The 461,373-nt window shown below is 38.2% G+C and carries 416 protein-coding genes, 3 tRNA genes, 10 pseudogenes, 2 riboswitches and 1 other annotated feature (2 of these 432 running past the window's edge); of the genes and pseudogenes, 289 read left to right on the top strand and 140 right to left on the bottom strand.

The window, feature by feature from the left end; translation table 11 throughout:
* The 3 genes in view from AB3217_RS00275 to yycF are tightly spaced (at most 18 nt apart) and all read right to left on the bottom strand, a layout consistent with a single transcriptional unit that may run on beyond the window.
* Positions 1-506, bottom strand: partial view of a YycH family regulatory protein gene (locus tag AB3217_RS00275; protein WP_260289879.1) — the beginning only. Its footprint begins 814 nt before the window's first position; the window shows 506 of its 1,320 coding nt (coding positions 1-506); its start codon is at positions 504-506; the stop codon falls past the left edge of the window.
* Positions 503-2,350, bottom strand: a complete 1,848-nt coding sequence (walK, locus tag AB3217_RS00280) for a cell wall metabolism sensor histidine kinase WalK (protein ID WP_367365488.1) — start codon at positions 2,348-2,350, stop codon at positions 503-505. Before walK ends, AB3217_RS00275 begins: the two co-directional genes overlap by 4 nt.
* An 18-nt stretch (positions 2,351-2,368) precedes the next feature.
* Positions 2,369-3,070: a response regulator YycF gene (gene yycF, locus AB3217_RS00285; protein ID WP_367365489.1), complete on the bottom strand. Its 702-nt coding sequence runs from the start codon at positions 3,068-3,070 to the stop codon at positions 2,369-2,371.
* A gap of 321 nt (positions 3,071-3,391) precedes the next feature.
* On the opposite strand from yycF, the gene AB3217_RS00290 reads away from it, so the two are divergent.
* The 4 genes from AB3217_RS00290 to AB3217_RS00305 all read left to right on the top strand — a co-directional run bounded on the left by AB3217_RS00290 (position 3,392) and on the right by AB3217_RS00305 (position 7,655).
* The gene (locus AB3217_RS00290; protein ID WP_260268012.1) at positions 3,392-3,526 is read left to right on the top strand and encodes a hypothetical protein; all 135 of its coding nucleotides are present in this window, start codon (positions 3,392-3,394) and stop codon (positions 3,524-3,526) included.
* 657 nt (positions 3,527-4,183) lie between these two features.
* On the top strand, positions 4,184-5,254 hold the full coding sequence (locus tag AB3217_RS00295; protein ID WP_367365490.1) for an IS30 family transposase: 1,071 nt from the start codon (positions 4,184-4,186) through the stop codon (positions 5,252-5,254).
* 505 nt (positions 5,255-5,759) lie between these two features.
* Positions 5,760-7,472 (top strand): ABC transporter ATP-binding protein, encoded by a 1,713-nt coding sequence (locus AB3217_RS00300; protein ID WP_367365491.1) that lies wholly within the window; start codon positions 5,760-5,762, stop codon positions 7,470-7,472.
* 110 nt (positions 7,473-7,582) lie between these two features.
* Positions 7,583-7,655, top strand: a tRNA-Lys gene (locus AB3217_RS00305).
* 148 nt (positions 7,656-7,803) lie between these two features.
* Here AB3217_RS00305 and AB3217_RS00310 read toward each other — a convergent pair.
* From AB3217_RS00310 to AB3217_RS00320, 3 genes are all read right to left on the bottom strand, one after another.
* Positions 7,804-9,150 carry an NAD(P)/FAD-dependent oxidoreductase gene (locus AB3217_RS00310; protein WP_367365492.1) on the bottom strand — a complete coding sequence of 449 codons (1,347 nt, stop codon included), beginning with the start codon at positions 9,148-9,150 and terminating at the stop codon, positions 7,804-7,806.
* Positions 9,151-9,212: 62 nt separating this feature from the next.
* The gene (locus AB3217_RS00315) at positions 9,213-9,650 is read right to left on the bottom strand and encodes a MarR family winged helix-turn-helix transcriptional regulator (RefSeq protein ID WP_367366100.1); all 438 of its coding nucleotides are present in this window, start codon (positions 9,648-9,650) and stop codon (positions 9,213-9,215) included.
* A 75-nt stretch (positions 9,651-9,725) separates the two neighbouring features.
* Positions 9,726-10,586 carry a MurR/RpiR family transcriptional regulator gene (locus tag AB3217_RS00320; protein WP_260267913.1) on the bottom strand — a complete coding sequence of 287 codons (861 nt, stop codon included), beginning with the start codon at positions 10,584-10,586 and terminating at the stop codon, positions 9,726-9,728.
* Between the two features lie 181 nt (positions 10,587-10,767).
* Between AB3217_RS00320 and AB3217_RS00325 the strand changes: the two genes are divergently transcribed.
* Entirely contained in the window at positions 10,768-11,784 is a 1,017-nt protein-coding gene (locus tag AB3217_RS00325; RefSeq protein WP_068805324.1) for a Gfo/Idh/MocA family oxidoreductase, read from the top strand.
* 13 nt (positions 11,785-11,797) lie between these two features.
* Positions 11,798-12,772, top strand: coding sequence for a Gfo/Idh/MocA family protein (locus tag AB3217_RS00330; RefSeq protein WP_068805322.1), 975 nt, complete (start codon positions 11,798-11,800; stop codon positions 12,770-12,772).
* Between the two features lie 77 nt (positions 12,773-12,849).
* Here the strand turns inward: AB3217_RS00330 and AB3217_RS00335 are convergent, their stop codons facing one another.
* On the bottom strand, positions 12,850-13,419 hold the full coding sequence (locus AB3217_RS00335) for a LysM peptidoglycan-binding domain-containing protein (RefSeq protein ID WP_367365493.1): 570 nt from the start codon (positions 13,417-13,419) through the stop codon (positions 12,850-12,852).
* Positions 13,420-13,921: 502 nt separating this feature from the next.
* On the opposite strand from AB3217_RS00335, the gene AB3217_RS00340 reads away from it, so the two are divergent.
* Positions 13,922-14,290 carry a DUF1304 family protein gene (locus tag AB3217_RS00340; protein ID WP_057784096.1) on the top strand — a complete coding sequence of 123 codons (369 nt, stop codon included), beginning with the start codon at positions 13,922-13,924 and terminating at the stop codon, positions 14,288-14,290.
* Positions 14,291-14,354: 64 nt separating this feature from the next.
* Here AB3217_RS00340 and AB3217_RS00345 read toward each other — a convergent pair whose 3' ends face one another.
* The 5 genes from AB3217_RS00345 to AB3217_RS00365 all read right to left on the bottom strand — a co-directional run bounded on the left by AB3217_RS00345 (position 14,355) and on the right by AB3217_RS00365 (position 20,410).
* Positions 14,355-14,897 carry a C40 family peptidase gene (locus tag AB3217_RS00345; protein ID WP_260267511.1) on the bottom strand — a complete coding sequence of 181 codons (543 nt, stop codon included), beginning with the start codon at positions 14,895-14,897 and terminating at the stop codon, positions 14,355-14,357.
* A gap of 226 nt (positions 14,898-15,123) precedes the next feature.
* Positions 15,124-16,320, bottom strand: a complete 1,197-nt coding sequence (locus tag AB3217_RS00350; protein ID WP_057784098.1) for an MFS transporter — start codon at positions 16,318-16,320, stop codon at positions 15,124-15,126.
* A 111-nt stretch (positions 16,321-16,431) separates the two neighbouring features.
* A complete protein-coding gene (gene dnaB, locus AB3217_RS00355) occupies positions 16,432-17,826 on the bottom strand; it encodes a replicative DNA helicase (RefSeq protein ID WP_057784099.1) in 1,395 nt (464 codons plus the stop codon).
* Positions 17,827-17,924: 98 nt separating this feature from the next.
* Positions 17,925-18,377 (bottom strand): 50S ribosomal protein L9, encoded by a 453-nt coding sequence (rplI, locus tag AB3217_RS00360; RefSeq protein WP_057784101.1) that lies wholly within the window; start codon positions 18,375-18,377, stop codon positions 17,925-17,927.
* A gap of 5 nt (positions 18,378-18,382) precedes the next feature.
* Positions 18,383-20,410 carry a DHH family phosphoesterase gene (locus AB3217_RS00365; RefSeq protein ID WP_057784103.1) on the bottom strand — a complete coding sequence of 676 codons (2,028 nt, stop codon included), beginning with the start codon at positions 20,408-20,410 and terminating at the stop codon, positions 18,383-18,385.
* 281 nt (positions 20,411-20,691) lie between these two features.
* On the opposite strand from AB3217_RS00365, the gene AB3217_RS00370 reads away from it, so the two are divergent.
* Entirely contained in the window at positions 20,692-21,879 is a 1,188-nt protein-coding gene (locus AB3217_RS00370) for an MFS transporter (protein ID WP_367365494.1), read from the top strand.
* Between the two features lie 167 nt (positions 21,880-22,046).
* Here AB3217_RS00370 and AB3217_RS00375 read toward each other — a convergent pair whose 3' ends face one another.
* From AB3217_RS00375 to dnaA, 11 genes are all read right to left on the bottom strand, one after another.
* Positions 22,047-23,408, bottom strand: a complete 1,362-nt coding sequence (locus AB3217_RS00375; RefSeq protein WP_260267505.1) for an FAD-dependent oxidoreductase — start codon at positions 23,406-23,408, stop codon at positions 22,047-22,049.
* A 30-nt stretch (positions 23,409-23,438) separates the two neighbouring features.
* Positions 23,439-24,119, bottom strand: coding sequence for an EAL domain-containing protein (locus tag AB3217_RS00380; RefSeq protein WP_057784108.1), 681 nt, complete (start codon positions 24,117-24,119; stop codon positions 23,439-23,441).
* Positions 24,120-24,370: 251 nt separating this feature from the next.
* Entirely contained in the window at positions 24,371-24,610 is a 240-nt protein-coding gene (gene rpsR / locus AB3217_RS00385) for a 30S ribosomal protein S18 (protein WP_057784110.1), read from the bottom strand.
* A 21-nt stretch (positions 24,611-24,631) separates the two neighbouring features.
* On the bottom strand, positions 24,632-25,183 hold the full coding sequence (gene ssb / locus AB3217_RS00390) for a single-stranded DNA-binding protein (protein ID WP_057784112.1): 552 nt from the start codon (positions 25,181-25,183) through the stop codon (positions 24,632-24,634).
* Between the two features lie 40 nt (positions 25,184-25,223).
* Positions 25,224-25,514 (bottom strand): 30S ribosomal protein S6, encoded by a 291-nt coding sequence (gene rpsF / locus AB3217_RS00395; protein WP_068805307.1) that lies wholly within the window; start codon positions 25,512-25,514, stop codon positions 25,224-25,226.
* Between the two features lie 193 nt (positions 25,515-25,707).
* The gene (gene gyrA, locus AB3217_RS00400) at positions 25,708-28,248 is read right to left on the bottom strand and encodes a DNA gyrase subunit A (RefSeq protein ID WP_260274737.1); all 2,541 of its coding nucleotides are present in this window, start codon (positions 28,246-28,248) and stop codon (positions 25,708-25,710) included.
* Positions 28,249-28,271: 23 nt separating this feature from the next.
* Positions 28,272-30,215: a DNA topoisomerase (ATP-hydrolyzing) subunit B gene (gene gyrB, locus AB3217_RS00405; protein WP_367366101.1), complete on the bottom strand. Its 1,944-nt coding sequence runs from the start codon at positions 30,213-30,215 to the stop codon at positions 28,272-28,274.
* A 41-nt stretch (positions 30,216-30,256) separates the two neighbouring features.
* A complete protein-coding gene (recF, locus tag AB3217_RS00410; RefSeq protein WP_367365495.1) occupies positions 30,257-31,375 on the bottom strand; it encodes a DNA replication/repair protein RecF in 1,119 nt (372 codons plus the stop codon).
* Positions 31,376-31,377: 2 nt separating this feature from the next.
* Positions 31,378-31,608 carry a S4 domain-containing protein YaaA gene (yaaA, locus tag AB3217_RS00415; RefSeq protein WP_057784118.1) on the bottom strand — a complete coding sequence of 77 codons (231 nt, stop codon included), beginning with the start codon at positions 31,606-31,608 and terminating at the stop codon, positions 31,378-31,380.
* 310 nt (positions 31,609-31,918) lie between these two features.
* A complete protein-coding gene (gene dnaN, locus AB3217_RS00420) occupies positions 31,919-33,058 on the bottom strand; it encodes a DNA polymerase III subunit beta (RefSeq protein ID WP_057784120.1) in 1,140 nt (379 codons plus the stop codon).
* Positions 33,059-33,234: 176 nt separating this feature from the next.
* Complete coding sequence (dnaA, locus tag AB3217_RS00425; RefSeq protein WP_057784122.1) at positions 33,235-34,581, bottom strand: chromosomal replication initiator protein DnaA; 1,347 nt, start codon at positions 34,579-34,581, stop codon at positions 33,235-33,237.
* A gap of 147 nt (positions 34,582-34,728) precedes the next feature.
* Between dnaA and AB3217_RS00430 the strand changes: the two genes are divergently transcribed.
* The 9 genes from AB3217_RS00430 (at position 34,729) to AB3217_RS00470 (ending at position 43,141) form a co-directional block, all read left to right on the top strand.
* Entirely contained in the window at positions 34,729-35,016 is a 288-nt protein-coding gene (locus AB3217_RS00430; protein ID WP_057784124.1) for a hypothetical protein, read from the top strand.
* Positions 35,017-35,128: 112 nt separating this feature from the next.
* The gene (rpmH, locus tag AB3217_RS00435) at positions 35,129-35,263 is read left to right on the top strand and encodes a 50S ribosomal protein L34 (RefSeq protein ID WP_084254234.1); all 135 of its coding nucleotides are present in this window, start codon (positions 35,129-35,131) and stop codon (positions 35,261-35,263) included.
* Between the two features lie 109 nt (positions 35,264-35,372).
* Positions 35,373-35,732 carry a ribonuclease P protein component gene (gene rnpA, locus AB3217_RS00440; protein ID WP_057784126.1) on the top strand — a complete coding sequence of 120 codons (360 nt, stop codon included), beginning with the start codon at positions 35,373-35,375 and terminating at the stop codon, positions 35,730-35,732.
* On the top strand, positions 35,733-36,569 hold the full coding sequence (gene yidC / locus AB3217_RS00445; RefSeq protein ID WP_260267498.1) for a membrane protein insertase YidC: 837 nt from the start codon (positions 35,733-35,735) through the stop codon (positions 36,567-36,569).
* 72 nt (positions 36,570-36,641) lie between these two features.
* Positions 36,642-37,457 carry an RNA-binding cell elongation regulator Jag/EloR gene (jag, locus tag AB3217_RS00450; RefSeq protein WP_057784130.1) on the top strand — a complete coding sequence of 272 codons (816 nt, stop codon included), beginning with the start codon at positions 36,642-36,644 and terminating at the stop codon, positions 37,455-37,457.
* 163 nt (positions 37,458-37,620) lie between these two features.
* Positions 37,621-39,012 carry a tRNA uridine-5-carboxymethylaminomethyl(34) synthesis GTPase MnmE gene (mnmE, locus tag AB3217_RS00455; protein ID WP_068808469.1) on the top strand — a complete coding sequence of 464 codons (1,392 nt, stop codon included), beginning with the start codon at positions 37,621-37,623 and terminating at the stop codon, positions 39,010-39,012.
* Between the two features lie 75 nt (positions 39,013-39,087).
* Positions 39,088-40,995, top strand: a complete 1,908-nt coding sequence (gene mnmG / locus AB3217_RS00460) for a tRNA uridine-5-carboxymethylaminomethyl(34) synthesis enzyme MnmG (RefSeq protein ID WP_057784134.1) — start codon at positions 39,088-39,090, stop codon at positions 40,993-40,995.
* Positions 40,996-41,213: 218 nt separating this feature from the next.
* Positions 41,214-42,251, top strand: a complete 1,038-nt coding sequence (locus AB3217_RS00465) for an MFS transporter (RefSeq protein ID WP_367366102.1) — start codon at positions 41,214-41,216, stop codon at positions 42,249-42,251.
* A 290-nt stretch (positions 42,252-42,541) separates the two neighbouring features.
* Positions 42,542-43,141 carry a helix-turn-helix domain-containing protein gene (locus tag AB3217_RS00470; protein WP_057782910.1) on the top strand — a complete coding sequence of 200 codons (600 nt, stop codon included), beginning with the start codon at positions 42,542-42,544 and terminating at the stop codon, positions 43,139-43,141.
* Positions 43,142-43,249: 108 nt separating this feature from the next.
* On the opposite strand, the gene AB3217_RS00475 is transcribed toward AB3217_RS00470, so the two are convergent.
* On the bottom strand, positions 43,250-43,666 hold the full coding sequence (locus AB3217_RS00475) for a hypothetical protein (RefSeq protein ID WP_367365496.1): 417 nt from the start codon (positions 43,664-43,666) through the stop codon (positions 43,250-43,252).
* Positions 43,667-43,686: 20 nt separating this feature from the next.
* Entirely contained in the window at positions 43,687-44,244 is a 558-nt protein-coding gene (locus tag AB3217_RS00480; RefSeq protein WP_367365497.1) for an ABC transporter permease, read from the bottom strand.
* A gap of 151 nt (positions 44,245-44,395) precedes the next feature.
* Here AB3217_RS00480 and AB3217_RS00485 point away from each other — a divergent pair, with 151 nt between their 5' ends.
* A complete protein-coding gene (locus tag AB3217_RS00485; RefSeq protein ID WP_068806374.1) occupies positions 44,396-45,772 on the top strand; it encodes an ISLre2 family transposase in 1,377 nt (458 codons plus the stop codon).
* 198 nt (positions 45,773-45,970) lie between these two features.
* Here AB3217_RS00485 and AB3217_RS00490 read toward each other — a convergent pair whose 3' ends face one another.
* The 7 genes from AB3217_RS00490 to AB3217_RS00520 all read right to left on the bottom strand — a co-directional run bounded on the left by AB3217_RS00490 (position 45,971) and on the right by AB3217_RS00520 (position 50,321).
* Positions 45,971-46,207, bottom strand: coding sequence for a hypothetical protein (locus tag AB3217_RS00490; RefSeq protein ID WP_367365498.1), 237 nt, complete (start codon positions 46,205-46,207; stop codon positions 45,971-45,973).
* Positions 46,208-46,210: 3 nt separating this feature from the next.
* On the bottom strand, positions 46,211-46,483 hold the full coding sequence (locus AB3217_RS00495; RefSeq protein ID WP_260274742.1) for a hypothetical protein: 273 nt from the start codon (positions 46,481-46,483) through the stop codon (positions 46,211-46,213).
* A gap of 5 nt (positions 46,484-46,488) precedes the next feature.
* Positions 46,489-46,932 (bottom strand): ATP-binding cassette domain-containing protein, encoded by a 444-nt coding sequence (locus AB3217_RS00500; RefSeq protein WP_260274743.1) that lies wholly within the window; start codon positions 46,930-46,932, stop codon positions 46,489-46,491.
* A gap of 21 nt (positions 46,933-46,953) precedes the next feature.
* The gene (locus tag AB3217_RS00505; RefSeq protein WP_367366103.1) at positions 46,954-48,453 is read right to left on the bottom strand and encodes a S8/S53 family peptidase; all 1,500 of its coding nucleotides are present in this window, start codon (positions 48,451-48,453) and stop codon (positions 46,954-46,956) included.
* 452 nt (positions 48,454-48,905) lie between these two features.
* Complete coding sequence (locus tag AB3217_RS00510) at positions 48,906-49,790, bottom strand: IS3 family transposase (protein ID WP_105782191.1); 885 nt, start codon at positions 49,788-49,790, stop codon at positions 48,906-48,908.
* The gene (locus tag AB3217_RS00515; RefSeq protein ID WP_367365499.1) at positions 49,775-50,032 is read right to left on the bottom strand and encodes a transposase; all 258 of its coding nucleotides are present in this window, start codon (positions 50,030-50,032) and stop codon (positions 49,775-49,777) included. Before AB3217_RS00515 ends, AB3217_RS00510 begins: the two co-directional genes overlap by 16 nt.
* Before the next feature lie 121 nt (positions 50,033-50,153).
* Positions 50,154-50,321, bottom strand: coding sequence for a hypothetical protein (locus AB3217_RS00520; protein ID WP_367365500.1), 168 nt, complete (start codon positions 50,319-50,321; stop codon positions 50,154-50,156).
* Between the two features lie 484 nt (positions 50,322-50,805).
* On the opposite strand from AB3217_RS00520, the gene AB3217_RS00525 reads away from it, so the two are divergent.
* From AB3217_RS00525 to AB3217_RS00545, 5 genes are all read left to right on the top strand, one after another.
* Entirely contained in the window at positions 50,806-51,357 is a 552-nt protein-coding gene (locus tag AB3217_RS00525; RefSeq protein WP_057782914.1) for a TetR/AcrR family transcriptional regulator, read from the top strand.
* A 94-nt stretch (positions 51,358-51,451) separates the two neighbouring features.
* Positions 51,452-51,850, top strand: a complete 399-nt coding sequence (locus AB3217_RS00530; RefSeq protein ID WP_068808453.1) for a sigma factor-like helix-turn-helix DNA-binding protein — start codon at positions 51,452-51,454, stop codon at positions 51,848-51,850.
* A gap of 20 nt (positions 51,851-51,870) precedes the next feature.
* Positions 51,871-52,083, top strand: coding sequence for a helix-turn-helix domain-containing protein (locus AB3217_RS00535; RefSeq protein ID WP_057782918.1), 213 nt, complete (start codon positions 51,871-51,873; stop codon positions 52,081-52,083).
* Between the two features lie 407 nt (positions 52,084-52,490).
* Positions 52,491-52,733: a DUF3173 domain-containing protein gene (locus AB3217_RS00540; RefSeq protein ID WP_198145851.1), complete on the top strand. Its 243-nt coding sequence runs from the start codon at positions 52,491-52,493 to the stop codon at positions 52,731-52,733.
* Complete coding sequence (locus AB3217_RS00545; protein ID WP_068808447.1) at positions 52,730-53,848, top strand: site-specific integrase; 1,119 nt, start codon at positions 52,730-52,732, stop codon at positions 53,846-53,848. The genes AB3217_RS00540 and AB3217_RS00545 overlap by 4 nt, the downstream gene beginning before the upstream one ends.
* A 176-nt stretch (positions 53,849-54,024) precedes the next feature.
* Here AB3217_RS00545 and AB3217_RS00550 read toward each other — a convergent pair whose 3' ends face one another.
* From AB3217_RS00550 to AB3217_RS00560, 3 genes are all read right to left on the bottom strand, one after another.
* Positions 54,025-55,323, bottom strand: coding sequence for an MFS transporter (locus tag AB3217_RS00550; protein ID WP_367365501.1), 1,299 nt, complete (start codon positions 55,321-55,323; stop codon positions 54,025-54,027).
* Between the two features lie 61 nt (positions 55,324-55,384).
* The gene (locus AB3217_RS00555; protein WP_367365502.1) at positions 55,385-56,125 is read right to left on the bottom strand and encodes a LiaF transmembrane domain-containing protein; all 741 of its coding nucleotides are present in this window, start codon (positions 56,123-56,125) and stop codon (positions 55,385-55,387) included.
* Between the two features lie 5 nt (positions 56,126-56,130).
* Positions 56,131-56,577 carry a LytTR family DNA-binding domain-containing protein gene (locus AB3217_RS00560; RefSeq protein ID WP_068808437.1) on the bottom strand — a complete coding sequence of 149 codons (447 nt, stop codon included), beginning with the start codon at positions 56,575-56,577 and terminating at the stop codon, positions 56,131-56,133.
* Between the two features lie 213 nt (positions 56,578-56,790).
* On the opposite strand from AB3217_RS00560, the gene AB3217_RS00565 reads away from it, so the two are divergent.
* Complete coding sequence (locus AB3217_RS00565; RefSeq protein WP_367365503.1) at positions 56,791-58,194, top strand: MFS transporter; 1,404 nt, start codon at positions 56,791-56,793, stop codon at positions 58,192-58,194.
* Positions 58,195-58,326: 132 nt separating this feature from the next.
* Here the strand turns inward: AB3217_RS00565 and AB3217_RS00570 are convergent, their stop codons facing one another.
* Positions 58,327-59,082, bottom strand: a complete 756-nt coding sequence (locus AB3217_RS00570; protein WP_057782932.1) for an SGNH/GDSL hydrolase family protein — start codon at positions 59,080-59,082, stop codon at positions 58,327-58,329.
* A gap of 211 nt (positions 59,083-59,293) precedes the next feature.
* On the opposite strand from AB3217_RS00570, the gene lepB (AB3217_RS00575) reads away from it, so the two are divergent.
* From lepB (AB3217_RS00575) to AB3217_RS00600, 6 genes are all read left to right on the top strand, one after another.
* Complete coding sequence (lepB, locus tag AB3217_RS00575) at positions 59,294-59,899, top strand: signal peptidase I (RefSeq protein WP_186806938.1); 606 nt, start codon at positions 59,294-59,296, stop codon at positions 59,897-59,899.
* 123 nt (positions 59,900-60,022) lie between these two features.
* The gene (gene lepB, locus AB3217_RS00580; protein ID WP_260268033.1) at positions 60,023-60,628 is read left to right on the top strand and encodes a signal peptidase I; all 606 of its coding nucleotides are present in this window, start codon (positions 60,023-60,025) and stop codon (positions 60,626-60,628) included.
* Between the two features lie 137 nt (positions 60,629-60,765).
* Positions 60,766-62,082: a C1 family peptidase gene (locus AB3217_RS00585; protein WP_068808429.1), complete on the top strand. Its 1,317-nt coding sequence runs from the start codon at positions 60,766-60,768 to the stop codon at positions 62,080-62,082.
* Between the two features lie 176 nt (positions 62,083-62,258).
* A complete protein-coding gene (locus tag AB3217_RS00590) occupies positions 62,259-66,014 on the top strand; it encodes an MMPL family transporter (RefSeq protein ID WP_367365504.1) in 3,756 nt (1,251 codons plus the stop codon).
* A 106-nt stretch (positions 66,015-66,120) separates the two neighbouring features.
* Entirely contained in the window at positions 66,121-66,522 is a 402-nt protein-coding gene (locus AB3217_RS00595; protein WP_068808423.1) for an HIT family protein, read from the top strand.
* Between the two features lie 74 nt (positions 66,523-66,596).
* Complete coding sequence (locus AB3217_RS00600; RefSeq protein WP_057782940.1) at positions 66,597-67,133, top strand: hypothetical protein; 537 nt, start codon at positions 66,597-66,599, stop codon at positions 67,131-67,133.
* Positions 67,134-67,142: 9 nt separating this feature from the next.
* On the opposite strand, the gene AB3217_RS00605 is transcribed toward AB3217_RS00600, so the two are convergent.
* Entirely contained in the window at positions 67,143-67,607 is a 465-nt protein-coding gene (locus AB3217_RS00605) for a GNAT family N-acetyltransferase (protein ID WP_068808471.1), read from the bottom strand.
* Between the two features lie 420 nt (positions 67,608-68,027).
* Here AB3217_RS00605 and cls point away from each other — a divergent pair, with 420 nt between their 5' ends.
* Entirely contained in the window at positions 68,028-69,485 is a 1,458-nt protein-coding gene (gene cls / locus AB3217_RS00610) for a cardiolipin synthase (RefSeq protein ID WP_367365505.1), read from the top strand.
* A gap of 432 nt (positions 69,486-69,917) precedes the next feature.
* Complete coding sequence (gene nhaC / locus AB3217_RS00615) at positions 69,918-71,348, top strand: Na+/H+ antiporter NhaC (RefSeq protein ID WP_157077628.1); 1,431 nt, start codon at positions 69,918-69,920, stop codon at positions 71,346-71,348.
* Between the two features lie 32 nt (positions 71,349-71,380).
* On the opposite strand, the gene AB3217_RS00620 is transcribed toward nhaC, so the two are convergent.
* The 3 genes from AB3217_RS00620 to AB3217_RS00630 form a co-directional block, all read right to left on the bottom strand.
* Complete coding sequence (locus tag AB3217_RS00620; protein WP_068808415.1) at positions 71,381-72,382, bottom strand: SGNH/GDSL hydrolase family protein; 1,002 nt, start codon at positions 72,380-72,382, stop codon at positions 71,381-71,383.
* 27 nt (positions 72,383-72,409) lie between these two features.
* The gene (locus AB3217_RS00625) at positions 72,410-72,985 is read right to left on the bottom strand and encodes a DNA-3-methyladenine glycosylase I (RefSeq protein ID WP_057782950.1); all 576 of its coding nucleotides are present in this window, start codon (positions 72,983-72,985) and stop codon (positions 72,410-72,412) included.
* A 481-nt stretch (positions 72,986-73,466) separates the two neighbouring features.
* On the bottom strand, positions 73,467-74,708 hold the full coding sequence (locus AB3217_RS00630; RefSeq protein WP_063697918.1) for an ISL3 family transposase: 1,242 nt from the start codon (positions 74,706-74,708) through the stop codon (positions 73,467-73,469).
* 159 nt (positions 74,709-74,867) lie between these two features.
* Here AB3217_RS00630 and AB3217_RS00635 point away from each other — a divergent pair, with 159 nt between their 5' ends.
* The 4 genes from AB3217_RS00635 to AB3217_RS00650 all read left to right on the top strand — a co-directional run bounded on the left by AB3217_RS00635 (position 74,868) and on the right by AB3217_RS00650 (position 78,136).
* Positions 74,868-75,935, top strand: a complete 1,068-nt coding sequence (locus AB3217_RS00635; protein ID WP_068807134.1) for a methionine ABC transporter ATP-binding protein — start codon at positions 74,868-74,870, stop codon at positions 75,933-75,935.
* Positions 75,935-76,603, top strand: coding sequence for a methionine ABC transporter permease (locus tag AB3217_RS00640; protein WP_068807136.1), 669 nt, complete (start codon positions 75,935-75,937; stop codon positions 76,601-76,603). The genes AB3217_RS00635 and AB3217_RS00640 overlap by 1 nt, the downstream gene beginning before the upstream one ends.
* A gap of 100 nt (positions 76,604-76,703) precedes the next feature.
* Positions 76,704-77,555 (top strand): MetQ/NlpA family ABC transporter substrate-binding protein, encoded by an 852-nt coding sequence (locus AB3217_RS00645; protein WP_068807139.1) that lies wholly within the window; start codon positions 76,704-76,706, stop codon positions 77,553-77,555.
* A gap of 107 nt (positions 77,556-77,662) precedes the next feature.
* On the top strand, positions 77,663-78,136 hold the full coding sequence (locus tag AB3217_RS00650) for an S-ribosylhomocysteine lyase (RefSeq protein WP_057782956.1): 474 nt from the start codon (positions 77,663-77,665) through the stop codon (positions 78,134-78,136).
* Between the two features lie 71 nt (positions 78,137-78,207).
* Here AB3217_RS00650 and AB3217_RS00655 read toward each other — a convergent pair whose 3' ends face one another.
* Both AB3217_RS00655 and AB3217_RS00660 read right to left on the bottom strand, forming a co-directional pair.
* Positions 78,208-79,536, bottom strand: coding sequence for a nucleobase:cation symporter-2 family protein (locus tag AB3217_RS00655; protein ID WP_260274771.1), 1,329 nt, complete (start codon positions 79,534-79,536; stop codon positions 78,208-78,210).
* Positions 79,537-79,675: 139 nt separating this feature from the next.
* Positions 79,676-79,774, bottom strand: a riboswitch (purine riboswitch).
* A 119-nt stretch (positions 79,775-79,893) separates the two neighbouring features.
* Positions 79,894-81,186, bottom strand: a complete 1,293-nt coding sequence (locus AB3217_RS00660; protein ID WP_367365506.1) for an aminotransferase class III-fold pyridoxal phosphate-dependent enzyme — start codon at positions 81,184-81,186, stop codon at positions 79,894-79,896.
* Between the two features lie 103 nt (positions 81,187-81,289).
* On the opposite strand from AB3217_RS00660, the gene AB3217_RS00665 reads away from it, so the two are divergent.
* The 3 genes from AB3217_RS00665 to addA all read left to right on the top strand — a co-directional run bounded on the left by AB3217_RS00665 (position 81,290) and on the right by addA (position 89,330).
* Complete coding sequence (locus AB3217_RS00665; protein WP_367365507.1) at positions 81,290-81,895, top strand: NAD(P)H-binding protein; 606 nt, start codon at positions 81,290-81,292, stop codon at positions 81,893-81,895.
* A gap of 72 nt (positions 81,896-81,967) precedes the next feature.
* The gene (locus AB3217_RS00670; RefSeq protein WP_367365508.1) at positions 81,968-85,555 is read left to right on the top strand and encodes a PD-(D/E)XK nuclease family protein; all 3,588 of its coding nucleotides are present in this window, start codon (positions 81,968-81,970) and stop codon (positions 85,553-85,555) included.
* Complete coding sequence (addA, locus tag AB3217_RS00675) at positions 85,542-89,330, top strand: helicase-exonuclease AddAB subunit AddA (protein ID WP_367365509.1); 3,789 nt, start codon at positions 85,542-85,544, stop codon at positions 89,328-89,330. The genes AB3217_RS00670 and addA overlap by 14 nt, the downstream gene beginning before the upstream one ends.
* A 10-nt stretch (positions 89,331-89,340) precedes the next feature.
* Here the strand turns inward: addA and AB3217_RS00680 are convergent, their stop codons facing one another.
* Positions 89,341-89,865 carry a GNAT family N-acetyltransferase gene (locus AB3217_RS00680; protein ID WP_068807153.1) on the bottom strand — a complete coding sequence of 175 codons (525 nt, stop codon included), beginning with the start codon at positions 89,863-89,865 and terminating at the stop codon, positions 89,341-89,343.
* A 246-nt stretch (positions 89,866-90,111) separates the two neighbouring features.
* Positions 90,112-90,324: a CsbD family protein gene (locus AB3217_RS00685; RefSeq protein ID WP_057782970.1), complete on the bottom strand. Its 213-nt coding sequence runs from the start codon at positions 90,322-90,324 to the stop codon at positions 90,112-90,114.
* A gap of 159 nt (positions 90,325-90,483) precedes the next feature.
* Between AB3217_RS00685 and AB3217_RS00690 the strand changes: the two genes are divergently transcribed.
* A complete protein-coding gene (locus AB3217_RS00690; RefSeq protein ID WP_367365510.1) occupies positions 90,484-91,128 on the top strand; it encodes an NAD(P)H-binding protein in 645 nt (214 codons plus the stop codon).
* A gap of 67 nt (positions 91,129-91,195) precedes the next feature.
* Here the strand turns inward: AB3217_RS00690 and AB3217_RS00695 are convergent, their stop codons facing one another.
* The 5 genes from AB3217_RS00695 to AB3217_RS00715 all read right to left on the bottom strand — a co-directional run bounded on the left by AB3217_RS00695 (position 91,196) and on the right by AB3217_RS00715 (position 94,201).
* Positions 91,196-91,429 carry a hypothetical protein gene (locus AB3217_RS00695; RefSeq protein WP_068807156.1) on the bottom strand — a complete coding sequence of 78 codons (234 nt, stop codon included), beginning with the start codon at positions 91,427-91,429 and terminating at the stop codon, positions 91,196-91,198.
* A gap of 2 nt (positions 91,430-91,431) precedes the next feature.
* The gene (locus tag AB3217_RS00700) at positions 91,432-91,977 is read right to left on the bottom strand and encodes a CvpA family protein (protein WP_068807159.1); all 546 of its coding nucleotides are present in this window, start codon (positions 91,975-91,977) and stop codon (positions 91,432-91,434) included.
* A gap of 200 nt (positions 91,978-92,177) precedes the next feature.
* Positions 92,178-92,825, bottom strand: coding sequence for a DUF4352 domain-containing protein (locus AB3217_RS00705; protein ID WP_157077562.1), 648 nt, complete (start codon positions 92,823-92,825; stop codon positions 92,178-92,180).
* A 58-nt stretch (positions 92,826-92,883) separates the two neighbouring features.
* The gene (locus AB3217_RS00710) at positions 92,884-93,393 is read right to left on the bottom strand and encodes a DUF805 domain-containing protein (protein WP_367365511.1); all 510 of its coding nucleotides are present in this window, start codon (positions 93,391-93,393) and stop codon (positions 92,884-92,886) included.
* 735 nt (positions 93,394-94,128) lie between these two features.
* Positions 94,129-94,201 (bottom strand) — tRNA-Ala (locus AB3217_RS00715).
* Between the two features lie 1,197 nt (positions 94,202-95,398).
* Here AB3217_RS00715 and AB3217_RS00720 point away from each other — a divergent pair.
* From AB3217_RS00720 to AB3217_RS00755, 8 genes are all read left to right on the top strand, one after another.
* Positions 95,399-96,016 (top strand): ATP-binding cassette domain-containing protein, encoded by a 618-nt coding sequence (locus tag AB3217_RS00720; protein ID WP_367365512.1) that lies wholly within the window; start codon positions 95,399-95,401, stop codon positions 96,014-96,016.
* Positions 96,013-97,167 (top strand): hypothetical protein, encoded by a 1,155-nt coding sequence (locus AB3217_RS00725; RefSeq protein WP_367365513.1) that lies wholly within the window; start codon positions 96,013-96,015, stop codon positions 97,165-97,167. The genes AB3217_RS00720 and AB3217_RS00725 overlap by 4 nt, the downstream gene beginning before the upstream one ends.
* A gap of 183 nt (positions 97,168-97,350) precedes the next feature.
* Positions 97,351-98,292 carry an alpha/beta hydrolase gene (locus AB3217_RS00730; RefSeq protein ID WP_367365514.1) on the top strand — a complete coding sequence of 314 codons (942 nt, stop codon included), beginning with the start codon at positions 97,351-97,353 and terminating at the stop codon, positions 98,290-98,292.
* 166 nt (positions 98,293-98,458) lie between these two features.
* Positions 98,459-99,409 (top strand): diacylglycerol kinase family protein, encoded by a 951-nt coding sequence (locus AB3217_RS00735; RefSeq protein WP_057783007.1) that lies wholly within the window; start codon positions 98,459-98,461, stop codon positions 99,407-99,409.
* 160 nt (positions 99,410-99,569) lie between these two features.
* The gene (locus AB3217_RS00740; RefSeq protein ID WP_057783009.1) at positions 99,570-100,397 is read left to right on the top strand and encodes an alpha/beta hydrolase; all 828 of its coding nucleotides are present in this window, start codon (positions 99,570-99,572) and stop codon (positions 100,395-100,397) included.
* A 121-nt stretch (positions 100,398-100,518) separates the two neighbouring features.
* Complete coding sequence (locus AB3217_RS00745) at positions 100,519-101,460, top strand: aldo/keto reductase (protein WP_157077570.1); 942 nt, start codon at positions 100,519-100,521, stop codon at positions 101,458-101,460.
* A gap of 48 nt (positions 101,461-101,508) precedes the next feature.
* Positions 101,509-101,835, top strand: a complete 327-nt coding sequence (locus tag AB3217_RS00750) for a thioredoxin family protein (protein WP_057783013.1) — start codon at positions 101,509-101,511, stop codon at positions 101,833-101,835.
* A gap of 97 nt (positions 101,836-101,932) precedes the next feature.
* On the top strand, positions 101,933-102,601 hold the full coding sequence (locus tag AB3217_RS00755) for an MgtC/SapB family protein (RefSeq protein ID WP_057783015.1): 669 nt from the start codon (positions 101,933-101,935) through the stop codon (positions 102,599-102,601).
* An 18-nt stretch (positions 102,602-102,619) separates the two neighbouring features.
* Here AB3217_RS00755 and AB3217_RS00760 read toward each other — a convergent pair whose 3' ends face one another.
* Positions 102,620-103,396 (bottom strand): alpha/beta hydrolase, encoded by a 777-nt coding sequence (locus AB3217_RS00760; protein ID WP_068807220.1) that lies wholly within the window; start codon positions 103,394-103,396, stop codon positions 102,620-102,622.
* A gap of 107 nt (positions 103,397-103,503) precedes the next feature.
* On the opposite strand from AB3217_RS00760, the gene AB3217_RS00765 reads away from it, so the two are divergent.
* The 7 genes from AB3217_RS00765 to AB3217_RS00795 all read left to right on the top strand — a co-directional run bounded on the left by AB3217_RS00765 (position 103,504) and on the right by AB3217_RS00795 (position 110,557).
* Complete coding sequence (locus AB3217_RS00765; RefSeq protein WP_057783020.1) at positions 103,504-104,139, top strand: SDR family oxidoreductase; 636 nt, start codon at positions 103,504-103,506, stop codon at positions 104,137-104,139.
* Between the two features lie 235 nt (positions 104,140-104,374).
* Entirely contained in the window at positions 104,375-105,760 is a 1,386-nt protein-coding gene (locus AB3217_RS00770) for a PTS sugar transporter subunit IIC (protein WP_367365515.1), read from the top strand.
* A gap of 157 nt (positions 105,761-105,917) precedes the next feature.
* On the top strand, positions 105,918-107,357 hold the full coding sequence (locus tag AB3217_RS00775; protein WP_068807228.1) for a 6-phospho-beta-glucosidase: 1,440 nt from the start codon (positions 105,918-105,920) through the stop codon (positions 107,355-107,357).
* Positions 107,358-107,667: 310 nt separating this feature from the next.
* Positions 107,668-108,573 carry an ROK family protein gene (locus tag AB3217_RS00780; protein ID WP_068807232.1) on the top strand — a complete coding sequence of 302 codons (906 nt, stop codon included), beginning with the start codon at positions 107,668-107,670 and terminating at the stop codon, positions 108,571-108,573.
* 147 nt (positions 108,574-108,720) lie between these two features.
* A complete protein-coding gene (locus AB3217_RS00785; RefSeq protein ID WP_057783026.1) occupies positions 108,721-109,185 on the top strand; it encodes an Rrf2 family transcriptional regulator in 465 nt (154 codons plus the stop codon).
* Positions 109,186-109,198: 13 nt separating this feature from the next.
* A complete protein-coding gene (locus AB3217_RS00790; protein ID WP_068807235.1) occupies positions 109,199-110,005 on the top strand; it encodes a PHP domain-containing protein in 807 nt (268 codons plus the stop codon).
* Positions 110,006-110,206: 201 nt separating this feature from the next.
* Positions 110,207-110,557, top strand: coding sequence for a DUF5626 family protein (locus AB3217_RS00795; RefSeq protein WP_068807238.1), 351 nt, complete (start codon positions 110,207-110,209; stop codon positions 110,555-110,557).
* On the opposite strand, the gene AB3217_RS00800 is transcribed toward AB3217_RS00795, so the two are convergent.
* Positions 110,550-110,750, bottom strand: coding sequence for a hypothetical protein (locus AB3217_RS00800; protein WP_367365516.1), 201 nt, complete (start codon positions 110,748-110,750; stop codon positions 110,550-110,552). The two genes, AB3217_RS00795 and AB3217_RS00800, sit on opposite strands and share 8 nt — an antisense overlap.
* A 94-nt stretch (positions 110,751-110,844) precedes the next feature.
* Between AB3217_RS00800 and AB3217_RS00805 the strand changes: the two genes are divergently transcribed.
* The 5 genes from AB3217_RS00805 (at position 110,845) to AB3217_RS00825 (ending at position 115,419) form a co-directional block, all read left to right on the top strand.
* Entirely contained in the window at positions 110,845-111,102 is a 258-nt protein-coding gene (locus AB3217_RS00805) for a transposase (protein ID WP_017866964.1), read from the top strand.
* The gene (locus tag AB3217_RS00810) at positions 111,087-111,971 is read left to right on the top strand and encodes an IS3 family transposase (protein WP_367366104.1); all 885 of its coding nucleotides are present in this window, start codon (positions 111,087-111,089) and stop codon (positions 111,969-111,971) included. The genes AB3217_RS00805 and AB3217_RS00810 overlap by 16 nt, the downstream gene beginning before the upstream one ends.
* Positions 111,972-112,216: 245 nt before the next feature.
* On the top strand, positions 112,217-113,518 hold the full coding sequence (locus AB3217_RS00815) for a D-serine ammonia-lyase (RefSeq protein WP_068807559.1): 1,302 nt from the start codon (positions 112,217-112,219) through the stop codon (positions 113,516-113,518).
* Positions 113,519-114,292: 774 nt separating this feature from the next.
* Positions 114,293-114,550 (top strand): transposase, encoded by a 258-nt coding sequence (locus AB3217_RS00820; protein WP_017866964.1) that lies wholly within the window; start codon positions 114,293-114,295, stop codon positions 114,548-114,550.
* Complete coding sequence (locus AB3217_RS00825) at positions 114,535-115,419, top strand: IS3 family transposase (RefSeq protein ID WP_105782191.1); 885 nt, start codon at positions 114,535-114,537, stop codon at positions 115,417-115,419. Before AB3217_RS00820 ends, AB3217_RS00825 begins: the two co-directional genes overlap by 16 nt.
* On the opposite strand, the gene AB3217_RS00830 is transcribed toward AB3217_RS00825, so the two are convergent.
* Positions 115,328-116,620 carry an ISL3 family transposase gene (locus AB3217_RS00830; protein WP_367365517.1) on the bottom strand — a complete coding sequence of 431 codons (1,293 nt, stop codon included), beginning with the start codon at positions 116,618-116,620 and terminating at the stop codon, positions 115,328-115,330. The genes AB3217_RS00825 and AB3217_RS00830 overlap by 92 nt on opposite strands.
* A 280-nt stretch (positions 116,621-116,900) precedes the next feature.
* On the opposite strand from AB3217_RS00830, the gene AB3217_RS00835 reads away from it, so the two are divergent.
* The 6 genes from AB3217_RS00835 (at position 116,901) to AB3217_RS00860 (ending at position 125,437) form a co-directional block, all read left to right on the top strand.
* A complete protein-coding gene (locus AB3217_RS00835) occupies positions 116,901-119,414 on the top strand; it encodes an excinuclease ABC subunit UvrA (protein ID WP_260267276.1) in 2,514 nt (837 codons plus the stop codon).
* 147 nt (positions 119,415-119,561) lie between these two features.
* A complete protein-coding gene (locus AB3217_RS00840; protein WP_367365518.1) occupies positions 119,562-120,713 on the top strand; it encodes a hypothetical protein in 1,152 nt (383 codons plus the stop codon).
* Between the two features lie 657 nt (positions 120,714-121,370).
* Complete coding sequence (locus tag AB3217_RS00845; protein WP_068807570.1) at positions 121,371-122,270, top strand: DMT family transporter; 900 nt, start codon at positions 121,371-121,373, stop codon at positions 122,268-122,270.
* A 127-nt stretch (positions 122,271-122,397) separates the two neighbouring features.
* Positions 122,398-123,054: a hypothetical protein gene (locus AB3217_RS00850; RefSeq protein ID WP_367365519.1), complete on the top strand. Its 657-nt coding sequence runs from the start codon at positions 122,398-122,400 to the stop codon at positions 123,052-123,054.
* A gap of 572 nt (positions 123,055-123,626) precedes the next feature.
* The gene (locus AB3217_RS00855) at positions 123,627-123,818 is read left to right on the top strand and encodes a hypothetical protein (protein ID WP_157077528.1); all 192 of its coding nucleotides are present in this window, start codon (positions 123,627-123,629) and stop codon (positions 123,816-123,818) included.
* Between the two features lie 110 nt (positions 123,819-123,928).
* Positions 123,929-125,437 (top strand): MucBP domain-containing protein, encoded by a 1,509-nt coding sequence (locus AB3217_RS00860; protein WP_367365520.1) that lies wholly within the window; start codon positions 123,929-123,931, stop codon positions 125,435-125,437.
* 64 nt (positions 125,438-125,501) lie between these two features.
* Here the strand turns inward: AB3217_RS00860 and treC are convergent, their stop codons facing one another.
* Positions 125,502-127,154: an alpha,alpha-phosphotrehalase gene (gene treC, locus AB3217_RS00865; protein WP_057784179.1), complete on the bottom strand. Its 1,653-nt coding sequence runs from the start codon at positions 127,152-127,154 to the stop codon at positions 125,502-125,504.
* Positions 127,155-127,169: 15 nt separating this feature from the next.
* The gene (gene treR / locus AB3217_RS00870) at positions 127,170-127,886 is read right to left on the bottom strand and encodes a trehalose operon repressor (protein ID WP_057784181.1); all 717 of its coding nucleotides are present in this window, start codon (positions 127,884-127,886) and stop codon (positions 127,170-127,172) included.
* 229 nt (positions 127,887-128,115) lie between these two features.
* On the opposite strand from treR, the gene AB3217_RS00875 reads away from it, so the two are divergent.
* The 9 genes from AB3217_RS00875 to AB3217_RS00915 all read left to right on the top strand — a co-directional run bounded on the left by AB3217_RS00875 (position 128,116) and on the right by AB3217_RS00915 (position 135,536).
* Positions 128,116-128,610, top strand: a complete 495-nt coding sequence (locus tag AB3217_RS00875) for a PTS glucose transporter subunit IIA (RefSeq protein WP_057784183.1) — start codon at positions 128,116-128,118, stop codon at positions 128,608-128,610.
* A gap of 14 nt (positions 128,611-128,624) precedes the next feature.
* Positions 128,625-130,130 (top strand): PTS transporter subunit EIIC, encoded by a 1,506-nt coding sequence (locus AB3217_RS00880; protein ID WP_057784185.1) that lies wholly within the window; start codon positions 128,625-128,627, stop codon positions 130,128-130,130.
* Positions 130,131-130,356: 226 nt separating this feature from the next.
* Entirely contained in the window at positions 130,357-130,716 is a 360-nt protein-coding gene (locus tag AB3217_RS00885; protein WP_367365521.1) for a hypothetical protein, read from the top strand.
* A 177-nt stretch (positions 130,717-130,893) separates the two neighbouring features.
* Positions 130,894-131,100, top strand: a binding site (T-box leader).
* Between the two features lie 80 nt (positions 131,101-131,180).
* Positions 131,181-131,738: an ECF-type riboflavin transporter substrate-binding protein gene (locus tag AB3217_RS00890; RefSeq protein ID WP_057784190.1), complete on the top strand. Its 558-nt coding sequence runs from the start codon at positions 131,181-131,183 to the stop codon at positions 131,736-131,738.
* Between the two features lie 4 nt (positions 131,739-131,742).
* A complete protein-coding gene (locus tag AB3217_RS00895; protein WP_367365522.1) occupies positions 131,743-133,452 on the top strand; it encodes an ABC transporter ATP-binding protein in 1,710 nt (569 codons plus the stop codon).
* Positions 133,445-134,278, top strand: a complete 834-nt coding sequence (locus tag AB3217_RS00900) for an energy-coupling factor transporter transmembrane protein EcfT (RefSeq protein WP_057784194.1) — start codon at positions 133,445-133,447, stop codon at positions 134,276-134,278. Before AB3217_RS00895 ends, AB3217_RS00900 begins: the two co-directional genes overlap by 8 nt.
* 307 nt (positions 134,279-134,585) lie before the next feature.
* The gene (locus AB3217_RS00905; protein ID WP_057784198.1) at positions 134,586-134,792 is read left to right on the top strand and encodes a hypothetical protein; all 207 of its coding nucleotides are present in this window, start codon (positions 134,586-134,588) and stop codon (positions 134,790-134,792) included.
* Positions 134,793-134,852: 60 nt separating this feature from the next.
* On the top strand, positions 134,853-135,086 hold the full coding sequence (locus tag AB3217_RS00910) for a DUF2922 domain-containing protein (RefSeq protein WP_057784200.1): 234 nt from the start codon (positions 134,853-134,855) through the stop codon (positions 135,084-135,086).
* 228 nt (positions 135,087-135,314) lie between these two features.
* A complete protein-coding gene (locus AB3217_RS00915; RefSeq protein ID WP_057784201.1) occupies positions 135,315-135,536 on the top strand; it encodes a hypothetical protein in 222 nt (73 codons plus the stop codon).
* A gap of 110 nt (positions 135,537-135,646) precedes the next feature.
* Here AB3217_RS00915 and AB3217_RS00920 read toward each other — a convergent pair whose 3' ends face one another.
* The 3 genes from AB3217_RS00920 to AB3217_RS00930 form a co-directional block, all read right to left on the bottom strand.
* A complete protein-coding gene (locus AB3217_RS00920; RefSeq protein ID WP_063697918.1) occupies positions 135,647-136,888 on the bottom strand; it encodes an ISL3 family transposase in 1,242 nt (413 codons plus the stop codon).
* Between the two features lie 191 nt (positions 136,889-137,079).
* Entirely contained in the window at positions 137,080-138,273 is a 1,194-nt protein-coding gene (locus AB3217_RS00925; RefSeq protein ID WP_367365523.1) for an MFS transporter, read from the bottom strand.
* 89 nt (positions 138,274-138,362) lie between these two features.
* The gene (locus AB3217_RS00930; protein WP_157077524.1) at positions 138,363-138,515 is read right to left on the bottom strand and encodes a hypothetical protein; all 153 of its coding nucleotides are present in this window, start codon (positions 138,513-138,515) and stop codon (positions 138,363-138,365) included.
* A gap of 138 nt (positions 138,516-138,653) precedes the next feature.
* Here AB3217_RS00930 and AB3217_RS00935 point away from each other — a divergent pair, with 138 nt between their 5' ends.
* The 12 genes from AB3217_RS00935 (at position 138,654) to AB3217_RS00990 (ending at position 148,356) form a co-directional block, all read left to right on the top strand.
* Positions 138,654-138,980: a hypothetical protein gene (locus tag AB3217_RS00935; RefSeq protein ID WP_057784216.1), complete on the top strand. Its 327-nt coding sequence runs from the start codon at positions 138,654-138,656 to the stop codon at positions 138,978-138,980.
* Entirely contained in the window at positions 138,973-140,094 is a 1,122-nt protein-coding gene (gene mutY, locus AB3217_RS00940) for an A/G-specific adenine glycosylase (RefSeq protein WP_057784205.1), read from the top strand. Before AB3217_RS00935 ends, mutY begins: the two co-directional genes overlap by 8 nt.
* A gap of 17 nt (positions 140,095-140,111) precedes the next feature.
* Positions 140,112-140,801 (top strand): NAD(P)H-dependent oxidoreductase, encoded by a 690-nt coding sequence (locus AB3217_RS00945; RefSeq protein WP_057784207.1) that lies wholly within the window; start codon positions 140,112-140,114, stop codon positions 140,799-140,801.
* A complete protein-coding gene (locus tag AB3217_RS00950; protein WP_068806733.1) occupies positions 140,794-140,979 on the top strand; it encodes a hypothetical protein in 186 nt (61 codons plus the stop codon). The genes AB3217_RS00945 and AB3217_RS00950 overlap by 8 nt, the downstream gene beginning before the upstream one ends.
* 307 nt (positions 140,980-141,286) lie before the next feature.
* A complete protein-coding gene (locus tag AB3217_RS00955) occupies positions 141,287-142,474 on the top strand; it encodes an aminotransferase class I/II-fold pyridoxal phosphate-dependent enzyme (RefSeq protein ID WP_367365524.1) in 1,188 nt (395 codons plus the stop codon).
* Positions 142,475-142,498: 24 nt separating this feature from the next.
* Positions 142,499-143,557: a PTS sugar transporter subunit IIC gene (locus tag AB3217_RS00960; RefSeq protein ID WP_057784210.1), complete on the top strand. Its 1,059-nt coding sequence runs from the start codon at positions 142,499-142,501 to the stop codon at positions 143,555-143,557.
* A gap of 436 nt (positions 143,558-143,993) precedes the next feature.
* On the top strand, positions 143,994-144,530 hold the full coding sequence (locus AB3217_RS00965; protein WP_068806723.1) for a hypothetical protein: 537 nt from the start codon (positions 143,994-143,996) through the stop codon (positions 144,528-144,530).
* Positions 144,520-144,735, top strand: a complete 216-nt coding sequence (locus AB3217_RS00970; RefSeq protein WP_367365525.1) for a hypothetical protein — start codon at positions 144,520-144,522, stop codon at positions 144,733-144,735. The genes AB3217_RS00965 and AB3217_RS00970 overlap by 11 nt, the downstream gene beginning before the upstream one ends.
* A 32-nt stretch (positions 144,736-144,767) precedes the next feature.
* Entirely contained in the window at positions 144,768-144,998 is a 231-nt protein-coding gene (locus AB3217_RS00975; protein ID WP_367365526.1) for a hypothetical protein, read from the top strand.
* Positions 144,977-146,365 (top strand): ATP-binding cassette domain-containing protein, encoded by a 1,389-nt coding sequence (locus AB3217_RS00980; protein ID WP_367366105.1) that lies wholly within the window; start codon positions 144,977-144,979, stop codon positions 146,363-146,365. The genes AB3217_RS00975 and AB3217_RS00980 overlap by 22 nt, the downstream gene beginning before the upstream one ends.
* Positions 146,366-146,723: 358 nt before the next feature.
* Positions 146,724-147,383 (top strand): peptide ABC transporter substrate-binding protein, encoded by a 660-nt coding sequence (locus tag AB3217_RS00985; RefSeq protein WP_317762812.1) that lies wholly within the window; start codon positions 146,724-146,726, stop codon positions 147,381-147,383.
* A 1-nt stretch (position 147,384) separates the two neighbouring features.
* Positions 147,385-148,356, top strand: coding sequence for a peptide ABC transporter substrate-binding protein (locus tag AB3217_RS00990; RefSeq protein WP_317762814.1), 972 nt, complete (start codon positions 147,385-147,387; stop codon positions 148,354-148,356).
* Positions 148,357-148,608: 252 nt separating this feature from the next.
* Here AB3217_RS00990 and AB3217_RS00995 read toward each other — a convergent pair whose 3' ends face one another.
* Positions 148,609-150,027 (bottom strand): C69 family dipeptidase, encoded by a 1,419-nt coding sequence (locus AB3217_RS00995; protein WP_057784388.1) that lies wholly within the window; start codon positions 150,025-150,027, stop codon positions 148,609-148,611.
* Positions 150,028-150,250: 223 nt separating this feature from the next.
* On the opposite strand from AB3217_RS00995, the gene AB3217_RS01000 reads away from it, so the two are divergent.
* The 4 genes from AB3217_RS01000 to AB3217_RS01015 all read left to right on the top strand — a co-directional run bounded on the left by AB3217_RS01000 (position 150,251) and on the right by AB3217_RS01015 (position 154,030).
* A complete protein-coding gene (locus AB3217_RS01000; protein WP_260267302.1) occupies positions 150,251-150,382 on the top strand; it encodes a hypothetical protein in 132 nt (43 codons plus the stop codon).
* Positions 150,379-151,053, top strand: a complete 675-nt coding sequence (locus tag AB3217_RS01005) for an endonuclease III domain-containing protein (RefSeq protein WP_367365527.1) — start codon at positions 150,379-150,381, stop codon at positions 151,051-151,053. Before AB3217_RS01000 ends, AB3217_RS01005 begins: the two co-directional genes overlap by 4 nt.
* Positions 151,054-151,222: 169 nt before the next feature.
* A complete protein-coding gene (locus AB3217_RS01010; RefSeq protein ID WP_367365528.1) occupies positions 151,223-152,836 on the top strand; it encodes a peptide ABC transporter substrate-binding protein in 1,614 nt (537 codons plus the stop codon).
* Positions 152,837-152,851: 15 nt separating this feature from the next.
* A complete protein-coding gene (locus AB3217_RS01015) occupies positions 152,852-154,030 on the top strand; it encodes an ArgE/DapE family deacylase (RefSeq protein ID WP_367365529.1) in 1,179 nt (392 codons plus the stop codon).
* Here the strand turns inward: AB3217_RS01015 and AB3217_RS01020 are convergent.
* Positions 154,027-154,686, bottom strand: coding sequence for a TetR/AcrR family transcriptional regulator (locus AB3217_RS01020; RefSeq protein ID WP_068806705.1), 660 nt, complete (start codon positions 154,684-154,686; stop codon positions 154,027-154,029). The genes AB3217_RS01015 and AB3217_RS01020 overlap by 4 nt on opposite strands.
* 186 nt (positions 154,687-154,872) lie before the next feature.
* On the opposite strand from AB3217_RS01020, the gene AB3217_RS01025 reads away from it, so the two are divergent.
* The 8 genes from AB3217_RS01025 to AB3217_RS01060 all read left to right on the top strand — a co-directional run bounded on the left by AB3217_RS01025 (position 154,873) and on the right by AB3217_RS01060 (position 163,434).
* Positions 154,873-156,588 (top strand): ABC transporter ATP-binding protein, encoded by a 1,716-nt coding sequence (locus AB3217_RS01025; RefSeq protein ID WP_068806702.1) that lies wholly within the window; start codon positions 154,873-154,875, stop codon positions 156,586-156,588.
* Positions 156,589-158,358, top strand: coding sequence for an ABC transporter ATP-binding protein (locus tag AB3217_RS01030; RefSeq protein WP_367365530.1), 1,770 nt, complete (start codon positions 156,589-156,591; stop codon positions 158,356-158,358). It abuts the gene before it with no gap.
* A 1,226-nt stretch (positions 158,359-159,584) separates the two neighbouring features.
* Positions 159,585-160,883 carry an excinuclease ABC subunit A gene (locus AB3217_RS01035; RefSeq protein ID WP_260289983.1) on the top strand — a complete coding sequence of 433 codons (1,299 nt, stop codon included), beginning with the start codon at positions 159,585-159,587 and terminating at the stop codon, positions 160,881-160,883.
* Positions 160,876-161,193 (top strand): acetyl-CoA carboxylase, encoded by a 318-nt coding sequence (locus tag AB3217_RS01040; RefSeq protein ID WP_147206750.1) that lies wholly within the window; start codon positions 160,876-160,878, stop codon positions 161,191-161,193. The genes AB3217_RS01035 and AB3217_RS01040 overlap by 8 nt, the downstream gene beginning before the upstream one ends.
* A gap of 4 nt (positions 161,194-161,197) precedes the next feature.
* Positions 161,198-161,605, top strand: coding sequence for a hypothetical protein (locus tag AB3217_RS01045; protein WP_084254293.1), 408 nt, complete (start codon positions 161,198-161,200; stop codon positions 161,603-161,605).
* Positions 161,606-162,523: 918 nt separating this feature from the next.
* Positions 162,524-162,811 (top strand): AbrB/MazE/SpoVT family DNA-binding domain-containing protein, encoded by a 288-nt coding sequence (locus AB3217_RS01050; protein WP_057784396.1) that lies wholly within the window; start codon positions 162,524-162,526, stop codon positions 162,809-162,811.
* 4 nt (positions 162,812-162,815) lie between these two features.
* Complete coding sequence (locus tag AB3217_RS01055) at positions 162,816-163,157, top strand: type II toxin-antitoxin system PemK/MazF family toxin (protein WP_057784415.1); 342 nt, start codon at positions 162,816-162,818, stop codon at positions 163,155-163,157.
* Positions 163,158-163,245: 88 nt separating this feature from the next.
* Positions 163,246-163,434 carry a hypothetical protein gene (locus tag AB3217_RS01060; protein ID WP_068806690.1) on the top strand — a complete coding sequence of 63 codons (189 nt, stop codon included), beginning with the start codon at positions 163,246-163,248 and terminating at the stop codon, positions 163,432-163,434.
* Positions 163,435-163,684: 250 nt separating this feature from the next.
* Here the strand turns inward: AB3217_RS01060 and rlmD are convergent, their stop codons facing one another.
* Together rlmD and AB3217_RS01070 are read right to left on the bottom strand one after the other, a co-directional pair.
* Entirely contained in the window at positions 163,685-165,127 is a 1,443-nt protein-coding gene (gene rlmD, locus AB3217_RS01065) for a 23S rRNA (uracil(1939)-C(5))-methyltransferase RlmD (RefSeq protein WP_057784398.1), read from the bottom strand.
* Between the two features lie 40 nt (positions 165,128-165,167).
* A complete protein-coding gene (locus AB3217_RS01070) occupies positions 165,168-165,632 on the bottom strand; it encodes an 8-oxo-dGTP diphosphatase (RefSeq protein WP_260267763.1) in 465 nt (154 codons plus the stop codon).
* Between the two features lie 142 nt (positions 165,633-165,774).
* On the opposite strand from AB3217_RS01070, the gene AB3217_RS01075 reads away from it, so the two are divergent.
* The 3 genes from AB3217_RS01075 (at position 165,775) to AB3217_RS01085 (ending at position 168,559) form a co-directional block, all read left to right on the top strand.
* Positions 165,775-166,659: an NAD(P)-dependent oxidoreductase gene (locus AB3217_RS01075; RefSeq protein ID WP_367365152.1), complete on the top strand. Its 885-nt coding sequence runs from the start codon at positions 165,775-165,777 to the stop codon at positions 166,657-166,659.
* 66 nt (positions 166,660-166,725) lie between these two features.
* Positions 166,726-167,943: a multidrug effflux MFS transporter gene (locus tag AB3217_RS01080; RefSeq protein ID WP_068806684.1), complete on the top strand. Its 1,218-nt coding sequence runs from the start codon at positions 166,726-166,728 to the stop codon at positions 167,941-167,943.
* A gap of 76 nt (positions 167,944-168,019) precedes the next feature.
* Positions 168,020-168,559 (top strand): hypothetical protein, encoded by a 540-nt coding sequence (locus AB3217_RS01085; protein ID WP_057784402.1) that lies wholly within the window; start codon positions 168,020-168,022, stop codon positions 168,557-168,559.
* 83 nt (positions 168,560-168,642) lie between these two features.
* Here the strand turns inward: AB3217_RS01085 and AB3217_RS01090 are convergent, their stop codons facing one another.
* On the bottom strand, positions 168,643-169,578 hold the full coding sequence (locus AB3217_RS01090) for a glycosyltransferase family 2 protein (RefSeq protein ID WP_057784403.1): 936 nt from the start codon (positions 169,576-169,578) through the stop codon (positions 168,643-168,645).
* Positions 169,579-169,747: 169 nt separating this feature from the next.
* Here AB3217_RS01090 and AB3217_RS01095 point away from each other — a divergent pair, with 169 nt between their 5' ends.
* The 4 genes and pseudogenes from AB3217_RS01095 (at position 169,748) to AB3217_RS01110 (ending at position 174,333) form a co-directional block, all read left to right on the top strand.
* Positions 169,748-170,392 (top strand): ATP-binding cassette domain-containing protein, encoded by a 645-nt coding sequence (locus AB3217_RS01095; protein ID WP_057784404.1) that lies wholly within the window; start codon positions 169,748-169,750, stop codon positions 170,390-170,392.
* Positions 170,393-170,394: 2 nt separating this feature from the next.
* Positions 170,395-171,168 carry an ABC transporter permease gene (gene fetB, locus AB3217_RS01100; protein ID WP_057784405.1) on the top strand — a complete coding sequence of 258 codons (774 nt, stop codon included), beginning with the start codon at positions 170,395-170,397 and terminating at the stop codon, positions 171,166-171,168.
* 114 nt (positions 171,169-171,282) lie between these two features.
* Positions 171,283-172,726: pseudogene (locus tag AB3217_RS01105) on the top strand (APC family permease).
* A 176-nt stretch (positions 172,727-172,902) separates the two neighbouring features.
* The gene (locus AB3217_RS01110) at positions 172,903-174,333 is read left to right on the top strand and encodes a C69 family dipeptidase (RefSeq protein WP_367365531.1); all 1,431 of its coding nucleotides are present in this window, start codon (positions 172,903-172,905) and stop codon (positions 174,331-174,333) included.
* Between the two features lie 166 nt (positions 174,334-174,499).
* Here AB3217_RS01110 and AB3217_RS01115 read toward each other — a convergent pair whose 3' ends face one another.
* The 3 genes from AB3217_RS01115 to AB3217_RS01125 are packed head-to-tail and all read right to left on the bottom strand — an operon-like array spanning position 174,500 to position 176,104.
* On the bottom strand, positions 174,500-175,372 hold the full coding sequence (locus AB3217_RS01115; protein WP_367365532.1) for an ATP-binding cassette domain-containing protein: 873 nt from the start codon (positions 175,370-175,372) through the stop codon (positions 174,500-174,502).
* Entirely contained in the window at positions 175,354-175,863 is a 510-nt protein-coding gene (locus tag AB3217_RS01120) for an ABC transporter transmembrane domain-containing protein (protein ID WP_084254291.1), read from the bottom strand. The genes AB3217_RS01115 and AB3217_RS01120 overlap by 19 nt, the downstream gene beginning before the upstream one ends.
* Positions 175,811-176,104: a hypothetical protein gene (locus AB3217_RS01125; RefSeq protein ID WP_057784410.1), complete on the bottom strand. Its 294-nt coding sequence runs from the start codon at positions 176,102-176,104 to the stop codon at positions 175,811-175,813. The genes AB3217_RS01120 and AB3217_RS01125 overlap by 53 nt, the downstream gene beginning before the upstream one ends.
* 203 nt (positions 176,105-176,307) lie before the next feature.
* Between AB3217_RS01125 and AB3217_RS01130 the strand changes: the two genes are divergently transcribed.
* Positions 176,308-176,883 (top strand): hypothetical protein, encoded by a 576-nt coding sequence (locus AB3217_RS01130; RefSeq protein ID WP_068806670.1) that lies wholly within the window; start codon positions 176,308-176,310, stop codon positions 176,881-176,883.
* Between the two features lie 84 nt (positions 176,884-176,967).
* Here AB3217_RS01130 and AB3217_RS01135 read toward each other — a convergent pair whose 3' ends face one another.
* Positions 176,968-177,579, bottom strand: coding sequence for a C40 family peptidase (locus AB3217_RS01135; protein ID WP_057784412.1), 612 nt, complete (start codon positions 177,577-177,579; stop codon positions 176,968-176,970).
* A 126-nt stretch (positions 177,580-177,705) separates the two neighbouring features.
* On the opposite strand from AB3217_RS01135, the gene AB3217_RS01140 reads away from it, so the two are divergent.
* The 7 genes from AB3217_RS01140 (at position 177,706) to rihC (ending at position 188,774) form a co-directional block, all read left to right on the top strand.
* Positions 177,706-180,084, top strand: coding sequence for an ATP-dependent DNA helicase (locus AB3217_RS01140; protein ID WP_057784413.1), 2,379 nt, complete (start codon positions 177,706-177,708; stop codon positions 180,082-180,084).
* A gap of 322 nt (positions 180,085-180,406) precedes the next feature.
* Positions 180,407-181,687: a NupC/NupG family nucleoside CNT transporter gene (locus AB3217_RS01145; RefSeq protein WP_367365533.1), complete on the top strand. Its 1,281-nt coding sequence runs from the start codon at positions 180,407-180,409 to the stop codon at positions 181,685-181,687.
* 288 nt (positions 181,688-181,975) lie between these two features.
* A complete protein-coding gene (locus tag AB3217_RS01150) occupies positions 181,976-184,546 on the top strand; it encodes a collagen-binding domain-containing protein (RefSeq protein ID WP_367365143.1) in 2,571 nt (856 codons plus the stop codon).
* A gap of 146 nt (positions 184,547-184,692) precedes the next feature.
* Positions 184,693-186,117, top strand: a complete 1,425-nt coding sequence (locus tag AB3217_RS01155; RefSeq protein ID WP_367365534.1) for a SpaA isopeptide-forming pilin-related protein — start codon at positions 184,693-184,695, stop codon at positions 186,115-186,117.
* Between the two features lie 98 nt (positions 186,118-186,215).
* The gene (locus AB3217_RS01160; RefSeq protein ID WP_198145821.1) at positions 186,216-187,034 is read left to right on the top strand and encodes a class C sortase; all 819 of its coding nucleotides are present in this window, start codon (positions 186,216-186,218) and stop codon (positions 187,032-187,034) included.
* 5 nt (positions 187,035-187,039) lie between these two features.
* Positions 187,040-187,744 carry a class A sortase gene (locus AB3217_RS01165; RefSeq protein ID WP_367365535.1) on the top strand — a complete coding sequence of 235 codons (705 nt, stop codon included), beginning with the start codon at positions 187,040-187,042 and terminating at the stop codon, positions 187,742-187,744.
* A 112-nt stretch (positions 187,745-187,856) separates the two neighbouring features.
* Positions 187,857-188,774, top strand: coding sequence for a ribonucleoside hydrolase RihC (rihC, locus tag AB3217_RS01170; protein WP_057784902.1), 918 nt, complete (start codon positions 187,857-187,859; stop codon positions 188,772-188,774).
* Between the two features lie 67 nt (positions 188,775-188,841).
* Here the strand turns inward: rihC and AB3217_RS01175 are convergent, their stop codons facing one another.
* The 3 genes from AB3217_RS01175 to AB3217_RS01185 all read right to left on the bottom strand — a co-directional run bounded on the left by AB3217_RS01175 (position 188,842) and on the right by AB3217_RS01185 (position 191,960).
* Positions 188,842-189,783 (bottom strand): alpha/beta hydrolase, encoded by a 942-nt coding sequence (locus AB3217_RS01175; protein ID WP_068806656.1) that lies wholly within the window; start codon positions 189,781-189,783, stop codon positions 188,842-188,844.
* Complete coding sequence (locus tag AB3217_RS01180; RefSeq protein ID WP_068806653.1) at positions 189,783-190,997, bottom strand: MFS transporter; 1,215 nt, start codon at positions 190,995-190,997, stop codon at positions 189,783-189,785. The genes AB3217_RS01175 and AB3217_RS01180 overlap by 1 nt, the downstream gene beginning before the upstream one ends.
* A 111-nt stretch (positions 190,998-191,108) precedes the next feature.
* Positions 191,109-191,960 carry a helix-turn-helix domain-containing protein gene (locus AB3217_RS01185; protein ID WP_367365536.1) on the bottom strand — a complete coding sequence of 284 codons (852 nt, stop codon included), beginning with the start codon at positions 191,958-191,960 and terminating at the stop codon, positions 191,109-191,111.
* Positions 191,961-192,251: 291 nt separating this feature from the next.
* On the opposite strand from AB3217_RS01185, the gene AB3217_RS01190 reads away from it, so the two are divergent.
* From AB3217_RS01190 to AB3217_RS01205, 4 genes are all read left to right on the top strand, one after another.
* A complete protein-coding gene (locus tag AB3217_RS01190; RefSeq protein WP_068806647.1) occupies positions 192,252-192,494 on the top strand; it encodes a type II toxin-antitoxin system PemI/MazE family antitoxin in 243 nt (80 codons plus the stop codon).
* A complete protein-coding gene (locus AB3217_RS01195) occupies positions 192,487-192,828 on the top strand; it encodes a type II toxin-antitoxin system PemK/MazF family toxin (protein ID WP_068806644.1) in 342 nt (113 codons plus the stop codon). Before AB3217_RS01190 ends, AB3217_RS01195 begins: the two co-directional genes overlap by 8 nt.
* A 292-nt stretch (positions 192,829-193,120) precedes the next feature.
* The gene (locus AB3217_RS01200) at positions 193,121-196,384 is read left to right on the top strand and encodes an SNF2-related protein (RefSeq protein ID WP_367365537.1); all 3,264 of its coding nucleotides are present in this window, start codon (positions 193,121-193,123) and stop codon (positions 196,382-196,384) included.
* 218 nt (positions 196,385-196,602) lie between these two features.
* Complete coding sequence (locus AB3217_RS01205) at positions 196,603-199,524, top strand: sigma factor-like helix-turn-helix DNA-binding protein (RefSeq protein WP_367365538.1); 2,922 nt, start codon at positions 196,603-196,605, stop codon at positions 199,522-199,524.
* A 57-nt stretch (positions 199,525-199,581) separates the two neighbouring features.
* On the opposite strand, the gene AB3217_RS01210 is transcribed toward AB3217_RS01205, so the two are convergent.
* Positions 199,582-200,651, bottom strand: a protein-coding gene (locus tag AB3217_RS01210; RefSeq protein ID WP_100078221.1) for an IS3-like element IS1163 family transposase whose coding sequence is annotated in 2 segments (ribosomal slippage) — positions 199,582-200,423 and positions 200,423-200,651 — 1,071 coding nt in all. Because the reading frame shifts where the segments join, the coding sequence is not laid out codon by codon here.
* A gap of 304 nt (positions 200,652-200,955) precedes the next feature.
* On the opposite strand from AB3217_RS01210, the gene AB3217_RS01215 reads away from it, so the two are divergent.
* Together AB3217_RS01215 and AB3217_RS01220 are read left to right on the top strand one after the other, a co-directional pair.
* The gene (locus AB3217_RS01215; protein ID WP_068806635.1) at positions 200,956-201,438 is read left to right on the top strand and encodes a DNA starvation/stationary phase protection protein; all 483 of its coding nucleotides are present in this window, start codon (positions 200,956-200,958) and stop codon (positions 201,436-201,438) included.
* A 182-nt stretch (positions 201,439-201,620) separates the two neighbouring features.
* Positions 201,621-202,337, top strand: a complete 717-nt coding sequence (locus AB3217_RS01220; protein WP_068806759.1) for a sulfite exporter TauE/SafE family protein — start codon at positions 201,621-201,623, stop codon at positions 202,335-202,337.
* Between the two features lie 75 nt (positions 202,338-202,412).
* Here the strand turns inward: AB3217_RS01220 and AB3217_RS01225 are convergent, their stop codons facing one another.
* Positions 202,413-204,293: a MucBP domain-containing protein gene (locus tag AB3217_RS01225; protein WP_367366106.1), complete on the bottom strand. Its 1,881-nt coding sequence runs from the start codon at positions 204,291-204,293 to the stop codon at positions 202,413-202,415.
* A gap of 189 nt (positions 204,294-204,482) precedes the next feature.
* Between AB3217_RS01225 and AB3217_RS01230 the strand changes: the two genes are divergently transcribed.
* Complete coding sequence (locus AB3217_RS01230; protein WP_367365539.1) at positions 204,483-205,724, top strand: ISL3 family transposase; 1,242 nt, start codon at positions 204,483-204,485, stop codon at positions 205,722-205,724.
* A 226-nt stretch (positions 205,725-205,950) separates the two neighbouring features.
* On the opposite strand, the gene AB3217_RS01235 is transcribed toward AB3217_RS01230, so the two are convergent.
* Positions 205,951-206,181, bottom strand: coding sequence for a hypothetical protein (locus AB3217_RS01235; RefSeq protein WP_367365540.1), 231 nt, complete (start codon positions 206,179-206,181; stop codon positions 205,951-205,953).
* Positions 206,182-206,207: 26 nt separating this feature from the next.
* Positions 206,208-206,999, bottom strand: a complete 792-nt coding sequence (locus AB3217_RS01240; protein ID WP_260289911.1) for a hypothetical protein — start codon at positions 206,997-206,999, stop codon at positions 206,208-206,210.
* 116 nt (positions 207,000-207,115) lie between these two features.
* Between AB3217_RS01240 and AB3217_RS01245 the strand changes: the two genes are divergently transcribed.
* The 3 genes from AB3217_RS01245 to AB3217_RS01255 all read left to right on the top strand — a co-directional run bounded on the left by AB3217_RS01245 (position 207,116) and on the right by AB3217_RS01255 (position 208,607).
* Positions 207,116-207,271, top strand: coding sequence for a hypothetical protein (locus tag AB3217_RS01245; RefSeq protein ID WP_367365541.1), 156 nt, complete (start codon positions 207,116-207,118; stop codon positions 207,269-207,271).
* Between the two features lie 209 nt (positions 207,272-207,480).
* The gene (locus AB3217_RS01250) at positions 207,481-207,738 is read left to right on the top strand and encodes a transposase (protein ID WP_017866964.1); all 258 of its coding nucleotides are present in this window, start codon (positions 207,481-207,483) and stop codon (positions 207,736-207,738) included.
* Positions 207,723-208,607, top strand: coding sequence for an IS3 family transposase (locus AB3217_RS01255; protein ID WP_105782191.1), 885 nt, complete (start codon positions 207,723-207,725; stop codon positions 208,605-208,607). The genes AB3217_RS01250 and AB3217_RS01255 overlap by 16 nt, the downstream gene beginning before the upstream one ends.
* A 791-nt stretch (positions 208,608-209,398) precedes the next feature.
* Here the strand turns inward: AB3217_RS01255 and AB3217_RS01260 are convergent.
* A complete protein-coding gene (locus AB3217_RS01260; RefSeq protein WP_367365542.1) occupies positions 209,399-210,163 on the bottom strand; it encodes a MurR/RpiR family transcriptional regulator in 765 nt (254 codons plus the stop codon).
* 156 nt (positions 210,164-210,319) lie between these two features.
* On the opposite strand from AB3217_RS01260, the pseudogene AB3217_RS01265 reads away from it, so the two are divergent.
* From AB3217_RS01265 to AB3217_RS01285, 5 genes and pseudogenes are all read left to right on the top strand, one after another.
* Positions 210,320-210,667: pseudogene (locus tag AB3217_RS01265) on the top strand (hypothetical protein); the annotation flags it as partial.
* 78 nt (positions 210,668-210,745) lie between these two features.
* Positions 210,746-211,815 (top strand): IS3-like element IS1163 family transposase gene (locus AB3217_RS01270; protein ID WP_105451717.1). Its coding sequence is split into 2 segments (ribosomal slippage): positions 210,746-210,974 and positions 210,974-211,815, totalling 1,071 coding nucleotides; the frame shifts between segments, so codons are not numbered across the junction.
* Positions 211,816-211,849: 34 nt separating this feature from the next.
* Positions 211,850-212,275, top strand: a pseudogene (locus tag AB3217_RS01275) (PTS system mannose/fructose/sorbose family transporter subunit IID); the annotation flags it as partial.
* A 68-nt stretch (positions 212,276-212,343) separates the two neighbouring features.
* A complete protein-coding gene (locus AB3217_RS01280; protein ID WP_367365543.1) occupies positions 212,344-212,760 on the top strand; it encodes a PTS sugar transporter subunit IIA in 417 nt (138 codons plus the stop codon).
* A gap of 15 nt (positions 212,761-212,775) precedes the next feature.
* Complete coding sequence (locus AB3217_RS01285) at positions 212,776-215,031, top strand: TIM-barrel domain-containing protein (RefSeq protein ID WP_367365544.1); 2,256 nt, start codon at positions 212,776-212,778, stop codon at positions 215,029-215,031.
* Between the two features lie 140 nt (positions 215,032-215,171).
* Here the strand turns inward: AB3217_RS01285 and AB3217_RS01290 are convergent, their stop codons facing one another.
* Positions 215,172-215,891, bottom strand: a complete 720-nt coding sequence (locus AB3217_RS01290) for a GntR family transcriptional regulator (protein WP_367365545.1) — start codon at positions 215,889-215,891, stop codon at positions 215,172-215,174.
* Between the two features lie 166 nt (positions 215,892-216,057).
* Here AB3217_RS01290 and AB3217_RS01295 point away from each other — a divergent pair, with 166 nt between their 5' ends.
* The 7 genes from AB3217_RS01295 to AB3217_RS01325 are packed head-to-tail and all read left to right on the top strand — an operon-like array spanning position 216,058 to position 221,756.
* The gene (locus tag AB3217_RS01295; RefSeq protein WP_367365546.1) at positions 216,058-216,558 is read left to right on the top strand and encodes a PTS system mannose/fructose/N-acetylgalactosamine-transporter subunit IIB; all 501 of its coding nucleotides are present in this window, start codon (positions 216,058-216,060) and stop codon (positions 216,556-216,558) included.
* Positions 216,559-216,571: 13 nt separating this feature from the next.
* A complete protein-coding gene (locus AB3217_RS01300) occupies positions 216,572-217,396 on the top strand; it encodes a PTS mannose/fructose/sorbose/N-acetylgalactosamine transporter subunit IIC (RefSeq protein ID WP_367365547.1) in 825 nt (274 codons plus the stop codon).
* Positions 217,396-218,238 (top strand): PTS system mannose/fructose/sorbose family transporter subunit IID, encoded by an 843-nt coding sequence (locus tag AB3217_RS01305; RefSeq protein ID WP_367365548.1) that lies wholly within the window; start codon positions 217,396-217,398, stop codon positions 218,236-218,238. Before AB3217_RS01300 ends, AB3217_RS01305 begins: the two co-directional genes overlap by 1 nt.
* Positions 218,239-218,251: 13 nt before the next feature.
* Entirely contained in the window at positions 218,252-218,650 is a 399-nt protein-coding gene (locus AB3217_RS01310; RefSeq protein ID WP_367365549.1) for a PTS sugar transporter subunit IIA, read from the top strand.
* A gap of 36 nt (positions 218,651-218,686) precedes the next feature.
* A complete protein-coding gene (locus AB3217_RS01315) occupies positions 218,687-220,414 on the top strand; it encodes a class I mannose-6-phosphate isomerase (protein WP_367365550.1) in 1,728 nt (575 codons plus the stop codon).
* Positions 220,415-220,424: 10 nt separating this feature from the next.
* Complete coding sequence (locus tag AB3217_RS01320; protein WP_367365551.1) at positions 220,425-221,201, top strand: glucose-6-phosphate isomerase family protein; 777 nt, start codon at positions 220,425-220,427, stop codon at positions 221,199-221,201.
* Between the two features lie 15 nt (positions 221,202-221,216).
* The gene (locus tag AB3217_RS01325) at positions 221,217-221,756 is read left to right on the top strand and encodes a glucose-6-phosphate isomerase family protein (protein ID WP_367365552.1); all 540 of its coding nucleotides are present in this window, start codon (positions 221,217-221,219) and stop codon (positions 221,754-221,756) included.
* Positions 221,757-221,947: 191 nt separating this feature from the next.
* Here the strand turns inward: AB3217_RS01325 and AB3217_RS01330 are convergent, their stop codons facing one another.
* Positions 221,948-222,715: a GntR family transcriptional regulator gene (locus AB3217_RS01330; RefSeq protein ID WP_367365553.1), complete on the bottom strand. Its 768-nt coding sequence runs from the start codon at positions 222,713-222,715 to the stop codon at positions 221,948-221,950.
* A 103-nt stretch (positions 222,716-222,818) separates the two neighbouring features.
* Here AB3217_RS01330 and AB3217_RS01335 point away from each other — a divergent pair, with 103 nt between their 5' ends.
* The 10 genes from AB3217_RS01335 (at position 222,819) to AB3217_RS01380 (ending at position 236,143) form a co-directional block, all read left to right on the top strand.
* Positions 222,819-224,183 (top strand): glycoside hydrolase family 1 protein, encoded by a 1,365-nt coding sequence (locus tag AB3217_RS01335; RefSeq protein WP_367365554.1) that lies wholly within the window; start codon positions 222,819-222,821, stop codon positions 224,181-224,183.
* A gap of 14 nt (positions 224,184-224,197) precedes the next feature.
* Positions 224,198-225,511: a PTS sugar transporter subunit IIC gene (locus AB3217_RS01340; RefSeq protein ID WP_367365555.1), complete on the top strand. Its 1,314-nt coding sequence runs from the start codon at positions 224,198-224,200 to the stop codon at positions 225,509-225,511.
* Positions 225,512-225,667: 156 nt separating this feature from the next.
* On the top strand, positions 225,668-227,596 hold the full coding sequence (locus tag AB3217_RS01345; RefSeq protein WP_367365556.1) for a transcription antiterminator: 1,929 nt from the start codon (positions 225,668-225,670) through the stop codon (positions 227,594-227,596).
* On the top strand, positions 227,589-228,044 hold the full coding sequence (locus tag AB3217_RS01350; RefSeq protein ID WP_367365557.1) for a PTS sugar transporter subunit IIA: 456 nt from the start codon (positions 227,589-227,591) through the stop codon (positions 228,042-228,044). Before AB3217_RS01345 ends, AB3217_RS01350 begins: the two co-directional genes overlap by 8 nt.
* Positions 228,045-228,062: 18 nt before the next feature.
* Positions 228,063-228,377: a PTS fructose transporter subunit IIB gene (locus AB3217_RS01355; protein ID WP_367365558.1), complete on the top strand. Its 315-nt coding sequence runs from the start codon at positions 228,063-228,065 to the stop codon at positions 228,375-228,377.
* Positions 228,378-228,393: 16 nt separating this feature from the next.
* Entirely contained in the window at positions 228,394-229,431 is a 1,038-nt protein-coding gene (locus tag AB3217_RS01360; RefSeq protein ID WP_367365559.1) for a PTS fructose transporter subunit IIC, read from the top strand.
* Between the two features lie 3 nt (positions 229,432-229,434).
* On the top strand, positions 229,435-232,044 hold the full coding sequence (locus AB3217_RS01365) for an alpha-mannosidase (RefSeq protein ID WP_367365560.1): 2,610 nt from the start codon (positions 229,435-229,437) through the stop codon (positions 232,042-232,044).
* A 217-nt stretch (positions 232,045-232,261) separates the two neighbouring features.
* A complete protein-coding gene (locus AB3217_RS01370; protein ID WP_367365561.1) occupies positions 232,262-234,214 on the top strand; it encodes a transcription antiterminator in 1,953 nt (650 codons plus the stop codon).
* A gap of 1 nt (position 234,215) precedes the next feature.
* Positions 234,216-234,677, top strand: coding sequence for a PTS sugar transporter subunit IIA (locus AB3217_RS01375; RefSeq protein ID WP_367365562.1), 462 nt, complete (start codon positions 234,216-234,218; stop codon positions 234,675-234,677).
* A 23-nt stretch (positions 234,678-234,700) separates the two neighbouring features.
* Complete coding sequence (locus tag AB3217_RS01380) at positions 234,701-236,143, top strand: PTS fructose transporter subunit IIC (protein ID WP_367365563.1); 1,443 nt, start codon at positions 234,701-234,703, stop codon at positions 236,141-236,143.
* 229 nt (positions 236,144-236,372) lie between these two features.
* Here AB3217_RS01380 and AB3217_RS01385 read toward each other — a convergent pair whose 3' ends face one another.
* On the bottom strand, positions 236,373-237,224 hold the full coding sequence (locus AB3217_RS01385; protein WP_367365564.1) for a manganese catalase family protein: 852 nt from the start codon (positions 237,222-237,224) through the stop codon (positions 236,373-236,375).
* Between the two features lie 272 nt (positions 237,225-237,496).
* On the opposite strand from AB3217_RS01385, the gene AB3217_RS01390 reads away from it, so the two are divergent.
* Positions 237,497-237,688, top strand: coding sequence for a type II toxin-antitoxin system HicA family toxin (locus AB3217_RS01390; protein ID WP_057783389.1), 192 nt, complete (start codon positions 237,497-237,499; stop codon positions 237,686-237,688).
* Positions 237,689-237,714: 26 nt separating this feature from the next.
* Positions 237,715-238,101, top strand: a complete 387-nt coding sequence (locus AB3217_RS01395; protein ID WP_367365565.1) for a type II toxin-antitoxin system HicB family antitoxin — start codon at positions 237,715-237,717, stop codon at positions 238,099-238,101.
* 72 nt (positions 238,102-238,173) lie between these two features.
* Here the strand turns inward: AB3217_RS01395 and AB3217_RS01400 are convergent, their stop codons facing one another.
* The 5 genes from AB3217_RS01400 to AB3217_RS01420 all read right to left on the bottom strand — a co-directional run bounded on the left by AB3217_RS01400 (position 238,174) and on the right by AB3217_RS01420 (position 243,417).
* A complete protein-coding gene (locus AB3217_RS01400) occupies positions 238,174-238,776 on the bottom strand; it encodes a YesL family protein (protein ID WP_367365566.1) in 603 nt (200 codons plus the stop codon).
* 70 nt (positions 238,777-238,846) lie between these two features.
* Positions 238,847-240,310: an ABC transporter substrate-binding protein gene (locus AB3217_RS01405; protein WP_367365567.1), complete on the bottom strand. Its 1,464-nt coding sequence runs from the start codon at positions 240,308-240,310 to the stop codon at positions 238,847-238,849.
* Positions 240,311-240,344: 34 nt separating this feature from the next.
* The gene (locus AB3217_RS01410; protein ID WP_367365568.1) at positions 240,345-241,268 is read right to left on the bottom strand and encodes a carbohydrate ABC transporter permease; all 924 of its coding nucleotides are present in this window, start codon (positions 241,266-241,268) and stop codon (positions 240,345-240,347) included.
* Between the two features lie 15 nt (positions 241,269-241,283).
* Positions 241,284-242,270, bottom strand: a complete 987-nt coding sequence (locus tag AB3217_RS01415) for an ABC transporter permease (RefSeq protein ID WP_367365569.1) — start codon at positions 242,268-242,270, stop codon at positions 241,284-241,286.
* Between the two features lie 40 nt (positions 242,271-242,310).
* Complete coding sequence (locus AB3217_RS01420) at positions 242,311-243,417, bottom strand: ABC transporter ATP-binding protein (RefSeq protein ID WP_367365570.1); 1,107 nt, start codon at positions 243,415-243,417, stop codon at positions 242,311-242,313.
* 348 nt (positions 243,418-243,765) lie between these two features.
* On the opposite strand from AB3217_RS01420, the gene AB3217_RS01425 reads away from it, so the two are divergent.
* From AB3217_RS01425 to AB3217_RS01455, 7 genes are all read left to right on the top strand, one after another.
* A complete protein-coding gene (locus AB3217_RS01425; RefSeq protein WP_367365571.1) occupies positions 243,766-244,002 on the top strand; it encodes a hypothetical protein in 237 nt (78 codons plus the stop codon).
* A gap of 28 nt (positions 244,003-244,030) precedes the next feature.
* The gene (locus AB3217_RS01430) at positions 244,031-245,212 is read left to right on the top strand and encodes a galactokinase (protein ID WP_367365572.1); all 1,182 of its coding nucleotides are present in this window, start codon (positions 244,031-244,033) and stop codon (positions 245,210-245,212) included.
* A 14-nt stretch (positions 245,213-245,226) separates the two neighbouring features.
* The gene (locus AB3217_RS01435; RefSeq protein ID WP_367365573.1) at positions 245,227-246,714 is read left to right on the top strand and encodes a UDP-glucose--hexose-1-phosphate uridylyltransferase; all 1,488 of its coding nucleotides are present in this window, start codon (positions 245,227-245,229) and stop codon (positions 246,712-246,714) included.
* A gap of 111 nt (positions 246,715-246,825) precedes the next feature.
* Positions 246,826-247,275 carry a universal stress protein gene (locus AB3217_RS01440; RefSeq protein ID WP_057783380.1) on the top strand — a complete coding sequence of 150 codons (450 nt, stop codon included), beginning with the start codon at positions 246,826-246,828 and terminating at the stop codon, positions 247,273-247,275.
* Positions 247,276-247,356: 81 nt separating this feature from the next.
* Entirely contained in the window at positions 247,357-248,892 is a 1,536-nt protein-coding gene (locus tag AB3217_RS01445) for a multicopper oxidase family protein (protein ID WP_367365574.1), read from the top strand.
* Between the two features lie 746 nt (positions 248,893-249,638).
* Positions 249,639-250,172 carry a transposase gene (locus tag AB3217_RS01450; RefSeq protein ID WP_367365575.1) on the top strand — a complete coding sequence of 178 codons (534 nt, stop codon included), beginning with the start codon at positions 249,639-249,641 and terminating at the stop codon, positions 250,170-250,172.
* The gene (locus AB3217_RS01455) at positions 250,169-251,068 is read left to right on the top strand and encodes an IS3 family transposase (protein WP_229923107.1); all 900 of its coding nucleotides are present in this window, start codon (positions 250,169-250,171) and stop codon (positions 251,066-251,068) included. Before AB3217_RS01450 ends, AB3217_RS01455 begins: the two co-directional genes overlap by 4 nt.
* A gap of 133 nt (positions 251,069-251,201) precedes the next feature.
* Here AB3217_RS01455 and AB3217_RS01460 read toward each other — a convergent pair whose 3' ends face one another.
* From AB3217_RS01460 to trpX, 3 genes are read right to left on the bottom strand one after another with little or no spacing between them, the layout of a single operon-like run.
* Positions 251,202-251,966: an ABC transporter ATP-binding protein gene (locus AB3217_RS01460; protein WP_367365131.1), complete on the bottom strand. Its 765-nt coding sequence runs from the start codon at positions 251,964-251,966 to the stop codon at positions 251,202-251,204.
* Positions 251,959-252,885, bottom strand: coding sequence for an ABC transporter permease (locus tag AB3217_RS01465; RefSeq protein WP_057783373.1), 927 nt, complete (start codon positions 252,883-252,885; stop codon positions 251,959-251,961). Before AB3217_RS01465 ends, AB3217_RS01460 begins: the two co-directional genes overlap by 8 nt.
* Positions 252,882-253,874, bottom strand: coding sequence for a tryptophan ABC transporter substrate-binding protein (gene trpX, locus AB3217_RS01470; RefSeq protein ID WP_260267132.1), 993 nt, complete (start codon positions 253,872-253,874; stop codon positions 252,882-252,884). The genes AB3217_RS01465 and trpX overlap by 4 nt, the downstream gene beginning before the upstream one ends.
* Before the next feature lie 224 nt (positions 253,875-254,098).
* Between trpX and AB3217_RS01475 the strand changes: the two genes are divergently transcribed.
* From AB3217_RS01475 to AB3217_RS01490, 4 genes are all read left to right on the top strand, one after another.
* Positions 254,099-254,635 carry a helix-turn-helix domain-containing protein gene (locus tag AB3217_RS01475; protein ID WP_057785073.1) on the top strand — a complete coding sequence of 179 codons (537 nt, stop codon included), beginning with the start codon at positions 254,099-254,101 and terminating at the stop codon, positions 254,633-254,635.
* The gene (locus AB3217_RS01480) at positions 254,632-255,513 is read left to right on the top strand and encodes an IS3 family transposase (protein ID WP_232310845.1); all 882 of its coding nucleotides are present in this window, start codon (positions 254,632-254,634) and stop codon (positions 255,511-255,513) included. The genes AB3217_RS01475 and AB3217_RS01480 overlap by 4 nt, the downstream gene beginning before the upstream one ends.
* Positions 255,514-256,318: 805 nt before the next feature.
* Positions 256,319-257,827 carry a ribosomal protection-like ABC-F family protein gene (gene abc-f, locus AB3217_RS01485; RefSeq protein ID WP_367365576.1) on the top strand — a complete coding sequence of 503 codons (1,509 nt, stop codon included), beginning with the start codon at positions 256,319-256,321 and terminating at the stop codon, positions 257,825-257,827.
* Positions 257,828-257,940: 113 nt separating this feature from the next.
* A complete protein-coding gene (locus AB3217_RS01490; RefSeq protein ID WP_367365577.1) occupies positions 257,941-258,252 on the top strand; it encodes a hypothetical protein in 312 nt (103 codons plus the stop codon).
* Between the two features lie 41 nt (positions 258,253-258,293).
* On the opposite strand, the gene AB3217_RS01495 is transcribed toward AB3217_RS01490, so the two are convergent.
* The 3 genes from AB3217_RS01495 to AB3217_RS01505 are packed head-to-tail and all read right to left on the bottom strand — an operon-like array spanning position 258,294 to position 261,244.
* Complete coding sequence (locus AB3217_RS01495; protein ID WP_157077560.1) at positions 258,294-258,470, bottom strand: hypothetical protein; 177 nt, start codon at positions 258,468-258,470, stop codon at positions 258,294-258,296.
* A gap of 13 nt (positions 258,471-258,483) precedes the next feature.
* The gene (locus AB3217_RS01500; protein WP_367365578.1) at positions 258,484-259,839 is read right to left on the bottom strand and encodes a PTS sugar transporter subunit IIC; all 1,356 of its coding nucleotides are present in this window, start codon (positions 259,837-259,839) and stop codon (positions 258,484-258,486) included.
* Between the two features lie 31 nt (positions 259,840-259,870).
* Entirely contained in the window at positions 259,871-261,244 is a 1,374-nt protein-coding gene (locus AB3217_RS01505; protein ID WP_057783367.1) for a glycoside hydrolase family 1 protein, read from the bottom strand.
* A 181-nt stretch (positions 261,245-261,425) separates the two neighbouring features.
* Here AB3217_RS01505 and AB3217_RS01510 point away from each other — a divergent pair, with 181 nt between their 5' ends.
* Positions 261,426-262,142, top strand: a complete 717-nt coding sequence (locus AB3217_RS01510) for a GntR family transcriptional regulator (protein ID WP_057783365.1) — start codon at positions 261,426-261,428, stop codon at positions 262,140-262,142.
* Between the two features lie 54 nt (positions 262,143-262,196).
* Here AB3217_RS01510 and AB3217_RS01515 read toward each other — a convergent pair whose 3' ends face one another.
* On the bottom strand, positions 262,197-262,898 hold the full coding sequence (locus tag AB3217_RS01515) for a GntR family transcriptional regulator (RefSeq protein ID WP_260267145.1): 702 nt from the start codon (positions 262,896-262,898) through the stop codon (positions 262,197-262,199).
* 389 nt (positions 262,899-263,287) lie between these two features.
* Between AB3217_RS01515 and AB3217_RS01520 the strand changes: the two genes are divergently transcribed.
* The 12 genes from AB3217_RS01520 to AB3217_RS01575 all read left to right on the top strand — a co-directional run bounded on the left by AB3217_RS01520 (position 263,288) and on the right by AB3217_RS01575 (position 273,509).
* Positions 263,288-263,602, top strand: coding sequence for a PTS sugar transporter subunit IIB (locus AB3217_RS01520; RefSeq protein WP_057783362.1), 315 nt, complete (start codon positions 263,288-263,290; stop codon positions 263,600-263,602).
* A gap of 209 nt (positions 263,603-263,811) precedes the next feature.
* Positions 263,812-264,153: a PTS lactose/cellobiose transporter subunit IIA gene (locus tag AB3217_RS01525; RefSeq protein ID WP_260267149.1), complete on the top strand. Its 342-nt coding sequence runs from the start codon at positions 263,812-263,814 to the stop codon at positions 264,151-264,153.
* A 68-nt stretch (positions 264,154-264,221) separates the two neighbouring features.
* Complete coding sequence (locus AB3217_RS01530; RefSeq protein ID WP_057783358.1) at positions 264,222-265,673, top strand: 6-phospho-beta-glucosidase; 1,452 nt, start codon at positions 264,222-264,224, stop codon at positions 265,671-265,673.
* Positions 265,674-265,834: 161 nt separating this feature from the next.
* A complete protein-coding gene (locus AB3217_RS01535) occupies positions 265,835-266,581 on the top strand; it encodes a MurR/RpiR family transcriptional regulator (protein WP_367365579.1) in 747 nt (248 codons plus the stop codon).
* A gap of 328 nt (positions 266,582-266,909) precedes the next feature.
* Complete coding sequence (gene celB, locus AB3217_RS01540) at positions 266,910-268,226, top strand: PTS cellobiose transporter subunit IIC (protein WP_367365580.1); 1,317 nt, start codon at positions 266,910-266,912, stop codon at positions 268,224-268,226.
* Between the two features lie 1,054 nt (positions 268,227-269,280).
* Positions 269,281-269,742, top strand: a complete 462-nt coding sequence (locus AB3217_RS01545; RefSeq protein ID WP_068807094.1) for a hypothetical protein — start codon at positions 269,281-269,283, stop codon at positions 269,740-269,742.
* Between the two features lie 21 nt (positions 269,743-269,763).
* Positions 269,764-270,849, top strand: a complete 1,086-nt coding sequence (locus AB3217_RS01550) for a DUF871 domain-containing protein (protein WP_367365581.1) — start codon at positions 269,764-269,766, stop codon at positions 270,847-270,849.
* A gap of 152 nt (positions 270,850-271,001) precedes the next feature.
* Entirely contained in the window at positions 271,002-271,226 is a 225-nt protein-coding gene (locus AB3217_RS01555; RefSeq protein WP_068807088.1) for a hypothetical protein, read from the top strand.
* A gap of 244 nt (positions 271,227-271,470) precedes the next feature.
* Positions 271,471-272,037 (top strand): hypothetical protein, encoded by a 567-nt coding sequence (locus AB3217_RS01560; RefSeq protein ID WP_260274782.1) that lies wholly within the window; start codon positions 271,471-271,473, stop codon positions 272,035-272,037.
* A 77-nt stretch (positions 272,038-272,114) separates the two neighbouring features.
* Positions 272,115-272,702 (top strand): hypothetical protein, encoded by a 588-nt coding sequence (locus AB3217_RS01565; RefSeq protein WP_068807083.1) that lies wholly within the window; start codon positions 272,115-272,117, stop codon positions 272,700-272,702.
* 38 nt (positions 272,703-272,740) lie between these two features.
* On the top strand, positions 272,741-272,962 hold the full coding sequence (locus tag AB3217_RS01570) for a hypothetical protein (RefSeq protein WP_068807080.1): 222 nt from the start codon (positions 272,741-272,743) through the stop codon (positions 272,960-272,962).
* A gap of 16 nt (positions 272,963-272,978) precedes the next feature.
* Complete coding sequence (locus AB3217_RS01575; protein ID WP_367365582.1) at positions 272,979-273,509, top strand: hypothetical protein; 531 nt, start codon at positions 272,979-272,981, stop codon at positions 273,507-273,509.
* Between the two features lie 77 nt (positions 273,510-273,586).
* On the opposite strand, the gene AB3217_RS01580 is transcribed toward AB3217_RS01575, so the two are convergent.
* Entirely contained in the window at positions 273,587-274,018 is a 432-nt protein-coding gene (locus AB3217_RS01580; RefSeq protein ID WP_367366107.1) for a VanZ family protein, read from the bottom strand.
* A 465-nt stretch (positions 274,019-274,483) separates the two neighbouring features.
* Between AB3217_RS01580 and AB3217_RS01585 the strand changes: the two are divergent.
* Both AB3217_RS01585 and AB3217_RS01590 read left to right on the top strand, forming a co-directional pair.
* Positions 274,484-274,672: pseudogene (locus AB3217_RS01585) on the top strand (transposase); the annotation flags it as partial.
* A pseudogene (locus AB3217_RS01590) lies at positions 274,648-275,541 on the top strand (IS3 family transposase); the annotation flags it as partial. The pseudogenes AB3217_RS01585 and AB3217_RS01590, both read left to right, overlap by 25 nt.
* 117 nt (positions 275,542-275,658) lie before the next feature.
* On the opposite strand, the gene AB3217_RS01595 reads toward AB3217_RS01590, so the two are convergent.
* The 3 genes from AB3217_RS01595 to AB3217_RS01605 form a co-directional block, all read right to left on the bottom strand.
* Positions 275,659-276,728, bottom strand: a protein-coding gene (locus AB3217_RS01595; RefSeq protein WP_100078221.1) for an IS3-like element IS1163 family transposase whose coding sequence is annotated in 2 segments (ribosomal slippage) — positions 275,659-276,500 and positions 276,500-276,728 — 1,071 coding nt in all. Because the reading frame shifts where the segments join, the coding sequence is not laid out codon by codon here.
* A 330-nt stretch (positions 276,729-277,058) separates the two neighbouring features.
* Positions 277,059-277,943: an IS3 family transposase gene (locus tag AB3217_RS01600; RefSeq protein WP_367366108.1), complete on the bottom strand. Its 885-nt coding sequence runs from the start codon at positions 277,941-277,943 to the stop codon at positions 277,059-277,061.
* Positions 277,928-278,185 (bottom strand): transposase, encoded by a 258-nt coding sequence (locus tag AB3217_RS01605; RefSeq protein WP_017866964.1) that lies wholly within the window; start codon positions 278,183-278,185, stop codon positions 277,928-277,930. The genes AB3217_RS01600 and AB3217_RS01605 overlap by 16 nt, the downstream gene beginning before the upstream one ends.
* Positions 278,186-278,357: 172 nt before the next feature.
* Between AB3217_RS01605 and AB3217_RS01610 the strand changes: the two are divergent.
* Positions 278,358-279,426: pseudogene (locus tag AB3217_RS01610) on the top strand (IS3 family transposase).
* A gap of 218 nt (positions 279,427-279,644) precedes the next feature.
* Positions 279,645-279,905, top strand: a pseudogene (locus AB3217_RS01615) (transposase); the annotation flags it as partial.
* A gap of 57 nt (positions 279,906-279,962) precedes the next feature.
* Here the strand turns inward: AB3217_RS01615 and AB3217_RS01620 are convergent.
* Both AB3217_RS01620 and AB3217_RS01625 read right to left on the bottom strand, forming a co-directional pair.
* Complete coding sequence (locus AB3217_RS01620; RefSeq protein ID WP_105782191.1) at positions 279,963-280,847, bottom strand: IS3 family transposase; 885 nt, start codon at positions 280,845-280,847, stop codon at positions 279,963-279,965.
* Positions 280,832-281,089, bottom strand: coding sequence for a transposase (locus AB3217_RS01625; RefSeq protein ID WP_367365499.1), 258 nt, complete (start codon positions 281,087-281,089; stop codon positions 280,832-280,834). Before AB3217_RS01625 ends, AB3217_RS01620 begins: the two co-directional genes overlap by 16 nt.
* 252 nt (positions 281,090-281,341) lie before the next feature.
* Between AB3217_RS01625 and AB3217_RS01630 the strand changes: the two genes are divergently transcribed.
* The 11 genes and pseudogenes from AB3217_RS01630 (at position 281,342) to AB3217_RS01680 (ending at position 288,806) form a co-directional block, all read left to right on the top strand.
* Entirely contained in the window at positions 281,342-282,412 is a 1,071-nt protein-coding gene (locus AB3217_RS01630) for a polysaccharide pyruvyl transferase family protein (RefSeq protein WP_367365583.1), read from the top strand.
* A 62-nt stretch (positions 282,413-282,474) separates the two neighbouring features.
* Positions 282,475-282,732, top strand: a complete 258-nt coding sequence (locus AB3217_RS01635) for a transposase (protein WP_017866964.1) — start codon at positions 282,475-282,477, stop codon at positions 282,730-282,732.
* Positions 282,717-283,601 carry an IS3 family transposase gene (locus AB3217_RS01640; protein ID WP_367366109.1) on the top strand — a complete coding sequence of 295 codons (885 nt, stop codon included), beginning with the start codon at positions 282,717-282,719 and terminating at the stop codon, positions 283,599-283,601. Before AB3217_RS01635 ends, AB3217_RS01640 begins: the two co-directional genes overlap by 16 nt.
* Positions 283,602-283,657: 56 nt before the next feature.
* Positions 283,658-284,287 carry a lipopolysaccharide biosynthesis protein gene (locus AB3217_RS01645; RefSeq protein ID WP_367365584.1) on the top strand — a complete coding sequence of 210 codons (630 nt, stop codon included), beginning with the start codon at positions 283,658-283,660 and terminating at the stop codon, positions 284,285-284,287.
* Positions 284,288-284,354: 67 nt separating this feature from the next.
* Entirely contained in the window at positions 284,355-285,056 is a 702-nt protein-coding gene (locus AB3217_RS01650; RefSeq protein ID WP_367365585.1) for a lipopolysaccharide biosynthesis protein, read from the top strand.
* A 224-nt stretch (positions 285,057-285,280) separates the two neighbouring features.
* Positions 285,281-286,210, top strand: a complete 930-nt coding sequence (locus AB3217_RS01655) for an IS30-like element ISLpl1 family transposase (RefSeq protein WP_003592463.1) — start codon at positions 285,281-285,283, stop codon at positions 286,208-286,210.
* A 180-nt stretch (positions 286,211-286,390) separates the two neighbouring features.
* Positions 286,391-287,041 carry a recombinase family protein gene (locus AB3217_RS01660; RefSeq protein ID WP_367365586.1) on the top strand — a complete coding sequence of 217 codons (651 nt, stop codon included), beginning with the start codon at positions 286,391-286,393 and terminating at the stop codon, positions 287,039-287,041.
* Positions 287,042-287,046: 5 nt separating this feature from the next.
* On the top strand, positions 287,047-287,331 hold the full coding sequence (locus AB3217_RS01665) for a BRCT domain-containing protein (RefSeq protein WP_056986575.1): 285 nt from the start codon (positions 287,047-287,049) through the stop codon (positions 287,329-287,331).
* A gap of 80 nt (positions 287,332-287,411) precedes the next feature.
* Complete coding sequence (locus AB3217_RS01670; protein ID WP_367366110.1) at positions 287,412-287,870, top strand: alcohol dehydrogenase; 459 nt, start codon at positions 287,412-287,414, stop codon at positions 287,868-287,870.
* 146 nt (positions 287,871-288,016) lie between these two features.
* A pseudogene (locus tag AB3217_RS01675) lies at positions 288,017-288,284 on the top strand (hypothetical protein).
* 123 nt (positions 288,285-288,407) lie between these two features.
* The gene (locus AB3217_RS01680; protein WP_008855217.1) at positions 288,408-288,806 is read left to right on the top strand and encodes a pyridoxamine 5'-phosphate oxidase family protein; all 399 of its coding nucleotides are present in this window, start codon (positions 288,408-288,410) and stop codon (positions 288,804-288,806) included.
* Between the two features lie 314 nt (positions 288,807-289,120).
* On the opposite strand, the gene AB3217_RS01685 is transcribed toward AB3217_RS01680, so the two are convergent.
* The 5 genes from AB3217_RS01685 to AB3217_RS01705 all read right to left on the bottom strand — a co-directional run bounded on the left by AB3217_RS01685 (position 289,121) and on the right by AB3217_RS01705 (position 292,376).
* Positions 289,121-289,908 (bottom strand): IS5 family transposase gene (locus tag AB3217_RS01685; protein ID WP_080487858.1). Its coding sequence is split into 2 segments (ribosomal slippage): positions 289,121-289,650 and positions 289,650-289,908, totalling 789 coding nucleotides; the frame shifts between segments, so codons are not numbered across the junction.
* A 164-nt stretch (positions 289,909-290,072) separates the two neighbouring features.
* Positions 290,073-290,459, bottom strand: a complete 387-nt coding sequence (locus AB3217_RS01690; RefSeq protein ID WP_189523249.1) for a hypothetical protein — start codon at positions 290,457-290,459, stop codon at positions 290,073-290,075.
* Positions 290,452-290,772, bottom strand: coding sequence for an acetyl-CoA carboxylase (locus tag AB3217_RS01695; RefSeq protein ID WP_367365103.1), 321 nt, complete (start codon positions 290,770-290,772; stop codon positions 290,452-290,454). Before AB3217_RS01695 ends, AB3217_RS01690 begins: the two co-directional genes overlap by 8 nt.
* Positions 290,765-292,066 carry a Y-family DNA polymerase gene (locus AB3217_RS01700; RefSeq protein WP_367365587.1) on the bottom strand — a complete coding sequence of 434 codons (1,302 nt, stop codon included), beginning with the start codon at positions 292,064-292,066 and terminating at the stop codon, positions 290,765-290,767. Before AB3217_RS01700 ends, AB3217_RS01695 begins: the two co-directional genes overlap by 8 nt.
* A 190-nt stretch (positions 292,067-292,256) precedes the next feature.
* Entirely contained in the window at positions 292,257-292,376 is a 120-nt protein-coding gene (locus AB3217_RS01705) for a putative holin-like toxin (RefSeq protein ID WP_232625410.1), read from the bottom strand.
* Between the two features lie 342 nt (positions 292,377-292,718).
* On the opposite strand from AB3217_RS01705, the gene AB3217_RS01710 reads away from it, so the two are divergent.
* The 3 genes from AB3217_RS01710 (at position 292,719) to AB3217_RS01720 (ending at position 296,316) form a co-directional block, all read left to right on the top strand.
* Positions 292,719-294,686 (top strand): DUF262 domain-containing protein, encoded by a 1,968-nt coding sequence (locus AB3217_RS01710; RefSeq protein ID WP_367365588.1) that lies wholly within the window; start codon positions 292,719-292,721, stop codon positions 294,684-294,686.
* 224 nt (positions 294,687-294,910) lie between these two features.
* On the top strand, positions 294,911-295,444 hold the full coding sequence (locus AB3217_RS01715) for a helix-turn-helix domain-containing protein (protein WP_002331365.1): 534 nt from the start codon (positions 294,911-294,913) through the stop codon (positions 295,442-295,444).
* Positions 295,441-296,316, top strand: a complete 876-nt coding sequence (locus tag AB3217_RS01720; protein ID WP_367366111.1) for an IS3 family transposase — start codon at positions 295,441-295,443, stop codon at positions 296,314-296,316. Before AB3217_RS01715 ends, AB3217_RS01720 begins: the two co-directional genes overlap by 4 nt.
* A gap of 86 nt (positions 296,317-296,402) precedes the next feature.
* Here AB3217_RS01720 and AB3217_RS01725 read toward each other — a convergent pair whose 3' ends face one another.
* The gene (locus tag AB3217_RS01725; RefSeq protein ID WP_367365589.1) at positions 296,403-298,670 is read right to left on the bottom strand and encodes an ATP-binding cassette domain-containing protein; all 2,268 of its coding nucleotides are present in this window, start codon (positions 298,668-298,670) and stop codon (positions 296,403-296,405) included.
* Positions 298,671-298,810: 140 nt separating this feature from the next.
* Here AB3217_RS01725 and AB3217_RS01730 point away from each other — a divergent pair, with 140 nt between their 5' ends.
* On the top strand, positions 298,811-299,569 hold the full coding sequence (locus AB3217_RS01730; RefSeq protein WP_367365590.1) for a CPBP family intramembrane glutamic endopeptidase: 759 nt from the start codon (positions 298,811-298,813) through the stop codon (positions 299,567-299,569).
* Positions 299,570-299,621: 52 nt separating this feature from the next.
* A complete protein-coding gene (locus AB3217_RS01735; protein WP_229923090.1) occupies positions 299,622-299,840 on the top strand; it encodes an immunity protein in 219 nt (72 codons plus the stop codon).
* 126 nt (positions 299,841-299,966) lie between these two features.
* Here AB3217_RS01735 and eis (AB3217_RS01740) read toward each other — a convergent pair whose 3' ends face one another.
* Positions 299,967-301,145 (bottom strand): enhanced intracellular survival protein Eis, encoded by a 1,179-nt coding sequence (gene eis / locus AB3217_RS01740; protein ID WP_057784915.1) that lies wholly within the window; start codon positions 301,143-301,145, stop codon positions 299,967-299,969.
* A gap of 336 nt (positions 301,146-301,481) precedes the next feature.
* Between eis (AB3217_RS01740) and AB3217_RS01745 the strand changes: the two genes are divergently transcribed.
* The 7 genes from AB3217_RS01745 to AB3217_RS01775 all read left to right on the top strand — a co-directional run bounded on the left by AB3217_RS01745 (position 301,482) and on the right by AB3217_RS01775 (position 309,356).
* Positions 301,482-302,279: a metal ABC transporter solute-binding protein, Zn/Mn family gene (locus AB3217_RS01745; protein WP_367365591.1), complete on the top strand. Its 798-nt coding sequence runs from the start codon at positions 301,482-301,484 to the stop codon at positions 302,277-302,279.
* A complete protein-coding gene (locus AB3217_RS01750) occupies positions 302,276-302,971 on the top strand; it encodes a metal ABC transporter ATP-binding protein (protein WP_057784914.1) in 696 nt (231 codons plus the stop codon). The genes AB3217_RS01745 and AB3217_RS01750 overlap by 4 nt, the downstream gene beginning before the upstream one ends.
* Positions 302,964-303,758 (top strand): metal ABC transporter permease, encoded by a 795-nt coding sequence (locus AB3217_RS01755; RefSeq protein WP_068807074.1) that lies wholly within the window; start codon positions 302,964-302,966, stop codon positions 303,756-303,758. Before AB3217_RS01750 ends, AB3217_RS01755 begins: the two co-directional genes overlap by 8 nt.
* A gap of 330 nt (positions 303,759-304,088) precedes the next feature.
* Positions 304,089-304,907 (top strand): pur operon repressor, encoded by an 819-nt coding sequence (gene purR / locus AB3217_RS01760; protein WP_147206791.1) that lies wholly within the window; start codon positions 304,089-304,091, stop codon positions 304,905-304,907.
* Positions 304,908-304,947: 40 nt separating this feature from the next.
* Positions 304,948-306,363, top strand: coding sequence for a bifunctional UDP-N-acetylglucosamine diphosphorylase/glucosamine-1-phosphate N-acetyltransferase GlmU (gene glmU / locus AB3217_RS01765; protein ID WP_057784911.1), 1,416 nt, complete (start codon positions 304,948-304,950; stop codon positions 306,361-306,363).
* A 141-nt stretch (positions 306,364-306,504) separates the two neighbouring features.
* Complete coding sequence (locus AB3217_RS01770; RefSeq protein ID WP_068807069.1) at positions 306,505-307,506, top strand: ribose-phosphate diphosphokinase; 1,002 nt, start codon at positions 306,505-306,507, stop codon at positions 307,504-307,506.
* Between the two features lie 338 nt (positions 307,507-307,844).
* Positions 307,845-309,356: a MucBP domain-containing protein gene (locus AB3217_RS01775; RefSeq protein WP_068807066.1), complete on the top strand. Its 1,512-nt coding sequence runs from the start codon at positions 307,845-307,847 to the stop codon at positions 309,354-309,356.
* A 1,341-nt stretch (positions 309,357-310,697) separates the two neighbouring features.
* On the opposite strand, the gene AB3217_RS01780 is transcribed toward AB3217_RS01775, so the two are convergent.
* From AB3217_RS01780 to AB3217_RS01790, 3 genes are all read right to left on the bottom strand, one after another.
* A complete protein-coding gene (locus AB3217_RS01780) occupies positions 310,698-311,021 on the bottom strand; it encodes a DUF4870 domain-containing protein (RefSeq protein ID WP_068807063.1) in 324 nt (107 codons plus the stop codon).
* Between the two features lie 135 nt (positions 311,022-311,156).
* Positions 311,157-311,888: a C40 family peptidase gene (locus AB3217_RS01785; RefSeq protein WP_260290034.1), complete on the bottom strand. Its 732-nt coding sequence runs from the start codon at positions 311,886-311,888 to the stop codon at positions 311,157-311,159.
* Between the two features lie 203 nt (positions 311,889-312,091).
* On the bottom strand, positions 312,092-312,526 hold the full coding sequence (locus AB3217_RS01790; protein WP_068807057.1) for a hypothetical protein: 435 nt from the start codon (positions 312,524-312,526) through the stop codon (positions 312,092-312,094).
* 233 nt (positions 312,527-312,759) lie between these two features.
* Here AB3217_RS01790 and AB3217_RS01795 point away from each other — a divergent pair.
* A pseudogene (locus AB3217_RS01795) lies at positions 312,760-313,233 on the top strand (MIP/aquaporin family protein); the annotation flags it as partial.
* Between the two features lie 508 nt (positions 313,234-313,741).
* Complete coding sequence (locus tag AB3217_RS01800; RefSeq protein WP_057784743.1) at positions 313,742-314,068, top strand: heavy metal-binding domain-containing protein; 327 nt, start codon at positions 313,742-313,744, stop codon at positions 314,066-314,068.
* A 56-nt stretch (positions 314,069-314,124) separates the two neighbouring features.
* On the opposite strand, the gene AB3217_RS01805 is transcribed toward AB3217_RS01800, so the two are convergent.
* On the bottom strand, positions 314,125-314,883 hold the full coding sequence (locus tag AB3217_RS01805) for a potassium channel family protein (protein WP_057784744.1): 759 nt from the start codon (positions 314,881-314,883) through the stop codon (positions 314,125-314,127).
* 183 nt (positions 314,884-315,066) lie between these two features.
* Here AB3217_RS01805 and AB3217_RS01810 point away from each other — a divergent pair, with 183 nt between their 5' ends.
* Together AB3217_RS01810 and AB3217_RS01815 are read left to right on the top strand one after the other, a co-directional pair.
* On the top strand, positions 315,067-316,038 hold the full coding sequence (locus AB3217_RS01810) for an asparaginase (RefSeq protein WP_057784745.1): 972 nt from the start codon (positions 315,067-315,069) through the stop codon (positions 316,036-316,038).
* Between the two features lie 70 nt (positions 316,039-316,108).
* Positions 316,109-318,028 (top strand): M13 family metallopeptidase, encoded by a 1,920-nt coding sequence (locus tag AB3217_RS01815; RefSeq protein ID WP_367365592.1) that lies wholly within the window; start codon positions 316,109-316,111, stop codon positions 318,026-318,028.
* Between the two features lie 253 nt (positions 318,029-318,281).
* Here the strand turns inward: AB3217_RS01815 and AB3217_RS01820 are convergent, their stop codons facing one another.
* Entirely contained in the window at positions 318,282-319,247 is a 966-nt protein-coding gene (locus tag AB3217_RS01820) for a hypothetical protein (RefSeq protein WP_367365593.1), read from the bottom strand.
* A gap of 295 nt (positions 319,248-319,542) precedes the next feature.
* Between AB3217_RS01820 and AB3217_RS01825 the strand changes: the two genes are divergently transcribed.
* From AB3217_RS01825 to AB3217_RS01835, 3 genes are all read left to right on the top strand, one after another.
* Positions 319,543-320,856 (top strand): NCS2 family permease, encoded by a 1,314-nt coding sequence (locus AB3217_RS01825; protein WP_057784748.1) that lies wholly within the window; start codon positions 319,543-319,545, stop codon positions 320,854-320,856.
* Between the two features lie 657 nt (positions 320,857-321,513).
* Positions 321,514-321,696 carry a hypothetical protein gene (locus AB3217_RS01830; protein WP_057784749.1) on the top strand — a complete coding sequence of 61 codons (183 nt, stop codon included), beginning with the start codon at positions 321,514-321,516 and terminating at the stop codon, positions 321,694-321,696.
* A gap of 205 nt (positions 321,697-321,901) precedes the next feature.
* Positions 321,902-322,768: a ribonuclease H family protein gene (locus AB3217_RS01835; protein WP_367365594.1), complete on the top strand. Its 867-nt coding sequence runs from the start codon at positions 321,902-321,904 to the stop codon at positions 322,766-322,768.
* Here the strand turns inward: AB3217_RS01835 and AB3217_RS01840 are convergent.
* Complete coding sequence (locus AB3217_RS01840) at positions 322,765-323,292, bottom strand: GNAT family N-acetyltransferase (RefSeq protein WP_367365595.1); 528 nt, start codon at positions 323,290-323,292, stop codon at positions 322,765-322,767. The genes AB3217_RS01835 and AB3217_RS01840 overlap by 4 nt on opposite strands.
* Positions 323,293-323,429: 137 nt before the next feature.
* Here AB3217_RS01840 and AB3217_RS01845 point away from each other — a divergent pair, with 137 nt between their 5' ends.
* From AB3217_RS01845 to AB3217_RS01860, 4 genes are all read left to right on the top strand, one after another.
* Positions 323,430-323,810 (top strand): iron-sulfur cluster biosynthesis family protein, encoded by a 381-nt coding sequence (locus AB3217_RS01845; RefSeq protein WP_068807039.1) that lies wholly within the window; start codon positions 323,430-323,432, stop codon positions 323,808-323,810.
* A 166-nt stretch (positions 323,811-323,976) separates the two neighbouring features.
* Positions 323,977-325,170, top strand: a complete 1,194-nt coding sequence (locus tag AB3217_RS01850) for an MFS transporter (protein ID WP_068807036.1) — start codon at positions 323,977-323,979, stop codon at positions 325,168-325,170.
* The gene (locus AB3217_RS01855) at positions 325,167-326,351 is read left to right on the top strand and encodes a hypothetical protein (RefSeq protein ID WP_068807033.1); all 1,185 of its coding nucleotides are present in this window, start codon (positions 325,167-325,169) and stop codon (positions 326,349-326,351) included. Before AB3217_RS01850 ends, AB3217_RS01855 begins: the two co-directional genes overlap by 4 nt.
* Before the next feature lie 12 nt (positions 326,352-326,363).
* Complete coding sequence (locus AB3217_RS01860; protein ID WP_057784755.1) at positions 326,364-326,870, top strand: O-acetyl-ADP-ribose deacetylase; 507 nt, start codon at positions 326,364-326,366, stop codon at positions 326,868-326,870.
* A 298-nt stretch (positions 326,871-327,168) separates the two neighbouring features.
* Here the strand turns inward: AB3217_RS01860 and AB3217_RS01865 are convergent, their stop codons facing one another.
* Complete coding sequence (locus AB3217_RS01865; RefSeq protein ID WP_367365596.1) at positions 327,169-327,357, bottom strand: LBP_cg2779 family protein; 189 nt, start codon at positions 327,355-327,357, stop codon at positions 327,169-327,171.
* 152 nt (positions 327,358-327,509) lie between these two features.
* Between AB3217_RS01865 and AB3217_RS01870 the strand changes: the two genes are divergently transcribed.
* The 9 genes from AB3217_RS01870 (at position 327,510) to AB3217_RS01910 (ending at position 336,605) form a co-directional block, all read left to right on the top strand.
* Entirely contained in the window at positions 327,510-328,190 is a 681-nt protein-coding gene (locus AB3217_RS01870) for a YjjG family noncanonical pyrimidine nucleotidase (RefSeq protein ID WP_367365597.1), read from the top strand.
* Positions 328,191-328,371: 181 nt separating this feature from the next.
* Complete coding sequence (locus tag AB3217_RS01875) at positions 328,372-328,830, top strand: MarR family winged helix-turn-helix transcriptional regulator (RefSeq protein ID WP_057784758.1); 459 nt, start codon at positions 328,372-328,374, stop codon at positions 328,828-328,830.
* Positions 328,824-330,560: an ABC transporter ATP-binding protein gene (locus AB3217_RS01880; protein WP_367365598.1), complete on the top strand. Its 1,737-nt coding sequence runs from the start codon at positions 328,824-328,826 to the stop codon at positions 330,558-330,560. The genes AB3217_RS01875 and AB3217_RS01880 overlap by 7 nt, the downstream gene beginning before the upstream one ends.
* Positions 330,547-332,442, top strand: coding sequence for an ABC transporter ATP-binding protein (locus AB3217_RS01885; RefSeq protein WP_367365599.1), 1,896 nt, complete (start codon positions 330,547-330,549; stop codon positions 332,440-332,442). Before AB3217_RS01880 ends, AB3217_RS01885 begins: the two co-directional genes overlap by 14 nt.
* A gap of 744 nt (positions 332,443-333,186) precedes the next feature.
* On the top strand, positions 333,187-333,510 hold the full coding sequence (locus AB3217_RS01890) for a hypothetical protein (protein ID WP_198145819.1): 324 nt from the start codon (positions 333,187-333,189) through the stop codon (positions 333,508-333,510).
* A gap of 37 nt (positions 333,511-333,547) precedes the next feature.
* The gene (locus AB3217_RS01895) at positions 333,548-334,366 is read left to right on the top strand and encodes a Cof-type HAD-IIB family hydrolase (protein ID WP_068806459.1); all 819 of its coding nucleotides are present in this window, start codon (positions 333,548-333,550) and stop codon (positions 334,364-334,366) included.
* A 292-nt stretch (positions 334,367-334,658) separates the two neighbouring features.
* A complete protein-coding gene (locus AB3217_RS01900; protein WP_260267920.1) occupies positions 334,659-335,780 on the top strand; it encodes a glycosyltransferase in 1,122 nt (373 codons plus the stop codon).
* A gap of 109 nt (positions 335,781-335,889) precedes the next feature.
* Positions 335,890-335,961 (top strand) — tRNA-Arg (locus AB3217_RS01905).
* Between the two features lie 200 nt (positions 335,962-336,161).
* Positions 336,162-336,605, top strand: coding sequence for a hypothetical protein (locus tag AB3217_RS01910; protein ID WP_068806454.1), 444 nt, complete (start codon positions 336,162-336,164; stop codon positions 336,603-336,605).
* A gap of 123 nt (positions 336,606-336,728) precedes the next feature.
* On the opposite strand, the gene AB3217_RS01915 is transcribed toward AB3217_RS01910, so the two are convergent.
* Positions 336,729-337,286, bottom strand: a complete 558-nt coding sequence (locus AB3217_RS01915; RefSeq protein ID WP_260267922.1) for a hypothetical protein — start codon at positions 337,284-337,286, stop codon at positions 336,729-336,731.
* A 404-nt stretch (positions 337,287-337,690) separates the two neighbouring features.
* Here AB3217_RS01915 and yjeM point away from each other — a divergent pair, with 404 nt between their 5' ends.
* Both yjeM and AB3217_RS01925 read left to right on the top strand, forming a co-directional pair.
* Positions 337,691-339,217: a glutamate/gamma-aminobutyrate family transporter YjeM gene (gene yjeM, locus AB3217_RS01920; protein WP_367365600.1), complete on the top strand. Its 1,527-nt coding sequence runs from the start codon at positions 337,691-337,693 to the stop codon at positions 339,215-339,217.
* Positions 339,218-339,361: 144 nt separating this feature from the next.
* A complete protein-coding gene (locus AB3217_RS01925) occupies positions 339,362-340,711 on the top strand; it encodes a M20/M25/M40 family metallo-hydrolase (protein WP_068806448.1) in 1,350 nt (449 codons plus the stop codon).
* A gap of 102 nt (positions 340,712-340,813) precedes the next feature.
* Here the strand turns inward: AB3217_RS01925 and AB3217_RS01930 are convergent, their stop codons facing one another.
* Positions 340,814-341,887: a hypothetical protein gene (locus AB3217_RS01930; RefSeq protein ID WP_260274817.1), complete on the bottom strand. Its 1,074-nt coding sequence runs from the start codon at positions 341,885-341,887 to the stop codon at positions 340,814-340,816.
* A gap of 414 nt (positions 341,888-342,301) precedes the next feature.
* Between AB3217_RS01930 and AB3217_RS01935 the strand changes: the two genes are divergently transcribed.
* The 6 genes from AB3217_RS01935 (at position 342,302) to AB3217_RS01960 (ending at position 347,901) form a co-directional block, all read left to right on the top strand.
* Positions 342,302-342,958 carry a hypothetical protein gene (locus AB3217_RS01935; protein ID WP_057783352.1) on the top strand — a complete coding sequence of 219 codons (657 nt, stop codon included), beginning with the start codon at positions 342,302-342,304 and terminating at the stop codon, positions 342,956-342,958.
* Between the two features lie 323 nt (positions 342,959-343,281).
* Complete coding sequence (locus AB3217_RS01940) at positions 343,282-343,734, top strand: hypothetical protein (protein WP_367365601.1); 453 nt, start codon at positions 343,282-343,284, stop codon at positions 343,732-343,734.
* Positions 343,735-343,788: 54 nt separating this feature from the next.
* On the top strand, positions 343,789-344,334 hold the full coding sequence (locus AB3217_RS01945) for a hypothetical protein (RefSeq protein ID WP_367365602.1): 546 nt from the start codon (positions 343,789-343,791) through the stop codon (positions 344,332-344,334).
* Between the two features lie 361 nt (positions 344,335-344,695).
* Positions 344,696-346,336, top strand: coding sequence for a peptide ABC transporter substrate-binding protein (locus tag AB3217_RS01950; protein ID WP_367365603.1), 1,641 nt, complete (start codon positions 344,696-344,698; stop codon positions 346,334-346,336).
* Positions 346,337-346,509: 173 nt separating this feature from the next.
* On the top strand, positions 346,510-346,839 hold the full coding sequence (locus AB3217_RS01955; protein ID WP_057783347.1) for a hypothetical protein: 330 nt from the start codon (positions 346,510-346,512) through the stop codon (positions 346,837-346,839).
* Positions 346,840-346,995: 156 nt separating this feature from the next.
* Positions 346,996-347,901, top strand: a complete 906-nt coding sequence (locus tag AB3217_RS01960; RefSeq protein WP_367365604.1) for an alpha/beta hydrolase — start codon at positions 346,996-346,998, stop codon at positions 347,899-347,901.
* 196 nt (positions 347,902-348,097) lie between these two features.
* Here AB3217_RS01960 and AB3217_RS01965 read toward each other — a convergent pair whose 3' ends face one another.
* A complete protein-coding gene (locus tag AB3217_RS01965; RefSeq protein WP_057783342.1) occupies positions 348,098-348,316 on the bottom strand; it encodes a hypothetical protein in 219 nt (72 codons plus the stop codon).
* 263 nt (positions 348,317-348,579) lie between these two features.
* Here AB3217_RS01965 and AB3217_RS01970 point away from each other — a divergent pair, with 263 nt between their 5' ends.
* The gene (locus AB3217_RS01970) at positions 348,580-349,434 is read left to right on the top strand and encodes a hypothetical protein (protein ID WP_068806426.1); all 855 of its coding nucleotides are present in this window, start codon (positions 348,580-348,582) and stop codon (positions 349,432-349,434) included.
* 81 nt (positions 349,435-349,515) lie between these two features.
* Here the strand turns inward: AB3217_RS01970 and AB3217_RS01975 are convergent, their stop codons facing one another.
* Both AB3217_RS01975 and AB3217_RS01980 read right to left on the bottom strand, forming a co-directional pair.
* A complete protein-coding gene (locus AB3217_RS01975) occupies positions 349,516-350,064 on the bottom strand; it encodes a YiiX/YebB-like N1pC/P60 family cysteine hydrolase (RefSeq protein ID WP_068806423.1) in 549 nt (182 codons plus the stop codon).
* 125 nt (positions 350,065-350,189) lie between these two features.
* Positions 350,190-350,786 carry a hypothetical protein gene (locus AB3217_RS01980; protein WP_068806421.1) on the bottom strand — a complete coding sequence of 199 codons (597 nt, stop codon included), beginning with the start codon at positions 350,784-350,786 and terminating at the stop codon, positions 350,190-350,192.
* Positions 350,787-351,534: 748 nt separating this feature from the next.
* Here AB3217_RS01980 and AB3217_RS01985 point away from each other — a divergent pair.
* The 7 genes from AB3217_RS01985 to pyrE are packed head-to-tail and all read left to right on the top strand — an operon-like array spanning position 351,535 to position 360,287.
* A complete protein-coding gene (locus tag AB3217_RS01985) occupies positions 351,535-352,458 on the top strand; it encodes an aspartate carbamoyltransferase catalytic subunit (RefSeq protein ID WP_068806418.1) in 924 nt (307 codons plus the stop codon).
* Positions 352,459-352,471: 13 nt separating this feature from the next.
* Entirely contained in the window at positions 352,472-353,755 is a 1,284-nt protein-coding gene (locus tag AB3217_RS01990) for a dihydroorotase (protein WP_367365605.1), read from the top strand.
* Entirely contained in the window at positions 353,748-354,848 is a 1,101-nt protein-coding gene (locus AB3217_RS01995) for a carbamoyl phosphate synthase small subunit (RefSeq protein WP_367365606.1), read from the top strand. The genes AB3217_RS01990 and AB3217_RS01995 overlap by 8 nt, the downstream gene beginning before the upstream one ends.
* Positions 354,841-358,020: a carbamoyl-phosphate synthase large subunit gene (carB, locus tag AB3217_RS02000; protein WP_068806411.1), complete on the top strand. Its 3,180-nt coding sequence runs from the start codon at positions 354,841-354,843 to the stop codon at positions 358,018-358,020. The genes AB3217_RS01995 and carB overlap by 8 nt, the downstream gene beginning before the upstream one ends.
* 18 nt (positions 358,021-358,038) lie before the next feature.
* On the top strand, positions 358,039-358,962 hold the full coding sequence (locus tag AB3217_RS02005; RefSeq protein ID WP_367365607.1) for a dihydroorotate dehydrogenase: 924 nt from the start codon (positions 358,039-358,041) through the stop codon (positions 358,960-358,962).
* The gene (gene pyrF, locus AB3217_RS02010; protein WP_068806405.1) at positions 358,955-359,677 is read left to right on the top strand and encodes an orotidine-5'-phosphate decarboxylase; all 723 of its coding nucleotides are present in this window, start codon (positions 358,955-358,957) and stop codon (positions 359,675-359,677) included. Before AB3217_RS02005 ends, pyrF begins: the two co-directional genes overlap by 8 nt.
* A gap of 1 nt (position 359,678) precedes the next feature.
* Complete coding sequence (gene pyrE, locus AB3217_RS02015; RefSeq protein WP_057783323.1) at positions 359,679-360,287, top strand: orotate phosphoribosyltransferase; 609 nt, start codon at positions 359,679-359,681, stop codon at positions 360,285-360,287.
* Between the two features lie 58 nt (positions 360,288-360,345).
* Here pyrE and AB3217_RS02020 read toward each other — a convergent pair whose 3' ends face one another.
* A complete protein-coding gene (locus AB3217_RS02020) occupies positions 360,346-361,743 on the bottom strand; it encodes a DHA2 family efflux MFS transporter permease subunit (RefSeq protein ID WP_367365608.1) in 1,398 nt (465 codons plus the stop codon).
* Between the two features lie 358 nt (positions 361,744-362,101).
* On the opposite strand from AB3217_RS02020, the gene AB3217_RS02025 reads away from it, so the two are divergent.
* A complete protein-coding gene (locus tag AB3217_RS02025) occupies positions 362,102-363,226 on the top strand; it encodes an NADH-dependent flavin oxidoreductase (protein ID WP_367365609.1) in 1,125 nt (374 codons plus the stop codon).
* Between the two features lie 46 nt (positions 363,227-363,272).
* Here AB3217_RS02025 and AB3217_RS02030 read toward each other — a convergent pair whose 3' ends face one another.
* A complete protein-coding gene (locus AB3217_RS02030) occupies positions 363,273-364,523 on the bottom strand; it encodes a DUF2075 domain-containing protein (protein WP_367365610.1) in 1,251 nt (416 codons plus the stop codon).
* A 75-nt stretch (positions 364,524-364,598) separates the two neighbouring features.
* On the opposite strand from AB3217_RS02030, the gene AB3217_RS02035 reads away from it, so the two are divergent.
* Both AB3217_RS02035 and AB3217_RS02040 read left to right on the top strand, forming a co-directional pair.
* Positions 364,599-365,123, top strand: coding sequence for a GNAT family N-acetyltransferase (locus AB3217_RS02035; protein ID WP_367365611.1), 525 nt, complete (start codon positions 364,599-364,601; stop codon positions 365,121-365,123).
* Between the two features lie 85 nt (positions 365,124-365,208).
* Positions 365,209-365,928 (top strand): SDR family oxidoreductase, encoded by a 720-nt coding sequence (locus AB3217_RS02040; RefSeq protein ID WP_367365612.1) that lies wholly within the window; start codon positions 365,209-365,211, stop codon positions 365,926-365,928.
* 279 nt (positions 365,929-366,207) lie between these two features.
* Here the strand turns inward: AB3217_RS02040 and AB3217_RS02045 are convergent, their stop codons facing one another.
* From AB3217_RS02045 to AB3217_RS02070, 6 genes are all read right to left on the bottom strand, one after another.
* Entirely contained in the window at positions 366,208-367,047 is an 840-nt protein-coding gene (locus AB3217_RS02045) for an aldo/keto reductase (RefSeq protein WP_068806390.1), read from the bottom strand.
* Between the two features lie 118 nt (positions 367,048-367,165).
* Positions 367,166-369,898: a cation-translocating P-type ATPase gene (locus AB3217_RS02050; protein WP_367366112.1), complete on the bottom strand. Its 2,733-nt coding sequence runs from the start codon at positions 369,896-369,898 to the stop codon at positions 367,166-367,168.
* Between the two features lie 345 nt (positions 369,899-370,243).
* Complete coding sequence (locus AB3217_RS02055; RefSeq protein WP_068806387.1) at positions 370,244-371,455, bottom strand: ABC transporter permease; 1,212 nt, start codon at positions 371,453-371,455, stop codon at positions 370,244-370,246.
* Positions 371,452-372,177, bottom strand: coding sequence for an ABC transporter ATP-binding protein (locus AB3217_RS02060; RefSeq protein WP_367365613.1), 726 nt, complete (start codon positions 372,175-372,177; stop codon positions 371,452-371,454). The genes AB3217_RS02055 and AB3217_RS02060 overlap by 4 nt, the downstream gene beginning before the upstream one ends.
* A gap of 129 nt (positions 372,178-372,306) precedes the next feature.
* Positions 372,307-373,164 (bottom strand): alpha/beta hydrolase, encoded by an 858-nt coding sequence (locus tag AB3217_RS02065; protein ID WP_057783305.1) that lies wholly within the window; start codon positions 373,162-373,164, stop codon positions 372,307-372,309.
* Positions 373,148-374,413, bottom strand: a complete 1,266-nt coding sequence (locus tag AB3217_RS02070) for a PTS transporter subunit EIIC (RefSeq protein ID WP_367365614.1) — start codon at positions 374,411-374,413, stop codon at positions 373,148-373,150. The genes AB3217_RS02065 and AB3217_RS02070 overlap by 17 nt, the downstream gene beginning before the upstream one ends.
* 166 nt (positions 374,414-374,579) lie before the next feature.
* On the opposite strand from AB3217_RS02070, the gene AB3217_RS02075 reads away from it, so the two are divergent.
* Entirely contained in the window at positions 374,580-375,821 is a 1,242-nt protein-coding gene (locus AB3217_RS02075) for an ISL3 family transposase (RefSeq protein WP_063697918.1), read from the top strand.
* 183 nt (positions 375,822-376,004) lie between these two features.
* Here the strand turns inward: AB3217_RS02075 and AB3217_RS02080 are convergent, their stop codons facing one another.
* The 3 genes from AB3217_RS02080 to AB3217_RS02090 form a co-directional block, all read right to left on the bottom strand.
* Positions 376,005-377,585, bottom strand: coding sequence for a BCCT family transporter (locus AB3217_RS02080; RefSeq protein WP_367366113.1), 1,581 nt, complete (start codon positions 377,583-377,585; stop codon positions 376,005-376,007).
* Between the two features lie 559 nt (positions 377,586-378,144).
* Complete coding sequence (locus AB3217_RS02085) at positions 378,145-378,741, bottom strand: sugar O-acetyltransferase (RefSeq protein WP_367365615.1); 597 nt, start codon at positions 378,739-378,741, stop codon at positions 378,145-378,147.
* Between the two features lie 31 nt (positions 378,742-378,772).
* Positions 378,773-379,837 (bottom strand): Mbeg1-like protein, encoded by a 1,065-nt coding sequence (locus tag AB3217_RS02090; protein WP_367365616.1) that lies wholly within the window; start codon positions 379,835-379,837, stop codon positions 378,773-378,775.
* Positions 379,838-379,987: 150 nt separating this feature from the next.
* Here AB3217_RS02090 and AB3217_RS02095 point away from each other — a divergent pair.
* The 12 genes and pseudogenes from AB3217_RS02095 (at position 379,988) to AB3217_RS02150 (ending at position 396,219) form a co-directional block, all read left to right on the top strand.
* Positions 379,988-380,685: pseudogene (locus AB3217_RS02095) on the top strand (VIT family protein).
* A 15-nt stretch (positions 380,686-380,700) separates the two neighbouring features.
* Positions 380,701-381,393 (top strand): VIT family protein, encoded by a 693-nt coding sequence (locus AB3217_RS02100; RefSeq protein ID WP_057783291.1) that lies wholly within the window; start codon positions 380,701-380,703, stop codon positions 381,391-381,393.
* Positions 381,394-381,573: 180 nt separating this feature from the next.
* On the top strand, positions 381,574-382,929 hold the full coding sequence (locus AB3217_RS02105; RefSeq protein ID WP_367366114.1) for an Nramp family divalent metal transporter: 1,356 nt from the start codon (positions 381,574-381,576) through the stop codon (positions 382,927-382,929).
* 12 nt (positions 382,930-382,941) lie between these two features.
* On the top strand, positions 382,942-383,376 hold the full coding sequence (locus AB3217_RS02110; protein ID WP_057783288.1) for a universal stress protein: 435 nt from the start codon (positions 382,942-382,944) through the stop codon (positions 383,374-383,376).
* A gap of 253 nt (positions 383,377-383,629) precedes the next feature.
* Positions 383,630-385,372 carry a thiamine pyrophosphate-dependent enzyme gene (locus tag AB3217_RS02115; RefSeq protein ID WP_367365617.1) on the top strand — a complete coding sequence of 581 codons (1,743 nt, stop codon included), beginning with the start codon at positions 383,630-383,632 and terminating at the stop codon, positions 385,370-385,372.
* A gap of 659 nt (positions 385,373-386,031) precedes the next feature.
* A complete protein-coding gene (locus AB3217_RS02120) occupies positions 386,032-386,790 on the top strand; it encodes an exodeoxyribonuclease III (protein ID WP_057783284.1) in 759 nt (252 codons plus the stop codon).
* A 22-nt stretch (positions 386,791-386,812) separates the two neighbouring features.
* Positions 386,813-388,834, top strand: coding sequence for an NAD-dependent DNA ligase LigA (ligA, locus tag AB3217_RS02125; RefSeq protein ID WP_260267897.1), 2,022 nt, complete (start codon positions 386,813-386,815; stop codon positions 388,832-388,834).
* 129 nt (positions 388,835-388,963) lie between these two features.
* The gene (locus tag AB3217_RS02130; RefSeq protein WP_068805637.1) at positions 388,964-389,779 is read left to right on the top strand and encodes an ABC transporter permease; all 816 of its coding nucleotides are present in this window, start codon (positions 388,964-388,966) and stop codon (positions 389,777-389,779) included.
* A gap of 20 nt (positions 389,780-389,799) precedes the next feature.
* On the top strand, positions 389,800-390,888 hold the full coding sequence (locus AB3217_RS02135) for an ABC transporter ATP-binding protein (protein ID WP_260267898.1): 1,089 nt from the start codon (positions 389,800-389,802) through the stop codon (positions 390,886-390,888).
* Positions 390,889-391,118: 230 nt separating this feature from the next.
* On the top strand, positions 391,119-394,394 hold the full coding sequence (locus tag AB3217_RS02140) for a CDP-glycerol glycerophosphotransferase family protein (RefSeq protein ID WP_367365618.1): 3,276 nt from the start codon (positions 391,119-391,121) through the stop codon (positions 394,392-394,394).
* 154 nt (positions 394,395-394,548) lie between these two features.
* Positions 394,549-395,664 (top strand): hypothetical protein, encoded by a 1,116-nt coding sequence (locus AB3217_RS02145; RefSeq protein ID WP_317762724.1) that lies wholly within the window; start codon positions 394,549-394,551, stop codon positions 395,662-395,664.
* Positions 395,665-395,688: 24 nt separating this feature from the next.
* Positions 395,689-396,219, top strand: a complete 531-nt coding sequence (locus AB3217_RS02150) for a hypothetical protein (protein ID WP_367365619.1) — start codon at positions 395,689-395,691, stop codon at positions 396,217-396,219.
* A gap of 180 nt (positions 396,220-396,399) precedes the next feature.
* On the opposite strand, the gene AB3217_RS02155 is transcribed toward AB3217_RS02150, so the two are convergent.
* Complete coding sequence (locus tag AB3217_RS02155; protein WP_068805652.1) at positions 396,400-397,935, bottom strand: DUF6056 family protein; 1,536 nt, start codon at positions 397,933-397,935, stop codon at positions 396,400-396,402.
* 280 nt (positions 397,936-398,215) lie between these two features.
* Here AB3217_RS02155 and AB3217_RS02160 point away from each other — a divergent pair, with 280 nt between their 5' ends.
* The 3 genes from AB3217_RS02160 (at position 398,216) to AB3217_RS02170 (ending at position 405,656) form a co-directional block, all read left to right on the top strand.
* Positions 398,216-399,349, top strand: a complete 1,134-nt coding sequence (locus AB3217_RS02160) for a CDP-glycerol glycerophosphotransferase family protein (RefSeq protein WP_232310791.1) — start codon at positions 398,216-398,218, stop codon at positions 399,347-399,349.
* 87 nt (positions 399,350-399,436) lie between these two features.
* Entirely contained in the window at positions 399,437-402,682 is a 3,246-nt protein-coding gene (locus AB3217_RS02165) for a CDP-glycerol glycerophosphotransferase family protein (protein ID WP_367365620.1), read from the top strand.
* 133 nt (positions 402,683-402,815) lie between these two features.
* Positions 402,816-405,656: an LTA synthase family protein gene (locus AB3217_RS02170; protein ID WP_367365621.1), complete on the top strand. Its 2,841-nt coding sequence runs from the start codon at positions 402,816-402,818 to the stop codon at positions 405,654-405,656.
* A gap of 93 nt (positions 405,657-405,749) precedes the next feature.
* Here AB3217_RS02170 and AB3217_RS02175 read toward each other — a convergent pair whose 3' ends face one another.
* Both AB3217_RS02175 and AB3217_RS02180 read right to left on the bottom strand, forming a co-directional pair.
* Entirely contained in the window at positions 405,750-406,493 is a 744-nt protein-coding gene (locus tag AB3217_RS02175; RefSeq protein ID WP_068805661.1) for a DUF4811 domain-containing protein, read from the bottom strand.
* Entirely contained in the window at positions 406,493-407,974 is a 1,482-nt protein-coding gene (locus AB3217_RS02180) for an MDR family MFS transporter (protein ID WP_317762729.1), read from the bottom strand. Before AB3217_RS02180 ends, AB3217_RS02175 begins: the two co-directional genes overlap by 1 nt.
* A 187-nt stretch (positions 407,975-408,161) precedes the next feature.
* Here AB3217_RS02180 and AB3217_RS02185 point away from each other — a divergent pair, with 187 nt between their 5' ends.
* The 3 genes from AB3217_RS02185 to AB3217_RS02195 all read left to right on the top strand — a co-directional run bounded on the left by AB3217_RS02185 (position 408,162) and on the right by AB3217_RS02195 (position 410,785).
* Positions 408,162-408,629: a MerR family transcriptional regulator gene (locus AB3217_RS02185; RefSeq protein WP_057784862.1), complete on the top strand. Its 468-nt coding sequence runs from the start codon at positions 408,162-408,164 to the stop codon at positions 408,627-408,629.
* Positions 408,630-408,715: 86 nt separating this feature from the next.
* Positions 408,716-409,885, top strand: coding sequence for a hypothetical protein (locus AB3217_RS02190; protein WP_367365622.1), 1,170 nt, complete (start codon positions 408,716-408,718; stop codon positions 409,883-409,885).
* Positions 409,886-409,946: 61 nt separating this feature from the next.
* A riboswitch (FMN riboswitch) is annotated at positions 409,947-410,071 on the top strand.
* A 117-nt stretch (positions 410,072-410,188) separates the two neighbouring features.
* Positions 410,189-410,785 carry an ECF transporter S component gene (locus AB3217_RS02195; RefSeq protein ID WP_068805670.1) on the top strand — a complete coding sequence of 199 codons (597 nt, stop codon included), beginning with the start codon at positions 410,189-410,191 and terminating at the stop codon, positions 410,783-410,785.
* A 73-nt stretch (positions 410,786-410,858) separates the two neighbouring features.
* Here AB3217_RS02195 and AB3217_RS02200 read toward each other — a convergent pair whose 3' ends face one another.
* The gene (locus AB3217_RS02200; protein WP_068805673.1) at positions 410,859-411,935 is read right to left on the bottom strand and encodes a Xaa-Pro peptidase family protein; all 1,077 of its coding nucleotides are present in this window, start codon (positions 411,933-411,935) and stop codon (positions 410,859-410,861) included.
* A 159-nt stretch (positions 411,936-412,094) separates the two neighbouring features.
* On the opposite strand from AB3217_RS02200, the gene AB3217_RS02205 reads away from it, so the two are divergent.
* Positions 412,095-412,667: a GNAT family N-acetyltransferase gene (locus tag AB3217_RS02205; RefSeq protein WP_232310789.1), complete on the top strand. Its 573-nt coding sequence runs from the start codon at positions 412,095-412,097 to the stop codon at positions 412,665-412,667.
* Positions 412,668-413,372: 705 nt separating this feature from the next.
* Here AB3217_RS02205 and AB3217_RS02210 read toward each other — a convergent pair.
* From AB3217_RS02210 to AB3217_RS02225, 4 genes are all read right to left on the bottom strand, one after another.
* Positions 413,373-414,119, bottom strand: a complete 747-nt coding sequence (locus AB3217_RS02210) for an ion transporter (RefSeq protein ID WP_057785031.1) — start codon at positions 414,117-414,119, stop codon at positions 413,373-413,375.
* 27 nt (positions 414,120-414,146) lie between these two features.
* Complete coding sequence (locus AB3217_RS02215; RefSeq protein WP_068805676.1) at positions 414,147-414,509, bottom strand: DUF1304 domain-containing protein; 363 nt, start codon at positions 414,507-414,509, stop codon at positions 414,147-414,149.
* Positions 414,510-414,764: 255 nt separating this feature from the next.
* Positions 414,765-416,744, bottom strand: coding sequence for a CDP-glycerol glycerophosphotransferase family protein (locus AB3217_RS02220; RefSeq protein ID WP_068805681.1), 1,980 nt, complete (start codon positions 416,742-416,744; stop codon positions 414,765-414,767).
* A gap of 295 nt (positions 416,745-417,039) precedes the next feature.
* Positions 417,040-417,642 (bottom strand): nitroreductase family protein, encoded by a 603-nt coding sequence (locus AB3217_RS02225; RefSeq protein ID WP_317762738.1) that lies wholly within the window; start codon positions 417,640-417,642, stop codon positions 417,040-417,042.
* Positions 417,643-417,810: 168 nt separating this feature from the next.
* On the opposite strand from AB3217_RS02225, the gene AB3217_RS02230 reads away from it, so the two are divergent.
* The 6 genes from AB3217_RS02230 (at position 417,811) to AB3217_RS02255 (ending at position 422,710) form a co-directional block, all read left to right on the top strand.
* The gene (locus AB3217_RS02230) at positions 417,811-419,517 is read left to right on the top strand and encodes a GW dipeptide domain-containing protein (protein ID WP_367365623.1); all 1,707 of its coding nucleotides are present in this window, start codon (positions 417,811-417,813) and stop codon (positions 419,515-419,517) included.
* A gap of 30 nt (positions 419,518-419,547) precedes the next feature.
* Positions 419,548-420,012: a glyoxalase/bleomycin resistance/extradiol dioxygenase family protein gene (locus tag AB3217_RS02235; protein ID WP_317762741.1), complete on the top strand. Its 465-nt coding sequence runs from the start codon at positions 419,548-419,550 to the stop codon at positions 420,010-420,012.
* A gap of 81 nt (positions 420,013-420,093) precedes the next feature.
* The gene (locus AB3217_RS02240; protein WP_317762742.1) at positions 420,094-420,417 is read left to right on the top strand and encodes a hypothetical protein; all 324 of its coding nucleotides are present in this window, start codon (positions 420,094-420,096) and stop codon (positions 420,415-420,417) included.
* 161 nt (positions 420,418-420,578) lie between these two features.
* Complete coding sequence (locus tag AB3217_RS02245; protein WP_317762784.1) at positions 420,579-421,412, top strand: YitT family protein; 834 nt, start codon at positions 420,579-420,581, stop codon at positions 421,410-421,412.
* A 69-nt stretch (positions 421,413-421,481) separates the two neighbouring features.
* Positions 421,482-422,096 carry a histidine phosphatase family protein gene (locus AB3217_RS02250; RefSeq protein ID WP_317762744.1) on the top strand — a complete coding sequence of 205 codons (615 nt, stop codon included), beginning with the start codon at positions 421,482-421,484 and terminating at the stop codon, positions 422,094-422,096.
* Between the two features lie 98 nt (positions 422,097-422,194).
* The gene (locus tag AB3217_RS02255) at positions 422,195-422,710 is read left to right on the top strand and encodes a hypothetical protein (protein WP_068805690.1); all 516 of its coding nucleotides are present in this window, start codon (positions 422,195-422,197) and stop codon (positions 422,708-422,710) included.
* Positions 422,711-422,936: 226 nt separating this feature from the next.
* Here AB3217_RS02255 and AB3217_RS02260 read toward each other — a convergent pair whose 3' ends face one another.
* Positions 422,937-424,793: an FAD/NAD(P)-binding protein gene (locus tag AB3217_RS02260; protein WP_317762746.1), complete on the bottom strand. Its 1,857-nt coding sequence runs from the start codon at positions 424,791-424,793 to the stop codon at positions 422,937-422,939.
* A gap of 172 nt (positions 424,794-424,965) precedes the next feature.
* On the opposite strand from AB3217_RS02260, the gene AB3217_RS02265 reads away from it, so the two are divergent.
* From AB3217_RS02265 to AB3217_RS02290, 6 genes are all read left to right on the top strand, one after another.
* Entirely contained in the window at positions 424,966-426,417 is a 1,452-nt protein-coding gene (locus tag AB3217_RS02265) for a glycoside hydrolase family 1 protein (protein WP_068805696.1), read from the top strand.
* A 571-nt stretch (positions 426,418-426,988) separates the two neighbouring features.
* The gene (locus AB3217_RS02270) at positions 426,989-428,641 is read left to right on the top strand and encodes a peptide ABC transporter substrate-binding protein (RefSeq protein ID WP_068805700.1); all 1,653 of its coding nucleotides are present in this window, start codon (positions 426,989-426,991) and stop codon (positions 428,639-428,641) included.
* Between the two features lie 372 nt (positions 428,642-429,013).
* A complete protein-coding gene (locus AB3217_RS02275; RefSeq protein WP_068805703.1) occupies positions 429,014-429,733 on the top strand; it encodes a gamma-glutamyl-gamma-aminobutyrate hydrolase family protein in 720 nt (239 codons plus the stop codon).
* 277 nt (positions 429,734-430,010) lie between these two features.
* Positions 430,011-433,223, top strand: coding sequence for a YhgE/Pip family protein (locus AB3217_RS02280; RefSeq protein ID WP_317762752.1), 3,213 nt, complete (start codon positions 430,011-430,013; stop codon positions 433,221-433,223).
* Positions 433,224-433,445: 222 nt separating this feature from the next.
* Positions 433,446-434,066, top strand: coding sequence for an HAD family hydrolase (locus AB3217_RS02285; protein ID WP_317762754.1), 621 nt, complete (start codon positions 433,446-433,448; stop codon positions 434,064-434,066).
* A 28-nt stretch (positions 434,067-434,094) separates the two neighbouring features.
* Positions 434,095-434,328, top strand: a complete 234-nt coding sequence (locus AB3217_RS02290; RefSeq protein WP_068805711.1) for a helix-turn-helix domain-containing protein — start codon at positions 434,095-434,097, stop codon at positions 434,326-434,328.
* 66 nt (positions 434,329-434,394) lie between these two features.
* On the opposite strand, the gene AB3217_RS02295 is transcribed toward AB3217_RS02290, so the two are convergent.
* The 3 genes from AB3217_RS02295 to AB3217_RS02305 all read right to left on the bottom strand — a co-directional run bounded on the left by AB3217_RS02295 (position 434,395) and on the right by AB3217_RS02305 (position 436,026).
* Complete coding sequence (locus AB3217_RS02295; protein WP_317762755.1) at positions 434,395-434,793, bottom strand: MarR family winged helix-turn-helix transcriptional regulator; 399 nt, start codon at positions 434,791-434,793, stop codon at positions 434,395-434,397.
* 209 nt (positions 434,794-435,002) lie between these two features.
* Positions 435,003-435,407 (bottom strand): MarR family winged helix-turn-helix transcriptional regulator, encoded by a 405-nt coding sequence (locus AB3217_RS02300; RefSeq protein WP_260267881.1) that lies wholly within the window; start codon positions 435,405-435,407, stop codon positions 435,003-435,005.
* A gap of 76 nt (positions 435,408-435,483) precedes the next feature.
* Positions 435,484-436,026 carry a sigma-70 family RNA polymerase sigma factor gene (locus AB3217_RS02305; protein WP_057784651.1) on the bottom strand — a complete coding sequence of 181 codons (543 nt, stop codon included), beginning with the start codon at positions 436,024-436,026 and terminating at the stop codon, positions 435,484-435,486.
* A gap of 352 nt (positions 436,027-436,378) precedes the next feature.
* Here AB3217_RS02305 and AB3217_RS02310 point away from each other — a divergent pair, with 352 nt between their 5' ends.
* The 5 genes from AB3217_RS02310 (at position 436,379) to AB3217_RS02330 (ending at position 440,996) form a co-directional block, all read left to right on the top strand.
* On the top strand, positions 436,379-437,635 hold the full coding sequence (locus AB3217_RS02310) for a PTS sugar transporter subunit IIC (protein WP_229923095.1): 1,257 nt from the start codon (positions 436,379-436,381) through the stop codon (positions 437,633-437,635).
* Between the two features lie 101 nt (positions 437,636-437,736).
* Entirely contained in the window at positions 437,737-437,925 is a 189-nt protein-coding gene (locus tag AB3217_RS02315; RefSeq protein WP_057784649.1) for a hypothetical protein, read from the top strand.
* 24 nt (positions 437,926-437,949) lie between these two features.
* On the top strand, positions 437,950-439,134 hold the full coding sequence (gene eis / locus AB3217_RS02320) for an enhanced intracellular survival protein Eis (RefSeq protein WP_068805724.1): 1,185 nt from the start codon (positions 437,950-437,952) through the stop codon (positions 439,132-439,134).
* Between the two features lie 266 nt (positions 439,135-439,400).
* Positions 439,401-440,060 (top strand): LysM peptidoglycan-binding domain-containing protein, encoded by a 660-nt coding sequence (locus tag AB3217_RS02325; RefSeq protein WP_367365624.1) that lies wholly within the window; start codon positions 439,401-439,403, stop codon positions 440,058-440,060.
* A 240-nt stretch (positions 440,061-440,300) separates the two neighbouring features.
* Positions 440,301-440,996, top strand: coding sequence for a LysM peptidoglycan-binding domain-containing protein (locus tag AB3217_RS02330; RefSeq protein ID WP_068805731.1), 696 nt, complete (start codon positions 440,301-440,303; stop codon positions 440,994-440,996).
* 100 nt (positions 440,997-441,096) lie between these two features.
* Here the strand turns inward: AB3217_RS02330 and AB3217_RS02335 are convergent, their stop codons facing one another.
* Positions 441,097-442,554, bottom strand: coding sequence for an NCS2 family permease (locus tag AB3217_RS02335; RefSeq protein WP_057784646.1), 1,458 nt, complete (start codon positions 442,552-442,554; stop codon positions 441,097-441,099).
* Between the two features lie 313 nt (positions 442,555-442,867).
* Here AB3217_RS02335 and AB3217_RS02340 point away from each other — a divergent pair, with 313 nt between their 5' ends.
* Positions 442,868-444,241, top strand: a complete 1,374-nt coding sequence (locus AB3217_RS02340) for an MATE family efflux transporter (RefSeq protein ID WP_317762765.1) — start codon at positions 442,868-442,870, stop codon at positions 444,239-444,241.
* 12 nt (positions 444,242-444,253) lie between these two features.
* Positions 444,254-444,442, top strand: coding sequence for a hypothetical protein (locus AB3217_RS02345; RefSeq protein ID WP_057784644.1), 189 nt, complete (start codon positions 444,254-444,256; stop codon positions 444,440-444,442).
* A 177-nt stretch (positions 444,443-444,619) separates the two neighbouring features.
* Here the strand turns inward: AB3217_RS02345 and AB3217_RS02350 are convergent, their stop codons facing one another.
* Entirely contained in the window at positions 444,620-445,813 is a 1,194-nt protein-coding gene (locus tag AB3217_RS02350; protein ID WP_317762768.1) for an acetate kinase, read from the bottom strand.
* 218 nt (positions 445,814-446,031) lie between these two features.
* On the opposite strand from AB3217_RS02350, the gene AB3217_RS02355 reads away from it, so the two are divergent.
* From AB3217_RS02355 to pgmB, 10 genes are all read left to right on the top strand, one after another.
* Positions 446,032-446,991 carry a LacI family DNA-binding transcriptional regulator gene (locus tag AB3217_RS02355; protein WP_260266809.1) on the top strand — a complete coding sequence of 320 codons (960 nt, stop codon included), beginning with the start codon at positions 446,032-446,034 and terminating at the stop codon, positions 446,989-446,991.
* Positions 446,992-447,082: 91 nt separating this feature from the next.
* Positions 447,083-448,744, top strand: a complete 1,662-nt coding sequence (locus AB3217_RS02360; RefSeq protein ID WP_367365625.1) for an alpha-glucosidase — start codon at positions 447,083-447,085, stop codon at positions 448,742-448,744.
* Between the two features lie 14 nt (positions 448,745-448,758).
* Entirely contained in the window at positions 448,759-450,057 is a 1,299-nt protein-coding gene (locus tag AB3217_RS02365) for an alpha-amylase family glycosyl hydrolase (protein ID WP_057784014.1), read from the top strand.
* A 143-nt stretch (positions 450,058-450,200) separates the two neighbouring features.
* Positions 450,201-451,493: an ABC transporter substrate-binding protein gene (locus AB3217_RS02370; RefSeq protein WP_367365626.1), complete on the top strand. Its 1,293-nt coding sequence runs from the start codon at positions 450,201-450,203 to the stop codon at positions 451,491-451,493.
* 23 nt (positions 451,494-451,516) lie between these two features.
* Positions 451,517-452,377, top strand: coding sequence for a carbohydrate ABC transporter permease (locus tag AB3217_RS02375; protein WP_367365627.1), 861 nt, complete (start codon positions 451,517-451,519; stop codon positions 452,375-452,377).
* Positions 452,377-453,189 carry a carbohydrate ABC transporter permease gene (locus AB3217_RS02380; protein ID WP_260275059.1) on the top strand — a complete coding sequence of 271 codons (813 nt, stop codon included), beginning with the start codon at positions 452,377-452,379 and terminating at the stop codon, positions 453,187-453,189. Before AB3217_RS02375 ends, AB3217_RS02380 begins: the two co-directional genes overlap by 1 nt.
* A 19-nt stretch (positions 453,190-453,208) precedes the next feature.
* Complete coding sequence (locus AB3217_RS02385) at positions 453,209-453,865, top strand: hypothetical protein (protein ID WP_068805759.1); 657 nt, start codon at positions 453,209-453,211, stop codon at positions 453,863-453,865.
* A 92-nt stretch (positions 453,866-453,957) separates the two neighbouring features.
* Positions 453,958-455,061 carry an ABC transporter ATP-binding protein gene (locus AB3217_RS02390; protein ID WP_260275060.1) on the top strand — a complete coding sequence of 368 codons (1,104 nt, stop codon included), beginning with the start codon at positions 453,958-453,960 and terminating at the stop codon, positions 455,059-455,061.
* A gap of 71 nt (positions 455,062-455,132) precedes the next feature.
* Entirely contained in the window at positions 455,133-457,394 is a 2,262-nt protein-coding gene (locus tag AB3217_RS02395; RefSeq protein WP_068805765.1) for a glycoside hydrolase family 65 protein, read from the top strand.
* Position 457,395: 1 nt separating this feature from the next.
* A complete protein-coding gene (pgmB, locus tag AB3217_RS02400) occupies positions 457,396-458,058 on the top strand; it encodes a beta-phosphoglucomutase (RefSeq protein WP_057784001.1) in 663 nt (220 codons plus the stop codon).
* 45 nt (positions 458,059-458,103) lie between these two features.
* Here pgmB and AB3217_RS02405 read toward each other — a convergent pair whose 3' ends face one another.
* On the bottom strand, positions 458,104-459,111 hold the full coding sequence (locus tag AB3217_RS02405; RefSeq protein ID WP_057783999.1) for an aldose epimerase family protein: 1,008 nt from the start codon (positions 459,109-459,111) through the stop codon (positions 458,104-458,106).
* A gap of 166 nt (positions 459,112-459,277) precedes the next feature.
* On the opposite strand from AB3217_RS02405, the gene AB3217_RS02410 reads away from it, so the two are divergent.
* Positions 459,278-459,952, top strand: a complete 675-nt coding sequence (locus AB3217_RS02410) for a CPBP family intramembrane glutamic endopeptidase (RefSeq protein WP_057783997.1) — start codon at positions 459,278-459,280, stop codon at positions 459,950-459,952.
* Positions 459,953-460,054: 102 nt separating this feature from the next.
* Positions 460,055-461,373, top strand: the 5' portion of a protein-coding gene (locus AB3217_RS02415; protein WP_317763376.1) for an alpha-glucosidase. 343 nt of this gene lie beyond the right edge of the window; the window shows 1,319 of its 1,662 coding nt (coding positions 1-1,319); it begins with the start codon at positions 460,055-460,057; its stop codon lies beyond the right edge, outside the window.

Here is a 461,373-nt window from a genome sequence, read left to right on the forward strand (position 1 = left end):
TCATTTAAAAGATAAACTTCATTTCGTTTATCAACTGAAAAAACGATTCGAGAAAATTTACCACTAAACCTGGTCTTCTGATCAAACGCGTCATTTAAAATACCACTCGTCACATTGTCCGGATACTTTAACATAACTGTATTATCACGGGCAACTAAATTTTCATACGCCTTACGACTATTGATCGATTTTCTCGTTACGCCACGTAAGTGCCACTTTTGGATGGCACTTCGGATAGAATCCGTTAGACTAACATTAGTATTGTTAATTAAATACGAACTCGTATCTGATTGATGATAAATTACCTGTGTTGGTAAATAAATATCACCAACCGATTTATTCGATTGTTCACTTTGAACTACATTACTATTTCGACTTGATTGTTGTTTCGTTTTTTCATAGTGGGCCGGATTTGTCCAAATAAACCACGACAAAACCACACTTAAAAGGACCACTAGAATAAGGCCAAGATGAATTAATATTCGATTAGCTCGCATTCCTCTCATTCCCACTGATCCTCCTCGTCTAAGGGCTCATAAGGAAGGGAAATGTAGAATATAGAGCCCTTGCCTTCCTTACTATCAACCCAGATTCGGCCGCCATGCATTGAAATAATTTCCTTTGAGATTGCCAATCCCAAACCAGTTCCACCTTGTGCACGTGAACGTGCTTTATCCACCCGGTAGAATCGATCAAAGACATGAGTTAGATCCTTCTTCGGAATACCCAGCCCTTGATCTGAAACGCTTAAAATAACGTGATTATGCGTTTCTAACAAGCGGCAAGTAATTGTGCCACCATCTGGTGAGTATTTGATCGCGTTATTCATTAAATTATCTAACACTTGTTGGAACTTATCAGTATCAACTTCGACCCAAAGATCACGACGCGTGAACTCACGTTTGATGATGTAATTTTTATCAGGATTATCGTCTGTTTTTAGGATCATGTCAAATCGGTCCAAAACATGGTTAAACAACTCATTTAAGTTAATAAGTTCCAAATCAAGTTTAGCCGTCCCAGAATCCATTCGTGATAAGCTTAGTAAGTCATTGATCATCCGAATCATCCGATCCGTTTCATCTTGAGTCACCTTCAAAAACTGAGGTGCTACTTTAGGATCCTTCCACGCACCATCTGTTAGAGCTTCAATATAACTCTTTAAACTGGTCAATGGTGTCCGTAGTTCATGAGAGACGTTAGAAACGAATTGTTTACGATCCTGGTCAATTTTTTGTTGTTCGGTGACATCATGTAGCACGCAAACCAGACCACTAATAAAACCGGATTCTCGCTGAATTAATGCAAAAGAAGCATGCAAAATCAGATCCTGCGTTTTAGTTGAAAAATCCAGCACAATATCGTCCTGATTTTCTAACAGTTCTCGCAAAGTATACGTGGTTCGAATATCTAAAACGTCCAGAATTGATTTTCCGGCTGTATGTTCCGCATCGGCACTCAAAAAATCAAGTGCCATATCATTTACGATCGTGATCCGACCACGCCGATCGGTTGCAATAACCCCATCGGTCATATGGGCAAGCACACTATCCAACCGTCGTTGCTCAGACTCAGTAGATTCTTGTGCTTCCTCAACCCGTACAGACAGGTTATTTACTGCTGAGGCTAATTGACCCAACTCATCCTTTCCATACACATGAACGTGCCCAGAATAGTCTCCACGGGCAATTCGCATAGTTTGTTTCTTCATTTCTTCAATTGGTCGCGTAATGGCTCGCGAAATGATAATCGCCAGCAACAATCCCACAACAATGGCAAACGAAGCTGCCACAAAGAAAATTAGTGTGATTTTATTAACGTTTGAATAAACGCTCTCTAAATTTGCACGCACATATAAAGCACCAACCACAGTATTCGTGTTGCCGCTGGTGCTAATTAACGGAATAATTGAAATGTAATATCGATTATTATTACCCTGATCATAATTAACCTGTTGATAGGAACGCGAATTATAAATCACATTTTTAATTGCTTGATCTGTTGTTTTTTGACCGACGATTGATTGTTCGTTTAGATCGCTTGAAGCACGAACTGTTCCCTTGTTATCAATAACACGAATTTCTGTAATGTTAGTATTATTCACATCAGAAACAATCTGTTGAATCTGTTTATTTGCTGACGTGACATTACTTTTTCCAAGTTGCTCTGAAATCTCATTATAAACATAGGTTCCTAATTGAATTTGACTCTTAAACTGGCTTAAATTTTGTTGCTCCAATTGACGTACAAAAATAACCCCGACAATTTCCAATGTTATCATTAATAACAAGGCGAATACCAAGGCTATTTTAAAGTTTATCGATTGATAGAAACGGGTTTTCTTGTTCATAACCAAACATGGCTCCCATTATTTTTCATTTTCTGGATTCCGTAAATAATATCCCACTCCACGTCGGGTAACTAGGTAGATTGGATTACTTGGGTTTTCTTCAATTTTTTCACGCAAACGCCGAACCGTAACATCCACCGTCCGCACATCACCAAAGTAATCGTAACCCCAAACTGTCTGTAAGAGATGTTCACGAGTCATAACCTGTCCCATGTGCTGCGCTAGATAATAAAGCAGCTCAAATTCACGATGAGTCAAGTCAAGCTGGTCACCACGCCGCGAAACCGCATAGGCATCGGGAGTAATATCCAAATCACCAACTTTGATGTCATTGCTTTCTTGTTCAGAACTAACTAACTGGTCTTGGCGACGCAAGTTAGCCTTCACCCGGGCAACTAGTTCACGGTTAGAAAATGGTTTCGTTACATAATCATCAGCGCCAAGTTCCAAGCCAACTACTTTATCTAATTCAGAATCTTTCGCTGTCACCATGATAATGGGAATACTATGTTTTGCACGCACACGACGTGCAACTTCCAAACCATCAATTTTGGGTAGCATCAAGTCCAAAAGAATCAAATCTGGTTGTTCATCTTCTACTTTTTCAAGGGCTTCTTCCCCATCATAGGCTTTAATAACTTCATAGCCTTCTTTAGTTAAATTAAATTTTACGATGTCTGAAATTGGTTTTTCATCGTCAACAATTAAAATCTTTTGCATAAAACTTGTTTCCTCCTTAACAGAGTCGTTTTTGATTGAAATCTATATGATCTTATTTTCGCCAAAAAGCTTAAAAACATTGCATTCTTATTATACCACACGACTTTTAGCGGTTACATTGGTGGGACATAATTACTGATATATACCATGTGTAATATCAGTCCATAGTAACTTACTCCACAGACAATACAACAAATATCGTATAACTCAATTGGTTTTATACTTTTCTATAATAAAAATGAGTAAAAATGATAAAATGATTAGAAAAGTATTGCATTTTTATTTTTTGAGATATATTATGACCAACGAGGAGATGATATTATGAAATTTAGTTTAGGAAGTTTAGGCAATTTAAAGAAGACCGAATCCTTTAGTAATTTATCCGATAGTTTTGCTGGAATTCTTAAAGAAAATGGCTTTATTTACCATAAACTGGGCAAAGTAAGACTATCGTAGCTTGGTGCAAAAAAATGATGATAAGCCAAGGTTGATGACATATGCATTGGTATAGTAATACAACATTAATGCGATCATTAACATACATAGATAAAATGACGAGTACATGGTTAATTAAGAACTCGCCATTTTTTGTAGAAAAATTAGTCACATCTCATTCAAATAAGGAAAATTTTCAAAATTATCTAGGTATGAGAACTTATCTTTATTAAATAATTTTGAACGATACCAGATAACCCATGATTTTTTCTATTTAACTAATTTTGGCATTAAACAACCATCAAACACGCAAAAAAAATATTAATCCAAAACGTATCATATTTTGAACACACAATCGAAGATGGACTATTTATTTCATTTAGGGAAGATAATGTTGATCTTTTTGCTGAATTTTTTTGATTGGCTACTACACAAATACTCCAAAATGAATTCTAATAGTCTCTCTAATGAAATTATAGGATTAATAATTAAGCGTTTGAATATATTTCTTAGGCCAGAAAATCACAAATTAAACAGGCTCAATTACACGAAAGAAAGCTTTTATAATTCTTCTCACACCGCGAATTTTATAATCAAGTTAGCCATCTTTTAAAAGTGGCCAAATAAAAGACACCAAGACGAAAAAATCAGGTATCATTGAAGTTCCCACACTAAACAATGAAAGAGGTTTTCGTCTTGGTGCAAGAACAGCTTATCACATCTCACGTAAAGGGTCATCATTTAACTCCAATTGAGCGAGGCAGAATTGCTGGCTTACTTTCTGCAGGCAAATCTGCTCGTCAAATTGCCGCTGAAATTGGTGTCTGTCATCAAACTATTAATAATGAGCTTAAGCGTGGCCGCATTCAACAGGTAAAGAAACTCAATGGTAAAGAACAGTACTTTAACGTTTATGCGCCTGATACGGCCCAAGTTCGGTATCAAACGAATCGACAACGTCATCGACCTCTAAAATTTAAATTTGTTACTAACTTTCTGGCTTACTTTGATGATCATTTCCACCAAGATGATTGGTCACCTGATGCAGCAGTCGGCTTCGCCCACCAACAACATCTGTTTAAGCGCACGGAGATGGTTTGTACGAAAACTCTCTACAACTATATCGATGCGCAATTGTTAGAGATCCGTAATCTTGATTTGGTGGAGAAGGCTAACCGCCGTACTAACCATCACTGGTCAAACAAGCATCGACGTTTAGCTGGTAAAAGTATTGAGGAACGTCCTAAACGTGTCGACAAACGCAAGGAATTCGGCCACTTTGAGATTGATACTGTAGTTGGTAAACGCAGTGGACATGAAAGTGTATTATTGACCTTCACGGAACGTAAAACTCGTTATGATATTGTTCGCTTGATTGAAGGCAAAGATGCTGATTCGGTATCGTATGCACTTAAGGGGATTTGTGCTGAATTTGGTGATCTTATTAAATCTGTTACTGCTGACAACGGAACGGAGTTCACAGCCTTGAATGAAGTCTTAGACGGCGTAGCTGACATCTATTATGCCCATCCGTATAGTTCCTTTGAAAGAGCAACCAATGAAACTCATAACCGCATGATTAGACGATATTTACCTAAGGGACATTCATTAGATACGATTGGTCCCAAGACGGTTTCAATGGTTGAAAGTCGTCTCAACCAATTACCGCGACGTATCTTGAAGTATCAAACCCCAAAAGAAGCTTTTCAAATTGAAGCAGCACGTATTCGTAAAGCATGTAGTGCGTAGCCATTATCTTGACCTTCAATAGATATTCTGACTCGCCCGCAACTTCGCCTGCGGGGTGGCTAACTTGTTCTTGCAATTTCCGAAGAAAAAATTTTAAAAAAGTTATTTTAAACAATAATAAAATATTTTTATACAAAGCAACCTCTGAGGAAATCGAAAAGTTTATTGCTTATCTTATGCAATTTGATAATAAAATTGTAACCATCTATCTATCAAAAAACTGTTATCTAATGGCCTCATTAGCATTTCAATCATACAATTCACGAGACTATTTCACTTTTGGAGAAATCGTATTGCTATTAGACAAGTTTGATTTTTCATTAATTGTTCAAAAAACATTAAACTATGTTTTTACTCTAAACAAGAGATCAGATGGTCAGTTTGGCTTCTTAGATATAGTAACAAAAGATGAAGCGCTTGAACGAAATTCAATTTTAGAAAAACAGTATATTTCTCAGACTACGTCCGTCTTTTCGTCTATTCATACTTTATTGGAGGGATACTCATGAAAAAAAGTAAACTCATACAATTATTAAAAGGTCTATCAATTAGTAAATCTCAAATCATATTTGCCAGTACTTTATCAGTTTCTTCAGCAGCAATTCTTTTGTATATGCCACTTCAGGCAAAACAGCTAATCGATAATTTTGAAAACAAATTTAATTTACCTAACATTTTAGCTCTGGGAGCAACGCTAATTATTCAAGCAATTCTATCTGCCATTTCTTATTACTTGTTAACTCGTTTAGCTGAACGAACTGTTAAACAAATTCGTGAAAAGGTTAGTAGCCACCTTCTGAATGTAAAACAAGAATATCTGGAAAACAATCTTTCTGGTGATTTGGCTAGTAGCGTCGTCACGAACACCGAAACGATCAGTCGCCTTTTATCCAGCTTACTGCCAAATGTAGTTAGTGGCTTAACTTCCGTAATTGGTGCTTTATTTTTCTTGTGTATCATGAGTTGGCAGTTAACTTTAGTTGTTTTTGGCGCCTTAGTCCTTCTAATGATCGTGATTTCACCAATTTCAAATGTTACCAATCAAACTTATGAAGCGAGCCAGGCCAAGTCCAATGGTTTAGTCGGTCAACTGACCAACTATTTTTCCGAAATTAAGCTTTTGAAAAGTTCCAATGCTCAACAAGAAACTACAGGTAAGATTAAGCAAGAAGTGACTGCTCTCTATCTTTTCGGAATCAGAATTGCGAAGATTAATTCCATTATGGATCCGCTCGTCACCACAGTCATCATGGCGACTATTTTAGTTATTTTTGGATTTGGTGGTTATTTAGTTTCAGTCAAAACAATTACAATTGGCACTTTAATTTCATTTCTTTTGTTTGTCTTTCAGATCATCACACCATTTGCCAACGTCGGAAACGTTATAAATGATTTTCAAGCTAGCAATGGAGCTGCTAAACACTTGATTGACTTGCTAGATTTAAAGGAAGAAAATTACTCAGGAAAAATCAATTTTAGCTTGAAAAACAGTTCAATTAATTTTCAAAACGTGAACTTCTCATATCATGCGGCCAAAGAAACTTTGAAAGACCTAGATTTAACTTTTAAAAACAACAAGTTAACTGCGTTAGTCGGGCCCAGCGGTGGTGGGAAATCAACTATTATTTCGCTTCTAGAACGTTTTTACGAGCCAACTTCAGGTGAGATTCTCCTTAACAATTGCAATATCGACAAGCTGAACTTAAAGAGCTGGCGTGCAAAAATTGGCTATGTCCCTCAACAGACAAGTGTTATTGGTCAAACTCTGCGCGAAAGTTTACTCTTTGGTTTAAATGATCATCAAATTTCGGATGCGGAAATTCAGAACACTCTAAGACAGGCCTACCTATCTGATTTCATCGCTAAATTACCTAAGGGTTTAGATACACCGATTGAAGAACATAGCGCAAATTTATCCGGTGGTCAAGTACAGCGCTTAATGTTAGCACGAGCCCTCTTGCACCGACCCGAATTACTGATTCTGGATGAATTCACGTCCGCACTTGATAGTGACTCGGAAAAATTTATCAAACAGTCTATCAATAATTTACGTAGCCAAATAGGAATTGTGATTGTAGCACATCGACTCTCAACTATTAAAGATGCAGATCAAATTTACTTTATCAAAGATGGCACTGTAGCTGGATTAGGAACCCATGAAGAATTGATAAAACATTTACCACTATACCGTAAATACGTGGAAGAACAACAACTATAAACGAATAAACTACATTTCAAAATTCTTAGCTAGATTCATGGAAAAGTTTGGCAGCCGGGGTTGCCAATGCTAAAAATATATGATAATATACTTAAGTCGGTTAATGATATGGGTGGTTAGCTCAGCTGGCAGAGCAACGGACTCTTAATCCGTGGGTCCAGGGTTCGATCCCCTGACCACCCATAAATACCAATTAATCAGTAATCATGCTGCTATTCGTAGCCGTGATTGCTGTTTTTTTATACTCGTACTGTTATACAGGAACACAAGTGATTATGCAAATATTTGCTTTGAGCCAAAAAAAGAAGGAGAAATAATTTCTCCTTCTTTTTTAATCTTGATGAAGCATTGTACTAATAAGGCTAATGATACCAATTGAGGCACTTGGGAAAGCAAAAATCTTTTGGTTCAGTTGATTGGCTGATAAACGATCATCAATGATAAACGCAATTAAATTAATTAATTCAGGAGCATCATTTCCATAAATGCTAGCTCCCACCAAGTAGTTTTCTTGGTCAAAAACCAATGTAATCTCAGCATCTAACTCATTTTTATATTGAAATAAGAGTTGTTTCCCATAAGGTAACTTTTGCGTATGGTAATGGGGCGACTGCTCAGCTTCTTTAGGTGTAACTCCCATTTGGGCAATTCTTGGTAAACTATAAACCACACTTGGAATAGCGGGGTACTTAATTTCCTCTGTACTTCCTAATACTTGTTGGGCAATATAATTAGATTCAAAAGTTGCTGTCGGGGTTAAACGCGGAATCTTTTTATCAATCACATCGCCGCTCGCATAAATATTTTTAACGGCTGTCCGTAAATGATCATCGACCACAATGCCACCACGGGTTGTTTTAATACCAACGTTCTCAAGACCGAGATTTTCAACATTAGCAATCCGGCCAGTGGCATCAACCACGTAATCGGTAGTAATGGTACGCTCTTTATTCGTCAAAACTTTGTACTGATCACCATCTTTTTTAACTTCAGTAACTGCTTCATTGAAGTTAAATTGAACTCCGTTTGATTTCAATTTTTGAATAAGCTTAGCCACAGATTGTTGATCAAACGCACCTAAAGCATGGTCTGTGAATTCCACAATTTCTACGGTAGCTCCTAGTTCACTTGCCATTGTTGCAAATTCGATTGAAATAACACCAGCGCCAATGAAAGTAATATGTTGTGGCATCTGTTTAAGATCCAAGAAATCACGATTATCATGCAAATAATTTTGACTAGGGATATTCAGTTTAGCCGCCCGCTGACCAGTCCCAATCACAATATTTTGAGCTTCAAATTCTTGATCGTTAACTGACACAGTATGTTCACCAGTTATTTTTCCTTCACCCATTAAAACATCGATACCCAATTGTTTAAATAAGCCTGCCATTTGAATAGGCAATGGATCAATTGCCTTATGTTTATAATCCATTAGAGCTGACCAATCTACTTTAGGAGCATCCGAGATCCCAATCCCTTGGTACTGCTTTAACCGATCTAAAAGTTCAAATGGGCCATCTAGTAAAATTTTAGGATCACAGCCATAGTTTGTACAAGTTCCTGCAATTTTATCCTTTTCAACAATGGCGACTGTTTTACCAGCCTGACTTAAGGTAACCGCAGCATGCCAATTTGCATGTCCGCTTTCAACAAAAATAATGTCATATTTTTTCATAAAAATTCCTCCTAGCGTTAATTTAATCGTGCACGACTAATCTGATGTAGAAAAAAAGCAATTTATGCCAAAATTGCTTTCAGTTGATCAACTAGCTTATTATTTATTTTTAAGGCGTCTTCGTATTCCTTAATATCAAACGCCTCGTGACTTGCACAATCGCCAATTGCCTTATAAATAGCCATTTCCTGTTGCTTAGCAAGATTCGCTAATTTAATAACCAATTGGCGATGATCATCATCCGGTTGGATCCGTTGTACCCAGCCTGAGCCTTCAAGTCGTTTCAAAAGTGGCGTTAATGTATTACTGCTCAAATGCAGCTTATCCCCCAACTCATGTAAGGTTTGCGTGTCTTGTTGCCAAAGGGAAAGTAACACTAAGTATTGTGGGTAGGTTAGTCCAAACGGTTTCAACGCTTTTTGATAGAATTTTGTAAATAATCGGCTCGCATTGTAAACCGAAAAACAAAGTTGGTTAGTTAGTTTCATTTCATCATCAATCAATTTTATTACCCCATTTCAGTCGTGCACGATCATTATAGTCTTTACTTCATTTATTTACAACTTAGCTTCATTTTAGAATAAGTCATCTGTATTTAATAATTCTTGGGTTTGTCGTTGATTCAATAAATTCTTTGTATAGGCATGTCCATACATAATAGAGAACAAAGTATCCAAAATATATTCAAATGCGATTTGAGAAGCAAACGTACCAATTTTACTTTCATTTTCGTTTTCATCTTGCGTAGAAACAATGGTTAATTTATTTTTGGTACGTACTTTAATCTGGCGATTGCCAGTCAATAAAATTGTCGGTACCTGCTTTTTTTCCAAAAAAGCCATAATCTGCGTATATTCTGGAATGTTTGCCCCATATGATATAAACAAAACACAATCCGTTTTGTGAATGTTGGAAACGACCCATTTCTCATCCACATACTCTTCGGCAATGACGGGAAAAATATCAAGCTTAATTAATTTATTTTGAAAACTGCGGGCTCGAATCTGGGAATCACCACGACCGAAGAAGAAAAGGCGTTTAGCATCTAGTAATCGCTGGGCCGCCTGCTCAAGTTGTCGCGGGTCAATCTGGGCTTGGGCACGTTTGATCGCTATGCTGGTTAAATTTGCCATATTTTTAGCAATCGTCGTAACCGAGTCGGTGGGATTAAACGGAAAATTAGCGTCTACTGCCCCTAAAGAAACCAATTGCTGAGTCAGGCTATCGCTAGCAGCCAGTTTTAATTCCCGAAAACCTCCATAGCCCAGTTTTTTAGCCAACCTCACAATGGCAGAATGCGACGTGTAAGTGTCAGCGGCCAACTGTTCAACCGTGATGGCTGGAATATCCGTCAAATGGCTTTCAATGTACGTCTTAATTCGTTTTTCGTTGTCTGTTAAATCAGGTTGTTGATCTAATCGCTCAAGTAGCGCCAAATTAACCACTCCTTTTTTAATTTTACAGTTACTAAAGTTCCTAATTTTTGGCCCAAATGTTTAATAAACTGGCTCCTCATCTCAATAATACTGATACTTTCGGCCAATCTGCCAATATCAATAGCTTTTATTCAGCTGAACTCCCTATACTGAATTTATCAAACTTAGGAGGTCATTTTAAATGATTAATGTTGCTTATATTGGCAATGGTAAAAGCACCAATCGTTACCATCTACCTTTTATTTTAAAACTCAAGGATCGATTTAACGTCAAAACAATTTATTCACCCAGTGGCAGAATTCGGTGGACTAAAATTCCTGATGTGCACTACACCACCAGTTTGGACGATATTTATAACGATCCAGAAATTCAATTGGTTGTCGTCACAACTCCTAGTCAGTTCCATTATGCCACAGCAAAGGACGCTTTGAGCCATGGAAAAAATGTCGTCGTGGAAAAACCTTTTGCCGAAACCGCAGACCAAGCCCGCGAGTTATTTGATTTGGCCAAACAAAAACATCTCTTTATTCAATGTTACCAAAATCGACGGTTTGATTCAGATTTCTTGACGGTTCAAAAAGTCATCAACAGTGGCCTTCTGGGCGACTTATTGGAAGTTGAGTCCAACTATGACTATTACCGTCCAGAAGTTCCTGAGCAAGCTCCTGGGTTCAGTAAAATCAATAGTTTTCTTTATGGGCACGGGTGTCACACTTTGGATCAAGTTCTCAGCTTTTTTGGTAATCCCGATACCGTTCATTATGATGTGCGCCAGTTGTTAGGGAGCGGTCATATGAATGATTACTTTGATATCAGCATGTATTATGGTCAAATGAAGGTTCGTGTGGCTTCCAGTTACTTTCGGATTAAACCCCGACCAAGTTTTGTTGTTTATGGTAAAAAAGGCATGTTTGTCAAGGAACGTATGGATCGCCAAGAGGAACATTTAAAGCTATTTTACATGCCGAATCACGAAGATTTTGGGATTGACCGTCCAGAAGACTATGGCACTTTGACTTACTATGATGATAATCAAAACTACCATGAACAAAAGGTCGTCACCATCAACGGCGATTACAGTCGCGTCTATGCTGGCGTTTACGCAACTTTGGCTGAAGGTCAAAAGAAACTCATTAAAGATGAAGAAACTATCCAACAAATCAAGATGTTAGAACAAGGAATTAAACAATGTCATTAGGAGGATTCAAATCATGAAACTAGCAATTTTTGGTGCCGGTAAAATCGTCAATGATTTTGCATCTATTGTAGACGATCTACCTGGACTTGTCGTCAACGCTATTTTTGGTCAAGAAAAAGATGTGCCTGCCATGCAAAAATTACAAAAAACAGCTCATATTGATGAAATTTATACCGACTTAGATAAGTGCTTAGCAACCGATACAGATACTGCTTATATTGGTTTACCTAATGCCTTACATTTTCAGTTTGCCAAGGCCGCATTGGAGGCCGGAAAAAACGTCATCTGTGAAAAGCCATTTACGTTAAACGAGCAACAGTTAACTGAATTAATTAACCTGGCAGAATCAAAACACTTAATTCTTTTAGAAGCGATCACAAATCAATACTTAGCTAACTACAAGCAGCTTAAAGCCGATTTATCGAAACTGGGAAACATTAAAGTTATTTCTTGCAATTACTCGCAGTATTCCTCGCGTTATGATGCTTTTCGTAAAGGAACCGTATTGCCAGCTTTCAATCCCAAACTGGGTGGTGGGGCCTTAATGGATCTTAATATTTATAATATTTATTTCATTGTTGGCCTACTAGGGGCACCTACCGAAGTTCACTATCTAGCTAACGTCGAACGTCATATCGATACTTCCGGCGTTTTAATAATGAACTACCCAAAAACTAAAGTTGTCAGTATCGGGGCAAAAGACGTGGATGCGCCTGTGACAACCACGATTGAAGGTACTGAAGGATCCATCGTGGTAAGCGGCCCTACTAATGTTTTGGACCACTACACCATTAAATTACGCAATCAGCAATCACAAATCGTCGACGTTAAAGTTCATCCACATCGTATGTTCCAAGAATTCCTGCAATTTACGAAGATTGTGGATTCTCACGACTTAAAATTTGCCGAACAACAGTTACGCCAAGATGAAGTTGTCATGCATGTAATTGACCAAGCCCTAGCTGAAAGTAAAATCAAGTTAGGTTGAGGTTCAACTATATTCATAGTATACAAAAAATCGTCCTTTCTAATGAAGGACGATTTTTTAGTGGTTATATTTTTATCTTAGTACCAGCCATTTGCTTGCCAGAATGCTTTAGCAGCTGACCATGAACCGTAACGTGAAGATACGTATGAGTTAGCAACTTTTTCTTGGTTTGCAGCTGAATAATCACCATTTAAGTATGAAGCACTTAATTGGTATTTACCAACGTACTGGCCATTACGTGCTGTATATGAACCGCCTGATTCTTTATTAGCGATCCATGCTTTAGCAGATGATGAGCTACTTGTTGTACTACTCGAACCTGTGGTAGTTGTTGTTGAAGCAGTCTTTTGTGTTGCGGGAACAGTAGCAACTTCTTTCTTAGTAGCTGCTTTAATTTCGCCGTCGCTCTTAAGCAATAACTTTTGACCACCGTAAATTAAATCAACGTTCTTAATTTTGTTTGCTTTTGCTAACTTGTTGTAGTTAGTATCATTATTAAACTTATATTCAATACCTGAAAGTGTGTCGCCTGATTTAACTGTATAAATTTGATCGGCGTGGGATACTGTAACTAGCAATGTAAGACCAAAGAATAATGCGGCCATAAAGGCTACTGCGAATTTTGTTACGTTATTTCTTAATGTCATATGTGTTTGCTCTCCTTGTGTTTTTAATCTACCTAGTACAATACACTCCAATTGTTTCAGTTATGTTTCAACAACATTTATATTCATTGACCTTCACGCAGGTTCATGTCATCTTTTTGTAATATAAGTCCCGAAAACATTTAATTTAAGTGAAGTTAATCATACTTCGTCCTTACTCACACTAAGGCTAATAAAGCTAACGATAATTTTCAATATGTTAGCATAATATTGTGTACTTTTTTAATTTTTTTAGAAAAGTTTCTTTGTTAAAATAAAAATCTCATATTTGGTAAAACTTTTCAAATGGACGTTTCGGTAACGTGTCTAGTCCCTTTATAGTAAAAAATTGTGCTTCAATTTAACATCAGCAGGAAGGATTTAAACTATAAATGTATTTGGATATACTTAATTTCTTTATTTCACTCTTATATAATTTTCATGATATTTTCACCAAATTCTCTATAATTGGATGTATACCTTTTATTAAGTTAGGAGTCCTTTCATGATATCAACAATTGCTGTTTTAGTTAGTCTAATTATTGCTTTAGCACATATTTACTTTCTATATATAGAACTATTTGCTTCCTACGAAGTCGTTGGTAAATTTTTCAACATCCCAGTAAATATTGTTAAAAATGCTATGATACAAAGATTTATTCAAAATCTTGGTTTGTTCAGTGGCTTTATTGGATTAGTTATTATCTTGACCTTGATCATTGTCCCTAGTGGCCCAATGAAGTATATGTTAATTTTCTTAAATCTATTTGTACTTCTAAACGGAATTTACGAAGGTTTTGTTTTTTCAAAACGTTTCTTCTGGTACGAAGCGTTACCGGGAGCCATCGCCATCTTGTTGGCAATTTTTATGTAATTAAAAATGATTTGCAAAGAAGAGCCAAACTGAACTTTGCAAATCATTTTTTTAATTTTAATTACTAAATCACATGGCCAGAAAAACTAGGCATAAAGCCACTGCTAAGTGACTGAACTGACACGTATTGGCCGGGGGCAGGAGCGGCAACATATTTACCATCACCTATGTAGATTCCCACGTGGTAACTTGCCCCTTGCGATCCCCAGAATAATAAATCGCCCGGTTGTGCTTGTGCAACAGTCTGTTTTGTCACATGACTTTCTTGAGCAACCGTGTAATGACCTAACGATTTTCCAGCCGCATGTGCGTAAACCCAATCTGTGAAACCAGAACAATCCATGCCACTTCTTGATTCGCCACCCCAAACGTAAGGGATATGCATCTTGGCTAAACTTAAAGCCTCTGAAACTACAGCACTGTTTCCGGTGGAACTGGTCTTCACCATTGTTTGTACAGTTTGACTATTTTCGGCAGTTTGAGTAGCAGAATATTGTTGATTACCACCATCGTTCGCATTAGCGCTGGCCACGCTAGCTGATCCTAATGTAATTCCAGCGACTCCAATTGCAAGAACAAGTGCATGTTTAAAATTTGTTTTAATCATAGACGCTCTTTCGGTTAACTTATTTCTTATCATTATAACAAGTAACATATTAACATGCACACAATACGAACATTTTTAAATCTATTTACAAGCTCCTTTCAAAATATTACAAACGATTACAATTATTTGAATCTGCCCACTTCATTGATCTACAATTTCCCCAAATAATTAACTTCATCTGAAACAAAAAAATCAGTACTTTTCAGTACTGACAAAGATTATCAACTTAATTGTATTCCGTTAACTCATGTTTACTCCGCTCAATCATTGCAATATTAACAAACAAAATTAAAGCAATAATTACAGCCGCAACCACAAACAACGAAACAAATGAGAGGGTATCGATAATTAGACTTCCTACTAGCGGACCCAATGCACGGCCAGCTGATGGAAACGAACTTGCCAATCCTTGATAGCGTCCCTTCATCCCATATGGTGATAAGAGATTAGCAATTGCCGGAATTTGTGGAAAGGTAACTGCTTCGCCAATTGTCAAAATAATCATTGCAAGCACAAATGCAATATACTGTTTGGCGAAAACCAAAATGACAAAAGAAGCAATTAAAAATAACATACCAAAATAGACTTGATGAAAAGGATCTTTGAAAATCTTTCCACCTTGCCAACTTAGTAAAGCTTGCACAATTAAAATGAAGAACCCATTCACTGTCCATAAGAAACTGTAATTTTTTAACGGAATATGCAGACTCAACATGTAAACCGAAATATTACTGTTCCACTGTTGATAAAAAATCCAAATTAAAAATAGACTAATAAACAAGGTATACATCACAACTGAATTGATATGCGGTAACTTTTCGGTCTTGGAAGCCACTTTCGCATCAGGATCCATTTGATGCTGACTCTTTGGAATTTCCCGTTTCACATGATAATTTAGCGCAGCTACGAAGAAGAAAACAACATATAAGGCAGTGGCCACTGCAAATAACGGCGCAACATTATCTTTAAACATAATTCCAACAATTGCAGTACCAACCATGACGCCCAGGTTTTGGACAAAATAAATCATATTAAACACAAAGCGCCCATCGCGGCTATGCACCGTGGTTCCTAGAGCGTTGACAAATGCCATAATCCAACCGGTTCCTAAGCCAATCAAAACAAGCATAATTGGATAGACTGGCCATTTATTTGAAAACACAAGTACCAACATGCTTAATGCCGTGAAAACAATCCCACCCAGTAATAGGTAGTAACCATCATGTTTATCAAACAATTGTCCCGCTGTAAAAGAACCAATGATACTTGCAACTGAGTTTAGTAAGAGCACAATTCCCACAATTGTGAGTGAATGACCCAAGATGTTATGCATGTAAACCGTTGTCAGGGGCCACACAAAACTCATCCCAATACTATCTACCATGGATCCCAAGAGTAAATACCGTAATTTTAATTCCTTCATCGTCCTCTCCTTTCCTGTAAAAACTAACTTAAATTAACTTAAAAAAGTGCATAAATGAACAGTTTCACATAAGGTTCCGAAGAGCTACGCAAAACTGTTTTTTGTGACTACTTAATTATTATCTGGTACATACGCAATTGGGGCAAACTTATTATATGATTTCACAAATAACAGTTTTACGGTTCCTCGTGCCCCACTTCGGTTTTTCTCAATAATGACTTCAACCGGTCCGACATCAGGTTCACCCTCTTGTTGTGGAGCTGAATTCTGATTGTCGCTATCGTCGTCTTCATCCCGATCGTAATAATCTTCACGATATAAGAACGCCACGATATCCGCATCTTGTTCAATTGATCCAGATTCACGAATATCAGACAAAACAGGTCGTTTATCCTGACGTTGTTCCACGCCACGAGAAAGCTGTGAAAGTGCCAATACAGGTACTCTTAATTCTTTAGCCAGTTTTTTTAGTTGTCGCGAAATCGCTGAAACTTCCTGTTGTCGGTTTTCTTGACCAGAGCCTTCAATTAATTGCAAATAATCAATAACAACTAAACCCAAGTTGCCCTGTTCCTTGGCCAAGCGACGACATTTGGCTCGAATTTCTGCCATTTTGATTCCCGGAGTATCGTCAATATAAATATTGGCTTTTGCAAGGCTACCCATAGCAATGACTAAGTTTTGCCACTCTTCCTCATTTAGTTGGCCAGTACGCAAATGGTTGGCATCGATACTACCTTCCGCACAAAGCATTCGGTTAACCAGTTGATCAGCGCCCATTTCCAAACTAAAAATAGCCACTGTTTTATCGGTTTTGGTACCGATATTTTGTGCAATATTCAAAGCAAAGGCCGTTTTTCCGACGGCAGGCCGGGCAGCTAGAATAAAAAGTTCATCTGGATGTAAACCCGCCGTGATTTTATCCAGTTCACTATAACCTGTTGATAAACCAGTGATTTCATCTCCGTTTTGGTAGAGCTTGTTAATCTCGGTCATGGAATCGGTCAAAACATCGGAAATTTTCTTAAACCCAGACTGATTACGATTTTCTGAAACTTCCGTGATTTCACGTTCTGCTTCATCTAAAACGGTACCGACATCTTCATCTTGTTGATAGCTCTTGGTCACAATCTTAGTGGCAGCTTTAATTAACCGTCGTAAAATGGCCTTTTCTTGCACAATCTTAGCGTAGTAAACCACATTAGCTGCAGTTGGTACCGAAGCCGCCAATTCTGCAATGTAGCTTACGCCACCCACATCATCCAATTGATTTTGAGCGGTTAGTTTATTGTTCATTGTGACGACATCAATGGCCTCATCTTCATCATTTAGCGAAACCATCGCCTGAAAAATGATTTGATGTGCCCGTTGATAAAAGTCTTCTGGGGTTAAATATTCCATTGCGTCAACTAACACATCGGAATCAAGGAAAATTGCCCCTAAAACGGCTTTTTCCGCATCACTATTTTGTGGCGGTGTTTGATTTTCTAAAATGTCATTATCCATGTTCTTACCTCTGATGACTAGGAAATGTTCCTAAACAAATTTGTGTCTGTCTAACCTGTAATCAGACAGCCAACTTCACCACAAAACAATTATTGCTATTATTTTTCTGCAACATGAACACGAATTTTGGCTGTTACTTGTGGATGTAACTTAACTGGTACATTCGTGTATCCCATTGAGCGAATTGGTTGGGTGAGTTCAATCTTACGTTTATCTAATTTTAATCCGAACTGTTTATCTAATGCTTGGGCAATTTGTTTACTAGGAATTGAACCGAACAAACGGCCATCAGTGCCTGCTTTAGCAGTCAATTCGACAACTGTCTTGTCATCTTCTAAAGTGACCTTTAATTGCTTAGCGGCTTCTAAAATTTCTTCTTCATGTTTTTCTTCAGCACGTTGTTGGCCTTTCAAACTGCTCAAAGCACCTTTTGTTGCCAATTCAGCCTTATGATTTTTAATTAAGAAGTTTTGCGCGTAACCATCAGGAACCTCTTTGACCTGTCCGCGCTTACCCTTACCTTTAACATCTTCCAAAAAAATTACTTTCATCAGATTCACTCCTTTTCATCGTCTTCATTTTCTGTATCATTTTTCTTTTCTAAAATCTCAGTTAAGGTCGCTTTAACTTCAGAAACACTTTGACCTTCAATCTGAGTTGCTGCACTACCTAAATGACCGCCGCCACCCATTTGTTCCATAATGAGCTGGACGTTAACATCCCCCGCACTACGCGCTGAAATACCAACTTGTTTTTTCGATCGACGCGTAATGACAAACGACGCTTCAATTCCTGATATCGATAACAAGGAATCGGCTGCTTGTGCGGCAGTAACCGGATCATAATCCCGATCATCTTCACCAACACAAACTGCTAAATTCTTATTAATAAATTCCACCGACTCAATTAAGTGGTTGCGCTGCAGATAACTATCAACGTTTTCCTTCATAAAGTGGCGAATGAGATTCTCGTCAGCACCAACTGATCGTAGATAACTGGCAGCATCAAACGTCCGCGTCCCAGTTTTTGTGGTAAAGGACTTAGTATCAATTTCAATTCCGGCTAACATCCCAGTTGCTTCAATTTCATTAATTGGTTCACTATCTTTAGACTGGTATTCAAACATTTCTGTAATGAGTTCACACGTTGAAGAAGCATAGGGTTCAATATAAACCAAAACCGGATTTTCTGGAAATTCTGTGCCTCGGCGATGATGATCAATAATCATAACTCGATTTTCAAGCTTCTTGTAAAGCTCAGGAGCCGTCGTTAATGATGGTTTAGAATGATCAACCATAATGAGTAAGCTTTGGCTGTTGGCATTCTCTAAAGCCGCTTCAGGCGTAATAATGGACTCCTTGATAGAAGGATAGTCTTCCAAAGACGTTAACAAACGCCGCACATCAGAATGCAGGTTATCTTGATCGAGCACAATCCAACATTGTCGGTTGTTCATTTGGGCAATCCGGCGAATTCCTAAACAGGCTCCTAAAGAATCCATATCAGACTGCTGATGCCCCATCACAAAAATTTGATCAGCTTGCGACATTAATTCAGTAACCGCCTGACTAATCATCCGTGCTCTAACTCGTGTCCGTTTTTCCATTGGATTAGTCTTACCACCATAAAATCGGGCCTGGCCATCTGGTGACTTGACAACAACTTGATCACCACCACGTCCTAACGCCAAATCCAAATTACTTTGTGATAAGTCAGCCAAATTGTTTAAATCTTGATCGCCATATGCAATCCCAATACTTAAGGTGATTGGAAAGTTTTGTTTAGAGGTTGCTTCCCGAATCGTATCCAGAAGCTTGAAATTATCAGCTTCAACCTTCTGCAAGACTTCCGCATACATCAAAACAAAGAAATGATCATCATCAACTCGTTTTAAATACATGCCAAACTCTTGAGCCCAGCTAGAAATTTGATTCGTCACAAAACTGCTCAAACTGGAAACATCCGAATCGGCCATAGATTGCGTGACTTCATCGTAGTTATCCAAGAAAACTTGACCAATGACGACCTGCGAATTATCGTAGGCTTCTTCAATCTTGGCATACTTGGTAATGTCCATTAAGTACAAAACGTGGCTATCCTGTTCAACCAGTAAGGTAAACCTACGATCCCCCCAAACAACGGGAACGGTCCCTTTTTCATCCCGGTGATCTGCTAACATTTTTGCCAAGTCTTTATCGACATCAACTAATTTTTTTCCAAGCACATCTTTATCACTTAAATAGCCCTGCATATACGGATTAACCCACTGGACTTGGTCTTCATCCCCATAAATCAAAATTCCCAGTGGCATGCGCAATAGTGAATCCTGTTCACTACGTTTAATTCGAAATGACAGATCAGAAATGTACTTTGTGGTTTCTTCATTCACACGGTGAAAGGTGTCGCTAATAAAAATGCTTCCCAAAATGAGAAGTACCAATAAGACGACTCCCAATACCCAGTTATAATAAAACGCAACTCCCGCGCCAACGAGTGATAACAAAATAATATAGATTGCCAACAAGCGTAAGCGGGGATTCCGCATAAACACCGGAATCCTTTCTGCTAAACGTAATTTTTTCATAGTTTCTCCTCGAATTGTGTACTAGGTTTATTTTATCACAAAGACCCCTGACAAAGAACCGTCACTACTTTACAGATCGGTAACGACTCCTAATACAAAAACTCGGCAATGCTTTACGAAAGTGACATTTTTGTTTAAACTAAATTGATTACGGAGGTCACAACATGTTAAATAACCGTTTATTTCACTGGTTAATTATGCGAATCGAAAACCCTTTTCCGCCATTAAACTAAAACTAGTCGTCTACTTTTAGTACTCATTCAAACGAAGAAGGTAAAAATTTGGATTCACAAAAAGAGTTATCTGGAAAAAAAGTTCTATTAATGGCCTTTGCCACAGGGATCATTGTGGCCAATTTAAATTATATTCAACCAATTGAAGGTCTCATTGCCACAAGTTTTCAAGTTTCAAAAGCTACAGTCGGTGTGGTTGCCATGTTGACACAACTGGGATATGCATTCGGCTTACTTTTAATCGTTCCGTTGGGCGACATCTTTAATCGCTATCATCTTATTCAGGTGATGTTGGGATTCTCAATTTTGGCGTTGTTCATGGCCTTTTTTGCCCCGTCTATTACAATTTTTGGCGTTGCTTCCCTACTAGTGGGAATTACCTCTGTGGCACCTCAAATTATAATTCCTTACGCCGCTTATCTGGCCCCTAGCTTGCATCAAGGGAAAGTTTTGGGCAATGTCCTCAGTGGTTTGTTAACAGGGATTTTACTTTCACGCTCGGTCAGCGGATTGTTGGGGAGCGTTCTTGACTGGCAGTACGTTTACTTAATTGCAGCGTTCATCTGTACCATTTTGTTGGTGATCTTACACTTGTACTTGCCGCGTGATCCAAGACAACATCAAAGAATGAATTACGGCAAGGTTCTAGCTTCCTTGCCCAAACTTCTTGCTAAAGAAAAACATTTACAAGGTTCCGCCATTAATGGTTTTTGCCTGTTTGGTGTTTCCAATGTTTTGTGGTCAACACTTGCTTTCTACTTAGCAGATCAATATCATCTCGGGAGTGGTGTGGCTGGTTTGTTAGGTTTATTGGGCATCACTGGTGTCTTATTTGCTTCAATTATCGGCCGCTTAGTTGATACCTATTCGCCAAGAATGACGATTGGCTTAGGGATTCTCTTTTCAACGTTAGCCTTTGTTATTTTTGCTTTTATTGGCCAATTATTTATCGGTTTAATTGTAGGCATTGTGTTACTCGATTTAGGAACTCAGTTTGGTCAGGTTTCCAATCAGGCTATTGTCCAATCCTTGAGTCTCGAAGCCAGCAGTCGAAATAACTCCGTCTTTATGTTTAGCTACTTTTTAGGCGGTTCTTTAGGAACATTTTTCGCAACTCTGGCTTGGAGTCATTTAGGCTGGGTAGGCGTTTGCAGTGTCGCCGCCGTTTTCTTAATTTTGGTGCTGCTTGGTCATTTACTCTTAAAGGAACCCCAAAAATTGCAAAAGGTTGGGTAAAAAACTGACTAATCATTTTGGCATTAGTGCAAAGCTAATGCTTTTTTTGTTGCCATAAAAAAACAAGCTGGGGAAATGTTTTCCCAGCTTGACTTAAGTTTATGAACTTGTCTATTCAAAATGTGACCTGAAACTAGGTGTTTTCACCTTTTGAGTCATGCTAATTTCTATTTTACCTTTTGAGCTTGTCGTTCCTGTTCAATAGCCAACTGGGCAACCAAATTCAAATAGTTAAATGGTTCATCATAGTGTGGCTGGAATAGCATATCGACAAACGCTAAGTCATCAATGGTGTTGTTATTTTGAATACAAACCGAAATCGTGTTTGCAGATTGGGCAACTTCATGTTTGCTATAGAGTTGTGCTCCCAGAATTCGCCGATTACTGCGATCATAGACAAGCACGATGGTCAGCATGTCTGTTGTTGGCATGTAACTTGGACGATAATTGCCCTTATAAACAACTGAGGCTGCGTTTAAGCCTTCTTTTTTAGCCCCCGCTACAGTTAGCCCACTAGAAGCCAGCGTGTATCCAAACAACTCCATGGCTGATGTGGCTTGAGTTCCCATATATTTTTGAACTTCGCCAAAAATATTTTTACCAGCAAGAGCTCCTTGACGAACTGCATTCGTGGCCAAAGGGATGTAGGCATCATTATGTGCCGGATTGAAATGTGAAATACAAGCATCCCCAGCTGCATACACATCAGGATTAGAGGTTTGCAAGTAATCATTAATTAAAATAGCTCCGTGGCGGTCCATATCAACTTGTCCACGCAATAAGTCAGTGTTTGCCATAAATCCAGTACTAACAATTGCTAAATCTGCTTCATGGCTCGTTTTATCAGTTTGAATGATTACTTTATCATTTTGATCGTCACCTTGAAAGGCTTCAACCCGCTCATTCAAATAAACATGTACCCCATGCTTTTTTAGCAAACTTGTAATTTGATCAGATAAAGTTTTATCTACATAATTGTTTAGAACTTGGCCGTGCGATTGAATTAATGTCACTTCATGATCTGTATCCGCGTATGCCTCTGCCAGTTCAACCCCAACATAGCCACCACCTACAATTGTGATGTGTTTATGAGTTTGAGCTGACGTATAAATTTGTTTAGCTTGTTCATAGCTTTTACAGAGTAAAACATGCGAATCATCAATTCCCATCAATGGTGGCACCACAACATACGAACCGGTTGACATAATTAATTTGTCATAATTATCTGTAAAAACCTTTTTATTATCCAGATTTTCAACGATAAGTTGATGCGTTTTAGTGTCAATGCTTAGCACATCATGTCTAATGCGAACTTTAGCTCCTTGTTTAGCAAGATCTTCTGGTGTTGCGTAAAACATATCTTCAAGTCGTTTAACTTGGCCATTCAAATATAAAGAAATCCCACATGACAAAAAAGAGACATTATCGTTCCTCTCATAAATAGTCACCTCTGTATCCGGATGTGCTTTAAAAATTTCTGTTGCCGCTGCAATACCAGCATGCGTACAACCAACAATAACGACTTTCATAATAATGTCCTTCTTCCCCAAAAAATTTACTTAGTCTGGATCATCTGGTTTAACTTTAAGTAAATAAGGTTTGCCATAATAATAGCCCTGTCGCAAATCAATATTTAATTTATCGGCTAGTTGATCATCAGCCTTATCTTCGATTCCTTCAAGAATGAACCGTAAATTTTCCTTTTTAGCAATATCCCGCCAGTAAATAACTTTTGCTTGAATCGCTGCATCTTGGAAACTTTGCTCAAAGTTCTGGAGTGCAAATTTGAGTTCACTCACATATGGGATCAACTCTTGAATTTCTTCATACTGATTATCACCAGTTCCAACATCATCGAGACAAAGTTCCATCCCCCGTTGAATAAATCGCTGTAACATCGGTTTCAAATCAGCATTTGTAATGGATTCATCCCCAGGTTCTTCAGTGAGTTCCACATTTAATTTTAAGGGACGTAACTGATCTTGCGAGCGAATTAGAGCCGCATTGATTTTGGGATCCATCATTTGTGTGCGATTCAAATTGACAGATACTGACCCGATTTTAAACACTAGTCTACTGGTAGCTGCCGTCAACATCTCCGCGATAATTGAAACCGGAATATCGGAAAAATGCTTAGGCGGTCGCCAACCATCAGTAGTCCGCCGTCTGATCAGTAATTCATACCCAATAAGCGAGTTATTCACCTTATTTAGTTGTGGTTGAATAAAATACCGATACATTCATGTTCCCCTTTTTTTATGTATTAACTATCTATTATTATAAAGCATTTTTGTATAAAAAGTTGGTATAATTTTGAGTGGCCTGTCACTAACTAATCCCTTTATAGATACGGAAACTCCTTAATAAGCTGTGACGTTGTTATTATACACTTCTGTACTATCTCAATCTAAATAATGCTGCTAGTTTGCCCATTTTCAAGCGATTAAAAAAGACCTTCCAAATCACTATTGATTTGAAAAGTCTGAATTAATTATTCTTCTGAAACGAATGGAAGTAAGCCCATGATCCGTGCGCGTTTAATTGCAATTGTTAAACGACGTTGGTTCTTAGCACTTGTTCCGGTAACACGACGTGGCAAAACCTTGCCTCGTTCTGAAATGAATCGTTTCAGTAAATCTGTGTCTTTATAATCGATGTATTCGATATGGTTAGCAGCGATGAAGTCGACTTTACGACGACGACGATTTCCGCCTCTTCTTTGTTGAGCCATTGAAAATCCCTCCTCTAATGATTAAAATGGTAAATCATCATCGGAAATATCAATTTGTTCGCCGTTATCTGCAAACGGATCGTTAGGATTAGAACTTGCACTAGAAGCACTGCCATTGCTACTGCTCTGACTGTTATTGCTATTAGTGTTACTTCCTTGCCCAGCATCAAACGGATTGCTATTACCGGATGATTGAGGAGCATTGTCGTGAAATCCCGTATTGCCACCTTGCTGTTGACGTTGCTCAGATTGAGCACGGGATTCCAACAATGAAAAGTTTTCAACAACAACTTCTGTAACATATACTCGGACGCCTTGTTGATTTTCGTACGAACGGGTTTGAATCCGTCCATCTACTCCAACCAACGAGCCTTTATGGGTAAAATTAGAGAAGTTCTCTGCAGCTTTTCGCCAAATCACACAGTTAATAAAATCGGCTTCACGCTCTCCTTGAGCGTTCGTAAACTGACGATTAACTGCCACTGTGAAGGTAGCGACTGCAGCACCGCTGTTGGTGTATCGTAAATCGGGATCTCTGGTTAAGCGTCCAACAAGAACTGTTCGGTTTATCATAAACAATGACTCCTTTCTGAATTATTATTTCTGTTTATTTTTAACGTACAACGATCATGTGACGTAAGATACCGTCAGTAATCTTTGAAATACGGTCAAATTCGTTTAAAGCTTTGTCATCGCTTGTTTTTACATTTACGACATGATAGATACCTTCATTGTATCCACCGATCTCATAAGCAAAACGACGCTTGGACCAATCTTTTGAATCAACCACTTCTGCACCATTGTCAGTCAAGATCTTGTCAAAACGTTCTACTAAGGCAGCCTTAGCTGTTTCGTCAACATCTGGAGCAATGATATAAGTAATTTCGTATGATTTTTGTTCCATGTGTTTTACACCTCCTTATGGACTAAGTGGCTTCCTTAACAATTTAAGAAAGCAAGGAGAGCTTCTAAATTAATAGTTACTCACGAACTTAAATTATAGCATTTATACTTGTGCAACGCAATAAACAAAAATCCCAATAAAACGATACATAACTAAGTTACGTCGTTTATTGGGATTTATTTTATTAATTTAATTATTCTTCTGAAGAATTTTCAGATGAACTTTCTTCTGGAGCTTGCTCAGTGGTGTCGGTCGTTGAAGATTGTGTTGAATCATCAGGTTCTTCATCGTCTTCATGATCTACTTTAGCCATTGTGGCAACCTTTGAGTCCTCATCAATTTTAATTAAATGAACCCCCATGGTTGCTCGACCCGTTTCTGGGACAGAATCAACGGCAAAACGAATCATGACGCCACGATCGGTAATCAACATGATATCCTCTTCACCAGTTACGGTGGTCAAGCCAGCTAATGGTCCGTTCTTCGTTGTGACATTCGCAGTTTTAATACCTTTACCGCCACGACCCTTGATTGGATACTCACTAGCTAATGTTCGTTTACCATATCCTTTTTCAGTAATGACGAGAACTTTGCTTTCTGGTTGCAATAGATCAACCCCAACCACATAGTCTTCATCTCGTAAACGAATACCACGAACACCAGTTGCTGAACGACCCATGGAACGAACTGTAGTTTCTGCAAAACTAACTGCATAACCTCTATGTGTTCCGATAATGATGTTTTGTTTATTATTCGTGATAACCACGTTAATTAACTCATCATCATCCTTCAAATTAATCGCTTTTAAGCCATTACTTCGAATGTTCAAGAACTCGTTTAGGGGGGTCCGTTTGACAACACCCTTTAGTGTAGTAAAGAACAGATAACGCTCCGTTTCTTGTTCGTGATTCTGACCAGCATTGATCACGGCCTGAATACTTTCACCCGCACTAATTCCTAACAAGTTAATGACCGGAATACCTTTAGCTGTTCGCCCGTATTCAGGGATTTCATACCCCTTCATGCGGTATACTTTGCCGGCATTTGTGAAGAATAACAACACATCATGGGTAGAACTAGAAACCAGATGCTCAATGAAATCATCATCATGCACACCCATTCCTTGAACACCACGACCACCACGACGTTGAGATTTAAACTCAGACTGTGGCATCCGTTTAACATACCCATTATGAGTCAAGGTTATCATGACATCTTCTTCTTCAATCAAATCTTCATCTTCAAGACTAAGCACTTCACCAACAAGTAACTCGGTTCGGCGTTTATCACCAAACTTATCCTGAATATCAAGTAATTCCTGATAAATAATCTGATTAATCCGCTCTGTATGAGCCAAAATATCTTTATAATCAGCAATATCAGTCATTAATTTGGTGTATTCATTTTCAACTTTTTCACGTTCCAAGCCCGTTAAACGAACCAAACGCATATCCAAGATAGCTTGCGATTGTTTGTCAGATAATGAGTAGTTACTCATCAACTGATCTTTGGCAATCTCGGCAGTTTCGGAATTACGAATAATCGAAATGATTTCATCAATGTGATCTAGCGCAATTCGTAACCCTTCAAGAATATGAGCTCGCGCTTGAGCTTTCTTTAAATCAAACTCAGTCCGTCGGCGAATAACTTCTTCTTGATGCTTTAAATAGTAGGTCAAAATTTGCTTTAAGCTAAGCACTTTTGGCGCCCCATCCACAATGGCCAACATGTTAAAACTAAATGTTGTCTGCATCAAAGTCATTTTGTACAAATTGTTCAAAACAACTGAAGCACTCATATCACGACGAATATCAATCACAACCCGCATACCTTCACGGTCAGTTTCATCGTTTACGTCTGTGATTCCTTCGATTCGTTTGTCACGAGCTAATTCAGCAATTCGTTCAATTAACTTAGCCTTGTTGACCATGTAAGGAAGTTCAGTAAGCACGATTTTTTCACGGCCACTCTTTTCCTGTTCAATATCAACTTTAGCCCGAATAATAATGGTTCCCTTACCCGTTTCGTAAGCTTTACGAATTCCTGATTTACCCATAACCACACCACCGGTTGGGAAGTCAGGTCCAGGTACAGCCTCCATCAAATCAGCAGTGGTTGCTTCCGGATTATCCATCAAAATATGAATTGCGCTAATCACTTCGGCCAAATTATGTGGCGGAATATTAGTGGTCATCCCAACTGCAATTCCGGTTGCACCGTTGACAAGTAAATTAGGAAAACGAGCTGGTAACACTTTTGGTTCGCGCTCTGTGCCATCATAATTATCTTGAAAATCAACGGTATTTTTATTAATATCGCGCAGCATTTCAACGGCAATCTTACTCATTCGAGCTTCGGTATACCGCATTGCGGCAGCCCCATCACCATCAACAGAACCAAAGTTACCATGACCATCAACTAACATGTAACGGTAACTGAAATCTTGCGCCATTCGCACCATGGATTCATAAATTGCGGAGTCACCATGAGGATGATACTTACCCATGACATCCCCAACAATTCTGGCTGATTTTTTATATGGCTTTTCTGGGGTCACACCCAGTTCACTCATTCCATATAAAATACGACGATGAACTGGTTTTAAACCATCACGCACATCAGGCAAAGCTCGTGCCACAATAACACTCATCGCGTAATCTAGGAAGGATGTTCGCATTTCTCGACTCAAATTGACATCCGTTACTCGAGTCCCAATATTTTCTTCATCAGACAAATTAGTTAACCTCCAATCCTAAATTAAACATCTAAGTTTTCAACGAAGACAGCATTGTCTTCAATGAATTTCCGACGGGGTTCTACACGATCGCCCATCAACATTTCAAAATCCCCACTGGCTGCATCAGCATCTTCAGCAGATACTCGTAACAAACGACGATTATCAGGATTCATAGTCGTTTCCCATAATTGAGAAGCATCCATTTCACCTAAACCTTTGTATCGTTGAATTGCTGGTTTCGGACTTGGTGGCAACTGTCCCAAAACTTCTTGCAATTCTTCATCAGAATCAATATAACGAATCATTTTACCCTGACGAACTTGATATAGAGGTGGCTGGGCAATATAAACATAGCCCTTATCAATCATTGGTCGCATGTAACGATAAAATAGGGTCAACAATAATGTTCGAATATGCGCACCATCGACATCGGCATCGGTCATAATAATTAATTTATGATAATTAGCCTTCGTGACATCAAATTCTTCACCAAAACCAGTTCCAAGGGCTGTAAACAGTGACCGAATTTCTTCATTAGCCAAAACACGATCTAAAGTTGCTTTTTCAACGTTTAAAATTTTACCTCGAATTGGCAAAATGGCCTGCGTTAAACGGGAACGTCCTTGCTTAGCACTACCACCGGCAGAATCACCCTCGACAATGAATAATTCACTAATTGATGGATCTTTGGACGTATTATCGGCCAATTTTCCAGGCAAATTATTAATTTCGAGACCACTCTTTTTCCGGGTCACTTCACGTGCTCGTTTAGCAGCAATTCGGGCTTTTGATGCCAATAAACCTTTGTCAATCACTTTCCGAGCAGTATCAGGGTTTTCCATCAAAAACTTATTGAAATGTTCCCCAAATACATCATTAACGGCGGTCCTGGCATCAGAATTACCCAATTTAGTTTTCGTCTGACCCTCAAATTGAGGATCAGGATGCTTTACACTGACAACGGCTGTTAAACCTTCCCGCACATCATCACCAGAAAGATTATCCTCATTGTCCTTTAACATGCCACTCTTATGCGCATAATCATTAACAACCCGTGTTAAAGCCCGTTTAAAGCCTTCTTCATGAGTCCCACCTTCATACGTATGAATGTTGTTGGTAAAGGTCAAGAGTTTACTTTGATAACCCTCTGTATATTGCATTGCGACTTCAACTGTAATGCCTTTTTCCACCCCTTCAACATAGATTGGGTCGGGGAAAAGAACATCTTTACCTTCGTTGAGATAGTCAACATAGTGGCGAATTCCGCCTTCGTATAAGAAATCATCTTCCGTAGGCTTTTCAGGACGCATATCTTTTAACGTGATCCGTAATCCTTTATTCAAGAATGCCAGTTCACGAATTCGTGTCCGTAAAGTTTTAATATCAAAGATTGTGGTTTCTTGGAAAATATCTGCATCTGGTAAGAAATGCACGATAGTTCCATGTTCGTGGGGCTTCGAATCCCCAATAACCGTCATGGCAGTCTTCACTTTACCGCGTGTAAAATCCATATAATAGACTTTATCATCGTGCATGGTTCGGACATCCAATTCAGTTGATAACGCATTAACAACTGAGGCACCCACACCATGAAGTCCACCAGAGACTTTATATCCGCCGCCACCGAATTTACCACCAGCATGTAAGATTGTAAAAACTGTTTCCAAGGCTGGTTTACCGGTCTTAGCTTGAATTCCGACTGGGATTCCACGGCCATTATCAGTCACGGTAATACTGTTATCTTTTTCAACAATCACGTTGATTTTATTCGCAAAGCCCGCTAAAGCTTCATCAATCCCGTTATCAATAATTTCCCACACAAGATGGTGAAGACCTTGTGCACTGGTTGAACCAATGTACATTCCAGGCCGTTTCCGAACTGCTTCTAGTCCTTCAAGAACTTGAATTTGACTTGCATCGTATTCTTTTGCTTTTTCTTCTTTACGCTCACGTGCTGTCTCAATTTCTTGGGGAGTTTTTTTCGTTTTATCTTCGTCAGCCAATCTTATTCCTCCTTATGCAAAATACCTGATTTAATTGTAAATATCCGCGGTTCATCAATTAATTGACGAGCAATACCGCTCAAACTAGTTGTTGTCAAAAAGGTTTGGACCTTATTTTGAATCGACTTTAAAAGGTGCGTTTGCCGGTCATCATCTAGTTCGGATAACACATCATCTAGTAGCAATACCGGATACTCGCCTGTTTCTTCTTTCATGAGATCAATCTCTGCCAATTTCACACTTAAAGCTGTCGTTCGCTGTTGTCCTTGTGATCCGAAAGTTTGGACATCTTTGCCATTGACTAAAAAACGAACGTCATCGCGTTGGGGACCGACCAATGTGGTTCCCTGCTGCAACTCCCGTTCCTCATGACTCGCAAACGCCTTTCTCAACTCGTCATATAGTTGATCTACGGATAAATCTTGTTTCTGGATAACTTGTGACACATACTCAAACGTCAAATGTTCTTTTCCTAGGGAAATTTGGGTATGCAACTGTTGAGCCCATTTCTCTAGTTTTTTTAGAAAAAGGCGGCGCTGAAATATAATCTCCGCACCATAAGCTGCAAGCTGATCAGACAACACACCAAGAAAAACTTTATCTTTGTTCACTTTGAACTTTAGCTGTTTTAAATACTGATTTCGTTGCTTCAGAATTGTGCGATACTGCGCGGAATTATACAGATATTTACTACTCATCTGGCCAAATTCCATGTCAATAAACCGCCGTCTAACAGCCGGTGACCCCTTAACCAAAGACAAATCCTCTGGTGCAAACAAAATGACATTTAGTTGTCCTATATACTGTGACAACTTACTTTGTTCTAAATGATTCACCTTGGCCTGTTTACCTTTAGAACTTAATTCCAGTTCTAAGGGAATTGAACTCATTCTTTTGTGTACGCGGGTTGCCAAACGAGCTGAATCAGCGCCCCAACTAATTAAATCCCGATCATTAGATGTTCGGTGACTTCTCGTTAGGGCCAACACGTAAATTGATTCCAACAAATTTGTTTTTCCCTGAGCATTTGCACCCAATAACACATTGACACCAGGAATAAATTCGGCCTCCAAATCCGGATAGTTACGGAAATTATGGAGGCTAATATTTTCCAAATACATGACTAATCCTCACGTCTTGAACGTACAATAAACAGTCCTTCATCTGGAATATTAACCGTGTCCTTTGGATATAGCTTTTTTCCGCGCCGATTCTCAGGCTCATCATTTACCTCTATAGTGTGTTCGCGAAGATACCATTTGGCTTGTCCGCCAGTTCCAATGATTGATTCTTCTTTTAAGAGTTGACCGAGCGTAATGAATGGCGTTGTAATTAAAACTTCTTTTTTCTCCAAAATTACAACCACCTTTACTAGAACTTATTTCGAATCAATTATTATTTAATTTCGTTTTTTTAAACCAAAAAATAATTTATTCAATTTTAACTAGATTCTTTACTAAATACCTATTTATTATACCTTTAAAAACCTAAAAAAACAATCTCAGAGGCTGTGTTTTGCGTTTTAAGCCATTTTGAAGATAATTAGATACTTTTGACATTTCTTGCGTATTTTTCTCAAATCCTCTTATTTTAATTTCTAGGCATAAAATAAAAACCACGCTTGTCAAAATTTAATTTGGCAAACGTGGTTATTTTTTTAAATTTTAGAATGTTCGAACAGGTGTAATCAACTGAATAAAGTTTTCTTGATCCTCAGTTGGAACCAAAGTGAATGGTCGCAATGCTGAAGTGAATGAAACTTGAATTTCAGTTTGGCCAAACGAACGGAGCGCATCCTTCATATAATCTGGGTTAAATGAAATTTCTAAATCTTCGCCCTCAACAACTTTTGCATCAAGTTGTTCCTCAACGTTTCCGACATCAGGCGAGTTTCCTGAAATAACAATCTTTTTATCAGCAGTGGTAATCGCCAATTTAACAACATTATTACGACTTTCATGGGATAACAAGGAAGCCCGTTCAATGGCTGCTAATAAAGCTGGCGCATTGAATTCTAAAGTTGTGGTTGATTCTTTTGGAATCAAACGGGATGTATCTGGATAATTTCCTTCAAGTAATCGAGAATAAAACGCTGTGTCACCTAAAGTAAAGAGAACCTGATTTTCAGAAATTCGCGTGATGACGTCTGGATTTTCTTCGCCAATCATCCGAGATAACTCAACGAGACTTTTTCCAGGGATGATCACATCATATTTTCCAGTATTTCCTTCAGGCAATTTAATTTGGCGTTGACTTAACCGGTGACTATCAGTTGCAACTGCTAAAAATTGGTCGCCATCAATACTGAAATGAACCCCAGTTAAAATTGGACGACTTTCTTGAGTTGAAACGGCCAAAACAGTTTGGCTAATTAATTGTTTAAATACGTTTCCGGAAAGTTGGATTTGGTCATTACCGTCAAGTTCTGGTAAATGTGGGTAATTATTAGCATCCAAACCGTTAATTGTAAATTCTGCGGCCCCAGATGAAATCTCTGTTTGGAAGCCTTCAGTAATTTCAACGGTCATTGAATCTTCTGGAAGTCGTTTAACGATATCACTAAAGAAGTGCGCAGGTAAAACAATTTTCCCAGGATCTGTAATTGACAATCCGTTGTCTTCATTTTTGGCATCTAAAACTGTCTCAATGGAAATATCTGCATCACTCCCAGTTAAGATAATTTGATCAGATTCCACATCAAGTTTTAAACCAGTCAAAATAGGAATTGTTGTTTTAGAAGATATTGCTCTTTGAACGTCATTTAATTTTTTAATGAACGCAGCTCGTTTTACAGTAAATTTCATTTTTAAGAATCTCCTTTGGACGAAATGTATTTATATATAATTATATATTAAAAGTAACAGTAGTAATAGGGCCTGTTGATATTGTGTAAATGTCACCTAACGCTTAGGCAGGTCGAAGATTATCTCTGTTTATAAAATGTGGATAACTTTTAAAGTAATTCACACTTGTCCACAAGCTATGGTTTGAGCTCACTTTTTAGATCACCAATTTGGCGTTGTAAATCATCATCTTTTTTAAGCGCCGCTGCAATTTTTTCGTGAGCATGAATCACAGTGGTGTGATCTTTGCCACCAAATTCAGTTCCGATTTTCGGTAAGGAGGCGTTTGTCAGCTCGCGAGAAAGATACATAGCAATCTGGCGAGGGACAACGATTGATTTCATTCGTTTCTTACCCTTTAAATCAGAAATTGAAGTGTGATAGTATTTAGCGACTTTGTCTTGAATTAGCGAAATTGAGACTTCACTAAATTTAGTACCAAAGTTCAAACTACGCATGGCTTCGGAGGCAAGATCAGTTGTAATGCTAGTACTTTGCAGATTCGCATATGCTTGAACCCGCGCTAAAGCACCCTCTAATTCTCGTACGTTTGAATCAACTTGGGTGGCGATGTAATTCAAAGTATCGTCAGGAATTTCAATTTTATCAGCCATCGCTTTTTCACGTAAAATGGCAATTCGCGTTTCCAAATCAGGTGGGGTGATATCGACCGATAATCCCCATTTAAAGCGCGAAACTAGTCGTTCCTGCAACTTAGGAATTTCATTTGGTAAACGATCTGAAGTCAGCACAATTTGTTTTTGATTACTATATAAAGCCTCGAAAGTATGGAAGAATTCTTCTTGAGTAGCTTCCTTATCAGCAAAGAACTGCACATCATCGACTAAAAGCAGGTCAACATTTCGATAAACCTCACGAAATTCTTCTTGATGTTTAGATTGAATTGCATTGATAAAATCGTTTGTGAAAGCTTCACTAGTAACATATTTAACATTCGTATCAGGATTATTTTTGAGAATTTGATGGCCAATCGCATGCATCAAATGGGTTTTTCCAAGACCAACGCCTCCATAAAAGAAGAGCGGATTGTACATAGTCCCAGGATCTTCCGAAACGACTAACGCGGCTGCATGGGCCATCTGGTTTCCTTTACCAGTGACAAATGTGTCAAATGTATATTTGTCATTTAAGGTAGTAACTTCCATAAAATCGGGTGTCGTTTTTGGTTTTTCGGCAGCCTTTTTTTCTTGTTGAACGGTTTCTTCTTGCTCACCCTCCAAAACAAAATCTGGTGTGATATCTGCTTGGGTGATCAAATAAGCATATTCTACAAATTTTGGTGCCAAATGTTGTTTCCAATAATCGCGATGTAACGGCGATGGTAATTGGATTGTCATGATATGATTTTTTAGATCGATTGGTTTAGCTACGTCGATCCAAGTTGAAAAGCCGAGGGATGAAATATCATCGTCTTTTTGAAAATCAGCTTTAATTTGATTCCAAAGATCATCCTTACTTAGCACAAAAATCCCTCCAAAGTTACGCACAGTTTATTTTTTGTGTTTTCAATTCTTAAGCGAAAGAAACAATGCATTAATTTTAGCATGAAAAAAAAAAGTTTTCCACAGGATGTGGAAAACTATCGAAAATAAATCACAGGACAGGTAAAAGTGTATCCACAAGCTGTTGAAAAAAGGCCAAATTTTCATGAAAATTTTGGTTATTCACACAAAACGGTGGATAACTATACCCCGAGAAATAAGGGGTGGCAGGAGTTATCCACTGAAAATCATGAAAATGTGGATAACTCAATCACAGGGGGTGAATATCCGGATAAGCTCGGGAAAAACGGTGCAAAACTTAGGAAAACAAATGTTTTTATCCACAAGGTATGCACCACGATAAGCTTTGAGTGTGAACAAGAATATTTATTTTTTTCTATTAAGACCTTTGCATGATGATTGATTTGTGATACTATATTATGGTAATTGTAATTAGATACTGAGTTATTTCATTAATATATAAATGAAATCTATATAAATTTCAGTGTTGCTATGGGAGGTGTACGAATTGAAAAGAACATATCAACCAAAGAAGCGTCATCGTTCACGTGTGCATGGTTTTCGTAAACGTATGAGTACAAGTAACGGCCGTAGAGTTTTAGCACGTCGACGTCTAAAAGGTAGAAGAAAATTATCTGCATAAGGCCACTGATCCCAGTGGTCTTTTATTTTTGAAGAAATTTGAAAATAGCAGACAAACAACCTTTTATATGTGAGAAACTTGATAATACGATTTATTTTGGAGAGAGAGCATGCGCAAGTCATACCGTGTAAAAAGAGAAACGGAATTTCAAAAGGTATTTGAAACTCATAATTCATATGCAAATCGAAAGTTTGTTGTTTATGTGATGGAGAAACCACATCAACCTCATTTTCGGGTGGGAATTTCTGTTGGTAAGAAAATTGGTAATGCTGTTATGCGAAACTATATGAAGCGACGCATCAGTCAAAGCGTTCTTGAATTCAAACCACAACTACGTCAAGATATTGACTTTTTGGTCATTGCACGGCCCCAAGCGTCTGGTCTTTCAATGAAAGAGACCAAACAGCAATTAAAGCACGTATTCACGTTAGCTAATATTTTAACTACTGATCAAAGTGAGGAAAAGTAAGTGAAACACAGCAAAAGAAATATAGTGATGATGGCAATTGCCAGTTTAACGCTGTTTTTAGCTGGTTGTAGTACGGCACCTATCACGAAGAATAGTACCGGATTTTGGGATCATTGGATTGTCTATAATTTTTCACGGGCAATTATTTGGTTATCACATTTATTCGGTGGTAATTTTGGTTGGGGAATTATTATTTTCACCATTATTATTCGTATTATCATCTTGCCCTTGATGATTTATCAAACAAAATCTTCAATGAAAACTGCTGAAATTCAGCCTAAGGTTCAAGCTTTACAAAAGAAGTATTCCTCTAAGGATACTGAAACACAGCAAAAATTGCGTGAAGAACAACAAAAACTTTATTCCGAAGCTGGTGTAAATCCCGTTGCTGGGTGTTTACCATTAATTGTTCAGTTACCTGTTTTGTATGCTTTGTATGCCGCTGTTAACCGGACGGAAGTTTTGAAAGCAGGATCATTTTTATGGCTGCAATTGGGAGACAAGGATCCGTACTTCGTATTACCTATCTTAGCTGCTGTATTTACCTATGTGAGTTCATGGCTGAGTATGAAGTCGCAACCAATGCAAAATGGGATGACAACAATGATGACCATTGGTATGCCGGTCATTATCTTCTTTACAGCGTTAAGTGTGCCATCAGCTGTTTCCCTGTACTGGGTGGTTACAAATATTTTCCAAGCTGGTCAAACATTAGTTATTCAAAATCCGTTTAAGATTAATCGTGAACGTGAAGCAAAAGCACAGGCTGAACGCGATAAAAAACGGGCCATTGCAAAAGCTAAGCGTAAGGCTTATAAAGGACGCAATAGAAAATAAAAATGACTGGAGATTAGAATGTTTAGTTCTGGTCTCCTTTTGCTGTACATAATCGTAAAAAGGAGGTAGCCTATGGCAAATTATAAAGGGAGTACAATTGAAGAAGCAATTGAAGCAGGACTTGCTGATTTAAATGTAACCCGTAAAAGTGTAACTGTTTCAACAATAGTCGAACCTAAAAAAGGATTTTTGGGTTTCGGCAAACGATTGGCTGAAATTGAAATGTCAGTTATTGAGGCTCCAAAATCAAACGAGACGGTCAAAGTTCCTGAAGAAAAAGCGCCAGAAACTAAACCAAAAGTTAATTCTGAAGTTCAACATAAAACTGATGAAGTAAATCATGAAAGTAAAGCTGAAGTTCAAAGGCACCCGCAAGTCAAGGATCAAGCTATAGAACCAGAAACCTCATCGCGTCCGCGTTTGAATGAAGAAATTGTTTCTCAAATGCAGGAATATTTGGCAAAGATTGTGACCCAGTTGGGAATTGAAGCTACTTCAACAAGTAAATTTCATCATCGTGACGTTTCAATAGAGTTCAGAACTGAGCAAGAGGGCATGCTAATTGGGAAGCATGGTCGAACAATTAACGCACTACAAACTTTAGCTCAAGTATTTTTGCTACATCGCGGCATTTCACATGCCAATGTAAAATTGAATGTTGAAAATTACCGTGAACGACGGACAGAAACGTTGCAACACTTGGCCGAAAATACAGCTCGTGAGGTTGTGGCAACTGGTGAACCAGTTTTCTTGGATCCCATGCCCGCATTTGAGCGAAAAGTGATTCATGCGACGCTGTCTGAGAATCATTTTGTCTCAACTTTTTCAGAAGGACATGAACCTCATCGCTATGTTGTGGTGGCCCTTGTTCAAGATGAACAGCTTTAAAATAAAAGTGTAAGAAATTGACAAATGCGCAACAAAATTTTAAGATATAATCAATTATCTAAATAGCAGGTAAAGTAGTGAAAGTACTTTATCCACGTAACCTCTTATTAAGGCGTGGACTAGGTGCTTTTTTTATTGGAATTGATTAGGAAGGAAATAGAAAATGCTAGAAACAGCTACGGAATTAGATACGATTGCTGCAATTTCAACCCCACCTGGTGAAGGTGGTATTTCCATTGTTCGAGTAAGTGGAAATACCGCGCTTGATGTGGCAGAGAAGATTTTCAAAGGTAAGGATCTGCATACAGTTAAAAGCCATACCATTAATTATGGGCATATCGTTAACCCTAAAACAAAGCACACAGTTGATGAAGTAATGGTTTCAGTGATGTTGGCACCCAAAACATATACTTGTGAAGATGTTGTTGAGATCAATTGTCACGGAGGCATTGTGCCTACCAACGATATTTTACAGCTTCTACTAAGTAACGGTGCAAGAATGGCCAAACCAGGCGAATTTACTGAACGTGCTTTTTTGAACGGTCGAGTTGATCTTTCTCAGGCTGAAGCAGTGATGGATTTGATTCGTGCTAAAACGGATCGGTCGATGAAAGTAGCTTTAAATCAATTAGATGGGGATTTATCTCATTTAATTAAGAATTTGCGGCAGGATATTTTAGACGTTTTGGCACAGGTTGAAGTTAACATTGATTATCCAGAATATGATGATGTTGAGACCATGACCAGTAAACTATTACGTGAAAAAGCTGTAGAAGTGAAAGCACAAATCAAACAACTTTTGCAAACTGCGCAAGAAGGTAAAATTTTACGTGATGGACTGGCAACGGCGATTGTGGGGCACCCAAATGTTGGGAAGTCTAGTTTGCTGAATCGAATGCTACATGAAGACAAAGCGATTGTCACAGATGTGGCTGGAACCACGCGTGATGTTTTGGAAGAGTATGTGAATGTTCGTGGTGTGCCGTTGAAGTTAGTTGATACAGCTGGTATCCGTGAAACAAACGATAAAGTTGAGAAAATCGGTGTTGAACGCAGTCGTAAAGCAATTAAAACTGCAGACTTGGTCTTGTTAGTTTTAGACAGTAGTAATCCATTGTCGGATGAAGATCGTCAGTTAATTAAAGTCACTGATGAAGCAAAACGAATCATTATCTTGAATAAAACTGATTTACCAATGCAATTAGATACTGATGAATTATTCAATTTAGTTCCTGAGGATCAGGTGATTCGAACCTCTGCAACAGAAGGGGTAGGATTGGATGATTTGAAAGAAAAAATTTCTAAGTTATTCTTCGGTGGGATTGAAAGTAATCAAAACAGTGTCATTGTGACAAATGCTCGGCATATTGGCTTGCTGAATCAAGCTGAAGAAGCATTGGATTCAGTTTTGCAAGGGCTCAAAGATGGTATGCCAGTAGATCTAGTCCAAATTGATATGACGCGTTGCTGGGAATTTCTTGGTGAAATTACTGGTGACAGTTATCAAGATGAGTTATTAGATCAGTTGTTCAGCCAATTCTGTTTGGGTAAATAATTGAAGTTCAATTAAGTTAACCATGAAACAAATTATGAAGCTACTTGAAGCTCGAAATAATGTGGAGGAAGAGTCATGACGGAAGTAAAACAGTATGCAGGGAAAGATTACGATGTGATCGTAGTTGGCGCCGGCCATGCGGGTTCAGAAGCGGCTTTGGCAGCTGCAAGAATGGGAAACAAAACCCTACTAATGACTATCAATTTGGATATGGTGGCTTTTATGCCATGTAATCCTTCAGTTGGTGGACCAGCAAAAGGCATTGTGGTTCGTGAAATTGATGCTCTTGGTGGCGAGATGGGTAAAAACATCGATAAAACTTATGTCCAAATGCGAATGCTAAATACGGGTAAAGGCCCCGCAGTTCGTGCCTTACGGGCCCAAGCAGATAAACATGCTTATCATGCTCAAATGAAAAAAACTATTGAAGATGAACCTAATTTGACTTTACGACAGGGAATTGTTGATGATTTAATCATTGAAGACGGTGTCTGTAAGGGAATAATTACTAATACTGGTGCTCGTTACCATGCCAAGAGTGTTGTTCTGACGTTGGGAACAGCTGCTCGTGGGAAGATTATTATCGGCGAGCTTATGTATTCTTCGGGTCCTAATAACTCACAACCTGCCATGAAACTTACTAAGAACCTAAAGGATTACGGTTTCGATTTGGAACGTTTCAAAACAGGAACGCCACCACGAGTTGATGGTGGCACAATTCATTATGATGAAACTGAAGAACAGCCCGGTGATAAGGAACCAAATCACTTTAGTTTTACAACGCCTGACAGTGCCTATATTGATGTGAAAAATCAGTTATCTTGCTGGTTGACGTATACTAATGAGTATACCCATAAAATTATTCGAAAAAATCTAGATCGTGCACCTATGTTTTCTGGTTTGATTGAAGGTGTTGGTCCCCGCTATTGTCCTTCAATTGAAGATAAGATTGTCCGATTTGCGGATAAGGATCATCATCAATTATTCCTTGAACCTGAAGGTCGGAATACAGATGAATGGTATGTTCAGGGACTTTCAACTTCTATGCCAGAAGAGGTTCAACAACAAATTCTTCATTCCATTAAGGGCTTAGAAGATGCTGAAATGATGCGGCCTGGTTATGCTATCGAATACGATGTGGTTTCCCCCTATCAATTGAAGCCAACTTTAGAAACTAAAGTTGTGAAAAACTTGTATACCGCTGGTCAAACAAACGGGACGTCCGGTTATGAAGAAGCAGCTGGCCAAGGTTTGATGGCTGGAATTAACGCTGGATTGCGTGCCTTAGACAAAGGTCAGTTTACCTTAAAACGTAGTGATGCTTACATTGGTGTTATGATTGATGACTTGGTGACTAAGGGAACCAAAGAACCATATCGTTTGCTGACTAGTCGTGCTGAATATCGTTTGATTTTACGTCATGACAATGCGGATTTGCGTTTAACTGAGATGGGTCATGACCTTGGTTTGATTGATAACGATCGTTACCAAGAATTCCAAGAGAAAAAAGATGATATTAAAAATGAACTTCATCGTTTAGATACCATTCGCATAAAACCTAAACAAGTTAAAGATTTCTTGATTTCTAAGGGTGGTCATGAATTAAAAGATGGTGTTTTAGCATCAGAATTTCTCCGTCGTCCAGAGGTTTCCTACAAAGACTTGCTGCAATTTATCCCTGCGCCGGATAAGAAGTTAGATCGGCGCGTGGTTGAGCAAGTTGAAATTGAAATTAAATATGCAGGTTATATCAAGAAAGCTAAAGAACGTGTTGAACGTTTGAAAAAGATGGAAGCTAAGAAGATTCCGGATCACATTGATTACGCTGCGATCAATGGTTTGGCTACTGAGGGTCGTCAAAAGTTGGAGAAAATTCAACCAGAAACGATTGCACAGGCTAGTCGAATTAGTGGGGTTAACCCAGCTGATATCGCTATTTTAAGTGTTTATATTGAACAAGGACGTATTGCAAAAGTTAAATAATTTACAAATAAGAGCTGTTTTAATAGAGATATTAAAACGGCTTTTTATTTATAATAATATTTATTTTATCGTTAAAATATATTTTATTGACATTTCTAAATAACTGGAATATAACTAAGTTATCACAAAAATAAATTTTAACGATAGAAGGAATTATTATTAAAGATTTTCTGAATACTAGTAAAGCACAACTTGTTAAAGTCGGTATTATTGCATTAATTGATGAGTTAGGAAGCAGCATGTTTAGCTTCGCATTGGGATTATTTCTCTTACGTAAAACGGGATCTGCTATGAATCTGGGAATTTCTATTTTGATTGGCCCCTTAGTATCATTAGTTTTATTGCCTGTTTCTGGAACAATTGTGGATCGTTTTAGCCACAAAAAAATCATTGTGACTTGTCAGATTGGCATTATTATCACGATGGCGTTTTTCTCAATGGAGCTTCAGCAGCTTTCAGGAACGTATCTCATTAAAATTATTATTTTGTTGGTTTTGCTAGATATCTTTCAATTGTTTATTGGCAATGTTTTCAGTGCTTCTGCGATAAATCTCGTGCCTAAAACACAGGTGCAACAACTTAACTCGATTCAACAAATGGTTCGTTCTTCAGCATCAATTTTGGCTCCTATTTTTGGTGGAATTGCTTACGGAATGATGCCATTCTTTGGTTTCACACTGGTTATGTTGGTGACTACCTCAGTCGTTATGCTGATTGTATTATCGCTGAACTTCAGATTTAATGGGGCACAACTAGTCACTAAGACCGATTTTAAAAGAAAAGTGGATTTTTTAACTTCATTTAAGGAAGGCATCCATTATCTACGTCAGAAACAGGCAATTGTGATGTTGATTATAACGGCTTGTGTAATCAATTTCTTCTTTTGTGCAGTGAATGTTGGGTTACCCTTTATATTAGTTAATCGGTTTAAGTTAAGTAATATTTTTTACAGTATCGTAGAGGCTAGTACGTCAGTAGGGATGATCTTATCAGGTTTTATCTTTATGAAACAAAAGCCAGCAGAAAATCAGATTCAAATTATGTATCGTTGGGTTATCGGGATAGCTCTGATTACAAGTGGAATGGGCTTACCAGTAGTGTTGCATGTTCAATTGTTAAAATTGGAAATTACTGGTATTTATGTGGCGCTCGCCTTACTAATGGGGGTTGCGTTATTTGAAACCAATGTACCTATGGCAGGATACATGCAACTGCATATTGATTCTAGTTTTCAGGGACGGGTTTTTACAATTTAATCTTCATTGTCAATGTTGATGATGCCCGTTGGAACGATTATGTACGGTTACTTATTTGATCATTTTAATGCAGGTATTATTTTTCTAGTATCAGGAATAATTGTAATTATTTTCATCTCTGTATTCATGCAAATTAAAGTAACAAAACCGATAGGATATGCTAGAAATATAGCAGGAACGAAAAACCTAGAAAATGGGCAGAAATAGATTCTTAATTGAATAACCATGAGATTGTTACGCTAAATGGGTATAATAAGGTTATTCAAACTAACTCAAAGGAAGTTGCCTAAATGAGCTCTAATAAACTTGATAATTTAGCAAAATTACTTGCGGATCCAAAGGTAAATCGAATTTTGGAGGCGGCTAGACCCAAAAAGGGGATTACTGTTAAGCAACTCGCTAAGATTTTAAAAGAAAAGCCATCTAACCTATACTATCCAATTCAAAAAATGACAGATTTTGGGCTCTTAAAAGTTGTGGCTGAAAACGAAATTAAGAATTTAACTGAAAAAGTGTACAGTTCGGCATCATTGTATAAACGTTCTCAACAAAAGAAACTAGGCCTTAAAGAAAATGAAATTGATTTAAGTAATGAGTATGTTTTGAATCATACGGATGATCTTTTAGAGTTTTTTATGATTAATCAAAAGCGAATGCTAACAAGCTTTGAAAAAAATATGGATTTTATCCAAGCTGGTGGAAAGGTAAACGAAGTGAATTTTTCGTGGGCAGTGTCCACTCTTGAGCTTTCTAAGCGAGGGCAGATAGAGCTATTAAAAAAAATAAATCAGTTAACCACTGATTTTAAGGATCCACATCCAGAAGATCCTCAATTTTCCTTTAACCTTGATATGACGTTATATTCTGATGATGAGCCAAAGGATAAATAGATTTTTATTAAGGATAAAGTGAATTTAACAATCAAAGCTTTTCAATTGAATTAAAATATTTTTGTGGTTAATGAGTATATTTTGCGTAGAATGTTGATGCCTGATTAATTAAGTACTGTTTTGATATAATGTTTCACGTGAATCAAAAACATTTTGCTTTTCTTTTTCCATAGATGTTAGTAAAACAAAGTGATGATAATTTAAATTATCCGATGTGGTATAAACAGAAGCATATTTTAGATAACGTACAGGTAAATTAATAACTAAGGGGAGTGTATCTTTGTTCAGTGGCGCATTATAAAGACTTTTAACAGTGGTATCATGAGTGGAATCATGACCAATGTAATTTAGAACAATATCATTGACATTTGAATCAAAAGTAAGATTTTCTTTATCTAATTGTATGTTTAAAAAACCTGGTCCAACTAGTAAAAATTCTTCTGGAATTTTTACGCCATATATATTTTTAATAGCTAATACCACGGAGGCACTCAAACACTGCATTGCAGATTTACTTTCAGGCATGGGGTCGTCCTTTCTATTTTCTAGAAAACTTCAAATGAGCCGTTTGTTTTTTCGTACTTAATACTGTATTGGAATATGCAAACACCGATGATTAACCAAATGAAGTTGACGGCAATATAAATCAATATTAAATTCAGTGGAATACTATGTTGTAAATATATTAGTCTTGATATTTCAATACCAGAAACAAACGGAATAATGTTTTGAAGTGGGCTGAACAATGGAATAGTTATATTTCCAATTAATAACAGCGCAGTTTGAATTATTGTTGCCCATTGTCCAACACGTTTCACGTGTACAGAGACTGCACCAAACACAAACCCAATCCCAGACATTCCAATATTTGAAAGCATAGAAATTAAAAATAGCTGTACTACTAAAACCAAGGCCTTTAATAGAGTTAACTTAATTGAAAATGAAGACAATGATATGATTACAAGAAAGTAAAATATGCCGAGAATGTTATTAACTCCACTACGAACTATAATCAAGAGCCACAGTGGGTGAGGACTTTGTAATTCAGATTCTAATATACCGGCTTTTGCATCAGACTCAATTGCATCTGATGCCGCATCCATGCCTAAAACACCAGCATTCCAGTAAAGATATCCTATCAGGAGTTAGTGTAAAGTTTTAGTAGGAAAGTGAAAAAAAGCCTTTTCAAAACACGAGAAGACCGTTAATCTTCTAATTAGGTTGGTAGCCAAAAATTAGGAGGTAACGGTCTTCATGTCTCAAATCTTAACAGAAATCATGACAGTTTTAAAGGATAGTAATAGTTTATTTAATGCGGAACAAGATTTAATGATTCGGTGTCAAGCGTTGATTGCCACTGCTTTAGGTCAAGCACTAGAAGAGTTGGATGATCTTTTAATTGGTGAAACAAAATACCAAGAAATTGTTGGTAAACGCGAAAGAACTTTGAATTTCATGTGTGGGGCCGTAACTTTCAAACGCCGGTTAGTGAAGCTAGCTGATAAAAAGTATGTCTTTCCTTTGGATCGTTATTTGCAGTTAATTCCACGAAGTAGATTTTCACCCTTAATGGTCGAAAAGGTTGCCAAGCTAGCTTCACATAGTGTTTTACGGACAACAGCTTTGGCTGTTAACCTTTTAACCCCACTTTCTATCAGTCATCAAAAAGTTGGTCAACTTTATCAAGCAGCCGGTACGCAATGTGAAAAGCAGCGTGAAGAAACCACATTAGTGAACATCGAAAAGAAACGGCGAGTTCCTTATCTGTATTTGGAAGGCGATGCCTTTTGTGTGGCCTTAAAGGCTAAGCAACACCATAAAAATGTCTTTATTCATCGACTGCAACTAACGGAAGGTATTAGCCAAAATGGCCAGCGCCGACAGACGTTAAACCGACATGTATTTACGGGATTAAACCGGCAAGCAGTTTTTAATCAAGTACAAGATTATCTCGATCAGAATTATGATTTACGAGCAACTACAATGATTACCGGTAGCGATAATGGGAGTGGCTATGAACCATCCTGCTTTGATGAATTAGCGGTTGGGGCCAAAAAACATGAGCACTTTTTAGATCGTTATCACTTGAACCGAAAAATTCGTAGTCGATTAAGCAAGATGCCTAAAATTCTGCAAAGTAAACTATTTCAGGGTGTGCATAATTGGGATAATGATCAAGTTCAAATTGTCCTTGATACGTGTGAGTTCCAAGCCAATTATGCGGATAGTCTGGAAGCAATTCAGCTTTTACGGAGTTACTTGAAACGTAACTGGAATTATTTAAAGCCAGCTGACAAGCGAAGCTTAGCTACCGAAACCGTGTGTTTAGGTGGCTGTGAAAGTAATCATCGACGCTTTACCTATCGGTTAAAACATCAAGGTCGCTCTTGGAGTAAAGCTGGATTGAAGGCGATGATTGCGGTGATTACCAGTGAAATTAACGGGCAATTAGAAACAGCAATGATAAAGATGCCCAATACCTTGCCAATAAGCATCATGCCAGTTAAAGTGGCCGCTAGTTATTTTCTTAAACAGCCTTTTACGCAACATCAAGGAATTAGGCACGGCAGTATTTCATTAGACGCAGCAACTAGCAGTGCTATGGGTAATTTGGTGAAGGCTATTTCATAGGATTTGAATAACAGGTGGAGCGGAGGCGTTGGTGAAAGAGTGTGTCGATGTCACTTAGCGATTTATCGCTTAGAGACATGGGAGACTGGAGAGATCCACTTTTGGCCTGAAGGGCAAGAAGTTAGCTCGTAAGCGACCCACACGGCCCCGCATCAACGCCGGAACGAAACAAAAAGTAGTTAAAAACATAAATAAAATCTAATTAGAGACACTACCTACTAAAACTTGACACATACCTATCAGGATTAAGACTTTTCCTGTTGTCACTGAGGTATGATAATAAGCGGCCATTGTTGGGGAGCTCGCAATGTATATAACAATAAGGTAGGTTACAGTATATATTGCAATACTACTTAAAAACTGTACTTTGTATTTTGTTCTCACTTCAAATTCTCTCAATGCTTCCATCTTAATCATTTGCATGATTCCACTCATTCTTTATCCCTCCTTTTTAAATGATTGATGATACAAATTAATTAAATCTTCATGGCTTGCAGGTGAATCCAATTTTGCAATAATATGTCCCTCTCTGATAAACACGTAACCATCGCAAACACTTGTTAAAAGGTTTACATCGTGAGAAGACACCAATACTTTTTGATTTCCCTTATTTTTGGTTAGGTTTAATACATGTTTTAATCCATCTTGTGCGTCAATATCCAATCCATTTGAAGGTTCATCTAAAAGAATTAATTTTGTTTTGAGTGCCAATGCATTTAATAAGGCTGCTGATTTTTTTGTCCTGTTGACATTTGGTCATAGTCACGATTAATTAAGTTTTCCATTTCAAGGGTCTGTGCCATACTTTCAAAATAGCTCAACCCTTTTTTATAATTAACATTTTTTAGACCGCAAAAATATCTAAAATTGTTAACCAATGAGAGCCTATTGATTAATCCTCGTTCACCAGCTGGTACATATAATGTGTTTTTCAACGCCCATTGAATATATTCAAGCTTTTTATCAGCATCATTTAGTTTTATTTTCCCAGAGTTTGGTAATAAAACACCACTTAGTACTCTCATCAAAGTAGATTTCCCCGCACCATTTGGGCCAACCAATCCTATGATTTTACTGTCTAAGTTTATTGATAAATTAATATCAAATAATACTTGTCGTGCATTATATTTTTTGTTCAAATTCTGAATGTCAATTTGCATAAAAACACCACTTTTTTTGGTTTAAAAAAACTCTATAATTCTTTTTACTACCTTATCAGTCTCTGAAAGACAGAAAATAGGCAGATCATTTAAATTACCTTTTAACTCAGAGGTTCCTCTTGACTCGACAAGAGCGAGTACTGGTCGATTGTAGTAGGATTCAATGTATTTAACTATCCTAGTAATTAAATTCGTTGAATCGGTCTTGTTAACAAGTAGAACATAACAATCTGCGTTAATACCCGTTAGGACAGATTGAGTTTCAACAGGTATAAAACCAGTATTCTTCATATTACTAGACATCACTTGCGACTGGGTTCCTGCTATAATTAGGTCATGTTTTTCATCATCAATCTTTTTCATAGTATTATTAGATCCAACAACATGTTCTTGCCATGAAAATTTGGACGCGTTATAGCCATAATGCCAGTAATGTTTACAACCAATTATTTCAGAAAATGGTTCTGTTAACATAAGGCCAACGTCGTACCCAACTTTTTTCAAAAGTCTAGTTATTTCAAGTTGTAGACTTACTTTTCCTTGCTTACTTGAAGTACCAATCACTCCAACAATTGGTGTATTAAAAGTAAATAAAGAACCGCCAAGTCTTTCTTTGTATAGTTTTTTTTCATTCTGTACTAAATCTAACGCATAAATTTTCTTGTTGTACTCATTGCATTTTTCAATAATTTCGGATAATAGGTCTTTCTTTAGTAACAATGATATTTCTTTAACATGACCAAGTACTACTGAATTAAAGTCATTGGATTCCCAATTAATATCCCTCATATCTCCTATAACTTGATTGGGTACATAACTTGTATATCCAATATCTGCCATTGATTTTCCAATTTTGGGGCTTGTGTGATAATCATAAATTGAGGCTATATGTGGAACAACAAAATCAGAGTTATTCATAAGAGCAAACACTTCTTTATTTAAGGGAAGAAATATTGCTTTATCCTTTGAGGTAAGAAAATCATTAACTATATTGTGATGATGCTTCAGATGAAAAGAATCATTACTATATTGCATTTGACTCATTTCTTTTTTGATTTCTACTATCAAGTTATCTTGACCAACTAAATCTTTTGACCACATATTATTAATTATCGCTGTAATAACAGGTGTGCTAAAACTAGAACCAATTACTTGCTCTTGTCTTTTCTTAATCTCGACGGAAAAGTGACCAGAGTATGCTAAAATATCGATCCAATTATTATAGACAACATTAAAATTCTTTATTTGTTTTATTTTGTAATCACAAAGGACAGAAAGGGTGTCTTTATAAAAAGCCGGATAGCTTATTGCTCCACTATTGTCAGCGGCACATACCAAAACAACTTTTTTCTTAACAGCATAGTTAACAGCTTGCTGCAATTCACCATCGCTATCACTTCTAGTACCCATGCTTATATTAATAATATCCGGATGGAATTCATTTATGCTTTTTTTGATACTAGAAGCTAAGTCTCTCGCCCGAATCATATGGTTATCATTAAAAACTTGTACGGAAATGATAGTACTTTATTGTACATAATTATCAATTATTTTTGTAACCGCAGAGCCATGATTCATACTAGAAGTCTCATTTTTTGAATTGTAACTAGATGAATTATATCTAACTATTTTATTTCCGTTTTGACTTTGGAAGGAATAGCAGCCCCCGTCTAAAACAACAATTTTCAAATGCATCACCTCCAGATAGTGCCATTCTGAATACAACAAACGCCTTCAATAAAATTTTGAAGGCGTTGTATTGCTATAAATATAATTAACCAACCGTTTCCTTGTAAAGTTTTACAAGTTCATCAGCGGTTTCAACTGGTTTCTTAAGTTCCTTTTTCATTGTAATTCATCTTTTTTCTTTATGTAACTTATGACCTACTTGGAATCTTTGTAAGATTCAATAACAGGACCGGCTACAGCTACTTTGGATTTAAGTCAAGAATCTGGACACGATTATGTATAATTTAAGCGACTAATTTTTCCTTTTCATTTGGAGTTAAATAATCAATGCTACTGTGAATTCGAGCACTGTTATAAAAGCTCTCAATGTAGCTGAATATTGCAGCATTTGCTTCTTCAAAATCCTGATAATGGTGTTGGTAAACCTCTTCTTTTTTCAAACTGGCGTGAAATGATTCCAAACATGAATTGTCATAGGGACAGCCACGCTTGCTATAAGAATGGCGAATATGGTGTTGCGCTAAGATCTGTTCAAAGCCAGCACTGCGGTACTGGCTACCCAGATCGGTATGCACAATTAAGTTATTAGTCGTCTTTCTAGTTTCAAAGGCTTGTTGAAAAGTGCTGATCACAAGATCAGCAGTCATATGACGGCTGATTTTATGGGCAATGATTTTACGTGAATATAAATCCTGAATGCTTGATAAATAACACCAGCCATTGGCTTTGGTGTGAATATAAGTTATGTCTGCACACCACTTTTGATTTGGACTGGTTGTACGAAAATCTTGCGCGAGTATATTTGAATAATCAGTCGCATCAATATCATTAGTTTGTTGATAATGCCACTTCTTGCGCGTGATTGATTTTAACCCCATTTGGCGCATTAATCGTTGAACTAGCTTAATACTGGCAGTCTTACCTTCTTTTTGTAACGCTTTTAGAATTTTAGGTGCCCCGTAGATACGTCTAGAATTAAAGTAAATGCGTTTAATCGACTGGCTAAGTGTCTTACGACGCTTGGCTTGTGGCGATACATGATTCTGCTGATGTTCATAGTAAGTTGAGCGTGGAACTGAGAGTACTTTACAGGTTTCTTTGATACTATGGTGCTTCAAATTAATATCAACGGCTGTCTGCCAGTCATCTGGGTTTACTTTTTGGCGAATATGGTTAAGGCTTTTTTTAAGATGTCATTCTCACTTTCTAGCTGTTTCAAACGTTTTTGCAACGCTAAAACATCTGATTTGGAAATTCCACTTCCTTTGTCTTCTTTATATAGATTAATCCATTTGTAAATAGTTACATTTGATACACCATATTCGTCTGTAAGATCAGCTACCGGGGTGCCATCCTGGTACAGCTTGACAATCATTTTTCTAAAATCTACTGAGTACTTTTTCTTGGTCATAAAAACACAATCCTTCCTATTATGGAATTATACTAAATCGTGTCCATGATTTCATACTACCTTCACTTGTTGTTTTTGACGTAATACTAAGTTTGAAAGGATTTCTTTTAAAGCCATCAATTTATTTGTCATAAGTCTCACCTCCTTTCAATTCAATCAAATTTTTAATAATGTTTACCGTGATCTTAGGAGTGGCACCCAAAAGTTTTTGAGCACTATTGGTATCAATTACTATGTTAAAAGCAGTTTCTAATTCAATTAAAAAATTTACCATTGATAAAGAATCCATGAATACTTTCTGATTATCCTTTTGTATCACAACACCAATGTCAGAATAAATAGAGCTAATTTTTAGCTTAATTTCATTTTCTTAGATTGTTTTAATTTTAATCGCCTTCCTTATCATCATTTTCTAATTGACTACGAATTCACCATCATTATTTATCTTTGTCAAGGTGAAACGGACGCTTTTATTAATATTTGAGAACAAAAACATTAATATTTGATTAGCTGTTTTCCGCTTAAATAGGATCGTATTTGAAATTAATTATTTTAAATAACCATATAGAGAGAATATCGGTTATTGGTAATTTATATGTGTTAAAAAACAGGCTTTAAATTCTCCTTCTACTGAGAACTTAAAGCCTGTTTTTTATATTAAAAGCAAGTTAACCTGCCAAGATTAATAATTAGTGAAAGCCTGTGGTAAGTTCTTTTAACACTCACGACAGGCTTTTGCAACATTGGTTAGTCATAAATAGGAGGGGTGCCCAATGAATTCTCAATTTTCATATTTCCCCGTTAACAATAACAATGAAATTGCTAGGAATTTACTGTTTCATGCTTTTGTAAAGTTGCTTGCCAGTAAACCGATGACCAGCATTAGTGTTGTGGAAATTTGTAAAACGGCTGGTGTTGCTCGTTCAACATTTTATTTTAACTTCCATTCTAAAGAAGATATGTTTGATAAATACCTTGATAGTCAACTGTACGTTATGACGCGGCGCTTACGTAGGGCTGGTAAAAGTCCACATATCAATGGTTACAGCTATTTTGTTAGTTATTTACAATTGCACAAATTTTTAATTGACTTGCTAATCAAAAATAGAATGGAGGAAACTTTATCTGAACATTTGTCTACGATTGTAAAACAACTATTGCAACAAGATATTTTTATCAAAACTATTAATGCTAAATTCCAAGTTAGTTTTATTACCGGAGGCTTAATCGCCGTTATCATCACCTGGGCGCAACAAGGATATAAAGAAAATAATCAGCAACTCATGAATATTATCCTGAATTTACTGCAAGTCTTTAAAAAATAAGGAAGCACTGGTTTCAAAAACGGCACAAATTGTTCCTGTAACAGTGAGCAAGAATTTTTAGTAATTTCGAAACAACACATTTGGGGGTATGTATTTGAAATCCGAGATTGAAGTGACCAAAATTTTTGTCCGTTATGTTCAACAAGCCATTATGCACCGCTCGTTTACGCTGTACAGAAAGGAAAATCATAAAGTAGAAATTGTCTCTTATGAAAATTTGGTTATTGAGAAGCTACTGCATTATGAATCACCACACATGCTGGAAAAAATGAGCTTTAATAATATCTGGGAAATGGAGAACTTCATTGACAACAATCAACTAGCCATTGCAGTTGGGACTCTGAACACACGTCAAAAGTTTATTCTGTATTGGAAGTTTGTTGAAGAAGCCTCTGACGCTCGGATTGGTGACTTATTGGGAATTAGTAGCCAAGCCGTGAGTAAACAGAAGCGTAAAGCAATTGACTGTATTGTTGAACACTACTTTGATTAGTACGAAAGGAACTCGACAACATGGAACCCATTAATTTAGTCCCATTAATCTTAGCTGCTCAATCTGGCGATGAATTAGCCATGGCCGACTTGTTAACGCGGTTTAACCCGCTCTGCGTAAAATATGCACGATATGGTCGCGTTAGAATGAGTGATGACTATTATCAAGAATTACGGATATGTCTTGTAGAAACTATCTATAAATTCAATGTTCAAAAATTCATGACTAGCTAGCACATAAAAAAGATTGGCAAAATCGCCAATCTTTTTTTGTTTTTGGTTTCAAATTTGATTTTTTATGTGCCTGTATTAAGTGAACAGGAGTTAATCCTGTGTGCTCTTTGAAAACTTGATACTAACTGCTAAAGACATAAATCTTTAAGCGAGCCCGATTAGTTTAGCGCGATGACCAGCAATGTGAGCGATGACTGAACTTAATCAAGATAGATTTACCACCTACTGCGTTAACCTTAAAGATGGATAATGATACTTCTGCGAAGCTCCCACGTAACGAGGAGAGGTGCGATTCCTATGTGCTTGTTGGTCACGAGCCTTTAGCGGTTTGTTGTTTCTGATTCTGATATAATGAACTTGCAAAGTCTCACTTTCAAGTTCATGCAACTATGAAAGGAGGTCTTGCTGTGCCGTTACTAGTTACTGTCACGAAAAGCGATTTAGTCGCGTTAGGTTATGGCCCGTCACGTTCAACTGATATCATCAGACTGGCTAAGGCCGTAATGGTTAACAAAGGGTTTGAATACTATCGTGCTAGAAAGCTCGGCCGGGTACCAGCATCAGCAGTTGAAGAAATTTTAGGCATTCCCATTAGTGAGCTGATTGTTCCCACAAGCGGTATCTCTACGGTTAAGGAGGAACTATCTTGACCACTAAAGATATCTTTAAAAAACAAAAAAACGGAACGTATGCATTCAGAGCTAATATCGGATTTGATTCTAAAACTGGTAAACGTGTTCAACGACGTGGCAGTGGCTACCGTACTAAAACCGAAGCCAAAGAAGCCTATCGTAAAATGATGGCCGATGGCCCCGATAAGTCAGCAGAGTTATCCCAAATGACTTTTGAGCGTTTTGTAAATGATATTTTTAAGCCGTGGTACAAAACACAAGTTAGACCACAAACTTATAAACATCGTTCAGGAATCATAAACAAGCAACTATCTTATTTCTCAAATTATCTAGTTGACCAAATCAAACCGTTAGATATTCAAAAGTGGCAGATTATTCTGTTGAAAGGCCATTCTCCATCGTCTGCACGGGCCATTAATCTAATGCTAGCAAATGTTTTAGAACGAGCGAAAACCTTAGGAATTGTGGAAACTAACCAGGCTCGAGTAATTGGGTACATCAAAAAGCAACAATCCGAAATTGATTTTTGGACCAAGGAAGAGTTTCAAAAAGTGATTGACCATACCGATAAAGCCGGTACCTATACCCAACATTTTGAATTTATGGTGTTGTGGTTCTTATTTATGACTGGTTTAAGAAGCGGTGAATCACGGGCCTTGTTATGGGACGATATCGACTTTGTCCATGGGACAGTTGATATCAATAAAACATTAATTTTTTACAATGCCAATGACTACTACTTCTCCACGCCAAAAACGCAAGCAGGTAAACGGGTAATTGTTTTAGATGCACAAACTAAGGAATTTTTACTTGAATGGTACGAAGACCAAAAATTAATGACGAGTTCTAAGTTTGTATTTTCGCTTGATGGTGTACCAACGCCAACAATGACCTATACACGGATTGTTACTGCTTACTCCGAAATTGCGGGTGTCCATCGAATTACCGTTCATGCGCTACGGCATTCGCACGCATCAGTGTTAATTGACATGGGAGAAAATCCATTAGCAATCAAGGAACGTTTAGGCCACGCGGACATAAAAACGACACTCGGAATTTATGGTCATCTGTACCCCAAAAGTAATCTTGAAGTTGCCAGCCGATTAAATGGTCAAATTAAGGCGCCACAGTGACAAAAAACTTAAAAACGCCAGAATGTGCCATTTTGGTGCCACTTGGCATATCTAACGCTTCAAAACATTGATATTAAAGAGTTTCAACGCAGTTGTTATGTTTCACGTGGAACAACACACAAAAAGATGGTCTGAAAAAGATCATCTTTTTTAATAACAAACTTTTAACGATTGTATCAATCACTGATTCCTTGCGGTAGCTGCGGTTGAGAAGAGTTTTTAGGCTGATTCAGTAATTTTTGTCTGCTCAAGGTTAAGACTACTGAAGTGGTGAAGATGATTAATAAAATACCAGTAATGGCAAAGATTGGCAAAGCTGACAGATGATCAAATAAGAAACCAAATACAATTGTCCCAAGTGGCATTAATAACATACTGATCGTGCTAGTTAGTGAGAAAATCCGTCCTTGCATGTGCTGCGGGATTAATTGTTGCATATACATGCCCAAAGGCGTGTTAATGAAGACCAATATTATACCGTTTAAAGTATTTAAGGCAATAAAGTAAATGGTATTTATATCGGCAGATAAGTTTAGAATTTCTGGAATTCCTACAGCAATGAAGACGAGTGATAAAAAGCCGATGTTTAAATATGAAATTAGAACTGGATGGTGTTTTAATTTCATTAGGCTCAATAAAATTCCTCCAAGAAACATCCCAACGGCCAGGGATGAATCTGTGATCCCATACTGGGTGCTGGACAATTTCAACGTTTTAACCAGGAAATAGGGTTCGCCAACGTTGACAGCAGAGAAGAAAAAATTAATGGCTGCCGAAGAAATGATTAAAATACGCATTAAACGTTGGTTACGTAAATATTGAAAACCAGCGCGAAAATTCTGCCAGACTGTTTCTGTAGAGCTTGCATCTGTTGATTGAGGTTTTTGCTCTTGAATTGCATTCTTAAAACGAAGAAACATGATTGTGAATAAAGCAATTAGTTCAAATCCAATTTCAATAAATGCAAAATTGTCTATAGAAATCAATGTATAGACGAGAGCACCAATAATTGGTGCCAAGAAAGAAGCTAACGACGAAACAGATTGGTTTAACGAATTTACTTTCTGTAGTTCATCCGAGTCAAATAATTGAACAAGGCTTGCAGTGAGCGCTGTACTGAGAAAATTATCGGTAATTTGAAGGATAACAATTAGGCCGATAAGTTCCGCAAAATATTGGGCTGGCCATAGCTGAAAAGTAAAACCAAATAAAAGTAATCCAAGACTAGTTGTGATTTGAGCGGCAATCATAACTTTACGATGGTTGAAAGTATCCACCACAAAGCCAACGAAAGGAGTCAAAAGTAGAGAAATAATTGGTCCCGTAATTAATGACACACCCATACCTAACGCAGAACCGGTTCGATGAAGAATATATAAACCGGTGGCAAAAGACAGCATGCCACTGCCAAACCCACCAGTGAACTTAATTATCAATAACCTAATGGTTTGTGCAGATAATTTAATTTTATTCATAATAGCATCCCCAATTTTGAAGTAAAATTGTCCTTCAATTATTGATTAATAGTTTCTAACGCTAAACATAATGAACTGTAATGTCGCCGATATTAAAGTTCCCGGTAATCGTGACTAAAGGTCCAGTTTTTGTGGGCTTTTCTCCTGTTTCAGCAACTTCAGTGATAAATGAACTTAATTTAATTTGTGTGAGCCATTCTTTGGGCACATACAGGTAAATCTCACCCATGCTTCCGTTGAGGCTGATATTGGCTTGATCAGCAACGATACTTGCTTGATCAAAATAAATTTTAGCGTCCCCCATCGTCACATTAATTGTTGCCTGCTGAAAATTAGCAGATTGGACGTAACGAATAGCACTCCCCATGCGTACATTGACATCGACGTAGGATTCATAGTCCGTTGTTGTACTTTCTGAATAACTCTGACCATTGCTATCGATCGTTTTATTGACAATAATGTGTTGATGTGGATGAACTTTTCGTTTTAAAGGCTGTAACACGAGTGATAATCCAATACTTAGGAGTAAAGCAGCACCCAGAATTGTCCAGGGAACTAAATTGGTGATGCCAAGGGGTTTCGCATAAAGAATACTGATAAAAGCCAGGCTGAAGACAGTGCCGCTTACGCTAAAGTAAGCCATGCTCTTGATAGTAGCAGCCACCAAAATTAAAGTTAGAAAAAGTGTCCACATCCCGATATGATAAGTAAGCCAACCTGCTTTACTAGCGATTAAGACAAAAGCACAAGCTAAGAAAAATACTCCCCAGAACCAATGACCCCATTTTATTTTTGTATTCATAATTATTACCTCATTTCATTTAATCGTTCTTGTAGTTGTTTGTAGTAACGGCGCGATGCGTAAATTTGTTTATGCGAATTGCGAAATGAAATCAGGCAATTTGAAATGGATTTCGACAATGCATTGACTTGGTACAGATTAATTAAAGCTGATTTCGAAACTTGGAGAAAATAACCAGGAAGTGTATCAGCTAATTCGTAGAGATGTTTTTTACTCGTGTAAATATTGTCTGCTGTATGTATTTGTAATCGCCGATCTGCAGTTTCAATAAAAAGGATACTATCTAACTTCAGAAAATATTCGGTTTTATCTTGATAGCACTTGATGGTGTCCGCAGTGGTTGATTTTTCCAACAAGTTTTTGAGATGTTGAACGGTCGCATCATCTTTAGGTGTTTTAATAACAACTTCTGGCTCTTGTAACGAGCTATCAATTTCTAGTCGCACTTTCATTCGCATTGCCCCCTTCCTGTTGCTTTGATATTATTAGACTACTTTTAAATGAGGAATGGAATACTTTTTGTTTAAGTGGCACAAAATTACGCGTAACCGGTTAAATGGTGAACAGCTGAGAATCTAGTTAAAAAGTTGAAATAGGTATCAAAGAACAGACCGTATTAGTGGTAAACTATTGCTAGTTTATTAGAGTATTGAGGATGAAAAATTATGAAGCAAAAGTCACAATGGATATTACTGCTGGCAACTTCAATGGTGTCATTTATGTCAACAATTGATGCCAGTATTGTTAATATTGCAGTGCCACAGCTTTCCCACGACCTTCATGTTCCTATGAATGAAGCTGAATGGGTAGTGTCCGTTTACTTAGTGTTAATCTGTATGTTACTAATATTTTTTGGAAAATTGTCGGATCAAATTGGCCGTATTAAACTTTTTCAGATTGGCACTTTAATTTTTGTCGTTGGCTCACTAGGCTGTGGCTTAAGTATGAATTTGCCGCTTATGCTGGGAGCTCGGGTAGTTCAGGCAATTGGAGCTTCTATGACTATGGCGACAAACTTCGGAATTATTACGCAAATTTTTCCACGCAATCGTCATGGGGTGGCATTAGGTGTTAATAGTTCATTTGTTCAGGTGGGAAATATTATGGGTCCGGGACTAGGCGGACTAATTCTTTCTATTCTTTCCTGGCATTTTATCTTTTTCATTAACGTGCCGATTGGTTTGATTGCTTTTGTGTTTGGATACAAAATTTTTCCTAAAGAGCCTGCAATCCATGAGAAAGTACAAATTGATTTTCCCGGCTATTTGGCCTATGTGCTCGCAATAGTTAGTTTTTTCGTGGCCATTTATTGGGGTCAAGAAGTTGGGTTTGCCAAACTGAAAATCCTGGGATTATTCTGCTTAAGTGCCATTTTTATTGCCATCTTTATTTTTCACGAAATCCGAGTCAGCAACCCACTTTTAAATTTACAAATTTTCAAAAATGTGGGATTTTCAATCGGTGTTATTTCAACGATGCTAGTATTTGCGGTTGGTTATTTTAATAATATGATCATGCCTTACTATTTGCAGGAAACTCTGAAATATTCGTCTGCAGTCGCTGGGCTAATCTTGATGGCCGTCCCACTTTTGAATATTTTTTCAGCACCGGTTGGTGGCATGATTGGTGATCGAATTGGTGCGGACAAGGTTTCCTTAATCGCACTTGTGATCTTTTTAATTCCTGAACTGATTTTTATGTTCATTACGCCTAATTGGGGGATTGTTTGGCTGGTTATTGGGCTAATGTTGTTTGGTTTGGCGAATGGGGCGTTCCAAAATAATCCAATGATAATGGGAAATGCTGGCAAACAGTTTCAAGGAATTGCGGGATCGATTGCGGCGTTGGCACGCAACTTAGGGATGTCAATTGGTCTGTCGTTGTCGACATCTCTGTTATATTTTGGTATTAGTCAAAAAGCGGGTCGGCATATTACCACGTACCCAGAACATAATCCAAACTGGTTTGTTTATGGTATGCATTTTAGTTATTGGTTTGCGTTTGCTCTGATCGGAATTGCACTGGTTTTATTGATTACTTTAGTTAAGCATCAGAAGAAGGCAGTCTAAAAAAGCGAGATTAAGCAAAAGGATTTTTCTGCTTAATCTCGTTATATTTTCCGGATATTATTTCTAAAAAGTGAAAAGAAGCAAGTTCTGCTCAGAATCTAACTGCTTTTCCCCTTTTTTATGTTTAATTACCTAGTTATTAGTTAAAAATTTAGTTAATTGAACTTCAAAAATTGGTGTCCAAACTTGCTTGTAACCCATTTGGGTAGGGTGGGCATCGTCAGCCATAAAATAGGGACTAGTTTTAATCAAATTATGGAGGACAGGATCTGCCCAGAGATCGATGATGGCGAAATGCCACTTTTTCTGTAGTTGGTATAACTGACTGATCAAACTTGCATAATCTTGATCTGGCTTACGCATGCAAGTGTAGAAAACAACAGGACAGCGAAAATGGGCTTGAACGTAAGCTAAAATATCTTCCATGGCGCCAAGGGTTGTCTCACGATCAAAACCGTCAGTTTGCACATCTGGAGTAATTTGGCCTAGGTCTTTATTAGCCCGGCTATCATTTGTAGAGAGCTGACAAACAAAGAGATCATAATTAGCTTGATCATCAAAATCGGTTCGAAGGCGACTTGAATACGTCTTTGGTTCGAGTCCTGCTAAAGTGGTGCCACTGATGGCTGATTTAGTAGGAATAATACCGTCTTTTGTTTGCAAGTACTCTACAAAAGACTTGCCTTTTGCAGCTGCGCCATAGGTAATTGACGAACCTAAAAAGGCAATACGTTTACCATATAATTTGGAACTGGGGTTCAAAACTTCTGTTGAAGGAAGATAAGCAGGCAAATTGCCCAACATGATTGCTTTTAACGGACGGGGAATTTTGTGAATCCCAACGGCAGTCGCTGCCAATATACCAGTATTTAATAGGAATTTTTTCATGTGAATCACCTCAGAATTATTGTAGCACGGAATAAAAAGCTGAGATGAGTTTTATGAGGAAATAAGGGATGAAAATGAACCCTTGTAAAGTTGTCAATTTGGATTTTGACTATCAAATTATGAAGAATTTATATCAGTTTAAACTTTGAACGAGATTTTTGGCAGAGTTTGCACTAAAATAGAAAATAAATAAGTTAATTGAGGAGTTTCCATGAAAACTATAAAAAGTATTCTAAGTTGGGTAGTACCGATTCTAATTGGGTTAGCAATTGCTTTATTAGTTCGTAGCTATCTGTTTGAAATCGTACGGGTTGATGGCACGTCAATGGAACCCAATCTGGTTAATAATGAACGCGTTTTTGTTTTAAAACAAGAAAAGATTAAACATCTGAGTGTCATTGTTTTTGATGCCTATGGTGCTGATCCCCAAGCCACTCCAGGGACGGAGTATGTGAAGCGAGTTATTGGGATGCCAGGTGATAAGATTTCATATAAAAATGGCAATTTGTACGTAAATAACAAGTTAGTACCTCAGAAATTCATCAGTGCGCACGAACGAACGACAGGAACAGAAATTGGAGCAGAAGCGACAGATTGGAACTTAGCTTCTGTGGCGAAAGCCCGTGGCTGGGGGAATAAGCCCGAAAAGGTGCCAGCTGGTGAGTACTTTGTGTTAGGTGATCACCGAACTGTGTCTAACGATAGTCGTTATTGGGGTTTTGTGAAGAAGAGTGAGGTTATGGGAGTCGTTAAGGTCCCATTCTGGGGTAGTACCGCTGCTAAAAAGAACGTCAATGACCGAACGAGTGATTATTAATCAACTAAACAAATTAGTGTTGAAAACGGATAAATTCCGATTTAACACTTTTTTTCTGGAGAAATTTGCTATTTGCGGAGTCTGCACTAAAATAGAAAATAATAAGTTAATTGAGGAGTTTCCATGAAAATTATAAAAAGTATTTTAAGTTGGATAGTGCCGATTCTAATTGGTTTAGCAATTGCTTTATTAGTTCGTAGCTATCTGTTTGAAATCGTGCGGGTTGATGGCTCATCGATGGAACCCAATCTGGTTAATAATGAACGCGCTTTTGCTTTAAAACAAGAAAAGATTAAACATCTGAGTGTCATTGTTTTTGATGCCTATGGTGCGGATCCCCAGGCCACTCCAGGGACGGATTATGTAAAGCGAGTTATTGGGATGCCAGGCGATAAGATTTCATATAAAAATGGCAATTTGTACGTAAACAACAAGTTAGTGCCCCAGAAATTCATCAGTGCAAACGAGCGAACGACAGGAACAGAAATTGGAGCAGAAGCGAAAGATTGGAACTTGGCTTCTGTGGCGAAAGCCCGTGGCTGGGGAAATAAGCCTGAGAAAGTGCCAGCTGGCGAGTACTTTGTGTTAGGTGATCACCGAACCGTTTCTTACGATAGTCGTTATTGGGGGTTTGTGAAGAAAAGCGAGGTTGTGGGAGTTGTTAAGGTTCCATTCTGGGGTAGCACCGCTGCTAAAAAGAATGTCAATGATCGAACGAGTGATTATTAGTTAATTAACAAATTAGTGTTGAAAAGGGATAAATTCCGATTCAACACTTTTTTTAGGAAAAATTTGCTATTTATGGTAAAAGTATTAAAATATGATTAGTTTATTCTTAATTTTATGTTTAATTTTGGAGGTGCCACATGGGAAAAGAAGTTTCACAAGAAAACGTTGCTAAGTTTCGAAAAGTTTTTAATGAGGATAACCGCAATGCTGTTGTCCAACGGGCAGCTACAAAAAACGGTGTTTTAAATGCCAGTGAAGATATTGCCGCTAAAGTACGCTTAGATCACACTTTCTCCGTTGAAATTGATACTGGTAAAGTTTCCAACCAGCTACATAGTGGTCGTTGTTGGTTATTTGCGTTATTGAATACCCTTCGGCATCAAGTTGCTGATAAATATAACGTCAAAGATTTTGAATTATCTCAAGCTTATTCTTATTTCTGGGATAAGATTGAACGAGCCAACATTTTTTACGAAAATATTATTCGCACTGCTGACAAACCAGCGAATGATCGTGAAGTTGAATTTTACTTAGAAGGACCTGGTGGTGACGGCGGTCAGTGGGCAATGGCGGCCGGATTAGTTCAAAAGTACGGGGTTGTTCCTTCATCTGTGATGCCTGAAACTTTTAATACAAATGATACGACCGGTTTCGGGGGTGCTTTAAATAACAAGTTACGTAAAGATGCTATTGAATTACGGGAATTAACAAATAGTGGTGCTTCTGAAGGTCAATTGAACGCCAAACGAGATCAATTGTTGGGTGAAGTTTATCGCATGACAGCCATCGCAGTTGGCGAACCACCTGTAAAGTTTGATTTTGAATATCGTGATGACAAAAAGAATTATCACCGAGAAGCCAACGTCACACCAAAAGAATTCTTTGATAAATACGTTGACGTTGATTTGGACGATTATGTGGTTGTTAGCAACTCACCTGATAAACCATTTAATAAGTTATATAGTTTACCAGCTGAAGATAATATCGTGGGTGGAAAACCCATTACGCTTTTAAATGTCGAAATGGATGTCATACGAAAAGCGGCCGTTGCTCAACTTAAGGATGGCGAGACCGTCTGGTTTGGCAATGATGTTTTGGAACAGATGGATCGCAAAGACGGTTTATTAGATAGTAAACTTTATCAAACCGACGCGCTGTTCGACGTTGATTTAAGCATGAGTAAGGCAGAACGTTTGCAGTACGGACAAGCAGCTGTTTCACATGCCATGACGATTACTGGTGTCGATGTGGTCGATGATGACGTCACAAAGTGGAAAGTCGAAAATAGTTGGGGCGAAAAGAACGGCGATAAGGGATACTTTGCCATGACCGATGACTGGTTTGAGAACTATGTCTATCAAGTTGTGGTCCATCGCAAATATTTAACGGCTGATCAGTTAAAGATCGCTGATTCGAAACCAGAGCCGTTACCAGTTTGGGATCCAATGATGTAATTAAAAGAAATTCGCGAAGACCGGTGTAAAAAGCCTGGTCTTTTTATTTTGGCAAAATAGGAAATAGTCTACCGTGAAAAGATTAAATGAAAATAAAAGAAAATTGTTTACATTTATTTTCGGAACGCTTATAATATCCTCTTGTATATTAAACTGGACATTGAAAGGAGATAAACATGCAAAAGCTTGTGAAAAATCATGGGATTGCGCTAATTGTTTGGATTGGCATAATTTTAATTAGTATTTTTAGTTTACCTAATATTGATCAATTAGTAAGATCTCATGGTGATACCAAGATACCTAGTGCTGCACAAAGCCAAATTGCAAATCGAATTCAGTCCAAATGGGGCTATGGACAAGGGAATACGACGCAAGTAGTTGCTATTTTTAATAATGGCAACAAAAAATTAACCGCAGATCAAAAAGAGAATATCAATAGTACCATTAATTATCTGCGCGATAACAAGAAGAAATTGGGAATTAAGGATATTACGGCTGCATCGGATAATGCGGAAACCCGTAAACAATTAATTTCAAAAGACAAGACAACAGAACTTGTTCAAGTGTTGGTTTCAAAGGATCATGGTTCTTATAAAACCATTGATCGAGAACTAACCAAAGCCGTTAAAACCCCTAATGTGAAATCTTACATTACCGGTGGTGACATTCTGAATGAAAAGTTCTCGGAAGCTACCCAAGAAGGGGTTAAGAAAACTGAGATTATTGCGGCAATTTTCATTTTTATTGTCTTAATTTTAGTTTTCCGATCACCAATCGTCCCATTAATTTCCGTTTTTACAGTGGGTGTGTCGTTTATCACAACGCTTTCGATTGTGACGAACTTAGTTTCACGAGCTAACTTCCCATTCTCAAACTTTACCCAGGTCTTTATTGTGGTGGTCTTATTCGGAATTGGAACTGACTATAATATTTTGCTGTATGATCAATTTAAAGAGCAGTTAAGTAAGGGTGAAGATCGGCATACGGCTAGTAAAAAGGCCATTCGAACGGCCGGGCGCACCATTTTATACAGTGGTTCTTCTGTATTTATTGGTTTCCTAGCACTTGGTTTAGCTAAGTTTTCGATCTATAAATCAGCAGTGGGCGTTGCTTTAGGTGTCGCTGTTTTAATTGTTGTTTTATTAACCTTGAACCCATTTTTCATGCACGTATTGGGCAAAAAGATGTTTTGGCCATCTAAGAAATTTGATGGTCATTCACAAAGCAAGATGTGGCATGCTTTAGCGAATTCTTCAATTTTGCATCCACTAATTGCTTTGGCATTAGTGTTACTTTTAACTGTGCCTTTTGTGATAACTGGTTCAGGAACTTTAAATTATGATGATTTAGATGAATTGAGTGATACATTACCTGAAAAGGTTGGATTCAATGTAGTTAAGGATCATTTCTCAGCAGGAACTGCTGAACCATCCACACTATATATTCGCTCTAACAAACGTTTGGATAATGAAAAAACTTTGAAGTTAGTTGATCAAATTACCAAACAACTTCAAAAAGAAAAAGGCATTAAAACGGTCGCTTCTGCTACCCAACCTGGTGGTTCTGAGATTGGTAAATTGTATGTGAAGGGCCAAGTCAAAACAGTTACAACTGGGATTGATAAAGCTCACACAGGCTTGAATACAATTGGTAAAGGTCTAACTAGTGCGTCTGATCAGTTAGCCGCAACCAATATGAGTAGTGGTTTGAATAGTGTTCAAAAATTAATTGATGGAACTGAAGTTTTGCGTAATGGTTCCTTGAAGATTACAAGTGGTGCTAACCAACTTTCAAGTGGGGCTTCCAAAATTTCTTCTGGAGTTTCGTCAATGGGAACCCAAATGGAACCTTTAGTTAGCGGTTTGAACCAATATGCTGGTGGTGTTGACACTTTAAGTTCTGGTCTAAGCCAACTTGGTAATAGGTCTGGAGACTTAACCAGTGGTTCACAAAGCTTGCTGAATTCAGCTCAAAAACTGTCAACTGGAGTTTCTACACTGAATAGTGCAGCAGTCCAGATTGATTCACAATTGGATACGCTCCAGCAATCATTAAGTGCTGGAAATGCAGCAATGAGTGAATTCTCTGGTTTGAGTAGCAAGGTGAAAGAATTAAATGCTTTAAAGGCAGAGTTGGCTCAATCACAAAACGCAATTAATAGTCTTGAACAATTGGCACCATTATTGACTGAGTTGGAATCGGCTAAGAAAAACTTAGCTTCAGTTAATAGTTCATTTGCTAGTTTAGACAAAGTTTCTACTGCGTTAACTTCAGCTGCAACAGATTCTGCACAAGCTGCGGCTTCTAATACAGCCGCTCTTAAAACATTGGCTGGTATTGATCAAAGTACACTGTCATCTGCTGACAAACAAAAATTAGCTACAGCTGAATCACAAATTACAGCGGGTGCTAAGACAGCGGGCGCTTCAGCACAAACGATTAAGACTACCGGTGAAACATTAAGTGGGCTTTCAAGCGTCAAGACACAGGTCGCAAGTCTTGAAAAAGAATTGGATGCAGTCAATATTGATTCCAACACACTCACTGAGCTGAAACAGCTTGAAACAGTGATGAAGAAAGCAAATACATTGATGAATTCAACAAACATTAGTGAATCACAGCTTAAAGAGTTGAGTTCATTGGGAACACAATTACAGAGTGCTTCTGGTAGCATTTCAAAACTGAAACAGTTTACGGCTGGTGTTGAGCAACTTAACACGCAGGTCAATAAGAATTCTGCTTTAGTTAACGGTGTTTCTCAGCTGAATAGTGGGATTAATACGTATGCTAGCAAGGTTCAACTTGCTTCAAGTGGTGCTTCCACATTAGCAAGCAAGAGTAGTGAACTAACTAGCGGAGTAGGAACTCTTACTAGTGGTTTAGGCACGTTAACAAGTAGACTTAACCAGCTTTCAAGTGGTGCAAGTACTTTGGCAAGTTCAACGCCTGCTATGACAAGTGGTCTTGATCAGGAAGTTTCTGGTCAAAAGCAAATGTACAGTACTTTGAAAGGCTTATCCGGAAAAGTAACTACGCTTCAATCCGGTTTGAAGACAGCCGCAAAAGGAACTAAAACGATTGGTTCTGGGATGACAACTGCAAATAGTTACTTAAACGGTATGGGGAATTCTGCGGTAGGTAAGACCTTCTATATTCCTGCAAAGCAAATTCATGGCAAGTCATTTAAACCCGTTTTGAAGACTTACTACTCTGAAGATCGGAAAGCAACCAAGTTAACAATTGTCCTTGATTCAAATCCTAATTCAGCTGCTTCGATGAAGAAGTCTAAAGCTATTCAGAAGCAGGTAAAGGATGATCTTCGTGGAACTTCGCTGAAGGATGCAACAGTTGCAATGGGTGGTCAAACCTCACAAACTGCAGATATTAATAAGGTTGCCGGAAACGACTTTACTCGTACTGCGGCCATTATGATTGTGGGAATTTTAATTGCTTTAATGTTTGTTACCCGTTCAATCTTGATGCCATTTTATATTATCGGCACGTTGTTGTTGGCTTATTACAGTTCCTTAGGAATTACTAAGGCAATCAGTAATATGTTCTTGGGACAATCTATGTTGACTTGGAACACACCATTCTTTGGTTTCATCATGATTATCGCGTTAGGTGTGGATTACAGTATCTTCTTAATGATGAGGTATCGTGATTCCAACAAGAGTTTGAAACCAAGCGCAAGGATCTTAGAAGCTTCAGGAGTCATTGGTGCTGTTGTCCTTTCAGCCATGATTATCTTGAGCGGAACCTTTGCCGCGATGATTCCATCTGGAGTGTTGACGTTAATTCAAGTTGCCTTGGTAGTTATTATTGGGTTGATTATTTTAATCATTATCATCCCAGTACTCTTACCAGCCTTGATTAAGTTAACGTACGAAGGAATTTCATTTGGGAAAAAGAAGAATAAGAATAAACATTAACTTGTAGTTTTCTACAAAGGAGAAGTGATGATTTTAAATTGTCACTTCTCTTTTTTGTATAGAGCGTACAATGGAGTTATATAACTATTTTCGAGGAGGCGAGATCATGGACTTTGATCCAAACTGTGTATTCTGTCAAAAACAACCATCAGATTATGTACTTGAAAACAAACTCGTGATTGCGTTCTGGGATATTCATCCAGTTAGCAAGGGACACTTACTTATTATCCCTAAACGGCATGTAACGCAAGTTTGGGACGTTACGGACGCAGAAAAAGCCGAACTAGTACAAATGATCGCAGATGCAAAAAAACTGTTAGACGCCAAATTTGAGCCTGATGGGTATAATGTCACAATTAACTCTGGTGCTGCGGCCGGTCAAAGCGTTTTTCACTGTCATATTCATCTAATCCCGCGTTATTGGAATAAAGTAACTAAATGGGTTGGCGCAATTCCTGGTCAGTTTTTGGTACCCAAGTCGCGACCAGAGTTCAAGGATCTTAAATAGTTTTGATAGCGAGAAACAACAAAACGACGTATAATTTAGTTAGCAAATGACGCAAGCAAAATGGGGTGAGCGCGATGAAAAGATTTAAAAGATTAGCTATTTTTATTGGAATATCAGTTTTAGGATTAAGCTTGGTATTAACGGGTTGTGCGCAATCTGGAACTGATTCGGGAAGATCCATCAAATCCAGCGCACCAAAAGTTTCTAAAGTGTCCGCCAGCAAACAAATTCGGAATAATAGTGGGTTATGGTATTTTTCTAAATCAGTAAAGGCCAAGTCCAATTCTGGAATAGAGGCGTTTGTGTTTTCAAAAAAAGGAACTGTTGAAGCTTATAACGTAAAAAAGTACTATTCTTCCTATTCAGCAGCTAAAAAAGCTAAGGGTCTTAATAAATTTGGTAAAGGAACTTATAAACTTAAAGTAAATAAACAAAAACAGACAATTGTAACTTTAAAAATGAAACTTTCTGGGATTCCTGCTACTTATCAATTTAAGTTAAAAAAGGGGTTGGCCAAAAAGTATAAGGGACTCATTTTTCATGGCTTTAATGCAGCCCGGACTGTTGATAGCGATAGTGTCAACGGTGTGTTAGTTCAAGTTAGAAAGTAAAAAAGAAGATTATCGCAATTTAAAATGCGGATAATCTTCTTTTCTTGTATCTTGAAGGGTGAAGTAAGCCGGTGACTCCCACGAGGATTTACCAATGATTTTAAACCCTTGTGCTTTATAAAAAGCAAGTGCGTTGGTATTTTTACGTACGCATTTTAAAATAACTGGGGCAGTTGCTAGTTGGCGGACATGGTCAATTAACTGGCGGCCAATTCCTAAATGCATATATTCAGGGTCAATAAATAAAAGATGAACAAAATTATCCTGTTCATAAAAACTAATGAAGCCCACAATTTTGTCATTTAAAACAGCCTTTAAGGTTAATTCACCTTTTGAATCACGTTCAAAGTCAGAATGGGTGGGATGTTTGACCCACGGAAAGGTTTCTTGTCGTGAATGCAGATACACCTGGGCTAACTGCAAAGTATCTTCTGCTTTGGCGGGTAATATTTGGACTTTGTTAGTTTGTGTCATCGCGTACTTTTCCTTTTTAAATTTAATTTTAAAAATGTAATTTAACTGCAATATTGTCTTCACAAAATATTCACAATTTGTGAATATTATTAATCATATAAATAACTTTTTCATTTACTCCCCCCATAAAGTGAATGGATGATCATGTATATGGTCATGTTACTTATTTTCCGTTGCCGCGACAACGGTTTTTTTGTACCCAAAATTTAGAAACACCAAACTGGTTTGGAAAAGAGATGATCTTTTTAAACCAATTTTTTTGCAAAAAACCAAAACCGGTTTTAAATATGCCTATGTAAGGGTAGAATAAACACATGACACTGGATGCTGCTTATTTTGTTACTATTTGTCGAAACGTTAGTGCATAAAGTGTGCATTTATTATAAAAATTAGTAGTATATTAGCTATCGGGGGATAATTATGAACTGGGTACATATTATCATAGAAATTATTGTTGCACTGAACTCACTAGCTGCTATTGTGACTGTTTTTCGTGAAAAACGAGATATTGCTGCAACGTGGGCTTGGTTACTTGTCCTCTTTTTTCTTCCCGTTGTCGGTTTCATCTTTTATGCGTTTGCAGGACGAAAACTGCCTAAAGGTAAAATGTTTCAATTGAGAAAAGAAACTAAAATTGAATTACAACGAGTTTTAGCTCGACAAACACAAGAATTAAATAGTGATCATACAGCGGCTGACAAGGTTGTTGAAGATGCAAGCGGGATGGCAACTATGTTTATGAATGCAGATTCCGCCTTTTTGAGTCACCGAAATCGGGTAAAACTAATTACGGATGGTAAAGAATTATTTCATGAGATGTTCCAAGATATTGAACATGCAAAAAAGCATATTCATATTGAATTTTACACATTTTATGCTGATGAAATTGGCCATGATGTACTCCATCTATTGGAAAAGAAGGCTGCTGAAGGCGTTGATGTGCGTGTTATCTGGGATTCTTGGGGATCAATGGGTACCAAGACTAAATTTTTTGATCATCTTCGTGAACTTGGTGGGCATGCTTCACCATTCTTGGGGACTCATTCACCAGTCACCGACTTTCGTTTAAACTTCAGAGACCATAGAAAAATTGTGGTTATTGATGGTCAAGTTGGGTATACAGGTGGGTTCAATATTGGCGATCAATATTTAGGTCGAAAGAAAAAATTTGGGTATTGGCGTGATACGCATATGCGGATCGCTGGCTCTGGTGTATATGGTTTACAGGCTCGTTTTATTCGTGATTGGAATGCCACTGAACCTGAGCACTCAATTGATAAAGTATTTGATCCCGGTTCAACCTATTTCCCTGTGGCCAAGGTTAATGGTAATACCAGTTTGCAGGTGGTCGCGAGTGGCCCGGATTCGGATACAGAAACCATTAAACTGGGCTATTTGAAGTTGATTTATTCAGCTCATCGTTCAATTTGGATGCAGACCCCCTATTTAATTCCGGATGATAGTGTGTTGGATGCTTTACGAGTAGCGGCACTATCAGGAATTGATGTGCGGATTATGATTCCTCACATGCCAGACCATGCCTTTGTTTACCGTGCAACTCAGTACTATGCACGACAATGTGCTAAATGGGGTATTCAGATTTATAACTATGATGCTGGATTCTTACATGCAAAAACGATGGTTGTGGACGGAAAAATAAGTTCAGTCGGTTCAGCCAATATGGATTTTCGTAGTTTTAAACTAAACTTTGAAGTTAATACGTTCCTGTACGACGAAAAAGTAGCTGAAAAGTTAGAAGATATATTTAAAGCGGATATTCGAAAATCAACTTTACAAACCTCGAAAATGTATGACGAACAATCAGCATGGCTGAAGTTCAAGCAATATTTTTCTCGCCTGTTATCACCAATTCTCTAATTTGTTTTTAATTTTTAGTTGACGAGAATTTTTTTGCGTGGTAAGATGCATTCAACTTAATATTTAACGTTAACTTTCATACCAAGTAGCTAATTATCTGGGTGTCAGAAAGTCGGTGGTTGCTGCGAACCGATCAGGATAATTTAGATGAAATACCATGAAACAGTTTCAATTGAACGGATAATAACTAGAGCCGTTACCTTCTAGTGAGTGGAGAGAATCTGTTTTTGGGATTCTTTCAATTTGGGTGGTACCACGGTTTTATCGTCCCTGTTGTATAAATTACAGCAGGGACTTTTTTGTTCCCTAAAATTTGGAAGGAGCGGCAGAATTATGGAAAAACGAACATGCGGAGGAATGCCTCGTTATTAAGGCTTCCTTAGAAATTACAGGTGGTCAAAATTTTTAAGAAAACTAAAAATGAGGTGCAATATGAAAAATAAAGTGAGTTTTAAAGAAGCAGTTATTGTGTTGTTAGCAATGTTAATCATTATGGGATTAGGCGTAATTAAGTTCGGTTTATCGCCACAAGTACCCGTATTATTGGTTTTAGTCGTGGTTACATTTTGGGCGCGGATTCGTCACTTTGCCTGGACAGATGTCGATAATGGCATTAAAGAAGGTATTCAAACCGGAATTATTCCAATTTTTATTTTTATTCTTGTCGGCGCATTAATTAGTACTTGGATTGCTGCTGGGATTATTCCTTCAATGATGGTTCTAGGATTCCACATGATTAGTGTCACTTGGTTTGTGCCATCGGTATTCTTTGTTTGTGCCTTGGTTGGAACTTCAATTGGCTCAGCGTTCACCATTATTTCCACAATTGGAATTGCCTTTTTCGGAATGGGTATGACAATGGGTGTCAATCCTGCATTAGTTGCTGGGGCAATTATTTCCGGCGCAATCTTTGGTGATAAGTCTTCACCACTATCAGATTCCACAAACTTAGCTTCTGCCGTTGTCGGTGTTGACTTGTTTGATCATATTAAAAACTTGATGTGGTCCACGATTCCTGCCTTTTTAGGCTCATTGATTCTTTACGCCATACTTGGTTTTCACGCTACATCTTCTGCTAATTTGGGAAAGATTGATCAAACTGTGGCAGTTTTACAAGCGCACTTTAGTGTTAATTTCTGGGCAATTATTCCAATCGCTTTGATGTTCTTCTGTGCTTGGAAGAAAATTCCTGCAATTCCAACTTTATTTATTAACATTGTCGTTTCCGTGTTGATGGTATTCATTGAACAACCCCAAACTCAAGTAAGCAAAATTGCCACGATTATTGAAAGCGGGTTTGTATCTAAAACGGGGAATGCAAGTGTTGATGCATTATTGACTCGTGGCGGCATTGGTAGCATGATGGGCACTGTTTCCTTAATTATCCTTACCCTGTCGTTAGGTGGCCTTCTAATGAAGTTTGGCTTGATTCAAGCCGTGATGGAGCCCTTAACAAAGCACTTGAACTCAGACGGTAAAATGGTCACTGCCACAATTCTTTCTGGAATTGGGGTCAACATCTTTATTGGTGAACAGTACTTATCAGTGATTCTACCAGGAAAAGCTTTCAAGAAGGCGTACAATCAATCTGGGTTAGCTAACCTTGCCTTGAGCCGTGTCCTTGAAGATGGCGGAACAGTTATCAATTATTTGATTCCATGGGGGGTTGCCGGCGCGTTTGCCGCAAATACATTGGGTGTTTCGACCCTCCATTTTCTGCCCTTCGCATTTTTTAGCATCTTGTCACCAATCTTCTCGATCATTAGTGGCTTTACCGGGATTGGATTGAAGCATACAACTGACGAAAAAAAAACGGCAACTAAAGAGAAACTCGTTGCTGATTCTGAAAGTAGTTTGAACTAAAAAAGACTAGGATTATCTGATCTTAAAGCTAGTTAAACATCAAAATATGATTTGCCATAATGTTGCAGTAAGACTTGCGAAAGGTTTTGGGCGATGATCTTAGAGCCGTTTAGGTCGGGATGCACGCCATCTGTATAAGTGATTGGCCAAGCGCTTGTTTCAATTAAGTAAATTAGTTGAGGAAATCGATCGGCCAATTGCTTAAGTTCCTTAGCAAAACTCTGATTAAATGGAACTAAGACATTTAAATGAGCGTCCGGAAATAGCGCATGAAGTTCTTTGAAAAAATTTAAGAACTGTTCTTGGACGAGTAGAGCTTCAAAACGGCGGTCATTTGTACCAATATTCACGATGACTTGGTTGGGATGATAGGCTGGGGCGGGCGTTTCAAAATCGATATATTTCACAAATCGGGGCGCTACCGGCACTCCACCAGTACCATAGCACAACAAACCAGCTGCACTATAAGCGATACGAATATCTTGCGCATTAAGCAATCTGGCAGTCTGTGCAGCGTAGTTTTGTTCCGCTGCATAGCCAGAAGAAGGGATGCGTTTTAACACCCAACAACCAGCTGTAATTGAGTCACCTACAAACGCAATTGTTCTACCAGCAGGCTTAACCGCAATGAGATTTCCGGAAGTAGGCACGGAAATCGAACTGATTGCTAAGCCTTGCTGATGTAACCAGACCTCATCTGCATCTGAATTTCCCGCAAAGGTAATCCGGATCAGATGGGGCTTTTTTGTTTCAAATTGAAGTTCGCTATGTACTTCATTGGCCTTCAATCGAAGCTCGGGCTGGTCATCAATAAAGATGGCGATTTCGGGCTGAAATTTAGAAGTGGGTGTGGTATTTAAAAACTTAAGCTTAAGCCGATTGGTGTTTTTAGTCATCATTAGTAAAGAGGCACCTAAGTTTGTGGTGTACATCACGGATTGATTATCAATCGTTTTAGGTACCCAACGACCCATAAAATAAACTCCAGAGAAGAGCCCGTTAGCCTTGGTTTCAACGTATTTTGCCTGTGTCATAATTTGTTAGCTCCTCTGTAATTAAAATTAACCAGGATTATCCATACAACTGATTTCATGATCGTTTACTAGTCCAATTGCTTGCATAAATGAGTAAGTGATCGTGGGACCCATAAACTTGAAGCCACGTTTCTTTAGATCCTTAGCGATTTTCTCGGAGAGTGGTGTTTTAGAATGAATTTCGACAGGAATGCGGATGTGATTATTTACCTGACGATTATTGACAAATTGCCAAATGTAATGATCGAAACTTCCAAATTCCTTTTGAATTTTTAAAAATGCCTTAGCGTTGCTAACTGTGTCTTGAATTTTTAAACGATTTCGAATGATGTTGGGATCTTGGAGAAGTTTTTCAGTATCTTCTGCCGTCATTGCGGCAACTTTGTTTAAATCAAAGTTGGCAAACGCCTTTTGAAAAGCAGGGCGCTTTTTTAAAACGAGTTCCCAGTTCAGCCCGGCTTGAAAAATTTCTAAACTCATCATTTCAAAAATATACTGGTCATCGTGGGCTGGCTGACACCATTCATTTTTATGATAGGCGCGAATTTCTGGGCCACCAGTTTTCGCCCAAGTGCAGATAAAATCATCTAATGTTTGTTTCATTTCATGTTACCTCCGCTGGTTGCCAGTGAGGTGGGAATCTGACAACGATTAATTAACTTTATTATATCGCATTTTGCACAAGAACTTGACTTATTAAAATTTGATGATAGAATAAATGCATTATTAATATTAATGCGATGAAGAGAAGAGTAAGTCCAGCAATTGCTTAGAGAGTTCCGATTGGTGAAAAGGAATCGATTGTCAGGATTGAAGATGAGCTCAGAGCTAATGTTTGAGGTGCAAGCTTTAAACACGTGAGGATACGATATAATCCCAGATATAAGTTTAGTTTACGTTTGTATCGTTGAGGTGCTGTTTGTGAGAAGAGCATAAACATGGGTGGTAACACGAAGTTTTCGTCCCTAGTCTTTTAATTAAGACATAGGGCGGAAACTTTTTTTATTGCAAAAAAGGGTCTCTGTCAAATCGTATTGGTGGAGATTTTGAACGGCACATTCACTTCGGTGAATGTGCTTTTTGTTTACTCATGAATTAAACTAATCCGGATAAAGAAGTTGTCAATATTTCGAAAACCAAAACAGTTACGCTTTAATGCCTTGATTTTACGATTAAGTCCTTCAATTGGACCGTTGGAAAATGGATAACGACAACTGTTTAGAAGGGCTGAACCATTTTTGATAAACGTGTTGATCGTTATGTCCATTTGATTACTAGTGGGTTGGTAGTTAGTAAGTAAGGATTGGAACGCATTAGCATCCTTTTGGTGTATGGCACTTAAGATACCTTGATAGGTTTGATACACAGATCTAAATCTGGGAAAAGCGTCTAGAGCTAAATCAATGGCGTTTTGTTGCGTCATATACTCGTTAATTCCGCGTAAATAAACAGCCTTAGAATCATTAACTTTTATTTCATCAAGATGAAATAAACGCCATTGAGATTTTAAAATATGATAAATTCGTGAATGCTTATCTTGGATAGTACGAATGGTCTGCGTGCGTTCATTATCTAAGGCACGCCCAGCCAGTTGAATAATATGGAAACGATCGATAATCGTGGCCGCATTGGGAAATAAGCGATGAATGAAGCTGCCATATTCAGCATTCATGTCAATCGTCACTGATTGAACTTGGGCACGTTCTTGAACCGAAAAACGAGCTTCAAAGTAGTCAATGATATCTTTACTTAGCCGATCTTTTAAAGTAACAATTCGGCGATGACTAACGGCATCGCAACAATTAAAGGACATCCAGTGATTACAGGAACGAAATTCATCAAAGCAAAGATTCTCTGGGAGATGTTTAACACGATAGGCTAAGTGAATATTGGCATTTAGGATTCGTTGAACACTGCTTGGCGAAATTCCACAAAGTTTAGCAATTTCTTTACTCGTCAACATATCGCGTGCCAAAACGATCACTTGATGTTTGATATTATGTGTGAAAGTTTCGTTACGATTAACCAACTTAGTTTTAGCACCACAGGTTTTTGAACAATCTTTACATTGGTATCTTTGACGTTTTAAATGCATTTCGTAACGACCACCGGATAAGGTTCCTAAACGCAGGTGACTCATGTGAGTTCCGTTTTTAATTAAGCTTTTATGGCCACAATGTGGGCACTTTAAAAGTTGATAAGACAAAGTTGCATGGACGACATGAATACGTTGGTTTGTGGAACACCGTTCTTTAGAAATACCAGTGACAATTAAGTTTGGGTCTGTTATTTCGAATAAGCATAAGATAGAATTAGTTAGGGACATCTGAATTTCCTCTTTTCGATTTGTTTTGGCGATTAAATCGTAGCACAAAGAGGACAGATGTCCTTTTTTATTTTTCTGATTTTCAAAACAGACAAAAAACCGGTATTAGTTATTCACCAATACCAGAAAGTGTAGACCCGCAAAAAAGAGGGTGATTGGATGACTGAAACTATTATTGATTTAAAGAAAATTACGGTGGCATTTAAGGATGGTGAAAACCAAGTCCAAGCAGTTAAGGACGTTGACTTACAAGTGGAAAAAGGTGACATCTATGGCATTGTTGGTTATTCAGGCGCTGGGAAAAGCACATTGGTTCGGGTGATTAATCTATTACAGAAACCAACATCTGGTGAAGTGCATATTAATAACCAAAATTTACTGAAGTTAAAGCCAGTTGAATTACGCCAGGCACGCACCAAAATTGGCATGATCTTTCAGCACTTTAACCTGATGAAATCCAGAACAATTTTAGGCAATGTTGAATATCCACTGTTGAAGACAAAGCTATCCAAAAAAGACCGCATTCAACGGGCCACAGAATTACTAAAGCTGGTTGGTTTAGAGCAGCGCAAAAATGATTATCCTCGTCAGTTATCTGGCGGTCAAAAACAACGAGTGGCAATTGCCCGGGCATTAGCAAATAATCCCGATATTTTGATTAGTGATGAGGCCACAAGTGCCCTAGATCCAAAAACAACCTTGTCGATTTTAAAATTATTAAAACGCCTAAACCAAACTTTGGGATTGACGATTGTTTTAATCACCCACGAAATGCAGGCAGTGAAAGAAATTTGTAATCACGTGGCGGTCATGCAAAAAGGCAAAATTGTGGAACGGGGCAACATTGAAGATATTTTCTCAACGCCGCAAAAGAAGTTAACCCAAGAATTCATCAATATTGCTACCAACGTGGGTCCGGCTGTTGAAAAAGTGACGGAAAATCCAAGTTTTAAACTACTCACGCAAAAACAACAGTTGGTTCAATTGAACTTCATTGGTCATTCTACTGAACAGCCGATTATTTCCACTTTAGCAAAACAATTTGATGTGGATGGCAATATCTTGTTTGCCAATGTAGAACAACTGCATGAGGAAACATTAGGATTCATGATTTTAGTTTTAACGGGTGAAAGCAAAAATATTGAAACGGCAATTCAGTTTCTGAAAGAAAATCAAGTTCGGGTAAAACGACTTAATGAAGTGCCCAAAAGTGAGGTGCAAAGCTAATGGCAAGTTGGTTTCCAAATGTAATTCATATGCAAACAGAATTTGTTCAAGCCACATGGGAAACTGTGTACATGACGTTAATTTCAGCCATTATTGCGGGCGTATTAGGTCTGGCAACCGGTATTTTCCTGATTGCAAGTCAGCCAGGGGGAATTCTAGAGGACAGCTTCATATATGGTCTCCTAGATAAGATTGTAAACTTGTTGCGATCGATTCCATTCATAATTTTATTGGCTGTTATTGCCCCGTTTACTCGGTACTTAGTGGGTACCACAATTGGTACAACGGCGGCATTGGTTCCTTTGATTATTGGAATTTTTCCATTCTATGCCAGACAGATTCAAAATGCTTTAACGGAAATTGATCCTGGTGTGGTGGAAGCAGCTCAGGCCTCCGGGTCAAGTCCCACCGAAATTATTTTTCGTGTGTACTTGCGTGAAGGGTTACCAGATATTATCCGAGCTTCAATTTTAACGATCATTAGTTTAATTGGTCTAACCACCATGGCGGGAGCAATTGGGTCTGGTGGTTTAGGTGATATTGCAATTAGCATCGGTTATGCGCGATTTGAAAATGACGTCACAATTGTCGCAATGATCATTATTTTAGTCATGGTGTTTGTTATCCAGTTCGTTGGGGATTGGTTAGCAAAACGGTTAGAGCATTAAAAGAGGCGATCTTAAATGAAGTTCAGAGATAGTGTGGGAGGATTAGTACGAATGTGGTTTGAGCAACTATAAACAATAATAAAGACAAGGGGAGTTAGATATGAGAAAAAGTGTTTGGTGGGTTTTAGGGATAATTGTGGTATTAGTCGCTGTAGTGGTTGGGATTCATCAAATAAGCCACTCGGCTAAAGCTAAAACAGAAACGATTACAGTTGGTTCAATGGGTTCGGATTATGACATCTGGAAGCATATTGCCAAGAGTAAGGATGCTAAAGAGGCAGGTTTAAAGATTAAAGTACAGCAGGTCACAGATGGTGTGCAACTGAATAACGGCACGGCGCAAGGCAACATTGATGTAAATGCGTTTCAATCTTATTCTTACTATGAAGCGTATAATAAACAACATCAAAAACAACAGTTATCTGCTTTAGGAACCACTTACTTGGAGCCAATGGGAATTTACTCGAAAAAGTATGAAAAAGTTTCCCAGATTCCGGATGGCGCAACGATTGCCATTGCCAATAATCCCGCTAACACGGCACGCGATTTATTATTGTTGCAGTCAGCAGGTTTAATCACATTGAAGGCTAATTTTAGTTCATTAGGTAATGTGAGTGATATTAAGAGTAATCCCAAGAATCTGAAGTTCAAAGAAATTGATGACACAACTGGACCACGCGTTTTAAAGGATGTGGATGCAGTTCTTATTTCCAATACAGTGGCTTTGGAGGGCCATCTGCATGTACTTTCAGATTCGATTTTTCATGAGAAAGCTGATCAAAGTACGCGTGCTAATATTAATATTTTAGCAACTGCCAAGAAGCATGCGAGTAACAAGCAATACAAAAAGTTGGTAAAACTGTATCATAAGAAAGATATTCAGCGTTATATCAAAGATAAATATTACGGCACTAAAATTGAAGTTCAAAAACCGATTTCTTATTTGAAGTAAATAATTAGTTTAACAAGACATCTCAGCGGTTATTAAGTAACCGCTTGAAAAAAATAATTTTCGGATGCAAAATAGACAGTGTATACATGAAAGGAAGTTTCTAAATTATGGCAAAAGTTGAAAGTTTTACATTGGATCACACAAAGGTTAAAGCACCATATGTTCGTTTGATTACAGTTGAGAGCGGTGCAAAGGGCGATAAGATTTCGAACTTTGATTTACGGTTAGTACAACCCAACGAAAATGCGATTCCTACTGCAGGATTACACACGATCGAACATTTATTAGCAGGTTTGTTACGTGACCGTTTAGACGGCGTGATTGATTGTTCACCATTTGGTTGCCGGACAGGTTTTCATTTGATTACATGGGGCGAACATTCTACCGAAGAAGTTGCTAAGGCTTTGAAGGGCTCATTAGAAGACATTGCCGACAAGATCGAATGGAAAGACGTTCAAGGTACTGACAAGTATAGTTGCGGTAACTACCGTGATCATTCATTGTTCTCAGCCAAAGAGTGGTCAAAAGCCATTCTCGAAAAGGGAATTAGTAGCGACCCATTCAATCGTCAGGTTGTTTAATATATAAGTGAATACGAACTAAAAGAGGCTGGAAATTCTTTCCAACCTCTTTTTTACACTTATTTGACTATCTAATTAGATTTATGAACTTCAGATTTTGACTCATCACCCTGCATACCATTGAAAAACAAATTCAAAACGACGGCGACGATGCTGGCAACAACGATTCCATTCGTGAGTAACATCCGCGCGGCAGTTGGTAAAAATTGGAAAATTTGTGGGTAAACGGTAACTCCGAGTCCCATTCCAATTGACAGGGAGGTAATTAAAATATTTTTATCTTTTGAAAAATCAACCTGTTGGAGAATCTTAACACCTTGGGCACCGACAATTCCAAACATGACGATCATGGCGCCTCCTAAAACAGGATCAGGAATAATTGTAGCTACAGCACCGGCCTTGGGAAGCAATCCTAAGATAATTAAGAAGAAGGCTGAATAGTAGATTGGTTTACGAGTTTTTACTCCGGAAAGTTGAAGAACGCCCACGTTTTCCGAGAATGTGGAATATGGGAAAGTATTAAACAGTCCGCCAAGCATAGCAGCAATTCCTTCGGCCCGGTAGCCCCGCTTTAAATCATCTTCTTCAATTTTTTTACCTGTCAAATCGCCGAGGGCAAAGAAAACGCCGGTGGATTCAATCATTGTGGTTAAAGAAACCATAATCATTGTAATAATTGCGGAGCCGTGAAAAGTTGGGGTTCCAAAGTAAAATGGTTGAGGCAAATGAAACCAGCTGGCCTGGGCCACGGGACTAAGTGATACCATGCCCATTGCGCCTGCTAATAAGGTACCGGCAAGAATGCCAATTAGAATTGCAATCGAATGCATAAATCCTTTTCCCCAAATGTTGACGGCGACAATGATAATGACGGTGACAAAACCAATGATTAAACTCTTGGGATCCCCAAATGATTTGGAAGAAACCGTACCGCCACCCAGATTCTGGAAGGCAACTGGAATTAGGGTAAAACCGATAATGGTGATTAAAGAGCCGGTAACAACGGGCGGAAAGAGATTTTTTATTTTTGAAAACAGACCACTAATTAAGAAAACAAACAGGCCTGCACACATAATGGCACCGTACATCGCACCAATTCCTAGAGCCCCACCAATATTTTGCAACGGTTGAACAGCCTGAACGGCACAGCCAAGGACGACGGGTAAGCCGATTCCAGTTAGCGCCGTTTTTTTTAGTTGTAAGAGCGTGGCAATCCCACACATGAAGATATCAATAGAGACTAAGTAGGTCATTTGAGAAGCTGTAAAATGCAAGTAACCACCGATTAACAACGGGACTAAAACATCTCCAGAATACATGGCTAAGAGGTGTTGCAAACCTAGTAAGGCCGCTTTGGGCTGTGAGATAGTTTGAATTGGTTTTGCATGAGTTGCTTCAATAGACTTCAATTTAGTTCTCCTTTTCTGTCACTTACAACGTATAAATTGAGAATATGAAAGTAAAACAGGCCACAACATTGCTGTTGTGAACCTGTATAAGTCTGTCGTCTATTGTTAAAGATACGCCAAAAAATAGCTATCTAAAACACTATTCGCCCATAGTCCAACATTTAAGGTGTCGGGTAGAAACTTATCAACCATATTATGACATTATACAGGTAAGTGCTATTAAATTCTGTGGTGCCTAGTTTAGCATATTGTGTTTTGATTAACAACTGGTAAATTTCAAAGAAAGGCTAAATCTAAACGGCAATTTTACTTTAATTTAAGTTCATTGAACACTTTGATTAAGTTAAATTAAGCTAGTTTTTGTAAGCCATCACGAATAATTGCAATCCCAGTTTTGATTTCTTCTTCCGTGATTACTAGAGGCGGTTGAAATCTTAAAATGTGGTCCATAGTAGAAATCATGATCAGGCCATGTTCAAAACAGTACTCACTTAAGGCGGTCACAAAAGCAGATTTAGTGGCTTCAAATTCAATACCGCCATTTAATCCGATCATGCGCACCTGTTTGATAATTGGAAAGTCTTGTTGCAATTCTAAAAATTGGGTTTTGGCGAACTCCCCCAATTGTTGCGAGCGTTGAGGTAGATTTAGCCTTTCAACCTCATCTAAAGTTGCCAAACCAGCTGCACAACAGATTGGATTGGCTGCAGTAGTTGTGGCATTTGCAGGTGAAGCTAGACTATCCATGATTGGGACTTTTCCAATGACAGCTGAAAGTGGCATACCAGAGGCTAGTGATTTTCCAACAGCCATCAGATCAGGCTCTAAGTTAAAATGATCAATTGACCACATTTTGCCACTTCTGCCAAATCCTTGATTGATCTCGTCTGTACAAAACAAAATCCCGTTATCATGGCAGAGCTGATACAAACCTTGCATATAGTCATTGGGTGGCGTGATGATACCCGCATCACCTTGAATCGGTTCAATCAGAATGGCCGCAATTTGGTCGGCAGGAATATCATGTTGAAACAAATCTCGAAGGTCGTCCAGATATCGTTTCGAAAAATCTGCCAAGGTTTCGTTTGGAAATCTTTTTTGCGGATCCGGGAATGGTAAATGGTGAATATCTGGCACTAATGGACCGATATCTCTATGCATATTGGCATCAATGGCTGAAAGGCTTGCCGCTCCTAAAGTTGTGCCATGCCATGAATTTTGAAACGTTAAAATAACGGAACGTTTGGTGTAACTGCGGGCAAATTTTACAATTCCTTCGGCTGCTTCAGAACCAGAAGTGCTAAACGATACCTTCTTTGGCGAGTTTCCGGGTGCTAGGAGTGCTAAGCGTTTAGCGAGTTCGATTGCTGGTTCATGATAAAAGTAGCCCGAAATATAGTGAACAAGTTTGCCAGCCTGTTGCTGAATTGCAGCCACCACATGTGGATTTCCATGACCGATATTGACTGCCGAAGCACTTGCTAAAAAATCAATGTAACTATTGCCATCAGCATCCCACACAGTAGCGTCTTTAGCGTGATCCACCACTAAATCAAACTTTGAAACTCGGCCGGCTGGAGCCACGTATTGATGATCCAGTGCGATCAAACGATGGCGATTTGGATTTTTTTCAAAAGTCACTTACAACACTTCCCATAGTCATTAATTTGAATTGATTATAGCACAGCAATTTTTGTGAGTTCGTTTTATAATGAAGTTACGACATAAATGAGGAGCAATCGACATGAAACAGCTTTTGGTTATGGGTGTTGGTGATAGAGTTGGGCAGGCATTTTTTGAAGCTTGCCAAGACGAAAAAAATAACGAACTTCAATTTAACTTCATTGAAGAAGAGGGAAATATTCCAGCAGGTTTTCAAAATATTCAAGTTGTTGACTTACAGGACGCTGAACAACTAACTGCCCATTTGACACCTGCAGATATTTTGGTTATTAATGTGAGTGGCTGGGACGTAGATTACGTCTTGGATGCGGTGATGGATGCCATTGAAGCTCATCGGATTAAATTAGAGAAAATCATTTTTCGATCCGTAGCCGGAGTCAATGCCGAATATCCAATTAAAAATATTCAAACAGTGACGCACGATCAAGAAGAGTTTGTAAAACAGCAACAGTATGCGGGCAAACTGGTCGACGAATCAGAAATTCCGTATACTATTTTGCGTCCGACAAATGTTTTAGATTCAACTGATCTAAGTTATCGGCTTGTGGATGAAGGGACCACCATGGACAGTGCAAAAGATGTGGGTGCAAAAGCCGTCGCTAAGGTAATTTTAGAAACCGTCAAAAGTGATCAGTACAAAAATCAATCCATTGGAATTTGTGGCTGAAAAATGTGGTTAAATCAAGTATAATAAAAATAAAACGAACATACGTGCGTATCTTTTTGATAGGAGGTTCTTATGACTTTAAAATTTATTTTAGGTAAGGCCAGTCGTGATCAACGACAGGCGATGATTGATGAAGTTGGTCAAGTTTTGGAGGCCGATTCGGAATCACAAGTTTATTACATTGTGCCTAATCATATCAAGTTTCAATCTGAATTAACTGTTTTAAATGCTTTACGAAAAAAGCACAACGGAAACGAGGCCACCTATGCCCAAAATCAATTGCAGGTGTTCTCGTTTTCACGATTGGCTTGGTATTTTATGAAAAATGAACCAATCTATCAAGTGCCAAGATTATCCAAGGCTGGCATAGGAATGTTAATCGACAGAATTATTTTGGAACATCAAGATGAACTGACGGTTTTTAATGGTGAACAGACGCAAACTGGCTTTATTCAACAACTAGCTAGTCAATTTGATGAACTTCAAAAGGGACGGATTACTGCTGAGGATTTTGAAACTTTGACTCAAAAAGTTAATGCTGACGAAAATTCCACAATTGATTTAACGGCCAAAATGCACGATTTAGCAATTATCTATACAGCTTTTGAAGAAGAAATGTTGGGAAATTATGTTGATAGCAATACGCTCATGGAAGCTTTGTGTGAGTACTTAGCAGAGCAAGATTTAAGTCACATGGTGTTTTTATTTGACAGCTTTTCGTCGCTTACGGCTCAAGAAATGAAGTTAGTGAAAGTCCTCATTCAAAAATCAAAAGCAGTGATTTTTAGTTTGACCCTGGATCACGCTTACACGGATTCGAAACCTCAAGAAGAAGATCTTTTTTACGAGTCAGCAAAGACCTATTATCAGCTGTATCATTTTGCGCACGCAAACGCCATAAAAATCAAGACAGATAGTTTTGCAGATCAAACACGGGTGAGTGCTGACCTTGTTAAACTTGAAAACTTCTGGCTCCAGGCGTCTAACATGCAGGATTCTCAACCCGAGAGTTTAACGGATGAAAATAGTATTCAAATTAGGCATGCAGATAGTCGCCAAACTGAAATTGAACAGGTCGCACGGCAGATTAGACAAATGGTCGCAAACGATCCGCAGATTCATTATCATGATTTTCTTGTATTGGCGCGCCATTTAGATACTTATGAAACAGTTTTAACACCAGTTATGACGGAATATGAAATCCCCCATTTTACTGATTTGCAGATTTCAATGAAGGATCATCCGTTTGTAGCTTTAATTGAAGCTTTGTTTGCAGTAAAGTCTCATTATTATCGCTATCAAGATGTGATGCGCCTCTTGAAAACTGAATTACTTATTCCAAAAATTGATGATAAATTTATGGATATTCAAGCCTTTCGCCAAGCAAAGGATTTAACTGAGAACTTAGTTTTGAAGAACGGTTATGAAGGTGGCAAATGGCTGCAAAAAGATGACTGGCAATATATGCGGTTTAATCCCAGTGATTTTGGTATTCAGTCTGATCGTGACATTGCGATTACTAAACAAGTCAATAGTATTCGCAATTACATTCGGCAAACTCTGCCACCGTTTTTCAAAGCTTTGGATCAGGCAAAAACAGGTAAGGAAGCTGTCACTGTTCTCTATCAATTTTTGATTAACCAAGGCGTGACTGAGCAACTTAAAAAATGGCGTGACACAGCGGTTAATGCGGGTGATTTAGCGAAGGGTGCCCAACCAGAACAAACCTGGCAGACCTTTTGTGACATGTTAGATGAGTACGTAGCCATTCTTGGGGATCGCGAGTTTACTGTGGATAATTTTGTGGCATTATTGGAAGCTGGTTTTGAAGGTGCTTCCTATTCATTAATTCCATCCACATTAGATCAAGTTATGATTTCTGAAACTGGGATGGCCCAGATGAATGATCGTAAGTATACCTTTATTATCGGGGCTACAGACGCGGTCATGCCAGAGCAGTTTAATGATCAAGGGATCTTGTCGGATGATGATTGTGCAGCTCTAAAAGACGATTTATCTGACGAACAATTTTTTGCTGACAAAACGAATGAACAAGCGCATTTTGAGCGATATTTGAATTACGTGGCGTTCCTGTCGGGATGCCAAACAGTGAGCTTTTCGTACGCGGATACCGATAGTGATGGTGTCGACCAAAAACTATCTCCGTATGTGCAAGAAATTCGTGATCATTTTGAAATTGAAGTTCAGCGGAGTTTTGATCGCCCCCGTTTAGATGAAGAATCAGTCAGTGAGTTTTTAGGCTCAAAACGAAGTACGTTAACCCACTTACTACAGGTGAGCCGTGATAGTAAAGACATTCAAAAAATGATTCAACCTAAATGGCAGTATATTTATCGTGTTTTAACTACCGATTTGCAGTTACGTCACCTAGCCAACCGCGTATTTGAAAGTCTGAATTATAAAAACGAACCCGTTAAGCTCCAACCAGAAATTGTCAGTGATTTATATGGGGATACCATCAATACATCAATTTCAAAGTTAGAGGAATTTTATCAAAATGAGTACGCCTATTTCTTGAAGTATGGCTTGAAACTGCAGGAAAGGGATGTATTTGAACTTTCTCCAGCAAGCACTGGTGAATATTTCCATATGGCCTTAGATCACTTCGTGAAGCTGATTAACCAAGAACAAGTGGATATTGCCAATCTATCTGATTCTGAGATGGAAAACTTCTTAAATGCTGTGGTTAAAGATATTAGAGACGAACCCCAGTTTGAAATTTTAAAAAGTTCAAATCGCATGCATTATATCAGCAATCAATTGAACCAAACAATCAAGCAAATGTTGAAAATCTTCGTATGGCAAAGTGCCAGTTCCAAAATGCGCCCGATTAAGACTGAAGTTTTGTTTGGTCAAGTTGGGTCAGAGACCGGGATAAAGTCCTTAGATTTTGATGTTTCACCTACTCAAAAGGTGCGGGTTCGAGGCAAGATTGACCGAATTGATGAACTTAAATTAACTTCAGAAACAGGTGAATCGAGACAATATTTTGGCATTGTCGATTATAAGTCGAGCCAACACGATTTTGATTTTCGGGATGCCTATTATGGTTTGGCAATGCAAATGTTGACCTATATTGATGCGTTGAAGAAAAATATTGCCTTAATTGATCAGCACGCAGTGGATCCATTGCTATCAGGGGCACTGTACATGCATTTACAAAATCCATCCGTTGATATTGCTAAGCTAAAGACAGCGGATCCCAAGGAAGTTCAAGTGGCACTATTGAAGGACACCAAATACAAAGGCATTATTTTAAGTGATCCGGAATTACTAGATAATCTGGATACGCAATTGGATTCGGGATCCTCGTTAATTTATCCATTCAGCAAAACTAAGGGTGGTAAGTACGGCTCAAGGAGCAATCAAATTGTGACGAAAGAAGATCTTGAGCGTTTGATTAAGCATGCCGAGAAAAAGATTGTGGAAGCTAGCAGAAAGATTTTTGCTGGTGAATTGAAGTTAAATCCTGCTCGGTGGACGGATCAACACACGGCATTACAGTATTCACCATATAAGGCGGTTATGCAGTTTGATGAGATGCTTCCGGAAAACAATTATCATAAATTGGAAAATTACAAAGCAAAAGATGTTCTAGAAATGTTAAAGGAAGAAGATGACAAGCATGGACAAAACTAACTTTACGGATGATCAACAACATGCGATTTATCATGATGGTCATAATGTGCTTGTCTCTGCTTCTGCAGGTTCAGGTAAAACTTCGGTATTGGTTCAACGTGTGATTGAAAAAATACTGAATGGAACAGACGTCGACAAATTATTGGTCGTGACTTTTACTGAAGCAGCAGCTAAGGAAATGCATGATCGAATTCAAAAAGCGATCAATGATCAAATTCGTGCTGAAAAGGAACATGATCAACGGCAGCATTTGGTTTCCCAGCTTACAAAATTAAATACAGCCAATATCAGTACAATCCATGCTTTTTGTATGTCAATTATCAAACGCTATTACTATGTGATTGACTTGGATCCCATTTTCCGATTGCTAACAGACGAAACAGAAGGAATTTTGCTTCGTGAAGAGGTTTGGGGTGACTTGCGTGAATCATTGTATGAAACAGATGGTGATATTTTTGCACAGTTAACCGCCAATTTTTCAAATGATCGCAGCGATGATGGTTTTACTGATTTGATGCTGAAACTATACGATTTTGCAAATGCAACCCCCAATCCGAAAACTTGGTTATCCACGCTTTCTCAACCATATCAGATTGATGGAGATCTCGATGATACTTCGTTTTATAAAGAACAAGTTGTTCCAGTTATTAAAGATGAGCTAACTAATAGTTTGGAAGAAGCTCACTCTTTACAAGAACTTATTCAAAATGGTTCAGAAGATCTTGAAAAGCTGCGCCCCATTATTGATGCTGATGTGAATCAAATGCAAGAAATTTTAGATAGTGGATTATCTGACTGGAATGATTTACGAGGGAAACTCCGTAGTTTAGATTTCAAGAGTATGAGCGGTGGTAAAAGAAACGATGAAGTGAAAGAATTTAAGGCACGTGTCAAAGAGGTGCGTGGGGATACAAGCCATAAAAATGGGTACAAAATGCGGATTCAGGAACTGACGCAAAAGTATTTCAGTTTAGACAAGGACCAGATGACAAAGGTCATGAAGCAGTCTGAAGCACTGATTACAGAGTTAGCCAAAGTTACAAGTGCCTTTAGGGATGCCTACGCTAAAGAAAAACGGCATCGACAGATTCTTGATTTCAGTGATCTTGAGCATTTTGCAATGCAAATTTTGAATGGCCCGTCAGCAGAGTCAAAAAGTGCTCGTGCCGCTTATCAAAAACAATTCGAAGAAGTCATTGTGGATGAGTACCAAGATATTAATCCCATTCAAGAAGCTATTTTGACCAGTGTGACTACTGAAGACCCGGGTAACATGTTTATGGTGGGGGATGTCAAACAGTCCATTTATGCTTTCCGGTTGGCCGATCCGCATCTATTTATCAGCAAAGATCGAGCTTATCAATCAGATGATTTAACGGGAGAACGCATTATTTTGTCACAAAATTTCCGTTCGGTCAAAAACGTTGATGCATTCACTAATTTAATTTTTGAACAGTTAATGGATCGTAAGTTGGGTGAAATTGCTTATGATGATGACGCTAAACTGGTATATGGCGCAATATACTATCCAGAAAAAGATCATAAGGGAGAAGCAATTTCAAAGAGCACCGAAGTTCTTGTTTATGATGATGAGAAACAGACCAGCAGCCAGCCGAACGATGAGGTTGAAGCAGGTAGTTTTGAAATCGATGATAAATCACGAGGACAAGTTGCCATTGCGGGCCAACGAATTAAAGAGTTAATTGAAAATAAAACGGAAATTTACGATCGACAAATTAATGACTGTCGGAAATTAACTTATGGGGATATTGTTTTGTTAACGCCAACCAGAAAAAACAATTTAACTATCGTAGCGTTGTTTAAACAGATGGGGATCCCAGTTGTGGTAAATGATGCACAAAACTATTTTCAAACCACCGAAATTGCCATTATGATGGCATTGTTGAAGATTATTGATAACCCTTATCAAGATATTCCGTTAGCTGCCGTTTTGCGATCCCCAATTGTGGGTTTGAATGAAAACGAATTAGCTTTCTTACGAATTAATAATCGGACAGGAGACTATTTCCAGGCAGTTAAAGATTTTCAGAGTAATTTTAAGGATAACGAAACGAATGAATTTCAAAATCAGTTATTTGCAAAGGTAACACACTTTTTGGAACAGTTGACGCATTTTCAAGATATTGCAAATCAAAATCAATTAGCCACTTTGATTTGGACAATTTATGATGAAACTGGTTTCTTGGATTATGTGGGTGGCATGCCAGCTGGTCAGCAACGTCAAGCCAACTTAAATGCGCTATATGATCGCGCAAGAAGTTATGAACAAAGCAGTTTCAAAGGTCTATTTCAATTTGTTTGCTTCATTGAAAGGATGCAAAAGCAGAGCAAAGATTTGGCTGAGATTCCTGTGACTAGTGATGAGGCTGCTGTAAAGGTCATGACTATTCATGGGAGTAAGGGTCTTGAATTTCCAGTGGTATTTTTGATGGATGCGTCTCATCAATTTAATACAACTTCTATGAAGGACAGGTACATTCTGGATTCGAAAGCTGGAATTGGGATCACCTATCTTGACCTGAATACACGAATAAAAGTAGATACACCACAAAAACTATCGATTTTAGATCAGGTAAAACGGAATAGTTTGGCTGAAAACATGAGACAACTTTATGTGGCTTTAACCCGTGCCCAACAAAAACTCATCATTGTAGGCGCCTGTGACGCTCAAGAAAAAATCTTAAAGAAATGGCAAACAGCTTCACGCAGTAAAGAGATGTTACTGACAGAAGCCACACGATTAACCACTCATAATTTCTTAGACTGGATAGGAGAAGCCCTAATTCGCCATCCTAGTTTTGATCAAGGTAGCGAAGACCAAACCCAACTTGCTGAATTAAGCGGAGATACGACTAAGTTTGAAGTTCAGTTTAAGACAAAGACAGATCTGCAGAATGTTGCCGTTATGCAGGCTGGAAAGCCCCAAAAAGATTGGTGGCAGAAATTTCAAACGGCTACGCAAAAATTAGATGTCAGTGATCTAAATACGTATCAAATTGATCAAGTTTTAAACTTGAAATATCCGCATCAGGTAGCGACTGAAACAACTGCGTATCAATCTGTATCTGAAGTGAAGCGATTATTTGACGATCCGGATAGTTTGGAAATGACACAGTCCACTGTTGAACGCGATCGAAAGCTAAAAGTGCAGAATCGATATGTTTCAAATGAGCTAGCAACACCAAAATTTTTACAAACTACTGTCAAACCAAAACCAACTGAAATAGGAACGGCCACGCATTTAGTATTACAAGAAATTTCGTTAAAAACGAAGCCTACCGAGGATAGTGTTCGGGATCTGATTGCTAAACTGGTTACCAACAAAGTGTTAAGTCCAGAAGTTGCCAACTTAATTGAAGTTCAGAACATTTTACGATTCTTTGATTCTCAGTTGGGAAACCTACTACTGGCACATCCTGATCGGGTTCACCGAGAAGTACCATTCTCACTACTGATGCCAGCTAACCAATTATTTAGTGGTTTTAAGGACTTCTCGGATACAGAAGAAACGCAAATCCTGATTCACGGAATTATTGATGGTTATATTGTCATCGATAAGCGAGCAATTTTGTTTGACTATAAGACGGACTACGTTAAACCAGGAAGCACAAAAAATGGAGTTCAAAATATCATTAATCGTTATGCCGGCCAGGTTAATTTATACGCGGCAGCATTGACAGATATTTTAAAACTCCCAGTAGAAGAACGCTATTTGTATTTACTTTCAATTGGTGAACTCGTTGAAGTTCATTAAATAAATCACTTTATATAAAAAGTTGATAGGCCAGTCGTAACTCAGATGGATCGTGGTCCATTAATACTGTTCCGCGATAGTCAAAGCCACTTTTGGTTATTAAGTGTTGCATCAGTTTGTTATCGGGGTGAGTATCAATGCGGACCTGATGGTAGCCAAACTGACTTGAAAGCGTGAGTAATCCAGAGATCATCTTTTCAGATAAGTGTTGACCGCGAAAATCTGACGACATGGCAGTACGATGAATAGCGGTGTATTTAGCATCCGCGGCACCTTGCCAAGCACCATCAGCGATCACATCGTAATTTGAATCATGATCGGGGAGTAAGGCTGCTGTTCCCGCGATTTGATTATCAATTATTAGCACATAGCCGATTTGATTTTTGACATCGGCTTCAAGTGCTTCTAAGTCTGGGTAGCCATCCTGCCACTGATCAATGCCTTGAGCTTTCAGAAATTCTTTAGCAGATGTAATAATTTTTGAAACAGTTGGTAAATCTTCAAGGGTTGTTTTGCGTAAATATGAAACCGTCAATGAAGCCACTTCCTCAATGTTTTTTAAAAATCAATTTTAGCGCAATTTAACTACGCTGTCATTAAAATGATTAATATACGGTAAAAAAGCTTGTTTCTGTAAAACTGAAGTTCAGTTTTCTGGAGACAAGCTTTTTCGATGCAGGTAAATTTTACCTTTTGAGGGCTTTGCTTGTTTGATAGAAAAATGCAGCAAAAAAATAGCATTAGAAAATCAATCTGATTTCCTAATGCTATCCTTTTTAGCCTAGATATTATCTTTGTCATCAACGTGCTTGTTGATCTTTTTAGCTGCTTTATCTTTTACGTCAGCAGCCTTATCTTTAAGCTTACCTTTTTCTTTTTGTGTTTTACCTTCTAACTCTTTGGAATCATCGTGGGTCATTTTCCCAATAGTTTCTTTGGCTTTACCAGCGGCCTTATCTTTTAATGCGTCTAACTTATCATTAGCTTTTGACATTTTGAAAACCTCCTTATGGTTTATATAATTATTATCTTTGATTTTGGGGGAATCGTCAATGTGTTTGCTTATGAATGGAATAATGTTGGAGTGTAAATAGTTGAAACTCAAACTGTAAGTATTATAATTACAATTGAAATCAAGAAAGGGGTTTTCTAAATGAGTAAAGTTATTATTTTTGGGGCAGCTGGACACATTGCACGCCTGGCCGCAAAGCAATTAATTAAAGAAACAGATGATCAATTAAAGTTGTTTGTCCGCCATCCTAAGAAGTTGACCGATGTTGATAAGAATCGTGAAACGGTAGTTGTTGGTGATGTAAATAATGAATCAGAATTAGCAGCTGCATTAAAAGGACAAGATTTGGTGTATGCCAACTTAGGTCCGGATGATACGGATAAAATGATTCCTCATATTGTGAATGCCATGCATGAAGCTGGCTTGAAACGGTTGATCTGGATTTCAACTTTAGGTGTGTTCGATGAGGTTCCTGGTAAGTTTGGTGATTGGAATAAACAAATGCTCAATCCGAGTGGTTATCTTCCAACTCAATCCAAGGCAGCTAGTGAAATTGAAGCTTCCGACTTGGATTACACGATTATTCGTCCCAACTGGTTAACAAATAAGGATGAAGTGGATTATGAAGTGACGGGCCGCCATGATGAGATGAAGGGGACTGAAGTTTCGCGTAAGTCAGTAGCAGATTATGTGGTCAAACTTGTTCAGAATCCCAAAAAAGATGTTCGGACATCTATAGGGTTAAACAAACCAAATACAGATGGTGATAAACCAAGTTTTTATTAGAATTTATAAAAAATGATCAATTGAAAGTCGGGTAAAATTCCGAATCAATTGATCATTTTTTTAACTATTAAATTATTTTTGACTTAAAATCATGGGTTGCTGGATCATATTCGTGTTTATAAAGTAAGTTTTCGTGTTTTTCGAAGAAGACGTTACTGTATTGGGGATCAAGATAGAAAAATGAGCTATCTTCACCGTTTTTAAACAAAATACCGGCCTCAGGATCCGTGACTTCTGTCAATGAGGCAGTGGGAGTCGCTAGATGAGAAGCGATATATTTTTTAATCAATCGATAGTTCATGGTTAGTTTTCCTCGTTTGAAATTGTATTAGTCGTCGTTGTTTCATCAGTGTTGAGAATGTATTTACTCAAAATATCTGACGAAATTCCGGGCGTCTTTTTGATGATAAATTGCGCCACTTGTGAATCTGAAAGCTGGGCCTGATAAGTGTCGTTGGGCAGAAATTGGCTCACAATTAATAGAATAAAAATGACAAAATAAGCAATCACAAGGCTAATAAGGCCACCTGCCAGTCCGTTGACTTGTTTAATGACCGGAATCCATGTGATTAAACGGGACCAGCGTGCGATTAGACGCACTAATAGCCAGCCAATGGCCATGAGGATGAAAAATGAAACGGAGCTCATCATGGCAGTGCTGCTGGTGGAGCTTTGGTCACTGCTAAAAGTTGTGGATAGGAACTGGGCAACTGGCGTACAAAGGACTTTGGCAAAGATAAAGACGGCAAAATAACCGATTGTATACAGAAGCTCGACAACAAATCCTTTATGGAGCCCACTGATGAATTTCCATAATAATATAGCAAGAATGATAATCGAGAGAAGCATCACGCAACCTCCTTTAAAATGAATACTCTGAATTTACCATATTTCACAAAGAATTGCTTGTGGGTGGTGGAAACTTAATACAATTTAAATGAGTGTGGCAAGGATGTGAGAGATTATTGGGAATAAAAAATCAGTATCCATAGAAGCTGTAATGGATACTGATCTTTTATTATATTACTTAAGTAGCAAAAAATAGAAAATTAATTAGCTAAATCTATAGAAACATCGTAGGTATGAAAGTCATTGTCATCATCGTAGTCATCGGTATCATAATCGGCATCGAATTTCAAACGTATATTTTTCAATGAAGAAGCAGATTCTAATTGTGGTAATTGAAAAACAGCATTTCCCTCTGCATCAGTTCCTTTATTAACATCACCGTCGAAATCGTCGCTATCATATGTGTCAGCATCTATTTGTTGCCCATCGTCGGTGTTCAAAGTTGCTTGTGTTGGGTAAATTGAGATATCGCGAGAAGGTTGAATGATGAAATGCACTTTTACAATTCCGTTTAATTTACCTTTACTGTCATCATCTTTATCAGCGTATTCACCATCTGTTTTGTATACAGTTACCTTATCAATTTTGACCGTAGTCCCCGCCCATGAATTATCAGAGTAGTCTGTTGAGTATTCCTGAGAGTCTGATATATCCACGTCTGTGCTACCAATTTCAATTGTATCAGAGTCTGAAGATTCTTCATCATAATCGTCAGTGCTTTCGGTTTCGGTATCAGATGTTGTATCTGTGCTGTTGGTATTAGTTGAACTTGCGGATAATGTTTCAGAATTTGAATTTTCAGAAACCAGATAATCATGATAAGATTTGGCAGATACCGTTGATGTCATAGCGATGACAATAGCTATAACCCATACCCACCAAGTTTTATACCATATCTTTTTATTTTTATTGCGCAATTTGATAGCCCTCTTCTTTCATAATTGATGGTTGACAATAAAGTATTATCAAGGCAATGTAACCAATTAATGGAATCAAGTTTAATAAGAAGAGCCAACCAGATTTACCTGTATCATGTAAACGGCGTATCGAAGCTGAAATACCGCCAATGGCAATTATTACATAGTAAACGGACGCAAAAAACCAAAGGAAGAAATATAAATTTGAATAATTTGTCAACCCACCAAAAAAACCTACTACGAAAGAAATTATAAATGACATTAAAAAAAGTCCCAACTGAGCCCACCAATAATTTGCACGATTCATTCTGGTATTTGTAACCAGTAAATCGTCAAAGAAAAGATTGAGAGATCCTTTTAAACCCAATTTTTTGTTCGTTAGATTTGTTTGGGTTGCTTGAAATTCACTTTGACGAGCTCCGCATTGTGAGCAAAATTCAGCACCAACTATAATTTCCTTTCCACACTTAATACAAAATTGTTTTCCTTGTTCTGACATTACTTAACTCCTCCAAATATTTACAGCTTTTTATGTCATCCGTTCTGGACAATAATTTTTAGACGCCAAACTTTTAGTTTCACACAAATTAAAGCAGTCGTGTGGGAATGAATTATATCGATAGCCGGATTATTGCCGATCTATTGACTATGTAGCAAATAATTATGAATGAAGTAATATTATCTCATATATTCAGTTTACTTTGTTAAGTTTTTCTAAAGAAGTTCAAAATTTGAAACAAAAAATTGTTACATCTAAGTGCTCCTCAAGATTAGACAAAAATACAAATCTTGGGAGTTTACTGTCATTTTTAAATATGATGCCCATTTTTTTAAAAACTCAAAATGTCTTCAATATAAGCATATTCTATGACTGTTTTAGTTTAGGATTAGCTCATATAGCGTAGACCAGAAATGTTTGAGAATTTGAAAAACCTCGACATAAATTAGAAGCTATGATCTTGATTTTACAAATTGTTAGGAGGCGTCAAGCTCATGGTCTATTTTGTAAATTGATAAGAAATGGCAAGGTATACCCGCAAAATTGTAATAAAAAACTGCTATCCAAAATGGATAACAGACATCCCTACCTACCACGGTTTTATATATTCTTTCTACTGTCATTTCTACTGTCATTGGTCACAAAAAATTTCGTTTTTATTTTAACTAGAAAAAGTAAAAAGACTGATATAGCATGCGTTTAATGCGCTTATCTGTATCAGTCTTTTCCTATCAATGGACCCTAACGGATTTGAACCGTCGACCTCTTGCATGCGAAGCAAGCGCTCTCCCAGCTGAGCTAAGGGCCCAAAAAAGCTTACTTAATTAGTATACCGCAAAAAATTGGTAATTATGTGTTGAACAGTAAAAAAATTACAATTGAATAGAAATTAGATTTTTCGAAACTTCATTTAAGTTAAATTGAGCTGGAATTCTGCTTAAGAATTTCAATAAATACGGGATCCTAAGTTTTTTTTAAACACATTAATAAAATAGTGACAGAAGGTTCAATTTACTAGTGTCGTTTCGGTATGATAGTTTGTAAAAAACATATCATAAGTCCATGAACCTGTGCTAATCAAACTTATAACGAGAACGATCGTTGCAATTGGACAAATCCAACGGAATAAATTGTTGAATTTATTATTTCGAAACATCACGTAAATGGGAATGAAAATACCTAGAATAGGTATGATGGCACTCACAATAGTTAGGATGATTAGCATCATGTTTTCATCATTTGCGTTGTGTAGTTTTCCGCTGAAAAACTGAATGAATTGGCATGTCAACCAGTGGTTTCTCCGGTGCAATTAATGGTTTCTTGCTAATTTTAATTTTTTCCCTTAATAATAACGTTGTAGGAAAAAACAAAGTATAAGAACTAGAGAAAATGCGTATTTCAACTGATAAAGTGTACAATCGACAAACGGGGGGAGCTATTATTATGAATTCTAATTTTAAAAAATATTCGAAATGGTTTAGATTTTTAGAATATTTGTTTTTTCCAATTTCTACGCTTAGCTTAATCGCGTGGGGGACGAATCTCTGGAGTGTGCTGATTAGTCTAATAGATTTTTGTTATATGACTACATATATTGTAACCTTTTTTACCGAAACACTTATACATGTAATCCGGAAAAATAGTTGATTAAGTGGGATTACATGAATATTCAGAAAGTCAAAATAGTGAGGCGAATACTAGGCAAATGAAAAATAGCAAGAATGGTTACTCAAAGTGGTTTTATGTGATTAACTATCTATTTTTTATTGTTGCAATTCTAAGTTTATTTACTGATAGAAATAATTTTTATAGTCATTTGTTTAGATGGATAATTGTGGTATATGCCATTTTGGATATAAGCGCTTTTGTAATTGCAGCAATTAAGCGAATGAGGGGAAAATAACTATGTTCTCATTAAGATAACGAAAACTTATTGATATATTTACAAAATGTGGCAAAAATACGATTTGTATTAGTAAAATTTACACTAGGGGGAGTGTTTAAAATGTTAGCTTTAAAAGACGTCACCATAGAAACCCGACAACCGATTCTTAACAACTTCAGTTTCAACTTTCAACTGCAGAAAACTTATGGACTAATCGCGCCCAATGGATCTGGTAAAACTACTTTTTTTAGATCTATTATGCAATTAATTCCGTCAACTAAAGGAATGTATACAATAGATAAAAAGCCAATTTCCACACAACTGAAAAGGGTGTTTTATTTTGAAACCTCTAATTGGTTTGATGGCAATCTTAGCGGATGGGATTATCTTTTATTTGTGAAAAGTTTATGGAAGTCGTCGGTAGATGTTCAAAAGCTTGTGCAGGACTGGCAGATGAGTGAGTATGTCAAGTTACCAATTAAAAAGTATTCACTTGGCATGAAGCAACGTCTCCTTATTGCACTGTATGAAGTCAGCGATGCTAAGTATTTGTTAATGGATGAGATAACAAATGGGCTGGATGAAAAGAATCGTGAAAAATTGTTTTCTAAAATCAGACAGTTAGTAGATTCTGGAAAAATGATTTTGATTTCATCACATTATAAAGAAGATCTTGAAACAGTTTGTGATTATGAGTTGTTTTTGGAAAATAACACTATGGTGGTGAAAGAGGTATGACGTACAAAAATTATTTAAGCCGAAAAATTTTGAAAAATAAGTTTAATTTTATTCCCTTAGTAATTTTAATTTTGGCAGTCTTAATTTGTTTGGCTTTTAACGTGCGAAACAAAGCAGCTAATAGTTATTTGATTGATACTAAAAACGATATTAGGCAAGGGAAACAAGCCTTACATGATTTGCAAAGTGATTTAAAGAGGAAAAACGAGAGTGCCGCTGCCAGAAAAATAGATAAGACAAACATTGCAGACGAAAAACGAGATATTAAAACAAATCAACTGATTTTGAATCGAGTACATGGCCGTCAGTGGCGTGCAGCATATAAGCAAAAGATAATTTTAATTAAACAAGATTTGAAAGTTTCCCTTAATAGCAAGGGCAGTGGGACAGGCCTAATCAAGGCCATGAAACGGGATCTCTTAATTTATCAGGATTTGGCTAAAAAGAATCTTGAAAAACAGGATGATGATTTTCCAACCCAGGGAATTGGTTATAGTGTTTGGGTTTCAAAAACGATTTTGCCCTATCTGTTAGTATTATCAATTATTTTTGTTTTAGTACAAATCTATGGAGATGCGTTTGAAGGTAAATTAAATAAAAATAATTTGCTGCCAATTTCCAAAAAGACAGTAATCTCTGAAAACATTACAAGCGGGAGTATTTTTTCAATTGGCACACTAATCATAACTGAATTAATCGCGCTAATGGCTGGGTGGACTGTGAGCGGTGTGGGAGCTTTAAACTATCCATATTTGTCGTATGCAGTTGGATCAGGAAAAATGGAATTGAAAAATATCTCTGATTTAATCTTGCCTTCTTTGCTCCTTCAATGTTTAGCGATTGTATTTATAATTGAACTCACTTATTTTATTGTAACTTTAGTCAGGAATCGCCTTGCTTCACTCTTTATCACTTTATTGCTGACGATCGGGGTTGTTTTAATGACAAGTGTTGTGGAACCTATACAGCGAATTGCCCAATTTTTACCGACTACATATGTGAATGGTATTTCCGTCGTGTCTGGTCAGTATGGACAGTCAATTGCCAACTATCATCTTTCCTTTTCAACGGGATTGCTGACTCTTATTCCAAGTATCATGATTTTTTATCTATTAATTGTTTTTGTAAATACTAAATTGTTAAAGTTCTAGATTCGGTATCTTAGGATGAGTAAATTTAGCTGCAAACACAAAATTACCACCAATTCAAAACGATTTTCACATTTTCATCATCAAACTAAGATATAATAAAGAAGAAAAGGGTTTCACTAATTGAAACTATTCAAAATGTGAAGCGACCACTTTAATATAAAAAGATTGATTGGAGATGATGACGTGCATACAAAAAAAGCTTTAAAAATCGCCGGCATATCGTTGATTGGTGTGGCAGCCAGCCTAGGAATCAGCAGTTTAGTGAGTTATCAGATGGGAATTATCAATTCTGATGCGCATAAACGACGCGCAATTCGGAATGCTCGCAGTAAAGACAACACGCCAGAAACATATAATTGGTATAAGCAACTGATTAAGCAGACGTGGTTTATTCGTGCGGAAGATGGCATTCATTTAGCGGCCGCCTATATTTCAAACAATAGTGATAAAACAGTCATTCTCGCGCATGGGTACCATCATGCCCATGAACAAATGATTCCGTATGCTAAATTATTTATGGATTTGGGCTACAATGTTTTGATGCCAGACGCTCGGGGCCACGGAGTAAGTGACGGAAATATTGTCGGTTTTGGCTGGCTAGATCGACGTGACTACATTAAATGGATTGAAGAAATCAATTCGCGTAGCAAAACACCTCAACAAATTGTTTTATTTGGGATCAGCATGGGAGCTGCAACCGTATTGGCCACGGCAGGTGAAACCGATTTACCTGACAACGTAAAAGCTGTGGTGGAAGATAGTGGCTTCAGTTCGGCCCAGAAAGAATTTAGTTATCGTTTGGGGCATCATTTTTATTTACCCCCATTCATTAGCACATTTGTGAGTTTAATGACGCGAGTTACTGGCGGTTATTCCTTAAAAGAAGCCGATATTGCGCATCAAGCGTCAAATATCACCATCCCAGTTTTGATGATTCACGGGGATGCCGACCGTTACGTGCCGGTTGAAATGATGGCAGAAATTAAAGCATCACTGGCAAAACAATTGCCTAAGGAAAGTCATGAAGTTCCGGGCGCAGATCACGTGGAATCACGCTTAACAGATCCGCAAAAATATCAACAGACCATTGCCCATTTCTTGAAGCAGTGGATAAAAGAGGCTTAATCAATGAAGGATTGCATCCACGAAATATTAGGGTGCAATCCTTTACTGTTTTTTCATGTTTAACTTTTATAAAAAATCAGTTAAGGTCGCAATAGGGCTGGTTTATGTGTGAATTCATATGTTAAACTAATTCGTAATGATTACAAGTTAAGTGTGGTGAATTCAAATGACAGAAATACGACCGAGTTTTTTGATGGTGGTAAATGTCTTTGCGGGAGCAGGGAAAGCTAAGCATATCTGGCAAAAAATTGAAGTTCAATTGAAGGAAGAAAAGGTTGATTATCGGGTAATGATGACCAACCATCCTGGACATGGCGTCCAATTGGCGACTGATTTTGCCCTCCGTCATAAGTATGATGCAAAATGGGTCGTTGTGGCTGTTGGCGGCGATGGAACTTTACATGAAGTTTTAAACGGATTGCATCGTGGTGGGGGCGATCAAATTCCATTAGGTTATATTCCGGCTGGATCTGGAAATGATTTTGCCCGCGGAATCAATTTGCCAACTCAACCGTTAGTGGCGTTGCAAAAACTTCTTGAAGTTCAGCATGCGACTAGCTTAGATGTGGGCGCCTATCAAAATCGATTGGATTCACACGCCACTCTGTTTACAAATAACGTGGGAATTGGGTTTGATGCTTCGGTGGTTCATGCTGCCAATGCTGGTCAAAAAGACCATTTGCGTAAATATCATTTGGAGTCCGGCGCATACGTCTCTTCTTTAATTAAAACCTTTTTCAAACAAAAATCCTTTGGTTTATCTGTAAAAACGGAACAGGATCAGCACCGGTTTAATCGTGCGTTTTTGGTCACGACCACCAATATTAAATATTTTGGTGGTGGGGTTCCGATTATGCCAATTGCTGATTTACATGATGGTAAATTGGACTTAATTGTTGTGGAACAAATTGGCGTGTTACGCTTTGTAAAGCTATTCGGTGAAATGCTGACTACTGGTAATCACCTTAAGTCATCTGCTGTTCACCATTTTCGTTCGCAACGATTACATATTCAAACTGATTTACCTGAAAACGGTCAGGTAAATGGTGAAAATATTCAAAAGCAAAAATTTGATCTGAATTTTTGGGTAACTCAGCGACCATTTTGGATTAGTTAAACATTTACAAGTAATGACTAGCGCGTTTAGACAATCGTTGTCTAGACGCGTTTTATGTACACACGTAGAGCTTTCTTTTGCCCTCATAAAATAGTAGAATGAGCGATGTTGCCTATTAAGTAGGGTGGCAACCTAATTTAAATGTAAATGGGGGATTTAAATGAATGCAGCAACCATTTTTGTTCACGGTTTTAATGGTGGCGTGGGCTCAACAAGTCATATGATTTCAGCGGCTCAACATGCAGGTTGGGCCAAACAAATCATGACGGCAACCATTACGCGTTATGGTCGAATCTCTATTACCGGTTCTGAAAAAATGAATGTTAAAAATCCAATTATCCAAGTTTTGTTTGAAAATAATCGTGCCCCAGAGTTTGTTCAAATCAATTGGTTACATAGTTTGTTGATCCTCCTAAAACGAGAGTTCAATGTGATGGAATATAACGGTGTTGGTCACTCTTTAGGTAGCAACGATCTTGTCAATGAAGCGTTAATGTATGGGGATGATTTGCGGGTGCCTAAACTGAAAAAGTTGGTGACCATAGCTGGACCCTTTAATGGGCTTCGTGGTTTCTTGCATGCCAAATCGGTTCCTGCGTTATTAAAGATGGATCATCGTCCCTCGCATCAAACCAGACATTTTAAACGAATGTTGCAGTATCGTGATCATTTTCCAAAGGACGTTCAATTATTCAACGTTGTGGGCAAAGTCGATGGCTACTTGGATAACGATTGTTTCGTGTCAGTGAACTCTGCTCGATCTGTTAAATACTTGTTACACGGAGTTTTAAAGGATTATCGAGAACTCTTAATTACAGGCGAAGAAGGATATCATTGCAGTTTAAATCATAATCCAATGGTTTTTAATGCTCTAAATGAGTTTTTATGGGATGATTATGCGACATTGCCTAATATGCAAACCCGTAATGTGCCAATCAGTGCTTCTGAATTAAATGAAACTAACGCACTAGCTTCGAATGTGGGATAAACCTGCACAAGGGCTATTTTTTTAAGATTTAATTTAGTTTGCTGATTTGAGCCAAATTATATGCTTTTTTAATGAATGGCGTTCAGAATGGAAGATGTGATTAAGTCTATATAGGAGGCAAATAATGGTAGAAAAAGTAAAAATTGGTAAAACAGATGTGTTGGGAACACCACTTGGCTTAGGAACCAATGCGGTTGGTGGACATAATTTATTCCCTAATTTAAATGACGCTGAGGGAGTTAAAATTGTTAAAACGGCTTTGAATAACGGAATCAACTTTCTAGACACAGCCTATGCCTATGGATTCGGCCGTTCGGAAGAGTTAATTGGTCAGGCAATTCAGGGCTATGATCGTAAAAAAATTGTGATTGCAACCAAGGCTGCACAAACGCCAGGACATCCCGATCAACTAGATAATTCACCTGAGTTTTTAAAACAGGCTGTCGAGGATGCACTTAAACGTTTGAAAACGAGTTATATTGATATTTTCTATATTCATTTTCCAGATGGTAAAACACCGTTAAACGAAGCAGTTAAAGCTTTAGATGAAAAACGACAAGAAGGTAAAATTAAAGCGATTGGGATTTCAAATGTGAGCCTTGATCAGGTTAAAGAAGCCAATAAAGACGGGTTAGTTGATATTGTGGAAAATCAATATAGCTTGATTCATCGGGATGCAGAAAAAGAATTGATGCCTTATTTGAAAGCTAATAACATTTCGTTTGTACCGTTTTTCCCATTGGCATCTGGTTTATTAACTGGAAAGTATTCCAGCGTAGTTTCATTTGCTTCGGATGACATTCGGCATAGTAACCCGGATTTTCGTGGTGAGCGTTTTGCCAAAATTATCAAACAGGTTCAAAAAGTACAACCGATTGCTGATAAATATCAGGCAACCATTGCCCAAATTGCGTTAGCATGGTATATTAAAAATCCAGACGTCACAGTGGTTATTCCGGGCGCCAAACAGGCTAAACAGGTTGAGGCAAACGCAGGTGCGCAAAAAGTTACCCTATCCAAAGAAGAATATGATACAATTAACTCATTGTTCAAAGACTTATAAAAAGTAAGTGTTTGACAACTAAAGTTTAAATTTACGGGAGGAATTATTATGGATGCACAAGAACAACAATTAACGGATCAAGAAATCCTTGATGCGATTAAAACTGGTAAGAAGATGCTATTTTTTACGGCTGGATGGTGCCCTGACTGTGCATTCATTAAGCCAGTAATGCCTGAAATTGAAGCTGAATACGATCAGTACGATTGGATTACAGTAGATCGCGATGCTAATATCAAGATTGCGCAAAAATTCGGCGTTATGGGAATTCCAAGTTTCATCGCCTTAGACAATGGTGAAGAACTCGGCCGTTTTGTTAACGGTGACCGCAAAACTCGTCAAGAAGTCGAAGCGTTTGTGGATAGCATCGGCAAATAAATAATCAAATCATTAAAGTGTAAACAGGATCGACTGTATAATTAATACAGAGGATCCTGTTTTTTAATATTAAAATTTAGGGGAGGTAAGGCTTTAAATGAATGTGACAACACAGCTTGACTTAATTTTGCGGGTATTAATTGCTGGCGCATGTGGTTTTGCGATTGGCTATGAACGTGATGCACGTGCCAAAACTGCTGGGTTACGAACCCACATCATTATTGCTGTGGGTGCAGCGTTGATGATGATCGTGTCAAAGTATGGTTTCATGGATGTCCTTGGTAACAAAGGATTTGAATTGGATCCTTCACGAATTGCTGCACAGATCGTGAGTGGAATTGGGTTTATTGGTGCCGGGACAATCATCGTGAAACATGAAGATGTGAACGGCTTGACAACGGCCACTGGCTTATGGACGACAGCTGGAATTGGCATGGCAATTGGAGCGCGAATGTACGTTGTGGGAATCATTTCTGCTTTATTAGTGCTAGGGACACAAGTGATGTTACATCGAAACTTGAGCTGGCTTCGATTGCCAAATACCAACGAGATAAGATTACAGGTGAAACCCGGTGATCATCATATCTCCATCATTCAAAAGCGACTTCAGGCCGAAGATGTTGAAGTCACAAGTATGCATGTACGAAGAACGGATGAAGTTACAGTTGTTCATTTAGCAGTTCAATCTGAAGGACCGACTGATATGGAGAAACTAACCGCGGTATTGGAAACAATGCCTCAAGTTGTGGATATTGAAATTTATTAATTGCATTTGAAGGACCAACTATTTCCACAAAAATTCTGCAACCAACTTATCAACGTTTGGATTTTCATGGAGGGCACTGTGCTGAGCCACGAAACGATTGCCTGAAATGGTGACGTGGCGATAACTGGCAACGTGATCGGTTACAACGGCTGCCAACGCTTTGTTGCTTTTAAGTGGGACGGCAGTATCAGAGTCCGTGTGGTTCAAATTGCCACCAATATTCAATATCTGGAGGTTTTTAGGAAGATTATCAGCAGCAGTTGCTAAACTATTGGTTGGGGTGATATAGCCAAACGGAGTACCAATGGCGACAAACTTTTTGATGGTGGGATATTGACTAGTTTGAACTTGTTTATTTTCCAAATAAGCTAACACCACGCTACCACCCATTGAATGAGCGATGAAGTCTACATTTTTGATGTGATAAACAGTTTTTAGTTCCTTCATGAAGGCCGGTAAAGTTTGCATCTGTTTTTGAGGATTTGTGTCGTCAGTAAAAGTCAGCTGAATTAATGGATTTTGTGTTAAGGAACCGACTTTTTTAAAATGCGCTTGGCCGTTAGAATCAATATTGACCTGTAGAGCAGCGTGCGCCAGATTTTTGCGATTAAGGCGCCGAATCATCCCATTAAAAGTGTGTTGGCCACCCTTATATCCTGGAATTAAGATAGTGGCCGTGTCTGATTGGGAAACGTTCACGTGATTTAAAGGTGCCTCACGATGATTAATGTAAAAAAGACAGCCGGCAAAAACAGCGACAAGTAAAATGAAAACGCGAATTAAGATTTTTTTCATGTTAACGACCTTTCAAGGGCTTTTAGTTCAACATACCACGCGAAAATGTTAGTGTGAATTTATAGAATTGAAACGTTACGTATATTTAATTAAACGGAGGTAATTTCATGAAAGTATTTGTAATTGGGGCCCATGGACAAATTGGAAAACTATTGGTAGCACAGTTGCTTGATCGGGGAGATGAAGTTGTGGCTGGTATTCGAGATGCCAAACAACGTGACTTTTTTGAAGATCAAGGGGCAGCAACTCAGTTGTTCGATCTAACAGAACAACCTGATGAAATGGCAAAAGTGTTAGCTGGTGTGGATGCAGTCGTTTTTAGCGCTGGATCTGGTGGTAAAACCGGTGATGATCAAACACTACTTATTGACCTAGATGGTGCGGTTAAGAGTATGGAAGCCACACAAAAGGCGGGAATCAAACGATTTGTGATTGTGAGTGCGATGAATGCTGAAGATCGGACTCGTTGGACAGCTATTCAGCCTTATTATGTGGCTAAGCATTATGCCGATCTTTATCTTAAAGATGAAACTAGTTTGGATTACACAATCATCAAACCGGGAGTATTAACAAATGATGCCGGTAAAGGTGGTCTCATTTTAGACCAAACAAAGGGCAAAATTGCCCGTGAAGATGTTGCTGAAACAATTGTCAGTGCCTTGCATAATGACAACACAATCAAAAAAGAATTTGCGATTAGTGAAGGGGAAACACCAATTAATGAAGCAGTAAAACAGGTATAACTTACTGGTATGTAACAGACTAGCAAATATTAAGAAACATGTTCCAAACGAGGTACAACAACCTTATTTGGAACATGTTTTTTATTTGAGAAACACGGTATACACGGGGGTTTGTTAAGTTTATAATGGGTTTGTTGAAAGCGCTTCATGTTAGATAATCTTTGGCCGAAGATTTATTGATTATTATTTATTTTATTGGTTTTTGTCGTAAGCAATTATTATTTGAGGTGATTTTATGAATGATTGGATTAACAACAAACTTTTGCCCCCAATTATGAAGTTTGTTAATACCAAAGCGATCACAGCCTTAAAGAATGGTATGTTAGTCAGTTTGCCATTTATTATGGTTGGATCAATCTTCTTACTGTTAAGTGCATTTCCATGGCCGCCAATTGCTAATTGGATGAATTCAACAGGTTTAACTCCTTATTGGACGCAAGCCTATAATGCTTCATTCGGTGTTTTAGCAATTTTCGCTGTAGTCGGAATTGCTTATAACTGGGTAAAAGATGATGGCTTTGAACCACTACCAGCCGGGATGACGGCTTTGGTAAGTTTCTTCTTAGTTATGCGTCCTACTACAGCTGTTATGAATGCTGCTGGTAAAACAGTTGTTTCAGCTACTCAAGCTCCTACAATGTTAACAGGATTTATTGATCGTACTTGGCTTGGTGGTCAAGGAATGATCGCTGCTATCATTATTGGGTTATTAACTGGTTGGATTTATTCTTGGTTTATCAAGAATCATATTACTATCAAATTACCAGATCAGGTTCCACCAGCAGTTGCAGAATCTTTCGTTGCTTTGATTCCTGCGTTTGTCATTATTACTGGTTGGTTAATCGTTTATATCTTATTTGATGCCACAGCACATACAACAATGACTCAATGGATTTACCAAACTATTCAGACCCCATTACAAGGGATGACAGATTCATTTGGTGGTGTCCTTATCATTTCACTATTGATTCCATTTTTCTGGTTCTTTGGTGTTCATGGTGCGGTTATTGTCAGTGGTATTATGACTCCAATTTTAACTGCAAACAGTTTATCAAATGCTGCAATTCTCAAAGCACATGGGGTTGTTAATGCTGCAAATGGTGGCCATGTCTTTGTTCAATCATTACTTGATCAATTTGGTACGGTTACTGGTTCTGGTATGACGATTGGATTAGTTTTCTTTATGGCATTTTTTGCCAAATCAGTTCAGATGAAGAGTATTGGTCGTTTGTCATTTCTGCCAGGAATCTTCAACATTAACGAACCTGTTTTGTTCGGTGTTCCGGTTGTTATGAACCCAATTTTACTTCTACCATTTATGTTTATGCCTGCAATTTCAATGGGCTCCACATATTGGTTAATTAAATTAGGTGTTATTCCATACTTCACTGGTGTTCAAGTTCCATGGACCACTCCACCAATTATTTCTGGTTTACTAGTTGGTGGCTGGAAGATGATGATTTGGCAAGCAATTGTGTTGGTACTTTCGTTCTTCGTTTACTGGCCTTTTGCTCACAAACAAGATCAAATCTTGTATGGTCAAGAACAGGCTGCTGTAGATTCAGAAGCTCATACCAAAGAAGCTGAAGCTGCTGCAACAACAGAACATGCAACAGACTAATTAGTTAAACTTAAAAGTCTATTTATGGCGATGAAAATCAAAGTGAATAGACTTTTTTATGAAAGTGAATGTAAACAAACAATTTTTAGTAAAACGTTTTCAAAGTGAGTTATACTTGAATTGTACGTTATTACAAAATGAGAGGAGTTCATAAAACATGAGTAAATTAAAGGATGGTTTTCTATGGGGCGGTGCAGTTGCCGCTCATCAACTTGAAGGCGGTTGGCAAGAAGGCGGCAAGGGTGTTAGTGTCGCAGATGTGATGACAGCGGGCGCCAATGGTGTTCCACGTGAAATCACGGACGGTGTTTTGCCAGGGAAAAACTATCCTAATCATGAAGGCATTGATTTTTACCATCGTTATAAAGAAGATGTGAAGCTTTTTGCTGAAATGGGTTTCAAATGTTTCCGAACATCCATTGCTTGGACTAGAATTTTTCCAAATGGTGATGAAGATAAGCCTAACGAAGCAGGACTGAGATTTTATGATGATTTATTTGATGAATGTCATAAATATGGTATTGAACCAGTTATCACGTTGGCTCATTTTGAAATGCCATATCATCTCATTAAAGAATACGGTGGTTTTGCCAATCGTAAAGTGATTGATTTCTACACGAATTTTGCGGAAGTCTGTTTTAAGCGTTACAAGAACAAAGTTAAATATTGGATGACATTTAATGAAATCGATAATCAAAGCGATTTTAACAGTGAATTTGCGGTAGCAACAAATTCTGGGATTCTATTTAATAACGTGAAGAAGGAAGACCGCGAAGCAACAATGTACCAAGCAGCTCACTATGAATTGGTGGCTAGCGCTAAAGCTGTTAAGTTGGGTCATGAAATTAATCCCGATTTCGAAATTGGGTGCATGATTAATATGACGCCAATTTATCCACTGAATGCGGATCCTAAGAATATTATGTTGGCAGAGCGCATGATGCAACGCCGCTATTGGTTCTCAGATGTGCATGCAAATGGGATTTATCCAAATAACGTGGAAACTTATTTGCAACGTAAAGGTTATCGTCAAGATATTACTGATGAGGATCGCGAAATTTTGAAACAGGGTACTGTGGATTATATCGGTTTAAGTTACTACAATTCGATGACTGTGAAGGCAGATGGCATTGATTTAGATGGCGATATTAACCCAGAGGAACCTGTGACAAAGAATACAACATTGGAAACTAGTGAATGGGACTGGCCAATTGATCCAGTGGGACTGCGTTATTCATTGAATTGGTTGACGGATCGGTATCATTTGCCATTGTTTATTGTTGAAAATGGTTTGGGTGCGCGTGATAAGGTTGAGGATGACGGCAGTATTCACGATCCATATCGAGTGGACTACTTGCGTGCGCATATTGCTGAGATGGAAAAAGCGGTAGAGCTGGATGGTGTGGATCTGATGGGTTATACGCCATGGGGTTGTATTGATTTGGTTTCGGCAGGAACGGGCCAAATGTCTAAGCGTTATGGCTTTATCTATGTGGATAAGGATGATGATGGTAAGGGAACGTTGAATCGTTCGAAGAAGGACTCATTTGACTGGTATAAGAAAGTGATTGCTAGTAATGGGGAAGATCTGAGATAGAGTGTTCAAGAGAGCGGTAACTTCTGAGCATTAGCATAGATAGTCGAATGATTCGGGTTAGGAATCGTTTGACTATCGTAGCTAAGCGGAGGAAGTTGCTCTCTTTAACACGTTTCAGCTATAAAAGTTCAAAGTAATCAAAATACGAACTTAAGCAGTCGAAAATAGCATCTCGGATCCACAAAATCATTCTAAGTACTAAATCACAAGATCGTTTAAAAAGGGATCTGAACTATAAACGGGCGATCATCTGCTTGTTTTGGCTCGATCCTTTTTCATACATAAAAAATAATACGAGGGAGTTAGGAAAATGAAATATTATATTGGTTTAGACATTGGTGGGACAACCATTAAATGTGGATTAGTAGATGAAACAGGTAAAATTATTGAAAAAGATAGTGTCAAAACGAGTATTAAAGGTGAAGAGATTCTTCAAAACATCGAAACGATTGTGAGTCAGTTTAAATCTGAAAAGCCAATTACGGCCATCGGGGTGAGTGCACCAGGGATTGTTCAAAAAGATGGATTCATGACAACAGGAGGCGCAATTAAGGATTTCTTTGGAATTAATTTGAAAGAGGAAATCGAAAAACGTACGGATATCAAAACGACGGTGGAAAACGATGCGAACGCTGCGGCATTTGCGGAGCAGTGGAAAGGTAATGCGATTGGATTTCACAATTACTATTGCATGGTTGTCGGTACCGGTATTGGCGGTGGTCTAATTATTAACGATCAGATCTATCGCGGCGGCCACGGTATGGCTGGCGAACTAGGAATGATGTCGGTTATGAATGTGGATAATGATCAGCACCTAGAATTGAATAGTTTGAGTTTTACCGGAGCGACGGTGTTTGGCCTCTTGAACTACTATAATCATCATAGCGATAAGCCAGAGGTTACCGATGCTCGTGTAATTTATGAGCTGGCTGATAAAAAAGATAAACTTGCTTTAGAAAGTTTAGACTTCTTCTACACAGCGCTAGCGAAAGGAATTATTAACCTAATGGTGGCTTTGGATCCAGAAATTGTACTAATTGGTGGTGGTATTTCTGCTAATTCACAATTTATGGAAGGTCTCCAAGCGAAGATTGCAGATTTAAAATCTCGGAATAGCGATGTACGTGATTTGACCTTTGCGGAAGTGAAACCGGCCAAATTACGAAATGATGCTGGCATCATCGGTGCCGTTTACCGTGCAATTCAGGCCAATTAACAAAACGCCTATTACATGTATGAGATAAAGAGCTTGAAGCAACTTAAATTCGTGCTTTTAATGGCTGTTTTGGTCACCGTTACCCCCCTAGAAAACTGATAATTGTGTTAAAATGTATGTGTAAACATGACAAGGGGGCCCGATCGAATGAAATTGGATTTTTCAGTTGCGGTACACAGTTTATTTTACTTGGAAGCAAACAGCCCTCGTAAGATTGCTAGCCGAGAATTGGCCGCTTCTTTAGATCTGAATGCGGTGGTTATTCGCAATATTCTATCAGTCCTCCATAAAAGAGGTTATATTGAGGGAACAGTAGGGAAAAACGGTGGCTATCAGCTGAAAAAAGCGTTAGCAGATATTAACGTTGGTGAGTTATATGATGTCACAATTCCACCGACTTTAAGCTATGCCCGTTTTATTACCGGCAGATCTGAAGGAATTAACAAAACAGATCAAATTTCTAGTAACATGTCAGAAACGTTGACGGATCTGTTTACGTTAGCAGATGACCAGTATCGTGCATTTTATCATCGTTTCACGTTAGCAGATTTAAAACAAGATTTGTATCATCATGGCTATTTTAAAAAACTAGTCAAAATAAACGATAAGTGAGATGAGTTTTTCTATGGATTATTATGATCAACATGTACATACAGATTTTTCATTTGATTCAGATGAAAAAATGGCGGCGTACTTGAAACTTGCAGGAGATAATTTTGTCAGCACAGAACATCTAGATTTTAAGGATCCTGATGACAAAGATGGTGATGACTTATTTGACTATGATGCTTATTCACGCGAGATTCACCGTTTGGAAGAAGACACGGGCAAACACATTTTTAAAGGTGTGGAAATTGGCTATTTTGCTGGACGCGAAAAGGATATCAAATCGTATTTGAAAAAACATGACTTTGATATTAAGCTTTTGAGTTTCCATCGGGGACCTGATTATGATTTTGATGACAGCATGGTTTCGCAGATGGATCCATTGAAGGTTGCTGACCAGTATTATCGTTTGATGTGGAAAGGAATTAATGCGTTCCATGATGCTGATGTCTTAGCTCATTTTGACTATGGTGTACGCCAACTTAATTTAACTTCAGGAATGTTTGAAACAACGGCCGGAGTGTTGTTGGCTAACATTTTAAAACTCGCTGTACGTTATAATATGGCCTTTGAGTTGAACACCACTAGCATGTATAAGTACCATAACATCGGTTTATATGACTATGCCCTTGAAATTTATAAACAACTTGGTGGCAAACGGTTTACCATTGGCTCCGATGCGCATGATACTACGCAGTATATGCGGAATTACGAAAATGCAGTTGATATGCTGAAGGCTCATGACATTCATCACGTCAATGTCTATCGTAAGAATGCCATGATTATCGTGCCTTTGGATGATGTGGATGAAGGCATTAAGTACTAAAATTAAATGTTTTTTAAATAAATAAGGGACGGAAAATCTAATTTTGATTTTCTGTCCCTTATTTATCGATTTTTGTGTTTTTGTGAGTTTTTTTACGACAAAATGAGGAATGTAACATTTTACCTTCTTCATGTAACGCTTTGCCTTCTTATATTTTTATCACCTTTCTCTTAAGTTTGTGAGAGAAAGGTGGTTTTTTTAATGAAAAGAATATTTTTAGGATTTTTGGTAATGTTTGAGTTGATGGGGGTTAATAATGTGTCAGCAAGTTCTATTTATAAAGTAGCCCATACAACTAGAGGATCTTGGCATGCCAGTTATGAGGTTGTTGTAAGTCATAGTTATGAGGTTGTTGTAAGTCATAGTCAAATTAAATCGGTGAAAAAGGTGAAATATCGTGCCATACTGGGACACTTGACACATGAATATGTTTCAAGACCTAACAAGAGAACTGTGATTTTACATTTAACTCGGAAAACTGGTGGTTCGCTCACACATGTTGGATTAAAAACACATCTTAGCAAAGGTAAACTAACTACGACTGTTATTTAATTTTCTGAACAGTTGTTGTTCCGGGCATAAACAAAGTATCGTTAATGATAATGTAAGAACTATATAGACTAAATAAGATAATCACAATGCTGATTAATAAAATTATTTTGTGTAGCGTGTGATTCTTATGATTCCTCCAAATGACAAAAAATGGTACAACTGTTCCCAAGAATGGAATGAATGCACTAATCATTAATAAAATTAACATCAAAAGCAATTCTTTGAAGGTAGTATGAAATCATGGACACGATTTAGTATAATTCCATAATAGGAAGGATTGTGTTTTTATGACCAAGAAAAAGTACTCAGTAGATTTTAGAAAAATGATTGTCAAGCTGTACCAGGATGGCGCCCCGGTAGCTGATCTTACAGACGAATATGGTGTATCAAATGTAACTATTTACAAATGGATTAATCTATATAAAGAAGACAAAGGAAGTGGAATTTCCAAATCAGATGTTTTAGCGTTGCAAAAACGTTTGAAACAGCTAGAAAGTGAGAATGACATCTTAAAAAAAGCCTTAACCATATTCGCCAAAAAGTAAACCCAGATGACTGGCAGACAGCCGTTGATATTAATTTGAAGCACCATAGTATCAAAGAAACCTGTAAAGTACTCTCAGTTCCACGCTCAACTTACTATGAACATCAGCAGAATCATGTATCGCCACAAGCCAAGCGTCGTAAGACACTTAGCCAGTCGATTAAACGCATTTACTTTAATTCTAGACGTATCTACGGGGCACCTAAAATTCTAAAAGCGTTACAAAAAGAAGGTAAGGATGCCAGTATTAAACTAGTTCAACGATTAATGCGCCAAATGGGGTTAAAATCAATCACGCGCAAGAAGTGGCATTATCAACAAACTAATGATATTGATGCGACTGATTATTCAAATATACTCGCGCAAGATTTTCGTACAACCAGTCCAAATCAAAAGTGGTGTGCAGACATAACTTATATTCACACCAAAGCCAATGGCTGGTGTTATTTATCAAGCATTCAGGATTTATATTCACGTAAAATCATTGCCCATAAAATCAGCCGTCATATGACTGCTGATCTTGTGATCAGCACTTTTCAACAAGCCTTTGAAACTAGAAAGACGACTAATAACTTAATTGTGCATACCGATCTGGGTAGCCAGTACCGCAGTGCTGGCTTTGAACAGATCTTAGCGCAACACCATATTCGCCATTCTTATAGCAAGCGTGGCTGTCCCTATGACAATTCATGTTTGGAATCATTTCACGCCAGTTTGAAAAAAGAAGAGGTTTACCAACACCATTATCAGGATTTTGAAGAAGCAAATGCTGCAATATTCAGCTACATTGAGAGCTTTTATAACAGTGCTCGAATTCACAGTAGCATTGATTATTTAACTCCAAATGAAAAGGAAAAATTAGTCGCTTAAATTATACATAAAATGTGTCCAGATTCTTGACCTAAATCCATGTTAGTTTTGGTTCAAATCATGGTACGACTGGTACTTAGACTATAAAGCTGAGAATTAATTATATGACCAATTCTGTTTGTAAATTTTACAAAGCACGGTTGATAACTTAAATTTGTGTTGAATTACCTTAGACCACTTAAAAAAAGAAGTCATTGTTGTTATACTGGATAACGTACAAAAACAAGAATAGGGAGATCTAGAAAATGAATGTCGATGCTTTAGTTAAAAAGTACCCAGAAGTAAAAACCATGCAAGATTTGAAGCCATTTTTCTGGCGAAATCCAGATTACGGTAAAGAGGCCAAACTCTCAATCGGAATCGAAGATATTTTTGATGCCGAAGCACGATTCCATCGTTTTGCACCTTACTTTGAAGTCGCTTTTCCAGAAACAGTTGCCACTCATGGTATTCTTGAATCTCCATTAGTTGATCTTCCTGACATGAAAGCCCGTTTAAATAAAACTTTTGCTCACAAAATTGAAGGCGGCTTGTACTTAAAAGCTGATAATTACTTGCCAATCTCTGGCTCCATTAAGTCACGGGGCGGCATTTATGAAGTATTGAAGTTTGCTGAAAAGATTGCTGTTCGCGAAGGCGGATTAATTTATGAAGATAATTATGCTGTTCTAGCTAGCAAGAAGTATCACGATTTGTTTGCTAAATATGGAATTGCGGTTGGTTCGACAGGTAATTTAGGTCTTTCAATCGGAATTGTGGCTCAAAAGCTTGGTTTTCGGACTTCTGTGCATATGTCAGCAGATGCTTCACAATGGAAGAAAGACAAACTGCGGGCCTTTGGTGTAAATGTTGTGGAGTACAATGATAACTTTACCCACGCAATCACGGAAGCACGTAAAATGGCAGCTGAAGATCCGATGACTTACTTCATTGATGATGAAGGCTCATATGATTTGTTCTTGGGTTACTCTGTAGCGGCTTTACGTTTACAAGCTCAGTTAAAATCACAAGGAATCAAGGTTGATAAAGATCATCCTTTGTTTGTATACTTGCCAGCTGGTGTTGGTGGTAGTCCAAGTGGTGTAACCTTTGGATTAAAGAAGGTACTAGGCGAACATGTGCATGCAATTTTTGCGGAACCGACGCATATTCCATCTGTTACTTTAGGAATGGTAACCGGTTTAAACGACAAAATTTCTGTCTATGATATTGGCATTGATGGAACCACAAAGGCTGATGGTTTGGCTGTGGGTCGCGCATCAAGAATTGCTGGTAAGAATATGCGAACCTTATTGTTGGGAACCGCAACGTTTAATGACAGCGATATGATGGAAGATGTTGTTCGTTTATACGAGACCGAGAAAATTGGTTTGGAGCCATCTGCCGCAGCTGGTTTCACAATTATGGACCAAGCATTAGGAAATCTAGCTGCAGACTTTTCATTGAAAACTGCTAATCATATTGTCTGGGCAACTGGTGGTAGCATGGTTCCTCAAGAAGATATGGACCACTATCTTGAAGTTGGTCGTGAAGAATTAGCTAAATAGTGAATGACAACGGCGACGATTAGTTCGATTAGATTCTTAGTTTATCTAATTAACGATCAAATAAAGAATATTCAAATTCAAGTTCACAGTCATCACAAAATTAAAAAATCACTCTAGTTACCCTTAAAGTTGTAATACGCTAGCGTTTACGCTTATTTTCAAAATTATATATATTTTAAAGCATAAAAAGACTCCTGATGCATTTAATCGTCAGGAGTCTTTTATTTTACTCGTTACTTATTTTTTTGCTACGTGTATTAATGTAGTTTACAAGCAAACACCACAAAATAAAAAGTATAAATGGTACAACAGTACTGTTATGAAAAACAAAGATTTCTAAAAACACTAATATTATTGCTGTGCCAATATAATCGTCCATTCCTTTGGAGTCCTTTTAGAAATCTCTTTAAAATAATCTGGCAATGATATTAGCTCCGCCCTTAATAATCTTGTCGTCAATAGTTTTACGTATACGGAAATATTTGAATATAATGTTTCCCTAAAACGCAAGTAATTAATGTTTATCTTGATTGATTCTGGCTTTGACATATGAACGTAGAAGCGCTGCAATCAGAGAGACTGGTAAAAATAAAACTAGGAATTTACCCAAATTCATTTTAAAAACAAATAAGAGTGTTAAACCATATAACAAACATAGAATTGTAAGCACAAAAGAAACTTTAGTTAGTTTAGAGTTCATATTAACCACTGAAGGTAGTATGAAATCATGGACACGATTTAGTATAATTCCATAATAGGAAGGATTGTGTTTTTATGACCAAGAAAAAGTACTCAGTAGATTTTAGAAAAATGATTGTCAAGCTGTACCAGGATGGCGCCCCGGTAGCTGATCTTACAGACGAATATGGTGTATCAAATGTAACTATTTACAAATGGATTAATCTATATAAAGAAGACAAAGGAAGTGGAATTTCCAAATCAGATGTTTTAGCGTTGCAAAAACGTTTGAAACAGCTAGAAAGTGAGAATGACATCTTAAAAAAAGCCTTAACCATATTCGCCAAAAAGTAAACCCAGATGACTGGCAGACAGCCGTTGATATTAATTTGAAGCACCATAGTATCAAAGAAACCTGTAAAGTACTCTCAGTTCCACGCTCAACTTACTATGAACATCAGCAGAATCATGTATCGCCACAAGCCAAGCGTCGTAAGACACTTAGCCAGTCGATTAAACGCATTTACTTTAATTCTAGACGTATCTACGGGGCACCTAAAATTCTAAAAGCGTTACAAAAAGAAGGTAAGACTGCCAGTATTAAGCTAGTTCAACGATTAATGCGCCAAATGGGGTTAAAATCAATCACGCGCAAGAAGTGGCATTATCAACAAACTAATGATATTGATGCGACTGATTATTCAAATATACTCGCGCAAGATTTTCGTACAACCAGTCCAAATCAAAAGTGGTGTGCAGACATAACTTATATTCACACCAAAGCCAATGGCTGGTGTTATTTATCAAGCATTCAGGATTTATATTCACGTAAAATCATTGCCCATAAAATCAGCCGTCATATGACTGCTGATCTTGTGATCAGCACTTTTCAACAAGCCTTTGAAACTAGAAAGACGACTAATAACTTAATTGTGCATACCGATCTGGGTAGCCAGTACCGCAGTGCTGGCTTTGAACAGATCTTAGCGCAACACCATATTCGCCATTCTTATAGCAAGCGTGGCTGTCCCTATGACAATTCATGTTTGGAATCATTTCACGCCAGTTTGAAAAAAGAAGAGGTTTACCAACACCATTATCAGGATTTTGAAGAAGCAAATGCTGCAATATTCAGCTACATTGAGAGCTTTTATAACAGTGCTCGAATTCACAGTAGCATTGATTATTTAACTCCAAATGAAAAGGAAAAATTAGTCGCTTAATTATACATAAAATGTGTCCAGATTCTTGACCTAAATCCATTTTACGATTAAGTCCTTCAATTGGACCGTTGGAAAATGGATAACGACAACTGTTTAGAAGGGCTGAACCATTTTTGATAAACGTGTTGATCGTTATGTCCATTTGATTACTAGTGGGTTGGTAGTTAGTAAGTAAGGATTGGAACGCATTAGCATCCTTTTGGTGTATGGCACTTAAGATACCTTGATAGGTTTGATACACAGATCTAAATCTGGGAAAAGCGTCTAGAGCTAAATCAATGGCGTTTTGTTGCGTCATATACTCGTTAATTCCGCGTAAATAAACAGCCTTAGAATCATTAACTTTTATTTCATCAAGATGAAATAAACGCCATTGAGATTTTAAAATATGATAAATTCGTGAATGCTTATCTTGGATAGTACGAATGGTCTGCGTGCGTTCATTATCTAAGGCACGCCCAGCCAGTTGAATAATATGGAAACGATCGATAATCGTGGCCGCATTGGGAAATAAGCGATGAATGAAGCTGCCATATTCAGCATTCATGTCAATCGTCACTGATTGAACTTGGGCACGTTCTTGAACCGAAAAACGAGCTTCAAAGTAGTCAATGATATCTTTACTTAGCCGATCTTTTAAAGTAACAATTCGGCGATGACTAACGGCATCGCAACAATTAAAGGACATCCAGTGATTACAGGAACGAAATTCATCAAAGCAAAGATTCTCTGGGAGATGTTTAACACGATAGGCTAAGTGAATATTGGCATTTAGGATTCGTTGAACACTGCTTGGCGAAATTCCACAAAGTTTAGCAATTTCTTTACTCGTCAACATATCGCGTGCCAAAACGATCACTTGATGTTTGATATTATGTGTGAAAGTTTCGTTACGATTAACCAACTTAGTTTTAGCACCACAGGTTTTTGAACAATCTTTACATTGGTATCTTTGACGTTTTAAATGCATTTCGTAACGACCACCGGATAAGGTTCCTAAACGCAGGTGACTCATGTGAGTTCCGTTTTTAATTAAGCTTTTATGGCCACAATGTGGGCACTTTAAAAGTTGATAAGACAAAGTTGCATGGACGACATGAATACGTTGGTTTGTGGAACACCGTTCTTTAGAAATACCAGTGACAATTAAGTTTGGGTCTGTTATTTCGAATAAGCATAAGATAGAATTAGTTAGGGACATCTGAATTTCCTCTTTTCGATTTGTTTTGGCGATTAAATCGTAGCACAAAGAGGACAGATGTCCTTTTTTATTTTTCTGATTTTCAAAACAGACAAAAAACCGGTATTAGTTATTCACCAATACCAGAAAGTGTAGACCCTGATTTACTTAGTATAAGAAAAGTTGGTTTTCCAGCACGTTTTGAAGTTCAGAATTAACTTCAGAACGTGCTTTTATTATGGCTTATTATTTGCCCGCGTTATACTGAAAGAGAGAATAACGGAAAGAAGAGGCGGTTTAAATGGCAATTCAGCATAAAGAAACAATACCTGATAACATCGAGGTGATGGGCGCACATGTTAACAATTTAAAGAATCTCAATGTGACGATTCCCTTAAACGCATTTGTAGCAATTACGGGTAAATCAGGATCAGGAAAATCCTCGTTGGCGATGGGAGTTCTCTATGCTGAAGGGGCTCGCCGATACTTGAATTCTTTATCGACATACACCCGCCGTCGCATTAGCCAAGTTGGGAAGGCTAACGTGGATGAAGTAAAGTATCTACCCTCTGCTCTGGCACTGCGTCAACGGCCGACGGTGCCTGGTGTGCGTTCGACAGTTGGTACCATGACTGAGAGTTTAAACGTTTTACGACTGATGTTTTCTCGTCTGGGTTCACATGTCTGTCCGAATGGGCATCGGGTACCGCCAACACTAGAGGTTGCCGAAAACATGGGGTACGTGGTTTGCCCAACTTGTGGCGTGAAATTCATGGCGCCCGGTGCAGAAAGCTTTGCCTTTAATTCGGAAGGTGCTTGTCCCACATGTAATGGAATTGGCAAGGTTCGTCAGATTGTGAAGGAGCGACTCATTCCTGATCAAACGAAAACTCTACGGGAAGGCGCGGTTGCGTCATGGCGATTACCCGGACGAAACTTCATGATTTATGTAGCGGAACAAATTGGCATCCCGATTGATATTCCGTTTAATCAGATGAGTGCTAAAGATCAAGAGCAAGTTTGGCATGGTGAAAATAAAAAGTATGCGATTAATATTCCTTCTAAAACAGGTAAAATTTTCCATATGGATAATGCTCAATTTGAAAATGCTTATGCAGCCGTTGAGGATAGTTTAGCGACCACTACCAATGAACGAGCAATCACGCGTTTGAACCGGTTCTACTCATTTGATACCTGCCCTACTTGTCATGGCAGCCGATTTGATCCCAAACTATTAAAAACTAAATTAGCCGATAAAAATATTGCTGAAGTTTCAAAAATGACTGTAACTGAATTAACCCAATTTATGCCTAAAATTGGGCCTTGGTTGCCAAAACAAGTGCAAGAATTAGGAGCCAGTTTAGTTGGTGAATTGAAAGATAGTTTGCAACCGGTTCTTGATTTAGGCTTAGACTATTTAACTCTTGATCGAGCTGGTGATACGTTATCAACTGGTGAGTTACAACGAATTCAGTTGGGAAGAACGCTGCGAAGTCAAACAACGGGCGTCTTATATGTATTAGATGAACCCTCGGTTGGGTTACATCCCGCTAATGTCAGCGGCCTGATTAAAATTTTGCATCAGTTAGTTGCGCAAGGCAATTCATTGGTCGTGGTTGATCATGATACACGCATTATTTCGGCTGCAGACTATGTGATTGAAATTGGACCGGGTGCTGGTAAAAATGGCGGAACAGTCATTGATCAAGGAACGGTTCCGACAATTCAAAAAAGTTCGAAATCCTTGATCGCGCCGTTTTTAAATGGCACTGCAAAGCTGTTGGTTCGCAAACAAATTCCTAAGGCACAATTATTTGCTAAAGGTGACATTGCGGTTGGAGTTTCGGATCGCTATAACTTGCATGACGTTACAGCCCATTTTCCGAAAGGACGTCTCAGCGTGGTTTCTGGTTATTCTGGTGCCGGAAAAACGACTTTGATTTTAGATAGTTTGATTCCAGCCATTAAGGCGGCCATTAAAAAAGAGCCAATTCCAAGTCATGTCAGCCATTTGGATCGTGCACATATTCACCGGGTTGTGATGGTAGATTCTGTGCCAGTCGGGAAAAATGTGCGATCGACAGTGGCCACTTACTCTGGAATTTTGGACACCTTGCGAGTTTTATTTGCCGACACAGAAGCGGCCAAACAGCAAAAGTGGACAGCTAGCCATTTTTCATACAACGTGGGATCTGGAGCCTGTCCTAACTGTAAAGGAACTGGAACAATTTCGCTTGATATTCAGTATTTGCCGGATATGGTGGAAACGTGTCCTGTTTGTCACGGGAAACGTTACAATGATGAGACATTAGCTGTCAAATGGCATGGCTATTCAATTGCTGATATTTTGGCATTGGATGTTGAGCACGCGTTACCAGTATTTGCCGATGTTCCGGCCATCAAAACGATTCTTGAAAAGCTGGCTGAAATGGGATTAGGATATTTAGTTCTCGGCGAAAGTACTCCGATCTTATCCGGTGGGGAAGCCCAACGGTTGAAGCTTGTTTCACAAATGGGGCGTAAACAAAGCGGCACGTTATTTGTGTTTGATGAACCTTCCGTAGGGCTACATCCCCTGGATATTCAAACCTTAATTCACGTATTTGATCGCCTGATCGAACAAGGAGCTACCATTATTATCATTGAACATGATTTGGACGTTATTGCTAATGCGGATTATGTGGTTGATCTCGGCCCCAAGGGCGGTCAATTCGGGGGTCAAATTATTGCCGCAGGAACTCCCCAAGAAGTGGCTAACACAGCTAAAAGCGAGACTGGCAAGTATTTGAAAGCTCATTTTGACTTGTTTCAGTAAATGATGGTTAGCGTTTCATTAGAGTGGCAATAATTTCTAGCTTATGAAAGTTATAACTATACTGGCTATTTTTTTAAAAACATGCTATGCTGTTAGAAGATGAAGAAAAGGCTTTCATATCTAATATTATTACTGGAGGAATGACCTATGCGAATTAACAAAAATGATTTATACGATTTAGTGCGTTCAGAGGACGGACCATTTATCACGATGATTCTGAATAATCCGGCCGATTTAAAAGAAGTGCAACAAACAAAAATCACTTTTAAGAACTTAATAAAAGAAGCAAGAGAAAAGTTTAATAAACAATTTGCTGATGTTGATTGTGATGCCTGTTTGAGTCGTTGGGGAATTTATGGCGATGACAGCAGTTTCTGGCTAAACGCTAAGGGCCGTTCAACAGTATTAATTGGCAATATGGACCGAATTGAAACTTTCCAATTGGCAGAGGCATATACGAATCAGGTTTCTGTTTCGCGTAAACCAAATGTTTTACCAATTATTCAAGAACTTGAAATGAAATTCGAATACTTATTAGTGACGCTTAATCAAACTTCATTTGAGCTTTATCGTGGTGAAGGCTATGATTTGCAGAAAGTTCGTTTGGATGAGGATGCACCGAGAACTTTAAAGGAAGCATTGGGGGACAATGAATTAGTTGGTGGTGAGGTCACATTCCGTGGTGCTTCGAATCATGGCGGCGATGTGGCAGTAGCTTATCACGGTCACAATGAGAAGAGTCAAGAAATTACAAATGATCAAATTAACTATTACCAAATGGTAGATCAGTATGTTACAGAAACTTATGCGCAACCAGAAGGCTTGATGACAATTGTTTTTGCTTTACCAGAGAATCAGGCACGTTTCCGACAAGTTTCAAAAAATCAAAACTTATCGAAGCATTTACGAATTGAGGAATCACCAAGTGGCTTGGGATTGGATCAATTAGAGGACAAAATGCGTCCGGTGGCACATAAGTGGTTTGAAGAGATTATGGATGTGCAAAAACAGCGTTATGAAACGGCGAAGGATAAGAATAAGGCGACGAGTGATATGCGTGAGTTGGTAAGATGCACGGTGGCTGGCCAGATTGATACGTTGTTTGTGAGAAATGATACAACGGTGATAGGTAGAATTGATGAAGAGGGCAAGCTGGATACGGATACGCCGGAAGCTCAAAGTAATAATTTGATTACGGATATTGTGGATAAGACGATGCAGAGTGCAGGCCGTGTGGTTCTGTTGGATGCGGAAGATATGCCAACGGATAAGGTGGCTGCGGGAATATTGAGATATTAAGAAGAGTGAGTGAGACATAACGATAAGCGTAAAGAAATAAGCGTGCTGGATGCGGGGAGAATTCCCCGCTGGAAGCATGCTTATTTCTTTACGCTTGTTATGTCGAGCTGTCCTAGGGCTCAGCGGAAAAAAGGTAGGACGACTGGCCAGTGCTGGATGCGGGGAGAATTCCCCGCTGGAAGCATGCTTATTTCTTTACGCTTGTTATGTCGAGCTGTCCTAGGGCTCAGCGGAAAAAAGGTAGGACGACTGGCCAGTGCTGGATGCGGGGAGAATTCCCTGCTGGAAGCATGCTTATTTCTTTACGCTTGTTATGTCGAGCTGTCCTAAGAATAAGTGAGTTCTTCAAGTCGGTAAAGGGAGGCGTATAAGTGTGACGGAGGCAGGATCGAAATCCTGCTGTGAGTCATACTTATACGCGCCCCTTTGACTTGAAGAACTGTCCTGATGCTCAACGGAAAAAAGCAAGATGGGCTGGTGACGGAGGGAGGATCGAAATCCTGCTGTGAGTCATCCTTATACGCGCTCCTTTGATTTCTAGTAATTTTCACTATTTGATTCATCTCAAATCCCCATTGCGTTAATTTTCTAATAGTCAGATAATGGAAAACAGAAACTGAGTTTTCAGTGAATACGTGCGAATGCGGGGGAGATATCATGAGTAGGTCAACACGGGGAATTTTATACGCGTCAATTGGGGCCATTTGTTGGGGAATTTCTGGTCCTATTGCGCAGCTATTATTTACCAATTACGATTTAAAATTGGGATGGTTAATCGGCTCAAAAATGCTCTTCGGTGGCATCATGTTGCTGGCTTTTGGTCTGACACAGCCCAAAGAAAGGCCAAAATTATTTACCATTTGGCGTGATAAAACAGCTATTATACATTTGGTGATTTTTACCATTTTTGGGATGACCGCGATGCAGGCAGTTTATTATAAAGCCGTTGCGGTTGGTAACGCTGCAACGGCCACCATTCTCCAATTTCTATCACCCGTGTTTATTGTGATTTTTACGATTGTGCGCTATAAAAAAGTTCCTCGGCGCGGTGATGTTTGGGCTATCGTTGCTGCTTTAGTAGGGACATTTCTATTAATTACAGGAGGAAACCCAACCAAACTCACAATCTCACCGGCAGCTTTCTTTTGGGGCGTGGTGACTGGTGTCGCAGCCGCTGCATATGTGTTGCTCCCAGAAAAGATTCTTGATCAATATGGTTCAATGACGGTTTCTGCGTGGTCTATGGTAGTGGGTGGCATATTGTTTAATTTCGTTCAACCAGTTTGGCGCGATGCTCCTAAGTTTGACGTTGCCGGATGGGCGGGCTATCTATTTATTGTCGTCTTTGGCTCGGTAATTGCTTATTTCATTTATTTGGCCAGTTTGGCGTATATTTCAGCAACTGCAACGGGACTGCTAGACGCGTTCGAACCTTTATCGGCGACAATTGTTTCAGTGATATTTTTAAACTTAACATTTGGTATCATGGAAACGATCGGAACGGTGCTAATTTTAAGTACAGTGTTTATTTTGGCGCTGGCTAACCGCCATTCATGAAAAACATGTAGAACTGTTCATCTTAATAGGGATGAGCAGTTTTTAGATTGTCTAGTTTTTAGTTGTTTTACTGGTGTGAAGTGCTAATATTTAGTTAAATGGAACCGGTTTACATAATATGAGGAAGATGAGGCTGATTCAAAATCGTTATTTTAAATTTTTAATGTATCTGGGCGTTTGGCTCGGACTGAATATTTTGTGGGGATTACGATCGGCAATTTTGTATTCTGGCGTTAGTTTTCCTACCATGTTTATGGGGATGATGGCCTTGTCATTTGCGCCAATTATAGGAGTTACCATTTTATTGCTGATGACGTTGTTTAGAAGTCGTAAATTGAATCTTGTCGCTCTAATTTGGATGATTTTGGCTAGTGTAACGTCGATGCCACCTATTTATCTGCTTTCAGTTAGTATGTTTAGTGTTGTGTCAGTACTTGTTTGTGATGCATACTTGGCTGTTATTATTTGTAATCGGGATCGACCAGTTAAAGCGGTTAATCAAGTTGCTTTAGGGCTTATCGTGATTTTCGTTCTTTGTTTATTGTCACCGGAAATAAGTGCTCGTTTTGCCATTAATGGCTATTCAGATCCGAACACCGCTATCAAAACTGAAGTTCAATTAACATCAAAAAATAATGATGCATTGCAAACGAATGGTCTAACGACGGTGACACCACGACGACCTAACGTTGAAATTTCGGGGGTCGGGAATATTAATATTAAGATTCAACGTATCGGCGTTTTTTATTTTTCGACTGTTGGTAACTATAGTTATGATTGGTAGAAAAATGAGATCATTATTAATTTAAAAAATTTAATGCGAATTGTTACGGTTGAGATATTGAAAAAAAGGACCAGATTTTTTAAAAATTATAATAGCAATCTAAATGTACAACAAAGGCTAAATATTTTGGTGAAAATCAGGCCGAATTTTATGAAACAATCGCGTAATTTTGCATTTGTCGCGTATGGTTTCTTGATTTATACCAAATTACTTTAAAAGGGAGTGATCACGTGCACAGCAAATATGATAAGTATATATTAGAAATTTTTGGGATTTTGGAATTTGTAACCTTCATAATAGGATGGCGCAAAGTCAGTGGTATTTGGGATTACTTAACAGCGGATATCTAGCATTCGTTTAAAATGATTCCAGAAATGTACCAACTTTCAAATCCTTTTGATTTTAGTGTTAGCATTAGCGGACTTCACACGAGCTACCTATTTGCGATTGGATATTGTGCCATTCTTATTATTCAGTACGTGGTGCTTCTTTATATAATGAATCAGTTTACGATGTGTTTAAAAGACTACTTTCACCTTCGGAAGACGACATTGGAAAAACATTTTCAAAGAATGTCTTTTAGTTTTTGGCTCTTGTCGGGTACAGTGATTGGCCTTCAAATTTTGAATTCTGTTTTAGCACAGCATGTTCGGTTATTTAAACCAGATTTTTTAATAGAAGTTATCGTGGTTTGGTTCTTAGCGATTGCTTTTCATTATGTGGCAAGTATTATCGTGAATATCAACAAATTTGTAGACAACTAAATAGGTTAAACAAACAAATCTCCGTTTTAGAAAGGCGGGTGAGTTTTATGTTTAAAAGGGGACAGGTTCTAAAAATTTGGATTATAGAAATAGCAATCTTGAGCTTTTTCATGATTTCAATACCGGTCCATGCTCAAGTTAATACGGGCAGTTCTGCAAGCACAAGTTCGCTAAAAAATTCATCGAGTTCCAATGCCTCAAGTATCGCTAAGCAATCTAGTAGCGCCACTCCAACGATGGATAAGGCAGTTTCAAACGCAAAAATTACGGTTAAATATGTGAATCAAAATAATAAAGAAATTGCGACCCAAAAAGTTTTGACAGGTAAGGTTGGCGCCAAGTATAACGTCACAGGTTTACAAAAAACAATTAAGGGCTACCAACTAAAAACGAAACGGAATGTAACGGGGAAATACGCTGCTGAAAATGCGCCAGTTGTTTTTAAGTATCAAGGTGTGAAAATAAGATTATCAATCCGTGATATTGATAACTTGGGTAACAACCTTAATACGGGGAAGAATCGTAATCGGTCAATTACTGGATATTATGGCAACATTTATAAGATTAAGACTTTAAAATCAGGCAAGGAAACATTTATCAGTAGTTCATCTGTACTAACTGGTTTATATCCTCTGAAAAATCAGACAATTACATTACGCTACACGAAAACGATGAATGATATTGTGATTGGTTCAGATAAATCGATAACCGTTTCGGGGATTATATTAGGCAACTTAGTCAACGTGATTCAAACGTATCCAAATGGCGAAAAAGTTGCTGTCATTGTCGGTAATGACGGGGTTTATCGAGTGGGAACCACCAAAAACAAATATGTGATATCTGGTTTCAAACAGCTTAAAACGGTTAAACGGGGGCGAACTGTCGAAACTATTTCTGCCAAAAGGACACGTACGAAAATCACAATTTTGCCGTCAGGTTATGTGCTTATTCAAAGAATAGGAAACGGTAAAAATTATCAAACGGATGGGTCAATGACCAGTCCGAGTGGTCACGTGACTAGTATTATGACGACTGTTAAAAATGGTATGAAATCTGAAGTTTCAGAAGAATTTGGCACATCACCTACTCAAGTTGTTCAGACGTGGCCGAATGGCGATATTTTAACAACCTTGATGATCAACAAGCATAAGCTACAGGTGACACTTCAAAATAAGGCAAAGAAAGTTCTGAGCACAAAGGTCGTCACAAAGAGTTTCGGTCATGGTCAAATTTTTAAGCTAGGCCAAAACCAGTACCTTGTTTATCGAGTTGGCGCTCAAAAGACAATCACCACCTCTTTAATTAATGGTAATCAGTACAAAAGGCAGTCATTTACAACGCATGGTGTGGCAAAGGTTTCGCAAGGCAAAATTGCTTTGAATTCAACCGCTAAACAGGCCTTAAAGAAGGAAAATTTACAGGCTTTTGTTAAAGCTATTTCTAGTTCGAAAAGTAATTCGGTTCAAACTAAAAAGCTGGCTGATAAACCAAAACGAGGTACAAAAAGTAGTAAAGGAGTATTACCAGCGACAGGTGAATCAAGACTATCGGCTGTCTTCGAAATTGGATTATTGTCAATTATGTGGATGATTTGTTTGGAAATTAGATTTTTATCATAAAATAAAAGCGTGTCAAACCGCAGTTACCTGTTGTTGACACGCTTTTTATTGGGGAAATGAGTATTTAATTCAATAGAAGAGCAGTTGATTGATAAGGTTTAAGCTCAATTTTGGGTCCAACCGTTGTCTGCTCTGGGTAGTTTGAAATTAATATTTTACCACTCCGATTAGCTAATGAATCTGGTAATTGAACAGTGGTTGATTTGCCATAAAAATTATTCAAAACTACTAGTGTTTGACCTTTATAATCTCTTAAGTACGCAAAAACCTGCGGATCATTTTCTAACAGAGGCTTAAAATCACCAAGTGAGATAATGGGTTGTGTTTTGCGTAATTTGATTAATTTTTGATAGTAAGCAAAGATTTCGCCAGTTACTAATTCGTCTTTTACATTCACTTCTGCCTGGTTAGTGGGCATCAACCAAGGTTTGTGAGTTGAAAAACCGGCATATTCTGAATTGTCCCATTGCATGGGTGTTCGACTGTTATCGCGAGACTTAGTTTTTACAATTTCAAAGGCTTCTGTGGCGGATTTTCCTGCTGCCAAGAGTTCTTTGTAGGCATTCTTACATTCAATATCAACGTAATCTGCCATTGAGGTATAGTCTGGATCGCTCATCCCAATTTCTTCACCCATATAAATATAAGGAGTTCCTCGCAACAAATGCATGGTGGTCGCTAACATTTCGGCGGATTTTGCTCGATAATGGACCGGATCGCCAAATCGATTAAGCGCACGTGGCTGGTCATGATTATTCCAAAAAAGCGCGTTCCAGCCGCCACCCTTTGCCATGCCAATTTGCCAGTCGTTCAAAATCTGCTTGAGTTTCATAAAATCAAATGGTGCCTTTGTCCATTTTTCGCCATTGGCATAATCGACTTTTAGATGATGGAAAGTAAAAACCATCGTTAATTCATGGTTGGCTGGTAAGGTGTATTGCACACTGTTGGCAATGGACGTTGAAGACATTTCGCCGACCGTGATGGCATCGGGGTCTTGTCCAAAACTAGCTGTATTCATTTCTTTAAGATAGTCTTGAACAACAGGCGTATCAGTGTAAAGCGTCTTGCTGGCAACGTCAGTAGGGGCGTCAACTAATTTAGTTTCTTTACCAGTGACATTGATGACATCAAAACGAAAACCATGAACGCCCTTTGCTCGCCAAAAATTGATTACTTTATAAAGCTCTTGTCGAACTTCAGGATTATGCCAATCGAGATCTGCTTGCGTAGGATCGTAGAGGTGTAAATAGTATTTTCCCGTGTTGCCAAATTTTCCCCAGGCGGGGCCGCCAAATTTAGATTCCCAGTTGGTTGGTAAATCGCCATTTGGTTTTGGATCGCGAAGATAATAAAAAGCCTGATACTTTTTATCGCCGGCCAAAGCTTTTTGGAACCACTCATGATCGGTGGAAGTGTGATTTAAAACCATATCTAGCATGATGCCGATGTGGGCTTCCTTCAATTTGGCCGCTAACTCTTCAAAGTCCGCCATGGTGCCAAAAGTAGGGTCGACTTTATAATAATCGGCAATATCATAACCATTATCGTTTTGTGGTGAAACAAAAAAAGGATTGAACCAGATCATATCAATGTTCAATTTTTTAAGGTAACTAATTTTGGCAATAATACCACGTAAATCACCGATACCATCGCCATCACTATCATAAAAAGATTTTGGATAAATTTGATAGATTACTTTATCTTGAAAAGTCATTTTCAGTACACTCCCTTAATTAATTTTTTGACGACGAGCAAAATCAACAAAATTAAACTTGTCGGGTCGATGAATTGATTCGGTAAATTCAAACAGCGTGGTGTCTTCCAAATAGGTCTGACTGCGAACGACCACTACGTCTTGATGGTCGCCTAATGCCAGCAAACGTGCGACCTCCTTTGAAGGATGTTCCACAGTAATCGTTTTGGTGGCGTAACTAATGATCAACCCTAGTTTATTTTCAAAATAATTATACAAAGAATCTGCTGCAACAGCGTGTGAGATATTGGGAACCACAGACTTTAAAACGTAGTCGCGGTCGAGAACGATTGGATTATCATCAATTGTCCGCAAACGCTCGACGAATGTGGCGGGTAAGTTTTGATCAGATTGATAATCGAAATTTTCAAGGGGCACATGCTGATCTTCAATGCACAGCACTTCAGTTTTTGAATGCATGTGTAATGAATTATTTAATTCCTTATAAGATGTAATTCCGGATACTGGAAAGTTGAAACGCTGTAGGTTTAAAACAACCGAACCTTTGCCACGGATTTTTTGAATGAAACCGTTTGTCAGCAGTTCAGCCAAAGCTTTTCGAATCGTTTCTCGAGATGTTCCATATAATTCGGCTAATTGAGTTTCACTAGGCAGGTATGTTCCCACAGGATAGATGTGATGAATAATTTTGTTAGCTAAATCGTGATAGATGGCACCAAATTTGTTTCGCATAACTGCTCGCCTCCTAAAACGCTTCCATTCTACCACATTTAAACTAGTATAGACAAGTTGTAAAGGAAAATTTTCTACTATCAATGTGTGAACATACACTAATAGTGGAGTTAAATAAAAATAAAGCAAGATAGTTGACATCCTGTATATACAAGTTGTATGATGACTCTGTTGTTAAGAAAACGCTTTATAAAACTAAAAAGTAATTATCCAGATGGGAGGGATACAAATGTTTGGATTTGGAAAAAAGAAGAAGGTCGCTGAGGATAACACCATCTATGCTCCGGTTACAGGAAAGGTAATTGACCTTAGTGAAGTCAGTGATCCGGTGTTTGCACAAAAAGCAATGGGCGAAGGGCTAGGAGTGAAGCCTAGTGATGGCCGCATTGTGAGCCCAGTTGCAGGTACTGTCACGATGGTTGCCAGTACAAAGCATGCTCTAGGAATCAAAATGGCCAATGGACTTGAGGTTTTGGTTCATATGGGTGTCGATACTGTTGATTTAAAAGGCGCACCATTTACCATCAGCGTCAAAGTTGGGGATATTGTCAACGGTGGTGATGCAATTGCCACCATGGATTTGGATCAGGTTAGGGATGCCGGACTTGATGATGTGATCATTGTTGTCATCACAAATTCGGCTGATAAGTTAGATCATTTAGATCTAACAGCTGGTGATACAACAGCAAAATCACAAGTTGGTTCAGTAACTGTTAAAAATTAGGGGAGGTTTTTAAAATGGCAAAGGACTACACAAAACTTGCTTCCGACATTATTGAAAATGTTGGTGGCAAGAGTAACGTCAAAAGTTTGATTCATTGTATTACACGTCTTCGGTTTTATTTAAAAGATGAAAGTCTTGCTAAAGATGATGTCATTCAAAATTTGGATGGGGTTATTTCGGTTCGGCATGCACAAGGCCAATATCAGGTAGTAATTGGCGCAGCTGTGAGCGATGTTTATGACGCAGTTATTGCACAGTTAGGTCAAGAATTCGCGGATCCTGATGCTACTGCAGCAGCTGTTGCAGAGACAGAAGCTGCTGCGAAGGAACCAGATAATCGGAGCTTCACACAAAAAGTTAAGGATGGGTTTGATTCGTTAATTGGTGTTATTACCGGTTCCATGATGCCGGTTATTGGGTTGTTGGCTGCTAGTGGTATCTTAAAAGGACTACTACAGATGGCAGTTTACTTTAACTGGACAACCGTGACTTCACAAACTTATGTGATTATTTCTGCCATGGGTGATTCGGCCTTTTACTTCTTACCGGTCATTGTTGGGTTTACGGCCGCTCAACGGTTGAAAGCTAATCCTGTGATTATGGCTATTATTGGTGGCGTATTAATTTATCCTTCATTATTCTCAATTGCCACTGGCACAAAAGTAACAGGACATTTGTTAGGAATGGCTTTGAACACAAATTTGTTTGGCTTACCAATCCATTTGGTAAATTATACCTATACCATTTTTCCCATCATTGCGGGAGCATGGATGGCACATTATATTGAAATTTGGTTGAAGAAATGGATTCCACAAATTCTCCAAATGATCTTCGTACCATTATTTGAAGTCATGATTGTGTCTGCTTTGATCATGATTGTCGTGGGCCCGATTATCACTTTAATCAGTACTGGAATTTCCGTAGTTTTAGATGCTGTATTGAAGTTCAATTACCCAATTGCCGGGTTGTTAATCGGTGGTTTCTATCAGATTTTGGTTATTTTCGGATTGCATTGGGCGATTGTACCGCTAATTGCTAACGATATCGCTTCTAAAGGGTACAGTTATTTAAATGCAATTGTGTCAATGACCATGGTGGCTCAAGGTGCTGCTGTATTAGCAATTATGATCAAATCAAAGATTGCTTCAGTTAAAGAGCTTTCTGGTGCTGCAGCGATTTCAGCCTTCGTCGGAATTACTGAACCTTCTATTTATGGTATTAACTTGAAATATGGCCGAGCGTTCTTGACGGCTAACATTGGGGCTGCTGCCGGTGGTTTGGTAACTGGATTACTAAACGTTAATATGTATGGGTTCACGGGTTCAATTATTGGGTTCCCATCATTCTTTACACCTGCTAAATTTGGTGGTGGAATTAGTAACCAGATTAATTTCTGGATCGCAACGATTGTGACTTTAGTTGTCGCTTTTGCCTGCACATGGGCATTTGGTTTCAAAGACTCAGATGTTGAAGCTGCAAAGAAAGTTACGCGTCGTAAGACAATTGGTAAAAATGCTTAATTAAAATATATTTTATGAAATAACGAATGATTGATGCGAACCCCCAGTATTGGACCAAAATCCAATACTGGGGGTTCACTTTACAAAAAGGTCGTCTCTGGACTCCCAATTTGCTATTTTTTTAAGTCAAAACACAAGATCAAAAGTGCATATCTTAGTCAACTTCACAGAATAATTGTTCTTATGTTATTAAGAAATGTGTTATCTTCATAGTGGAGGGGTGTATATGAAGAAGAAAAGATGGTTGTCAATATTTGGAGTGTTAGTTCTTATCATATGTGGCGTGGTTGCATACATATATTTAAATTCTGATATGTATACCGTTAATCAAGTGAATTCTAAGATGAATAGTATGATTAGGGGAAAAAATTACAAGCAAATGAAAGCTGTTGCTAATAATCAGGATACATATATCTTTTTAAGAAGTCTGTCTAGCAAAGATAGAGTTAATGATACCTTGGATTTTCAAGGGGGCTCTGACGAGAATGCATATTACGTTACAGTAGTAAAAAATCAAGATTTAAATGTTTATATGCGTAAAACGGGGATAGCTAGTTGGGAGATTCGTCGTGTTGAAAAACAATAAAAAAGCTGTTCAGTGAGCTTGAATCATGCGTTCTTTTGATTAAGCATATTTAAAGGTTCTGGGTCACTGTACAATTTGGAGTGTTTTGTGTAACATAAAAATTTAATCCGTATTTTTATAGAAGGGTCTTGCCATAAAGTTCGTTTTGGAGTATTATCAAAGCTATTCAGAATATTAAAAAATGCTGTGAACAGATAAGTAGGAACAAAGCGGATTTTAAAGAGAGCTAGGATAGTGAAAACTAGTAATGAAGCTGTGCCGAAAATGGTCTGGTAGCATTGCAGTGAAATTAAACTTTAAGCTGCGGGTGTAAAAATCCTTATGAATCGAGATGAACGTTTTTGCGTTCAAATAAAGGTGGCACCGCGGTCAAACGTCCTTTACTTCAAATTGAAGTAAAGGCGTTTTTTTATACTTAGGAAACAAAATTTAAAAACTATTTTGGGTATAAGGGAGAGAGACTTATGAACAAAAAACAAGGTATTTCAGTTAGAACGGTTGTGGCAATCGGAATCGGAACGGCAATTTTCTTCGTTTTAATGCGTTATATTCCAATTCCAACTGGTGTTCCAGACACGAATGTTAATTTGGCTTACGGATTTTTAGCTTTAATGGGTGCAATTTTTGGTCCCGTTGCGGGTGGACTGATTGCCTTTTTAGGGCATATGTTTAATGACTTAACTTGGGGCGAACCATGGTGGACTTGGATCGTGGCCGATGGCATCTATGGTATTTTATTTGGTTTAACTAAAAAATATTTAAACATTGAAAACGGTGATTTAACGGCGCGTAAATTAGTGCTTTTCAACGTTTACCAAATCGTCATTAGCATCTTGGTCTGGGGTATAATTGCACCAACTGGTGATGTGCTCGTTTATTCTGAACCAGCTTCCAAAGTTTATTTACAAGGAATTACGTCAATTATTTGCAATGCGCTTTCAGTTGGAATTTTAGGAACCATTTTGTTGGTTGCTTACGCACGGACCCGTTCCAAGAAAGGCAGTTTAAAGAAAGAGTCTTAATTTTATGAAGAAACCAATTATTAGCTTTCAGGATGTGAGCTTTCAGTATCAAAGTCAGTCGGAATCGACGCTCCATCATCTGAGTTTTGATATTTATCCTGGTGAAAAGGTGTTGATTGCCGGGGCGTCGGGTTCAGGAAAAACCACGATTAGTCGGCTGATGAACGGTTTGATTCCGTCAGCTTATCCCGGAGAACTAAGCGGTAAAATTTTCATAAACGGAGAATCGGTCACGGATCAAACGATCTTTGACCTTTCTTTGCGTGTCGGGACAGTTTTGCAGGATCCAGATACCCAATTTGTGGGATTGACGGTGGCTGAAGATATTGCGTTTGCATTGGAAAATGATGCCGAGGATCAGTCGGTTTTAAAACAAAAAGCGAAGGATTGGGCGAAACAGCTGAAAATCCCCGCAATTTTGAATAATCATCCTCAAGAAATCTCCGGTGGCCAAAAACAACGGGTTTCAATGGCTGGTGTTTTAGTGGATGAAGGTAAAATCCTTTTATTTGACGAGCCACTGGCCAGTTTAGATCCGATTGCGGGACGGGAATCGATTGAGTTAATTGATGATATGCAAAAAAATGGAGCAACAACCACGGTTATTATTGAGCACCGGATTGAAGATGTTTTATATCGGCCGGTTGATCGGATTATCTTAATTGATCAGGGAAAACTGGTCGCCAATGACACGCCAAATACAATTTTGAAAAGTGGTATTTTAGCTAAACTGGGATTACGTGAACCCTTGTATTTGTCTGCGTTAAAATACGCGGGAATCGATCTAACTCAGGTGGCTGATGTGGATAGTGTGGGTAAAGTAGCATTGTCGGCAAGTACGATCAGTGCATTACAGGCCTGGGTTAAACCACAACAGGCTCGAGTCCAAACAATGGATGTTAAACCGATGCTACAAGCTAATAATATTTCATTTAGTTATGATTCGAAACAGGTTTTAAATAAATTAAACTTAAACATTAATGCGGGTGAAATGGTGAGCCTAGTAGGTCGCAATGGCGTTGGTAAAACGACATTAAGTAACATTATTACTGGCTTTCTTCACCAAAGCTCGGGTGATTTGGTTTTGAATGGTCATTCGATTAATGAGGCGTCGATTAAAGAACGTGCCGATCATATTGGGTATGTCTTGCAGGATCCTAACATGATGATTTCAAAGAATACTGTTTCTGAGGAAGTGGCGCTAGGCCTGACTTTGCGGGCAGTTGCTCCAGATGAAATTGAAAGGCGCGTTGCTGAAACGTTCAAGGTTTGCGGCTTTTTTGAGTTTCGTCATTGGCCAATCTCGGCGTTGAGTTTTGGTCAGAAAAAGCGGATCACGATTGCCGCAATTTTGGTTTTGAATCCGGAGCTACTGATTTTAGATGAACCAACCGCGGGTCAAGATTGGCAACATTATACAGAGATGATGACATTTATTCGTGACTTAAATCGTAAAATTGGTATTTCGGTGATTTTTATTACCCATGATATGCATTTAATGATGGAATATACAGATCGCGTTGTGGTGCTAAATAACGGTGTGATTGCTTATGATGATCAGCCGATGAAACTCTTCGCAAATTTGGATCTCTTGAAACAGGCGTCATTAGTGGAAACGAGTTTGTTTACATTGGCGCAACGGATCAAAGTTGATCCAGAAGCTTTGATTGCGAGCTTTATCAATCAAGAAAAGGTGGTTCAGACGAATGAATAACAATGTTTTGATTGGTTATAAACAACGTGATAACTTTGTGGATCATTTGACTGGAACAACCAAATTAATTGGTTTGATTGCGTTATCCGTGATTGGAATGGTGAGCTTTGACACTCGTTTTTTACTGGTGTTGACGATTGGTTCATTGGCGTTATTTCGGCTGTCTGGGATTAAATTTCATGAAGTTTCTTTTATATTGAGCTTTATTACGGCGTTTTCAGTGTTGAATCTAATTGCAGTGTATATATTTGGACCGCAGTATGGTGTGCATTTGTATGGGTCGGAGCATGTGATTTGGCAGGGAGTGGGCCCGTACAATTTGACGTGGGAGCAGCTGTTTTACGAGTTTAATTTGTTTTTGAAGTATATTTTTACGGTGCCGTTGGCGTTGGTGTTTTTGATGACGACGAATCCGAGTGAATTTTCATCGAGTTTGAATAGAATTGGGGTTTCGTATCGGATTAGTTATGCGGTGTCATTGGCATTGAGGTATATTCCGGATGTGCAGAATGATTATCGTCAGATTAGTAAGGCCCAGCAGGCGCGTGGAAATGAGATTTCTAAAAAGGGAAAGTTGACGCATAGGGTGAAGGCGGCGGCACAGATATTGTTGCCGTTGATATTTACGAGTTTGGATCGGATTGAGACGATAAGTCAGGCGATGGAATTGCGTCGATTTGGAAAGTTGAAGAAGCGCAGTTGGTATGCGGAAAAGCCGATGAAGAGAAGTGACTTTGCGGCGTTGATGGTGATTGCGTTGGTGGTTGTGATTGGGATTTGTTTGTTTAAGCTGAATGCGGGAAGATTTTATGACCCGTTTAGGTAAAAGTGAGCGAGAGAAAGCGGTAAGAAAGGACCCATAAGGGAACCGGATGCGGGATCGCAATCCCGCGGGAGGTTTTCTTATGGGTCCTTTTTTGCTTTCTCGAGCTGTCCTAAGGCTCAGCGGAAAGCAGCAGGCGAAGACCGTAAGGGGGGGAACCCCACGCAGTACGCTATGTTCAGAATCAAAACAGGTAATTTTTCACTTTTTTTAATTTTTTTGTTTACATTTGGCATCCTGAAACGTTATTAGTATATGTAAGCCGTCGCGACACTTACTAAAATGAAAAGAAAACTTGGAGGGTATCAAAATGGAAAAGAATTGGTTAAAGACTGCTATTGCAGTAACAATGTCAGGTGAAGGTCATGAAGAAGGTCTCAAACGAAGTTTCGCTAATATGCCAGAAACTGTCACTGACGATCAGATCAAAGGCTTAGGCAGCGTTCTTGAAGCAGTTTCAAACGATAAATTTGATTTTGCAACTGTCACAACTACAGAAAAAATTGTAAACAACTAAAAATAAAAAAATCCCGCTCAAAAACTACTATGTACATCAAAAATCAAGGAGGATCCAAATATGAAACAATTAGATATGGAATTCGTAAGCAGTCTCGGCAAGGTACGTCACATTAAGTTGAAGTATGTGAATGAAGGGTTAGAGGCCCCCGCAGTAAAAACTGCAATGACACAATTAGCAGGTTTGAAATTATTCGTGAAAGATGACGAAGAATTATATGCCAAACCACAAGCTGCTAAGTATATCGAAACAATTGATACACCATTGTTTGATGATGATGCGATCAAAGCGTAATTAAATGAAAAGGGGTAAACGCATTCCGGGAACGGAGCGGTTACCCCTTTTTTGAGAGAGTTGAAAATAAAAAGTGCTTTTTTACGCCAGTTTTCAAAATTAGTGTTATAACAAGGGTGTTGGGGTATTCTAAACTAAGACAGACTACACAGCAAGCCGGAAGTGGTACTTGGTGGCTACTGAAAGATTACTGTGCTTCACCCAAAAATATAATTGGAGGTTTTTGATATGGCAGCAACAGCTTATGTAGAAAAAACCGCGCTTTTAGACACGGCAACCAAAGATATTTTTGACTGGAGTGACGATGCAACTCCATTGCGTGATGCAATGTGGGACAAAGTCATGGATAGCAACAATCATAATACCGATGCAACATCTGAGCAGGCCGCAAAGTGGGAAGACATGAATGATTCCGACTTAAAGGCTGCAGCTGAGAAGTTATTGAAGTAAAAATTGAATATTGAACGGCTTGTAAAGTTGCTCAAATTAAAGGGTCTCTGTCAAATCGTATTGGTGGAGATTTTGAACGGCACATTCACTTCGGTGAATGTGCTTTTTGTTTACTCATGAATTAAACTAATCCGGATAAAGAAGTTGTCAATATTTCGAAAACCAAAACAGTTACGCTTTAATGCCTTGATTTTACGATTAAGTCCTTCAATTGGACCGTTGGAAAATGGATAACGACAACTGTTTAGAAGGGCTGAACCATTTTTGATAAACGTGTTGATCGTTATGTCCATTTGATTACTAGTGGGTTGGTAGTTAGTAAGTAAGGATTGGAACGCATTAGCATCCTTTTGGTGTATGGCACTTAAGATACCTTGATAGGTTTGATACACAGATCTAAATCTGGGAAAAGCGTCTAGAGCTAAATCAATGGCGTTTTGTTGCGTCATATACTCGTTAATTCCGCGTAAATAAACAGCCTTAGAATCATTAACTTTTATTTCATCAAGATGAAATAAACGCCATTGAGATTTTAAAATATGATAAATTCGTGAATGCTTATCTTGGATAGTACGAATGGTCTGCGTGCGTTCATTATCTAAGGCACGCCCAGCCAGTTGAATAATATGGAAACGATCGATAATCGTGGCCGCATTGGGAAATAAGCGATGAATGAAGCTGCCATATTCAGCATTCATGTCAATCGTCACTGATTGAACTTGGGCACGTTCTTGAACCGAAAAACGAGCTTCAAAGTAGTCAATGATATCTTTACTTAGCCGATCTTTTAAAGTAACAATTCGGCGATGACTAACGGCATCGCAACAATTAAAGGACATCCAGTGATTACAGGAACGAAATTCATCAAAGCAAAGATTCTCTGGGAGATGTTTAACACGATAGGCTAAGTGAATATTGGCATTTAGGATTCGTTGAACACTGCTTGGCGAAATTCCACAAAGTTTAGCAATTTCTTTACTCGTCAACATATCGCGTGCCAAAACGATCACTTGATGTTTGATATTATGTGTGAAAGTTTCGTTACGATTAACCAACTTAGTTTTAGCACCACAGGTTTTTGAACAATCTTTACATTGGTATCTTTGACGTTTTAAATGCATTTCGTAACGACCACCGGATAAGGTTCCTAAACGCAGGTGACTCATGTGAGTTCCGTTTTTAATTAAGCTTTTATGGCCACAATGTGGGCACTTTAAAAGTTGATAAGACAAAGTTGCATGGACGACATGAATACGTTGGTTTGTGGAACACCGTTCTTTAGAAATACCAGTGACAATTAAGTTTGGGTCTGTTATTTCGAATAAGCATAAGATAGAATTAGTTAGGGACATCTGAATTTCCTCTTTTCGATTTGTTTTGGCGATTAAATCGTAGCACAAAGAGGACAGATGTCCTTTTTTATTTTTCTGATTTTCAAAACAGACAAAAAACCGGTATTAGTTATTCACCAATACCAGAAAGTGTAGACCCAAATTAAATAAAAGAATTAACGAAAATGTGTTATTTTCGCTAATTCTTTTTTCTATACTTTCATAAAATGGTCAGCATATATAATTAATCCAATAAACAAAAGACAAATACCGATGATGAAAAATGTTGTCCCAAACTGCAGCCAAGTGATTAAGGCACCCACAACTGGAAACAGTGCAATCATAACTAGGCTAAACATCATGCTCATAACGCTGAGTAAGGTGGCACGTGCGTTTGATGGAATTTGTTGTTGTAAAAAATCATTGAAAATTGGTTCTACCACTGCGGTTACCAAGCCAATTAGGACAAAACAGCCGGTTAAAATAAGGATGTGTTGAAAAATACTGAGTAAGAGGCCGACAATCATTAAACAGACCAGACCAACAATGAGCCGGCGTTTCGACCAGTGATTTTCCAGTGTCGGTGCACTTTTGGCACCCAAAATGTTAAAGCAGGCGGCAATCACAATGATCATACTAATTTGCCATCCCGAAAAATGGTAGTGGGTCATGAGGGTTTGAAAATAAAAAAAGTAGGTAGTGCCAATTGCCTCATAGCAGGCCAGAAACAGCATTAAACCAGTAGTGACGGGATGACTAGTCATAAACTGCCAGCTAGTTTTCAGGATTGTGGCAAAGCTTGTCGGTGAGTCGGTTTCGCTAGTTGTTGAAGAATGAGGTTCTTGCATTCGCAAAATTGCAATAATGGCCAAAAGAGACGTAAAAATATAAATGACGTAGGTTAGTTCGAAATGCCAATGCACAAAGAATCCGGCGACAATCAGTCCCAACATGTCAGCCAGTTCATAAATGGCGTTGAGATTGGCTGTGATTTTGAGATAGTGTTTCTCTAAATGGTCGGTCTTGAGAGTCTCAAAAATGAGGGCTTCGTTGGTGCCAGAGTTCAAATTATAAGAAAATGCTTGAATGATAAACGCTAGCGCAAACCACCAAAAGCCGGCTCCCGATAAAAAGAGAAATCCAGATAGGATTGCCATGATCCGACCCATAATTAAAACTGTTTTGTAGGAAAAGCGATCGGCCAACGTCCCAGATGGTACTTCAAATAAAAGACTGGCAACGTGAAAGATGCTTTCAAGGAGACCGACTTGAATTAAGCTCATGCCATGTTGGGTCAAATAAATGATCCAGAGGCTGGTAATGCTAAAAAATGCCCAAAAACTATAATGATAGTTGGCGTGGATGGTGCGTTTAACTGATAAATGATTTGAAAATTTAGTTTCCATGATGTCACTCCTATAAGTGTGTAGCGACCATCAAAAAAGGCGAGTCGAAAGTACGACCCGCCTTAAAGAAATTCAATTGTGGCTCATAATTAAGCACGCATTTGAACGGTCGCATAGTTAGATTGAGGGTTAAAAATGGACAGACTGGTCCCGTTAGCCTTCAAAATGTACGATTCCGCACAAACGATCCCCAAAAAATCGAGGTAGTCAGCAAGATGATTAGATGTTGAAATGACTGACATAAACGTGCTCCTTTCCGTGTAAATGATAATAAAAGTGTAGCATATTCATTTTTTTCGTACAAGGTGGTTTTGGTGATTGTTAAAATTTTTGAATTTAGTGTATATTTTGAACTGAACCTAAATGGAGGACAAAACGACTTGAAAGACAAATATGAAGTTTATCGATATACTGGAATCCCAGTGGTTAAAAATCGTTCTGGTAACTATGAGTTTAAAACAGACGAGTCCGGTCAGGTAAAACCTCATGATTGGCGAACAGGCAAACATACTAAAGGCAAGTTTAAGCGAAATGGACAAGTATTTTTAACAGAAAATAATTTGTTTGTGACCGTAATCGAAGTTGAAAAAATGCCATTTAATCGCCGCCATACTGTGACGCCATTGCAACGATTCACTTCGGAATTTATTAATGAACAACTTTTAAAAACAGGCAGAAAAGCTGTGAGGAATCTTCAAAATGATTAAATGGTCAGATAAAAAAATTAAAGAGTTTCGAGTCACCTTACTAAATTGGTATGATGCCAATTGCCGTGACCTTCCCTGGCGTCAAGATCATGAACCTTATCACATTTGGGTTTCAGAAATCATGCTCCAACAAACACAGGTAGCTACGGTAATTCCGTATTATCAACGTTTTATGAAGCAGTTTCCAACGATTGAAGCGCTGGCGCAAGCGCCCGAAGATCAATTACTGAAAGCATGGGAAGGCCTGGGCTACTATTCCCGGGTGCGCAATATGCAGCGAGCCGCTCAACAACTATTGGCAGATTATGACGGTCAGTGGCCGCAAACTAAAGCCGAATTACAGGAACTCGTTGGGATTGGACCATACACGGCGGGTGCCATTGCGAGTATTGCGTTTAATCAACCGGAACCCGCAGTGGACGGCAATGCGTTTCGGGTATTTTCTCAACTTTTAGAAATTGAAGCAGACATTACGAAACCGCAAACGCGTGGTATATTTGAGGATGCAATTCGCCACATTATACCTGCTGATCGGCCAGGTGATTTTAATCAGGCTATTATGGATTTGGGCGCGAGCTTTATGACAGCCAAGAATCCAGATAATGTCCATTCACCAGTTCGAGAATTTAATCAGGCGTACATAGATGGGCGTGTGGCTGAATTTCCAGTCCGTTCGAAACGCTTGAAACCAGTTGATAAACACTACTTTGCGTTAGTTTTGCAAACCCCTAAAGGTTACCTTTTTCAGCAACGTGCCAGCAATGAACTACTAGCCAAGTTGTGGCTATTTCCGCTGATAGATACAGATCAGTTAAAAGTGGAGAATCCTGATTTGACTGATGACATGGTTATCGAAGCCGCTGAAAATAAATTTCTGGCCGACACTGAAATTAAAGCTGACCTTCAATTCGTGGATGCACCGATTGTAAATCACACGTTTACACATCAAAAGTGGCACGTCACATTAGTAAGTGCTGAACTTCAGAATCAACCAGACTTGAGTCATTTTGCTGGTCAGGTGGTCCCTGTCGAGAAACTGGCGACGATGGCATGGCCGACACTGCAAAAGAAACTGTGGACAGCCTATGAAAAACGGCAAATTAAGTTATTTTAAACAAGAGGGATATAAGCGTGAAAACTTTAATTATTGTGGCTCATCCAAAATTGATTGAGTCTGGAACTCAAAAATTCCTAAAAACTAGTCTCACTAAAATGGAAGATGTGACGTGGCATGTATTGGACGTGACCCAACCTCATTTTGATGTGGCTGCTGAACAGGCTTTGCTACAAAAACATGATCGGATTATTTTTCAATTTCCATTGTATTGGTATAGCGCACCGGCTGTTTTAAAACAGTGGGAAGATGAGGTGTTAAACCGTAATTTTGTATACGGAACTCAACGTGCACTAGCTAAAAAGGAACTGGGCATTGTCGTTTCCACTGGCGATCCTCAGCGTGGTTTTGTAGCTGGTGGGGATGAACAATTCACCTTGTCGGAATTATTACGTCCCTACCAAGCGTTGGCAAATAAAGCTGGTATGACTTATTTACCTCCGTTTTCAATCTTTCAGTTTGCTTATTTAACTGAGACGGCGAAACAACGGTTGGTCATTGATTATCAACAATATATTACCAATGCTGAATTTCAAAATTTTCATGGACGTGAGTTATGGTTTGAAGATCAACTCAAACAAAAACTAGCAGATTCACCTGATTCGCAAAAATTAACACAGATTTTGACGGCCATTCAGGATAATCGGGAAGATTTGGAAGAATTGGGTTGGACACTTTCAATGATCAAAGATGACGAGGATGAGTAAATTGGATACCAATGAATGGGTAGAAGCACAATTAAAAGAGTTATCGAAAATGAGTAAACAGTATGAGGATCGGGCCTTTTATCTAGCCTTACTTGATTTAGTTGAAGAGCAGCAAAAACGTTTAATTCAAAGTCAGGGTGAGGTTGATGGTCGAACTTGGAATCCAAGCAAATGGTAGTTTATCGAAAAAAATTTAAATTATAGCTTGATTAAAAGAATTAAAATGGTATGATAAAAACACATCTTCAATTCAAGGGAGTTTTAATTATGAAAATTAAACCACAAACTCAATTGAATAGCAGTCGTTATTACTTTTGGTTTTTCCATGTGTGATTTGTGGGAGCCAAAAGCGTTTTAGAGTGAACTAAAACCGGCCGCACAGATCACGTAAATGACTGTGCGGGGGTATAAAAGTGTTACTGAACCCTTTTCAGTCATTAATCGTGACTGGGAAGGGTTTTTATATTTTATGAGGAGGAAGAGACATGAGTAAATTGATTGGTCACATGAAAAAAGAGTTAGCAGAGTTAAAGCCTTCAGATATTTTGGCGTTTAATCAGGAAATTGCGGAGATTCCCGATATTGTCAAACTGACGTTAGGGGAACCTGATTTTAATACGCCGGAGCACGTTAAAGCTGCTGCAATTCGAAGTATTGAAAATAATGAAAGCCACTATACTAATTCGCGGGGGACGTTAGGATTGCGTAAAGCAGCTGCCAACTTTTTGAAACAAAAGTATGCATTGGATTACAAACCAGAGTCGCAAATCCTAGTCACAACGGGTGCCACCGAAGCCATTTATTCGTCGTTAACTGCAATTTTGAATGCGGGCGATACGGTAATTGTGCCAACGCCAATTTTCCCATTGTATATTCCGATTACGATGTTAAATGGTGCCAAGCCAATCTTCGTGGATACCTCCGATAATGGATTTATTCTTTCACCAGAGAAGTTGGCTGCCGCGATTGAAGCAAATAAGGATACGGTAAAGGCCGTTGTCCTTAACTTTCCTAATAATCCAACCGGCGTAACCTATCAACGTGAGGATCTCGAAAAAATCGCGGCCGTTATTGCTAAATACGATATTTTTGTCATTAGTGACGAAATATATAGTGAGCTAACTTATGAAGGAACCCACGTTTCAATGGGGACCATTTTGCCAGAACAACCCCTTGTTTTAAACGGCGTTTCCAAGTCACACGCGATGACCGGTTGGCGAATTGGATTGTTGTGTGGACCATCGGATGTGATTACTCAAATCGGCAAAGTGCATCAATTTGCGATTACTTCGGCAATCACAAACGCCCAAGCTGCGGCTCAAGAAGCGTTTGAAAACGGGATGGATGATGGGCAGAAAATGCGCGCCGTTTATCAAACCCGGCGTGATTTATTATTAGAAGGTCTGACTAAAGCCGGGTTCACCTGTGCGAGTCCTAACGGGGCATTCTACCTATTTGCCAAAATTCCAGCAACTTTGAATCAAGATAGTTGGAAGTTCTGTTACGATTTGGCTAAAAAAGCAAAAGTGGCTGTGATTCCGGGAGCTTCGTTTGGTCCTGGTGGTGAAGGCTACGTCCGAATTAGCTATGCAGCTAGCACGGAAGATTTAAAAAAGGCAATTAGTCGTATTCAAGACTATGCAGCAAAACAGGCGTTATCAACTGTCAACTAACACATAATACGAGGAGTGGTCGATATGGATCAGATTAAAACCAAGAAAATTAGTAAAGAAGTTGTGATGAATACCTTAAACGGATTATCAATTGGAATTATTGTGGCGTTAGTCCCAAGCGTGTTATTGAATCAATTGTTAACTGCCCTATTACCAGTATTTCCAGCGGGCAGTAGTATTATGATGATGACGAATGCCGCGATGGTATTGTTACCAGCAGTGAGTGCAGTGTGCGTGGGGATGCTGGCTAAATTTTCACCGATTCAAACCACTTCAATTGCCTTAGCCGCGGTGATGGGAGCTGGCAATTTTAAAGTCGGTACCAACGGATTTTTAGTGAGCGGTACAGGAGATGTGATCAATATTGCGATCACCATTATGATTGGTTACGTGCTGATTTTGTTATTAGGCAAACGGCTAAAAGCTTACACGATTTTATTAATTCCAACTTTAGTGCTGGTGATTGCCGGCGGAATTGGGATTTTAACGTTGGGTCCCGTTAGTGGGATTACAAAACTTCTCGGTATTGGAATTATGCAATTAACCAGTTTACAGCCATTACTGATGGGTGTTTTATTAGGAATTGTTTTTGCACTTTTAATTATTTCACCAATTTCATCGGTCGGTATTGCTGCAGCTATCAGTATTCATGGCGTGGCAGCTGGTTCAGCAAACTTAGGGATTGTTGCAGCGGGATTTGCCTTGGCAATCTATGGGTGGAAAGTAAACTCAGTAGGGACTTCCTTGGCCCACTTCTTGGGATCACCAAAGATGCAAATGGCAAACATTATGTCACGCCCAAAATTAATTGTGCCAATTATGATTAACGCTGGAATTTTGGGTGGCCTCGGGGCTGTCTTGAATATTCAAGGAACTGCAATGAGTGCTGGCTTTGGTTTCTCCGGATTAATCGGACCTGTTGCCGCACTTAACGGGATGGAACAAGTTACAGCTGGCTCGATAATTTTGGTAACCATTATGTTTCTTGTGTTACCAATTGGATTAGGATTGGTCAGCAATTACCTGTTTGCAACGAAACTCCATTACTACGAAAACAGTGATTTTGAGTTGAATTACGCTTAAAAAAATTTTGAAGTTCAGATTGAGTAGCCTCTATAAACGAAAAAAACGGTGTTCAAATTCTTATCTAGAGATTTGAGCACCGCTTTTTATTAATCAATGGCCAACAGTTATTTGTAACTAAAGCTATTGGCTTATATTGAATGTATAAATTCACATTCGTTAAACGTTCGTTGGATTATCAACAAGACATTCGTAGATAAAAGAAACAGCATCGTTAGAATTTTGAGTTGTGTTCATATATCTCGTCTCCTTATTTGAATAATTAAAACAGTATGATAACCATTGACATACATTCTAATCACTTTATAATTAATGCCAACACATTTTATAAAGAAGGAAATTATAATGGCTAGTTATATTATAAATGATAAGAATTTTGATTGTTATGAGGTTATTCATGGAGAATTTTTTGACTGTATGAACGAGGTCTTATCAAATGCCTAAAAAAATATGTGATGTCTATGACCCGTTATTACCTACATTACTAATATCAATTCACAAGATATATGTCAAGCAAATTTTAAGCGGCAAAAAAGTCATTGAATATAGAAAAAAGTTTTTTAATGATCCGTTTCAAGCCTTTGTTTACACTACTGGAAAAAATGGTGGTATTGAAATGTTTATCAAATGCGATGCCCCAATTATAGATAATGCACATAAGTTAGCTACGATCGGGGAAACGATTCAACACGATAATTACGGTGATATATTTGATTACTTCAAAGAAAAAAATACAGGATATATTATTCCGATTATTGAAGTTTACCAGTTTAAAAAGGTAGACCTTCAATATTTACGTACAGAATTACCGAGTTTTGTTGTTCCACAAAAATACTTATTTTTAGATCGGCAGGATAAACAAAATCTACTTAACTTATTATTGCAACAGGTATGTTCGAACAAATTAATAAATAACTGGGATTTTTATTTTAAACAAGCAAAAAAATGTATTGACTCAATCAATGATAATTAGGCAAAACACATCTGTAAAAGTAGCTGAAGCAGTGATTAAGAAACAACTGGAATTTTCTCTTAATTTTTCTACTATAAGATCTGGGAAAGCTTATCTGACAAACTTTTCTAAGCATAAATTAGTGTCTGGTTTCATTGAAGGCTTTGAAGGACTTGAAATGGTATATGGAATGTATAACACTATTTATCGAAAAACAAGCAATTAAATAAACGATTTTCAAAAAGATAGGTGACTAAAATGATTAAAGACTTTGTTTCTAAGAAACCAGCACTATTTATATTTAATATATTATTAAGTGTTGTAAGTATGGGAAGCTCTGCAATTGGTAGTGTAATTTTTGCGTATTCTTTTAATGCGCTTAATCAAAGAAATTTGGCCAAATTTGTTCAAATGAATTTTTTGTTTTTTGCATTTTCAATATTATCAGATGTTACAACCTATCTTTCCTGTGTCTATTCAAAAAAATGATTCAAAACTATAACCATGATTTACGGTATCACTATATCCAAAGTTTGATAAAAAAAACTAATTTTTCTGAAATAGATGTCAATAAGCATATTAATGCACTGACCAATGATTTATTATTACTATCTGAAAAATATTTGTGGGGATTTTTAAAGATGGTTAACGCAGTTTTTAAAATTGGCTTTTCTATTTTTGCTTTATTTACATTTCATTGGTCTTTAGTGTTAGCTTCTATGTTTTTTGCAGCATTAATGTTGACTGCTCCAGAATTCTTTAATAAACGCTTAACTAAAGTTACGGAAGACATTTCATTATCTAATCAAAAGTTGATATCAACTTTGAATGATTGGCTTGGCGGATTGTATGATTTGAGCTGGAGTCAGGTTACAAATAAGTTATGGTCAATAATAAGCCCTAAAGCTACAGAATTAGAGGATAGCTATATTGAAGAGGCAAAAATAAATAGTTTTGTTGGTGAGTGGAGTAATATTATTTCAAATATTTCTACTGTTTCTTTAACTATTTTAGCGAGTATTCTTTATTTTAATGGATTAGTTCCCTTCGGAATTGTAGTAAATATTGGGAGTTTTATATTTTCAATATTTACTGGACTTGTCACAATCAGTAATAATATTGCAACACATATATCTGGGAAATCAATTAGTAAAAAATATCAAGAGATACTATATACGGTTGATAATAGAAGAATAGAAAAAAACATATTATTACCAAATATGTCAGTAAAACTTTGTGCAAATAACTTAAGTTACCGCTACAAAGATAAAATAATTAAATACCCTGATTTTAATATCAAGCAAGGTGATAAGGTTGCATTAGTTGGTCCTAGTGGAGTTGGAAAAACCACTTTAATTAATATTCTATCAGGTGAACTTTCAGATTACAGTGGAGAGTTCACGTTAAATGGTCAAGAAATTAAAGATATTAGTTTGAATTCGTTACATCACTTGATAGGGATTGTGCCACAGCATAGTCACTTGTTTAGGACTACAATTGCTGAAAATGTTTTGTTATTTGACGAAACGTTGGAAGATAAGTTGCCTGATGCTTTGAATGAAGTGAACTTATCTGCTGTCGTAGGTAATTTACAGCATGGTATAGATACTGTAGTGGGTCCCAATGATGAAAAATTATCCGGTGGCGAATTGCAAAGAATTTCATTGGCTCGTGCATTAATTCGTAACAAAGAATTTTTGATTATAGATGAAGGAACTTCTGCTTTGGATGAAAGCAATGCTAGAGACATTGTGAGACGGTTGCTGAGTAAAAAGAGTATTACTTTGTTAATGATCACACATACCAGTGATCGGAAGTTATTGAGTGAGTTTGATCAAATTATTCAATTGAGCTAAAAACAGATAATATCGATGTGGGTGTAAATTCCAGCTACAAAGTTAAAATAAAATTAAAAAACATGTTGACTTCTCATTTTATCTCGCTATAATAAGTTTATTAAATCAAAGGGAGATGAAGTCACATGCAATGTACACATAAATTAGTTAACTTGATCAATTTAGTCATTATTAGCTTAATTATTAAAGTGCACGGTGCTGTGACTTTAACCTTTTAGCTAATAACTTTTTAGTGAACCAAAAAGAGGATAAAAAAGTTACCCATCGTGCTTTCGAAGGAAAGATGCGGTGGGTATTTTTTTATCCTCTTTTAATTTGCTTTAGGCATTTCAAAATACTTTTTTAAGGGGATTTGAGTATGAAAAATAAGTGGAAAAAGCTAGGCACGGCGACACTTCTTTTATCAGTATTATTGGCAGGTTGCGGGAGCGCAAAGAGTTCCGAAGCCAAACATCAGAGTTTTAGTGTTATGGAGCAATCGGACTTAACAACTATTGATGGCTCAAAAGCAATCGATTTAACTTCTTTCAATATGATTAATAATACTGAAGAAGGTTTGTATCGAGTTGCGAAAGGTAACAAGGTCGTTGCAGGATTAGCAGAAAAAGTTGTCAAACCCACAAACAATGGGAAAACATACACATTCACACTCCGAAAAGGTTTGAAATGGAGTAACGGGGATGCTTTAACTGCAAAAGATTTTGTTTATTCTTGGCGACGAACGGCCGATCCTGATACGAAGGCTGGATATGCCTACATCATGGAAAACGTGAAGAATGCGTCAGCAATTTCAGCTGGCAAGATGAAGCCAAGCAAACTGGGCATTAAGGCGATTGGCAAACGAACTGTCCAAGTTACGTTAACCCAAGCTACACCATACTTTAAGTACTTAATGGCATTTGGGACATTCTTCCCACAGGATCAAAAGGCTGTTGAAAAGTATGGCACTAAATACGGTACTTCCAGCAAGTACATGGTTTACAGTGGTCCGTTTAAGATGGTCGGCTGGCGGAACTAACATGAGTTGGAAACTTGTCAAGAACACGCAGTACTGGGATAAAAAGAACGTTGCTGTAAGCAAAATCCCCGTTAAAGTGGTTAAAGATCCGAACACTGCTTTGAACCTGTATCAAGCTGGCAAACTGTCTGATGCATTGCTTTCTGGTGAACAAGCTAGCCAAGAAAAAACTAATAAAGCGTTTGTGAAGTATGAACAGGGGCAAACTGCTTACTTGGCGATGAGTTTCAAGAAAGGCAAAGCAACTGCCAATGGTAATGTCCGTAAGGCTGTTTCGTTAGTAATCAACCGAAAGACTTTGACTTCAAAAGTTTTGGCAGATGGATCGACACCAGCAACCGGCTTTATGCCAACCAGTTTTGTGAAGAATCCCAAGACTGGTACAGACTTTACCAAGGATGCCAGCGTTTCAGAGGCTGTGGAACACAACGTTGCCAAAGCCAAGAAGTACTGGGCAAAGGGTCTCAAACAGACCGGGAAATCTAAAGTTAACTTTGAATTAGTGGTTAGTGACGACGATTCACAAAAGAAAGTTGCTGAAGCCGTTCAAAGCGCAGTTGAGCAAAGCTTGCCAGGTGCGACAGTTACAGTGCGTTCCTTGCCTGCCAAGGGCGCACAGAGTGCAGAGCTTAGCGGTAAATTTGATATGGCCGTTGTTCGTTGGATCGGTGATTACACAGATCCATTGACCTTTGCACAGCTTGAAACAACTGGCAACACATATAACTATGGTGGTTTCTCAAGCAAGACATATGACAAACTCGTTGCAGCAACTAATGGAAAAGATGCAAATAACGAACAGAAACGTTACGAAGACTTCGTTAAGGCAGAAAAACTCCTGATGCAGCAAGAAGCCGTTGTCCCACTTTATCAAGCTGTTCAAACTCAGCTTGTAAACACCAAAGTTAAAGGAATTGTCTACCATCCAACTGGTGCTCCTTATGATTATAAGTGGGCGCACGTTGAAAAATAGATAAACACATATTTAAAAATCAAGTCAATCTCGTGTGGAGACGGCTTGATTTTTTGTTTGCGGATTTTTGAAGAGAATTCTTTAGGTAAAATGCAGGATACTGCCTTATTTGTGAAAATCATCACTAAAATGCAACGTAATGCATTTTGAGTCCGTTTTGTTATGAAAATGCAGTATAGTGCATTTTCACATATGAACAAAAAAGCTCGGAACATTGGAGTTCCAAGCTGTTTCATTGTTATTAGGCTATTTTTAAAGGTTTTTATCCATATTAAATGTTAATTTTGAAAGGGTTAAACCTTCAGTTAACAAGTGATAGAACAAGGTCATTGTTCGTTTCTTCATAGCTGCCACAGTTTCGTGGTTGGCGTCTGTTAAGTATTCAGTTAAGTTATCGTCTGAATAATCAGCAGCCTTCTTGTCGATTTCAGCAACCCGTGCCCGTAATTGTTCTTGTGAGGCGGTTAAATAATCGATATCTTCTTGAATAAATTTGCTGTAGTGACCTTCCACAACAGATGAGAGGGCTCGGTACATCCAGTAAGCATCATCCAAATTCATTGTTTCGGAAGTGTTGCTGTAACTTGGGTCTGTGTCAGTAGCATTGTTGTAGAATGGCACGTATGGACTGAATGCAGGCACACCGAAGTTTAACCAGAAAATAGCGGAAAGCTCATCAGGCACGTTGTTACGAATTTGCAAAACGTGTGAGTTTTGAGTCCGGTTCATTGAAATTGGACGGAACTTCAAACGATCTTTATCGTCAGCATGACCAAATGGATCGTAAGGAGTCTCGTTGTAATGAGAGCTCAAAACGTAACCGACATCTTCAACAGAAATTTTGTGTTCTGTATGGCAAATGAAAGGTAACTCACTTGATTGTGGATCCTGTTCGATCTCTGGATTCAAGTAATGTTGACCAAACCAAACACGGGGTGTGTTGTAGTGACGGTCTTTTTCAGTAGAAGTGCCAAAAATGTGACGGAAATTCCAACCAGTTTTATCAGGGTTCAAATGGTTAGTCTCGACAAATTCTTGGATACCTTCTGACCACATAAAGTTGTCAGGATCATTGAAGTCAATCTGTTGGATGGCAACCTGGTTTGCAGCAACTGCATAAGCATCATCGGGAATGCGTTGAGCAACCCAGTGATGGCCGGTAACGATTTCCATGTACCACACGTCATTCTTATCACTAAAAATAACACCGTTGCCTTCAGGTGAACCGTATTTGGCAATTAATTTACCTAAATAAGAAACACCATCTTTAGCAGAGTCAATATATGGTAAAACCATTGTTGGCATGCTGTCTTCAGCTAATCCGCCGGGAATCAAAGGATCATAAGCGAGACTCTTAGGATTGCCGTAGACACTTTCAGTAGCACTCATAGCGACATTTTTTTCGTTAAAGCCACTTTCGTCGTAAATTCCGTCTTTAGCAGGGTTGATATTTGGAACCGCACTATGGCGGTAGCCGTTATTTGGTAATTTAGCAGTAAAGCCGTTTTGTGACGAAGTGATTGTTTCGTTTACATCACTTTCTGCGGGATGCATATAGAAACGGTGGGGTGCAATTGGTAAAAATGTGTCGTCATTACGGGCAACCATGGTTGAACCGTCAATGGAAGCATTTTTGCCGACTAAAACTGTGGTACAAGCTTTTTCCATCAATGTAAAAACTCCCTTTATATATAAATTTGTTAAGTCCATTCTAACTCAAATTGATTTGGACTTCATTAGTGGCAAGTTAAAGCAAATTAAAACGATTTCATAAATGAATATAGTCTATGCTTTAAAAAGCTACTATACGAAATTTAATCACACTATTCAGCACTTTTATTTGCTTTCTTCAGGACTTTATAAGAATATAAACAGTGAAGAATGGAGCGATCATATGATATTATTTTCTAATTTAGTACTCGGACTTAACCACATTCCGTTTCCACGAACGACAGCAAAAATCATTGTGCTGATCATCATTGTGGTGGGCGGATATCTTTATAATTGGTGGCAAAATCGCCGATGAAAGCAACAAAAATTACTTTAAATGAGTTATACAATATTATGGAAACCAACATGGGTCCACAAGTTTGGCTGCAAGATGGCACTGATTGGGCCGAGTCGCCTTGGGAAGTTATTTATGGGTCAATTCTCGTACAAAATACCAATTGGAAAAATGTGGCACCAAGTCTATTGAAACTCAAAACAGCAACTAATTTTGATCCAGAAAAGATTGAACATTTAAGTTTAGAAGAACTCACAGATTTAATTCGTACCAGCGGATTCTATACACGCAAAACACAAACTATTTTTAATATCTGCCACTGGCTCGAAAACTATCAATTCGATCTTGCCAAAATAAAAACTTATCATCAAGCAGATTTGCGCCATGAATTACTAAGTCTGAAAGGAATTGGTAATGAAACTGCTGATTACATTTTAATGTACGTTTTGGATAAGGCCAATTTTATGGTTGATGCCTATTCACGGCGGTTGTTTGGGTGGCTGGGATGTAAATTGCCTAGTCAATATCAACAAGCCCAAGCGTTAATAGAAGCTCAAGTTACTTTTGATCTTGAAAAATGGCAAAATTTCCACGCTCTTATTGTGAACTATGGGAAAACAGTAAAAACAAAAATAGCTTTTGAAGAAAGTTTCCTTTATAACTATCAAGTAAATTTAAAATTGAATAAATAACTGCGTATATCCATAAATGATGAGTAAAAATCGTTATTTATGGATTTTTTTGTATAAATAATTAAAAATGCGTTGACTTTTTATGAGAAGATGCTAATATACAGTTATTGAATATTTATTCTTTAAATAAAAGAAAATATGAATATAAATACCATTAAGGGGTAACGATATGAAAAATAAATTTTTAGCATTAGGGGCAATTTTATTTTCAGGGATTTTATTTGCGGGCTGTTCGTCAAGTAAGGCAGACAGTGATACGGAAATGATTAATGTCACACTAGCTGGTAATCCAGCGACGGCCGATCCGAATAAAGGCGGTGACACAAATAGTGGTAGTTTGTTTGCACAAACGGACGGAGGTTTATACAAACTCGATAAGAATCAAAAAGTTGTCGCGGGCATTGCGACGAAGGTTGTCACACCAACGAATGGTGGAAAAACTTACACGTTTAAAATTAAGAAGAACGCGAAATGGTCAAACGGTAAGGCGATTACAGCGCAAGACTTTGCAACTTCATTTCAGCGCCAAGTAGATCCTGACACTAAATCTCAAGTGGCTAACTTACTGACATATGTCAAAAATTATCAAGCCGTTCAAGATGGCAAACTGAAACCTTCTGCTTTAGGAGTCAAAGCATTGAATAAACATACACTTCAAATTCAGCTCTCAAAACCAGAGCCATATCTAAAGACTGTCTTAGCAACATCGTTGTATCCAGTTTATAGTTCGTATGTTAAAAAATATGGTTCTAATTATGGGACATCATCAACTAAAGTCGTTTCCAGTGGCGCCTATAAATTGGTTGGTTGGAATGCCACTAGGGATACTTGGTCATATGTTAAGAATCCTTATTACTGGAACGCCAAACAAGTTAAATTAAGTAAAGTGAACGTCCAGGTTGTTAAGGATGACACCACGGCCGTTAACTTGTTTAAAGGTAACAAAGTTCAAGAAACAGCGATTTCGGGACAAACCGTGAGTCAGTTTGCCAATACTAAAAATCTGAGCACACAGTTAATTTCGCGAATGGCGTTTCTCGAATTCAATTACAAACGTAAGGCAACCAGTAATGAGAACTTATCCAAAGCAATTAGCTTAATCCTAAATCGAAAAACGATGACTTCTAAAGTTTTGGCAGATGGTTCCGTTCCAGCACTTAATATGGTGCCAAAAGGGGATTCTACGGATGCTAAGAATGGTAAAGATTTCGCAAGTGAAGTGGGTAACTTACTCTCCTTCAACGTTGCAGAAGCGCAAAAAGATTGGAAACTCGCTCAAAAGCAGTTGGGCAAAAAGAAAATGACTTTAACAATGTTAGTTGATAACACCTCAACTGATAAACAAGTGGGGCAATACATTCAAGGCCAAGCGTCTAAATACTTGAAGGGGCTAACCATTGAAATTAAGCCAATGCCTCATTCCCAACATATTGGTGTTGCGTCAAATGGCGATTATGATATTAACCTAGATGGTTGGACGGGCGATTATCAAGATCCTGAAGAATTCCTCCAACTTGGTAATGGTCAAGATCCAGTGAACTTCACTAAATGGGCTGACAAACATTACACCAAGTTAATGAGTGAAATTGATGACACTAATAATCATACAACGAGTGAACGTTGGGCATTGATGCAAGAAGCTGATAAGTACTTGATGGCTAAACAAGGGATTGTGCCACTTTATCAATCGACAGCTACGCATTTAGTTAGCAAGAATGTCAAAGGACTTACCTATTCAAACCAAGCTGGAAAAGCGTTATATCAATACGCATCCGTAAAATAAAGGGAGAAATTGCTTATGACTGATAACGAAAAAATTACTATCTTACAAAACTTGATTCAAATTGAATCTGTAAATGATCACGAAGAAAGGGTTGCTGACTATATCAGCTCATTATTTGAACCCTATAGCGATCAAGTTCAAATTAAAAAGGTGCCTTTTGCTGAAGGACGAACAAATTTAGTGGTTACGATGGGGAACAAAACCGGCAAACACCTTGGCTTTAGCGGTCATATGGATGTGGTGGATCCTGGCAATGTGGAAGAGTGGCAACATGGCCCATTTTCTGGGGATGCTGACGCTGAGGCAGGAAAATTATTTGGCCGTGGGGCTTCTGATATGAAGAGTGGCTTGGCAGCCGCTGTAATTATTATGCTGGAATTGTTGGAAAGTGGAACTGCAATTGAAGGTCAACTCAAATTGTTGGCCACGGTTGGTGAAGAAACTGGTGAGTACGGGGCCCATGTGTTGACACAAGCAGGGTATGCGGATGATTTGGATGGTTTGATTATCACTGAACCACATATGGACGGCATTATCACGAGTTGTAAAGGTGTGATTGATTATCAAGTTACTTCAATTGGTGCGCCTGCTCATAGTTCGCGTCCCAATATGGGGATTAACGCGATTGATAATTTGATTCAGTTTTACTTAGCAGCCAAGAAATTGATGGCACAGCATAATGAAGTGAATCCTAAACTAGGCAAGATGACCCACAGTATTGATATTATTGATGGTGGCAAACAGGTTAATAGTGTCCCGGACTATGCCATGTTAAAAGGCAATATTCGTTCTATTCCGGAATATTCAAATGATCAAATTTTTACGGACCTGCAAAAGATTGTGGATGATTTGAACACGAGTGATCCTAAAATGAAGTTAAAGATTGAATTCATTTATCCAGAAGTCCCTATTATTAATGGTGAAAATCTCTTAACTAAACTCGCTCAAAAAATTAGTGAACAGTACTTCGACCAGATCCTGCCTGTTGAAAGTTCTTCGGGTGCTAACGACGGGTCCGAGTTTGTCCAAGCCAAGAAACAATTTCCAATTATTCTCGTGGGTCCGGGGAATAATTCCTCTCACGGTTATGACGAATATGTCGATATCGCTCAGTATTTGAATAGTATTAACTATTTGAAAGATGTTGCCGAGCAGTTTGTAGGTGTTAGCGAGTTTGCTGAAGTTCAAGATTAGCCTTCTTTATCTGCAACCAAGCCTTTCAAAATTAACTTCAAGCCAGCTTCAAATTGTTGTTTTGCCGACTCAGAATTTCGACTTTTAACAGAGTTTTGCATGTGCACTAAGTGTTCATCATGGGTAATTTGATGAATTTGCGTTACCTGTTCATGCAAGTAGGCAGCCTGTTTGTCGTTGATCTCAGTGCGAAATTGGCGTTCTTTTGAAAGGTCGATCACTAAACCAGTTAAAAAGAAATCAATTGTGGACATCGCGGCACTGCCTTGGGTTTCACTAAATCCGGCATCGACTAAAATTCCAATAATGTGATTCATTAAGGCTAAACGCACTTCAGATGACGGGATAGTTTCGATCATGAGCTCGGCGGTATGGGGATGCGTTGTGTAGACATCGAACAAATTGTTAAACAATTGGGTAAGTTGAGTTTTCCAATCTAAGTTGGCATCAGGAAACGAAATTTGAGCGGCAATTTCATCAGCCATAGCTTGTAAAATTGCTTGTTTACTTTCGAAATACCAATAGATTGTGGAAGCATCAATCTGTAAGGTTGTGGCGACCTTGCGCATGGAAAACTGGTCTAGTGATTGGCAATTCGCTAAAGTTTTTAGTGAAACTTGAATAATTTGGGGACGTGAGATTTTTGATTTCGGCATGATTTAAACTTCCTTAGTTCTGTTTTTTAAAACTATTTAAACACTAATTTGAAATAATATCTTGTTTTTCCAGAGGGACAACAAGCTTTTTCAAAATTGGTGTTTTTTTAGTTGACTTATCCAACAGTGTTGGATAAATTAGTATAGTTATCATAATAGCATGGATGTCAGAACGGAGGAAAGTATTTGAAAATTTTAAAAGATCACGCACGAAAATACTGGGGAGATATTTTGTTGGCCATGGTGACTGTCGTTGTAATGGCAGGATCAACCCTTTGGCAGCCTAAGTTATTACAAAATGTGATTAATGCCATTTTAAAAAATCAGAATCATAAAATCGAAACGTTGGGGATTTATTTAATTGTGATTGCCGTGATTGGCTTAGTTGCGGGTATTTTTAACACCATTCTCTCCGCTAAAGTCGCGCAGTCAATGAGTGCGGATATTCGGGAAACTGTTTTCCGAAAAATTGAAACTTTTTCATTTGGAAATATTGAAAAGTTTCAGGCCGGCAATTTAGTAGTGCGCTTAACAAATGACGTCAATCAAATCCAGAATTTAATTATGACGGCACTGCAAACCCTGCTACGGGTGCCGATTCTGTTTGTGGGGGCGTTTATTTTGGCGATCAACACAATCCATCAATTGTGGTGGATTATTCTGGTGTTGGTCATTCTCGTGTTTGGTATTTCAGCGGCCACGTTTGGTCAGATGGATCGCCATTTTGGTCTGATGCAGGGCTTAATTGACCGTGTCAATGAATTGGCAAAGGAAAACCTGATTGGAGTGCGGGTAGTAAAATCGTTTAATCAAGAAAAAAATGAAAAAGATCGTTTTAATGAGGTTTCAGACAAGTTAAATGAGCAAAATATTTTTGTTGGAACCTTGTTTTCAGTTTTGATTCCGGCATTTACCTTAGTTGGAAACTTAGCAGTTGTAGCCGCAATTTATTTTGTGGGCGATTTGGCTAAGAGTGATCCCGGTAGTGTGGCCGCAATTGCTTCGTTTGTGAACTATTTAATGCAGGTTATGTTTGCCATTATTATTGGCGGCATGATGATGACCTTTAGCGCCCGAGCAATGGTTTCACTACAACGAATTCGTGAAGTGCTGGATACGGCGCCAGAGATTACGTATTCAAACTCAACAGAGCAGGAGTTGGATGGTTCTGTTGAGTTTGAAAACGTGTCATTTGCCTATGCGGGTGATGAAACGCCAACTTTAAAGGATATTAATTTTAAGGTAAAAGCAGGCGAAATGGTCGGAATTGTGGGCGCTACTGGATCCGGAAAGTCTACTTTAGCGCAGATGATCCCGCGTTTGTTTGACCCGCAAACCGGAGTGGTTAAAGTTGGTGGCGTTGATTTGAAGCAGGTAAATGAACGTTCACTACGCAAATCAGTCGCTTTTGTTTTGCAACGAGCCATTTTATTTTCAGGAACGATTGGGGATAACTTAAAGCAAGGTAAAAGTGATGCGTCCGAAAAGGATATGGATCGGGCCAGTCGGATTGCACAGGCTGCCGAGTTTATTGATCGGTTACCAGAACGTTACGACGCTTCAGTGGAAGAACGGTCAGCCAACTTTTCAGGTGGTCAAAAACAGCGTTTATCCATTACACGGGGCGTCATTGGGCAACCCAAAGTTTTGATTATGGATGATTCGACTTCTGCGCTAGACGCCCAATCTGAAAAATTGGTTCAAGAAGCTTTAGATCACGAATTAAAAGGAACCACCACTTTTATTATTGCGGAAAAAATTGCGTCAGTGCTGCATGCAGATCGAATTTTTGTTATGGATGATGGCAAATTGGTTGGTGAAGGCACGCATGCACAACTAGTTAAAAATAATCGGATTTACCAAGAAATTTATGCAACGCAAAAGGGAAAGGAGGCCATCTAAATGAGTGAAATCGGGAAAGCAATTAAATTCTTTTATCACTATATGAAACGCTATAAGATCGGGTTTACTGTGACAATGTTAGCGATTATTGCCTCAACTTATTTTCAGGTGAAGGCGCCTGTTTATATGGGGAAAGCAATCACAGAGTTGGCAAAGTATGTCATTGGCTTGACGCGTGGGGTGAGTGATAAAGGCTCGTTTATGCAGGCAATTTGGATGTTACTTCTTTTCTATGTTTTGACAGTGGTGGGGATGTTTATTTCCAACATTGTGGTGACTTATATTTCAGGAAACTCTACGAACCGGATGCGTCGAGGATTGTTCGGCAAACTGCAACGTATGACGATTAAGTTTTTTGATTCGCATCAGGATGGCGATATTTTGAGTCGATTCACAAGTGATTTGGATAATATTTCAAACGCGCTGAATCAAGCATTAGGCGAAATTATGATGAATATCGCGATGATGATTGGAATTATCATTATGATGTTTCACGAAAATATTTCTTTGGCGTGGGTGACCATTGCATCAACGCCGATTGCCATTATTATTGCGGTCATTCTGATTTCTAAAACGCGTAAGTATGTTGATATTCAGCAGGATGAAGTTGGAAAATTAAACGGTTATATTAACGAACAAATTAGTGGTCAAAAAATTGTGATTACAAATGGTTTGCAAGATGAAGCCATTAAGGGATTTCTACCACATAACGAAAAAGTTCGTAAGGCCACGTTTAAAGGCCAAGTTTATTCGGGGATGTTGTTTCCAGTAATGAATGGCTTGTCGCTAGTGAATACGGCAATTGTGATCTTCTTTGGAGGTTGGTTAGCGCTAAATGGCGATATGGCGCGCACGACGGCTTTAGGATTGATTGTTGTTTTCGTGCAGTATTCACAACAATTTTATCAACCAATTTCACAAATTTCTTCACTCTATAGTATGTTTCAGGTGGCTATTACGGGTGCTAAACGACTTAACGAGACCTTTGACGAACCAGATGAGATTAATCCGAAAGATGGTAAGCGGCTGTCTGGATTGGAACACGGAGTGGCATTGAAAAACGTACACTTTGGTTACAATGAGGGTAAAGAGATTTTGCATGATGTGTCAATGAATGTTGAAAAAGGACATATGGTTGCGTTGGTGGGCCCAACTGGCTCTGGAAAAACGACGATTATGAATTTGTTGAATCGTTTTTACGATGTGAATGAAGGCTCGGTCACGTTTGATGGTGTGGATGTGCGTGATATTGATCTGAAAAGTTTGCGAGATCATGTGGGAATTGTGTTGCAGGATAGTGTGATTTTTTCGGGAACGATTCGAGATAATATTAGTTTCGGAAAACCGGAGGCAACGGATGAAGAGGTGTATGCGGCTGCGAAACAGGCGGATATTCACGATTTCATTATGAGTCTGGAAAAGGGATATGAGACAAAGGTTTCGGATGAAAATTCGGTGTTTTCAACGGGACAGAAGCAGTTGATTAGTATTGCGAGAACGATTTTGACGAATCCGACGTTGTTGATTTTGGATGAGGCGACGTCAAATGTGGATACGGTGACGGAGGCGAAGATTCAAAAGGCGATGGATAATGTGATTCAGGGAAGAACGAGTTTTGTGATTGCGCATCGATTGAAGACTATTTTGAATGCCAATAAGATTGTGGTGTTGAAGGATGGTAAGGTGATTGAAGAGGGTAGTCACGAGCAATTGCTGGATGAAAAGGGATTTTATGCGGAACTGTATCATAATCAGTTTGTGTTTGAATAAAAAAGAGTGCTAAAAGGAGCGATTAGCTTCTGAGCATAGCCTAGGTAACTGAATGATTCGGGTTTGGAATCGTTTAGTTACCGTAGCTACTACTCCACATTAAGGATGATTATTAGCAAAGAACGCTAATAATCTTTTATGTTTCGGACGATGACCATTCTTGTGGCCGAAGTTCAGACCGCAAGAACTGGCACTACTCCACATAGAGGATGATTATTAGCAAAGAACGCTAATAATCTTTTATGTTTCGGGTGATGACCATTCTTGTGGCCGAAGTTCAGACCGCAAGAACTGGCACTACTCCACATAGAGGATGATTATTAGCAAAGAACGCTAATAATCTTTTATGTTTCGGACGATGACCATTCTTGTGGCCGAAGTTCAGACCGCAAGAACTGGCACTACTCCACATAGAGGATGATTATTAGCAAAGAACGCTAATAATCTTTTATGTTTCGGGTGATGACCATTCTTGTGGCCGAAGTTCAGACCGCAAGAACTGGCACTACTCCACATAGAGGATGATTATTAGCAAAGAACGCTAATAATCTTTTATGTTCCGGGTGATGACCATTCTTGTGGTCGAAGTTCAGACCGCAAGAACTGGCACTACTCCACATAGAGGATGATTATTAGCAAAGAACGCTAATAATCCTATATGTTCCGGGCGATGACCATTCTTGTGGCCGAAGTTCAGACCGCAAGAACTGGCACTACTCCACATAGAGGATGATTATTAGCAAAGAACGCTAATAATCCTATATGTTCCGGGCGATGACCATTCTTGTGGCCGAAGTTCAGACCGCAAGAACTGGCACTACTCCACATAGAGGATGATTATTAGCAAAGAACGCTAATAATCCTATATGTTCCGGGCGATGACCATTCTTGTGGCCGAAGTTCAGACCGCAAGAACTGGCACTACTCCACATAGAGGATGATTATTAGCAAAGAACGCTAATAATCCTATATGTTCCGGGCGATGACCATTCTTGTGGCCGAAGTTCAGACCGCAAGAACTGGCAAGCGGAATAAGCTGCCTTTTTAAGCACGTTTCGGCTATAAAGGTAGAAAAGCTGAGAGACACAACAGTTGATCTGAACAAAAATTAAAGTAGGATTGAGAAGATACGATTTTTCTCGATCCTATTTTTTGAATTCTTTTAAATAAATGAGTTGCATTTTAGAACGTATGTTCGTATAATGAAATGCAAAGAGGTGATGGCGATGAATTACGATCGAGAACCCCATGGTGTGTATTTTATGATTGATAACAAATCATTTTATGCCAGTGTTGAGTCTGTCGCACGCGAGGATGATCCTTTGGAATCGGTTATCGTGGTCATGTCGGAAGCAAAAAATACTAATGGTGGTCTGATTCTGGCGGCATCGCCTAAAGCCAAAGAATTATTTGGTATCACCAATGTTTCGCGTTGTCGAGATTTACCGGATGATTCCCGATTAAAGGTTGTCCCACCGCGGATGAATCTTTACATAAAGAAGAATTTGCAGATTAATGAAATTTTCACCCAATTTGTAGCTGATGAAGACTGTTATCCTTATTCGATTGACGAATCAATTTTAGACATGACGAAATCTTGGCGGTTATTCGGACGAACACCTTTAGAAGTCGCTCATCGGATGCAAACGGCAGTTCATGACAAATTAGGTTTATGGACAACTGTTGGGATTGGTGAAAATCCGGTTCAAGCAAAGCTGGCATTAGATTTGTTTGCTAAACATGACAATGATCGCATTGGTGAGTTAACTTATGAAACTTTCCCCCAAAAGATTTGGCCGATTACGAATTTAGTATCAGTCTGGAGCATTGGGCATCGGACAGCAGCTCATCTCGAACGCGTTGGTATTCACAGCATGGATGCATTGGCCCACTCAAATCCCTATGAGTTGAAAAAAGAGTTTGGTATCATCGGTACGCAACTTTTGGCACTCGCATGGGGAATTGATCATAGCCAATTATCTAAACTGTTGACTCCTAATGATAAGAGTTGGGGAAATTCCCAAGTTTTGGCTCGCGATTATTTGGTTCAAAGAGAAATTGAAACGGTAATTAAAGAAATCGGAAGTCAGGTTGCCTCGCGAATGCGGCATCATCAACAGCAAACAGGATGTGTCAGTTTAATGATTGGTTTTTCTTATGCTAGTGCGGAAACTGATGGGCGCAGTGGTTTTGCACATTCTATGCGAATTGATACGACAGATAGTCCGGATCAGATTAACCAGTATTTAGTGTATTTATTTCGAAAAACATGGGATGGCGAGGGCATTCGTAATATTGCCGTCAGTCTTTCTCATTTGTCAGCAAATGACGGTTTGCAACTAGATTTATTTAAAGATCCACATGCACAAATCAAGCAAAGTTTAATGATTCGAGTGTTAGATAAAATTCATGACCAGTTTGGCAACACGGCGTTGATCCCAGCTAGCAGCTTATTGCATGGTGCGACTATGCTGGAACGTTCGTCATTAGTTGGCGGTCACAATGGGGGTAATAGTTTTGATTGAAACATACGATCAGGCGGCAAAGGTAATTTTGGAACGATTAGAAAAAGATTTTTTGCGGCAATCACGAACTATTTATCAAATGCTGATTGTCCGTGATCGTTTTGATGAAGCTTATAATTTCTTTTTGGAAGTTAAGCCAAAAAATCATCGCGAGAAATCCATTCCACTGCATACGTTAGAGAATTATGATTTAGGCTACTTAGAGTCTGTAGTACATTCGTTGCGCAAACAAACACAGATCACAATGCAGTTTAAAGGCTTTGGCGAATTAGTTTGGCCGCAAGCACAGACCAGAATTAGTAAGGGATGAGATTATGATTATCAAACGGGTAGATGAATCAGTTATCGAACAATTTTTTAAAAATGACTATCATGATCGCGGAATGCTCAAGTGGGGCGGCTTTTTCCTTTCAGATCATACCAGTGCCATCAAGAAAATGAAACGAGATAAGGTTCCTGAAAGACAACTTCCAGAACAATCATTGGAAAAAGTTAGTCAGTCTTTAAAACAGGCATGGTTACATAAACAGGTTGTTCATGTCCAACTGAAACTCATAAACGATGGTGAAATGGTGAGTTCGATGACTGGCAAAGTTGCTGGTTTTCACGATGAAAAGATTATTTTTGCCGATGCTGAAGACCAATTACATTCAGTTATGCTTGAACAAATTCGTAATGTACATTGGCCACAGGCAGCTGTAGATTGGCGAAATATAAGTTAAAAAAAGAGTTGAAATAAACTGAGCCCCGACAATTGGAATAATCCAAATTATCGGGGCTCAGTTTACCACTACTTTTTATTATTAGAACGTATAAAATTATATAATACGATACTTATTACTAAAATTATTACTATAATCGTAATTAATACTTTTAACATTTTGTTTTTGCTCCCTCATAAGTGATACTTATTTTTCCATATACCAACTTTCGTGTAGCTTCATGTTTTTATTGGTTTTACCCCAGCTAGTTATTTTCACAGTATAACAAATGCAATATGCTGTGCTGGATGGGGGTATCAAAATATTAGTATAAGTAAACTTTGTATAAGCATTTACATTAGCTCAAACATGAGTTGCCATGAGATCTGTTGCTTTACCAAAAAACAGAAATGGAAATAATCATCATGCTCAAAGACGAAAATATAATTTATAACGGAAATACTGCTGTTTGGGCCATAATCAATAACAAGCTTGTCGCGGTGTTAATTACTGACCCCGAACTTGAGACAACAACGTTATGGCAATCAAACAAGAAAATCAAATTAATGCCAAAAAAAACTAAACTTGTCGATTTTTCCGTATGATATATGCTTGCACCAATACCACTTTAACAGTCCATCTTTAAAATGTCCATTCAGTCATACGGCGATTTTTAATTTGCACGTATAAACATGGATAGAGAATTGAACGTAATTGATTCTTATTCAGAAATCATTAACGCATTCGTGGCTGGCAATAACACGTGAGACAAAGTTTTTTATTTATTTAACGGTGTGTAAGGCAATGATCACTTCTGAGGTACGTTAATGTTATGAAAGTGTCTATTATTAAGCTGACGGACAAACAAAATTGAGAGAACATGATATAATGTATGAAGTAAGACGTCTTACAATTTCAAGGATGAGGAGGCATTAAATAATGGATAATATACTAAGTAAATCTGCTAAACTATCAAGCCGTGGACAAGTTGTTATTCCAGTTGAAATTCGGAATAAAATGCAACTATCTACTGGTGATGAAATTGCGTTTACGCAAACTAATGATGGCGACATAACCATTACTAAACTGCCCACTCGCTTAGAATGGGGAGATCTAATCAAAAACATCCCAACTGAAGTTGTCGATATTGATGAAAATGGACATTATGACCCTAAGAAAAGTCCTGATTTTGACAAATGGATGAAAGAAGATGATTCTGATCTCTAGAGTCATGAAGATTTTCATTGCAAATGTGTCATTTGATGAGCAGCCAAATACTACAAAGCGTAGACCTGCTCTAGTCGTTGCGTACAATAATCAGTACGTAACGGCTTTTAAAATTACATCAAAATTTGGTAGTAAATCAAGATCAATTCAAAGTACCTATTTTCCCATCCTTGAATGGAAAAAGGCGGGTTTGTACAAAGCATCATATGTTGATACACACAAACTCTACCAAATTTCGGCCAATGCCGTGTTCAAACGGCCACCAATCGGCGAATTAACGTCAAATGACGTCGCAAGACTAAAATTATTTATACAAAAGCCGACTAACATTAGTGATGAATCATAATTCGACGAAATTATGATTCACCACTTTTTTATTTTGGTAAAGTGGTAATTCATACGCTCGTAAAATACTATTTAGAGTCGTTTTAAATATGTTAACTGTTGCCAAGTACCATCCATCAAACATCAGCATTCTTTATCAACGAAAAAAGCAATCTTCTAGTGAATTCAACACTAAGAAGATTGCAGTAGCAGCAATGGACCGTTTGATCAGGACCATTTTCCACCTAATTAAAAATAATGAATTATATGATTCACTGAAATTCTCACCAGAAAAGTAAATGATTAATTCATTTATTGATATTCTAACATCTCAAAAATTTATTAATACCAGACGCACTATTTGTTGTACATTAAATCGAACATTTAAGCCAATAAAATTACAACCTCAACTTCAAGTAACCGCTGATAAAAAAAGGAAAACCTATTAACTAAAGGTTTTCCTTGACTAATGGTAGAGGTAGACAAACTAGAAACATAGCTGTACCACGCCTATATCAAGTTTATTGCAACTCTTTTTATGCTTTTAAATTAATGTCGACGTGTGAACTTCACAACCGCTTCACAACGGGCAGTTTGTGGAAACATATCAATTGATTGAATGTAATCGACAATGTAAGTTTTTGTTAATTGCGCCAGATCTCGTGCTAACGTAGATGGATTGCATGAAATGTAAACAAATCGTTCTGGCTTGCTAGTCAAGATGGTTTGAATCAAGACATCATCTAATCCAGTTCTTGGTGGATCAACTACCAGGGCATCGGGATGGAAGCCTTCTGCCATCCATTGAGGTAAAACTTCTTCAGCTTTACCAACTTGATACTTAGCATTGGTAATGCCGTTTAATTTGGCGTTTTCATTGGCATCTTCAATTGATTCCGGGATAATATCCATCCCCCGAACTTCTTTTGCCTGAGCGGCTAAAGACAGGCCAATTGTTCCCACACCAGAATAGGCATCAACTAAGTTATCATTTGGTGAAAGTTCAAGTGCTTTGCGAGCTTCATCATACAGTTTTGCGGTTTGATAAGGGTTTAATTGATAAAAAGCCCGTGCAGATAAATTGAAGGTCAGATCTTCTAGCTTATCCTGAATAAAAGTTTTACCGGCTAACAAAGTGGTGTCATCACCCCAAACAAGGGATGTTTTTCCCTTGTTGACGTTTTGCATGTAAGAAACAATTTCCGGAAACCGTTTCTGAAGTTCAGTAATCAAGTCGCGTTTGTGGGGCAACTTAGTGGAGTTAGTAATAAAGACTAATTGAACTTCATTAGTAGCAACCGCAACCCGGACGACAATCGTTTTAACGATACCTGAACCATGTTCTTCATCATAAATAGGAACTTGGTAAGCTTCCAGCAATTCAACGACACGGCGCATGACTTTCATTATCAGTGGATGTTGAACACTGCACGTAGGTAAATCAACTAAGTCATGACTGTTTTCTTTATATAAACCAGCAGCTACTTTGCCATCCAAAACACGCACTTGGAACTGGGCCTTGTTACGGTATTCGTAGGGGTTATCCATCCCAATTGTGGGTAACAGTTTGTAGTACTTATAACCAGATGGGCGGTACTTTTCTAAAGCTTGACGTACAACGTCTTGCTTAAACTCTAATTGGGCTGGATAAGATAAATGTTCTAGCTCGAATCCACCGACTTCATCAGCAAATGGGTCACGTGGTTCTACACGATTAGGACTCTTCTGCCGAATTGTGTGGAGTTTTGCGATCATGTAACGGGGATGAATTTCGGTAACTGTGGCGGTAACCACTTCGTCAGGAAGAGCACCCTTCACAAAACAAATAGTATGTTTGAAATAGCCAATCCCTTCACCATTAATGCCTAAGCGTTTGATGGTTAAAGGAATTCGTTGACCGATTGGAATGGATTCCTGGACAGTTTCACGTTGCGGACGGCCTTGATGCGAATTTCTTTGATTTTGATAATGTGAATTATGATTATTGTTCATGGTGTTTCCTTTCTATTTTGAGACACGTTTAACTAAGCATTTATTCAACTCGTTTGATGGATTGACCATTATAATCTTGGTAATAAAGTTCTGAAACGTCATAACTTTTGAAGACTTGAAGTAGATCGAAAAAGTCATCAACAGCCTGGGCTTGTTTGACTTGATAAGGATCTTCCCAGAAAACGTCGCCTTCTTTGGAACTTTGTAAAGAACCTTTGAACTGATTAGTTCGAAACAAAAGCACGATGTAGCGCACATCTTTTTGAGCCATAAATTGTTTAACACCGATTAATTGCGGATTCTGGATTTGGAGATTGGTTTCTTCATAAACCTCACGGATTGCTGATTCTACAAAGGATTCACCGGGATTTACATGCCCGCCTGGAAAAGTGATGCCAGTCCAGTTTTTGTTGAGTCGATTTTCAAGTAAGACTTTTTTGTTGTCCGGATCTTCTACCATAACAAGGTTGGTTAAAATAGTTTTTTCAGGTAAATGTAGTGACATGGATTGCATTCCTCCAAGTAACGATCTTATGGTCTATCATACCAGAAATCGGGGATGAAAATTTACTTTGCTAAATCTAAATGGTGTAATTTTCGCAAAAAAATGCGTATGATGTGATTGTAAAACTTAGGAGATGGCAAATTTGAAAAAAATTGGGTTTATTGGAACTGGTGTTATGGGCAGTGGCATTATCAAAAACATGTTAAAGGCCGGTTATGCGGTGACCGTGTTTAACCGAACAAAAGCACATGCCGATCCAGTTGTAAAAGCCGGGGCAACTTGGGTGCAGTCACCTAAGAAAGTGGCTCAGGACAGTGAGATTGTCTTTACCATGGTCGGTTTTCCTCAAGACGTTGAAGAAGTCTATTTTGGCGATAACGGAATTTTTGCGGGGACAACAGCTGGTCAAATGGTGGTCGATATGACAACCAGCACGCCAACCTTAGCAAAAAAAATTGGTGCTTACGGTAAAGAACATCAAATTCAAGTTTTGGATGCGCCAGTTTCTGGTGGTGATATCGGTGCGCAAAAAGGGACCCTAACCATCATGGTCGGTGGTGATAAATCGGCCTATGAAGGCTTACAACCAATTTTTAAGGCAATTGGTCAACAGGTTAATTACTTTGGTTTAGCAGGCTCGGGGCAACATGCGAAGATGGCAAATCAAATTATGATTGCGGGAACGATGACTGGAATGAGTGAAATGCTGGTTTACGCACAAGCGGCCGGACTTGATTTGCCAAAAGTTCTCCAAACATTGGAAAGCGGCGGTGCGGATAACTGGAGTATGGAAAACTATGCCCCTCGAATCTTAAAAGATGACTACACACCGGGCTTCTTTGCCAAACATTTCTTGAAAGATTTGCGGATTGCACTAAACGAGGCCGACAAAATGCATTTAAATTTGCCAGCTACTGATGCTGCTCGCAATTTATACGCTCGTTTGGTAGATGAAAAGGGCCTAGGAAACAATGGCACGCAAGCATTAGTCAAACTCTGGTGGAAAGACGGGAAATTACCAAGCTAATTTGGTTTTTTTGCCTCAGTTCGGTACACTAGGCTTTGAAGCTATTTCAAAGCAGGAGTTGTATCCATGAAAAATGAACAAATTTCAAAGGATCGGAAACTCTGGTTAACCTTTTTTCTTGGCTTGATCAGTGCAACCGGTCCTTTATCTTTAGATATGTATTTACCGGCCTTACCAACCATGCAAACCGCTTTTCGTACCCAAACATCCGTGATTCAGATGAGTATCACCTTTTGTCTAATTGGATTGGCAGTGGGTCAATTAATTGTGGGTCCGCTAAGTGATCATTTTGGCCGGCGCATGCCACTATCAATTGGTTTTGCTGTTTTTGCGTTAACCTCAATTTTAATTATATTTGTCCACTCAATCGAAGCTTTTTTAATCCTACGCTTTATTCAAGGGTTAGCTGGATCTGCCGGACAAGTGCTATCCAGAGCGGTTGCCCGTGATTTGTTCTCTGGTAAAGAGCTGACCAAATTTTTTGCCCTATTAATGGGAGTGAACGGCGTGTTTCCTATTATTTCACCAATTATCGGCGGATTTCTCCTGAACTTTATGACCTGGCGTGGCATATTTGGATTGTTGACAATTATCGGTATTTTGGTTGTTATCGGAATCTGGTTAACTCTACAAGAAACCTTACCTGAGAGCTTAAGAAGTAAAGAAAGTATTTTTCAAGGATTCAAATCAATGGGAGCGATGTTCACCAAACGCGACTTTATGTTGATTGCGTTAATTCAGGGCCTTGTTTTTGGTGCCTTATTTAGTTATATCTCGGCCTCATCCTTTGTGTTTCAAAACTTCTTTCATCTATCCGCTCAACAGTTTAGTTTACTGTATGCTTTAAATGGATTAGGAATCATTATTGGTAATAACATTCCGGCTTATCTCACTGCCAAACTTACTAACTTTCAGGTTTTGGGCAGTTCTTTAATCTTAGGAGCCATTTCAGCAGTCGTGATGTTAGGTAGTTTAGGGGTCACACCTAATATGTTCTTGGTGGCGGTTCCGTTATTTGTGATCGTGATTTGTATTGGTGTCGTGAACACAATAGCCACATCGATTGCAATGAACAGTCAGGATAAGAATTCAGATAGTGCATCCGCCGTTTTGGGACTACTGATGAATATTGTGGGAGGTGTTTTCACACCGCTTGCGGGAGCGTTAGGCGCAAGTAGTTATGCACCCATGGCCGTTTTGATTTTTGTAAGTGAAATAGGAGGTTTAATTTTATTTGCCATTTTGCTTAAATTCAAAAAAATGGATAAGAGTCCTGAAAAATAGGCGTTTGTTAACTTAATTTTAACTTCAAATTTGGAAGCAATTGTAGTACAATTAAGTTAAAAGCGAGGTGGAAAATATGGCAAAAGATATCAAAGCAGATGAATACATAACAGGTTCCGAAGTTGTTCACAAAGTCGAACGAATCGGGAGTTTAGCTACATTAGGTAACTGGGCAAAAGAAATGGAACGGATGGGTCATAAATTCCAACATGATGGTCGAGGACGGCGAATTTATGCCGATGCTGACATGAAACTCTTGCAACAGATGAATGATTTACTTGGTGATCGTCACACCTTAAAACAAGCTGTGGATGTTACTTTGGGAATCACTGATAAAGAGGCTGCGGATAAGGCTAAAGCTGCAAAGGATGAAAAAACACCAGCAGTGATTGATACAAAAATGTTGCAAGCCCAAAACAAAGATTTGTCCGAAATCAAAGAAATGTTGGCGCAATTAGTTAAACAAAACCAACAGTATCATGAAGAAAATGTTCAATTACAAGAAAAAGTAACTGAATTGACTGAAATGACTAAGAAAAATGAACAGCTATTACAAGAACCACCAAAGAAAAAATCATGGTGGAAACGACACTTCGGTTCATCAGATGAAGATTAGTTAGGTAAAACTTAAAAAGGCGTTTGGAATTGGGTATGTACGATCACACCAATTCCAAACGCCTTTTTTGCAATTTTAAAGAGTTATTTCTTTTCATTAATGACATAAATTGGCCGGTGTTTGCTTTCGGAATAAATCCGACCAATATAATTACCTAAAATACCTAGACAAAATAGTTGAATACCACCGATGAACAGAATCATGGCTGCTAATGACGGCCAACCAGTTGTTGGATCACCAAAGAAAATCGTTCTAAAGATAATGAAAATAATTGCTAAAACTGAGACGACGCAGGCAAAAATTCCCACAAAACTAGCAATCGCCAATGGCGCTGCTGAAAAATCGATGATAGCTTCTAATGAATATTCGAAAAGTTGCCAAAGTGACCATGAAGTCGTACCAGCTACTCGTTCGCGATTTTCGAAATCGAGATACTTGGTTTTGAAACCAACCCAGCTGAAGATTCCCTTAGAAAACCGGTTAACTTCGGGCATGCTGAGCACGGTATTAACCACTTTGCGTGTCATCACACGATAGTCGCGCGCATTGGGAATAATTTCAACTTTAGAAATTTTGTTGATAAATTTGTAGAATAGGTTCGATAAAAATGAGCGAAATGCAGGTTCACCTTCACGACCTATACGGCGGGTGCCGATTGTGTCATAGTCACCAGTGCTCAATTCTTGTAACATTTGGGGTAGTAATTCAGGTGGATCCTGAAGGTCAACATCCATTAATCCCACAATTTCGCCGGTTGCGGCTTGTAGACCAGCATAAATGGCTGATTCTTTGCCAAAGTTACGTGAAAAAGACACGAAATGAGCAACATCAGGATACTGTTTGTTTAGTTTTTTAAGTTCACTTAAGGTCGCGTCTGATGAACCATCATCGATGAACCACAATTCTAAGGCATAGTTTTGCATTTCAGGTTTCTGAAAAATTTTAGCCATTGCATTGAAGTAAATTGGTACAGATTCTTGTTCATTAAAACACGGGACGATCATTGATACAGTTTGCATTGATTAAAAACTCCTCCCACTACTTTCTCTCAAATTATAACATTTAGAGGCAGGGTAAGTACAAAGTTTTCTAATTTATAACGATTACAATGTATAATGTTGGTGAATCAACTTTCTTTGACTGTAGATTTAATCTGAAAATTGAAACCAAGTAATGGGGGATGACAGTATGAAACCAATTCTAGAACTTCATCATGTGGGTTATCAAGTTGAACAAAATCAAATTTTACAGGATATATCATTAACTGTGGCTACCCAGGATTACATCACGCTCACAGGGCCGTCAGGTAGTGGAAAAAGTACCTTACTCCGTATTATTGCGTCGCTGCTGACAGCTACGCAAGGTGACATCTTATTTAAAGATCAAAACATTGCTGAAATGGATCCGATTCAATATCGTCGCCAAGTTTCTTACTGTTTTCAACAGCCTACTTTGTTTGGAAAAACTGTTGCTGACAATTTAGACTTTCCATTTCAGATTCGCCAAACCACACCTGACGTTGAAAAACAAAAAGCGGCTTTAACAGTTGTCGGATTGCCAGAAAACTATTTGGATAAACGCATTACGGAACTTTCAGGCGGTGAAAAGCAGCGAGTGGCCATGATTCGTAACATTATGTATGTGCCGGATATTTTATTGCTGGACGAGGTGACTGTTGGTTTAGATGAAGAAAATAAACGCATCGTTAATGAGTTAATCGAACATTTTCATAAGGATCATCAGGTGACCATTTTGTCGATCACCCATGATGCGGCGGAATTAAAGCAGGCAAGTCGGTTATTAACAATTACCAAGGGCAGATTGGAGGCATAAAAATGAATTTAGATGTGAATAATTGGTCGCTTACCTTAGCCATGTTATTAGTAATGATTGCGCTGTGGATTGGTTATCGTGAAAAACTAGGTATTGATCGTGAAATTATTATTGGTGTCATTCGGGCAGTCATTCAACTGTTTGTTGTTGGTTATTTGTTGAAGTATATTTTCAAAGTGAACAACGTTATTTTGACGTTGGCGATGTTGCTCATCATTATTTTTAATGCATCTTGGAATGCTCAGAAACGTAGCAACGGGATGACTAACGCATTACTTATTTCGTTTGTCGCCATTTTAGTCAGCACAGGAGTGACACTGGGTGTCTTAATTTTATCGGGAGCCATCAAACTGATTCCATCGCAAGTTATTCCAATTTCAGGCATGATTGCTAGCAATTCCATGGTGGCAATTGGTCTTAGTTATCGCAGTATGAACACGCAGTTTCGCGATCAACGGCAGAGTGTGTTAGAACGACTAGCACTGGGTGGTTCACTGCGGGATGCGTCGATTGGCATTTTGCGGGAAAGTATCAAAACGGGGATGGCCCCAACCATTGATTCTGCAAAAACGGTTGGGATCGTGAGTTTGCCGGGGATGATGTCCGGTTTGATTTTTGCAGGTGTTGATCCAGTGCATGCGATTAAGTACCAAATTATGGTGACATTTATGTTACTGTCGGCCACGAGCTTAGGATCTGTGATTGCTTGTTATATGGCATATCGCAATTTTTATAACTCGCGAAAACAGCTTAAAGACCTGGCGTCAGAAAAATAATAAAAAAATGAGAGTGAAATTAGTGACTTGTGAAAGCGCTCACTAACTTAACATGAACCGCCTACAGTTCTCTACTATAATTAAGAAAATAAATATAATGGGGAGCTGGTTAAATTGGGAGACACGAATGTAAGTACAAAGCAGTTTCGCTGGTTTACGATTGCTTTAATCGCGTTTAACACTGTTTGGGGATTTAACAACGTTGTGAATAATTATGCGCAACAAGGTGCATCCGTGATTACGTCATGGGTTATTATTCTGATTATTTACTTTATCCCCTACACATTGATGGTTGGACAGTTGGGATCCACCTTCAAGAAAAGTGGGGGGTGGTGTGAGTTCTTGGATTGATGAAACATCAACCCGAGGGTTAGCTTACTTTGCGGCATGGACGTATTGGGTAGTTCATGTGCCTTATTTAGCACAAAAGCCACAGAATGTTTTAATTGCAATCAGTTGGGCGTTTACTGGAGCTGGAACCTACTTTAGTCATTTTTCAACAGCTATTTTTTCAATTTTATGTTTGATTGTTTTTCTATTTTTCATGTGGGTTGCTTCAAAGGGAATTACCACACTGGGTGTAATTGCGACATTGGCTGGATTAGCCACATTTGTAATGTCCATCCTGTTTATCTTTTTAGCGATTGCTGCGCCACATTTACCAAATGTAACGGCCGCAACACCGCATTTGACAAGTGTCAAAACGTATATTCCAAACTTTAATTTCGGTTACTTTACCACTTTATCGATGTTGGTATTGGCTGTTGGTGGTTCGGAAAAAATTGCGCCATATGTTAACAAAACGCGTAATGCTTCAAGAGAGTTTCCACTCGGAATGATCATTTTAGCAGTCCTAGTTGGAATTTGTGCAATTGTAGGTTCAATTGGAATGGCGATTATTTTCAATAGTAACGCAATTCCTAAGGATTTAATGATGAACGGAGCTTACAGTGCTTTCCAGCGATTGGGTCAATATTATCACATTGGAAACAGCCTGATGATTACGTATGGGCTGACAAATTCGATAGGTCAAATTGCTGCGTTAATCGTTTCAATTGATGCGCCTCTTCGAATTTTGCTTTCTGGGCATAATGACCAGTATGTGCCAAAATCATTGATGAAACTCAATAAACACGGTGTTTTCATTAATGGTTACAAGATGACTGGTGTGCTGGTTGGTATTCTAATTATGGTTCCTGCATTAGGAATTAAAAACATCCAAGAACTGTATAATTGGCTTTTAAATCTAAATTCAATTGTTATGCCGCTTCGTTATCTGTGGGTGTTTGTTGCCTTTATGTTGTTGAGTAAGCACATGACGAAATTCCATTCCGATTATCGGTTTGTGAAGAACAAGACGATTGGTTGGTTACTAGGTTTTTGGTGTTTCATTTTTACCGCTTTTGTCTGTGTTTTGGGTATGGTACCAAAGATTAGTTTTTCAGCTAATCCACACAGCTGGTTCTTACAATTAGGGATGAATATTGTGACACCAATTGTTTTAATTGCACTTGGTTTGATCATGCCAATGATTGCAAGACGAAATAAAAATAAATAAGTAGACTTTTGATAAGTTTGTCACGCAAATTAATTGTGGACAAACTTATTTTATTCACCAAGATGTGAAAGATTGGTAAATCGGTCCTGAATATGAAGCAGGATCTCAGTGACTTATTTTTAGGCTTGCTTTCTGGTAGAATGGGCATATTAACACAGAAATGGAGACGATGAAACATGAACAAAGTAACCAGCATGTGTACATCAGTTTTAGTGGGGAAAAAGGCCAGTTTAGATGGCTCAACCATGATCGCTCGAAATGAGGATCGGTACTTACCCATTCATCCGAAAAAATTTTATATGCATCCAGCCGTTCAAGGGCAAAAAGTGGTTTTGAAATCACAATTAAATGGATTTGAAGCTCAATTGCCAGAAAATGGCTATCGGTACACGGCAACTCCGGATGCTGATCCGAGTCAATTACACGAAGGTGTGAATGATGAGAGTGGGATTAATGAAAAAAACGTAGCCGTGAGTGCCACTGAAAGCACTTATGGTAACGAACGGACATTAGCTTATGATCCGTTACTCGAAGATGGTTTAGGCGAAGACTCGTTGGAAACTATGGTCCTTCCCTATGTCGATTCCGCAAAAGCAGGGGTTAAGCGGCTTGGAGATTTAATTGCCAAATATGGGTCCAATGCCGGAAACAGTATTTTATTTAGTGATAAAAATGATGTGTGGTATATGGAAATTGTCACGGGTCATTACTGGGTCGGCCAACGCATTCCGGATGATGCCTATGCGGTGGCTGCCAATGAAGTGGCTATTCAGCAAGTTGATTTTGATGATCCTAACAACTTTATGTGGGCCGATGGGATTCAGGAGTTCGTCGAAAAACATCACTTAAACGTGGATGATCAGGGATGGAACTTCCGTCATATTTTTGGTACGTTTAATGAAAAAGACCGTCATTACAATACGCCACGGGTTTGGTATGCTCAAAAATATCTAAATCCCGAAATTGAACAGGATCCAGAATCTGGTGAATTACCATTTATCTGTCATACTGGTCACAAAATTTCGGTGGAAGATGTTGAATTCATTTTAGGTTCCCACTACAACGAAACACAGTTTGATCCACTGGCACCTGGCGAAAGTGCGGACAAATATCGTTACCGGCCAATTTCAATGAATAGAACGCAAAATTCGCATGTTTTACAAATTCGCAACGGTGTCCCTGATGAGCTTTCTTCCATTTACTGGTTGAACTTCGGTGTCCCATCTTTCAGTCCTTATGTGCCGTTTTACAGTAACGCTACCGACACGGACGATACTTACAAGCACACTTCAATGAAGTTCAATTTCAATGATGCTTACTGGATGTACCGGTCGTTATCCATGATGGTTGAAAGTCATTATTCCAAGTTTGTGCAAAGTGACCGTGATTACTTAACTGCTATTCGCGAAACACAACGTCGTCATTTGGAAACGACTGATAACAAAGCAGCTGAACTTTCTGAACAGACTTTGATTGATTATTTAACTGCCCAGAACAAAGCCTTAGTCGCAGATATGCGTAAACAAACTGTTGATTTTATTGGCAGCCTTGTGGTGCAGGGCGCCGGATTATCAAAGCTTACATTCAATATGGATAAGAATTTGTAATTGAAACGGACTAACTAAAAAAGAGGACGGCAAAAACATAGCTTTTGCCGTCCTCTTTATACTTCGCGAATATTATTTCTAAAACGTGAGGGAAAAGGCAGATTCTTCCGCCACAAGAATGGACATTGTCCGGAATCTGACTGCCTTTTTGCCACTCTCTTTTCTTTTACATTCTGATAATATCATCAAATAATTTCATGTTTTCTTGATGTGGGGTATGACTAACCATAATTACCGTTAAATTAGAATTAGTTAGTAAGTCGGCTTCAATTTTTGCAGCTGTTTTAGCATCAACTGAGGAAGTACTTTCATCCATTAAAATAATCTTGATATCGTGACGTAGTAAGCCTCTTGCCAGTGCTAGACGTTGTTTTTGACCACCGGACAAGTTAATTCCGTCTTCACCAACATTGATTTCTAGAAATTGTGGTGCATCCGTCAATGATTGAATTAGATTTGTTTCCACCAAAACCTGTGCCAGTGATTCCTCAGAAAAGTGATCTAACAATTGTAAGTTTTGCCGAACCGTTGCATTTAATAGCCGTGGTTGCTGATCCAAATAAAGAATACGACTTAGAATTGTTTGCTGGGAAAGGTCTTGATAGTTTTTGTCAAACAAAGAAAGGGTACCTGTAAAATCTGTATTGTAACCAGCGATTAGTTTTAAAAGTGTTAATTTACCTGTACCACTTGCACCAAGAATTAGGTACTTTTTTTGAGCAAGAAAAGTATAAGAAAAATTTCGAATTATTGGTTTATCCTGATATTTAAATGACACATTCAATGCTTGAATAGCAGCGACACTGGGTGCTAATGGCACGGTATTTTTTTCCTTTGATAGACGATCAGAAGGGATTAGTTGATCATATTTTCTGAACAGAGGTTTTACACCACGCATACTGCCTAGATAAGTACTCATGTTGCCTAAATTATTGAACACATTGCCAGATAAAGCACCAACCGCCATTAAAGTTCCAATCTTGACAAAGCCATGTAAGGCAAGAAAGCCACTAAGCCCAATCAAAAGAACTTGTGACAAGACGTTGCCGGTAAATCCGATGATTTGTACAATTGTTTGAGTTCGAGTGAGGTGGACATTCGCTTTTTAAGGTCTAAAGATGCTTTTTTAACGTGTTGAGTGACCATTGGAAGGGCAAACAAAGCATATAAAAAATTGAATCCGGATAAAACGTCTTCTACTTGAGAAACAAATTGTTCGTTTTCTTTGGTTAAAGCCTCATTTGAGTTCTGAAGTCGGCGATCCATAATTTTAGGTGCCAAAATAATAATGAATGCCATTACGATTGCCGTTAACGTTAAACTCCAATGGTAGGTAGTCAAAGTAATTAGAGCAAACGTGACACCAAAAACACCTTCGATGACAGTAAAGAGACTTTTAAGACCACTTGAATTGATAATCGTGATGTCATTGTTTAACCAGGATACATAAGCACCAGTATTCTTATTGTGAAATTCTTTATAAGATAATTTTTCGATTTTTTTTAGTGATATGGTGGCGAATTGAAATATCGATGTCTTGAATAACTACTTGAGTGTAATTAGCCACTAAGTAACTAAAGAAGATAACGGCTACCCAAACTAGTAAAAGAAATAAAATTTGGTAAAAAAAGTTTTTCAAATTATGTGCGACTAGTGCATTTAATGAATTAGCATTAAAAACAGACGCTAAAACAGTGAAAAGTTCGGTGATTGCCATTAAAAAAATTAAAAGTGCTACTTTTTGCCAGTTTGCTTTAAGATACTTCCCCATTATGAATCATTTCCTTTTCATGTTTGTCATCCTAGAACTATTTTAGCACAATGTTAAAAAACAAATGAGTAAATGATGAGAATGCCGATAAGCCAAAGCTGAACTTTCATAGAAAGCGTTATCATTTCAACGCTATCGTGTTAAAATGAGGGTGAATTAATAGAAATGTTCAGATAGTTGATTGCATGAAAGAAGTGAGCAGTATGGTAGATAAGATTTATTTTGGTCGTCAACCAAGTTATGCCCCATTGATAAAAAGTCCAATTTGGGGTTTGATTGTCCTTTTTTTCTTAATGTCATTGTCAGTACCGCTTTGGATAGCTTTAGTTGCTGGAGTTGGTGTGATTCTGGCACTCCTTTTGGTTTATTATCCAACTTATATCTTCCATCTTTACGATCGGTGGATGATTTCAGAAAACGGTATTCGGTATTTGCCTATGAAAACATATGGTGAAAAGCTTCATATCATCCTTTTTCCTAAGCAAAATAATTTTAGAAGTATTCAGTTTGAAAACATCCAAACTGCACGCATTATTTCAAGGACAGAGGTAAAGGATTCTTCGGATGTGGTGGCGTTTGGTGCTTATATTCCGGAGGTCTTTATGCCCTGGATGCTTAAACCACATATTTTGGAGATTAAGCAGATGGATGGCAAACTTGTTTATTTAGATTTGTCTTGGGATTTTCGCAACAATAAACAAGCTACAAACAGCAAAATGATTCAGCTACAAAATATCTTCAAAAAAGAAAATAAAATTATCATGGATGTGGATCTTTAAATATAAAAACACAATAGACCAGGCATATATTGCTATTTTGCCTAGTCTATTGTGTTTTTTAAGTCTAATAAGTTATGCTGAAGTTTAATCCAAATCCGTTACGTGGGCATATCCAGCAATATAGGGTTTCCAATAAGATGCCATATAGCTTTCCTTAATGACACCACGATCTTGTGCATCTATCATTTGGTTATCGCCTGAAACTACGATTCCCACATGATCAATGGTGGCACCACCGTTATAACTGAAAAATACCAAGTCGCCCGGTTTTACATTACTATGCGAAACGTGATCAAAAGCGTTATATTGTGCTTGAGCGGTTCGAGGCAATGTTTTATTGAGCGCGTTTTTGAAAATGTATTGTGTTAATCCTGAACAATCGAAAGTGTCTGGGCCAACCGCACCGTACACATAGCTTTTGCCAAGCTGTTTTTTAAGTAAGCTAATTAGATCGCTATACTTAGCTGTGCTAGTCTTGTCACTTGTAGCGGCTGTCTTTTCAGGCTTAGAATCAGCCTTAATTTGTTGACCCTTTTGTTTAAGACTAATAGTGGATAGTGTCCTTGTATGATTACTTGTTGCTTGAATTCCTTGGATAGGTTTAATGCTGTCCGCCGAAATGCTGGATTGGGCGAAGAAGATCGCCAAAAATGTTGTAAAGAATAGTAAAATGGGTAGTGCGGTTTTAGTTTTCATGTGAACTCCTTATTTTTTGAACTGATTTAATAATCATAACAAGCTAATATTACGAAACTTTAACAAAAATATTTTAAAAGTAAGTCTAGTTATTACAGAAACGGAATGGATGGAGGTGCGACACGAATGGCAGGCAATAAAATTGGAATTCGGCAATTGGTGGAGTTTGTTCTTCGTGCCGGCGACCTCAGTTCCAGTAGTAACAGCCAAAACACAGCCCTCGAAGGTGCTCGAATTCATCGCAAACTGCAAAAAACAGGCGGTGAAAACTATGAAAAAGAAGTCTACGTCAAACGCACAGTTTCGATGGCGGGGGAAGACTATGTGATTGATGGCCGGGCCGATGGTGTCATTCAAACTAACGATAGTTTAGTGATTGAAGAAATTAAAACATCGGATCCTGATTTTGAAGATTTGTCGGAAAACACACTCACACTTTATTGGAGTCAGGTCAAAGTTTATGGGGCAATTCTGACGCACGATTTAGATATGCCCGAAGTGACGTTGAGACTGACCTATTACCAGCGAACAACTGACAAAATCACGCAAAATGAACATGTGTATAAGCGTGAAGACCTACAAGACTTTTTTGATGGTCTGATTGAGGAATACCGTAGTTGGCTTGTCATGCGTAGCGATTGGCGTAAGAAACGCAACGAAAGTATCAAACAATTGGCCTTTCCGTTTGATGAATATCGCAATGGTCAGCGTGATTTAGCGGTTGCGGTGTATAAAACAGTCGCCCTAAAAAAACGCCTTTTTGTTGAAGCTCCAACTGGAACAGGTAAAACTATCTCAACTTTGTTTCCCGCCGTTAAAGCCATGGGCGAAGGATTGAGCGATCGGCTATTTTATCTTACTGCCAAACAAAGTACGCGAAGTGTCGCTGAAAAAGGGATCCAACTCATGGTGGATAAAGGTCTGCAGATTAAAAGCATTACACTGACCGCCAAAGATAAGATTATTTTTCCTGAGGAGGTTGATGTGGCTCCTGAAGATAATCCTTACATGATTGGCTATTATGATCGTTTGAAGGACGGCATTCGGGATGTGTTTGAGCACGAAAACCAAATTACGCGTCCCACAATTGAAAAATATGCCAAGAAACATACGCTGGATCCGTTCGAGTTTTCGCTAGACATTTCCACCTTTATGGACGTCATTATCTGCGATTACAATTATCTTTTTGATCCAATCGTGTATTTACAGCGCTTCTTCTCCCAACCGGATGACAGCAACTTTTTCTTGGTCGATGAAGCGCATAACTTAGTTTCACGATCGCGGGACATGTATACGGCCGAAGTTGATGATCGTGAGATTGATAATCTCTTAAAGGCTGCTAAGAATGCCAGCCAAAATGAAGATGTCCAGGGAATTTCAAACCAGCTAAAAAAAGTGCAAACCGTTTTTGACCAAGTTAAGTTACCTTTAGTTGAACAACATAAAACAAAGGCTGTGACCACTGAAGAACTGGATAGTTTTCGTCACGGATTAGAAAAATTCAATTCGTTTGTGTCGGACTGGTTAGCTAAACAAGAACCAACGCCGTTCACCTCCCAAATTTTGGATTTCTATTTCACCTTGTTAAGATACGTCAAAATTTCGGCGTTCTACGACGAAAGTTATCGCGTCATTGTCACGTTGAATGATGATGAAAGTGTGAGTGTGAAGGAATTGTGTTTGGATCCGAGTCCTTATTTGGATATGTCTCTTAAAATGGGCCGGGGCGTGGTTTTCTTTTCGGCCACGTTGTCGCCAATGGATTATTTCAAAGAAACTTTAGGCTGTGAAACGACTGGCTTAAGTTTGCAGTTAACCTCACCGTTTTTAGAACAGCGACAAAACATTTTGATCACACAGTATGTCAATACAACGTACAATCAACGGGATAAAAGCGTGCAAAGTATTGTCACTAGTATTTTTGAAATGGTTAACGCCAAAAAAGGAAACTATTTGATTTTTTGTCCCTCCTATAAATATATGACGCAAATTGAAAATGCATTTTTAGATCAGTATCAACAATTTAATGTGATTGAACAAAGCAATCAAATGGACGAAACGGCGCGGAAAGAATTTTTGGACGCGTTTGCGAAAAATTATCCCCATTCCTTGATTGGTTTCAGTGTGCTGGGCGGTATTTTTTCGGAGGGGATCGATTTAGTGGGCGATTACTTGATTGGCGTGGCGATTGTGAGCGTTGGGTTGCCAGGCTTGAGTGATGAGCGCAATTTGTTGCGTGATTATTTTAATGACAAAAATGGAAAAGGATTTGAATATGCGTATCAATTGCCGGGGATGAATCATGTGCTGCAAGCGGCAGGAAGGCTGATTCGCAGTAATGAGGATGCCGGTAACGTGTTGTTGATGGATAACCGCTTTGGTTCACGACGCTATACAAACCTGTTTCCTCGCCACTGGCAACATTATCAACGGGTGTATTCGGTCGATCAACTGGGCAAAAATATCAGTAATTTTTGGCAGAGACTGAGTGAAACAAAGAACTAAATGATTTAAATGAATTGTTTGAAGACTAAATAGCTTGCAAAATAGAAACTGGCTTAGCAACGAAATCTTTGTTGGTGCTTTAGCACTAACAAAAAGGTCGATCTTTAAGATTTTTTTGGCTTAAAGTTGTGTCCGTTGTGTTCCCGCCCAGGTTTCTAAGGAACAAGCTATTTAATCCCCAAACAATTCATTTTTTAGTTTAAACCAAGTTATTTAGGGGTTATCCATATTTCTTGTTTACAGGGGTCTACATAATCGGTATATTATAAAAGGACCGTTGCAATTATTGGGATTTATACATAGAAAGAGGGAGCCCGCAGACATGTATTTGCTTATTAATATTCTTGGTATTCTTGTTTTTATCGGCGTTGCATTTTTATTCTCCAAAGATAAGAAACACGTTGATTGGCGTTCAGTTATTACCATGTTGGTTATTAACGTCTTCTTGGCCTGGTTCTTAACTGGTTTTTCGATCGGTATTGATGGTGTTAAAGCCGCTGCTGATGCGTTTAACTGGATGGTTCAGATTTCCTATTCAGGGATCGGTTTTGCCTTGGCTAGCTGGGTAAACGTCAAACAAATGGATTTTGTGACAAGTTCCTTATTACCAATTTTGATGATTGTGCCATTGTTTGATATCTTGACTTACATTGGTTTCTTACCTTGGTTGATCAAATGGGTTGGCCGCGGATTAGCATTTATTACCCGTCAACCTAAGTTTGAATCTTTCTTCGCAGTTGAAATGATGTTTCTTGGTAATACTGAAGCGCTCGCTGTTTCGAGTTTGCAATTGAAACAGATGAAAGCTCAACGTTTGGTAACCATTGCCATGATGTCGATGAGTTGTGTGACGGCCTCAATTCTGGGTGCTTACATGCAAATGATGCCCGGCCAGTATGTCATTGCCGCAGTGCCAATTAATATTGTGAATGCAATTATTGTGACGATTATTTTGAATCCTGTTACGGTGACACCTGAAGAAGATGTTATTGCTAAAATTGGTAGCAGTGCGCAAGTTGCTGAAAATACGCAAACAACTGATCCAAGTGGCTCCGAAGAATTAGCTGAAGATCAAGTTAAGGCTGATGCCAAACCTAAAAAAGAACCATTCTTCTCATTCTTGGGTGATTCAATTTTAGGTGCCGGTAAACTGGTTTTGATTATTTTAGCGAACGTGATTGCCTTTGTGGCGTTAGCTAAATTAATCGATTCTGGCATGCAGTTAATCGCACCTTGGCTAACTTTGGAAAATATTTTGGGAGTTATCATGTTCCCATTTGCTTGGCTTTTAGGATTAGATGTGCCAACAGCCTTCAAGTTTGCCCAATTCATGGGAACCAAATTAGTTACCAATGAATTCGTGGTGATGGGAAAAGTTTCACCTGTTGTGCAATCTTATGCCCCTCATTTCAAAGCAATGTTGACTGTCTTCTTAACTTCGTTTGCGAACCTTTCAACTACCGGAATGGTTATCGGAGCGTTCAAGGGAATCGTGGATCGTAAAAAGAACGATGTGATCTCTAAAAACGTGGGCTACATGCTGTTATCTGGTGTGCTAGTTTCGTTAATGTCGGCCGGCGTGGTTGGCCTGTTTAGTTGGTAAAATGAGTAATAAAGTGACAGATATCTAAAAACTGTCACAAAACAATGTAAAAGTAGTGAATAATCGTGCCTTTGAGAAATTTTGGCAGAATATTCACTATTTTTTTACATATTTTTATAAAACGCTTACTTTATGTAAATGATAATTAGATCTAAATTATGGTTAATATAGATTAAATTTGCAATAAATATAAAACGCTTGCTATGCTCAAATTAAAGTAATAGGAACCATAAGATTACTGTGATAAATTTGAACGTTGCCGTTTCGTGTTTTAGGAGGGATAGCTGTATGACCATTAGGAAGATCTACTCGGTTCTAATGGTTGGCTTGCTACTTTTTGGAATTGGGTACCCTGCCACGGGAGCCTTTGCCGAAGAAGATCAAACTGACCAGTTTAGAATTACGGAGACAGAACTAACGAACGAAAATGATGAAAAGTTGGAGGAGGTTGATGCTGATAAACAAGTGAATGCCAAGTTTCACTTGAAGATGACTGGAAAACAGGCACGAGAGAATGATGGTACAGTCCTGAAGTTGTTGGGAACCGACACATTAAAATTGTCGAGTACAACCCAAGAAATTACGCCCGAAGTTGTGAATGGCACATTTTCAACGGCACCTAAAATGAGTTATAAATATAGCTCTGAATTTAGTAGTTACATGTTGAAATGGAACAAGTCTGAATTTGAAAACATTGCAGATGATCAAGTGTTTGACTACGAAATCACCTTGCCGTTGGAAATTCAAACGATTGCGGAAGATTTTAAGGCAGATATCCAAATGCAGTTTAGTGGCTTAACGCAAGCAGTAAACTTTGGAAGCTTATCATTTTTAGCACCTGTTGAAAATGAAAAAGCAGAATCTGCTGATAGTACATCAACTGAAAAAGAATCAGAAACTGAATCCGAAACTAAACAGGATAGCAGTGAGAGCGAATCTGAATCAGATGATGCGGATGCCACAGATGCGACTTCAAAGGCAACGAAAGCTACAAAAAGTGGGCAAACTAAAACAACGCGACCACTAGAACAAATCCCAATTCCTACACTACCAGATAGAACAGGAAATCCATTAGGAATTGCAGCAAATTTCCATATTTTTGCGGAAAATTTTGCTAATGGGGGGCAAGCTCATACAAGTGGAAACATTGCGGTTAACTCATTAACAAGTCATGCCGAAATTGGTAATGAGAAGCGTGACACGCGTTGGCAAGAAACTAGTTATGTAAACTCATATGATGGTCGACGAGATCGAATTACTATGAGAGCTGCCGTTTTCGGAAATGACCATTCTTTGACTGATATTAATAATGGTGCACAAACTTTTTTGACTGGTGGACCATTAAATACAGGAAGAGTCGAATATCAGTATCAAAACTCTGGTAATACGATTACTGGAGCGGCTATCAATGGAAACTGGATTGATGTAACTAGTACGCTTGCCACGCTTCATCAGACTCGTAACGAGTTAGCAAGAACTCCGTATGCAATTGATTTTGATGACACACGTTATCTGACAACAGATGGCAATAAGTTGACATTAAACTTTGAAGACGAAGCTGTACAAAACACTTTTGTTATCAAAGTAAGTAATGCGCAAATAGCAGGAAAAGAATTAGATATTAGATTACGAGATGATCAAAATTTAATTTTTATTGCGACGCCTCAAGCGGATGGCGGACTGGGCGCATCAGACATGAAAATTTTTGTTGATGGTGTAGGAGTTGGCTCTGACCCTGAAGCCGGAGAGAATCAAAGATTTAATTATTCAATTTTATGGGTAATTCCAGAAGATGTAAAAAAAGTTCAACTGGTGGGTAGTATATTCTTTGGATCGATTTTAGCACCAACTCAAGAAGTTACTAGTACAACGAACTTTAATGGAACAATTGTGGCTAACACATATACTGGCTCATCTGCCGAAACACATTCTTGGACGTACAATCCAACTACCGAGGTAGAACCCGAACCGGAAGAAACGAGATTAGTTCTACGAAAAACGATTGAAGGTAGTGACGAGAATAAACAAGAAAAATTCCAGTTTGTTATTACGAGATTAGATGAACCGAATTTTACAGGTGTTTTAAAAATGCGTGTTAGTGGTGAAAGCACAGATCGTGAGCTTCGATTTGTAAACGGGGAATCTGAGACAATTACCTTGGGACATGAACAGTTCGTTTCCTTAGTTGTACCAGATGGATCAAAATTCTCGATTGAGGAAACTGATGGTCCATTTACAAGCACATCAATTACATTTAACACGGATCCCGGAACAACTATTGATGGAAAATTCACTGGCAAAATTGTGATGGGAACCGTAGACAAAGGTGAGAGTCAGCTTGTAGATTATGTGAACAAATTTACCGAGGAAGAACCAGGAACCAAGGATCTTCAAATCAAAAAAACAGTCTCTGGTGCTGTTCCGGATGATACTAAGTTTAAGTTTGACTTGAAGATTGATCCCGCAAAAGAAGGTATCTATAAATACACAATTGGCAACGATGAACAGGAAATCACGTTTAATTCGGATGGTGAATCGACTTCTCCAATTGAACTTACCGCTGGTCAAACTGTCACAATTAAGGATCTCCCAGAAGATGCCAAAGTAACTGTGACAGAAGTTGAAGCAGATGGTTATAAAACGGACATCACATACAATAATGATACTCAAGAGAGTCAAAAATCGATTGAAATTGATCTCTCAGTCATTGATGGCGATTCAACATTAGTGACTTTCAATAATCATTTAACTGCACCAACTATGCCAATAACTGGTGGTATAGGTAACCTCATTATTATTCTAGTTGGCTTGATGGTACTGGCTTCCGGCATGTGGATGTATCGGAAAAAAGTGAGGTAGAGCAAATGGATAATTGGATTATTCTCCCACTGGTATTGGAACGGCGCGGATAAAATTTTTTCAACAAAGATAATAGAACAAGTTTTCAACGGCTGTAAGCAAAAAATCAAAGAGGGTAATAGCTAGAATACGAGGAGGAAGAATATATGAAATCAACGAAAAAAGGGCTCTTCAAGAAGCTCGGAGCAGGACTGTTGGTTATGGCAGCAATGGCACCATTAGCACTGGGAATGACTAGCGTGAAAAGCGTAAGTGCGGCAGAAACAGATGATAAGGTTACCGTCAGTTTGCATGAAATGATCAGAGGTAAAGACGCCAAAGATATTACAAATACTGGTGCTGAGTTAGATAATCTTGATGATTATACAAATTGGAATCGAGAAGACGATGGGGATGTTGCATTTTCTATCTACAGTGTAGATGCAGCCTTTGATGCTTGGAAAAAGAAAAGTACAACGCCATCATATGAAGATGATGGAAAAGCATTCAATGCATTTCAACAATATATTTTGAACTTTGACGGAGAACAAGATGAGTTGTTAGCTGATTTAGGAGTATCAGCTCCTATCCAGACTATTGATTCCAGAACATCTGAAATCAATGATAATCTGTTTAATTTTACCAATATTACAAATAACGGTAAGTATATGATTCTGGAAACATATATTGATACAGATCATACAACTTCTAAAGCAATTCCAACTGTTTTTAGTCTTCCATTAGCGGCTGCAACCGGAAAAACGGTGCATTTATACGCTAAAAATACGGTACCTAAAACGGATCCGGAATTAGAAAAGAAAATGGAAGATAAAGATCAACCAGGTGAATTTGAACTTAAAGAGAATATTGAATTTACCTTAACTAAAGATGGTTCGACTAACTTTGAACCTGTAGAAGCTTCTACTGATGAAAACGGTATTTTGAAAATTAAAAATTTATCAGCAGGTAACTATACATTAACGGAAACAGAAGTGGATGGTTATACGCCTGCAGTAATTAAGTTTAAAGTTTCACAAGGTAATATCTCAATTACCAGCAGTACTCCTGATGACGTAACAGTAAATCAAGTAAATGGTGTTTGGACCTTTTCTGTAAAAAACTATTTAGTTTTTGGTGAAAAAGACTTTCTGAAAGTGGATGGAGACGATCGTAGTGCCTTAAACGGTGCTGAATTCTATGTAACCAATAATTCAACAATTGGAGCAGGAAAATGTGCAAAATTTGAAGCCAATAAATTCGTCGGATGGGTAGATACAACAGAAAAAGCGACTAAGTTTACTTCAGGTGACACAGGAGTAAAGGGTGGCTTTAATATTCCATCAATGCCTTATGGCACATATTATCTTGAAGAAACAAAAGCTCCAGATGGATATGCACCATTAGATAAGACAATTTCATTTACAATTAGTGAAACTTCTGAAGCTGCTGCAGCAAAAGAAATCGAAAACTCAACATATGGTCTTCCAATCACTGGTGGTATGGGAATCTGGGTATTCGTCCTTATCGGTGCAGTATTGATGGGTGGATCTGGATACTATTACTACAAATCACGTAAAAACAAATTAGCTTAATCGCTAACTAATTTTTACCACATAAAGTTTCAACAATAAGGATGCTTGTTCATCCTTATTGTCATACATAGCTCAAAAAAATCTGTTTTCCAAAGGAGGTGCTGGTCATTAAACGAAAATGGCTAAAACGAACACTCGCAACCCTAATATTTGTAATTGGTCTGAGCATTATTGTCTTTCCATTCGTATCGAATGCTATGTCACAACAGCAACAACATCGCATGATTGATACCTATAACTCTGTTTCACGACATAGCAAACAGGCTGTCGTAGTTTCGACCTCCAAACTTAATAAAACTTGGTCTTGGCTGAAGAATCCGTTTCAAAAATTTAACGTCAAAAAAGTGGATAAAAACAAAAAATCCAACGTAATGAATGGGATGCTGACGCAGGTGGAAATGCTGGGAACCATCAACATTCCTGGAATTGACGCTAAATTACCCATTTTTAAAGGTACTGATGATCTGCAATTAAGTGAAGGCGCTGGTCTTATGGAAAAAACGTCCTCGCTAGACGGGAAAAAAGGCTCCCACAGCGTGGTCACGGCTCACCGTGGTTTGCCGGGAAGCAAGCTGTTCACGGACTTACCAAAAATGAAAGTTGGCGATCGGTTCTTCATCAACTCTAAAGGTAAAAAAATGACCTACAAGGTGGATCGCATCAAAACGGTCAAGCCAACAGAACTAGATAATTTTCAAAGGGATGATAACTATAACTATGTGACGTTGATGACCTGTACACCTTACATGATCAATACCCACCGTTTGTTAGTCCGGGGGCATCGCATTCCAAACGAAAAGGAACCGGCAGCAAAGAAACAAATTCCATGGTTGTGGATTGGTCTCGGTATCCTTGTAGCAGGTGGCGCAACATATGGTGGTTATCGTTGGTACAAACGCAAGAGCAGAAGAAGGTGAGCTAAATGAGCCGAAAACTAAAAGGATGGTTGCTGGGATTGATTTTCTTGTTTGGTTTACTGATCATGCTGATTGCGCTGTTAAGTGATCCGCTGATTCGTCACATGGGAAATCAAGAAGTGGATGATATGACTGCTGAAAAGGTGGAAGCAGCCAAACGAAAATCGGCTAATTTTGATTATTCAACAGTCAAAATGCTGAATCCAGTTAGCGTTAGTTTAGATGCTGTCCAAAATGCCGCTCAAAACGCCATACAGAGTGGCAATGCTTCTGAATATGCGTCGGTCGGCAAAGTTGCGATTCCTAATGTGTCGCTTCGATTACCCATTGGGAAAGGATTGGGCAATCAGGTCCTGTCACGAGGTGCCGGCACCATGTCGGAAGATCAACAGATGGGCAAGGGCAACTATGCCATGGCTGGGCACTATATGACGAATACGCGGATTCTGTTTTCACCTTTAAAACGGGTGCGGGTGGGCGACATGATTTACCTTACGGACATGAAAAAAGTTCACCGTTACCGTACCTACAGCAAACGGACCGTCCCCAAAAACGAAGTGGAAGTATTGCGAGATGTTCCTGGTAAAAAAGTGGTCACACTGATTACCTGTGCTTCGGCGAACTACAATGAACCAAATCGAATCGTGGTTCAAGGCGAACTTGTCGGCACCAGTACCAATTTAAACCGTTATAAAAATATTTTTGGGTAATACCAGAAGTGTTTTTTGATAATTGCGGAACGAATTTAGGGCTATTCAAATTGCGAGAAACCAGTACAATGGAACTAAGGAAACCAACTTTATGAGGAGGTCACAAACAATCATGACAACTAGAATAATTATGGACTGCGATCCTGGAATTGATGATGCAGCTGCCATCTCCGTTGCTTTGAACAATCCTGAGTTTGACGTTCGGCTAATCACGACCGTGGCGGGCAATGTCACAGTGGATAAAACGACGCGGAATGCGCTGAAACTAGTCCATTTCTTCGACAAAAAAGTTCCTGTAGCTAGTGGTGCCGAACAACCTTTAATTAAGCCGTTTGAAGATGCGGCAAGAATCCATGGGGAATCAGGGATGCCCGGTTATGATTTTGATGAATTTGTGGGTGAAACGGTAAAGCACTCTGCAATGGAGGCCCTGTATCTGACCATCATGCGTAGTTCAAAGCCCGTGACAATAGTGCCAACAGGGGCTTACACGAACATCGCCTTACTGTTAGCTGTCCATCCAGAAGTGAAGTCCAGAATTACCCGTATCGTGGCGATGGGTGGAGCACTTGGCCGTGGTAATATGACAAGTGCGGCTGAGTTTAATGTGTACACAGATCCTGATGCTGCGCGAATTATGTATAATTCTGGGATTCCGATTGTGATGATTGGGTTGGATGTGACGATGAAAGCCTTGTTGACTCCAAAAACCTTGGAGACAGTTTCCACGTTAGGAGAAGCAGGCAATATGTTGGCCTCAATTTTTAAACATTACTATGAAGGCCATGAAGGCGGCATTCCGATGCATGACGTGAATACGATTTGCTACCTCTTGCATCCGGAATATTACCAAACGGTGAACTACTGGATTGATATTCAGACTAGTGGTCCCGCAATTGGTGAGACGGTGGCTGACATTCGTGGTGCCTATCATAATGGGCAAACAAATGCGGAAGTCGCAGTTGGCATTGATACAGATGACTTCAATCGTTGGTTTATTGAAGAAGTTCGGGCAATGAAGGTAGACTAAAACATAAAAAGTGATGGATGCGTAATTCACATCCATCACTTTTTTGGTAAATAATTTTAGATTAGTGTTATTCTAGTGCCTTATCAATAAAATCTAGTGTGATTTTCAAAACGCCTGGTACAAAGAAAGCGTCAGTTCCATGATCGCTATTTGAAATCTTGTAAAAGGTGACATTTTTGTGATGAGCACGTAAGGCCTGGTATAAAAGGACACTCTGTTCAAAAGGTACCAAACGGTCCTTATTACCGTGCATAATTAAAAATGGTGGTAATGGTTTGTCATCAATGTAAGTGATTGGATTACCTTTTTGAACTAATTCAGGGACGTCATAAAGGTGTTGGGTACCAAAAAATTCACCTTCTAAACTATGTGGAGTGACATGATCTTGAGTTGAAGGTACCTTGTTCATCCGACTAATATCTGTTGGCCCATAATAATCAACACAAGCTGCATAATGAAGAGGCTGAACAGTGACATCTTCATCATTAAACTCAGGTAGATTTGCGGTCATAACAGCGGTAGCAACGGTGTGCCCGCCAGAAGAATCTCCCCAGGCAATGTACTTCTTAGGGTTAACATGATATTTATTGGCATGTCGTAACATAAAACGAGTTGCGGTTTTTAAATCTTTTACTTGTGCAGGGAAGGGATCGTCTGGGGCCCAACGATATTCAACCATTGCCACTACGAAACCGTGTTTAGCAACTTCCACCATATGAGCCATATGATTACCAAGACTTTGTTTGTGGAAAGCAGATCCTTGAACCCACATAATTAGTGGAAATTGTTCTTGCAAATTTTCGTTAGCGATGGCAGGTGTAATGATGTGGAGATGTAAAGTTTTGCCACTTTTTATTGAGTAAGGAACGTTCAGGTTTACAACCGGGAAAGTAGGTGTTAAATCTGGGGTTAACGTATGCATACCTTCGGGTGAATCCTCGGCAGCAGGAAAATCTTTGTAAGAATAATTTTGTGGTGCGATGTAATCAGAAACTTTTTTTTCATTCATTAGTTAATGCTTCCCTTCATTTGATTGATAGCTTTATGATCGGATATTTTTACATGAATTAATCCTAATAATAATATGAAACAAAATACACTGGCAAAATTAAAAGCAAATTTACTTGAGTTATTATCAAAGAAATTAGCTAAAATGCTGTATACATATGGTGCAATAAAATTACCTAATGAGGCGGCTGCAGTTGTGGCACTGGTTGCGTAAGCTGAATTAGCTGCGGTAGTGTGCTGATTAACGGCCGTAAACATATAAGGCATGAATAATCCAAATCCTGCACCTGCAAATATCATTGCAATATAGTAAACAAAAATTCCGCTGGTTGTTGCAACTAAAAGATTGCCAATTAGGAATAACGCTGCTGCTATGATTCCGCCGTAAGCTTTAGCAAATTTCATAAATAACCCGAAAAGTAAACCAGTAATTAATCCAAGGACGGAATAAGCAACCATCATATTTGCAGCCCCAGTGGCATTTGTAATATGTTCTTCAACCACAGCCATGCTGAAATCAATATTGATACCACCTTGACCGAGATTGAAGAAGAAAGTTAGAAATACCCAAGTAACAACTTCTTTACCTAAGTGTTTACTGGTGGAATCAGTAACAAGGTCTTTAGCTGTTTCATTGTGTTCGGTAATATGACTTGGTAAAAAGCCAAGAGTTAAAGCAAACACGATTAAACCAACTAAATAAATTAAAAATGCATATCGCCAACCTATTGAAATTAAAAGTCCAATGGCATATGTCAAAATAGTTCCGGAAACTCCAATAATGGCACTCTGGACTCCCATCAGAGAAGCTCGTTGGTCGCCTTCGTAAAAATCTGCGATCATACTAGTTCCAATTGGTTGAATCAGTCCAAGACTGAAACCAAGAAAGAGACGACTTATCAAAATAACATTGAAATTATTAAGAACCATTGGTAATAATCCGCTCGCAGTCCACAATAGTGCACCTAATAAGATGACTCTTCTTTTGCCAATCTTTGACGCTAAGAATCCAGCAATCAGCAACGCAATAAATTGTGGTAATGCCGTAATTGAAAAGAATGATTGAATGGTCGCCTTGCTGACGCTTGGAAAAGCATTTCTTAAACTTGGTAATAGTACTGAAGTGGCACTTGCTCCTGTAATCAAAAACGTAGATGACAATAAAGCAATTTTAAAAATCAAAGTATTACGTTTATTTGATGTGTATTTGTTCATAAGAAAACCTCCATATAGTAGTTGTAGCGCTTACAAGAACTATACTAAAACGCTTTCTTTTTAAAGATTAAGTGTTTTACTGCTCAAAATAGGGCAAATCCTGCTATTTAATCATGGCAAATTAATTTCTTTGAGTTGATTTGACTTACGAAACTGTCCTGCAGTTAATCCGTAGTAGGTACTATACGCCTTGTTTAGGGCTTTACTACTTGGAAAACCACTTGAGTATGCAATGGTTTCAATACTGTCTGTTGTGTTTTTTAATTTGTCTTTTGCAGCTAATAATCTGCGCTCTGTAATATAAGCTACTGGGGTTTGCTGTAGATATGTTTTAAATAAATGAGCAAAATAAATTGGGGATACATTTGCCAATTTGGCTAATTTTGCTATTGTAATTTTTTCAGAAAAGTTTTTTTCAATCCAAGTTAATGCAGGTGTTAAATGATCCATTTGGCTGGTTATTCGATGATGATCTGTAAGAGACTGCACTTGAGAATAGGTATCAAGTAAATATGCAAATAATTGATAAGTTAGGCCAATTTGTTCTGATTGCGTACCAATTGTGGAAACTTTTTTTGTATTGTTATATAGCTGTCGGAATAGTTGTTGGCAAGTTGGGTCTTTTTTAATAATATTTTGAATGTGTTGAGTGTTAAGTGTGACACCTGCACCACTTACAAAACTATCCGGTAGCATTATGGTAATCGCAATTCGATTATGTTCGAAAGGGAGGTTAAGGCCATGAACTTCATAAGGGTTAATAACAACGACTTCGCCAGCATTTTGATTAAATCTTTTTTCGTTCAAAATAAAATTACGATTTGAACCATGTAATACAAAGTCGATTTCGTAACTTTTGTGCCAGTGGCGTAAGACCGTATGGGCCGCGCCAGTGTCATGAATTAATAATCGAAACGGCAAAGCATGATTTGGTGTTATTTGTTCATAAAAGAATTTTGTCATCGTTTCCTCCAATTTTATGTACTGACTAATCATATTTCCCAAAGGCGTTCTCTTGATTATCATTATTCTTGTTACTTATAGATTATTCTCCAGATCAAGATGCGTCAATTTACCAGCATTTCATTGATTCTTTAAGTTGTTAGAAAACAAAAGTAATTTTTGCGTACTTTCTTAATAGTGGATCCAGTCAGTAAAAACTCAGTGAACGAATTGTCTTTGCTTATAAACACATTGTATATACGATACACTTTGCCTATAATAAACCAATCCTAATAAGAGGAGTGTATGCTTATGGCCGCAGATCAAACGATAAAGCCTCGTCAAGTGGGTAATTCCACAGTGTTGACCGTTCCCGCAAATATAAAATTAGACAAGAATGCCCGGTATTTTGTTACCAAAGGACCAAATGGAGAGATTGTATTTATGCCTAAGCTTAAAAATCCCTTTAAAGATCCAAAATTGTTGAAACAAATTAGTTCTCAAAAATCAGAGTTTGAGGACGTGAAAATGATTGGACGTGAAAAAGATGAATGATTATCCGCACTATCAGGACATTATTTATCTAAACTTTGATCCTTCACCCGGTAATGAGGTTAATAAGAGACGTCTAGCCGTTGTAATTAGCATAACAGAATATAACAGACTGACAGGACTGTGTGTAGTTTGCCCGATTACACATACGAAGCATCGTTTTGGTTCGGTGAAAGTACATCATTCAAAAATCGACGGGTACGTAAATGCTTGGCAAATGTATTCTTTTGATTATTTTAAAAGACAAATGGAAAGAGTTGGCGAGCTTTCAACCGCGGACTTTAATCTTGTTATTCAGAATTACCAACAGATTTTGGGAAATGGCGTGAATATGTAAAGCTAGATGAAACGAAAGCAAAATTCTCTTTTTGAGAGAGCTTTGCTTTTTTGAAGAATTGACCAAATTTTTGCGTACTTGTGAGTTGTAGAATAATTTTTAACCCCCGATGTTATCCCAAAGTGAGTACATATAATCAATTAAAAATAATAAAAACGCAGATCTTTCTCTTGAGATCTGTGTTTTTGCATGATTATGAAAACTATTCAGCATTTCGCAACACTGTTTTCAACAACAGTAGTGTAAAATAGAAGTATAGGATCAAAATCAGATTAAGACTTGGAGTAATAATATGCGTCGGAGAACAATGCCATCCAAGATTTGGGACAGAGGGAAAAAGCTTTTTCAGGATGGACAAGTAAACATTGAGAATTTGGACGAAGAGCGACAGGTGGTGGAAGCCACAGTCTATGGTACTTATGCGTATGATGTATCTGTGGGACGAGATCCAGATAATGATAACTGTACTTGTCCATATTTTGCAGAAAATGGTTTCTGTAAGCATGTAGCGGCAGTAGTCGAACTATTTAAATTTGCAAAGGATCCAATCGAGACGTTATTTGATGTTAATCGCGATAGTTACGATGATGACGAGACAGACTGGACAGACCCTACAGTTGACTTTCCAGAGATAAAAATGGTGCACAAGCGAAAATCAATGGCTGATTTGGCAGGTGAGCGCTATTTACAGAGTATCGATTTGCCCGAAAAACGATACTTTACACCTTTAGCCGAAACAGTTCGGGAGCCGTTGGTGCTTGATGTTACTATGATGGTTGGCCAGTTAAGTCAGGGTTGGAACTACCCAGCTGAAAATCATCTCTTTCTTAGGCTCAGGGTTGCAAGAAAAACTGATAATAAATTTTATGTGGTGAATAATCTTAAACGTTTTTTGGCTGCATACATGGATGAGGGTGTCTATAAAACAGCCGGAAAAAATGAGTTTCAGTTGGGTGAAACTGTGTTTTCAGGAGCGGATAAGGCCTTAATAGATTTCATGACTGTGACCGGATTGCCTAGTTTCGATGGAAACGGAACGCTAGATATGAATAAATATTATCTTCTGGCGGATAGGGTAGTTCCTAAGTTTATTGAATTATGTAATGAATTACAAAACTTCCATTTTCAAAAAAGCGATCATCAATTTTTATTTGATAGTATTGAGTATCAGCCGTTTCATACAAATAGCGGTTTGATTAAAGGTGCTCTTAAACCGGATGAAGAAGGATACGAGCTAACAATTCAAAGCGATTTTCAGGAATTGATCTTTGGAAGTGCAATTGTGATTAATCAAAATGTTTTTTATCAAGCTACTACACAACAAGCTATTATTATCAGTCGGATCGTTGATATGTACAATAACATCATGGGCGATGCTATGAATCGTGACCCCGCTGATGCAGGCTTTCAAATGCATTTTGACAAGAGTAAGGAAGCAGAACTGAAAAATTTCATTGAATTCTTCAAATTAATTGGTAATTTGGATGTATCAGCAGACTTTTTTGATAGTCAAATGACTCCCCATTTTGATTTGAGCAAACAAGACAACAATCTGCAATTGAAATTAAGTTATGACTACGGTGGTAAATTAATTGATAGTAAGGATATTGATCAGGCCCCTGAAAAACGCCGTAATACTGAAAAAGAGGATCAGGCTTGGGATTATTTGAATAGTCTTGGTTTTTATTTACGTAAGGATGTCTGGGTGAAGGCTTTCGATGATGCCGATGTAATGTTTAACTTCTTCATGCTGGAGTTGCCAAACATGCGTAAGAATGGTGTGGTAACGCTGAGTGATGACCTGAAAAACAGTTTGCATGATTCTAAGGATCTCGCGCCGAAAGTGAACGTTTCAGAAAAGGATGGTCTACTTTCAGTGAAGTTTTCGTTGCAAGGTGTCGACGAAAACGATGTGGATAGTGTCTTAGCACAGCTAGATTCGCAAAAACCATATATCACCCAGGCAGACGGCTCACTGGTCTTGTTGGACGATGAATTTCGTAAGGTCAGCAAGGCACTATTGAATATTCGCCAACAAGGGAAGTTTAAAAACGGGCAACTGAAAGTGCATGCTTCACAGGCGTTTGCGGTTCAAGCAGCCTTACAGGGAACCGCTAAGTTTGATGATAAATTTAAACAACTTGCCGAAAACTTAGCACATCCGGAAAACTTTGAAATTAAAGCTTCTCATCCAGTACATGGCATATTACGGCCGTACCAAGCAATTGGTGTGAAGTGGCTGGAGATGCTGGATAGTTACAATTTTGGCGGTATTTTAGCTGATGAAATGGGTCTTGGTAAAACGATTCAGATGATCGCATTTTTGTTGGACCATATTGATAAAGACAAGCCCGATCTAATCATTTCACCCGCATCCTTAATCTATAACTGGCAAGAAGAGTTTACTAAGTTTGCGCCTGAAATTAAAACCCAGGTTATCGATGGTAATAAGGCTAATCGCCGCGATTTGATTGAAAACGAACAAGCCGATGTGCTGATCACCAGTTATAATAGCGCACGTTTGGACGTGACCGAGTATAATGATCGCAAAATTAATTATTTGGTGTTGGATGAAGCCCAATTTGTGAAAAATTCGAGCACCAAAACCAATCAGAGTATTCGAAAGCTCAAGCGAAAAAACACCTTTGCGTTGTCTGGGACGCCAATTGAAAATCGGGTCGAAGAATTGTGGGCCATTTTTGAAATTGTCATGCCCGGACTCTTGCCTAGCCGGAAAGCGTTCAAACAGTTAACTGCCGATGAGGTGGCTGTGCGGGTCAAACCGTTTATTTTACGGCGGGAGAAATCCGTTGTGTTAAAAGATATTCCGGCGAAAGTCGAAACAAACTTATACAATGAACTGACACACAAACAAAAGACGGTTTATTTGGCCCAATTGAAACAAATGCAGGTGAAGGTTCAAGGGATGACCGGCGCAAACTTTGTGAAAAACAAGTTGGCTATTTTGGCTGGTTTGACGCGCTTGCGACAGATTTGTGATACGCCGGCTTTGTATTTAGATGATTATAAAGGCGATTCCGGTAAACTAGAGCAGTTAACCGAAATTTTGCGGCAAGCGGAAGAAAATAATCGGCATGTCTTGATCTTTTCGCAGTTTACCAGTATGTTATCGATTTTGGAAAACGAGCTGGATAAACAGCATTTGGATCATTATGTCCTGCAAGGAAGTACGAAACCTAAGGAACGCTTGGAAATGGTCAATGCGTTTAATGCCGGCGAGAAGAATATCTTTTTGATTTCGCTCAAGGCCGGGGGAACTGGTTTGAATTTAACTGGTGCCGATATGGTCGTGTTGGTCGATCTGTGGTGGAATCCGGCGGTTGAGGATCAAGCTACCGCGCGGGCTCATCGAATTGGTCAAAAGAAACAGGTGGATGTTTTTCGTTTAATTACGAAAGGGACCATCGAAGAACAAATTTATAAATTACAAGAAAAGAAACGAAATTTCGTAGATCAAGTGCTTAGCGGAACCGAAAATAAGGGCTCGTTAACAGAGGAAGAAGTTCGCTTGATTCTAGGAATTGAAGAAGGATAGGTGAAGCCAGCGATGGCTTTGCCTTTTTTATGAATTAATTGTTGTCATATTTCAATGTAATTTAAAACCTATGTAAAATGGCGCAATATGAAAAAGTTAAAACTCGAGTCTTAATCTTAAAACTTTCATACCTTCAACAAAAATAATTTGACAACTATAATTAAGGGTTAACTGGTTAATGTATAATTGAATTATTAATTATAAGTTGGTGCATGAAGATGAATTCAAAGCAAAATGGGAAAGATTTATCCCAAAATACAGTAGAAGATACTAAGTTAGTGGAGCAAGCTTTTTCTGAGAGAAAACATGAAGCAATTCGAAACGCATTCTTTCAAAATGGAGTTTATCGATTAAATGAGGTTACTCCAGAGTTACTGAGTAAAATAAAATACGAAAAAGGAATTGGCTCCTTAAAACGAAAATTGATTGATGAAGTGCTGGCGGAGGAAAACGTGAGCTTTCCTCCAATAAAAGATCCGGTGCAAATTGATGCGTTATTTGCGGACAGAAAACATGAAGCAATTCGAAATGCTTTTTTTCAGTATAATATTAAATTAATAACTGATATTGACCAAGAAAATTTAGAAAAAGTTAAAAACACTAAAGGAATTGGAAAACTAAAAAGAGAAGAAATTGACAGAGTTCTAAAATCCGCAGGTTATAAAGATACTTGGGCTGATAAAATTATTTATCCAGAAATTATTGCAAGTTCCCCCAAACTTAGAGAAATATTTAAGGAAAAGAAACTCAACGTTGTTCCTCTATCAATATCGGCAAAAGAATTATTTGACTTGCTCAGTGTTTCGTTGCCAGATATAAGTTCACATGCTAAAAAACAATTGTCACAAAATTTAATTGTGGATATCAAAGAGTATAAGAATTGGCGAAAAAAAACTCAACTTGAGCCCTTTAATTTAAGAAATGTTCTGAATGCATTTCATTTATCTAAAACTCATCTGGCGATAACTGAGGAAATGTTGACAACCGAAAACTTCAATTTTATTGATGGAGAAGACCAGGAACTTTTTTATGAATTATACTATCTTTCCAAATTGTCGCTTGAGGACCAAATGCTCAAGTACGATCAAATTGTGCAGAATAAAATTAATGAGAAAGTACGGTGGCGAGAGATAGAATCTATTCGGCAAAAGCTTTCAAAAGATGGAAAGTATACTTTAGCGGAGATTGGAAACGCAATTGGGCTAACTCGAGAAAGAGTTCGTCAAATAATTGAAAAAATAGATAGTTCAAAAACACTGATTGCAGAAAAATTATACATTCCTGAAATAATAACTTTTCAGTATTTTAGCGCGGAAAAAATTCGATTTGAGTGGGAAGTTCAGGAGGAGACCCTACATATATTAAGAGAAATTAATTCCTCGATGGTAGATAACGAGTTAGCAATAATTAGTAGCCCTTGTTTAAGTATTGAAACAAAAGAAAAAATACGTAGTCTAAAATCGGACTTGACCAACAATGAAGAGTTTACAAAGGAAAAAATATTTGACAAGATTGCTATTATATTGGGAAGAGATTTAGATTCTTTCTCTAAGAAAAAAGTGGTAAGGAATATTAAAGAAAGTTTTGAGTATTCCTTTGAGTCATATTTAAAGCTATATAAAGCTAAATCCAAGTCTGAACGAATGATAGATACAATTCGTCACCTAGGATTGAAAACTTTTACGATTACAACCAATAATATTCAAAAATTGGAAGAAACATACCTAAAAGATTGTAATGAGCCGCTTTTTGCGGATGATATTTCGAATAAAGATCGTGCCATATATACAATGCTAATGCGGTTAGTAGGGAAAAATGAAATTATTTACATTGGCAATAACTCTTTCATCGATTTTGACACAAACAAGTTACCACAAAGACTGATATTGGGGATCAAAGAATACTTGACGAAACAACTAGAAACAATAACAAGTATCAAAGTTAGTGCTTTATTTAAGTATTTTGAAAATGATTTAAAAGCGGCCAGAATAGCAAATAAATATGAACTGTATTATATTCTAAAGTATTACTTAAATGATAATTTCGATTTTGGAAAATCGAATACTATGACAATCTGGCAGAAAGATACCAAACATTTGACACGAGAAAATCTAATCATTCAATATGTGCGGGAACAAAACAACAAATGTTCTAAGAATAAAGCGATGAGTGATTTGGGGTGGGAATCATATACTGTTGAACAAGCCGTATATGCTTCAAGCCTATTAAGTATGCATGGAACTACGATTTATTATCATAACTTTGCAGAAGAAACCGAAATAAATGGATTTGTTGAAAAAGAAATTAAAACACAAATTCAAGAACATGATAGATATATTTTTCCGAAATTAATACAAAAAAAAGTAAAAATTCTGTGTTCTGAAAAAGGCATAAAATTTCCTGAAGATTATCTTAACCTATCTTTTTTTGCAGATCTCATTAAATATATTGAGCCAAAATGGAAAGGATTTCCCCAATTCTTGTATGAAAAAGAGTCACTGACGGATTCGGAAATTATCCAAAAAGAGATGGCTAACCAAGTTCTGACACGACAGAAAGTGATTTTCTTTTTTAAGGAAATTGGGTTTAGTGAGAGTTCGGCATATCAGAAATATCTCAAATTAAAAAGTAATTATGGAATTGTAAAAATTGGACCACACAGATATAAGACAGCAGGTTCTATGTATTTAACAAGTTCTATTTTTAAGACAGTTGAAAAAAGTTTGTTAGACATTTTGAACGATCAAAACTATATCGTTCTAAAAGCAATTGATCTAAAAGAATTAAAATTACCAGTAATAAGTGATCTCCAGTGGAATACAGATTTAATTGCTTACTGTGTGACTCAGGCAACTCAAGTACGTTTGTTACCTTGGTTCACAAAAATGGAAACTCAATTCAAAACTACTCCTGAGGATCCACTGATAGTTGCTAGTAACAGTAGTTCATGGTGTTCAATAGTTGATTTAATTTGTTACACGATGGAGGGTTATTCTGGATTTTTGTCACTTGCTGAATTTCTGAAATATCTAAAGTGTAAAAATATTCTTTTAAATGAAAAATTAGATACCATGCCGGCAATTTTAAAACAAACGTTTTATATAGACAGACAGAATATTGTTCACTTAAAAAAGATATAAAAATTAGTGTGGAAAAAGTTTGAGATGCTCCTATGTCAATAAATGGCACATCTTTTTCTAAACACTTGTTCTAATTCTGTCGGAATTAAACCAACTGATGTAATTTGAGGTTCGGATTACCAAGTCCTCAAAATTGGAAAAAGTTGTTTGAAAGGCAAACTCTCTCTTCAACAATGAGTGAAAAGCTTCAATTGGCCCATTATCATAAGGATAACCTTGTTTTGAGTATGAGTGGCTAATCTGATGCCGTTCAAGTAAAGTTTCAACTTCGTTGCTGGTGTACTGTGAACCCATGTCAGAGTGAAAATATTGTGGCTTTTGATGACATTCAAGCGCCTGATTAATCGTTTCTACAACTAACGTCGCCTCCATCTGACGACCAATCTTGAAAGCAAGAACTTGATGAACCTTTGGTTCGTAAATAGAACTGAGATAAACCCAGGTTCCTGGACGTAATTCCAAATAAGTAATGTCAGCACGCCATATTCTTGCATTGGGCTGGTGCTTGATTAAATTGGGGCGTTGTGAATGATCCACATGAGTGCCAGGTTTTTTAAATCGCCGATTCATTAAAGAGTGAATCTCCATTTCCCTCATTAATCGTAAAATTCGTTTTGACCCAACACAGATGCCTGACTTGCGAAGCACCATCGTTATTCGTGGATAACCATAGGCACGATAATTATTTTCCCAAATCAATTTAATTTTTTCTTTGAGCTGATTATCAACACGTTCGTGTTGACTAGGTTGATATCTTTTCCAATGGTAATAGGTGCTGCGCGGTAATTTCAGTGCCGAAAGAATAATTGATAAGCGGTGTCGCAATAACTGATCTTCTATGAAGACAAGGCAATTAATTCGTCCTAATGCTTTCCCAGTAACACCGCCGCAGCTTTTAAAATTTCAAGTTCCTCCTTTAATCGCTGATTTTCCTTTTGAAGTTGTTTGAATTCTTTGGACGTTACTTCAGTACCGTCTTCTAGCTCAACTGATTTAGCGCCTTTAACCCAGTTATGAATTGCGGCTGGAGAAACACCGTATTCCTCGGAAAGCGAGCGAATAGATCTTTTCTCTTCACGATGCATCTTCACAATGCTGGCTTTAAAATCATCTTGATATCGTTTCATTGGAATGCTCCTATCTTGTTTTATTAATTATGGCACAACTGTTCAGAAATTTATGTACAAAATACTAGGATAGGAGCAAGATTCAATTTAAGCAAAAAAGTTCAAATGATATTATGTTTTAAAAATATACAGTTCAATTTGCCTAATTGATGAAGGATAGGTGAAACCAGCGATGACTTTGCCTTTTTTGTTTAGCCAGAAATCCCAGTAGGCAGATAACTTGAGTAGCCCTAACAAACCCTTTAAGCTGAAGATATAGTCGATGGGTAAAACCAGCTTGGAAAACTGAAAGGGGTACTTTTTTATGACCATGGATCAATTTCCCAAAACGCAGACACATTTGAACCAGTTAATTGCTGATTTAAGTCAGTTGCAAGTTAATGTGCAACAAGTTCACTGGTACATGCGCGGACCCGAGTTCTTTAAACTGCATCCGAAAATGGATGAATTTAACGAAGAGTTTGCGGAACAGCTAGACGAAGTAGCAGAACGGTTAATTGCGCTTGGTGGCAAGCCATTTGCGACGACTCACGAGTTTATCGAGCACACAAATTTGCCAGATGAAGTGATTGACTGGGGAGAATTTCCGCTGCCTGAACTCATGAAGCATTTAGATCATGACTTCAGATACATCAGAGATCAGTATCAACAAGGTATTGAGATTACTGATGAAGAACAGGATTTACCCACTCAAGATATGCTGAATGGATTTAAGGCAGAGATGGACAAACTGATCTGGATGGTTAGCGCCTTTTTAGATAAGGGACCGACAGAAGACGAGGCTTAGGCACAAGGTGCGGCAAAACTAGCACACTAATAAAAACGGTTAATAAAATGATTTTGTTGCGGAAATTTATCCGTGGCAAAGTCATTTTTTTGTTAGTTTTCAGGTGGAGTTGTGGTCATTGACCTTAACGCGTAGTTCGGCCATACTAGATACAATTATGTATTTAAAGGAGATCCAACTTGGTGACTTGGTTATTAATTTTCTTCCCGGCAATGGTAGCGGGATTTGTGCAAGGCTTGACCGGTTTTGGCGCGGTCATTGTGATGATGACGATTTTTCCGTTCATTTTACCCATCGCTCCGGCAGCCGGGATTGCGGGTTTGAGTATGTTGGCCAGCATGGTGGGCTTGACCTATAGATATCGCCATGAATTTAAACTAAAACGAGTCGTGGTGCCGTTTATTATTTACGCGGCGGTGGCCACTTGGTCCGTCCATCTCAGCAGTGTTTTGGATACCCATGTGATGCGGGTGTTATTGGGATGTTTATTGGTGGCGTTGTGTTTGTATTTTACGCTGTTTAAAAACGCAGGTGATCGTAAATATCCATGGTACATAGCGGTTTGTTTTATGGTGATTTCTGGATTCTTTAATGGGTTGTTGGGGATTGGTGGCCCATTGATGGCTCTGTACTTTTTGTCGCTATCCACATCAATTCCGGAGTATACGGCCAGTATTCAAGGCTTTTTCTTAATTGACGCTTTTTACATTAACAGCGTGCGGGTCGCTAATGGCATTTTAGATGTGCATGATGTGCCTTACATCTTGGTGGGGATGATTGCCGCCGGAATTGGCACGATCCTTGCGGCGAGAGTGGCGAATAAACTAGATGACCAGACGTTTAGAAAGTGGATTTACCGGTTTATTGGGTTGAGCGGAATTTATTATCTGTTTTTCTAACGTAAAAAAGGGTGAGGAAATGTTCAATAATTTCCTCACCCTTTATTTATTGTTCAAGCTATTTTTAACTTCTAGTTATTCTTTCTTTCGTTTAAGTCCCAGCCATCCCAGCAAGCTTATTAATCCGGTCATGCCAAGAATTTCAGCGATTAAACTTTTCTGCTCATCTGTTTGTGGTAATTGATCTGCATTATGAGTAGCTGCCTTGGTTTGCTGAAGTTTTTGTGGAGCATTGTCCGGGTTAGCTGTTTGGTTAACAGCGATTGGCTTTGCATTAATTGTTGGTGTCTTATTATCTGGGATATGAACGTCTGGTTTTTCGACAATTGGTTTGTTTGGTGGCGTTGGTTTGCCCGGTTGCTGATTGATTTTGGCGTAAACCAGCGCAATCACAACGTTTTCTGCATCAAAACTACCGCTTAATGGCGCGGATCCTGAGGCAAGGCCAACGTATCGGTAACCAGCAATTTTCAACGGTGTGAATGTATAGCCGTTGCCTTGATATCCTGATTGTACCAAACGACGATGGATTTCTTTACCATTTTTATCCACAAACTTAATCGTCAGTAACGAACTTTCTGGAGTCGTTTCGTGACTGTTCAAATGGTAAACAAAGATAATTGTCTGCGATTGTGAAGTAAGCTTTCCTTTGGCAGGAGCCGAATTCGTACCCAATCCAACATAGCTGTAACCTTGATTACTCAAATCAGCAGGAGTGACATCATATCCATTACCGGTGAAACCTCCGCGACTGATATCCGGAGAAATGGTTTGTCCGGCTTCATCCACGTATTTTACAGTTAGCGTTCCAGCCTTTTCGGGTGTTGGAACTTCGGTGTTTAAATGATAAACAAAAATAATTGTCTGCGATTGTGAGGTGAGGCTTCCTTTGACAGGAGCTGAATCCGAATCCAATCCGACATAGCTATAACCCTGATTACTTAAGTCAGCAGGAGCAACATCATATCCATTACCGACGAAACCTTCACGACTAATATCCGGAGAAATGGTCCGTCCGGCTTCATCGACATACTTCACGGTCAAAGTTCCAGCTTTTTCAGGCGTTGGTGTGGTCGCTGTGAATCGATAAACAAACGTGACTGTTTGATTCTGATTCGTTAGCTTCCCGTTCTCTGGCGCCGAATCACTACCTACCCCTACATAAACATAACCAAGATTGGTTAGATCAACAGGTGTGACCGCATAAGTTTCTCCCATGTTTCCAGATACAGAGCCGTTTGGATGGAGCACGTGGCCATTTTCATCCTCGTAATGGACAGTCACTGACCCCTTCGCAATTTCATAGATGAACGTGATATTGTTTTGCGTACCATCCTTGTCAATCACAATTGAAACAGTGTTATTTTCGTCCATTGCCGGGGATGATGAAACCAAGTTGTAAATCAGGCCATCTTTTGTGATCTGTTGGGTGCCAGTCGTCGTGTAGGTACTACCAACATCGAGATCCTGAACAGTTTTACTGTCTAAAGCCTGGCCGTCTTTGGTTTGATAATAGACATTGGCCACGCTTTGATCGGCAACGACGGTAATGCGAACTGGTTCCGAAACTTTGCCGCTGTTTGTGAATGAAATCCAATACAAACCGCCAACAACTTTAGCCGCGTTAAACGCTGCAGTGCTAGTATACGTTTTTATTGGTGTCCCGTCCGTTGTAAACTCTGTAATGACAAACGGCGTTGTATCGGCAATTTGGTCATAATTTGTGATTTGATTGCCACTCGTGTCAGTTGCAGTTTGAAAACTCATATTTGGCGTCCAAGTGTCGCTTTGATGGATCGTCACTGGTTTACCAACGATTGTCGCAGCACTTTTTACGAAATTAACCGTAAACGCGTCGAGCGCTGAAAAGCCGTACTGGTCAGAAAACATCGCATAAAAAGTGCTGCCATAACCGTTAGTGGAGCCAGTACTGTATGCCAATTTGCCGCCGACCACATATGCCAATAGATAACTTGTATCAATATCTTTATCAGGATTGGTGTAGTGGGTCTACACTTTCTGGTATTGGTGAATAACTAATACCGGTTTTTTGTCTGTTTTGAAAATCAGAAAAATAAAAAAGGACATCTGTCCTCTTTGTGCTACGATTTAATCGCCAAAACAAATCGAAAAGAGGAAATTCAGATGTCCCTAACTAATTCTATCTTATGCTTATTCGAAATAACAGACCCAAACTTAATTGTCACTGGTATTTCTAAAGAACGGTGTTCCACAAACCAACGTATTCATGTCGTCCATGCAACTTTGTCTTATCAACTTTTAAAGTGCCCACATTGTGGCCATAAAAGCTTAATTAAAAACGGAACTCACATGAGTCACCTGCGTTTAGGAGCCTTATCCGGTGGTCGTTACGAAATGCATTTAAAACGTCAAAGATACCAATGTAAAGATTGTTCAAAAACCTGTGGTGCTAAAACTAAGTTGGTTAATCGTAACGAAACTTTCACACATAATATCAAACATCAAGTGATCGTTTTGGCACGCGATATGTTGACGAGTAAAGAAATTGCTAAACTTTGTGGAATTTCGCCAAGCAGTGTTCAACGAATCCTAAATGCCAATATTCACTTAGCCTATCGTGTTAAACATCTCCCAGAGAATCTTTGCTTTGATGAATTTCGTTCCTGTAATCACTGGATGTCCTTTAATTGTTGCGATGCCGTTAGTCATCGCCGAATTGTTACTTTAAAAGATCGGCTAAGTAAAGATATCATTGACTACTTTGAAGCTCGTTTTTCGGTTCAAGAACGTGCCCAAGTTCAATCAGTGACGATTGACATGAATGCTGAATATGGCAGCTTCATTCATCGCTTATTTCCCAATGCGGCCACGATTATCGATCGTTTCCATATTATTCAACTGGCTGGGCGTGCCTTAGATAATGAACGCACGCAGACCATTCGTACTATCCAAGATAAGCATTCACGAATTTATCATATTTTAAAATCTCAATGGCGTTTATTTCATCTTGATGAAATAAAAGTTAATGATTCTAAGGCTGTTTATTTACGCGGAATTAACGAGTATATGACGCAACAAAACGCCATTGATTTAGCTCTAGACGCTTTTCCCAGATTTAGATCTGTGTATCAAACCTATCAAGGTATCTTAAGTGCCATACACCAAAAGGATGCTAATGCGTTCCAATCCTTACTTACTAACTACCAACCCACTAGTAATCAAATGGACATAACGATCAACACGTTTATCAAAAATGGTTCAGCCCTTCTAAACAGTTGTCGTTATCCATTTTCCAACGGTCCAATTGAAGGACTTAATCGTAAAATCAAGGCATTAAAGCGTAACTGTTTTGGTTTTCGAAATATTGACAACTTCTTTATCCGGATTAGTTTAATTCATGAGTAAACAAAAAGCACATTCACCGAAGTGAATGTGCCGTTCAAAATCTCCACCAATACGATTTGACAGAGACCCAAATTTGGTCATGAATTACCAGATGAAGAGATCATGTTAATGGCAATGCAGATTCAAAGAATATTGAAATGAGAAAAGCATCTTGCACTATGACTGAGTAAAAGGCGTCATAGGCAAGATGCTTTTTAGATTTGCTTAGCTTTAATAAAAACTGTTTTTACATATAATACACAGTAATCTTTTCCGAATAGTCCTTTGCCAGAGTTTCCATCACTAGATGGGCCTTATCAAGTGCTTCTTCTGCTGTTTTGAAAACTGTATACTTGATTGTTCCGTTCATATTAAGTGAAGTGTGACGTCCGGCTACCAGAATTTGAATGGCTAATCCGGGTAATTTCAAATCCATAACTTTCATTTTTTCCATATCTTTGTTTAAATTCCTCACCATTTTATAAATTGCGGGGTTTTTAGTTTTTACAACATTGCCTTATCTCGTAGCGTATCCTTGTAGACATCCTCCATATCCAAAACATTAAAATGGTAATCTTCGGGATTCATTGTCCGGAATACTTGATAAGCAATTCGGATCAAAATTTCCCGGCAGTTTTGATATTCAGATGTTTCTAAATCAGGAGAACGTGGGATCCGTGTGGCGAGGTAGCTATCACTCGGCAAAAGGTGTACCTCACCATTAAATTGGCCGACTAGATATTTTGTGAGATCCAACTGGAAATCATAATAGCGGCGAACCATTTCGAGTTTGCGGTGGAAAGTTTTGAAATCAACTCGTACATTCAATCGATAGCCACCATCAAACACTATATATATCCGTTTTTCGTCTGCCGGATCTTTATAAATGTCTTTCATATGGTGCACGGCCACCCAATGAGTGGAGTCTTTGACAGGGCCACCAGTTGGGGCAAATTGAATGCTACCTAAGACGTAGGGCCAACATCTGTTTACAGAAAGTTGGCGACCCATGGCTTGCATCAGCAGAAAATTAGCCTCTTTTGACCGTGCGTATCGGTTAATTAGTTTCTTAGTCGTCATTTTAGTCTTGTGAATACCGCGATGGGCATCAAAAACGATGCTGTTATAATCGGTACTCCAGTGTGAGGTGTCGTGGATGTAGAATGTTGTCTCGCTGCAAATATCTGTCTGATCGATAGTTTGCGCCATGTCCGCGATCTGTTCAAATCGACTAATTGTCCGCCGTTCAATAACCTCTTGCAATTCGTTTAGCTTCTCCAAATGGATTGTATCCAACTTAACCACTCCTTATATTATTAATAATGAAAACTGTAAAAATATAACATTTATAGAGCTTATCACACTTTAAAAATCTGTGTAGTCGGAAGTCAGACATTTAAAATGCGAAATTCTTGGCATTTGATGATAATGGAAGAAAAGAAAGCGAATGCAAAGGATTACTTGGTAAGGGCTTAACTAGGCTTGATATTAGGCGAGTTAACGCTTTTATATGTGAAAAGTTATGGTTGGCAGATTTTTTTGATTTTTTTGAAAAAACTTTCAATTAAATTATTTTTCATCACCTTAAGCAATGCGAACGAACCCAAAAACAATTGGTCAGGCGATACAGTAGATTTTTGCATTTCGTATTAAAAATAGAACAAATTATAATTACAAAAATTTTAGTTTAACCATAACCAATATACAAAAGGTGAAGGTAGTATGAAATCATGGACACGATTTAGTATAATTCCATAATAGGAAGGATTGTGTTTTTATGACCAAGAAAAAGTACTCAGTAGATTTTAGAAAAATGATTGTCAAGCTGTACCAGGATGGCGCCCCGGTAGCTGATCTTACAGACGAATATGGTGTATCAAATGTAACTATTTACAAATGGATTAATCTATATAAAGAAGACAAAGGAAGTGGAATTTCCAAATCAGATGTTTTAGCGTTGCAAAAACGTTTGAAACAGCTAGAAAGTGAGAATGACATCTTAAAAAAAGCCTTAACCATATTCGCCAAAAAGTAAACCCAGATGACTGGCAGACAGCCGTTGATATTAATTTGAAGCACCATAGTATCAAAGAAACCTGTAAAGTACTCTCAGTTCCACGCTCAACTTACTATGAACATCAGCAGAATCATGTATCGCCACAAGCCAAGCGTCGTAAGACACTTAGCCAGTCGATTAAACGCATTTACTTTAATTCTAGACGTATCTACGGGGCACCTAAAATTCTAAAAGCGTTACAAAAAGAAGGTAAGACTGCCAGTATTAAGCTAGTTCAACGATTAATGCGCCAAATGGGGTTAAAATCAATCACGCGCAAGAAGTGGCATTATCAACAAACTAATGATATTGATGCGACTGATTATTCAAATATACTCGCGCAAGATTTTCGTACAACCAGTCCAAATCAAAAGTGGTGTGCAGACATAACTTATATTCACACCAAAGCCAATGGCTGGTGTTATTTATCAAGCATTCAGGATTTATATTCACGTAAAATCATTGCCCATAAAATCAGCCGTCATATGACTGCTGATCTTGTGATCAGCACTTTTCAACAAGCCTTTGAAACTAGAAAGACGACTAATAACTTAATTGTGCATACCGATCTGGGTAGCCAGTACCGCAGTGCTGGCTTTGAACAGATCTTAGCGCAACACCATATTCGCCATTCTTATAGCAAGCGTGGCTGTCCCTATGACAATTCATGTTTGGAATCATTTCACGCCAGTTTGAAAAAAGAAGAGGTTTACCAACACCATTATCAGGATTTTGAAGAAGCAAATGCTGCAATATTCAGCTACATTGAGAGCTTTTATAACAGTGCTCGAATTCACAGTAGCATTGATTATTTAACTCCAAATGAAAAGGAAAAATTAGTCGCTTAATTATACATAAAATGTGTCCAGATTCTTGACCTAAATCCAAGGCATAAATTATAGTAGCAATAATAACTGCTACAATTAATTTACCAAGTTTATGAATATTATTTTGCTCAACTTCGGTGTGGAAAAATAAGCATGATAATGAAAAAAGAAAAACAAGTACATTTCCCATGGCCAATTGTTGGATCATCACTGCAAAAATGGTTATTTCAAAGATAGTATGATCACTCAGTACATCATTTCGGAAGTTCCAAAGAGAGTAAGCGATAATTAAATTTAAGCCACCAATAATCAGTATCATTGTTATGCTGGGATTTACATGTGATAAGTTTTGAATTGATATTTTTTTTTGCGAGGAAATTATTCCAGCGTATAAAAAATATACAACTGACGAAATGCCCAGCATCAAAGTTAATAAATCATAGCTGCGCTTTAAGGTCAAATGTAAAAAATTCAATAGGAATCCGATACTATCACAAATTTTTTCAATTAACATAAGTTCACCTTCCTGTTTATGGTATCGCTTTCAAGAGTACGATAACAGAATAAACAAGGGGTTACAAGGCTTCAAGAAAAAGCAGAAACTACTTTTAAAAATTAAAACGCGATAAAATCAAAATTACTTGGATTTTAAGTATGTCGTGATAGGTATAAAAACGACCAAAATTTTGTTTGTTTTGTATACGTTTCAAAACTGCTTTTTCTTATTTTCTCTAAGTAGAGGATTTTTTGTTGTGTACTTTTACACTTTTTGAAACAGAGATTCTAAAGAATTGTAGCAGAAAATTTTCATTTTACACTTTTTTTGAATGAAAATTATCTACATAGTACCGAAAAAGGGCATCACAAACTAATTCCAAAGAAGAAAAATAATTATATTCAAGTTGTTTATTTGTAGACAGATCTAATTTGCTCATCTCATAGTATAAATTAAAAGTTGTATTTGTAGATAAAGAATTTTTGGATAGTGGGGTTATAGACAAAGTATCTACATTTTTTAGTTCTAGTTGAGTTGATATCTCATTTACTCTCTGACTTTCACCACTAAAAGAAATTAGTATTAACAAATCTTTTTCAGTTAAAAAAGGAATTGTCCAATTTAGTTCAGTAATAGAAGGAATTTGGATGAATGGCAAATTACAGCCTAAAAAATTGCGCGAAAGATTCTCTGCTGCATGTTTCTCAGCCCAGTCTGTACCATAAACATAAACTCGATCGGATTCTTGGATTCTTTTTAGAATTGGTATTATGTCTGTCTGTTCGATTAGGCGAAGTGTTTGTGTAATATCATCTTCTAGCAATTTAAAGTTATTTTGCTTATAATTATTTCCTTCATGAATTTCTTGAGAGATGAAAAATCTCATTTCAGAAAAGCCTGGGAATCCAAGCCTCTTTGAAAGGCGTGTTAATCCAGCTGAAGAAGTGTAGGTAAGCTTTGCTAATTGGCTTGCTTTTAAGGATATACATTGTTTCTTATTTTGCATAATATAATGCAGAATGGTCAAATCTGTTTGTGTTAAGTGACTAATATTTTTATTAATTATCTCTTCAAAACGCATACTGACTTCCCCCTTTCATAGCACTTAAAACAAATTTTAGCATTTGAAACATGTTTTGTCATTAGAAAATGAAAACGCATTCATCAAAATGCATAGACACGGTCTTATGTGCGTTTTAGTATGTGGTTGTACTTAATTTGATAGGAGGAATTTGGAATGAAAACTAAGGATTTAAATATTACTATTGCAGGTGGTGGAGCTACTCATACACCTGGGATTGCACAGGCTTTGTTAAGTAGTATTAAGAGATTACCATTTACTTCGTTGACACTTTACGACATCGATGAAAAACGAAATGATGATATGTATGTGATTGTAAAGTATTTGTTGAAGAAAAACAAAATTTCGACAGTTTCCTTGCGGCAGACAACAGATCCAAAAGTAGCCTTTACTGGTGTAGATTTTGTCTTCTCACAAATCCGAGTTGGTAACATGAAGATGCGAGAAAAAGATGAAAAAATTCCCTTGAAGTATGGTTTGATTGGACAAGAAACCTGTGGATTGTGCTCCTATCCTAGTATTTGGTACATAAATTTCTGAACAGTTGTGCCATAATTAATAAAACAAGATAGGAGCATTCCAATGAAACGATATCAAGATGATTTTAAAGCCAGCATTGTGAAGATGCATCGTGAAGAGAAAAGATCTATTCGCTCGCTTTCCGAGGAATACGGTGTTTCTCCAGCCGCAATTCATAACTGGGTTAAAGACGCTAAATCAGTTGAGCTAGAAGACGGTACTGAAGTAACGTCCAAAGAATTCAAACAACTTCAAAAGGAAAATCAGCGATTAAAGGAGGAACTTGAAATTTTAAAAGCTGCGGCGGTGTTACTGGGAAAGCATTAGGACGAATTAATTGCCTTGTCTTCATAGAAGATCAGTTATTGCGACACCGCTTATCAATTATTCTTTCGGCACTGAAATTACCGCGCAGCACCTATTACCATTGGAAAAGATATCAACCTAGTCAACACGAACGTGTTGATAATCAGCTCAAAGAAAAAATTAAATTGATTTGGGAAAATAATTATCGTGCCTATGGTTATCCACGAATAACGATGGTGCTTCGCAAGTCAGGCATCTGTGTTGGGTCAAAACGAATTTTACGATTAATGAGGGAAATGGAGATTCACTCTTTAATGAATCGGCGATTTAAAAAACCTGGCACTCATGTGGATCATTCGCAACGCCCCAATTTAATCAAGCACCAGCCCAATGCAAGGATATGGCGTGCTGACATTACTTATTTGGAATTACGTCCAGGAACCTGGGTTTATCTCAGTTCTATTTACGAACCAAAGGTTCATCAAGTTCTTGCTTTCAAGATTGGTCGTCAGATGGAGGCGACGTTAGTTGTAGAAACGATTAATCAGGCGCTTGAATGTCATCAAAAGCCACAATATTTTCACTCTGACATGGGTTCACAGTACACCAGCAACGAAGTTGAAACTTTACTTGAACGGCATCAGATTAGCCACTCATACTCAAAACAAGGTTATCCTTATGATAATGGGCCAATTGAAGCTTTTCACTCATTGTTGAAGAGAGAGTTTGCCTTTCAAACAACTTTTTCCAATTTTGAGGACTTGGTAATCCGAACCTCAAATTACATCAGTTGGTTTAATTCCGACAGAATTAGAACGAGTGTTTAGAAAAAGATGTGCCATTTATTGACATAGGAGCAATTTACAAGGGAACATGACTGGTGGGTTAATTTGGTTAGTTTTGAATTTTGTTTTCCTTTGGTTGAAATATAAGATGTTCGATTTAGGCTATTTTTCTGGTGTCAAGCTGGTCAGTGCATTAGGTGATCGGATGTCGGTATTTACGGATGCAGCGTCTGTTATGGGCCTATCCGTAGTTGGTGCACTGATTGCAACAGTAGTAAAAATTTATACGCCGATCACTTTTAAAACTGGAAAAGTAACTTTGGCGATGCAAAATGGAGTAATAGATAAAATTATGCCAGCATTGTTGCCTGCACTTGCAGCTTGGGGAATTTACGTTCTCCTTGGGAAAAAGGGGTGGACTGCTAACAAAATTATTTTATTAGTACTTGTAATTGCTTTGCTTGGAGCATTTACAGGAATTTTAGGTGTTCAACCAGCTTAATTGGTATAATTTAGAAAATGACAAAAATGGTTTTTGGCAATTTTTGTCTTGAGAGAAGGGAAAGTGTAATGCAGAGGCATCTAATCATTGCATCGCATGATCGATTAGCTTTAGGTTTTAAACAAACAATAGAATTTATTTCTGGAAAACAGAATAATTTGCATATTTTAACAGCCTATACGGATAATAAACCGATCGAGAGTAAGGTTTCAGAAATAATGAATGAGATTGATCCAAAAAACGAAGTAATCATCCTAACTGATATGCTGGCAGGAAGCGTAAATCAAAAATTTTTCCTATATAAGAATCGACCTCACACACATATCGTTACTGGAATGAATTTGCCCTTAGCACTTGCGTTTGTGATGGAATCAAGCGATGGCTACCTTTCTGAAAGTTATGTTAGAAATATGGTTGAACAGGCAAGAGAACAATTAATTTATGTAAATGATATTGATACTTCATTAGATTCAGAAGACGAGTAAAAAAGTAGGTGAATTATGGCAAGCTGTATTGTACAAGACACTAATTATCGTTTTACGATTCTAACAGATCGATTGATCAGATTGGAATATTCGGATGTTGACCAGTTTGAGGATCGCACGACTCAAGTGGTGCAAAATCGTGATTTTGATAAGCCTAAATTTGAGGTTTTTAAGAATCAAAAAAATCATCAGATTGAGATAGTTACTAAGTTTATTCATCTTTATTATGATGGTGGAAAATTTTCTCCAGCAACTTTGTATATTGATGCTGCCTACAACTATGGGACTTATATGAGTCGGTGGTATTTCGGAGAAAAAATTGAGAAAAATTTAAAGGGGACTGCGCGAACGCTGGACAAGGCGGATGGTGAGATTCCTTTAGAAGATGGATTAATGGCTAAAGACGGATTCTCTTATTTAGATGACTCTAAGTCGTTCATTCTTTCTGATGATAAGTTTCAAGTCAGAGAAAACCCTGAATTAGATTATTACTATTTTGCCTATGGTCATGATTTTGAAGGAACTTTAAAAGATTATTATAAATTGACTGGCAAGACACCATTGATTCCACGTTATGCCTTAGGAAATTGGTGGAGTCGTTACTGGCCATATACACAGGATGAATATAAGGCGTTGTTTGAACGGTTTAATAAGGAAGAAATCCCGATTTCAGTAGCCGTTATGGATATGGACTGGCATCTCGTTCATGATGTGCCGGCACGTTTTGGTAGTGGCTGGACGGGATACACCTGGAACAAAAAGTTGTTCCCAGATCACAAAAAATTGATTCAATGGTTACATGATCAAGGAAAGCACGTGACGATTAATGATCATCCCGCTGCTGGTGTACGGGCGTTTGAAGATGCTTATCCTAAAGTAGCCAAACGATTAGGTTTAAATACGGATGAAGAAGAGCCAGCTTTGTTTGATTTTCAAAATGCGTTATATCGAAAGGCCTACTTTGAAGATGTTCATCGACCACTGGAAAAAGATGGTATTGATTTTTGGTGGATTGATTGGCAACAAGGACAAAATCGCGGTACCAAACAGGTTGATCCACTATGGTTATTAAATCATTATGTTTATCAAGATAATGACCAGCAACATCCCGGAAATGGTCTGACGCTTTCTCGTTATGGTGGTCCAGGAAGTCATCGCTATCCGTTAGGTTTTTCAGGAGATACTGTTGCAAGTTGGAAATCGTTACAGTTTCAACCTTATTTCACAGCAACAGCATCTAACATTGGCTACACTTGGTGGAGCCATGACATCGGCGGCCACATGAAGGGCGCTTATGATAGTGAATTAACGTTACGTTGGATGCAATTTGGTGTATTTAGTCCAGTTAATCGTCTGCACAGTTCTGAAAATCCGTTTATGGGAAAGAAACCGTGGAATTACGATGAAAATGCCCGTCAATCTATGACTAAATTTTTAAGACTTCGTAGTTCTTTAGTTCCATATTTAGATACGGCTAATTATTTGACTCATAAGAATGGCATTCCGCTAGTTGAACCTGTTTATTACAAAAATCCCGATGAAAAGGCTGCCTATACAGTTCAAAATCAATATTATTTTGGTAGTGAAATGATGGTCGCACCAATTACACAACCGGCTGATGATATAACATTTGAAGGAGAAACAACAGCTTGGTTACCAGAAGGGGACTGGTTTGATTTCTTTACTGGCGTTAAATATATCGGCGACACATACGTGAATATTCATCGATCAGGAAAGGACTATCCGGTTTTTATAAAAGCTGGAGGAATTGTTCCTTTAAACGCAAATTATATGGAAGATATTGAACAATTGCCAGAAAAATTAGACGTCCGAGTTTACCCAGGTGCTGAAAATCAATTTACTTTGTTCGAACATCAAGGTACTTTGGTCGCTAAAACTAAGTTTGAATTTGATGGTGAATCACACTTAAAGATACAAGTTGAAGATTCAGATCAGATTTTGCCGGAGAAACGTGAACTGAATATTTTGGCCTGTGGAAACGTGGCAAATCTAGACTGTTCAACTAAGAAAGTTATGTTAACAAATCAAAATAACTCTAAGACAGTTGATTTGAATTTCAAAAACGATAAAGAGTTAGTGACTTCATTGATTTTTGAAAAGCTGCAACATGCAAAAGTTAGTTTTGATCTCAAAAACGAAATTTGGAAAGTTGTCAATAGTCAAAAAACGCCAGAACAAATTATTAGTTATCTGAACACTTTGGATAATCAAAATTTGGCTAAGATGTTGATTGAACTAGTGGCTGCATAAAAATTGAATGGAATCCAAAAAAGGACCTTAACAATGAAAAATATATTAAGGTCTTTTTTCTATGGTTAGATTTGTACTAATAACATTAATCTGAATTTGATGGTATTTTTATCTGTACGTGTCAGTTGATAATAAACCTTTTAAAGAGTTACATAGTATCGATATCGTGACCCTACGTAATAGTTAACACTATATTCTGTATAATTCGAGTTTGAATCTGCAATTTCACGTACACGTTTTAAAAGAGGTTCAGGTTTGCTCATGTCCAGAAATCTCATAAGATTATCTGTTGATGGGACAGCCTCAACATATTCAGTTTGTCGATTCACATGTATATTAAATCTGCCAAGATAATCATAAAGTGATCCATAATAATCCTTGCTATCTAAAGAATATTTAATTGAGTAAGGAATAAATGTAACAGAATAAGTAATTACTGTATCATCGGCACCACGAACTCGCGCAATTTTGAGTACTGGTGCTCCTTCATTAATTTCTAAATGCCGTGCAATTATTGTTGAGGCTGGGATTTTCTTAACATCTGCCCAAGTTGTCACGGGCTTTTTCCCTAATTCAAGCATTTCATTTGTAAAGCTTTTAACCACTGTATAACTAGGCTTATCATTCACTTCGGTAGGGGGATCTAAAACAAAAGTTCCTTTACCGCGTTCACGAATGAGGTATCCCTTTTGAACTAGATCATCCAGTGCTCGTCGAACGGTGATGCGGCTAACGTTATAAGACTCTTCAAGTTCTTTTTCTGGTGGAATTTTATCTCCAGTCAGCCACTCACCACTGTTTATTTTGAATTGTAAATCATCTTCAATTTTTACATATAATGGTAAATCTCCTTGTTCCATAAAAAGAACCCCCAATTGACCTGTTTATATCATTATAACGTATTCTGCTCATGATGCAATCAAACAATAATTTACACATTTTTATGTAAGCCTTTACAAACACTCTGAAAAATGGTATATTCAAATCGTAATAATGATATAACATTATATTGAAAGGAGAAATATTATGGCAATTTCATTTATTCGTGTTGATGATCGAATTATACATGGTCAAATAGTTACAAGGTGGTTGAGCGAATTACCAGCTGATGGCGTGGTAGCGGTTGATGATGATGCAGCAAATAATTCAATTATCTCTAAAGTACTTAAGGGCGCCGTTCCTGGGGGGCTGAAGGCTTTTGTCATGACGGTTGACCATACTGCTGAAAGATGGGAGGACATTGTTGGCAGTCAAAAAAAGTATTTTTTGTTAGCAAAAACACCAATTACTTTAGCTAGACTATACAAAGCTGGTGCAGATTTTATAACAGCTCAACCTAATTTAAATGTCGGACCGATGAGTGAACGGGATGGTGCGATAAAAGTTGGTCCAAATGCCAATGTGTTACCAGAAGAAATGGAGGCATTTCAGTTTTTGGCAGATCATGGTATGGATATTAATTTTCAATTGGTTCCTGATTCTAAGAAAACAACTTTTACTGAAGCTGTTCGTCAATATAATGAGTAGGGAGGGTTTTAAATTGCTATTTTTTCAAGCAACTATTATTTCTATATTGTGCTACCTCGGTGCTTTAGGTACTCCATGGTTATTTGGGTTAACCGGTGGTTGGTATACGTTGTCTCGACCACTGGTGTCAGGATTTCTAATAGGTTTAATTGTTGGAGATGTCAAGCAAGGAATTATTATTGGTGTTGCAGTTCAGGCAGTTTATATTGCATTGGTTACGCCTGGTGGACAAATGCCAGCAGATTTAAACTTTGTGGCATATCCTGCAATCGCACTTGCAATAATGTCACATGCTTCAACGGGAGTTGCAGTAACTATGGCAACAACAATTGGAGTTGTAGGTACGATTGTGTTCAACTTTTTTCAAGTAGGAAACTCTTATTGGAATCATCGCGCAGAGAAAGCGATTGAGGAGGGGAATGAGCGATCATTTCATTTCAATGCGATTTGGGGACCACAAATTTTTAATTTTGCACTGCGATTTATACCGTCTTTTTTGGTTATTTATTTTGGATCTGGGTTTGCTAAACAATTATTGAATAGTATGCCACAGTACATCTTAGACGTTATGACTTTCTTGGGTGGGGTTCTTCCAGCATTAGGAATTGTAATGTTATTAACGATTGTTATTAAAAAAAATTACATGTGGGCATTCTTTCTGTTTGGTTTTACTGCCGTTGTATTTATGCAATTAAATATGATTGCGCTAGCTATGGTTGCCGTAACGATAGCTGTAATTTTTTATTTTGCCATCAGCACCAATGATGATTCAGATGGAGGCAACTCGAATAAGACTCAAGGCGGTTCTGAAAATAATGATGAGGAGGAAGAATTCTAATGACAAAGAAAAAACAGTACCAACTTCTTGATAAGAAGACAGTTAGTAAATCGTATAATCGTTGGATGATGTATAATTTGGCCTCGACTAGTTATGAGTTCTTGGAGGCCTTTGGTTTTGCTTATGCAATGGAACCGGTGTTGAAGAAACTATATGCAAAAAATTCAGATGAATATCGTAAAGCGATGAAACGTCATTCGGTGTTTTATAACACAGAACCACAACTAGGTTCATTGGTAAACGGGATTACTGTTGGTTTGGAGGAGCAAAGAGCAACCGGCAATAACGAAATTACAGGGGATTTTATTAATTCACTGAAAGTTGGGTTGATGGGACCTTTAGCAGGAATTGGAGATTCTATGATTCCGGGTATGTTGATTCCAATCTTACTTTCTATTGGTATGGGACTCGCTAGTGGTGGTAGCATTCTTGGACCGCTTTTCTATATTGTTGCTTATAATTTGATTATTGTTTTTGGGTCTCGATATCTGTACTTCAAAGGGTATGAGCTTGGGGCTGAATCTGTTGATTTATTTGTAGGAAAAACTGCACAGCGAATCACACAAGCAATTACGGTGCTGGGAACTGTTGTTACAGGAGGAGTAGCTGCTTCATATGTTAAAGTACCACTTCCAATCGTTATAAAAATGTCTAGTTCAACAATTGATATTCAGAAGATATTAGACGGAATATACCCTTCACTGATTCCCTTGTTGTTAGTATTTATTTCTTGGTGGTTTATGTCTAAAAAGCATGTTTCTCCAATTAAAATGATTGTTGCGTACTTCATTCTAGCATTTGTTGGATATGGAATTGCCTACGGTATTATGGCTTTGATGTAAGAAAGGAATTTTTATGAAAATTATTATGGTTAGCCATCAAGGTTTTGCATCAGGAGTTTTATCCGCTGCAAAGTTCATTGTTGGTGATTTGCCAAAGATTGAATCTGTAGAACTAGATGATCGAGGTATTTCGACATTTAGATCGGAATTTCAGAAAATTATGAAGCAAATTTCGTTGTCCGAAAAAATAGTGCTTCTCTCTGATATACCAGCAGGATCTCCTGGAAATTCAGCCTTTGAATTATTAACAGAGGCAGGATTTGATACCACATACTTATCTGGCTGTAACTTGCCAATGGTTTTAGATCTAGTGTTATCGAACAACATTGATAGTGCTCTTAAAGCGGGCAAAGGAGGTTTGGTCGATGTGACAGCAATTCCAGAGACAAATGATGAGGATGATGATTTTTAAAAATGTTATATCAATATAATGATTGGAGACGTTCAAATGAATTATGATTTAGAACCTGAAACTGACATTGAGAACTTTAAAATGGCTGTTCAAGGCGTTTCAAATGTGACAAATATGCTCAGTGAGAAAATTAACTCTTTAGATTCAGAGTCGACTATTATCTTTGAATGTTATCCTGGGGTTGATTATGATGACTTACGCCATAATATTATTGATAATTTTAATGCAGATAATGTAATTTTTGCAGATGATTTTGCTATGAGTTCGAAACTGGTTAACGAAACTATACATCAACAGATGACTGATGATCGAGTTTTTGGAATTATGACTCATTACACCTTAAGTGATTTCTATCCCCAGCTGGACTTAATTAAATCTGATATCAAGAAAAAGAAGGGTAAAACAATTGTTTACGGAACAGGAGCATCTTTGTTTGCACCGAATGCTGAAATAACTGTGTACTGCGATTTGGCCCGTTGGGAAATTCAATTGCGCTATCGTTCCGGATTATCAAATTGGCAACAAGATAATGCAGATGAAGATCCATTACGTAAGTTTAAGCGGGGGTATTTCTTTGATTGGCGTATGGCTGATCGTTTGAAGAAAGATATTTTACCGAAGGCGGATTTTGTATTAGATACAAACAAGAAAAATGAGCCCAAGTTGGTTAGTGGTACTGATTTACTCGCAGCCCTTCAAGTCTTACAATATCAACCCTATCGAACAGTTCCATATTTTGATGCTAGTGTTTGGGGTGGACAGTGGATGAAAAATCACTACAAGTTACCGGAAAATGGTTCTAATTATGGCTGGGCGTTTGATGGAGTTCCAGAAGAAAATAGCCTGTATTTTAGATTTGGAAAGGTGCGGATTGAAGTACCTGCAATGGATCTGATGTTGATGAATCCGATCGGTATTCTGGGGGAAAAAGTATTTTCAAGATTTGGAGCAGAATTTCCAATTCGATTTGATTATCTAGATACGGTTAAAGGTGGAAATTTGAGCTTACAGGTACATCCACTTACTGAATATATTAAGCAACATTACGGAATGAATTATACCCAAGATGAGAGCTATTATATTTTGGCCTCAACTTCAAATTCGTCGGTATATTTAGGAACTAAAAAGGACATTGATAAGGAAAATTTGGGCAAAGCTCTAAGCAGAGCAGCTGAAGGAAAAGAAAGATTTCCAGATGAAAAGTTCATTAATAATTTTCCAGCAAAAAAAGGAGATCATTTTTTGATTCCAGCAGGTACTATCCACTGTGGAGGAGCCGGAACGGTGGTACTCGAAATTAGTGCAACACCATATATATTTACATTTAAAATGTGGGACTGGGATAGAGTTGGTCTTGACGGAAAGCCAAGACCTATTCATCTCGAAGAAGGGTTGGATAATATTCAAATGAGACGTGATACTGATTGGGTCGAACAAAACTTAATTAATCAGTTTTCTCTGATGTCACAGAATGAGGATGAAACAGTGGAACGTACTGGCCTTCACCCCACACTTGAATTTATTGAAACCTTACGTCATACCATCAATGGAGTGGGTCAATTTAATACGCATGGTAGTGTGAATATGTTAAATATGGTAGACGGGAATGAAGCAGTAGTCGAAAGCCTCAATAACAATTTCAAACCATTCACAATTCATTTTGGAGAAACCTTTATTGTGCCAGAGGCTGTTGGCCAATATACGATTCGGAGTACTAGCTCTATAGTAAAAAAAATTACAGTTATTCAAGCATTTGTAAAGTGAGGTGATTTTATTGTTTTATCCGGGATTTGGAATTAATGTAGATACTTTTAATATGAATTTTACTTATGATAAAAATACATTTGGTCCTGAAGTTGAGGTGAGACATTTAGACGATATTCGTAAGAGTATGCTAGATTCAAAAGCAGACGGTCCAGATAAGGTATATACAATTGCTATGGATGTTGGGGATAAATTAGATTTTGAGGATTTGAACCAAAGATTCTTACTTTTTGGTGTTTGCACTTATGCGGCAGGAAAGATTGGGAAAGAGCCCGTTCGTAGTCAGGGACACATTCATAGTATTTCTGCGTCGTGCAATTCAACAACCCCTGAGGTTTATGAAGTCTGGCAGGGAAAATGCACAGTACTTTTACAAGAAACGGCAAATGATAATCCTGGCCGAGTATATGCAGTAACTGCCAAAAAGGGGGAAGTAATAGTAGTTCCTCCTGGTTGGGCACATTGTACTGTGAACGCGGATCCTAGGATGCCGATGACTTTTGGGGCCTGGTGTATACGGGATTATGGGTTTGAATATGCGAACGTTAGAAAACATCATGGGCTGGCTTTTTATCCAATTGTGAATAAAAACAATAATATTTCTTGGCAACACAATAATTGTTACAAAAAAACAAAAATTACTGTAAAAAATCCGTCAGATTATTCGAATTTAGGAATTAATCTAAAAAAAACGATTTATGAGCAGTACCAAGATAATCACAACGCCTTTGAATTCGTAACAAATCCACAAAAATATCAGGATGTATGGTATAACTTTGTACCATAGGGTGGAGATGTAACAATGCCGACAAATTTGAAAAGTGATAGTGGAAACTTAATAGGTGAAACAATTCGGAAAGATACAACTTTTGATGCGTTAAGACCCTTAATTAGAAATCCAAAGCTGATTTCTACAGAAAAAGGGAAGAACATTTCATATTGGGTAGAAATGCAAAAAAATGGCGTGCAAGACGGCCAAAGTGGTGGTTTATTTTTTGGAGTGTCTCATGTTAATCCTGGTAAAATTGGAAATGAATTTAATTTCACAAAAGGACATTTTCATCAGTCAATTGATACGGGTGAATACTATTGGGGAATTAAAGGACATGGTTTATTGATTTTACATGACTTGAACGCGGAAGAACATGTCGAAGAAGTTGTACCTGGGCGTGTTTTATACATTCCTGGAAAAGTTGCTCATCGACTTGTTAATATTGGTGATGATGTTCTGAGTGTAGGTGCTGTGTGGCAGTCAATTTCAGGACACCAATATTTTAAAAGTAATATTTTTTCGACGAGGATTATTGCGGATGGAACAGGGTGGAAAATGGACAAGGAATGATTGAGCTAAAAATAATTTGAAAATGTTGTTTGTCAATAATTATTAAGTTGAAAACTGTTATTAAAAGAACTAAATTAAGCAGTAGTCATATTTTCTTTGTTTAAGTTTTTGCAAATAATGACAACATAAAAGCATCCCCCAAATGAAGTTGTAAATATCTTCATTTTGGGGATGCTTTTTCCATCAAAAAATCAAACATCTAAACTATTGCTGCTCAAGGAATTATTGATAACAATCACCCCACCTTTATCATATCGATGCCGCGTTTGAGAATATTCAAAAGCTCGTCCATCCGATAAATGAACCGTTTGAGAGACCTGTAAAATAGGTTCTCCATGGTTACATTTTAAATACTTCTGGTCATTCTTCTGAGAAATGTCGGCTGTGATTTTACGAATTGCACTTCCAATTTTTAAGTTGAGTGTTGATTCAATAAATTTGTAAATTGAACCGCTAGCAATTTCTTCTGTTAAGTTTTGAATTACTGAAAGGGGCATTATCGAATGATCCAATTCATATGGTTCCTTATCAACATTTCTTAACCGCAGCACATCATAAACTGGTGTTGAACTTGAGATTGCAAGTCGTTTTTGTTCATGAGGGTTAGGTAATCTAATTTCAAAGTTCAAAACTTGTGTTGTTACTTTGTTCCGGCCTTCGAATAATTTAGTGGTCCCCTCATACTGACTAGATAAAATATCTAAAGTAGATTGAGAGTTAGGAGCTACAGTGGTTCCACTTCCTTGACGACGCAGAATTAAATTGGCGTTTGATAATTCATCGAGCGCTTTTTGAATGGTAACCCGAGACGTGCCAAATTCATCAGCCAATTCCTTTTGACTAGGCAAATGTTGACCAGTTTCGTAGTCACCAGTTTTAATTCTATTTTTTAAGGTAGTTGCAATTTCTTTATATTGGCTGATAGTTAGCACCTTCTTTTTCACTTTTAATTTTAGCATAGTATTTAAATTATCCAAATTAAATAGTTGGGTTTTCATATTAATAATTTGACTTTACAAATTATTAATATGAGTTATAATAAAATTATTGAGGAGGTTAACAATGGAAAATTCAAATTTTCTCTGGGGGAACTCAGTTTCAAGTATGCAAACGGAAGGTGCCTGGGATAAAGACGGCAAAGGCCCATCAGTTTATGATATAAGAAAAGCAACACCGGAAACGAGTGATTGGAAAGATGGTATTGATGAGTACCATCGATACGAAGAAGACTTCGATTTAATGAAAAATGCTGGAATGAATTGTTATCGCTTCCAGGTTTCTTGGTCAAGAGTTATACCAACTGGAGATGGATCAATTAATCAAAAAGGATTGGACTATTACGAGCGTTTCGTTGATGAATTACTTAAAAGAGACATGATTCCTGTGATTTGTTTGTACCATTTTGATATGCCGCTTGCTTTAGCGAAGAAGTATAACGGATTTGTTAATGATCATGTGCGAAATGCTTTCGTCCGTTTTTCAAAAATCGTCATTGACAAATTGGCTTCTAAAGTAAAATATTGGATTCCTTTTAATGAACAAAATTGCACCATGTTTGAGGAGGGATTTCAAAATAGTGGTTACTTGCAAGGCGATAAGACCATCGAAGACCAGTATAAAATTGCCACCAACAGTCTAATTGCATATGCGGAGGTCGCAGATTATGTTCATAAATTTGATGGCTTGCAAATTGGTGGAATGGTTGCCTATCAAGAAATGTATCCTAATTCAACGAAACCCCAAGATGTGATGGTTACGCGCAAAGCAAATGAATTTATTAATAATGACTTTTTATCATTTTTTGCGACGGAAAAGCGTTCAGCAGAAGTTATTCGATATATGAAGAATAATGGTATGTCAACGCTAGTTCACAAATTAAATCAGGTGACCGAAAAATTAACCAATATAAAAAGTGATTTTTTGGCTTTCAGTTACTATTACAGCTTAGTTATTGATTCAACAAGGATCCAGCAAGACGTAGCGCCTAATTATTATATGAGTCAAGGAAAAGTATTGAATTCTAACTTGAAAACATCAGAATACGGCTGGCAGATAGATGCAGACGGTTTCAGAAATAGTATTACAGAAATGTCTGATAGATTTGGATTGCCAATATTCTCTGTAGAAAATGGAATCGGCGCAAAAGAAGAATGGGACGGTCAAAATCAGATCGATGATGATTATCGTATTCAATACCACAAAGAACATATTCAGGCTATGAAAAATGCTGTTCAAATTGATGGTGCACAAGTAATGGGTTATCTTGGTTGGGGGCTGATTGATATACCTAGTTCAGCGGGCAATATGGAAAAACGTTATGGGCTAGTTTATGTGAACCGTGGTAATCACGAACTTCGAGATTTAAGAAGAGTTCCCAAAAAAAGCTATTATTGGTTTAAAAAAATGATCGCTCAGGAAAAATTTTGAAAAGGAGTGTAGATATGAAAAGCAGTGGAATTGGAAGGAAGTTTATTGACAGTTTTACTAAAGTTTCTATTAAAATAGGTAATCAGATTCACCTACGTTCATTGCGCGATGCATTTGCGATGATTATGCCGCTATTTATTTTAGCTGGACTTGGGGTTCTCATTAATAACGTTATTTTTACGTTATTCTTTAAAGGCACAACCTTAGCAAATTTTCAGACATTTGGTAATTTATTGGTGAATGGAACGCTTAATATTGCAGGATTATTGATTGCTCCTGTAGTTGGCTATTGTTTAGCAAAGAATCGAAATTTCAATAATGCTTTAGGTGCAGCAATTGTCTCATTGGCGGGCTTGATCGTCATGATGCCTATTACAATACAAGCAATTCCAATTGGTAAGACAGCACCTGTTAATATTTCAGGATATTTATCTTTTACAAATGTTGGCGTTACTGGAATGTTCGCGGGTATTATTATTGGACTTGTTGCAACTGAGTTGTTTATTAGGCTGTCTGGAGTGAAAAAGTTTCGAATTAACTTAGGTGAAAATGTGCCGCCGGCAGTCAGCGATTCGTTCATGACTTTAATTCCTACCATTGTAGTTTTGAGTTTGTTAGCCATTATTGCAGCTTTATTAACAGTTTTAGCTCATACAGATATGATTAAGCTAATCACTATCCTTATTCAGGAACCATTGCGGAAAGTGAATACTAGTTTACCAGGATTCTTGCTGATTTATAGTGTCGGAAATCTTTTGTTTGGTTTTGGTATTCACCAAGCGGTTATTAACGGAACATTGCTAGATCCAGTTTTATTGATTAATACAAACAAAAACATGCAAGCTTTCGCGGCCGGACATGATATTCCTTATATCATTACTAGTGTTTTTCGAGATACATTCGGTATGTACGGTGGTACAGGAAGTACAATTTGCTTACTAATTGCGACCATAATCTTTTCAAGGATGAAATCAAGTCGGCAAATTACAGGTCTTTCTATTGTACCTGGGTTGTTTAATATCAACGAACCGGTTATTTATGGATATCCAATTGTTTTTAACTTGCCGCTACTAATTCCCTTTGTATTAACGCCAGTGATTGCGCTATTGTTTGCCTACTTCTGTACAGCAATTGGTTTTATGAACCGAACTGTAGTTATGGTGCCATGGACAACGCCACCATTGATTAATGGTTTTCTTGCCACAGGTGGAGACTGGAGAGCAATAATTGTTCAATTGATTACGATTGTATTTGGAATTTTCTTCTATCTTCCATTTATGAAGATTTCAGAACGGGTTATGCTACATCAGGCAGAAGAAGAAAATTAATGTTTCCCATAATTAGAACGAACTCGGTTGAGTTCGTTCTTTTTTTGAATGCCATTTTAACGGTTATTAAAAGTATACTATCTTAAGTGTACTTTATTGAATATTTCAAAAACGTTCCACATGGTATATTGAAAACGTATTCAGGAGGTGAATGAAATGCAAGAATCTATTGAAAGTTTGACAGATCAGGAAGTTCAAATGATTAAGTTGATTCTTAACACAGGAACTGTTCATTATTCTGATATTTCCAAAAGTATTGGAAGATCTCGTAAAACTATTTCAAAATATTTGGATAACGTTGAGGAATTTCTCCAAGGTTATCACGTAACGCTTGTACGTAAACGAAACGTGGGTATTTATTTTGAAGGAGACACTATGGATCTTCAAAATGTGATTCAAAATAAAAAATATCCAGATACGCCAAATACGAAGAACGAACGAGTTATTGCTATTTTATCAAAGTTATTACTTGCGAATTACCCGCAAACAATTCAACAACTTGCTGATAGCACGTTTGTTAGTCGCAGTACTTTAGAAAGTGACTTCAAAGAAGTTAAGCGTACATTAGCTAAATATGGCGCACTTATTGAAACCACGCATGATGGTATGCAGATTATTGCATCGGAAAGTTCAAAACGAAAACTGATGTCAGAGCTGCTTACCATGTACTGGGGTAACACAATGTATCTGGAAAACAAGAAAGGGGAAATGCATCGAGAATTAAAAATACCAAATGATATGCGTTCATTTTTCGGTAAAGATATTTTTAAAAAAGTATTAAGTGCACTGGATCGCTTTCAACAAGTTAGTCCACTCCATTTTACCGATTATGAGTTTCAATCGTTAGCTATTCATTTAATTATTTCGATGGAAAGAATTATTAAGGATAAAACGCTTGAGAAAAGTGAACATCCAGTGAAACTGGAAATGAATACAGTCAGTTTGATTAACATATTGGAATCCGTCTTTAAGGTTTCAATTCCGCAGTACGAACGGCAATACATTAATATCCACATTCTAGCTGCTGAAGGGGAGCCTATAGGCAAAGATAAGTTAGAGAAAGCTGATTCACCAATTCAGCAAAATGTGATTCATGAATTTCTTACTAGTAATATTCGTAACCATGACGAAATCCTACTTCGTGGACTTACAGTACATGTGACATCGGCATTAAAAAGACTTTATCTGGGGTTAAATTTACATAATCCATATACAGAAGATATTAAAAAGTTTTTTCCCCTAGCATTTAATAATGCAATTGATATCAGTGCTAAAATCGAAAAACAATTTAATATCACTCTGAATGAAGATGAAGTTGCCTTTATTGCATTACATTTAGAAGCGTATATTGAAAGACAAAAAAGCATGGTTAATGCAGTTATTGTTTGCAGTACAGGGTTAGGAACAGCGAGGTTGCTGGAACAAAGGGTCAAAAAGTATTTTTCAGATAGCATTCAGATTAACCGGGTGACTTCAATTCAGGACTTAAAAAATCGCCCAATTGTTGAAGATTTAGTAATTAGTACCATTAGAATTGAAGTTCCAGGAACCCCTGTTGTGGTTGTACCACCGTTCCTTGATACTGGATCAACTAATCAGATACGAAGTAAAGCAACTGAGATTTTAGAAGATCGGCAAAATTCAGGTAGCTTTAGCAGATTGCTTGATGAAAAACTAATATTCTTTAGTAAAGAAAAGGAAGATCGCGAACAAGTTATTACTCAGATAGGGGAAAAGTTACAGAAGCTTCGGTATGGCCGCAAAGGAATTTCTAAAGCAGCATTAGAGCGGGAAAGTCTTGCTAGCACAGCAATTGACAATATAGCAATGCCACATGCACCAATTGAATTTGTTGCTAAACCCTGTATTGCTATATATATCAATACAGCCGGAATTAGGTGGCAAAGCAATACAGTGAATGTTGTATTTTTCTTAGCAATGAATCGTGAAGTGCAAACTCAAATCGAACAAATTTACAAATACTTTAATGACGTGCTAGAGAATAAAAAGCTGCTAAAGGAGATTGAGGGATGCGTGAAGCCGCAAGAAGTTTTAAAAAAATTAGGAGGTGATTTGATTGAGTAATAAGTTAAGTGATTTTATTTCAGAGAAAAATATCGTAATGGATTTACATGCCAAGACCCGAGACGAAGCCATCCAACAATTGGCTTTGATTTTGCAAAAAAATGGAAGCGTTTCCGATTCTAATGATTTTTATCATGATGTATTATACCGCGAATCTTTAACAACAACGGGAATTGGTAATAACATTGCTATTCCCCATGGGAAAAGTACATCGGTCATTCAATCAACCATGTTATTTGCAAAAAACTCTGAAGCTTTAGAGTGGAATTCTTTAGATGGAAGCAAGGTCAATATCATCTTTTTAATGGCTGTTTCACCAGAAACACAAGGGGACAAGCATTTAAAAATGCTAGCTAAATTGTCTGGAAAACTTATGGACGATGATTTTGTTGAAGCAATCAAAGAAGCACGAACATCAGAAAATATATTAAAAATTTTAAAAAAATAATTTTTGGAGGAATTTAAAATGGCAAAAAAAATTGTAGCAGTCACAGCTTGTATTGCAGGTATCGCGCATACCTATATGGCGGCCGAAAATTTAAAGAAATTCGCTAAAAAAGAGGGTTATTACATTAAAGTTGAGACTCAAGGGGCAATGGGTGTTGAAAATCGGCTTTCTCAGTCTGAAATTGATGGAGCAGATGTTGTGATTTTTGCAGTAGATACAAATGTTCAAGAACCAGATCGTTTTGAAGGTAAAAAGACTTTAAAAGTAGGGACTTCTGAAGTTGTTAAAGATGGCAAATCAACTATTGATCAAGCAATTGAACTGATAAATTAAAAGGGATGTGGAAATAATGAATTGGAAAAAATTTGGTAAAGAATTAGCCAATCATTTTCAAACTGGTGTTTCATATATGATTCCACTGGTTACTGCAGCTGGTTTATTAACATCTATTGCGGTAATTTTTGGAGGACAAAATGTTTGGAACCAGACAAGTAATATTTGGGGGAATCTCAGGCTTTTAGGACAAACAGGATTAGGATTTATTCCAGTAATCATTGCAGCCTATATTTCGTTTTCAATCGCTGACCGTCCTGGGTTGGCGCCAGCATTCATTGTTGGATTAGTTGCATCTTCAATGGGAACTGGGTTTTTAGGTGGTATGTTAGTTGGGTTATTGGTTGGATATTTAGTTCAGTGGCTTAAAAAGATCCCAATGCCAGCAAATTTAACTGCCGTTAAGTCATTAATTGTTATCCCATTCATAGCAACGTTAGTGGTTGGACTATTCTTGATTTATGTTGTTGGTGATCCGATTAAAGCAATGACCGTCGGATTAACTGCATGGCTTAAAGGCATGAGTGGGGCTAACGCTGTTTTATTAGCTGCGTTACTTGGCGGCATGATGGCTGTCGATATGGGAGGCCCAGTCAACAAAATTGCATATGCATTTGGAATGGCCGCATTTACTTCAGGTGGATATCAAGCAAGTACAGCAATGCTGATGGCAATCGGTATTCCACCATTGGGTATGTTTGTTGCAACCTTACTTGGAGGTAAGAAGTTATACAGTGATGCTGAAATTGAAAGTGGTCGTTCTGCTTTAGTTATGGGTATTGTTGGAATTACAGAAGGGACTATTCCATTTGCGGTTGCAGATCCAGTTCGAGTTATTCCAAGTATTATCGTAGGAACTGCAGCAGGCTGTGCGACAAATGCATTCTTTGGAACATTTCAGAAGACCGCACTTTCAACAGTTATGGCAATTCCTTTCTCATCAAATGCAATTCTGTATACAATTGCGATATTGGTTGGTGTAATAATAACGGCACTGTTGGTAAATTTCTTAAAAAGATTTACACGACATAATTCAGAAGCGGAAGAAGGTTAATTTATGACTCAAACGAATCTCGTTAACCATACTCATTGGGATCGAGAGTGGTATTTTACGACTATGGATGCTTTGGTATTGAGTGATCAACTGTTTACCGAGGTTTTAGATGAGCTAGAAACACACAAAGATGCTAATTTCTGTTTAGATGGACAAATTTCTGTCGTAGATGAATATGCAGAAATTCATCCAGAAGCAAAAAGAAGAATACAAAAGTTAGTTAAAGAGGGACGACTGTTTGTTGGACCATGGTATACGCAGACTGATGCTTTAATTCCAGATTCAGAGTCTATCATACGAAATTTAGTTATAGGAATTAATGACACTAAAGAAAAATATGGACAGCCCATGATGGTTGGATACCTTCCCGATACTTTTGGATTCAATGCACAGCTTCCAACCTTATTACATCAAGTGGGGATTGATAATTTTGTGTTTTGGAGAGGAACTAATTTCAGAACACAAATGAACTCGGTTTACTTTAAGTGGCAGGGTCTTTCGGGAAAAGATGTGTATGCAGCTAACTTTCCATTTGGCTATTTTACAGCGCAGATTGATGTAGAATCAAAACATAAACTTAAAGAATTTGTAGGCAAACGTTTTGATCCGGCTGCTGATTTTGAAGCAACTCATGCTAAAAATGAAGATGTTCTGATGCCTTCTGGAATTGATCAGATGAATATTATTAAGAATATTCAAAAGACAGTAGATGAACTCAACAAACTGAGCAAAAATCATACAGTGATCAGTTCTTATCCAGAGTTTATTGATAAGTTGAGACAACGTACCGACTTGCCAACTTATCAAGGAGAGCTTCGTTTACCAACATATTCACGAGTTCATCGCACAATTGGTTCAGTTAGACACCGGATTAAAACGGATAACTTTTATTTGGAACAAAAGATTCTGCGAAGAATTGAACCTCTAATGGTTATTGCTCATAAAAATGGTGTCAATATTGGAAGTGGATTGTTGATTAAACTCTGGGAAAAACTTTTGGAATGCCAAGCTCATGACACTTTAGGTGGTAGTGTTTCTGATAACGTTGCAATAGACATTAAACATCGGTTCAAGGAAGCTAATGAAATTGCTGACGGTATTGAGAACATGATTAAAAAGAAGCTAGCCGAGTTTTTAAATCTTGGCGATCATGATGTTTTGATATTTAATACTGATCCAACTAAGTTTCAAGGTAAGAAAATAATCAATATTACTGCCAGTTCAAAGAACCTTAAATTTGATGGTTTAGATTATCCGGTTATTATTGACAGTAAACACTATCCAGTTCGTCATCATATTCTGATGATGACACCTAGAGGACAAGAATATAAAGATGAACCTGAATACTTTGAATTGAAGTTTGAAGGTGACGTTAAGTTGCCAGCACTTGGTTATAAGGTGATTCACTTTAGTGAAGCAAATAAGGCGGCAGACGAGTTAGTAATCGGCTCAAATAGCAGTAATACAATTCAATTTAAAGATCAAAAACTGGGTTTTGCTGATGGCACATTGAATTACACAAATAAAGAGCGAAGGCTTGATAATGTAGTTCAACTGCTTGATTCAGGGAATGATGGTGATACGTACGACTATTCTCCTCTTAAAGATGACCAAGAATGTGTTCTTGATTTTCAGGATGCGCATGTTGAGGAAGTTAATGGAGATGCGAAGGTATTGATTGTCAATGGAACAAGTAAACTACCTTTGCACTTAGAAGATAGATTAGCTGAGCAACCACAACTTCAGTCAGTAAGCTATGTGCTGAGGTTATTATTTGATGAACATGGTGTGTTAAATGGTCATTTGAGTTTTGATAATCAGGTCTATTCTCATCGATTGAGATTACGCATAAATCCACAAATTTCTGAAGGAAAAACAATTGCACATATTCAGGACGGCTTTATACAAACTACAAATCATAAAATTAGTGATGAGTGGGAAAAAGAATTCGTAGAAAAACCTGTAAACATTTATAGCTTTGACAAAGCTGTTTCCGTAACAAACGCTAGTCGACAAGTTACTTTCTTTGGTAAGGGCATGAAAGAGTATGAAGGAAGCAACAATAGTTTGTATATTACGCTGATGGCAACGACAGGTGAACTTGGCAAGCCAAACTTGGCTTGGCGACCAGGGAGAGCATCCGGTGATACTACTAACCAAGGACACGTGATGATGGCAACTCCTTTGGCAGAAGAGCTGGGTAAAAATGAATTCGAATTTGGCTTAGAATTTGAAGAAGAGGCATTTTCGGAACAACAAGTTAGCCAACAGATGCATGAGTGGCTTTCACCCTCAATTTCATATCAAATGCAGAAGCTAAATTTGTTTATCAATCGGCTTGATAATAAAATTTGGGAAACAGAAGGCAATCCGCTAATTCCAAGTTCATTCTCTTTATTGGAAATTGATAATTTATTGATATCGGCAATTTATCCATCTTATCAGGATGAAGATGCCTATATTGTCAGGATTCAAAATCCAACTAAAGAAAGTGTTACTCTTCCAAAAAAATTACTGAAGCAAGCAACTATTGTGAATGCTTTGGAGGATTCGGCTGAATCTGACGGAACAATTGGTAAATATGATATGGTAACACTTAAGTTCAAGTACTAAAGAATAAGCAGAGAAGATTCAAAAAATAATAACGCTACTACAACATTTTCAACAAAAGAGAATCAAGAAAAAAGTCAAATTTGATTTTTTCTTGATTCTTTTTGCTAGTCCAATTTTTGCAACATTAATCTAGTAAAAGAAAGCGTTTGCAGAAAGGCGACGGCATTTTATACTGGAATTAAAGTTACAACAAGAAAGGAGGTATTCCAAAAAGCAAATGAATGAGCGCGAAAAAGAGGTTGTTCGATATATTTTATTACAAGGAAAAACTCACTATGAAGATATTGCGAAACACATGAATTTGTCACAAAGAACGATTGCAAATGTACTAGACCAAATTGTTCCAATGATTAAAGAGTCGGATGTGAAATTGATTCGCCGACCAAATGACGGAATTTACTTTAAAGGGGATCTTGATAAATTACGAAATGATCTTAGTTTATCCTCATCAAGTAGCTCACAGTCTAAGGGAGGTCGTCAGCGCTATATCTTATTCAAACTTTTATTGAACTCTAATTCTTATACACTTCAAGATCTTGCAGATGAGCTCTTTGTCAGTCGAAGTACAGACGAAAACGATTTTGTAGCCGTTCGAAAAAAATTGAATAGTATGGGAATTGGCGTGGAGGTGAGCCATCAAGGTATAAAAATTTCGGCAACAGAAGATCAAAGACGTGGGGCGACTGCGGAGTTAATTAGTCAATATTGGGGTCAAGATATATATGCAGAACATGAACACGGTCAATTAGTGAGAACAATTAACTTGCCGCCAAAATTACAGCAATTATTTTCCAAAAATACTATTAAGTTAGTTATGGATTCTTTGACCGAATTCATCGATAAAAGTCATTTGACATTTTCCGATTACGAATTTCAATCATTAGCTATTCATCTAATGATTGCTCTGGAACGAATAAATAATTCTTCAAAGATTGATCCACAGTCTACGAAAACTAGTAAGTATGCTGGGGTGTTGAGTGAAACAAAGCTGTTAATCAAGATTCTTGAGCGGCGTTATCAGCGTTCAATTCCGCTAGTTGAGCAGAAATATCTAAATTTGCACATTGTGGCAGCTATGCACAAAAAGATTTCGCTATCAGATGTGAAGGATGAGCCAGATCAACAAAAAGTTGACGACGAATTTAAAAATGTTTCTGATTTTTTACAACAAAAATTGGCGGACATTGAACCAGACAAAGAATTACTAGAGGGATTATCGCTTCATTTAGAATCGACTATTAAACGACTGAAAGTCGGACTTAACATCTATAATCCCTATACGAAAGAAATTCGTCGTAATTTACCAGAAGCCTTTGATGCAGCAGTCAGGCTACAATCAGATGTTCAAAAAAATTATGATATTGTTCTGAATGATGATGAATTAGCATTTATTGCATTACACTTTGAATCATTTTATGAACGGCATTTAACCGATAAACGATTAAGAGTGGTTGTGGTATGTAGTAGCGGAATTGGAACTTCACAACTTTTGGCACAACGATTAGAAACCAAATTTAATAAATCCCTTCAAGTTATCAGGGTTACAACAGTAGCTAATTTGTTTAACTCTGAACTGACTGAAGATTTAGTGATTAGTACAATTCCAATTAGTAACTTGGATAAACCAGTTGTTAGCGTGGGACCGTTATTAGGACCGGCCGACATAATAGCAATTCAATCAGTAATTAAGAAGTTACAAAAAAGTGAGCAACCACCAAATTCGTTTTTTGAATTATTAAAACCAGAACTTATTATAGTTAAATCCAAAGCGGAAAATTATGCACAAGTCATGAATACGATAACAAAAAAATTAGCTGAAAATGACTACATCAGGGATTCAAAACCAGTTTTAAAGGCCGTGGACGAGCGTGAAGCACTAGCAAGTACGGCAATGGATAACTTTGCGTTGCCACATGTGAATCCCAAATTGATTCAAAAATCGGCTCTTGCATTGTTGATTAGCGAAAAACCAATATTATGGCAGAAAAGTGAAGTGCATTTTATTTTCTTCATTGGTTTAAATAATGAAGTTAAAGGGAAGATGCGAGAAATATTTCAGTTGATTAATGCAATTATTGATGATCATCAGTTACAAAGCCACTTATTAAAAGCTAAACAATCAAAGGAAGTTATAAAAATACTAAAAGATTGGAATAAAGGAGGATTTTAGATTGAAAGAGTTTGATTTAAACAACATATTCACAGATATTCCAGTATCAGGAAACAAAGATGATGCATTGAGTAAAATGGCTAGGCTGTTTGCAAAGGAAAATGGAATAGATGCAGATGAGCTAACGCAAGGATTCAGAGCACGTGAGCAAGAGAGTACAACAGGATTTGGAAATGGTGTCGCAATTCCGCACTCTAAAATTAATGGTTTGAAGCAATCAGTAGTAGGGATTGTCACTTTCACTAACCCAATTGAGTGGCAATCATTAGATGAAAAGCCAGTTGAGATTGCAATTGCATTAATCATGCCATTAGATGATCCAAATAAAGAACATTTAACAGTACTGTCTAAACTAGCACGTAAATTGATGGACGATGAGTTTATTAAGGAACTTCAAGATGGTCGTCATGATGCAAATAGCCTGTACAAGGTTGTGACCAACGCGATTGATTTTGAATCATAAAATATGAAAGGCAGTGAAACAATATGGCAAGTTTCGTAGGAGTTACAAAATGTCCTGTGGGTATTGCACATACCTATATGGCAGCTGAAAAATTACAAAAATCAGGTGAGGCCAAAGGCTATACTGTAAAAGTTGAAACCCAAGGCGCACAAGGTAACGAGAATGAATTAACAGAAGAGGACATAAAGAACGCAGATTTTGTTATTTTGGCAATTGATGTGGCTATTGAAGGTATGGATCGGTTTATTGGTAAAAAAGTATTATTAGCATCAACCGCGAATGCCATTAAGGATTCTGACACTTTAATTGCAGATGCCCAAAAGGCTAAAGTATATAGTGGTGACAAAAAATCTGCTGGTGATCAAGAAGAACAAACAGAAGAGACTGATGAGCACAAACAAAGTCCCATTGTGCAACAGTTATTAAATGGTGTTTCACATATGATTCCATTTGTTGTAGTAGGTGGCCTGTTTATTGCTTTGGCAACTACATTTGGTAGTCATGCAACCAGTGCCGGCATGGTCATTGCACCACACACTATTTGGAGTGCCATGAACCAAATTGGTACAATTGGGTTTACTTTGATGATACCAATTTTAGCTGGATATATTGCTTATGCCATTTCAGGACGAGCAGCGTTGGCTCCAGCAATGATCAGTGCTATGGTTGCTAATACACCAGCTATTTTGGGAACAAAAGCTGGTACTGGATTTATTGGTGCGATTGTTGTTGGTTTTGTAGCAGGCTATTTGGTTAAATGGTTCAATTCATGGAAAGTTCCTAAGAGTATTCGTCCAGTAATGCCAATATTTGTTATTCCACTGTTAGGAACTGGTATTATTACTGCTGGATTTATTCTTATCTTAGGAGCTCCAATTGCTTGGTTAATGACTTCATTGGAAAACCTATTGAGCTTCTTATCCAAGGATCCATCAACCAGTATTGTATTAGGATTAGTATTAGGGGCAATGGTTGCTGTTGATATGGGTGGTGCGATTAACAAAGTTGCCTTCCTGTTTGGTGTTGCCTCAATTACAGCTGGGCATCCTCAAATTATGGGTGCTGTAGCGTGTGCGATTGCTGTCCCGCCACTATCAGTTGGGTTGGCCACATTTATTCGCAGAGACTTAAATACTGATGAAGAGAAAACTGCTGGTATTGCTGCAATTTTGATGGGATTAATTGGTATTACGGAAGGTGCGATTCCATTCGCTACAGCCAATCCAAAACATGTCTTTCCAAGTATTATAATTGGATCTGCTATAGCTTCAGCGGTTGGAATGGTATTTGGAATTACAGATGCTGTACCACATGGTGGCCCAATTGTTGGTGTCTTAGGTGCTACAAATAATATTGTCTTGTTCTTTATTGCAATTTTATGTGGGATTGCTGTATCAACAACAATGCTTGCCTTCTTCAAGATTCGTAAGGCTAATAAAGAAAAGACTCATGCAAAAGTTGCCTAGTCATTTACAATTTTAGTCTTACAACAAAAAATTAATTTGAAAAATGGTGTATTTAAGCATTCTCTAATTAAATAACAAAAGAAATTATTAGTTATTTGAATATGATAGATAACCAAAAATTTGGCTAAGATGTTGATTGAACTAGTGGCTGTATAAACAGTTTCAAAACGAAAAAAGCTATTTACAATGGAAGATTCCGTTGTAAATAGCCTTTTTCCGTTACAAAATGCTATTCCTTTTTAAATCCTATTTGATCTGGTAAATCTGGAGTTCCATACATTTTTGGTGTGACCGGTTTTAAGTTAGGGGCACTGGCTTCGGGTTTAGGATCCTTGACCCATTTAAATTTACCTTCACCGTCTAAAGCTTCCCCTTTTGCCCAGTTTCCATCTTGGCTTTCTTCACCCTCTGATAAATTGTAAAAATCATAAGCAATGTCAAAACGTTCCTTGTCACGTGGAAAAGTGGTTGGGACTAAGATTCCGCCTTCTTTTTCTTCAAGTTCTTTTACAGCAGTCATCCATAAATTCTGATGATAACTATCACGAGCGAGGAGAACAGACAGTAACTCGCGAACGCCTTTGTCTTCGATCATTTCGTAAATTCTGGCGACTTGCAATCTACCTTGAGATTCGGCATTAAGATTAGCCCGAAAATCAGCAAGTAAATTACCACTTGCAATAATATACGCACCACTCCAAGGGTTACCAACGCTATCAGCGGGGCGTGGACCTAATCCCGCCACAATCGCATGTTGGGGGTTCATCCCTGATATGATTGCTTTCACAGTCGGATCTTGTTTCATGACCTCTTCTTGTTGAATGATAGGAGCGTCTTCAAGCAAGCGGGCAACCATTGTGGCCAACATTTCAACATGGCCCAATTTCTCGGTTGCCACATCCATAATCATATCTTTATATTTTTCTTCTCCGCGGCAACTCCACCCCTGAAACAAGTACTGCATTGCGACACTCATCTCACCATATTGCCCACCAATTAATTCCTGAATATATTTAGCATATAACGGGTTAGGCGCATCTGGTTTAGCTTCGAACTGTAATTCTTTTTTGTGATTAAACATTATTAAGTCGCCTCCTTAATACCAATATCTAATAATTACAATTAGATATCAAATTTAATGAATAAAAAATTTTAAACGCTCAAGGTTTTCCGACAAATAAAAATCTCGACAGTTTTGTTTTTACCCAATGACTACTGAATTTTTGTTTTACATCAAACAAAATTAATTTAAAAAAATGGGTATTTAATAATTGTAAACTTAAAATATATACATACAAAGTATTTACTAAAGTTCTCGAAAGTATGTATAATATAAATATTAGGAGGAAAGATATGCCTAAACGGCCAAAACAGCTTGAAAAAGAAATCTTAAAAGCTGGATTTGTTCGCCAAAAAGGAAGAGGGAAGGGCGGACATCGAAGATATAAACACCCAGATGGCCGAACTACCGAAATACCGTTTCACGATAAAGAACTGAGAAAAGGTACTGAAGAAGCGATTAGAAAACAAGCGGGGTTAAAATGAAACTCATTGGCATATCTAAACAGAAAATGAATAAAGTAATGTATCCGGTAATTATTTCAGAACGTAATGATGATGGCCATTATTTTGTTGCGACTTCACCAAATATACCAGGGATGGTCACTCAAGGTGATACGTTCTCGAATGCGGCCTACTGGGCGGAAGACGCCATTGCCACAATGTTGGACGGTGAAACAATTTATCCTAAAGTGCAGGATCCAAGTAATTGGAAACTAGCAGCAAACGAACGCCTTGTATACATCACTGTTGACATGAATAAATGGCTTAAAAAGAACGCCAAAACAATTAAGAAAACGATCACCGTTCCTGAGTATTTAAGTAAAATGGCAAAGGAGCAAAATATCAATGTTTCAAAAGTGACAAGTGATGCACTTAAGAAGATTTTAGGTGTTTAAGGTTTTCCGACAAATAAAAATCTCGACAGTTTCGTGTGATTTAACACACACGAGGCTATCGAGATTTTTAAATTAAATTGCTTTTTCGAGTTTTGCGTACCAGTTTTTACTTACAAATGCGGTCCAAACTAGTGCTGCAGGGATCGTGCCAAACAAGATGAGTCCAGGAAACTTGTAAGTCATAATTGCGATGCCAATAAAGCCGCCTAGTAATTTAATGACTTCCAAGAAGTTGTTAAAAAACTGGATGAATGCAAGCTTAAGTGTTTCACGTAGATCGACTTCATAGCTAGCAATAAGCAAAATCCCAAAGTGGAACATGCTAATTAAAATTAGCAATGTAAAAATGATGATGAAATCAGTCACGATAAATACTAATCCTCGTGTTTGTACTGAAAGAAATAAGTTGTAGCACAAAATTGCGATCACCGACCCAAACAAGTAAAAGTACAAATTGCCGAATTTGAAATTTTGCTTGAATATGCGCCAACCTTCACTTACTTTAATTTTTTGGTAGTGCCATTGATGTTGTTTATATAGTTCAGCCACGGTTATCAGAGCAGGGCCGATTCCCAAAATTAGGAAGCCACTAAAAGCATATAGCCAAAACAACAGGCTGAGCTTAATCAACACGTAACCCCGAACCAATAATTTTTGCACGCCTAAACTGATCATTGTACCGCCTCCAATTACATTTTTATGTATTAACAAGGTGCTTTAACTAACACCTTGTTTTAATAGATTTTTAGTTTGCTTTTAAATATGCGCTATATTGTTTTTGTAATTCGGCCTTTACTTCATTGTAGCCGGCAGCTTTCAAAGCTTTATTCATTTTCTTGATGGTTGGTTTGGGGTCAGCCGTTCCCGTATTTAACACGTCGATATATTGATTCATGAGGTTTTGAATGTTTGTGATCTGAGTTTTAATTTTTGAAGTATCCGGATTAAACCCTAAGATTGGAGATGCTTTAGCTCCTTCAATTGAGTCATCACGTTGCTTGATCATTTTATCGGTAACATCGGTTGTGGTATACAGGATGGCATTATTTCCAGTCATCCATGCTCCCATACTTGTATCAGCTGCGTAGTCGTCCAATAATTTAATCTTGTCTTTATCCTCAGTCTTTTCCCAGGCCTTGCCTTCTTCTCCCCAAACGAGGCCATTGAGTAATTCTGGGTCACTATTTAAAAGGCCGAGAACCTTAACAGATAGAGTTTTGTTTTTCGAACTATTGCTGACAACCCAATTGAACATTTGGGCTTGACCAGTAGTTTTCAAAGGTTCCGAGATTGCCCTAGTTACAATCCCATTCTTCTTGCCAGATGCGGTACTTAAAGCTTGATCTTCATAATCATAAGGGCCAACAAGTTCTTGACGGGCAAACCAAGTGTGACTATTTAAGCCGTATTCTTTGGTGTTAGTAGCAGCATCTTGAGGAATATAACCTTTTTGATAAAACTTGTGTAAATATTCTAAGTTTGTCAACATTTGTTTAGAATTATAGGGATTCACGATCTTTGAAGCATCGCTATTATTCGCTACATTAACTGCAAATGGCATCCGATCTGAAAGCGGGTAATCAAAACCAGCTTCGGCCTTAAAGCCTTTAGTAGCTTTGAAAGCCACTACGTTAGGTTCGACCGCGTGGAATTTCTTCAAAACAGACTCTAATTCTTTGTAAGACTTTACTTTACTGATGTCGATATTATATTTCTTCACAAAGTAATTATTAAAGGCAATGGTTTGTGTACGATAAACGTTAGCATTAACTGGCATTGCGTATAACTTTCCGTTCACTTTGTTTCCTTTAATATAAGCAGAATCCAAAGACTTGTAGGCTTTAGATGCGTACTTGGGAAGAAGTTTGGTTAAGTCAGCATAAGCGCCTTTTTGAGCGTTTACAACGTAATTATCCGCTTTGGCGATGTCATATCCTTCACCAGAGGAGACAATAACTGACATTTTTTGGGCATAATCGCCATAACCGATGTAATTAATTTTTAAATGAGCATTATACTTCTTTTCAATTACCTTGTTAGCTTTGGCCATTAATTTGTCGTAATTTTTAGGCTTATCACCAATTTGATACATAGTTAACGTTTTGACTCCGTTGCTATTCGAAGCGTGTTTCGAAGCACAGCCAGCAAGGGTTAATACGGCACCAAGCAATGCAAATGTAGATAGTAGGACTTTAACGATTCTTTTCATAATGTTGAGCTCCTTTTTAGTTTAGTTTGCGTAATTATTCTTTTACGCCACCGATTGTGAGACCTTTGACGAAATATTTTTGGAAAAAGGGATAGCTGATGGCAATTGGTAAAATAGAAATGACTACCATCGCCATTCGGGTAGCTTCTTGAGGAATGTTGGCGACACCGCCCGCGTATTGCGCAGCCTGAGAAGCGTTTTGAGTCAGCATTTCGATGTTAGATTGAATCTTCATCAATAAGTACTGTAAAGGCACAAGATGTGAGTCTTGAATATATAGCAGGGCGTTAAACCAATCATTCCAGTAGCCCAAAGCCGCAAACAGACTAATGGTTGCAATGCCAGGAACAGCTAGTGGTAACACGATTTTTAAGAAAATACGTAACTCACCTGCGCCATCAATCCGGGCTGCTTCAATGATCGATTCGTTAACCTGACGTTTGAAGAAGGTACGCATCACGATGATGTTAAATGGACTAACTGCCAAGGGAAGAATTAATGCCCAAATCGTATCTTTGAGTTGCAGTAAGTTTGTCATCACGATGTAGTTTGCGACCATCCCCGGCGTAAACAGCATCGTAATCAAACAAAAAATGGTGAAAAACTTACGATATTTAAAGCTGGAACGCGAGATTGAGTAGGCATACGTTGAAGTAAATGTTGCGTTTACTAAGGTTCCAAATACGGTAACCAAAACCGTAATTCCGAGAGCATTCAATAGTTGACCGCCCATGGTTGCTAAGTATTCATAACCAGCAAAGCTCCAATGTTTTGGAAAGAACTGGTAGCCATTAGTCACCAACGATTTTTCACTGGTCAGTGAAATAATGACAATGAAAATCAGTGGTAGTAAGCATGAAAAGGCAAAAACAGCGAGTAGAATATTGAAAAACAAATTAGACTTGGTACCAAACGAGCGAATTTCAACGGAGGAAATTCTTTTTTTATGTTGCCTCATGTTGAGCACTCCTTCCTAGAATAATGCTGAATCAGGATCGATTTTACGGACAACCGCATTGCTAATCATTAAGAGCGCAAAACCGACGAATGATTGATAAAGGGCGGCGGCACTCGACATACCGATATCTCCAGTTGAGGTTAAACCATTGAAGATGTAGGTATCTAAAACGGAAGTTACATTGTACAAGCTACCTGAATTCTGTGGGACTTGGTAAAAAAGTCCAAAATCAGCACGGAAAATGTTGCCAATTGCTAGAATGGTCATCAAGGTCATTAAGGGAACTAACGCCGGGATCGTGACATGTTTAATTTGCTGCCATTTGTTTGCACCGTCAATCTCAGCCGCTTCATATAATGTGGGATCAACACTCATCGCACTTGCGAAGTATAAAATACTGTTATAGCCGATACTTTTCCAAGTTCCAATGAAAAGGAGAATGAATGGCCAAAATTGAGGGGCATTGTACCAACTGATCCCCTTACCACCAGAACCTGTGATTAACGAGTTGATTAACCCTTGATTAGGACTAATAAACGCGTAAACAAAGTAGCTAATGACTACCCATGAAAGAAAGTAGGGGAGCAACATGGAAGTTTGGTAAAGTTTGATCAACCGTTTATTGCGTAATTGACTCATAACAACGGCGAAAAAAACAGAAATGATCAAATTTAAAACAATAAAACCTAGATTATATAGAAGGGTATTTCGAGTAATGATCCAGGCTGCATTTGAAGAAAATAGAAACTCAAAATTCTTAAAACCAACCCAAGAACTACTTTGTAAACTGGCTAGAAAACCGTCAGCGGAAAAATGAAAATCTTGGAAAGCAACGACATTGGCCAAAATAGGGATATAGAAGAAAAAGATCATCCAAATTGCACCTGGAATAACAAACAACAATAACGGCCAATTGTTTTTAAATTGCGTTGCAAAGCTTGGCCGATGCCGACGTTTTTTGCGTTTTATTGTGGGATTTATGGCTGTGTTTGTATCTTGCATAGTTATCTCCCTTCGTGAATTGCAGAATTCAATTGATGGTTTAGCCGATAGTTTCTTGTGTTTCTAGATCGAAAAAATGCGCGCGGGTCATATCAAATGCCATTCGAATGACTTCTTCTGGTCGATGACTATTTTGTGCGCTCACCTTAGCAACGAATTCATGCGGTCCTGCCATGACGTAAAGCATGGATTCCACGCCTAGCAATTCTGATACCTCTACTTTTGCATCGACCTGTGCACCAGCAAACTTTTCTAAAAGGCTTTGGTCTGTGTGAATGTCTTCAGCACGGATACCCATTATGATAGTTTTTTGATCGTAACCTTTGTCGCGCAATACAGTCAGTTTTTCTGGTGTGACCTGAACATCAAGGTGATGATTTAAAGTGCTTACTCTGTCTTCGTGTAATTGAACTTCAAAAAAATTCATTGAAGGGGATCCCATAAAACTAGCCACGAATTTATTGACCGGCTGATTGTAGAGTTCGAAGGGAGTTCCGACCTGTTGAATGGTCCCTTGTTTTGTCAGCACGATTCGATCAGCCATCGTCATTGCTTCCACTTGATCATGAGTGACATAAATCATGTTGGTTTTTAAACGCTGATGCAGTTGCGCAATTTGGGCACGCATGGACACCCGTAATTTTGCATCCAAATTTGATAGGGGTTCATCCAGCAAAAACAATTTGGCTTTTCGTACAATTGCCCGGCCTAAAGCAACGCGTTGTCTTTGGCCACCAGATAGGGCGGCTGGTTTACGGTCTAAGAAATCTTCAAGGCCGAGTATTTCAGCAGCGTTATCAACCCGCTTTTTTACTTCAGCTTTATTGATGTGCTGGATTTTTAAACTAAATGCCATATTGTCATAGACGGTCATATTGGGATACAGTGCGTAGTTTTGGAAGACCATGGCGATATCACGATCTTTTGGGGCAACATCGTTAATGACTTTGCCATCCATTTTGAGTTCGCCATCTGTAATGTCTTCAAGACCGGCAATCATTCGGATGGTCGTCGATTTACCACATCCGGAAGGACCGACAAATACAATGAATTCCTGATCTTTAATGTGTAAATTAAAATCAGTGACTGAGTAATTATCATTTCCAGCATATTGTTTATAAATATGATCCAAGTTGATTTCAACCATTATTTAAGCCTCCGCTTATAAGAATTAGCTAATTCATATCAGAAGAATATCAGAATACAACAGTCTCATCAAATGATTTGACTATCAAGATAATAAATTATATTTATAGATGAGCTTGAATATATGAATTTTAAAAATGGTTTAACAATGCCTAAGACTTAGTACAATAGCGTTTAATTAAAAAATGCAAATGAAGAAGTATAAATAAACTTGAAAGCGCTGTTACAAAAACGTAATATTCAGAGCTATTAGGTGAGAATTATGTGAAGGAGATTTTAGGATTTCAAGTAATTAGAAATTCAATTATGATATGATAAACCTATATAGAAAAAGAAAGGGGTTTATAAATTGAAACAATTTGAAATTAAATTATCTTATGAAAATGGTCGCGTTATTACGTTCTATCGGGATTTTGCCGATCTCGAAGAAGCAGAAGAGGACGTTTTGGCTCATATTTCCTCTGGCTCAACAATTAAATTCAACGAAGCTGGAGCGGTTGGCATGCTGTCATTTCACGGGGCCATTAGTTATTTGATTACACAAAAAGATCGTCCAAGCGATGTTGAGGCGATTACCTGGGACTAGCTCGTAGCATATAAAAGGGGTTAATTAAATGAGCACAGAAATTTCTGTACAGAGTTTAGAAAACGGTTACAAAAGTATTTTTAAAGAATCACCAGCGCATTTTTACTTTGCACCTGGACGGATTAACTTAATTGGAGAACATACTGATTACAATGGGGGCCGCGTGTTTCCTTGTGCTATTAGTTTAGGGACCTTCGCAGCCGTCAAACCACGGACAGATAATGAATTTCATTTGTATTCTAAAAACTTCGCTGACCAAGGTGTCCAAGTTTCAACGTTAGGAACTTCTGAAATTCAAGAAAAAGTCGGCAACATGTGGACGAATTATCCAAAAGGCATGTTGCGCTATTTGATGGAAGATGGTGCAAAAATCACCACTGGTTTAAATGTCTACATTGTCGGCAATCTGCCTGATGGCGCTGGGTTATCATCTTCAGCTTCCTTAGAGATGTTATTTGGCAAGATTTTCCAAGATGAATTTCAGTTACAAGTGGATCCGATTGATATGGTGAAAACTGGTGTGAAAGTTGAAAATCAGTTTATTGGCCTTAATTCTGGCATTATGGATCAATTTGCTGTAGAAATGGGCAAAAAAGATAACGCCGTGTTGTTGGATACCAATACCCTTAAATATGAACATGTGCCTTTGAAACTGGGCAATCATGTCATCATTATCATGAATACCAATAAACGGCGGGAGTTGGCAGACTCAAAATATAACGAGCACCGCCAACAATGTGACGAAGCCTTAAAACAACTACAGACTGGCATTGATACACCAACTTTAGGTGCCTTGGATAAAGAAACATTTGATGAGTATGCTTACTTAATTCAAAGCGAACCGCTCCTCAAGCGGGCCCGCCATGCCGTTTTCGAAAATCAACGAGTTGGTGAAGCAATGACTGCTTTAAAGGATCAAGATTTGGCCAAGTTTGGTCGTTTGGTGAACGCTTCTCATGTTTCTTTACAGTACGACTTTGATGTTACCGGTAAAGAACTTGATACTTTGGCTCACACAGCTTGGCAGCAACCTGGCGTTCTTGGCGCCCGTATGATTGGTGGCGGCTACGGTGGTTGTGCGATTGCCATCGTGGATAAAGAGCGAGTGGCTGCTTTTGAAGCTGAAGTTGGTAAAGTTTACAAAGAAAAAATTGGGTATGCGGCTGATTTTTATGTGGCTGAAATTGCCGACGGACCCACTCAATTGTGAAGAGGTAAGTAAGAGTGAAAAATGAACCTAAATTAGTCGATCAATTTGTGGATGAAATCCTGAAAAGGGGTACCTATCATGAATTGGACCGGCGCTATTTGATTAACCGAATTTTTGCGTTGGTCGGTGAACAGTCATTGACGTCTAAACAAACCGCCGTTGATTTGTTGCAGCTGCATGATTTGTTGATTGAAACGGCCATCCAAAATGGCAAGATTCAAGATAACCCAACGGAACGGGAAATTTTAGGTGCTGATCTTATGGACTTCGTGACCTCAACGCCTTATCAAGTAAATACTAAGTTTTGGGATCTGTATCAAAAAAGCCCGCAGTCGGCGACGGGTTACTTTTATAAGTTAAGTCGTGAAAATGATTATATTAAAACACGGGCAATCGCCAAGAATATTGAGTTTCCAGTGCCAACTGACTATGGCAAATTGGAAATTACAATTAATTTATCTAAACCAGAAAAGGATCCACGGGCGATTGCGTTGGCTCAAACGACGGTTTCAACGAGTTATCCGCAGTGTCAGTTGTGCATGGAAAATGAAGGTTACGAGGGCCGAGTCGGCTATCCAGCACGAGGCAATCACCGAATTGTGCGCATGCAATTGGATGGAGAAACGTGGGGCTTTCAGTATTCGCCGTACGCTTATTTTGCGGAGCACTGCATCTTTATTTCAGATGAGCATCGGCCAATGCACATTGATCGGCCTACCTTTCAGAACTTAATGGTGATTGTAAAATACTTTCCAGATTATTTTGTCGGTAGCAATGCAGACTTACCAATTGTTGGCGGTTCAATGCTGAGCCACGATCATTATCAAGGTGGTAAGCACGAGTTTCCAATGGCGGTAGCGGCAGTTGAAACACCATTTGAATTGACCGGGTTTGCGAATGTTTCGGCCGGTATTGTGAAATGGCCGATGTCGGTGATTCGCCTGAAGAGTGGGTCAGAATCGAGTTTAGTGGATGCGGCAACCAAAATTTTAAGAGTTTGGCAAGAATATGACGATCCTAAACGTGATATTCTGCATGAAACTGAGGGGGTGCAGCATCACACCATTACCCCGATTGTCCGAAAACGCGCGGGGCGATTTGAGATGGATTTGGTGTTGCGAGATAATCAAACGTCAAAACAATACCCAGACGGAATCTTTCATCCGCATCAAGATGTGCAACACATAAAAAAAGAAAATATCGGTCTGATTGAGGTTATGGGCCGAGCTATTTTGCCGGCGCGCCTGAAGAACGAATTGCAGGAAGTGGAACGTTACTTGTTAAACCAGCCTAATAAAATGAAAACCTACCATCAAACATGGGCCGAACGTTTACAAGCTAAGCATGATTTCACGACAGCAAACGTCGAACAGATTGTGGATCAAGAAGTGGGCCACGTCTTTTTACGTGTTTTGGAGGATGCCGGAGTTTTCAAACGTACTCCAGATGGGCAAGCAGGGTTTAAGCAGTTTATTCAAAAGGTTAACGCAACCGAACATTAGCCAAGACGTGACCAGTTTCATAGCAAAAACTGTAAGCCCTTTACTCGTTGAAATGCCTAAAAGATGTTAAAATTAGGATGTTAAATAATATGCAATTGGGGGAATTTTAAGATGAGCGAAAGCCGCTTAGATCCAAAACGATTTTCAAAAATATTAGTTGGGGTTGATGATTCCCCAGATGCACAGTTGGCATTTCGATTTGCGATGAATCGAGCTAAGCAAGACAATGCCGAACTCGATATTGTGTCTATTTTAGAACAGGATGATATCAATATTTACCAAGCGTTGAATAAAGATTATATTTTAGACAAACGTGATGAACTTGAAAAACATTTACAAGGTTATCGAAAAATTGCGGAAGAATTTGGTATTCGGAAAGTTGAAACCTACACGGCTGAAGGTGATGCCGGTGAAACGATTGTAAAAGATGTGATTCCGCACGTTAATCCGGATTTGTTAGTTATTGGTTCTTCATCTAAGTCCGGAGTTGCACGTTACTTTGGTAGTCAGGCATCCTATATGGCAAAGTATTCACCAGTTTCCGTATTGGTTATTCGTTAGTACAGAGGCGTTTGAATTTTAGTTTATAAGTAGTTAGAATGATTATTAGAAGCAAATAATTCTAAAAGAAGGCTTGAAATAATGGCAAAGCAAGTTTATAACGATTATTTTTTTGATGAGCCAGCATGGAATACGCATGATGGCGGATATGTGCCGCTTGAAGAGCCGACGACACCGCAACAAAAGCTGCATGTACCGGCAGTTTTGCAGCCTGATAAGGAAACCGACACGGATATGTATTACACCGTGACGGCCGAAGAGGGTGAAACGCAATTATTACCTGGTCCGAAAACGAAGACCTGGGGTTATAACGGCAGTTTGTTAGGCAAAACGATTATCTTCAAACGGGGAAAGACCATTCATATCACGTTGAAAAATGATCTCCATGAACTGACTACCTTTCACTGGCATGGTTTAAATGTGCCGGGGCCATATATTGATGGCGGCTGTCATGCGCCTGTTTATCCAGGTGAATCCAGTGACATTGAATTTGTTTGCAATCAGCCAGCGGCAACGCTTTGGCTTCATGCGCATCCATGCCCATCAACTGCCCAGCAAGTTTGGCACGGCTTGGCAACTCCAGTAGTTGTTCAAGACGATGTGGAATCCAAATTACCTTTACCACGTAATTATGGCGTGGACGACTTTCCACTAGTTTTGCAAGACCGCAATTTCCACGAGGATAATCAGTGGGATTATAAGGCAGATTATGATCCCGATGGCGTTCAGGGTAAAACCCCAATGATCAACGGAACGATCAATCCTTATATTGATGTCACGACCCAACGTGTTCGTTTACGTGTGCTGGATGGTGCTAACCGGCGGGAGTTCCGTCTGCATTTTAATGATGACTTGGAGTTTGCCCAAGTAGCTTCTGATGGTGGTATTATGCCAGAACCGGTCTATTTCACTAAAGTCATGCTGACCTGTGCCGAACGGGATGAGTTTATCGTTGATTTCGGCAAGTATCACGATGGCGATGAAGTGGCGTTAATGTCAGATGATGTGCCGTTGGTTCATTTCCGCATTCACCAATTTGCCAAAGACGAGACAAAGTTGCCAGATCATTTGGTTGATCAACCTAATTTGACCGTTACACCAGGGACCAAAACGCGCCATGTAGTGATGTCTGGGATGGACGAAGAAGTTGCAATTGATGGCAAGAAGTTTAACATGCAACGTATTGATGCGCGTCAAAAAGTTGGTGATGTCGTTTTATGGGATGTGACCAATACCAACGATATGGTGGGGGGCATGATTCATCCTTTCCATATTCACGGAACTCAATTTTTGGTCGTTTCCAGAAATGGGCATGCGCCATATCCAAACGAGTATGGTTGGAAGGATACGGTAAGTGTCAATCCAGATGAACATGTTCAGATTAAAGTGCGATTTGAGTACACCGGTGTCTATATGTATCACTGTCATATTATTGAACACGAAGATGGTGGTATGATGGCGCAGATTGAGTCGTATGATCCAGACCATCCAAAGACCTATAAGTTGATGGATATGGATACTTTGATGCATGCCTTCGCGAAGGAAAACAACATTGAACCAAAAGATTTGTGGCTTGGTGGCATGGGATCCTATGAAAAAATGGGCATGAAGATGTAAGGCTAAATTCTAAGTAACTAAAGGTTGAAACTACAAAAACTTATCTTGATGCTTGATACGAAAACGTTCATAGTATCAAAATTAGATTAAATTTCCGTCTTCTAGCAAATTTGGGCTGGAACGTAGTGCGAGTTCTTGCGGCCAAGCTTGCCACAAGAATCGACATCGACTGGAGCAAGAAAGATTTTCGGAACGAAAATCATCATTACTAGGCGGAATAGTGCGAGTTCTTGCGGCCAAGCTTGCCACAAGAATCGACATCGACAGGAGCAAGAAAGATTTTCGGAACGAAAATCATCATTACTAGGCGGGATAGTGCGAGTTCTTGCGGCCGAGCTTGCCACAAGAATCGACATCGACAGGAGCAAGAAAGATTTTCGGAACGAAAATCATCATTACTAGGCGGAATAGTGCGAGTTCTTGCGGCCGAGCTTGCCACAAGAATCGACATCGACAGGAGCAAGAAAGATTTTCGGAACGAAAATCATCATTACTAGGCGGAATAGTGGGCACGACTTGGAGCCGCAAACCACGTCTCCAAGCTCGGCCTTTATCTAAGCGAAACCTGCTAAGATAAACGACACTACTGAACCCATTTGCTTCCAGAGTAAGTCTAATGTTTGCAATCAACACACTGATATAGTAATTTTGATACTTTCAATAAATAAACAAAAAAATCCACTACCTGCCTAAAGTGCTCCATAATTGTTAGACAAGAAATCTAACAGTTATGGAGCACTTTTTCTATGGTCAAATATAGTTCAGAATTAAAAGCAGAAGTCGTTAGTGAATATCTTCAAGGTGACATTAGTATCAGTCTTCTTTCAAAGAAACGTAACTTGCCTCGAATACAAGTAGGTAGATGGATACAAAACTTTCGTTTGAGCGGCGCAGACGCTCTTAAACGAAGAAGAGTTAAACGAAGTTTCTCAGTTGAGTTTAAAGTTGATGTGATAAACTACTATCAAACTCATGATGAAACTTTAGCCGAAGTATCCGCAAAATTTGATGTTAATTCTTGTCAAATCAGTCTTTGGAGGACAGCCTTCAATCAGTATGGTATAGAAGCCTTGAAGCCTCATCCGAAAGGCAGAAAAACCAAAGTGAAACATAATAAGAAGAAATTACGTAAGTTAGTAAACAAGAACAAAATCGATCAACTTCGTGAAGAATTGACGAAAAAGAATCAAGAATTATATGATGCAAAATTGGAGAACGAAATCTTAAAAAAATCAATGACCCTGTTCGGAACCTCAAAGGACGAAAGAAAACACAAATAGTTGATCAGATCAGGGTCGAACAAGAGTCTCTTCCGAAATCTAACCGGTATAAAGTCGGCGATATTCTTAAGACCATTGGACTTAAGAAAGCGACTTATCATGATGAACGTAAACGTATCAAAAATTATGTAGATAAGTATGAAGATGTAAAAGTAGAGATACTAAAAATTGCCGAAAGCGGAAGATATCGCGGACGTCTAACCTACGGTTATCGTCGCGTTCAAGAAGAGCTCATTAAATTAGATATCCATCTATCAGACGCCGTAGTGCGTCGTTTGATGGATGAATTAAATGTTCAAGTAAGCCTTTATAACCGCCACAGAAATGGTAGATATTCATCTTATAAAGGTACAGTTGGAAAAGTGGCCCGTAATGTTCTACATCAGCATTTTAATGAAACCGTACCTTTCAAAGTATTACATACCGATGTTACACAAGTACGCTTGGCCGATACTAAGTGGGCTTACGTTTCAGCTATTACTGACGAAGCAAGCAAGGAAGTTTTAGCATTTCAAGTAAGTAATAGTCCTAACAGTAAACTAATTATGGATACACTCGATGAACTCACAGAAAATATTCCGGAAGGAATAAAACCAATAATTCATTCAGATCAAGGTTGGCATTACCAATTGAATTACTATACCGATAAACTCTCTGAAAAAAAATTTATACAAAGCATGTCTCGTAAGGGAAACTGTCTTGATAATGCGCCAATTGAAAGCTTCTTTCATCTTCTTAAAACAGAATGTCTTAATGGATTTCCACAGTGTAAAGATATTGGAGAATTCAAGGAAATCACAAAGAATTACGTCGATTGGTTTAACAATCGACGAATATCACAGAAAACAAAAGGCATGACTCCCTGCGAATACAGGGAACATGCCTTAGCAGTTTAAAAATATTCAATTTTGTCTAACTTTTGTGTTGCACTTTAGCCAAAATTTTTGGCGGTGGTGGATTTTTGCTTATGGATATTTTAGGTGCTGAAAAAAGTGGAGTTAACTTTTTGAACTAGGTATAAATGCCTCTCTAAATTTCAAAATATTCGTACAAATCATCGATCGTCAGCTTCTGTTTGTCTTCACCAGAAACGTCGATTTTAATCTGGCCCTTGTCCAAAACAATCAAACGATTACCATATTTTAAAGCATCTTCCAAATGGTGGGTGATCATCAAACAAGTTAGTTTATCCTCTTTGATTCGATCGTCAGTAGCCTGCAATAACTCTTGGCTAGTTTTGGGATCCAGAGCAGCTGTATGTTCATCCAGTAATAAAATATCAGGTCGTTTAATCGTCGCCATCAAGAAACTTAAAGCCTGCCGTTGACCACCAGAAAGCTCGCCAGCGGGAGTGTTTAAGCGATGGCTGAGATCATTTTCCATAGTTCCGGTTATTTCTTTAAAATGGGACATTTGACGTTTTAAACCGCGGAAAACCAATCCACGACGGGCACCACGTTTTTCTGCTAACAAAAGGTTTTCGGATACTGTCATTCGCGGTGCTGTACCTAACTTAGGATCTTGAAAAACTCGGCTAAGGAAACGCGTTCGTTTTTCTTCTGAAAGGTGGGTGATGTTCTGGCCTTTGACCAAAATTTGGCCTTCATCAACGGCTAAGTTGCCACCAATCGTATTAAACAAGGTGGATTTTCCGGCTCCGTTTGATCCTAGGATCGTGATGAAATCACCGGGGTACACTTTTAAATTAATGCCACGAAGAATCTTTTGCTCATCGGGGGTATGGCGATTTACATAAGTGGTCACGTTTTGCAGTTCTAAAATTGGATTAGTCATGATCTCGCACCTTCTTATCTGGGAGTGGCGTTTTAACGCTATTTTTAACAAATCGGTCTAAATGCAAAGCAGTGCGGAAGGTTGGTAACATCAAGCACAGCGCTAATACAATGGAAGAAATTAAGTTCAAATCGTTTGTACTGAACCCGAGTTGCAACACGATCAACAAGACAAAACGGTATAAAATGCTACCGCAAGTCACGGCGATTAACCGCTGATTCATGGATAAGTTACCGAAAACCACTTCGCCGATGATGATGGAAGCTAACCCGATAACGATGATTCCGATTCCCATGTTGACGTCGGCATAGCCATCACTTTGAGCAACTAAAGCACCAGATAGGGCGATCAAGCCGTTTGAAACCATTAAACCCATGATCTTCATGCTATCAATATGAATGCCAAGCGATTTTGCCATGGTTTCATTATCGCCAGTTGCGATGAAAGCTTGACCCAAGTTAGTTTGGAGAAACATACCTAACACGATGGTCACAATGATGACAATCAACAAGCCAAGGGAGACACTGTCGAAATATTTAGGCAAAGACTCTAAAAACGAATTGGTGAATAAACTTTGTTTTCCCAGCAAGGAGATGTTGGAAGTGCCCATAATGCGCAAGTTAATCGAATAGCAAGCGGTCATGACCAAAATGCCGGCTAACAAGATAGGAATGCGACCTTTGGTGTACAAAAGTCCGGTTGCTAAACCTGCCAGCATCCCAACCAGAATTGCTAGGAGGGTAGCTAAAATAGGTGACACGCCGTGGGTAATTGCGGCCACACAGACTGCGGCGCCCATGGGAAATGTGCCTTCAACTGTCATGTCAGGGAAATCGAGAATTCGGAAAGTTAGAAACAGTCCAATTCCCAAAATACCCCAGAGGAAACCTTGTCCGATTGCAGATGTTATTAAACTCATTTGAATAACTCCCCTTCCGTTTTGGCCGTTTTAAGTAATGAGTCAGGAATGTGAATTCCTAATTTCTTGGCCTGCTTTAAATTAATAGTTAATTCACCATGTTTGACGTATTCTACTGGTGTTTTGCTAATTTTCTTACCCTTAAGTAAACGGCCAGCCATGCGGCCAGTCATAATGCCCAATTTGTATTGGTTAACGCTGTAGGTTGCCACGCCACCTTGTTTGACCATGGTATCAACCGCGGGGAAGATCGGTACGTTAGCGTTATTCGCATTTTTGACGAGAGTCTGCATAGCACCGGCAATTGTATTGTCAGTGGGGACGTAGACGGCATCGACATTTTGTAACATGGTCTGTGAAACTTGGTTCAAATCATTAGAATTAGAAATCGAGTAAACTTTGTATTTAACGTTTTCTTGCCGGCAAAGCTTAGTAAACAATTTGTACTGTGCAACCGCTGAATTATCGCTGGAAGTATAGATAATGCCAAGTGTCTTAAGTTTTGGCATTAGTTTTCGAATTAAACCAAGTTGTTCTTTTAGTGGCGCCTGATCGGAAACACCGGTAATGTTGGCCTCAGGATGATCCTCGTTTTTGACTAGCCCGGCACCTTTAGGATCGGTGACGGCCCCTAAAACGATTGGCGTTTTCTTGGTCACATCAGCTAAAGCGAGTGATGAGGGGGTTGTAATCCCAATCATTAAATCGGCATTTTCGTTCTCGAACTTCTCACTCATGGATTTCAGGTTACTTTGATTTCCCTGAGCATTTTGATAATCGATCTTGACCGTTTTACCTTTGACATAGCCTTCATCTTTGAGTCCCGCGATGACTCCCTTTTGAATTTGTGCCAGGGCTGGTTGATTCATAAGTTGCAGAAGGCCAACTGTGGGGATCTTTGGCTTGGCAGTTTGTTTGGTGTTACTTTGAAAAAATGCAAAACCTAGAAAAATAAAAATTGCTGCGATAAATGTGATTAAGCGTTTCATATGGTTAACTCCTCGTATTATATGTTTTGAAACTTTGCTTCTTACTATTCACTACTCAAAATTAATGACCTGCCCATGGAATTGAATTTTTTAGAAAGAAAAAAGAACAATCCCATTGCAGGATTGTTCTTAATAAATCGAAAACAAAACCCACATGAATATTATAATCCATAAAGTGAACCCCCAAGGTTGGACAGAAAAATCCAATTTTGGGGGTTTCATTTATGAGTAAATTTAATTTCGATTTTAAAGTTAAGATTGTCACCGAGTATTTAAGTGGTCAGGCAGCTTATTCACTAGCGAGAAAGTATGGGATTGGCAGCAAGGCTACCGTTTCAATTTGGATTCAGCGATTTGAAAGATTTGGTATTAAAGGACTTCAGCCAAAAGCCATGGACTTAGAATACACTAGTCAGTTTAAAGTTGATGTATTAAACTGGAGGAAACAAAATCAGGCCTCACTTCCAGTAACCGCCTTACACTTTAATTTATCCTCGCCAAGTACAATTTGGCAATGGGAAAAGCGATTTGAGACATTAGGAATTAAAGGGCTTGAGCGAAAGCGAGGCAACTCGAAAAATATGGCAAAACACAAGAATGAGAACGCTAAACCAGTTGTCCAAAAGGACAACTCAACAACAAAAGATACTTTAAAGCAACTCCAAAAAGAGAATCAAATGTTGAAGATTGAGAATGAATACTTAAAAAAATTAGAAGCCTTAGCTCGGAAAAAATCAGCACAAAGGAAATCTCGAAAATAGCGACTGAGTTGAGGCAAATATTCCAAGTATCAATTAAATTGATTCTCAAAGTAATTAAAATACCGCGTAGCACGTATTACTACACTCGAAATCATGAAGGTCGAAAATTCAATGACGATCAAGTTATTCAAGCAATTGATGAAATTCGACAACAAGATTTAAAATACACAAAGAAGTACGGGTACCGTCGAATTACAAGTGCTCTGCATGATTTAGGATTTCAGATAAATCACAAGCGGGTTTTACGTATTATGCAAGAACATGCCTGGATATGTCATGCCTTTAATCGCCAAACTCGTAAATATAACTCGTATAAAGGATTAGTTGGTAGGATTGCCCCTAATCGGTTAAAGCGTCGCTTTAAGACCGACAGACCCTATCAAAAACTTGTAGCAGACGTCAGTGAATTTCGATATGGATCTATGGGAACAAATGAACGCGTTTATTTGGAACCGGTACTAGATTTATTCTCTGGAGAAATTTTAGCATTTAATATAAGTGAACATCCAACAGTTGAATTCGCCATTAAACCGCTCAAAGAAGCTTTAGAAGGACTTCCGGCACTAAATTATCGGACAACAGTTCATACTGACCAAGGCTTTCAGTATCAACATCGCCAATGGCGAACGCTCTTGAAAGAACATCATGCATTCCAAAGTATGTCTCGTAAAGCGACTTGCCTTGATAATGCAGTAATGGAGTCATTCTTTCATATTATGAAAGCAGAAATGATGGATGAACATTTTGAAGATAAAACTAGCCTAATTCAAGCAATGAAAGATTGGATAGACTTCTATAACAACCGTCGTATCAAAACAAAATTAAACGGCAAGCCCCCGGTAAAATACCGAGAACTCGCCGTTCAAAAAGCAGCTTAACAATTTGTCCAATTTTAAGGGTTCACTTCACCATGCGGGCTTTTTTCTACGTCAAAGTTAGCCGGCACAGATACGATCTGTATGCATCCAGGTCGTATCTTGCCAAAAGACAATCACAACCTAATTACCGGCTTTGCCAACGATTATTCAGTTGTGTGTTTGTCTTTGTCATATGCGTAACCAACTTTCTTTATTAATTGATTCTGAGTATAGGTAAGTTTTTGATGAGTGTCAAGATAAATTTGAAATTTTTTTGAGGTGTGCCTGGGTATGAAAAAAGCCTCTCAAACTTTGGACAGTTACCAGAGGCTTAATTCATATTTAAGTTGTTGTAAAAGTCCACCGTCTTAAACGGTAAGCTATTGGATCAGGATTTAGTCGCATAAATCTTGATCCTTTTTGATTACACCCATATTATAGAATTTTTGAAGTGCTAAATCAATAAATAACATATTAAGAAAGTGTTCTTGAAAAGAGAAGGATAACTCAATTTTCAGATGGATTCAACACATATCAATCATACAGATTAGGAAAGTGGTAGTTCCTCTGATTTCATAAATTGGTTTTACCATAGTTATTCCAAAATGGACGTGAATTACAAACCGTGCTATACTTTAGAAAAATTATAAAAGTGAGGGATCTGCCATTGAGAAATTAAGTTAATTCTGTTGAACCTGTTAGTGCACCTGTCATAGGGTGGACTGTGCAGCTTTTCAGGATTGGCTAATCTTTCTCGATGGGCAGGTCCTTTTTGTATGCTCATTTTTAGTCGGCCTGAAAAAGCTAGAAAAAATGAGGAATTTATATGTCTAAAATTGAAATTAAAAATCTAACATTTGGCTATGATACGCAGGGGAGTTTGCTGTTTGATCACGTCAATTTAAACCTGGATAGTAACTGGAAACTAGGATTGATAGGGCGCAATGGCCGCGGTAAAACAACTTTTTTGAATCTTCTCCAAAATAAATTAAATTATCAAGGACAAATTAGTGCCAATTTAGCCTTTGATTATTTCCCCCAAACAATTAAGAATCCACAGCAACTTACCTTCTTCGTCTTAAACGATTTGGGTGTTACTGAGCAGTGGAAAGTAGAACGCGAACTGAATTTATTGGGAACTGATCCTGATATTTTGTGGCGAGCCTTTACTACATTGTCCGGTGGTGAACAAACCAAAGTTCTCCTGGCTAGTTTATTTACTCAAACTGTGAATTTTCCTTTGATTGATGAACCGACTAATCATTTGGATATTAAAGCTCGTGAGCAGGTAGCTAATTATTTGAAACATAAGAAACAGGGTTTCATTGTGATTAGTCATGACCGCAAGTTTGTCGATGACACAGCCGACCATATTCTCTCAATCGAAAAGTCCAATATTTTAATGTATCAGGGCAATTTTGCCACTTACGAAGCCCAAAAAAAGTTGAGTGATACACATGAAGAGATGGAAAATGCCAAACTTAAGAAGAGCATTTCCCGGTTGAAACAGACAGCGGCTGAAAAGGCGGAATGGTCACGTTCTAAAGAAAGCGAAAAATATGGAAATCCCCACGTTAAGGGAAGTGGATCAATTGGCGATACAGGCGCGATTGGAGCCCGGGCAGCGCGTACCATGAAGCGAGCGTTAACCTTGCAAAAACACATGCAAAAAGATATTCAGGAAAAAGAAAAGCTGCTGAAAAATATTGAATATATTGATCCGCTGTCAATGAATTTTGTGCCAACCCATCATGATCGATTGTTGACGGTTAAAGATCTTACCTTGAGTTATCCAGATTCTGAAAGTTCCTTGTTTGATCCCATTTCGTTTGAGATTAAAAAAGGCAATCGGGTGGGAATCGTTGGCCCCAATGGTGCAGGAAAATCCACCTTGATTCGGGCAATTCTTGGTCAGTTTGCCGGCAAGGTCTCTGGTGAAATCGGGCAACCACAACATTTAAACGTTAGTTACGTGCGCCAAAGTTATGACGACAACCGAGGTACGTTAACTGAATTTGCGGAAACAAATCACCTAGATTATCAGGAGTTTTTGAATAATCTCCATAAATTGGGGCTCGAACGCAATGTGTTTACAACTAAAATTGAGCACATGAGTATGGGACAGCAAAAGAAAGTGGAGTTGGCAAAATCATTGTCGGTGCCGGCGGAATTCTATTTGTGGGATGAACCGTTGAATTATCTGGATATTTTTAATCAAGAACAGTTAGAAACCCTGATTAAAACGGTTAAACCCTCTATGCTGATCGTGGAACACGACCGGGAGTTTATCCAGCATGTGACAACGGATGTGGTGGAGCTGAAAACGGTTGGATAAATGAGCCTAATTCTGAAAAATGGCAGTATCTAAATGCGAGATATGATAAAATGAATTAAACAAATATACTTTGAGCTTTATAAGTATATACAAATTTAAGGGGATTTTTAAAAATGGTTCATTTAATTTATACCGCTGTATTAACGATTATTGGTATTTTTTGTATCTTCGTTCCGCTATGGCTGTTGATGCGCGCTAACAAATCAATTTCAATGAAGGTGCTCCCTACAGAAGACGACACTAAAGTGTTCTACACGTATGTTTGGTTTTACGAAACTGGGAAATTAGAAGTTCTGAATGGGGATGCTTATCAGGTAGGCAAAGAAATTCAGGCAACAAATGCTGGCAAGTATGTCATCAAAGAGGTCAACAAAGAAGTATTGTTCATGGGAATGCAACGCAAATATGAATTTGTTTTAGGCTAAAAAAAATGGCGATTCGCAATTAAGCGGATCACCATTTTTGTTTATTTTGATTTCTCTTCTTTAAGCTTCCAAGCTTTGTAAAGATCATAGCTGAACAGAATAAAGATTGCAATTGTACTTACGGTAGTAATTGTAAGGCCAAACGAGACGAAATCAATGATTGACAGCAATAACATAAATATTGCACCGATTAAACTGATAATGATTTTTCTGTTCATAGTTATTCACGACCTAAGCATTTTGTTCTTCAGCTTGTACCTTTGCAACACGTTCACTGATCTTCATAAATGGAAGGTAGAGAACAACACCAAGTGCGATGATAACAAATTGCACAACAGGTGCACGCCAATCACCGGCAGTTGCTAGATAAGGGCCAATTAGTGGTGGAGTAGTCCAAGGTACTAACACGACGGTTCGTCGTACCAAACCAACGAGGGTTGCGTAGTAGCCAATAATACTACCAATAGTTGGGAACAAGATGAATGGAATCATCATTGGTAAGTTGAAGACAATTGGATAACCAAAGATCATTGGTTCGTTAATATTGAACAGTCCAGGAGCTAATGATAAGTTAGCAACTTGACGTGAAGATTTAACCTTACTGAAAATTAAAATAGCAATAATCAAAGAAATTGTACTTCCTGAACCACCAATCATAGCGTAGCTACTTACAAATGAAGTAGTGATGATGTTTGGAATATGTGCGAATGAATGTGAAGTTGCATATGCAGTCATGTTAGCATTCATATTGATTAAAACTAGAGGATCCATCAAAGTACCAGAAATAACAGTTTGGTGAATACCTAAAGTAAATAGGAAGTTGGCAGCTGTATAAATTACACAAAATCCAACAATGTTAGTATTGAAACCACGTAATGGTTCCTGAACCCAAGTCTTAATTAAGTTGATCAAATCGGCATTGAAGAAGCCTGCAAGTAACGCAGCAATCAAAGCGAATAATGACATTAAGATTAAAGCGGGTAGTAAAACACTAAATGATGAAGAAACTGCAGGCGGAACGTTATCGCCTAAATGGATCTGTAAACTCTTGTAACTTGATAACTTAATAAAAATACCAGTTGCAAGTAATCCAACAATAATACCACCAAACATACCTTGTGTACCGGTGTTTAAGTAACTAAGACCGCCAGTAACAGCTGACATTTTTGCACCAGCTGAGGCAACAGTTCCTAGAGAAACCGTCTGAGGCATCATGATCATTAAACAAGCTAATGACATGGCAGATGCAGCGATTGGGTTAGAGAAGCCCTTATTTTTAGCAAGTGCATATCCAATCATAGGGGCTACCAACAAACCGGCAACCTGTAAGGTACCATTATTAATGGCATTTCCGAAAACCTGGACCTTTGCTAAAGTTTCACCATGGAAGATCCATGTGAATACGGTATTATTGAGCAATACACCAAGACCAGCGATGATAAAGACGGGTAAAATAACCGCGAAAGCATCACGTAATGATCGAAGGTAAACCCAGTTACCGACTTTAACGGAGACTTCGGTAAACTTTGCAATAAAACCCGAGTTCTCAAGTTTTTCGCTTGAGCTTTGGTTCTTATCTTCACTCATAAGTTTTTTCCTCCTTTTATATTAAAACAATTTACGCTAAGTCATTTCCGTTTGAGGCGATGACTTTTTTAAACCAACCATAACTCTTCTTTGGAATTCGTTTCATGTCACGTAAATCGTGATTACCACGGTTGACATAAACCATGCCGTAACGTTTTTCCATGTTTCCTGATGAACTTGGAATATCAATCAAACCCCAACCCAGATAACCAATGACGGGAACACCGTCTTCAAACATGGCATCTTTCATTGCTTGGATATGTGCACGGTGATAATTGATTCGGTAATCATCTTGAATTTCATGACCATCGTAAGTTTCACGGACACCAATTCCGTTTTCAATTGGAAACATTGGAACGCCATAACTGTTGTAAGTCTTTGTGAGAATATCACGGAAACCAAGTGGGTCAATGGACCATCCCCATTCGGAAACTTTTAAGAATGGATTTTCTTTGCCGCCAGCGTCTAGATAATAATTTGGGAGGGTATTATCTGGAACGACCGAACTGCTAATTGTGACGCTTTGATAATAGCTGAATGCAATAAAGTCACTTGATAATTGATTAAATACGTTCTGGTCAGCGTCAGTGAAATCCATGTTAATGCCGTGATTCTTCACGAAAGTGAGAACTTCGTTTGAATAACGACCGTGGACAAAAACATCTAACAAATTACGGTTTAAAAATTCGTCGATCTGACGTGCATATTGCACATCCTTTGGTAAGGATGATGCAGGATAAACTTCGCTATAAGCTAACATGCCACCAATCAAGTTGTCAGTTTGTTTATGTAAATAATTGGCAACTCCTGCATGGGCCAACATCACGTGATGTGAGATTTGGTAAAGTTCATCATCTGTTCGCTCGCCTTTAAGATAGCCGGCAATTCGGAATGTTTCCGAAGTGGAGTACAAGTTTTGCTCGTTAAAGGTGATCCAATATTTGACACGATCACCAAAGCAATCGACCATCTTTTTACCATAATTGACAAATGAATCAACCACATGACGATCCAAGAAGCCGTTATACTTCTCAGCCAAATGAAGCGGCATATCAAAATGGTAGAGACAAATCATTGGTTGAATATGCCGTGCCAATAATTCGTTAATCAAATTGTCGTAGAACTTGATTCCTTCTTCGTTAAATTCGCCATCGCCGTCTGGATTGACACGACTCCAAGAAATCTGGAATCGATAACAATTCATTCCTTGATTAGCCATCAGATCGAGATCTTCTGGATAATTGTGGTAATCATCGATTGCAACTTTCCAATCTGAAGAGTTTTCTGTTGCAGGAAATGTATCGTAGACGGATTTTCCTTTTCCGCCTTCGTTATAACCTCCTTCCGTTTGCATACTTGATACTGAATTTCCCCAAAGAAAACCTTTGGGCATCTCTTTTGTCATGATTCAATCTCCCTCTTTCTTGAATACGCTTTCATTATATATCCATATTCGTCTCTATGTAAAGGCTTTTATTTAAAAAGTATATACATCTGTGAAATAACTAGAAATTATAAATATACGGATGTATGAAATATGGGGAGAAAAGGTTAGAATGGGGATAATAAGAATAGTGGGGATAAATATGTATAAATATCAGCAAATATCAGAAAAGATTCGAAAAAAAATAGTGAATGGAAACTTTAAAGCAGGGGGGTTGCTACCAGATCAAAATAAGCTGGCAAGGGACTTTGGGACGACCCGAATTACAATTAGGAAGGCCATTCAGGCCCTAATTATTGAAGGAATCGTGTATACAAAACGTGGTGCAGGAACCTTTGTGCGCAAAGATTACATGCAAAACTTAGATGATATGGGAAATGCCATTGATAAGCCTTTGGGAACAACTCATACTCATCCAAACAAAAAAGTAACCAGTAAGGTTTTGTCTTTAAATGCGCGTTTACCAACTAACGAAGAACAAAGTAGCTTGATGATTTCTTCTACAGAGCCCGTTTATGTGATTGAACGAGTGCGTTACATCGATAATAAAGTTTACAGTTATGAACACACGATTATGCCAACAGCGGTTGCAGAAATTACTGAAGATGTCTTACATCACTCCATTTATCAATATTTAACCGATGAATGTCATCTCACAATTACTGGTTCTCATCGAATCGTGCGTGCTGCAAAAGCGACGCAAAAAGATGTTGAAGCCATGGGAGTCGAAAAAGATGAACCCGTTTTGGTGATTGAACAGGTCAGTTATTTGGAAGATGGGGAACCTTTTGAATTCTCAGAATCTCATTTCCCTTATCAAACCAACCAAGTTACGGCCGACATTGACTTAAATGTATAGCAAAAAGCTTTACCGCAGATTAATACGGTAAAGCTTTTTTACATACCCAAATAGTTAATTTCCCGACTGATTAGCTGCATGAAAGTAGAAGCTTAAATTTGGGTAGACATAAATTGTTTGTGAAAAGTTAAATAATACGTCGTTATTATAGTAATTAGATTGCTGCAAGGTCATACAAGCTGTTTTGGGTTCCAAGCCCAACAAGTTAGCGGCTTCACTGGATAACCGGTCTTGAGATAAATATTGATCACTATTATTAATCCGAATTCCATATTTTTCTTTGATGTAATCGAAAATGGAATGATTAATACTAGACAAGCTTAGTGAAGGAACCTCGCTTTTGACATAGTACGCATATTCCAAACTGTATAACTGCTTATCCACATAACGAAGACGAATAACCCGATACAATGCTGCACCATTTCGTGTGCTAAATTCTTTTGCCAAAGCTTCATCAGCATGAATCTCATCAAAAGTTACAATTTTAGAAGTCATATTTTTGTGATAACGTGATCGACTGGCACCCATGGTTAAATTAACAACTGTTTTTTCTGCCTGGCTAATATCATTCACAAAATAACCGCTACCTTGGACCCGGCGAACTAGGCCCTTTTGTGCCACAATATCGATGGCCTTCCGAATTGTATTGCGACTGACATTATAACGTTCCATCAGTTGATGTTCCGTTGGAAGCTTTAGTTTAAATAACTTATTTTCGATTGAATGAATAAGATCATCAGCAATGTCATGATACATTCAGATTTCCTCCGTTCCCCATAGTGGCTTGATTTGTATTCTATTTGTACCTACCATTCATCTTCCGATTGTAATGAAAACGGTTTAATAGTCAACCACTTTAGTGTAAAAAGAACATATTTTTTTAAATTAGTACAAGTTTTTAGGTACAAAATGGACAAAATAGCTGATCATCAATTAATGAATAAAGGACCAATTATATTCAGAAAAAAATAAAAAAGTTTGATAATTCCTGTGATGAGGGGGATAACGGGCCATTGCAAATTTTTTTCGATTATTAAGCTTGTAAAATTTGTACCTACGAGTTACAATGCAATTGTAATGAAAGCGGTTTAAAAAGTAAATCGCTCGAGAACAAAAAATAAGACAAATTATTAGGAGTGAGCATTATGGCAGAGAAAACAATTATGTTAGTTTGTGCAGCAGGTATGTCAACAAGTCTTTTGGTATCAAAAATGCAAAAGGCCGCAGCAGCAGAGGGTGTTGATGCAGAGATTTTTGCAACAGCAGCTTCAGATGCAAATAACAAGTTGGAAGAGAAACATCCAGACATCTTAATGCTCGGACCACAAGTTCGTTATATGGAAAATAATTTCAAGAGCAAATTGGATATTCCAGTTGAAGTAATCAATATGCAAGATTACGGGATGATGAACGGTGAAAAAGTGTTGGCAGAAGCATTTAAGACATTGGGTGTGAAATAAGACAGAGTGGTAAACAAAGTGGGTAGCTCACGAGTACTAGCCTAGATTAGGAAATGATTCACGTATTTTGTGAATTGTTTTCTAATCGTAGCTAGACGGAATGAGCTGCTTTGGTTAGCACGTTTCAGCCCCAACAACGCAAACAATTTTGAAAGCGGAAACAGAAATTGCTTCCGTTTTTACATAATCCAGAAGGAGAATTACAGAAAATGGCCGAAGAAGAAAAAGAACAGAACTTAGAAGCAATCATGGGATTAATTATGAATGGTGGGAATGCAAAGAGTTCTGCATTCGAAGCAATTAATGCCGCAAAAAAAGGTGATTTTAAAACCGCCGATGCAAAATTAAAAGAGTCCGATCACTTCTTAACAGAAGCACACAATTCACAAACTGGTATGTTGACTGATGAAGCAAACGGGAAACATGCTAAGGTCACATTATTAACAGTTCACTCTCAAGATCATATTATGAATGCCATCACATTCCGTGATTTGGCTGGTGAAATTGTTGATCTTTACAAACGACTTGATAACGTCAAAGTCGAAGATTAGAAACTCGAAAGGGCAGCCAAGTCTTTAGGTGGTTGCCCTTTTTTAAATAAAAATGAGGTGTAGAAAATATGAGTGAACAAAAAATGCGTATGCCAGAAGGCTTTTTATGGGGCGGTGCTGTTGCAGCCCATCAATTAGAAGGCGGTTGGCAAGAAGGCGGTAAGGGTGTCAGTATTGCCGATGTCATGACGGCTGGAGATAAAGATCATCCCCGTCGCGTAACTGATGGTGTTAAAAAAGGTGAAGTTTACCCTAATCATTGGGGAATTGATTTTTACCATCGTTATCCAGAAGACATCAAGCTATTTGCTGAAATGGGATTCAAATGTTTCCGGACATCAATTGCTTGGACACGAATCTTCCCTAACGGCGATGAAACAGAGCCTAACGAAGAGGGACTCCAATTTTATGATGACTTATTTGATGAGTTATTAAAGTACAACATTCAACCTGTTATTACTTTGTCTCATTTTGAAATGCCTTATCATTTGGTTAAAGAGTACGGCGGCTGGTCAAATCGAAAGTTGATTGGGTTCTTCTTAAATTACGCGGAAGCAGTTTTCAAACGTTATAAGAATAAAGTTAAGTATTGGATGACTTTCAACGAAATTAACAACCAAACTACTTGGGATGATCCACACCCAATGCTGCAAAACTCCGGGTTACAACTTGGTAAAGATGATAACTGGGAAGAATCAATGTACCAGGCCGCTCATTATGAAATGGTAGCTAGTGCCAAGGCTGTAAAGTTAGGACATCAAATTAATCCTGATTTCCAGATTGGTGACATGATTGCGATGTGTCCCATTTATCCTTTGACGGCTGATCCTAAAGATATCATGATGGCAGAACGGGCAATGCAAACGCGTTACTACTATGGCGATGTGCAGGCTAACGGTTTCTATCCTAACTGGGTACCTAAGTATTGGGCTCGCAAAGGCTTCAAGATTGATCGTACGGAACAGGATGCTAAGGATTTGCGTGAAGGCACTGCTGATTACGTTGGCTTCAGTTACTACATGTCATTTGTAACGAAGTACAAGGCTGACAATCCGGATTATGTTTATACAGAATCTAAGGATCAAGTTGATAATCCTTATACTGAAAAATCAGATTGGGGCTGGCAAATTGATCCTGTTGGTTTGCGGTATTCTATGAACTGGATGCAGGATCGTTGGCATAAACCAATGTTTATCGTTGAAAATGGTTTTGGCGCTTATGACAAGAAAGAAGCTGATGGTAGTGTTCACGATGATTACCGGATCAGCTACTTCCATGACCACATTGAAGCAATGGAAAAAGCCGTTGTTGAAGATGGCGTTGATCTGATTGGTTACACACCGTGGGGCTGCATTGATTTGATTTCAGCCAGCACTGGTGAAATGAAGAAACGCTATGGCTTTATTTACGTAGATCAAGATGACGAAGGTAATGGTTCTTTGGCCCGTTCTAAGAAAGATTCCTTTGATTGGTTTAAGAAAGTAATTGCTTCGAATGGTGAAGATATTTCCGAAAAATAAAACGCTATAAAATGAGTTTAATTTAAATAAATTAGAAAAACAGTCAGTAAAAGTTTCTGTGGCTGTTTTTTTAGTCTGAAACATGTTCCACAACCGAAGACAAAGTGCTATTCTATAGAGGTAATCAGGGGAAGGTGTAAATGATGTTTCCGTATGAAAGAGTGAAATTGTTAAATCAGTTGGAACTAAGCATCTACAAATATATCATTGCGCATCCTGTGGAAGTTGAAGGGATGACGATTCGTCAGTTAGCCAAAAAAAGCCATGTGTCACCGACAACGATTTTGCGTTTTTTGCACAAAATGGATTTTGACGGCTACTCAGAGTTTAAGTATGCGCTCAAACGGCAGCAAAAAATGCAAACTGAGCAACCCAAACAGCAACGAAATGTCCCAATGAGTCAATTTTTTGATCAGTTAAACGACGCCCATTTTCTGGATAAGATTCAACAAGCGGCTAATTATATAATTGAGGCGGATACCAGTTTGTTGTTTGGTCTGGGAACCAGTGGCAGCTTGGCACAGTATGGCGCCCGGTTATTGGCTAACTATGGGATTTACACCTTAAGTATTACGGATCCGTTTCAGCCAAAGCCATTAGCACGTCGTGATTTTTCAGATACCTTGTTACTATTGTTATCCGTTTCAGGTGAAACTGCTCAGGTCCTGCAACAGGCTAAATTCTATCAAGAAAATGGCGCAAAAACGATGGCCATTACGGCCAATCGCTATTCAACCTTAGCTCAATTGGTAGATTTCAATATTTCCTATAACGTGCCAGAAGTCTTGATGGCGGATCTTAATTTAACATCTCAAATTCCAGTGGTCTTCTTGCTTGAACAAATCGGAATCAAGGCCCATAAAGATTTATTAAAAGTAGCACAAATTCCAAAAGATTCCATTTTTTAATAAAAATTCGAATTTTGAGGATGGCTCAAATATTGGACCAGACCAATTTTGAGATAGTCAATAGACTAGTGATGTTCTCTATGAACTAAAAGCATACCAATTGATACCATGAAACATGTTACGCTTAGTGACATGTTTTTTTTAACAAAAAATTAAACTTTTTGAGTGAAATAGGTAGGCACAAATCTAAAAATGTGGTATATTGTAAACGATGAAACCGCATACAATAGGTTTCAAATAAACTTTGTCACTTGCAAAATTATAATTATAATTTGACAGATTTTGCTATTCATATAACGTTGCAAGTGATAAATTGGGAGGGTTTTATATGAGTGAGAAGAAGGAAAACGGCTTCGTGCAAAATACACTTATTCCCTTAGCTGGGAAGATGGCTGCTTCTCGTCATTTGGTTGCTCTTCGTGATGGATTTGCACTGGTAATGCCACTAATCATTATTGGTTCTGTCTTCATGATCGTCAGTCAGTTTCCAATTCCGGCCTACATCAATTGGATGAGTTCGGTATTTGGTCCTAACTGGGCAACAGTTGTTGGTTGGGCGACAAACGCAACATTCAATATTATCGGAATGGTTGCCTGCATTGGTATTTCGTATCAATTAGCTAAGTCGTATGACGGTGTTGATGCACTGTCAGCAAGTATTATTTCGTTAGGTGCTTTCTTACTAACAATTCCTCTAACTACGGATAAGGCCGGTAACACATTCGTGCCTTTGACCATGTTAGGTTCAATGGGATTGTTTGAAGCACTATTAGTTGGATTATTCATTACTGATTTTTATGTATGGATGATTCATAAGAACTGGCAGTTCCATATGCCAGATACAGTTCCACCCGCAGTTGGGAATGCGTTCTCTGCATTGATTCCTGGCTTCGTCATTATTGCTTTAGTTTGGTTACTTCGTATCGGAATTGGATTCACATTCTTCAAGACAATTCCAAATATCATTACAGTTATCTTAGCTAAACCTTTGACAGCCGTTGGTGGTACTATCTGGGGAGCTCTTGTTGCTGAATTCTTCGTTTCATTCCTTTGGCTATTTGGTATTCATGGTGCTAACGTTGTTGGTGGTATCATGGCACCAATCTGGTTAGGCCAAATGGGACAAAACGCTGCTGCTGTTAAAGCAAACAAACCTATTCCAAACGTTGTTAGTCAACAATTCTTTGATAACTTCGTCCATGCCGGTGGTTCTGGTGAAACTATTTCCTTAGCTTTGATGATGTTATTCTTTGCTAAATCAGCTAACTTGAAGGCTATTGGCCGTTTAGCTGGTGCACCTGCAATCTTCAACATTAACGAACCTATTATGTTTGGTTTACCAATTGTTTTGAACCCTGTTATGGCAATTCCATTTATCGTTGTCCCATTGGTAACAGTTATTATTACTTATGTTTCAATGAAGACTGGTATTGTTGCACGGACAATGGGTATTGCGGTTCCTTGGACAACGCCGCCAATTATTTCAGGTTGGTTGGCAACAGGTCACATTTCTGGTGCGGTTCTTCAGTTAGTTAACTTCGTGGTTGGTGGTGCCATTTGGTATCCATTCTTCAAGATTGCTGACCGTCAAGCATTGAAACAAGAAAAAGAAATTGCTGACAAAGAAGCTGCTGCAAAAAACTAAACATTAGTTTTTAAACCTAATAAAATCTGTCGAATCTTCTTTTCGGCAGATTTTTTGGTAAAAAGGACAGAGTGTTTCAAAGAGCGATTAGCTTCTGAGTACAGCCTAGATAGTCGAATGATTCGGTTTAGGAATCGTTTGACTATCGTAGCTGGACGGAGGAAGGTGCTCTTTTAAACACGTTTTAACTGATCAAAAAGTGCAATCTGACCCGAATATTCAGCTGACTTCTTCCGTGAAAACCCGAGCCGGAACGTAGTGGGCACAACTTTAAGCCAACAAGTTGTCTTAAAGCTTGACCTTATTGTAAGTGCTAAAGCACTAACAATAATTTCACTACTGGGCTCATTTCACTCCAAAAGCCATCTAAATATTCTAAATAGCTTTAGTTAAGAAAGTAGTACTCAAACAGGCTGTTGTTTTGCTTTATATAAATTAAGCTAAATTAAGCCGGAACGTAGTGCGAGTTCTTGCGGCCGAACTTGCCACAAGAATCGACATCGACTGGAGCAAGAAAGATTTTCGAAACGAAAATCATCATTACTAGGCGGAATAGTGCGAGTTCTTGCGGGTGAACTTGCCACAAGAATCGACATCGACTGGAGTAAGAAAGATTTTCGAAACGAAAATCATCATTACTAGGCGGAATAGTGCGAGTTCTTGCGGCCGAGCTTGCCACAAGAATCGACATCGACAGGAGCAAGAAAGATTTTCGGAACGAAAATCATCATTACTAGGCGGAATAGTGCGAGTTCTTGCGGGTGAACATGCCACAAGAATCGACATCGACTGGAGTAAGAAAGATTTTCGGAACGAAAATCATCATTACTAGGCGGAATAGTGGGCACAACTTTAAGCCAACAAGTTGTCTTAAAGCTTGACCTTATTGTAAGTGCTAAAGCACTAACAATAATTTCACTACTGGGCTCATTTCACTCCAAAAGTCATCTAAATATTCTAAATAGCTTTAATTAAAAAACGCAACACTTTAATTTACCAAAACACGTATAATTGACAGTAAGAGAGAAATTCATTATTAAGAGGAGCGAGAATCATGAGTAAACATAAAAAGAATCGGCCAGATAGCGCCGTTGAGCGAGCTGCTCAAGCTAACGTAGACAAGATCATGGAGAAAACACGATCTCAACAAGGCACAATTGATCAACTACCTAAGTGGGCTCAAAATATGGCCTATAATCGGTTTGGCTTAAGTGAAGTGATTTCTTTTATTCCCCTAATCATTGCCGTTTTGACAACGCCATTATTGGGAAATCGTGTTTCCATGGGCGGGGGACTCATGATTAACAAAAATGCCCTATTCATTGTACCTTTTGTTAGTTTATTAATTTCTGGGGGAAGTTACCTCAGTATTAAAATTCGTCGAAAATCGGAACGAGTTCCAGACATTGAACATTTAGCTTGGAATGAGGTTTTTGCATTTCTCGCCAATGCCTTGGTGGTTCTCATTTGTTCATTAGTATTAATTTATCAGCTATATAGAGCTTTTACAGCTTAAAATTTTTGAGGGGGAATTATTTTGGCACGATTAGGAATTTCTTTATATCCGGAACACTCAACATTTGAAAAGGATAAAGCCTATTTAGACTTGGCTCACAAGTATGGATACACACGCGTTTTTACTTCATTACTTCAAATTAATGGGGATCAAGACGCGGTTGTCGCAAACTTCAAAAAAATTGTGCAGTATGCCAATTCACTTGATTTCAAAGTCATGGTTGATATGAATCCTTCTTTATTTAAACAACTCGGAGTGACCTATGATGATCTATCATTTTTTGATGATCTTGGTGCATTGGGCTTGCGATTGGACGAAGGATTTACAGGTATGGAAGAATCACGGATGACCCGTAATCCTTATGGCATCAAAATTGAGGTTAACATGAGTAATGGTACCCGTTACTTGGAAAACATTCTCAGTTTTGCGCCTGACAAACAAAACTTATTGGGTTGTCATAACTTCTATCCACAAGAATATACAGGATTAGGCGAAGCTTTCTTCACGAAGTGTTCCGAATTATTCCGCAAGCACAACATTAACACCGCTGCGTTTGTCAGTTCGAAGGCTGCAACTTTTGGCCCTTGGCCTGTACAAGATGGGTTACCAACGATTGAAGATGATCGTCACTTACCAATTGAAACCCAAGTTCAACATCTATTGCTGACTGGTTTAATTGATGATGTGTTGATTGGCAATGCCTACGCCTCTGAAGCTGAATTAAAGGCAGCCTCAGAAGCCTTCTTTGGTCGCTATCCTGTGTTACATGCTGACTTCGTGGATGACCTGACAGCGAACGAAAAGCTGGTTGCATTGGGTAAACCACATTTGTATCGGGGTGATGCTTCTGATTATCTGTTACGGGACACAATGCCACGTGTTTGGTATAAAGATAAAGAAATTCCTGCGCATCATGAAAAAGAAGCCTTTAAACGTGGTGATATCATCGTTGTGAATGACAGCTATAGTCGTTACAAGGGTGAGCTTCAGATTGCATTGAAGGATTTCCCAAATGACGGACGCCGAAATGTTGTGGGGCATTTGTCTACAGATGACCTGTTCCTTTTAGACTACATCAAGCCTTGGAGCACATTTGAATTAAAATAGGTCAATTAATAAATAGGAGCGTGGTTGTCTAAAAAGATAACTGCGTTTTTTATTTTCAAGCACTGCAAACGTTTACAAAAAACGATTTGGTGTATTATGAAGGCGAAATGAAAGCATTATTGCTTCATCGAATACTATTGGGGGCGTGTATTATGAGTCAAAGTTTGTTGGGAATTGTTGTTTTGTTAATTAGCCTAGGGATTGTCTATGGTGGATTTCGCTATGTTCGTAGTGGCAAAAGAGCCTATGCCAGTGCTGGAGTGAAAGTTGATTTTAATAAAACACCAGCTGCATATGGATTTGCGCCGGGAGTTATTGGCACAATTATTATGTTGGTCGGTGTTTGTGGAATTGTTTGGAGTCTGATTCTTTTATAAAAGTTTTGGAACTGATGCAGGTGTCTGAACAGATGCCTGTTTTTTTGTGCTTTTGTATTTTGGAAAACATTTTTGATATTAGAATTAATGATGATAATTAGAAAAATGAACCCTATGTTTCTGGCATTTTTGGAAACATAAGGTTTATTTTAGTTATGATTGTTATTTTTGTAAAATGGTGCTATGATATCGGTGTGATATCAAGTAACCGGTTTCAAGTGTAAAATTATGGGGAGGTTTTATTATGTATAAGATTCCAGCTTCGGCATTTGAATCTATTAACGATTATGGGAATGATAAAGAAAAATCAGTTTTACATGTCTTTACACCAATGCGAATTTCAATTGGTGGTAGAGTTTTTCCACATCATCCGAAAAAAGATCATGGCGTCCTGAGAAAGTTTTCCAAAAAGGATGCGGTTGTGAACAATCCAGCCTTAATTGAATTTACAGATGATGAAATTAAAATCCATGATGAACAGGGAAAGGTTATTCGAACGGAAAAAATTGGGACGTTTGATTTTGTTCAATTTGGGGCTCTCCGTACATTTATGGTGTTCCCTGCTTATACCTTTGCTATGACTATGGTTGTTGGTGCGCATGGGCAACATTATTACGTTGTGAATCCGAATTTCACGCCATTTCAGCTGTTAACACCAATTTTAAAACAGCAGTCAGTCGCAATTGAAGATCCCTTTAAAATTGCGGGGTTGCCAAGTAATGAACAACGTGAGGATTACTTTGGAAATGCCTATGAACAAAAAATTAAAGGGACAAATTATCCACTGTCATTAGAGTGGTGGCCGTTCTAACCTGTGATTTGCCAAAAACGGTAACAAAAAATTTTTACTCAGAAAACAATTTAGTCAATTTAAAAGAAGGTTTTATTATGTATAAGATTCCAGCTTCAGCATTTAAATTAACGACTAGTTTTTCGGCAGCAAAGGATCAGAATATGAAAAAATGTTTTACATCAATGCGCATCTCAGTCGATGGTCAGAGCTATCCGCACTTTCCAAACAAAGAAAATGGTGAATCGGTGAAACTTGCTAGAAAAGTTTTCGGCTTACCAGCAATGTCAACAATTGAATTCACACAAGATGAAATGAAAGTACATGATCAAAAGGATCAAATTGTTGAAAGTGAAAAAATTGCAACCTTTCAGCGAGTTCAATTTGGAGTTATTCGAAAAATGGGATTTGGTGGCCGTGTACCGTTGCTAACTTGCGCGATGACCATGGCAATTGTGACTGAACAACAAAATTATTATGTCATTAACTCTAGTTTTGAACCTTTTAACGCATTAGTTGCGTTATTTAAAGCACAGGGTGTTTCAGTTGAAGATCCGTTTGATATCACTTCACTACCAAGTAATGAAAAACGGGATGTGTATTTTAATAAGGACTACGAAGATAAGATTAAGGGAACCAATTATCCGATTTCTTACGGATCAAATTATGCGATCAAAGGATTTTAGAATAAAAGTGACTTATTAAATTTAAGGAAGCAATTGTGATGCCATCATTTGTAGGAATTATCATTAATTTAATTAGTATAGGCATCATTTGGATAGGAATCCGTTATGTGCGTATTAACAAGGAAAGATTTGTTAAAGCCGGTGTAAAAGTTGATTTTAAAAAAACGCCAGCCACGTATGGTTTTGCACCGGAAATTACGGGAGCCATCATTATTATCGTCGGCATTGCCGGACTGGTCTGGGGTGCAATGTTAGTTTGAAGATGGGGGAGTAGTTATGAGTAATGGTTTATCAATGAAGTACGTGCGTATTTTAAGGCAGTGGTACATTTGGCAACTTGGGATTGCGTTTATTGCGTTTTGTATGAGCTTTTTCTGGGAGCCATTTGGTTCAACACGTTTGATTGAAGTTATCGCTGGCGCCTTGGTGGTGATTTTTGGGATAGGCATCCCATTCGAAAAGCCCTTAAAAGCAGAACAGAAATTTAAAAGAGTCCTTAGAAAGTGCAATTATTGTTTTCAATCAATGGCTCAGATCTTACTGTTGCCACTTGGATTAGCTGCAGTTATTCTGATGTTTCACAAGGTTTTATTGTTGAATTACCCAATATTAGCGATCCTTACCATGCTATACGTTCTAATTATGTATGTACCCACTGCATACTATGTACTGGTGAACTTCAAGTCTTATATTGGCAGAATTATTTTAATTACGGTTGTCGTTTTTGAAACAATTGGTTCTGGGTCGATATTATCACTGATGTATACCCTATTGGCTGTTTTTGATCCATTATCAATGGCTTTTTAAATTAGGGCCTAGTACTTTTGGAATGGAAATACTTTCCAACACCAAAAATTCTAGACCCAAATAAATTTACCTACGGGTTATTTATCAATTAACTTTGATAGATAGTAACCAATTACAAATCCCAAAGTATTAGCAAGCACGTCATTTATATCCACCCAACGATGCGTTATTGCCAAATTATCTGTTATAAATTGGACGAATTCGATAGCGAATCCAATAAGGATCCCAGTTGTAATTACATGAGAAATTTTGAATTTAGGAGAGAATAAGATATAGGTAAATATTCCTAAAGGACAGGTCATAATGATATTTAGCCAGAATCCTAATTGATCTAATTCTTGAAAGGGAATGTAAGCAACTGGTGCCTTACCAATCATCATAAAGCTAACAGTTTGATTTGACTGAGGTAATCTAAAAGGTAAGGTTGGGCTAAAACATAAGAAACAAATTAATAAAGCTAAAATTCCTAATAATATCCAGACACATACTTTTGAAATATGGTTAATAATTCATCATCTACTTTCATTATTAATTGAATTAAAAATATTGCGATAATTTATAAATTCTTCCTTAAATACATATTTTTGAAAACTAAATATCAATTATAAGCATTTTTATCAAAACTATCACAAAAAAGTAGCAATAACGGAACTTTAACAAATCTTTTACCACATTTAATGTTTAGCAGATAAGTAAGCAAGGAATGCATGATATTTTAAAATATGCAAATTAAACGTTCTGGCATGGTCTTCAAGATTTAATCTTGATAATCTTGTAATAGAAAAATATACTCATTTAAGCTTTACAACGTCACTAATTAGTATGGGAAAATTGCTAATTATGAAGGTAGTATGAAATCATGGACACGATTTAGTATAATTCCATAATAGGAAGGATTGTGTTTTTATGACCAAGAAAAAGTACTCAGTAGATTTTAGAAAAATGATTGTCAAGCTGTACCAGGATGGCGCCCGGTAGCTGATCTTACAGACGAATATGGTGTATCAAATGTAACTATTTACAAATGGATTAATCTATATAAAGAAGACAAAGGAAGTGGAATTTCCAAATCAGATGTTTTAGCGTTGCAAAAACGTTTGAAACAGCTAGAAAGTGAGAATGACATCTTAAAAAAAGCCTTAACCATATTCGCCAAAAAGTAAACCCAGATGACTGGCAGACAGCCGTTGATATTAATTTGAAGCACCATAGTATCAAAGAAACCTGTAAAGTACTCTCAGTTCCACGCTCAACTTACTATGAACATCAGCAGAATCATGTATCGCCACAAGCCAAGCGTCGTAAGACACTTAGCCAGTCGATTAAACGCATTTACTTTAATTCTAGACGTATCTACGGGGCACCTAAAATTCTAAAAGCGTTACAAAAAGAAGGTAAGGATGCCAGTATTAAACTAGTTCAACGATTAATGCGCCAAATGGGGTTAAAATCAATCACGCGCAAGAAGTGGCATTATCAACAAACTAATGATATTGATGCGACTGATTATTCAAATATACTCGCGCAAGATTTTCGTACAACCAGTCCAAATCAAAAGTGGTGTGCAGACATAACTTATGTTCACACCAAAGCCAATGGCTGGTGTTATTTATCAAGCATTCAGGATTTATATTCACGTAAAATCATTGCCCATAAAATCAGCCGTCATATGACTGCTGATCTTGTGATCAGCACTTTTCAACAAGCCTTTGAAACTAGAAAGACGACTAATAACTTAATTGTGCATACCGATCTGGGTAGCCAGTACCGCAGTGCTGGCTTTGAACAGATCTTAGCGCAACACCATATTCGCCATTCTTATAGCAAGCGTGGCTGTCCCTATGACAATTCATGTTTGGAATCATTTCACGCCAGTTTGAAAAAAGAAGAGGTTTACCAACACCATTATCAGGATTTTGAAGAAGCAAATGCTGCAATATTCAGCTACATTGAGAGCTTTTATAACAGTGCTCGAATTCACAGTAGCATTGATTATTTAACTCCAAATGAAAAGGAAAAATTAGTCGCTTAAATTATACATAAAATGTGTCCAGATTCTTGACCTAAATCCAGAAAGTGCCTGTTAAAAAGAATTTGCATAATCATAGAAAACATAATGCTCCTATGTCAATAAATGGCACATCTTTTTCTAAACACTTGTTCTAATTCTGTCGGAATTAAACCAACTGATGTAATTTGAGGTTCGGATTACCAAGTCCTCAAAATTGGAAAAAGTTGTTTGAAAGGCAAACTCTCTCTTCAACAATGAGTGAAAAGCTTCAATTGGCCCATTATCATAAGGATAACCTTGTTTTGAGTATGAGTGGCTAATCTGATGCCGTTCAAGTAAAGTTTCAACTTCGTTGCTGGTGTACTGTGAACCCATGTCAGAGTGAAAATATTGTGGCTTTTGATGACATTCAAGCGCCTGATTAATCGTTTCTACAACTAACGTCGCCTCCATCTGACGACCAATCTTGAAAGCAAGAACTTGATGAACCTTTGGTTCGTAAATAGAACTGAGATAAACCCAGGTTCCTGGACGTAATTCCAAATAAGTAATGTCAGCACGCCATATTCTTGCATTGGGCTGGTGCTTGATTAAATTGGGGCGTTGTGAATGATCCACATGAGTGCCAGGTTTTTTAAATCGCCGATTCATTAAAGAGTGAATCTCCATTTCCCTCATTAATCGTAAAATTCGTTTTGACCCAACACAGATGCCTGACTTGCGAAGCACCATCGTTATTCGTGGATAACCATAGGCACGATAATTATTTTCCCAAATCAATTTAATTTTTTCTTTGAGCTGATTATCAACACGTTCGTGTTGACTAGGTTGATATCTTTTCCAATGGTAATAGGTGCTGCGCGGTAATTTCAGTGCCGAAAGAATAATTGATAAGCGGTGTCGCAATAACTGATCTTCTATGAAGACAAGGCAATTAATTCGTCCTAATGCTTTCCCAGTAACACCGCCGCAGCTTTTAAAATTTCAAGTTCCTCCTTTAATCGCTGATTTTCCTTTTGAAGTTGTTTGAATTCTTTGGACGTTACTTCAGTACCGTCTTCTAGCTCAACTGATTTAGCGCCTTTAACCCAGTTATGAATTGCGGCTGGAGAAACACCGTATTCCTCGGAAAGCGAGCGAATAGATCTTTTCTCTTCACGATGCATCTTCACAATGCTGGCTTTAAAATCATCTTGATATCGTTTCATTGGAATGCTCCTATCTTGTTTTATTAATTATGGCACAACTGTTCAGAAATTTATGTACAAAATACTAGGATAGGAGCAATAGTGTTAAAACTAATTATAAAGATGATTTTCTAAGTGATATTGGGACTATTAAGAAAGATTTGATGGATCCCGAATTGGGGAAGATACTTAATTATAATTTTACGAAGGATCAAATAATATTTATTAAAATAATTATGACTTTTCCTAATAATATAATTATACCAAGTGTTAAAATTTTGAAATGTTTGAAACATTTTAAAATTAGTTTGTTGGATTTAGGTCAAGAATCTGGACACATTTTATGTATAATTAAGCGACTAATTTTTCCTTTTCATTTGGAGTTAAATAATCAATGCTACTGTGAATTCGAGCACTGTTATAAAAGCTCTCAATGTAGCTGAATATTGCAGCATTTGCTTCTTCAAAATCCTGATAATGGTGTTGGTAAACCTCTTCTTTTTTCAAACTGGCGTGAAATGATTCCAAACATGAATTGTCATAGGGACAGCCACGCTTGCTATAAGAATGGCGAATATGGTGTTGCGCTAAGATCTGTTCAAAGCCAGCACTGCGGTACTGGCTACCCAGATCGGTATGCACAATTAAGTTATTAGTCGTCTTTCTAGTTTCAAAGGCTTGTTGAAAAGTGCTGATCACAAGATCAGCAGTCATATGACGGCTGATTTTATGGGCAATGATTTTACGTGAATATAAATCCTGAATGCTTGATAAATAACACCAGCCATTGGCTTTGGTGTGAACATAAGTTATGTCTGCACACCACTTTTGATTTGGACTGGTTGTACGAAAATCTTGCGCGAGTATATTTGAATAATCAGTCGCATCAATATCATTAGTTTGTTGATAATGCCACTTCTTGCGCGTGATTGATTTTAACCCCATTTGGCGCATTAATCGTTGAACTAGTTTAATACTGGCATCCTTACCTTCTTTTTGTAACGCTTTTAGAATTTTAGGTGCCCCGTAGATACGTCTAGAATTAAAGTAAATGCGTTTAATCGACTGGCTAAGTGTCTTACGACGCTTGGCTTGTGGCGATACATGATTCTGCTGATGTTCATAGTAAGTTGAGCGTGGAACTGAGAGTACTTTACAGGTTTCTTTGATACTATGGTGCTTCAAATTAATATCAACGGCTGTCTGCCAGTCATCTGGGTTTACTTTTTGGCGAATATGGTTAAGGCTTTTTTTAAGATGTCATTCTCACTTTCTAGCTGTTTCAAACGTTTTTGCAACGCTAAAACATCTGATTTGGAAATTCCACTTCCTTTGTCTTCTTTATATAGATTAATCCATTTGTAAATAGTTACATTTGATACACCATATTCGTCTGTAAGATCAGCTACCGGGGCGCCATCCTGGTACAGCTTGACAATCATTTTTCTAAAATCTACTGAGTACTTTTTCTTGGTCATAAAAACACAATCCTTCCTATTATGGAATTATACTAAATCGTGTCCATGATTTCATACTACCTTCATGTCTAGTTCTTCAGTACAAGTTTAATTATTTGCTCCTATACTGAAATTTGGTACCAAAATCATTAGATTTTGTGTCATAATGATAAAAATCACAATAGGGGTTTTTATGAAATATTATTCAGATGAATTTAAAAACAATATCGTTAAGCTTTATCAAAATGAAAATCGTTCAAAGAAATCCTTAGCCAGTGAATATGGGGCTCATCCAACCATCATCAGTCATTGGATCAAGCGGGCCAAATTAGTTGAACTACCTGACGGTGGCGTAACGAGTGTTGAAGCCTTCAAGCAACTACAGAAAGAAAACCAGCAGTTAAAGGAAGAAAATGAAATTTTAAAAGCAGCGGCGGTGTTACTGGGAAGGCATTAGGCAAAGTTAAAGCCATAGACTTTATCAACGAACAATTATGTAAACACCGCCTCTGGATAATCTTGAAAGCCTTAGGGCTTTCTAAAAGTACGTATTATCATTGGAAATACTATCAGATAAGTCGTCATGATAAACAAGATACGATTTTAAAAAGCCAGATCTTTGAAATTTGGAAAAATAATTATAAAGCCTATGGGTACTCTCGGATCACAATTGCCATGAGAAGACTTGGTGTAGTCATTGGCCCAATCGTGTCTACCGATTAATGCAGGAGTTAGGCATTCGATCACTAATGGGGCGGCGTTTTAAGAAGCCAGGCACTCATGTAGATTATTCTCAACGGCCTAACTTGATTAAGAACCATCCAATTGGAACTATTTGGCGTGCTGACATAACCTACCTAGAACTAAGACCAGGCACTTGGGTTTATCTAAGTACCATCTTTGACTAAGCTAGTAAGCAAATCATCGCTTTCAACATTGGCAAGGAGATGGCATCGAAACTGATTATTAAGACATTGTTGCAAGCCTTGAGCAGGGCTTCTAAGCCAACCTTTTTGCACTCTGATATGGGTTCGCAATACACCAGTATTGCTTATGAAGGACTGTTAAAGCGACACCTGATTAGGCATTCATATTCCAAACAAGGTTATCCATATGATAACGGTCCGCTCGAAGCTTTCCATTCGCTACTTAAACGAGAATTTATTTTCCAAATACGTTTTATTAGTTTTGAGGACTTAGTCCTCAGAGTTGAAAATTACATTAACTGGTATAACACCGAAAGAATTAGGATAAACGGCTAATTCTTTTAGTACCAAAACTTGACGTAGGCGCAATTTGATTTTAAGGTCAAAGCATTAACAATGGCACGTTTATAAGGAGCATATTGCGAATGATTTAATTTAATGGCAGGCAATTTTGTCATGAGGCGAATTTGAGAAAACTGATAACAATTATTGAATTGGTTGATAAAAATCCCCTATAAACTTGTAGTATTTGGACAAGGTAGTAATCTAAGCCAATGATCGCTGATAAAGCTTATGGAACAATTGCGTTACGTCAATATATTGAAGCCAAAAGTGGCCAATATACAATTTCGCCGAAAAGTAATGCCCAGCAGCCATGACCGTGTGACTATTATGTTTATTGCGAACGCCATTTGATCGAAAATTATTTTAACCAGCTCAAGAATTATCGACGTATCGCCACGTGTTATGATAAATTGGCGCATGTCTTTTTGGAATCGATATACATGACCACTATTTTAACTTGGATTAAATAGTTTTCAGACAGGCCCTAGTGGATTTAAGTCAAGAATCTGGACACGATTATGTATAATTTAAGCGACTAATTTTTCCTTTTCATTTGGAGTTAAATAATCAATGCTACTGTGAATTCGAGCACTGTTATAAAAGCTCTCAATGTAGCTGAATATTGCAGCATTTGCTTCTTCAAAATCCTGATAATGGTGTTGGTAAACCTCTTCTTTTTTCAAACTGGCGTGAAATGATTCCAAACATGAATTGTCATAGGGACAGCCACGCTTGCTATAAGAATGGCGAATATGGTGTTGCGCTAAGATCTGTTCAAAGCCAGCACTGCGGTACTGGCTACCCAGATCGGTATGTACAATTAAGTTATTAGTCGTCTTTCTAGTTTCAAAGGCTTGTTGAAAAGTGCTGATCACAAGATCAGCAGTCATATGACGGCTGATTTTATGGGCAATGATTTTACGTGAATATAAATCCTGAATGCTTGATAAATAACACCAGCCATTGGCTTTGGTGTGAATATAAGTTATGTCTGCACACCACTTTTGATTTGGACTGGTTGTACGAAAATCTTGCGCGAGTATATTTGAATAATCAGTCGCATCAATATCATTAGTTTGTTGATAATGCCACTTCTTGCGCGTGATTGATTTTAACCCCATTTGGCGCATTAATCGTTGAACTAGCTTAATACTGGCAGTCTTACCTTCTTTTTGTAACGCTTTTAGAATTTTAGGTGCCCCGTAGATACGTCTAGAATTAAAGTAAATGCGTTTAATCGACTGGCTAAGTGTCTTACGACGCTTGGCTTGTGGCGATACATGATTCTGCTGATGTTCATAGTAAGTTGAGCGTGGAACTGAGAGTACTTTACAGGTTTCTTTGATACTATGGTGCTTCAAATTAATATCAACGGCTGTCTGCCAGTCATCTGGGTTTACTTTTTGGCGAATATGGTTAAGGCTTTTTTTAAGATGTCATTCTCACTTTCTAGCTGTTTCAAACGTTTTTGCAACGCTAAAACATCTGATTTGGAAATTCCACTTCCTTTGTCTTCTTTATATAGATTAATCCATTTGTAAATAGTTACATTTGATACACCATATTCGTCTGTAAGATCAGCTACCGGGGTGCCATCCTGGTACAGCTTGACAATCATTTTTCTAAAATCTACTGAGTACTTTTTCTTGGTCATAAAAACACAATCCTTCCTATTATGGAATTATACTAAATCGTGTCCATGATTTCATACTACCTTCATAGTATTATTGGCAAATGTCTACAATAATAAGTTAAATTATGTTTTATAAACAGGGGAAAGTGTTTTGGATTATTAACATGAATAAATACGTCAGCTAATTAAAGTATTTAAATTGGAAAACAGCATGATTGATGATGCTGTTTTCAGTTAAAAAAATATATATGATAAATAGTAGAGGTTATAATAATGCATATATTCATTAATGGTTATTGGAAAACTAATTTAGGGGACGATCTATTTTTATACATAATTTCTAAAAAGTTCCCGAAGGTGCAATTCGATATATATACTACAAGGAAAAATTTTTCTGTCTTTAAGGGAATTAGTAATGTTAACTTAATAAATAAACGGGATTCTTTGATTGACCGTGTAATTAATAAGGTCAGTGTCAAAGTTAATTATCCCTTAAAAGGATCAGAATATGACAAGTTAATCCAGACTGCCAAAGGATACCCTGTATATTTAGAATTAGGTGGCTCTATTTTTATGTTACCATCTAATGGTTCTTTAAATGTGGATTATTTAGTCAGAATGATAATTGCGAAACGTGTGAAACATTATCTAGTCATTGGGAGCAACTTTGGCCCGTATTCTTCTCACAAACAACTAATAAAGTACCAGCATTTTTTTAAGTCCATTGAATCAATATCATTTAGAGATGAATACTCATATAACTTATTTAAGAATTGTGGGGATGTAAACTATTTTCCTGATATTGTGTTTAACCTCCCTGTCCAAAATAATTATAAAGCGGGTTATGTGCTGTTTTCTGTTATTAATACAAAAAGGTTTGGCTCTTATGTTGATAAAATGTATACCCAATTTGTTTGTAACCAAGTGAAGAAGGAAATAAGCAGAGGCAATGAAGTTGTATTAATGTCATTTTGTAATCATGAAGGTGATAAAAAGAAAGCTCGAGAAATCAAGGATAGATTGATAGGCGTTAGTAAGAATATCCGAATAGTGGAGCATAGTAATATATACAAATCTTTAAAAATTATTAGCGGATCAAAAAAAATTTTTGCTACAAGATATCATTCAATGATTCTAGGATGGGTTTTCAAAAAGCCAACATTTGTAGTTAGCTATAGTAAAAAAACGGAAAACGTAATTAAATCATTCTTTCCTCAACAAAGTTATGCTAAATTAACTAACATAAATGAAAACAAGAATATTAAATATACATTAATAGATGATAGGACATTAATTGCATTGAAAGATGAAGCCAATAAACATTTCAGCGATTTTGAGAAGTGAAGGTAGTATGAAATCATGGACACGATTTAGTATAATTCCATAATAGGAAGGATTGTGTTTTTATGACCAAGAAAAAGTACTCAGTAGATTTTAGAAAAATGATTGTCAAGCTGTACCAGGATGGCGCCCCGGTAGCTGATCTTACAGACGAATATGGTGTATCAAATGTAACTATTTACAAATGGATTAATCTATATAAAGAAGACAAAGGAAGTGGAATTTCCAAATCAGATGTTTTAGCGTTGCAAAAACGTTTGAAACAGCTAGAAAGTGAGAATGACATCTTAAAAAAAGCCTTAACCATATTCGCCAAAAAGTAAACCCAGATGACTGGCAGACAGCCGTTGATATTAATTTGAAGCACCATAGTATCAAAGAAACCTGTAAAGTACTCTCAGTTCCACGCTCAACTTACTATGAACATCAGCAGAATCATGTATCGCCACAAGCCAAGCGTCGTAAGACACTTAGCCAGTCGATTAAACGCATTTACTTTAATTCTAGACGTATCTACGGGGCACCTAAAATTCTAAAAGCGTTACAAAAAGAAGGTAAGACTGCCAGTATTAAGCTAGTTCAACGATTAATGCGCCAAATGGGGTTAAAATCAATCACGCGCAAGAAGTGGCATTATCAACAAACTAATGATATTGATGCGACTGATTATTCAAATATACTCGCGCAAGATTTTCGTACAACCAGTCCAAATCAAAAGTGGTGTGCAGACATAACTTATATTCACACCAAAGCCAATGGCTGGTGTTATTTATCAAGCATTCAGGATTTATATTCACGTAAAATCATTGCCCATAAAATCAGCCGTCATATGACTGCTGATCTTGTGATCAGCACTTTTCAACAAGCCTTTGAAACTAGAAAGACGACTAATAACTTAATTGTGCATACCGATCTGGGTAGCCAGTACCGCAGTGCTGGCTTTGAACAGATCTTAGTGCAACACCATATTCGCCATTCTTATAGCAAGCGTGGCTGTCCCTATGACAATTCATGTTTGGAATCATTTCACGCCAGTTTGAAAAAAGAAGAGGTTTACCAACACCATTATCAGGATTTTGAAGAAGCAAATGCTGCAATATTCAGCTACATTGAGAGCTTTTATAACAGTGCTCGAATTCACAGTAGCATTGATTATTTAACTCCAAATGAAAAGGAAAAATTAGTCGCTTAAATTATACATAAAATGTGTCCAGATTCTTGACCTAAATCCAAAGGTAATTCAAACATATGAATAGGTATAAGAAGCTAATTGGAAATTCGGCAATTTTTGCAGTAGGTAATTTGGGAAGTAAATTGATGCAGTTTATTCTTATCCCTGTCTATTCGTATACTCTAACAATTTCTCAATTTGGTAAAGCAGATTTCATTACTACAATTATTGGATTGGTTTCCCCACTTATCTACTTAGATATGGTAGATGGCGTTTTTCGATTTACTTTGGATGAATCTGAAGATAAAAAAAGGGTTTTTTCAACAGGCTTATTATTTACGACTATTATTTCAATAATAGCTTTCATGACTGGATTGGCTGTGGCCCCATTTATTTCAAAATATCCTATATTGGATGCAACATTATTATTAGTTGTGACGACTTTCTTTGGATTGATATCGAATTATGTTCGAGCAATTGGGCGAGCAGGAACGTTTGCAGTTGCTGGAATAATTAATACTTTTATTATGGGAGCTTCGAACATTATATTTTTAGTGATGTTTCATGGGGGGGTTAGTTCATATTTAGAAGCTATGGTTCTCGGTCAAATTGCGGCAATTATATATTTTCTTATTTCTACACCCATCATTAAGCAAATCCGCCTTAAATGGTTTGATATAAAATTATTTCGAGAAATGTGTGTATAGTATCCCATTAATCCCTAATACCTTTGCATGGTGGCTCAACTCTGCATCAGATCGTTTTTTTATTCTTATGATTTTAGGAGCAAGTGCCAATGGTATCTATGCCATGGTTAATAGGTTTCCAACGATGGTTACAACTTTGACAAGCATATTCTTTCAGTCTTGGCAAATGACAGCTATTGAGGAATATGATAGTAAAGACAGCAGGGAGTTCATATCTAATGTATTTGAATATATTATAAGTTTGATTTTTTTGTTTTCATTAGGTATGTTGTCAGTCCTGAAGCCAATGATAAGAATCCTTTTGGCTACTGATTACTATGGTGGATGGAAATTAATACCAATTATGCTTTTGGTATCAATTTATACAATCACATCCGGATTTTTAGGTGTACTATATACTGCAAGTAAAAATACCGTTGGAGTTTTCTATAGTACTTTGTTAGGTGCGATTGTCAACGTTTTATTAACTGTTTCTTTAATTAGGTGGATTGGTGTTTATGGGGCCGCTATTGCTAATGCAATTTCATTTTTTAGTGTGTTCCTGTACAGATATATTCATATAAAAAAATTAGGTAAGATACAAATGAATATAGCAAAATTTGTTCTGTTGCATATTTTGCTTGCTATAGCCGCAGCAATTAATTATGAGGTTAATAATTCGGCTTTTGTTTTTATTGTTGTACTTATCTGCATTATAATTCAAATATCCATAGATAGAAGGATTAAAGTGATTATATTAGATATAGTAAAAGTAATAAGGAGAGCGTAAAATTTTCCTCCAAATAATAGACTAAGATAATAAGGAATTACCGCAAAGAGTTACAAAGTAACCGATTTCATTATAGCGCTTATTTAATATTAGTAATATGAAATATTCAAAAAATGTTATTTCCTGGTAGATTGTAAAATTAATCCGAACGCTGTTCGGACAAAAAAGATCAGCTTCCTTTAAAATGGTGTTTACCACAAACCCATCTTTTAGGAGCTGATCTTTTGTCTAGTATAACCTATTCCGAACGAATTAAAATCGAAACCTTTTGTGAACTAGGGCTGTCCAATATCCAAATGGGCGTTCGGCTGAACCGATCACCGTCAACAATTTCTTATGAATTATCTCGATGTCAACCTTATCAGGCTGAATTAGCACAAACAGATGCCGAATACAAGCGATCACGATGTGGTCGGAAAACTAAGCTGAGCGATGAGTTAAAGCAAAAAATTCTCAACCATTTACGTCTAAGCTGGTCACCAGGAATGATTGCTCACGAATTTAAACTAGCTACTAAATCTATTTATAATTGGCTAAATCAGGGGAGAATTGGTTTCTCCTTGAATGATCTACCTGAACATGGCGTACGCCAACGGCGTAACGTTGACCAACGATCCAAATATAATCAATCTTTGGGGCGATCAATTGAACAGCGTCCCATGATGATTAATCAACGTAAGCGCATCGGCGATTTTGAACTAGATACAGTCGTTGGTCCTCGTGGGCATAGTAAGGCAGTTTTATTAACTTTAATCGATCGCAAATCACGGTTCCTTTGGGCATACCGGTTAAAAGATCGGACGACAGCGACTGTTAATGAAGCACTAACTAAGTTCCTAACCACTTTTAATGGTCCGGTGCACAGCTTTACTGTGGACCGTGGCACTGAGTTTAGTGGGCTAGTATCACTTGAATCACAATATGGTATTAAGACCTATTACTGCCATGCTTATACGCCAGCTGAACGTGGTAGTAATGAACGCTTTAATCGGAATTTACGTTATTTTTATCCTAAAGGGACTCGTTTTGAGCACATTAGTGCTCAAGATTTAACGACGACGTTACTCCAAATTAACCAGCGACCGCTTAAAATACTCGACTGGCAAACACCGTATCAGGTTATGCTGACAAATTTGTCCAAAAATTCGGATTAAATTTGCAATCTACCTCCTATTAAAATTTATTTTGTACTTGATTACCTTTATTTATAAATTCTTAAGTATTAATTCAAATTTAACATAGGATTTTGAATACATTAGGGTCTACCCTATTGTAACTAAAGAGAGAAGGGAGTATTATTAGTTACATATAAGTGACCCGGAGGTGACCTGGAATTGGCTAAAATCGGTTATGCGCGTGTTAGTACGCGTGATCAAAATCTTGCACGTCAAATTGAACAGCTACATGACGCCGGTGTTAATAAAATCTTTCAAGAGAAGCTTTCAGGTAAAAATGCCGATCGTCCTCAACTAAAAGCAATGTTAGACTATATTCGTGATGATGATGAAGTAGTGGTATTGAGCCTTGATCGACTTGGTCGCAATTCTCATGATTTGACTGACATCATCGAAACCATTCGGCATCATGGAGCTCAATTGAATGTTCTAAACCTGCCTAGCTTTGCAAGTATTGAAGATCCTAACCTTCGTAACTTGATTACGACAATTATTGTCGAACTATATAAGTATATTGCTCAAGAAGAGCACGAAACTATTAAGATACGGCAACAACAAGGCATAGAAATTGCCAAACGCCAGGGCAAATATAAAGGAAAAATTCGCGAATATGGTCCTCATTCACCTAATCGTCAAAAACGCTATATATATAAAGAAGCCTGTCGCCTTTTAAATAGGAAGAAAGACGGAGATGAAACTCTGACCAAGCGACAAATTGCCCGCATGTTAGGTATTGCACCAGTAACCTTATATCGCATCGAAAAGTATCAGGCAGAAGATCTAGCAAATGTTCCCCCTAGTGAGAGGTAAACATCATGATAGATTTAAGGGGCAAACGAATTCTCTTTACAGGCCGTTTGCGATCTTTTCGTCGTTTCCAGGCACAACAGTTAGCAACTATTCTAGGAGCAAAACCTGTCAACGGGATTGACAAAAATGTCAATATCCTTGTGGTTGGTATTATTAGCAAACCCTATGATCAACTACTTACCACTCAAAAGTTAACGTATGCTAGAACCTATGGCATTCCAAAGATTGACGAATTAGCCTTTATTTCATGGTGCCAATGGCGATTAGATCAATTGAAAGCAACTCTTTAAGTACCTTCTTATCAAACGGGGGGATTAGTATGCAAAAGCGTATCGATTTGGCCAATCAAACGTTTGGATGACTCACAGTCATTAGTTTTTTTGGAAGCAGTTCTAATGGAAACGCGCTTTGGCTCTGTCAATGTCAATGTGGAAATAAATGTATTGTTGACAGTCAACGACTTCAAAAAGGATTCACTCGCAGTTGCGGGTGTTTGCGATCAGAAATAAGCAGATCAAACATAAAAGCTAATAACCAGACTAAAAAATACATGGGCAATCCCAAGAATTTTCAACTAATCAATCGAACAAATTTAGTTGCTTCTACACTTAAACGGTCCAATAACAAATCTGGCGTTATCGGAGTTAGTTGGGATAAAACTGCTCAAAAGTGGGTCGCAAGGCTGTACTTTCAAGGCCATCTTGTCCTAAATCATGTATATGTTCATATGGAGGATGCCATCGCTGCTCGCAAGGCAGCAGAGAAAAGGTATATTGTACCTTTGCAAAAGCAATATAATCAAACACACCAAAAAAATCAATTAAATTGATTAGACAAACCGATCTGGAGAAAATGCCATTACCTGCACTTTCTATAGACTTATAGAAAAGCCGATTCATTATAAAATGGTTCAATTCCGTAATCATGCAACTGCCCTAAATGCTAAGATCAGTTTGCAAGAAAAGAAGCCGTAGCGTGTGTTTGTGGCATCAAGACTTAATTCGACAAACTCCCAGGGCAACAATTATTGGGACAGCGTCGTGAAATGGAAAAACGAGGTTATCATCCAGATCAGAAACAGTGTGATCCTCTGTATCAAGGCCAACATTGCCTAGCATACAAGCAACTAAGTCCTGTTGCACTCACAATGCCCATCTATCCTGAGTATGACCAAGGATATAAACACGTTTGCCTAACTAATCTAACAAGCAAAAGGATCTTGTTAACCTTTCAGCGATCCTAGTCTGCGGTGTTCATCTGGGGACATAGGATTGACAAAATAGGATATTGACAAAACAGAATATCGGCAATATACTTACTAAAAGTAGTTGGAAAGCGTAATGTCGTGTTGATCGGAGAAAATTAAATGGTAAATCTTACAGAAGAAATGAAGAATATGTTAAAGAGTCAGCTCCCCTTCCTAGCAACAACAGGAATAGATGGCAAACCTCAAGTTGGTCCCAAGGGCTCACTACATGTCTTAGATGACTCACATTTAATCTACTTTGAGCATACCTTCAGGCAAGCCTATGATAATCTCTCGAGCAACCATTTGGCAGCGGTTGCGGTTGCTGATAGAGGCGCTCAACAGGGATTTCGCTTTGAGGGAACGGCTCATATTCATGAAACAGATGATTTTGCTAATCATATTTTAGATCAAACTAACATTTTTGACCGTTTCCCACGCGCTGGCGTAGTGGTCATTGATGTTGAACGAATCTATAAATTGGATAACACCTTAGAGGCTGGCATTCAAATCGCCTAGGGTTTTTAAAACAAATTCAACCGAGTAAGTCGAAGAACTTTTTAGTGTCCAAACTCATACAGTGTTTATTTCATGTCATTAAGTATTCATTAGCAAGCAGTTTTGTTATACTTTGTTTAGAAGTGATGGAAGTACGTCGAATTCTTAAGAAACCCATAGCTTACTGTTAACGCCATTACTTCGAGCGTGTCGACCTTTGACACGCTTTTTTTATGCTATTGGATACAAATCATTCAATAAAAATGAAGCATCAAAAAAGACGGCTTCCACTATGGAAAGTCGTCTCCGATGAACCTGGTTTTCTAAGAAGCTGTCTAAAATCTCTTAAGTAATAGTGCTAAAAACGCTAAAACGACCATTTGCAGACTGGTGGTTAATTGACGCTCACAATTTTTCCAAAGTCGCCGACAATTCTCTAGCCAACTAAAAGATCGTTCGACTACCCAACGTTGGGGCATGACTTCGAATCGATGCAACTCATTGCGCTTCGCAACCTGCACGGTTGCGTTTAAATTACTGGCTACATCGAGCTGAAAATTAACGCCTGAATAACCACCATCAACTAAGACATTTTGAACCTGGCGTAAATGCATGGCATGTAAAGCGATCATTGCACTGGCCCCGTCTCGATCAGAGACGTTCGCTCGCGTCATGTGAATGGCCTGCGGAAAGCCATTGATATCAACTGCCAGATGGCGCTTAATCCCCGAGATTTTCTTACCAGCGTCGTAACCTTTGTTTTCAGCAGTAGCGGTGTTTTTGACGCTCTGAGCGTCAACGATAATAAAGGAAGTTAAAGCTGAACGTCCTTGGTAAGTTCGCCGAGCAATGACAATTTTTTTAAAACTTGTTCCAATAAAGAATCAGCCGTAGGCTCAGCTTTAGTTGACCAAATTTTGTAATAGTTGTAAACTGACCGCCATTCTGGGAAATCACCGGGGACTTGACGCCATTGGCAACCGGTTTTCAAGACATATAGGACCGCACAGAAGACCTCGTAGAGGTCATATTTTCGAGGCTTAGTTCGCTTACGAAAATTTTCTAAAGCTGGTCGAATTAATTCAAATTGTTGCCGAGTAATATTGCTGGGATAATTTTTCATAGCTTAAACTCGCTTTTTACATAGAAGTATATCAAAAATCATAGATCTTGGACAGCTTCTTAGATGCCTTTTTTTGTTATCAAAAAGGGCCTAGTACTTTTGGAATGGAAATACTTTCCAACACCAAAAATTCTAGACCCAGAAAAATACGGAGAGCTAGAATTTTATAGCTTCTCCGTATTTTTAAAGGCCACATTGCGAATTTCTTGTAGTGGGATAAACCGATCAGCATCAACCACAATATCATTGGCATTGTAACCATGAATCAAGGTGGTGATATCTGGCCAATGACGGTTGTTTTGGTCAACCGTTTTTAGTTGAATGATCACTGGTTGTTGACGCTGATATGCGTCTGCCAGTAGTTGGGTTATCTCTGCTAAGGATTGTTGCGGTCGCGGAACATAGACTTCATTCAATTGCTGCTTCTGTTGGTTTAAAGCAGCAGTATGGTCGGATAAATAGAAGCCCTGCCATTTCATCATGCCCCGGTCATGGTAATCATGTTCAAAAAAATGTTTAACCGTGTCTAAATCAAAGTCTTGGTTACTCAAGTGGCACCCGCTTTCGTTGAATCAGCTTTTGACTTGCCGGCCAACGTTCCCCAGTAAAGCCAACAAATTCGATTGTTAGTTTTATATCTTGTCGTAATGCTTTTAACAGCTTTTCTAAATCAGTTAAATCATAGTGTGCTAATTTATGTAAGGGAACGGATTGCAAGCGCTCGTTAGCCCGTTGACTGTTAAAAAACAGATTATAGGTCTGATCGTAGGTATCATTAGTCAACATTAACCAATAGCGGGTTTTGGGACGCCGCTTAAACAATAAGGTTAACCGCCCCTTAATAATCTCGATATCGCTATTCATAGCTATTGCCTCCATTATGTCCGCCCACTAGTGAAGCCCGCTTGATAGCGGTGCCTCCCTTTAATAAACTAGTCGCGTAAACTAGTTTGGTGAACCCAAATTGCCGGTGAATTTCATCAATCACCTGGTTTAACCGGCTACGGCGAATTTGGTTACGCGGTGTTTCAAATAAATTAAGTTGTTGGCCGGAGTTGGCACTTAGTTTACTGCTATAAACGCCAATATTCCGGACAGCTTGACCGTCCCAATTCTGACGGAATAACCACAATAATTGTTGCGTCAAAACTTGATTGTCATTAGTTGGTTCAATTTTTAAAGTCTGGTTAAAACCACCGCGACCATCTGCTTCAGCTGCGGCATAGGAAAACCCAATGCTTAGCGATAGACAACCGGCCAGTTTATGATGGTGCCGAAGCCGCGCCGCCACCTGTTCCCCAATTTCTTTAATGACGGTTTCAATTTCGACTTGGTTAAAATAATCTCGTGGCAATACTTGCGAATTACCCAGGCTAGCTTCTTTAACCTTAGTTGGTTCCGTGACTTGTGCGCGATCAATTCCCCAGGCCGTAGCAAATAATTGGCTACCAATGATGCCAAGTTGTTGTTTGAGTAAATAAGGGTTGGTGTGGGCTAGCTCATACATATTGTGAATTTGAAGCCGGTTCAAACGTTTAGCCATACGGGGGCCAATCCCCCAAACGTCCGTTAATTCGTTGATTGACCAAATCTTATCTGGCACAGTTTCGTAATGGATTTCACCGATCAATTCATGATTATGTTTAGCGTAAAGGTCTAAGGCTAATTTAGCTTGCACCGGATTGTCACCAATTCCCACGGTGGTATACAAGCCTAGCTTTTGCCGAACTGTCTTTTGAATCAAGCGCGCCACTTCGCGAACGGAATTGCCAAAAAGCCGCCAAGTATAGGTCATATCAAGAATGCTTTCATCAATCGAATACGGCCAAACCTCTTGTTCAGTGGTAAATTGATGAAAGATCTGATTGATCTGCAAATTACGTTGAATATAAAGGTTCATGCGCGGTGGCACGACCCACAACCTGGGGTCATTGGGTAAGTCACGTTTACGGGAGACGTTGGCTTTAAGATGAAATAAGTGCTTAGCTTCGGGTGACGTGGCTAAAATAAGCCCACCATTGGTGTTTTCAGCTTCACTAAGGACCGCTAAGGGGACTTTTAAGGGATTAAGCCCCCGGGCAACGGCTTCGCAACTAGCATAAAAGGACTTGTTATCGATTAAGAAGAACACGCCATGCGGTTCATCATCAAAAAACATTTAGATCACTTCCGTTAGCTTTTACCTGTATTGTAGCATATAAAGCAAACGTGTGTTCCCTAAAAACTGGCAGAAAGTTGATTAAAAATAGTCGAAAGTCAATTATAGTTATGCTATAATGTAGACAGAAAAAGGAAGCCCCGAGTGAACAGGGCTTCCCATGTAGAGCCGTTTAAGACGGTGGCAGATTTTAACGATATTTAATAACCGCTAGCTTGCCAGAGCTAAGGCGGTTATTTTTTTGCTGACTTTTGATCAGCTCAACAATTAATGCGATTAAGGCCACGATAAAAGTACCGAAAGCCAGCATTAATTGTAAAGCGTCCGACACGGACACCTAGGCTACTCCTTTCGTTAGGATTTATGGGCTTTAAAGGTTTAACACCATAAGCACCACCTCCGATTGGAAATAGCCACCGCCTTAAATTCTCTACTGGATCTATTATACAGGCAGCCTAGCTCTTTAACCAAATATAAAATTAAAGAATCAGTAAGAAAACTATATTTATATCTGTAAAAACAGTTTTTAACTGCTAGGTCATAATGTATGGCAGATTGCAAGAAATAACTTGAACGAATTTAATGACGTAAATTAAGCAAGAAGGTACGCTGCCAGAAATAGTACAACGCGAATTTGGGGAGGAAGAATAGTATGAAAGCTGATAGCATACACTTATTTGATTTCCTGGGGAGTGGTAAAACAATTTTTGAAATTCCTGTTTTCCAGCGAAATTATGAGTGGGATAGAGAACAATGTAAACAATTATTTAAAGACCTAACCGTTGCGGCGCAAACTAATACTGATCATTTTATTGGTGCAATTGTTTATTTTACCGAAACCGGTAATAAGATGAGTCATATATATCGCATTATTGATGGTCAGCAGCGCTTAACAAGCTTAACTTTACTATTAAAAGCATTGTCGGTTGCTGATGAACACGACCAAGCGGAAATTGAGGAAGAGTATTTAACTAATAAATATCTGGATGATAATAATCATCTTAAACTAAAACCGGTTGAACATGACTATGAAGCATTTTATTCAGTAATGAATAGGTTAGATTTTGATAAGCCTTCAAAAGTTATCGATAATTATCGCCTTTTTCAAAAACTGATTAAAAGCAGTGACATCGATAGTTCTAAACTGTATGAAGCGATGAACCATTTTAACATGGTTTACATTGAGTTAAGTAGCGATCCAAATGAAGAAAATCCACAAGTTATTTTTGAGAGTTTAAATTCGACGGGAGTTTCGTTATCACCTTCTGATCTAGTTCGAAACTTCCTATTAATGAGACTTGATTCACAGCAACAAACGAAATTATATAAAAATTATTGGGTTAAAATTGAGCGTATGTTTGCTACTAAAACATTTGCTGAATTTATTCGGCATTATTTGGTTGTCAAAACACATACGTCAGTTAAAAAGAATGGTGTATATAGTAGCTATAAGGACTACTTCATTTCAAATGGGTTAAGTTCCGAACAAGCTCTCGCTGACCTCTTTAAATTTGCTAGTTACTACGATCAAATTTTGAATCACAAATCTGCTGATGATCGGTTTAATAAGATATTAGAGCATATCAATGTGATGGATAGTAAGGTTGTATTTCCTTATCTAATGCTATTAATGGATTTAGTAGATACAGCAAAAATTAATCAAGAAGAAGCCATTCAGTTAGCACATATTTTGGAAAGTTATCTTTTCCGATCAAAGGCATGTCAAATGCCAACAAATGGTTTAAATCAAATTGTCGTAGGCCTATGTGATTTATCTAAAGAGGGTGGTAACCTACGCCTCAGGTTACTTCGGTTGCTAAAGGCAAACTTTCCAGACGATCGAAAGTTATTGGAAAGTTTGATGGAAGTGGACCTTTATCATCAAAGAAATCATTTAGCAAAGTTATCATTGGTGATCCTTGAAGAACATAGGACTCGAGAAACAATTAATTTTGATGATGCACAGGTTGAGCATATCATGCCACAACGATTGAACGCAGAATGGCGACTTCAGGTTGCTAATGCTGATAAGGTTAAAGAACAGTATGGTGGTACGCTTGGTAACCTGACTTTAACTAAATATAATCAGGAGATGAGTAATAAGCCTTATAGTGAGAAAAAAGAATTTTATAAGGACTCAAATGTTTCTCTTACTCGAGAAGTTGCTGAAACGTATAATCAATGGGGAAAAGAAGCAATTATCGACCGCACTAAAGAGTTAACAGATGAGTTAATCCAAATTTTTCCGATGCCAAACATCAAAGAAGTTAATGAAGAAGAAATTACTGGTGAGTACACAATTGATCAAACAGTTAATGTGACGGGTAAAGCCCCTGTTCAAATAACAATTAATGAAAACGAATATCCAGTAAAAACATGGAAACAAATGTTGAAAATCTTCCTCAATGATCTTTGGAATAGGGATAGTCTTAATTATGATCGGATTAAAGAAAACGATCAGATAAGTCGAATGCTCTTTAGGCCTCACAACGCACCGGCCACGCTTGAAAATGGTACCGTAATCGAAACAAATTTCTCCGCTTCGGTTATTCTAGCCATTATTACCAAGATTTCTGAAATTTGTGATATTACAGACCAAGTCTCATATACGGTGAAATAATGTATGTGAGTACCTTGCGAATAATAGATTCACGTGAAGTTGAAAAGTATTAACTCAATTAGATGATCAGTTATCAAATAGGCGTTTCATAATTTGCTATGCTATGGGTAATCACTGATGGTAAAATATGAATGTAAATAAAAAAGCGAGCCGCTTTAAAGGCAGTGGTAAAGTGCTCCATAATTGTTAGACAAGAAATCTAACAGTTATGGAGCACTTTTTCTATGGTCAAATATAGTTCAGAATTAAAAGCAGAAGTCGTTAGTGAATATCTTCAAGGTGACATTAGTATCAGTCTTCTTTCAAAGAAACGTAACTTGCCTCGAATACAAGTAGGTAGATGGATACAAAACTTTCGTTTGAGTGGCGCAGACGCTCTTAAACGAAGAAGAGTTAAACGAAGTTTCTCAGTTGAGTTTAAAGTTGATGTGATAAACTACTATCAAACTCATGATGAAACTTTAGCCGAAGTATCCGCAAAATTTGATGTTAATTCTTGTCAAATCAGTCTTTGGAGGACAGCCTTCAATCAGTATGGTATAGAAGCCTTGAAGCCTCATCCGAAAGGCAGAAAAACCAAAGTGAAACATAATAAGAAGAAATTACGTAAGTTAGTAAACAAGAACGAAATCGATCAACTTCGTGAAGAATTGACGAAAAAGAATCAAGAATTATATGATGCAAAATTGGAGAACGAAATCTTAAAAAAATCAATGACCCTGTTCGGAACCTCAAAGGACGAAAGAAAACACAAATAGTTGATCAGATCAGGGTCGAACAAGAGTCTCTTCCGAAATCTAACCGGTATAAAGTCGGCGATATTCTTAAGACCATTGGACTTAAGAAAGCGACTTATCATGATGAACGTAAACGTATCAAAAATTATGTAGATAAGTATGAAGATGTAAAAGTAGAGATACTAAAAATTGCCGAAAGCGGAAGATATCGCGGACGTCTAACCTACGGTTATCGTCGCGTTCAAGAAGAGCTCATTAAATTAGATATCCATCTATCAGACGCCGTAGTGCGTCGTTTGATGGATGAATTAAATGTTCAAGTAAGCCTTTATAACCGCCACAGAAATGGTAGATATTCATCTTATAAAGGTACAGTTGGAAAAGTGGCCCGTAACGTTCTACATCAGCATTTTAATGAAACCGTACCTTTCAAAGTATTACATACCGATGTTACACAAGTACGCTTGGCCGATACTAAGTGGGCTTACGTTTCAGCTATTACTGACGAAGCAAGCAAGGAAGTTTTAGCATTTCAAGTAAGTAATAGTCCTAACAGTAAACTAATTATGGATACACTCGATGAACTCACAGAAAATATTCCGGAAGGAATAAAACCAATAATTCATTCAGATCAAGGTTGGCATTATCAATTGAATTACTATACCGATAAACTCTCCGAAAAAAAATTTATACAAAGCATGTCTCGTAAGGGAAACTGTCTTGATAATGCGCCAATTGAAAGCTTCTTTCATCTTCTTAAAACAGAATGTCTTAATAGATTTCCACAGTGTAAAGATATTGGAGAATTCAAGGAAATCACAAAGAATTACGTCGATTGGTTTAACAATCGACGAATATCACAGAAAACAAAAGGCATGACTCCCTGCGAATAAAGGGAACATGCCTTAGCAGTTTAAAAATATTCAATTTTGTCTAACTTTTGTGTTGCACTTTAAATGAGGTGATCTTTTTGAATCTTTTAAGAAATTATAGCTGCTAATGCAGCACCAGTCCGAGAGTTTTTATCGTTTAGGCTATCTTTTGGATGACCTTCAAAACAAACTTGACCGCCGAATTTACCAGCATCGGGTCCCATATCGACTAACCAATCGGCTCGTGAAATTAATTTCAGATTATGTTCAATCAGAATTAATGTATTGCCCTTATCAACCAATCCTTCAAATAAATCGATCAATTGTTGAGTATCCTGTAAGTGCAATCCGGTTGTTGGTTCATCTAAGAAATAGATTCGGCCGGTATGATTCAATTCCATTGCTAACTTAACACGTTGCACTTCACCACCAGATAAAGTGGTCATCGACTGGCTAAGATTCAAATAACCAAGTCCAACTTGGTGGAGTAGACTAATCTTTTTGTAGATATCTGGCACATCTTTGAAAAACTCTAAAGTGTCGTTGATAGAAAGATTTAGAACCTCAGAAATATCTTTGCCATGATAAGTGTATTGTAGTGCTTCTTGGCTATAACGTTTCCCATGACACAACTCACATTCTTGAACGATTGGATCCATGAATGCCATCTCGGTGATCATCACACCTTTACCTTTGCAACGGGGACAAGCACCTTTACCGTTATAACTAAATAGTTGTGTTGAAACGCCATTGTTGGCTTTACTGAAAAGCTTTCGTAGAGGATTTAAAATGTTCAAGTAAGTTACAGGTGTAGAACGAATATTCAAACCTACAGAATCCTGACTCAAATCAATATAGTCTTGATCAGAAACTTGTTGTTTGAAAGCTTGGACTAAAGTACTTTTTCCAGAACCTGCTGGTCCAGATATCACGGTCATTACACCTTGAGGGATTCTGGTAGATACGTCTTTTAAATTATGAGAAGTTACATGATTAACATTTAGCCAAGATTGAGGTTCACGAGGCTTTGGGAAAGTGATTTTTTCTCGTAGCATTTTACCCGTAATCGTACCTGACCGTAATAGTTCGTCGTAGGTACCAGTGAAAGTTACTTGACCACCATTTTTGCCGGCTTGTGGTCCCATTTCCACGACATAATCTGCTGTCGAAATAATGGCAGGGTTGTGATCAACTAGGATAATGGTATTGCCATGTTCCTTGAGCTTTTTTAAGGATTGGGTAATTAATTTAATATCGTGAGGATGGAGTCCTACACTTGGTTCATCGAGTACGTAAACTAAATCGGATAGGGAACTCGTCAAATATTTGGCAATTTTAATTCGTTGAGCTTCTCCACCAGATAGAGTATCAGTTCCACGGCCAAGGGAAAGATAACCTAAACCGATGTCGACCAAAGCTTGAATTTTACTATGTAGTTCACGCACCATTGTTTTAGCCTTGGGGTCCGAGATATTATCCAAAAATTTTAGGACACTTACTAAATCCATATCGCTGACTTCTGCAATATTTTTGCCAGCAATTTTACCAGTTAGAGCCTTTTTGTTCAGACGTGTTCCATGACATACTGGGCAAGGTTTTCGAGTGACAATCTTTGATAAGGCAGCTTCATGATGACGACCTGAGGCACTATGAATAACAGAGCGAAGCATACGTGGAACTAGTCCTTCATATAATGCCGTACGGCCCCAATTTGCCGGTGGATTTTTTAATTTTTGTTGCGGAGCGTGCATGAATAAATCATATTCTTCATCGGTGTAGTCTTTAATTTTTTTGTCTAAATCAAATAATCCACTGTTGCCATATTCCTTCCAACGCCAAGTTCCCGGTTGAAAACCGGCAAAAGTCATTGCACCTTCATTGAGTGATTTATTAGGATCAATTAATTGACGTTCATCTATGTCGTCAACAAAGCCTAATCCCTGACATTTTGGACACATTCCCTGAGGTAGGTTAAAGGAAAACCATTCAGAATACCCAACCCAAGGCTGTCCAATTCGAGAAAACATCAAACGTAAGACGGAATAGATGCCGGTGTAGGTTGCCAGAGTAGATCGAGAATTACGACCAATAGGCTTCTGTTCAACCACAATTGCCACTGGTAAGTTGTCGATTCGGTTCACTTCAGGTTGACCGTATTTAGGCAAATATTGTTGGGTGAAACTAGGAAAAGTTTCATTCAATTCACGTCGGGAAACAGCGGCTAATGTATCAAAAACTAAAGAGGATTTACCAGACCCAGAAAGACCAGCAAATACAGTCGTTTTATGCTTAGGAATATCTAAACTGACATCCTTTAAGTTATTTTCTTGAGCTCCATGGATAGAGATAGTCCCATCTGCAAATAAATCAGTCATAAAAACCTCCAACAGTAAATTTATAATTCCATTATATATAGAAATCTCGTTTAACAAAAATAATCGGGCCTAGAATTTTTGGTGTTGGAAAGTATCTCCATTCCAAAAGTACTAGGCCCTAATTTAAAAAGCCATTGATAATGGATCAAAAACGGCCACTAGGGTATACCCGACCGAAAGAAATTGGTTCAATCCTACAAACAATTGATATGAGTGGGGTTGTTAATGCGTTTGCGTTTATTATTACAGTTGGGTTTTTGATGTATCTATGGGGATTCAAACTACCGGGTTGGCGACTATCACGCTCGGCAAACTGGTTAGTAGTGAGTTTTGCAATTGTGGTTTTACTGGCACTGATTGTTTGGAATGGCTTTGGTTCAGGCGATAAGCTTTCGAATATTTTTACCAGTTACGATTTTTCGTTAGGCCATTTTAACCTAAAAATCGTTTTAAGCGCGTTAGAAACAGTCTGCGAAGAATGGGCGTTTCGTTTTGCAGTCTTGTTTTTAAGCTTGAAGGCTTTCAGTCATGTAAAGAATCAGTATGTCTGGGTAGTTTTGATTAATGGATTGTTATTTGGTCTGTGGCATTCTTCAAATTTACTCGCGGGTCAATCCCTTAGCGCAACTCTGAATCAAATTTTGTTTGCAGCTGGCGGAGGGATGATCCTTTCAGCGACGTATCTTTACACGCAAAGTATCGCAGTTACCATGGTTAGTCATTTCTTCTTAGATATTTTTGCTTTCTCAAATACGAATGGCAATTTATTGATGACTTCTCCAGATGGTGTCGATTGCATTGCCACTTGGATTGTGGTGATTGTTCTTGTTCTCGTAGCATTGTTCTTAGTTACCGGCAAACGAAAACAGAGTATTCAAGAATCTATTTCTTATGAATAAAGGATGTTTACAACTAAAAATTTCTAGAGAGTAAAGGCTCGAAGAAATACTAATGGGGGCATTTGATATGTTGATAGAAAGATTGTGTGGAATTTTAGCGTTGGCAATAGCTGGATGGCAATTCTATAGTTTTAGGCAGGCATTTAGAAGTTTTAAAAAAACGGCCGGGAAAAACACTAATGTATTTATAGGGTTTGGACTTTGGTTTGGCTTGTTCTTTGGAATTATCATATTCCTTTTAGGATTAGCATTGCTTTTCGGAGCATTTTAAAATAGTCAAATTAATCGAGCATTATTATAAAACAAAGAGACTGGGAAAAATCCCAGTCTCTTTCTGTTTCTGAACTTTAATAGTCGAAATCGAGGGAGAAGTCACAACACCTTTTTCCCACTCTTTTTAGAAATAATCTGCCAAAACAGGCTTTGGGGTGACAAATAATTGATCTAATTTAGCAAGTACCTGTGGACTAGCTTCAAATTGACCAAAGGCTTGTTGAGAGCTTAAGGTGCGATAACCAAAAGTAGCCTTGGTAAATTGTTGAATTGTCACTGTTGGCACATCAGCTTTTTTCTCAGAATCATGCTCAATTCCCGTTTTGCCATCAGTAGCCGAGATGGTCCAGCTCCCTTGGTTTTGCTGGATCACTTCATCTTCAATGTTAAAACTCAAGGGTTTAAAATCGGATTTTTCAAACGGATATACCGCCAAGAATGCCTGTAAGTTAACAATGCGGCCCATCATGTACGGATGCGTTTTAACTTCTAAAGCATACGGATCAGCTAGTAAGTCGCCTTGGTAATTTGGATTAGCATTTTCAAATGTGTATGTTTGATAGCCAGCCCCATGTTTGAATACAAAGCTCAGTAGTGACTGATAACTAGCGGGGGTAAGATGCACAAATTCCTGTACGTGGAACTCATCTGCCGAACGGGTATAAATGAGATAGCCAGTAACAGCTTGCTGGGCATCTTGATAGTATGCGACTTGCCATTCGGGATGCTTTTCGGTTAAATATTGCCACCACCAGTCAGCACGAATGAGACCCCCGTTCTGGCTGAGGGGTGACTCAAGATAAGCTCCTTTAATGACAGAAATTGCATTCTTTAAACTAGTCCGGCGCACATGACCAACTGGGCTGGGTTTTACCCTGGGAAGTTTGTCACCAGAAAGCCGATATAATTGATGATCAAAAACTTGTTCGTAGCCAAACTTACGATAGTAAGCAAACGAGAAAGGTGCTAAGTAGGAAAGGACCACATTATTTTTATACATATCATGAAGGGCGGCTTTCATTAAAGTCCCGGCAGCCCCTTTACCGGAATATTCAGGGACACTCATCACATCGGTAATCCCATTCATGAGAAGGGGATTACCGTGAAAATTCACTTTAAACGGCATGCTGAAGAGGCCACTAACCAGTTCATCATCTTCGAATATCCCATACGGAATTCCGTGGTCAAACCGTGTGGACCAGAATTTTTTGCGAAAGTCACTATCAGGTTTATTGAATGCGTAAAGATACAGATTATACAAGGCAGCCTTTGAAGAATTATCAAGCACAAATTGTGATTTCATCGTAACCTCCGTGGTTAATTAATACCTTAATTTTAGCATATTTGGCAGTGGTATAGACAGATCTACGGCTAAAACTAAAAATGAAATTTTAGCAGTTTTCAAACTGTCTTAAGTTAACTTTCAAAAGAATAAAGATTATTCAGCAAGCTTGCTTAAAACCGGGTACGTTTGCTATAATATAAAAAGCCGCTAAATAGTAATGATTACTTTTTAAAAAACGGGGAATTTATATTGAAACATAAGTGGCTATACGTGCTAGCAGTTCTCACTGGAATGTGTTTACTAGTTCTGGGGGGCTGCGCGCCAAGTAAAAACAAATCGAATAAACTTCATATTGTGACTTCCCTGAATTTTTGTGGTGAAACGGCTAAGGCGGTTGTGGGCAAATACGGGACTGTGGACGAAATTATCAATGGACCTAATGTGGATCCGCATGATTTCGAGCCGACTACGAATACGGCTAAATCAGTGGCTAAAGCCGACGTCATTGTCTATAACGGTTTGGGCTATGACAGTTGGATGCAACGGTTGATTGAATCGGATTCCGAATCGGGAGCTACTAAAATTAATGTTGGTGGAACTGTGATGGGAAAGAAGTTAACAGACAATCCGCATGTGTGGTATAACCATCAAACCATGCCTAAGTTAGCCCAAAAATTAGCTAAAGTTTTTGCGAAAAAAGATCCGAAACATCGCAAACAATTCGAAAAAAATGCCGCTCGTTACATTAAGTCACTTAATAGAATTGACAAACAAATTGCCCAGCTTAAGAAGAATCGATTGAAGAGTCGAGTCGATGTGAGTGAACCAGTTTTCGACTATGCGTTGGCAAAACTGGGCTATAAAGTTAATAATTCTCATTTTGCGTTGGCGGTTGAAAATGGTTCTGATCCAACTACACAGGATATCCGCCAGATGCAAAACGATATTAAGAAACATAAGATTGCGTTTTTCGTTAATAATCCGCAAGCATCAGATCCAATTGTGAAAAACATGGTCAAACTGGCGTATAAGCATCATGTCCCGGTTTTAAACATTACCGAAACTCAGCCATCTGGCAAAACATATCTTGACTGGATGACTGAGCAATATGACCAAGTGGCCAAAATCCAAAAGAAGGAAAGATTGCAATGAGTGAGCCCGTTTTAAATATCAAAAACTTAACTGTGTCGTTTCCAGATCACTTAGTTTTGAATGATCTTTCTGCTCAATTGAATCAAGGAGATTTTTTGAGTGTTGTTGGTCAAAATGGAGTGGGCAAAACCACACTTGTGCGGGTGATTTTGCATGAACTGACACCACAACATGGCAAAATCGAGTATCGTCCCGTATTCAAACGGATGAAAATTGGTTATGTCCCTCAGTTTCGAAATATTGATGAGGAGTATCCATTATCTATTCGGGATTTTATTGGCCTGAATTTGCATGATAGTCATATGCCGTGGTTGTCCAAAAAAGAACGGCAAAAATTAGATAAAATCATTGAACAAACTAATTTGGAATCCATTCAAAATACACCTCTTGGTGAGGCTTCAGGTGGGGAAAAACAGAAAGCGTATTTGGCACAAGCCTTGATTAACAATCCGGATCTCCTTATCTTGGATGAGTCCACAGCTAGTTTGGACAATGTCCGTAAGTTTGAACTTTTGGATTTGGTGAAAGAATTTAACGAGCAACAAGGTGTGACGGTGTTGTTTATCACCCATGATATTGAGCTAGCACAGAAATACGCCCATGACTACTTGTTGATGCGTCATGGTAGTTATCTGAGTGGCCCAATTAGTGAGTTCAAAGAATCTGATTTAGAGGAGGCTGAACATGCTTAGTTTTGCATTTATGCGCCATGCCTACATAGCAGGAACCATGATTGCCGTGATCAGCGGTATCATTGGCGTGTATGTTATCGGCCGAAATATGTCGTTTCTGAGTCACATGTTGTCAGAAATTGGTTTTTCAGGTGCTTCATTTGGAATCTTTATGAGTTGGCCACCATTAAATGGTATGTTACTTTTTACAATTGTGAGTTCCGTCTTGATTGGCCAAATGAGTTCCAAGTCTTCTCGGCGTGAGGCCTCGATTAGTGCGATATCTAGTCTTTTCTTAGGATCGGGAATTTTATTCTTGTCTTTGGCAAATAAAAATGCCAGCGATGCAACCAGTATTCTGTTTGGAAGCATGATTGGGATTAGTCAATCGGAAGTGGACCAGATTTTGTGGTTGTCGATTGCCGTACTGGTGATTATATTTATCGTGTATCGAGACTTGCGGTTTGATTCATTTGATCACGTGGGTGCTCAAGTTAAAGGAGTGAATACGCAGGCAATCTCAATTATCTTTTTGGTAATTTTAGCGTTGAGTGTGAGTGTTGCCGCACAGATTGTGGGTTCACTACTGATTTTCGTGCTTTTAACGTTACCGGCTTCGAGTGCAAAGTATTTCACGAGGACAGTGAGTGGCATGATGGTGTTTTCAATTGGGGCTGCGTTGTTAGGCGTTTGGCTAGGCTTGTATTTAGGCTATGTTACCAATTGGCCAGTCAGTTTCTTCATCGCGATGATCGAGTGTGTGATCTACTTTGGTGCTTTGACTTGGAATCGAATTAAAAATGGATAAATAAAATTAAAAATTGATCGTAGCGAGTCTAAAAAAAATGGACTGGAGCGTAGTGGGCACAAATTCAAGCCAACTGTTGGCTTGAATATTGACCTTACTGTAAGTGCTAAAGCACCAACAGTAATTTCACTACTGAGTCCATTTTCATGACTCGCTACGATCAATTTTTTAGTTGAGTGATATTTTACGAAAAATATGAACACGATGCGATTACTCTAGAGAAAGAAATCAAAAAGATGATAAAACTTTTCCGTTTTTTGAGCAAAACACGAACGTTTATGCTATGATCGAAGGTAAAGTAACTTAATAAATAGAATGGAGTTGATAGCGGTGAGTGTCCGAAGAAGTGATCGTTTGATTGATATGACTAGATACTTTTTAGAGCGGCCCCACACGTTAGTAACACTTCGGTTTTTTGCCGAACGTTACGATTCTGCTAAATCTTCTATTAGCGAAGACATGGCAATTATTAAACGGACCTTTTCAAATCGGGGAACTGGAATTTTAGAAACAATCCCCGGTGCGGCAGGCGGGGCTTTGTTTATTCCAACAATTCAAAAAAATGAAGCAAAAACGATCATTGATGATTTAATTCAACAGCTTTCTACAGCTGATCGGATTTTACCAGGTGGCTATTTGTATATGTCTGACTTATTAAGCGATCCAGTGGTTTTGAAAAAAGTTGGTCGGTTAATCGCAAATGAATACGCACAGAAAAAAGTGGATGCCATTATGACCGTAGAAACGAAAGGAATTCCAATTGCCCAGAGTGTCGCGGATTATTTAGGTGTGCCCTTTATTATTGTACGCCATGATTCTAAAATTACAGAGGGTTCCACAATCAGTGTGAACTATGTTTCCGGATCTTCAGCTCAGATTAAGAAAATGGAACTCTCTAAACGGAGTTTGAAAGCCGGAACACGAGTTTTAGTTGTGGATGATTATATGAAAGGTGGCGGCACGCTCAAAGGGATGCAGGCGCTGATCACTGAATTTGAAGCTGAGTTAATTGGCACAACCGTTTTTGCCCAAGGTAATTTCAATGGACAACGGATGATCGATGACGTCACTTCATTGTTGAATGTGGATGCGAGTCGCGCCGAAATTCAAATTCAACCCGGTAATTATTTAGCAAAAGTTTTTGATTAAATCAAAAGAATTTTTATTAAAAAAGCAAGGAGAAATTCAAATGAGTGGTAAATACACAGTTATTCTAGCAGCCGGTCAAGGAACCCGGATGAAGTCGAAGTTATACAAGGTTTTACATCGCGTTTGTGGGAAATCAATGGTAGATCACGTGTTGACCCAAGTTGAAAAGACAAACATGGATCAGGTCGTCACAGTGGTTGGTCACGGTGCTGAACGGGTCGAAGATGAACTTGGCAAACGAACTGAATATGCCTATCAAGAACAACAATTAGGAACTGGTCATGCTGTTTTGCAGGCGGAATCTATTTTGGGCGATAAAGATGGGATGACCATGGTTGTCAGTGGTGACACGCCACTTTTTCGTGCTAGTACTTTTGAAGATTTGTTTGAATATCATAAAGAAAAAGGGGCTGCAGCGACCATTTTGACCGCTGATGCTGACAATCCATTTTCTTATGGTCGAATTGTGCGCAACAATGTGGGGGTTGTTTCTAAAATTGTGGAAGAAAAAGATGCCACTCGGGAAGAAGCTGCAATTCACGAAATCAATACTGGTGTTTACTGTTTTGACAACAAAAAGTTGTTTGCTGCGTTACATCAAGTGAAAAATAATAACGCACAAGGTGAATACTATTTGCCAGACGTTATTGAAATTATGAAGTCCCAAGGCGAAATTGTGGCCGCTTATGAGATGAAAGACTTTTCCGAATCCATGGGTGTGAATGATCGTAAGGCCTTGGCAAATGCCACTAAAATCATGCAAGAACGCATTAATGATCAGCATATGGCTAATGGGGTCACGTTAATTGATCCTGACAATACTTACATTGATGTGGATGTCAAAATTGGATCCGATACGATTGTAGAACCAGGCGTTTCGATATCTGGAAAAACGGTCATTGGTTCTGACTGTGTCATTGGTGCAAATTCCAAGATTGTATCTTCTAAGATTGGTGATCGTGTACATGTCACTTCTTCTACAATCGAAGAATCTATTATGCATGATGACAGCGATATTGGACCTAACAGTCATTTGCGTCCGGAAGCTGAAATTGGTGAAGGTGTGCACATTGGAAACTTCTGCGAAATTAAAAAAGCCAAACTGGGTGCTCGGACTAAAGTGGGTCATTTGACTTATGTCGGAAACGCCGTTTTGGGAACTGACATCAATATTGGTTGTGGCGTGGTCTTTGTGAATTATGATGGCATTAATAAACACACCTCGGTTATTGGTGACCATGCATTTATCGGGAGCAATTCAAATATTATTGCCCCAGTTAAAATGGCTGACTATTCGTATGTGGCTGCCGGTTCAACAATCACAGATGATTTGGCGAAGTATGACATGGGAATTGCGCGTTCTCGGCAAACGACAAAACCAGGATATTTCAAGAAGTTGCCGGTTTATGATGCAATAAAACAAGAAGAAGCAAAACAGGCTGAAAATAAGGATTAAAGGGACTGGTGTTAAGTTTCGAAGACAAGTTGAAGTATTTCTTGTTTGTGCGGGAAATACGCTTGCTTTTGGTGGCTCAAATGAATTATTATATATAGTGGTAATCAAACAGATTCTTAAAAATCGTTATTGGAGGATTTCATGTCTGGACAATATTCTGATCCAAAGCTGAAGATCTTTGCTTTGAATTCAAACAAGCCTTTAGCAGAAAAAATTGCTGAAGCAGTTGGTGTTAAGCTAGGTAAGACGTCTGTTGATCGTTTTAGCGATGGTGAAATTAGAATTAACATTGAAGAAAGTATTCGTGGGGATCAAGTGTACATTATTCAGTCCACTTCGGCACCTGTAAATGATAATTTGATGGAACTTCTTATTATGATCGATGCACTAAGACGAGCAAGTGCTCAAACTATTAATGTGGTTATTCCATATTATGGCTATGCACGTCAGGATCGTAAGGCGCGTTCACGTGAACCAATTACTGCTAAGTTAGTAGCAGATATGATTGAAAAAGCTGGTGCAACACGTATTATTGCGCTTGATTTGCATGCCGCTCAAATTCAAGGATTCTTTGACATTCCAATGGATCACTTGATGGGCGCACCATTGTTGGCTGACTACTTTATTGAACATCATTTGGATAAAGATTCCGTTGTGGTTTCACCAGATCATGGTGGTGTGACCAGAGCTCGTAAGTTGGCTGAGTTCTTGAAGGCTCCAATTGCGATCATTGACAAACGGCGGCCTCGTGCAAATGTTGCGGAAGTCATGAACATTATTGGTGAAGTGAAGGGCAAACGTTGTATCATGATTGATGACATGATCGATACTGCTGGAACCATCACCCTTGGCGCACAAGCCTTAATGGACGCTGGTGCAACTGAGGTTTACGCAAGTTGTACACATCCTGTTTTATCAGGTCCAGCTATTCAAAGAATTGCTAATTCACCAATCAAGCAATTGATTGTGACTGATTCGATTAATTTACCAGAAGAAAAGAAAATTTCAAAAATTACTCAAATCTCTGTTGGTCCATTAATTGGTGAAGCTATTCGTTTAATTCACGAAAACAAACCAGTTAGTCCATTATTCAACAACCGTTTCAGCAAAGAAGAAGCGGAAAGAGATCAAAAATACAATTAGACAGTAACTTTGTTTGGTTGAAATAAAGTTAACATTAAATCCGGAAAGAAATGAATCTAATTTCTTCCTGGATTTTTTTGCCTAAAATTTAAGGGATTTAAGCGAATTTTGAGCCCACAAGAGGAACACAATAATTGTATGATTTTGAATAACTAAAGAATAAAGATATAGCGGACAAATACCGACAAATGTATGCATTTAAAGCGGGTTTTCTTGATTATTCTATTGAAAATTCTTAATAGTAAATAATACAATGTAAGTGCTGTCAATATTACCGGTAAGATGTTAGAATGCAGATGGAGAATGATGATGTAAATGATGTTTGAAAGGAGAGCAAAATGACCAATAATAAAGTGAAACAAAATCGGAAATATGCTTTACTCGCGGGGACGCTACTGTTTTCAGCAGGAATTTTAGGGATGGGTGTGACACCCAATCAAGTAAATGCGGAGACAACTAATGTAGCAGTGTCTTCTCAAAATAATGTAAGTTCATCAAACGCGACACAAGTAAGTAAAAATGAAAAAAACTCAACTCGAGAAGCATCCCAAAATGCGTTTAATCAGACGACGGAGTATCAAGACATAAATGGCGAAAGGATTGCTGATTCAATTAGCACAAGTCTTAAAACGGGAGACAATTACAGTTTTAGTGTGCCTAAAGAAATTAAGGGGTACCAAGTGAACTATGCTAAAAGTAGTTATACTTTAATCAACGAAGATGGCACGAATACTGGAAAGCTCACCGATTTTGCATCTGCCGCCGGAGTAGTTGGTGATCCAAGTAACTGGACGACTTCTGATTGGAAAAAAGTAATCGCTTTTCTGAATACAATAAAAGTGAATAGTGTTGGGAAAAATTATAGTATTACCATAACTTATAAGTATGATTCTGTAGTGCCTCAAGGAACGTTTAATCAAACAACTGAATATCAAGATACAACAGGCAAGGCAATTGCCAATGCAGATACTACAGAACTTAAAGCGGGTGAAAACTATAGCTTTGCCGCACCGAAAACTATTTCAGGTTATCAAGTGAACTACACTAATAGTAGTTATACCTTGACTAACGAGGATGGTACACATACTGGTAGTTTGACTGATTTTGCATCTGCTGCAGGGGTAACCAAAGATCCAAGTGAGTGGACGGCATCTGATTGGCAAACAGTTTTAACGTATATTGATAAAACGACTGTATCTGAAAATGGGGTTGGTAAAGACTATAGTATCAAGTTGACTTATAAGTATGATGCTGTAAAACCAACCATTAATATTAAGCCACAGATTACGATTGAAAAGGGATCTAGTTTTAAACCGGAAAATCTTTTCAATTCGATTGTTTCTTCTACAGGCACAACTTTAAGTTATGCAGAAGCAATTGCAAACGGTAGCTTAGTTATCAAGGGCCCAAGCAATTTCGACACGAATATTGCTGGCAATCGTGGGACCTATACCTTCACTTATACTGATCCAGTTACAGGACTTTCCGTATCTGGAACAGGTGTGGTAGTTGTGAAGGCTGACAATGGTGGCAATCCAGGAACTCCAGGAAACCCCGGTGATAATGGTGGTTCAAATGGCAACGGAGGATCAAACTCTGGTCAAAACCAACATAACAATCAAGGAAACGGTTTAGGTCAAAATGACAGTGGTAAGGTAGTTAATTCTAATCCTTCAGTGAATGGTCAATCCGCTTCTGGTTCTACGAAAAAGAATTCTGTTTCGGCTAATAAAGAATTACCACAAACCAATGAGGCAAATACTGTTGCTGGTAGAAATGTTGGCATTATTGGATTGCTTGTCATGGCTACTTTAGCTTTGTTTGGAGTCGTTAGAAAAAGAAAATATTAAATTTAGTTTTGGAAATATTATGTATTCAAATGTTGACGATTGATGTTTGGATTTCATGAAATAGGTTACGCTCTTTTTGAGGGTGGGGCCTGTTTTTTTGTGGGGTGTTTGTTTTGGATTAGGGGTAACTAAGGACACTGCAATCCGCTCACTTTTTAGGACAGCTCCTTGTGGCAGCCCAATCGAGATAATCATGCCTAACCGCGCGATCACGATCGCTCGACCGGCACGTTTATCTCGATTAGGCAAAATGCCACAATCCGCTCACTATTTTAGGACAGCTCCACAAGGCAGACTCATAGCTATAAGCAAGATTCCTGCGGGATTGCGATCCCGCCTCCATCTCACTTATAACTATGAGTCTAGACGCCTTGTTCCGCTCACTTTTTCTTCACTCACTACACAAAAAAGTAGACTTTAAGTTCTTCTCAAAGCTTAAAGTCTACCTACGAGGAAAGGGTTTCGCGATTAACATCTTCAATATCAAATTTGTTAATAACTTTACACCTTCATTGTTCAATTGTTCTACCGTCGTGAACCTGACCTACCTGTGATCGTTGTTATCAAAATCTGCTAATTGTGATCAGCGTAAGTTTGAATCCCACGTGATACATACACAAAATACAGGCTAACGGTGATTAAAGACGGTTTTGGAAGAAATTAGTTTTACTATCCTAAATACCTCCGCAAACGTACTAGATACTTGTTACTTACTAACTACTGTAATTCTTTGAATAATCGGAACCTGTAAGTTATCTCTAACTTACGTTTACTCTTGTCATTGGCAACACCTGCTTAAACCGAAGTCTAATTACATATTAACCAAAATCTTTATCATATTTAGTTGCTTCGTTACCAGAAAACTACGCACCTATCAATCGCACATCTAGGCTTTTGAGCCAAGTACTAACTACTTTATCCGCTCACAATGTTCTTCAACATCAAAACCTTGGAAACCGATGCTCATAACTCAAGGTATCATTATCATACTCTCCTGAGTTGCACATCAAAACTTTTGAGCTAACGTACATAATCAATCTGACTGTAAACTGCTCACATGTTTTTCAACAAGCAAAACCTTTACACGATGTCCATGATTGATAAGCCTTCACCACATAGTTCCAAGTTGCGCTTCTACGTTAGATCACCATCGGCAACTATCGACTGACCTAAAGCGCTTTGAGAAGTTTGAGTTAATCGGAAATCTTTCATTCCCTTTCCTCACTTATTATATTAGCACATCATGTAACCGCTTGCAACATTTAAAACAACTTTTTTTGAAAATTAAAAAGCCAGGGGAGTTAAAGATTAACACACCGGCTTTAGTGACAGTTTATTCAGTTAATTTACAAGAATTTTAATTCCTTTATAGATGCTGTAAATGAAAAATCCAATTGATACAATGGCAAATATGCCCAATAAAATCATGAGAAGCCAGCCAACCGAAGTGGGGTCATTTGAAATTGCTCCCTGAATGCCTGCAATGATTAAAATTGCAAATAGAAAAATAGCAGGGAACAGATGAACGAGTAGCGCATTGGCTGCATAATGACGAGTTTGTGGGCGATCACTAGTGAGGATCCAAACAATTAATGGAAACAAAACTGGCAAAAATAAAATGCTCAAATAGGAAAGGGAACTTAGTACTTTGTTTTCAGTTGTCATTAGAAATAACCTCCTAGTCGTTTATGATAATTACATTGTACAGGACTTTTCATGTGAGGTATACAAATATGAATACTGGAATAAATCCACAAAAAAATAGTAGCACCTAAGTACTACTATATCCATTATTAAAGTTTAGCTTAATGTTGCAGGTCGACAATATCCAACACAATGCCACCATGGTGAAGCAACTTTTTCAGTGATGACACCGCGATTTTGAGCATCAATCATTTTACCGTTACCAACATAGATACCTACATGAGAGATGCTTCTCTTACTTCCTCCAAAGAAGACGAGATCGCCTTTCTTACGAGAACTCGTTGAAGCCTTTTTGTATTTATTGTATTGTGACTGAGCTGTTCTTGGAAGGGTCTTATTGATGGCTTTCTTGTAAACGTACTTTGATAAGCCGGAACAGTCAAAATATTTAGGACCAACTGCTCCGTAAACGTAACGTTTTCCTAATTGTTTACGAGCTTGACTATAAATCTTGGCATAAGTTGCGGTACCAGGTTTGAGCTTCAAATAACCATGCCATACCCAGCCAGCTGCCTTGCCATTAGTACTGATGGCGTAATAGTATTGTGTTTTTACGCCGTTTCTAAGAATAATACGCGACTTCGTAACTCGGAAAGTAGTTCTTGGATAGTTTTTTAATTGATGAGCGGTTTTAAAACTAACATAAGGTAGTTTACCATTCAAATTGTAAAGAGAACCCTTAGCGCTGGTACGAACATAAGATTTGACCGTGACGTTTTTAGTAGAAACTACACGAAATGTTGTAGCCGCGTTTGCTTGAGTTGCATGAACGGCAGTGATTCCGATGAAAATGCTTAGAATTGCGAATATTCTTACTATGTATTTCATATTAGACATTACCCCCGTGCGAATTGTATAACGTTCATGATACTTAATTTATATTACAGGGAAGTAACTTAATAGTGTCAATGCAATTAAAGTGACCTCAATAAGTCAAAGATTTTTGTAATATTTGATAAAATTTTAAATTATGTTGCAAAAAAATTCACCCTCAAAAAATAGGTGAATTCTTAATAATTGCAATTTTATGCTTAATTAGCACTGTCTAAAGGAATTTGTTGCGTACGTTTCTTCTTCAGCTCACGCAATTGGTTTTTTAAATCTTCAATGGCGTCTTCATGCTTTACCTTCCACTCTTTGTAGGTTGAACGAGTGTCTGTATCACCAATATCCAGTCCAGTTTCAAGCCAAAAAACAGCTTCAGTTAAACTGGCAAAGTTTTTCATCCACAGGGTGTGGCCATTGTCGGAATCGAAAGCAACATATGATTTGTAGTGCTTTGTCAGATAGGTGTGTTTCATGATCTTAAAAGCTTTGCGTTGTTTGGTCAGTTTGTAGTCGGGTAGAATAAAATGGCCTTGGCTTTTGAGCTCGGGAACATTATTATTTCGCTTTTGTTCTTTATAATCGGTTAAAAATTCTTTTGCGGTTGGTTCTGTGATTAACTTGACATCGACTTGGCTCATGGTCATTCCCCCTAAAAATATATTAGTTATATTTTACCATAACAACAAGAAAGATACGCTATGTAAACGAGCGTTTTGTCCGATTTTAAAGGATAGTTAAATTTTATTACCGGTTTTTAATAGTTCAAGATTGTTTATTTTGAAAAATTAATCTATAATTTTTGTTAGATAGAAAGTATTCATTATTCGTAATGTAACGGGAGATGGAAATATGAGAAAATATTTAGCTGAGCTCATTGGCAATGTTGTTAAATCATCGATTAGGAATCAAGGATTTTGTGGGCTATGTGATTTCGCAGTTTGTTGGCGCAATTTTGGCATCTGCAATTGTGTTTGATTTAGTTCATGAATTAGGATTGTCGACAAAGAATTTGGGACAAACGGACTTTCCGAATATTTCGGTGGGTGGTGCGTTTATTACGGAAACGTTGGTAACATTCCTGTTTGTGTTGGTTATTGTGTTGGTCACAAGTAAAAAGTGGGGCAATGCAAACTTTGCGGGATTGATTATTGGAATTACATTGGCGTTGATGATTATAGTGGCGTTGAATTTGACGGGAGGATCATTGAACCCGGCACGAAGTTTTGGTCCGGCGTTGTTTGAGGGTGGTTCAGCGATGACTCATTACTGGTTGTATTTGGTGGCACCATTGGTAGGAGCGGTGTTGGCTGCTGGTGTGGGTAATTATTTGGGCAGTGAAGAGTAAAGTGCGCGAGACAAGTCGGTAAAAGGCAGATTATAAGCATGATGTATGCGGGATCGCAATCCCGCGGGAATCATGCTTATAATCTGCCTTTTGACTTGTCGAGCGGTCCTAGAGCTCAGCGGAAAAAAGCAGGGAAAGGGCGGCGATGTATGCGGGGAGCAACCCCGCAGTGATCGTGCTTATACTTTGCTATTTGTTTTGTCGAGCGGTCCTAGAGTCCAGCGGAAAAAAGCAGGGAAAGATGGCGATGTATGCGGGGAGCAACCCCGCAGTAATCGTGCTTATACTTTGCTATTTGTTTTGTCGAGCGGTCCTAGAGTTCAGCGGAAAAAAGTAGGGCAAGGGCGGCGATGTATGCGGGATCGCAATCCCGCGGGAATCATGCTTGTAATCTGCCTTTTGACTTGTCGAGCGGTCCTAGAGCTCACTAAACGGGCACGCTTTCATGCTATAATATGGATGGCAAGTAAGTTTCAACTAAACTAGGGCAAAGTTAGGAGACACACAGATGGCAGACAGAATTTTAGTGACCACGACTGAAAATGTTCCGGGTCAACGTTATGAAATTATTGGTGAAGTTTTTGGATTGACGACTCAGTCAAAAAATGTAATTAAAAATATCGGTGCCGGATTGAAGAACATTGTTGGTGGTGAGATTAAGTCTTATTCAGAATTGTTGTCTGAAGCACGGGATACCGCCATTTCGCGGTTGAGAAATAATGCAGAAGAAATGGGTGCCGACGCAGTGGTTATGATGCGGTTTGATTCAGATTCAATTGGTCAAGACATGGAAACAGTTGCTGCTTATGGGACAGCTGTTAAATTTGTAAATTAGAATAATCAAAAAAGCCAGTGCCCTTTTCATTTTGTGAAAGGTTACTGGTCTTTTAGTTACGATTTCTTTTTTCGATGTGATTTCTTTTTGCTTTTAGAAACTTCTTTTTGCAGTTGCGAAACCTGATCGGATAAGTCATCAATTTTTTGCAGAAGCAGCGTCAAATCAGTGTTTTCCATATTGGCGTTGTTTGAGGTGAAGAAGCCGGTGATTGTACTGGTTAACAAACCAATAAAACCGATACCACCAAGCATCAAGATGGAGGCAATGATTTTTCCGATTGCCGTATGTGGGAAAACATCGCCATAGCCAACGGTGGTTGCAGTTGTGATGGCCCACCACAGTGCGTTAGCAAGCGAAATTTTTTCAACGATTGAATAAAGCAATGCGCTTAAAACTAGGATAACCACACTGACATATAGTAGATAAACGAAGCCAGTGGCATAAAAAAAACGATGTACTGTCTTTGTAAATCTACCGTCTAGCCCTAACCGCCAAAACAGGTGGTAGTAGCGAATAATTCGGATGACCCGTTCAATTCGAAAGATGGCAAAGATTGGGTGCAGTGGCACTAATCCAAGCATGTCAAACGAGTTATCAATCAGGAATCCCTTTTTGTTTTTAGAAAAAGAAAAGCGAACTAAATAATCGATCCAGAAAATACCCAAAACACTGTTCATAAAAATGCCTAGCGTCCCAGATAAAAGATTGACGTGTGTAAAAAAGGTTGAAAATGCAATTCCACTAGAAAATAAGGCCAAACCGCCAATAATAACTTGGTAGATAAGGAGCCATTTTTGTAGTTTTCGAGTCATTATATGCCACCTGTGATTGTACATGTTAAACTTATTTTAACTCTTTAAATGACAGTGTAAACTCCTGAATTTCAATCGCAAGAAATTTTTTAAGATTGAAATCGTAATAGAGTGTAGCAACTGACTGTGAAATCAACTAGAATCAGGGATATAAAGCCAACCAGTTCAAGGAGGAAAAAACACTTGAAAAAAATATTAGCATTACATACGGGAGGCACGATTTCGATGTCTGCCAATGATTTAGGCGAGGTTTCAACAAATAAAGAAAATCCACTCCTAGATAGCCGGTTTATTGATGACAATATCGAATTAACTAATGAATCAGTTTTAAATAAACCGTCGGAGCACATTACCCCAGCTGATATGTTGAAAATTCAAAAGCGCGTACAAAAAGCCGAATCAGAAGGTTATGACGGAATTGTCATCACGCATGGAACGGATACTTTGGAAGAAACAGCCTATTTCTTAGATTTGACGCTCCCAAATCACTTGCCCATTGTTTTAACGGGGGCAATGCGATCTTCAAACGAAATTGGTTCAGATGGCGTTTATAATTTTCAAAGTGCAATTTTGACTGCTGCCGCTGATGAATCAACGGATAAAGGGGTTTTAGTGGTGATGAATGATGAAATTCACACTGCTCGTTATGTGACCAAAACCCATACGACTAACGTGGATACGTTTCGGACACCAACGTTCGGCCCCATTGGTCTAGTTGGAAAACGCGGAATCCATTATTTTCAAGAATTAATTCAACAAACGGTCGTACCGATTGACCATTTGGTAAGTAATGTCTATTTGTTGAAAGCTTATGCAGGGATGCCAGCTAGTTTGATTGAATGTTTAGATCAGAAATCAACAAAGGGGCTCGTCATTGAAGGCCTGGGTGCTGGAAATATGCCACTAGAAACGGTTGCAGCTATCAAAAAACTTTTAGATGATCAAATTCCAGTTGTCATGGTTTCACGTTGCTATAATGGTGTTGCTGAACCAATTTATGATTATCCAGGTGGCGGAATTGATTTGGAACGAATGGGTGTAACATTTTGTCAGGGACTCAATGGCCCCAAAGCAAGAATTAAATTATTGATAGGTATTAGCGCCGGTTTAACGGGACAGACATTGCGTGATTATATTAGTAATGCTGTATCGTAAAATTAAAATTTTGTGAGAAAATTAAAAATGCGCTATACTATGGCTATCTGAAAATAAAGGATGGGATAAAATGGCAGATGCTACAAAATTAAGAAATGATTTTTATGATGCAATAAATGGGGAATGGATCGAAACTGCTGAAATTCCAAGTGACCACTCATCTACTGGTGGATTCATGGACTTAGTTGATGATGTAGATAAAAAATTAATGACAGATTTCGCCGATATGAAATCAGGAAAATTGGCTAACAATGATCCTTTAATTAAAGAGTTTTTGAAGTTTTATGATGTCGCTGCTAACTTTGAAAAACGTGATCAAGATGGCGCGGCACCTTTAAAGCCTTATCTTGAAAAAGTAGAAGCAATTTCTAGTTTTGCTGATGTGAACAAACAATTTAAAGACTGGACTTTAAACGGATTTCCAGTGCCCTTTGATATTGGGGTAGAACCTGATTTAAAGAGCCAGGGTAAAACTAAGTTAAACGTGTTATGGGCTGAAGGTGGAAGTTTAATTTTACCTGACAAAACCTACTATGAAAAAGACAATCAAGCAGGAACACAGTTGTTAGCAGTCTTTACACAAATGGCTGAGAAATTATTGACAATGATTGGTAAGTCTGCAGATGAAGCCAAACAAATTGTGGCGGATGCAAAGAAGTTTGATGCTTCAATGGCACCATTTAAAAAGAATTCAGAAGAAATGAGTGACGTTGCCAAGCTGTATAATCCCATTGATTTTGCAGAATTCAACAAAGAATTGGGTGAGTTTAAAATTGCTGATGGGATCACTGAATTACTTGGTGACACACCAAAACAAGTGATTGTTACGGAGCCAAAATTCTTTGAAAACTTCACCAAGATTGTAAATGAAGAAACGTTCCCAGCCTTCAAAAATTGGTTAATTGTGAATACTGTGGGCCAATTAGCTGGTTATCTTGGCGAAGAATTCCGCCAGGTAAGTGGCACGTATCATCGGGCATTATCCGGCCAAAAAGAAGCCATGAAGCAACAAAAGAGTGCATTTTATTTAGCTCGCCGTACCTTTAGTCAGGTTGTGGGTGACTACTATGGTAAAAAGTACTTTGGTGAAAAGGCTAAACAAGATGTTCACGATATGGTTGTGGCGATGACAGGTGTTTATAAGGATCGTCTGCAAAATAATACTTGGCTCAGCAAGGCAACTCGTGAAAAAGCGGTTGTGAAGTTGAGTGCAATGGATATTCATGTCGGCTATCCTGATAAAATGGAACCTGTTTATACACGTTTACACACAACTTCGGTTGAGGATGGCGGTACGTTATTAGGTAACGCACAGGCATTTGCAAAGATCTTCACTGAAGACCAGTTAAGCAAGTTTAACAAACCAGTTGATAAAGAAAAATGGGAAATGAGTGCTGATACGGTTAATGCTTATTATTCTCCAGAAGGCAACTTGATCTGTTTCCCAGCGGCAATTTTGCAGGCGCCATTCTATAGTTTGAAACAGAGCGCAAGTGAAAACTACGGCGGAATTGGTGCGGTTATGGCTCATGAAATCTCTCATGCGTTTGATCCAAACGGTGCGTTGTTTGATGAAAATGGAAGTTTGCATAACTGGTGGACGGAAACTGATATGAAAGAATTTAAGAAACGTTCACAAGCGATGATTGAAGAGTTTGATGGGCTTCCATTTGCTGGTGGTAAGGTGAATGGTAAGTTGGTAGTGACTGAAAATGTGGCTGATGATGGTGGATTGAGTTGTGCGCTGGAGGCGGCAAAACATACTGAGAATCCAGATTTGGAAGCATTCTTTGTGAACTGGGCGCGCGTATGGCGGAGTAAGGCAACAAAGGAATATGAACAGTTGTTGTTGTCGATTGATGTGCATGCACCGGCGAAGTTGCGGGCCAATGTGCAGGTAAAGAATTTTGACGAATTTTACCAGACGTTTAATGTGCAGCCAGGAGATGGCATGTACTTGGATCCGGAGAAACGGGTGCAAATCTGGTAAAGAGTGTGAAGGAGGGCGAGTTCTTGCGGCTGTTTTTGCCACAAGAATCGACAACGACCGGAGAATAGGAGATTTTCGGAACGAAAATCAACTGTAAAACGGAGTAGTGCGGAGTCGCAATCCTGCGGGAACCCCGCTTAAATATTAAAGACTGACTTGCGGGGTTGTCCTAAAAAATGAACAAATCAAAAAAGCCAATCAACATGAGAATTTCGGTTTCTCATTGTTGATTGGCTTTTTAAGTATGGAAATTTTACTTAGTGATGTAAATATATAAATGGGTAGTTGAATAGCCAACTTGGAACTTCACGCCATTCGATTTAATGACATGAGTTGTTGTAGAGGTGCTGGTACTGTTTTTAGCGTCTTTTTGAACTTTCTTGAACTGTTTCATAACTGATTTTGGTTTAGCACCAACTTCGGAGGTTAACAAAGCAAAGACCGTTCCAAAATCTTTTTGACCACTCTTTTGTTTCATGGCTTTAACTGGAACAATCAAAGTGATGCCCATTAGATTTTTATTTTGATGATTTACACGAACTGTATAGTTTTTCTGGGTTATTACATTTCGGACGCCATTGTTTAAACTGGTTGGCAATAATTTATCTTTATTCTTCTTTTTAGAAGCAGCCATTGCTGTTTGGACTTCTTTGGCCTCTTTTTGAAGTGCGAGCATTTCTTTTTGTTGTGCTTGAAGTTTGGCAAGGGCTTTTTTCTGTTGGCTGGCGGGTAATTTAGCAATTTCAGCTTTAGCCTTTGCCGCAGAAGTTGTTTTTGTTGAAATCGCTTTTGCTTTCTTTTCAGCGGTAGCTAATTCCTGAGCCTTTTTCTGGGTGGATTTGGATAAAGACATGCCAATCACAGCCTGGTTATATTTTGTTGCGATTGATTTGTAATTTGCTAAAGCTTTAGTTTTCTTGATGGTGACGTTTTTGGTGAGAACATCAGACCCTTTTTGTGATGTAACTGTTACTTTCTGCGTTTTTGTAGTTGCAGGAATTTCAATCACATAAGCACCATCTGTATTCTTAACAGATTTTTTTGTTTGTCCCTTTACCCGATAACTGATTTTGGCATCTTTATTAGTTTTGCCTTTAATCACCGCAACCATGCCACTTGGTGTTTTGGTTGAGGAGCCAACAGTTAATTTTTGATTGCCACAACCTGCAAGTGCAAAGATAGCAACAAGGCCGACAATCCCCGATAAAAACTTTTGCATAATTTAATAACCACCTTTAATGTTTACATCTCGTGTGTTTTGATGTGACACACTGTCATAAATATGAATTATACACCCTTATGAAAAGAAATACGAGGGTAAGTTAGGTGATAAGTATTCCAGGTAAAACTGTGAAAAGTTATTTTTTGGAAAATAACGTTTTTACACAATTCTAAAGTTTGTGTTTTACTTTGAATCGATTTTATTGTATGATATATATTGTTGTTTCGGAAGCAAAACACGAACGAAACTTGTTTCTGATTTTGAATCAGTAATGCTAAAGGAGAAAGCAATCATGGGAGAAAAGATTAATAGTTATTTTCAGATTGATCAGTTACATACAACAGTAAAACGTGAAATTCTGGCAGGTTTCACTACTTTCATTTCTATGGCATATATCTTATTTGTGAATCCTAGTGTCTTGGGAGCTTCAGGAATGGATAAAGGGGCTGTGTTTACAGCAACAGCTTTAGCGAGTGCCTTGGGCTGTTTCTTGATGGGGGTGCTTGCTAAATATCCAATTGCAACCGCACCGGCATTAGGAATTAACGCGTTCTTTGCCTATTCCGTTTGTATTGGAATGAAGATTCCTTGGCAAACAGCTTTAGCTGGCGTGTTTGTGGCTTCTTTAATTTTTATCGTGATTACAATTTTTAAATTACGTGAAATGATCATTAATGCAATTCCAGCGGATTTGAAATATGCAATTTCTAGTGGGATTGGTTTATTCATTGCCTTTATAGGTTTGCATGATGGGGGCTTAATTGTAGCTAATAAATCGACAGTGGTTGGGTTAGGATCACTTGAGGTGGCGACAACTTGGTTAACAATTTTCGGATTAGTTTTGACGGCGATTTTAATGGTTCGTCGCGTTCCTGGTGGTATTTTTATTGGAATGGCAGCAACAGCCATTCTGGGATTGATCACAGGTTTGATTAAGGCACCAACACAATGGGTATCGGCGGCTCCAAGTTTGAAGCCAACTTTCATGGTTGGAGTTCAGCATATTGGTGATATCAATACTGTCCAGTTATGGGTAGTTGTTTTAACGTTCTTGCTAGTTACTTTCTTCGATACAGCAGGTACATTGGTGGGATTGGCACAACAAGCCGGTTTTATGAAGGATAACAAGATGCCGCGAGTAGGTAAGGCATTGATGTCAGATTCAACGGCAATGTTGGCAGGTTCTGTTTTGGGAACTTCTCCAGTGGGTGCTTATGTTGAATCGTCGGCCGGAATTGCGGTTGGTGGTCGTTCTGGATTAACTGCGGTGACAACGGGTGTGTTATTTATATTAGGTTTGTTCTTCTCACCACTTTTGGCGGTGGTTACGAATCAAGTGACGGCGCCGGCGCTAATTATTGTGGGAGTATTGATGGCGCAATCGATGAAACATGTGTCATGGGAAAAGATGGAAGTTGCGATTCCTGCGTTTTTAATTTTGATTGGAATGCCATTGACGTATAGTGTTTCAGATGGTATTGCGCTTGGATTTATTACGTACCCAATTACAATGATTGCGGCAAAACGAGGTAAAGAAGTGCATCCAATTATGTACGGATTGTTCTTCGTGTTTATCTTCTTTATGTATATACTGAATAAGGGATAGAGAAGAGTGCGCGAGGCAAAACGATAAAAGGCAGATTATAAGTACGATGGAGGCGGGATCGCAATCCCGCAGGAATCGTGCTTATAATCTGCCTTTTGTTTTGCCGAGCGGTCCTAGAGCTCAGCGGAAAGTAGTAGTCGGGAACGACGATGGAGACGGGATCGCAATCCCGCAGGAATCGTGCTTATAATCTGCCTTTTGTTTTGCCGAGCGGTCCTAGAGCTCAGCGGAAAGTAGCAGGCGCGGATGGTGACGTATGCGGGATCGCAATCCCGCAGGAATCGTGCTTATAATCTGCCTTTTGTTTTGCCGAGCGGTCCTAGAGCTCAGCGGAAAGTAGCAGGCGCGGATGGTGACGTATGCGGGATCGCAATCCCGCAGGAATCATACTTCTGGTGATTAAAAGCACTACCTACAAAAATTTGACACATAAATATAGAGCATTTTGCTTGCGTTTACAGCCTTTTAGGTGTTATCATTTCATTTACCAGTTGGAATTAGAGAACTGGTAAATAAGTATGAACAAAGGAATTTTGGTACGACATATCATTTTTGAAGGGAAGAACGCGGCTGCAAGAATATATTCATTTTGAATCGTTGATATTTCGTATCTCATTGAATCCTTTGTTGAGAAACAAAAGGAAAGAAGGTTTTACAATGAGATTTGGAAACTTTAGTAATCGTGATTATCGAATTGCTTTGGACACAGAAACACAATTGTTCTGGGCAAGTGAGAAACGCGATCCAAATATTAAAGCTAGTGGTGTAACCATCACAGAAGCACTTAACAAGTTAAACGAAAAAACTAATGGTCAAGTATTAACACAATACGCAAACTAATAAGAAATTCGAGGTCTAGCAATTTTGAATGCTGATGATTCCGTTTCGGATAACGAGTTCAGTTCCTCTAAGATAAGTTGATACAAAAGTATTAAACTTATCCTAGAGGAATTTTTTATTTTCTGAGAACTTGAAACCAGTTATTACAATGTGGTTCAATGAAATTGTTAGATACATAAATGATCAACTAAAATGAGGAAATATAATGGCAACGAAAAAGAAATTTTATGCCGTCGCAAAAGGCAAACAAACGGGAATTTTCACGAATTGGGCAGAAACTAAAGCACTGATTGATGGTTTTCCCGGAGCAAGGTACAAGGGATTTGCCACCAAAGATGAAGCACAGCAATGGCTGAATGGCGATCAAACAATCAGAACACCGAAATCCAAAACTAAAACTTCTAAAGCGACATCCAGGAGCCCTGATGAACCCACAGAATCAATTGTCGTTTATACGGATGGCGGTTCACGGAATACAGGGAATGTTAATGGCGGTCATGTTAAAAAGCAGGACAAAGCGGCATGGGCATATTTAGTGAAAGCTAACGGTCAGCAATACTCTGGTTCTGAAGGCGAATTTGGGGCGACCAATAATCGAATGGAAATTATGGCACTGATTAAAGCGTTGGAGTGGATCAATGCCAACCTTGATTCAAAGGCGGATATTGCGATTGTTGCGGATTCCCAGTATGTGCTGAATGCGATTCAAAAGCATTGGATTGCGGGGTGGAAACGCCGTGGCTGGAGACGTGGTTCCGGTCAACCGCTTGCTAATAGTGAGTTATGGCAACAATTAGATCGTCTGTTAGCTCAATTTCCTCATTTACATTATTATTGGACGAAGGGCCATGCGACGAACGAAGGAAACGTATTTGTCGATAGCTTGTTAAATCAGACGATGGACCGTATGGAAACCGGCGCCAAAACTCCTAAAGGACAAAGCACTGCTTCAACATCGGAAAAACCGGCAAAAAAAGTTTATACAAAAAAAGACATCCAACCCGATAATCATCAGCAATCGGTGGATGCCATTAAAAAGAGTTTGGAAAAATTAGAATGGTACAATGATTAGTTTTCTGGGGCGGTCAAGCTAAAGCTGACGGTCTCTTTTTCTCCAGGATAATTAGGATCAATGCGGAATTTGTTTTTGGTCAAAACAGCCTGTGATGTGACGTTAGCTTGACCAGTGATCGCATATAGGGTCGTTAAACCAAGTTCCGCAAACGCAAAGTTACTCATGTGTTGGAGAACTTCAGACATGATACCGTGATTTTGCTGGGCAGCAAGAATCTCATAACCGACTTCGGCAGTTGTTTTTTCCTTATTAAAATTCCAAATGCAAAAGGTTCCCAAAAAATTATTAGTTTTTCGGTCAGAAATTCCCCAAAGTAGGGAATCATTATGCATGATATTGCGCATAGTTTTATTGACATAGGCTACAGTTTCATTAATGTCTGCGTCAACATGACGACCACTCATAGCAGCAATCTCAGTATCGTGGCGTAAGGCATAAATGTCTTTTACTTTGGTAGCGGTAAGCCAATCAAGGGTGTAATGGGTTGTCAAAATTGGATGGTACTTCTCAAATCTTTCCATTGGAGATCTCCTCGTCTGTTTTCTATTCATAGTCCTAGCATATAACATTTTACGTGCATGCCAAGTAATTTTGCTTGGAGAATTTATAGAAAACAAATACAATGGGTGCAAAATATATAATACGAGGAGGCCCAATGATGAAGATTCAATTTGACACTGCCGCGGCGAGTAAGGTGCGGGAACATTTAGATGATTCTAAACGATTACTGTTTACTTTTGAAGATGGCGTGGGCGACTATTCTCAGCATGCCATGATTCATATGCAAGTCCAGTTTACGATTAACGTTGTGGGTAAGGATATGCCCATTACTGGGTATAACATGGTTGTTCATTCAAATATTGGTGACTTATTAATTAAGGATTATTCAGCAGAAGATTTGGAAGAAAATATGACGATCAAACTAAACACTCATCTGGGTACTTTGCAGTTAAGTGGAGATGGTGGCGCCATTGATGATAACGTGGGCTTTATTGACTTTACCGACAAGAATGGGATAAAAAATAATCCTGCCCGATAATTTGAGTAAATGAGTAATAGTAACCAACAAACATTTGGATTTGATGTTGGTTATTATTTTTTTGGCAAAATATAGACGCAATTGCCCGTTATCTCTTTAATTGCCTTGTTCTGAAAGGGTTCTTCTTGTAGAATGGAGTGACTTACTACTGGGGAGGTGGGTCTGGATGGAAGAGCGATTTAAACAGGAATTTAGTTGGCCATTATTTTTTAGTCCGTTTGTGTCTCGATTAGGCGATGCACTGTTTATTTTTGGGCTCAACTGGTTCATTGTGAAGGCAACTGGACACGCTTCTCTGTTAGGAATTGTGCAAGGAATTGGTGGTATTATTTTGGTGGCCGGTGATTTGTTTGCAGGACCAATGGTTGATAAATATAATCGCAAGCTAATTATGCTGATTGCTGATGCGGTGAGCTTTTTTGCGTGTTTAGTCATGGCAGCAATTATGGACGTCAACGAACCCGTTTTTTATCAGCTTGTTTTACTTACCTGCGTGATTGATATTGGTTTGGCATTCAATTTTCCTGCCGCTAAGGCCATTATTCCAGAGATTATTCGGCATGATAAATTATCTATATTTAATTCGTGGTCCAATACGGGACTTACGTTAGCTGATATTGTGGCACCCTTATTTGGTGGCTTTTTGTTGACGTTAAACTGGATTAATTTCAGGTCGTTTCTGTTTATCAATGCACTGTCCTTTCTATTATCATTCGTGTTTACGTGGGCGTTAAGGTATACCCCAGAGATGGACCATACCAAAGAAACCATGCCGATTTTGGATAGTTTGGCGAAAGGCTTAAATTATGTGCGTCATAATCGGGACGTGTTTCGTTTGATTATCTTTGACGCCATTTTAGCAGCAATGTACGCTGGGTTTACCTTGCTGCTGCCCTATGATGTTGATCACTATTACAACGGAGATGAACGGCTATACAGTTATGTTTTGACGCTGGTTGCAATTGGCGGCATGTTGGGCGGCCTTTCATTAGTTTTAAATAAACAAAAACCTAAAATTAAAAATAATTATCAGGATGCTTTTATCTTAGGAATGGGATTAATCATCACGGGAATTTGGGTAAACTACGCGTTGTTGTTGGCAGTGGCGTTAGTTTACGGATTTTACACAGCTCGGATGGGGATCCGCATGATGACGATTGTTCAAAACGTCACAGAGGTTGCCTATTTAGGACGGGTATTTTCGATTTGGTTCTTGTGCTTTGATAGCATGCATCCGTTCGGCTCATTTGTGTTTGGCTTTATATCGGATTGGTTTAACCATGGCACTTTTTTTGTGCTCGGTGGACTAGTACTTTTCGGTTTATTGGTCGTATACTTAATGGGAAGAACACCAGAATGAAAGAGGGTGGCGAAGTGGATTCGATTTTATATGATTTGGAATTTGCCAAAAGTGATCAACGCTTGGCAAATGTTTTTCCAAAGGCTCAAGAAACGTTTTATACCGGATTTGTAAATAGCATCGGGGCAGACGGCGTTATTCTCAACACTTTTGATGATACAGGCCAGGCTGATGGTGCGGTTTACATTCAGTTTGATGCAATTGATAACGTTGAATATGACAGTCCAGATCTGGATAATATGATGGAAACAATCCAGATTGCCGAAGCTGATCATTTAATCACGATTACCGATCAGATTCCGGAATTTGACCAAACAAGTGATTTAATTAAACAAGTTGTTGAGGCGGCATTCAATAGTCGGGAATTCTTGGTTCTCACGAGAAGTGATTTACAGAACTATCAAGAAGGCACAGTGGCTGCTGTCCGTGAAAATGATTTTGAAATGACATTGGTGGATAAATTTAATTTGATGCACCGAGTAGATGCCACTATTAAATATACAGAAGCGGAAATTGTTGAGTTTTCTGGGCGTGAATTAGCGGTTGAATCGGCCATGTGGCCTAAGATTGCTGCACAAGATCCGGAATCACGTTTGACCATTACGGATGAATCCAGTTTTTACAAAGTGTTAAAAACGGCAGAAAAAAAGCAAACACTCATTACAATTAACGATGAAACTAAATCAAGCAACTTTTTTGTGGGGACTGTCAATTCAGTTAATGAAGAAGAGGTTCTTTGCAATTTAGTAGACATGGCGGGACAGTTTGGTGGCTATTCGTTGATTCGAATGGACACAATTGCCAGTATTACGTTGACATCAGATTACTTACAAGTTATTAATGCATTTGTTCAGTATCAAAAGGAGCATCAAACGTTTGTCCAGCCTGTTTTAAATGAAGAACGGTTATTTGATGCCACGGATGATTTGTTTCTTGCCATAATTAAACAAGCCGAAACATTTTCAAGAGTTTTAAGCATTACTCTAATAACCGGTGCTCGCGAAATGGGATATATTACTGAACTCGGTGAAGAAACTTTCCGATTTCATGTGATTGATCCAGATTTGTATGTGGATCAAACTGGCGTAGAAGTTACTATAGAAGATGTCGATGAACTTTCATTCGATTTTTTGAATGCTGTTTTATTAGAGAATCATTTACGAGACAAGGGAATTTTGTAAGAAGGTGAGTAAATGACGTTCAAAGTGATTCGCGGGGATATAACTAAGATGCACGTTGACGCAATCGTGAATGCCGCCAATACAACGTTACTAGGCGGTGGGGGTGTTGATGGCGCAATTCATCGGGCGGCCGGGCCACAGTTACTGGAAGCCTGTCGCGCGTTGAATGGGTGTCAAACTGGCGAGGCAAAAATTACGCCTGGCTTTAAACTACCCGCTAAGTTTGTGATTCATACACCAGGACCAATTTGGCATGGTGGAAGCCATCACGAAGCGGAGTTATTGCACAATAGCTATTTAAACAGTTTACGGCTGGCTGAAGATCATCAGTGTGAAAGTGTAGCTTTTCCTTCAATTAGTACTGGCGTTTATCGCTTTCCGTTGGGTGATGGTGCAGAAATTGCCACTTCGACGATTTTGGCGTTTTTGAAAACAGCTGTATTTGTTAAAAATGTGACGATGGTGTGCTTTGACGATGGAACTTATCAGGCGTATCTGGCGGCTGGTAAGAATAATTAGGTAAATTAAAAAAGCTAGGAATGCAGTCCTCAAAAATGTATAACATTGAGGTGACTGGCATTGCTGGCTTTTTTGAGGACAACTCCGCAGAACAGTCATAAAAACTCTAAGCATAATTCCAGCGGATTGCGATCCTACCTCCATTACCCTTAGAGTTTTATGACTACCATTCTGCTTCGTTCACTATCTGAGGACAACTCCGCAGAATGGTCATAAAAACTCTAAGCCTAATTCCAGCGGGATTGCGATCCCACCTCCATTACCTTAGAGTTTTATGACTACCGTTCTGCTCCGTTCACTACTTGTTGTTTCTCATATAATTATTAATACGCTGAATATCATCAGCTGTTGGTTTATATGAATTTATTTTGATATTGTGAATCTTTTCCACGGATAAATGAGTCCCAAACGCTACGTCTGCATCTGTTAAATCATGTTTCTTCTGATAACCGACAATTTCTTCAGCTAATTTAGTTAAATCATTCATTACAAATCCTCCTCGTGTGGTTGGTTCCTTTACATTTAATGTACCATAGTTGAGGATAAAAAGAACGTGAATTGTCGGTTTTTTCAAAGAAATTCGTCAAATTGGGCATGAATTTGTTATAATGCATTTCAAGAGGGATTGAGGTGAGAAGCATGAAATATCAAAATCTATTATTTGATGTGGACGACACATTACTAGATTTTAAAGCGGCTGAAGATCAAGCGCTTAAAGGATTATTCAAGGAAATTCAACATCCTTTAACTGATGATGTCGTCAATTATTTTCGCGTTTTGAACGAGAAAATGTGGCAACGGTTTGAACTCGGTCAACTGGACCGCCAAACCTTAGTCAATACAAGATTTACCAAACTTTTTGCACACTACAATGAAGAAGTCGATGGTATCAGATACGAACGAATTTATCGTGACTTCTTAACACAGGGGCATCAATTAGAACCACATGCAATTGAGCTTCTCAATAGTTTAAAGGATCAATTTAATTTATTTATCGTTTCAAACGGAATTGCAACAGTGCAACAACAACGCTTAAATGATTCTGGCTTGGTGAATTATTTTAAACATATTTTTGTATCTGAAGAAGTGGGGTATCAAAAACCACGAATTGAGTTTTTCGATTTTGTAGCTAAAGCCATCGCGGGATTTACGCCCAAAAATTCACTAATTATTGGCGATTCTTTAACATCGGATATTCAAGGCGGTACAAACGCAGGAATTGATTCTGTATGGTTTAACCCGGCATTGCAACCTAATCATTCAACTGTAAGTCCTACATATCAAATTGATGATTTACTGGATTTAAAGGAAATCGTTTAGTGATAGATTTTTTGGCAGCATTTTAAATTATAACTAGTATTTAAGCAGTCACTCATGAAATGAGTGGCTTTTTTTCATTTTCTTTATGAACTAACTGAATAGTTCAAATGATTGCATGAATTTTTAGTAAGTGTTATCGTATATTGTTAGAATTCTAACAATATAAAACAAGAGGAAAACTATGGAGAATCATTTAGGTGTTAACCATCAATTACATGTTTTGGCAAACATGTCATCGCGGCGATTTAGCGAGGCATTTTTAAACAATGACATTACGGGAAAGCAAGGCGGTATTCTGCATTATTTGTTGTGGAATGCAGGAAAACGAGAGATTTATCAACGCGATGTTGAAAAAAATTTCAGTATTCGCCGTTCTTCAGTGACTAGTTTGTTGAAAAAGCTTGAGGACAAGCAATATATTACACGTGAATCAGTAGAAGGGGACGCACGTTTAAAACAGATCGTTCTCACTCCTAGGGCTCTCAAACTACGTAAAAGTGTTATCCAAGGTTCGTATGATTTCGAAGATAAGCTATTGCAGAATGTTTCGGCGGCAGATATTGAGGTTTGGCAAAAAGTAACTAAACAAATGATTGCCAATTTAAGTGAAGAAAAAATAGGAAGTGGTAAATCATGTTAAAACGACTGGGACATTCAGTCAGAGAATTTAAAAAATACGCTTGGATTTCACCTGTCTTGGTTGCAATTGAAACGTTTATCGAGACCTTTATTCCATATTTAATGTCCAAGATGATTGATAACGGCATTATCCCAGGGAACTTGGGTTACATCGAAAAATTGGGTGGCTTCATGTTAATTGGCACTTTTGTTTCTTTGGCTGGTGGAGCTGGGGCAAGTTGGTATTCTAGTAAAGCTAGCGCCGGATTTGCCAAAAACTTGCGACATGACTTGTATCACCATATTCAAGATTTTTCATTTGAAGATGTGGATCACTTCTCCACTTCAAGTATTGTAGTGCGTTTGACAACGGATATCATGAATATTCAACAGGCGTTCCAGATGTTGATTCGAGCGGCTGCAAGAGCACCCCTCATGTTGATTTTCTCGATTACGATGGCGTTTACGGTTGATTCCGAAATGGCAATGGTATTTGTCGTCTCTGTACCATTAATGGCAATTGGGTTGACCATAATTATTGCGATTGGCCGTCCGTTGTTTAGAAAAGTTTATCAACGCTATGACGGGTTAAACCGAGTTGTTCGAGAAAATTTGCGAGGCATTCGCGTTGTGAAAACCTATAATCGTGCGGAGACAGAAGATAAGAAAGCAGCAAATGCTTCCGCTCGAATTTATGAGGTGTTTAGTAAAGCAGAACGCATCCTTCAGTTAAACAGTCCGATTATGCAGTTTGTAATGTATGGCACCTTACTGTTTTTGGCGTGGTTTGGGGCAAAACGCATTGTCGCCGGCTCAATGCAAACGGGCCAATTAGTCAGTTTAATCGCCTATGCGATGTCCGTTTTAATGAGCTTAAATATTTTATCTAACGTGTTTAACCAAATGACGATTTCTTTGGCGTCGGCACAACGGATTGATGAAGTGTTAACCTACAAGAGTACGTTAACCAATCCAAAAGAACCAGTCACCACTGTCAAAAATGGTGCAATTGAGTTCGACCACGTTAATTTTGCGTATGCCGATGATCATGTTAACCGCTTAACAGATATTAATTTACACATCAAACCTGGTGAAACCATTGGTATTATTGGTGAAACTGGGAGTGGTAAGAGTACTTTGGTACAACTCATCCCTCGGTTGTATGATGTTAATCAAGGAACGGTTCGTGTTGGCAACTGCGATGTACGAGATTACGACATTCGGACGTTGCGAGATAATGTTTCCATGGTGCTTCAACAAAATGTGCTTTTTTCTGGCAGTATTGCAGACAACTTACGCTGGGGCGATGAGCACGCTACGAATGCTCAGTTGATCAAAGCTGCTAAGTTGGCTCAAGCTGATGACTTTATTCAGAGCTTACCAGATGGCTATGATACGTACATTGAACAGGGCGGGAGCAACGTTTCTGGTGGTCAAAAACAACGCCTGACAATTGCGCGGGCCCTGTTGAAAAAACCTAAAATCTTGATTTTGGATGATTCGACCAGTGCGGTTGATACGCACACAGATAGTTTGATTCAAGAAGCCTTCCACGATGAATTACCAGACATGACCAAATTAATCATTGCGCAGCGAATTTCATCTGTGCAAGGGGCCGATCGTATTGTTGTGTTAAACGATGGGAAGATTGAAGCCGTTGGGACGCATGACGAATTAATGGAATCCGATCCGGTTTATCAAGATATTTACAATTCACAAATCAAAGGAGGAGAATCGCATGCAAAGAACTAGAGTTGCTGGCAGAGCTAAATTGAATGGTTCGGCTTGGCAAATTTTATGGCGTTTGTTGAAATACATTATGCAGAAAAGTCACTTTGCGTTGTTTATTGCTTTCTTCTCTGTGATTGTTTCTGCCGGTGCGTCGGTTGTGGGAACGCTGTTTATTCAGCGGTTAATCGATGATTACATCACGCCATTACTGAAGGTTGCGCATCCTAATTTTACCCCCTTATTCCACATGATTATTTTGATGGGCGCGATCTACTTATTGGGTGTTATTGGAACCTTACTATATTCACAACTGATGATCATGACAGGTCAAAAATTGCAAAAACGGATTCGAGACGAAATGTTTACTCACATGCAAGAACTACCGTTGAGTTATTTTGATTCAAACGACTACGGAGATGTCATGAGTCGTTACACAAATGATGTTGATACGTTGCGGCAAATGGTTGAACAAAGTTTTCCCATGTTTATTAATGCAATTTTTAACATGGTGTTTACGTTAACGGCTATGATCACCTTGAGCCCCACCTTGACTATCATCAGTTTATTGGTTTTTGCGCTGAGTATTTTTATTGTGCGAAAGTTAAGTTCAAAAAGTAGCGAGTACTTCCGTAAGCAACAAACGGCTTTGGGAAATATTGACGGCTATATTGAAGAAATGTTGAATGGCCAAAAAGTCATCAAAGTATTCTCTCATGAGGATCAGTCCAAAGCGGGGTTTGATACCCGAAACGAAGATTTGCGGCAGGATGCCAGCATGGCCAATGGACTATCAACAATGCTGTTTCCAATCATGGGAAACGTTGGAAATATTTTGTACGTCTTGATTGCCGTAGTTGGTGGCTATTTTGCGGTCAACCATGTGACGCCAATTACATTAGGTGAAATTGCAGCCTTTGTACAGTTGAGTCGCTCTTTCAGTCAACCAATTGCGCAAATTACCATGCAATTAAATTCAATCATTATGGGCCTCGCTGGTGCACAACGAATGTTTCAGTTGTTTGATGAACCAGTTGAACAGGATTCTGGAAACACAACGCTGGTATATGTTCAGGAAGATGCGCAACATAATTTGACCGAAACGAGTGACCGAACCGATAAATGGGCATGGAAGACAGTTGAAACTGATGGGAGCGTAAAATTAACTCCCGTTAAGGGCCACATTGAGTTTAAAGATGTCAGCTTTAGTTATGATGGAAAGAAAACAGTGTTGCATCATATTTCACTAGATGCCAAACCTGGCGAAAAGATGGCTTTTGTTGGTGCTACAGGTGCCGGCAAGACCACCATCACTAATATGCTGAATCGTTTTTATGATATTTCTAGTGGTCAAATCATTTATGACGGCATCGATATCAAACAGATTCAAAAAGCGAGTTTGCGGTTATCCATGGGAATTGTTTTACAAGATACCAACCTGTTTACTGCGTCAATTCGCGATAATATTCGTTACGGACGGTTAGACGCAACGAATGAAGAGGTTGTGGCGGCCGCCAAGTTGGCCAATGCCGATAGTTTTATCCGTAATTTGCCCAAGGGGTATGACACCATCATTGATGGTTCGGGATCTGATTTGTCACAAGGTCAACGCCAACTCTTGTCGATTGCCCGGGCTGCGATTGCCGATCCGCCAACGATGATTATGGATGAAGCAACCTCAAGTATTGATACTCGAACGGAAGCGCTTGTTCAATCCGGTATGGATAATTTGATGCACGGACGAACCACGTTTGTGATTGCCCATCGCTTGTCCACGATTCACAATTCCGATGATATTTTAGTCATTGAAGATGGTCGAATTATTGAAGAAGGAAATCACGAAGCTTTGATGCAAAATAAAGGTGAGTATTATGAGCTTTACACCGGGAAAACAATTTTAGAGTAAGATAACTAAAGGTTAAAACTACAAAAACTTATCTTGTTGCTTGATATGAAAATGTTCATGGCAACAAAATTAAATAAAATGCCGTCTTCCAGCAAATTTGGGCTTGGAACGTAGTGCGAGTTCTTGCGGCCGAGCTTGCCACAAGAATCGACATCGACAGGAGCAAGAAAGATTTTCGGAACGAAAATCATCATTACTAGGCGGAATAGCGCGAGTTCTTGCGGCCGAGCTTGCCACAAGAATCGACATCGACAGGAGAAAGAAAGATTTTCGGAACGAAAATCATCATTACTAGGCGGAATAGTGCGAGTTCTTGCGGCCGAGCTTGCCACAAGAATCGACATCGACAGGAGCAAGAAAGATTTTCGGAACGAAAATCATCATTACTAGGCGGAATAGTGCGAGTTCTTGCGGCCGAGCTTGTCACAAGAATCGACATCGACAGGAGCAAGAAAGATTTTCGAAACGAAAATCATCATTACTAGGCGGAATAGTTGGCACGACTTGGAGCCGCAAGCCACGTCTCCAAGCGCGGCCTTTATCTAAGCGAAACCCGCTAAGATAAACGACACTACTGAGCCCATTTGCTTCCAGACCAAGTCTAATCTTTGCAATCAACACACTGATATAATAATTTTGATACTTTCAACCTTTAGTAAGATAAATAGTCGTAATTAATACCCCGATCATGATAGAATGAAGGGGTATTTTTAATGCATTCAAATGAAAGAAGAGCGAACTAAAATGATTCAAATTCCTCAAAATATGACCGAAGTAAAAGTGAAAATTGCAGAACTAGAAGAGTTAGGACATAAAAGCGACGAGAAGCAAGTTGTTTTTGAAGCGATTCAGGATAATGCCCAGTCTCTACTAGACGAACAACTAGAAGGTCATTACTATTCTTGCAAGTTAAACGACGATACAATTACAATTTTTGATGTCATTCAAAAACCAATTGGCGACATCAAATCTCAAGGAGCCTCATTTGATGCCGATTTTCGTCAAGACGCTAATAAGATGTTAATCTATTTGGATACGGAAATTCATCGTGTGATTAATCAGCGTTAGTTAGCTTCAAAATTTTAAATAAGCTAAGGAGTTTCAGATGACAATAAAATTAATTGCGAGTGACATCGATGGTACGTTTTTGGATGATCAGCACGAGTTTGATCGCCAACGGTTTCAAGAACAACTGGATGAAATGAATCACCGAGGTATTCACTTTGTCGTTTCCAGTGGTAATCAATATCAACATTGTTTGCGCGTGATGGATGGCATCAATGGGGATTTGACCTACGTGGTTGAAGACGGCGGGTTGGTTGTTGAAAATGACCAAGTGCTAGACTCGAGTCCGATTGAGCCAGAATTGTGGCAGTCGGTGGTTGCAAGCATGGCCAGCAAGCCCGTTTTGGCGAACGGAGTGATTGTGTTGTCAGGTCAAAAAGGTGCGTATACTAATGTGACGAACTCGACAGAAACTTGGGGTCGCACACGGTATTTTTATGAAATGTTGACCCACAGTGATCGTTTGACGGATGTAGATGATGAAATTTATAAAGTCGATGTGAACTGGCCTGGTGTTGGGGATGTACGGGATAAACACGCTACACTAGTGGGTGAGTTTGGTGATCAATTGGCAGAAGTGATGAGTGGCTACAGCGGCATCGATATTATCAAGCCACACGTCACGAAAGCATATGGATTGGAACAACTGCAACGCATTTGGAATGTGTCAATGGCAGAAACAATGGCGTTTGGCGATAACCAAAATGATGCCGCAATGTTACAGGATGCCAAGTATGGGTATGCTATGAAAAATGCGGCTCCGGAAGCGAAGGCTGTGACATCGCTTGTGACACCACTTGATAATAATCATAGTGGTGTGTTGGACATGATTGATCGTGTTTTGACAGATCAACTTTAACTATAAAAGTGTAAATAAAAGCTTTGTGCCAAATTAATTTTAGAATTTGGTGCGAAGCTTTTTGTGTAGAACAATGGGTTTTGCCTTTAATTTGTTCAGATTTCGCATAAAATATTGATAATGAACAGAAGTACATATATTTATTATAGAATTGATAAGCAAAAAGTTTGAAAAAGAAGTAAAGGCCATGTTACTGTACAGTTAATATATTTAGCGGGCTGTCCGGTTGATGGATGGCTCATTTTCATAAGCACAGTCAGTAAGTGAAATAAAAAGGTGAAGAGGGATGTCGATGAAAATTTTAGTATGTACGGAAAATTATTTAATGGATGGCCTGAAAAGAGCAACAACAGTCGTAGCTAATGAATTGGCAAATCGGGTTGAAATTAACTATTATACGTTGGCTGATATCAAACCTTATTTTGATTTAAATGCGCCACTAATTGTGGCAAAGCACCCTATAGATTCAGGAGGCAAGAGTTTTCGTGGTGAAAAGCCATTGCAGAAGTTTAAACAACAAATTAGAGATTTAGCAACAGTTTTAGCTGAAGGCGATTACGATGTTGCCCTATTTACGGCCGGATTGTTAACTAGTTTTACACCTGAAATTAAACGACGAGTACCAGACGTCCGGGTGATTACGTGGATGCATAATAATGCGGATACTTATCTGAACAATTATTATGCGCAAATGAAAAAGGAATTTTGTAGCGGATTAAGAGCTGCTGATTTAGTGGTGACGCTAACTGAACATGATTTAAAAGGATTCAAGCAATTCAACGCCCAGACAATCAAGATTCATAATCCGTTGACTTTAAAGTCTGCTGGTAAAGCAAATTTGGAGAATCATGTGATTAACTTTACTGGACGGATTGATATTCAACAAAAGGGGATCGATTTGTTGTTAGAATTAGCAAAAGATCTGCCAGATAATTGGATGCTTTCAATCGCGGGTGGTGGGAAACCAGATGACATGGAAAAATTTAAAGAATTAATTCAAAAACATGACGTTGCTGATAAAATAATTTATCGAGGACATTTAAACAATCGAGAGTTGACCGAAAATTATCAAAATTCATCTATTTTTGTAATGACTTCACGTTGGGAAGGATTACCATTGGTGATTGGAGAGGCAATGAGTTATGGTTTACCAGTTGTTTCGATGTACAATACTGGTGCTGAAGAATATTTGGCAAATGGTAAATATGGAGTATTGTTGTCTAATCATTGCTTGCCAGATTTTTATCAGGCCATCAAACCATTATTAGATAGTGTGGAAGAACGACAAAAGTATGCCAAGTTATCATTGAAGCGAGCACGAGATTTTGAGTTGAAAAAAATCACAAATCAGTGGTTACGGTTATTGAAGGGGATGCAACGGCCACACAAGGGTGGACAACAACTTGCTCAGTAGAAAAAAACTTAATAAATGAAGTGGCCGGAGGAATGTGCTATCACCAAATAGTTGATGCCAAAATTTTAGGTTGAAATTTGAACTCAAGTTCATTAGAATTACACTATAGGCGTCGGTAGTGTAATGGATAGCACATGAGATTTCGGTCCTCATGATGGGGGTTCGATTCCCCCCTGACGCATCATTAATATAGAGGTACTTTAATACAGGTGAAAACCTGTATTTTTTTGTTTTTTAACTAAAATTGAAGAACATTTTCCGGCAAAAATGATAATTACAGTTTACTTAAGAGAATTTTTAATTATAATGGTTAAATAAGAATTAAATTACTAACCATTTTCTAATTGTTTGTACTACTTAAACACTGTAAGGAGTCAGCCTATGCAAAACAAATCATACATACATAAAGTTATTGAGCAATCGATAATCATGTTGTTTTTAATTGCTTTTTTCAATATTGACAATACAAATCATCTCAATGTAAGACTTAATTTCTACAACATTTGGCTTTTTTTGTCATGGATCTGTCAGTTTTATATAGTAAAAAGAAAAATTTGGTCATTAAGCAACCTATCGTTTTTACAACTTGGTGCCAGAATTACCCAACAGGAACATGCAAAATATCATAGAAAAGACAAATGGGGAGATAACAGTTATGCAAATGTGCAACACAATTTAAGCACCCAAAGACTGGCATTGTGGGATACTAATTTTGATATGACGGTCAACTTCTTTATTAGAATTGGATATGCTTTGCTTGGTCCGATAATTTTAATGTTTGATATCGTTAAAGACTTAGTGGAAATGAATGAGCACCAAAAATAGTAGGTGTCACTGGCAGTAAAATGAATGAGTGTTTAAAAAGTATGGCAAAACTACTACAGCTTACCATGCTTTTTTTGTTAAAATGAATATTTAATTTCTTATTTGATTTCAATTTAAAATATATTAATCCTGTGAACTAGTTTGCACCGAAGAACTTTTTGATTGGCTACTGGAACTACTACTAGGTTTTGAACTTGAACTAGCCTTACTTTGTGGGTTAGAACTTGCTTTGGCAGATTCGCTGGAAACTTTTTCTGCATTCGTTGAGTTTTGTTTGGCAGCTCTTGCCACCGAACTAGCATCTTTAGCGGATTTTGCCTGTGCACGTTTCAACGAAGCAGCCATTTTTCTGTTGGCTGCTTTTTCACGTGCTAACGATTCTTTAGCTTTACTGATGGAACTACGAGCACGGAAAATTGAGGAAGACTGAGCGTTAGATCTGTCTTTAGCACTAAGGCTAGATTCAAACTTGGCAATTGATGCGGATTCGGCACGTTTTTCTTTTCGGGAGCTAGCGGCACTCAAGGTTAGATTATTAGCTGGTGGTTCGGAGTTTACATGACGAATATAAACAAAGGCCATTGTGGCAACAAACAGCAACGCAATTGATAGCCAAAGTGTAAATTTAAGAATTATTTTTCTACGATGTGTATTGTTGGAGCGGGAACCTCGTCGTTTCATGAGTACTAGTGCACCTCCTAAACTAGAGCTGATAACCTGATTATAACTGACTTTTCACCTTATTAAGGTGATTTTCAAATGTTTTTATATAACGTTGTCGTGTTTTTATGAGAAGATTCTTGATTCAAATTCAGCGTGTTAAAATTCACCAAGAACAGTAACTTAAGAAACGTTCTTAGTTCTTCATTATACGATCTAGTGTTAGAAAAAGAAAAGACTTTTGGTACTGTTGTAAAACGTATTCATGAACATTGAAAAAGTAAATTTTGAATAAACTTGTGTATTTATTCATTAAATAATGAATAAAAGCTTAAATTAGTGATTGTTATTTGAAAAACTGCATATATTACAGAAAAAAGTGCTAAAATAGTCAAGTATTTCTATTTTAGAGAGAAGGATTTGTTTTGGAAGAGTTGGAGAACACAAAGCAGCATAAAATTGGGCTGGTTGGCTTAATTCTTATGGTGTTTACCTCCATTTATGGAATTTCAAATACTACGGTTGCATACGATCAAATGGGGTATGGCGCCATTCTGTGGTACGTTTTGGGGGCGATTTTATTTTTTCTTCCTAGTGTAATGATGTTTGCCGAATATGGCGCTAGTTTTAAAGAAGCCCATGGTGGAATTTATTCGTGGTTGGCAGGTTCAATTGGAGAAGAACTGGCATTTATTGGGACGTTCATTTGGTTATCCGGGTGGATCGTTTGGTTGGTTTCGGAATCATCCAAGATCTGGATTCCGTTTGCGACAATGTTCACAGGATATGACACGACCCAATCTTGGCACTTTTTAGGATTGAATAGTGTGGAAACGATCGGTCTTATCGCGATTATGTTTATGTTTGCCGTGACATTTTTCTCAACGCATGGAATTAATCAGATTGCGCGATTTGCAGCGTTTGGCGGAATTATTACGTTAACCATCACCGCGCTATTTTTACTGATTAGTTTAGTTTTATTGGCTGTTCAAAGTGGACATTTAGCAGAACCATTTACGGCACGGTCCATTATTCATTCACCAAACGGGCAATTTGGTTCGCCAATTGCAATTATGTCGTTTATTGTATACGCAATTTTCGCCTATGGTGGCATGGAAACTATGGGTGGAGTTGTGGATAATGTGAAAAATTCATCCAAAACCTTTCCACGCGCGATGATCATTTCGACCATTATTATGTTGATAGCTTATTCCCTAGGCATCTTTCTGTGGGGTGTGAGTGCAAACTGGCACGTCGTTCTTGGTAATAAAACGAGTGATTTAGGCAACGTGTTATATGTTTTAATGAATAACTTAGGTGTGTCAATTGGGAAAACTTTACATTTATCAGTAGCCGCCAGTGTTAATTTGGGAAACTGGTTTGCGCGGGTTATTGGTATTGAAGAGTTCTTGTCCGATATGGGTGCGTTTTTCGTTTTGGTTTATTCACCTTTAAAATCCTTCATTATGGGCTCGCCGGCTAAATTTTGGCCCAAAAAAATGACCAAATTAAATAAATTTGGCGCTCCTGCGTATTCGATGTGGCTTCAAGCTATTATTGTGGCGGTGATTGTGTTTGCCGTTTCCTTTGGGGGCAGCAATGCACAGTCCTTTTACACGGTTTTGCAGGATATGGAAAACATTTCCTCGGCTGTGCCGTACTTGTTTTTAGTCGGCGCTTTTCCGTTCTTTAAAAAACGCACGGACTTAGAGCGACCCTTTGTTTTCTTCAAAACAAAGGCTATGACGTGGACAATAACGATTGTGACGTGGCTGGTAATTTTGTTGGGAATTATATTTACGGTAATTGAGCCACTTTCAATTCATGATTATTACACCGCATTTTGGACAGTTATTGGACCGATTTTCTTCGCGCTGGTTGCTTGGATTTTTTATGAAGTGTCTGTAAAACAACGAAAGATTAACGTTCCTCATATTGACGATATTGATTGAGAAAAGCATTGGTGCTGAGCCAATGCTTTTTTTGAGGTTACTTGATTTTAATAGTTAGAGAATAAATATGAGTGACACATTCCAGATTAAAAAGACTAATATGGTAGTCAGTAGGATTAGTATTTGAAAGCGAGAGGAACCACAATGAGTGAAGAAATCGAATTTATAGATCGCCATTATTCGGAATTTGAAAAATTGTTGACTGAATTTGTGGAAACGCGATCGGTAAGTAATGAAGATGACGACATGACAAATTGTATTAATTTCTTAAAACGAATTTTTGAAAGATTACTGGACGCCCAAGTAAGTGTCATTGAAACAGCCGGATTACCATCGCTCGTTGCCCAAATCAAAGGGACGACTGATCGAACGGTGCTCCTTTATGGTCATTATGATACGATGCCTGGCGGTGACCGCAGTTTGTGGGATACGGATCCGTTTAAACTGATTTTGAAAGACGGTAGATATTTTGGCCGTGGTGTTGGTGATAACAAAGGACAGTTGATGGCTCAGATTCTAGGCATCTATATCTACAAGCAACTCCATGGTGAGTTGCCGTTCAACATCACATTTTTGGTGGAAGGTGAAGAAGAACGTGGCAGTGTGAACTTAGGGTCAACAGTTGCAAAACTGCGGGACTCATTACTGAAACAGGTTGAGTTGGCGGTAGTGGTTGATGGATCGATCAATCAAGATGGCGAGCACGTGGTACGATTAGGGAATCGCGGGTTGTTTGGGTTTGAACTGACTGCGCATACCGGTCAGAATGATAATCATTCAGGGAATGCCGGTAATATTATGACGAGTGCTGCAATTAAACTCATTGAAGTATTGAGGAGGCTGTATGATTTTGATACGAAAAAAGTTCTGATTCCTAATTTCTATCAGGGTGTTCCGATAAAAAATGAAATTAAGTTAGATTTATTGGACAAGCTACCATACGATAAGAAACAAATTTGTGCGCAACTCGGATTGAGCACAATTCCTGATAAAATTGAGTTTTACGAACGCTTAATGTATCGACCAACGTTTAATATTGCGGGCATTGAGAGCGGATATACAGGAAAGGGCCTTAAAACCATTATTCCGCATCAAGCCACCGTTAAAATTGATTGTCGTCTAGTTGGGCATCAAAATATTGAAACCCTTAAAAAGGGCCTTGAGGATGTTCTTGCGAATGAAATACAAAATAAGGAAGTTTCAATAAACTACCTAGGTTCGATTCCGCCGAGCACTTCTGATTTATCTAAAAGTCTGATCACCACTTTTACGTCAATTGTGGAACAAGCAACTGGATCTGTTGTTGTGGAACCTGTCATGGCGGGCACTGTGCCTAATTATGTTTGGACCGATATTCTCAAAGTGCCGGTAGTAACCATCCCGTACGCTAATTACGATCAGCATAATCATGCGCCTAATGAAAACATGACGAAGAAGGATTTTGTTGATGGAATTCGGATTTCGTATGAACTGGCGGATAGAATGTTTAAGTAACAAAGTTAGTTTTGTTTAGGTACTAAAAATTGATCAAATAACAAAAGGAAGCCATAATCAAAATTGCTTGATGGCTTCCTTTTATTTATCGAGATGGTTAAGTTAAAATGCTATTGCCGATTGATTATGGTTAACAGCATGTAATAACCGCTGACCTTCTTTAATTGCATTTGCGATGCTATATACGCCAGAATAATGTTTAATTTCAATGTGGTTTTCAATAAGATCAACAATTTTTCTGTTTTGTCGTACCGCATCAATATCTAACATTCTAAGCAATGCCCACTCAGTATCCTCACCATAAACGACTAAATGTTTTGGCTTAATAATATTGCATTCTTGAATAAATATATTAGCACATTCGATAAATTTAGCTCGATTCTTTTTAACTTGAGATTCGGCTTCTTCTAATGAATCGAAATGGCCTGAATTATTTTTCTTCGATGCTTTTTTGTTTTGATCAGTCTTAAATAATGTCTCTGCCATTTTTGTAATATTTGAATGCATCAAATTATATCTACCTATCTTTGATGATATATATTCTAATTTTTCAGCTTCACTTAGCACTTTCCAGTCGTTACTGGACATGTATTCTTTTTTTCTTCTACTAGGAGTGGATATGAAGAAATTTTGTTTTATGTTGGCACTATTACTGTCGATAGTATCTTTGATAATATCCGTTATGTAACAGCCATCAAAACTGTCATCAAAGTGGGATTCAACAAAGTTGTATACCATGTTGCTGTCCAATTTAGGTGATTTGCTGTTCTTTTTTTTAATTGTTTCATCTGTGTGAAACATATACCAATCATCTTTTTGATCTGCTAGCTCTTGAGAATTTGCAGTATTAGAAATATTAAGTCCGATAAACATTGCGCTGTTATTAAATTCTGATTTTCCTTTTTCCTCACTAAAGTCTGTAAAGGATTCATCAAAATCTAGATCCGTTACTTTCAACTTGTAATGTGTTAAAAGATTTGTTGGTGTTGGCACCAAATCATCCTTCGGAAAATCAGAAAGGAGCCGTGCAGAAGTTAACAACTTATCGTCCACAGTGACTTTCTTATAAGTTAGAAAGGAAGAAATTTCATGCATGTGTGGTTTTCTACCTTCATCATTGCCTAAAGTTACTTGAATATTATCTATTTCTTTAGCTATTTCAGCATTTGTTTTCATATTTTGTATCCTCCAATCAAATCGCTAATTTAGTTTTTTTTGAATGTTATGATAGAGCTCGTAAATTAATATGTAACCAAGTTTGTTACTTTAGTTTTCTCATGCCTGTGCAAGGCATGTCTTTCTCCTTTCTTGATGTTATCAGCAAATGTGTGGTACTAAGTGAAGCTCTATTTACAGTACGCGGTTATTATACATAATGCCAACGACATAATTTGGCGATGAAGATATATAACTAAAATAATTTGATCTTTTTCAATAGAAAACAGATATTTTTAAAATAAATTTGTGTGAATCAAAAATTATCAAATCTTTTTTTCTTTCTCATCTCAGATTGCCATATTATGGCACAGTACAGTGATAACATAATGATGTTGTCAAGCCAAGCCACATCAATCTAAGGAGATAATTGCGATGAGTGAAGATAAATTGATCCAAAACGATGATCTGGAAAATGAACAAGACGAGGAACCTGCTTCAAATCATCAGAAATTGGAACCTGAATATGGAAAGTATATGTATTGGGAAATTATCCGTGACTTTCCGATTATGGCAGACTATATTGGTCACTATATTCAAGAAAATCGATTTACGGCTGTTAATTTGATAGATTTGGCATCATCGCTGGGGCTTCGATTAGACTATAGTAGTGAACTGCGAACTGACTTTAAGTTATATCGCACGAAAAAAAGTGATATCGATGTGCTCATCGTTTCCGCGCGCCATGCCAGTATCCAGGATAAAGCTTGGTATGCAGCAAAAGGCATGGCAAACTATATTCTTGGTGACGCTGAATATGTGCCCGACTTCTCGCAAAATCAAGGTGCCTTAAACAAATGGACTGATGAAAAAATAGCTGCTAAGTTGTTGTTACCTAATGATTTGTTGGAAAGAGATATTGACTTCGCAACTACCTATAATCGGGATCTCCTTAATGAGGTTGGGGAACGCAACGCTGGGGCACTATTTCCGTATGCCCGGTTGAACATCATCGGCCATACTGCCGCGCAAATTGCCAATGTCCCGGATTGGTTAATGGAACAAAGGGTTGACGAATTCTATAATGGCTAGAAACGGCATTGAGAATAAAATGACGTTATGTTAAAAGAATGATGGTAGTGTCTTTGCGGATGCTACTTTTTTTGTGCGCATAATTTGAATAAAACATTGGATGTTTGAAACAGAATGCAACGTTAATTGGAGTGAAGCATTGTCTGTTAGTGATTTTTGAGTATTTTAAATTAAAAATATGATTTTGGCGTATTTAGCTAAGTGCAAGATAAATTTCGAATGAAATGACTAATTATGTGTTTAAGCGCACACATAAGTGGTATGATGGTTGGCTACATAAAAAAGTAAATGAACACAGTCAAAAAGAAATGAGGAAACTTTTCATGACACGAAGACAAACACGGTTCAAGGGTGATCCCTCCATATTTATGACAAAAGTTGAAAACAAACCTGACTTAACGATAGCCATGAACAATGTTGTTGAAAATTTTTTCAAAAAAGATTTTCAAGTTGATTTGATTCCGGATCATGGCAGTTTAAGAGGGCGTCGAGAAATCATGCGCTTGATTCAAACCGATTTCCCAAATTTAACGCAAGCACAATGGCATCAAGCGTATTTATTTTTAAAATACAGACATGCCTATTTTGACGCCAGCTTTGTGTTAAAAAGTGTCAGCTTATATTTAATTGTGAAATGGGTAACTACTCAAAATTTAAGTGAATTGGAACAACAGTTTATGGCGGCAGTTACCATTGAAACCAGTGTAGAACTTGATATCCAAACTAGTGATCCTGCGTTTACGGAGAATATAAAGCAACTTAATGAAGAACTGTAGGAAAAACAAGGGGCTGACAATCATGATACAGATGATTCTAGCACTCGTTTTGATGTGTGGAACGGCAATAACGAAAGGGTACTAACTCATCTAGATCAATTAGTTGAAACGCAAAAACCAGATTGGAAAATTGTAAATTGGAATTCCAAACTTTTGTGTGAATACTGGCTAGAACCCACAAAAAAACAAGTGGTTAGTTTGGATGCAATTGTTGACCCAATGCTCTTAGAATTAGAAGCCAAACATACTGAGTTAGGCAAAAAATGTTATGAGGATTCCTTTCTAGCCAACGTTCCAGCTGATAAAAAGATTACTTTTATGGACCTTACAGCAATTGTGGCTGACAATCCGTTAGCCTACTATTTATTAGGTAAATTGGCGGTTCACTCGACCACGATAGGTCTATTGATTGTGAATCAACTGCAAGGATTTACACATAACAATCGTTACTGGTACCATGTGGGTCGTTATTCACCAAGTGTCAGGAAAGATGCCTTATTAATCGAAACAGCGCTTTTACCTTTAGCCAGTTCGCCAAAACAAACGGAGTGGGACTTTTTTACCTTGCTCGTGGATAAATTTGGTCAGTTTTGGGATTAATCGTCCTAATGGAAGCTACTATACAGGAGCGGATGTTAAAAAAGTTTAGGCGTACATGCATGGTCGGAGTTGCTTCATTAAAACTAAATTAAAAAATATGTTGACTTTTAATTTACAACTCCTATAATAAGCATCATCAAGTCGAAAGGGGGTGAAGTCACATGACCAGTTTTGTTAAAGCAATTTTAAGTAATTTAGTCATTATTAGCTTATTAATTAAAGCGCACGGTTCTGCGACTTCAATCCTTAGCTAATAATTTTTTAGTATCGTCATAAGAGGATAATTAGGTTGCTCGCTGTGCTTCGTAAAGAAGTATAGCGGGCATTTTTTTATTTATCGAGAAAAAAGGGAGCGAATTGTATGGATAAAAAATTGAAAGTTTCAGCTTTGTTTCTGGTGGCCGCTACGATGTTGGCAGGCTGCGGGAGTAAAAGTGCAAGTGCAGGAACCCATGATTATGCGACTAAACAAAGTTATAATTTGATGGCTAGTACTGAGGTGGAAACGATGGATCCGTCCCTCGCGGATGACTCTACCTCACTGACACAAATAGAAAATACAAATGAAGGACTTTACCATCCCAATAAAGCCGGTAAGTTGGTTGCTGAAGCGGCCACCAAAACAAAGGTTAGCAAAGATGGCATGACGTATACATTTACAATACATAAAGGGATGAAGTGGAGCAATGGCGATCCCGTCACCGCACAAAACTTCGTCTATGGTTGGCAAAGAAGTGTTAATCCAAAAACGAAGGCCCCAAATGCCTTTCTGTTTGCGCCAATCAAGAATGCTGATGCAATTACAGCAGGCAAAAAGAATCCCAAAACTTTGGGTGTCAAAGCAATCAACAAGACAACTTTCAAAGTTACTTTAGTTAAACCAGCACCATATTTGAAACAGATGACGGCACTACCTGCTTTTTACCCCCAGGATAAAAAGGCGGTCGAAAAGTATGGTAAATCTTATGGGACTTCCAGTACAACCACAGTTTACAATGGGCCCTTTGTTCAAAAAGGGTGGACGGGTAGCAATTTAACTTGGAAACTGAAGAAAAATAAAAAATACTGGGATAAAAAATCTGTTCATTTGACCACGGTTAACATGCAGGTTGTTCAAAATTCCAGCACGGCATTGAATTTGTATCAAGTTAAGAAGTTGGATGACATTTCTTTGTCAGGTGAGCAAGCCACTCAAGAAAAGAATAATAAAGATTTTTATTCAACACTGGCAAATTCCATGTCCTATGCAGTTTACAACTTTAAGAATAAGGCAATGCAAAATATCAATATTCGAAAAGCAATCTCGCTTGTGCTGAATCGTAAACAGGTTACCAGCAAGGTTCTTGCCGATGGTTCTATTACCCCTAAAGGTTTTGTACCATCTAAATTGACTGAAAATCCAAAGACTGGCAAGGATTTTGCAACTGATGCATCAGTTGCCAATTCGGTTACTCAAAACAAGAAGCTTGCCAAAAAGTATTGGGCTAAAGGAATGAAACAACTTGGAAAAACTAAATTGACGATCAATTTGATGTGCTGGGATAAAGGATCCAATTCACAGGTTGCTGAATATATGCAAAGTGAAATCAATCAAACTCTGAAAGGTGCGGATGTGAAAGAAACTACCTTGCCAAAGAAATCAGCAATCACAAAGATGTCGAGTCATAAAGGGTTTGACATGGCGTTGACCGGTTGGAGTCCAGATTTTCTTGATTTGATGGATGTTTTGCAGCTTGAACAAACTGGAAATCCTTATAACTTTGGATCATTTAGTAATAAGAGTTTTGATAAGGATATGAAGGCTGCCATTACAACCGATGCAACTAATAGTCAAGCTCGTTATGATGATTATGTAAAGGCTGAAAAGATCTTGATGAAACAACAAGGTGTAGCCATGATTGATCAGGGAGCTTCAACATTCTTGCATAATCCTAAGGTAAAGGATGCCGCAACAACCACTGACGGTGGCACTTTCTTGAAGGGTGCTTATGTTGTTAAATAATTTAATCTAAGATTTAAAACACAGAAAAATCTCTGAATTTCAACAGTAAAAACTATGACTGTTACGAATTTTTTGGAGATTTTTTTGTTTCCAGAAATTTATTTAGGTATTATCACATGGCTGTGCTAGACTTTAAAAGGATAAGTAGTTACTGAAAAGGGAGTTTATAAATTATGACTTTTGATGGAATTGTTGAAAATCTTTTGTCTGAAATCAAAATGCGGACGCATCCACGTACTGATGGCATTAAATATCAGTTTAGAGAATGCACATTTCCTGTGACATTTACGCGTGATGGGTACAAAGAAGCGGATGGTTGTGCAATCTTTTTGATGGAGCCGGACGGTAAATATACCGTGAAAAAGTTTGGTACTCGGTATATGGATGTGGATGATCCAATCCGAGGTATTTATCACGGTGCTATTTTTGATTGTGAGGAAGAGCCTGATAAAATGGATGCCCTCATTGAAGCTGTGGAAAAAGGGACTCCTGAAATTAAATAAGCTTTTCTGTGGCGATTTAAAGCTCTTTAACTTTTCTAGATAGGTAAGTAACGCAGAAAAGTTATTGAGCTTTTTTGTTTTGTGAAAGCGCTGCAATTTGGTGCTAAAATGAGGTGTACCAATAAGTAAATTAAAGTTTTGAAGGGAAGCCTCACAATGGCAGAATCAACTCAATTAATTTTAAATGCAATCAAGCAAACAACGGACGAATGGCGAGCAAATGATCAAAAAAGGGATGCTGGATTGCCCACTCAATTTCCTGATGTGACGCGGTACGACAATCTGAGCTATGGTCCCGCCGGTGTGGAGAACCTGTTGGATGTTTACACACCAAAAGAAATTAAGAAAAATGTGCCCGTCATTATTGATGTTCATGGTGGTGGAAATGTCTACGGATCTAAAGAACTGTACCAACACTATTGTTTGGGATGGGCACGAGCAAGCTTCGGCGTAGTGAACTTTAATTATCGTTTGGCACCTAACACCCCATTTCCAGGAGCACTCCGAGATACAGCTTTAATTGGCAAATGGGTTTCTGAACACGGTGAAGCCTATCATTTGGATACGAATAACGTATTTATTATTGGTGATAGTGCAGGCGGTACGCTGGCCGAACAATATTTAACGGCGTATTCAAATGAAGATTATCGAAAATCCTTAGGCTTAGCAGATAGTGGCAAGCTTCAAATTCGGGGTAGCTGTTTGAATAGTGGCTTTTATTTCATTAAACGCGCTGGGGCGGTGCCTGAAAATAGCATGATGAGTGCCTATTACACGCCGGCAGTGTTAAAGAAATATGATCGGGAGCTGCATACGGAAAATTTTGTGACCGAAAAATTCCCATCTGTATTTGTTATGACCGCAAATCATGATTTTTTGCATGATGAAGGAATTCGGTTTGATCAATTTTTGATTGACCGGGGGATTACCCATGAATTTCGGGTTTATGGTACTGAAGAAGAACCTAGGGAACATGTTTTTCAGTTGAATCAGCGGGATAATGTGGCGGCGAAAGCTAACCATGCTCAGGCAGAATTCTTGCGTAGCTTAGTAAAAAAATAAATCAGAATGAAATTTTTCTGTTATTTCGAAAGTGAATTAAGCTCAAATAAGGGTATTTTTATTCGTATTAATGCTAGTTTGGCAGTCTTTTTTCAAAATTATCGACTTAGGTTTGAAGATTATTACTGAATAAAAAAAGAAACTGACCATTTTTAATGAATAAAGTGGTTAGTTTCCTTTTATATAAACGGAAATTTTATTCAGCAAGAACTTGGAAAAATAAAACTGAGCCCCATGGTTGACCTTTAATTAAGCTCTTAGCTTCTTTTGCAGCAGCTGCTGAGTCATCAGGGGTGACTTTAAATTCAAGCTTCATGCCTGTTTTCTTAACGAATTCGTATTTGAAATCGCCATCGGATTCAGTTAAAAGTTTGGTAATATCGTCTTGTTTCTGTGGTGAATTGATTGCAATCATATTTTTCTCTCCTTGTATTATGTCAAATTTTGTTTCCTAGACACATAAATTCTATTATAAATAACAGAAAAAGTAAACCCTTTCAAGCTTGTTGAACTGGGAACATAGACGTAGTGTTCTAAGGTAGTCAGTTGGTCAAAAGTTAGGCGATTTGTGCTTGAAAAAGTGAGTTTTTGATAAATATTGATAAGTCGCTTGTAATCGATTTAAATTTCGGGTAACGTGAAAACATAAACATTGCTGAAACAGAAAGGAAATTCTATATGGCTGATAGTGAAATATTTGGGAAAAAACGTGCTGATTATTTAAAATTTAATGGCAATTATGCAGCAGGAACTTTTTTAGATAATAATGTTCAAAAATCAAATTATACTAAAGTTGCCCTTGTGCCAACGATCGATACCATTAACTCATGGTCGAAACTATATAAGCAATTTAAACTTGGTGAAGACTATTCAAATGACCAATATTGGCAAGATAAATCGAAGTATCTGTCCGATGTGACCCAGGCAAAAGAGTGGTTGGAAGAATTATTCAAGGATGCGTTTAAAATCACAGCGATTGGCGCCGAATTTTTGGAGAGTGTCGGTAACCGTTCGTCAGAAAACTCGGTTCAACTGACAGAAGCCACTGACATGGATAATAATTGTTATTACATTTTGCAGAGTGGTTTTCCAGCGCTTGAAGCCAAGAGTAATGCCATGAAACAGTCCCCAGATTTTGCGTATGATCGTGATGTATTTAATGTTGATGACCAGCGAAATATTTCCTTTGATGAGCGCAACATGGATCTGTTAATCATGGCAATGGTCAAAGATTATTTTGATCGCGACATTACGCCACAAGAGTTGGTCTCCAAACTGCCCGCGTTTCGAGTTTGTGGTACGTTTAATGATTATGGTCGCCCAGCTTCTGATGGCAATCGGCTGTGCACAATCATCAAAACGAGTCACAAGAATGATTTAAATCAAGCTTCTGACGAAACTCAATTGGCAGCATTGAAAGCTGGTAAGCCATTAGCAGTCGACGTTGATCGCAGTGCGGCCTGGAAAGCAAACGAAAAGAAACGTTTGGAATGGTTGTTGGCTGGCGAACCTGCAGCGCAAGTTGAAAAATAGCAAATAATGAGGCCCCAACAAAAATTGTTTTTGTTGGGGCCTCGTTTATATTTCCTGAATATTATTTCCAAGACGTTCTTTTTATTTCAGACGACTAATTTGATGAAGGACTTGCTGATGAAGCATGGTATTGGGGTTTAGTCCTGGTTGATCGTTTGGCACTGATAAAGCGAGTTTGGAATAATAATCTAACCAATAGGGCAAAACAGCCCCAGTCGTTTGGTCAGAAAAATTCATGGGAATCAGTTTGAAAATTTGGTTGTTTTCAAAGGCATAGTATATGAAATCAGCACAGTAGTAGCCTTGCTCACCAGGAATATAGCTGGCATTATAAGGTTGATTCAAAAGTTGTTTGGCTTGTTGAATGATTTGTGGCGCGTTGATTTTTTGATTGGCACGAAACAAGTCGATGTGAGCCCAATTTCGAGTTTTAAAAGTGGAATAAGGCTCACGGATGCTGCCAGTTGAAGGCAAGGTGTGGAGAATGAAAATTTGGTTGTCAGTTGTTACTTCAACCAGCGCAACGTGATCATAAATATCACTTGTTAAAGATACAGTGCTATCTACAATGGCCTGAGAAAGCTCATCGGGAATACTTTGTAGAAAGAGTAGGTCAGCATTTTTAAACATGATGTTCTCCTTGTTGATTCTTGCGGGTAAGGTTGAATTGTAATTCTTTTCTTTTAACGATTTAATCTTTTAGATTTCCACAACCGGAATCGAACCAGAGCCAGTCACCAGAGTGGAAAGCAGAACTAGATACGTTTAACGTTTCCGCGCCATACCCAACCTTTAGCACTGCCATGTTTGGAGTGTACATAGTAATAAATTGCGCCACTTTCAATTTTTTCGTGCCTAGTTGCAATCCAAATTGTTCTGGGATAATTCTTTAGGTAATGTAGCTTTTTACCACCAGGCTTGGAATAAATCCAAGCATTACTAGTTTTTCGTTTGGTGTTAAATAATTTCATTGACTTGTTCCAAATTACAAAATTACGGCTATATTTTGTGCACCAGTTAGCATTAGTTTGGGGAACAATGAAAAAAGTGCGGCTATTATGGTAATATTTTCCGGATTTAACTATATAGCCCCCGGTACTCATTAAATATCCAGATCTATAAAATGCTGTACCTCGTTTGATGGTGCCATAGTTGTAGGCGATGTTTTTTGCTTCATAAGTGCCAGTCTTTACTTTATAAACTTTAACGGTCTTTTTAGCAATAACATGTGTTTTTGCTTCTTTAGCATAAGAGTTACCGCTTAAATATTTTGATGCTTGCGCGTTAGTAGGAAACAACACTACAAAGACTAATGCTAATAGCAAAGCCAAACTAATATTTCTTTTTTTCATTCTTAACTCCTCCAGAGAGTATAACAATTTATCCATAATTTAAATGGACTAGTGAATTTCATGGATATCAATTAATTGCTCCACAAATAAGTATAACAAAAGCAAAGCGTAATGTTAGATGAAGTACGGTTTAATTTGAACAATTATGTGTAAAGGGTCTTTAGAGATAGTAACCAACCTAGTTATGTGAAGCAGATATCTTTGGTACGACATTTAGTCAGTAATTCTGGGACAAGTTACATTCATTTTGGTTTAGGGCCTACTTGATGTTTTTAGAAATATCCGACTTATGCTAGTGGAGAGGTTGACGCAAAGAGTGTATCGATGTGACTTGGCGATTTATCTCTGTAGCGCCCCACACTCTTGTGCCAACGTCGCAACGAAACAAAATATAAAACCATTGCCAAGTAAAGTTTCAATCTGACATTTGCAGAATCCAGGTTGACATCCGCCAAGTTTAAGACTATTGTAATCACAACACAAAAGACCTTTAACTTAGTCCGAGAGACCAAGAAGGATTCCGATGAAAGTAACAGGAAGATCCCTTGGCTGAACGGCTAAGGGATCTTTTTTAAAATTAAATAATGTCACTGAACCATTTAAATGTTTCCTGAGAGAACAAAACGGTGCAGTAAAGTCTTTGCAAAAACTTTTCGCAAGGGGTCTACACGCAACAAGCTAGCGCACCTAGTTAATCAGAAAACGATTAACTAAGTGCTTTTTTTGTGAAATGAAAGGGAGAAACACCATGGCAGAACAAATACAAGCAAATTTAGTTTCAATCGATCAGTTAACCGCAGATGAGGCCGTAGATTTAATTCATGAAGCTCAAGATTTTAAAGCTGGTAAACAGGTACAGTTACTAAAGCCAGCGTATGCGATGAATTTATTTTTTGAAGATTCCACCAGAACCAAAACCAGTTTTCAAATGGCGGAGAAAAAACTAGGGATGCAGGTCTTGGACTTCAACGCCGCAACGAGTTCTGTAAATAAGGGTGAAAGTTTATATGACACCTTGCGAACAATTGAAGAAATTGGCGTCAACATTGCGGTGATTCGCCATCCCAAAAATGAGTATTATCAAGATTTAGTTGAGAATCCTAACTTGAAAATTGGAATTGCCAATGCCGGCGATGGTTCCGGGCAACACCCTTCCCAGTGTTTGTTGGATATGATGACCATTCAGGAGCAATTTGGGCACGTTAAAGGTTTAAAAGTGTTGATCAATGGGGACATTTTCCATTCTCGAGTAGCAAGATCCAATGCAGAAATGCTTTCCCGATTAGGCGCCGAGGTTTACTTTTCCGGTCCTGAAAAGTGGTTTGATGCGAAGCTAGAAAGATATGGAAAGTTTGGTGACTTTGAAGAACTTTTACCTCACATGGATGTGATTAACATCTTGAGAGTGCAACATGAACGGCTTTCAGGAAGCGCAAATAGTGATTTTGACGAGCACACCTATCGCGACAAGTTTGGCATTACCGCAAGCCGCATTCAGAAAATGAAATCTGATGCCATTATTTTACATCCGGCCCCAGTTAATCGGGGTGTTGAAATTGATGATGACTTAGTTGAAAGTCCCCATTCAAAAATTTTTACCCAAATGAAAAATGGGGTGTTTGTTCGAATGGCCATTTTAAGTAGTATCTTGCGCTACCAAAAACTTTTGTAGGAGTTGAGTTGGGATGACACTGTTATTAAAAAATGGAATTGGGTTGATCGATCATAAGTTACAAACACTGACAGTTTTGATTGCAAATAACCGTATCCAAGAACTTAACGGCTCGACAGCCGAAGCAGATGAAGTGATTGAGTTACATCAAGATTTTATTTCTCCTGGTTTGATTGACCTTCATGTGCACTTACGCGAACCCGGTTTTACCAATAAAGAGACCGTTAAAACGGGGGGGATGGCGGCTTTACATGGGGGCTTCACGACAATTGGAGCGATGGCAAATCTGAATCCAACTCCAGATACTGAAGAACGTTTCAAACGGCAATTAGAACTTAACAGGCAAACCCCAATCAAAATTAAACAGTATGCGCCCGTTACCAAAAATCGTGCAGGCCAGTTTGTAGTCAATTTTGGTCAACTGGCAAAGGCCGGGGCATTCGCATTTAGCGACGATGGCTCTGGAATCGAAAATGCCCACATAATGCTGGAAGCGATGCGAGAACTTGCCAAACTACATTTGCCATTATGTGATCATGCGCAGGATATGGCTTTGACAAATGGCGGTGTCCTAAACGCGGGGATGACTGCTGAAAGGTTGGGCGTACCCGGAGTGAATAATGTTAGCGAAGCTGTGCAAATCGCCCGTAATTTGGTTTTAGCGGCTAATACAGGTGTGCATTATCATGTTTGTCATGTGTCCACTAAGGAAAGTATCAATTTGATTCGGCTTGCTAAAGCGCAAGGTGTGAACGTTACCTGTGAAGTGACCCCACATCACCTTTTGTTAGACGATTCCATGATTGTTGGTGATGAAAAATCGCAGTTTAAAATGAATCCGCCGCTGCGAAGTCCAGAAGATCGCTTAGCTTGTGTGGCCGGATTGATGGATGGCACGATTGATATGATTGCTACGGATCACGCCCCACATACAGATGCCGAGAAAAAACAAGGAATTTTGGCATCACCCAACGGAATTGTCGGATCAGAAACGGCCTTTACGTTGTTATATACGAAATTTGTCAAAACTGGTCTTTGGCCGCTGGATAAATTAATCGATTGGATGAGCGGGGCACCAAAACGGCTGTTTCACTTAAACGAAGCGGGACAACTTAAAGTTGGGTCTTTGGCCGACATTGCGGTCTTTGATTTAACTCAGGAAAAAATAATTGAGGCTAAAAATTTCTTGTCAAAGGGACATAATTCACCTTTCCTTGGTGAAAAAGTTTTCGGAACCACAGTTTTGACAGTAGTGGATGGAAAAGTGACATATCGGAGGAAGCCAAATAATGACTAAAAAAAGATATTTAGTATTAGCAGATGGCGGTATTTACGAAGGAAATGCGTTTGGTGGCGAAGTCAGCTGCACTGGTGAACTGGTTTTTAATACAGGGATGACTGGCTATCAAGAATCTATCACCGATCAGTCTTATAACGGTGAGATCCTCATGTTTACATACCCGTTAATCGGAAATTACGGCATCAATTTTGATGATGATGAATCAGTCACACCAAGAACAGCGGGGGTGGTCGTCCATGAGTTAGCACGCAAAGTTAGTAATTGGCGCAGTCAAATGAACCTGGATAAATTTCTGAAACAGCATCAAATTCCCGGCATCTCTGGGATCGATACAAGAGAGTTAACCAAAATTGTGAGAGCACAAGGTACCATGAAAGCGGCACTTGTCAACACTGTGGAAGAAGCGCAGGACTTTATTCACGGTGGTTTGAAAACAACACTGACTACCTTGGTTGAACAAAGTACGACGCAAAACGCGTACCCGAACCCCAATTCTGGCAAACGAATTGTGGTGATTGATTTCGGTTTGAAACATAGCATTTTACGCGAACTTGCTCAGCGTCAATGCAACGTCACGGTCTTGCCAGCCACTGCCACCGCTAAACAAGTTCTAAATTACCAACCTGATGGGGTTTTGCTAAGTAATGGTCCTGGTGATCCGAAAAATGTGCCGAATGCCTTGGAAATGATTCGCACAGTTGAAACACAGGTGCCTTTGTTTGGAATTTGCTTAGGTCACCAGTTGTTTGCCTTAGCTAATGGGGCCGATACGTTCAAGATGAAGTTTGGGCATCGCGGGTTTAACCATCCTGTTCGAGAAATCGCAACTAATCGGATTGACTTTACGGCGCAAAATCATGGCTACGCGGTCGCCGCCGATTCAGTTGAGCAAACCGATTTGTTGGTGACTCATCAAGAAATTAACGATGAAACTATTGAAGGTTTACGGCATAAAAAATATCCCGCCTTTTCGGTTCAGTTTCATCCAGATGCCGCCCCCGGTCCCCACGATGCAAGTTACCTTTTCGATGAGTTTTTAGATAATATCGACAGTTTTCAACGTCAAAGGAGGGTCAGCACACATGCCTAAACGTCAAGATATTCATAAAATTTTAGTGATCGGTTCTGGTCCAATCATCATTAGCCAAGCCGCTGAGTTTGATTATTCTGGCTCACAAGCTTGTTTAGCTTTAAAGGCGGAAGGTTACGAAGTCGTCCTCGTCAATTCTAACCCGGCCACAATTATGACGGATCCAGAGATTGCCGACCAAGTTTATATCGAACCACTGACTTTGGAATTTGTGAGTCGGGTTATTCGCAAAGAACGGCCGGACGCCATTTTACCAACGGTGGGTGGTCAAACGGGATTGAACATGGCTAAACAACTGGCTGAAGCTGGCGTGTTAGCTGATTTTAACATTGAACTTTTGGGAACCAGTTTGAAGTCGATCAATCAAGCCGAAGACCGGGAACAGTTCAAAGAGCTGATGCAAAAATTAAACGAGCCGGTACCCAAATCGTTAACGGTAACGACCGTCAAAGAAGCTCAAGACTTTTCTGCAAAAATTGGGTTTCCCGTTATCATTCGACCAGCGTATACATTGGGTGGAACAGGCGGTGGGATTGCTGAAAACATGGATGAGCTCACCGCCATTGCTGAGAACGGGTTAGACTTGTCGCCAATTACGCAAGTCTTAATTGAACAGAGTATTGCTGGATTTAAGGAAATTGAGTTTGAAGTGATGCGGGATCACAATGACAACACGATGGTGGTTTGTTCAATGGAAAACTTTGATCCAGTGGGCATTCACACCGGTGATTCAATTGTGTACGCACCAGTGCAAACTTTGTCGGATCGTGAATATCAAATACTACGGGATGTTTCCTTAAAACTAATTTCAGCATTGAAAATCGAAGGCGGGTGCAACGTTCAATTGGCCTTGGATCCCAACAGTTATCAATATTACATTATTGAAGTCAATCCACGGGTGAGCCGTTCGTCAGCATTGGCTTCAAAAGCAACCGGTTATCCGATAGCAAAGATGGCGGCTGAAATTTCGGTAGGTTTAACGCTTGATGAAATTAAAAATCCAATTACCCAAACAACTTATGCAGCATTTGAACCCGCTTTAGATTATGTGGTCTGTAAGATTCCACGCTGGCCATTTGATAAGTTCAATCATGCGGATCGTCTGTTGGGCACCCAGATGAAGGCTACTGGTGAAGTCATGGCAATTGGCCGTAACATTGAAGAGGCTACTCAAAAAGCGGTCCGTTCGTTGGAAATTGGGTCCGATTTGATGGGCTCATCAGAATTAACAAGGCTAACAGAACAGGAACTCACAGAACGGTTAGTCAGAGCTCGCGATGATCGGTTGTTTTGTGTCATGGAAGCTTTACGGCGGCAGTGGTCGGTTGCCGAAATTCATGAATTAACTAAGATAGATGAATTTTATTTAGATAAATTGAGCCATATTTTAGAAATTGAAACTCTGTTGCAACAACATCCCGGTGATTTAGCGGTGTTAAAACTTGCCAAACAGAATGGCTTTACCGACGTCGTCATTGGCAAGGCTTGGCATAAAACAGCTGATGAAATTAGAGCCTTACGTCGAACTAATCAAATTTGGCCAGTGTACAAAATGGTTGATACGTGTGCGGCCGAGTTTGAATCGCACACGCCTTATTTTTACAGTACCTATGAAGAAGAAAACGAAAGTCATTCAAGTGAGCAACCCACCGTTATGGTCATTGGCGCAGGGCCAATTCGGATTGGACAGGGAATTGAGTTTGATTATGCGACTGTGCATTGTGTTCAAACTTTAAAAGCTGCTGGTTATCGGGCGATCATTATGAATAATAATCCCGAAACAGTTTCAACGGACTTCTCAATTTCGGACAAACTTTATTTTGAGCCTTTGACACTAGAAGATGTTTTAAACGTTGCTGATTTGGAAAAGCCACGCGGAGTGATTGTTCAGTTTGGTGGGCAAACCGCCATCAATCTAGCGAAACCATTAGCCGATCATGGTGTCAAAATATTGGGCACTGCGGTCGAAGACGTCAATCGTGCTGAAGATCGAGATCAGTTTAATCAAATTATTGAAGAACTTAAAATTCCCCAACCATATGGCGATACCGCCACTACCAATGAAGAGGCCCTCACAATTGGTGAAAAAATTGGCTATCCGTTGTTAGTACGACCAAGTTATGTGTTAGGTGGCCGGGCCATGGAAATTGTGCATAATAACGAAGAATTAAAGCATTATATGCATGCAGCAATTGAAGTTTCGCACGAGCACCCCGTTTTATTAGATCGGTATTTAGTAGGTAAGGAGTGTGAAGTTGATGCAATTTGTGATGGTGACACAGTTGTGATTCCGGGCATTATGGAACACATCGAACGCGCTGGCATTCACTCTGGTGATTCAATGGCCGTCTATCCACCGCAGACATTATCCACAACCGTTATTAAACAAATTGAACAGGCCACCATTCAATTAGCTCATTCCTTGAACTGTTTTGGGTTGATGAACGTCCAGTTTGTCATTCATCATGAACAAGCTTATGTTATCGAAGTGAATCCACGCGCCAGCCGGACTGTGCCATTCCTGAGTAAGACGACTAAAATTCCAATGACTCAATTAGCAACGCAAGTCATTATGGGTCAAAAATTGGCCGACTTAGGGTATGAGACTGGAATTCAGGCGCCGTCCAAACTGGTTCATGTCAAAGCACCGATTTTCTCCTTTAGTAAATTAAACCGCGTGGACAGTTTATTAGGACCGGAAATGAAATCAACTGGAGAAGTGATGGGCAGTGACTGTTCCTTTGAAAAGGCACTGTACAAAGCGTTTGAAGCCAGTGGGGTTCACTTACCAGCCCACGGCAATATCTTGATGACCGTGCGGGATGCTGAAAAGCCCCAAGCAACTGAATTAGCTCGACAATTAGTTCAGCTCGGTTTTAATTTGTACGCGACAGAAGGAACTGCTCAGTATCTTACGGAACGCGGCGTGTTAGTTAAACAGCGAGTCGAGAAGTTAAGTGAAAATTCACCGCAAATTGCACAATTGTTAACAGATCAAAAAATTCAACTGGTCGTGAATACGGTGGATGACAATATGGAGTCCGTTAATGATGATACCAAGATTCGAGCGCTAGCAATCAGTCATGAGATTCTTGTATTGACCTCACTAGATACCTTATCAGCAGTTGTCACCATGCTAAAGAGCCAAGCTTACTTAATTCAAGCCATTTAAAAACGGAGGTTGCATCGAATGTCAGAAAATAAATTAGCAGTTAGTTTACCTGGTTTAGAACTTAAAAATCCTGTGATGCCAGCCAGTGGAACTTGTTGGTATGGTCAAGAATTTGCGCAACGTTTCGACTTGAATCTTCTTGGTGGGCTGGTTGTGAAGTCCACAACCATAGAACCGCGTACCGGCAATCCTAAGCCACGTACGACGGAAACGACTGCCGGGTGGTTAAACGCCAATGGTTTACAAAATGTAGGCGTTAAACAAGCTGTTGCCGAAAAACTACCTTGGCTAGATGCTCATTTTCCCGAATTGCCCATTATCGCCAGTGCAGCGGGATTTAGTGAAGACGAGTATATTGCGGTTGTCAAAGGTTTAAACGAATCACCCAGCATTAAGGCAATTGAGTTGAACATTTCGTGTCCCAACGTTAAAAATGGCGGATTAGCCATGGGAACGGATCCTAAACTGGTGGAAAAGTTGACTCGGAAATGTGTAGCGGTTAGCCGGGTGCCCCTATATGTCAAACTGACACCCAATATTACAGATGTGACGGCGATCGCAAAAGCTGCTGAAGCTGGTGGGGCGGCCGGTTTGACCATGATTAACACCTTGACTGGGCTTAGTATTGATTTGAAGACACAGAAACCAGCTTTAGCCAATGGTACAGGAGGGTTATCAGGCCCTGCTTTGAAACCAATCGCGTTAGCCATGATTTATAAAGTTCATGAAACCTGTCAGTTACCAATCATTGGGGTGGGCGGTGTTTCGAGTGCCGAAGACGTTTTGGAGATGATGATGGCCGGAGCGAGTGCGGTCGAAGTTGGCGCTGCGAATTTCCATGATCCGCTAAGTTGTCCGAAAATCATCGCCCAGTTACCAACCGTGATGGACTTTTATGGCATTGATAATTTGAAACAGTTGCAGGAGGTTCATTTTGATTAAGTATTCGCCGATTGTGGCTTTAGATGTTGCTAATCTAGATCAAGTAAACACAATTTTAAAACAGTTGGACGTTAATCCGCGGCCGATGGTCAAAATCGGAATGGAAGTATTTTATCACTTCGGACCAAGGATCGTTAAACATGTGCAAGCCATGGGATTTACCGTTTTTTTGGATTTAAAGTTGCATGATATTCCTAATACAGTGGAACGAGCAGCACGTGTGATTGGCGCCCTGGGGGTTGAAATGACTACTATTCATGCCGCTGGTGGGTCAGAAATGTTGGCGGCCAGTAAAAGAGGTTTAATGCAAGGAGCTCAAGAAATTGGTAAAGCACCGGCCAAACTCCTCGCAATTACTCAGTTAACCTCGATTGATGATCAGATTTTACATAACCAACAGCACATAGCGATTTCTTTGCAAGAATCCGTGCGAAATTATGCCAAACTAGCAGAAAGTACTGGTTTGGATGGCGTCATTTGTTCCGCACTGGAAGTACCGGTGATTCGTGAGGTAGTTAGTCCGGATTTCTTGTGCATCACCCCCGGAATTCGACCCAATTCTGCTCAAAATGGAGATCAAAAACGAGTGGTAACACCTAATCAAGCTGCCAAATTAGGCAGTAACGGCATTGTGATTGGTCGGCCAATTACTCAAAGTGCGGATCCTAAATTTGCATACAAACAGATTGCTGAAGAGTTTAAGGAGGAAAAATAAGATGACAATTGCTGAACAAGTTGCACATTCTTTATTAGAAATTGGCGCGGTGGCATTACGCCCAAACGATCCATTCACCTGGGCAAGCGGATTAAAAAGTCCAATATACTGCGATAATCGATTGACGATTTCCTATCCTAAAGTTCGCCAGTTGATTTGTAAAGGTTTAGTAGAATTAATCAAAGCCAATTATCCAGATGTAGAAGTAATTGCCGGTACCGCTACGGCAGGGATTCCGCATGCAGCATGGGTGGCCGAAAAACTGAATCTTCCTCTGATTTATGTGCGGTCTAAACCTAAGGATCATGGTCAGGGCAAACAAACCGAAGGCGTACTGAAACCTGGTCAAAAAGTGGTTGTCATTGATGATCTTATTTCAACTGGCCAAAGTGTTTTAGGAGCTGTTCAGGCGGTCCAGAAAGCGGATGCGACTGCAATTGGAGTAGCTGGCATCTTTAGCTATCAATTATCAGCAGCTGAGGTGAACTTTAGGGAAGCCGCGTTACCATTACACACAGTCACTAATTACAGTACATTAATCAGAGTAGCCAAAACTGAAAACAAAGTTAGTGAAACTGAACTTGAAATTCTTAAAAAGTGGCGGCAATAGAGAATACAAAAAATCTCTTCTGGTTTATAATCAGGAGAGATTTTTTTGAGTTATAAAATTAGTTTTTAGTAATTTTCTTGGGTAAAGAGGTAATTAATATGGTTGCGAGCACACACAACGCGGCAAAGAATAGGATAACAGAGTGGCTACCAACCACGGTTTGTTTAACTTCTGACAGGTTAGGATATTTCTGAGCGGTCATTGCTAAAATTGTTGAAGCAATCGCAGTCCCTAGTGATCCCGAATATTGTTGTAAAGTATTAAAAATTGCGTTACCATCACCAATTTGGGTGGGCTTTAATTGTTGCAGGCCAAAGGTTAACGAATTGTTGAATAAAAAGCTGAATCCTAACATGTAAACTGTATAGAAAATAACGATTGTGGTAGTTGACAGGTAGTTTGTAAAGATAAGCAGGAGTCCAATCCCCAACAAAATGAATATTGCCCCAATTGAAAATGGTATTTTTGGTGAGTAGCGATCGAGTAATTGACCAGTTAGGGGAGCGACAACTGCAGAAAATAAACTACCAGCCAGTAACATCATACCCGACAGCATCACACCTTTCTTCAGGGAGAGTTGGGCGAAGGTTGGCAGTACAAAAGTCAAACCAATTTGCACAAATTGGATCAAAAAGTAAATTAGTACAGCTCGGGTAAAAAGCGAGTTTTTGAAAATATGAATATTAATTAAAGGCTGACTACTTCGAAGTGACAGAATGACGAAAATGGCAAAACACAAAAAGCCAAAAATGAAATTTCCATATACAAGTGGGGTTGTTAAACTACCACTACCAGCGTGATTGATGGCCAAAGTAAGACCTGTCAGGCCCAAAAAGATCAAAATAAATTGAGCAAACGGAAAACTACTTTTGACTGGTGACTGGCCTTGTTGAATGGTCGAAATAGCCAGTACACAGCTGACGACACCGATCGGCAAGGTTATCCAGAAAATTAGTGGCCAGTTATACATTTGAGTAATAAAACTTCCATATGTTGGACCTAGGGATGGTGCAAAGGCGACAACCATACCGGCTGTTCCGACATATTGGCCTTGCTTGCTGAGAGGAATCTGTTGCATAATGATGGCAAACATGAGCGGCATGGTCAAGCCAGTACTGATTCCTTGAATAATTCTACCAATTAATAGAAATGTCAGTGAACTGGCAGAACCAGAAAATAGAATTCCCAAAATAAATAAAATACCGGCCGCACTCAAAATCGTTTTAAACTTAAACCGACGTTGAACAAACGCAGTGACGGTCATCGTTGCTGCTACGACTAACAAGTAGGCGGTCGTGACCCATTGGACGTTATTTAAGCTTTCATGAAACTGAGCCATTAAAGTCGGAAAGGTGACGTTCATGGCTGTTTCGACCAGAACTCCACAGAAGGCCAAGCCAGCGGTCCCCACAATGGATAATTTCGTTTTCGTACTAATTGATGATGTTTCTTGCATAAAAAAACCTCCAGAATTCTAACTGAAGCACCATATACCTTAATAAGGTATGTTGCACTTTCACTAGAATTGGAGGTTAATTTGTTAAAACCGCTGAATATCTTCTGTTGGAAGTCGAACATTGAGCACAAAAATATATGTGCTTCAGTTTTGTTTACTTTCTCATTATATCGGATAAATTTTGAAAATACCAAGTAATTTTTCAGAAAAGATTTTCTATTGAGAATTTGTGATTTTTGATTCTACTTTGAAGCTGTGAATATGTGGCAATAAACAGATTTGCAAGCCAAATCATACAAGTTATGATGCGTTTGAGGCTATAATAAAAGTGATTAAATTATAAAAAAGGGATGACTCTATGTCAGATTATAAATTTTTAGATCCGTTTACTTTTGCAAATGGCACAACCGTGCGGAACCGCATTGTCATGCCACCAATGACAGAACGGAGCGCTTTCGAGGATGGCGTGGTTTCTAATGATGAGATTGAATACTATCGGAAACGAGCCGGCGGAGTTGGTATTGAGATTACGAGCTGTGCGAACGTTTCGGAACTTGGTAAGGGTTTCGAAGGTGAACTAGCAGTTAACAAAGATCAAGATGTTGCCCAATTAGCACGTTTAGCTTCAGCAATAAAGAGCCGCGGTGCTAAGGCAATCCTCCAGATTTTTGATGCTGGCCGGATGACTAACAGCGCAATTTTACGTGGTGAGCAACCGGTTAGTGCTAGTGCTGTCAAAGCATTACGGCCGGATTCTGAGACGCCACGCGAACTGAGCGAAGAAGAAGTCGAAGAAGTGATCAAAGATTTCGGTAGCGCAACAAAACGCGCAATTAATGCGGGTTTTGATGGCGTTGAGATTCATGGTGCCAATACTTATCTTATTCAACAGTTTTTCTCTCCTCATTCTAATCGTCGTCGCGATCAATGGGGTGGTACGTTGGATCAACGAATGAACTTCCCAGTAGGTGTTGTTGAAGAGGTTCGGCGCGTCGTTAACAAATATGCGCCAGCCACATTTATTGTGGGATATCGAATTTCACCGGAAGAAATTGAGAATCCAGGGATCCGAATTGCGGATACATTGGCGTTGATTCCTTCCTTAATTGAAAGTGGAATTGATTATCTTCACGTTTCGTTGAATCAGGTTTGGCAAACTTCTGCAAATGACAAAACTGACAGTCAGCCACTGATTGAAAAGATTCAAAAAGTAGTCGATCATAAAGTGCCAATGATTGTGGTTGGTCAGATTACAAAACCAGCCGAAGCCGAAAAGGTGATTGCCGATGGGTTTGAGTTTGCGGCAATGGGCCAAGAACTTATTCGTGAACCAAACTGGGTTCAAAAAGTGATCGCAGGTGATGAGGACGCCATTCGCTATGAGTTGTCACCCAGTGATTTAGAAAAATTGGGGATTACCACACCTTTGTGGGAATTCTTGAATCAAGGCTTTAGCAAGACAATTCATATTACAAGTGCATAGGCTAAAAAACTAATTAGCAGAAACTTCTGTTAATTAGTTTTTTGAGTTAAAGTTGTGAAAGTCGTTTTCGCAAAGCAGATTGACTCGCATAAATATACAAACCTCGAACACCACGTTTTAAGAGCACATTAAGGGTGTTCATAATAAGTTGTTTTTTGATTTTAGTGAGCTTTTTAGGATCCGTTAAATCAGCCCGTTTTTTAAAGATTTCACTATCCGTGACTTTGGCTAAATTAATCGTGACGCCATCAGTTTCCGGATCATATTCGATCGGCGGTCCCAAAATAACGCCAACATAATTCAGGTCAAATCCTTGAACAGTATAGATTGACCCAACTTCATTAATGGTTTCTGGTTTTTCGGCCCAGGACTGCCGTGAATAATTATACTGATCCCATGGCAACTTAAAGTTACCTTCTACAATATAATGTTTGCCCCCGTCTAATTTGGAAGGATAGCCAGTCGTTGAAACGATTCTGGATAAACCGACTTTTTGATTTTGTTTGATTATTAACTGGTGCATTGCTTCGGCATCGTCAAAAATCCGAAAATCGAAGTGATCGTCCCTGTGCTGTGGAACTGGGGTGAGGTGGCCATGTGTGAATTCATCGATCCAAGTGACTAGCTTGGGATCGACCTGCATTCGAAACTGATCGTGCAGGACGTATTCCTCATGCGAATAGGGCTGAACGATTTGGGATAAACGTGCGCGATCCCAGTAGCTTTTGGTTTTTAAAACTTGGTTTTCATCGAATACTAAAACTACAATTTTGCTGTGCTTGATAATTTCGACTAATTGATTTTGTTGATCAAAATTGTTGTAACGATCCGGTCGCGACAATAAAAGATGGGCTTCATCAATGATGGCAATGTCGTAAGTTAGATGATCCTTGTTGCGACGATTGATAAAAGAGGTGGGGCGATCAAAGTCCTTTTTAAACAGGTGTGGTTGCTCGCCAGCAATTTCTTGATAAACTTTCAAAATCTCGGGATGGTTCACCAGAAAAACGTTTTTTGTACCGTTTAAAGGATCGTCTACCTTGCTACGTGCTGCGGTTTGAAGATCGTTAAAGATCTGACTTAAAACAACGCTTTTACCAGTTCCCGCTTCGCCATAAATGGTAAAAACGGCATGTTTAGATTGACCAAGGTGCGCATTAATAAAAGTCATGATTTTATTTTTTAAATTAAGTTGTTCTGGTGATAATTTCTTAAATGGCGACAGTTTGTAACGCGCGTCATTGAGCTGCTTTGGCGTCAATTGAAGACCTTCTTTCTTAAAATGTCCTAATTTCATAGTAAGCCAAAAAGCGAGATCCTTCAAAGTGGTATACTTTTCACATTCACTTGATAAGGAAAGGATTTATATAGAATGTTAAAAATAGTCGCATTAAACAAAGAAAACATGGCAGATTGGGATGCTTCAAACACGCAATTTGAGCTAACAGGACGGGTTGTTCCAAGCTTGAAAGATGGGCGGTGGACAATTAAAGAAATCCCCTTTGAAACGGCCAAAGCAACTAAATTTCCCGCTGAAAAACCAGATGCTTCGTATTTAGCCGATCCACAAAAGCAGTTGTACTTTGCCTATTTGGACGGCAAAAATGTGGGTCAAATTCGAATGTTTAGGAACTGGAATAAGTTTTGCTACATTGAAAATATTGCCATTCAGGCAGGCCATCGTCATGCAGGAATTGGGCAACAATTATTTGATGCTGCTGAAAAATGGGCGCGGGGTAATAAGCATGTGGGTCTTCAATTGGAAGCGCAAGATGATAATCTAAATGCGTGCCAGTTTTATCAAAAACAAGGAATGAAACTTGGTGGTGTGGATACCCTGTTTTATACAGCCAATCCTAATATCAGTGTTGCACTACAGTGGTACAAAATATTTTAATTTTATTTTAGTTGATCAATGCAAATGTTCGTAAATTAATTTTTCTTTCTTTATACTTAAGCCATTAACTGATAGGGGGAAAATAATGACTTTAAATAAGAAACGCGTATTAATAATTGGTGGGACTTCAGGATTTGGTGGTAAAGTCGCTAAACTGGCTTCTAAGAAAGGTGCTCAAGTGAGTGTTGTTGGCCACAATCAAGAACGATTAGATGAATTTTTGATTGAAAATACAGAAAAATATCCAAATATTTCTGGCAAAGCTTTTGATGCGCAAGATGCAAAATCGTTAAATTCTTTTTTTGAAGAAAATGAACCGTTTGATCATGTGATTTCCACACTCGGGGGTGCAATGGGCGGTGGCTTTTTGGATAGTTCTTTAGACTTAATTCGTAAAACGATTGAGGATAAGTTTTTTGTGAATTTGCAGGTAGCTCAAATTGCCAGTAAGCATCTTAACAAAAAGGGTTCCTTAATTTTTACATCGGGTTCAGGTGGTCACCCAAGTGATGCGTCTGGTGCGATTATTGGAAATCAAGCGATCAATACGATGGTCGCGGGCTTGGCAGTTGAATTAGCACCAAATTACCGAGTCAATGCAGTTTCACCAACTTGGACGCCAACAGGATTGTGGCGAGAACTATCAGCAAGTGCTCTTGAAACGCAAGAATCGCAGTTTGCCGAAAATGTGCCGCTAAAACGAGTAGGGACTATTGCGGAAGTAGCATCGGCTTATTTGTACTGTATGGAAAATGACTTTATGACAGGACAAGTTATGCGAATTGATGGTGGCGTGGATTTGTAAGGGTTCAGACAAAATTATTGTTTGAGGAATCTTGGTTTCAGATCTTTGATTGCTTTTTCATTGAGTTTTAGGACCGCTCGACAAGTCAAAAGGCAGATAATAAGCACGATTCCTGCGGGATTGCGATCCCGCCTCCATCATGCTTATGGTTTTAATCTTTTATAGTTGAGGACAGCTCCGCAAAACAAGACCGGCAATATAAGTATGACTCCAGCAGGACTTCATCCTGCATCCGTCACACTTATATTGCCGGTCTTCTCGTTTTGCTTCACTCACTATCTATTCGTTATGGTCCTCACCCGGCGCCGTATCCACCAAGCTATCCAACGTTTCCATATCTTCATCCGGAATCACAAAATCTAAATTAGTATTTTCCTCAATATGGGTTGGGTTAATCGCCTTTGGCAACGGCACAATATTATGCTGCAAACAGTACTTAATGGCCAACTGTGCCACCGACACATGATTATTCTTGGCAATATCTGCTACATCTTGATTATGCAATAAGTAACCCGTTGCCAATGGAGAAAATGCCTCCACCAACATGCCGCTTTGTTTGGCAAACCTCACATTACCAGTTTCCGTATACCCAATATAATACTGAAGCTGATTAACCATTGGTTCAATTTCACAGTTTTCCAAAATGTTTTTTTGATCCTGAACATTGAAGTTAGAAATTCCAATCGCCTTTGCACGACCTGATTTATAAATCTCTTCCATTGCCCGCCAAACTTCGACGTTTTCTTTAGAATAATCCGCACCCATTTCATCCCATGGCCACGGCGCATGAATTAAGAACAAATCAACATAATCCAAACCAAGGTTCTTAATGGATTCTTCGAAATATTGCAGACTTTCTTCGTAGCTCTTACTTTTTGCTGGCAATTTAGTTGTGACAAAAATTCGGTCACGCGCAATTTTGGAATCCCGAATTGCTTTACCTACGCTGTCTTCATTGCCATATTGCCAAGCAGTATCAATATGACGATAACCAGCTGCCAAGGCGTTTTTGACAGCATTGTATGTAACTTCACCATCAGGAATCTGCCAAGTACCAAAGCCAACCTTAGGAATCTTGACGCCATTGCGAAGCTCGAATGTATCAGTTAGTACGCTCATCAAACATCTCTCCATTTCGATTTCAAATTTATAACTCATGATAACACGCTTTGACTATTCGAAAATTAAATTGCGAACTAAAAACGTTTCACCAGAAATTTCTAGTGAAACGCTTTTATTAAACTCGCACTTTTTTACGCATAAAGTACTTGCGGATCTCTTCAATTAACACAAGTGGAATTGGAATGCAGACTAACAAAATCCAGTCTTGCCAGCCAATTGCAGCTGTATTGAACAATCCCTGTAAGAAGGGCACATAAATTAGTAAGGCTAGGAGAAGCACTTCAAAAATAATGCCGCCCCAAATACGTCGATTACTGAAAATACCAATGCTAAAAATTGAGGAATTCTTTGTTCGACAATTCAAGGCAGCCGCAATTTGACAGAAGACAATTGCAGCTAACGTCATGGTTGTCGCTTCCTGATAAACAGAACCAGATGCTGCCAACGCCACATTTGGCCAACCGTGTTGATGGTTAACGAAGAAGTAACCCACAGTTGAAATGATGGACGCCACTAATCCATACCAGGCAAAAGCCTTCAAAATAATCCCTCGGTTTAAAAGATGAGCAGTTCGTAAACGCGGTGGCTGTTTCATAATTCCGGGTTCACTTTTTTCAGCCCCTAAGCCTAAAGCAGGTAACATATCAGTTCCAAGATCCACGGTTAGAATTTGCATAACTGTTAATGGCAAAGGAATTAAACCGCGTGAAAACAGGAATAAGATTGAAGGAGCAGCTTCAGGCATATTACTATTTAAAATATATAGGAGAAACTTTTGTAAATTGCTGTAAACGGTTCGACCTTCTTCAATTGCGGCGACGATTGAAGCAAAGTTGTCATCAGTCAAAATCATGTTGGCGGCATCTTTAGCCACATCAGTTCCTGTGACACCCATGGCAACCCCAATATCGGCTTTTTTCAAAGCAGGAGCATCATTAACACCATCACCGGTTGAAGCCACAATCTCACCGATACTTTGCAACGTTGAAACAATTCGATACTTTTGTTCAGGAGCCACACGAGCAAAAATCACTTCACCCTTTAAAGCTTCTTTAAGATCAGCAATGTGCATTTCAGCAAGTTCGTCACCTGTAATAACACGCGCTTTGTCACTAGCAACACCAATTTTAACTGCAATACTCTTGGCAGTTAATGAACTATCACCGGTTACCATGATAATACGAATACTTGCTTCATGACATTTGCGAACCGCTTCAAAAATTTCTGGACGGGGTGGGTCTTCCATAATTGTTAAGCCAACGAAGGTGAGATGTTGTTCAGCGTTTTCGATCGTCCAGTCTTTAGTATCATCAGGTAAACTATCATCAGCTGAAGCATCCCGATAGGCAATTGCTAAAGAGCGTAAACCTTGGGCCGCATATTTTTTGTCAGCTTCGTTAATTTGTTCTTTATCAGCTTCAGTAAGGGGACGCAGTTTGCCATTATCTAGAATCGTGTCACTAATTGGCAGGATACCATCCAAAGAACCTTTTACACAAATAGTAGTTTTGCCATCGACATCATGAAAAGTGGACATGCGTTTCCGATCGGAGTCAAAAGGTAAAGCCCCAATTCGTGGAAACTTTTTGGATTCTGATTCAAGATTAATTCCAGCCTTTTCAGCTAAAATAACTAATGCTGCTTCTGTAGGGGTACCAATAATTTTAGGATTGTCACCAGCTACTTTTGGCTGTTCTACCTTAGTATCGTTATTCAAAGCCGCAACCCGAAGTAACATTTCTAAGTCCGGTTGGTCTGACAGATCAACATCTTTGGAATCAAGCTGAATATGACCGTTGTTCACATAGCCCTGACCAGTAACGGTATATTCATGGCTGGCTAACCAAAGGTGATTAATGGTCATTTGGTTTTGAGTCAAAGTTCCAGTTTTATCAGAACAAATGACAGTCGTTTCACCAAGGGTTTCAACACTGTTTAAATCCTTAACTAACGCATGTTTCTTGGCCATTCGAGTAACACCCTGGGCCAAAGACAGCGTAACGGTTGGTAATAGTCCTTCTGGAATAAAAGCCACAATCATCCCTAAAGCAAAAATAAATGACTTGGTCATTGGGTAATGCACAAAAAAGATTGCGGAGACAAAAAAGATGGCGCCAATTAAAATGGCAATTACCGATAATTGACGAGTTAAATGATTCAATTCGATTTCAAGGGGACTGGCTTGGTGTTTTTGATTCTGGGTTAGTTTGGCAATTTTACCAAATTCAGAGTGCATGGCAGTTGCGACCGCTACTGCAGTCGCCGTACCACTACCTGCGACAGTTCCCGCAAACACGAGATTTGCCTCTGAAAAACGACCTACACCATGTGAATATTCGGCTTGTTTACTAACAAGGACCGATTCGCCAGTTAGCGCGGATTCGTCAACTTGAAGGGAGGTTGATTTGATGATCCGGGCATCTGCAGAGATACTGTTACCAGCTTGAATAATGAATACATCGCCAGGTACCAAATCTTCCGAATTGATTTGCTTCGGTTTGCCATCTCGTAACACTTGTGCATAGGTTGGCAACATTTTCAACAGAGAATTAGTTGCTTTTTGAGCCTGATGCTCTTGCCAGTAGCTGAAAATACCATTGATCAAATTGACGGCCCAAATTGCAATTCCTAGTTCGACCATTTGCGCAAAAATCGCAATGAAACCACTGATCCAAAGTAAAATTGCCATCAAGCTTGTAAAGTTTTTCAAAAAAGCTTTAACTTGCGATTGCTTTTTGTTTCTTTGAATGGTATTTGGTCCAAATTTCTTTAGTAATCCAGCTGCTTGTTCTGAAGATAAACCGGTTTCCTTTGTATCAAAGTACTTATAGACATCATTGATATCCATAGACGCATAACGTGTTGTACTTTTTTGGTTTACTTTATCCAAAATACTGGCCTCTTTCTATCCAATTTTAAATGCAATTCCTTGCACCGTATTAGTATAACGCCATTTGATGAAAAGCAGTTATTTTTTTGAGATATTAAGCTTGGATTTTGTTGGATTACTACATATAAGTCATGTTTTTACAGTCTCTGAGGTCTATATTAGAGTTTGAGATTGTGCTATGAAAATATGAAGCTGGAATGTAGTGGCCATAACTTCTGAACCGTTTTAATATGAAATACTATATCCCAATTATAATTTTTGAATAGCTGTCTTTCGAGAAGTTTGCTTAAGAAATTGACAAAACTAAACCTTTCGATATCTTTTCAACCCCACAATATTTAAAACTGTCAGGACAATCAAGAAACCAAACAAGACTGTTATTTCTAATCCAAGTGACGACAAACCCGCGCCACGCATCATAATTGCGGTTACTGCGTCTCCAGAATACTTAATTGGGACGATATATGAAATTGTCTTAATCCAACTAGCCATCTGATCCAACGGAATGATACCAGAAAAGAAGATCTGGGGAATGACCACTAACGGGATAAATTGCATCATCTGGAATTCAGAGCTTGCAAATGTTGATAACAGAATCCCGAAGGCTAACGCTACCAGAGCCAATAACAAATTAATCAAAATAATGCTGAACAAACTACCAACCACTTCAGCGCCAAGTAACCAAACCGTGACCAATACGATCAGCACGGTTTGAAAAATAGCTAAGATTCCGTAGCTGGCCATGTAACCAAACACAATTTCATAGCGTTTAACGGGGGTCGCCAGCAGACGATCTAGCGTACCACTAGTCCGTTCTTTGAGAAGCGCCATTCCAGAAATTAAGAAAACAAAGAAGAAAACGAAAAATCCCATCAGAATTGGCAACATCTTATCAAAAAAGCTGGTGTTAGCATCGCCGTATACATAATGGTTTGTGATTTTTGGCGTGGCCATTTTCTTAGAACTAACCTGTGCTAGTGTCACGTGATTAGATTTAGAAGTTTTAACTTTTTGATTCGTCGACTTGGCAACTTGGAACTGTAACTTTGCCAGTGCTTTGGAAGTGATTGTTAACTGGTGTCTGAGTTTGCCGATGACAGTTGTTGAAGTTTTAAGACCTGTTTTTAGCTCGGCAGTTCCTCGGGCTGTCAGGGCATTTTTAACCGCCATTTTAACCGCTGTGGTTTTAGTGGAATCAGTATTCGCATGGGTCAGTATATAATCGTTATGCTTTTTTTGAATAATGGCATCGATGTGAGTCTTTTTCAATGCTTTTTCAGCGGCAGTTTTGGAATCATATAATTTCACGTCAACATGGTTGCCTTTACCCAATTTTTTATTCATGGCTTGGGACAACGAAACGGTTCCGATTGTGACATTCGTCGTGGAATTCGATGAAAAGATGGCATTCATTAAAAACAAAATCAAAATTGGCGCCAAAAACATCAAAGCCAGTGTCCGCTTGTCGCGTAAAAGTTCTTTTAAAACCCGAATCATAATTGCAATAATTCTCATAGTTGTACACCTTCTGCCTTCAAAAATACGTCTTCGATCGAGTTCACTTGATACTGCTTTTTAAGAGCGGCAGGTGAGTCAAACGCCATAACTTTACCGTTTAAAATTAAGGCTACTTCATCAACAAGTTCCGCTTCATCCATGACGTGGGTCGTGATCAAAATACTACGATTTTCGTGACGAATTGTGTTTAATTCTTTCCAAATTTGACGTCTCAGAGCGGGATCAATGCCGACAGTGGGTTCGTCCAAAATTAGTAGCTCTGGGCTGCCTAATAAGGCGATTGCCAAAGATAAACGCCGCATCATGCCGCCAGAATAACTGCTAACGCGTTTATTTAAGTCGGTGGTTAAATCAACAACCTCTGCGACATGGGCAATTTCAGCATGAATTGTCTGTTTTTTTAGACCTTTCATTTGTGCAAAAAACATCAAGTTTTCTTGACCACTCAATGATCCATAAAGAGCGTCCGCTTGGGCCATGTAGCCAATGCGAGACAAAAGCTTTCGGTTGGGCATTACCTGATTAAAAACGGTGGCGGAACCACCATCGGCAACCTCCATTCCCAGAGTAGTTTTGATGATGGTGGATTTACCGGCGCCTGAGGGTCCGATCAAACCCACAATTTGTCCTGGTGAAACCGTAAAATTAATATCTTTTAAAACGGTTTGTTTGCCAAATTGTTTGACTAAATGATTAAGTGAAATACTTGTAGATGACATTGAAGAGTCCTCCTTTAGGCAGGTGAGTAATTACTCACCTTTCTTCAAAAATGATTATAGCCGGTTCTATTTTTAAAGTCAATATAGAAAAAATCCTCACAGCTATTCAATAGTTATGAGGATTTCAGTTTAATGTTGCACATTAATATCCGGTTTTTGTTTTGTACTGGAAATATTCAAGACGTACTGTTGGATTAAGCTGACGATCTCCCCATTTTGGGGCAGATCATGATGGGTCGTGTCTTCACCAGTTACGGTGATTTGAGTGTAATTCTTTGCCCGTTTTTGGAAAATATATTTACCGGCTTCCACACTCGCAAACGGCACCGTTCCGTCATTGTTGTAGTTTTCCGTGCCGGCCACGGAATACATGACTAAATTGGTTGGAATCTTACTATTATCCTTAATTAAATCTGTCAACATTTGGGTACGTTTATCAATGTTTGTTTCCGAGAAATTATAGGGTGAAGCAATGGTCATCAATGTGTTAATACGCATTTTTTGTTGGTTAAAATATTTTTCTAAATAACGGGTTAAAACTAGACCACCATTGGAATGACCAATTGCAGAAAAGTGATTAAATCGGTATTTGGCACTCAAAATGGTCATGGCGTGGCTAAACCATTTAGCCTGTTTTTTAATATTTGAGTAGCCATCATGGTTATTTTGAAACGCAATGACAATGTATGGATGGCTTTTGCCTGGTTGAAAAGTGCCACTATATGAAAGGTGGTTATCCGTATGAACAGTTACTTTTAATAAACTACTGGATGTTTTGGTTTTACCATTCAGTTCATTGACCATGGCATCAAAGCGCTCTTGAGTTGCACTGCTACCGGGCACCAAAATAATTGGTGAGACGCGTGAATTTGCTGATGGAATGGCATTGCGCATGTTTTGGTGGGTCCATTGCAAACCGAAAACGGCCATGAAACCCAGTAATACAAATAAGATTAGTGGACGAATCCATTTAAGCATGAGACTCATCTCCGTTTCTTTCTGGCAATTGATCAATCAAAGAGACGAATGGGTAATAAATTAAGCTTGATAGGATCAAACCGATTAAACTGACAAAAAGGGCGCCAAAGTTTCCGTTTGTTCCTAGAAAGGCTCGTAAAATACTTGGTGTTGCATATGGAATTACGTAGGCCGCAGCCGGGACGAGATGTGTGATAATGGCTAAATAGCCAATGCTCATACTGACAAACGGAGCGACTAAAAACGGAATTAAGAAAAGCGGATTAAACAAAATGGGAATGCCAAACATGAGTGCTTCGCTTTGATCAAAAACAGTTTGGGTTATGGATAAACTGGCCACCAAACGGGCGCGTTGATTTTTAACTCGAAGGAGGATAGCACCGGCCAGTGCCAGTAACATGCCGTTTCCGCCCAACGCCCCATATGAGTCGTACAACGAATGTAACGTGATTGGATAAGGAATGTTCCAGAGATTATGATGTTGGGCAAGATACGTTAAATTGGCGGTCTCTGATGAAAAATGATTGCCGATTGTGGTGGTGAAATCATTAATTATGCCAAAAAAGTGGCCGAAATTTCTAAGCAGAGTTGCAAAAGTAATTTTCCAAAAGGTTGGATGATTTCCAGTTTGTAAGAAGTTTTGTACTTGTTGCGATATGTAATTAGGAAAGAGTTGTGTTTGGTAGACCGTAAAGCTGATGCCACCAATTAAAATGATTAAGAGACTGAAAATCACAATGAGATGAGTAGTCGCCCAGTAAGTCACGGTTAATTTAAGTGAAGATCTTTTGGCAAGAAAACTGTATCCATATCCAGTAAACAGGCCAATCAAAATCGGGATGAGTAAATTACCCGCAACGTCAGTGATTTGTGGCAAATCAAGATTGGGTGCAGTTTCAACGATGAGCAAGAAGTAAATAAATAAACTCGTAATGCCGGCTAAATGTTCATGAGATAGCTTTGCGCGTAATTCGAAAAGATTTTCGGCCGTAAAAAAGGCCAGTAGTAATGAAATGGTGATAAAAGTCAGGTAATTTGTGGATTTGAGCAGATATGAGATGCTGTTAAATCCAGGCAAATTGGTGTGCAGATCCCAGATGACTTCTAAAATACCATTACGATGGAAGCAGGTTTCAAAAATAATGTGAAAACTAACACCCACAAATTCTAGCGGGAAAATTAGCCATAAGGCCGAAAGGATTGCCCGATAAAAATTCATTTTATACAATTTTCGTGTCACAATTAATAATTGCTTCATTGCGAATCACTCCCCCGTGAGCTTTCCGGGTCTACACTTTCTGGTATTGGTGAATAACTAATACCGGTTTTTTGTCTGTTTTGAAAATCAGAAAAATAAAAAAGGACATCTGTCCTCTTTGTGCTACGATTTAATCGCCAAAACAAATCGAAAAGAGGAAATTCAGATGTCCCTAACTAATTCTATCTTATGCTTATTCGAAATAACAGACCCAAACTTAATTGTCACTGGTATTTCTAAAGAACGGTGTTCCACAAACCAACGTATTCATGTCGTCCATGCAACTTTGTCTTATCAACTTTTAAAGTGCCCACATTGTGGCCATAAAAGCTTAATTAAAAACGGAACTCACATGAGTCACCTGCGTTTAGGAACCTTATCCGGTGGTCGTTACGAAATGCATTTAAAACGTCAAAGATACCAATGTAAAGATTGTTCAAAAACCTGTGGTGCTAAAACTAAGTTGGTTAATCGTAACGAAACTTTCACACATAATATCAAACATCAAGTGATCGTTTTGGCACGCGATATGTTGACGAGTAAAGAAATTGCTAAACTTTGTGGAATTTCGCCAAGCAGTGTTCAACGAATCCTAAATGCCAATATTCACTTAGCCTATCGTGTTAAACATCTCCCAGAGAATCTTTGCTTTGATGAATTTCGTTCCTGTAATCACTGGATGTCCTTTAATTGTTGCGATGCCGTTAGTCATCGCCGAATTGTTACTTTAAAAGATCGGCTAAGTAAAGATATCATTGACTACTTTGAAGCTCGTTTTTCGGTTCAAGAACGTGCCCAAGTTCAATCAGTGACGATTGACATGAATGCTGAATATGGCAGCTTCATTCATCGCTTATTTCCCAATGCGGCCACGATTATCGATCGTTTCCATATTATTCAACTGGCTGGGCGTGCCTTAGATAATGAACGCACGCAGACCATTCGTACTATCCAAGATAAGCATTCACGAATTTATCATATTTTAAAATCTCAATGGCGTTTATTTCATCTTGATGAAATAAAAGTTAATGATTCTAAGGCTGTTTATTTACGCGGAATTAACGAGTATATGACGCAACAAAACGCCATTGATTTAGCTCTAGACGCTTTTCCCAGATTTAGATCTGTGTATCAAACCTATCAAGGTATCTTAAGTGCCATACACCAAAAGGATGCTAATGCGTTCCAATCCTTACTTACTAACTACCAACCCACTAGTAATCAAATGGACATAACGATCAACACGTTTATCAAAAATGGTTCAGCCCTTCTAAACAGTTGTCGTTATCCATTTTCCAACGGTCCAATTGAAGGACTTAATCGTAAAATCAAGGCATTAAAGCGTAACTGTTTTGGTTTTCGAAATATTGACAACTTCTTTATCCGGATTAGTTTAATTCATGAGTAAACAAAAAGCACATTCACCGAAGTGAATGTGCCGTTCAAAATCTCCACCAATACGATTTGACAGAGACCCAGCTTTCCTTGATTATACAACATCTAGATTGGTTTTGATGAGTGGTAGAAGGGATTAAGTGATATTTAGACGACAAAAAAACCAGCAACTAATTTAATTGCTGGTCTTTTTCAATTAATCACTCAAATAACTCTCTAAAGTGACTTGAACGTGTTTACGTTTACGGACAATTTCTGGTGTGACATGTGGCAAGAATAGCACAGTCTCTTTCTTTGCTTCCGTAACCTTTTGGTCTTGGTGAATCATCTGCCAAAGGGATAATAATAAGAGGGCACAGACCGCGATCAATGGGAATCCCGCGATAGAACTAATTGCTTGGACCGTTTTAAAGCCTCCGACAAATACAATCCCAAACGAGAAGATAATGAAGACAATTACCCAAATTAATCGGTTAAATTGACTAGGTTGCTCGCCAGGTGCCAAATGTTTACTTGTAAATGACGACACGATGAATGCCGATGACGAAATGGTTGTGGCCAAAAAGATAAAACACGAAATGCTGTAGATTACTAACATGATCATCTTTAATGGTAAAGTGCTGATTACGGCCGCGATGGCAGCTGCTTGTCCTTGGGTGTTCAAAATATGAACAAGGTTGATTACCCCAGTTTGTTGTAGATAAAGTGAGTAACCACCTAAAATAGCGTAGAAGCTCATGCAGCCAAGGGCACCGTAAGTCAGCATGCCGACAATTACCTGACGAATGGTTCGACCACGAGAAATACGGGCGATAAATAAGCCCATAACCGGCATATAGGATAACCACCAACCCCAATAGAAAATTGTTTCTTGTTGAGCAACTCCAGGTTTACCGTTGGTTGTGGTGCTAGCACTCATCGTTATAAACTTTTCAACCATTAAACGTAAACTGTTACCTTCATCACGGAAGATGGTTAGCGTTGGGCCGATAAATAAAACAATGAGTAAGAAACCAATGGCAGTCCAAATATGGGCAGCACTAAGTTTATCAATCCCACCTTTAATCCCGTGAAACACGGTAACAGCAAAGATGACAAACAAAATTAAGAACATAAAAAGTTTTAAGAGTAAATTATCGGGGATTCCAGTAATTTGATTAATGATTTTTGAAAGAACCGGAATTTCCATGCCGACGGATGAACCAATGCCACCCATGATCCCAAACACAACCAAAAAGTCGATGATTTGACGAATAACTTTTTTGTAGTGTTCAGGTCCTTTTAGAAATGAAATAGCGGCACTAATCCGCATGACCCGTACGTTACGAACGTACATAACGTAAGCAATGGCAATGGTGGCAGAAGCAAACATCATCCACGCCATGGGACCCCAGTTGAACTGACCCAACATGTGAGCATCACCGTAAGAGGCGGCAGAATAAGGCTTGTCACCAAAAACGGGGCTTTGAACGTAGCGTAAAGGGTCAACCATACTGAGCATGAGAATGCTGGCATCGATGGCGGTGGCAAAAACCATGCTACCCCATTGGAAGCTACTGTACTCGGGTTTGTCATTGGCGTGACCAAGTTTGATTTTACCAAAATGACTGAAGGCAAGGTACATGAAGAATACGAAGTTAATGATGTAGATGCCAAGGTAAGCCCAGGACATGTGAGCGGTGATCCCGTTCATGACGTCGCTGAGAACGGCACGAAGTTGGGAACCGCCAAGAATGAGTCCAATGGAAACAAGGGCGAAGAGACTAACGGTTGGAATAAAAACGGTTTTATCGATATTACTGTGGTGTAAAATAATGATCCTCCTAATATATAAGTGAGTGTAGGGAGGCGATTAGTCTTGAATGTGTAAGCGCGCCGTCAGCGGGAAGGATTCCCGCGCTAGGCGTGTTTACATATTCAAGGCTGCCTCCAAGAACTGTCCTAAGAAAAAGTGAGTGCCAAGAGGCGTTAAGTTCAAGAGATATAAGCGCGCCAACAGTGGGATAAGGGCCCGCACTAGGTGTGTTTATATTTTTTGAACTGCCTCTTGAAACTGTCCTAAAACAGCAAGAAAAGTAATAAAAAATTGAATTAACTAAAATCATTGAAAAACAAGTGAAAATAAAAACGAGGTTAAAACGGTGTTCTGAAAACTCCTGAAACTGAACAAGCAAGTTTTCAAAAATAAAAACAAAAAAACACCGTCAAATTATCCATTAAGGATATTTGCACAGTGTTTTGGGCTTATACAAATATTAATGAATTCGCTCGCTTTTCATTGATTGAATTAAATGTGCCAAAAAAGGTGGCTTCTTTTTAACCTATTAGGGCAGAAGCTAAACCCCCTTTTGGTCACCTTTGTTCTTAATCACATCCCCATTACTATCTAAATGATGAATGATGCGGGCTGGATTGCCAACAATGACCACATCATCAGGAAATGACTTGGTCACAACTGAACCAGCACCAACGACAACCCGATTACCGATAGTGACACCGGGTAAGACAGTCACGCGGCCACCCATCCAAACACTGTCTCCAATGGTGATGGGTGCGCCCATTTCAACATCCGCATTACGCCTTTTAGCGTCTAACGGGTGAACTGGAGTGTATAAACCAACGTTAGGACCGAAGTAGCAGTGTTCCCCAATTGTGATGGGACACGTGTCTAACATCGTGATATCGTAGTTCCCATAAAAGTGATCGCCAATATGAATGTTAAATCCATAATCGAATTTAAACTCACTTTCAACAAAAAAGTGGTCACCGGTCTGGGCAAGCAAACTTTGGAAACGCTGGTTACGATTATCGTTATCAGTAATCTGGTTAATCTCTTGAAGTTGTTGGCGAATTAGCTTGCGTCTTGCAATCAATTCCGCATCAAACTCCTGGTAAGATTCGCCAGCGGTCATTTTTTCTCTTTCAGTTTTCATAGTACTAGCCTACCACGTTTGCGTCGATTTGTTAAAAGTGGGTAAAAGAAACGATGATTTGAAATGCCGATTGCAAGGTGTTTTTACCCATTTGTTGGGCGACTGGATCCCAAGTACTGCTTTGCTTTCGGTACGCTTTGGTAACTTGTTGCCAGTGCTTTAACAGATCATTTACTGAAACTGCCTGTGTGTCATCTAAAATTTCCCAAAATGTGTTGATAAATTGCTGGGCATTAGCGCGGGTCTGCTTGTGAATCCAGGGACATAATTGGTGATTTAAAAAATCATCAGTTGTCTGTGATTGACCCAAAATGACTGGATCAGCATCGTGTAAGTGCCAACTGTAAAGGTCATGCTGCCAAATTCCTGTTGCCATACTTGTGACTATTTTGGGCGCGTTTGTAAACGCAGATCCAATTCCGAAAAACGGTAATTGAGGCAGATAAGTTTGAAAACGGGTCTTGAAAGTTTCGGGAAGACCATCTGTTGAAGTAACTTTTGGGCCATCAAAATTGATTACTTGTTTAATTCGATTTTTCGCATCAATTTGACTAGCTACGTAAATAGCCATACTACCACCCTTGGAGTATCCAATGATTTGAAAATTATCAGAATTTGCATGCATAGTTTTTTCTAAATAGTTCCGTGCAAAACTTTGCCATCGTTCACCATTTGGTTCGTAGAGAACTTGAAGATCTGACTGCCAGCCTAAAGTAGTGCCATCGGCGCCACGGAAAACAATAATTTTGGTATGGGGAGCCACACGCACGGTAATGGCAGCACACTGATTGTCTAAGTTTTCTGGTGATTGGATTTTAAAATTCGACAGGCTGACTTTTTCATAACGAAAAGAAGTTTGTAACTTTTGAATGAGAATCCGGTCATTGGGAAGCAATAAATGTTCTGAAGTATTGGCCAACTGAGTTTCTAATTGCTTTAGTGCTTGGGGCAAGGCAATTTCATCGTCCAAATTACCTGCCACAATATCTTGAAGTGGCAAAAATGGTAACCGAGTCAGAATCATCTGATCAGCCACATTTAAATTAGTGGTGATGGGACGATTATAGTTATCTAAATAGTTCAACAGATCAGGCATTTTCAATTTCTCCCCAAACAACGATTTCCGATTGGTATCTTGATTAGAAAATACCATTGAAACGCCAGCGAGTCAATTTGCAAATTTAAAAAGAACTAGTATGATAAAAGTGATTTGTTAGAACCATTCTAAACGAGAGGGAGTTTTAATATGGTGATAAATCAAAAACGACGTAAGTTTTCGCCATCACTAGCTCAAAAAATTAATGTCATGCGGCTAGTGTGATGGGCGCCAACGATGGTATCTTGTCGGTTGCCGGAATCGTCATTGGTGTGGCTGGAGCGACGACCAATAGTTTTTCAATTTTTATTTCCGGAATTGCCGGGATGATTGCCGGAACTGTTTCGATGGCGATGGGCGAATATGTTTCTGTGAATACGCAAAAAGACGCTCAGCAGCATACCGTTCAATTAGAAAAATTGGCCTTAAAAAACGACTACGACAAAGAGTTTGCAACAGTGAAACAAAAATTTTTGAATTCTGGAATTTCTGATAAACTCGCTCAAAAGGCCACGAGTGAAATGATGGATCAAGGAAGTTTGACTACCGTTGTTCGTGAAAAATATGGCATTAATGTGCATGATTACACCAATCCTTACTTTGCTGCGATAGCATCTATGATTTCTTTTCCAACCGGATCTTTATTACCTCTCTTAGTGATAACGTTTATATCACCCACTTATAAAATTCCATTAACTATTTGTGCAGTTGCCATTGCGCTGGCCATAACTGGATATCTGGCTGCTGTGCTTGGTAAAGCAATTCGGTATAAAGGGGTCGTTCGAAACGTGATTTCGGGACTCATTACAATGCTAGTGACCTATCTCATTGGTAGTTTATTTGCATGATGGGAGAGACAAATAATGCAAAAAAAATTAAGTAATCACAAAAATATGGATAATTGGTTAAACACTTTGCGAGCCGGTGTGTTAGGTGCAAACGATGGTATTTTAACCGTTGTGGGGGTTTTGTTTAGTGTAGCAGCCGCAACGACCAACTCTTTCACAATCTTTATTGCGGGATTGTCGGATCTGTTAGCCTGTGCGTTTTCCATGTCAGCTGGTGAATACGCCTCAGTTAGTTCTCAGCGTGATACTGAAAAATCAGTTGTGGGTCAAGAAAGATTATTATTAACTACTCAATTTGAGGATGAAAAAGAACGAGTTGTGCGCTTTTACGAAGAAAAAGGTGTTCATCAAGAAACGGCTCAGGCCATAGCAGATGAATTACTGAACCAAAAAGATCGGGCACTTGCGACAATTGTCAATATTAAATACGGCATGAACTTAGATAATTACCTGAATCCTTGGCAAGCGGCCGTGTCTTCATTGTTTTCTGCGTCATCAGGTGGTATTTTTCCACTTGTGGCGATGACCTTTGCACCAGCCGGGTATCAGTTATTAGCCACGATTATTGCTGTTCTTTTCGCTGTGACTTTGACCGGCTATTTAAGCGCACGGCTTGGCAATGGCATTCCAAAAAAAGCGGTCATTCGAAACATTGTGGTAGGAATCATTACAATGTTTATTCACTATTACGTGGGAAAACTTTTTTAAACAATTAAATAAATTAGTGAAAATCCTATTAGGTAAGTGTTTGCAGTTTGATTACAAACACTTTTTTGTTATATTATGGGTATTTTATTTTAGGAATACCAAAAAATGGAGTTTACTTTACTTGGTTTTAAACTATAATGGAGTTGAAAAAAGGAGGAGATCGTTGATATGTTAGAAGATATGGGGAATGGAAAAAAGCATGGGTTATTGTACTACGCAAACGGACCAAGTCTTGAAGAGATCAATAGCACGGTGCCAGTACCAAAAGAAGGTGGCTTTTTCAAAAAGTTGATGGCTTTCTCGGGACCAGGTGCATTAGTTGCGTTTGGTTATATGGATCCAGGTAATTGGGTAACTTCCATTGGTGGTGGTGCCCAGTTCGGTTACCTATTGATGTCTGTGATCTTGCTTTCGAGTTTAATCGCCATGTTATTACAATATATGGCGTCTAAACTGGGAATTGTGACACAGATGGATCTGGCACAAGCGACGCGAGCACATACGGGCAAAGTTTTAGGAATTATTTTATGGCTTACAACAGAGGCTGCAATTTGTGCGACAGATATTGCGGAGGTAATTGGTGGAGCCATTGCGTTGGAGCTTCTTTTTAGAATTCCACTAGTTTTAGGGGTCACTTTAACTGTATTCGATGTTTTGCTCTTATTGTTATTAACAAAGTTAGGTTTTCGAAAAATTGAAGCGATCGTTGTGACGCTTATTGTTGTTATTTTGGCTGTATTTGCCTATGAAGTTGGCGTTTCTAATCCAAACTGGGCGTCTATGTTTGCCGGATTTGTGCCAAAACCTCAAATTTTACATCCAGGAGAGTTAACCATGGCACTAGGAATTGTGGGTGCCACGGTGATGCCTCATAATTTATACTTACATTCATCAATTTCACAAACACGCAAGATTGATCATAATGATGAAGACGCAGTGGCCGAAGCAGTGAAATTTTCTACTTGGGATTCAAATATTCAATTAACTGGTGCGTTCGTGATTAATTGTTTGTTATTAGTGCTTGGTGCAGCTTTATTCTTTGGGCATGGCGAAGGGTTAGGAACCTTCACTTCACTATTTGATGCCCTTCAAGATAATCAGTTGGCGGGCGCGGTTGCTAGTCCAATCTTAAGTATACTGTTTGCGGTGGCATTGTTAGCTTCTGGTCAAAACTCAACGATTACCGGGACATTAACTGGTCAAATCGTTATGGAAGGGTTTATCCATATGAAGATGCCATTGTGGGCACGTCGGTTAATTACGCGATTGATTTCGGTTATTCCTGTTTTGATTTGCACCATTGCATATGGGGGTAAGGAAAGTGCGTTGGATAGTCTCTTAGTCAATTCACAAGTTTTCTTGTCAGTTGCATTGCCAATTTCAATGATTCCATTGACCCTGTTTACTTCGTCAAAGAAAATTATGGGTAATCGGTTTGTGAATAAAATGTGGGTTACAGTTTTAGCATGGCTGTGCACAATTGTTCTCACTATTTTAAACTTACAAATTGTTTGGCAGTCATTAACGGCACTATAGAGGAGGAATCTTATGAATCCGAAAGAGTTTAAAAAGATCTTGGTTGGTGTAGACGATTCACAGGATGCTCAATTGGCGTTTCGATATGCGATGAATCGTGCAAAAAATGATGGCGCTAGTTTAGTCATTGTCACTGTTTCAGAAAATGATGATATGAATGTGTATCAAGCACTCAGCAAAGATTATGTAAATGAAAAACATAAACGACTTATGCAGCATATCGCTAAATATCAGCAGGTGGCAGAACAATTTGGCGTGAAAGACGTTTCAACAGTCGTGGCACAAGGTAATCCAGGGAAAGTGATTGTTGATGAAGTCATCAAGGATGTGCAGCCTGATTTATTGGTAATTGGCGCTCAAGCTAAATCTGGGATTGAAAAGCATTTTGGTAGTCAAGCAGCATACATGGCAAAATATGCGCCAATATCCGTGTTGGTTGTTCGTTAATATGGTAGGAAAATTAGAACGGGAAAAGTGGTTAGATTCTGAGCGGAAGGATCTGCCCTTTTTTTCTCGTTTTAAAAATATTATTCGGGAAGCATAAAGAGACCGTAAAAAAATATTTTTTATTCGGCCTTTTTTTAACAGTTGTTCATAAAAAGTTCTTGCTTCTTTGTTGAATAGTCTGTACAATGAGTTCAACTACTTACAAAAAGTAAGCACAGTAATTCTAGTATTTAACTTAAAGGAGAACTTAAATATGGCGAAAATGAAAGCAGGACAAGCGTTAGCAAAGGTTTTAGAAAGTTGGCAAGTAGATCACATTTATGGGATTACTGCCGATTCTATTAATAATACTGTGGATGGTTTATATCAAGAAAAGGACAAAATCAAATACATTCAAGTACGACATGAAGAAGTTGGTTCCTTAGCAGCCTCTGCCGATGCCAAATTAACTGGAAAAATCGGCGTCAGTTTTGGTTCAGCCGGGCCTGGTGCCACTCACTTATTCAATGGTTTATATGATGCTAAAATGGATCATGCGCCCGTTTTAGCAATCGTTGGTCAATCTGCAACAGGAGTTATGAACACGTCCTTCTTTCAAGAAATGAATCAGGACCCGATGTTTGTTGATGTTGCTGTGTTCCATGAACAAGTGGTAAGTGCACACCAAATCCCTTACGTGGTCGATCAAGCCATTCGGGCTGCATATGCGCATAAAGGTCCTGCGGTTGTGATTATTCCTGATGATTTATCTGGACAAGAAATTGAGTTTACTGAGTTCAAAACAGCTCCTATTTATAAGGAACAAATGCACACCAAGTTTGATGAAAAAACGATTGATCACGTGGTGTCTGCTATTCAAAGTGCAAAGCACCCCGTTGTTTGGGCTGGTGTGGGATTAAAAGGAGCAACTAAAGAACTAGTTGCTGTTTCAGAAAAGTTCAGTTTACCCGTTTTATCAACCGTTCCGGCAACAGGTGTTATGCCAACTGATCATCCAAACTTCATGGGTTCGCGAGGTCGGTTGGGGACTAAACCAGGTTTTGAAGCTTCTCAAATGGCGGATTTAGTTATTTCAGTTGGTACGAATTATCCATTCCTTCGTTTTTTGCCAGAAGGCGTTAAAGTGATTCAAGTGAATAACAATGCCGCTGATATTGGTAAACAACGTGATGTGGATTTGGCAATTCTCGGTGATGGTCAAGACTTTTTAAAGGAATTGTTGAAACGGGATGTCACAATTGAAACAACTAATTTCTTAAAGGCGGCTCGTTTAGACAAGCAAAATTGGGACAAATGGTTGGACACTTTGGCAAGTGATGATTCTAAAGGATTGCCTGCAGAAGCTGTCATGAAAACCATAAAGGCACATTCAACAGATGATACAATTTTTGGTGCTGACGTGGGTAATAACACAGAATGGGCCATTCGTCAGATTCCATTGAATAAGAATCAGAAGTTCACCCTATCATCTTGGTTCGCCACTATGGGCTATGGGTTACCTTCTGGAATTGCTGGAAAATTAAGTTTTCCTGATCGACAAGTTGTGACTATTTCTGGAGATGGCGGTTTTGCAATGGTTATGCAGGATTTGTTGACAGAAGTTAAATACCAACTTCCAGTTGTGAACGTTGTTCTTGAAAACAAAGTGTTTGGGTTTATTCAACACGAAAAAATTGCTGCAAAGCAAGCACCATATGGAATCGATTTACTGGGTGCAAACTGGGCAGGTGTTGCTGAAGACATGGGCGCAATTGGTTTCACAGTAACTGACCAAAAGTCGTTAGACGCGGCATTTGATAAGATTGATGAATTACAAAAAGCCGGTAACACAAAGCCAATTGTGGTGGATGCAAAGGTTAAAAATGTGGATCCAATTGATACCTCATTTATTCCAATGGATCCAGATCAGTTCGATCAAGACACAATTGATAATTATAAGAAGACTTACAATGTGTTTGGTCAGCCAGCTTTGTCAGAAATTTTGAAAAATTTGTAAAAGAAAATAAAATGAGTTCTGTGAGAGGGTAACCTTTGTCACAGGGCTTTTTTACTTGGTGCAATTTTTTTAATGTAGATCTAAAGGTTGAAAGTATCAAAATTCCTTCAATAACTAGTATTAAAGGACTTGGTTCAAAAACAGTAATTTAATTGCTGTCCTGCGACTCCAAATCGTGCTACTATTCCGCCTAGTAATGATGATTTTCGTTCCGAAAATCTTTCTTGCTTCAGTCGATGTCGATTCTTGTGGCAAGCTCGGCCGCAAGGACTCGCACTATTCCGCCTAGTAATGATGATTTTCGTTCCGAAAATCTTTCTTGCTTCAGTCGATGTCGATTCTTGTGGCAAGTTCGGCCGCAAGAACTCGCACTATTCCGCCTAGTAATGATGATTTTCGTTCCGAAAATCTTTCTTGCTCCAGTCGATGTCGATTCTTGTGGCAAACTCGGCCGCAAGAACTCGCACTACGTTCCAGCCCAAATTTGCTGGAAGACGTCATTTTATCTAATTTTGTTGCCATGAACGTTTTCGTATCAAGCAACAAGATAAGTTTTTGTAGTTTCAACCTTTAGTTAAGAGATAAGTTTTAGAAGAACCACGCTAAATGGTATAATTCTTATCATAGAGACTTATTTCTTAGCAAAGAGGCAAAAAAATATGAAGTTAATTTCGTGGAATGTAAATGGCATTAGAGCTGCAGTGACACATGACTTTTTGACATCTTTTAAAACTTTGAATGCCGATATTTTTTGTATTCAAGAAACTAAAATGCAGGAAGGTCAACTTGAGCTAGATCTACCGGGTTATTATCAATACTGGAATTATGCTGATCGCAAGGGTTATTCTGGCACCGCTATTTTTACGAAAATTAAACCACTTAGTGTGAAGTATGGCATGGGAGTGGACGTGCATGATCATGAAGGCCGTCTAATCACCTTAGAATATGAGGGTTTTTACATGATAACCAGTTATACCCCTAATTCTCAAACTAAATTAAAACGATTAGATTATCGAATGACGTGGGATGATGATTTTCGTCACTATGTTAATCAACTGGCTGAAACGAAACCAGTTATTTTCTGTGGTGACTTAAATGTTGCCCATGAAGCGATTGATATTAAAAATGATAAGAGTAATCATCATAGTGCTGGTTTTACAGATGAAGAACGGGAAAAATTCACTGAGTTGTTAGCAAGCGGATTTACCGATACGTTTCGCTATTTCTATCCGGACAAAGAAGGTATTTATTCTTGGTGGAGCTATCGATTTCATGCCCGTGATCACAATGCCGGTTGGCGAATTGATTATTTTGTGGCTTCAAATAGTTTGCAGGATAAATTACAGGATGCTAAAATTCATAACGAAATTTTCGGATCAGATCACTGTCCGGTTGAATTGGATGTCGATTTAAAATAGTTTTTAGTGTGGAGGAATTAAAATGGCTTTACCAAAACCAACTTCAAAATATTCTGAACAAGAAGCGAGTGATACTGCCCAACAATTAAGGAAGACACTGAATCAATGGGGAAAAGATTACTACACAAAAGATAACCCGGAAGTCGAAGATAGTGTTTATGATGAAAAATATCGTGATTTGCAGGAGCTAGAAGCCGCCTTTCCTTCAATTGTGACACCAGAATCAATTACGCAACGTGTTGGTGGAGCGGTCCTCAGTGGCTTTACAAAGGTGCGACACGAAATTCCAATGTTATCAATGGGCGATGTCTTTTCCAAAGATGAACTAGTTGAATTTGATAATCGAATTCAAAAAAATGTGGGATATCCTGTCGATTATAACGTCGAATTGAAAATTGATGGTTTGGCGATTTCCTTAGTTTACGAAAATGGCAAATTGGTGCGTGGATCTACGCGTGGTGATGGGACGATTGGTGAAGATATTACCAAGAACCTGCAGACCATCACTTCGATTCCGCAGACTTTAACAAAACCGGTTTCTATTGAAGTTCGTGGTGAATGTTATATGCCAAAGCAAGCCTTTGCCGATTTAAACAAGCAGCAAGAAGAGCGCGGTGAGGCGGTGTTTGCTAATCCACGAAACGCAGCGGCCGGTAGTTTGCGGCAACTCGATACCAGAGTGACCAAAGCGCGTAAATTGGACACATTTATTTACACCATCAGTACGTTTGATAATCTGCAAGTGACTACTCAACACGAAGCGATCGAAACGCTTGAAGAACTTGGTTTTAATACAAATCCCACACAACGGGTCTGCCATAATTTGGATGAAGTTTGGGAGTACATTGATGACTATCAAGCCCAACGTGACCAGCTTGCGTATGGCATTGACGGGATTGTACTTAAGGTGAATGATTTAGATTTACAAGGCCAATTGGGTCACACAGTCAAGGTGCCCCGGTGGGAAATTGCTTATAAATTTCCACCTGAAGAAGCTTTGACAGTGATTCGTGAAATTGAATGGACCGTTGGGCGCACAGGTGTTGTGACACCCACTGCCATTATGGATCCGGTGCAATTAGCTGGATCCACAGTGGCACGGGCGACGCTGAATAATGTGGATCAAATTGCGGCTAAGGGTGTACGCCTCGGGGACACCGTGAAGTTACATAAGGCGGGTGACATAATTCCTGAAATTACGGAAGTAATTTTGGATAAACGCGACGAGAATAGTGCACCATTACAGATTCCAACGCAATGTCCATCATGCGGGCGTGATCTGGTCCATTTAAACGGTGAGGTGGCATTGCGCTGTATTAATCCTGATTGCCCAGCTCAAATGGTGGCACGTTTAGAGCATTTCGGTTCGCGAAATGCAATGAACATTAATGGATTAGGTCCGCGTTTGATTCAAGTATTTTTCGACCATAAATTAGTACGTAGCTTTTCCGATCTTTATTCACTGAATCCTGATGATTTAGCACAATTGGATAATTTTAAAGAGAAACGGATTAACGGATTATTGGAGTCGATTAATAATAGTCGGCAAAATTCTTTGGAACGTTTGGTAAACGGAATTGGAATCCCAGGAGTAGGTACGAAAATGGCCAGAATCCTGGCAGAGAGCTTTGGGACAATGGATAGCTTAGCAACAGCGAGTGAAGAGGAACTAACGGCCATTGATGCGGTTGGGGATATTTTAGCTGCTAACATTGTGACATTTTTTCAAAGTGATGCGGCAAAGAATACTATAGAAGAATTAGCAGCTTCAGGGGTCAATATGACTTATAACGGTCCAACTGCAACACAAGTAGTAGATAATTACTTTAATGGTAAGACAGTTGTTTTGACTGGAAAGCTTGAAAATTACACACGTAACGAATTAAAAGAAAAGCTTGAAAACTTGGGTGCGGATGTCACGGGCTCGGTTTCTAAAAAAACTGATTTGTTAATTGCCGGGACTGATGCTGGAAGTAAGCTGTCAAAGGCACAGACGCTAGGTGTTGAAGTCATGAGTGAAGGCGAAATGGAAGAGAGATTTTAGCCTATAACGAGTGCCAACACTATATAGTGATGCTTTCATAAGTTGTAAGCTTCGTTGACGGATGAAAATTAATCGACTATACTATCAAAATGTGAATTATCAAATGTCTAATATTAAGGGGTTAACGAAATGCATACAATGTTTCAGATAATCTCCGAACAATTTCAAAACTATAAAATTATTCGAAGAATGGCAAAATTTGGCGATAGGGCTACGTACCAAAGTCATTATTTGGGATTAGCTTGGGAAGTTTTAAACCCACTTATCCAAATTGGAATTTATTATCTAGTGTTTGGTGTTGCTTTAAAACGTGGCGATCCTATGCCAGGTGTTCCATATCTACCATGGATGGTTGTTGGAATTACGCCTTGGTTATTTATGAACAGAAGTGTTTTGGATGCTTCTAAGAGTGTGTACCAAGAAGTTGGTTTAGCTTCTAAGATGAAGTTTCCAGTTAGTATCTTACCTTCTATTAAGATAGTTGGTAATTTAGCTAGTTTTTGGACAATGCTCGCATTTTCTGTCTTCTTAATGCTAGTGAACCATATGTATCCATCAGTTTCATGGATTCAGTTTATTTATTACTTTATCTGTATGATGGCGTTACTTTACGCATTGGGAATCTTTAATTCAACTGTTACTGTTTTAGTGCGAGATTGGCAAATTACGTTACAATCAATTTTGAGAATGCTCTTTTATATGAGTGGTGTCCTCTTCAATTTTGCAACTTCAAACTTTCCTGTACTATTAATCAGAATTTTGGAATTGAATCCATTCTATTACATCATTAACGGAATGAGAGAGTCTTTACTAAATAAAGGGTGGGTTTGGCAAGAACCAAATCTTACAATCTCCATTGTGTTTTGGATGTTTGTGTTTATCGTAATGACGGTCGGTACGTTCTTGCATAATAAATTCCGTGCTAACTTTGTTGATTTGATTTAGAAAATGGAGAATATGTAATTATGTCTGAAGAATATAAGATCAAGCTAAAAAATGTAACCAAAGAATACGATCTTTATAGAACAAAAAGTGAAAAACTAAAATCATTTTTTAATCTGACAAAACATGACAATGTTCCTCATTTCTGGTCATTAAAGGGTGTCAGTTTAACAATTTATAAGGGCGAGTCAGTTGGGATTATTGGAGTTAATGGTTCTGGTAAGTCCACGATGTCAAATATTATTTCTGGAATTATTCCGCAAACAACAGGATTTGTAGATGTTCGTGGGGATACTTCAATCGTTGCAATTAGCGCTGGTTTGAAGAGGAGCTTGACAGGGCTTGAAAATATTCGGTTAAAAGGGCTTATGCAAGGGATGTCTTTTGCGGAGATTGATGCTGTCCGGGATGATATTATTGAATTCGCTGATATTGGTGATTTTATTGATCAGCCTGTAAAAGATTATTCATCTGGTATGCGATCGCGGTTAGGATTTGCGATAGCTGTCCATATTAATCCAGATATTTTGATTATTGATGAGGCTTTGTCTGTAGGTGATGATACTTTTTATCAAAAGTGTTTAGACAAAATTGAGCAGTTCAAAAAAGAAGGCAAAACAATTTTATTTGTGAGTCATTCTTTAAAACAAGTTGAAATGTTGTGCGATCGAACTGCTTGGATTCACTTCGGAGATCTAAGAATGCTTGGCGATACAGAAGAAGTTGTTAATGCTTATCGTCAATTTTCAGCTGATTTCAAGAAAAAATCTGCAAAAGGGCGTTCCAATTATCAAAAAGAAAAGAAGCAGTTACAACTTAATTTTGATATTAACGCCTATGAACAACAAGTAGCCAAAGAAACACAAGAAAAAGAAGGAATTGCTGAACATGAGGCAAAGAAAGCAACCCATAATTTATTTTATGGTGAGGTTTTGCCAAGCAAAATGACAGCTGCAAGTAAGTGGCTAATCTTAGTAGCTCTGTTCGTGATGTTATTCTTTGCCTTTGTAACAGTATCTGGACATTCAGTAACTAAAAGTATCAGTGATCCTAGTGTGCTTTTACATCCGGTGTATCCAAAGACTTCAGGGGCAGGACAGATATTTAAATAAACAAATTTAAGAGAACTAACGATTACTAGGGCCTGTTTGTAATTGATAGGTGAAGGTGGAAATACTTTCTCTATTAATTGTGAGAAGCCCTTTTTTTATAACAATGGTGCGCAAACTCTTGTGATAGGGTTAGAAATGATGAGAGTAGGATGGTGCTTTGAATCCAACATTGATCATCTTAAAAACCTGGATTTTTTAAAAATGGATTTTTGGTATTGGGAGGAGTTTTTTTGGAAAAATTAAAAGCGAAAATTGACTCTGGAAAACTTTCAATTAACGAAACACAGGAAAATGGGGTTAAAAATCTGCAACTTCTTCTGAAAAATGAAGTTCAGTCTTTTTCATTCACAAAGGAGACACAAGAGGTTAAAGAAACGGCGACAGATTATCTTTTTTCACTAGATCTGGGGGAAATCTTGGACGAAGTGGGAAATTCTGAAGAGTGGAACGAGAGTATGCCTAAGTTTCGTGTTGTGCAGGAATATACTCGTGTAGATATCAACACAGGAGAAATTAAATCATTTGAACGCAGCCTCCAAATTCCGCTCACGAAAGAATGGAGTTTGAACGGATTTAATAAAATTTGGGATAAAGAAAGAAAACACTTTTTTCGACCATATTTTACAAAGAAAAACGCGTTGGCATTTCTCTTTGATCGAGATATTAGTTTGCATCAGTACCTGAATTATACATTAATTCGTAAAATTCAAGTTCAAGAAGAATCCGTTTCAATTGAAGGCTTTTTTGATACTCTATTTTTCCCGCTTCAAGATTGTCATTTAGAAATTGTAGAACGTAGTGGGGAAAAGGCTTATAGCCAAGACTTTGACTATGAAATTGAGGAAACAAAATACTTTAATATTCATAGGTATGCCTACAAGGTTAATTTAAAGATGACGGAAATTGGTGATTATCTGAAGAAATTAGACCAGTCTAACGAACTAGCATTGGATTTATACTTTGTAGGTAATTTAGTTAATACAGATGCACCGATAAGAATTCGTGTGGGAAATCCTCGCTTTATGACAAATCATGAATTAAAAGGTGAAATGGCCTTAAAAGATTCAAATAGAAAACAATGGCTGTCTCTTGTCCCTTACTTCACGATTAAGGGGTTTAATTTATCATTCAATTTTAATGCTTACGAACAAGAAGCATATGAATACTTTCGTGCGCATCAGCATAACTGGCGTTCGGTTGCTAAACAGGGTGCAAATCGTAATATTTGGATTATTGGCGAACGCTCATATAAAGCCCAAGATAATGGGTTCCGTTTTTTTAAATACTTAAGAGAAAAACATCCAGAAATTGAGGCGTACTATGTTATTAGACGTGACTCTGTTGAACGGCGTAATGTTGAACCTTTAGGAAATGTAATTGCGTTTGGATCTGCTGAACACTTCCAAAAGATTATTCAAGCAAAGTATATTTGTGGTACGCACCATCCGGATTTCTTGTACCCAATCCGTAGTAAAATATATGAAAATCATATCCACGCAAAGCGAATTTTTCTACAGCACGGTGTTTTTGGCACAAAAAATATTACACCTTTTTATGGTAAGTCTGTGGTAAACGGTTTCTATACGGATCTTTTTATTACTAGTTCGGAAAAAGAAAAACAGATTGCTATTACTGATTTAGGTTATTCAGACAAAGAAGTGGCTGTTACGGGGCTAGCAAGGTTTGACAGTTTGTTTAAAAATGATTTACCCGTAAAAAAACAATTACTGATTATTCCAACGTGGCGTGACTGGCTTACAAATGATGAGATTTTTTCAAAAAGTGAGTATTTAACTAGATATCATGATTTGCTGTTTGATCCACGTTTAAAGAAATTCTCTGATCGTTATAACATGGAGATTATTTTCTGTTTGCACCCTAACATGCAGGCGTATATTGATTATTTTAAAGATGCACCCGTTACTATTGTTCACCAAGGGGAAATTGATGTTCAGGTCCTGATTAAAGAAAGTTCAATGATGTTAACTGATTATTCAAGTGTGGCATTTGATTTCAGTTTTTTACATCGTCCCGTTCTTTATTATCAGTTTGACAGGACTAGATTTATCGGAAAATATGCCTCTCATATTGATCTTGATAATGAACTGCCTGGGCCAATTACTGATTCATTAGATGGAATTTTTCAGAATCTTTTTCAATATGGAGAAAACAACTTTTTAATGAAAGAGCGCGATGTACAAAAAGCGGATCGCTTTATTGAAAACCGTGATACACATTCGTGTGATCGTATCTTTCAGGCTGTTACAAGCCTAAAGGATAAGTCGATTAAAGAAAAAATTCTAAGTAATGAAGTTATTATGAAACTCCAAAAAAAATTCAGGCGTAATCGTAAGTTGTATTTTCCAACTATGAAGATTCTTTACTGGGTTTGGTCACATTTCAGTCCAATTAATCAGAATAGAGTGTTGTTTGAAAGCAGTGTTGGGAAACGGTATGAGGATTCTCCACGAGTTATTTACGAAGAAATGGTTAAATTACACCCTGAATTTGAATATGTATGGGTTTCTAAGAATAATCAACCCTTAAGTGTTAATCCACATACTAAAATTGTTAAACGGCTTTCTTTTGATTATTATCGTTATCTAGCAACTAGTCGTTATTGGATCAATAATCAAAATTTTCCAACCTATTTGACGAAGCGTAAAGGAACAGATTATTTACAAACATGGCATGGCACGCCATTGAAAAAAATGCAACATGATCAAGATGTCATTGAAGGTAGAACGGCAGGGTATTTGGACCGCGTGACCCATGCAAAAAATCAATGGTCAGCATTAGTATCTCCCTCACCTTATGCAACAAAGGCATTTCGCTCAGCCTTCCATTACGAAGGACCAGTAATTGAAAAAGGGTATCCACGAAACGATATATTTTATTCAGACAATGTTGATGACATTAGACGAAAAATACGAAATAGGTTAAAAATAGAAAAAGGCAAAAAAGTGATACTTTATGCGCCAACTTTTCGAGATTACGAAAAATCTGGTGGTAGATTTGTAATGGATAATCAACTTGATTTTGAAAAGTTCGAAAAGCAACTGGGTGACAACTATATCCTCCTAATGCGCGAACATGTTGTCGTGGCGTCTAAGCTTCGTATACCGCTAGAAATGGAACATAACATTATTAATGTCTCGAATTACCCAAGTGTGCAGGAGTTAATGGTTGCCAGTGACATGCTGATAACTGATTATTCTTCAATAATGTTTGACTATTTAAATACTGATAAGCCAATTTATTTCTTCTGCTATGATCTGGAAAAGTATTTAGAACTTCGGGGAGTATACTTTGATTTTACTAAGGAAGTCCCGGGACCCATTGTCAAAACTGCTGAATCTTTATTTGAAGAAATTAGTAAGGGCGACAGCTACTGGAAGAAATATGGGTCTAAGTATAAACAATTTAAAGACAAATTTGTGCCATATGACGGTAAAAATACGGCTACCGTTGTTTATAAAACATTCTTGTCTATGTTTGCCAAATAATATTTGAAAAGTAATTTGATGATTTTCTTTAAAACAAATCGAATTTTTAAAAGAAGGATTGGTGGTTCTGACTGTCAATTCTTTTTTTGTAGCATTTTAAACACTGGTATCTTATGCTAAACTAAGCAAAGATTATATTTTGGGGGATTAAATCTTGAATCGGATACTTAACAGATTAAGAAAGCATGTTTTAGTAACGAAAAAACACGGATTTATTTTTTGTATGGTTTCACTTATTTTATCTCTAGTATATGTAGTAGCCGTCTTTTATAAAATTGCAACTGTGCCAGCACTATTTGTTGATGAGGCAAACTATGCTAGTGAAGTAATAAGTTTTACAAATTTTGGAACAGACATTCATGGATTGCATAATCCAATTTATTTCTCCTCAGTATGGGGGCAAGGCCAATCTGTTTTGTATAGTTTTATTGTACGGCCGGTTATTAAAATGTTTGGATTTAATTTTTTTAATTTTCGCTTTCCAATGGCGTTTCTGTCAGTGGTCTTGATTTTTATTATATGCGGATACGTGTTACATGTAAGCAAGAATTATTTGGCTACTTTTTTAATGATGTTAGCATTTATAACTTCGCCTTGGTGGTTTACAATGGCTCGATGGGTGCTTGATGCCAATATCGCACCTTTATTTGTAGGATTTTCCTTAATGGCTCTATTATTTTCATTTGAGAAAAGCAAAAAATGGAAACAAATTTTAGGATTATTTGCCTCGGCATTATTAATGGGCTTGGCAACATATGGATACATTGCAACTTGGCTTTATTTGCCGGTTTTTCTTTTCGTTCTGGCAGTTTTTTTATATAAAAGTAACTTGTTAAATATTAAAATGATTGTGGTGTACTTAATTAGTATCTTGGTTATGGTATTACCTTTGATATATTTTGCATTTAGTATTTTTATTAAGCATATTTCGAAACCAGTTAAGTTTTTATGGATGGATGTCCCGCCATTGCCTCAAAGCCGGACTTCATCTCTAATTGATTTTTCCGGAAATGTTGTTAATACAATGTTGCATAATTTTATTTCCGGATGCCAAATGTATTGGAGTGGAACGGACAGTCTCAGTAGAAATTCAACTGCACCATTTGGTATGGTTTTCCCATGGGTTTTAGTTGTTTTTGTAATAATTGGACTTTTATCAAGTAAAAAGTTATTACCTAATAAATTAATGGTTTTAAAAAATATTTGCGTGATTGCATTAATAACATTTGTCCCTGTTGCATTGATTACAGTTCCCAATTTTACGCATTGAAATTTAATTCACGTTCCGTTGATTGTGTTGAGTGGAATAGGTATGTACGTTGTAGCTAGCCATCTGCCTAGATATATTTGGATAATTTTGTTTTTAGTAATATCTGTGTTACCCATGAGCGTCTTTGTGCATCAATATTTTCAAGTGAGTTCTGCATACAGAACAGGTAATGTCAGACAATTTTCGATGAAAAATACTAAAAATATTAATCAATTTATGGAAAAAAGAAAGAAAAGTTTATTGTTTACAAATCCAGTTTCTCGAAATTTTGTGTATTTTAGAGTTTATCAAAAACCAGTTGATCATGAACAATATTTAGCAACTCAAGAGAAAAAAGCGGAATTTTCAAGTAGTATGGGTCCAAAGAAAAAATATGGCTATTTAAGAAATATTACGGAAATAAAAAAGGAGTACCGCGCTGCTCACGATTATATATTAACTATTAGCAAGAAAGATAAAATTAATGATGAGAAATTAACGCATAGCCACTTAAAAACTATAAAAACTTTCCGTGACGGAAAGATAGTTTATAAGTTAGACAAAATAACAAATTAATGAACGCTTATAGGAAACAACTCGCAAAAAAAGCATTGATAGGAAAAATTTCTATCGATGCTTTTTTTTGAAGTATATGAATAACAGACAGTACAAAGTACAGCAAAAGTGTGCAATTTTAAGTAGAAATTTAAAGCAAGTAATCAACATAAAGTGTCCGATTATTAATTAAAGGCAAAATTAAAAGGATTTTTGGTATTTTTTCCAATCTTTAAAAGGAACAAAGACTAAATTATGCGTTTTTTCAGGAATATGCATTCTTCGCATATAAACAAGATGTTGAACACGATTAGGCATAGGGGATGTATCCCAATTATATTGTTGAAATGGTAGTCTTGAGACATAAACTGTAGTTTTTCTTTGTCTTAGCTGGGAACTAATGGCAGCAGGACGGTAATGATTAACGTACCCGTTTGCAGTCATGATTCCTAAAACAAATATCATGGAAAACGTTCCAAATATAAGTGGCATGTATTTAAATTTATGAGTATGATCAATTTTAATGGTTAAACTAGAAATGTAATTTACTAATTCAAGCGCTGCAAGAATCATAAAAGAAACGGTTGCAAAGGCGCATCGAGGACCATACGGTGTTATAACTGCAAATGGTGCCGACAAAAGGAGTGCTGACGCAATATAAAAGATTAACTTCGTGCGCAGGGGTAGACTATTAACGAAAACAAGCGATAAGCAAAGTGCTACCACAAAAACAATACTAAAAATTGAAAGAATATTGAGTATTAGTTGTGAATCGAAATTTGCTGATGAAAATAAATTACGGATAAAAGCGGCAAAAAAACTATAACTAAAAAGAATAAGACTTAACAAAAATTTCAAAAACGAAACAATCAAATTTGATTTTGTTTGCCACATACAAACAATTAAACAAGTGCTGATTATAAAGATAATAACGCCGTTTTCTTGAAAAACAAATTTATACATACTAGTAGAATATATTTTTACGATTGTATTCCACATTTGTACTCCAAATGCGACATGGCGAAAATTGTCTTTTCCAGATAGTGCTGAGACGTAAATCGGGTTACTAAACATAGTTATAGCACCAAGCACAGTACCGAGTGTATAAGCAATAATGCTTGGTAACTGTGATTTATTAATAACCAAGAAGTAGACAATTGCTCCAATTCCTAAAACTACTGAATAGATTGTTATATTTTCAATAATTAAGCACGAAGTAATTCCTAAAATGAACATACCAAATAATGTGGGTAAATGAGTTTTATTCTTTACGAGTAGATGTTTTTCAAGCCAGTAGATAAAATAAAATACAGGCAACATTCCTAATATGTAGTTGATAAATCCGGCGAACCAACCAAAAGTTTGAGAATATATTTCAGTTGACATAGTAAGAAAAAGACCGATGGTTAATAAATAGTGCCAAGCATGTGCAGAATGTTGATAGAAAACAAGTCTACTTGTCCAGCCTATTAACATTGTGCCTAATATTGCGTACAGGAAAATTCGAATGAAGAAAACTCTTGTAATAATAATTTCTAGTATATTACTAAGTAATCGTCCGTTATATCCGACAAATCCCGTGGACAATCTATGCATTCCGATTTTCGAAGCCCAAGTCCAGTCATCACCACTTAATGGAGTGACAGTAGCTAGTAATAAAAAGAAAATAAATATTATTGCTAAAATAAAGAACGCTGCTTTCTTTGATGATTTACTTTTTTTGATAATTTGTGACATACTTCGGATCATCCTTTCCCCATAAGATATACAGGAACTTATTTACTATTTGCATAAAGCACAATATAATTATATTATTCGCTTCAACAAAATAACCTGCATAGACTAATTATAACAAAGTATGATAAACAGGGTTTAGGTAACTTCGTGAAGTCCTGTTGAACACACAACAGATGATTAAGATTTTAGGGAGAAGTTATATATGAATATGATGAATTCATCAATTGAATTATTAAAAGGGTTCGTGCGCAGAGGACGAACCATAATTATTAGAAATATTATGAAGCTTAGATTTAAGCCTTATCGTAATCCAACAATAGTATTTGAAAGTTTTCAGGGAAGACAAGTTAGCGATTCTCCGTTTGCTATTTATGAAAAACTAAAAAATAATTCCAGCGTAAATTGTATTTGGTCAATCAGACTAAGTCAAAAAGAGTTTTGTGAAAAAAATAATATTCCATATATGATTAGAAGAAGCCTGAAATGGGCTATGAGCATGCAAAGAGCGCGCGTTTGGGTGATTAATACACGGTTACCTATATGGATTAAGAAACCGCCGTACGTTCAATATATTGAGACTTGGCACGGGACACCTTTAAAAAAGCTTGGTTTGGATATAAAGAAGGCAACTATGCCAAATACCACGACTGATATGTACCACCAAAATTTTGTGAACGAAACGCATCGATGGGATGCGTTAGTGTCTGCAAATGATTATTCAACAAATATTTTCCGGAAGGCTTTTGATTATCACAATAAGTTCTTAGAAGTGGGTTATCCGCGAAATGATAAATTAATTAATTCAAGTTCAGATGAAATTCGCAACTTAAAACAAAAACTAGGGATTCCCAGTGATAAAAAAGTCGTTATGTATGCGCCAACATATCGAGATAATTCCTTTGCGGCAAAAGGTGAATACCTATTTAAAATGCCATTTGCAATTGATAAATTACTTGAAAAATTGGACGAAAATGCCATCTTAATTTTACGAATGCACTACTTGATTATAGGTCAACTAGATTTAAGTAAGTACGATGGTAAAGTGTTAGATTTTTCAAGATATCAAGATATTTCAGATTTATATTTAATATCGGATGTGTTAATTACAGATTATTCATCTGTTTTCTTTGATTACGCGTACCTAAAACGGCCAATTGTATTCTTCCCATACGATTATCATGAGTATAAAGATGACCTTCGAGGATTTTATTTAAACTATGAAACTGATTTACCAGGAGAAATTGCCTGGAATCAGAATCAACTGTTTAACTTAGTAGATGAAAGTTTAGGCGAGAACAATAAGCCATCAGCAAGAATGGAAAGTTTTTATAAGAAATTTTGTGCTTATAATTCTGGTAGAAGCTCTGAAAGTGTTGCAAATTATATCATGCAGTGGTTGAAAACTACGGCATGATATAAGAGTTTAAAGTATAATGTACTTTGTAGGTCAGAGAGCAGAATTAAATTTTTTTTAAATCTTTTGAATTAAGGGAAGGAAGTTTTGATCATTAGTAATTTTGCTATTTCACTTGTTCAAACAGATGATCAGTTAAAAATATCAGTAGCTAACGAAGAAACAAAATTAACTAAATTGTTTATTTCTCCTGTTTACTCAGAAAAAAAGCTACAAACCTTAGATCCTGTTCATGAAAACGAATTTTGTATCGATCTAAAGAAACTTATTAAGGATTTGAACCAACAACAAATTAATAGCAACAAGCTAGATATTCAGGTTTTAAATGATTATGTGTCTGCGAGTGTTCTTGATGATGAAAAAAATTTAGAAATACAACCAGTCCAGCTTAACTTAAAAAAAGCTGACTTGCGTGTAGAGAACTTACATGCTTATTCATATGGAACTGATTTTATAACTCCGTACATTACTAGAAATGGTTTTTTAGCATTTTCCTTTAATGCAGCGGTACCAGATAGTACATATGTAAGGCAAGAAACCATATCAAGTTTTTCTATTGATAACGAATCAATAAATATTTCAGGTAACGTAACTACTAATTTTCTTAAAGTGAAAAAAATATCTATAGATTTCTATTTAAGAAGTATTGATAATACTCGCCAACTTCCTGGGAAGTTAGAGTTCTTAAGTACAAATAAAAACTTAACTAGAAATAGATACAACTTTTCATTTCATATTTCAAAAGCAGAGCTAGCTGATACTGTTGAAAATATTGATTATATTCGAGATGTATTAGATTTTGATATTTCTGTTGAAGTGGAAGGCTATAACGAAATTTTAGAACATCGATTGGGAAGACCCAGAGCAGCAGTAAAGCAAAGTCTAAGAGGAAATATGATCCTCAAAACGGCTGACTTCAATGTTGAATTGACACCCTACTTTACGTTGAAAGGCAATAACTTAGCAATGTATTGTAATGTATTTAACGATGAAGCTATTGCAACATATAAAAAAGTTCTTGAAAAGAAGTTATCTAAAGAGGACAACGTTTGGTTAATTGGAGAAAAAAGTAATAAAGCTCAAGACAATGGATATTTTTTCTTTAAATATTTAAGAAAGAATCATCCAGAGATTAATGCCTATTACGTAATAGATGAAATTTCGTTGGATCGGCGGAATTTTGAAACAATGGATCATGTGGTGGCTTTTAATTCGGCGGAACATTTTAGAGTTGCATATTCGGCAAAAGTAATTTGTGGGACACACGATTATAAAATCTTGTTGCCGACAATTAATCGAGATTTCTTGAAACTGATCAAGGCTAAAATCGTATTCTTGCAACACGGTGTCTTAGGAACCAAGAATCTGGTTGATATTAATGGACGGATGTTTGATACCTTTTATGCAGATGTTTTTGTAACCAGCTCAACGCGTGAGAAAAACATTGTGGTAAACGATCTCAAATATCCGGCAGATAGTGTACTTGTTTCTGGCCTGCCAAGATTTGACCGACTATTTTTGAAAGGTACCAAAGTAAAAAAACAAATCCTCATTATTCCAACTTGGCGCGACTGGCTTCGTGATGATGAGACGTTTAAAAAAAGTAATTATTTATCGATTTACAATAGTCTGATTAATCATTCATATTTTCATGAGCTAGCAAATGAAGGATATAAAATTCTATTTTGCTTGCACCCTAATGCTCAGCAGTTCTTGCATTACTTTGATATTCCAGATTATGTGATACCAATCAGCCAAGGGGAAGCAATGGTTCAAGATTTGATCAAAGAGTCTTGCCTGATGCTTACTGATTATTCTAGTGTGGGAATTGATTTTTCGTTTCTTGATAAACCAGTTATTTATTATGAATTTGATCAGGTTCGTTTTCTCGGAAAAAAGGGATCTCATTTAAACTTGGAACACGATTTGCCGGGTGATGTCGTCTACAGTGAAGATCAGGTAATTGAAAGCCTAAGAAGAGCTCACCAACGTGATTTTAAAATATCTGAAATTAATAAAGAAAAATCCGGTAAATTTTTATTGAAAAAAGACCTGAATAATTCCGAAAGAGTGTTTGAAGGTATTCAAAGCATTGGTAAAGAAACCACCTTTGAACGGCTTCGATACGGGTTTGTTTTTAATAAAGCTTTTAATCGGTTTAGAAAATCTAGGCATTATTTTAAAATTATGCAGTTTGTCTACAGTTTTATGAAAGTCTTTTGCCGAATCAAACCGAAACAAGTGATTTTTGAAAGTGGGATTGGCAAGCAATATTCGGATAGCCCAAAACAAATTTATCAAAAAATGTTAACTGATCCTTTTTTTGAAGGATACAAATTCATTTGGATATATAATGGTTACGATATTGAAAAAGATGATCGCTTGAAAATTATCAAACGCTTTAGTTGGGAATATTTTTATTATTTAGCAACTTCAGAGTATTGGGTAAATAATCAAAACTTTCCATATTACATCCACAAACCAAAGCACACAACATTTTTGCAAACTTGGCATGGAACACCATTGAAAAAAATGATGAATGATGTGGATAGTTTTTCAGATAAGGATGCCGGCTATGTTCCTAGAATGAATAAAGTGAATGCTCAATGGGATTATCTCGTTTCACCAAGTCATTATGCTACCGAACGGTTTGAATCGGCATTTCTACCAAAAGCTAAAATTCTTGAAGTTGGTTATCCACGAAATGATGTGTTCTTTTTGAGTGACAACGAAAAAGGCGAAATCCTCAGGCAGCTACGTAATATGTGGGGCATTAACAATAAAAAAGTTATTCTGTATGCACCAACATTTAGGGATGATGACAAGACAAGTGCGGGGAAACAGGACTTCAAATTAAATCTAAATATTGAGGCAATGTACAAGGCTTTACACGAAGATTATGTTGTGTTATTTAGGCAACATGCTATTGTGAAAACTAAGTTGTATATTCCAGATTATTTTAAAGATTTCTTCATAGATGTTTCTAAATTTTCGGACGTGCAACAATTATACTTGTTAGCTGATATGTGTGTAACTGATTATTCATCCGTCATGTTTGATTACGCAATCACTAAAAAGCCTTTGTTATTTTATACGTATGATTATGAAGACTATAAAGAAAATCTGCGTGGCTTTTATATTGACTTTGAAGCAGAGGCACCAGGCCCTCTTTTGTATGATACAGATCAACTGATTGATGCGGTTCAACACATTGACCAAGTGGAAAAGAATTATGAGTCTAAATATCAACAGTTTTATAACAAATACGGATATATTGAGAATGGTACTTCAACCAAAAAAGTTATTGATGCCGTATGGAAAAATGCTGAATAATACTTTTGGAAGAATTTGATTATATAGCGGTAATTAAGTGAGTATAAATTGTCAATGCAACAAAATCCGATGATTTATACTCATTTTTGATGATGAAAAACATTTTTTGCAGGCAAGTATGAAGGAGAATTATATGATATTTTCAAAGATAACCAAAAAATCATTAGTAGCAGGAGGTATTTCTATACTCTTGTTGTTATTCTCAATGTGTAGCAGATTATTGCTTAATGTACAATTACCAAAAATTAGTGAGGGCTTTTCTGAGTTAATAAGGTTCAGTTCACTTTTTCGAAACATTGGCATCATTGGCATTACAGGCGCTTTGGGGAGCACGATTGAATTAAAGAAAGTTTCATTTAAAGGCGTTGTGAAATTACTTTGTGAAGTGCTAGCTTATACACTACCAATTACTGGCTTTGTATTTGCGGTAAATGTTCAAAGTATTCAAAGGAATACTTTTATAGCAGCTTTTTTACCATTTTTGGAAAAAACTTATTGGTTTACTGCAACAATACTGGCTGGCTCACTTTTGCTAGCAATACTGGGGCAATTAAAATTATCTCCAAGGACAATTATTCTCTGTTTGGGTGGAATTAGTTTAGCAACATTTTTATTTTCAATACTTTATCCTAGTAGAAATTTAGCTCTTATGACGGTGTGGGGGTTACTAAGCTTCTTGAGTGCAAGTCTTTTAGAAAATGAAAAAGTTCAATACAAATTTTCATATGTAGCGACCCCCGTATTAGCAATACTACTAATAGCAGTTTTAATTTTGGACTGGAAAGATTCTGGAAATGACTTGTTGGATGCCTTATTGATTGTTTTGGCTTTTATGACGGTGACAAGTTGGGAACTATTTCCAAGAGCCACTAATTCACTAACAACTTTCAAATCTCTTGTTGTAACGAGAATATTTTTGGGAATCTCCTTGTTAGCTCTAAACCCTTTAGTGTATGAGGTGTTAGTTAAATATACCTTATTACAAATTGCAAATTTAACCACAATTTATTCTCTACTAGAATTTTACCTAATTACATTAATTATTGGCCTAGTAGCTGTTCTAATTGAGTCATTTGGGATTGCAAAATTATACTCTGGGCAGAGAACTATGCAAGTAACGTTGCCAATTGCAGTATTTGTTATCAGTATCAGTTATTTGATTTATGATGGCCTTCAATTTTTAGACACTGGGCTTGTGTCCTTACAAACCAGTCAAGGCAATTCCCTTTATCTAGCATTGATAAATCTGTTTATTGTAACCCTACTGTATTTATTCATTCAAGGCATATTTAATCGTTTCTGGTATTCTAACTTTATTTTTATAATGCTAATGATGATTCTGAGCTATGCAAATTATGCCAAACTAATGGCACGTGATGAACCTATCATTCGTCCTGATTTTGGGATGATTAAATCATTACCAGATATAGCTCAAATGGTGAACTTGAAAGTAGTTTATGGATTAATTGCCGCGTTTGTTGTAGTCATAATTCTTGCTGTAGTACTACAACGGTTTGTACTGAAAGGCCCCATTTTTCGGTGGCCAGTTAGAATAGTAGTTCTTTTCCTATCTGGCTTTTTATTGTTTGCTTTTGCACAAACTGAAAACAAAATGAATTTAATTAACTGGGACGATGAGAAAGTGACAGATAGCAATCCATTGATGTCTGTATTAAGTAAAGCAGGTTTTAGTGCACATCCTGGAGCGCTTGAAATGTCTACAAAAAAGTATGGTCCTGCAATTACATTTATGAGTACAGTCATTATTAAAACAATGGACAAGCCCAGTGATTATTCAGAAGCCCAAATTAACAAGGTTGTGAAGAAGTACAAAAAAGTTGCAAGTCAAATTAATAAAACAAGAACGAATGGTTCTTTGAAGAAGCAAACTGTTATTTATGTTTTAAGTGAAAGCTATGCCGATCCAAGAATGTTACCAACAGTCAAATTGTCTGCAAATCCAATTCCGTATGAACAATCTTTGGAAAAAAGCAATACCTCTGGATTAATGTACAGTCCAAGTTATGGTGGAGGAACAGCAAATATTGAATTTGAAGCGTTGACTGGATTGTCAATGAATAACTTTGATCCCTCAATGGCAACGCCTTATGTGTTCTTAGTGCCAAAAGTGAATAATTTACCTGTTATTACTGATTATTTTAAGATAAAAACGGCAATTCATCCATATTCTGGAGTCACATACAATCGGAAAAATGTTTTTAAAAAATTTGGTTTTCAACATTTCTACAGCTTTACTGGAGACAAGTTAACCTATACAAGCAAGCTTGGTAAATCAAACTATGTATCCGATGATTCAGCGTATAAACAATTATTGAAGCAAATTAATACGACCAACAGAGGCCAATTTATTCAGTTATCAACGATGCAAAATTATATGCCATATACACTGGGTACATATGCCAAAAATAATTTTAAGGCAAGTGGAAATTTGACGAAGGCAAGTTTGAACTCGGTTGAATCGTACGTGCAAGGCCTGAATTATACAGACCAAGATTTGAAAATGTTGGTTAGCAAAGTTTCAAAAATGAAAAAGCATGTCACAATTGTGTGGTATGGCGATCATCTACCTGGATTATATGAGGGTGGATTGGTTAGTGGTAAAAATCTGACTAAGTACGATAATAAGCTTCATCAGACAAATTATTTTATTTACAGCAATTTTAAACATAAGAAAATTAGCAACACAAAAGTTGTTTCACCAAATATGTTTACACCCATGATGTTTAAGCAAACGAATACCAAAGTTGATCCATATGTGGCTCTATTGACGGAAATAAATAAATACGTACCAGCGGCAGAAAGGAATAAATTCATGTCTGCAAGTGGAAATTATATTGAATATAAAAACTTATCAAAGAAGGCTAAATCAACCTTAAAAGATTATAAATTAATTCAGTATGATATTACGGCAGGAAATCAATATTCTATCAAGAATAAAGAATTTGTCAAATAAAAAAGTGTTGATATAATTTGATTAATTATCAGCGACCAAAATTGGTCGTCTAAAATAATCTACAAATTAATATCAACACTTTTTTTGGAATATTTATTTCGTAGCTTCTTGCACAACCTTTGCCATTGCCTGTTTTTGATAAGCAGCAGTGGCTTTTTTGGTTGCTTCAGTTGTCAAAGCTTTTTGTTTGGCAACTGACAATGTTGGATCCTTTTTCATCGCCGCTGTGACGGCTTTTTTAACTGTAGCTGTCACATAATCTTTTGCTTCTTTTTTCATGTTTGCTGAATTTTGTTTAACTAATTTTTGAAGTTTCTTAGCCTGAGCTGAACTTAAAGTTAGCCAATCTTTATTGATTTCAAGTGTATTGCGATGCTTGACTAATTTATGATCATTACCTGCAATACCGAACCAAAGTTTATAGCCAGAACTCTTATAAACCCACCGAGTTGTTTTGGTGACAACTCGTGGAGTGCCGGAAATCACCTTAACTTTGTTAGAAGTTTTGGTGGGGTCTGGGTTAGTTGTGGTCGGCTTTTTTTGAGATGCATTTTCTTTATAGATGTAAACGCGATTCTTACTAGAAGTTCCAACATCTTGGTATAGCAACATCTTAAGCTGTTTAGAAGGTGAAACGGAAATAAGATCTGTTGTTTTAGTCGTTGTGACTTTCTCCATGCCAAAGTGGTCGCTGTCATTTAAAACTATCAAGACAAGTGAGAGACCCAACAATGCTGCTAAAACAATACTTACTGTCCATCGTAGAAATGGTTTTGAAATACTTACCATGCTGATGAATAAGGCGATGGCAAGAACTACAACTGCAACAATAATCATTAGTTCTCACCTCCGTTAACAACTTTTTCAGGTTTGATTGAACGAGGGCTTCGACCACTTACAAAGAAGGAAACGACAAGTCCAATTAAACAAAAGGCAATAGCAGCGGCGAACGCGGCATGATAGCCATTTAGAGTTGCATTCATAAAATCATTTTTATAGTTCAATGGTGCTGATTTAAGCAAGCTCTTTTCAGGTGCTTGATTGTTGGTCACATTAGTCAAAATACTGATTAATATAGCTGTTCCTACAGATGAGGCTACCTGACGAAGCGTGTTATTTACGGCAGTTCCGTTACTCATTAAATGCAATGGCAGAGCATTCATCCCAGCAGTAGTAACTGGCATCATGGTCATTGAAATTCCGGCCATTCGAACACCATATAATACAGTGATATAAATGACAGGTGTGGTGCGTGTGATAAAGGCAAACGGAATGGTTCCGATAGTTAATAAGAACATCCCTGTAATTGCCAAACGACGTGCGCCAATGCGGTCAAAAATCCGTCCGGTGATCGGACTCATTACACCCATCATTAAAGCTCCGGCTAGCAGTGTTAATCCGGATTCCAACGCAGAATCTCCCCGCACAATCTGCAGATAGAGAGGTAAAACCATTTCAACACCAACCATGGCCATGTTGGAAACTGAACTAAGCAAAGCTGAAACAGAAAATTCTGGGTTTTTCAAAACCCTTAATTCCAAGAATGGATTATCAAGGGTTAATTGACGCCATCCAAATAATAGGATGAAAACAACCCCAATAATTAGGCTGGCAATGACAATTGTACTTCCCCAACCTTCAGTTCCAACTTCTGAGAATCCATAAAGTAAAGATCCAAAGCCAATCGTTGAAAGCGCAGCTGATAGCCAATCCAAACTAGATTTTTTGGTTGGTAAAACGTTTTTCATGAACCAAAATCCGGCGATAATGACGATGATGACAATTGGAATTAACATGCCAAAAAGGACACGCCATTGGTAAGTATCGATTACCCATCCAGAAAGAGTAGGACCAATTGCAGGTGCTACACCGATAACTAATCCGGCAAGACCCATTGCTGTTCCGCGGCTTTGTGCCGGGAAAATTGAAAGCATCAAGGTTTGTAGGAGGGGCATTGTGACACCAACGCCTAAGGCTTGAATAAGACGACCTATTAAAAGTACTTGAAAACTAGGTGCAATGTAACAGGCAATTGTTCCAAGTAAGAAAATTGTCATGGCACTTTCGTATAAGGTCTTTGAGTTAACACGTGATGTTAACCACGCGCTAATTGGAATCATAATTCCATTAACTAACATGAATCCGGTTGTTAACCATTGAACCGTTGAGGTGGTGATGTCGAAACTCTTCATTAAAGTTGGGTAGGCGGTAGAAAGAATTGTTTGATTCAAAACCGTACAGAAAGATCCAACCAAGAGGAGCACAACAAGTAGGGAACGGTTATATGGTTTTCCGTTTGTATCGATTGCTTTTCCCAAGATGATGCTTCCTTTCGTAAAAAATGTTCAAGAACTAATATATGCCATTTACATTTTATTGTCAACTAATTTGACAATAATGTCAGAATATATATAATTAATGTTAGTTATTCTGACGAATTCGTTTTCTTCTTATAAGTTCGTTATAATTTGTAAAGATATTAAATAGAATCTGAAAAGAAATGGAATGAAAAAACAAATGAATTCTGATTTTATTCAAAGAGTAAAAAATATTATGAAAACTCATGATTTTCTTCTGGGAATTGGCGATATTGCTAGTGCGACGAAAGTTTCTCAACGCCAACTGAGGTATTGGGAAAAAAAGGGATACATTCACCCAACCAAATCCTCTGAAGAACGTCGTCATCGTAAATACTCCTATCATACTTTGATGAAGGTATCAATGATTCAATCTTATGTAGATTCTGGCTATACCCTTAGTGTAGCGGTAGAAAAATCTTCTAAACATGAAGAAATGACAAATGCATTGAAACATTTAATTGGCGATCGATTACGTGATTTTAACATCCTTGAAGATGGTTATGAATTAGACTTTGGAGCCGTTGAGGGAATTTCAGAAAGCAAAAATTTGGTTGCGGTAATCCGGGAAGGTCAACCTACCAAATTTATTTTACGAGAAAAAAGTGATTCATAGGTCACATTTCAGTAATTTATGAGCTCCTGCGTACTATTTAGTGCCACACTTAGTGGTGTTAAATACATAGCAGGGGAGCTATTTATATGGAAAGAAAATCAAAATTTTTACGTCGCCTAATTTGTGGATTAGCTGTAGGATTAGTGACATTGGGCCTGGCAGATTCTGCGCTTGCGGCGACTTATACGCAAAAAAGTAATGCACTATCATCATACTCTGCCAGTAAGTTCAAATACGTTAGTAACAGTAACTACTATTTAACTGGTAACTTTACAACTAAGAAACAATATTCATATGCATCTGGGTATAAAAAATCTACCTTTCGAACAAGACCAGATTCTGTAAATTATAAAAAAGGTAACAAAAAAGTTAGCTTTAAATCAAGTTATTTTTTGCCAGTTACTAAGTGGAAAGGGTTAAGTTGGGGAAATCCACAAAGTTTTGCGATGACCAGTGCGAATACAGCTTATGTTTTATGTACCAGTGGGTCGTACGCTTGGATTACAAGGTATAATCTGAAAGAGTTGCGGGCGTTAGGTGCTACAAAATCCGGTAAAATGGATATGATTCGTCGAGCTACATTTTATAATGCCAATGCGAAAAAATATCCAACACAAAATCAAAATACAACCTATAAAAGAGTTCTAAAAGCCGTCAAAGTTGGGCCTAAGTTTAAGAACTTTGGTCATGGACAATCTTTGGCATATAATCCAAAAGATAGTTCACATCTTTGGTTTGTTGGAACCGGATTGGTCGCTGGGAATCATGTCTCAACTAAGGCAAATGTTCAACGTGTCAAAATCAGTACGTTAAAGCCAGATAAGAAAATCAATTTCCGTTTCAAGAGCAAGAGTGGCTACATTGCTGGTGGGTTAAATTTGGCGTTTGATAAATCTGGGAATGCCTACTTGGATTCAAAAACTGGTACTCGCAGTTTGAAATTATTCAAAGGCAAAATTTACACTAAATCAGTTAAATTTAAATTGGTTATGCAAGGTATTAAGTATGCTCCCGGTCCACGAACTCAGTCACTTGCATACAACAAGAAGCGCAATCGCCTGTACATGATTGCCGATGATAGTGTTATTTCAGTCCCTGTTTCTAAATTAGGAAAACTAAAGAAGTCTGATGTTCAGTCAACTCAGTTTAGTGCTAAACGGGAATTTGAAGGTATGCAGTTTACTAGTGATGGTAGTTCATACTTACTAACCAATAAGGGTGCTGAAATTATGCAAGGTAGTACAAAATCATTCTAAATACAAATTACTAGTTATTTAATTGAAAGTAGTGTAACATTACTCTTGAAAATTAAATAAGGTTCGTCTTCAGGGGCAGGGTGTAATTCCCGACCGGTGGTTGTAAAGTCCACGACCCATCATTGTGATGGTTGAATCGGTGAAATGCCGATACCGATAGTTAAAGTCTAGATAAAGAAGATTGGGTTATTTAGCTTACTAAAAATTCAATTGGCTCTCTATACTCTGAAATAGTATAAAGGGTCATTTTTTATGAGTAAAAATAATTCACCTGGGATGAGTCCTTCAAGGAGGATGTCTCACATGGGTAACAAAAATGTTACGCGTTTAGTGGTCATCGCAATGATGGCTGCGATTTCTTATGTTTTATTATTGTTTAGTTTTCCAATTTTGCCAGGATTTTCATTTTTGAAAATCGATTTTGCCAATGTTCCAATTCTTATCACAATGTTGGTCTATGGACCAGGCGCAGGAGCGGTTACGACGGCCGTTGCAGGTTTGTTGGATATTGTGACTAAGGATAGCAGCATGGTTGGTGTGATTGGAATTATTGCCAATTTCTTGGCGACAATGTGCTTTGCATTACCAATTTACTATTCTTTGAAGAAACACATGGATCAAGGGATTAAACAGCAAGCCCGATTTTTGGTTCGGGGAATCATTTTGGGGACAGTTTTAATGGCGGTCTTTATGAGCCTGACCAATCTGTTCATTCTGTTACCAATCTACTTTATGCTGGTGAGTTTCCAGATCAGTATTTCAACACTCAACATGGTACTGTACGGCGTCTTGCCGTTTAACCTAATTAAGGGTGTTATCGTTGGAATTGCCACAGGTGTGATTTATGCTCGAATGGTACCGTGGCTCCAAAGCCGTTTTCAAGCTGTTAAACATTCATAATAAAATAATGCCTGTTGGTGAGAAATTATCGAATTGATATTTCTTCACTAACAGGCATTTTAATTTCAGTTAATTAGTTTAAGATAATTAGATCGCGGGTAATATCCGAGAGTCGTTGACAACCGTCCTTGGTCACAAGCACGTCATCTTCAATCCGGATTCCACCGAGATTCGCCACATAAATTCCTGGTTCCACGGTTAAAATTTCGTTTTGAGACACCTTGTATTCAGGCATCGCGCCGTAACTTTGAGGATATTCATGGATATCTAGTCCAATTCCATGACCAATACCATGATTGAACTCTTTGCCGTAACCTTGTTCAGTAATAAAATCGCGACCAATTTTATCAAGAGCTTTGCCACCGACGCCCGGTTTGATGGCATCAATGACTTTTTGTTGGGCTTCTTTGACAATTTCATAGATTTGTTTCAGCCTTGGATCGGGTTCGCCTAGTGAAATGGTACGGGTAATGTCTGAGGTGTATCCATCAAAATAGTAGCCAAAATCAATGGTAATCATTTCCCCCGTTTTGAGCACTTTAGTAGTAGCATCTCCATGGGGCATTGCCGCACGGGGACCACTGGCCACGATTGTATCAAACGAAGCACCAGTGGAACCATGATCCTTCATCCAGATGTCCAGTTTGTTCACAACTTGGATTTCAGTCATGCCCGGGTGAATTTGGGTGAGGAGATACTTAAAGCCTTGAGAAGAAAGCTCAATGGCTTTTGTGGTGGCCTCGATTTCTTCAGGGCCTTTAGCAGCTCTGAGAATATCGACGACTTGCGAAGTTGCGGTTAAGGTGACTTCTGGTAAATGGGTCAGTTTTACATAATCAGAGTATTTAAGATTATCTTCAAAGCCTAATGTGTGAATCTGTTGTTTAACAACCACACTAGTGATGATTTTCATATAATCACGGGTAATGGCAACATCAATGCCTTTTTCGAGGCGTTCATGGAGATCTTCTTCGTAGCGAGCGTCGGTGATTAACGTGGCGTTGTCAGTGGTCACAAGTAAGCGACCATCATCTTCAAGACCATCAAAACCTGATAGGTAAAGCAGGTTGAACCGGTTCTCAATTAAGATTGCATCAACTTTTAAGTCAGTTAATTTAGTTTGCAGTGCCTGGATTCGTTTTGTATACATAAAAAAGCCTCTTTTTCTAGAATTGTCATAAATCTAGTTTAACCTAATTTTAATGAAAAACAACTTGTTTTTGTGGGATTATAAAATCAATAGCAACTTTCAAATTGGCTTTTAATGTTTAATGAACTAGATTGGCAGCAACTAGCGGGAGGTTTTGTAATGAACATGGAAGAAAAACTTTTGTTGAATAATTGTTTAGAAACGGAGCGCTTATATTTACGTCCGGTGACAATTGAAGATGCAAAAGATATGTACGAATATACGAGTGATCCGGAAACAGTTAAGTATATGTTCGAGGTTCATCATAATTTGGATGATACCAAACACGAGATCTTAAATTATTTTGTCAAAGAACCCATCGGTAAATGGGGAGTTGTGCTTAAAAAGACAGGCAAGTTTATTGGCAACGCCGAAATGCATATAGATACGCATAATTTAAGTGCCGAAATTGGTTATGCGATTGGGCGGAAGTTTTGGGGAAATGGCTATGCTCCTGAAGCCGCAACACAAATTTTGGAGCTCGGATTTGCTGAAATGGGACTGAAACGGATATATGCACTCTATTGCGTGGATAATAAAAAATCGGGCCGAGTGCTGGAGAAAATCGGCATGCAAAAGGAGGGCATTTTACGAAATAATAGTCAGTTAAAAGGTAAAACGGTGGACGATGGGGTATATGCAATGACTGATGAGGACTGGCAGAAACTCCAAAGAATGGGGGAAGCATTTTAATTGTAACCGTTTGCATATCGTGGTAGTATTATAAGTGAGGAAGGGGTTAAGCCCCAACCAAGAAGTTCTTCTCATATCGAAGGTTAGCTGGTTAAATTTGAACCAATCTGATAAACGAAGATTTAAAAACATCATCTACAGACGTGATGTAGAAAAAGAGTCTGAGATTGTGACAGAGATAGGCAGTTAACAGCGAAACACCTTAGTTTGTTGGAGGATTTTCAACATCGGTAAGATAAACTGGATAAACGGCCAAAAAGTTCGCTGAGGCTCGAAAAAAGTGTGGAATCAGTGGGAAACTACTTGAATCGCACCAGTAGATAGACAATGGATAATGCGAGTGGGCTAGAACGAAGGCCGATGAAGCACAATTAGTAAGAATAGTGGATGTTCGAAGATGAAATGTCGTGCGAGTTCTTACGAAACAAATATGAAAGTTGTGAAGGTGTAAGGTTATTTCAAAAAGTACTGTATTAAAAGGTTGGGGAACTTCCTCATAAGGGAATCCAAGAAATGAGAAGATCTTGGGTTCTTTTTTTGTGCAGTGAGTGAGATAAATTGGTAATAAATAGAATCTAAGTTCCCCGCAGTAGGCGTACTTAGATTCTATTTATTACTTTATCGAACTGTCCTAAACTAAATTAGAGAACAGAAAGACACACCGAATGCGGTATGTGTTCACGTGAACAGATATGGATAAGTTTACTATTTTAACCTCTTAATTTCTTCTTTAAGCCCTTTTACCTCGCGCATCAGTGCCAAATTTTGTTGATAAATTTTATCCAAATTAGTTTTAGTGTTCTCTTCTTTATCATGCACGAAAAAATTTGTGATTGTACTGGTTAGCATTCCAATTAAGCCAATTCCAACAAACATTAATAAAACCGCAGCTATTTTTCCAGTGAACGTTTTTGGACTAATATCGCCATACCCAACTGTTGTAGTTGTTGTAATTGCCCACCAAATTGAGTTGGGTAAACTAACATTTTCTGCGATTGAGTACAAGCTAGAAGCGATAAATAATACAGCAATGCTGGCATAGATTACATATATAAATCCATTTGTGTTCAAAAATCTTTTAGCATTTTTAGAAAACTTACCGGTTAGGCCAATCAATCTAGTAAATTTTATAATTTTCAGTAACCTAGCAATTCTTACTAATCGAGCCACACGTAAAAATGACGCTAGTGCATTAAATGGAACAATGGCTAACAAATCAAAAATATTAGTCATAAAAAAATGTCTCTTATTTTTTGCTACCCACATTCGTGTAAAGTAATCAAAAGCAAAAACAACTAGAATTCCGTTGTCGATAAAACTAAATGGTGCCTTACCGAGATTGATTTTACTACTAAAATCAAGAATAGATAAAATGATTGATACAATGGCCAAAATAATAATTAAAACATTATATGAAACTTTATCAAAAAGTTTGGATAATTTTGTTTTCAAAAGAAACTCCTATATTTGAGGACAGCCTTACAAAAAGAGCAAAATAAAGGTCACAGTTGCTGGTAATAACTGTAATATGAAAATTTTTCTGGTTGCGGTCAAGCCACCGTAAGTTCCTACGATCATAATAAAGAACATTAGTAGCCGCATAACTGTTAGTAATGTTGCGCCATTAAATAAGAATAATGAACTAATAATTAATAGGCCAAGGGCACCATTGTAGATACCTTGGTTGCTCAGTGCAATTTGGGCATTTTCCTGTTTCAAAAAGGTAATTGGCATATCAAATGCATTTGCTTGTGTGTGTGGACCTGCAAACATTTCTAGAAACATGACTCCTAAATGCTCAAGGCCGATTAATCCAGTCAAAATAAGTGCGAATGTTGTCATGCTCTCCTCCTAAGTGAAGATGAATTAGTAACTCTCATTCAAGTATATTAACGAACTCTTAATTAAGTATAAACTATTTACTATACGATAGGTCAAACACATAAAGAAAAACGTAAAGTTTTTGTGCCAATATCATTTTGAAAAAAAGAACCAATACGATCAACTCGCATCGGCCTTTCTAAATTTAAAAAATAGAGGATAAAAAACAAAATTTATAAAGCAGTAGTTAAAGTGTCAGTTAAAACATTTTGAAATTTACTCTAAAGCACGTAAAACTTGAAAAATGCGGTCTCGTGCATGTTCATCTTGAAATTTATAAATATTTTGCGAAATTCTTTTTGCGTACTTTTCATCTAATCGATTATTTTTCACCTTCGAGCTGAGTTCTGAAATTAATTCGTCTTCTTTAGTGATTATCGGTCCAGGAAGTAAGTCTTCAGGGTGGTCATTGAATGCATCGTTGACATCTGGTCCATCGAACTGATAGTACAAAACAGGGCGCTTTAATAATGCAAAATCAAGACCAACACTTGAAAAATCAGTAATTAGAATTCCATGGGACTTCAAAATGCTTTGTACCGTTTGATTTCCCTCACTCAGAATGTTTACTTCATCAGAATGAAACAGATGTGAAAATTTTTGGAAATTAGTGTGTAAGTAGAAATCGATTGTAAGATGCTGCCTATGCTTAAGATTTAGTAACTTTTTAGAGTTCAATAAACCGTTAATCTTTTTAAAGTACTCTGTTTTTACAAAATCCTTATCTGAAAGATTTACCACGCCTTCTCGCCAAGTTGGCATCAGAAGAACACGTCTACGTTTTATATATGAAATGAAGGGGTGATTGTGTTTCAAAAGTAAGTCAAAACGTGCCAACCCGGTTAAAACAACATCCTCATCAGCATAGTTTAGTTTATGAACAATCAGTTGTCTTTCCCGCTCTGAACTTACAATAAATTTATTGGTAAAGTCGGGGTGAGTATTTTTACCGTACAGGTGTTCAACATTCCGCACGGCCGTAATTCCGTGTTGTAGGAATACTTTTTGAATTTTCTTTTCTTTTTCAACAAATAAATTGTTTCGAAAGGGCAAAGCATAATATGAAGAATGTGTATGACATAGAACAGCTGCCTGCATAAATTTTTTTACGTGTTCCGGCGAGTTATAAAAAACAACATGTTTCATATATTTTTTTAAATTATGAAGATCAGGGGAGTCCTCAGTAATAATGTAATAAGGATCAAATTCTGACGATTTCTTTTGTATTAAATATTTAAAAAGAGCAAACCCGTTATCTTGTGCTTTTTGAGGATATTCGCTAATTAACACTATTTTTTTATCTGTATTTGTTTGTGTATTTTGCAAGCCATCTTTGAAGGACAGATAGGTTTGATAAGTGTCTTTTGGGACAAAGTCGATTCGATAAGAAAGATTGTTATATTTGTTGGTGCCGTACCAGTAAAGATGCAGTAGTAAATCGTTTGGGTAAGGAACTACGCAGTCTACGTTACAGGCGGAATTGTAGGTTACACGAAATTCACGGGGACGTACTTTGAACTCGGCAAAATGAAGCAAAATTCGCAGATCAAAGAACTGCCAATTGTAACCGTTTGGTTTAATATTTGGTTCCAGTTCATGTAATTGCTGAGCTGGGTGGAAGTTGATTTTAAAATGATTGATAAAAGTATTGAAACCAATACGTTCACTTGTAACTGATTTAATATCGGTAAGTAGGACGGATTGATCCAGTTGGCGATGTGTAATCTTAAAGTCAAGAGCTTGTAAGGCAAAAAACTTTGTATATACTGCTAAATTTAGGGTTACAGTATCGCTAGCAGAACTAATTTTTTCGATTTGATTTTTTAGATAATAACCCTTTATGCTTGGAAAAAGATTGCACATAAAACGGAGGGTGTTTTTAAACGAGACATATAAGGATAAGGAGACACCATTGATTATTAATTGCAATCTAGGATTATTTACTGGTGACTTTAACTGGATATGAGTTAAGTCGATTTCTTGATGTTCTCCCCAAAAGATGTAGGCACGATCCTTCTTGGTTGTGTCAAGAAGGCCAAGAATTTTTGCTGCTGATATTTGATAGCGGCCGGTACTTACTGACGAAAAAGAAATTTCTTCGTGTGTTTCTTTATTCCAAATACGTAAGTTATTTAGTTCTTTGGTTGAAACAATATTAAAGGTGTTTTTTTTCAGATAGATCTCAATTTGATCCATAATAACCTCCTGTACACAGTTAATGATTAAAAGTTTATTTTTATGTATGTAATCTACTTTGTAAATCCGACCATGGTTTGTCGAAGTGACTTTAAGTACAAGATCAGTACGAGTTATTGTAAGTTCAAATGCGGGTGAATTGCAAGAAAATTCACCACTTATAAAAATACAGGATGAAGTTTTTGCCGTTGGCTAATGTTTTATGCGTTTAGACAAAAGATACTGTCAGAGAATAAAAAAGCATCCCCGTTAACGCAAATGTTGCGCTGCTGGGAATGCAGACCATTTTTAGTAACTATTTCAAAATCTTAAATCGATCATTATCTGATACATATGTCTTGTCGGCAGCCGATTTTTCAATTGACCCAAATGGCATTTGACCGCGTAATTCCCAAGTTGTGGGGATATCAAATGCAAGGCGAACTTCACCATCAATTAATGGATTATAATGTTGCAGGTTGGCGCCAATGTGATTATCTGCAAGAGCAGTCCAAACATTTTGTTGTGCACCACCAATACCTTGTTCCGCCCAAGGGGCAATATTGGCGGCATACAAAGGTACTTGTTTTTCATAATCAGCAACAACACTGAGATCAGTAAAGTATAAAACAGTCCCATACGCAGCTTTAAAACTGGCTACCTTTTGTTTGGTGCTGGCGTATACTTGCTCATTAGGGACTTCAGACTTCAAACGATTGGCCACGATGTCCCAGAGCTGGTCATGTTTGGCACCATATAAAATTACGGCACGAGTTGTTTGGGCATTGAATGAAGTTGGAGACTGTTTAATTGCAGTTTCAATTAATTCATTAATGTCAGCTTCAGGTAAGGTCACATTTTTACCTAAATTATAAATGGAACGACGTTGTTTTAATATATCAAGATATCTTGTATTCATTTTGAATCTTCCTCTCAATAAGATTACCTATTTATCCTACCAGCTATATTTTCGTAAGTAAAGAATGTTTCTAATGTTTCAATGTGGTTACTATTAAGTGGAAATGGTAAAACGAATTATATAGCATGGTAAAATAAATTGTTTGAAGATACAAGGGGAGAAGATAAAATGTCTATTCAGTTTAAAAAAGGGGTTTCGCAGGCAATTTTCACTATTATTGCAACACTTTCGTTGTCAGCGCCAGTTTATGCCAGTGCCACGCACACAGTTACTGGAAATAAGGCGGTTAGTCATACTGCCAAGGTGGTTATTCGGGCTTACCGTGCTAAAGCAAATAAAAAAAGGATTTACACGTTAAAATCAGCAGGTCACAATAAGTACACACTAAAGGCTAAATATTATGTACATAGTTTTAGCAAATTTACATTATTACGTTCAGCAAAAGTAAGTGGAAAACTTTATTATGAAGTTAAGAGTCCCTCGGGATATACGGGATGGATCTGGTCGGGATATCTTTGTGATCCAACGACATACTATACTAAGCTTTCTGCAAAGACTTTCCAGGTAAAGTCAACGGCTACGAATAATTTCTATAACCACGTGCCAGGTGGCGACTACGGAAAAGGCAAGTTAACGCACTATGGTAAGAATTATCACGGCAAAGTAGTTACGGTCACAGGAGAGGCCAAAAAAGTCTATAAGACTCACTACTTCCGTGTGTCTTATAATGGTAAAAATTTTGGCTGGGTTTACGGTGGAGCGTTGCAAAAGCCAGTGGTCACCAAAAAAGTTGTCAAAAAAATATCGACCTACACACAGCCAGAGGTTGATTTAAATGCATTTGACAAAGCAAAATATACGTATGTGAAAAATGTGAATTATTTTGTGAACGCCCCCTCTTCCTATGGGATAGCTCCAAATTATCCACATATTGTTAGTACAGCAAATACGATTAAACATGAATCTGGTGAAGGGCAAACTAACTTTACTACTGATATGTATTTAACGAGTACCAACAAAAAGAGTGGGAATTTTGGAAATGCTCAAAGTTTGGTGATTGATGGCAACACTGGCTATGTCATGAATGAAGTACCAGGGACAACAACTAATCAAGGATTTGTGGTTAAATACAATTTAACTAAGTTACGACAATTAGTTAAAAACTCTAAAGATTATTCTGTCTTGCGTCGTGCTATTTCTAACAAGTTAAACAAAAAGAAGTTGACCAGCTTTCAAAAGGAGGCTCTAACTTGTATGACGGTTGGACCAACTTTTACAACTGGTCATGGTCAAGCAATGGCACTTAACCCCAAGACTAATAAAATTTGGTTTATTGGCAAAAGTGGATCAAGTGACGAAACTAGTAACATTCAGGAGTTGAACAAGAGTACGTTGCTGCCAGACAAACAAATCAATTTCAAAATGGGCCAATATCAGAATACACCTATGAATTTAACGTTTGACCGCAACGGTAATTTTTATGCTTATGTAAAAAATGCAGCTTCATGGGCGCCTAAAAATAGTTTGAAACTTTATCAGGGGCAAATTGCCTCAAATAATACCGTACAGATGCATCTCGTTATGCAAGGTTTACAATATGCACCTGGCACGCATGCCCAATCCATTGGTTATAATGCGGTAAATGACCGGTTATATTTCGTGGCGGATGGTAGTATCTCGTCTGTACCTGCTTCAAAACTAGGCAAACTATCTGTAGGAGATGTTCGTTCTGAAAATTTCCAGTCGTATGATGCAAATAATAAGAAGATTAATACACGTGAATTTGAAGGCTTAACTTTTGATGCATCTGGAACAGGTTATTTGCTTTCTATCCGTGGAGTTGAAATAATGAAAGCAACAAGTTCAAACTTCTAAATACGATTGATCTTTGAGGAGGAATTAACGATGACAGCACATAGCGCAATCTATCCTTACTTAACGTTTACAAATACGAAAGAAGCACTTGAGTATTACAAAAATACGTTTGGAGCCAAAAATGTCGTGAGACTTCCAGTGACAGCTGAAGCAGCTGCAGCGATGAACGTTCCCGCAGATGTTGACTTTTCACAAATGACCATGCATGCGGCGTTTACGATTTTAGGAAATTGGATTTATGCATCAGACAATTTTGAACATAATGATGCATTGACCAATAGTACACGTTTATTAATTGACATTGATAGTGATGATGTTGAAAAACTTACGGCAGCGCAAAGCTTATATGCTAGCTTGGTGCAGGAACCATCAGTCAAAATCACTATGGCATTGGCGGATCAGGGATGGGGTGCTAAACTTGCCATGTTTACAGATAAATATGGGCTAACGTGGATGCTTCAAATCCGTTCGTGGTCACAACCCGATCATGGCTAAAATTAGAGTCGTTCATCTTGTTTTGATAACTACTTTTGGGATATAATGCAGATTATAATAAGCAAAAGTGAGGTTGAACAAATGATATCGGTATTTGATGTGGTACGAATTAGTCGGATTGATCATACTGTGGTGAATAGTCACCAGTTAGTCATTACCGATGAAAATGGGAAACCGAATGGCTTGCTGACAGATCTATTAAGGGATGTTGTCGAGAAAATCAACATTTTCATGAACATTTCTTTGAGCACAACGGTGGATGATGTGTTGGTTTCTTTGAGTAATAATACTCCCTTACCAGCTGATGCTTTGGTCGAATATGAAAAGATTTTGACTGAAACTGTTATAAATATCAATTTTGCACCTCGTAAACGTGTAATTGAACTAGTTTTAGATCGCCATTAATTAGATTCTTTAATAAAAGTAACGAGAATCATCCAGATGATGACCGTTACTTTTTTTGTGCCCCTATATATTCATTGAAAATTATACACATCATTAGCTTTTCTTGCTAAAATTTGAGATAATTAATTTAAGAAAAATTATTTGGAAGGAAAGGTGATGTGATGAACAAACGCGAATTTCATTGGTTAACCCAAATCGGGTTAATCATTGTTGCCCTCGAGATTATCGCCATTAGTATTAACATGTTTTACGCGCCACATAATGTTGCCTCAGGAGGAACAACAGGGATTGCCATTTTGTTACACGAAAGTTTCGGCTTCAATATGTCACTTGTCGTTTTGATTCTAAACGTGGCAATGCTGGTACTATCGTACTTTACTTTGGACAAAGCAACCACGCTGCGCATAACATTTGGTAGTTTATTTTTACCCATTTGTTTGGCCTTAACCCCTCAGATAAAATTGGTGAATGATCGGTTGTTGGCCGTTATTGTAGGAGGCGCAATCTTTGCGGCTGGGGTAGCACTTTTATACCATATTGATGCTTCCAGCGGCGGAACGACTGTTCCACCGCTAATTTTAAAAAAGTATTTTAATATTAAAACGTCCTTTGGCTTATTAGCCATTGATGGTTTGGTTTGTTTTTTCAACGTGTTTGTCTCCGGGTTCGAGGCTTTCTTCTTGGCAATTCTCTCATCGGTCCTAACCATGTTCATCATGAACTATATTGAAACTGGGTTGGACCGAAAAAAAGTGATTTACATTATGAGTGATGATAATTTAGATGATGTTAAGCATAGTTTAATCACTTTGATGGAAAAAGGAATGACCATTTTTGATGTCAAAGGTGGTTATACGGGTGATCAAAAACAAATGCTGATGATCGTGGTTGAAAATGCGGAGTATCAACACATTTTGAATCAAATTCATGCAGTGGCTCCGGATGCCTTTGCCCTCGTCTATAATGTCGCAGAAGTTCGGGGTGGAAATCTTTAAAAGGGTTTTCAATTCTCGCTTAAGAGCTGTAGTATGGAATTAATAACTATAGATAAGTGGGGATAAAACATGACTGAATTTTACATTGTGCGACATGGCGAAACCCGAGGAAACATTATGGGATTTAAACAGGGCCAAGTTGATGCTGAGCCTTCTCAACTTGATGAGACGGGAATTAAACAAGCCAAGAACTTGCATGATCATTTTGATATTAGTTTTGCAGACCAAATTTTTGTGAGTCCGTTGACACGCGCAAAGGATACGGCCGATTTACTGAATGAGGGGCGCAATTTACCAATTCAAGTTGATGATCGTTTATTGGAAATTTCTTACGGCGACTGGGATGGTCAATATGATACGGATCTGAAAGCTAAATTTGGTCAGTATTTCATTCCAGGAAGTAATGCGATTTATCCTGAGTACTATAAAGTAGCAAATGGTGAAAAATTTACGGATGTAGAAAATCGAGTGGCAGCATTTACAGATGAGATTCGCCAAAAATATGCTGATCAAAAAATTGTCATTGTCACACATGGATTTACGGTGCGAAGCTTTGCACAAAATGCGGTGAAGGCAACGGATCCATTGGCCTTTAAAGAACCAATGAATTGCAGTGTGACAAAAATCGAAGTTGCTGAGGATGGACAACAAGGATTGTTTTATTATAGCAGGGTGTTTGAATAACTCCTAACTTGACTAGCTGTTACCAATTTAAAACAAAAATTGTCCACAAACCAGCAAGAAAATTTAATTCAGAATTCACTAACAAAAAGGAGAAACTCATGAAAAAAACAACAATATTGCTTCTTTCTTCCGCGTTCCTTTTATTGGGAGGATGTACGAATAATTCTGATAACTCAGAATCAAAAAATGATGTTACTAGTTCTTCGGTTTCTGGAACAGCTTCTTCAAAAAGTAGTTCGAAAGCAAGTGGGAACAGTTCAAGCCAAGCTGTTGTTGGCGATGACGATATGGCATTGCTGAATAGTAGCTGGAAATATAATAAATTCACAGTTCATCAAATTGAAGCTGAAGTAGATGATGGCCAAGTGGAAGTGAAAGTAGAGTGGGAACCTAAAACTGAAAAGAAGGCACCATTCGCTAATTTTGGTCAGGTTAAAGTCACCCAAAATGGGAAAACTTTAAGTTCGGTTGAAAACGATGATGATATTGATGAAGGCGAAACGATTCGTGATCTTGATTTAACGTATAATTTTGAAGGTAAAACTAATCCGATTAAAATTGAAATTACCTCAGCAGATGGTGAAAAGCATTCTGTTAGCTTTCAAATACAGTAAGTTGGGGCTTGAGGACAGCTCGAAAAAGCAAACAAAGACCTATAAGAAAACCTCCTGCGGGATTGCGATCCCGCTTCCGGTTCTCTTATAGGTCTTTGTTTTAACGCTTTTTCTCACTCACTGTTTTAGGACAGCTCGGCAAAATAAGAGAGAGCAGATAAGCATTCCTACTGCGGGGATTTCCCCGCATACGGCACACTTATCTGATCTCTCTTACCATTTTGCCTCACTCACTATAATTTAGCATCTGGTTCGCTATCATATCCGCCATTCTCAAACGCACATCGTTCACACTTGGAATTGGACTTCCATTTGTCAACCAATGACGTCCCTCCGTCGTAATTCCCCAAACATAAACGTTTGGCACCGGCACGCCATCACTATCAATTACTTCCGCCGTTTCCGTCGTCACATCCATTGCTCCCAACTGCTTCGTTGAGCCATCATTCAAATGCAATTCGTATGGTCTGGCCATTCCAGTTTTTAATAAGTCTTGAATCAACGGGTTCGTACTAATTCGAATATCAACTGATGCCTGTCGCGCCTCAATCACATCATTTATCTCAATTTTATGCTCAGGGAACCGTTTTGAATACGTAACAAAATGATCCTGATTGGTTTCTAACTGCAACTTTGGTCCCAGAATTTCTACGATACCCGCTTTTATCAACGCCAGGAGTTGTTCCAATCGTAAAATTGGTGGACCGACCGCCAAGAAACTGTTGAAACTATTAAAACCACCCAGAATATCTTTAGCATAGTCTTCATCCGAAATTAGTTTATAAGTAATGACTTTTCGGATATTTGTTCGTAGTTCACGCAAAGTATCCATTGCACTTGCAAACGGACTCGTTTTGTTTCCCCGTTTAGCCTCAGCAATATCATGTTCCAAATAAGCCAGCATTAATTTTTGAAATGCTTTGTCAGTTTTGACATCCTGATCAGGGTGCGCTAAGTGCTTCCAGTCTAGGCGATCATCCTTAGCAATGCCATAATCGTCTAAAACTTGGGCAGATAACGGATCCTTTTGAAACGCCTGTTCAAATTCATGGGAACTTATTCCGGTATAGTTGGTTGCCACCAATTTTGTATAGTAGGTGCATGCCGCGTCGGAATAAATATAGTCGAGGAATTGTTGACCACTCATTTGTTCCTGATGCTCAATCATGTGCGCAACTAATTGATTAGACAAAAAGTACAATGGACGTGTTTCACCCACAACTTTCTGATCCATGCCACGTGCGTGATAAGGAAACCCTCGTCCAGAACCAGCATAGATTTTTGGCTCTTCACCCGATGCATGATAGGTGAGCGTGTCGTCGGCTTCACGATGGAATTTACCGCCACGATGTTGAGTCAACATAATCATGGCGTCCATAAAATTCAGACCAAGACCGCGCAATAAAACAGAGCTGTGAGCTGGAATTTTAGCAAAGTCCTGCTCTGCCGGGTAACCGGTTCTTAAGTATGTGAGCTGATGAGCATGGGCAAACTGGGCCAAGTTCTTTTCAGAAGTAGAAAGCTCTGACATGCCTTCTCCAAGGGCCATCGAAACACCATCAAAAGTTTCAGCCGCATCATCAAAACTCAATTTATACGTATGATGGGTTAGGCGGGCAATACTGGTCACGGCCGTTTTGTGAAAAATAATGTGAATCGTTTTTGAAACTTGTTTGTGGAGTTCTTGATAAAACCATTCTTGATAGACACCAAATAGCGCCCGACTTGCGTAACTTTCTGGCGTTAAATGAGAAATCTCTTTCAGTAAATACTGCGATTTTTTATAATTGTTTTCTTGTATGAACCGAGAGCCCGCTCGCCGCGCCCATTCGAGCAACGTTGGTCCGGGAACACTTGGACCCTCCATTTCAATCGTATGATCGGTAAATAAAGTGATTTTTGCTGCCAATGAATTCATCAAGAGTTCATGTGGTTGATCAGGTTGCCAAACACGGCCGGCAATTCCCGCCGGGTCGAATAAATGGATCTCGATTTCCGGAACAGAAACCTTTTTGTTCCAGGCTAAAATGCGTTCCAGAGCCATTAAATTTCGGGGCCCAGCACCAATTAGAGCTAGTTTCATGATAAATCACCGCATTCCTATAGTTTTGTCTTTCTCCCATATAGTAGCACAGAAAGAGGTAAAAAGACGTGGTAAACGCAAGAGTGAAATAAAGTTGACAGCGCTTTCTAAAAACGGTTACACTAACCTATGTAAATATAAATGTAAATTAATGTAAACAAGGAGGAAACTAATGACAACAGAATTTCCAAAGAACTTTTTATGGGGTGGTGCAACAGCAGCCAACCAAATCGAAGGTGCATGGGATGTTGATGGTAAAGGAGTCAGTGTCCAGGATTTGCTAACTGGAGGTACGGTGGATAAACCGCGGCACTTCACCGCTAAAGTGGATCCAGATGCCTATTATCCGTCACATACCGCAAGTGACTTTTATCATCACTATAAAGAAGATATCAAATTACTTGCAGAGATGGGCTTTAAAGTTTATCGTTTATCAATTAACTGGACGCGAATCTTTCCTAATGGGGATGATGAAAAGCCTAATCAAGCAGGTATTGATTTTTATCATAAAGTTTTCCAAGAATGTCACAAGTATGGAATTGAACCACTAGTTACAATTTCGCATTATGAAGTGCCTTACCATTTAACTGCAGCTTATGGTGGTTTTTCAAGTCGAAAAGTAATTGACTTCTTTGAAAATTATTGCCGTGTCTTATTTGAATCTTATAAGGATGAAGTGCATCTTTGGCTGACTTTCAATGAAATTAATACAGCGCTGATGTTTGGCGGTGGTTATATTCAAGCCGGTGTGCCCGTCAAAGATGGAAGTTCGATTTTTGACCGTGTGACGAAAGAACAACGCCAAAACGCATTTCAAGCTGTGCATAATCAGTTAGTTGCAAGTGCTAAGGCTGTGAAACTTGCCCATGAAATTAATCCAGAAAATAAAGTCGGTTGTATGATCGCAGGTTCTGAAGTTTACCCATTAACACCGGATCCTAAAGACGTTTTACTAGCACAACAACAGACTGAAATGAACAATTTCTATTGTGGAGATGTGCATGTCCGTGGAGCCTATCCAGCATTTGCCAAAAAATATTGGCGGGATAATGATATTCATTTGGAGATTGACCCAAGCGACGCCAAAACATTGAAGGATGGAACGGTTGATTTCTATAGTTTTAGTTACTATTCATCTGGTGCAGTAACCATTCATCCTGAAAAACAAGAAAAGGTGAATGGCAATATGTCGTCAGGGACCAAGAATCCTTATTTGAAATACAGTGACTGGGGCTGGAGTATGGATCCTGAAGGCTTGCGGATTTATTTGAACCAGGTTTATCAACGGTATCAAATTCCATTGATGATTGTGGAAAATGGTCTGGGTGCTTATGACAAGGTTGAGGCAGATGGTTCAATTAATGATGATTACCGAATTGATTATTTGCGTGGTCATGTCGAAGCTATGAAAGAGGCACTAGATGATGGTGTTGATTTGATTGGTTACACGCCATGGGGATGCATTGATTTGGCATCTGCAAGTACGGGACAGATGTCGAAACGTTACGGATTTATTTATGTGAATCGCCATGATGATCAAACAGGGGATTACTCAAGAACACCGAAGAAAAGTTTTTATTGGTATAAAAAAGTGATTGAAAGTAATGGAAAAGAAGTAGAGTAAAAAAAGGGTGGATAGCTTTTGAGCATTAGCGTATGCTAAGCTCAGAAGCTGCCCTTTTTTATGTTTTCGCAAACAAAGATTGAAAGTGTCTAACCAATTTTCAGTACCAGACAATCTCACCAAAAACACGAGATCGTTTTCATGAACGTTTTCAAGTTTCAAAAATAATTTCCAAAAATTTAGGTTTTTACTTGACTTACAATAAGTAATTGGATAATCTAAGTAGTGAAATAACCAAACAGAAAGGAAGATAGTTATGATGAAGTTACGAATGCAAATTGAATGTTGCGAAGCATGTTGTCAAAACAACATGGTTATTTGTGTGGCTGCAAACTGTAATTGTCTTTCGCAAAAATGGGCCTAGTTTTTTAACATAGGTCAAAGTGAAGCCGACTAATTGCGCAATGCAGTTAGTCGGTTTTTTGTTTGGTATTTGAAGGGACGTGATGTTGGATGTCACCAGGTTGTTGTCCGTGTTCAATGAAAATAGATTTAAAAAGTAGGCAAAGAATTTCGCGTAATTGAAGTACAAAGAGATTTCTAAAATAATTTTTTAGGGGAGTTAGATCATATGAAGAAAAAATGGACACTTTTAGCCACTGTATCAGCTGCACTAGTATTGGTGTTAGCTGGTTGTGGTAATCAGAGCAGTACAGGTGGTTCCGGGAAATTAGCTACAAAGCAAGTACTTAATTTATCAGCCGATGCACCGTTGGATACAATCGATATTGCGAAAGCAACAGGTTATGGACAAACTGGAAACGTATTTGAAAGTCTTTATCGATTAGGCAAAAATGGTAAACCAATCGCAGGACTGGCTTCATCAGGTAAAGTTTCAAAAGATGGTAAAACTTGGACATTCAAAATCCGCAAAAATGCAAAATTTAGCAATGGTCAAAAAATTACCGCTCAAGATTTTGTTTATTCTTGGCAACGGACTCTGAACCCAACCACGAAGTCACAATATGCATACTTATTCTCAGGTATTAAAAATGCGGATCAAATTAGTTCCGGAAAATTGAAGCCTTCAAAATTGGGTGTTTCGGCACCTGATAAGCAGACTTTCGTAGTTAAGTTAGACGAACCAATTGCATATTTTAAAGTTCTGATGACATATCCATTATTCTCACCGGTAAGTAAGAAAGTTATTGAAAAGTACGGTAGTAAGTATGCGACAACGTCTAAATATATGGTTTATACAGGTCCATTCAAGATGACTGGTTGGAAGGGTACCAATGATCACTGGTCATTTGTGAAAAACAATCAGTATTGGGATAAGAGTAAGGTTAAATTGAGTAAGATTAACTATTCTGTAAATGAAAATCCTTCAACAATTTTGAGTTTGTATCAATCCAAGAAATTGGATATGGCACAGCTTTCAAGTACTCAAATTAAAAACTTTAAGAACAATTCCGATTATCAGACTGTTCCGTATAGTATCACGCGTTTCTTAGCGTTCAACTTTAAGGCATCTAATTCAAAGGTTCGTAAGGCGATGAATAATAAACATATTCGTCAGGCAATTTCTTTGGCAATTAACCGTAAGCAGTTGATTACAAAGGTTATTGGCGATGCTTCAACGACACCAAAGGGTTTTGTACCAACTGATTTGGCTAATGATCCCAAGACTGGTAAGGACTTTGCAGACGAGGCTTACTTGAAGGGGACTGTTAATTATGACAGTACAAGAGCTAAAAAGCTTTGGAAACAAGGTTTGAAGGAAATTGGTGCGAAGTCATTAAGTGTGACTTTGATGTCGACAAATGATAATGATGACAAGAATATTTCTGAGTATTTCCAAGTGCAATTACAAAATAAATTGCCTGGAATGAAAGTAAGTTTGGTGAATATTCCGGATAAGGTTGCCTATTCTCGTGCAGCAAAGGGTGATTTTGATATTTATGTGTCAGGTTGGGGTGCAGACTTTACGGACCCAATCTCGCATTTGCAGGTGTTGACGACGAATAGTGGTTATAACTATGGTAAATGGAGTAATAGCAGTTATGATGCGTTAATTAAGAAGGCCCAAAATTCGGATGCGAATAATAAGAGCAAACGTTGGGCGGATATGATTAAGGCGGATCAATTGGTAGTTAAGCAGGCGGCAATTGCACCATTGTATCAAACAAATTATTCATTCTTGATTAATCCAAAGGTAAAGAATGTGATCCACAATACGGCTGGTACGCAGTGGAATTATAAGACGGCGTATATTAGTAAGTAGTGAACGAAGCAAATCGGTAGGTTTAGATAATTAAGCGGGGTGGAGGCGGGATCGCAATCCCGCGGGAACCTCGCTTAATTATCTAAACCTGATTTGCGAAGTTGTCCTAAAGTAGTGAACGAAGAAGAACGGGAGTCAGAAGTTTCTAAGTTGTCCTGAAGTTCAGCGGAAAAGTGCAGTAGAGGGGTCATGGAGGCGGGATCGTAATCCCGCGGGAATTACGCTTAGAAACTTCTGGCTGTTCTTCTGAGTTGTCCTAAATCTCAGCGGAATTAAATAAGTAGCAACTAAAAACACCAATCCAGTCACAAATTGATGGTGACCAGGGTTGGTGCTTTAGTATACATAACAATCATAAACGGAGGAATAAATATGAAACCAAGAATTGGCATCGTGGGCAACGTGTTCACTGGTGATTCGGAGATCTTTTATCATAATCACGCGACTTATACGTTCCAAGGTAACATTGATGCGATTATTCAAGCAGGCGGTTTACCGGTAGTTATTCCAATTCAATCAGAAGGCCTGGCAGCAGAGTACTTTGACAGTATTGATGGTTTGTTTTTGCCAGGTGGTCAGGATGTTACCCCCAGTTTATATGTTCAAGAGCCAGATCCGCTACTGAAAACAACCTCTTTGAAACGAGATAAGTTTGAGCTGGCGTTATTCAAATTAGCGTGGGATGCGCATAAACCAATTCTTGGAATTTGCCGTGGGGTACAAGTGATCAACGTTGCATTGGGGGGGACCTTGTATCAAGATCAGTCACTCCTGAAACGATCAGTTGATATCGAACATGATCAAGCTCCTGAATTCTTGGGGAATGTACCGACACATGCCGTTCTGGTGGATGGTAATCTCCAAAAAATTCTCGGCAAAAAACTCTTGGTAAATTCATTGCATCATCAGATGATTAAACAGCTAGCAAATCCATTAGAAAGTTTAGCACGGGCAGAAGATGGTGTTATTGAAGCAGTCCAACCAAAGGACGCTATTCATCCGTTACTGGGTATTCAGTGGCATCCAGAAATGATGCTGGATCATCCCGAAATGCGGGCAATTTTCACAAATTATTTGAGCTTATTCGACTGAATTGTAGTTTTTTTATGTTTCAAATCAACCGCTTTGTCACTTATCTTGTGAAAAGAGTGATAAACACCGGTAATATGGTGTTTTCATTTGTTTTCATAAAATAATCCATAATATTTTTCAAAATAGTTCAAGACCTTATCTAATTAAGGTTTTGGACTATTTTCGTTTTAAAAAGACAATTATCTAAAATAAATTGGCTTTTGACGATTTCTTTAGCAAATATTAAAGTTTTAACTTGTAAGTGATTTGATTACGTGAAAACAGGAGATGGCAAGAAATGATTTTTAAGAATTGGGAACCGCGAACGAAAAGATGGAGTTTTTTGGTGTTAGCTCTTTTAATTCCAATTTTATTGACAGGTCTTATTTTTAGATACATCAATTCTTCGCAGGAAACACATACCACTAATACAAATGTAGCGGTTGTGAATAATGATCAATCAGCAAAATTTCAGAATACGAAGGTCAGTGCTGGAAAGCAAGTTATCCAGAATCTGAGTCACAACAACCAGGTTAAATGGCACTTTGTTTCTGCCAGCAAGGCCAAAAGGGAAATGAAGAAAGGTCATTATTTGATGACCATCACCATTCCTAAAAACTTTTCCCAAAATATTACTACCGCTTTAGATAAAAATCCCAAAGCAAGTAATTTAAAGATTAAACTCTCCAAACACAATAGTTATGTCTCACAAGTGATCAATGAGCAAGTTGCCAGTCAGGTTAAAACTGAAGTGGTATCAAGCATTCAAAAATCCTATGACAAAACGTTGCTTTCTTCAATTAACAAACTTGGAACTGGAATCAAGAGTGGTTCTAATGGTGTGAAAAAGCTGAAGAACGGTGTCGTTCAATTGAAGGATGGCAATGCTAAAGTTGATCGAAACTTACATGTTTTGGCAACAAGCATGATTACTTTTGAAAGTGGGACCAAACAACTTAGTGATGGCATTGATACATATACTGCTGGTGTCGATACTTTGGCTAAAGGTAGTAAGGCCCTTGCAAGTGGTTTAAGTGAAATGAAATCAAAAACGGCTCCGTTAGCAAGTGGGGTTCAGAAATTAACTACTGGCGCAAAACAGTTAAATGCCGGTGTAAAGAGTTATACTGCCGGGGTGTCCAAAACTCAATCAGGTGCTAGTCAAATTAGTACAGGTTTAGCACAACTTTCTGATAAAACTGCGGCCTTACCATTAGGTGTTTTACAATTATTTAATGGATCATCAAAAGTTTCGGCTGGTTTGAAAACTTTATCAAGTAAAACTGGAGCATTGGCCAGTGGTGTGAACAAGTTAAGCTCTGGCTCAAAGACGCTTGTCTCTGGGGTGACTTCCTATACAAATGGTGTCACCAGCTTAAATGGTGGGTTAAGTACATTAAGTGCCAGCTCTTCAACCTTGAATGATGGCTCGAATTCCTTACTTACAAGTGCAACTCAGCTTTCACAAGGTGTTTCACAATTAAACACCGCGGCTGGTCAAGCAAATGAACAAATTGCAGAAATGCAACAATTATTAGAAACTGATTCAGCAGCAATGGAAAGTTTGAAAGATACGCCAACCACGATTGCGAGTGCGCAGCAGCTACAAACTAAGTTGCAAGAATTGGAACCCGTTTTAAAACAACTTTCAAGCTTAGGCAGTGTCTTGTCTGAATTAAGCGATGCACAAAGCAGTTTAACGGATGTGAATAGTGCCTTTGAAAGCTTAGATAGCGCATCAAGCGCCTTAACTGATGCAGCAACAAAGGCTAAAACTTCAGCAACTGATAGCCAAAAAGTCGTCACTCTTTTAAGTGAAGTAGATACTACTAACTTAAGCAGTGCGGATAAGGCAAAAATTACCGAAGCTAAAAGTCAGGCCACAGATAGTGCCACAAACGCGGCTGCTTCAGCCAAAGAAATCGCAACTACTGGGACTAGCTTACAAAGTTTAAATAGTGCAAAAGATAAGATAAATAGTCTGGCTACAACCCTTGGTAAACTTAACATTGATAGTAGTACAACTACTGCCATTTCCAGCTTGAGTAGTGTCGTGAGTCAAGCAGATGAATTATTATCATCCCCATTAATGAGCGATACCACAGTTCAAACTTTGGAATCACTTGAAAAACAGTTGCCAACGTTAAGTGCCAACTTAGATGATTTCAAACAATTTACTGCTGGAGTAACGCAATTAAACGATAAAGTTAATGGTGAAAACTCACTGGTTTCTGGTGTGACAACCTATACAACAGGAGTTTCTAAATATACGGCTGGAGTTAGTTCAGCTAGTGAAGGTGCATCCCAATTGGCCGCTAATAATAGTGGGTTAACTTCAGGAGCCGCTCAGATTCAAACTGGGCTGAGTTCTTTAAACAGCCAGGTACCAAGTTTAACTAGTGGTGTCACTCAACTCAGCAATGGATCCAATCAAGTAACTACAGGACTTTCAACGTTGAACGGCCAGGTACCTAGTTTGGTAAGTGGTGTTAGTCAGTTAAAGACTGGTTCCAACAAATTAACAACTGGTTTGACTACTTTGAAGCGTAATTCATCCAAGTTGAATTCAGGATCACAACAACTGAGTACCGGTTTACAAACGCTGAATAGTCAGGTGCCTACTTTGGTTAGTGGGGTGACGCAATTATCAACCGGGGCAAATAAACTGGTTGCTGGTGGAACCAAATTAACTAAGGCAAGTTCTCAATTAACTAGTGGGGCTAATCAGTTGGAATCCGGTGCCAAAGAAGGGAAAACCGGTGCTGATCAGTTAGCAAGCGGTGCTGATCAAGTTCAAGATGGTCTCAAAACTGCGACACTTGGAATTGGGTTATTGAATTCCAAGTTACAAGACGGCGCCCAACAGGTTCAAAATGTCAATGCGGAACCTGAAAATGTAAACCACTTTGTGAATCCAGTCAATCAAGATCAAATTTTAGATTCAGTTGGTTCGGTTAAAAACATGTTTGCGCCATTGGTCATTGCCATGATCCTGTTTATTGCAGCTATTCTCAATCAATTAGGCCAGTACGCCCGTCGTAAGGGACATCGTCATAATGGATTTGGGTTATCAAACAACATGTTGCTTTTACTGACTTTACTTCAAGTAGTTGGTGTTCTAGTGTTTGTTGCCATTGATGGCATTCAGGTGATTCATCCAGTTGAATTGGTAATTGCGGCCGGGGTTAGTGCGATGAGTTTCACAGCATTGTGTGTCTTCATCGATTTATTATTTGGTGCACCAGGAATCCTGTTCTCATTAGTTCTAATGCTAGTTCAGTTAGCGGGGGTCTTATTACCAACCTCCATGTTGACCACCGTTTACCAAGCAATTTCAGAATTATTGCCAGTGACACATGCTATGAGTGCGTTTAACTATGCAATTAATGGTGTCGGTAATGGCATGCTATTACAAAGTTTCATTGTGTTACTTTATCCAATTGTTATTGGTGGTATTTATTACTTTGTTTCACCACAAACAAAACATGGCTTAAAAAAAGTAAAAGACTAAACGAGTTTTGACAAAAGAACTGAAGAAAAGTTGAAACGGCTGACCCAAAGCGGTTTACCAATTCACTTTTCTTCGGCTCTTTTTGAATTAAATGCGTATTTATAAAGGTCAGTGGTAAAAAAAGAAAACAATTTAAAAAATTTTAAAATCAGCATTGAGAGAAATCGCTTACTTATGATATAATGCATTGTTTGTTTCATTTGAAGTAGAGGGGGGCTAGATATGTACCAAGTTATTTTATTTGACGTGGATAATACGCTTTTAAAAACGGATGCGGCTGTATGGGAAACCGTAAAAACAGTTTTCGGTCGTTTAGCCATTCCAGTATCGGAACCGCAAACGCGCCGACTTATGGGACTGTCAGCAGTTGAAATCTTCGAAAAGCTGGGCGCACCTGATCCACAACAGACCGTTCAAGATTATGGTCAAGAATTTTTGGCACATCAAGATTTGGTGAGTGTATTTCCGGGAGTAACCGACCTTTTTAAGGCTTTGCAAGCAAAGGGTGTTTCAATAGGGATTGTCACATCTAAGACCAAGTACGGTTGGCAAACACAGGTTGCGCAACATGGATTTACGAAGTATGCTGAGCAAGTAGTTGTGGCTGAAGACACCAAACAGCATAAGCCGAATCCAGCACCCTTAATTGCAGGAATGAACAAGTTTCCACAGGTGGCTAAGAATCAATTTTTGTATATTGGGGATGCCCAATATGATATGCAGGCCGCACATGCAGCTGGAATTGATTTTGGTAATGCTAAATGGGGCGCAATCCCAAGCGCTGATTTTGCAGAAGCAGAGTACATTTTTGAAGAACCATTAGATTTATTGAAAATTCTATAAAATAGTTAAATTAAATGGAGGAGCAACAATGGATAAGCAAGTAGTTACGGACGACGAAGGAATCAAGGTACAAGTAGCAAAAGAACTAGTACAGTTTAGAATTCGCAATGGCTATACCCAAACTCAATTAGCTGAAAGAGCTGGCAAGCGCCAGTCACAAATTGCACGCATGGAAAGTGGTCGCGCAAATGTTTCATTCAAAACTTTAGATGAAATCGTTAGTCGTGCGGGCGGTAAAATTGCCATCAAGATTGTCGACTAAAAAATATGTATTAAAAGAAGAGGCTAGGAAAAATTTCCCCGGGCCTCTTCTTTTTTTCTGTAACAGTTAGTTTTTTAAATCATCTTGTAATAAAGAATCAATCTGAATTTTAAGTTCAGGAATTCGGTCATTTAGAAAATTACCAACTGTCGATGTGAGCTGTTTACCTGCTGGCGTAATATTTAACCAGTGAACTCGGTGATCTTCACTATCGGCATGATCTACCATATAATTTAAATTGAATAAAACTCGAATTTTACGAGAAATTGCTGGCGAGCTGGATTGAAAATGCTTGCTGACTTCACTGACACTCGCTTTTTTGCTTTCAAGAGATAAAATATAAGCCATTATTCGATATTGTTCAAAACTGATGGAATAGGCGGTTTTTAAATGACTATCCATTTGGAGAAACAAGCGATATATTTTTGAAAAGTTGGTAAATTTCAAAGGATTTGTGCGTTGCATGACATGTCCTCTTTCTGTAAATTAATTATGCCTTGAAAGTATTATTGCCAGATAATATTCAACGTCGTTAATGTAATTGAACCACAACTATATTAGTCTTTGCAAGCGGATAACTTAAATGTTTCCAAATAGTTATATAGTTGCCTAATTGCCTGAAAAAAATTTGGTATCGCTAAAGTTTCACAGCAATACCAAATTAAATTCTATGATTATTTATGATTAGTCTTCGTTCTATTTGAAAGAAGGGTTAATATTTTTGTTTCTAGTTCGGGCAAACCTGAGTCAACGACGATTTTAATATCGTGAATAATGGTATTCCCCTTTTGCGTTAGAGTGATCCAATGTGTTCGGCGATCCTCACCTGAGACGTGATCTTGAATTAAATCTTCCTTATATAGAACACTAACTTTTCGCGAAGTGGCTGAATTATTTGAATGAAACTGTTTGGCCAGAGCACTCACGGTGGTTTGTTTAGGATAGATATTCTTAATAAAATCAAGAATGCGAAATTGTTCAAAACTTACAGAAAATTTTGACTGCAAATCGGTATCAACCTTTTGAATCAGTGCTGAAATTGTAGAAATCGTCTCGTAATCAGAATGACTAGTAGCCATATAGTTTCCTCCTCATATCAATATCCATGCGTATCATATATTTTAATTCCTATATATATTAACATTGTTAAACGAATTATTGGTTACTTTTTGAAATATAAGCAAGTGCTTTGTTTCCAACAGTGCGTCGCCAGTTTGATACGCATTGGCGGGTGACATGATGCTTTTTTGCGATTTCTGAACCTTTTAGTTGCAAAACATAGCAGTCTATCAGAAACAGCCGTTCAGATTTTGTACAGTTTTGATAAAGATGTCGAAATAATTGATCATGATAAATATCCTCATAGGCATGATCTAAATTGGATTGAACTTGTGAATTTAGTGCGTCTTGATCACTTTGGATGCGTTCAGTATGTCGATTTGTTTGGCGAATTAAGTCCAAAAGACGCCAATAAACAGCTTGATAAGCAAAAACTCTAAATTTTTCCAAGTTTTGCTCAATGTTATCTGGATAACGAACATAGGCCTGAACAAAAGAAAGTGCCCCTTCCTGAATGAAGTCATCGTAATTTGGATGAAAAGGCATTATGTGTAATCTTTTAGCAGCTCCGTAAATAATTTTTTTGTTATTGTCTGTGTATAGCAGTTTGAAACCAGCTTGTATTGAATGTTTTTCCAATTCTTGAATCTCCTTATAAACTAAGATCCAAGGGCCCTTGGTCATTAAATAGCATATATAAAAAAGAAATAGTGAGAAACTGGAAAAAATGCGTAGCGCTTTGGAGGTAAAACGCTGCAATCGGTCCAGAATAAAAAAATTGGGAAAATATCTGTGTTTAAAATTACGTGTACGGATAAATAAGGATCAATAACGGTACTAAAGGTATATACCTTTGAATAAATGACTTACTAGTAGGATATTTATTTCAATTGTTCATAAATATTACGTTTAATTAACTAAACATTCTTTGAAAGGGTTTACATTTTGCTGAGGAGCTTCTATACTTGGCATGTAATTTAATTATGGGAGGGTGATTATTTTGAAGAATTTTATGAATTGGATTCAAAACGTGTTAATGCCACCTTTAGCAAAAGTTGGTAATAACAAATATCTGGTTGCGGTTCGTAACGGGTTAGTTATGACACTTCCAGCGGTTATTAGTGGGTCGGTATTTTTAATTATTGGAAATATTCCAATACCAGCGTGGACCGCCTTTATGAAGCCATACATGTCTGCCATCAGTGTGGCGGTTAACGGATCATTTGGTATTATTTCATTGTTATCGGCGATTGGGATTGGCTATGAACTTGCCAAGAATTTAGATTTAGATGCGATCAATGGTGCAGGGCTTTCAACAATGGCCTTTGTGATTGTGTCGTTCAATAATAAGAATATCTTGGACACCGCTAATTTTGCGTCATCGGGATTATTTACAGCAATTGTTTGTGCGTTTGCGTCCGTACTGATATTAAATTTCTTTGTTAAACGAAATCTAGTGATTAAATTGCCAGATGGTGTCCCAACTGCAGTTAACCATTCGTTTGTTTCATTAGTTCCTGGTTTTGTGATTTTGCTCTTATTCTGGACAATTCGAGTTCCACTTCATTTTGACATCAATGTGTTCATTCAAAATATTTTCCACCCATTGCTTTTTGCGATGAATAGTTTACCTGGAATTATGTTCTATACACTGCTAGTTAGTTTACTTTGGGTTGGTGGTATTCATGGCGATATGACCTTAGAAGGAATTGCCGATCCTATTTTTCTACAATTTTTAACTGCCAATGCCACTGCATGGTCCCATCATCAAGCAATTCCTTACATTACATCAACCGGATTTTCAAGTCTGTTTGTCAACGTAGGTGGTACAGGAGCCACGATTATGTTGGTTTTCTGGATGTTATCTTCTAAGAGTAAAACTTATCGCGAATTAGGAAAGGTTGCTTTTCCGAGTGCTTTGTTTGAAATTAACGAACCCGTTATTTTTGGATTTCCGGTTGTTATGAATCCAATTACGCTGATTCCATTCGTATTGTTACCTCAAATTTTAGTCGTCGGTACTTATGCATTGATGGCCTTACATCTATTAAGACCTGCTGTGACGATGGTTCCTTGGACAATGCCGCCGATTATTGGTCCTCTAATGGCAACTGGCTGGGATTGGCGTGCAGGAGTTTGGTCTGCAGTTGAATTAGTCATTGCAGCAGCGGCATATTATCCATTCTTTAAAGTTGCCGAAAAACAAATGGTTGCAAAAGAAGTTCTAACTAACGCTGAAACGAACTAAAATGCTGACCTATTAGGCGTACTGATTGAAAAAAATAACAAATGTTTTGAATTTATTGTGAAATGTGAAATGCGCTGGCTTATAATATAGAAGGAAAAAATATGAAATCAGGAAAAATCATTTTATTAGGAATCATTGGAGCAGTTGTCATTGGTGCTTTGGCAATGTTTACGACTGTACTTAAACTGAGAGTCATTTCGTCACAGGTTTTGGTAGACATTGTGGGGATCATTATGTTCACAGCCTTTGGTTTCTATGTAGGCAAACTGCGAGAAAAAGCAAAGAAATAAAGAAAATAAGAAGGTGCCATCACAATGAGCGAAATTCATACACTTACCGCAAAAAATTTAGACGAGTTTTATCAGTTATATTTATACGCATTTAATAATCAGGATAGTGAAGAGCGACGCGCCTTCTTCAATGATCGTTATGAACATTCAAAAGTGTACGGACTTTTAAATGGCGATAAATTAAGCAGTGGCATGCTCAGTATTCCTTTCAAAGTTAATTTTCATGGTGTGACGTACAAGATGAATGGCATTGGGGATGTAATGAGTTATCCCGAATTCGGCGGGCACGGTGCAATTACTGCATTGATGCGGCAAGCATTTGCTGATATGCGTAGTGATGATGTTGCGCTATCCTATTTAGCGCCATTTTCCTATGAATTTTATCGCCGATTCGGTTACGAAGAAGTTTTTGATCGCGCTGTTTACAAAATTAAAAATACAGATTTACCACGTGTAAAGCTTTCGGAAGAACGCGGGCAGTTTTTGCGATTGCCGCTTGAAGACGCCATTTCATTAATTGATGAGGTTTATGAAAATAATGCCCAAAGTCGAAACGGCGGGTTAAAACGTGAGAATTGGTGGTGGCACTATCTAGGCTTAAAACACCCACGCTGGCAGGTTGGTGTTTACCTAGAAGATGGTCAAAATGCTTCAGGTTACGTGATTTATGAGGCAGCTGGTAATACGTTCAAAATTCAAGAAATAATGTATACCAATCAGTTAAGTTATCAATATTTGCAACGTTTTATATGCCAACATGAATCGATGTTTGAAGAGTTTGAGTACTCATCTGGAGATCCTAAAGGCTTTCCAGATGTCATGGCTAATCCGTATGTTGTGAATGTGAAAATTATGCCGTACATGATGGCCAGAATTATTAATCTGCAAAAATTTGTTGATACTTATCCATTTATTCAAAAGGTAAAATCGTTACGACTTGGCGTCAAAGATGAGCTGATTCCACAGAATAATGGTATTTGGCGGTTAAAAGTGAATGTAAATGGCACAAGCTTTGAGAAAATTAGCGAAAACGAGCGAAACTTAGCTGACATTCATCTTGATATTCAAAACTTAACTAAAGTGTTTATGGGTTATCGTCAGTTGATTCACTTAAAGCAAGTGGGAAAAATTACAGGTAATATTGAGTCAATTCAAAATCTGGGGCTTGCTTTACAGAGTGAATCACCCATGCTTTGGGATTATTTCTAGTAAAAATATAATAAACAAGTGATTGAAAATCAGTAATTTACAAGAAATTACTGATTTTTTTGTGTTTTTGAAATGAATTTTGTCATTTTTATAATTAGATAACCATAGGCATTAGAAGCACTTTTTAGCTTCACGATTACAAAACATTGCAGAAAACGCCTAAATAGATATCTTTTTGACATCCTTTTGTAAAAAAGAGGGGGTAACATAATGAGCATAAATTAAATAACAAACAACAAACACAACAAACAAGGAGAAAATCATACATGACATTAAGAAGCAAAATCACAAAATTTTCAGTAGCAATTTTATCAACAGTGACATTAGGTTCAACTATTTTAACAACAGCTGCAAATGCTGATGAAATTTATACAGTTAAATCTGGCGATACACTTTCAGGTATTGAATACAGTTTGAATAAAGATACTAACTATTCAAAATTAGCTAAAGCTAACAAAATCTCAAACGTTAACTTGATCTATGTTGGTCAGAAATTGTTGATCAAGAGCGATGGCGAAATTAAGGCAGCTACAAAGAGTGAAGTTAAATCAACTCCAACTGTCAAGAACATTTCTTCAACAACATCAAGTTCTTCAGCTGCTAACTCAAGTGCTTCAACAAGCACACAAAGTTCAGCTGCAACAAGCTCAACTTCAAGTAACACAAGCAGTTCTGCATCAACAACCACTTCATCAACAAGTAGTAGTGAAGCAGCTGCAAAAGCTTGGATTGCTAACAAAGAATCTGGTGGCTCATACACAGCTACAAACGGCCAATACATTGGTAAGTATCAATTGAGCTCATCATACTTAAGTGGTGACTACTCAGCTGCTAACCAAGAAAAGGTTGCAAACTCTTATGTTTCATCACGTTACGGTTCATGGACCGCTGCTAAAGCATTCTGGGTTGCAAACGGCTGGTATTAAACTAAAAATTAAATTTTAAATTCGAACAATTCTGAGTTGAAACTAACTTGGAATTGTTTTTTTGTGACCAAGTTTTAGTTGCTGAAAATAATGAAGCGCTTAACATTTTAGAAAGATTACAAAATATTACAGAAATAGCAAAACTGATATATTAGCGAAACCTCTTTGATACGTTGAGTCTGTATCATAGCATCCGTTGGTTAATAAAAAGGCATAAACAAAGAGGAGAGTTTTATTTTTATGAAGTTAAACAAATTTACTAAGTTTTCAGTAGCATTCTTATCAACCATTGCATTGGGGACAATTGCTTGGACAACTGCGGCTAGTGCAGACGAAACATACACAGTTAAATCTGGTGATACCCTTTCAGCAATCGAGTACAATTTTAAGCATGACACAAATTTTCAACAATTAGCTAAGACAAATAACATTTCTGACGCAAACGTCATTTATGTAGGTCAAAAATTAGTGATTAAGACTGACGGTACTGCTGCTCAAACATCAACAGCTACACAATCAAGTCAATCAACTAATACTGCAAATACGCAAAGTACACAAAACACACAAAACACTCAAAGTTCACAAACTACACAAAACAGTACTGCTTACAGTAACCCAAGTTCGCAGTCGACACAAAACACAGCTAAGAGTTCCACAACCAACACTTACAAGAACACAGCAAAGACTACTAGCTCAACAAGCACAACAACTGGTAGTGACTCGTCAGCAAAGGCTTGGATTGCTAACAAAGAATCTGGTGGCTCATACACAGCTACAAACGGTCAATACATTGGTAAGTATCAATTGAGCTCATCATACTTAAATGGTGACTACTCAGCTGCTAACCAAGAAAAGGTTGCTAATTCATACGTAGCTTCCCGTTATGGCTCATGGTCAGCTGCTAAAGCTTTCTGGCAAGCAAACGGCTGGTATTAAACTAAAATAGTTTAAACAGTAAGAAAAGATGTCGTTCGATCATTTGGATTTTTTAGTCCAAACGATCGAACGACATCTTTGTGTTTATTTATAATTTGAGTTAGGCAATGGCCAGCACTGTAAAGTTGATAACAAAAAGTGCGGACACAATCCAGATAAGCGGATGAATTTCTTTGGCTTTGCCAGTCACGGTTTTTACGATGCAGTAGAAGATGAATCCCGCTGCAATTCCGTAGGTGATGTTATAACAAAACGCCATAAAGATAGATGCCATAAATGCGGGAACTGCTTCGTTGAAATCTGACCAGTTAATTTTTTGAAATGAGCTCATCATCATGATTCCGACTATGATCAATGCTGGTGCAATTGCGGCATCTGGAATTACTGAAAGTAGTGGAGATGCAAAGCTACTGAGTAAGAATAGAATGGCAACGACGACACTAGTCAGGCCAGTACGGCCACCAGCACCAATCCCGGCGGAGCTTTCGACGTAGGTTGTAATGTTTGATGTGCCAAAGATTGAACCCACACCTGTTGCGATGGAATCTGCAAACAAAGCGCGATCTAGTTTGGAAGAGAAACCTGGTTTATCTTCGAGGTCTTTTTCATCTTCAGCAGAGAAAATTCCTGTTCGACGCCCGGTACCGATAAAGGTGCCAAGCGAATCAAAAATATCTGATAGACTGAAGGAAAGAATTGTCATTAATACTAATAGAATACGATGACCGTTCGTGAATAAAGAGCCCATTCCTTGTGAAGAAAAGGCCGCCAAAAAGGTTGTTTTTAATGCACCAATTGAATTGATTAACGAGTTAGCGCTTGAAATATGTAAATTTGTTACGCCCATGGGAATTCCAATCAGCGTGGTTAAAACAATTCCGATTAAAATACTTGCAGGCACTTTTTTTATTTGCAAAATCACGGTGATGGTAATTCCGATCAAAGCTAAAACAACGCTTGAATTGTTGAAAAGGGTTAGTGAAGGAGTAATCCCGCCATTTGAGACGACACTGGTCACCCCATGTGTAAAGTGGGTTACGGCTGAGTTATAAGCCTGCCCATTAATTGTGGCAATGCTACTGGAATCACTGGAAAACTGCAGGATGTTGGCATTCTTTAACCCCAAGTAAGCGATGAAAACACCGATTCCACCACTAATTGCCAGCTGAATAGTTTCAGGAATTGCTGTGATCAACATTTTTCGAATCTTGGTGATGGTAATCACAATGTTGATGACACCACAGAAAAATACAAGGGCTAAACCTTCTTGCCATGTAAAACCAAGTGACATGACAACGGTATAAGTGAAAAACGCTTGTAAGCCAACTCCAGGAGCTAACGCATAAGGGACATTGGCAAAGAGCCCCATGACGAGGGTTCCGGTAACCGAGGCAATAATCATAGCTAAAAAGACAGCTTGAGCAGGCATTCCAGTCTGACTGAGGACTTCTGGGTTAACGAATAAGATATATGACATTGCAAAAAATGTGGTAATCCCGGCAGTAATCTCGGTTGAAACTTTGGTGCCGTTTTTCTCTAAATCAAAAAACTTTGACATGAAATTTCCTCTTTTCTTATGATGTACGTTAATAATAACTGTTTTTAAAAGAAAATTCTAGGCTAAATACGTAAAATAATTAAATTGTTTTCTATAATGTTCGTGTTCTAAACAAAACAAAATTGTTTAATTATCTTTATATAATATTTGAGAGTAAAAGTAAGAAAAGGAGTTTGTAGAGGAAAAGGTAGTAATTAAAAAAGTAAATTATTTCGTTGTAATTTGTATGAAACAAGTTATAGTATAGAACTAACTTAATTAAATGCAGAAACCGTTTTCTATACTGGAATGACGGTCAGGGGAGGCGTATAGAATGGACAATTCGCTCATTAAGGGCAGTCCAATTAAAGGAATCATCTTTTTTAGTATCCCCTTATTTTTAGGGAATATCTTTCAGCAAATCTATACAATGTCAGATACGCTGATTGTTGGGCGAGCGGTTGGTGTCAACGCATTAGCTGCAGTTGGCGCGACCGGAGGCTTAAGTTTTTTGATTATTGGATTTGCTCAAGGGATGACAACTGGTTTGTCGATCATAACGGCACAAGATTTTGGAAATGGTAATCTTAGAGGCGTAAAAAAGAGTTTTGCTAATAGTATTTGGATATGTGCTGGGATGAGTGTTATTTTAACAATTATAAGTGTGAGTTTGGCACGCCCGCTCTTGCAAGTCATGCAAACTCCTGCGGTCTTATTAAATGGTGCAGAAACCTTTATTAGTATTTTATTTGCAGGTGTTACGGTGACAATGTTTTTCAACTTGTTTTCAAATATGTTGCGGGCACTCGGAAATAGTCGCACGCCACTGATATTTTTAATTATTGCGGCCGTTTTAAATGTTATTTTGGATATTGTTTTGATTATTGGATTAAATTTTGGCATTGCAGGTGCGGGAATTGCCACAGTGGTTGCGCAGCTGGTGTCTTGTATCATGTGTATTTGGTATATTAAACGTCGAATTCCCGAATTAAATGTGACCCGCGCTGACATGAAAATTGATCGTGCAATCATCAAACAAGAGCTTAAAATTGGTTTGCCAATGGGTTTTCAAGCTTCCATTATTGCGATTGGGTCCATTATTTTACAAGTATCGCTAAATGAGCTGGGACCGCAATCGATTGCGGCCTATACTGCGGCTGGTAAAGTTGACCAGCTTGCCACCCAGCCAATGGTTTCGCTTGGAATTACGATGGCTACCTTTACAGCCCAAAATTTTGGTGCTAAAAATTATGATCGTATTCTGATCGGTATTCGCCAATGTTTAACTGTAACGGTGGTTTACAGTGTAATTATTGCGGCTGTCATTATTTTAAACAGTCATGCGTTGGTCAACCTCTTTATTGGAAACTCGGAACCCCATGTGACAGAACTTGCCCAAACATATTTTTGGGTCGTTAGTACAAGCTATTTCCTCCTTTCTATTTTGTTTGTTGTACGGTATGCACTGCAAGGGCTTGGACAAAGTTTTGCACCAACCATGGCAGGGGTTGCAGAGCTGATTTCACGAATCTTTATTGGGGCTGTGATGGTGCCAATGTTTGGGTTTATTAGTGCATGTTTCGCCAGTCCACTGGCTTGGTTGGCTTCAAACGCGGTTTTGATTGTGTCATTTTTCCGAACGATTCGTAATTTGCGTGGTGCCAGTGGTTTGAAACGGGAAATACCAATTAATGATAAAAAAGAATAATTAGGAGAATATATGAAAATTTCAACTATCATACTGTTAATTTTAGATGCCCTTATTATTCTTGGGTTAGTAGGCGTCGTGATCAATCAAATCCGTCAAGGAGATTTGTCGGATCGATTTTGGATTGGCCTAGCGGGAATTATCGCATTTGGGTACTGTGGGCAGTATTTGTTTAAGTATTCAAAAACACCTAGAAAATAATAAAAAAAGATTGGGAAAAAAGGCGGTTAGATTCTGAGTATAGCCTAGACTAACGAATGATCCGTACTTTGGATCGTTCGTTAGTCGTAGCTAGGCGGAAGACCACGTTTTAGAAATAATATTTGAAGAAATATAAAAAGGGCGGGCAAAAACATCGTTTTTGCCCGCCCTCTTATATTAATCTTTAATAATTATTCGTTTTACAGATTTAGCAATTGCTAACTCTTCATTAGTGGGAATCATCAAAACCTTGACGGTTGAGTCTTTGGCACTAATTACCCGTGGTCCGTTTCCATTATTGTTGCTATCTTCGTCGAGTTTAATACCTAATACAGCAAGTCGATCAATGATGTCTGTTCGTAAGGAGGCTTGATGCTCACCAATACCAGCGGTGAATGTGATGACATCCAAGCCACCTAGTTCGGTGAAATAGCCGCCAATATACTTCACAGCAGAGTTGATAAACATATCATACACTAATTTAGCTCGCTGGTTTGTAGGGGCATTAGACACAATGTCACGCATGTCAGCTGAAATGCCAGAAACGCCAAGTAAACCTGATTTTTCGTTGAGAATATCAATAATTTTGTTAGCGTCAACGTGTAATTCATCCATCAAGAATGGGACAACGGCCGGATCAACTGAACCAGACCGGGTTCCCATTGGTAAGCCCTCAAGCGGTGTAAAGCCCATTGAAGTATCATAAGGTTTGCCATTTTCACTTGCAGTTATAGATGCGCCGCCACCAAGGTGTAAGGTGACAAGTTTGATGTCATGGTAATCTTTTTTAAGAAAGTTTGCTGTTTCATGCAGAATATATTCATGACTAATTCCGTGTTCACCGTATTTGCGGATTTGGTACTGTTTAGAATAGTCATACGGGATGGCATATAAGGCGTTTTGCTCAGGCATATCTAGGTAGAATTTGCTATCAAAAACGGCAATTTCAGGAGTGGATTTTGGTAAAACTTTCATAAGGGTTTCGATACATTCCACTTGAACCGGATTATGCAGTGGTGCGTATTTATTTAAGGATTTTAACTCGCTTAAATTCTTTTCGGTGATTTGAGTAGGTTGTTTAAAAGTGGTGGCACCAGCAACTACGCGATGGCCGACAGCGGCAATTTCATCCACATCTTGAATTAAGTGTAGATGCTTCAATTGATCAAAAAGCAATTCTACACCCTGTTGATAAGTTAAATTAGCAATTTGTTCGGTAAACTTTTCGCCGTTTCGAACAATAGTGAAGATTGCTTCAGGGGTTTTCATTCGTTCCATAACTCCCTTATTAATGAGAGAAAGATCATCAAGCCCGAAAAGCTGCCATTTTAGTGAAGAGCTACCGGCATTGAGAACTAATATTTTTTTCAAAAATATGCACACTCCTATTTATATTTCATTTTAAAATTTGATTTAAATTGATTATTGTAACTTCAGTAAAAAGTGTAGCACAGTTTCGAGTCTGATAAATAGAATTAATAGGAAAGAAAATAAATGAAAGGGCTTTTAGAAAAATAACTGAGCTTCGAAAGGGCTTACTTGGTATAATGAAAGTGTTGACTATCTAAATCAGTGGAGGGAAATGCTAAATGGCAACTTTAAATGACGTCGCTAAACTTGCAAATGTCTCGAAAATGACAGTTTCGAGAGTTATTAATCATCCAGATAAAGTGACGGATGATTTAAAGCAATTAGTTTATCAGGCAATGCGCGAAGTAGACTATCATCCAAATGTTGCGGCAAAAGCGCTGGTGAATAATAGCACCCGAATTATTAAATTTTGTGTACTTGAAGATATTGACACAACAGAACCTTATTATATGAACTTAATGATTGGCATTGCCCGCTCGCTCGATGCGCAACAGTACTCGTTGCAATTAGTGACTAGACGAAATTTTGATATTGGTAATTGTGATGGGTACGTGATCACGGGAATGCGCAAAAAGGATTTTGATTGGATCGGCGAGTTGAAAAAGCCATTGGTTATTTTTGGCGAAAATCGATTTGGATTTGACTATGTGGATACAAACAATAAAGCTGGTACGTTTATGATTGCCGATTTGGCTTTAAAACGAGGTTATAAACGACTGATTTTTATTGGCATGGACAGCCGAGAATCGTTTGAATATTCGCGTGAGGCTGGTTATTTACAACTTTTACAGGAAAATCAAATGGTTTCAGAAATTCACCGATTCGATAATCACAGTCATCTTTCCCAACAATTCGTGATTGATAACTGGGATAAATTTGAACCCAATACTTGTTTTATTTGTGCTTCAGACCGGCTTGCTTTGGGAGCAGAACGGGGAATCGAAAGTTGCGGCGGATTAATTCCCAAAGATTATGGGGTGACTGGTTTTGATGGGGTGTTTTTAAACCAAGTTGCGTTTCCACAAATTACAACAGTCAAACAAGCCATCGTAGAAATGGGAATGGCCTGTGGTGACAAACTTTTAGATAAAATTGTGAATCACATTCAAACATCAGGTTCCTTAATGTTTGAGCCTAAAATTAGTGTGGGTGGAACCATTCGCAACAATGTTAAATAATGTTACCGGTAACATGCACGATAAGCCTTGTAATTAGAAGGCTTATTTTTTATGCTTTCAATGAAAAGGTTTTCAAAGAGGAGCGGTTGCAATGAATGAGTGGTATCAAAAATCAGTAATTTATCAAATATATCCTAAGAGTTTCAAGGATTCTAATAATGATGGTGTCGGTGATTTACCAGGAATAACGGGGAAATTGGACTATGTTCAACGGCTAGGGGCAAACACAATTTGGCTAAATCCGATTTTTGTTTCGCCACAAATTGACAATGGGTACGATGTTTCTAATTATTTTGCGATTGATCCACTCCTTGGAAACATGGATGATTTTCAAGAAATGGTTAAAGAAATTCACAAACGAAAAATGCATTTAATATTGGATTTACCAATTAACGATACATCAGATCAACATCCTTGGTTTCAAGATGCTGTGAAAAACAAAAATAGTATTTTTCGCGAATATTATATTTGGGCTGAAAATCAAGATAAACGGCCAAACAACTGGGGATCCTTTTTTGGTGGCAGTGTTTGGGAACCGGACCCAAATGGCGGTTCCGAATATTATTGCCACATTTTTGATAAACGAATGCCAGATCTGAATTGGAAAAATCCAGAAGTGCGCAAATCGATGGCTGATATTGCCAAGTTTTGGATTGATAAAGGAGTAGACGGGTTCCGATTAGATGCATTTATTCACATTGCCAAAGCTAATTTTGGACAAAATATTTTAAACCAAACAGAGGATTACCCGGTGGACTCCTCATTTTATGCCAATTTGCCAGAGGTAAAACTTTATTTAGAGAATTTCATCAAGCTTGTCAAAACGTACAAAAATGATGTTTTTTTCCTTGGTGAAGCTTCTTCAGCAGATGCCTATCAAGCTGCTGAGTATACGCGTCCTGATAATTTTGGTTGTGATATGGTGGTGACTTCTGACAACTATGGTGAGGAATATCCATTGAAAGATCCCAAAATTCCTATGTTTTTCCAACCGCGACAATTGAGTCTCAAACGACTAAAAGAAACTTTTTCAATTTGGGAAGCCGTTTTAGAAAATATTAGTTTACCAGCTTTAACTTGGGGAAATCATGACATTAGCCGAGTTTTAGATCGATTGCATATTGACCCTAAAGATTCTGACTTGCCGAAAGCTTTGGCAGTATGTATGTATTTGCAGCGGGGAATCCCCATTATCTATTACGGTGAAGAAATTGGGATGCGTAATCTGAAGTATAAAAAGCTCCGTGATTTCCGTGATCAACGGGCCCTAGATTTAATTCAGTTTATGCAAAATCAAGGATATAAGGATGAAAAGATTCTTGAGCTCCTCAATCAACAGGATGAAATGACAGCACGGGGTCCGTTTCAATGGAATGCAGGTAAGTACGTTGGCTTTTCAAATCATCATCCTTGGAACTGGGCAGATCATAATGAAGCTGCAGCAGATACGGCTGTAGAAAATGATGACGGCTTGTTTGCTTTCTATCGAGCAGTTTTAAAAGTTAAGGCACAACCGTTGTTTTCACAAGGAAGTTATCTGTTACTTGAAACAAATTCTAAAATTTATGCGTTTGAACGTGAATTGAACGGTAAAAAAGCATTTGTGATTGTGAATTTTGCTGACAAGGTGCTCAAATATCATGTGCCAACTTTGAAGGTCGTTCATACGCTGTTATCCAATAAGGCTAGTTCACTCGTTGATAATGTGGTGACAATGGAACCAGCTGGAAGTATTGTGATTGAAGAAAAATAAGGGAGATAAAAAAGATGGCAGATGATACAAGTACGGATTTACGGAAGTTACAAATTTATAGTGTGTTTGTGAGAAATCACACGAAGGAAGGAACCTTGAAGGCGTTAGAGCCAGATTTGCCCAGAATCAAGGCGCTGGGGACTGATTTTATTTGGCTGCTACCCATAAATCCAGTAGGTAAAGTGGACCGAAAAGGCAAGTTAGGATCACCTTATTCAATTAAGGATTATCGCAAAATTGATCCCGCCCAAGGAACTTGGGCCGATTTTGTTCATTTGGCAGATAAGATTCATGGATTGGGAATGAAGTTAATGATTGATATTGTGTATAATCACACTTCGCGAGATTCAGTATTGTTAAAAGCGCATCCAGAATATTTCTTGCATGATAAACAGGGAAAACTGTTTAATAAAAATCCAGAATGGTCTGACGTTGCAGAGTTGGACTATACAAATCACGGGTTGTGGGATTACCAAATTGAAACTTTAAAAGAGTATGCGAAAGTTGTTGATGGATTTCGTTGTGACGTTGCTCCCCAAGTCCCGTTGCCATTTTGGTTAGCAGCTCGTAAAGAGGTTGCACAGGTTAAACCAGATATGGTTTGGCTTGCTGAATCGACGGGTGGCGACTACATCCGAGAGATTCGGAGTAAAGGATATTGGATTTCGTCAGATGGTGAGATTTATCGTGCATTTGACCTCGCATACGATTATGACATTGATCAGGATTGGCATGACTATGTATACGGAAAGTCTTCACTGGCTGATTATGTGAAGGTGTTGAATCGGCAAGACCTTACATTTCCCGCAAATTATATTAAAATGCGATATTTAGAAAATCATGACCATGAACGAGCTCATGAGCTTTTTCCCAATTTGAATGATTTGATCAATTGGACGGCATTTTCTGAGTTTCAGAAGGGAGCCACTTTAGTGTATGCCGGACAAGAAGTCGGTATTTCACATACACCAACATTGTTTGATTCAGATAAACTAGATTGGAAAAGTTCCATAGACTTATCACCTGTGATAAAGCGTATGCATGAGCTAAGTCAAGATACAATTCAAGTTAAGGGGAGTTATCACTTAGTAGATTCTGGGAATGATATTGTAAAAGTTGTCTTTGAGACTCACAAAAAGCAGAGACTGGGACTATTTAGTTTAAGAAGTAACAGTGGTCGCGTTAAAACAACCCTTGAAGATGGATACTATGCTAATCTATTTGATGGATCAACAGTAATTGTGAGAAATGGTGTTATTCGAGTTACAGGAGATCCGATGGTTATCGAAACAGGCGAAATAATAAGAAAATAGCCAATTTTATGTGTTAGTTCCTGAATTATTAGAAAAAAGCTGTTACCGTTAACAGCTAGAAAGCGCTTGCATAACATTAATTGAGCTGCGTACAATATGTGTTGTAAGAACAAGTTAAAAAATTTTACAGGGAGGTTCTTATCATGAGTCATAAGTTTTGGAAACATCTCGCGACGGTTACGATGGTAGCCGGTGCAGCACTAACATTAGCTGCTTGTGGAAGTAGTTCCGCAAAAAAGAATGTTAAGATCACAATTTTACAAGGAAAGGTTGAAAATAATAAGCAATTCAAACAAATTGCTGCTCAATATGAAAAATCTCATCCTAATGTAAAAATTGAAGTTACCTCAATTGGTGGTGGTACTCAATATGATCCTGTTTTGAAAACTCGTATTTCATCTGGTAATGCACCAACCATCTTTAGTTTAGCTGGTCCTGCAGATGTTAAGCAATTTAAGTCACATGAAGCTGACTTATCGAACACGAAAGCTGCAAAGGCTGCACAGCCAGGAACTTTGGATGCGGTAAAGACAGATGGTAAGACAGTTGGTTTACCATTTAACGTTGAAGGATATGGATTTGTTTATAATAAAAAAGTCTTTAGAGAAGCAGGAATTGATGCAACCAGTTTAACAACTTATGCAAAATTACAAGCAGCTGTTAAGAAAATTGATTCTATGAAGACAAAATTAGGTATCAAAGGTGTCTTTGCTTTACCAGGTAAAGAAGCTTGGATCATGTCAGATCATTTAGCTAACTTATACATCGGCCAAGATTTCAAAGGAAATGCTTTGAAACTATATAATTCAAAGACAATGCCATTTACGAAGAATGCCGATATGAAACAAATGCTTGATTTGCAGAGTACATACTCTATCAAACCAGTAATGCAAATGGATTATTCAGCACAAGTTAACCAATACTTCTCACAAGGTAAGACAGCTATGATTCAACAAGGTGACTGGATTTATCCAACAATTGAACAAATTGATAAGAAATTTGCTAAAAACGATGTTGGTATGATTCCAATTCCTGTTAAGGGTGAAGAAGGCAAGTTACCAGTTGGAACATCACTATACTGGGCTGTTAATAAGCAAAAATCATCTGCTGAACAAACGGCAGCAAAGAACTTCTTGGATTGGTTGTATACTTCTAAAGCAGGTAAGAAAGATGTTGTAAACACTTTGCATTTCGTACCAGCTTATAAAGGTTACAGTAATTTCAAGATGCAAGATGCTTTAACACAAACAGTGTTCAAGTACTCAAATGAAAACAAGACCATTGGCTGGGCATTCCCTGGATACACAGGTACTTCATGGGATCCAGATGTTGCACAACCAAACTTACAGAAGTATCTCTCAGGTAAACAAGGCTGGGCTGCAACTGTAAAGAACATGAAAGATGGTTGGAAGAAACAACAGGCAAGTTCGAACTAATAAATAAAAGAGGGTAATGTAACATGAAAAATCGTAGTCTTTCATTTTGGCTGTTTTTAACGCCAACCCTCGTTGCGTTAGCCTTGGTTGTCTTTATTCCGATGCTAGAAGGACTGTTTTATTCCTTTACTGATTGGGATGGATTGTCATTTACCAAAATGGTGGGATTTCAAAATTACATTACGTTGCTTCACGATAAGGCGTTTGTTAACGCCTTTTGGTTTACAGTTGCGTTTGTAATCGTTACCGTCATTGCACTTAACGTAATCGGGTTAGGCTTAGCACTTTTGGTTACACAGAAGTTTAAGGGAAGTAGCTTTTTGAGAACTGTGTTCTTTATGCCAAATATGATCGGTGGATTAATTTTAGGATTTATCTGGCAGTTCATTTTAACGCAGGGGTTCAGTGCTTTGGGAAGCGTGCTTCATGCCGGTTGGCTAGAAAACTGGTTAACAACCGAGAACACTGGATTTTGGGGATTAGTTATTGTGACAGTTTGGCAAATGAGTGGTTATATTATGATCATCTATATTGCTTATTTACAGAATATTCCTCAAGAGATTATTGAAGCGGCTGAGATTGACGGTGCTTCCACTTGGCAAAGATTTACCAAAATCACTTTTCCAATGATTGCACCTGCATTTACAGTTTGCATGTTCTTGACACTTTCGAATGGTTTTAAGATTTATGATCAAAACCTTTCATTAACTGGTGGGGGACCATACAACTCGACTCAAATGTTAGCAATGGATATTGTTAATACAGCTTATAATTCCAGCAACTTTTCGTTAGCTGAAGCAAAAGCAATTGTGTTCTTTATCATCGTTGCGGCAATTTCGTTAATTCAAGTCTTCTATAATCGTAAGCGGGAGGTGGATTTGTAATGAGTAAGAAAAGCACACATTTGATTGCTGTTTTAGGAGCTTTAGTCGGACTATTATGGTTGTTTCCATTTTACATGATTGTTACGAACTCTTTTAAAACACCAAAAGGAATCTTTGCTTCAGTTTTAGCATTACCACATCCATCTACTGGAAGAAATTATGTAAATTCTTTTAAAGCTTTAGATTTTATTGGTTCATTGACGAATTCACTAATCATTACGGTTTGCAGTGTATTGTTAATTATTCTTTGTTCATCAATGGCAGCATATGCTTTACAGCGTAACCATAGTAAATTGAGTGGTGCATTACTATTACTATTTATTTCAGCAATGTTGATTCCATTTCAATCAGTTATGATTCCGCTGACTGCCAACTTTGGTAGCGTACACGCATTGAATATGTGGGGACTCATGTTCATGTATTTAGGGTTTGATTGCAGTTTGTCAATTTTCCTTTATCAAGGAACCCTTTCAAGTATTCCATTTGCAATGGATGAGGCTGCTGAGATGGAAGGTGCCAGCAGATGGCAAATCTTTTATAAAGTGATTTTTCCAATGTTGAGTCCGATGACTGTGACGGTTGCAATTTTGAATATTATTGCGATCTGGAACGATTATCTATTACCTTCATTAGTATTACCACAGGCACAGTACACAATCCCGTTGCAGATGTTTAATTTCTTCGGAGAATATACAAAACAATGGCATTTGGCGCTTGCCGGAATCACTCTTTCAATTATTCCTGTAATTCTCTTCTATCTCGCAGCACAGAAATGGATTATTAAAGGAGTTACTGATGGTGCGGTTAAATAAGTAAGGAGTTGGGATAAGGATGATTAACCTAAAAACTAAAGGTGGTCAAAAGTTACTGACAGCGGGCAACTGGGCCTGGTCAATTTTTACCATTAACTTTGCTTGGTTTTTAATTAATTTTTCCGTTATTCTGACGGCAATCATATTGGGAAGTATTAATTTAAGCGTAAGTTTCGTTATGATTAATTTGATTTTGACGTTTATGTTGGCGATTTTTACCATCCCAAGTTTAATGGCAAGTTTTAAAACAGTTCAAGATTGGCAAATTAATGGGAATGCTTCTTATTTCAAAAAGCAATTTGCAAATTGGATTCAGATGCTGAAAAATTTCAAACTCAATGTAGGATTTGCATTTATGTTTGGTGTGTTGATTCTATTAAATAAGACATTTTTCGGATTTGTATTTCCACATATGTTTGTTTTAACAACGACAGTGATCGTAATCGCGTTGTTGATTACAGAAAGTTTCCAAATTGGAACGAATTCTGACGAAAGCTTTATAGAACTTTGTCTGGATCATCCTGTTAAAATCTTGGGTGCAACAGCGATTTTCATAGCATTATTAATATTAAATTTAGTTTTACAATTAGCATTTTTGATTGTAATTTGCAGTATTTCTCTTTCGGTGTATTTCACTTATCGATTATTTGGCGGAAGAGTGGAAAAGAATGATTGACTTTGGGATGTGAAGTTACCACATCTAGATTGGTTCATAGGATTACCTATGATTACTGAAAGTCAAAAAATTAAAATGAGGGGCGTTTCAGAATGGTACAAATTAATTTAGATCACATTTATAAACGCTATCAAGGCAATACTGACTATTCAGCTAGCGACATTAATTTAGCTATAAACGATGGTGAATTTATAGTCTTCGTTGGGCCTTCCGGGTGTGGTAAATCAACCACATTACGTATGATAGCAGGTTTGGAAGATATTACTAAAGGCGATTTTAAGATGGACGGCAAAGTCATGAATAAAGTCGCACCGAAGGATCGAGACATTGCCATGGTTTTCCAAAACTACGCGCTTTATCCACATATGTCAGTCTTTGAAAACATGGCCTTTGGGTTAAATATTCGTAAGAATGATAAAGCCGATACCAAGAAACGGGTTGAAGATGCGGCAAAGATTCTCGGCTTAACAGAGTATCTTAAAAGAAAGCCAGCTGCTCTTTCAGGAGGACAACGTCAGCGTGTCGCTTTAGGGCGTGCGATTGTTCGAGATGCCAAACTGTTTTTGCTTGACGAACCTCTTTCAAACTTGGATGCTAAACTCCGAGTCCAAATGAGAACAGAGATTGCTCAGTTACATCAACGACTCGGAAGAAACTTTATTTATGTAACTCATGATCAAGTTGAAGCGATGACGATGGCAGACCGAATTGTTATTATGAATGAGGGCCGTATTCAACAAGTTGGGACACCTGCGCAATTGTATAACGAACCAATCAATAAATTTGTTGCCGGGTTTATGGGTTCGCCAGCGATGAACTTTTTCAAGGTTAAAATTGAAGATGGATTTGCAGTTGGTGAGGACGGCCTTAAAGTTGCCATTCCTGAGGGCCAACTCAAGGTATTGCAAAGTAAAGGGTATGTTGGTAAGAACTTAACGCTGGGGATTCGTCCAGAGGATATCCATGCAGAAGAGGTTGCTTTGCAAACATTCCCAGATGCAATTATCAATGCAACTGTTGAAGTTTCAGAGTTGATGGGTTCCGAATCCATGCTGTATTCACGTACAGGGACAACTGATTTCATTGCCAAAGTAAATTCGCGGGATTACCACGAGCCGGGTGATACTTTAAAAATGGCATTTGAAATGACAAAAGCTCATTATTTTGATGATGAAACTGAAGAAACGATCATTTAGGTTGAATTATAAAAAGGGATTGGGCGTAAGTCTTGCCTGATTCCTTTTTTTATAGAGGAGGAGATTAAATCATGCTACGAACTTTTGAAATCGATCCGTGGAAAATTGTGACTCATAAGCTAGACAAAGAAAACAAACGACTTCAGGAGTCCATGACCAGCATTGGTAATGGCTATATGGGCATGCGTGGGATGTTTGAAGAAGACTATTCTGCAGATACCCATTCTGGAATATATATTGGGGGCGTCTGGTTCCCAGATAAAACTGTTGTTGGCTGGTGGAAAAATGGCTACCCCAAGTACTTTGGCAAAGTGATTAATGCAGTTAATTTCGATAAGGTCAATGTTTGGTTAAACGAAGAAAAAATGGATTTAGCTAAAACGCCAATTAAAGATTTTGAATTATCATTAAATATGAAAAACGGCATCTTAACCCGTAAATTTACAGTGGTCGAAAAAGGTGCTGAGGTACGGTTTACTATTCGACGCTTTGTAAGCGTTGCCGAAAAAGAATTGTTTGATGTAGATTATCAAATTGAGAATTTAGGCGATCAATCGGTTTCGGTAAAAATAGTTTCCGAAATTAATGCGGATGTTTTTAATGAAGATTCTAATTACGATGAAAAATTTTGGAATGTGAAGACCAAAGATCAAACTCCGGATAGTGGTTATTTGATTGCAGAAACCAAACCCAATAATTATGGTACGCCACAATTTACGGTTGGTATGGAGATGACACACAAGTCTGAACTTAAGGCGATTGAAGAAGCTGTTGATGATCAAAAGGTGGCCAATACGTTCAGTGGATCACTTGATGCTCAGCAAACGACGAATTTCGAAAAACGTGTGATCGTGGTTACCTCCCGCGACTATGACGATGATGCGACTCTTAAAGCTGCAATGCAGAACTTAAGTCAAAAACTGGGCGCAAGTAATCATCAAAAACTGGTCGATGATCAAACGAACGGTTGGGCACAACGTTGGGAAAAAGCTGATGTTCAAGTTTCTGGTGACGATGCGGCCCAACAAGGCATCCGATTTAATCTTTTTCAACTGTTTTCAACTTTCTATGGGGAAGACAAACGGTTAAATATTGGACCAAAAGGGTTCACTGGTGAGAAATATGGGGGTGCTACCTATTGGGATACAGAAGGCTTTGCGATTCCACTGTATCTATCGTTAGCGGATAAAAAGGTTTCAGAAAATCTATTGGAGTATCGTCACAACCAATTGGCAGGCGCGTTTCATAATGCTCGTGAACAGGGGCTCAAAGGTGCTTTGTATCCAATGGTGACCTTCAATGGTATTGAAAATCACAACGAATGGGAAATTACATTTGAAGAAATTCATCGAAACGGCACGATTGCTTATGCAATTTACAATTATACCCGCTATACCGGTGATGAGACCTATCTGAAGACAAAGGGGATTGATGTATTAACTGCCATCTCTCGTTTTTGGGCAGATCGCGTGCACTGGTCTAAACGTAAGGGCGTCTACATGATCCACGGGGTCACCGGCCCAAACGAATACGAAAATAACGTAAATAATAACTGGTACACCAATATGTTGGCGCAATGGACATTAAAATATACACTCGAAAGTTTAAAAAAGGTAAGTTCAGAGAAGTTAAACGAGCTAGATGTGAGCGCAGAAGAGAAACATCACTGGCAAGAAATTATTGATAAGATGTATTTACCAGAAGATAAGCAACTTGGTATTTTCGTTCAAAACGACTGCTTCTTAGATAAGGACTTGAAACCTGTAACTTCAATTCCAAAGGATCAGTTGCCAATTAATCAACATTGGTCATGGGATAAAATTTTACGATCTCCGTACATTAAACAAGCCGATGTTTTGCAGGGAATTTGGTACTTCATTGACCGATTCCCAGAAGATGTCAAAAAACGTAATTTTGATTTTTACGAGCCACTGACGGTTCATGAATCCAGTCTCTCTGCTTCAGTGCATGCTATTTTAGCGGCAGATTTACACTATGAAGATAAGGCCGTTGAAATGTATGAGCGGACTGCACGACTAGATTTGGATAACTATAATAACGATACAGTCGATGGGCTACATATTACGTCGATGACCGGAAGTTGGTTAGCAATTGTCCAGGGATTTGCAGGAATGCGAGTCACGAATAATAAATTATCGTTCAAACCGTTTGTACCAAAGAAATGGACTTCGTATCAATTCCGCATTAATTTCCGCGGACGTTTAATTAAGGTTCAGGTTGATAAAGATGGGACGCAAATTAGTTTATTAAAAGGCGATCCACTAACTGTTGAACTAAATCAACAACCCTTAAAACTTAAAGGAGGCGACTAACGTGCAAGGTGTTTTATTTGATCTTGATGGTGTCATTACTGATACTGCAAAGTTTCATTTTAAAGCTTGGAGTAGGTTGGCTCAAGAAAAGTTAGCCGTCACGTTACCTGCTAGTTTTGAAAGTGATTTGAAAGGGATTAGTCGGATTGATTCTATGAATCGAATTTTAAAGTTCGCGGGGCTTGAAACAAAATATTCTGCTGAAGAAGTCAACACGATGGCTCAGTTCAAAAATGAGTTGTACTTAAATGAAATCAGTAAATTGACACAAAAGGATATTTTGCCTGGAATTGAGAATTTGCTGGATCAGTTGGCTGCAAATAAGATTAAACTCTCTGTGGCTTCAGCAAGTAAGAATGCACCGTTTATCTTGGAAAAACTGGGATTAAAGGATCAGTTTGATGCGATTGCGGATCCTGCCAAAGTAGCACATGGGAAACCGGCGCCTGATATCTTCCTTGAAGCTGCTAGAAAGATTGCCGTTGAACCAAGTCAATGTGTAGGTATTGAAGACGCAAAAGCCGGCGTTGAGGCTATTAAAGCTGCAGGAGCCATTGCCGTGGGTGTTGGTAGTTCTACTGATTTAAACGAAGCCGATACCGTGGTTGCCAATACTGGTGAGTTGACCTATTCAATTTTAGAACAAGCCTTTGGTAAAAAATAATTTGGTATTAAAAAATCCGTTAACTTTTAACGGATTTTTTTTTGGTTAATTAAATGTATAGGAATTTTGATAAATTAACGGATTTCCGGGTGTGATGATAATGTTTCCAAAGCCTGAATGATTAGGGGCATCTGGCAACATTTGCGGTTCAATGGCAAGACCCAGTTGAGAAGTCATATGACGTGTGCCATCAACCAAGAAATCTCCTTCAAACCCTGTAGTGGAAAATAATACAAACGAATTAGAGTTGGTGTGGATCGCTAGTTTTCTTCCGGACGATGGATCCTGCAAGATTAGTTGTGGGTCTGTGGATGTTTGTGTGTTAATTTTGAAGGGCGTATCTAGCCCGTTAGGTAGTTTTGCCAGAGCGTCACCTAAATTTGTGGGTTGGCGAAAATCAAATGGCGTTTTAGCTACCGATAATAAGTTACCTGTTGGCATATTGGAAGCATCTGTTTCAGCGATCGTATCTGCGTTGATCTGCAACTCATGATCATTAATGATTTTTTGCACATTTCCAGATAAGTTGAAGTAAATGTGAGTAGTTGGGTTAAACAAAGTTGGTTCAGACGTATTGCCAAAGTAAGTGACCGTAAATTTATTATTTTGGTCAAGGACAAACATTGCTGAAATTGAAAGCCGTCCCGGATAACCGTTTTCCCCTGCAATACTAATGTATTGTAGAACGACGCCAATTTGATTGTTCGTTTTAATTAGCTTAATTAAGTTCCAATGTGAATAGCTTATGGACGGATGATCGCCACCATGAATATGGTTCGGACCACTGTTTTGATCAAGAGCGTGACCGTTCCATTGTGCACCGCTTAAGCGTCCCGCGACCCGAGCCACAGTGGCACCGAAAAAGTCATGATGCTGGGCATAATCATGGGAATGCATAAAACCCAACGTGATATTGGCGACGTTGCCATCTTTATCGGGGGTATTAATTGCCACGACAGTTGCACCAAAATCACTAATAATGACCGAAACATTCTGGTCGTTGGTTAAAGTGAACCATGTTGATTGATTGTGAATTTGTTTAGAAATATCCATATTGAATCCTCCATTCGAGTCCTTAAGTTAAGCATACCGCAAACGTTTTCAATAAGAAAGAATGGCGACAATTATATTTGAAGTTAAGGAAACTAACTTTAAGTTGCGTTTACGAAAGGTAACGCCTAAACTAATAGCATATTGGAAACACAGCGGGGGTAATCTAATGAAAATAGACTGGCAACAACTTTTCTTTAACATACTAAAATTTATTGGAATGTTCTTTGTATATCAAATTGGAACAATTCCCTTACAGATGGCCTATTTAATGCCAACCAACCAGGCCTTTGTCTTGGTTGCGTTTGTCATGTACCTGATTACAACTGGATTTATGTTAGTCTTGTTTATTCAAATGTATAGGACGCAGTTGCGCAAGCACAATTTGGCTCATTTTGGGCGAACAAAACCGACGAAACGAATTGTTATTTTTATGATCATGATTGTGATTCTTTGGATCTTATTTTTAGCAATGCAGATTTGGATGAATCAGGCGAAATTATTGCCAACGTCACAAAATCAACAGACGGTTATTGCATTTGCAAAAGCCATTCCTTGGTGGATGGGCTTGGACGCAGTTGTCTTTGCTCCGATTATTGAAGAAATTTTATTTCGGGGATTCTTTTTTAATTGGTTTTTTAATTCAAATGACAAAAGAATGCAGCTTATTGGCGTATTTTTAAGTGGAGCCATTTTTGGAGCCGTCCATGATGTGAGTTCTTTGTTGGGTTGGCTAGTCTATGCCCTCATGGGGTGGTTGCTGGCACTCACTTATGCGTATACAAAAGATATTCGCTACAATATTGGACTGCATGTTTTCAATAATCTGATTTCGCTAATTTAGCGATTAAACTAGATATGATAATCGGGATAATTGAAACCGATTCCGTGACAAGGCATAATGAAGATATAAGATATTTTAGATTTTTGGATGGGAGTTTTGTTTATGGAAAAACATTGGTGGCAAGAAGCAGTTGTCTATCAGGTTTATCCGCGGAGTTTTCAAGACACGAATAATGATGGTATCGGGGATTTAAATGGTGTCATTGAACATTTAGATTACATTAAAAAACTTGGTGCAGATGTCATTTGGTTAAATCCAATTTATAAATCACCTAACGATGATAATGGTTATGACATTGCGGACTATAAAAAAATTATGTCAGAGTTTGGTAACATGGCGGACTTTGATCGTCTGTTAGAACAAGCTCACAAGAAAAAATTGAAGATAATGATGGATTTAGTTGTTAATCATACTTCGGATGAGCATCATTGGTTTGCGGAAAGTCGTAAAGATCGCTTGAATGATTATCGCGATTATTATATTTGGCGTGATCCCAAAAACGATCAGGAACCAAATAACTGGCAAAGTGCATTTGGTGGTTCAGCTTGGCAGTTTGATGAAAAAACAGGTCAATATTATTTACATCTGTTTTCAAAAAAACAACCAGATCTTAACTGGGATAATGTTAATGTACGGCATTCTGTGTTTGATATTATGCGTTTTTGGTTAGATAAAGGCGTGGATGGATTCCGAATGGATGTCATTAATTTGATTTCTAAACCTGAGGGTCTACCTGATGTTAAAGTTGATGGTCAAGCCAATTTGGCTGCCAATGGACCGCACGTTCACGATTATTTGAAAGAAATGAATCAAGAGGTTTTGTCACACTACGACGTGATGACTGTGGGTGAAACGCCAAATGCCTCTACACGAGATGCAATTCGATATACAGGGTTCGATAGCCATGAGCTAGAAATGGTTTTTCAGTTTGAACATATGGGCCTTGATGGCAATGAGAATCCGTTGATCGGCAAATGGAGTACTAATCGGGTAAAGTTGACCGACCTAAAGCAAGTGATGTCTAAGTGGCAAACAGATCTAAATGGTAAGGCATGGAATGCTTTGTACTGGAATAATCATGATCAGCCACGAGCAGTTTCACGTTTTGGCAATGATCAAGAGAAATTTCGCGTTGCCTCGGCTAAGATGCTTGGAGCAACTTTGCATTTTATGCAGGGCACACCCTATATTTATCAAGGCGAAGAGTTAGGAATGACCAATGCTAATTTCAAATTGTTAGAACAGTATAAGGATATTGAGAGTTTAAATGCCTATCACGAACTGGTCGATCAAAAAAAGTTGGTGACTTCCCACCAGATGTTACAATATTTGAAACACTCGTCACGAGATAATGCACGTACACCAATGCAATGGAATACTTCGAAGAATGCTGGGTTCAGTAAAGCAACCCCATGGCTTGC

The organism is Pediococcus parvulus (assembly GCF_964063155.1).
In the GTDB taxonomy this organism is placed as follows: domain Bacteria; phylum Bacillota; class Bacilli; order Lactobacillales; family Lactobacillaceae; genus Pediococcus; species Pediococcus parvulus.

Excerpts from the sequence above, each read along its gene's own strand:
- walK (WP_367365488.1), bottom strand. The coding sequence starts at position 2,350 with ATGAACAAGAAAACCCGTTTCTATCAATCGATAAACTTTAAAATAGCC.
- yycF (WP_367365489.1), bottom strand. The coding sequence starts at position 3,070 with ATGCAAAAGATTTTAATTGTTGACGATGAAAAACCAATTTCAGACATC.
- AB3217_RS00290 (WP_260268012.1), top strand. The coding sequence starts at position 3,392 with ATGAAATTTAGTTTAGGAAGTTTAGGCAATTTAAAGAAGACCGAATCC.
- AB3217_RS00295 (WP_367365490.1), top strand. The coding sequence starts at position 4,184 with ATGAAAGAGGTTTTCGTCTTGGTGCAAGAACAGCTTATCACATCTCAC.
- AB3217_RS00300 (WP_367365491.1), top strand. The coding sequence starts at position 5,760 with ATGAAAAAAAGTAAACTCATACAATTATTAAAAGGTCTATCAATTAGT.
- AB3217_RS00310 (WP_367365492.1), bottom strand. The coding sequence starts at position 9,150 with ATGAAAAAATATGACATTATTTTTGTTGAAAGCGGACATGCAAATTGG.
- AB3217_RS00325 (WP_068805324.1), top strand. The coding sequence starts at position 10,768 with ATGATTAATGTTGCTTATATTGGCAATGGTAAAAGCACCAATCGTTAC.
- AB3217_RS00330 (WP_068805322.1), top strand. The coding sequence starts at position 11,798 with ATGAAACTAGCAATTTTTGGTGCCGGTAAAATCGTCAATGATTTTGCA.
- AB3217_RS00335 (WP_367365493.1), bottom strand. The coding sequence starts at position 13,419 with ATGACATTAAGAAATAACGTAACAAAATTCGCAGTAGCCTTTATGGCC.
- AB3217_RS00340 (WP_057784096.1), top strand. The coding sequence starts at position 13,922 with ATGATATCAACAATTGCTGTTTTAGTTAGTCTAATTATTGCTTTAGCA.
- AB3217_RS00345 (WP_260267511.1), bottom strand. The coding sequence starts at position 14,897 with ATGATTAAAACAAATTTTAAACATGCACTTGTTCTTGCAATTGGAGTC.
- AB3217_RS00350 (WP_057784098.1), bottom strand. The coding sequence starts at position 16,320 with ATGAAGGAATTAAAATTACGGTATTTACTCTTGGGATCCATGGTAGAT.
- dnaB (WP_057784099.1), bottom strand. The coding sequence starts at position 17,826 with ATGGATAATGACATTTTAGAAAATCAAACACCGCCACAAAATAGTGAT.
- rplI (WP_057784101.1), bottom strand. The coding sequence starts at position 18,377 with ATGAAAGTAATTTTTTTGGAAGATGTTAAAGGTAAGGGTAAGCGCGGA.
- AB3217_RS00365 (WP_057784103.1), bottom strand. The coding sequence starts at position 20,410 with ATGAAAAAATTACGTTTAGCAGAAAGGATTCCGGTGTTTATGCGGAAT.
- AB3217_RS00375 (WP_260267505.1), bottom strand. The coding sequence starts at position 23,408 with ATGAAAGTCGTTATTGTTGGTTGTACGCATGCTGGTATTGCAGCGGCA.
- AB3217_RS00380 (WP_057784108.1), bottom strand. The coding sequence starts at position 24,119 with ATGTATCGGTATTTTATTCAACCACAACTAAATAAGGTGAATAACTCG.
- rpsR (WP_057784110.1), bottom strand. The coding sequence starts at position 24,610 with ATGGCTCAACAAAGAAGAGGCGGAAATCGTCGTCGTCGTAAAGTCGAC.
- ssb (WP_057784112.1), bottom strand. The coding sequence starts at position 25,183 with ATGATAAACCGAACAGTTCTTGTTGGACGCTTAACCAGAGATCCCGAT.
- rpsF (WP_068805307.1), bottom strand. The coding sequence starts at position 25,514 with ATGGAACAAAAATCATACGAAATTACTTATATCATTGCTCCAGATGTT.
- recF (WP_367365495.1), bottom strand. The coding sequence starts at position 31,375 with ATGTATTTGGAAAATATTAGCCTCCATAATTTCCGTAACTATCCGGAT.
- dnaN (WP_057784120.1), bottom strand. The coding sequence starts at position 33,058 with ATGAAATTTACTGTAAAACGAGCTGCGTTCATTAAAAAATTAAATGAC.
- rnpA (WP_057784126.1), top strand. The coding sequence starts at position 35,373 with ATGCGCAAGTCATACCGTGTAAAAAGAGAAACGGAATTTCAAAAGGTA.
- jag (WP_057784130.1), top strand. The coding sequence starts at position 36,642 with ATGGCAAATTATAAAGGGAGTACAATTGAAGAAGCAATTGAAGCAGGA.
- mnmE (WP_068808469.1), top strand. The coding sequence starts at position 37,621 with ATGCTAGAAACAGCTACGGAATTAGATACGATTGCTGCAATTTCAACC.
- mnmG (WP_057784134.1), top strand. The coding sequence starts at position 39,088 with ATGACGGAAGTAAAACAGTATGCAGGGAAAGATTACGATGTGATCGTA.
- AB3217_RS00470 (WP_057782910.1), top strand. The coding sequence starts at position 42,542 with ATGAGCTCTAATAAACTTGATAATTTAGCAAAATTACTTGCGGATCCA.
- AB3217_RS00475 (WP_367365496.1), bottom strand. The coding sequence starts at position 43,666 with ATGCCTGAAAGTAAATCTGCAATGCAGTGTTTGAGTGCCTCCGTGGTA.
- AB3217_RS00480 (WP_367365497.1), bottom strand. The coding sequence starts at position 44,244 with ATGGATGCGGCATCAGATGCAATTGAGTCTGATGCAAAAGCCGGTATA.
- AB3217_RS00485 (WP_068806374.1), top strand. The coding sequence starts at position 44,396 with ATGTCTCAAATCTTAACAGAAATCATGACAGTTTTAAAGGATAGTAAT.
- AB3217_RS00490 (WP_367365498.1), bottom strand. The coding sequence starts at position 46,207 with ATGAGTGGAATCATGCAAATGATTAAGATGGAAGCATTGAGAGAATTT.
- AB3217_RS00500 (WP_260274743.1), bottom strand. The coding sequence starts at position 46,932 with ATGCAAATTGACATTCAGAATTTGAACAAAAAATATAATGCACGACAA.
- AB3217_RS00515 (WP_367365499.1), bottom strand. The coding sequence starts at position 50,032 with ATGACCAAGAAAAAGTACTCAGTAGATTTTAGAAAAATGATTGTCAAG.
- AB3217_RS00520 (WP_367365500.1), bottom strand. The coding sequence starts at position 50,321 with ATGGATTCTTTATCAATGGTAAATTTTTTAATTGAATTAGAAACTGCT.
- AB3217_RS00525 (WP_057782914.1), top strand. The coding sequence starts at position 50,806 with ATGAATTCTCAATTTTCATATTTCCCCGTTAACAATAACAATGAAATT.
- AB3217_RS00535 (WP_057782918.1), top strand. The coding sequence starts at position 51,871 with ATGGAACCCATTAATTTAGTCCCATTAATCTTAGCTGCTCAATCTGGC.
- AB3217_RS00550 (WP_367365501.1), bottom strand. The coding sequence starts at position 55,323 with ATGAATAAAATTAAATTATCTGCACAAACCATTAGGTTATTGATAATT.
- AB3217_RS00555 (WP_367365502.1), bottom strand. The coding sequence starts at position 56,125 with ATGAATACAAAAATAAAATGGGGTCATTGGTTCTGGGGAGTATTTTTC.
- AB3217_RS00560 (WP_068808437.1), bottom strand. The coding sequence starts at position 56,577 with ATGAAAGTGCGACTAGAAATTGATAGCTCGTTACAAGAGCCAGAAGTT.
- AB3217_RS00565 (WP_367365503.1), top strand. The coding sequence starts at position 56,791 with ATGAAGCAAAAGTCACAATGGATATTACTGCTGGCAACTTCAATGGTG.
- AB3217_RS00570 (WP_057782932.1), bottom strand. The coding sequence starts at position 59,082 with ATGAAAAAATTCCTATTAAATACTGGTATATTGGCAGCGACTGCCGTT.
- lepB (WP_186806938.1), top strand. The coding sequence starts at position 59,294 with ATGAAAACTATAAAAAGTATTCTAAGTTGGGTAGTACCGATTCTAATT.
- lepB (WP_260268033.1), top strand. The coding sequence starts at position 60,023 with ATGAAAATTATAAAAAGTATTTTAAGTTGGATAGTGCCGATTCTAATT.
- AB3217_RS00585 (WP_068808429.1), top strand. The coding sequence starts at position 60,766 with ATGGGAAAAGAAGTTTCACAAGAAAACGTTGCTAAGTTTCGAAAAGTT.
- AB3217_RS00590 (WP_367365504.1), top strand. The coding sequence starts at position 62,259 with ATGCAAAAGCTTGTGAAAAATCATGGGATTGCGCTAATTGTTTGGATT.
- AB3217_RS00595 (WP_068808423.1), top strand. The coding sequence starts at position 66,121 with ATGGACTTTGATCCAAACTGTGTATTCTGTCAAAAACAACCATCAGAT.
- AB3217_RS00600 (WP_057782940.1), top strand. The coding sequence starts at position 66,597 with ATGAAAAGATTTAAAAGATTAGCTATTTTTATTGGAATATCAGTTTTA.
- AB3217_RS00605 (WP_068808471.1), bottom strand. The coding sequence starts at position 67,607 with ATGACACAAACTAACAAAGTCCAAATATTACCCGCCAAAGCAGAAGAT.
- cls (WP_367365505.1), top strand. The coding sequence starts at position 68,028 with ATGAACTGGGTACATATTATCATAGAAATTATTGTTGCACTGAACTCA.
- nhaC (WP_157077628.1), top strand. The coding sequence starts at position 69,918 with ATGAAAAATAAAGTGAGTTTTAAAGAAGCAGTTATTGTGTTGTTAGCA.
- AB3217_RS00620 (WP_068808415.1), bottom strand. The coding sequence starts at position 72,382 with ATGACACAGGCAAAATACGTTGAAACCAAGGCTAACGGGCTCTTCTCT.
- AB3217_RS00625 (WP_057782950.1), bottom strand. The coding sequence starts at position 72,985 with ATGAAACAAACATTAGATGATTTTATCTGCACTTGGGCGAAAACTGGT.
- AB3217_RS00630 (WP_063697918.1), bottom strand. The coding sequence starts at position 74,708 with ATGTCCCTAACTAATTCTATCTTATGCTTATTCGAAATAACAGACCCA.
- AB3217_RS00635 (WP_068807134.1), top strand. The coding sequence starts at position 74,868 with ATGACTGAAACTATTATTGATTTAAAGAAAATTACGGTGGCATTTAAG.
- AB3217_RS00640 (WP_068807136.1), top strand. The coding sequence starts at position 75,935 with ATGGCAAGTTGGTTTCCAAATGTAATTCATATGCAAACAGAATTTGTT.
- AB3217_RS00645 (WP_068807139.1), top strand. The coding sequence starts at position 76,704 with ATGAGAAAAAGTGTTTGGTGGGTTTTAGGGATAATTGTGGTATTAGTC.
- AB3217_RS00650 (WP_057782956.1), top strand. The coding sequence starts at position 77,663 with ATGGCAAAAGTTGAAAGTTTTACATTGGATCACACAAAGGTTAAAGCA.
- AB3217_RS00665 (WP_367365507.1), top strand. The coding sequence starts at position 81,290 with ATGAAACAGCTTTTGGTTATGGGTGTTGGTGATAGAGTTGGGCAGGCA.
- AB3217_RS00670 (WP_367365508.1), top strand. The coding sequence starts at position 81,968 with ATGACTTTAAAATTTATTTTAGGTAAGGCCAGTCGTGATCAACGACAG.
- addA (WP_367365509.1), top strand. The coding sequence starts at position 85,542 with ATGGACAAAACTAACTTTACGGATGATCAACAACATGCGATTTATCAT.
- AB3217_RS00685 (WP_057782970.1), bottom strand. The coding sequence starts at position 90,324 with ATGTCAAAAGCTAATGATAAGTTAGACGCATTAAAAGATAAGGCCGCT.
- AB3217_RS00690 (WP_367365510.1), top strand. The coding sequence starts at position 90,484 with ATGAGTAAAGTTATTATTTTTGGGGCAGCTGGACACATTGCACGCCTG.
- AB3217_RS00695 (WP_068807156.1), bottom strand. The coding sequence starts at position 91,429 with ATGAACTATCGATTGATTAAAAAATATATCGCTTCTCATCTAGCGACT.
- AB3217_RS00700 (WP_068807159.1), bottom strand. The coding sequence starts at position 91,977 with ATGCTTCTCTCGATTATCATTCTTGCTATATTATTATGGAAATTCATC.
- AB3217_RS00705 (WP_157077562.1), bottom strand. The coding sequence starts at position 92,825 with ATGACATCAACGGTATCTGCCAAATCTTATCATGATTATCTGGTTTCT.
- AB3217_RS00710 (WP_367365511.1), bottom strand. The coding sequence starts at position 93,393 with ATGTCAGAACAAGGAAAACAATTTTGTATTAAGTGTGGAAAGGAAATT.
- AB3217_RS00720 (WP_367365512.1), top strand. The coding sequence starts at position 95,399 with ATGTTAGCTTTAAAAGACGTCACCATAGAAACCCGACAACCGATTCTT.
- AB3217_RS00725 (WP_367365513.1), top strand. The coding sequence starts at position 96,013 with ATGACGTACAAAAATTATTTAAGCCGAAAAATTTTGAAAAATAAGTTT.
- AB3217_RS00735 (WP_057783007.1), top strand. The coding sequence starts at position 98,459 with ATGACAGAAATACGACCGAGTTTTTTGATGGTGGTAAATGTCTTTGCG.
- AB3217_RS00740 (WP_057783009.1), top strand. The coding sequence starts at position 99,570 with ATGAATGCAGCAACCATTTTTGTTCACGGTTTTAATGGTGGCGTGGGC.
- AB3217_RS00750 (WP_057783013.1), top strand. The coding sequence starts at position 101,509 with ATGGATGCACAAGAACAACAATTAACGGATCAAGAAATCCTTGATGCG.
- AB3217_RS00755 (WP_057783015.1), top strand. The coding sequence starts at position 101,933 with ATGAATGTGACAACACAGCTTGACTTAATTTTGCGGGTATTAATTGCT.
- AB3217_RS00760 (WP_068807220.1), bottom strand. The coding sequence starts at position 103,396 with ATGAAAAAAATCTTAATTCGCGTTTTCATTTTACTTGTCGCTGTTTTT.
- AB3217_RS00765 (WP_057783020.1), top strand. The coding sequence starts at position 103,504 with ATGAAAGTATTTGTAATTGGGGCCCATGGACAAATTGGAAAACTATTG.
- AB3217_RS00770 (WP_367365515.1), top strand. The coding sequence starts at position 104,375 with ATGAATGATTGGATTAACAACAAACTTTTGCCCCCAATTATGAAGTTT.
- AB3217_RS00775 (WP_068807228.1), top strand. The coding sequence starts at position 105,918 with ATGAGTAAATTAAAGGATGGTTTTCTATGGGGCGGTGCAGTTGCCGCT.
- AB3217_RS00780 (WP_068807232.1), top strand. The coding sequence starts at position 107,668 with ATGAAATATTATATTGGTTTAGACATTGGTGGGACAACCATTAAATGT.
- AB3217_RS00785 (WP_057783026.1), top strand. The coding sequence starts at position 108,721 with ATGAAATTGGATTTTTCAGTTGCGGTACACAGTTTATTTTACTTGGAA.
- AB3217_RS00790 (WP_068807235.1), top strand. The coding sequence starts at position 109,199 with ATGGATTATTATGATCAACATGTACATACAGATTTTTCATTTGATTCA.
- AB3217_RS00795 (WP_068807238.1), top strand. The coding sequence starts at position 110,207 with ATGAAAAGAATATTTTTAGGATTTTTGGTAATGTTTGAGTTGATGGGG.
- AB3217_RS00800 (WP_367365516.1), bottom strand. The coding sequence starts at position 110,750 with ATGATTAGTGCATTCATTCCATTCTTGGGAACAGTTGTACCATTTTTT.
- AB3217_RS00805 (WP_017866964.1), top strand. The coding sequence starts at position 110,845 with ATGACCAAGAAAAAGTACTCAGTAGATTTTAGAAAAATGATTGTCAAG.
- AB3217_RS00815 (WP_068807559.1), top strand. The coding sequence starts at position 112,217 with ATGAATGTCGATGCTTTAGTTAAAAAGTACCCAGAAGTAAAAACCATG.
- AB3217_RS00820 (WP_017866964.1), top strand. The coding sequence starts at position 114,293 with ATGACCAAGAAAAAGTACTCAGTAGATTTTAGAAAAATGATTGTCAAG.
- AB3217_RS00830 (WP_367365517.1), bottom strand. The coding sequence starts at position 116,620 with ATGTCCCTAACTAATTCTATCTTATGCTTATTCGAAATAACAGACCCA.
- AB3217_RS00835 (WP_260267276.1), top strand. The coding sequence starts at position 116,901 with ATGGCAATTCAGCATAAAGAAACAATACCTGATAACATCGAGGTGATG.
- AB3217_RS00840 (WP_367365518.1), top strand. The coding sequence starts at position 119,562 with ATGCGAATTAACAAAAATGATTTATACGATTTAGTGCGTTCAGAGGAC.
- AB3217_RS00845 (WP_068807570.1), top strand. The coding sequence starts at position 121,371 with ATGAGTAGGTCAACACGGGGAATTTTATACGCGTCAATTGGGGCCATT.
- AB3217_RS00850 (WP_367365519.1), top strand. The coding sequence starts at position 122,398 with ATGAGGCTGATTCAAAATCGTTATTTTAAATTTTTAATGTATCTGGGC.
- AB3217_RS00855 (WP_157077528.1), top strand. The coding sequence starts at position 123,627 with ATGTCTTTTAGTTTTTGGCTCTTGTCGGGTACAGTGATTGGCCTTCAA.
- AB3217_RS00860 (WP_367365520.1), top strand. The coding sequence starts at position 123,929 with ATGATTTCAATACCGGTCCATGCTCAAGTTAATACGGGCAGTTCTGCA.
- treC (WP_057784179.1), bottom strand. The coding sequence starts at position 127,154 with ATGACTTTTCAAGATAAAGTAATCTATCAAATTTATCCAAAATCTTTT.
- treR (WP_057784181.1), bottom strand. The coding sequence starts at position 127,886 with ATGCGAAACAAATTTGGTGCCATCTATCACGATTTAGCTAACAAAATT.
- AB3217_RS00875 (WP_057784183.1), top strand. The coding sequence starts at position 128,116 with ATGTTTGGATTTGGAAAAAAGAAGAAGGTCGCTGAGGATAACACCATC.
- AB3217_RS00880 (WP_057784185.1), top strand. The coding sequence starts at position 128,625 with ATGGCAAAGGACTACACAAAACTTGCTTCCGACATTATTGAAAATGTT.
- AB3217_RS00885 (WP_367365521.1), top strand. The coding sequence starts at position 130,357 with ATGAAGAAGAAAAGATGGTTGTCAATATTTGGAGTGTTAGTTCTTATC.
- AB3217_RS00890 (WP_057784190.1), top strand. The coding sequence starts at position 131,181 with ATGAACAAAAAACAAGGTATTTCAGTTAGAACGGTTGTGGCAATCGGA.
- AB3217_RS00895 (WP_367365522.1), top strand. The coding sequence starts at position 131,743 with ATGAAGAAACCAATTATTAGCTTTCAGGATGTGAGCTTTCAGTATCAA.
- AB3217_RS00900 (WP_057784194.1), top strand. The coding sequence starts at position 133,445 with ATGAATAACAATGTTTTGATTGGTTATAAACAACGTGATAACTTTGTG.
- AB3217_RS00905 (WP_057784198.1), top strand. The coding sequence starts at position 134,586 with ATGGAAAAGAATTGGTTAAAGACTGCTATTGCAGTAACAATGTCAGGT.
- AB3217_RS00910 (WP_057784200.1), top strand. The coding sequence starts at position 134,853 with ATGAAACAATTAGATATGGAATTCGTAAGCAGTCTCGGCAAGGTACGT.
- AB3217_RS00915 (WP_057784201.1), top strand. The coding sequence starts at position 135,315 with ATGGCAGCAACAGCTTATGTAGAAAAAACCGCGCTTTTAGACACGGCA.
- AB3217_RS00920 (WP_063697918.1), bottom strand. The coding sequence starts at position 136,888 with ATGTCCCTAACTAATTCTATCTTATGCTTATTCGAAATAACAGACCCA.
- AB3217_RS00925 (WP_367365523.1), bottom strand. The coding sequence starts at position 138,273 with ATGGAAACTAAATTTTCAAATCATTTATCAGTTAAACGCACCATCCAC.
- AB3217_RS00930 (WP_157077524.1), bottom strand. The coding sequence starts at position 138,515 with ATGTCAGTCATTTCAACATCTAATCATCTTGCTGACTACCTCGATTTT.
- mutY (WP_057784205.1), top strand. The coding sequence starts at position 138,973 with ATGATTAAATGGTCAGATAAAAAAATTAAAGAGTTTCGAGTCACCTTA.
- AB3217_RS00950 (WP_068806733.1), top strand. The coding sequence starts at position 140,794 with ATGAGTAAATTGGATACCAATGAATGGGTAGAAGCACAATTAAAAGAG.
- AB3217_RS00955 (WP_367365524.1), top strand. The coding sequence starts at position 141,287 with ATGAGTAAATTGATTGGTCACATGAAAAAAGAGTTAGCAGAGTTAAAG.
- AB3217_RS00960 (WP_057784210.1), top strand. The coding sequence starts at position 142,499 with ATGGATCAGATTAAAACCAAGAAAATTAGTAAAGAAGTTGTGATGAAT.
- AB3217_RS00965 (WP_068806723.1), top strand. The coding sequence starts at position 143,994 with ATGCCTAAAAAAATATGTGATGTCTATGACCCGTTATTACCTACATTA.
- AB3217_RS00970 (WP_367365525.1), top strand. The coding sequence starts at position 144,520 with ATGATAATTAGGCAAAACACATCTGTAAAAGTAGCTGAAGCAGTGATT.
- AB3217_RS00975 (WP_367365526.1), top strand. The coding sequence starts at position 144,768 with ATGATTAAAGACTTTGTTTCTAAGAAACCAGCACTATTTATATTTAAT.
- AB3217_RS00985 (WP_317762812.1), top strand. The coding sequence starts at position 146,724 with ATGAAAAATAAGTGGAAAAAGCTAGGCACGGCGACACTTCTTTTATCA.
- AB3217_RS00990 (WP_317762814.1), top strand. The coding sequence starts at position 147,385 with ATGAGTTGGAAACTTGTCAAGAACACGCAGTACTGGGATAAAAAGAAC.
- AB3217_RS01000 (WP_260267302.1), top strand. The coding sequence starts at position 150,251 with ATGATATTATTTTCTAATTTAGTACTCGGACTTAACCACATTCCGTTT.
- AB3217_RS01005 (WP_367365527.1), top strand. The coding sequence starts at position 150,379 with ATGAAAGCAACAAAAATTACTTTAAATGAGTTATACAATATTATGGAA.
- AB3217_RS01010 (WP_367365528.1), top strand. The coding sequence starts at position 151,223 with ATGAAAAATAAATTTTTAGCATTAGGGGCAATTTTATTTTCAGGGATT.
- AB3217_RS01015 (WP_367365529.1), top strand. The coding sequence starts at position 152,852 with ATGACTGATAACGAAAAAATTACTATCTTACAAAACTTGATTCAAATT.
- AB3217_RS01020 (WP_068806705.1), bottom strand. The coding sequence starts at position 154,686 with ATGCCGAAATCAAAAATCTCACGTCCCCAAATTATTCAAGTTTCACTA.
- AB3217_RS01030 (WP_367365530.1), top strand. The coding sequence starts at position 156,589 with ATGAGTGAAATCGGGAAAGCAATTAAATTCTTTTATCACTATATGAAA.
- AB3217_RS01035 (WP_260289983.1), top strand. The coding sequence starts at position 159,585 with ATGAATTACGATCGAGAACCCCATGGTGTGTATTTTATGATTGATAAC.
- AB3217_RS01045 (WP_084254293.1), top strand. The coding sequence starts at position 161,198 with ATGATTATCAAACGGGTAGATGAATCAGTTATCGAACAATTTTTTAAA.
- AB3217_RS01050 (WP_057784396.1), top strand. The coding sequence starts at position 162,524 with ATGGATAATATACTAAGTAAATCTGCTAAACTATCAAGCCGTGGACAA.
- AB3217_RS01055 (WP_057784415.1), top strand. The coding sequence starts at position 162,816 with ATGAAGATTTTCATTGCAAATGTGTCATTTGATGAGCAGCCAAATACT.
- AB3217_RS01060 (WP_068806690.1), top strand. The coding sequence starts at position 163,246 with ATGTTAACTGTTGCCAAGTACCATCCATCAAACATCAGCATTCTTTAT.
- rlmD (WP_057784398.1), bottom strand. The coding sequence starts at position 165,127 with ATGAACAATAATCATAATTCACATTATCAAAATCAAAGAAATTCGCAT.
- AB3217_RS01070 (WP_260267763.1), bottom strand. The coding sequence starts at position 165,632 with ATGTCACTACATTTACCTGAAAAAACTATTTTAACCAACCTTGTTATG.
- AB3217_RS01080 (WP_068806684.1), top strand. The coding sequence starts at position 166,726 with ATGAAAAATGAACAAATTTCAAAGGATCGGAAACTCTGGTTAACCTTT.
- AB3217_RS01085 (WP_057784402.1), top strand. The coding sequence starts at position 168,020 with ATGGCAAAAGATATCAAAGCAGATGAATACATAACAGGTTCCGAAGTT.
- AB3217_RS01090 (WP_057784403.1), bottom strand. The coding sequence starts at position 169,578 with ATGCAAACTGTATCAATGATCGTCCCGTGTTTTAATGAACAAGAATCT.
- AB3217_RS01095 (WP_057784404.1), top strand. The coding sequence starts at position 169,748 with ATGAAACCAATTCTAGAACTTCATCATGTGGGTTATCAAGTTGAACAA.
- fetB (WP_057784405.1), top strand. The coding sequence starts at position 170,395 with ATGAATTTAGATGTGAATAATTGGTCGCTTACCTTAGCCATGTTATTA.
- AB3217_RS01110 (WP_367365531.1), top strand. The coding sequence starts at position 172,903 with ATGAACAAAGTAACCAGCATGTGTACATCAGTTTTAGTGGGGAAAAAG.
- AB3217_RS01125 (WP_057784410.1), bottom strand. The coding sequence starts at position 176,104 with ATGGGGAAGTATCTTAAAGCAAACTGGCAAAAAGTAGCACTTTTAATT.
- AB3217_RS01130 (WP_068806670.1), top strand. The coding sequence starts at position 176,308 with ATGGTAGATAAGATTTATTTTGGTCGTCAACCAAGTTATGCCCCATTG.
- AB3217_RS01135 (WP_057784412.1), bottom strand. The coding sequence starts at position 177,579 with ATGAAAACTAAAACCGCACTACCCATTTTACTATTCTTTACAACATTT.
- AB3217_RS01140 (WP_057784413.1), top strand. The coding sequence starts at position 177,706 with ATGGCAGGCAATAAAATTGGAATTCGGCAATTGGTGGAGTTTGTTCTT.
- AB3217_RS01145 (WP_367365533.1), top strand. The coding sequence starts at position 180,407 with ATGTATTTGCTTATTAATATTCTTGGTATTCTTGTTTTTATCGGCGTT.
- AB3217_RS01150 (WP_367365143.1), top strand. The coding sequence starts at position 181,976 with ATGACCATTAGGAAGATCTACTCGGTTCTAATGGTTGGCTTGCTACTT.
- AB3217_RS01155 (WP_367365534.1), top strand. The coding sequence starts at position 184,693 with ATGAAATCAACGAAAAAAGGGCTCTTCAAGAAGCTCGGAGCAGGACTG.
- AB3217_RS01165 (WP_367365535.1), top strand. The coding sequence starts at position 187,040 with ATGAGCCGAAAACTAAAAGGATGGTTGCTGGGATTGATTTTCTTGTTT.
- rihC (WP_057784902.1), top strand. The coding sequence starts at position 187,857 with ATGACAACTAGAATAATTATGGACTGCGATCCTGGAATTGATGATGCA.
- AB3217_RS01175 (WP_068806656.1), bottom strand. The coding sequence starts at position 189,783 with ATGAATGAAAAAAAAGTTTCTGATTACATCGCACCACAAAATTATTCT.
- AB3217_RS01180 (WP_068806653.1), bottom strand. The coding sequence starts at position 190,997 with ATGAACAAATACACATCAAATAAACGTAATACTTTGATTTTTAAAATT.
- AB3217_RS01185 (WP_367365536.1), bottom strand. The coding sequence starts at position 191,960 with ATGACAAAATTCTTTTATGAACAAATAACACCAAATCATGCTTTGCCG.
- AB3217_RS01190 (WP_068806647.1), top strand. The coding sequence starts at position 192,252 with ATGGCCGCAGATCAAACGATAAAGCCTCGTCAAGTGGGTAATTCCACA.
- AB3217_RS01195 (WP_068806644.1), top strand. The coding sequence starts at position 192,487 with ATGAATGATTATCCGCACTATCAGGACATTATTTATCTAAACTTTGAT.
- AB3217_RS01200 (WP_367365537.1), top strand. The coding sequence starts at position 193,121 with ATGCGTCGGAGAACAATGCCATCCAAGATTTGGGACAGAGGGAAAAAG.
- AB3217_RS01205 (WP_367365538.1), top strand. The coding sequence starts at position 196,603 with ATGAATTCAAAGCAAAATGGGAAAGATTTATCCCAAAATACAGTAGAA.
- AB3217_RS01215 (WP_068806635.1), top strand. The coding sequence starts at position 200,956 with ATGACCATGGATCAATTTCCCAAAACGCAGACACATTTGAACCAGTTA.
- AB3217_RS01230 (WP_367365539.1), top strand. The coding sequence starts at position 204,483 with ATGTCCCTAACTAATTCTATCTTATGCTTATTCGAAATAACAGACCCA.
- AB3217_RS01235 (WP_367365540.1), bottom strand. The coding sequence starts at position 206,181 with ATGGTGAGGAATTTAAACAAAGATATGGAAAAAATGAAAGTTATGGAT.
- AB3217_RS01250 (WP_017866964.1), top strand. The coding sequence starts at position 207,481 with ATGACCAAGAAAAAGTACTCAGTAGATTTTAGAAAAATGATTGTCAAG.
- AB3217_RS01260 (WP_367365542.1), bottom strand. The coding sequence starts at position 210,163 with ATGCGTTTTGAAGAGATAATTAATAAAAATATTAGTCACTTAACACAA.
- AB3217_RS01280 (WP_367365543.1), top strand. The coding sequence starts at position 212,344 with ATGCAGAGGCATCTAATCATTGCATCGCATGATCGATTAGCTTTAGGT.
- AB3217_RS01285 (WP_367365544.1), top strand. The coding sequence starts at position 212,776 with ATGGCAAGCTGTATTGTACAAGACACTAATTATCGTTTTACGATTCTA.
- AB3217_RS01290 (WP_367365545.1), bottom strand. The coding sequence starts at position 215,891 with ATGGAACAAGGAGATTTACCATTATATGTAAAAATTGAAGATGATTTA.
- AB3217_RS01295 (WP_367365546.1), top strand. The coding sequence starts at position 216,058 with ATGGCAATTTCATTTATTCGTGTTGATGATCGAATTATACATGGTCAA.
- AB3217_RS01305 (WP_367365548.1), top strand. The coding sequence starts at position 217,396 with ATGACAAAGAAAAAACAGTACCAACTTCTTGATAAGAAGACAGTTAGT.
- AB3217_RS01310 (WP_367365549.1), top strand. The coding sequence starts at position 218,252 with ATGAAAATTATTATGGTTAGCCATCAAGGTTTTGCATCAGGAGTTTTA.
- AB3217_RS01315 (WP_367365550.1), top strand. The coding sequence starts at position 218,687 with ATGAATTATGATTTAGAACCTGAAACTGACATTGAGAACTTTAAAATG.
- AB3217_RS01325 (WP_367365552.1), top strand. The coding sequence starts at position 221,217 with ATGCCGACAAATTTGAAAAGTGATAGTGGAAACTTAATAGGTGAAACA.
- AB3217_RS01330 (WP_367365553.1), bottom strand. The coding sequence starts at position 222,715 with ATGCTAAAATTAAAAGTGAAAAAGAAGGTGCTAACTATCAGCCAATAT.
- AB3217_RS01335 (WP_367365554.1), top strand. The coding sequence starts at position 222,819 with ATGGAAAATTCAAATTTTCTCTGGGGGAACTCAGTTTCAAGTATGCAA.
- AB3217_RS01340 (WP_367365555.1), top strand. The coding sequence starts at position 224,198 with ATGAAAAGCAGTGGAATTGGAAGGAAGTTTATTGACAGTTTTACTAAA.
- AB3217_RS01345 (WP_367365556.1), top strand. The coding sequence starts at position 225,668 with ATGCAAGAATCTATTGAAAGTTTGACAGATCAGGAAGTTCAAATGATT.
- AB3217_RS01355 (WP_367365558.1), top strand. The coding sequence starts at position 228,063 with ATGGCAAAAAAAATTGTAGCAGTCACAGCTTGTATTGCAGGTATCGCG.
- AB3217_RS01360 (WP_367365559.1), top strand. The coding sequence starts at position 228,394 with ATGAATTGGAAAAAATTTGGTAAAGAATTAGCCAATCATTTTCAAACT.
- AB3217_RS01365 (WP_367365560.1), top strand. The coding sequence starts at position 229,435 with ATGACTCAAACGAATCTCGTTAACCATACTCATTGGGATCGAGAGTGG.
- AB3217_RS01370 (WP_367365561.1), top strand. The coding sequence starts at position 232,262 with ATGAATGAGCGCGAAAAAGAGGTTGTTCGATATATTTTATTACAAGGA.
- AB3217_RS01380 (WP_367365563.1), top strand. The coding sequence starts at position 234,701 with ATGGCAAGTTTCGTAGGAGTTACAAAATGTCCTGTGGGTATTGCACAT.
- AB3217_RS01385 (WP_367365564.1), bottom strand. The coding sequence starts at position 237,224 with ATGTTTAATCACAAAAAAGAATTACAGTTCGAAGCTAAACCAGATGCG.
- AB3217_RS01390 (WP_057783389.1), top strand. The coding sequence starts at position 237,497 with ATGCCTAAACGGCCAAAACAGCTTGAAAAAGAAATCTTAAAAGCTGGA.
- AB3217_RS01395 (WP_367365565.1), top strand. The coding sequence starts at position 237,715 with ATGAATAAAGTAATGTATCCGGTAATTATTTCAGAACGTAATGATGAT.
- AB3217_RS01400 (WP_367365566.1), bottom strand. The coding sequence starts at position 238,776 with ATGATCAGTTTAGGCGTGCAAAAATTATTGGTTCGGGGTTACGTGTTG.
- AB3217_RS01405 (WP_367365567.1), bottom strand. The coding sequence starts at position 240,310 with ATGAAAAGAATCGTTAAAGTCCTACTATCTACATTTGCATTGCTTGGT.
- AB3217_RS01410 (WP_367365568.1), bottom strand. The coding sequence starts at position 241,268 with ATGAGGCAACATAAAAAAAGAATTTCCTCCGTTGAAATTCGCTCGTTT.
- AB3217_RS01415 (WP_367365569.1), bottom strand. The coding sequence starts at position 242,270 with ATGCAAGATACAAACACAGCCATAAATCCCACAATAAAACGCAAAAAA.
- AB3217_RS01420 (WP_367365570.1), bottom strand. The coding sequence starts at position 243,417 with ATGGTTGAAATCAACTTGGATCATATTTATAAACAATATGCTGGAAAT.
- AB3217_RS01430 (WP_367365572.1), top strand. The coding sequence starts at position 244,031 with ATGAGCACAGAAATTTCTGTACAGAGTTTAGAAAACGGTTACAAAAGT.
- AB3217_RS01440 (WP_057783380.1), top strand. The coding sequence starts at position 246,826 with ATGAGCGAAAGCCGCTTAGATCCAAAACGATTTTCAAAAATATTAGTT.
- AB3217_RS01445 (WP_367365574.1), top strand. The coding sequence starts at position 247,357 with ATGGCAAAGCAAGTTTATAACGATTATTTTTTTGATGAGCCAGCATGG.
- AB3217_RS01450 (WP_367365575.1), top strand. The coding sequence starts at position 249,639 with ATGGTCAAATATAGTTCAGAATTAAAAGCAGAAGTCGTTAGTGAATAT.
- AB3217_RS01460 (WP_367365131.1), bottom strand. The coding sequence starts at position 251,966 with ATGACTAATCCAATTTTAGAACTGCAAAACGTGACCACTTATGTAAAT.
- AB3217_RS01465 (WP_057783373.1), bottom strand. The coding sequence starts at position 252,885 with ATGAGTTTAATAACATCTGCAATCGGACAAGGTTTCCTCTGGGGTATT.
- trpX (WP_260267132.1), bottom strand. The coding sequence starts at position 253,874 with ATGAAACGCTTAATCACATTTATCGCAGCAATTTTTATTTTTCTAGGT.
- AB3217_RS01475 (WP_057785073.1), top strand. The coding sequence starts at position 254,099 with ATGAGTAAATTTAATTTCGATTTTAAAGTTAAGATTGTCACCGAGTAT.
- abc-f (WP_367365576.1), top strand. The coding sequence starts at position 256,319 with ATGTCTAAAATTGAAATTAAAAATCTAACATTTGGCTATGATACGCAG.
- AB3217_RS01490 (WP_367365577.1), top strand. The coding sequence starts at position 257,941 with ATGGTTCATTTAATTTATACCGCTGTATTAACGATTATTGGTATTTTT.
- AB3217_RS01495 (WP_157077560.1), bottom strand. The coding sequence starts at position 258,470 with ATGAACAGAAAAATCATTATCAGTTTAATCGGTGCAATATTTATGTTA.
- AB3217_RS01500 (WP_367365578.1), bottom strand. The coding sequence starts at position 259,839 with ATGAGTGAAGATAAGAACCAAAGCTCAAGCGAAAAACTTGAGAACTCG.
- AB3217_RS01505 (WP_057783367.1), bottom strand. The coding sequence starts at position 261,244 with ATGACAAAAGAGATGCCCAAAGGTTTTCTTTGGGGAAATTCAGTATCA.
- AB3217_RS01510 (WP_057783365.1), top strand. The coding sequence starts at position 261,426 with ATGTATAAATATCAGCAAATATCAGAAAAGATTCGAAAAAAAATAGTG.
- AB3217_RS01515 (WP_260267145.1), bottom strand. The coding sequence starts at position 262,898 with ATGTATCATGACATTGCTGATGATCTTATTCATTCAATCGAAAATAAG.
- AB3217_RS01520 (WP_057783362.1), top strand. The coding sequence starts at position 263,288 with ATGGCAGAGAAAACAATTATGTTAGTTTGTGCAGCAGGTATGTCAACA.
- AB3217_RS01525 (WP_260267149.1), top strand. The coding sequence starts at position 263,812 with ATGGCCGAAGAAGAAAAAGAACAGAACTTAGAAGCAATCATGGGATTA.
- AB3217_RS01530 (WP_057783358.1), top strand. The coding sequence starts at position 264,222 with ATGAGTGAACAAAAAATGCGTATGCCAGAAGGCTTTTTATGGGGCGGT.
- celB (WP_367365580.1), top strand. The coding sequence starts at position 266,910 with ATGAGTGAGAAGAAGGAAAACGGCTTCGTGCAAAATACACTTATTCCC.
- AB3217_RS01545 (WP_068807094.1), top strand. The coding sequence starts at position 269,281 with ATGAGTAAACATAAAAAGAATCGGCCAGATAGCGCCGTTGAGCGAGCT.
- AB3217_RS01555 (WP_068807088.1), top strand. The coding sequence starts at position 271,002 with ATGAGTCAAAGTTTGTTGGGAATTGTTGTTTTGTTAATTAGCCTAGGG.
- AB3217_RS01560 (WP_260274782.1), top strand. The coding sequence starts at position 271,471 with ATGTATAAGATTCCAGCTTCGGCATTTGAATCTATTAACGATTATGGG.
- AB3217_RS01565 (WP_068807083.1), top strand. The coding sequence starts at position 272,115 with ATGTATAAGATTCCAGCTTCAGCATTTAAATTAACGACTAGTTTTTCG.
- AB3217_RS01570 (WP_068807080.1), top strand. The coding sequence starts at position 272,741 with ATGCCATCATTTGTAGGAATTATCATTAATTTAATTAGTATAGGCATC.
- AB3217_RS01575 (WP_367365582.1), top strand. The coding sequence starts at position 272,979 with ATGAGTAATGGTTTATCAATGAAGTACGTGCGTATTTTAAGGCAGTGG.
- AB3217_RS01605 (WP_017866964.1), bottom strand. The coding sequence starts at position 278,185 with ATGACCAAGAAAAAGTACTCAGTAGATTTTAGAAAAATGATTGTCAAG.
- AB3217_RS01625 (WP_367365499.1), bottom strand. The coding sequence starts at position 281,089 with ATGACCAAGAAAAAGTACTCAGTAGATTTTAGAAAAATGATTGTCAAG.
- AB3217_RS01630 (WP_367365583.1), top strand. The coding sequence starts at position 281,342 with ATGCATATATTCATTAATGGTTATTGGAAAACTAATTTAGGGGACGAT.
- AB3217_RS01635 (WP_017866964.1), top strand. The coding sequence starts at position 282,475 with ATGACCAAGAAAAAGTACTCAGTAGATTTTAGAAAAATGATTGTCAAG.
- AB3217_RS01645 (WP_367365584.1), top strand. The coding sequence starts at position 283,658 with ATGAATAGGTATAAGAAGCTAATTGGAAATTCGGCAATTTTTGCAGTA.
- AB3217_RS01650 (WP_367365585.1), top strand. The coding sequence starts at position 284,355 with ATGATTTTAGGAGCAAGTGCCAATGGTATCTATGCCATGGTTAATAGG.
- AB3217_RS01665 (WP_056986575.1), top strand. The coding sequence starts at position 287,047 with ATGATAGATTTAAGGGGCAAACGAATTCTCTTTACAGGCCGTTTGCGA.
- AB3217_RS01680 (WP_008855217.1), top strand. The coding sequence starts at position 288,408 with ATGGTAAATCTTACAGAAGAAATGAAGAATATGTTAAAGAGTCAGCTC.
- AB3217_RS01695 (WP_367365103.1), bottom strand. The coding sequence starts at position 290,772 with ATGAATAGCGATATCGAGATTATTAAGGGGCGGTTAACCTTATTGTTT.
- AB3217_RS01700 (WP_367365587.1), bottom strand. The coding sequence starts at position 292,066 with ATGTTTTTTGATGATGAACCGCATGGCGTGTTCTTCTTAATCGATAAC.
- AB3217_RS01705 (WP_232625410.1), bottom strand. The coding sequence starts at position 292,376 with ATGCTGGCTTTCGGTACTTTTATCGTGGCCTTAATCGCATTAATTGTT.
- AB3217_RS01710 (WP_367365588.1), top strand. The coding sequence starts at position 292,719 with ATGAAAGCTGATAGCATACACTTATTTGATTTCCTGGGGAGTGGTAAA.
- AB3217_RS01715 (WP_002331365.1), top strand. The coding sequence starts at position 294,911 with ATGGTCAAATATAGTTCAGAATTAAAAGCAGAAGTCGTTAGTGAATAT.
- AB3217_RS01725 (WP_367365589.1), bottom strand. The coding sequence starts at position 298,670 with ATGACTGATTTATTTGCAGATGGGACTATCTCTATCCATGGAGCTCAA.
- AB3217_RS01730 (WP_367365590.1), top strand. The coding sequence starts at position 298,811 with ATGGATCAAAAACGGCCACTAGGGTATACCCGACCGAAAGAAATTGGT.
- AB3217_RS01735 (WP_229923090.1), top strand. The coding sequence starts at position 299,622 with ATGGGGGCATTTGATATGTTGATAGAAAGATTGTGTGGAATTTTAGCG.
- eis (WP_057784915.1), bottom strand. The coding sequence starts at position 301,145 with ATGAAATCACAATTTGTGCTTGATAATTCTTCAAAGGCTGCCTTGTAT.
- AB3217_RS01750 (WP_057784914.1), top strand. The coding sequence starts at position 302,276 with ATGAGTGAGCCCGTTTTAAATATCAAAAACTTAACTGTGTCGTTTCCA.
- AB3217_RS01755 (WP_068807074.1), top strand. The coding sequence starts at position 302,964 with ATGCTTAGTTTTGCATTTATGCGCCATGCCTACATAGCAGGAACCATG.
- glmU (WP_057784911.1), top strand. The coding sequence starts at position 304,948 with ATGAGTGGTAAATACACAGTTATTCTAGCAGCCGGTCAAGGAACCCGG.
- AB3217_RS01770 (WP_068807069.1), top strand. The coding sequence starts at position 306,505 with ATGTCTGGACAATATTCTGATCCAAAGCTGAAGATCTTTGCTTTGAAT.
- AB3217_RS01775 (WP_068807066.1), top strand. The coding sequence starts at position 307,845 with ATGACCAATAATAAAGTGAAACAAAATCGGAAATATGCTTTACTCGCG.
- AB3217_RS01780 (WP_068807063.1), bottom strand. The coding sequence starts at position 311,021 with ATGACAACTGAAAACAAAGTACTAAGTTCCCTTTCCTATTTGAGCATT.
- AB3217_RS01785 (WP_260290034.1), bottom strand. The coding sequence starts at position 311,888 with ATGAAATACATAGTAAGAATATTCGCAATTCTAAGCATTTTCATCGGA.
- AB3217_RS01790 (WP_068807057.1), bottom strand. The coding sequence starts at position 312,526 with ATGAGCCAAGTCGATGTCAAGTTAATCACAGAACCAACCGCAAAAGAA.
- AB3217_RS01800 (WP_057784743.1), top strand. The coding sequence starts at position 313,742 with ATGGCAGACAGAATTTTAGTGACCACGACTGAAAATGTTCCGGGTCAA.
- AB3217_RS01805 (WP_057784744.1), bottom strand. The coding sequence starts at position 314,883 with ATGACTCGAAAACTACAAAAATGGCTCCTTATCTACCAAGTTATTATT.
- AB3217_RS01815 (WP_367365592.1), top strand. The coding sequence starts at position 316,109 with ATGGCAGATGCTACAAAATTAAGAAATGATTTTTATGATGCAATAAAT.
- AB3217_RS01820 (WP_367365593.1), bottom strand. The coding sequence starts at position 319,247 with ATGCAAAAGTTTTTATCGGGGATTGTCGGCCTTGTTGCTATCTTTGCA.
- AB3217_RS01825 (WP_057784748.1), top strand. The coding sequence starts at position 319,543 with ATGGGAGAAAAGATTAATAGTTATTTTCAGATTGATCAGTTACATACA.
- AB3217_RS01830 (WP_057784749.1), top strand. The coding sequence starts at position 321,514 with ATGAGATTTGGAAACTTTAGTAATCGTGATTATCGAATTGCTTTGGAC.
- AB3217_RS01835 (WP_367365594.1), top strand. The coding sequence starts at position 321,902 with ATGGCAACGAAAAAGAAATTTTATGCCGTCGCAAAAGGCAAACAAACG.
- AB3217_RS01840 (WP_367365595.1), bottom strand. The coding sequence starts at position 323,292 with ATGGAAAGATTTGAGAAGTACCATCCAATTTTGACAACCCATTACACC.
- AB3217_RS01845 (WP_068807039.1), top strand. The coding sequence starts at position 323,430 with ATGAAGATTCAATTTGACACTGCCGCGGCGAGTAAGGTGCGGGAACAT.
- AB3217_RS01850 (WP_068807036.1), top strand. The coding sequence starts at position 323,977 with ATGGAAGAGCGATTTAAACAGGAATTTAGTTGGCCATTATTTTTTAGT.
- AB3217_RS01855 (WP_068807033.1), top strand. The coding sequence starts at position 325,167 with ATGAAAGAGGGTGGCGAAGTGGATTCGATTTTATATGATTTGGAATTT.
- AB3217_RS01860 (WP_057784755.1), top strand. The coding sequence starts at position 326,364 with ATGACGTTCAAAGTGATTCGCGGGGATATAACTAAGATGCACGTTGAC.
- AB3217_RS01865 (WP_367365596.1), bottom strand. The coding sequence starts at position 327,357 with ATGAATGATTTAACTAAATTAGCTGAAGAAATTGTCGGTTATCAGAAG.
- AB3217_RS01870 (WP_367365597.1), top strand. The coding sequence starts at position 327,510 with ATGAAATATCAAAATCTATTATTTGATGTGGACGACACATTACTAGAT.
- AB3217_RS01875 (WP_057784758.1), top strand. The coding sequence starts at position 328,372 with ATGGAGAATCATTTAGGTGTTAACCATCAATTACATGTTTTGGCAAAC.
- AB3217_RS01880 (WP_367365598.1), top strand. The coding sequence starts at position 328,824 with ATGTTAAAACGACTGGGACATTCAGTCAGAGAATTTAAAAAATACGCT.
- AB3217_RS01885 (WP_367365599.1), top strand. The coding sequence starts at position 330,547 with ATGCAAAGAACTAGAGTTGCTGGCAGAGCTAAATTGAATGGTTCGGCT.
- AB3217_RS01890 (WP_198145819.1), top strand. The coding sequence starts at position 333,187 with ATGATTCAAATTCCTCAAAATATGACCGAAGTAAAAGTGAAAATTGCA.
- AB3217_RS01895 (WP_068806459.1), top strand. The coding sequence starts at position 333,548 with ATGACAATAAAATTAATTGCGAGTGACATCGATGGTACGTTTTTGGAT.
- AB3217_RS01900 (WP_260267920.1), top strand. The coding sequence starts at position 334,659 with ATGAAAATTTTAGTATGTACGGAAAATTATTTAATGGATGGCCTGAAA.
- AB3217_RS01910 (WP_068806454.1), top strand. The coding sequence starts at position 336,162 with ATGCAAAACAAATCATACATACATAAAGTTATTGAGCAATCGATAATC.
- AB3217_RS01915 (WP_260267922.1), bottom strand. The coding sequence starts at position 337,286 with ATGAAACGACGAGGTTCCCGCTCCAACAATACACATCGTAGAAAAATA.
- AB3217_RS01925 (WP_068806448.1), top strand. The coding sequence starts at position 339,362 with ATGAGTGAAGAAATCGAATTTATAGATCGCCATTATTCGGAATTTGAA.
- AB3217_RS01930 (WP_260274817.1), bottom strand. The coding sequence starts at position 341,887 with ATGAAAACAAATGCTGAAATAGCTAAAGAAATAGATAATATTCAAGTA.
- AB3217_RS01935 (WP_057783352.1), top strand. The coding sequence starts at position 342,302 with ATGAGTGAAGATAAATTGATCCAAAACGATGATCTGGAAAATGAACAA.
- AB3217_RS01940 (WP_367365601.1), top strand. The coding sequence starts at position 343,282 with ATGACACGAAGACAAACACGGTTCAAGGGTGATCCCTCCATATTTATG.
- AB3217_RS01950 (WP_367365603.1), top strand. The coding sequence starts at position 344,696 with ATGGATAAAAAATTGAAAGTTTCAGCTTTGTTTCTGGTGGCCGCTACG.
- AB3217_RS01955 (WP_057783347.1), top strand. The coding sequence starts at position 346,510 with ATGACTTTTGATGGAATTGTTGAAAATCTTTTGTCTGAAATCAAAATG.
- AB3217_RS01960 (WP_367365604.1), top strand. The coding sequence starts at position 346,996 with ATGGCAGAATCAACTCAATTAATTTTAAATGCAATCAAGCAAACAACG.
- AB3217_RS01965 (WP_057783342.1), bottom strand. The coding sequence starts at position 348,316 with ATGATTGCAATCAATTCACCACAGAAACAAGACGATATTACCAAACTT.
- AB3217_RS01970 (WP_068806426.1), top strand. The coding sequence starts at position 348,580 with ATGGCTGATAGTGAAATATTTGGGAAAAAACGTGCTGATTATTTAAAA.
- AB3217_RS01975 (WP_068806423.1), bottom strand. The coding sequence starts at position 350,064 with ATGTTTAAAAATGCTGACCTACTCTTTCTACAAAGTATTCCCGATGAG.
- AB3217_RS01980 (WP_068806421.1), bottom strand. The coding sequence starts at position 350,786 with ATGAAAAAAAGAAATATTAGTTTGGCTTTGCTATTAGCATTAGTCTTT.
- AB3217_RS01985 (WP_068806418.1), top strand. The coding sequence starts at position 351,535 with ATGGCAGAACAAATACAAGCAAATTTAGTTTCAATCGATCAGTTAACC.
- AB3217_RS01990 (WP_367365605.1), top strand. The coding sequence starts at position 352,472 with ATGACACTGTTATTAAAAAATGGAATTGGGTTGATCGATCATAAGTTA.
- AB3217_RS01995 (WP_367365606.1), top strand. The coding sequence starts at position 353,748 with ATGACTAAAAAAAGATATTTAGTATTAGCAGATGGCGGTATTTACGAA.
- carB (WP_068806411.1), top strand. The coding sequence starts at position 354,841 with ATGCCTAAACGTCAAGATATTCATAAAATTTTAGTGATCGGTTCTGGT.
- AB3217_RS02005 (WP_367365607.1), top strand. The coding sequence starts at position 358,039 with ATGTCAGAAAATAAATTAGCAGTTAGTTTACCTGGTTTAGAACTTAAA.
- pyrE (WP_057783323.1), top strand. The coding sequence starts at position 359,679 with ATGACAATTGCTGAACAAGTTGCACATTCTTTATTAGAAATTGGCGCG.
- AB3217_RS02020 (WP_367365608.1), bottom strand. The coding sequence starts at position 361,743 with ATGCAAGAAACATCATCAATTAGTACGAAAACGAAATTATCCATTGTG.
- AB3217_RS02025 (WP_367365609.1), top strand. The coding sequence starts at position 362,102 with ATGTCAGATTATAAATTTTTAGATCCGTTTACTTTTGCAAATGGCACA.
- AB3217_RS02030 (WP_367365610.1), bottom strand. The coding sequence starts at position 364,523 with ATGAAATTAGGACATTTTAAGAAAGAAGGTCTTCAATTGACGCCAAAG.
- AB3217_RS02035 (WP_367365611.1), top strand. The coding sequence starts at position 364,599 with ATGTTAAAAATAGTCGCATTAAACAAAGAAAACATGGCAGATTGGGAT.
- AB3217_RS02040 (WP_367365612.1), top strand. The coding sequence starts at position 365,209 with ATGACTTTAAATAAGAAACGCGTATTAATAATTGGTGGGACTTCAGGA.
- AB3217_RS02045 (WP_068806390.1), bottom strand. The coding sequence starts at position 367,047 with ATGAGCGTACTAACTGATACATTCGAGCTTCGCAATGGCGTCAAGATT.
- AB3217_RS02050 (WP_367366112.1), bottom strand. The coding sequence starts at position 369,898 with ATGGATATCAATGATGTCTATAAGTACTTTGATACAAAGGAAACCGGT.
- AB3217_RS02055 (WP_068806387.1), bottom strand. The coding sequence starts at position 371,455 with ATGAGAATTATTGCAATTATGATTCGGGTTTTAAAAGAACTTTTACGC.
- AB3217_RS02060 (WP_367365613.1), bottom strand. The coding sequence starts at position 372,177 with ATGTCATCTACAAGTATTTCACTTAATCATTTAGTCAAACAATTTGGC.
- AB3217_RS02065 (WP_057783305.1), bottom strand. The coding sequence starts at position 373,164 with ATGAGTCTCATGCTTAAATGGATTCGTCCACTAATCTTATTTGTATTA.
- AB3217_RS02070 (WP_367365614.1), bottom strand. The coding sequence starts at position 374,413 with ATGAAGCAATTATTAATTGTGACACGAAAATTGTATAAAATGAATTTT.
- AB3217_RS02075 (WP_063697918.1), top strand. The coding sequence starts at position 374,580 with ATGTCCCTAACTAATTCTATCTTATGCTTATTCGAAATAACAGACCCA.
- AB3217_RS02085 (WP_367365615.1), bottom strand. The coding sequence starts at position 378,741 with ATGAAAACTGAAAGAGAAAAAATGACCGCTGGCGAATCTTACCAGGAG.
- AB3217_RS02090 (WP_367365616.1), bottom strand. The coding sequence starts at position 379,837 with ATGCCTGATCTGTTGAACTATTTAGATAACTATAATCGTCCCATCACC.
- AB3217_RS02100 (WP_057783291.1), top strand. The coding sequence starts at position 380,701 with ATGCAAAAAAAATTAAGTAATCACAAAAATATGGATAATTGGTTAAAC.
- AB3217_RS02105 (WP_367366114.1), top strand. The coding sequence starts at position 381,574 with ATGGGGAATGGAAAAAAGCATGGGTTATTGTACTACGCAAACGGACCA.
- AB3217_RS02110 (WP_057783288.1), top strand. The coding sequence starts at position 382,942 with ATGAATCCGAAAGAGTTTAAAAAGATCTTGGTTGGTGTAGACGATTCA.
- AB3217_RS02115 (WP_367365617.1), top strand. The coding sequence starts at position 383,630 with ATGGCGAAAATGAAAGCAGGACAAGCGTTAGCAAAGGTTTTAGAAAGT.
- AB3217_RS02120 (WP_057783284.1), top strand. The coding sequence starts at position 386,032 with ATGAAGTTAATTTCGTGGAATGTAAATGGCATTAGAGCTGCAGTGACA.
- ligA (WP_260267897.1), top strand. The coding sequence starts at position 386,813 with ATGGCTTTACCAAAACCAACTTCAAAATATTCTGAACAAGAAGCGAGT.
- AB3217_RS02130 (WP_068805637.1), top strand. The coding sequence starts at position 388,964 with ATGCATACAATGTTTCAGATAATCTCCGAACAATTTCAAAACTATAAA.
- AB3217_RS02135 (WP_260267898.1), top strand. The coding sequence starts at position 389,800 with ATGTCTGAAGAATATAAGATCAAGCTAAAAAATGTAACCAAAGAATAC.
- AB3217_RS02155 (WP_068805652.1), bottom strand. The coding sequence starts at position 397,935 with ATGTCACAAATTATCAAAAAAAGTAAATCATCAAAGAAAGCAGCGTTC.
- AB3217_RS02160 (WP_232310791.1), top strand. The coding sequence starts at position 398,216 with ATGAAGCTTAGATTTAAGCCTTATCGTAATCCAACAATAGTATTTGAA.
- AB3217_RS02170 (WP_367365621.1), top strand. The coding sequence starts at position 402,816 with ATGATATTTTCAAAGATAACCAAAAAATCATTAGTAGCAGGAGGTATT.
- AB3217_RS02175 (WP_068805661.1), bottom strand. The coding sequence starts at position 406,493 with ATGATTATTGTTGCAGTTGTAGTTCTTGCCATCGCCTTATTCATCAGC.
- AB3217_RS02185 (WP_057784862.1), top strand. The coding sequence starts at position 408,162 with ATGAAAAAACAAATGAATTCTGATTTTATTCAAAGAGTAAAAAATATT.
- AB3217_RS02190 (WP_367365622.1), top strand. The coding sequence starts at position 408,716 with ATGGAAAGAAAATCAAAATTTTTACGTCGCCTAATTTGTGGATTAGCT.
- AB3217_RS02195 (WP_068805670.1), top strand. The coding sequence starts at position 410,189 with ATGGGTAACAAAAATGTTACGCGTTTAGTGGTCATCGCAATGATGGCT.
- AB3217_RS02200 (WP_068805673.1), bottom strand. The coding sequence starts at position 411,935 with ATGTATACAAAACGAATCCAGGCACTGCAAACTAAATTAACTGACTTA.
- AB3217_RS02205 (WP_232310789.1), top strand. The coding sequence starts at position 412,095 with ATGAACATGGAAGAAAAACTTTTGTTGAATAATTGTTTAGAAACGGAG.
- AB3217_RS02215 (WP_068805676.1), bottom strand. The coding sequence starts at position 414,509 with ATGACAACATTCGCACTTATTTTGACTGGATTAATCGGCCTTGAGCAT.
- AB3217_RS02220 (WP_068805681.1), bottom strand. The coding sequence starts at position 416,744 with ATGGATCAAATTGAGATCTATCTGAAAAAAAACACCTTTAATATTGTT.
- AB3217_RS02225 (WP_317762738.1), bottom strand. The coding sequence starts at position 417,642 with ATGAATACAAGATATCTTGATATATTAAAACAACGTCGTTCCATTTAT.
- AB3217_RS02230 (WP_367365623.1), top strand. The coding sequence starts at position 417,811 with ATGTCTATTCAGTTTAAAAAAGGGGTTTCGCAGGCAATTTTCACTATT.
- AB3217_RS02235 (WP_317762741.1), top strand. The coding sequence starts at position 419,548 with ATGACAGCACATAGCGCAATCTATCCTTACTTAACGTTTACAAATACG.
- AB3217_RS02240 (WP_317762742.1), top strand. The coding sequence starts at position 420,094 with ATGATATCGGTATTTGATGTGGTACGAATTAGTCGGATTGATCATACT.
- AB3217_RS02245 (WP_317762784.1), top strand. The coding sequence starts at position 420,579 with ATGAACAAACGCGAATTTCATTGGTTAACCCAAATCGGGTTAATCATT.
- AB3217_RS02250 (WP_317762744.1), top strand. The coding sequence starts at position 421,482 with ATGACTGAATTTTACATTGTGCGACATGGCGAAACCCGAGGAAACATT.
- AB3217_RS02255 (WP_068805690.1), top strand. The coding sequence starts at position 422,195 with ATGAAAAAAACAACAATATTGCTTCTTTCTTCCGCGTTCCTTTTATTG.
- AB3217_RS02260 (WP_317762746.1), bottom strand. The coding sequence starts at position 424,793 with ATGAAACTAGCTCTAATTGGTGCTGGGCCCCGAAATTTAATGGCTCTG.
- AB3217_RS02265 (WP_068805696.1), top strand. The coding sequence starts at position 424,966 with ATGACAACAGAATTTCCAAAGAACTTTTTATGGGGTGGTGCAACAGCA.
- AB3217_RS02270 (WP_068805700.1), top strand. The coding sequence starts at position 426,989 with ATGAAGAAAAAATGGACACTTTTAGCCACTGTATCAGCTGCACTAGTA.
- AB3217_RS02275 (WP_068805703.1), top strand. The coding sequence starts at position 429,014 with ATGAAACCAAGAATTGGCATCGTGGGCAACGTGTTCACTGGTGATTCG.
- AB3217_RS02280 (WP_317762752.1), top strand. The coding sequence starts at position 430,011 with ATGATTTTTAAGAATTGGGAACCGCGAACGAAAAGATGGAGTTTTTTG.
- AB3217_RS02285 (WP_317762754.1), top strand. The coding sequence starts at position 433,446 with ATGTACCAAGTTATTTTATTTGACGTGGATAATACGCTTTTAAAAACG.
- AB3217_RS02290 (WP_068805711.1), top strand. The coding sequence starts at position 434,095 with ATGGATAAGCAAGTAGTTACGGACGACGAAGGAATCAAGGTACAAGTA.
- AB3217_RS02295 (WP_317762755.1), bottom strand. The coding sequence starts at position 434,793 with ATGCAACGCACAAATCCTTTGAAATTTACCAACTTTTCAAAAATATAT.
- AB3217_RS02300 (WP_260267881.1), bottom strand. The coding sequence starts at position 435,407 with ATGGCTACTAGTCATTCTGATTACGAGACGATTTCTACAATTTCAGCA.
- AB3217_RS02315 (WP_057784649.1), top strand. The coding sequence starts at position 437,737 with ATGAAATCAGGAAAAATCATTTTATTAGGAATCATTGGAGCAGTTGTC.
- eis (WP_068805724.1), top strand. The coding sequence starts at position 437,950 with ATGAGCGAAATTCATACACTTACCGCAAAAAATTTAGACGAGTTTTAT.
- AB3217_RS02325 (WP_367365624.1), top strand. The coding sequence starts at position 439,401 with ATGACATTAAGAAGCAAAATCACAAAATTTTCAGTAGCAATTTTATCA.
- AB3217_RS02330 (WP_068805731.1), top strand. The coding sequence starts at position 440,301 with ATGAAGTTAAACAAATTTACTAAGTTTTCAGTAGCATTCTTATCAACC.
- AB3217_RS02335 (WP_057784646.1), bottom strand. The coding sequence starts at position 442,554 with ATGTCAAAGTTTTTTGATTTAGAGAAAAACGGCACCAAAGTTTCAACC.
- AB3217_RS02340 (WP_317762765.1), top strand. The coding sequence starts at position 442,868 with ATGGACAATTCGCTCATTAAGGGCAGTCCAATTAAAGGAATCATCTTT.
- AB3217_RS02345 (WP_057784644.1), top strand. The coding sequence starts at position 444,254 with ATGAAAATTTCAACTATCATACTGTTAATTTTAGATGCCCTTATTATT.
- AB3217_RS02355 (WP_260266809.1), top strand. The coding sequence starts at position 446,032 with ATGGCAACTTTAAATGACGTCGCTAAACTTGCAAATGTCTCGAAAATG.
- AB3217_RS02360 (WP_367365625.1), top strand. The coding sequence starts at position 447,083 with ATGAATGAGTGGTATCAAAAATCAGTAATTTATCAAATATATCCTAAG.
- AB3217_RS02365 (WP_057784014.1), top strand. The coding sequence starts at position 448,759 with ATGGCAGATGATACAAGTACGGATTTACGGAAGTTACAAATTTATAGT.
- AB3217_RS02370 (WP_367365626.1), top strand. The coding sequence starts at position 450,201 with ATGAGTCATAAGTTTTGGAAACATCTCGCGACGGTTACGATGGTAGCC.
- AB3217_RS02375 (WP_367365627.1), top strand. The coding sequence starts at position 451,517 with ATGAAAAATCGTAGTCTTTCATTTTGGCTGTTTTTAACGCCAACCCTC.
- AB3217_RS02380 (WP_260275059.1), top strand. The coding sequence starts at position 452,377 with ATGAGTAAGAAAAGCACACATTTGATTGCTGTTTTAGGAGCTTTAGTC.
- AB3217_RS02385 (WP_068805759.1), top strand. The coding sequence starts at position 453,209 with ATGATTAACCTAAAAACTAAAGGTGGTCAAAAGTTACTGACAGCGGGC.
- AB3217_RS02390 (WP_260275060.1), top strand. The coding sequence starts at position 453,958 with ATGGTACAAATTAATTTAGATCACATTTATAAACGCTATCAAGGCAAT.
- AB3217_RS02395 (WP_068805765.1), top strand. The coding sequence starts at position 455,133 with ATGCTACGAACTTTTGAAATCGATCCGTGGAAAATTGTGACTCATAAG.
- AB3217_RS02405 (WP_057783999.1), bottom strand. The coding sequence starts at position 459,111 with ATGGATATTTCTAAACAAATTCACAATCAATCAACATGGTTCACTTTA.
- AB3217_RS02410 (WP_057783997.1), top strand. The coding sequence starts at position 459,278 with ATGAAAATAGACTGGCAACAACTTTTCTTTAACATACTAAAATTTATT.